Source organism: Enterococcus sp. R12 (genome assembly GCF_058135755.1).
Window position 1 is genome coordinate 1,901,645 of the sequence record NZ_CM176874.1, and the last position, 461,373, is coordinate 2,363,017.

A 461,373-nucleotide genomic window follows, 5' to 3' on the forward strand; every position below is an offset into this window, starting at 1 on the left:
TGACTTCTGTTTCAGTCAATAGTTTTTTCATGGTTTCCCTTCCTTGCTTAAGAATTTATTATAGTTTGATTATCAAAGTATCATAGTTCAGCGAAATTCGCAACTAAATATTTATTAAGAAAAAAATAGTTTGACAATCAAACAATTATGCTTAATAATTAGAAATCAAGATAGTTTGATTTACTATTTGTCATTATACGTATTTTATTATTGTTGAATTTATTAAGGAGTGGAATTATGAGTTTTTTAACCGGTAAAAAAGTTGTCGTCATGGGCGTTGCTAACAAACGCAGTATCGCTTGGGGCTGTGCACAAGCATTAAAAGCACAAGGAGCCGAAGTGATCTACACGTATCAAAACGACCGCATGAAAAAGCCTTTAGAGCGCTTATTGGAATCTGATGAATTTGTAGTGGAATGTGACGTCGCCAATGACGAAAGCATTGCTTCCGCCTTTGAAACGATCAAAGAATATGCAGGTGAGATCCACGGTGTTGTCCATGCCGTTGCTTATGCCAATAAAGAAGATCTATCTGGCGATATTTTAAATATTTCTCGTGACGGTTATGCTTTGGCGCAAGACATCAGCAGTTATTCATTGATTGCCGTCACCAAATATGCCAAACCAATCTTAGCTGAAAATGCTGGAATCGTTACCCTTTCCTACTTAGGTGCCGAACGGGCAGTACCGAACTACAATATGATGGGGATTGCAAAAGCCGCTTTAGAATCAAGCGTTCGCTATTTAGCTGCCGAACTTTCACCGCAAAAAATCCGCGTCAATGCGATTTCAGCTGGTGCCATCAAGACGCTGGCAGTAACCGGTGTAAAAGACTATCAAAAACTGATCCAATTGTCAGAGGATCGAACACCTGATCATATTGGTGTGACGATTGAAGAAGTGGGCAATACTTGTGCCTTCTTGATCAGTCCATTATCAAGCGGGATTATCGGCGAAGTGATTTTCGTTGATAAAGGCGTTCATTTATCTTAATCAATGATTGTCATAGAAAAGTCTGCTATTTGCCTCTCCGTTGGCTAAGCAGGCTTTTTCTGAAAAAAACAGATATTTCAGAAAACCTCCTTTGCATTTCTATTTTATCTTCGTTAAAATAGATGCAGTAAGACTTGGAGGGATTTTATGAGACAACTGCTAATTGCAGCTAGCACGACCGATTCAAGTGGTTCCAGCATTACCGAACCAGCAGCTGCTCAGCTCAATGCATTACAAAAATGGTGGGCATCGATCGACTGGGAATCGATCATTGGCCTACTGATCCAAAAAGCACTGATGCTGCTTTTTTTGTGTATCTTATTTGGAATTTTATTAAAAATAAGCAACATGATCATTGACCGGATCTATCGGTCCTATGAAAAAAAAGCCACCTTCAATGTGAGTCGAATCAACACGATCCATACCCTGATCCGCAATACGGTTCATTACACATTAGGCTTCTTTTTTGTCTATGCACTCCTTTCAACCATCGGCGTACCTGTAGGCTCGCTACTAGCCGGTGCCGGAGTCGTCGGTGTCGCCCTCGGTCTCGGTGCCCAAGGCTTTATGAATGACTTGATTACTGGCTTCTTTATTATTACCGAACAACAAATCAACGTTGGTGATTACGTCCGCTTGACCAATCTGACGCTTGAGGGTACGGTGACGGCCGTCGGTATTCGGACTGTTCAATTAAAATCCGTTGATGGAACCGTTCATTATATCCCAAATCGTAACATCACAACCATCAGTAATACATCAAGAGCCAATATGCAAGTCGTGGTAGACGTACGTATCTTACCATCTGAAGGCTTAGATGAAATACGTGCCATCATTGAAGAAGTCAATGAACAGATTGCTCAGCAGCACGAAGAAGAGATTCAAACGGCCCCTACGGTCTTCGGTCTGGTGGATCTAGGAAACAACAACTTTGCAATTCGCACGACCATGTATGTGACCAACGGTACGCAATGGAAAATCAAAGAGGAATTTTTGGCCGCATCGATTGATGCATTAACTGCCAAAGGCTATACGATCCCCAATGCGCCGATCGTCGGTATTTAAAAAAAGGTTATCCCGAAACTGGGATAACCTTTTTTCTATACCACATGCAGTTCATCTGTCATCTTTGGGGCATCTTCTTTCGAAATCAGCAAATAGCGTCTTTCGATTTCATGCGCCAAATGATTGACGGATTTTAAAATCTCTTTGCGGGTGATAATCCCAACAAAGACATTGTCATCATCAACGATCGGCAAGAATGCTTGATCCACTAACAGATGCAGCATACTTTCCAACTCATCGTTTTCTTTGATGCAATTCACATTGACTTCCATGACATCTGCCACAGTCAGCCCTTCAATATTTTCCATACTGAAGCCAGTGAGATCCATCATTCGTTCTACGATGTTTGAGAGGCTGATTAAGCCGACTAAATGGTCCTCACTATCTAGTACTGGGATCTTTGAATAGCCCACTTTTGATAAAACAAGCAATGCGTGACTCAAAGGGTGGTTATAAAATACCGATGCCACATTCTCTGCCGGCACCAAGAAATTTTCTTGATTCTCGAGTAATATTTTTTCTACGGTCTGTCCTATCAATCTAATTGCCTCCATTTCACAGCTACTCTTCTATTTTACTTGAAAATGAGAATAGAAAGTAGAAACCTGCAAAATTATAATGAAATTTTTACTTTTTGATTCCGCTTACTTAACGTGTGAAAACGAAAGCTAGCTCTGGGACTTTATGAAAGGAACGATCATAGTATTGGATTGCCCATTGTTCTGGTGTACTTTCAATAATCGCAAAACTTTTGATTTGGATTTGCCCTCGCGGTTGAGAAATACTGCCAGGATTCAAGAAAAGTCGATTCCCGACTTTCTCACAAGCAATTTGATGCGTATGACCAAACAAAGCGATCGAAGCATCTGCTTGTTGCGCTTTTAAGCCTAATTTGGTTACGCCAAAACGAACATCCGCCAAATGGCCATGGGTCATATAGATGGTATCCAGTGGCGTTTTAACGATACGTTCATTCGGAAAACCACCACCGTAATCGCAATTGCCACAAACGACTTGGAATGTTTCCCATAAAGGATCCGTTTCAGGAAGTTCTGAATCCCCACAGTGAAGGAACAAATCGACTTGATTTTCGAATTCATTTTTAAGATCAACAAGAATCTCACGATCTGAATGATTGTCACTGACAACTAAGTATTTCATACATTTTCTCCTTCTAACCACTCCCGCCACTGTTCCTGCAGTTTTTTGATTGCTAGACCACGGTGGCTCACTCGGTTCTTCTCTTCTTGACTCATTTGGGCTGCGCTTTGCTCTGAACCATCAGGAATAAACAATGGATCGTAGCCGAACCCATTTTCTCCACGAGGGATGCGGCCGATTCTCCCCGGCCATTGAGCTTCAACCACCAAACTCTCTTTTCCTGGTGCTGCGAAAACTAACGTACAGTGAAATTGGGCACTGCGTTTGTCATCTTCGACATCCGTCAATTCATAGAGCAATTTTGCATTATTGGCAGCGTCACTTTTTTGCTCACCAGCAAATCGAGCAGAGTACACCCCTGGTCGTCCCCCTAGTGCATCGACTTTCAGTCCTGAGTCATCAGCTAACACCGGTCTTCCCAAAATTCTGGCGATGGTTTCCGCTTTAAGGCGGGCATTTTCTTCAAAGGTGGTGCCGGTTTCTTCAACATCTGGTAAGGAAGGATAGTCTTTTAAGGTACGGACATCGTAACCTGCTGCGCCAAATACGGCTTTAAATTCCTTGGCTTTTCCTGGATTGCCTGTAGCAATGACGATCGTTTTTTCGGGAATCTCATAAGGGGGTTCATCTGGTAAAAACAGTGCCTCTTTTTGATAGGCGATCAATTCTTCGATAGCTGTTTTTCCGTAGATCAGCATCTCATTCAACTGCTGACCATCAAAGGTCGCTTCTTCCCCAGTTCCTTGCAATTCGACAAATCGACCAGATTCCGTCATCACCAAATTCATGTCAACAGCAGCTGAAGAATCTTCTTGATAATCGAGATCGGTCACACAGGTGCCATCTGGTAAGATCCCGACACTAATTGCTGCTAAATGTTCCTTGATTGGATCTTCCGTCAATGCTTTGTCACGCAACAAGGTATCGATAGCTAAACGCAACGCGACAAATGCGCCGGTAATACTAGCTGTTCGGGTACCGCCATCTGCTTGAACGACATCACAATCGACCACGATACTGCGCTCCCCTAATTTTTCTAAATCGACTACTGCGCGCAAGGAACGAGCGATCAGCCGTTGGATCTCCATCGTCCGACCAGAAAGCTTGCCTTTGGCACTTTCTCGACGATTACGAGTGTTGGTCGCTCGTGGGAGCATACTGTATTCGGCTGTGACCCAGCCTTTTCCCGTATCTCGTAAAAACGGAGGGACCCGCTCTTCAATCGTTGCCGAACAGATCACGGTTGTGTCACCAAAAGAGATCACAACCGATCCTTCGGGGTGTTTGTAGACGTTGGTTTGAATTTTAACTGGTCTTAACATTGTTTCTTTTCTGCCATCATGTCGCATTTAAAAGCCTCCTAAATCAGTGTGAATCGATGAGATCGTGTCTAAATCAAGCCAATCATTGGCAATCTCATCAAACATTTTCGGTGAACCAGTAGTAAAAAATGCATGTTGCGGATGCGGATCGTCCTGACTCGTTGCAGCAATGGAAAAATAGTCCAACAAGGTACTGACTTCCCCCACCGTTTCTGCCCCTGAATCAATCAGCTGGATATGAGCCCCCAATTCATTTTGGATCAAAGGACGCAATAAAGGATAATGGGTACAACCCAAAATCACTGTATCTAGCCGTTTGTTTTTCAATGGACGCAACGTTTCTGCCACGATTTTCTTGGCGACCGAGCTATGGTATTGTTTGCTTTCTACGATCGGCACAAACTTCGGGCAAGCCAAACTGACGACGGACGCATGGGGCGCTTTGCCATGAAGCGCGCGCTTGTAAGAGTCACTTTTGATCGTTCCGTTTGTCCCGATGACACCGATTCGTTGGTTTTTGCTTGCTTTGACTGCTGCTCGACTGCCAGGCAGGATCACGCCGATCACTGGAATCGTTAGTTGTTCTTTGATTTCTTCAAGGGCGACCGCTGTCGCTGTATTACAAGCGATCACCAACATTTTAATATTTTTTTCTAATAAAAAACGGGTCATTTGCCACGTATACTCGATGACTTGCTCAGCAGGTCTCGGACCATACGGGCATCTGGCTGTATCTCCCAGATAAAGAATCGATTCGTTGGGTAATTGCTTGATTGCTTCTTTGACGACCGTCAACCCACCAACACCAGAATCGATAAAACCAATTGGTCTGTTGTTTGTCATAGTTTCCATCCTTTACATGAAAGAAAGAGTTTGGTGCATTTTTCTCTCTTATTCATTTTGGACTTTTTTTGACTATTTTTCAAGTATTCCTTTCGTTTGCTAAAAAAGCTTTCCCAAAAAGCACGAAACGGTCAAAAAGAAAAAAGCCCCCACGATTGGCTTACACCCCACAAGTTGCACTTGCATGGGTAAAAGACCGATCGTGGGGATTTTTTTGACGATTATTCTTTTTAGTAATCGTACTGACGTTTTTCCAAAAAGCCAGAAAGCAATGACAAGGCATAACAAACCAAAAAGTATAAAACAGTCATTGCTAAAAACATAGGCAAAACATAGTTTGTGTTTTGACCATAAATGATTCGAGCATGATGAGTCAGCTCTGGTAAAGAAATAATCACGGCTAATGACGTATCTTTGATCAAAGAGATCAACTGACTGACGATCGCTGGCAGCATCGCTTTAAATGCCTGCGGCACGACGATGCTCCGCAATACTTCGACATAGCTTAGCCCTGTAGACAAACCAGCTTCCATCTGCCCTTTTGGCACAGAATTCAAACCAGCACGAAAGATTTCAGAAAGCATCGCTGATTCAAAAATCGTCAACGCCACAACCGCTGACCAAAAAATATTAAAGCGGATACCGATCTGCGGCAATGCAAAGTAAGTGAAAAAGATGATCAAGAGCAAAGGCAAGTTACGAATAACATCGATCACGACACCTAATACTTTAGAAAAGACTGGGATCGAGCTGAAGCGCAAAATACCGGCGATCCCTCCGATAATAAAGCTAAATAAAATCGATAGGATCGACACTTCAACTGTTACCCGCAAGCCATCGATCAAGAAGCGAATGTTAATCGCTGAAAAAGCTTCAAAAAAGTCCATAGTTCGTTAGCTCCTTTCTATGAGCGGACAGCCCAACGCCGTTCCAAGTAAACCATCAAATAAGACAATGGTAGGGTAATGATCAAATAGAAAAGACCAACAATGATATACGTATCAAATGTATTGAAGGTCTCACTTGCGATCAAATCGCCTTGATACATAATATCTAATCCTGCGACCATCGCCAAAATTGATGAATTTTTGACAAGATTGATAAATTGATTGCCTAACGGCGGTACGACGATCTTAAATGCTTGAGGCAAAATAATGTAGCGCATCGCTTGGCTGTAAGTAAAACCAGAAGACAAGGAAGCTTCCATCTGGCCTTTAGGGACCGTTTGAATTCCTGAACGGATCGTCTCAGCGATAAATGCCGATGTATAGATCGTTAAGCCGATCGTTCCTGCTTGAAAGCCGTCAAAAGAAACCCAATACATTGGCACAACGACATAAAAGAACATCACGATGATCAATAAGGGAATATTTCTAAAAAACTCAACATACGCTTTGGCAATCCCTTTGATGAGGCGATTGTCTGACAACTGAAAAATTGCCATTAAGGTTCCGATCAAAAGACTAAAAAACAGTGCGATCAAACTCGCCATGACTGTGTATTTAAAGCCTTCAATAAACTGACCGGTATACGTTTGAAATAATTCAACCATTCAGTTTCCTCCTACTCTACTTTTCCTGATTCGTCTTCAGGGAACCACTTGTTGTAAATCTCATCATAGGTTCCATCTTCACGCATTTCCCGCAAGGCTTGATTCACTGCATCAAGAAACGGCTTTTGTCCTTTATTGATGGCAATCCCATAAGGTTCTTCTGTAAAAGTTTCGCCAACTAAATGGTAATTGGGATTTTCACTCGCCATCCCTAATAAGATCGCATTATCCGTGGTCATAGCATCTCCTTGACCAGATTGTAATGCGGTAAAGGCTTCCGCATAATTCTCAAGTTCCAAAATTTGCGCTTCTGGTGCTGCTTCACGAATGTTCACAGCGGAAGTAGAGCCCTTCACGACCAATACAGTGGTATCTGCGGTCAAATCTTCGATCCCTTGAATAGGGCTGTCTTTGGCAACTAATAACGATTGGCCTGCATCAAAGTAGACATCGGAAAAATCGACCTGTTTTTTACGTTCTTCCGTGATAGTCATCGTGGCGATGATTGCATCGATGTTGCCGTTTTTCAAAAGAGGAATCCGAGTTTTTGAGGTTACTTCAACAAAGATGGCATTGCCATCACGACCTAAAATTTTCTCAGTGATTGCACGAGCGATATCAATATCGAATCCCCGTACTTCTCTGGTCGCGATATCCATTAATCCAAAAAGACGGGTATCGTTTTTTACGCCCCAAACGATCTGATTCGTCTCTTTGCTGTTTTCTAAAATATCGATCTCTGCGGCACTTTGTCCTTTACAACCTGAGAAAGTCACAAGGGCAAAGGCTAAGACTAGAAAGGAAAATATTTTCTTTCTCATAAGGGTTCCTCCTATTGCTTAATGATTGCTGACTTTGCTCAAGAATTGTTTTGCACGTTCGTCTCTTGGTGCATCAAAGAATCCATCGACATCGCGCCGATCCTCTAGGACTTGTCCTTCCGCCATAAAGACGATTCGATCTGCTACTTCACGGGCAAAGCTCATTTCATGGGTAACAACGATCATGGACATGCCTTCACTGGCAATTTTTTTCATGACATCCAAGACATCACCAATCATTTCTGGATCCAATGCTGATGTTGGCTCATCAAAAAGCAGCATTTCTGGTTTCATCGCAAGCCCTCTGGCAATAGCGACCCGCTGCTGTTGTCCGCCAGATAACATGGAAGGATAGGAATCTTTTTTATCTAACATCCCTACCCGATCAAGAAGCTTTTCCGCCAAATTGATGGCTTCTTGCTCATTTTGTTTTAATACTTTGATCGGTGCCAACGTAATGTTTTCTAACACGGTTTTATTTGGATACAAATTGAAATGTTGAAACACCATGCCGATGTTTTTTCTAATTTCTGTCATTTTGACATCTTTGTCAAACAAGTTCTTGCCATTGACCAATAATTGACCACCTGAAATGGTTTCTAGACCATTAATCGTACGGAGCATTGTACTTTTACCAGATCCTGAAGGTCCGATAACAACAACGACCTCACCTTTTTCAAATTCAAGGTTGATGTTTTTTAATGCATGGAACTTTCCGTAATATTTCTCTACGTTCTTAAATTCGATCATTGCCATTGATTCACACTCCTAGCTTTTTTTAAAATTAAATGAGTAATTGGAAAGATTTGATTCATATTATAGCTCAATCTTTTTTCATTTGTAAAGGTGCTTTTCCAATGTTCCCCCCTTATTTCTGAAAAGACAAGTGCTATTTTACTTTGATGTGAGGTTTTTGTCCATGAAAATTTTTCTCACCCCATCAGATCACAAGGAGAACCGGTTGTTTCTTTTGCTAAAAAAAGGTAAGATAAACCATATAACAAAGGAAAAGGTGGAAAAAAAGTGAATACGATTTTAACTGGCGACCGCCCAACTGGCAAATTGCATCTTGGCCATTATGTGGGGTCTTTAAAAAAACGGGTCGAAATGCAAGCTGACCCTGAAAATCAGCTTTATATCATGGTCGCTGACATGCAGGCACTAACAGATAATGCGAAAACACCTGAGAAGGTCTCAGCGAATATTCTAGAAGTTGCTTTGGATTATTTAGCCGTTGGACTGGATCCAGCAAAAACAACAATGTTTATTCAATCGCAAATCCCTCAACTCTCTGAATTGACGATGTATTATCTCAATCTAGTCAGTGTTGCTCGAGTACGACGCAATCCAACCGTTAAAGCCGAAATTGAACAAAAAAAATTTGGTGAAGGCGTCCCTTCAGGTTTCTTCATCTATCCTGTCTCTCAAGCAGCGGATATCACCGCTTTTAAAGCAAATTTAGTCCCCGTTGGAGAAGATCAAAAACCAATGCTGGAACAAACCCAAGAAATCGTGCATAGTTTTAATTCTACGTATAGTGAAGTATTAGTCGAACCAAAAGCGGTTTTACCGCCAAAAGGCATGGGACGTTTAGCGGGGATCGATGGGAACGGGAAAATGAGCAAATCACTGAACAATGGTATTTACTTAGCTGATCCAGCCGATGTATTACAAAAGAAAGTGATGAGCATGTACACGGACCCAAATCACATTCATGTCAACGATCCTGGACAAGTTGAAGGCAATATGGTCTTTACGTATCTTGATGTATTTGGCACTGAAAAAGAAAAAATTGCTGAATTAAAAGAACATTACACCCGTGGTGGATTAGGCGATGTCAAAATCAAACGCTATTTGATCGATGTTCTAGAAGCCGAATTTGCACCGATTCGTGAACGCCGTGAAGCTTTTGCAAAAGATCCCGGTGAAGTGATGAACTTATTAAAACTTGGTAGTGAAAAAGCAGAACAAGTTGCCGCTCAAACGTTAGCTGAAGTCAAAAATGCAATGGGCATCAATTACTTTGCTTAAAAAAACAAGCCTTTACGGCTTGTTTTTTTGTTTACAAATCGAAATGAATTCTTTCATGCAAAATCTATGTGCCAACTCTGTGTTAGATTTCACGAGAACCCTTCCTTCCCAGACTGACACTTTGTGTATTTTGATTTGATGCTGTTTCTTGGGCAAAAACTAAGAGAGCTGTCCTAAAAAATATCTTCATAAAATGTGGATTAGAAAATGCATTTTTTCAGCCTTGCCAGTGTTTAAAAAAAGTTGTACCAAAAAAGCTGGATTGCCTTCTATAGAGAAATCTTTTACGGCTTTCACTCAACTCCTCACATTCTTGTGTCATCTGAGCATCTATTATAATAGTAGAAAACGTTCCCCACCCAACTTCTTTGTATGGTGGAGAACGTTTTTCTACTTATTTGATTAGCGGATTTCTGCTTGAACTTTTTCTTCTAAGTTACGAGTAATTTTCGCTATTGCTTGATTGATCTCTTCATCCGTCAGGGTAGCTTCTGGATTGCTAAAGGTAAGGCTGTACCCTAATGATTTTTTGCCTGCTTCGATGTTTTTCCCTTGATAAACATCGAATAAACGAATCGCACTTAAGAAGCGACCTGCACTTTCTCGAATGATCTCCATCACGGACTGGTTATCGATCGTTTCATCAAGCAAGAATGCCATATCCCGCGTTACTGATGGGAACTTAGAAACTGGTTGATAGACCAATTGTTCTGTTTTCGCTGCTAACAGTTGATCTAAGTTCAATTCAGCAACATAGGTTTCACTCACTTCATAATCTTTGGCGATCGATGGGTGGGTTTGTCCCAAGAAGCCGATTTCTTGGTCATCTAGCAGGATCATTGCCGTACGGCCAGGATGCATCTCTTTGATAGCTGCCGTTTTTTGATAACGAATACGGTCGGTTAATGCCAACGAATCAAATAGATTTTCTAAAATGCCTTTCAAATGGAAGAAATCAACTTTTTGAGCTTTGGTTTGCCAGTCTTTCTCATGGATATTTCCTGTCAAAGCTAGCCCTAAGTGATTGACTTCTGTTGGCAGCTCGTGCTTACTGTCGCCTGTTTGATAGAAGACGCGACCAATTTCATACAAAGCAACACGATTGTTTTTACGTGCCAAATTGTACGCAACGTCGTCTAACAAGCCTGAAATCAGATTCAAGCGCAAGACGGCACGCTCTTCGGTCATTGGCCAATCCAATCGAGTCACTTGGCTCGATTTATCCGTAAATTGTTGTGCCTTCTCTTCAGTGGTCAAAGCATAGCTGATAGCTTCACTGACCCCGTTGCCTTCCAATAGCGTCCGAACTTCTCTAGTCAGACGTTGCGCTTTGGTTAGATGACCGGCAACCGTTTCTCCTTGCGGTAAAGTCGATGGCAAACGATCATAACCGTAAATACGCGCCACTTCTTCAATGATATCTGCTTCGATCGTAATATCCCAACGACGAGGTGGGACAGAAACAATATAGCTGTCTGCTTCTTGACGATGACCAAAGCCTAATGCATCAAAGATTTCTTGCACTTCTTCATCAGTGATTTCTGTGCCTAAATAGCTATTGATTCGAGCTAGAGTGATTGTAACCTCCACAGGTTCTACAGCTACTTGGGAACCTACTACCGCCCCTTTTAAGACCGTTCCGCCAGCAAGTTCTGCAATCAGTGCTGCTGCTGCATCACAAGCTTTTGCAACCGTTGCTTGGTTGATCCCTTTTTCAAAACGAGCAGAGGACTCACTTCTTAAATTGAATTTCTTTGAGGTTAAACGAATCGCTAATGGATCGAACAACGCCGCTTCTAAAGCGACTGTGGTCGTTGTTTCCGTGATTTCAGAATCAAGCCCTCCCATGACGCCTGCGAGCGCAACGGGTGTCGTTCCGTTGGTGATAACGATGTCTTCTGATGATAGCTGACGTGTTTCTCCATCTAAGGTAACCAGGCTTTCATTTTCTTTGCCGCGACGTACGAGTATTTCCTTGCTGTCTAGCTTTTGATAATCAAAAGCATGCAATGGTTGGCCAAATAATAGTAAGATATAATTTGTCACGTCCACGACATTGTTGATTGGACGAATGCCTTCATTCATCAAGCGATTTTGCAGCCATTGTGGACTTGGGGCGATCGTTACACCATCAATGATTCGAATTTGGTAGGCGGGTGCATCGGTTGCTTCCGTGACCTTCACCTGAATTTTATCGGCAGCAGCTACTTCACTTTCATTAAGCGCAATTTCAGGAAACTTCGGTGTTTGCCGATAGATGGCACCGACTTCATAAGCAACCCCCCGCATGCTCAACGCATCCGCGCGGTTCGGAGTGATCGATAATTCGATAATGTGATCATCCATATCGAGATAAGGAAAAACCGGTGCTCCTACTTCTGCTTCTGCTGGTAAATAATAGATTCCTTCTGCGTATTCCTTGGGGATTACACTATCAGCATACCCTAGTTCTTGCAATGAACAAATCATGCCGTTCGAAACTTCTCCCCGCATCTTGCTCTTTTTAATTTTTACATTGCCTGCGATTCGAGAGCCTGGTAATGCCACGATGACTTTGATGCCGCTTTTGACATTTGGTGCCCCACAAACGATTTGCGTGTCTTCTTCCTCACCAATATTTACTTGGCAAATCGATAGATGATCAGAATCTGGATGTGGTCGGCAGTCGGTCACTTCTCCGACAACGATTTTTTTTAAACCCTCTTCAGGCACGTCAATACCTTCGACTTCGATCCCCGTCACTGACATTTTATCCGCCAGCTCTTTTGGTGTGATCTCAGACAGATCAAGGTATTCATTTAACCATTTGTACGATACTAACATTTATTGTTCCCCCTTGAACTGGCGAATGAAACGCACATCATTTTGATAGAATTGGCGAATGTCGTTTACGCCGTAGCGCAGCATTGCCACTCGATCAGGACCTAAACCAAAAGCAAATCCTGAATATTGGGTTGGATCGATCCCTGACATTTCTAAGACGTTAGGATGCACCATTCCAGCACCGAGGATCTCGATCCAGCCAGTTTGTTTACAAACGTTACAACCCGCACCACCGCACTTGAAGCAGCTGACATCAACTTCGACCGATGGTTCTGTGAAAGGGAAATAGCTTGGTCGCAAGCGAATTTGGCGATCTTCACCAAACATTTTTTGCATCATGACTTCTAAGGTTCCTTTTAAGTCACCCATCGTAATATTTTTATCGATCACCAATCCTTCAATTTGATGGAATTGGTGGCTATGGGTCGCATCATCTGTGTCACGACGGAAAACTTTCCCTGGTGAGATCATCCGCAGCGGCCCTTTAGAAAAATCATGAGTCTCCATTGTTCGCGCTTGCACTGGTGACGTATGGGTCCGAATCAGCACTTCCTCTGAAATATAAAAAGTATCCTGCATGTCTCTGGCTGGATGATCTTTTGGCAGATTCATCCGTTCGAAGTTGTAATGATCTTTTTCCACTTCGTAGCCTTCAACTACTTGGTAGCCCATACCAACAAAGATATCTTCGATTTCTTCCATGATTTGCGTTAGCACATGGCGTGTTCCTCGGTCCATCTTTTTACCAGGCAAAGTCACGTCGATGGATTCTTCAGCAAGGGCTTTTTCCAAGTTTGCTGCTTCGATAGACGATTTTGCTTCTTCGATCGCTTCTGTCAAGATATCACGAATCTCGTTGGCATAGCTCCCCACCTTCGGCCGTTCTTCCGCAGAAAGATCTTTCATCCCCCGTAGAACTTCAGTAATGGGACCTTTTTTTCCAAGCACTTCCACTCGAATCTGATTCAAGTCATTCATGGTTGGACTTTCTTTGATTTTAAGCAATGTCGTTTCCTTCAATGCTTCTAATTTTTCTTGTAAAGACATGTGTTTCCTCCTTCTATACAGTGAATAGTGTAAAAAAACGATTTGACTGGAAAAAGTGACGATCTTTTGATAAAAAGACAAAAAAAGACGTCATCCCTAAAAAAAGGAACGACGTCTCGTGTTACCATCCTCATTCGCGGAAAGTTCCGCGCACTCACTTCGGCTAACGACAGCAACACTGCCGACTGATTGTTCTCAGCAAGCTCCAGAAGTGAAATTCATTTTTCGAATACAGGACTTGCTTTCAGTCTGTGACAAGTCTCCCTTTTTCTGATCCAGCCAAATTACTAGTTTCTATCAACGCTTTTTTTACTATTCATTTAAGCTTAGTTTACCTAATTTCCGTTGAGAAATCAACTGCATTCTTCCTCACGTACCCAGGTTTCTGCCCAACGCTTCACACTCATCATACTCTTTTCAAGAGCAATACCTCTTGGCGTCAAGCAGTAAAGATTGTTTTCTTTGCAGACAATTTCTTCCCGCTCTAATTCTTTCAAGCGTTCGACTAACACCCGATCACTCACTTGAGGAATCTTGTTTGCTAACTCAACAAATCTTTGTTTGCCGTCTTCAAGAAGGACATCAATGATCAAGCCGTTCCACTTTTTGCCTAAAATAGAAAAAGCTTTTTCAAATTTAGGACAAAGGGCATAATCCGATTCTACTTTTATCATTCTCCATCACCTCTTTTACCTATTATAGCATATGACTTACGAAATGTAAGAAACTAGGATCGATCAGCTAGAATGCCACGATCATCTTAGGTTTTAACAGCACTAAATAGGTCTGTTTCACTGGTTTGTTCAATGCTTTCTCCAATGCTTGGCAATAGAGTTTTAATTGACCATAATATCGTTCGCGCATTTTCTGTACAATCTGAGCCTGACTGCCGAACACATCATCTGTTTTAAAGTCATACAAAATGATTTCATCCGCCAATTCAATATAGCCGTCAATAATACCATGGATCAAAAGCGGCGCATCTGGTTCGTCAAACCCTTCAAAGATCGTATCGGCCTCTTTTAGCATCGAAAACGGCTGCTCTCGCTTCACCACATCAGAGAATTGGTTCAACAGTTCACCTAGTTCAGTTTGATAAAACCACAAAATACTCGATCGGTCAATTTTTTTGGCGATTTCTTCAGAAAAAAATTGCTTTTTCACGAGTTCAGCAATCAGGAGCGCCAAAGTATCTTGTGTTGGCTTCATTCCTAAGGGGATCATTTGCAAAACCGTATGTGTTGCGGTTCCGATACTGCTGGCGAGAGGCTTCGTTTCTTGCAGAAATTTGGGTTTCGCCAATTCATCTTGTACGTAGCGATATTGCTGAGGATTCGTCTTCTCGGAAACCGACCGCCATTCCAACAAAGTGGTCTGTTGATCATCAGGATCGTTATAGAGTCTTTTCAATTCTGAAACAGATTGATAACTAGTCGTTTGGGTCGCTTTTTGATAAGGATAGCGATAGGCTAGGCGTTTCAAAAGATCATCGATATTGCTATCTGGCGCAATCAATCGTTTAGGCTCCTCGACTGGCGCAAGCGTCTCTTGGACTTCTTGCGTGATCGTTTCTTGATTCCACCATGACAGACGAAAATGAGCAGGATGATCGATCGTTCGCTTGCGCTCTGACGCTTCGGAGAATACTGCTTCCATATCTGGATGGCGCATCAGGGTCCGTCCGACCCAATCCATCAAGCTCCCCCGTGCCACTAAGCGCAACGCTGGATCAAGAACCATCTCGGATTGTGTCAAGCCAGATTGCCATGTCTTGAAGGCATCCGCTTGATTTTTATAGGAGCCTACTAAGAAAAGCTTCTGCTCTGCTCGTGTCAATGCTACATATAATTTTCGCATCTCTTCTGACAAGGCTTTTTTCAAACGAACTTGCTTGATGGCTTGAAACGGTAGTGTTTCAAATTTAAGGTTTTCTGCGGGTTCCACATATTGGATCCCAGCCCCCAGCTGTTCTTCAAAGATATAGCGTTTTTGAAAATCTTGGTAATTAAAGAATTTTGTTGTATCCAATAAGAAGACTACAGGAAATTCCAAACCTTTACTTGCATGGACGGTCATCACACGAACTGCATCTTCTACTGGTGTAGCTAATGGCTCTGCCAAGTCCTTGTTTTTTTCTTGCATCTTTTCGATGAAGCGAATGAATTGGTACAACCCACGGAAACTGCTCTTTTCGTATTTCTCCGCTCTGTGGACCAATGCCGCTAAATTGGCATAGCGCTGCTGACCTGCAGGCAGTCCCACGACATAATCCAAATAGGCAGTATCTTCATAGATTTGCCAAAGCAAGGTTGGGATTGGTAATCGTCGTGCTTCCTCTCGCCATTGTTCCAGTTTTGTTAAAAATCCATCCACCGTTTGCCACAAGGGTGACGCTTCTTGTTGCCCATGGTAATCCAATACTGCATCGTAGTAGTCGCTGGAACGATTCGCTAAACGGATCTCAGCCAATTGATCTTCTGTTAGGCCGACGATTGGCGAACGCAAAACGGCCACAAGTGGGATATCTTGGTACGGGTTATCAATGATCTGCAACAAAGAAACGACGGTTTGGATCTCCGTTGCCTGAAAATAGTTTTGAGCATCATTGACCGCCATCGGAATCCCAAACTGCTTAAAGACATCCAAAATGACAAGATTGTTTTTACGTGTGGGGGTCAATAAGACGATGTCATTGTAAGTGATTGGTCGATTTGTTTTGGCTTTTTTGTCATAGATCATGAAGTTTGATTCAATCAACTCTCGAATCTTCAAGGCAGTGATCTGCATTTCACCTTCTGTTTTGTCATCGATCAATTGTTCTTCAGATTCATGCTCTTTTTCATATAACAAGAGCTCTGTGGCGAAGGCCTCGCTTTCTGGAAAATCAGGAAAACCGGTAATCAAGGCTGCTGCCTCATCGTAAGGGATTTGTCCAACCCTTTCATCCATCAGCTGTTGAAAAACTAGATTCGTAAAATCCAATACATCGGAACGAGAACGGAAATTTTCTGCTAAGACGATTCTCCGCCCACCATTCTCTGTTTCAAATGCCAAGTATTTTTCGATAAATAGCGTCGGATCTGCTAGTCGAAACGAATAGATCGACTGCTTCACATCCCCCACCATAAACATGTTGCCAGGGTTATGATCGACTTGTCTGACCCAATATAAAATTGCCTCTTGCAGCCGATTGACGTCTTGGTATTCATCGACTAAAACTTCTTCAAAGCGATCACGATAATAGGTCGACGCCTCGCTTCCACTGCCGTCTCCTTGTAAAATCTGCAAGGTGAAATGTTCCAAATCATTAAAGTCTAAACGGCCTTTTGAAAGCTTTCTTTCTTGAAATGCTTTCATAAATGCTTCGGTCATCGCTGCCATTTTTTCAACGACAGGTGCTGATCGATGAAGCAGCTCCATCATTTCAGCTGGTGGATACGGGAAGGTGGCTTTCAATTGCTCGACCAATTTTTTCGCATCATCGCGTAAGGGCTTGATTTCTTGGGACAATTCCTTTTGTTCTGGTTTGCGAAAAGCTGGGTAACGACCAAAACGCAATGTTTGGATCTGCTCATAGAAGCCATCGACATCGTCTGCATCCAGCAGAGCCTTTAAGGTTTCCACCATGCCCAATTCGGTATCGATCAACTGTGCCGCTTTTTCCATCGCTTCATCAGAACGGGCATAGTCTTGCGCCGCCTGCAGCAAATGCGCCGCTGTCTTCAAATTTTCTTGCAAAGTCGGTTTGATTTGCGATTGATACAGGATATTTTCAGCAAAGGTTTCTTTGCCGATATAGTGATCACTTAGATGAGCTAACCAGTTGACTGGATCTGGATTGGCTCGGGCAAAGTCATAAAGAGACAGGATCAGATCCCCGACGCCTTCATCAGAACGATCACTTGAAAAATTTTCCGTCAAACGAAAGAAGGCTTCATCATTGGCTTCATATTGTTGATCTCTCAGCTGTGTCCAGATTTCTTCTTTCATCAATAAAATTTCGGTTTCATCGGTCATCATGCGGAAATTGGGATCTAAATCGATCAAATAATAAAAACGCCGAATCACAGTTAAACAAAACGCATGCAAGGTAGAAATGTTAGCTGTCGGCAACAGCTGCAGCTGACGAACGAAGTGCTGGCGCTTTTGCTCGTCACTTTCTTGATTGATGGCCTGTTGCAATGCCACTTGAATCCGTTCTTTCATTTCTCGAGCAGCTGCTTCGGTAAAGGTTACGATCAGTAAAGAATCGATCGTCGTTCCTGCTTTTAGCTTTTCGATCACTCGTCGAACCAAAACGGTGGTTTTGCCTGAACCCGCTGAAGCGGAAACGAGGATATTATCCCCTTTATCAAAAATGGCTTGCCATTGGGTATCCGTAAAGGTTTCATTTTGCGGTTTTAAAGGGATCTTACTCATCTTCTTCCTCCCTTAAGCGATGGATAATCTCATCTTTAGATAAGTTTTCTAAACGGTGGTACTCATTTTCTTTCAACAATACATCAAAGTCACAGATGCTGCGAAACGGACAAAATTCACACGCCCGTTTTTTGTCTTTTATTTTATAAGACGGGTTTAAGGCGATTTCACCGCTCAACAGCTTCTCACCGCTTTGCTGCATGTTTTTACGATTGTGTTTTCTTAATAGTTCAAGCTCTTCTTCTGTATAAAACTTGTTTTTCGCCTGCGTTGTTTTTTGATAATTGCCGTTTTTGTCTTTTCGAACAGGAAATATCGGTGAATTTTTGCTGGCTTCAACATCCTCATCTAGCAACGGGAAAACAGCCGGTTCGTCAATAAACAACCCGTCATACTTGAAACGTTTTAAACGTTCTTCTTCACTGGCTTCTTGTCCGTCCAAAAGCGGATTATGCACATGCAGATAATAAGCCCCCGCTGGTCGCACATTTGGCGAACCAACCAGTTGGACAGCATCCGTCAATGCGACATCGAGATAGGTGATCAACTGCATCGCAAGTCCGTAGTATGCTTCAGAAAGGTCAAAATCTCGGCTGCTAGATTTATAGTCAACAACAGAAAGCCATTGTTCTTCTTCCGTTTTCGCCGTATCGACACGATCGATCTTCCCCCGCACATGCAGTTTCCCGCCAGAACTTAATGGCAATTCGATCCCATTGATCCCATTTGAGCCAGCGATCTGACCGAATAGCACCTCCGTCTTTTCAGGACTAAAATGCATTTTTTGTCCTTGTTTCGCTAATGCCCACGCTACTCGCTGAATCGTCTTGCCTAATTGATACCGAATAAAATTCATCCGAGCAGAGCTCGTCAGTAAGCGATAACGGCTTTCGCCAAAAATTTCCTGCAAAACGACTTCCACAAATTGCACGCGTTGGTCAGCAGTTAACTGGGTCAAGGAAATATTTTCAGCAATCAGGACTTTGACAAAGCGGTCCAACGCATCATGGAAAAACTCACCGGTCATTGCTGGATTTAAGCCATAAACTTCTCGTTCTTTTAACCGTAATCCGTAGCTGACGAAATACTTGTATTCACACTGATAGAACGTCTCCATCTGAGAAATGGAACTGTAGATCGACGGTCCATATAGTGCCGCAGCTTGTGCTTGAGACAAAGGAATCGGAATATTTTGATGGGTTTGGCTTTCAAATACTTGGGCAGCTAAATCTGTCCATTCCGAACGCAGCAGTGCTTGTTTCAGCTGCTCCCAAACCCTCGGCAAATTCTCTTTGTTTTTTTGCGCTTGCTGACTGAGGTTATTGATTTGATAGATCAGGCCACGGTAACTGCCGACATAGTTTCTTGGATCGCTGACTAGCGTCAATATCCCTCGCTCTTGCAGTGGGACATCCAAACGTTTGACCACGCGATCTAAATAAGGCGACATTTTGATGTTTTGCTGGGTATCAAAATTAACGGCATAGGACAGTGATAAGTGTTCCGTTGCTGAAAGCAAGACAGAATAAAAGGCAAATGGCTCTTTGACACTGCCTTCCACCACTGTATCTCTAAGGTATTTTTCACCATTGAACAACTGATTGAAATGCTGACGTTCTTCATTCGTCAACAACGTTTTGTTCTCTATTTTTCTTGGTAACGCCGTTTCATTTAATCCCGGTGCAAATGTGATCTTTGCTTGCTTTGGACGTGCCAGATCAAGGCGATTGATGTTGACTTGGTCGATCGCTGTTGGGATCTTCCCGAATGTGACATTTTCTAAGCCAGTCAATAAGACATCCTCAAAGAGCGCAAAATCAAAGGACTCTTCCCCATAGATCGCAGCATATTCATCAAGCAAATCCATCAAGGCTTGCCATGCTTGTTCATGATTACGGGCTTGATCCAACTTCCCTTGCTGGATCGCTTGATCTCGCCAATGCCGCAGTTGTTCTTCAACACCGGCATTCAGTAAAAAGCGATACAGCAGTTCGACCGCATCGCGGTTCGTTCTAGCAGCCGTCAGCCAGTCTAGAGTATCAGCAACATCTTGTTTAAAGGCCCTGCGCAACTGGTTGGTATACGCTGTCAAATCCACTTTATCCGTCTGCTCTTCTTCCGATTGTAAATACTCGATCAGTTCCCAATCTTCGTTTCTCGTCCAACTCGCTCCTTGGAAATCATGAGCCAACGCTTTGTTCTCGGTAATATCCACCAACTTACGAAACTGGTCACGCCCAACGAGCCAATCTGCTTCGGAGCGATAGGCTGCCGGTAAGTAAAGTTCCGTTCTAAGCAACCGTAAAATATCATTTAAGCGAAAGCCATAGGATTGACAAGCAAAAAAAGCATTCAAAAACTCAACCAATGGATGTTGCGCCATCATCTGCTCTTCATCGATATAAAAAGGAATCTCAAACTCAGTAAAAATTTTAGGGATATATTGATGATAGATTTCTGGTTCGGCGATCAATAATTGGATTTCTCGGTATCGTAATGCTGGGTACCGTTTCTTATCGCTCATCATCCCACGGATCGACGCTGCAATCTGACGGATCTCTTCTTCTGGATTCCCAACTTTCCAAATTGCCAGAAAGTCCTTCACAGAGGACTGTTGCTGATAGTTGACTTGTGACTGAGTCTGTCGCCAAAATGTTTCAATTTCATTATACGCCTGTTGCATCGATCCCTTCGCTTCCTTGTCTACCTCTTGGTTGACCGAAAGTTTCTGATCCAAATAAATCGGCACTTGATTTTCTCGGGCAAAACTGATCAATTGATAATAGGTTCGCCCTGCTTCATAAAACAAATTTAACGGTGAAGGCAGCTCTTGTGGATACCCACGATCCAGAAAAAGATCAATAATGACATGACTTTTTTTCATCAACACTTGAATCAGCTGCTGTTCCTGTGTTGAAAAAGCGGAAAACCCACTGATAATAAATAAGGCATGGGAAAGATCTGGTGCTTTGTTCATTGACACCGCGTTAGGCATTGCTTGCTCCACTGGAGAATCATCCAGCAAGGAACCTTCAAGAAAGCGTGTCAACAAGGTGATCGGTTGTTCGACTTGTAATGCACGCTCCAGAAGTTCTTGTTCAAATCGTTGAAATATTTTCGCTAATTCACTGTATTTTTTCTCCTCGTCTTGGGTTGCGCTTGGTGCAGCACCACCTGCCAATAAATCTTCGATCCCCAATCGACTTGTATGCATTTCTTGATAGAACGCCAACAATTGCTGGATAAAACCCGCTTTGTTGATCTCACCACGGTATAAGACGAGTTCTTCTTCTAGTTCCAAAAGCAGCTTACGCATGATCATGGAGGCACCATTTTCAGTGATGGCATTTTGAGAAAGCAAGCCGGTTTGCTGCAAATAAAACCAAGCCAAACGGTGAAAACTATACACTTGCGCGCGAATAGAAGCAAAATCTTCTACGCGATCCTCTTTCAGTAATTGAAGGATCTCACGCTCTCGTTCAAATTTGTTGTAGTTAGGTACCAGGAAAAATACTTCTTGATGGTCTTTTTCTAACCAACTTTTTGCATTTTCTATCACTGCTTGATCATGACGACAACGGCCATCGCCAAGGATAAATCGTAAACTCATGAAAGGACTCCTTCTCTCCATCGTCTTTTAAAAAAAACACTAAAAATCAGCGACACGCTTCTTCAAATGCGTCTTTGTTTTTAAAAGAATCTCCTTAAAAACAAAAAAACGGTCGCAGAATTTCACTCTTTGCCTAGCATACCAAAATCGGCAATTGGCCAGAATACAAATTTTACATCACCCAAAATCTTTGCTTCATCGATCAGACCTAATTGACGACTATCTTTGGAAATTCGGCGGTTATCCCCTAACACTAAAATTTGACCTTCAGGAATGACTTCAACACCAAATAACCCCATATCAAAATCACTGGTCAATGGAAAGCCATCTGTGACAGCTGCTTTGAATTCATCCAAGTAGGGTTCATCATATGCTTGTCCATTGATATAAAGGGTATCGTTTTGATAGGAAACCTGATCGCCAGGTAAACCGATCACGCGTTTGATATAGTTTTTGCCTGCTTCATCCGGTGCTTCAAACGTTACGATATCGAAACGTTCGATCTCGGTATTTTTCAAAGCAATCACCCGCTCACCATCATGTAATGTGGGATCCATCGAATCTCCTTTTACGATCACAGGAGTAAAGACATACTGTCTTAATAACAAGAGGAATAAAGTGAAGATCACGACAAATCCTACTGTTTTTAAAAGCTCTTTTACTTGTTGCACGCGTTCCTCACTCCTTGAATATTTTACTATATTTATCAAGAATCGAACAAACATTCTTATTTTTCTATTCTACCATAAAATGATAGGAGCAGGACATTTCCCCTTTGGTTCTTTACAAAAATTTGGAGAATCAAGAGACTTGCATATGAATTGTCATCCTTTCTGATCCGTGCTAGGGTTAAATAAGAACCCATTATTGAAAGGAAGTGCCAAGATGAACCAACAGTTACCACAAGTACCAACAAAGTTATTGATTAACGGAAAATGGCTTGAAGGAACAAAAGAGTCGGTTTCGGTTACCAATCCTGCCACTAATGAAGAACTCGTAAAAGTCAGTCAAGGAGGGATCGAGGAAACCAAGCAAGCAATCGATGCCGCAGCGATTGCTTTTCCCGAATGGTCAAAACGCTCCCCTCGAGAACGTGCCGATTTGATGAACGTCATTGCTGATTTGATGGAGGAAGAAAGCGATCGTTTAGCAAAAATCATGAGTATGGAACAAGGAAAACCATTAAAAGAAGCGGAGGCAGAAATCCAATCCAACGTTGACAATTTCCGTTGGAATGCAGCTGAAGCGCAACGGGTCTATGGCGAAGTGATTCCAGCCCCTGAACACAATCATTGGCTGGTACGCAAAGAAGCGATCGGGGTTGTTGGCGCGATCACACCTTGGAACTTTCCTTCTAACATGATTGCAAGAAAAATTGCACCTGCTATGGCCGTTGGCTGTACCCTTGTTATGAAACCATCAAAAGAAACCCCACTATCCGCATTAGCTTTAGGCGAGCTTTTTCAACAAGCAGGACTTCCAGACGGGGTCGTCAATATCGTCTTAGGTGATTCTTCTGAGATTGGGAAAGAATTGACCGAAAATGAACAAGTCAAAAAAATCACCTTTACCGGCTCCACGAAAGTTGGGATGAAATTATATGAACAAGCAGCACCAACTCTGAAAAAAGTTTCATTGGAGCTAGGTGGTCATGCCCCGTTTCTTGTTTTTGCTGATGCTGATTTAGATTTAGCTGCTGAAAAATTAATTGCAGCAAAATTCCGCAACAACGGTCAGGTCTGTACATCCCCCAATCGAATTTTTGTCGAAGAGTCCGTCAAAGACGCCTTTACCAAAACATTACTAGCGAAAATGGAAACCGTAACGGTCGGCAATGGTCTGGAAAACCCTACTGTTGGTCCTTTGATCAACCAAGCAGGCGTTGAAAAAGTCATCGAGCAGTTGGAAGATGCGGTAAATAAAGGAGCTGAAGTTTTACTCGGTGGTAAGAAGCTTACTGAAGGTGAATACGAAAAAGGCAACTTCTTCGCACCAACGGTCATCGATGGGATTACTTCTGAGATGGCTATCTACTATGAAGAAACCTTTGGACCTGTGATTCCATTGATCTCATTTACGGATCGACAAGCAGTCATCGCTGCGGCAAATGATACGGAATTTGGACTAGCTTCCTACTTCTTTTCAACGAATTTGCAAACGATCTCGAATGTAGCCCAAAACCTCCAATATGGGATGGTTGGGGTCAATGACATTGCGATCTCAAATCCGGCGGCTCCCTTCGGCGGCGTCAAGCATTCCGGTTTTGGTCGTGAAAACGGCAAATATGGCCCTGAAGAATACGTGACCGTTAAATTCATTGCTATCGATGCCCAATAAGAAAAAGTCAGGTGCGTTTGCCTGACTTTTTGACGTCCCAAGCATTTTCTTTTACTAACATTAAGTAAGAATGTATACTTCACTCTATGACAATAGAAAAGGTGGGAATACGATGACAAAATTTCTTGATACAATCAAACAGCGCCGCTCAATCTATGGGCTAGGTAAAAATGTGGCTCTTTCCGACACTGAAATCGAAGACATTGTGAAAGAAGCAGTGAAAAATAGTCCAACTGCGTTTAACGCACAATCACCAAGAGCCGTGATTTTATTTGGCGAAGCCCACGAAAAATTGTGGACATTAACAGAGGCTGCGATAGAACCATTGACACCACCCGAAGCGTTTGAAGCGACAAAACAAAAACTTGCTGGTTTTAAAGCGGGTTACGGAACCGTTCTATTCTTTATTCACACGGATACCGTGAAAAATTTGCAAGAGCAATTTGCTCTATATGCAGAGAACTTTCCCGTTTGGGCAGAACAATCGAATGGGATCGCTCAAGCGAACGCTTGGACCGCTTTAGAAGAAGCTGGATTAGGTGCCAACTTACAGCATTACAACCCTGTCATCGATGATGCTGTTGCAGCTGAATGGTCAATTCCTGAAAATTGGCAACTACGGGCGCAACTAGTCTTTGGTTCAAAAGAAAGCGAACCGAACGAAAAAGAATTTCTAAGTGACGATGAGCGCTTCCGCGTGTTCCATTAATCAATTTTCAACCTAAAAAAAGACCCTTGATTACGCCTTAAACTGGCAGTAATCGAGGGTCTTTTAGTCCTTTGTTCCTTGATCATGATCGACTAAAATATCGATCGGTGTCCCTTCATTCAAGTGTTCTGACAAGAAAACAACCAATTCTGCTAATGGCTGCTTGAATTTCATCAATGGGCCTCTCATCCCTCTTCGAAAATAGTTCATCTTGATGGGCTGCCCTTCCTTTTCTTGAAATAAAACGACTCGATCGATCTCTTGGTATAGTATCCCTTTGATACTCATTGGATGGACAATGATTCGATCAAGTGCTAAGCCGCGGCTATCTAAAACAAAGCTCAAAAAGACCAAACCCGAAACGATCCCTCGCACCCGATTATCAAGTGCCTCTTCCATCATCACCATAGATAGGATAATCATTACTGAAAAAATCGTAATGGCGACCTTGCTTAGTTTGCGCTCCACAGCAAGAAATTGAATGTCTTTCCGTACCACGAATAAATAAAGGTATAAAACGATCGTAAAGGCACACATCACTAGCGTTAACCCACTCATAATACTCTCCGTTCTGTTTTCTTTTCCTTATTCTACCAAAAAAACCTCTGATACAAAAGGCTTAGCCTATTTCGTAGGTTTTTTGATATCTATTTTAACAAGAATTCGGTACAATAGGAAAAAAAGGAGGAATTATCATGAATGCATTTTTTGATAAATTACAACGCTATGATTTACTTCGTGCCGTCGTATATATCGTCTTTGGCTTCATCATCTTGATTGCACCACGATCTGTCTTCAACACGATCGTTTATCTTGTTGCCGGGTATATTGCATGTTTAGGGATCATTAGCTTGTATACGAGCTACAAAGAAAAACAAAAGGGCTATCGCAATGTGCAATCCGTCTCTGGTATCTTACTGCTAATTGCGGCAGCTGCGATTTTAGTTTTTGCCAAAGGGTTACTTGCCATCGTGCCATTTTTCTTAGGAATCATGATCACCATCAGCGGTTGCACCCGATTGATGGCAAGCTTTAACCAAAAACGCATTGGTTTACCTTATATCACTAGCTTGATCATCAGTCTATTGATCATTGCTGCAGGGATCATCCTAGTATTGAATCCCTTCGCCACTTGGTTGTTATTCTTCCAAATTTTTGGCGGGATCTTGATTTTCATGGGTGCCTCCGATGCGGTCAACCATTTTCAACGAAAAAGAGCCTAATAAATGAGAATGTTTTAAAATTTCCTACGAATCTAACATCTACATGTAGACTTTTCCCGCTATTCCTTTTAAAATAGGAGATATCAAACAGTCAGTCCATTGACACGCGGGAGGTGCGACATGAAGAAAATCAAGCAAGAAGCAAAACATCCAAACGATGTACCGGTAATTTTTTTGACCGATGCAACTGGCAAAGTCGTACGAAAAATCTCGATCAATGAGTGGCGTGCGCTTAAAGCAACCCCTGACCAGATCGAAGAACTTGATATCAAATTGTATCGTGAAGCAATCAGTTTTTATCTTCAAGAAGACTACGCAAAAGCAAAAGATCTTTTGCATTTCTTGATCAACAAAACAGACTATAGTCATTATGAATACGTGGAACGACTAGCAAATATCTACCGCATCGAAAACCGTCCCGCTAAAGAAAAAGACCTGTTACTGACTGCTTATCATGCAATCAAACCGTTGGATTCCTCTGAAGGGATTTTAAGAAGGATCGAAAATCGATTGCAAAAAATCGATGCCTTTGATTTTCCAACTTCGACACAATTCAGTCATTAAAAAAGCAGCTATCCTTCGATAGCCGCTTTTTTTTATGCATCTGGCAGTTTGCGCAAAAGGCGCAACCCGTTAAACAATACAATCAACGTACTTCCTTCATGGGCAAATACCCCCAGCCCAATATTCATTTTTCCAAATAGATTCAACCCGACTAATAATGCGACGATAAACATGGAGAAGAAAATATTTTGCCAAATGATTCGATCCATTTTCTTCGCTAAGCGATAGGCATACGCGAAGCGTGAAAGATCATTTTTCATGATCACGGCGTCCCCCACTTCGATAGCAACATCTGACCCTTCCCCCATCGCAAAACCGATGTCTGCCTGAACAAGTGCGGGCGCATCATTGATGCCATCCCCCACCATGGCGGTTTGTCCGTAGGCTTCTTGGAGTGCTCGAACCGCTTCCGCTTTGTTCTCAGGCAACACATTAGCCGCCACTTGATCAACGTTTAGCCGCTTTCCGATGGCTTCCCCAGCAGACGCACTATCTCCGGTGATCATAACGGTATGGATCCCTTCATTTTTTAAATAACGAATCACAGAAGCTGCCTGTTCGTTCGGCTCATCCATCAAAGCGATGATTGCGACAACCTCTTCATTAATGGAAAAAAAGACCATCGTTTTTCCTTGCGCCTCCAGGTGACGGTACTGTTGCTCCAACGAACCTGTTAACTGGGAGTTTTCGGTTCTTTTTCCTAATCGATAGGTTTTTGTTCCTGAGACGGCTACTAAACCGGAACCAATCTCATTCGTAACCGTCAGCTGTTCGTTTTGCTGCCCTTTATTGTTCTTCTCAAAATAAGTAACGATCGCATCTGCTAATGGATGATTGGCTTGTTTTTCCAGCGAAACGATGATGGAAGCGGCCTCTGCTTGATCGATGGCTTCAGCGAAAATGACATCCGTGACCGTTGGTTTTCCGACGGTCAACGTGCCCGTTTTGTCAAATGCCACCGCTTTGATCTGAGCAAAATTCGTTAAGTAGTTGCTGCCTTTAAAAAGAATCCCTTTTTTCGCTAGATTTGAAATCGCAGATAAACTAGCAGGTACCGCACTTGCTGCTAACGCACAAGGAGACGCTGCAATCATCATCACGATCCCGCGATAAAAACTGGTATACCAATCCCAACCAAGTAGAAACGGTGCTGTTAAGATGAACAAAGGGACTGCAATGAAAACAATGGTTACATAGATTGGTTCGATTTTTTTGATTCGTGTTTCTGTTGGTGACTGATTCGACTGTGCCGCTTCAACGACTGAAAGAATTTTGGCAAAGACCGTTTCCGAGCTGTCTTTTGTGACTTCCATCAAAAATGTTCCATTGCCATTGATGGTACTGCCATAAACTTCGTCTCCCGTTGTTTTTTCTCGCGGTATACTCTCGCCATTGATGGAAGCTTCGTTGATGGCACTCGTGCCAGAAAGAATCACCCCATCTGTTGCTAACTGATCACCAGGCAAAACTTGTAAAATATCCCCTTTTTTTATCTCTGAAGCAGCAATTTTTTTGGTTTTCCCATCTGGGCCTATCAAACGTGCTTCCGTTGGATTCAATTTGAGAAGATTGGTAATTTCACGTCGGCTTTGCCCTTCCGCGTATTCTTCTAAAAAGTGAGCACCAGCAAAAATCAAAATCAGTAAGGCTGCCTCATTAAAATTGCCTATGATCATTGACCCTATCGCTGCTAATAACATCAATAGATGTACATTTGGCGTAAAGCGCCGATTGATTCTTGTGCTTTTTACGGTATCCTCGATCCCTTCCCACGAAATGTGGTAGCCCGCTAATAAAACTGCAGCAAAATAAACCCCGTCTTTTACCCATTGATTCGAAATAAACAGCGCCACTATAAAGATGATTACCCCCGCGAAGTAAACCTTACGAGGAAACGTCCCATGATCATGGGTATGCGTATGTCCCTTCGTTTTTGTGTGCTCGTGTTGACAAGTATGTTCAGCCATCATCAAAACCTCCTCTATTCCATCGAACATATGAACGATCAATCATGTTTATACCCTGATTATATATGAACAAACAATCATATGTCAACCGAAATAAGTTTTTCTTGTGAAATGTAAGCGTTTATGGTTTTGAGAATGCGGATGGCATGCTAGAATAAAGTTAGGAGAAAAAAGGAGTGTTGGCTATGAGAACATTTACTGGCGGAATTTCACTAAGTCCCCCGTTACAAATGTTAAAAGAAAAATTAATGATCGAACAAGATGAAATCCTTACCTTTTCACCCACGATGGTCTTTATCCCTTTGGCACAACATATTGGTGCCCCTGTCGAACCGACGGTTTCCGTTGGTGAGTACGTCAAGCAAGGGCAAGTGATCGCTGAAGCAGATGCCTTTGTATCTGCGAAAGTCCATGCATCTGTTTCGGGCAAAATCGTCGATATTGTCGATTGGCCAAATCAAAACAATGAAGAAGGAAAAACCATCATCATTGAAAACGATTATGCCTTCGATAATGATTTTTTGTCTACCCCATTCAACTGGCAATCTGCTGCTAACCATACGATCCTCAAAAAAATCCGTCAAGGCGGTATCGCCGGCAAAGGCGGTGCAACGTTTCCCACCCATGTCAAATTCAGTATTGATGAAAATAAAAAAATCCATACCTTGATCTTAAACGGATCTGAATGTGAGCCCTTTTTGCGCAGTGATGCCTTCTTAATGCAAAAAGAAGCCCAAAAAATCATCCAAGGGGCAAAAATTGCCCAAAAATTGTTAGCTGATCCAAAAATCATCATTGGCATCGAGGATGATAAACCGCTAGCCATTTCAGCGATGCAAGCCGCAAGTGCAGAGGATGACACGATAGAAGTCGTTACTGTCCCAACTGTTTATCCAACCGGTGGTGAAAAGCAGTTAGTAGAGTTATTGACCGATCAGGAGGTACCTTTAGGCGGCTTGACTGCCGATATTGGGATCGTATTGATCAATGTTGCCACCAGCTTTGCCATCGCTGAAGCGGTCTGTTATGACAAACCGCTGATTGAACGCTATACAACCGTGACTGGTGATGTTCAACATCCACGCATCGTCAAAAATCCTTTAGGAACACTCGCAGGAGAGTTGATCGATTTTGCTGGCGGCTTTCAAGGTGCGCCCAGCAAGCTGATCCTTGGCGGCCCCATGATGGGGAAATCCGTCAAAACATTAAAGGTTCCGGTCACCAAAGGCAGCAACGGGATTGTTGTTTTTAATGAAGAAACCGATTGGCTATATGCCGAAAACCCCTGCATTCGCTGCAATAAATGTGTCAAAGCTTGTCCGATGCGCCTGATGCCGATGGAGATCGATCAATTCTATCGAGCAGGCGATTATCAAAAATGTGAAGAATTGCTGGCAGAAGCGTGTATCAATTGTGGTGCTTGCACCTTTGTCTGTCCAGCCAAACGTTCCTTAGCTGCCAACATCACTGCCGCAAAAGGCAAGGTTGCACAGCTGCAGAAGGAGGCGAAGGAAAGTGCCTGATTACTACAAGGATTCCGATAGCGAGCGCCTCTTTCAGCAACGAAAAAACCAAGAAACACCACCAAGCCCCCATATTCGCAGCAATGACGAAACAGTCAAAATCATGGGCTGTGTAGTACTAGCCTTACTACCAACAGTTTTATTCTCGGGCTACCTTTTCGGGCTCAAGGTATATGGGTTGTTTTTCATTGCGTTAGCCACGGCGTTTGCCGCAGACGGAATTTGGTCCTACCTCATCAAACGGCCATTTCGTTTCGATCTAAGCATCGTTGTGACGGCATTGCTTTTAACGATGAATCTTCCACCGACCGCACCTTGGTATTTCCCAGTGATCGGGGTGGCGTTTGCCGTGATCATCGTCAAAGAATTTTTTGGCGGTATCGGCTATAACTTTTTAAATCCAGCCCTTGGTGGTCGCGCCTTGTTGATTGGCTTGTTTTATAACCAGATGTTTTTGATCAGTTGGCCAGATCCACCTTTTGGCAGCATTGCTCCTGATGTGGTTTCGCAAGCTACGGCGAACGATGTCGTTTCCGGTGCTACGCCGTTAGCTGTCATGAAGGCCGGGGACACTTTAAGAGGTTCTGATCTATTGGATGCTTTTTTAGGATTTACTGGGGGACGAATCGGTGAAACCAGCGCCTTGCTTTTACTGCTGGGTGGAATTTTTCTCGTTTACAAGAAAATCATCTCCCCTCGTATCCCACTGATTATTTTTGCAACGATCGGGCTCTTTGCTTTTATCCTTGGTCCAGAAGGACTTTTTACTGGCAGTTGGCAAACGGTGATCGGCCATATCATCAGCGGTGGTGCCATGCTGGGTGCGATCTATATGGCGACTGATTATTCTTCGACTCCAGGAACAAAAGCAGGAGAAAATCTTTTTGCCTTAGGCGTGGGGCTTCTCGTTGTCCTCTTCCGTTTCTTTGGTTTCACAAACGAAGGCATGAGCTATGCCATCTTGATCATGAATTGTTTTACTCCACTCATCGATCGCTTCTTACGCCTTCGCATTTTAGGGGAAGGAAAAAAGACCCCGTTCAACCTTAAAATCATGAGCTAAAACGCAAGAAAGGAGCGTTCTCGTATGATGATCGCCAATCGACTAGTGGTCTTCCTAGTCATTCTACTCACAAATTACGCCTGTCAAAATTTGGCGCCGACCGTCAAAGAAAAAAAACCGAACGTGACGACACGGGTGGTTTTCCTGTCAGGGATCATTGCAGTCGCATACTTGTTGAGCGGTTTAAGTTTTTATCTTTTGCTTCAAAATCGCTTTGTCTATGGCAATCAAGTGGTCACCAATTTGGTAAGTGCTGCCATCATCGCCTTGATTACTGCCAGTTTATGCTTACTGATCGTTCCAGCAAAAAAACGTTTCTTGACGAATGATCTAAAAAAGACGACCCTAGTCAGTGTCATCTTGCTGACGATCGCCACTGTGACCCAATTTCCCTATACCGACTATTTAACCAATTTATTTGTTGCTGTAGGCATGTATTTTCTCTTTTCCTGTGCGTTGTCAGGGGTTCATACACGAAATCAAATTGCCGCAATTCCGCCAATTCTGAAAGGCTTACCCCTGGACATCGTGACACTTTTTCTATTTTATCTGAGCTTTTCCTTTCTCAACGGTGTCTTCTTCAACTATTTATTCTAAACAAAAAGCAAGTCCCGCTTTGGCAGCGGAACTTGCTTATTTCTTGCGGAACATTTCTCTGAAGGAACCGATCAAAAACCCAGTCGAAAAAGCATTTTGTGCCTTTTGTTCTTTTTCAGCAGCGATTTTTTGTCGTGTTCGCAGCCCTTTATTGGCATTTTTGGACTTCTTCCCTTCAGGGAGTTCTTTCGAAGCCTTTTGAAACTCTTTTGAGAAACGGTTATACCCAACCATTCCTTTTGCCTCCTTTCTTTTTACGTGGCACATAATAACGAGGATTTATTATAGGAATTGCCTTTCTGATGCAAATCAGGTAACATAACAGACAGAAAGATGATTTATCCCAGGTTTATCAGAAAGGAAGATCCCATGAACGAAACCCACACTGGATTGTTAGTCAATAGCCGTGTTTTTCAAGAAACGCCAATGATGCTAACAGGTATCCAACTTTTAGAAGACCACAAAATCGTGAATTGCATTATTAAGGATCGCTACTTAGCCAGTTATGTCTTACGCCTTCCATTAAATAAATACCAATTAGAAGTCGAAGGAAAATGGAACAAGCGGGAACAGTTAGTGATCAAGCATATGAAAATCAAGAATATCGATGAGTTTATTAAAATCGTCGGTACGCCAGAATAACAGGACTCACGAAAAGCAAGTGCAGACAACTGCCCTTGCTTTTTTTTTGAAAAAATCCAGCTGATTTTTCCCGCGTGTTCCTCCGATGTTTATCGCGACATTCTAGTAAACCGATCGATCAAGGCTTTTTGCTCCTCTTTGATACCGATCGCCAACGGTTTGATCATTAGTTTGACAGTGGTTGAAGGTGTCTGAATCTGGACTTTTTTATTTACCACACCGCCTAGTTGTAATTTTGTGATCTCATGGATCATAATTGTCTGCATCCCTTTTTCATGAAATTGCAGATCTAACTGAATCAAGTGGATTTTTTCTTCGTCAACCACCACGATAAAATACTTTGGTGTTGGCAGGGCAATCATTTTGGCTTCCTCGGCATAACCAGCCAGTTTTCCATGGAACTTCGCACGGTAGCTTTCTAAATCATCTTTTTTCACGATCCATTTCATCAAAAGCCACATCCTTCCTTAGATACCTTAAGGATACCTGCAGAAACCGCTTTTGCACAACAATATGCCTGCTTGTTTCCTCACATAGCCCCTTTCACCTCGTTTGATCGTCAAAGACTTTTCCTCTAGTCATGGACGTTTTGCCTGACACTAGCTAACTCAACAAAAAAGCGAAGCGCTTAGTGCCCTTCGCTGTTGTTCTTTGGATAGTAGTGTTGGAAAAGCCGCAGAAAAATCGGTGCTAGTAACAGATAAAAAATGCCATTGCCTATTGCGTGGAGGGCATCAAAGCTCAATCCTTGAAAATAATAAGCCCAAAAGCTAGGAAACCCATAAAGTTTGACACTGATCCAAGATATCACAAAGCCATAAGCAAACCCTGCAAATACACTGTAGCTGACTTGTAAAAGCAACCGTTTCATAAACAGCTTGCTTTTTGACAACAGATACATCCCCAAAATAATGATTGCATAGCTAACTAATTGAGCAATCGTCCATATTCCCATTCCCATGTAAAAATTGGTAATCAGCATCGAGAGCAGACAAACGATCAATCCACGACTAAGACCTAAATGGATGGTTACTAATAAAAAGATCACCGTCATTGGTTGAACATTGGGTAAGGGTTGAAAAAGTGACCTGCCGACGACGGCCGCTGCCACAAGCAGCCCTAAATAAGCAATTTCTTTTCCAGCAAATGCAAGTGGTTTATTCGAATTTTTCATAGGTGAAAACCACTTTATCGTTGTTTCCTAAAAAGGTATCATCTGCCCCAGTTGTAATCATTTCATCATTGATCGTATATGTCCAATAATAGCCAGCTTTTTCATCTTGCGCTAAACCGTCAATGCTGGTGATCATCCCTTGATTTTCTTCCAAGTCAAAGTTCTCTTTCATGATAGTCATCAAAGAAACCCCTTCTTTAAAAGTGACCGTTTTGGTTTCGATCTCCTGGTCTTGCTCTTCACTTTTATTATTGAAGCTGATTTGGGCAGTGCGCTCTTCGGCGTTTTGTTGGACTGACGAAGATTCACTGGAAGAGTTTCCCGCATCCATCGATGGTTTGGCACAGCCGGCAAAAACCAGACTTAGTAAAAAAATATAACTAAAAACAACTGTTTTCTTCATAATAATGGCTCCTTTGATTTTTTTTACAACACCTTATTCTACTAAAAATTAATAAAAAAGGCGAAATTTTTTTGTTCCTCTCTATAGAAAGCATTGTAAAACCATGAGACTATGGGTATACTAGCTTCAATCATTCGTAAGAAGAAATGAAGGTGTGTTGGAAAGATGGATAGAAAAAAAGCGTCCTGTACCACTTTACTAGTAGGAAAAAAAGCATCGATCGACGGCTCGACCATGATTGCCCGCAATGAAGATTCTGGAAGCGGTTCGGAACCGCAAAAATTCGTCGTCATCACTCCAGAACAGCAAGGAAATGAATTTTACGCCGTTTTAAGCAACTGTCGAATCAGTTTGCCAGCAAAATCATTACGCTATACTTCAACCCCTGAAGCAGATGAATCGCAAGGAGTTTGGGCAGCTTCAGGTATCAATGAAGAAAATATCGCCATGACTGCAACAGAAACGATCACAACCAATTCACGCATTTTGGCTATTGATCCATATGTGGAAGATGGTATCGGGGAAGCTGATTTCGTCAGCATCGTACTGCCTTACATCCATTCCGCTAAAGAAGGTATTTTACGCTTAGGGGAACTCTTAGAAACCTATGGGACCTATGAAGCCAACGGGATCGCTTTTTCTGATGCCGAGGAAATCTGGTATATGGAAACCATCGGTGGACATCACTGGGCAGCTGTTCGCATACCAGATGATGCCTATGTCGTGGCACCAAATCGCTTAAACATTGATCACTTCGATTTCGCCTCAGAAATGACGTTGTGTTCGCAGGATCTCGAACAGTTGATTGAAGACTATCAATTAAATCCTGATTTTGAAGGCATTAATCTACGCCATATTTTTGGCAGCTCCTCAGAAAAAGATACCCGTTACAATAACCCGCGGGCATGGTACATTCAAAAACACTTTAGCGGAACAGCCGCTGAACCGATCGATCAAGAGCTCCCGTTTGTATGCTACCCAAAACAAAAGCTATCCGTGGAAGATGTAAAATGGGCATTGAGCTCCCACTTCCAAAATACGCCTTTTGACCCTTACGGTACAGGGAGCGAGACACAAAAAACACAATTCCGATCGATTGCTCTCAATCGCAACCAGCAAGTCCATATTTTACAGATCCGCAACCACGTGCCCGCAGCAATCGCTGGCATTCATTGGCTTGCCTTTGGCCCCAATACCTTCAATGGCGTTGTGCCCTTTTATGCAGCTATCACTAAGACCCCACTTGGCTATTGTGATACGACAAAGACCTACGATCCATCAAATAGCTATTGGTTAGGACGCACCTTGGCGTTGATTGGAGACAGCGACTACGATCGCTATAGTGATCTTGCCAACCGTTTTGAAATGGAAACGATGGCGGCTTGTCGCCGCATCCAACAAAAAACTGATCGTAAAGCTTCCGCTGACAAGCAGCCTACTCGTCTGCTTGAAGAAGCCAACGCTGAGATGGCCGAACTGTATTTAAAAAATGCAACAACGTTACTAGGAAAAATGGTGGAGTCTGGCAGTAATAAAATGGCCTTGCGTTTTTCTTTAGCCGATTAGTCAATCGCTGAGAATAAAAGGATTAACAAAAACTTTACATGGAATTGCAGCAATCTAAACATTGCTCTCCTATACTAAAGATACCAATTCGTTTTCTTTTTCCTTGCTGGTACAAATCAAGCAATTGATTTGTACCAGTCCCCCTATTGAAGATCAATTGGTAAAAACCGTTGGGAGGGAGGAATGAACATGACTACAAGCATTTATCGGACTGTCACCAACGAAATTGTTAAAGGTGAGATCATCAAGAGCAAGAGTCAGCAAGATATGCTGATCATTCAAGACAAAGAAGGTTATTTCCATGTCGTTGAACCAATCCCCGTTACTACTGCAATGACTCCCCGCACGACGAAAGACTAAAAAACCACTGGCGATCAGAAAGAATACAGGATCTTTCTGATCGCTCAGTGGGTTCTTTTTTATGTCAAACTCAATGTGAATCGCTTCAAGCCATCAATGAGTTTTTCTCGCGAACAGCCAATGTTTAGGCGCAAAAAATTTCTCCCCTCTTTCCCATAGATCTCTCCTGACATAATCGCGACTTTCCCCTTACGAATCATTCGTTGCTGCAATTCCGCCATCGTTAAACCCAGTGCTGTACAATCAATCCACATAAGATACGTGGCTTCGCTTTTCGTGACCACGAGTTCTGGGTGATGTTCCTGTAAATAAGCGATCACATAAGCAATGTTACCATCAAGATAGTCATTGAGCTGATCCACCCACTTACTTTCATTATCGTAGGCAGCAATCGTTGCGGTCATGCCAAAAATACTGGTGGAGCTCAACCCATCGGCTTCTTTTAACTGAGTTAAGAAGCGCTCACGCAACTTGGGATCAGGAATGATTCCATAAGAATAAATCAACCCTGGGAAATTAAATGTTTTACTTCCCGAAGTAACAAGGGCTACATTTTCTTGCAACAAATCAATGATCGGTTGATGCCTTTGTCCTTTTCTTACAATGTCCATATGGATCTCATCAGAGATGATAAATACATCATGGGTTTTCGCCAATTCGATGATTCGTTGCAACTCATCCTTTTGCCAGACTCTCCCAGTTGGGTTATGAGGACTACAGAGGAGAAGAACTTTATTTTCAGGCTGTGCCATCAATCTTGTTAGCTCTTCGAAATCAATGCGATACGACTTAGCATCATAGATGAGTGCATTAGGTACGATTTTTCTTTTGTTCTCTTTGATCATTTTATAAAACGCATCATACGCTGGCGTCTGAACAATGATCCCATCTCCTGGTTCACTGAGTAGGGTGACGAGCTGTTTAACGCTATACATAACGGAAGGACTGTAGACCAGCCAATCGCTTTTGATCATGCTGTTAAAACGTTCAGAATACCATTTGCAGACCGCTTGCTTGAATTCATTATGATTCCAACGTGTATACCCAAAAACCGGGTGCTGCATCCGCTTGATAAGTGCCGCTTCAACTGCAGCTGGCACCTTGAAATCCGTATCGGAAATCGTAAATGGCAACAAGTTTTTTTCACCAAAACGGTCTTCAACATAATCCCATTGAGTACACTGGGTTCCTTTACGATTGATTGGTTCATCAAAAAACATTTTCTTCACTCCTACTACTTGACAATTTTGCTAAAGAATCGCATCAAGTTGATTTCTGACTGTTGTTACTTTCGTTCCAATGATTACTTGCACGTTAGTATCATCTAAGTGAACGACCCCAAGCGCACCTAGTTTTTTCAGCCGTTCATCATCAACCAATGTACCATCGTTTAGAACGAGGCGTAGCCGTGTAATGCAATTGTCTAAAGAATCAATATTGCTTGCTCCCCCTAATGCTGCCAAAATACCATGGGCATCATAGCCACTCTTTCCAGAATAGGTCATTTCCTCTTCCAACTCATTCGTTTGATCACTGTTCTCTTCTCTACCAGGTGTCTTCAAGTTCTTGCGAAGGATTACTGTTTTAAAAACAAAGTAATAAAGGGCAAACCAGCAAGCTCCTACAATCAGAACGAGCCACCATTTTGTATATGCGCCTTGCATCACGCCAAAGATAAGAAAATCAAGCACGCCCCCATCGGTATTTCCAATCGTGACACCTAATAGACTCATTACCATAAATCCAGCACCTGTCATGATGACATGAAAAATCCATAATAAAGGGCTGATGAATAAGAATAAAAATTCGATTGGTTCAGTAATTCCTGTCACAAAAGTTGCAATGACGCCTGAAATCAATAAACCTTTTATTTTTGAACGATTCTCAGGTTTTGCCGTGTGGTACATAGCTAATGCTGCTGCCGGTAAGCCAAACATGAAGGTTGGCATCTTCCCTTGAGACAAGAACGCAGTTGCACTTGGTGAGATGCTCAAGCCGTTTTGTAATTCCGCATAAAAAATATTCAACGCCCCAAAGACTTGCTGACCATCGATCAGCTGACTTCCCCCGGCTTCGGTAAAGCGAATCATGGAAACCAAAATATGGTGTAATCCAAATGGCAGTAACAAGCGCTCACCTGAACCAAATAAGAACGGACCGAAAGGACCAGCTTGTTGGATCAAATGTCCGATTCCTGTGATGATCATAGCAAACAACGGCCAAATCATCGGAATGATCACCCCGACCATAGCTAAAGTAAGCGAGGTGATGATTGGAACAAAACGTGCTCCTGAAAAGAATGCAAAACTATCTGGCAATTGAAAATGGTAGAAGCGCATATGCAATTTATAAACGATCAATCCTGCGATAATACCTCCTAGAACACCCATTGATAATGTTTGAATGCCAAAAACGATCTCTTGCCCTGCTTCTCGTAGTTGATCTGCAGCAGCTAATTGATTCGTTTCTTGCAAATAAAAATTGATGGATAAATGCATCACGACATAGCCCACAAAGCCTGAGAATGCCGCAACTCCCTTCTCTTTTCTTGCTAGACCTAAAGGAATCGCCATCGCAAACATGACGGGTAAGTAACTAAAGGCAAACCCACCGATCGTTGACATGAAACGAAAAACCACTTGGAGCCAAGGGGCACCTAAAAATGGGAAAACGTCGATCGTTGAAGAAGATGAAAATGAACTACCAATCCCTAAAAATAAACCCATGAATGCGAGTAAAGCGACTGGCAACATAAATGTTTTCCCAAGTCCTTGAAAAATTTCCATCCAGCTTGCTTTCTTTCCTTTTTGCATATCATTTCCTCCTAACACTTTTATCTCTTAAAATGTAAACGATATCAAGAAGGCTTACAATACAGTTCCCCAAAGAAGAATGACCATTCACAAAATGGAATGGTCATTCAGGATCAAGTCCTGCTTCGATTTGATTGGCGTATTGAATAATTAAAATATCCAGTAACGCCGCTAAGGAGATCCGCGGGCTCAAATCGACTTCATAATGATAAATCGCTGTCATTTCAACAGGAAAAGAGAAGGTGGCAAGCTTTTCTAACGTGCTTTTTGGTTGACCAATACAGGCTAAAATCGGCACGCCTCTTTGTTTCAAACGAGTAGCATAATTTAGCATCCCGATCGTTTCTCCACTATGACTAATAAAAAGAGCTAAATCATTTTTTGATAGTTGGTTCGCGATGGTTGTCAATTCATCCCAATCCGTTGATGCACCCACTGTTTTACCTAAAAAGCGCAATTTTCGACTTGCAGATAATGCGACCGGCGCACTTTGCCCTAAAGCGAAAAATTCGATTCGTTGTGCTTGCTGCAGCATTTCCACGGCACGCTGAAAGTCAGCTTCTTCAATCATTGATAAGGATGTCGTCAGCTGGTCAATCATTTGCTTGATCAGTGGGGATAAGCCAAGAGAGGCTTGGGTAGCAGACTCGTTTCTTTCAAGGCTTTGATAACTTTTCAATGAAAATTTGAATTCTTGAAAACCCGTAAAGCCAAGCTTTTTCGCCATTCGACTGATCGTTGCTTGACTAGTATAGGTTTGAGAAGCTAACTCATCGGCCGTCATTTCCGAAACTTTCTCAGGCGCCCTCAAACAATAGTTAAGGACGGTTCGTTCTACTCGGTTTAGCTCAGGGATTTTGTATTGGATTCGTTTGTATAAATGGTTCATCACCTGCTTCTCCTCTCTACTGTTTCTTCATTCTTCTCCTCTCCACTATGCTTCATTTACTCATTATACCTTCCCTCAAGAAAAGTACCAACTGATGATGAAGAACTTGACAGTAAAAAAGCGGCTCACCTTTTACCTGGTGAGTCACTTCTTCTATTTTCTCTCTATCTATCATTTTTGCGCAGTCAATTCTGTAAACTCTTGCCCATTGCCATAGTCACTTTCTTTTGAGGGTTGCTTTCCAGATATTCGTTGTCGGCAACTGACAAGTTTATTTTCGACATATTCCATTGTATTGGCGGCGAACATTACTACATTTGCTAGACCTTTGATCAAGGGATCATTTGATTCCATCCTCTATTCCCCCATTTCCTTCACGTGTAAGTTGTTACTGACACTTCCTTATCAATGAATATAGACGAGGTACCTTAAATCAAACTAAAAGAGGACCAACACTACGAAAAGCAAAGCAGACTAGTTTCCCTTTCTGGTAAAATATGGTACATGTAGTAGGAAAGGATGATCAATCTCATGATAAAAACCTTAGTGGTGGCTAGCCACCCAGATTTCCACAACTCTCTTTCCCAACGTTTTTTCAGTGAAAGTGCCAAACTTCCTAATGTCACCATACACTTTCTTGATGATTTTTCTGACTTTTCTCTTGCCGATGAACAGGCGCTGCTGCAAAACTGTGACCGTTTGGTTTTACAATTTCCCTTATATTGGTACAGTGTTCCGGCAAAAATGAAAGCTTGGATCGATACGGTTTGGGAAAATTGCGCGCCTGCTTTGGTGGGAAAAGAAATCAGTTTCGCCGTTTCTACTGGTGTTGCTGCCAAAGAATTTCAGTTAGGCGGTCGAGAAAATACGACCTTTAACGAAATTTTGCATCCACTCGTACTGATGGCAAAAAAACACCAAATGACCGTGTTACCCATCGTTGTCCTTGACCAACTGATGTATAAAACGGAAAAAGAAAAGCGTGCCTTTGTCATTGCCTATCAGCAATTATTATCGATGCCCGCTCCCTTTACGTTTGACCAAAAGCAACAATGGTTTGCTGAGAAACTGGCACATTTGGTTTCTAAAAAACCGCAGCTTGCTCCTTTGCTATCCCTGTTGCAGGAAAACCATGAAACATTGAACGAATTAGAAGATGCTTTAGCTGAATTGGAGGTGCTTTGATGGGGCATGATTGGCTAACACCGCTGATAGAACAATCCATTCAAGAAACCACTGATTACCATGAAAAAGCATTTTTGCAAGAGCTGGGACAGTTGTTGCAGCAGCAAGAAACCCGCATCGAATTGAAACAAGGAGAACTTGACGGGAAGTTGTGGAACCCTAGTGAATGGTAAGGAATAATTTTCAACGCAAGAAAAAGCTTTGGTCCCACCCAGCCTTAAAAATACTGGGTGTTGCCAAAGCTTTTTTAGGTGGTTTCTATTGCATAATCACAATGAATCGCTTTTATTCTTTGTGGCAGCGATATACGCTGCTTGCAATTGTTTCGTGATTGAACCCAATACGCCAGTGCCAACGGGTTTCCCATCAATGGCAACGATCGGAACGATTTCCCAAACTGAGTTGGTCAAGAAACACTCTTGCGTGTCGCATAGTGCCTCAATCGGGACGGGTTCTTCTCGATAGGGAATTTCTAATTGGCGACACAACTGAAGGACCTTCAATTTCGTGATTCCCGGTAACACCAAGCGCCCGTCCGGATGAGTATAGACGATCCCATCAATGACAAACCAGAGATTGGATGCAGATGCTTCTGTAAAAAAGCCATCTCGTTGCAGTAACGCATCATCGAAACCAGCTTCGATCGCTTGATCCAGCGCCAAAAGGTTCCCTAACAAACTCAATGATTTGATATCACAATGCAACCAGCGTTCATCAGGAAGGACGGTTGCCGAAAGCCCTGCTTGCTGCATTTCATCTGGTCGTTCAAAGGGGATCACATTTGCCGTCACCACCCCTTTGACCGATCCAGCTGGTGGAAACTCGTGATTTCTCGGAGAAGCGATTCCTCGGGTGATCTGAAGATAGATTTCTCCTTCTGTGATTCCTTCAGTCTTAATGAGTAACTTTAGGTTTTCAGTCAATTGGGGAATCGAATAGGGTAACGTTAGCTTAATTTTTTGTGCACTGCTTTCCAATCGAGCCATATGCTCCGCTAACATAAAACAGTGGCCATTATATATTCGGATAACTTCATAGATCCCATCACCATACTGATAGCCACGGTCTTCGATATCAATTCTCACTACCTCTCGATCAACGATCTGATCATTCCACAAAACCTTCATTTCCTCACTCCTATCGTCGTTTTCGTTTCAATCAGTATAGCATGAGTCTTTGTACCGTGCTATGTGTCATCTAAAACAAAAAACTTGCTGATGAAGATTTCTTCAACAGCAAGTTTTATTGTTACAATGACTCCTTATCGATCACAGAACGTTCTAGTTTGCGTTCCTGGAAAAAACGGAGTAGCGTGCCAGACATCGCCATAATGATCGAATACACTGGAAGTGCAACGATCATACCAACAAATCCCAGCAAGTTGCCTGCGATCAATAATAAGAACACCGCAATAATCGGATGGATATGCAACACTTTATTCATTACCAGAGGTGAAACTAGATACGATTCACCCAATTGAATGATCGTGATGCCCACTACCAATAAAATGGCAGTCCGGATATCTAAACTTAAAGCAAATAGAAATGCGGGTGCCGCTCCAATAAATGGTCCGAAGTATGGGATGATATCCAAGACACCGCAAATCAGGCCTAAAAGCAACGCATTCTGCAAACCTAGCAAAGAAAAAATCAAATAACTGGAAACGGCAACGTACGAACATACAAGCAATTTCCCGCCAATATAAGCAGACGCTGCTTGGTGGAAATCACTGCATAACTGACGCATCAAACCTTGATACTTTTTCGGTGTTTTGTTTGCTAAAAAGTCTGGCACTTTCTCACCGTCTTTAAACATATAGACTAAGAGCAGTGGGATCGTAAACAAAACGATCGCTGAGTGAGAAACGATGGAGATCAAACTCGTCAGACTATTCGTTGCCCCGGTAATAAACTGCAAAGCGAAATTGCTCGCTTGCGAAATATCGATCGAATCAATGAAAGGACCGAAAAGTTCCTCCAAATAGGAATGATCGATGTTATCGATCACCAAATTGATGATAACGGGTATTTGATTGATAAAGCGTCCCATCTCATAGGCTAATGCGGGTCCAATCACCTGAATGATCAAATAGGCTGCAAAAACGATCAACAACAGTGTCGCATACAGCGCAATGCTTTTCTTTTTCGTCCTTCTTTTTACCCAATTAAAGAAAGGCAAAAAGATATAAAAAATAAAAATGGATATCAGTACAGGTAAAAAGACACTAGAAAAGATTGCTTCTAATGGTCGAAAAACAAACAGTATATTTGAATAGATCCAGACGGCGATCCCTAAAAGGCAGACGATCACCAGACCTGCAAAAATTTTTGATTTTTTAAGAAACTCCAATAATTGATCCTCCTGATTCTAGAAAATACGTTCACTTCTTTCAGTTTATCATAATTTTTTAAGCGAATGATCCTTTTGCGAATATTTTTTCAAAAATCCACGTTTTACATAGGAAACTTTTGAGTAATTTAATTATTTCCCCCATAAAACCCTTCTGCAAAAATCAATTTTGATGAGCAGAAAAAGGAACCGAGAGTTGCAAGTGTTTGATACAGTAAGCTGCCACACCGAGCTGGAGTAAACCTAACACTAAGAAAATCAGATGCAAAACATTCCCGCCCCTTAATAAAATCACTTGAACAATGATCCAGATAACTAAACAGATGCCTAAAAGCAATTCGCCATGATACCCTTGGTTGCGCCACAATCGGATAGCTGACAATAAATTGCCCAGTCCTAACACAATTAGCAAAAACACCCCGGGAATCAAAAATGTTGTAAATGGCGTTCCTTGGAGCATGGACGATTCCAACCCAGCAAATGACTGTCCTTTCCTTAATGGCTCAATACTCATAAACGCCAGCATGCTTCCTCCACATGCGCCAACACCAATCACTAAACTTAACACAAATAACGCAAATCGCAGCTTCATTTCTCCCACTCCTTCATCAAACATAAAACCGTTAATAAATTGACCATTTTCAACTAGCGATCGGGTCTCTGGCTATTTACTCGTTTTTAGGTAAATAAATAAATGCTGCAATTTGCTGCGTTTCTACTGAGGAAAAGCCGCAAGACTCATAAAATCGGCGCGTTTTCTCTGTGTTGTCCGTGATCAAAACCTTTTGTCGAATCGATGGATATCTCGCCAGCATTTTTTTGAGCAATCGCTGGCCAATTTTTTGACGTTGGAACGCTGGCGCTACTAACAGATCCTGAATATAAAGAATAGTTTGTCCATCGGTTATACATCGAATAAGTCCGACTAGCTGCTCTTCAACATAGGCAGTGATCACCTGTGACTGAGCTAGGCCGTTTAATAGTCGCTCTGGCTCTTTCGTATAGGCGACCCAGCCAACACATTTATATAAAGCGAGAATCTGATTTGAATCCGCTGGTAATTGATCTTTAAAGATGACAGTCATTCTTTTCCCCCTTGTAACTTTTAACCAAACGATATAGCAACAAATAAAGAGTTAACAGTCCTTCTCCGAACAGGCTCTTGCTACCCTTCAAGCCGAATTGCTTTGCTTGACTAAAGAGTATCCTGAGGAAAAGCAGCTGTCAACTCTAATCACGATTTACTAGAGGAACAAAGAGTAAGTGGTGTTATTACTAATTAAACCCAAGGCTTACTTAATCAAGCATTAATTCGCTTTTTAAACGCTGACTCGTCGCTTGTTGTTCTTCAGGCGACACTTCTTGATAAGAGATACCGTATTCACCTCTAAAGCCATCGCCAGTGAACCCAGTACCCGCCATTTGGTAAGATTCGACAGTAACGAGTGCCGATTGATATTGGGTGAATAGTTGACTCATCTGAGAAAACGTTAAATCTGTTTCACCATTTTCCCCAATAATCGTTAACAGATCCTGAATCCGCATCACGCTTGATAGAGAAACTAATTCATTCGCCAAAATCTCTGTCACTTCTCGCTGACGACGTTGGCGTCCATAGTCACCTTCGGGGTCATCTTTGCGCATACGAGTATATTGAAGTGCCTCCCAGCCATCTAATTCGAGCGTCCCCTCTGGGTAATCGATTTTTTCTGCCGTAAAAGCAAACTCATTTTCAACCGTGATTCCACCAATCGCATCGACAAGATCTGCCATCCCATCCATGTTTAAGGAGAAATAATGATGAATCGGTATATCCAAGTATTGTTCGACAGTTTCGATCATCATTTTTGCGCCACCGAATGAATGGGCATGATTGATCTTATCCTGATAGCCTTGCCCAACGATCTCCACATAAGCATCTCGAGGAATACTTGTGAGGGTCGTTTTGCGTGTAGCAGGATTCAACGTCGCTACCATGATCGTGTTTGCCCGGTAATCCGTTTTGCGACGAGAGTCATTGGCGATCCCTAACAAGAGAAGACTTAAGGGCTCGGCGTTTTCGATAACCTCCGCCTCTTCTCGCCCTTCGATCGGTCGATGGATAGACTCCACAACATCCTCTACTTGAAAATACACCCTAATAGCATAGGCGGTTCCGGCGGATACGATGCCCATCAACAGTACTAAGAAGACAATTATCAGTTTTTTCGCTGTACTCATTTTACTTCCCCCTACGCACACTTTTTTTGAACGAAAATACAAAAGCAGATGTGATAAAACTGATTCCACTTGCCAACAAGATACTCGCTAACAAGTCACTAGGATAGTGAACCCCAAATAGCAAGCGGCTCATCATAATAAGCAGTAAATAAACCAATCCCAACAACATAGCTAGTTTTTGGCTAATAGGACGTTTGCCTCTTTGGCCAGGCGCTGTTTGTGCGAAGAAAAAGAGGAGAGAAATAATTAGCGTGGTCGCTAATAGTGTATGGCCACTTGGAAAACTGGCGGACGCCCGTTCCATACTATCAGCAAACTCCGGTCTTGGGCGATCAACGAATTTCTTGATCACTTGGCCAACACCACTGATTATGATCATATTTCCCATCAACCAAAAACTCTCGATCCGTTTCTTCCGAAGAAACAAAATTGCTGCCAATAGAAAATGAATAGCTGCTATGGGGACGATCGTTGCCGTGCTAGCAAGCGGAACAAAAATCGCTTCTACTGTAGCCGTCCGCCATTGAGGCACGTGGGAAAACAGGGTATCAAGCGTTTGGAACCACTGCGGCTCTAATGCTACAAGGAAAAACAACCATGCGAAACAGCTACAAAGCAGTCCACCTATCAACCCTTGTTTTGCTGTCTTGCTCATGTTAATCCCCTACTTTCTTTTAATGCGTACGATCGTTTCTTCGCTTTAGTCGGGAATTTTTCTAACCCGAAAATAATTCCCATCGCAATACTGATCGCAATCAACGAGGTTCCTCCTTGGCTTAAGAATGGCAAAGGAATTCCCGTTAATGGCAACAACCCAATCGCCGCTCCGATATTTTCAAAGATCTGAAAGACTAAGCCAAAAACGTACGTGATGGCGATATAGACCGACGCCTTGTTATTCGTTTTTAACGCGGCGAAGATGATTTGATAGATGAGATAAAAATACAAGAAGATCACTAAGGTACTTCCTAAAAAGCCATAGGTTTCACCAATAACTGTAAAAATCATATCTGATTCACGAACCGGCACGTACACTGTCGTATGGGTGTCAGGCGCTCCCAATAAGCCTCCTGAGCCAATCGCCCACATACTGCGAACTTGTTGGAACGCGATAGAGTCTTGGTACGCTAGGGGATCTGCCCAAGCTCGCACTCGGTCTAATTGATACTGCGAGAAATGAAGTCGAAACAAGACACGATTGCCCCATTCCGTAAACACGAGCAGCAATAAAATAGCGCCGAGGGCTGCGATCAAACCGATCACTACGGTCAAAATTTTCCAATGAACACCCGAGATAATAAATAAAGCCCCTAACATCACAATAAACACTAAACTCGTACCAAAGTCCCGTTGCATAAACATCAATAGAAATGTCGGTATACTATAAAGCAAGATCTTAGTGACGTAGATCAAATCAGATTTAATGGTCCGTTCGGCTTTTCGTTTTTCATATACTAAGGTGAGATAGACCATAAAAAGCATAAAGGCCACTTTCATAAACTCTGAGGGCTGAATGGTAAAGTCGCCGATTCTGATCCAGCGTTTGGTATGCGTCTGCTCAAACATCGTTTGATCGTAGAACCAATGAAGAGAAGCCATCAGACCTAGTGCCAATACATACAAAAGACCCGAAAAGCGTAAGAGCAAATTGGTTGGGATCAAACTTGTAACGAAGAGCGCGATGGCGGATAGAACACAAAAAACGATCTGTCGAAAAACGATTCCAGAAGGATCATTGCCATCCATTACAGAAGCTTGATGTTGTACCCAAATGCTTAGCAAAAAAAGCAGAAAAACGGGTAGCAGCAAGGCATAGTTTGCATCATGTCGTTTGAGGAACTTCATTTCGTTTGCCCTCCTCTCGCTCTAATTTCAGGCACATACTAAAGGCAAATGAAAGAATAAAGTAGCTGGAGCCACCATAGCTGATAAATGGCAACGGTACCCCCGTCATCGGCATCAACCCTAAAATACTGGCTATATTGATACTTGTTTGCAACAAAAGTAATGTACTTGTTCCTAGCAATATCAACCCAATCTGAGGGTTTTCAATAGCTGCGGAACGAATAAATAAACGTAAGATGATTACGAATAATAAGCCAATAACAAAAATCCCGAAAAGCAAGCCAAGCTCTTCTACTAAAACGGAAAAAATAAAATCGGTTTCCGCAACTGGTAAAAAGCCTTTTTTCGTAATACTGTTTCCTAAACCGAGACCAGTAAGCCCTCCATTAAATAAAGCATAGTAAGAATGGATCATTTGGAACCCCTGATTGTAAGGGTCGGAGAATGGATCGCCTACTAAGCGAATTCGGTTATATACGTGCATAAACATGTGGGGCAATAAATCATTGTCACCTAAAAACATGATCAACAGGGCAACCAGGAATAGACTGATCACTAAGCCACCAAATAAAAGAGCCGTCAGCTTCACGGGAACTTGTACCGTAGTTATCATGACAAATGCTAAAAAGAGTAAAATCATCACACCGGCTACTTTCGGTTGAATCAGGATCAACACACAGCACAAAAACAAAACGAAAAGCGGACGTTTCATTTCCTGCAAGGTGGTTTTTGCAGTTTGAAAGTAATGAGCAAGGTACAAGACCATCCCTACATTCACAATCTCTGATGGTTGAAATTGAATCCCTGCGATCGAGACCCAGCGTTGTGCCCCATTAACAGAGACACCGAAAAAGGGCAAACGAGCTAAGAGCAAGGTAATGATCCCAAATGCTAGCAGACCGATCGCTAAGTATTTGCTAAGCAAAATCTCTCTTCGCGTCCGCTGAATAATGAATAAAAGAACCCAGCTAAGTAACAAAAAGACCAATTGACGGATAAATAGCGACGCTGGTGGTTGATCTCTCGTTAATAAACGGTATGAACTTGCACTATAAATCATTAAAAGACCGATAAGGCTCAATAGCAAATAAGCTATGATCAGCAGCCAATCGATCTTCTTTTTTTCTATCATTGCTTCCACTCCTCTTGCCTTGGAGTAGGTGTTCAGACGGTACCAGTTATTTTGCTCTATGAGCTTCGTCATCCATCAGAAAGAAAAGCAAAAAAGTCTCACTTCTCTTAGGACGTCAGACTTTAGCAGCAATCTCATCGTCCGAGTTTTAGCACTATACAACGTAAAGAAAGTCATTTGCTCTCTTAGCTATTTTATGAAAAGCCTTAATCCGACAATTCCTGTTTTACACATTGGCGTCTTTCGACGTTTCTGCGCAATAGCTTGTGTTTGTATAGGAGCCTCACCTAACAAGGTTATATGTTATTTTTCAATCCAATATGAATGGTACCCTTCCTCGAATAAAGATACAACCAATTCTCTGTTATTTTTATTTTTCTTTAACTTTTCTTAAAGAATTTAGATATTTCGAATATTTTCTGCTCTATAAAGAAAAAACAACCAAAATAATCATCCAAACAAAGGAACGGCATCGATAAAGGACGTTATTAAAAAAACGATCATTTTAAAAAAGCAGTCCTTTTTCTAGGTGCTGAAAAAGGACTGCTTGCTTGATTTTGGTCTATCGATTGAAAGTTTTCTTGATTTATCAATCCACTGGTCGATTGGTTTGCCGTTCTTGCGCTGCTTTTCGTAACTGCTTCTGCGCTTTTTTAGATCCCCGTTCAATATCTCGAGTAAACTTGCGCTGCGCAAACTCAACGAATAGCTGATCAAGATCATAACCTGCGGGATAGAGCACCTCTCGCTTTGTGAGGAGTTGCAAGCGACGTGCGGCAACAACAAAAAATTGTTTCTCTATTGAAATTTTCGCTTGTCCTTGTTCCAAATACTCATAAAAAAGTCCGCGCTGGTTATGCTTTGTTGAAAAGACCAAGTCTCCTTTTTGAAAAATAAGATCTATCTTGGCTTCTTGTTGAGGGGGTTGTTTCTTCCCCTTTTCAAAAGGCTGCTTCTCAAAAGAATAGGTTTTATGCTTTAAATATTCCTTGGCCGTCTGGACTACGTCAACGGGGATCGCCATCTTCTCGGCAATCCAAAACGCATTACTATCACCGACTGCATTCGTCAGCAAGCGATATTTTGGTGTCAAGGTTTTGGCATCAAAAGCCATTGCCGCTGTTTCGAAATCTTGATGATCGACGGCAAACTGCTTGATTTCACCATAATGCGTTGTTGCGATCATTAAAGCTCCTGAGCGATAGATGGATTCCATGATGACGATCGCCAAAGCAGCCCCTTCATTGGGCTCAGTACCGCTGCCGATTTCATCCAATAAAACAATACTGTGTCGGGTAGCATTCTTCATAATCTGAGCAATGTTCGACATGTGTCCAGAGAAGGTACTTAAAGAATTTTCCAGACTTTGTTGATCGCCAATATCCATCCAAAGACTTTTTAAAAACGGAACAGTGCTTTTGCCATTGTGTGCTGGAAATAAGCCATAATGAGCCATGGCGCAAACAAGTCCAACGGTTTTTAAGACGACGGTCTTGCCTCCAGCATTTGGACCCGTGATGACCATGCAGCGGTTTTCTTCGCCAAGTTTTAAAGAAAGAGGAACCGCATCACTCCCCAGCAAAGGATGACGGACGTGATCAAAAAGCAAAACTTCTTCCTCAGTCATAGTTATCGCCTGCCCATTGATTTCTCGACAATATTTTCCCCGAGCAAAAATAATATCCAGCACAACTAAAATGTCAAGACAGGCAAACACGGCGTTCATTTGTTCGGCGATCGCCCCTGTCAACTCTGACAACACTTGGTATTGAGCGGCTGTTTCTTCTGCTTGCGCCAAGATCAATCGATCATTTAAACGGGCAGCTGCCTCAGGTTCAATAAAGACAGTCGCTCGTTTATTGGAACGTTCGATGATCGTTCCGTTAAATTGCTGTTGAAATTCAGCACGCACAGGTAACGTATATCGGTCGTTCTTTTTGATGACACGATTTTCTTGTAAATAGCGACTTTCCTTAAAAAACTTTGCAAAAACTTTTTTCAGATCAGCTTCATATTTTTCGATCGTACCGCGAATTTTCCGCAATTCTCGGCTGGCATTACTATCAACCTGACCATTGCGAATCTTTTGGAAAATCATTTCGGCGATTTCAGAAAAGTCTTCTAAACCTTGTGCATATTGATGTAATCTTGGGGCAATCGATTGATTCTTTTCGAACAATTGACGGATGATTCGAAAAGACCGTAAAAAGTCTCCATATTCGATAAGCTCCTGTGGTTCCAAAACAAACCCTTTTTCAATTTTCTCCGTATGGTGTAAGACATGCTGCAGCCCCATAAAAGGCACTTGACGACCAGCGGCTAATAGCGCCATCGCTTCAGTGGTCTCTGTCACTCGTTTTTGGGCAGAGTGGATCGTCGCTGCTGGTTTTTCATTCGCAAAGCGCGCCTTGCCGTAATCGCTGATTATTTTTTTACTTACTTGTTCTTTAATTTGTTCAAATTCAGTTGCTTGAGGTATCTTCATGAGTTATCCTTTCTTGTGCCTGAGGATTCCGATCAGATCCCCGTCCAAAAAAGTGTACAAAAAAAGCGATAGTTTCCCATCACCTGATTCATCAATAACGATTTTTATCGGTATCTACAGGCACAACAAATAAACAGTCTAGTTTTTGCTTATTTGTTTTAATTGGCTGATTAGATACCTACGACACTCATCAATATACCTCTTTCTTTTTTGAACGAGTTTTTTTCATTGTAATATAGAAGCTGTCCTTCTGTCAACTGCACCCAAACTGCCCTTACAAAAAGAAAAAACGCTCAGCAGCTCCTAGAAGCCCCTGAGACGTTTTTTGATTTTAAATGATGCAAGGCGCTTACGAGCGAATCAGGTGATCAAAGGCACCTAATGCCGCAGTCGCACCTGAACCCATTGAAGTGATGATCTGTTTGTATACACTATCGGTACAATCCCCTGCTGCAAAGACCCCTTCAATATTGGTTGCGCCGTGTTTGTCTACGACGATCTCATTGCGTTCGTTTAAAACGATGCGATCTTTTAACCATTCGGTATTCGGCATCAAGCCAATCAGGATGAAGACACCCTCAACAGCTAATGTGAATTCGCCATTCGTTTCTCGATCAACGTAGGTCAATTGTTCGACATGATCGGATCCAGCAATTTCCTTCGTTGCCGCATTCGTAATAACAGTCACATTTTCTAACGTGTTCAAACGGTTTTGTAGCACAAGGTCCGCTTTTAGTTCCGGTAAAAATTCAAGAACATAGACGTGTTTTGCCATGCCAGCTAAATCGATCGCTGCTTCGATCCCAGAGTTTCCGCCGCCAATGACAGCAACCTCTTTCCCAGCAAATAACGGACCGTCACAATGTGGGCAATAGGCAACACCTTTATTTTTGAATTCTTTTTCTCCTGGAACATTGATGTTACGCCAGCGAGCGCCAGTTGCTAAAATGGCCGTTTTGGTTTTTAATACTGCACCATTTTCTAATTCAACTTCGATGACATCATTGCGACGAATATCTTTCGCACGCTGCCCTTTCATCACGTCCACATTGTATTCGTTGATGTGCTCTTCTACCTGACGCATTAATTTTGGTCCTTCGGTATAAGGAGTACCGATCATGTTTTCGATCCCAAGGGTTTCCATTACTTGTCCACCCATTGTTTCGACGACCATCCCAGTATTGATGCCTTTACGCGCTGCATAAATCGCTGCGCTTCCGCCTGCAGGTCCGCCACCGACAACTAACACATCGAAAAGCTCTTTTTCAGCAAAGTCATCTTTACTCGTCGGACCAGCTGCTTTTTCCAACAACTGTTCGATCGTTTGACGGCCGCTTGCAAATTCTTCACCGTCTAAAAAGACGGTTGGCACAGCCATAATTTTTTTCTTGTCAATTTCTTCTTTGAACATCCCACCTTCGATCATGGTGTGACTGATGGAAGGATTTAGCACTGCCATGATATTTAACGCTTGAACAACATCAGGACAGTTATGGCAGGTCAAACTGACATAGGTTTCAAAATGTAATGGCTTATCGATCGCTTTGATGCGCTTTTGAAGTGCTTCGTCAATTTTCGGCGGACGACCGCTTACTTGAAGCAACGCTAAAATAAACGAAGTGAACTCATGTCCTAACGGTAAACCAGCAAAAGCGATGCCGCTTTCTTCACCGGGACGATTGATCGAAAAGCTTGGTGTCCGTTCACTTGCTACAGCTTGGATAGTGATTTTTGGCGACATTTCTGCGATTTCTTCTAAGAATTCACGTACTTTTGTGGAAGAATCATCCTCACCTAAAGTTGCCGCAAAAACAACCTCTGATTCTAGCATCGCGAGATACTGCGTCAGTTGGTCTTTGATTGCCTTATCTAATGCCATGAGAGCCTCCTAAATCTTGCCTACAAGGTCTAAGCTTGGCGTTAAAGTTTCTTCGCCTTCTTTCCATTTTGCAGGACATACTTCACCTGGATGAGTACGGACATATTGTGCAGCACGGATTTTATCGATCAAGCCACTAGCATCACGACCGATACCGTCCGCATTGATCTCAACTGTTTGGACTACGCCATCTGGATCAATGATGAATGTTCCACGTTGAGACAACCCAGAAGCTTCATCTAGTACATCAAAGATCTCTGAGATCACATGAGAAGGATCTGCAATCATGATATATTCGATTTTATTGATGGCATCAGAATGATCATGCCATGCTTTATGAGTGTAATGAGTATCTGTTGATACAGAATAAACTTCTGCGCCTAATTCTTTTAATGATGCATATTGATCTTGCAAATCTTCAAGCTCTGTCGGACAAACAAATGAGAAATCTGCAGGGTAAAAACAAACAACGTTCCATTTTCCTTTAAAATCTTCTGATGAAACATCGATAAATTTTCCATTGTGGTAAGCTTTCGCTTCGAATGAACCAATCTCTTTTCCAATTAATGACATATCATTTCCTCCAATTAGAATAATTATTTGAGAATAATCTCTATTAATTATTAGTATATCTAACTATAAAAAGCAATAGTTTATTCAGAAATAGTCAAAAAAAATGTTATCCTCCTCAGAAATGAGCATATTTATTTCCTATCCAATACAAATAGAGTATAGTTGTAAGTTTGACTAATCGTTTCCATTTTAATTCCCTACTTGTTAGATTCTCAATTACACCTCTCATTCTCAATTAAATAAAAAAGATTGCCTCTTCCTATGATTCCTCACCAAGTAAAGTGAGCCATAGAAAAAGGCAATTTTTTATTTAGTAATTAAATAGTTGAACAATCCACTGATCGTTCGATCCCTCAATGTAATCCGCTTACCGTCTAAAAAAACTTCTTCGACTGGGTAATGGTCTTGAAAAGGTGGAACTTCCAAGTATTGACTTGCGAGAAAGCGCTCCGGAGATTCGACTGTTGCTATTTCTTTGCTGCCATTTTTCAGATAATGAATTTCTAACATATTCATTGCCTCTTTTCTTGTATTCTGAACTTTTTAAAAGCATTGAGAGAACCATATTTCTCGCTGTTTTTTTCTGATTGGTTCAGTTACAAGGCGTATTATAATCTTCCTTTTTTTAAAAGTAAAGAAAGCACTCTCGATTGAAGTGTCTCTTATTTTTTAGCTTTCGTATGTCCGATAAAGTAGTCCTCTAAGACACCACCAATAACAAAAATGACCCAAGAGTAAGCCCATGCATGAAACATGAAGGACCAAAGCATGTAAACGACCAAAATCACTGGCCAGTATACTGTTCGAAAAAAGGTAACTCTACCAGCGGATTCGCCATATTTATGACGTGTTGCTCGATCCCCCGGATGGTCTTCGTCGCGAATAAAATACGTCTCAGTTGCCAGCTTCGCAAAGCCTGTACGGATAATACTTACATAAATAATAAAGAACACACCTGCTGCAACCGTCAAGAAAAACAAGGAAATCCCAAATTCAACAGAATAATAAAACAATTCACTTAAAAGTACAGGCGCAATTGATAAAATACAGGCACCAATTCCTAAAACAAGACCAATACGAAAACTTTTTTCATAATTTGCGAGTTGCTGAGCGGCTTCTCGTTTGGCATCCCTTTTTATTGGACGATCATCCAACTGTTTACGAGCACCGGAAAAGTGCAAGCTGCTAGAGATAATAAAACCGACCCCGATGGCGATAAAAAGAAACATCACCATTATTCCAAAGGTCTCAGCATATATACTAACAAAGAGCATCAAGGCTGCTAGGGATGCGATACAAAAACCGATTCCTATAGATAACGAGAAAGCAAAGTGTCGCACAGTTCCCCAATAATCAAACGCATCGTCTTCTGTGATGGCATCGGACCAATCATCAATCGGCGCTTCTTCTTTTGAAACATTTAACTCTTGCAACAGCTCATCTACGGAACCAAACTCACTGATTACTGCACCGATGGCTTCATGCTCGCTTTTCCCTTGGTGAATCAGTTCTAAGTAGTGGTCTTCCATAATCGCTAAGAGGTCTTCTTTCGCCTTTTTGGTTTCCGGTGTGATGGGTACTGATAAAAATAAGCTGTCTAGATAGTCATGAATGGTTTTCATTTGTCTCCTCCTTGTAAGAACTGGTCAACGACGATCTTTGTCTGCTGCCACTCCAATAGTTTCTCCGTAAGGCTTGCTCTTCCGTCTGCAGTTATCTGGTAATACGTCCGCTTTTTGCCATGCGTCACTTCTCCAGGATATGAGCGGATCAATCCTTGTTTTTCTAACCGAGTAAAAGCGGAATACAACGTCGTTTCTTTAATCACATATAAAGCATCTGTTCCTTCGCGAATACGCTTGGATATTTCATATCCATAAGAATCTTCATTGGAAAGAATGGATAAAATGATTGCGTCGTTATAGCCGCGAATTCCGTCACTCGAGATCACGCAATCGCCTCCTAAATTACTTCATCTGTCGTACTAATTATAAAACAATTACTACGACAGGTAAAGTAAAGCAGGGAAAGTTATCAAAAATCAGTCGTAGGTCTTAGAAAATAGGAAAATAAAAAGGGACACGCATTCTCAGTAAACTGATACGCGTGTCCTAATTACTTGATTGCTTTTCTCACCTATTTATTCAACGGCTGGTTTGACATCGTCCATCATTAGTTGGATCGACTCCAAGCCTGAACCTGCTAAATACCAAACCGCAGCATCCAATTCAATGACTTGATCGTTTTGCCCAGCATTTGTTTCTTGGACGATTTCATTTGCAACAAATTCACTTTCACTTTCATTGCCGCCGATCGCTTTTGTCCGGTCGATCACGAAAATGATTTCAGGATTTTTTTCAAGCAAGTACTCATAAGAAATACTTTGTCCATGTGTCGACGCCTCTAATTCCTCATCTACTGCAGGGAAACCAAACGTATCATACAAGATACTGTAACGAGAACCTGGCCCAAAAGCAGAAAGATTGCCTTCATTTACCATAACAACCAAGGCTTTCTCGTCAGCATTTTGCGCTTGCTCCTTCAAGGTATCGATCTGACCTTGTAACGATGCTAGTTGTTCTTGCGCTTCCTCTTCCTTACCAAAAATTTGACCAATGGTCGTAATGTTGGCTTCGATCGATGCCCAAGTATCACTATTGTCAACGCTTAAGAAAACGGTTGGCGCGATTGCAGAAAATTCCTCTTGGAAATCACGTTGTCGCCCAGAAATAATGATTAGGTCTGGCTGCAGTTGATTGATTTTTTCTAAATCAGGCTCTTTGATTCCCCCTGCTGATTCAACATCTGCATACGCTGATAAATAATCTGGTAAATTGCTGGTCGCAGCAGCAACGATTCGATCCCCAAGGCCAAGCGCATCCATCGTGTCTAAGGCGCTATTGTCAAAAACCACCACTTTTTCTGGTGCATAAGGAACAGTAACGGTTCCATTGCTATCAGTGATTTCAACCTCTGTCGGTGTCTGTTCACTCTGAGCAGTTTGGCTTTGCTGTGTCCCTGTCGATTCGATTGTACCAGTATTATTTGATCCGCATGCGGTCAACCCCGCTAATACGAAAATACTCATAAAGCTTACTACAATTTTTTTCATTTTTTTCCTCCTTAGAAATACATTTTATTGGAAGGTATAGCAAAATTGCCGACCATCCACTTGTACCAGTTTGATTGGAATCTCATATAATGATGCTAACACTTGCTCCTGGATCACAGCCTCAGTGTCGGCCGCTTTAAAAATCTGACCGTCTTTCATGGCAACGATGTGATCGGCGTAGCGAGCGGCAAAATTAATGTCGTGCAAAACGATCACAACGGTTTTCTGATAGTCTTCCACCAAGGTGGTCAATAGCTTCATCAGCTGGTTGGCGTGCTTCAAATCTAGATTGTTTAACGGTTCGTCCAACAGCAGATAATCTGTATCTTGAGCCAAGATCATCGCCAAGTAAACTCGTTGTAGCTGACCACCAGAAAGCTCATGAATCGATTGATCGGCGTATTCGGTAAGGGATAGCTTAGCTAAAGAATCATCAATGATCCTATCATCCGCTGCCGATTGTCGCCCGCGGTTATAAGGATAGCGACCAAATGCCACCAGTTCTCTTACAGTCAGATTGACTGCATAGCGATTGCTTTGTTGCAAAAAAGCCATTTTTTTGGCTAGCTCTTTGGATTTCCATTGGCGAATCTCAGTTCCATCTAAATAAATATCACCAGTTCTCTGGTCCAGCATCCGACTGACCAAGGAGAGTAAGGTGCTTTTTCCCGCACCATTTGGCCCGATAAAGGCAATCATTTTCTGTTCAGGTAATGCTAAAGAACACTCGGTCAACACCTGTGTTTTCGCATAATTTTTGGATACGTTTTTTGTTTCGATCATGATTTTTTCCTTTCCAGCAGCAATTTGCTTATAAAGAAGACGCCACCTAATAATTGAATCACTGTACCAATGGTCGTTTGCCATTGAAACACTTGTTCCACTAAGAACTGCCCTCCTACTAACAGGAGAAAACCAATCAGGCTGCCACCCGCAAACAACCACCCATGGCGATAGGTGGGAAAAAGCTGATAGGTGATCGTTGCCACTACAAAGCCGAGAAAAACAGCTGGACCTACGAGTGCCGTAGCGGTACCTGTCAGAAGCGCAATCAAAAATAAAATACCTCTATGAAGCCATTGAACAGGAACGCCTAGACTTTTGGCTTGCCCGCTTCCTAAATGTAATAGATTCAATTCTGGAATCAACAGAATCAGGCAGCTACTACCGATCAAAATGATCACAGCAGCAATTAAGAGATGTTGCGTATTGATATTGCCAAAGCTAGCAAATAAGCGTCCTTGCAGTAAATCATATTCATTCGGGTCCATCAAAACTTGCAAAAACGTGCTCAGACTACTGAACATCGTGCCGCATACCATTCCAGCCATCAACAACAAAAACAATCCGTTGACGGCTTTTTGATAGAAAAAACCGATCAATAAACTTCCTAGAATGGCAGTCAGACTGACAGAGAATAAAAACATCGCTGCTGTTTCTTGGCTTAGCATCTGGATCCCGCCAATAAAAAAGAAACACAGGGTCTGAACCAGGACATATAGTTGATCCAAGCCTAAGATTCCTGGTGTTAAATAGCGATTGCTCGTAACAGTCTGTAAGGTGATCGTACTAAAGGAAATTGCGATTGCCACCAGAGCAAAGGCGAAGATCCGACGGCCCCGCAATGCAAAAGCAAATGACCAATTACCATAGGTGTTATAGGTCAGATAGGCAGTAGCGGCACAAAGGATCAGAAAGAACAAAAGAAAGAGTTTTTTCTTCATTGAAACTTCCTCCCCAGCAGCAAAATCAAGAAGCAGCAACCACCTAGTACACCGGCAACCACACTTACGGGCATCTCATACGGAGCAATCACGATGCGTGCCAATACATCACATAAAAGTAAAAATGCACTTCCAGCAAAGCTGATCAACAGTAGATTATTCTTCAAATGATCCCCAAACACCATGCCGATCATATTTGGGATAACGATCCCCAGAAAAGGGATTTGTCCAACGGTCAATAAAACGACACTACTGGCAAACGCCACCAGAGCGAACACAGCAAAGCGTAAATACAGATAATTGATCCCCAGACTCTTGGCGGCACTTTCTCCTAAACCAGCAATCGTGATCTCATAAGCTAGGAAATACAACAGACCGAATACTGGAATCGTCAAATACAAAAGTTCATACTGGCCAGCCATAATGGTAGCGAAATTTCCTTGTAGCCAAGAAGAGACATTTTGAACCAATTGGAAACGGTAGGCCAAGAAGCTGCTAATGGCACCGATGATATTACCGAACATCACCCCGGTCAAAGGGAGCATCATTGGATCTTTCTTTGGTAGAAATTGGCTTAAAAATAAAAAGAACAAAACACCTGCATAAGCAAACACAAATGCTGCGGTTGTCCGAATCAAGTTAGAAGCATTTGGCAGAAAAAGCATGACTAGCAAAATTCCTAAACGAGCACTATCAGATAACCCGATCGACTCTGATGCCACAAATTTATTTTGCATCATATGCTGCATGATTTTCCCACATAAACTAATGATTCCACCTGCAATGATCAAACTGATCGTCCGTGGGAGCCTAACTTTTACCAAAACAAGCCAATGATTCGGATCACCCTGCTGTAAACCACTTAATGATAATTCATGGGTACCTACCAGTAAAGAACAGCCCACAAGAAGAATCAAGATCAGCAGTAATCCGATTTTTTTCAACATGCCCCGCCCCTTCCTTATTGAGAATGATTCTCACTCTCTTTAATAGGGTAACGTATTTCACTTAAAATCACAAGAAGTTTTTTAAAAAAATCCCTTTACCAACGCAATTTCAGTGAAAACGAATCTGCGAAGGCAAGGGATTATGTGATATTTTTCTCTAATAAAAGACTGGGAGCACGTCTTTTTTTCTCAACGGAGCCTATTTAATCGCTTAAATCAAATAAATACTTGAGAAGGCTAGATTCAACTTCTGAGTTTCATTCAATAACAAATCATTTACACGTTCATTCGTTTCAATCTGTTGAACCCTCTGTGTAGTTCACACATGCTCATCCCAAGCTGGGTGTAGCTTTTCAGATAAAGAGTACTGATGAGCTAACGTGTCCATCCAAGGAACATTCGTCTGCCGATAACAATCCTTTACCAAAAATCGTTCAGTCATAAAACGAGCATCGTCATATTTTTTACGAGTTTCTTCATCAAAAAGATAGCGATACCAGTTGACATCAAAGTTCAGCAGAACCTCACCTGGTTTTAATACGCGATACCTTTCATCGTGCCATCGCTATTTTCTCCAGAATAACATCAATTCACAAAAATAAACCTGCGATCATCGCAGGTTTATTAAGACTTACTATTTTACTTTAACAAGCCATCAAGGGCCAATTGATTCAAAAAGTGCAGTGGAAATGAGATGGTTGGATTGAAAAAGTAATCCATTGTTGCTAATTGGTGCAAGGTCGTCTTGCTATTGATCAAGGTTGAGATCGTATTGATGATCTCCAAACTTCCACGATCACTCGTAATGATTTGTCCCCCCATGATCACTTTCGTTTGCTGATCAAAAATCAGTTTTAACGTTACTTCAAAATCCTCATCTGTCGCGAAAAATGTCCGAGAATGAAATGTTTGCGTCACTGAATCTACTTCAAAGCCGTAATACGGTGCCTCGGTCTCATTAATACCTGAACTGCTGACGAAATAGCCAAACAATTTACTGACGACGGTCCGTTGCATTTTTGGAAAAGGAATTTTCGTTGTTCCCCGTTCATTAGCCAATAAATTGGTGGCAGCAACGATCCCGGTGCGGTAAGCATTCGTTACTAAAGGAATATACAAGGAGCTATCCGAATGATTAAATGGGATCGAAACAAGATCCCCAATTGCATAAATCGCTGGGTCAGACGTTTGCAAATACTCATTTGTCGATACCGTGCCATCCAGATTTAGTTTTAGAAAATCTTCTACTAACGCGACATTTGGACGTGGATTGACAGCATAAACGACCACGTCAGCTTGAATTTTCGTTCCATTTGACAGCTCAATTCCTTGATAATCGCCTTTCTCATTTTTGATCGTATGAGCGACATTGCTGTTAAGATAGATCTGCAAATTTTTAGGAAAGCGTTCCATCAAAATTTTGGCAATTTCATGATCAAAATAACGGAACAACAGCGTATCCATGCGATCGATCAAATGAACGGCTTTTTGTTGTCCGCTTAAAGATTCCGCTAATTCAAACCCGATCAGACCAGCGCCGACGATCGCAACGGTTTGGGCATTCTCGATTTTTTCTAATGCTTGCTTTGATTGACCAATGGTTTTGTAGGTCGTTATATGTGCTTCGACATCTGAAGCAAACTCCGAACGGAAAGTACTCGATCCCATCGCCAAAATCAAGCCATCATAACTCACTTCATCTTCTTGCTGATAAGATTCCGTTGATGTGACAAAATGAACCGTTTGTTCTTGCGGAAAGATTTTTGTGACTTCACTGTTTAGCATCACATTGATTCCTTCTGAAAGAAGTTCACTGGCAGTTGCCGTTTTGGAATCTTCCAAACGCTGAATGTAACCTTCCAGTACTAAATTCAAACTGCTGGCAACATAACCAAGAACGCTTGATTTTTCTATAATTATCACATCGACTTTTGGGTCAACTTTTTTTAAATGACGGGCAGCAGCAATTCCTGCATGAGAGCCTCCAATAATCACTATTCTCATATCTTTTCCAACTCGCTTTCAAGGTTCTCATTTCGTATTTCATCCACGATTTGATGAAGCCGCTCTTCTTCAAATGGGGTTGCACCACCTGTTAAAATCAATCGTTTTTTATAACGATAGCCTTCCGAGATCTCAGAATGATCAACGATCAATAGATCATAGTCCTTCTCCTTTGTCCCATCGAAGTGAATATTCGGATAGCCAGCCAATTCTTTGATCAAAAAGCGCCGTAAAAAGCCACTGCGTAATCGTGATTGAGTCAGCAAAATGCCTACTGTAAATGCTTTTTCCTGTTTTACTTGAATCCATTGACGGATCAAAAGCAATTCATTGGTCAAATGCTGCTTTTTCTCAAGAGAAAAGGACTGGTTTACGTTTTTCTCCAACTGTTCGATTGCTTGCTGTGCCACTTCGATCAAGCTCTCATTCGCAACACTTTGCGGCTGAAATTCAGCAAAGGCAATAATGCCGCCATGAATATACAACGCTTGGATCGTCACACTCGTCAAGAAGACGCGTAATTCCGTAGAAGTTTCTGTAGTCTTTCTTTCACTATCACCAATGGCCTGCAGCAGCTCCCCATTTAACGCATCGATCTCTTGGAAGAAAAGTGATTTTTGCAAGGAGTCATCCAGTGAAGGGCGAATCAAGCCTTCAGCTAATAAAAATAAATAGAAATATACCGTTTCATAATCGCTCCAGGATACGGCAAAACGACTGAGATAGCGCCCTAATATATTCCGCAAAAGCTGGAACATCGCTTCATTTTCCAATGACTTCAACAATGGATACGAGGCTTCATGCTGTTGCGAGCCGCGATAATCAAAACGGGCTTCCATAATGCCTAACCAAAGCCCGACTTTCCAACGCTCTGCTTGACTAAACGTTGTCTGCAACTGTTTTTCAATGACTCGAATCAAATTGTTGATGGCTGGGGCATTCAAGCGAGCGATCAATTCTTCATTGGGATAACTTTGTGAAAAAAACTGATAATAGAAAAAGCGAATCTGTTTTTCATCCCCAATCAATTTTTTATTTTTTAATTGGATGTCGAATTCTTTCAATAACTGATTGATCGCTTTGAATCGACGAAACAATGAAGCTTCACTCAACATCAGTTCTAACATCATTTTCGTCGTTGACTCATCTCGATGAAAAAACAAATACGACAATATCTGAAAATCGATTGCTTCTGAAAGATACGCATAAAAAAATTGCTTCAGGGAAAAATCAAGAGGCAATACCAATTGCACTTGATCATTTTCTGAATAGATCAAAGCTGCGTCTTCATGGAAAGCAGCTAAATTTTGATGAAGATTTTGAAGTTCTTTTTGCAAAGTGGGCGCGGAAATGGATAACGTTTTTGCAAGTTTTTTATAAGAGACTTCTGAGCCATTCTGAAAAAAAACAGCCAAAATTTGAAAATGTACCTGCTGATTTTTTTCAAGCAGCTGCATCACATTCATTCTTGAACCTCCTTCACCTTTCACATACTAATTTCCCAATTAATGAGTCGTTTGTCAACTATAAAAATTGCCTGAATGTCTTTGAGTTCGATGGAAAAAGCGTTATTTATTGTTCCTAAAGCATAGGAATGGTAAAATTCTTGAGAAGAAAGGTGGTGAACTATGGGAAAACGAATGTTAGCATTTTTTCGAACGGATCGATTATTTTCGATTTCCCTGCTACTAGCACTTATTGCGTGTTTTTTCGGCACCTTCCGTTGGTCGTTTATTGACTTTAAAGTGATTTTATCACTGTTTGGATTAATGTTAGTAATCAATGGGTTAGAAGAAGCTGGTCTTTTACGAGCATTTGGACAAAAATTAGTGGAAAAAAGTCGCAATCTGCGTGACTTGATCCGCGCAATCGTCTTGCTAAGCTTCTTCAGTTCGATGTTTTTAACAAATGACGTGGCTATCTTAACTTTATTGCCCATCTATTTACTCTTAACGAGGAAAGAACAACAGCACACCAGTGTCTTATTAGGCGCTGTCTATTTGATCGTAGCAGCCAATTTAGGAAGCAGCCTGTTTCCATTTGGAAATCCGCAAAATCTATTTTTATTTTCTTACTATCAGATTTCGCTGCCACAATTCATGTGGACTACCGGCACCTTTGTGGGACTTTCATTACTATTACTCCTTGTTTCGATCCAGCTCATCCCAAAGACTCCATTGGAAATCGCCCTGCAAGAAGAACCCTTTGAAAAAAAGCCAGCGCTGCTTAATGCAGGATTATTTGTCCTTATGATTCTTGGTATTTTTAGTGTTCTCCCTATTTCAATCGTCGTGCTTGTCGTCGCAGCCGTGGTTTGGTTTAGCAATAAACGATTATTTGCAAAAGTTGATTATCGGTTACTACTTACCTTTCTCTGTTTCTTCTTGATCGTCGGGAATATTCAAGACCTATCTCTGGTCACCGATCACATTCGACCGTATTTTCAAGAAACGCATCGCGCTTTTTTAGGTAGTATTTTACTCTCCCAAGGAATATCTAACGTTCCAGCAGCAATTTTGATTGCTCCTTTCACCGATTTAGAAAAAGCCGTTCTTTTGGGCGTCAATGTTGGTGGTTTGGGTACATTGATTGCTTCTTTGGCGAATTTGATTGGGTACAAATTATTGAAACAAGCCAGACCAAAAGAAGCGAGAACGTTTCAAAAGCTGTTTTTTATCGTCAACATCGTTTTTTTACTGTTATTAGGCAGCATCGTATACCTTCTATTGTAGCAAATTCACTGTAAAACGAGATTCCAGCATAAGATGTTTCCAGTCAGCAGCCAAAAGAAGCCTAGCTCCTGTACCTGTTTCTTGATCTTATGTCAGAATCTCGTTTTTTTGATACCCATTGTGTGATTTTACTTAAGCTAAAAGAAGCTCAAAAGTGATTTTCGTTTGGCTTTCGACAGTCAATGCCTCACCAAAGACATGTTGAACCATTTGTTGCCGTTGTTCCAATGAATACTCCTCCTCAAAATAAAGATGAAATATTTCTTGATCGATCTCTTCCTTCAAAATATACTCGAATTGCCGACTCTGCCAATCGATCGCTTCTTCTGAAAACCACTTCTTGTACCAAGTGTTTAAGTTCAGGTCATTCTTCGCTGAAAGATTTTTTTCATAAGGCTGAAACACGTTTTCTTCTTCTGCGATCATTCTTAGAATAATCAATTGATGGGCCTTTTTTTGAAACTGAAGCAATGCTTCTTTGTCTCTGACTGCTGGATTCATTGCCATAAAAATACAGGGCCAGTGCTGGTCTGCAGATAAAAAGTCTTTTTGGCTCTGCTGAACCAGATGGAGCTTGTTCATCGGATCTTCCGTCGTTTTTTCAATGATTTTTAACATTTCTTTTGAAAAATCAATTGCGTAATACTCATCTACATAAGGATAAAATGCTGAAATGTAGCGGCCAGTCCCCGCAGCAAAGTCAACGAAGGCCGATATCGGGAACACTTTCTGCTCCACCAAAAAAGCTGCTACCTCTTCGGCAATTTTCAATTGGGATTCTCTTTGAATCTGTGCATATTCTTGGGCAAATTCATCCCAAAACAGCATCGCTTCCTCTTCTTCCATCTAGCGGACGCCTCCAGTGATCACTGTCTTTCCTTTCGTTCCTCGCTCAACCGCTTTTGTAGCGAGCTTTAAGGTCTCGATGGTAATTCCTCCATCAAACGTTTGGACCGCAGTCGTATGGATCTTTTTGTCAGCGAGTAACGAGGCGATCCGTTGCAAAATGCTCCCTTGTGTTTCAATCATCAACTGAGCATCTGTTTTTGCGAACATATACTCCCAATAAAAATCGATGCCGAGGTTTTTAAATGGATTTAAATCTAGCGCTTCTTTCGTATTCACGATCATTCCGACTTTGCCAAACGGCAAAATTGCTTTCGTTAATTGTGGCAAATAGGCCGAGGCGTCATAAAAAATTGCAACAGCTGAAAAAGGCTCAGTGATTTGTTCAGCCAACGGCAAGCGATGATTAAGTACTTGATCCACTTGATTGTTTTTAAGCCACTGATCGTTCTTAGGACTCGCAGTGCCATAGACTGTCAATCCTGCCCATTTTGCTAGTTGCGCCGCAATTGAGCCAACACCACCGCTGGCATTGACCAATAAAATCGATCCTTCATTCGCGTTTTCTTCAGGCACGTACCCAAATTTTTCAAAAAGCAATTCCCACGCTGTAATACTCGTTAATGGCATAGCTGCAAGATCGCCATCAGAAAAGCCGGCTGGTGCCTTTGCTGCGATCCGAGAATCAACTGTTTGGAACCTTTGATTCGCACCAGGTCGTTGTGTGGTTCCAGCATAAAACACCCGATCACCAACGGCAAAGCCATTAACTGCTGAGCCGATTTCTTTAACGATCCCAACGGCGTCATACCCTTGGATCTGGAACGCTTCACTTAAAGCAGTCATTTGCCGTCTTTTTGTATCGATTGGATTGACCGAAACTGCCTGTACTTCCACCAATAAATCATTTGCTTGGCAATTGGGTATCGGAATTTCCTTTTCAATAAATACATTTGACTCATCTAAAGATCGTCCTTCATAAAAACCTAGTGCTTTGTTTTTCATCATACTGCTCCTTCCAAAAAAAAAGTGCTGAATAGTTATAAAAACCATTCTAGCACTTTTAATGAATTTAGAACATTTATTCCTCACCTTCCACGACAAGCGGAACCAAAAATGGATAGCTTGTGAAGAAATCTAATAAGGATCGCTTCCATTGATCTGAATCAATCGTTAGTAAAGTGGACTCTGTATACAAATGAATCGTCAATCGTTGATTTTTATCAAGTAAAACAAGAATTTCGCCTTTGTTTTCTGTGATAAAATCATATTGCTGATTCTCCATTGTAATAATGAAAATTTGATCGAGAACTTCTGCTGCAACAGCAAAGTCCGTCTCCATATCGACAGCCAATGTTTGGGTATTGTCGATCAAGCTTGGTGAAACCGTAAAGCCTAATTCTTTTAAATGCGCCAATACCAAGTTGACATCATAATTAAAGAGCGAAAGCTGATTGACCGAGAAAATATTCTCCGCATGCCATTGACTGATTAAATGCAAAATCTGTTCATCATTGACAACCACCGACTGGGAGTTTGAATTGATAGTCAACAACGGCAAATAATTAGATTGATACGTAGAATTGACTGGATTAAGTTTGAAACTAAACTCGAGCTCCTTTGTTTCTGTTAAACGAAAACGGACATTGAAATGCTTTGTCTTCCATGTGTCATAGTTATCAGTAGCAGTTAGATGAATCGTTTTTAATGGTTTCAAGAATTCATAGGCATAGTATTCAAGCAATGTCTTTTTGGCGATCACCGAAATATCTTGATCTGTTAAAATCAACTGGCGGTAATGAGCAAGCAATCCAGAAAAATCAGCTTCCATAATTGATTTTCTCAATTTTAAATCAGCTAGTTCGTTTTCGGCTTGCTCAATAAGCGATTCGATTCGTTGGTGATCTTGCGCTTTTACAGCATAATAATCATCTTCGTAGTCAGTTTCTTCTTTTGCTGAATCAAAAGAATCATCCACTACATTTCCACTATCTTCTACTAAAGGACCGTCATTCACTAAGTCCGTCGCATTTGTTGGTACGTTTTCCTCGACTTCATTAGCTCCTTCTGTTTGGACCTCTAGAGTCGGTTCCTGCTCCAGCAGCTGTGATTCCTCAGGATTCGTCTGCGTTTCTTTCGTCAACTTCAGTCAGCTCCTTTCCAGTATAGTGAGCTAAGAAAGCCATTATTTTTGCCGTAAATTCATCAAATGATCCAAAAAAGGTATCAATTTGACGGAATTCTTTTTCCACGATTGCTTTCTTTAAGCGCAATGTTTGGTATTGCTGTTGCAGACGCTCTTTTTCAGCAAAAACCTCTTCGTCATTATTTGAATATCTTTCCCATTCCCGACGTTTGGCTTCTAATGCTTTTCGCTCAGAAGTCAACTGCTCTAGTTCTTCATCGATTTTTGTCCGATTGAAAAAGCCCTTTGACTCACTCAATTCATTTACAGATGCCGTAAGCTTATCGATCTGATTTTGGATTTCCTTTACTTCTGATAGGGCAGTGATCCGTTTGGCTTCCAGCTTATCCATCTGTTGTTCGATGGCTGTCAGCATCTCACGATCGCCTCGTTGAAACTTCTCCCATTCTTCGTCTATCTCAGGGATAACAAAAATTTCTGGAATGCTCGCATCGATACCAATCGTCGCTCGCTCATGATAATAGGTCCCTAACTTATAGTAATGCACGGTAGGAGATATTTTGGCACAATGCATCATGAAAGGAAATGTTTGGGTGAAGTTATCATGGAACTTTCTTGATAGTAATTCGTCAATCTCATGATTTTGATTTGATGTTTCTTTTAGCTGTTTATGCAATCGACCATTATATATACGATAAATTTCAGGAATATCCTCTTTTTCGATCGCTACTTCAAAATCTTGCAGGTCTTGCAGCATCTGACCGATATTTTTTGAGGCGACTTGTTTGATATCGCCAAAGGATACTTCTTCATTCGTTGAAACTGAAACAACGTCTTGATCTTGAACAAATTTTTGTTCTTTTTTGGCATCGTCAGTCATATGATCCCTCCTAAAAATACTTCACTACTAGTGTATCATTTTTTTCCATAAAAAGTTATTTTAAGTGATTGTTTTTAGAAAAATGATACATCATTGTAATAACAAAAAAACACATGTCAGTGAAGACATGTGTTTGACTGCGTGGCGACGTCCTACTCTCACAAAGGGAAACCCTTCACTACAATCGGCGCTAAGAAGCTTAACTTCTGTGTTCGGCATGGTTACAGGTGTATCCTTCTTGCTATCGCCACCACACTATTCAATTGAGTAAGTTTTGCTCACTCAAAACTGGATCGAAGAAATCAAAACTCTACGAGTTTACGTGCTTTTTTCTTTTTGGTTAAGTCCTCGATCGATTAGTATCAGTCCGCTCCAACCATCACTGGCCTTCCACTTCTGACCTATCTACCTGATCATCTCTCAGGGATCTTACTTTCTTAAAGAAATGGGAAATCTCATCTTGAGGTGGGCTTCACACTTAGATGCTTTCAGCGTTTATCCCTTCCCTACATAGCTACCCAGCGATGCCTCTGGCGAGACAACTGGTACACCAGCGGTAAGTCCATCCCGGTCCTCTCGTACTAAGGACAGCTCCTCTCAAATTTCCAACGCCCGCGACGGATAGGGACCGAACTGTCTCACGACGTTCTGAACCCAGCTCGCGTGCCGCTTTAATGGGCGAACAGCCCAACCCTTGGGACCGACTACAGCCCCAGGATGCGACGAGCCGACATCGAGGTGCCAAACCTCCCCGTCGATGTGGACTCTTGGGGGAGATAAGCCTGTTATCCCCAGGGTAGCTTTTATCCGTTGAGCGATGGCCCTTCCATGCGGAACCACCGGATCACTAAGCCCGACTTTCGTCCCTGCTCGAGTTGTAGCTCTCGCAGTCAAGCTCCCTTCTGCCTTTACACTCTTCGAATGATTTCCAACCATTCTGAGGGAACCTTTGGGCGCCTCCGTTACCTTTTAGGAGGCGACCGCCCCAGTCAAACTGCCCATCTGACACTGTCTCCCAGCCCGATAAGGGCTGCGGGTTAGAGTGGCCATAACGCAAGGGTAGTATCCCACCATTGCCTCCATCGAAACTGGCGTCCCGATCTCTACGGCTCCTACCTATCCTGTACATGCGGTACAGACACTCAATATCAAACTACAGTAAAGCTCCATGGGGTCTTTCCGTCCTGTCGCGGGTAACCTGCATCTTCACAGGTACTAAAATTTCACCGAGTCTCTCGTTGAGACAGTGCCCAAATCGTTACGCCTTTCGTGCGGGTCGGAACTTACCCGACAAGGAATTTCGCTACCTTAGGACCGTTATAGTTACGGCCGCCGTTTACTGGGGCTTCAATTCGTACCTTCGCTTACGCTAAGCACTCCTCTTAACCTTCCAGCACCGGGCAGGCGTCAGCCCCTATACGTCATCTTTCGATTTTGCAGAGACCTGTGTTTTTGATAAACAGTCGCTTGGGCCTATTCACTGCGGCTGCTCGTTAGAGCAGCACCCCTTCTCCCGAAGTTACGGGGTCATTTTGCCGAGTTCCTTAACGAGAGTTCTCTCGCTCACCTTAGGATTCTCTCCTCGACTACCTGTGTCGGTTTGCGGTACGGGCCGTTGTTTTCTCACTAGAAGCTTTTCTTGGCAGTGTGACATCAGAAGCTTCGGTACTATTATTTCCCTCCTCATCACAGCTTGTCCGTATAGGTAGAAGCATTTGACTCCTACCAAGACTTACTGCTTGAACAGACATATCCATCAGTCTGCACTTCTTAGCCTCCTGCGTCCCTCCATTGCTCAAACAAAAACAACGGGTACAGGAATATCAACCTGTTGTCCATCGCCTACGCCTGTCGGCCTCGGCTTAGGTCCCGACTAACCCTGGGCGGACGAGCCTTCCCCAGGAAACCTTAGTCATTCGGTGGACAGGATTCTCACCTGTCTTTCGCTACTCATACCGGCATTCTCACTTCTAAGCGCTCCAGCAGTCCTCACGATCTGCCTTCAACGCCCTTAGAACGCTCTCCTACCAATGCACCTAATGGTGCACTCCACAGCTTCGGTAAACTATTTAGCCCCGGTACATTTTCGGCGCAGGGTCACTCGACTAGTGAGCTATTACGCACTCTTTAAATGGTGGCTGCTTCTAAGCCAACATCCTAGTTGTCTGTGCAACCCCACATCCTTTTCCACTTAATAGTTATTTGGGGACCTTAGCTGGTGGTCTGGGCTGTTTCCCTTTCGACTATGGATCTTATCACTCACAGTCTGACTCCCGGATATGAATGAATGGCATTCGGAGTTTATCTGAATTCGGTAACCCGAGATGGGCCCCTAGTCCAAACAGTGCTCTACCTCCATCATTCTCAATTCCGAGGCTAGCCCTAAAGCTATTTCGGAGAGAACCAGCTATCTCCAAGTTCGTTTGGAATTTCTCCGCTACCCACACCTCATCCCCGCACTTTTCAACGTACGTGGGTTCGGTCCTCCAGTGCGTTTTACCGCACCTTCAACCTGGACATGGGTAGATCACATGGTTTCGGGTCTACGACAACATACTCATTCGCCCTATTCAGACTCGCTTTCGCTACGGCTCCGTCTCTTCAACTTAACCTCGCATGCTATCGTAACTCGCCGGTTCATTCTACAAAAGGCACGCTATCACCCATTAACGGGCTCTAACTTGTTGTAGGCACACGGTTTCAGGATCTATTTCACTCCCCTTCCGGGGTGCTTTTCACCTTTCCCTCACGGTACTGGTTCACTATCGGTCACTAGGGAGTATTTAGCCTTGGGAGATGGTCCTCCCGGATTCCGACGGAATTCCTCGTGTTCCGCCGTACTCAGGATCCTCCTAGGTGTTATCCAAATTTCGCCTACGGGGTTTTTACCCTCTTTGACATACTTTTCCAAGTATTTCGACTATCTGAATAGACTACCATATCGGAGTCCTACAACCCCAACAAGCAAGCTTGTTGGTTTGGGCTTTTCCCGTTTCGCTCGCCGCTACTCAGGGAATCGAATTTTCTTTCTCTTCCTGCAGGTACTTAGATGTTTCAGTTCTCTGCGTCTACCTCGACTGCGCTATGTATTCACGCAGACGTAACATCCTATAAAAGATGCTGGGTTCCCCCATTCGGAAATCTCTGGATCATAGCTTACTTACAGCTCCCCAAAGCATATCGGTGTTAGTCCCGTCCTTCATCGGCTCCTAGTGCCAAGGCATCCACCGTGCGCCCTTATTCACTTAACCTTTGACCTTACGGTCGGTTTTGAGTACTTCTTCTAGCGATAGAAGGTTGCTCAAGAAAATAAGCGTTGAACTTATTAAAAAACTCTTTTAACATTTCAACTCGGTGTGTGTTACTTGTTTTGATTATTTCTTCGATATCCAGTTTTCAATGAACAAATTTTGTTTGAGAGTAAACCTCTCAAAACTGAACAAAGGCAAACGATGTGTAGTCTTCCGAAATATTCCTTAGAAAGGAGGTGATCCAGCCGCACCTTCCGATACGGCTACCTTGTTACGACTTCACCCCAATCATCTATCCCACCTTAGGCGGCTGGCTCCAAAAAGGTTACCTCACCGACTTCGGGTGTTACAAACTCTCGTGGTGTGACGGGCGGTGTGTACAAGGCCCGGGAACGTATTCACCGCGGCGTGCTGATCCGCGATTACTAGCGATTCCGGCTTCATGTAGGCGAGTTGCAGCCTACAATCCGAACTGAGAGAAGCTTTAAGAGATTAGCTCAGCCTCGCGACTTCGCAACTCGTTGTACTTCCCATTGTAGCACGTGTGTAGCCCAGGTCATAAGGGGCATGATGATTTGACGTCATCCCCACCTTCCTCCGGTTTGTCACCGGCAGTCTCGCTAGAGTGCCCAACTAAATGATGGCAACTAACAATAAGGGTTGCGCTCGTTGCGGGACTTAACCCAACATCTCACGACACGAGCTGACGACAACCATGCACCACCTGTCACTTTGCCCCCGAAGGGGAAGCTCTATCTCTAGAGTGGTCAAAGGATGTCAAGACCTGGTAAGGTTCTTCGCGTTGCTTCGAATTAAACCACATGCTCCACCGCTTGTGCGGGCCCCCGTCAATTCCTTTGAGTTTCAACCTTGCGGTCGTACTCCCCAGGCGGAGTGCTTAATGCGTTTGCTGCAGCACTGAAGGGCGGAAACCCTCCAACACTTAGCACTCATCGTTTACGGCGTGGACTACCAGGGTATCTAATCCTGTTCGCTCCCCACGCTTTCGAGCCTCAGCGTCAGTTACAGACCAGAGAGCCGCCTTCGCCACTGGTGTTCCTCCATATATCTACGCATTTCACCGCTACACATGGAATTCCACTCTCCTCTTCTGCACTCAAGTCTCCCAGTTTCCAATGACCCTCCCCGGTTGAGCCGGGGGCTTTCACATCAGACTTAAGAAACCGCCTGCGCTCGCTTTACGCCCAATAAATCCGGACAACGCTTGCCACCTACGTATTACCGCGGCTGCTGGCACGTAGTTAGCCGTGGCTTTCTGGTTAGATACCGTCAAGGGATGAACATTTTACTCTCATCCTTGTTCTTCTCTAACAACAGAGTTTTACGATCCGAAAACCTTCTTCACTCACGCGGCGTTGCTCGGTCAGACTTTCGTCCATTGCCGAAGATTCCCTACTGCTGCCTCCCGTAGGAGTCTGGGCCGTGTCTCAGTCCCAGTGTGGCCGATCACCCTCTCAGGTCGGCTATGCATCGTTGCCTTGGTGAGCCGTTACCTCACCAACTAGCTAATGCACCGCGGGTCCATCCATCAGTGACGCAAAAGCGCCTTTCAACTTTCTTCCATGCGGAAAATAGTGTTATACGGTATTAGCACCTGTTTCCAAGTGTTATCCCCTTCTGATGGGCAGGTTACCCACGTGTTACTCACCCGTTCGCCACTCTTTTTCTTTCGGTGGAGCAAGCTCCGGTGAAAGAAAAAGCGTTCGACTTGCATGTATTAGGCACGCCGCCAGCGTTCGTCCTGAGCCAGGATCAAACTCTCATAATGATTTGTTTGAATGACCATACGGTCATTAAGCTCATAAAAATTAACTTTGCTAGCTATTGCTTACATGTATTTGTTTCAATAAATTGAAACGTCCTACACATTGGTTCGTTTGCTTGCTTTGTTCAGTTTTCAAAGGTCTACCGTGCTGTGTTAGCAACTTTTATATCATATCAGAGCGACATTTGATTGTCAACTCTTTTTTTAAAAGTTTTTTTCGCTCGTTGTTTTTCAACTTCGTAGCGGCTGCCTCAGCGACTTAATTAGAATAACAAAAGATTTGTTATTTGTCAACAACTTTTTTTAATTAATTTTGCTGATGTATCAACATTGATTAACTGTTTTATTATTGCGACTTCGTTATAATATCATCTGTTTTATTTTTGGTCAAGTCTTTTTTGAAGATTTTTCAACTGTTGTTTTGACCCGCTGGCTCAATTGCCAACGTTGAATACTTTATCATTCTATGAATGAAAGAGCAAGCTTTTTTTCTGAAATTTTTCCAATTAACAAAAACAAAGAAAAAAACTACCCATAAGGTAGTTTAATCAATATCGATCGTACGGAAACGGATTTGATTTTGACCGTCTCGTTTTAAGGTTGTTTCTTCTTTCAAATAAGAGAACTTCTTCTCATCGATCGCTGGATTTTCAAGCATTTCTTCATAACCTGCAAAAATATCATGGATGTATTTTTTATAAGCTTTTTTCTTTTTGATTCTTTTCTTCATTTGGCACCGTCCTTTACGTGCTTATCTTAGCAAGCCGAAAGGATTCTGACAACCATTATCCACATTTTCATACCAAAAATTCACTTTGACACACCTTTTCCATTCTTTCAGCCAAGTGACAAGAATGGAAAAAGAATGTTTAGTTTGTGATCAAACGTTTTTGAAAAGCCAATCGCTCTCCATTCGGAAAAGGAAATGTTACCTCTCCTTTATATTGATAGCCAGCTGCTTGGATATTCTTTTGCATCCCAATATTGGCTTTATACGTATCGATACGCAAATCAACGATTCCTTGCTCTAATGCAACCAATTCAAGAGCTTGCAGCAATTTGGCACTTAACTTTTGCCCTTTAAAATGAGAACTGACAACGACGCGATGAATGGATAGATACGGACCGTTTCCATCCCACCCTGCGCCGGTAATTGCGTTGTAGACAGGATCATCACCAGAAACCAGTGCCGCAGACGCTGCGATTTTCCCATCTTTCACTAACACATAGCTTTCGCCTTTTGCAATATCTTCTTTGATTTGAGTTTCTTTTGGGCCATAGCCATTTTGCCATTGTGGTGATCCTTGAGCTTTTAAAAAAGCAATTCCTTCTTCAATCAGCGCCATTAACTCCGTTAAATCGTCCTCAGTTGTTTTACGAAATTTCTCCATTTAATCCCACCTTTCTTCTATCACTTTCTTCTATAAAAAGAAACAGAGGATGATAGAAAGTCGTTTTAATCAATCGTTTTTAGTTTGCCTTGAAATTCACTGATTGATTGATATCCTTTTTCTTTCATGATCGTTTCTAATTCTTTCGTCAATCGTTCAAAGATCGCCGGCCCTTCTTTTTGCAACTCTGTGCCGATCTGCAACATAGAGGCACCACACAACAAATGCTCATACGCATCTTGACCATTACGAATCCCACCTGTACCAATAATTTTGATTTCTGGCTTGAGACGTGTATAGAAAGCCCGCACATTGGCTAATGCCGTTGGTTTCACATATTCGCCTCCGAGACCACCAAAACCACCTTTTGGTTTGATGACTACCGAGTCAGTAGCAGGATCGATGAATAAAGCATTCCCAATACTATTGATTGAATTGATGTAGGTTAACGGATACTTGTTTAATATCTTAGCCATCTCATCAAAGTGAGCCAAATCAAAGTATGGCGGCAATTTGACACCTAAAGGTTTTGTGAAAAAATCAAAGACTGTTTCAAGAATTTGATCGGTCAAAGGAAAATCATAGGCAACTTGTGGTTTTCCTGGCACGTTTGGACAAGAAAGATTCAACTCAGTGATTCCTTCAAAATCACTTTCTTGGATCTTCTTCAATAACTCAATGTTTTCAGCCACGCTCATACCAGCGACAGAGAAAAAGAAAGGCGCTTGCTGGGTCATTTCCTGCTGCTTTTTGATGGCATAATTTAAGTAGTAGTCCACCCCTAGATTTGGTAATCCCATCGAATTGATGCTTCCTAAAGGTAAATCGGTATAACGTGGTTCTGGATTTCCGGCACGTGCTTCTAGCGTTGCACTCTTCGTGACAAATGATCCAGCTGCTGATACCGCTAATTCATCTAATTCCTCGATCGTCATACAATGGACCCCTGAGGCGTTCATAAACGGATTTTCGTATGTAAATTTCCCAAAATTCGTAGCTAACATTGATTCATTCCTCCAATCTTTTCAACTAGTTTACCGTTTCATTTCTGAAAATGCAACGGTGTCTTTGATTGGGACAGGTTTTAGAAGGAGCAACCTATTTAATCACTGTAGCAAATCAAAAAACCATATCCATAGCAGCTTGTTAAAGCTTGCTGAATAAAAATGGTTTTTGAAAACAATCTGTTTGTGCTGTAATCAAATGTTTAGTTTTTAGAGCATGATCATGATTTTATTAAAGCTTTCACTTCTATTTACCGCTAAATCAAATGCTCTTTGAAGATATTCTAACGGAAAGCGATGGGAAATCATATGACTGGCACTCAAGCGTCCGCTTTCTAAAAAGGTGATTGAATCAAACCATTCTTTGCCTGGGAAAGGCGCAGAATAGCTATTCCAAAACCCCTTAATGGTTAATTCACTGCGAAAGATTTTTTCAAATACCCGTTGCTTAATCAAAACATCAGAATAAGTGATCCCTTGAAATCCAATTTTCCCGCCTTTTTTTGTCACTAAGAGACATTGTTCTTCGGTTGTTTTAGTACCTGCACATTCCATTGCAATATCTACGCCTAAACCATCCGTTATCCGAGAAATCTCTTTTCAAGGTCTTGAACACTAGGATCGATCGTATCGGTGACACCTAAATCTAATGCTTGTTTCAGTTTCTCTGATTGAATATCAATGCCAATAATCGTTTTCACACCCGCAATTTTTAACCATTGGATCGTCAGCAACCCAATCGTTCCTAACCCAAAACGGCAACGACTTTGTCACTTGAAAGAGAAAATGTTTGTGAAAAACCAAGAACGATTTTTCCTTTTTGCAATTATTTCTGAAGTCACGTAAAAAACAAAAAACCTCGTAACAATGAGTCACGAGATTTTGGTGAAGCAATCTATTCTATTTATGAGTATTTAAAAACGATCCGTAGCTCATCACTTCCGCCAATAAAACGAATGGGTGAACTAAATTAAGCCATTCCTCGCAGGAAATTCCCTTCGGTTTTGGTTTTATTTATGCGACCTCATAAGTAGAAATTCTCAAGTGTTACTCGATGATACTGGCGTTTTCCATCGAAAGCGTACAATTCAAATCATTTCAAATGATAAGACACTTGAATAGGAGTTTTTTAATTGACTGTTCAACTTTTTTGAAATTGAAAACGAATAAACACATACTATATACATACAAATTTTTTACCTATCAAGTGAATTAAACCTTTTTCTTTGATACCTCAACACTCCAGTATCTCCGATGACGTATAATTTGTATTTTCCATACCCTACTTTAAATTCTAATCTTTCGCCACTTGCGATTTCAAATAAAAGATAATAGGTAATGGATTGATTCGTAAAGCCGTTTGCAGCAATATTCGTGCTACTAGTCATTCGTTTGTCTACTAGCGTGGCAAGTACTGCCACTTCTGGCGTAGATTGATCCTTTAAGAATTCGACAATATGATATAAGATAACTGCGACGAAAATAAAAGCAAATAAAGTAAATAGAAAATCCACAAAACACACTCCTTTTTTGTTTTTATGATCAAGGGAATCAACCAAATCATTTTTACAACTTAACTATAATTATACATTAATTCAATTAATTAATCTCGAATCTCTAATAAAAATATGTAACTCGCTAAATGATTGACCGAAACTGTAGTTTGGCTATCGTTTTCCTATATGTATGGTTGCATAGAACACATTTGTATATTTGTTAACCAAGAGTCAGTTGCTAGGATGAAATCACATGACCTTTGAAAAAACATTCCTAGAATCATCCTTCTTCATTCTACATTGACTCCTTAAGGAAAATTCATCGTATCCCAAAGTCTCTGACTAAATTCAGTAACTTTTCTTTAGACATGTTTTCTGGGATGCACCTTAAGGTTATCAATGTGGATGAATAAGAATTTATTCTGTGCTCTTTTTTTGTCAAAATGATCGAAGGTTTATAGAAAGTATTACTATTTCGGCAAAGTTAAATACTAACTCACTTTGAGTTGTCATATGAATGGAAAATACGTTGAGCTTTCAGGTTTAAAAATATATGATTTTCTTTAATGCTTTTAGTAAAAAAGTATAACTTATTCACCAAGTAAATGTTTATTTAAGAAAGTATTCTAAAAAAAACTCTTCTACCAACTTTTTCAAAGTTAATAAAAGAGTTCTGTGTTTATATCCTCATTTTGCCAACTGTCCGACACCTAAGAAAACAGCTTGTTCCATCTAGTTAACAAATATGAAACAACTTTCTATGATTGAAAATCCTTAACGAATCCCCAAAGCAATCCGTGCATAACGACTCATTTTATCGGTCGTCCAAGCGGGATACCAGACTAATTTTACCTCTGGATTTTTGACTTCTGGAATATCGCTTAGTGCTTCGTGTATCGATTCAGTCAATACGTCGGCTAAGGGACAGCCCATTGTTGTTAAGGTCATTTTGATTACGGTATTGCCTGTTTCTGCATCAAATTCGACTTCATAAACTAAGCCTAGATTCACTATATCAATCCCCAACTCAGGGTCAATCACGGTTTCCAAGGCAGCCAAGACACGCTCTTTGATTGCTTCTGCTTCTACTTCAGTATATGCCACGGTTGAAGACCTCCTTTAATTCTTGTTTCAAATAATACCTTCTTTTGCAAGATTTGTAAATGGACGATCCTTGATTATGGACGGCTTTTCTTGTGTATTTTCAGTTCTGGGAAGACCCCTGTCGTTTTAAAGGTCCGTTGTTCATCATCTGTCGCAAAACGGCCTGTAATTGATTGGGTCGGCACAAAATTAATAAACGCATTGCCGTCAGCTTCTAAAACGGCTTGTTCTAAATCGTAGATCTCGTAGCGCGTCACGACCATCATGATCATATTGCCAGGTACGCCTGAATACCCTCCGACTGAGGGGAACAAAGTCATGCCGCGAAACACATGCTTAGAAATATTTTTCCCAACAGCTTCCGCATTGGTCGTAATAATCATTGCCGTTACCTTTTGATGACTTGTGTGCAGCATGTCCACAACGTAGCTCATTGCGAAAATCGAAATGATCGTGTACAAGGCACTTTCCCAAGAAAAGACGAAACCTGAGACCATGACAATGATGCCGTTTAAAATAAACATATATTTACCAACTGTTTTTCCAGTCGTTTTTGATAATATCAACGAAAGAATATCCATTCCGCCGGTGGTAAAACCCATTTTCAGTGAAAACGCAACGCCGACGCCTAACAGTACGCCACCTAGCAAAGCGTTAACCAAAATATTGTCAGTGATCGCTCCTTGCGGAAGGATCATCGTTAAGACGGAAACGACAACGACATTGATAAAGCTCAATAGTGTCGATGATTTCCCGAGTTTGATGAACCCGAGAACAAAGATAGGCAAGTTTAAGAGGAAAATAAACAGCCCCGTACTAAGGTGAACGCCAAAATGTTCCAAGGCAAGTGCCACGATCAATTGGGCGACCCCGTTCATCCCAGCAGAAAGAACGTTTGCGGGAATCAAAAAGAAATTTAAAGCAATGGCTGCAGTGATACCTGACAGCAAAATAACTCCTATTTTTTTCAATCGTTCTGATTGTTCGTGCTTCGTTAATAACTTACTCACAATGATCTAGCTCCTTCACTAAAAATCTCCTTCCAAAGAATAGCAGTTTGTGTGAAAAAATGAAACAATTATTTGCAAAAATTTACTTTTCATTCCCGCATCGTTCGCCTCCATGTTAAAATCATAGGTAAGAGATGAGAGGAGTGATTGATTTTGGCAAAAGAAGCAAGTTTTGATGTCGTATCTGAGATCAACACAGAAGAAGTGAAAAACGCCATTCAACAGGCGGAAAAAGAATTGAAAAACCGATTTGATTTTAAAGGCTCCACTGTAGAAATCAAGATGACTGAGGGCAAACTGACGATCGTTGGAGATGACGAATTTAAGTTGGAGCAAATCAAAGATGTGCTCTTTGCGAAGCTGATCAAACGGAATGTACCAACGAAAAATATTCAATTTGGCGAAACGGAGCATGCCTTGGGGGCAAAAGCTCGTCAAACGGCAGAATTGATCAATGGCATCGATAAAGAAAACGCCAAAAAAATAACGACAGCGATCAAAAACGCCAAGCTAAAAGTTAAAACCCAAATTCAAGACAATCAAATTCGGGTAACAGGCAAAAGTCGTGACGATCTGCAAGAGGTGATCCAATTGTTGCGTAAACTGCCCCTGACGATCGATTTACAATTTACAAATTATCGCTAATCAAAAAAACTAGAACAGAGTCTAACGTGATGGTTAGGCAAAATCAGCTTTATCTACTGATTTTGCGCAACCGCTCTTGAAAGCTCTGCTTCTAGTTTTTTTCTTGCCAAAAATGAGTCAATGCCTTTGATAACTCTTGCGGCCGACGAATCTGCAAGGCATGCTGCCAATGTAGTGGGAAAAGTTCTTGGTAACGCGGTGTCCGAAAGCGCTGATCCAGCAATAACACCACGCCACGATCGCTGACATCCCGAATCACTCGACCGGCTGCTTGCAGGACTTTATTCATCCCTGGCAGCTGATAGGCATACGCAAAGCCAGCTGCCTTTTTCTCATCGTAATATTCCCGAATCAATTCTTGCTCGTGATTGATTTGCGGCAGTCCGACTCCTACCACTGCTGCACCGATCAATCGATCGCCTTTTAGGTCGATCCCTTCAGAAAAAATTCCTCCAAGGACACAAAATGCCACCAAAGTTTTTGGTTGACTCTTTGGTTCGTCTTGACTTTTATCCAGCAAGGATGATTGTTGCGAGTCAAAAGATTGAAACTGCGCAAGAAACGCCTCGCGCTCTGCTTCGTTCATAGCAGTCCCCTGAATCAAGACCTCCACCTCTGGCGCCTGTTGAGAAAATGCTGCCGCCACATCATCCAAGTAACGATAAGATGGGAAAAAGACCATATAGTTTCCCGCTTTCGCTGCCGTCATTTGCTGGATCGCATCAACGATCGCAGGAATGCTGGCTTCACGTTGGCGATACGTCGTTTGAATATAGTCCGCAATAAAAATCCCCTGATTTTTCGGATCAAAAGGACTTGGCAAGCGATAGCGCAAAGCTTCATCGCCGCCACCTAATACTTCTTGATAATACGACAAAGGGGTAAAGCTCGCAGAAAACAACAGGCTGGCCTTGCCCTTATCTAACACGGATTCCAAAAACGGCGCTGGTTCGATGCAAAATTGCCGTAGTTTGATATCATAGCGGTCGATCTCCACCGTCGTTTCGTAGTGATCATCATAAAATTCACTGATCTTCAAATAATGGTTGGCTTCAAAATACACTTGCAGCACTTCTTCTTGCAATTCATGCTCAGGATTTGCCGGCAACCATTCCTTCATCAATTCAGCTAATTTGTATAGCTGATTGACCATTGTTTCATGGGGAGCTGCTTGATGGTGGTATGACCATCCTTCCTCTTTTGCTAATTGGGCTAAAGCCGCAAATTCTTTATCAACTCTGTTTAGTGCGCGTTTTAATTTCTGTTGATCCTTCGGCAGCTTCTTCTTTAATTCCTTAAATGGCTGACGGGAGATCGTTGCGGAATACATTTCTTTCGAACGGTTAACTAAGTTATGGGCTTCATCCACTAAAAAGAAATACTCTTCGTCTGGCTCTTCAAAAAATCTCCGTAAATAAACGGTTGGATCAAACAAATAATTATAATCACCAATAATGACATCGCAAAAGACACTGACATCCAGTGAAAGCTCAAAGGGACAAACCGTATGCTTCATTCCATAAGTCTCGATCACTTCTCGAGTTATTTGGTTTTCGTGATGCAACAGATCCCACAAAGCTTCGTTGATTCGATTGTAATAACCTTGTGCATAAGGACAATGCTCTGGCGTACAGTTTCTTTCATCCAGAAAGCAAATTTTATCTTTGGCAGTGATCGTGACACTCTTGGTTTCACTACCGTTGTCTGCTAACTTGCTCAACGCATCTTCAGCCACTTGTCTGGTGATCGTCTTCGCCGTCAGATAAAAGACCCGATCTGCCCCTTCTTCCCCGAGAACTTTTAATGCGGGAAACAGCGTTGACATGGTTTTTCCAGTTCCCGTTGGCGCTTCCGCAAAAAGTCGCTTATCATTTTTTAGTGTTTTATACGCCGCTGCTGCTAACTCTCGCTGCCCTTTGCGAAAGGTTTCAAAGGGAAAAGACAGCAGCTGCAAAGACGTATTGCGGACACGGCGCCAATTCTCTTGAAAAACTAACCATTTATGATATTCCTGAAGTAATTCTTCATAAAAAACAGCTAATTCTGAGAACTGAAATGTTCTTCTCGTACGGGTGGTCAGCTTTTCAGTGGTTTGATAATAAGTCAATTGTACGGCGATCCGATCGATGGGTCTCCTCGGATCATTTTCTCCATCAGCAGTAGCTTCTGCTTCTGCTTCTGGTTTCTCTTGTTTTTCACTGTCATTAAGCGCTGCTTGTTCATTTTCTTGTAGTAAAAACAAATAAGCATAAACCATTCCCTGGGCAAAAAACAAATCGATTTGATCTTCAGGGATATCTTCGAAAGCTGGTTCTGAAGTTTTGATCTCATCGATCACCCAAGAATTAACAGCTGCATCAAAAAAGAGACCATCGGCACGTCCTTCGACAGTGATCGAATCTTTCTCAATTTGGCTTTCTCGTTTGAAAAAGACTTCTTTTTGATACGCATCCCCAGCCTCTTTTTGTAGTTGGCGATGGATACGGGCGCCTTCTTGTGCGGTATGATTACTGACTTTGCGGCTATCAATATCGCCTCTGCGCAAAATAAATTCTACGATTTTTCTAACCGCAACTTTCCCTTTATACACGTGTTCACCTTCTCGTTTGCCATTATAGCGGATAGATCACTTTTGGAAAAGCGAACAGAAACAGCTTTTCATCCTCTGCGGAGAGTATCCTATCCAAACAGGTTTGATCTCTAAAAAAATCACTTGCGGCAAAATGCCTTCTCATCAGGTAATCAACGCCATTTCCACTGCCAGAAAATGGGTTTGACGAAAGGTCACCAAAAAAACCTACTCTACTCACCTAAGCAAGTAAAGCAGGAATATTTTTTTAAGAAAATTTATTGATCGACCTGAATGTCATAGCTAACGCCATTTTGATCATAGGCCTTCTGATTATTGGGATCTAAGGTGAACTCAAAGGTTCGCCCATCTGCCATGATCGTCAAACGTTTTCCTTCGACGATGTATGAGGCATCTTGATAGGTGATCTCATAAATTTGATAAGGATCGTTGGACAACTGTATCTCTGAATGGGAAAAATGGCGCTGAAAATCACTTTCGATTTGTCCTTTATACAAGGCAACATCACTAGAGCTGGCTGAACTATCTTCTAAGTCTGCCATCGGCAAATACTGCTTAACGATCGTCAACTCATTCTCATGGAAATCATAAACCCCTTGGCTTTGCGGAAAGATGACACTCTCATCTTGGATCAACATCAAATCAAGGTCACCATTTTCAACCGCTTTTGAGGCGGAAGTAACGGTTTCAGAAACTTCTTTCGAATCATCGATGGATAGCTCTTCCTCACCACAGCTCGCTAAAAGAAGCACAGCAAAGCATACAGTGAAAAAGAATTGGAGCGATTTTTTCATAAAAAACACCTTCTTACAAAAAGTTGATGTATACCAATCAAAACGAACACAAGGTCCTGAACACTTACTTTCCCCGAACTTAGTCACGACGAATGTTTCTGCTGCAGGAAAAAATTAGACCAGTTTCAAACGAAACACGCGCTTTCTTATTTTAATTAGTATAACAGCAGTTTTTTGCTAATGCGGTTTCTTAGAAAAATTTTCGAATTCCCACAATAATTCTGAGCTTTTCTCTCATCAAACTATTGGTTAGCCTTATCACCTGCCTGCCATAGGGTGGTCACAGCATCTTCACGAAATAAAGCCTATCCGTGCCAAGTACAGGCGTGTCAGAAAGCACAGCAAATTGTTCGAAGCCGACTGCTTGATAGAACTGTGGCGCTTGGTAGTCTTGGGTGGTAACTGTCACGGAACGACACCCCGCTTTTTTACCGTGATCGAAAAGTGCTGCCATCAATTGTTTCCCCACCCCTTGATTCTGATGGTTTGGATCAACTGCAAACAATTGAATATGAATCGTATTACCTGTCCGTTTCCCAATCAACCCACCAAGTTGATCGTGATTGTCAAAAAATGCAAATGAAAGCTGCTCTTGATCGGAAAAGGCACTCACTGCCTCTGTTTTTTTCGTTGAATAATTGAGCCATTGACAGATCGCCTGACGATTGTCTTCTGTGTTAATCGTTTCTATCATTAATTTTTCACTCCTAAAAACCTTTCTTTGTTTCCTCTTATACTTTAAGCTATACTTATAGTCAGACACAAGTATTTGTGATCCTAGGAGGTTTTAGCATGAAAATCATTGGTTTAGTGACAGGACCCGTTCAAGAAAATTGTTACCTTATTTGGAAAGAAGATTTTTTGTTGATTATTGATCCTGGAGCAGAAGCAGCGAGATTGATCGCTGAGATCGAAAAAACAGGCGCAAAACCAGCAGCGATTTTATTGACCCACACTCATTATGACCATATCGGCGCAGTTGACCATTTGCGGGATTATTATCAGATCCCCGTTTACGTTAGTCCACTTGAGCAAGAATGGCTAAGTGATCCTATGAAAAACCTTTCTGGTCGTCATCCTGAATTAGGAACCATCACCGCACGTCCAGCAGAATTCGAGCTAGAATTGAAAGAGTACGAGATAGCTGGCATGTCCTTTAAGGTTGTTGCAACCCCAGGTCATTCCATTGGCAGCGTCAGTTTTATTTTTGACAAGTTTGTCGTTTCTGGAGACGCCTTATTTAAAGGCAGCATCGGTCGGACCGATCTACCAACTGGCAACCTTGAGCAATTGCTGACCAGCATCCAAACGCAACTTTTTGTTTTACCGAATCAGATGGCCGTTTATCCTGGCCACGGGGAACCAACAACAATCGAGATTGAGAAACGGACCAATCCGTTTTTTAACGCATAAACGAATGACGAACCAAAGGAGGAATTACTACTTATGGCAAAAACGGAATTGTATGTCGTGCGTCACGGGAAAACCATGTTCAACACATTGCAGCGTGTGCAAGGCTGGTGCGACACCCCATTGACTCGTACTGGTGAACAAGGCATCCATTATTTAGGACTCGGGTTACGAGATGTGGATTTTGTGGAAGCAGTATCCAGTGACAGCGGCCGCGCGATCGAAACGATGCGTCTGATACTGGGTGAACATGTCAGAGGACCAGAGATCCCTTATCATATCGACAAACGGATTCGTGAATGGTGCTTTGGCTCACTTGAAGGTGCCTATGATGCAGAAATGTGGGGCGTTCTGCCACGGATTCTTGACTTTCCTGATTACGATGATATGATTGCCAATCATGTCTCGTTTGAGGCGATCGCCAATGCGATCTACCACGCAGATACAGCCAATTGGGCGGAAACCTTTGATGTGTTGACCGAACGTGTCAAAACAGGGTTTGAAGATATCGCCTACCGCGTTGAGAAAAAAGGCGGCGGCAATGCGCTAGTTGTGTCTCACGGCTTAACGATCGCTTTTCTTTTGCATCTGATCAATGATGAGAACAATGTTCGCATGGATATTGAAAATGGCTCGGTCACTCGACTGATCTACGAAGATGGCAGCTTTACGATTGCTGAAGTGGGCAATACCGATTACATCAAAAAAGGCTTAGCACTCTCTCAAGAACTTTTATCCTAAGAGAAACCTTTGGCAGTTGATCAATTTCTTTAAGAAAGGAGCAGTTTTTGTTTTAAAAACTGCCCCCTTTTTTTAGGAAAAAGATTGGTATTCGAATCAGGAAACGGTATACTAAGAGTTGTATTTTGTCATAGAAAGGACTGAACCAATGTTTTTTACAAATTTCATAAAAGCGATTTTATTTGGGATCATTGAAGGGATCACGGAATGGCTGCCAATCAGCAGCACGGGTCACTTGATTCTAGCCGATGAATTTATCGGGTTGAATGTTACTCCTGAGTTTATGACGATGTTCAATGTTGTCATACAACTGGGCGCGATTTTAGCAGTCGTCTACTTATATTTCCATAAACTAAACCCTTTTTCACCGAAGAAAAATGAGTTAGAGAAAAAAGATACATGGACGTTATGGTTTAAAGTCGTCGTGGCGGTCTTGCCATCGGTTATTATCGGATTACCGTTAGATGATTGGTTAGATGCGCACTTCTACAACTTTTTCTCCGTTTCGATCGTCTTGATCGTTTACGGGATCGGCTTTATCGTGGTAGAAAAACGCAACAAAAATAAAGCACCAAAATGTACCGATTTGAACAAGTTCACCTACAAAGCGGCATTGATCGTAGGAATGTTCCAAGTATTGGCATTGATCCCAGGAACTTCTCGTTCTGGTGCTACTATCTTAGGTGCTATCATGATCGGCGCTTCTCGTTATGTTGCTGCTGAATTTTCATTTTTCTTAGGTATTCCCACCATGTTTGGTGCCAGTGCCTTGAAAATCTTCAAGTTTTTGAAAGATGGCAATGCCTTTGATTTCCAAGGAACCGTCATCTTATTGACAGGAACCATCGTGTCATTCATCGTTTCGATCATCGCGATCCGTTTCTTGATGAACTACATCAAACGGAATGATTTTACCGTATTTGGATGGTATCGCATCGTTTTAGGAATCATTTTGATCGGCTATTGGCTGATCCAATTATAAGCAAAAAGAGCAACTCTTGGGCAGGTAACTGCCGCAATAGTTGCTCTTTTTTTCGTTTGAATGCTCTCTAGTTCCTCACGTGTTTTTGATCACCATACCATCGATAATATCAACCGCACTTTCGGTGTCGTTGATAATCGATTCAAAGCGATCATAAATATCTTTCCATTTAATGATTTCCAGCACTTCTTTTTCATCCGTAAACAACGCTTTTTTCATTTTTGAATACAAAAGATCTGCTTCTGATTCAATCGTATTTACATCGTTGATCATTTGACGCAATGTTTTTGAATTTTTGAACTTCGGAAACTCTTTTAATGCTGTTTCGACCCCCTGTGTCGCTTGAACGATCATTTCAGCAAATAAGTTCGTCTCGGGGCGGATCTTCGTAATGACCAAATTCTCAAATAAATAAGTCAATCCCATAATGCCATCCAAAATATCATCTAAGCGCTCAGAGATGACCAGGATGTCTTCGCGATCGATCGGTGTGATAAATGAGTCGTACAACTCATTCGTTAGCTCAGCGATCACCTGATCGCCTTCCTTTTCTAATCCATGAATCTCAGCTGCCGCTTCACTTAACGCTGTTTCAGAGTAATCATTGATCAACAGCGAAAAACGTTTCGCAGCTAGATGGCCATTTGTTGCCAACTGCTCCATTGCCGCAAAATAATCAAATCCTTTTTTTCGTGCCATTACTTTCTCTCCTCACAAAATTAGCAATAAAATTTTCACCATTAGAAACGCTATCAACCCACAACCAGGAAACGTTAAAATCCAAGCATAGATCATTTCTTTCACGATGCGCCAATCAACGCTAGAAAAACGTCGAGAAGCCCCTACCCCCATGATGGCAGTCGTTTTTGTATGGGTCGTTGAAACTGGGATACCAAATACGGAAGACAAGAACAAACAGATCGCAGCGGTAACATCTGCAGAAAAGCCCTGGTATTTTTCCAGTTTTACCATATCCATCCCTACTGATTTGATGATTTTCATTCCACCGACAGAAGTACCGATCCCCATGGTCAAGGAACAAAGAACCATCACCCAGAGTGGAATCGAAAAGCCATTGCCGGTCTTTTCAGCAAGATTGTTGTAGAAAAGCCCTAACATGAAGACACCCATAAATTTTTGGCCATCTTGTGCACCATGTAAGAACGCATTGGCACCAGCCGCAATGGCTTGACCAACTGTAAAAATTTTGTTGGCTTTTCGCCGTTGGGTATCGCGAAAGAGCCATACGATCAGTTTCGTGATCAGAAAGCCACCAATGAAACCCATCAACGTAGAAACGACAAGACCGATCAAAACTTTCAGCCACTCCTCGCCATTGACTGCATGTAACCCACCAAGGGCCATGGCTGCACCAGTCAGTCCTGCGATCAACGCGTGGGATTCACTGGTTGGGATCCCAAAATACCAAGCTGCGACCGTCCAAACAACAATTGAAAACAAGGCAGCGGCCAATGCGATCTGTGAGACTCGAAAACTCCCGCCTGAATCAAAAGTCACAATGTTGCTGATGGTTTCTGCAACTTGCGCATTAAAATACGTCATCACTAGCACACCTAAGAAATTCATGACAACTGCCATGCCAATGGCGATATTCGGACGTAAGACTCTCGTGGAGACAGCGGTTGCAATAGCATTCGGCGCATCCGTCCAGCCGTTGACGAAAATCACCCCTAATGACAACACAATCGTTAGAAACAAAGCGATATTCACATAGATTCCCCCATTTAAAAATTCCGAAGTAATCATAGCATAGAAAGCTGTTTCTGTGTAAACTTTTTATAACTATTCAGTAAAAAATGTGTAAAGAAGCATTTTTAAAATCCATAAAGCAAAAAATAGCACGGCCAAAAAACAAATTTTTGTGTTAAGTAAAATTTCTTTACAACTTTTATTGCAATCACTCTTGGCATTAGGTATAATGACTAGTGTTGATTTATACGTTTTCTAAACGTAATTGAACTTTTTTTTCGGAGGTGAAATACATGCCAAACATTGAATCTGCAATCAAACGTGTTCGCACAAGCGAAGCGGCTAATGCTAAGAATTCATCTCAAGTAAGCACAATGCGTACAGCAATCAAAAAATTTGATCAAGCTGTTGAAGCTGGTGCTGATAACGTAGATGCGTTATATAAAGATGCTGTTAAAGCAATCGATATGGCTGAGACTAAAGGATTGATCCACAAGAACAAAGCTAGTCGCGACAAATCTCGTTTAAGTAAAAAAATTGCAAAATAAGCAAATTAAGAAAGGCGCAGCAATCATCGATTGCTGCGCCTTTCTTTTTGACTTACTGTTTGCCATGTTTTAAAACAAATAGCTGGAACAAATACTCTTTGTCCATCTGACCACTTTTCACTAAGTAATCATTTTCGATCAATTCACTATATAGTGCCGCTAATTGCTTTTCTCCAAACCCCCGAGCTTGCTGCATCGCTAACTTCACTCGGTACGGATGAATCCCCAACGTTTCTGCGATATTGGCTTGCTGGTAGCCAATTTTCATCAAAATCGCCGCCTGTAACAGCAGACGGACTTGGCTGATCAAGATAGCATTGATCTTGATCGTCTCTTCCCCTTGCAATAATAGATCGTCATACAAGCGCAACGCATCCGATACGTTCCCCTTTAAGACATCGCTGGTTAATTCAAAGACATTGTGTTCCAACGTCTTAGGGATCAACTGCAAGACGATCTCTTTCGTAATTTTATTGCCATTTCCTGCATACAGCCGTAGTTTCTGTAACTCCTGCATCGCTTTTGATAGGTGCAGATCCGTTAACCGTAAAAACAAATCAAACGCCTCTCGGCTCATTTCGATGCCATCATTGGCCAACGACTGTTGGAGATACTGACGCACGTCGGCTTCTTTCATAGGTGCGACATCAATCACAACTGCGGCTTTCTTCAACTGCTTAGTAATTTTTTTCCGTTCATCTAATTTATCGACATCTGCAAAAATCACCATTACCGATGATTCCAATGGGTCTTTGATATAATTCAAAAAATCATCTAGGTCATGCTCAGGTGCATTGCTCTTTTTTTCAGCCGTTAAGAAAAATGGCCGCTCAACGAACAGTAATCGCTGATCGCCAAAAAAAGGCAACGATTGGGCTTCTTGGATCACCATATCAAGGGGATCTTTCTCCATGTCAAAGGAAGCAAAATTCAGATCATCTTTCCCAACGGAAAAACGCTCCAAAAAGGCCGTGCGAACTTGCTCTTGTAAAAACATTTCACTGCCGATGACCAGATAAATCGATTGCAACTCCTTGGTTCGAATTGCTTGCAACGCTTTTTGTAATTCCATCGTTCCCCCCGCTTTCATTCTTATCCTACCATTAGTCAATCGGATAGTCTAGCAGCGTTTTTATCAAAAATGATTGTTGTTTTTCAGACCAAATAAATTGGATCATGCCCTGCTGATCGGTTCGCAAAACGGTCTGATTTGCCAATGTTTCAAGCACCTCTTCATGAGGATGCCCGTACCGATTGTTCCGTCCACTTGAAACGATCCCGAATTGGGGATCGATTGCCGCAACAAACTCAGGTGCCGTCGAGGTTCGACTGCCATGATGCCCTAGTTTCAATACATCAACTTTTAAATTCGGATAATCATGAATCAACTTTTTTTCCCCTGCTTGTTCGAGATCGCCAGTAAACAAAAATGTTTTATCCCCTACCTTGGTTTTAATCACCATCGAATCTTCGTTTTGTCCTGCACCTGATTCTGGTGCCAATACTTGCAACTGAAGGAAATCACCCACCACTTGGCCAACCGTCGTCCAAACAACGCTTGTCTGCTTAGGCAGTTCGTTTAAAAGCTTGGCGATGCGGTGATCTTGTTCACTTCCTGGTACAAGATATAACGTTTCAACAGGGATCGCCTTCATCAATGCTAGCGCATCTCCCATATGGTCCGTGTCCCCGTGAGTTAGAAACAAACCAGTAATCTTCCTGACTCCTTCCCCTTTCAAAAAAGGAATCAATGTAGATTCCGCGGCAGCTTGTCGTTTGCGCTCTTGCCAGTTTTCTTTCGGAAAAGATAGAGAACCTCCAGTATCGATCACATAAACTTCGCGATTTTTTTCTGCCTGTAAAACGATACTATCGCCTTGACCAACGTCGACATAACTAATGGTGGGTAAAACGCGATTCTGTTGAAAGACCATTGGTACAACAAGCGAAAAACAGATCACCAGCAGCCACCGTTTCTTTTGGTAACAGAGCAGGCCAAGCAAACAACAACTAGCTGCCAATCCTGCAGGAAGGGCACCCACCGTTATCGATACGCCTCCTACAGCGCCCACGACAACTTCCATAAGTAATAAAAGCTCTTCAAAAAGCGCAATCAGCCCACTGATGGTTGGGAAAAGCGTCCCAGCAATGAACATTAAGAAACAGGCTGGCAGCAAAACCAATTGAAAAAACGGTAAAAAGACAAACGTCAAAAAGCCCCCAAATAATGGAAATTCATAAAAGAGCGAGACAATGACAGGCGCAGCTAGCACCGTGAGGAACTGACTGCGCCAAAACCACGTCAATTTGATCGGTCGCTGCATCATTATCAGGAAGGTCATCAAAAGACTTAGTTGCCCCGATGTTTGAAGCAATACTTTGGGATCAACGAATAAAAGAGCCGTTAAGACGATCCCATAATGATCACTTGCCGATAGCCGTTGTTGATAAAGAGTGGTCACTTGAGTAACCGACAATGCCAAGACAGCACGCCAGACACTAATGCCGCCGCCACAAATCCCAATTACGACCAAGAAAAAGACCCCCATTGGCAACAGCATTTCTTTTTGCGTAAACCCCAATCGGCAGAAGCATCCGCGAAACCACTTGAAAAATAAGACGACATGCATTCCTGAGATCGTAAAGAAATGCAATAAGCCACTAGCACGATACATTTGACGTACTTCTTGAAAGTCATGGTCTTTAAAACCAAAGAGCAACGCATTGATATAGGCTGCTGAGCGTTCAGGAAAGATTCGTTGCACAGAAGAAATAACCTCTGCTCGAATTTTTGCAAGCGAAAAGCCTGAGTCTGCTGCTTCCATTCCTACAACTTGCTCGATATGGACTGTGCCAATTATTGATCGACTGGCTAGATAGGCAGAATAGTCAAACCCGTGGCGGTTTCGTGGTTTTTCAGGAAGAGAGAAAAATCCTTTCACCAGCAGCTTTCTTCCCCAATCGGATCGATCCTGCCATTGCTGTTTTTCAGTCTCTGAAGAAATCGTGTAACGACCAATCACTTTACCTGTGGAAGATTTTGCTTCAAACGTAAGCAGATCGCCATTGATTTTGATCGTGTCTGGCAACACATTGACTACCCCTTCATACTCACCTTCTTGTATGTTTCCAGTCCGAGAAAGACAGACGCGGACACTTAACAGCAACAGTCCGACAAAACAAATCATGCACAAAAATGCTTGTCGTCTTAAGACAAGCATCCCAAAATAATAAAGTGCAATGAGTCCCAGTAAGATGGACTGCACATAGTAAGCAGTCACCGAACAAGCAAAAATAATACTAAGAAATAAAAATGAATCAGTTCTCTTTTGTTGGTTGTGCATCATTCAGCACACCAAATGAAAGTTTTTCAAAATACACCGGATCAAGTTCAACTTGGTGGACGGAAGCACCTACTTGTTGAATCAATTCCATTGCATACTGATTGTTACGATAGTCATTCAAATAATGGATCGTTTTGACCCCTGCTTGCAAAATTGCTTTCGTACAGGGAAGGCAAGGGAAATGCGTCACATAGATTTCCGCATTGTCTGTTGACACCCCTAATTTTGCACATTGCAATAAGGCATTCATTTCTGCATGAATCGTCCGAATACAATGGTCATCGACAACATAACAGCCATCGTCGATGCAGTGTACATCGCCACTGACTGACCCATTGTAGCCTCCAGCGATGATTCGGCGATCTTTGACTAATGTAGCGCCGACTTCAAGTCGGGAACACGTACTGCGTAAAGAAAGTAAAACAGCTTGCGCCATAAAATACTGGTCCCAAGGGATTCTCGTATTGCTCATTCATTTGCTCCTTTGCGATTGATTAGTTCTATTCTAATCGAATTTCTTGAATTTTCAACCGTCATTTCTTAGTATTTCTTACTTTTATTTGGTTCAGTCCGTCACTGTAATCATCTCTTTCAAGGACTCAAAGGTCTTCTCTCCGATGCCTGTGATCTTTTTTAGGTCATCAATCTGTTTAAAAAAGCCATATTCTTCGCGGTAAGCGATGATTGCTTCTGCTTTTTTGGCACCCACACCTGGCAGTTCTTGCAGTTGCTGCGCATTGGCTTGATTCAGATTGATTTGTGTCACTGCTGTCTGACTGCCACCTACTCCTGAAGCATTCATCTCCGTAAACGCTTGATCCTCTTTATGCGGGACGATCACCATCTGTTGATCTTGCAGCACCTTTGCTAAGTTTATGACTGTTTCTAACGCCTCTTCTGTCAGACCACCTGCTTGTTCGATCAATTCATACATCCGCGCACCTGATTTTAAACGATAAATGCCCGGTTGGTGCACTTCTCCTTTGACATCGATAACGATCTCATACTCTTCATCGTGAAGACCATCTTCTTGAAGGATTCCACCTTCCCCCATTTCAGACGATTGACCTGCTGCATCTGCCATTGATTGCCAGTTTGTTTCTTTGTTTTGCGAGAACGGTACAAACCAGATGATCAGCAAAACCATCAAAACAGCACCACCAACTGCAAATCGCCAATAGTCTTTGAGCAGCTTCCATTGATCCATTTTCACCACCTCATAGATGAAATACGCAAAAAATAGAAAACGACAGAAAAAAGTCAACACTTTCCACGTGTCGACTTTTTCACTAGCTAAGAAGTAATCGTATATATACAGGTAACTTTCTGTTGGCTCCCCTCATCCTCTATTTTCTCGCTGACTTTTCTAAAACCTTTCATCTGACTGATTTCATAGCCACATGTTCGTGGCAACTCCACCGTTAAGCGAACGGTACGATCAGTCTTTTCCCAGCTTAAAGTTACTAATCCAAACGTACTTTGTAAGGAGCCTTTGACATGAGCTACAGGTACATCGAAGGCTGGTTGTATCAGTATCCCAGCGCTTGTCATCTGAATGCCTAATAAATGACGAACAAACCAATACCCATAAGAAGCAAACATGGCATGATTCAACGAACCCTCGTAAGTGGCTGAATGTTGCGGCGTTGGAAAATGTTCCATCAAAGTGCCGTTTCCACTTGCCAGCATTGCTGCATAACTAGGCGGAGATTTCCTCGTTAACCAATTAAAAATAACATCATTATAGCCAGCTTCAGCCAGCAGCTGATAACTCCATGCCATCCCGAAGATGCCGAAAGAGAAAATACCCTCTTGCTGCTTGATCCGTTGTACTAATTTTGGCAAGATTTGTTTTTTTTCACTGAGTCCTGTTTTCATTGCAAAGATCATGCTAGACAAGGTACCCGCGCCGTATTGCTCATTTCCTTTAGAAAACTGCTGTTTGATTTGCTGTGTCGTGTACTGGATCGCTGCTGTCACTCGCTGACAATAGTCCTCGTTACCAATGATCCTCAAGTCGATCAATTCTTGGTAACGCTGTAGTAAAAGCAGATACATGCAGGCAGAGCAAAAGGACTGATCTGGCGAAGTAATGACCCCGTTTTGCTGAGTTTCATCAATTGCTCCCCAATCACCGAGGCAGCACTGGGCGATATAATCAAAATCAAAAGCGAGTAAATAGTTGAGGTGCCGTTCCAACTGTGGACGCAGCTTGGCAACCGCTGCTTGTTTCCCATAGGTCTTGACCAATGCCAAAGCAAGCTCTGGAACTACCAATTGCCACCCTAACGCACCACCACCATTTGATGGACCATTTGTCATGATTCCTACAAATGGCGCAGTTGCAGTCATTCCACCATCCGGTCGTTGGTCGTTGGCAAAATCCCACAACACTTTTTCCAACAACGGCTCAATCGCCAGACCTGCCATCTGTGTTGGCAATAAAGCGACGATGTCTCCGCCATATCCGAACCGCTCACGGGTGCAGTCCTCAAAATACGAGTGGATGTTGTTCAACCGCGTGGCTTGGCCAACCGCCCATAACTCATTTAAGAAGGGATCGGAGGTTTCAAGGGTTACCAACGATTTCACATCCGTATGCAGGCGATAGGCTTTGATTGCGCCTACATTCGCTTGAAGGTTGTTAGCAGGTTTCGTCTCGATCAACGCATAGCGAAAGGAATGATACGTGTAGCGGTTTTCAAAAACGAACGTCCTCGCTGCCGTTTTCTCAATGATGTCTCGTTGAACGATGGGATCATCTGGCTGCTTCCCTTCATAGGGATCGTATATGCCATAAGTTCCACTGATCGTAGACGTATAATCTGGGTTGCCTTGCTCATCTAATGTTTCTGCATAGCTGATTCTGATCTGACCAATGAAATCTTTCTCAAGTGTACAAGCAAATTGACCGCTGATGATTTGACCGAAGTCAATAAGCAGTCCCGCTGCAGTTTCGGTCATTTTTTGGGGAACGATCGATTGTGTGCGCTTGATTTTAGGAATAAAGCTTGGCTTAAAACGTCCCGCGGGACCAGCAATTTGTACCGTTTTTCCTTCTGGACGAGGATCAGGTACATCGGTAACGATTTCTCCTATATAAAGATTGTTTTGCAAATAAGGCCCAAAACTACTCTGCCACTGATTGTCTGAGTAAATGTAGCGATTCTCTCCTCCGTCATTTAACTGAAGCTCCCCCCAGAAACATGGTTTACCGATCGCTAGTTGTTTGCGGATGTTATACCGACCTAAAATCTCAATCGGAGCAGGGTTGTACCAGCCATTCGCAAGTTCAACTTCGATCCGATTGACTCCCACCTGTAAAAAATCAGTTAACTCATAAGTATCATAGTAGACGACTCGATCATAGTTCGTTACATCACTGTTTAAATAAACATCTGATACCGTTTTTCCGTTAACAGACAAGCGATAAAAACCAAGCCCGCAGCAATCGATCACTGCATAGGAAGGACACTTTTCCAGTGTGAAGGAGCGGGACAAGCAGCTATTTTTCTCTTCTGAAAAATAAAACCGTTCTTTTTTAATTGGATCATCTAAGCGAGTGATCCACTTGCCCATGGTTTCTTTAGGTTGCTCACGCTTTTCTATCGTGAAAAACACACTGCTGTAAACGGTGACATCGTTTCCTGCTCCTACTGTCAATTTGACTTGATATTTTTTTCGCTGCGGATGCTGTGGTAAGTGGACCGCCATTTTATTCTCAGAAGCGGCTATGTTGGAAACGTCATACACTGCTTGCTGCTGTTCATTGAAGAGTTGCAATCGATAGCCTTGGTGATTGGTCATCGACCACTCAATAAGGACCGGATCATTTAAATCCACTGTTAATGGCTTTGTCTTCCCGTTGATGGTTATCGTTTCTTTCATAGGCTGCTCCTTTCGTGGGTTATTGTGCTTCTTCAATACAGATCTGCTTATCAGCAACTTTGATAAATGGCAACCAAATCACCGTTGCGATCACGATCAAGACGATTTGTAGCAATGCGCCCATGATACTACCAGTGACAAAATAGCCGCTAATGATCGGCGGAGTCGTCCAAGGAATTTGTGCAAGCCCTGTTGGGATCGGGACTAACCCGAAATAAAAGGCAAAGTAAGCGACGATCGTTGTGACGGCATTCGCAAAAACAAAGGGAATGAGAAAACTGAAATTCAACATTAACGGTATCCCGAACAACGCTGGTTCACCGATATTGAAAATATAAGGAACACTAGCAATTTTTCCAACCTCTTTGTACTGTTTGCTTTTTGCTACGATCAAAATAGCAATGATCGCACCGACGACCCCAATCGAGGCAAAATGATTCCGAAAGCTCATACTGATAATATTCGTTGGAATCTCTCCCGCCACTGATGCCACACGATTTTGATCTTCAAGGACTTGATGGATTGGGTCCATCACTGCTTGAATGATCGAAGTTCCATGAAGGCCAAAAAACCACAAGAATTGCTCGAAAATTTTCACAACGACCATTCCAACTAGGGAGCCACCTAACATAGTTAATGGAATCCCAAGGGTCCCATTGATCAACGTCATGGCATCACTGTTAAATAAGGCTTCGATGATGAGTCGGATGACCCAAATCGTCGTGATGACAAGAAAAGATGGAATCACCGATTCGAATGGACCAGAAACAGCTGGTGGTACCGCTGCTGGCATTTTGATTTTGATTCCTTTGCCCTCAATTTTTTTATAAAGAACTGTACTAAAAATACCGACAATAATCGCTAAAAACATCGATTGCGCGCTAACGCGGTTGATATCTAAAAAAGTCCCTGCTTCCATTGCATCCAACGGTGTTAATAGTAAAAAGGAAACAAAAGCAGTTAAGACACATTGCAAAACATTTGTTTCAAGTTTTTCTGCCAGAGATTTTGCGAGGGAAATGACAACTAGCAAACCACCGATTGCGAGTGTGGCATTGTTGACATAGAGCAATTTCTCTTGCCAGACACTAGCATCTTCTGTTCGCAACACCATAGTAATAAAATCGGTCACTTGTTGGATCGGAAAAAAAGCAATAATTAAAAAGATCGACGCAATAAAGGTGAATGGCATGTATGCTAACATTGCATCCCTAACTGAAGTAATATAAATATTCCCATTGACTTTACTTGCAAATGGACCAAGGGTACTTTGGATCTTATCCCCTAATGATGGTTTGTCGTGGTTCATGGTGATTCCCCATTTCTTTCGAATTTGCTGGTACTATTGACTATTATTATCATCCGGATTATGATAATTGATAACGCTACCATACAAGTATTATATACTATCTCTACCTGTCTTCAATGACGATACTCTACTATTTCATTGACTATTTTTTACCTAAGGAGAAAGCGATGGATAAACAAAACATTCTGCAGCAGTTACAACAATTGACGACTACCGAAGAAATAGCCCTTAAAAAGACGCAAACCCTTCCATACAATTATGAGGATTTCAAGAAAGTCTACACTGAGAAAAATGAGCCAATTTACCAATATACCTTCGAAAAACACCTTTCTCGTCTCATACGAAAACGACCGCAGGATAGCGGATTTCTTAAGACAAGCCAGCTCTTGATTTTAAAACATGCACGCTTTTCATCTACGCCACTACATCAGCATGATTTTATCGAAATGAATTATGTTTTTTCTGGAACAGTCACGATCATGATCAATGAGAAGAAAGTGATCCTAAAGGCAGGTGATTTTTGCTTACTAGATACTGGGGTGATCCACCAAATTATCGAAACAAATCAAGACGACATTGTTATTAACTTTTTGATCAGCAAAGAGTACTTTTCCACGCAGATGCTCAGTCGGTTAGCATCCAATAGCATGATCGCCGATTTTGCCATCAATGCGTTATCTGAAAGCCAAAAGCACAATCAATATCTAGTGTTTGAAACGAGTAACAACGACTATTTGATTGATGCGATTTTCGGGGTCTTGGCCCAGTTCTTCAATCCCTCCTTCGGTTCTCATGAAGTCATTCATTCCTATATGATCATTATTTTTTCCGAACTCGTTCGTAACTTCCAGGAAAAACAACGGATCGAGTCACAAAACAGTGACCAATTGTACCTCGGAGAAGTGTTGGACTATCTGGAGAAACATTTCGCTACTTGCACACTAGCTTCGGTTGCGGAGACATTTGGATACAACCCGAGCTATTTGAGTCGCCGTATCAGTCAGCAGCTTGGTCGATCCTTTGTGACGATCCTTCAAGAATTAAAACTCAATCAAGCCAGTTTATTGTTGAGAAACTCCTCCCTACCTGTGGAACAAATCGCACACCAAGTCGGCTATAAAAATGTCTCATTCTTCTATAAGCTGTTTCAAAAGAAGTATCAGTGCTCCCCTCATGCCTACCGTCAAAACTAAATAATACTGCTGCACACCATTTTATCGACAAAAAAACACTGCTCACTTGATGCTGCTAACGCAGCAATCTCAAATGAGCAGTGTTTTTTAACTAATCAGTTTCACGCAATTCAGGAATTTACGACGCCGATCCTCGGTGATACAACGTTGTATAATATGGCTGTTCGCTGGTATCGATCGCAATACCGATCCCGAGAAATTGATACTCATCGTTTAGAATCGTTGCCCGATGTCCCTCTGAATTCATTAAACCTTGATGGGCGTAAATACTGCTGGCCTGGCCAAATGCCAAATTCTCCCCTGCAGCAGTGAAGCTGATCCCGTCTTCTTGCATCCGATTAAATGGAGTCGATCCATCTAACCCGATATGGTCAAAGTATCGATGTTCTGCCATATCTTGGCTATGCTTCACGGCAGTCTCACTGGTTGCTTCGCTGAAACCAAGGGGTGACAAACCAAATTTCACTCGGGTGGCATTCGTTAATTCAAATAACTGTGTTCGTAAACCGCTTAAAATGGCGGCTTGATTTTGGCGAAAATCATTCGCATGGCGTGTTTCTAGGGAGCGATTGATGATTTGGATCGCAGTCACTGTATCTTCGGCATGAACATCATAGAAAAAAGTAATCAATTGATCGTCTTGCAAGAACAGATCATAGTCGGCATCCGAATCGATGCGATACCGTCGTGATCCTCGTTGTAGACTTTCTTGACGCGTCCCCATCTGATTACGAACGCTTGCTTTTGAAGACCCGATACCTAGCGTGTCATCGATAAGAATCGTATCTTGATTCGTATAGATCCCTTGCGCAATATCATGTTCATCGTACATCACCATCATGAAGTTACGAAAATCATCGTGATAGGAAGTCCAGTTCAGTCCATACCGATTCGCTGATTCATTGATCGCTTCCCCAAAGGTTTCTTCGATCACTTGTCGTGATTCATTATATAAATATGTCTGGGCAGGCGTTTCTGCCGCTGGCCTTGCTGAAGTGTCTTGTGAAAGAGAAAATTGGGACGAGAGAGATTGAGTGATCTCGTTGAGTCGGGCATCACGAAATGCCAAGCGCCCGTCTTGCCATGTGATCATCTGGCTTGCAAAATAAAGAAGCCCGATGAGAAAAATGCTTTTGATCAAGAATTTTATTTTTTTCATATGACACCTCCGTCAATGAATCTTTATGTGTTAGCTTTAGCGCGATCGTTTATCCATTCATTCATCCCTAGATTGGATCGCTGATGCACCCTTCCTGTCTTTTCTAAAGACTATCATTCCTGTGGGAAGTTGACCAGCTGCATCATGAAATTTCTTAGATGATCTAGGTCTTTTTAAGCTCCTGTTAAGAAACTTTTTTTACTCACGAAAACTTTGCAGCGCCATCGAACGCTCCATCAAGGGATTGGCGATTTTAGCTAATGTATGTCGATCGTATTCTTCTGGTCGCTTGATAGTGAGGTAAAGAATAAACTGTGGATCATCCGTTGGGTAGATGGAGACCGCCGAATAAATATAATCAAACTCTCCCGTCATGTAGCCTTGACCATTCTCATTGGCGATCTGAGCAGTCCCAGTTTTGACAGAAATCTCATGGTTCGTCAGTTGGTATACATCATAAGCGGTGCCATAACGTTCATCCGTCACTACATCGGTCATGTATTCCAATACAGCATCAGCTGCTGCTTGTGAAATAGGCTGGGAAACGACTTCTGGAAAAACTTGGGTCTCTTCCCCTACTCGCCGAATCAATTGCGGACGTATCATCTCGCCACCATTGGCAAATGCACTAAATAGCTGCATCATCTGCATCTGATTGACGCCGATCGCATGGCCATAGGAACTCATGGCATAATCCACCCGATTTCTTGAAGGTAAGATACCTGGCACTTCCCCAGGAAGCTCACTTCCTGTAACTTTCCCTAGTCCAAAATCAGTTAAATACTGTGCCCAATTATCAAAACCGATCCGTTGCTGAAGTCGAACCATCCCAGTGTTGCTTGACCAAGCTAACGCTTGCCGCATCGTCAACTCACCATTTGCTCCTGAGTCGTGGTCATTGATGACTCGATCTTCAATCTGCATACTCACAGGATTGTAGCGTTCCGTCGGATCAAAAACGCCTTCATCAATAGCGGCCGCAACGGTTGCCAGCTTCAAGGTCGAACCAGGTTCATACATCTCTTCCGTAAAAAGATTACGCCAAATAAAGTGTTCATCCGCAATTCCTTCTTGGGTCTCTGGATGAAAACTAGGTCTTTGAGCCATCGTTAAAATCTCCCCAGTTTTCGCATCCATCAATAAAGCCGTTAGATTTTCTGGTCGTGTTTGTTCCATAACTTCATCCATCACTGATTCAGTGAATAACTGCAGATGAGCATCTAATGTCGTCCAAACATCATTCCCATCTACTCCTTCTTCTACGGTTTGATTGGTTGCGGGAACAGGATTCCCTGAAGCATTGACTTGAAAGGACTCTCGCCCATTTTGATTCTTCAAAAAGTCGTTCAGTACATATTCTAATCCAGAAACTCCGACTCGGATCTCTTCATCATCTGACGTTGTCCCTATCAAATGTGAAGAAAAGATACCATTCGGATAACTGCGACTTGAACGAGCATCGAAATAGATACCATTGATTCCAGCTGCATCAAACGCCGCTTCGATTTGATTTCGAGTAGTCACACTTAGACCACTGCCAACATTGCCAAATTCCACTTGAAAGACAGGCGGATCTGTTTGATTCGCACCATCTGACAAGATTGACAAAACTTGCTCGTTAGAAATAGGTAAATACTCCGAAAGAATCGCTGCGGTCTCCTCAAAGCGCGCTCTGTCTAGATACATGGGTCGTCCATTATCAATGTAATCTTCAGAAAGAACCGCTCGAACAGTATAGGAAAGAATATCCTGTGCGATCACTGTCCCCTGCCGATCAAAAATCGCCCCTCGACTTGTTTCGATCGATCTTGAACTATAATACAAATTTTCTATTCTTTCAGACAAAGAGACGCCTGCGATCACGCCGACTTGAACAATGTAAATCAAACGTGCAGAAAACCCTATAAAAAGCGCAAGACTGATTATGTATAACCAATGACCAACTAGCTTACGATTTTTCTTTGCTTTTTTCTTTCTCACCATATGATAGTCATACATCGCCAAAGCGCTCCTTTCGATTGAATATACCTCTATAGTATTGGCTATTTGTGATGATCTTGTGAGGGAAAGAACAATTATTTTTTCAAAGAGTCATTTTCCTATTAAATCAGCGATTATTCTGTGATATACTTTAAAAAATATAAATTATTTTTAAGGATGTGAATAAATTTGCAAAAAATATTGATCGTTGATGATGATACTCATATGCGTGCCTTAGTGAAAACTTATGCGGAGATCGAAGGGTATCTATGTTTTGAGGCAGCGGATGGAAAAGAAACTTTGGAAAAATTAACCAATCATTCATTCGATTTGATCCTCCTAGATGTCATGATGCCGGGAAAAGATGGCTTTCAGACGCTTTCGGAAATCAGAGGCAGCTGTAACACGCCAGTCATTATGATTACCGCTCGAAAGGAAGAGTATGACAAACTCTTTGGCTTCAATCTCGGTGCCGATGATTATATTGCCAAGCCATTTAGCCCTAAAGAGCTGATGGCTCGCATCAAAGCTGTGTTGAAACGAAGCAGTCAGTTTCAGTTCGAAAAGATCGTTTTTGGTGATCTCGAAGTCAATGTTTTTTCTCATACTGTAACGATCAAAGGGAAACCTCTGCCGCTTACACCAAAAGAATTCGATCTGCTGGTCTATTTGACGAAAAATAATCATATCGCTTTGAGCCGAGAATCAATTTTAGAAGGTGTCTGGGGCTTTGATTATTTCGGAGATACCAGAACAGTGGATACACACATCAAGTCCTTGCGAGAGCGTCTAGGGGATTACCGAGAGTTGATCCAAACGGTTTGGGGAGTTGGGTATAAATTTGATTATGAAGACTAGTCGGTTAGGTTTTACTTACATCAAAAGTAAATTACTCGTGCGGCTTTGGTCCGCCAATATGCTGCTGGTCATCATTGGCATCGCTTTTTTGTGGACTGTTCAAATTTTGCTATTTGAACCAAATTATATCAATGTAACGAAAGAATCACTTTTAGAAACAGTTCAGGAAACAGCTGCCGCTATTGAAGAAATGGCAGTAGATCCAGATGACTTACCAGAAGAGCCATTACTTTTCCTCAGTAAAACGATCGTTGGGACTCTTTTCTTAGTCGACGAGGATGGCGAAATTCTGGCGGCATTTAACAATGGACAGCAATTAAACATAGATGGGTTGAGCAACGAATACAACTGGTTGTTATCTCACGCACCAACTGTCCTTGATGGTGAGAGCCTGAGTGCTGTAGAAGACTTTGAAAAGTCTTCTGCCATTCTTATTGGCGTTCCTACCACTCTTTTCCAACGCCCAGCTGCCCTTTTGCTCTCCAATACGATCACTCAAATCGAAGCGCTTCAAAGCTTGAATCGACAGCAACTCTTTCTATTCACCATCATATTAACTATTTTTGCGTCAACGATCTCCTTTTTTTTAGCACAGCATTTTATTCGCCCGATCAAAACCATCAAAGAAGCCATCATCCGCTTAACCAACGGCGAGCTTTATTCCGTACCCAAACTTAAGCGTAGTGATGAATTAGGTACACTTTCTGAATCGGTTGCGGACTTAAGCACAGAACTTCAGCGAGTAGACGTCTTGCGAAAAGAAGTCATTGCCAATGTTTCTCATGAACTACGCTCCCCCCTCGCGTTGATCACTGGCTATGGGGAGATGGTACGTGATGTATCTGGAAACGACGAACGCCTTCGAAAAGAACATATGGACCTAATTATCAGCGAAGCCCACCGCATGAGTGCTATGGTCGATGACATCATGGATTTCTCTATCATGCAAGCTGGCTACACACAACTTAAAAATGAAATCTGGAATACATACGAGGTGGTTTCCTCCGTCGTTGCTTACGCAAGAGGGATCGCCAATCAATATGACATCACTGTCGATTTTGAAGCAGATCGTACGGATGGAAATGCTCTTTTTGATCGCATCAAAATGGAACAGGTTTTGCGTAATTTAATAAACAATGGCATCAACCATACACCTAAAAATGAACGACTCTTAATCAAATTAACGAATACATCTGCAGGAACAAAAGTTGCTGTCATCAACCCTGGAAAAGATATCCCTCCAGAACAACTCGAACTTATTTGGGAAAGATACCAACGCGTCCAACATCAAGCAGGACATAAAGAAGGAACCGGCATCGGCTTAGCGATCGTAAAAACGATTTTGACTTCTCATGCCTTCGAATATGGTGCTGAGTCGAAAAATGGCGTGACTTGTTTTTGGTTTGTTGTGCCGAGACTAGAAGATCATGCAGTTCTTTAATAAATGCAGCTCTTATATTTTCAGGCACATCTAAAAACCTCTTACAACTCATTTCCTGTAAGAGGTTTTTATGATTCGCTGATTTTCAAGGACCTAACCATGAATAAGAGGTCAGAGTTAAGAATTAAAAGACATCCAACGCTTCCCAGAACTCTTGGAATTTTTTAAACAGATTTTTTGATTACTTATTTTTTCTATGTTCTTCCAGACGAAAGACATTCAACAATGACACAGAAACGGGAGAAGAATCAGGATTTGTTTCCATGATATCCTCCATAAATGCCCACCATTTTTGATTGACCTTCGTCCTTGATGCTTGTGCCCAAAGCTTCTCATCAGTTATTTCTAAAATACCAAACAAATCATTTGTCTTAGGATCTAAGTAGATTTCATAGCTTTGAACACCATGCTGGGAAAGCATATCTACCATTTCAGGCCATAACTCGTCATGACGTTTTTTATAAAGTTCTTGATACCCATCAAGCAATTTCATTCGGATCGCTTTTTTGATCATCACATCTTCACTCCTTCACTATTACCTGTCAATTTTATAATATATGATTCTCATATTCTTTTCGACCATACTTCTTTTGGGGGGATTTTAGTCTCTTGACAACCCTTACATTATCCGTTTACTCTTAAAATAGAAAAAATTAGGAGGAAACTTATGTCCTACTGGCAAAATGATCACCGAAATTGGTCACCAGATTCGCTTTATTTAATAGAAACACCTAGCCAGATGTGTAAAGAACTGCTTTTCTACGTTCAAGAAACTGGTCATTTCAAGGCGTCTAAACCTTATTTTACTGAAAGAGAAAATTACCCTTCCTACCTATTGAAATTTACCCATAGTGGGCAAGGAACGCTTTTTTATGAAGGAAGTACCTATACTCTTGAAAAAAATAGTTTCTTTTTGATCGATTGCAAAAGATACCAGCATTATTTCACCTCCAGTAATGAGCCATGGGAGATGGATTGGATTCACTTTTATGGTCTTGGTACAGAAACTTTTTACAACTATTTTCTTCGATCAGGATCAAATAAATGTCAGTCTGCAAATTCAAAAATTCCAGCCATCATCCAAAAAATACAAAACCAGCTCTTACAAAAAAGTGGTAAGAGCGAATTCAAAGTATCTTTGTTGATCCACGAACTCTTAAATGAGGTTATCCTCAACAAGTATCATTCCAATGATTTTGAGGATGACATTCCCTACCATATAAAAGAGATTCGTGCATATTTAGAAGCAAATCTCACTAGAACCGTTACCCTTGACGAACTAGCCACAGCTTTCAATCGTGATAAATTCCATCTCAGCAAAGAATTTACGAAATTTCAAGGAGTACCGCCAATCGAATACCATCTCTTAGCTAAAATATCTTATGCAAAAGAACTGCTGCGATTTACCTCACTCAGTATGAAAGAAATCAGTGAGGTAATCGGCATCAAAAACTCATCTTACTTCAGTCGTCTCTTCAAAAAAAGAACTGGTATGACTCCATTAAACTACCGTAAATCAGATTAAGATGCAAAAAGGTGCTTGTTTCCCTCAAGCACTCTTTTTGCCATTTTTTTTAATAGACTTCTTTCCATTCGTCGATGTTGCTGCTATCAAATCGGAACGGCTCTCCTAGGAAGGACTCTGTGCCGCCATCAGGTGCTTCGGTGATTTCTTTCGTTCCTAAATCTCCTGCTTCAAATGTTTCCCCTACGGAACCGCTAATGTCTTCTTGTGCCAATGCGGTCAACAAATAACCGGTCATATAGCCAATATCGATAGGATTCCAAAGATACATATATGGGCAGACATCATTGTCAATGTATGCTGCCATTTCAGAAGGAAGCCCCAGTCCTGTGACTTTAATATTGTCCGAAACGCCTTTGTCTTGAACAACTTTAGCGGCAGCTGCGATACCGACGGTAGAAGGTGACATGATCACCCTTAAATCAGGAAAAGATTGCAATAATGCCTCTGTTTCAGAAGTAGATTTATCTCTCAGGTCATCTCCATAAGCAATTTTTACAAGCTCAAGTCCGGCATATTTTTCATCTTCTGCCATCAGTTCTTCCATCCCAGCAATCCAAGTATTTTGATTCGTGGCAGTACTGGTGGCGGAAAGAATTGCAAATTGTCCCTCTCCTCCTGCCAGATCTAAGACAGCATCCATCATTGCAACAGCAATCGCTTTCGGGTCGGCTTGATTTACATGAGCCTGTCTTGATTCTTGGTTGACTGCAGAGTCAAAGCTCGTGACAGCAATGCCTAGATCCATTGCTTGCTTTAATGCAGGCTGCAATGCGTTCTCATCGTTTGCTGCGATGGCGATTCCATCCACGCCTTGTGTGATCAACTCTTGAATTATATTGATCTGCTGCTCTGCCGTGGGCTGATCTGGTGTTTTTTCAATGACTTGATACCCTTGCTCTTCAATCGCCTTCTTGAAGCCCTCAATCTGTTTCTCATTAAACGGGTTGCCAGCACTTTTAGCCACGATTGCGTAAGTTCCTGATGAATTCTCTACATTTCCAGCACTTTCCTGCCCATCGCCGCAAGCAGCTAAAAACATGACAGCTGTGGCGATTGATAAACCGATCCATTTACTTAGTTTCATTGATTGTCCCTCTTTTCATCCATTTAGTTGAGATTTTTGATAGATCAAATCTAGTAATTAAAACGCTGATAATCAGCAATACACCTAAAATCATTGTAATCGTCTGCGCTCGCAGATTGATGATTCCCAAACCATACCTTAAGAAACCAATGATAAAGGTTCCTAAAATCGGCCCAAAAACTTTTCCTTTGCCTCCACTAGTACTGATTCCGCCAAGGACACACATGGAAATCACTTCCAACTCGTAACCAGAGGCAATATCTGCCCGAACGCTAGACATTCTTGAAGACAAAAATAAAGCGGTGATTCCAGCCATAGCCCCCATTAGTGTATAGACGATTAAAAGATTCTTTTTCGTTTTGATTCCTGAAAACAAACTTGCTTTTTTGTTGCTTCCCATCGCATATAGTTCTCTTCCAAAAGCTGTCTTCGTCATAATCAAACAAAAAACAATTGCTGTAAAAACAAAGGCAAGAGCAATCAGCGGTATCTCCCCTAATTTTCCCCATCCCAATTGTTGGAACCAATCCGGAAAGCCTGAGATCGACTGATTCTCCAATAATATATAAGCAAGCCCTCGGTAAATCGTTAGCGTTGCCAAAGTGATGATCATCGTTGGCAACTCAGGAAATAAATTGACGAGGATCCCGTTAAGCAAACCACAGACAGATGCCAGTATAAGACAGGCAACGATGGCAATTACCATAGATCCGGTCTGCTGATAAACGAGTCCCATGCCGACCGCTGATAAAGCAACGGTTGAACCGATAGAGATATCGATCTCCCCCAGAAGTAAAATCATCGTCATAGGAAAAATCATAAAAGATTTATCAAGGAAATTCATCATCGCTGTACTTATGGAACCTGCGTTTAAATAATTTGGTGAAATCATACTGTTCATTATCTGGATCCCCACCAGTATCAAAAGCAGAATAAATTCCCAAGAAAAAAGAAATCTCATCCATGGGGATTTTTCATAATCTGGAACGGTCTCTTTTCTTTTAGCCATTACAATTCTCTCCTTTTCAGTGCGGCAGCATCCGACCGGCGTTTCATTAATACATTCATTACAATAGCAGCAACGATGACCACTCCTTGAATCGCATCCTCCCAAAAGGTTGACGCATTTAACAACGGCAAAGCATTATTCAAGATACCGAAAAGTAATGCCCCCGTAATCAAGCCAGAAATTTTCCCTACGCCTCCATTAACACTAACACCCCCTAATACGCAAGCTGCAATCACGTTTAATTCATACCCAGAAGCAGTATCTCCTTGTGCAGAAGCAAACTTACTGACCCATAAAACACCCGCTAAGCCAGCAAGCAAACCATTGAGCATGTATACAAGAATCAACGTTCTTTCTTTACTGATCCCTGTGATCGCCGTAGCCTCTTCATTGGATCCCACAGCATACATGCGACGACCACTTCTAGTAAAATTCAAAATATAATAGAAGACTGCCAGAACGATGAAAGCTGCCCAAATCAAATGATTTATACCTAAAAATGAACCTGTTGCGATCTCTTTAAAAGCATCAGTCATTTGAAAAGCACTGACCCATTGATTATCACCAACGATGTAGGTTAAACCGCGATAGACATTCATCATCCCCAGTGAGGCAATAATCGGCAGGATCCTTCCTTTGGCAATCAAAAGGCCTAAGACCAGTCCTGAGAAAAGCCCCACGAAAAGCCCCACGAGCACGGCAACTATAACCGGGATGTTCGGAAAATCTCGGATAAAAACCGCTGAGGACATCCCAGATAAAGCAACAACTGCCCCCACAGAAAGATCGATTCCGCCTGTGATCAAAACCATCATCATTCCCACAGCCAAAATAGCTAAAATAGAAGTGTTGGTCAACATATCGGTCAAATTGACCATTGTCAGAAAACTGCTGTTTTGAGTTTGGATAAATACTGATGCTACTAAAATAAATAAGATCAATCCAAGTTCCCTTGAATTAGGAAGTTTATCTTTTAATCGCTTGATACCAAATCCGTTTTGCTTTTGCAACTCATTAAGTTCCATTACAAAACCTCCTTTACTTTTACAGAGTTGCTGGATACCTTCTCAACATCCTGGGCGATCATCGCAAGGGCCAGAATACGTTCCTGTGTGGCTTCTTCCACTGACATCTCGCCAGTGATTTTCCCTTCCTTCATGACATAGATACGATCAGCCATGCCCAAAACTTCAGGCATCTCCGAAGAGATCATTAGAACTGCATAACCTTTAGAAGCAAGATCGCTGACAATTTCATAGATAGCCGCTTTAGCTCCGACATCTACTCCTTTCGTCGGTTCATCGAGAATGATCAGCTTCAAAGAAGAGGTAAGCATTTTTGCAACAACGATTTTCTGCTGATTCCCTCCTGACAACGTGGAAGCTTTATCTGAGATACTTCGACACTTAATTCCCAGCTTATTCGATAACTCCTGAGCCAACTGATTTTCTTTTTTGGGCGCTAGCCAAATTGAATTGCTAATTTTTCGCATGTTGGAAAGAGTAATATTATCACCGATCGAAAAATCTAAAATCAGCCCTTCTTTTTGACGGTCTTCCGGTAGCAGACCGATTCCATGAGAGAGCGCATGGTTTGGGTTTTTCGGAACGAATTTTTCCCCATCCAGATAAATCGTTCCCTGATCCGCTTGGCTGATTCCAACAATCGATTCCACTACTTCAGTTCTTCCAGCTCCTACTAAACCGGTCAGAGCTACGATTTCTCCTGCTCGAACACTGAGATTAATATTTTTGTAATAGCCTATCTTCGACAGTTGCTCCACACGAAGTACTTCTTCTTTGGGAGTCAGCGTTTGTTTTGGAAAGAGTTGGTTGATTTCTCTGCCAACCATCGCCACGATTAAATCATGGTTGGCGATTCCGTTCACATCCCAACATCCAATATATTGTGAATCCCGAAAAACGGTGACTTTTGAAGCAAGGCGATACATGTCTTCAAAACGATGAGAGATAAAAATGATCGACTTACCTTCATCTCGCAAGCGTTCCGCCAATTGATAAAGCTCTTCACTTTCAGAAGCAGTCAAAGCTGCAGTAGGCTCATCCATGATAATGATATTGGCCTTCTGCGAGAGCGCTTTTGCTATTTCAACGATCTGCTGCTGGGCGATTGAGAGCTCTCCCATCCGATCTTTTGCAGAAAAATTAGCTTTCAGTCTTTTGAGAAGACGGTCCGCCTGCTCATTCATTGCCTTCCAGTTAAGTGTTTTTAGTAAACCGTTCGTCACCTCATGCCCCAAGAAAATATTTTCTGCAGCAGTCAAATCAGGATATGCGACGATGTGTTGGTAAATGGCAGCAATTCCCGCTTCTCTTGACTCGGTGGTATTTTTAAAACATACTTTCTTGCCTTTAAGATAGATATCACCTTCATCCGGCTGGTGGACGCCAGTAATTACTTTGATAAAGGTTGATTTTCCTGCACCATTTTCTCCCATCAGTGCATGAATCTCGCCTTTGCCTAATTTGAAATGGACATTATCAAGTGCCTTGACCCCAGGGAATGTCTTAGTGATACCTTTAAGCTCTAAAACCGTTTCTGACATCTTCTTTCATGACCTCCTTTGAAATCGTTTTCTATAACGAAAAGTATAGCCCGTATATGGTGAGGAAACGAGGGGAATTCTTTGGTTCAGTGAGTGTTTTTTTTCGAAAAATCAGCATAAATGACACTTTCTTGGCATCATATGTTCCAATATTGTCAAAGCGCTTTCAACAAAAATTATCCTTTCTAAAATTTGCTATAATTTCACCTGTACTGAGTGGGAGAGATTAGCAAAGGGGTGCATATAATGAACGAGGAGAAAAAAAATCAGCCACAAACCCTTAAAGGCGAACAGTCCTTTAAAATGACTAAATTGAAGGGTTCCCCTACAGTGATTCAAAGAAAATACTACGAGGAGGCCATTTTTATTTATGTAAGAAGTGGTCAGGGTTCGTTATTTATTGAAAATACTTGTATTAAAATCAATCGGTATGACTTCGTAATGATCTCGCCTTCCGTTCCTTTTCATATCGATCAGTCAGACAATGATGTGATCATGATTATTCAAGCACCACCTAAATTTATTAAAAAAGATCTTTTTCCAGCCTTAAAAAATAACGAACAAGTAAGTCCTTTTTTCTTTCCATTCGTTTACGAGACACCAATGAAAACACCTTACATATATTTTAAAAGCCGAGACACCTCACCGTTAAACTCTTTCAACAATTTTTACTACGAGTGGCAAAAAAAAGACAAAAACCCTCGAATCATTACTTTGTTTTTGGCAATCATGATTGAAGACATCAGCCAGTCCTACGAGATGATTACCTCCTGCAATCTTTTCAAAAAAGAATCGGTGGATATTCAAGGAATCATTGATTATATTGAACTGCACTTAAATTCGATCACACTAAAAAAATTGGCACGTCATTTTCATTACAATCCCACTTATCTATCCACTTTTTTCAAAAAGAATACATCCATGAAATTTTCTGATTATGTCAAGATGCAAAAAATGGAAAAAGCTAAGGAATACTTGTTGCATACCGATCATTCGATCGATCAAATTGCTATCTTGTTAGGTTACTCTGATCGCAGTCAATTCTTTCAAGTCTTTAAAGCCTATTATGGTATTTCACCCAGCGATTTTAAAAAAAGTCGACGTTCTCATACCTTTTGTGACAAGTAATTTCATGATCGTTATCAATGGACAGGAAAGAACATTTTCACCACAAAAAAAGCCTTGATTTCTCAAGACTTAATGATTTCTTGTATTTCAGCCATTGATTGGACGGTATGGTCGGCAGATACATCTTTTAAGAGACCTTCTATATCATAAAATATCGTCTTGACACCTGCTCCTTGTCCTGCAAAAACATCCATCGTGCGATCACCGATCATGACAGTCTGATCTTTGTCTAGTTGATACTTTTCAACAAGATAAATCAGGGAAGTTGGATCCGGTTTGCGGGGGAAGTTGTTTTCTGGGCCAACGATCTCAACGATAAGGTCTGCCATCTGTTCTTTTTCTAACAGTTCTTTCGTTGAGACGACATCGCGGTGGGTCAAAATGTAGTTCTTGCCCCCAGCAGCAACCACGGCTTCTAATGTTTCTTTGGTTCCTGCAAAGGAAAGCGGCAAACGATCATCCAGCGCTTCATTTGCTTTAAATGCTTTAGTGAACTCTTGAAAATCTAAGTTGTATTTTTCAGCAACTTTTTTGGAAGATGAATCTTTCAGTATATAATAAATCTCCGCTGGATCTGGATCAAAGCCATACTCCTTCAATGTCTTGATAAAAGCTTTTAACATGATTGGGTAGCTGTCGTAAAGTGTTCCGTCAAAATCCCATATGTAAGATTGGTACATGATATCCCTCGTTTTCTCCCTTTTTCAAATGAATGAAAGTTCCATTCATTTTCAGTAACTCTAAAAAGTTTACCACACTTTGTTTGGTTTGTCTTATTTATCAAGGGATTTCCTCTACAAGAAAAAACGCCATTGACCATACAATCCTTCCGCTTGCACAAACCTACATGCAAGCGAATGCATTGCAGAACAATGAACGTTCCTCACTACGAAAAATTACCAGCTACCAGAAACACCGCCACCGCTGCTGCTTCCTCCGCTAAAGCCGCCAAAATCATTCGAAGAACTTTGCGTATCGGCAATGACTTGTTCTTGATGGGTCACATGATTATTCATCATTACAAAGAACAACGCCATATTCATACCATGGGGGTCATACTCTTGGCGAGCATTATTCAAAACGGCTGCTCGATCAGAAGCATCAAATGAGGATAATTTGTTCGCTAAATCTGGGTGATTTTGATAAACCTGTTTCAAGTCAACTTGGAACAAGGCATCTGTTTTCACTTCCGCTAGAACATTAGAAACTTCTTTTGGAATGGCTTGTACCATCTCAGGATAGGTCGCTTTTTCCGTCACAAGTTGAGCTAAGTATCGCCCTTGCTCATTGCGTCTTCTGATCTCTTCTTTGGCTTGCTTGGCTATTTCTGCTCGATAAGCATCTGCTAAAGGCAGATTCTCGGGTAACACCGCATCAGTCAAATCGTAGTCTGCCAACCGTTCAGTCACTTCCCTGCCTAATTGGGCTTCATAGGTTTTTAAGGTGTCATGTTGTGTAAGGATCACCTGACCGAAATGTTTGACCGTGGTTTGTTTCTTCATCAGCAAGTTTGAAAAATAGGCGCCAATTGCTGGATTCGTCAAGCCGTGTTGGATGACTCGTTTATCCGCTGTCGACAATCCAGTGACCGAAGTCAATTTCGCTGGCACATAAGTCCTCGTCACATACTGCGTAAATGCTTGTTGACAATCTTTTGCTGTCTGATACTGATGGTAACGCTGATAGTTCTTTCTATTGCTAGCCCATTTCAAGAAATCTTTCTGTTGGAAGTGACTATCTTCTAACAGATGTTTCGGCAATGGCAGGTGCTCTTCAAAACGCCGTTTGGTTTTAAGATGGCGAAAACTGATGAACCCGACAAGGCCTGCAGCTGCTGCCGCTACGACACCACTGACGATTTTACCAATAGTGAACCACATCTGCTTAGTGGCTTCTGCTTCTTGTGCCTGTTTTTCTGCTAACATTTGCTTGCCATCTTGATAGATCGTCCCTAAACCAATCGTTTCATCCGCTTCTTTCATTCGCTGATAGACTTCATTAGAAGCTGCCAATATCGCTGTATCATAATCTTCATCTCGTAATGCGTCTTTGGCATCTTCATCCACTAAATCATCTTCCGATAGCTCACTGAAGACATAGGATAGTCCATCGCCATAACCCAGACGAAATTCACGATCGTCAATGGCAAAGAGAAACAATAGTCCATTATTGTCCTCTGGATTTCCTAAACCATACTCATTGAACAGTTCCAAATTACGCTCTTCAATCGATTGCCCATCTAAAGAAGGGATCGTGATCACAGCATATTCTGGTGCTCCAGTCAATGATTGAAAGCCCTCTTTATTCAAAGTATCGATTTGTTTGATCGTCTCTTGTGAAAGGACCCCGGCATCATCACGAACAAATGTCTGTCCAAAGGCAATTGATGGTTGAAGGACAAAAAATCCCATCAAACCAACAAAAACCAACATCCCAAGTTGGAAGATTTTCTTCATTTTACCACCCCTTTTCATCGTGTTATCTTTCATTGTATTCGATTTCAAATGATAAAACATCCGCCTTAAGCATGAAAAAAATAGTTACATGACTAAAAAACCTTTAAAAGACAGCATTTTGGTCGGTCTTTTAAAGGTCATTTTATCATATTTTCCTAGTAAAGGAGTACAAATTAATTTTTGAATGAATGGATCGGAGCGGGAATACGTCCCCCACGTAAAATGAAATCAGTAGACTGTGCAGGATTGGTTTTCATCACTGGTGCCGTCCCTAATAATCCACCAAATTCAATGCGGTCGCCGATTTTTTTGTCTTTCGCTGGAATGATTCGGACAGCTGTCGTCTTGTGGTTGATGACGCCGATCGCTGCTTCATCCGCAATCATTGCGGCGATCGTCTCAGCAGAAGTATCTCCTGGAATCGCAATCATATCCAAACCGACAGAACAGATCGCCGTCATGGCTTCAAGTTTTTCTAAATTCAATAAACCAGCTTCTACAGCCTTGATCATCCCTGCGTCTTCAGAAACGGGGATAAAGGCACCCGACAGACCTCCAACATGGTTACATGCCATTACGCCGCCTTTTTTTACTGCATCATTTAACAAGGCCAAAGCCGCCGTCGTTCCGTGGGTACCGACAGATTCTAGACCCATTTCTTCTAAAATCAATGCCACACTATCGCCGACTGCAGGAGTTGGCGCCAGCGAAAGATCGACGATCCCGAATGGAACGCCCAAGCGCTCTGAAGCCACGCGCCCGACCAATTGCCCCATCCGCGTGATCTTGAAAGCTGTTTTTTTGACTGTTTCCGCCACGACATCAAAGGACTCGCCTTTGACTTTTTCCAAGGCACGTTTGACGACACCAGGTCCGCTGACACCAACGTTGATTTCCACATCAGCTTCACCGACCCCATGAAAAGCACCCGCCATAAAGGGATTGTCTTCCACTGCATTCGCAAAGACGACGAGCTTCGCACAGCCCATATCTGATGCCTCAGACGTCTTCTTGACTGTTTCTCCCATCAGACGTACTGCATCCATGTTGATCCCAGCTTTCGTTGATCCAATATTGACCGACGAACAGACAAAATTGGTTTGAGCCAAGGCTTCTGGAATCGATTCGATCAATGCAAGGTCGCCGCTTTGATAGCCTTTTTCTACTAGTGCGCTATAGCCGCCGATGAAATTGACTCCGACTTCTTGCGCCGCTCGATCCAAGGTCTTCGCAACTTTGATACAGTCTGCGGGTGTCGGCTGGCAAGCTGCCACTACGATCGCTACAGGGGTAACCGAAATCCGCTTGTTAATGATCGGAATGCCATATTCACTTTCGATCTCTTCGCCGACTTTGACAAGATCTTTCGCTTTTGTTGTAATTTTTTGAAAAATTTTCTCACAGGTACGATCAATGTCGGCGTCAATACAATCCAATAATGAGATCCCCATTGTGATGGTACGAATATCTAAGTTTTCTTCTTCCACCATGCGAATGGTTTCAAGTATTTGATTTGTCTCCATAGTGCCTCCTATAATTTGTGCATGGTATCAAAAATCTCTTGATTTTGAATGCTGATTTTTACACCTAATGTACGACCAATTTGGTGAAGCTCCTCACGAACACCATCAAAATCCTGATTGGCATCCATGTTTAAAAGCATCATCATCGTGAAGTAATCTTCCATGATCGTTTGGGACACATCTAAAATATTGATTTCTAATTCTGCTAATTTCTGGCTAACACCAGCAATGATCCCAACCTTGTCTTTTCCAATAACGGTTAATACGGCTTTCATATCCTCCCGCCTTTCATAAAATTTTTCTTATTATAGCACAACAAAACCACATTTTCGATGTAACATCAAACGAAAATGTGGTTTATTCTTTAAATGTTCGTTATTACGCCCGTTCAATCAAGTTTGCTTGGCTATCAAACTCATAAATGATCGGCTGTGCGTTAGGAATATCGATCGTATCCATGGCATCTTTTGGCACGTCTTCCAAGTATTTGACTAACGCCCGCAAGCTGTTCCCATGACCAGTAATGAGAATATTCTTATGATCTTTAAGTAACGGAACCACCTGGTCTTGCCAAAATGGGACTACTCGCGCCACCACCATCCCCAGATTTTCTCCCTTAGGTATCAAGCGAGGGTCTAAAGAATCATAGCGTCGGTCTAAATCATTTTCCTCCACATATAAAGGCGGTTCATCATATCCACGTCGCCATTTTTGCACCTGTTCTTTTCCATACTTTGCCACCATCTCATCTTTATTGACCCCTACTAATTGGCCATAATGACGTTCATTTAGGCGCCATGTTTTTTTCACAGGGACCCAAAGCTGATCGCTGGCTTCCAGAACGGCATCGCAGGTGATGATCGTTCGCTGCAGCACAGATGCAAAGGCAAAATCAAAGGAAATCCCTAATTCTTTGATCTGTTCCCCCGCAGCCCAAGCTTGTTGTCGGCCTTTTTCGGTCAGAGAAACATCCAGCCACCCTGTCCAGTAATTTTCAAAATTTGCTTCGCTTTCACCATGTCGAATCAATACGACCTTCATTCTATCGCCTCCTCTTCTCTTTTATTATCGCAAGAAATCCAAAAAATGTCTTATGTTTCGTTTTTGCCGCTTTGTTTCAGACAACTTTTTATTTTGTCATTGCAGATCCTGTTTCTCGTTTAAGCGAAGCTGCTTTCTTTCTTCACTATCCGTTATTTTCTAAGCATCCTTTCAAATAGATGTGTATAGAAAATGGCTGCTGCGCCTTTTCCACTTTGTTCTTCCTTGGATTGCAAATAATTTGAATAAATGGTTTTACGCTCTACAACAATTTTTGACTTTTTTTTTTTGACTTATTGACTTCAACTGATGTTATGCTATGATAGTTTCTATCACTTATATGTATTTTTATACATTTATTAGTTATTATTTGCATTTTTAATAGATGCGCAGAAAAAGTTAAAGGGGCGTTTACATGAAAAGGTTTAGTAAGGGTACTGTTTTATTAGGGATCATCACAGCGTTGCTGCCGTTTTTCTTTGTCGGACAAGCACATGCAGAAGAAACCGATCCAATCTATGAAAAAGTCAAAGAAAATGGTGTATTGGTCGTGGGTTTATCTGCCGATTATGCACCATATGAATTCCGTGCCAATGTTGATGGAAAAAATGAAATCGTGGGGATCGATATCTCGATTGCCCAAAAAATTGCAGATGACTTAGGGGTCGATCTGAAAATTGAGGAGCTTGGGTTCGACGCGCTGTTAGGGGCTCTAAAAACGGGCAAAATCGATGTCGTCATCTCTGGGATGGCTGCTACGGATGAGCGCCGTAAAGAAGTCAATTTCACTGACACCTATATGGAGGTCCAACAGACCGTTCTGGTTCGAGCAGAAGACGCGGATCGTTTCCAATCAACGGCTGATTTTGATGGTGTAGCTGTCGGTGCACAACGACAAACCACACAAGAAGAGCTGGCAAATACAGAATTGACTGGCTCGACCGTCACCTCTTTGCAAAGGGTGCCTGATTTGATCACCAATCTAAAATCACGCAAGATCGATGCGATCGTGATGGAAGGTCCCGTCGCCGAAGCTTATGTGACGGCGAATGATACCTTGGCATTAGCCGAAAATGTCACGTTTGAAAACGGCGTGAAGGAGACCGCGATCGCCATCTCGAAAGAAGCGCCAGTTTTACTGGAAAAACTCAATTCCTCCATTGAAACTATCATTAGTAATGATCTTTTAAGCCAATACAAAGAAGATGCCTATCGATTGATGTTTACCGAAGAAGGCACGATCGATGAAGAGCAAAGCTTTTGGGAAAAATATCTGCCTTTTTACATCACTGGAACTGGCTATACGATCTTCCTAGCCTTGGTTGGGGTATTATTCGGCTCCATCGGTGGCAGCTTGTTAGCCTTTATGAAGCTTTCTAAATCAAAAGCACTGAAAGTCATTGCCGCTGTCTATATTGAATATGTTCGGGGAACACCTTTGTTAGTACAAATATTTATTGTATACTTTGGAACAGGCGTGTTAGGCTTAGAGCTTTCGAAATTAGCTGCTGGCTGTATTGCCTTAGCACTAAACAGTGCCGCCTATGTGGCAGAAATTATTCGTGCTGGGATCAATGCCGTCAATAAAGGACAGCTGGAAGCCGCTCGTTCATTAGGCATGAATCAGATCCAAGCGATGCGCTTCATCATTTTCCCGCAAGCCATCAAAAACATCTTGCCTGCTTTAGGAAATGAATTTGTCACGGTCATCAAAGAGTCTTCGGTCGTATCGGTAATCGGTGTGTCTGAACTGATTTTCCAAACAGGCGTCGTTCAAGGGGCCAGCTTCAAACCGTTTTTACCATACGTTATCGTATCATTGATCTACTTTGTATTGACCTTCGCCCTCTCACGTCTATTGGGTGTTGCTGAAAGGAGAATGAAAACTAGTGATTAAAGTTGAAAAATTAGTGAAAACATTTGGTGAGAATACCGTCTTAAAAGAAATCGATCTTGAAGTGACACCTGGTGAAGTCGTTGTGATCATCGGACCCTCAGGAAGTGGGAAAAGTACTTTCTTACGCTGCTTGAATCTTCTTGAACAGCCGACTGGCGGGAAAATTACCTTCGAAGGCAATGATTTATTGGCAAAAGGGGTGAAAATCGATCAGATTCGTCAAAAAATGGGAATGGTCTTTCAAAGCTTCAATTTATTCCCTCATAAAACGGTGTTAGAAAATCTGACTATCAGCCCGATCAAAGTCAAACAGCAAGAGCAAGCTGCTGCCGAAGAGACAGCGAAAGGATTGCTGGAGCAAGTTGGCTTAGCTGAAAAAGCGGATAGTTACCCCTCTAGCCTTTCTGGCGGGCAGCAGCAACGGGTGGCTATTGCTAGAGCATTGGCAATGGATCCTGATGTAATGCTCTTTGACGAACCAACCTCAGCATTGGACCCAGAAATGGTTGGAGAAGTGTTGACAGTCATGCAAGCTTTAGCAGAAAAAGGCATGACGATGGTGGTCGTTACCCACGAAATGGGCTTCGCTAAAGAAGTTGCCGATCGTGTCATCTTTATGGCTGACGGTATCATTCAAGAACAAGGAACACCAGAACAGATCTTTGAGCATCCGCAAAATGCGCGGACACAGGATTTTTTAAGCAAAGTTTTATAGAAATTGGAGATGACAAAATGAACCGTCCGTTGATTGCAGAACGTTTTTTACAACCAGAAGAAAATCTTTTAATGGAGATCGCCACTCTTGCGAAGAAAACCCCAAATTTGATTGATTTGTCGATTGGTGATCCTGATTTGATTACAGATGCGACAATCATTGAAGCAGCTTTTGCTGACGTCAAAGCGGGTCATACAAAATACACCGCTTCAGACGGCAGTGCTGATTTTATCCAAACTGTCGTTGATTTTTATCAAAAGCAATACCAGCTTACTTTTTCTCCTAGTCAAGTACGAGGAACTGTCGGTGCATTGCATGGCATGTACTTAGCTTTGGCTGCCATCATTGATCCCGGTGATGAAGTGATTATTCACGAACCGTACTTTTCGCCTTACAAACAACAAGTCGAACTAGTCGGTGGTGTGCCAGTCTTTATTCCGACCTTTGAAAAAGATGGCTTTCAAATCGACGTCGAGGTTTTAAAAGCCGCTATCACTGAGAAAACCCGTGCAATCATTATCAATTCACCCAACAATCCTACTGGTGCTGTTTTTTCTCCAGAAACTTTTGAAAAAATCGCAGCAGTTGCCATTGACCATGACTTACTAATCCTCTCGGATGAAGTCTATGAAGCCTTTTGCTTTGATGACACCTTTGTACCGATGGCAGCCTTCGCACCTGAGAACACCATCACTTTCAGCAGTTTCTCAAAAGCCTTTGCCATGACTGGCTGGCGGATCGGTTACATGATCGCACCTGAATCGATCAATCTTACGGCAAAACTGATCAATGAGGCGATCGCCTATTCGGCACCAACTCCTTCACAACGGGCAGGTATTTACGCATTGAATCACTATGATACCCTCGTGCCGCAAGTGGTTGCTGTCTTTAAGGAACGACTGACTTACATTGAACAACGGGTTGCTGAGATCCCGTTCCTTTCCTTATCCCCAGTCAAAGGAAGCATGTATGCCTTCATCAACATTGAACAAACGGGGTTGGACTCTGTCAGCTTTGTCGAGAAATTATTAAAGGAAACCAGTGTGCTGATGATCCCTGGGAAAGCCTTTGGAGAAACGACCGGCGATGGCTATGTTCGCTTAGCTGCCACCCAATCGTTGGACTTATTGAAAGAAGCTTTCGACCGGATTGCCGCGTGCTCATTTGATTAAAGAAAATCCCACTCACTTCTAGTGTGTGGGATTTTTTTTGGTGGTAGCCGTTTTTCAAAAGTATCACATTCCATATAAAAAGGGACAGAAGAATCCGATTTGATTCTTCCATCCCCTGACTATCTGCTCGTTTTTACTTTTTTGCTTCTTCCAGCAGTTTTGCCAGCGCTTCTTTTTGATAAGCTTCTGTCAATTCAGCGATTTTTGCTTTTTGGGCTGCCTCATCCATAGTTGGATCAGCCATTAATGCAGCTTGCATTTTTTCTTGGACATAGGCTTGTCCTTGTGTTTTCATAGTGTCTGCTTGTTCTTTCGCTAAAGAAGCCAGTTTTTTTGCTTGATCCACACTCAAGACTTCCCATGAATCTGGTAATGAGAACGTATTGGTACGGCTGACATATTGGCCATCGTTATCAGCGATCCCGAACAAGAAGCGTGATAGGTCACTTTTATAAACCCAGCGCGTCGTTTTTGTTTCTAATTGAGCTGAATCAGCCCCTGTTTCCACGACATTGGTCACTTTATCAGTACCAGTTTGTTTTGGTTCCTCTTGATCAGCATCCGTTTTATATAGGTAGATTTTTTCCGTACCATCTCCTAATGGCTGATACAATAGCAAATCAAAATTCTCGTTATCGGCACTAGAAACCAGTGGGGTTGTTTTAGCAGTCGTTTCTTTTTCCATTCCAAAATGATAGGTCAAATTGGCCATCAATGCGACGACACTTGCCACGAAGACTAGACCTAAGACCAATGATAAACCTGTTTGCCGCTTGTTTTTGGCAAAGACATTCAATACGGCAAATCCTAACACGCTAAGAACGATCAAAAGCAAGATCATTTGTCCGCACCTCCTTCAAGAACCGTCAATCGTGGTTCTTTTTTCTTTAAGGAGAAGGCGATCAAGAAACCTAAGAAACTAAAGACCGCTGCCACATAAAAGGCGGCATGGTAGCCGGATAAAGTCGCTTCGATTGCTTGGTCTTTGTAGGCCAAAGGCGTTTTATCCAACAAAGAATCACTTGGCAAATTGCCTTTAGTCACGTTTGTCAAGACACTGATCAAGATAGCTGTACCAATCGAGCTGGCTACTTGACGGAACGTATTGTTTACTGCGGTACCGTGACTGATCAAGTTTCCAGGCAAGGCATTCATTCCTGAAGTCGTTACTGGCATCATCACCATTGAGATCCCGAACATCCGAATCCCATAAAGAATAATGATATGCAAAATCGGTGTATCTTTTGTTAGGAAAGCAAATGGTAAGGTTGCAGCGGTCAAAATAAACATCCCGGTGATGGCTAAACGTTTTGCACCATACTTATCAAAGATCGCACCAGTGATCGGCATCATGATTCCCATGATCAGCGCACCTGGTAATAACATCAATCCTGAATGGAACGCTGATTCACCACGAATGTTTTGGATATACAATGGGAGAACCATTTCAGCACCGATCATCGCCATATTCGTGACCCCTGAAAGGATCGATGCCAAGGTAAAGGTCGTTGATTTGAACACGCGCAACTCTAAGAACGGATGCTCAATGAGCAATTGACGCCATGCAAAGAAAGCAATGAAAAAGACACCGGCTGCAAGAAAACCGATTACTTCAATACTGCCCCACCCTTTGTCACCGACGCTTGAAAAGCCATAGAGCAATGTACCAAAACCAAGCGTTGATAAAATTGCTGAGAACAGATCGATTTTCGGATGCGACAATTCAATCACACTCTTCATTAGAAAGAGCGCTAAGACTAAGACTAAAACGACGATCGGAATGACCATTCCGAACAAATAGCGCCAGTCATAATGATCAATGATCCAACCAGATAACGTTGGGCCTAAGGCTGGTGCTAACCCAATAACGATTCCTGACATGCCCATGGCTGAACCGCGTTTTTCTGGTGGGAAGATCGACAACATGATATTTTGCAAAAGCGGCATCGAGATCCCTACACCGGCAGCTTGCACTAAGCGGCCAATCAATAATGTAGAAAAGTTCGGTGCAGCAAAACAAGCGATCGTTCCTGCAAGGAAGATGCTCATTGCCGTTAAGTAAAGACTTCTCGAGCTGAACTTGTTGATCAGCCATGCGGTGATCGGGATCATGATCCCATTGACCAGCAAGAAACCAGTGGTCAGCCATTGAACATCAGATGCTGAGATGTCAAAGGCATCCATCAAAGTTGGAAAAGCCGTTGTTAACAATGTTTGGTTCAAAACAGTACAAAACGTACCGATCAGCAAAACCATGACCAGTAAAGAACGGTTGTAAGGTTTGCCGTAGATATCTAAAGGACGACTCGTTGACATATTTCACACTCTTTTCAGTATATTTTTCATAAAACCTTCTTTACTTTAAATCTTTCCCTAACATTTGTCAACCTACTTGACATAAAAGTAAAACATGTTACAATATTAACAAATATCTTTACAAGAATGGAGTCCGTATGTCTCATCTTTTTCGAAAACTCGTTGATAATGAAAACTTGTTGGTTGGCATCAGCGAACTTAGCCAAATGTGTGATATCTCCCCTCGCCAATTGCGTTATTGGGAACAAAAAGGATTTATTCAATCGGTCCCACAAGAAGAAAATGCCCCACGAAAATACCGACTGCCCACGGTCGTCAAAGTGGAAATGATCAAAACGTTTTTAGATGAAGGCTTTACGTTGGCCAAGGCTGTTGAAAAAGCGGACAAAAAAATCAAGACCGCCCATCATATTCGCAAAGTGTTTTCTGGGGTTTTACAAAATTTAGAAGTCATCAATGAACGCTTTACGATCATCAGTCTGGGACCAGTAGATGACGAAGGAAAAATCCTCCATATCATTCACGATGAAGAAACAGAACGATTGCAATACGAAGTGCTGCCTGCTAATCAAACGATCGATTTTGAAAAGTTCAAGCAATGCACGTCAAAACAAGCAGAATAAAAAATCTGCCTAGCCTATTCGTTACGTGCAGCAAGTATCCATGACAATGATGCTTGCTGCACGTTTTTTGAATGTCTTGCCTTTGATTCAAAGAGGTGTTGATTCATTTACAAGCAAAAAACCTCATGATATAGTCGAAGGGAGAAACGAACCTTTATCAGAATGGGAAGTGTCATATAAATGGAAAAAGAAGTCTTTACCCAACAAATCAAGGGCGGGTTGATTGTTTCTTGTCAAGCATTGCCTGGAGAACCCTTGTATACCGAAAAAGGCGGTGTCATGCCCCTATTGGCAAAAGCAGCTCAAGAAGCTGGAGCTGTTGGCATCCGTGCCAATTCCGTTCGCGATATTCGCGAAATCCAAGCCGCTGTTGATCTGCCGATCATCGGAATCATCAAAAAAGACTATCCACCTGAAGAACCATTTATCACAGCGACCATCAAAGAGGTGCACGAATTAGCAGCTTTACAGATTGCGGTGATCGCTTTGGACTGCACCTTGCGCAAACGTCATGATGGCTTGACCATTAATGCCTTTATTAAGCAAATCAAAACTCTTTATCCCCATCAACTACTCATGGCAGATATCGCCACCTATGAGGAAGGCATCAATGCCTTTGAAGCGGGTGTTGATTTTGTTGGTACAACGTTGTCCGGCTACACGGCGAATAGTCCCACCAATGACGAACCAGATTATCAATTGATCCAGCAATTGGTTGCAGCAAAGGTTCCAGTGATAGCCGAAGGCAAGATCCACACCCCGAAACAAGCAAAGAAAATCCAAGATATGGGTGTGACGGGTATCGTGGTTGGTGGTGCCATCACCCGACCAAAAGAGATCGCCAGCCGATTCGTGCAAGAGCTGCGCAACTGAGTCGTTCATTTCCTAAAATAAGTCTTTCACTGCGCCTTGTGACAGAAGGCGCATTCTTTGTTGTCTTTTTGAGAAACGTTTATACTTAAAAGAGAACGAATGATAACAGAGAAAGCGAGTGAAGAAAATGACAAAAATCAATGCTGGTACAGCAATGATCAAGGTTTTTGAAGCTTGGGGCATCGACCATATCTATGGAATCCCCGGTGGCTCTTTCAACTCAACGATGGATGCTTTGTACCATGAACGGCAATCGGTCAAGTATATTCAAGTACGTCATGAAGAAGCGGGTGCGCTGGCAGCAGCGGCTGATGCCAAGCTAACGGGAAAAGTCGGTGCGGTTTTTGGTTCTGCTGGTCCGGGTGCCACCCATTTGATCAATGGCTTATATGATGCTCAAATGGATAACGTGCCCGTCGTTGCCTTGTTAGGACAAGTAGCTTCGAGCTCGATGAACTACAATGACTTTCAAGAAATGAATGAAAATCCGATGTTCGCTGATGTCAGTATCTACAATCGCACGGTCATGTCCCCTGAAAGTTTGCCCCACGTGGTGGACGAAGCCATTAAAGCAGCCTACAAATTTAAAGGAGTCGCTGTGGTAACGATCCCGGTCGATTACGGGTTTGCAGAAATCGACGAACAGGAGATTGCAACCGCAAAAAATCATAAGACAGGTGTTCTCCAACCTGATGAAGAGGATTTACAGGCTGCCCTTCCTTATTTTGAACAAGCAAAAAAACCCGTCCTTTATATCGGACAAGGTCTCTTTGGTCATTTTGATGCCATCGATGCTTTTTCTAAGCATTTCTCGATGCCTATCGCAGCTTCTGTCTTAGCCAAAGGCATCGTGCCTGATCTTTATGAAAACTTTCTTGGATTTGCTGGACGGGTTGCGACAAAACCTGCCAATGAAGCTTTGGCAGAAGCCGATCTCATCGTTTTTGTCGGCAGTGACTTCCCTTTTGGCCGCCGCTTTTTCAATCCTGGTGCCAACTTTGTCCAAGTTGATATCGACGCCTCGAAATTTGGTCGTCGTCATCAGACGGATGTCTCCGTTTTAGGAGATGGTGCGACTGCTCTTAGAAAATGGACAGAGATGGCAGCCCCTCGTCCTGCAGATGCTTGGTTAAAAGCCAATCAAGAAAACTGTCGCAATTGGCATGAATGGCGCCATCGTTTTTACCACGATTCGCAAGAGCCTTTGCGTCCTGAACCTGTCTATCGAGAAATCAACCGGATTGCAGCTCCTGATGCTCTGTTTGTCACGGATGTCGGTAATGTGACGATCCACAGTATCCGTCATTTAGAAATGACGGGTGAACAGCGTTTTACAACGTCTGGCTGGTTTGCGACAATGGGTAATGGTGTACCTGGTGGGATCGCAGCTCAATTGAGCTATCCGAATCGCCAAGTATTTACCTTTAGTGGGGATGGCGGTTTTGCGATGCAAATGCAAGACATCATCACCCAAGTGAAATATGATTTGCCAATCATCAACGTGGTCTTTTCCAATGACTCATTCGGTTTCATCGAAGCGGAGCAAGAAGATACCGAGCAAACCAAGTTCGGTGTCCAACTAGCCGGTGCTGATTTTGGTAAAGTTGGGGAAGCATTAGGTGCGAAAGGCTTTACGGTAACGAAGGAAGAAGAATTAGCATCCGTCTTTACACAAGCTAAAGAAAGCCACGGACCTGTGGTGATCGATGTCAAGATTGCTAACGAACGACCTCTTCCTGTCGAAGAACTGAAACTTGATCCGAACCGCTTCAGCGCTGAAGAAATCGCAGCTTTTAAAGCAAAATACCAAGTTCATGATCTGCCAGCTTTGAGTGAGTTGTACAAAACATAAATGCTGTAAAACAATAGAAATTAATAAAACACTATATTTAGGATACCACCGCTGATTCAATCAGCTTAGGTTTACCTGGATATAGTGTTTTAAATTACTCAATATAGATCAATCGGTATGTCTGATCAATTGATAATTGTATTTCCTTCTATTGTTTGTTTTGAATGCGTTCAAGAATAGGTAAATAGGCATTTGCATATTCCCCTTGATGAAAGCATTCCAAAAATCTTGGAGTCAAACAAGTACTAAGAAATTCTGGATCTAATTTCTTCAAAATGTTTTCTAACGATATAGTTGTGGTTTGCCGTAACTGTTTCAATAAGTGGACATTTTTGTTTTGCGAAGCCTTATTTTCAAGTGGATACCCTTGTCCTCTTGAACTGTTTATTGCACGGTCAATTATCATCTCTAAATTAATTTCTGCTCCCCAACCAAATCCTTTCGCAAATGGAATAGACAAGGCATTTCCATTATTGATCTGTGAAAACAAAAAAGCATCTGTTGGATCAATACAATAGCCACAAAATACTCCCGGATATGAATTTAAGGACATTAATGCGCCTTGACCTGTCCCACAGCCTGTTAATACAAAGTCGACTGCCTGGCTATTAAGTAGTAACGCCGCCTGAACACCTAGGTGCAAATAGGTTAGCCTCGGATTCTCATCAGTGTATGCTTCAGGAAGATCTTTACTCAGCAACGGCTTTTGCATCCCGACATTATAGACTGTATGCTCACTTTCTTTAACTACCTTCTTTAGTGTCTCAAAAATAAGCGGGTTCTTGTTTGATTGACTAAATTCATTCAATAATGCAATTCTCATTCGAGCACTCCTTTTCCATACTTTTTATCGAGAAAGAATTTTGATAAATCTTTCGACATCATCTTCATCTTTTAATTGTTTTAATGTACTTTCGTCCGCTAATTTTGCAGCAACTTGCGACAATAACTTTAAGTGAATAGTCACTCCTTCTTGATTAGCTGGGACTGCAAATAAGAAAATTAACACGACAGGTTTTTCATCGTAAGATTCCCATTCTATTAATTGAGAAGTCTTTCCAATTGCAAGACATGGTTTTAATACCCCAGCTGATTTTCCATGAGGAATTGCTACATTATTTCCCATGCCGGTTATTCCCTCTTCTTCTCTTAGATACACATCTTTAACAAACAAATCTTGATCTACAATATAGTTTTGCTTTGCCAGTAATTGAGCAAGTCGGCTAATTGCTTCTTTTTTATTAGAAGCATTCAAGTCAAGATCAATTAGTTTATGATCAATGATATCTTTCACGTTAAGACTCATAATTTCCTCCTTATCAACTAAACAAAAAACGATAGGCTTTTACACCATCTTGACTATTTATCAGTTTTTCAAAAATTTCCTCATTTTCTGTTATTCGGATCAAATCACTATAAAAGGTTTTCGTTTTATCAATATTAACTTTTGTGTTCATCTTTGCTGCTAATAGAAAAATCAATTGCACTTCCTCATCCTTCGACCATTGCATCTTCGTTTTCAACGTACAAACAGCTATTTTAGGCTCATTCACTTCTTTCATAGCACCGTGAGGAATCGCCGTCTTGTTTCCAACACATGTTGAAGTCTCTTGTTCACGTTTCCACAACGTAGAAAAGTAGTCTTGTGAGACGTATCCTTCTTCTGCTAATTTATTAGTCATCTTCTTTAGTAACATTTCTTTAGAAGTAGATTCTTCATTCATAAAAAAAAGATTCGGTGCAAAGAGACTTTGAATGGATTTAGAAAATTTGCTCTGGGTCAAAGGTATTTGTTTGTGTCGAAGTGCTTTTCTAATTTTAAGAAAATCCTTATTATCAGGTATTTTTGAAATTTTTATAATGTTGGAAAAGCCTGTGTCATGGTCGGCAATATGAATAGTTGACTCACCTTTCTTCGCAGTTGGCAATGAGGAACGTACGATTCTTATTTCATTGATTTCTGGAATATTTAGTTTCAATAACTCTGCAACGTAATGGCTTGCGGATCTGGATTGATTGGTTGTATAAAACAAATTTGACTTATTTTTCTTCCTCATCAGCGCTGATTCAATATACAAAACAATATAGCTAACTTCATTTTCACTTATTTGAATATCAAAATATTCTTCGAAAAGCTGGCTAGTAGACCATACACTTAAATACACTTTATTAAATTCCTGCTTAAGCTGTTTGCCAATCAGCGTTTGGTCTACTGAACCATACTTAATTCTGAAAATAGCCGAGCGCAAATGCTCTTTGAGGTCTTCAATCAACATTTGATCTTCTGATAAATCTTCTTTCAAGACATCAGAAACAGTAAAGATAAATTTGGAAACAAATTGATCTAGAACCGTTAGCTCATCGATATCTTTCTTATCTTCTGAATCATCAAGCCAGACTAACTTGCTGGAAAGCAATATTTCATATGCTAAAATCCTTTTATCATTTGAAGACACCGGATCATATCCTTGTTCTTCAGCAATTTGGTAGATCGTTTCTGCAAAATTGTATTCATTAAATCGTTCGATCCCTTCAATGATTGTAAATTTTAAGCGATCCGATAGCTTCTTTCTATATAAAGACAAACAAAGCATAATCAATATTCGGTCTAATGATTCACTACTAAATTGAATTTTCCATTTTTCCTCAGCAAACTTAATAATACTGCGACATTTGTCAATAGAAAGTCCTGATACAAACTTACATAATTTTTGCACTAATGGTTGCTCCTGGTCTTGAACAATAAGATTACGTATCGCAAATCGAATAGATACTTCATTTCCGATGACTCGCATCCCTTTATTCTTTATGGTTTCAATCTCCAAATTATTCTCTTTTAACCAAATTCTTGCCTCAGCAATGGCTTTTCTTAGCGTAGGTAGACTAACATACAATTCATTAGCTAACTTTTTTTGAGTTATATACATCATAGGGTTTGATTTGAGCAACTTTTGTAAAATTTGAGGTAAAATATGTGCATTAAGAGAAGAATCTTGGACATCTAAATGTAAGAATTTGCCATTTATTGTCTTTTCAAGTGTTAACTTTACCCCTTTCCCAGGTATTCGCTCGATGCACCCGATACTTTTTCGATTAAGGTATTCATTTAAATAATCTAATTGAAGCCGTGTGGTTTTTTCAGACAATCCAATTTTTTCAGCGATTTTTCTAACGGTAATTTGAGGAGAATCAACGAGAATCCTCAATATAGTATTTTGGTATTGTTGATTTTTATTCATATGCTGATCCTCCGTTATAAAAATATTTATTCGTGAACTTCGAAATCAAATGGAGTAAAGGAACATCGACCAGCTGACCCAATAACATGAACAAATTGTTTAACAAAATTCGCAATTCCTTTTTCTGTTTCCATAGATAGCTGGAGGTAATCTAGCGAAGGATCGTTATCATATGCATGTAATAGAGCTTTTTTTGCTGCCTCAAATGCATCTGTTGCAACGTTTATTTTATTAATCCCTAACGCAACCGCCTTGCGTAAATTTTCCTCACCAGCTCCTGAACCACCATGTAAGACAAGCGGCATATCTAGAGTAGCCTTTAACTCCTTCAACCGATCAAAATCCAAACGGGGAATTTTTCTTTTTGGGTAATTTCCGTGAGCTGTTCCAATAGCAACCGCTAAAGCATCAACATTAGTATACTGAACGAACTCCAGCGCTTTAGCAGGGTCAGTATATAAATCGGTATTTTGGTCGTCTTCAGACAATGCTTGACCAACATGTCCTAGTTCAGCTTCAACTGAGCACCCTTTTGCATGAGCCAAATTACATATAATTTCCGTTTTTGTGAGATTATCCTCGTAAGAAAGGCTAGATCCATCAAACATCACGTTAGTAAATCCAGAGTTGATACAATCCACGATCGTCTCAAAATCCATTCCATGATCTAAATTTAAAGCAACAGGGATATGAACACGTTTTGCTAATTGTTGGATTAATGGTAACATTTCTTCTTTATGTGCGTGCTTTTTCATTTGTCCCGGACCAAATTGAATAATTATTGGTGAATTCTCCGAAGCTGCAGCTAAGATCCCACCTCGAACCATTTCCATATTTATACTATTCATTGCCATTACACCATAATTATGTTTATGGGCATCATCTAATATCGCTTTCATCGAAACTAACATTGGCTATTCCCTCACTATTCTATAGTTATTTCAAAATCAATTTGACTTAAATCAACTGATGATTCCACTGCCTCTTCGTTTAACACATCTTTCTTTTTAATAAAGGCATACATAAAGCCTGTAATACATGATCCAATCAACAAAGCTACTACAAACCATAAAGGCTTTTCCATCATTGGAATAACAAAGATCCCACCATGGGCTGCCACAGACTCAACACCCATCCCCGTTGCAATTGCTCCAGCGACAGATGAACCTAGCATCGAGCATAAGATGAATCTAAAAGGGTCAGCCGCAGCAAAAGGCAAACAGCCCTCAGTTATAAAACAAAGCCCCATTGGAAATGCTGCTTTTCCAGTCTCGATTTGAGCTTTCGAAAATTTGCGTTTTGCGATAACCGTTGCTATAAAGGCGCCGATCGGTGGCGTCATTCCTCCGACAATTTTTGCTGCCATCGGACCGTTGATACCATCTGCACCTAAAGCATTTGCAGCAAGTGAAGCGGTTTTGTTGATTGGACCACCTAAGTCGAAGCCCATTCCAGCTCCAATCACCGCCCCAATAAGTGATTTTGCCCCTCCATTTAAAGAGATGATCCACTCTTGAAAGTGATTCATTATAAAAGCTAATGGAGGCGATAAGATCGAGATAAAAATCATTCCACATACAAAAGAGGTTAATGTTGGTATGATCAATACAGGCATCAAACCTTTCATCCATTTTGGGACGTGCCAAGTTTTCATCCAATTAACAAACCAACCAATACAAAAAGCGATTAATAATCCTCCTAAAAAGCCAGCATTACTTTGTGTAGCAACAAACCCTAGCACCAGACCTGAAACAATTGCTGGTTTTCCTGCGATAGAATAGGCAGTACCTGCTGTCATTACTGCCACTGCAAAACTCATCGCATAAGAGCTTATCTGATTGACTCCCCACCAAAAACCAATCCAACTAAAAGGATTAAGATTGCTAAATGGTGTGGCTCCAGGCTCAACTAGACTACCTATGTCATAACCCCCGAATCCCTTTGCTAGCGCTCCCAAAATTCCGCCTGCAACAATAATTGGAATCATGTACGAAATACCTGTTAACACGTGCTTTTTTACATGTTGTGTTTTCATCACTTCCATCCTCCCTTTCTTTTCTTATATTAGATTCCCATTTTTTCGTGAATCTTTTTTATCACCCCATCGGCTGATTTCATAATTAAGCTTATTGGAATATCAACTATCTTTTTGCCTTTAAACCGCTCTTTACTGATCGATATATCGGCGGCAATTAAAACAATATCTGCTTCAAAAATGTCTTTTTCCGTCAACTCGTTTTCTACACCAATGGAACCTTGTGTTTCTATTTTTATTTCATCTCCATTCTTTCTTGCTGCATTTTCAATTTTTTCTTTTGCAATATACGTGTGAGCAATACCTGCAGTACAAGCTGTGATTCCTACAATTTTCATTTCTTATCATCCTTTCAAAAACTTTTCTTATAACATTAGTATAGCAAGTCAAAAAATCCGAATAACAAAGAAAACGGTTACAATATTTCGGTAATTTTTTCATTCTATCGCTTAAATGAAGACTCGCTTTAAAAACACAAAAAACACCCAAATCACCAATGAATTTGAGTGTTCTTACCATTTACTTTGCTAAATTTACTTATTATAAATTTTCGGGCCTTTACGCATGTTTTTTCGATCGTTTTTTGGGGATTCCATTTTTTTTGAACGGCCGCCGCCTTGTTTTTTCTTGATTAGCTCTAACATTTTTTCTTTTTGATCCATCGATTCCACCTCTATTTCTTAGCAATACTGTCGGTTGAAAAGAAGTGTTCCTGACTTCTTTTATGTTTGCGAACAACTACCTTCGATCTATGGTAATAGAAAATAAAAGCTGCCTCTTACGATTCAAATCATCTGCAGCTGATTTTGCCTTTTTCTAGTACCCTGATTTAATCTACTTGGATTTTCCTGGTTTGTCAATGGCTGGTGAAAAAAAGCTGATTTTTGATCGGCTCTTTCAAGAAAAATAAACCTCCCTTTGTCGTACTATTTATTCAAATTTACTATTTTATTTATTTTTTTTTATTATTTATTGGTATAATTATAACAGAACACCTATTCCGTTCTTTTCCTTCCCTCGTTCTTCTTTCGATTGTTTCTTAGCTTTCATTGTTCTTACAAATCACTCTATTTGAAAGGAGGTGGATACGTGCTGCACACTTATGCACCTGATCAGATTTATTTGTATGTATTGATTGGCTGTGCCATTTTAGCCTTTTTGCTGCTTCTGTTTGGCGATATCTTCGATTTTGATGGTCCAATTGATCCGATGTTGATCATCCCCTGGTTTGCCTTTACGAGTCTTTTCGGTTACTTAGGGGAAACTATTTTCCCAGGCTATTCGATGATGCTTTTCATTGGTAGCGCTTGTCTTTCTACAGGGCTCGTTTTTCTCTTGAATTTTTACGTGCTGATTCCCATGAGGAATGCTGAAGCGACGCTTTCGAGTTCCGAGAAAGACTTTGAAGGTCGAATCGCAACGGTGCTGACGCCGATTCCTTGTGAAGGAATGGGTGAAATTCAACTCACAAGTGTCACTGGTTCAAGTAATCGTCCAGCCTCGGCTTTTCAACCTATCGATGAACCATTAGCAGCAGGATCAAAAGTGTTGATTATTGAAGTCAAAGAGCGTATTTGCTACGTCGTTCCCTATACAGAAAAATTTTTGGACAACTAAAATAAATCACTAAAGAGGTGCATCTATGGATATTTTCTTATCACCAATTGTCTTTCCGATCGCAATCGTGGCGTTCATTTTACTGATGCTTTTGATCATCTTTGTCACGAAATATCAAACAGCCAAGCCCGATGAAGCGTTGATTATTAGCGGAAGTTACCTTGGCAACAAAAATGTTCATGCGGATGAGAGCAATAACAAAATCAAAATCGTGCGTGGTGGCGGAGCCTTTGTTTTGCCAGTGTTCCAACGATCAAACCGAATCAGCTTACTTTCAAGCAAGCTAGATGTTTCAACACCAGAAGTGTATACGGAACAAGGAGTTCCCGTTATGTGTGATGGAACTTCCATTATCAAGATCGGCTCATCCGTGGAAGAAATCGCAACGGCAGCGGAACAGTTTCTAGGAAAAACCCGTGAAGAATTAGAAAATGAGGCACGAGAAGTCTTGGAAGGTCACCTGCGTTCGATCCTCGGTTCGATGACCGTCGAAGAAATCTATCAAAATCGCGACAAATTCAGCCAAAGCGTGCAAGAAGTGGCCTCTGTCGATCTAGCGAAAATGGGCTTGATCATTGTATCCTTTACGATCAAAGAAGTACGAGACAAAAATGGCTATTTAGATTCTCTTGGAAAACCTAGAATCGCTCAAGTCAAACGGGATGCTGAAATTGCGGAAGCCGAAGCGCTGAAAGAAACCCGCATCAAAAAAGCCCAATCGGAACAAGAATCGCAAACAGCGGAATCAAAACGCATGACCGAAATCGCTGAAGCATTGAAGGAAAAAGAATTGAAGTTGGCGCTTTATAAGAAAGAACAAGACATCGCCAAAGCCGATGCCGATCAAGCCTATCATCTGCAAAGTGCCATCATGAAACAAAAAGTTCGAGAACAAGAGATTGAAGTTGAAGTCGTTGAACGACAAAAACAAATCGAATTGGAAGAAAAAGAAATCTTGCGTCGTGAACGCCAATTTGATTCTGAGATCAAGAAAAAAGCCGATGCCGATCGTTATGCGCTTGAACAAGAAGCATTAGCGAAAAAAGCGTCTGCGTTAGCAACCACTGAAGCTGAGCAGTTTCGAACAGAGTCGTTGGCAAAAGCTGAAGCCGATAAGATTCGTCTGATTGGTTTGGCAGAAGCCGAGACGACCTTGGCGAAAGGAACGGCGGAAGCTGAAACGAAGGAAAAAATCGCTGAAGCCTTCAAGAAATATGATGAAGCAGCGATCCTTAGCATGATCGTTGAGATCATGCCGCAATTAGTCAAAGAGGCTGCCGCCCCATTAGGCAATATCGATAAAATTTCGGTCGTTGATACAGGATCAGGTGAAGGCGGCGGTGCCAATCGTGTCACCAATTACGCCACCAATCTCTTATCGACCACACAAGAAACTTTGAAAGAAACCCTCGGTCTGGATGTGAAATCGTTGATCGAAAACTTCGCCGGTTCCAATACGAGCGAGCCGCCTCAAGAATAAGAAAACCGCTGTTCGTCTTCATCGCTTCAAAAGCGACAAGGCGAACAGCAGTTTTTTTCTTACTCATTGCTATTGTGCTTACTCAGTGACCTCTTTGACATAGTTTGCAGGTACACCAGCCACGATCGTGCGCTCAGCGACATCTTTGGTCACCACTGCCCCAGCAGCAATGATTGCATGGTCACCGATGTTCACACCAGCCACGATCGTTGCATTTGAGCCAATCCAGACATTCTTCCCAATCGTAATGGGGGCTGGATAAAGCGTGCTACGATCTTCAGGGTGAAGGCCATGATTCAAGGTAGCTAGAACAACGTTATGCCCAATTAGGGTATCATCACCGATCGTGATCCCTCCTTGGTCTTGAAAATGACAACCGGCGTTAAGAAACACCCCTTTGCCAATTTGGATGTTTTTGCCATAATCTGTATAAAAAGGCGGAAAAAGCGAAAATGTCGGTTCAACTGCTTTCCCAGTCAATTGAGCAAAAAGTTCTTGTAATTCATGAGGTTCATGATAAACCGTATTGATTTTCATGGTCAATTTTCTCGCCTCAGCACTCAAAGCCATCATTTGTTTTGAAGCTTGCGAACCGGCAAGTAAGGGTTCACCACTTGCCATAATTTTGTTTAATTGATCGATCGTCATTTGTTTTTCTCCTAATCATTCGTTACTCACGAGTATTTTCTAGCGAAAAGACAACCTCCACGTCTTCTCCCCCCAACGCTTCTCTTAATCCTGCTGGATCTTCAATCACGCCGATACGACTATAGCCACCATAAGAATTGGTAAAGGTCTGATAAAACAGCACCAATGTATAACTATTCCAGCTCATGATTTCTCCTTCGTGAATGATCTCCGGCCGTTCTGTAGTCATTTCTGGCAAATTCTCAGAAAAACGATAATATTTCTCGTTGTTGTTCAAGTCACTCATTGTCAACGTGAAGGGCATTTGATTCATTAGGTATTCAGACGCCTCATTTTCATAAAACTTCGCTATAAAATCCTGTTGACCAACCGTAATGACGACAGCTGTTTGTGATTCAATCGTCGGTTGATCATGATCCTGACTTGCCTCAGAGGAAGTTTCGCTGGCAGACAGCGCATGCCTCTCCTCTGTTCCACTTGTCCCACAGGCACTTAGTAGGAACAGCAAGACAGCAGGGATGAGTTTTATCAGCATGCTTCGCTCCTTTCTGCTGATGATTCGATGTAGCGGCGGGCAACGGAATGCTTATTTTCTAAAACACGACTGCTCAGCAGAGGAAACGGGACTGAACAGTCGTGCAGCTGGTTGTTGCGGTTTAATTCAAATGCTCCTGGAAGAATTCGGTCATTTGGTCAAAAGGAATCACCTCTGTTTGGTCGTATAGATCAACATGCGAAGCATTAGGAATGACTGTCAGCTCTTTGTTATCGCCTTGTAATTGCTCAAAGGCGTCTTGACTGAAGTAAAGTGAGTGGGCTTCTTCTCCATGAAGCAATAAAACGGCGCTTTGGATCTCATCAATGTAAGACAAAAGTGGCATATTTAAGAATGACAGCGAAGACGTGACATTCCAACCATCATTAGAGTTCAAGGAACGTTCGTGGTAGCCTCGTTCTGTTTTGTAATAATCAAAGTAATCCTGCATAAAGACCGGCGCATCTTCTGGCAGTGTATCTGGTACCCCACCTGCTCGTTCGTAGCTGCCATTGGCAAAATCAACTGTACGTTGGGCGTTCAGCTGCTGGCGCAATTCATGGCGTCCTTCAGCCCCCATTTCATCAAAATACCCTTGAGCATTGACTCTCGACATGTCATACATGGTGGCAGAAACAGTCGCTTTCACACGGGTATCGATGGCTGCGGCGTTCAAAGCTAGACCACCCCAGCCACAAATCCCGATCAAACCGATTCTTTCTTCATCTACGTTTTCTTGGACAGATAGAAAATCGACGGCTGCTTGAAAATCTTCTGTATTAATGTCTGGGGAAGCCACATAGCGTGGTTCGCCACCGCTTTCACCTGTATAGGACGGATCAAAAGCGATCGTAACAAAACCACGCTCTGCCATCGTTTGCGCATATAGACCAGATGTCTGCTCTTTGACTGCTCCAAAAGGTCCGCTAACGGCGATTGCTGGAAGTGGTCCTTGCGCATCAATTGGTTCATAAAGATCCGCAACTAAAGTGATCCCGTAACGATTCTGGAAAGTCACTTTTCGGTGATTCACCGTGTCACTTTCTGGGAAAACTTTATCCCATTCATCTGTCAATGAAACATTTTCTGTCATCGTTTCTCCTCCTGAGCTGGCTTGCGGCTCTTCATTCGTCTCATCATTATTGCTGCTACAAGCACCTAAAACCAACGGTGCCAGCACAACTAAAGACACAAGGGCCTTCTTTTGCCATTTTTTCATTTCATTCGCCTTCTTTCTCGGTCAACTATCCTGTACCTTAGGGCGATTCTCCAATGTTTCTCAACTGATCAAGGTCTGGATGATCGTTTTTTCTTGATCGCTTGAGCTATTTTTGGATAAACCTATTGTACTTGCAGCATCTTTCTATGTAAAATACTAATATCAAATACCCAACTATTCATATATAGCATAGAAAAAGGAGTATAGACCTATGGAATTAAAAAGTTTAACCACGTTTCTAGCAGTTGCAGAAAAAGAAACGATTTCAGCTGCCGCAAAACATCTGCATCTCTCGCAACCATCCCTGTCACGACAGTTAATGGAGTTAGAAAAAGAATTAGGTGTCACGCTGTTCACCAGAGGCAATCGCAAAATTACGCTGACGGAAGATGGCCTCTTGTTTCGTAAGCGGGCGGAAGAAATTGTAGAATTGTTAGAAAAGACCCGTTCTGAATTTTTGTCGCCTCGAGATACGATTACCGGTAACGTGTCGATCGGTGCTGGAGAAACCTACGTGATCCAGCTGTTGGGAAAAATCATCAAGGAGATTCAAGTTGAGTACCCTAACGTCAAATTTCATTTATTTAGCGGCAATGCTGACGAGGTCAAAGAACGGTTGGACAAAGGATTGTTGGATTTTGGCGTCGTGATCAGCCCCGTCGACGTCAAAAAATCCCATTCCTTGCGCTTACCTGCCAGAGACACCTGGGGCGTCTTGATGCGAAAAGACAGTCCCCTTGCTAGTAACGAAGTCATCACACCAAAGGATCTCTGGGAGGTTCCCTTGATTACTTCACGACAAAGTCTGGTCAGCAGTGAGCTTTCTAAATGGTTGAAAAAAGACATGAACAAATTGACTGTCGTTGCCACGTATAATCTCGTGTACAATGCGTCAAAGTTGGTTGAAGAAGGCGTCGGCTATGCATTGACCCTCGACAAATTAATCAACTTCACCCCTGACAGTCCTTTATGCTTTAGAAAATTGAGTCCCACTCTTGAATCAGATCTTGCAGTCATTTGGAAGAACACCCAAGTTTTTTCAAAAGCCTCTGGACTTTTCTTGGAGCGGATGAAGGAACGCTTTATAGAGGAATGATTTCAAATAAAAAAAGATTTATCTCAAAACAATTATGAGATAAATCTTTCTTTACGTTTTTTTCTGATTCTTTTTGAATGTGAACTCTTTAGACACCGCCATCCTCCAAGCTTAGCAAATTTCCTTCTGGATCGCGGAAATAGGCAATATGAAAAGCTTGGTCCCCTTCCCCCAAAACGGTTTTACTCACTTCAAACACTACACCAGCATTGTTCATTCTCGTATAATCTTCTTCAAAATCCGTGGTGTGAAACGTTGCCGAAAGCGTATCAGATGAAATCCGATTATCCGAAATCGGATAGCCCTCCATTTGATCGATCACGGCATCCACTTGGAACATACCAAAAAAAGGCGCCTCCTCTTTCTTCGATGCAAAGCTTGTATAAGGACCTGACTCATCGCCATAAGTTGGTACCAAACCAACTTTTTCCGTATAAAAATGATAACACTTCTGATAGTCTCCTTTGACTTGAACGCAAGCTGTGATTCGTTGAATAGTCATTTGTCTTTTCTCCTTTTCCAATGTGTCTTCCATCAATTCAAAAGTAATTAAAGCATATTTTACCCATAATAGCATATTTAGCGAGTAAAATTTATTTCATTGTGAATTTTATCCGATAATCTAATCAAAATTAGCGTTGGTTTTCCCAAGAGTTACTTATATTAAAACCCAATCAGAGGAAAGGCGATAAACTTAGAGTCTTCTGATTGACTTTTACTTTTCTTAACCTAAAAAATGGGTAAACTATAACAAAGATTCCTTTTTGATAGATGTAATAAAATCAGACTATCCAAGTTAAATAAATCATACTCTTACTTTATTTACTTTTTTTGAACACGATCAATTCGGTGATATCTTCAAAGAGTGATGGATTAGCGACATCAAAAATCACAGAAAAAAACTTCATTTTCGTGCCATTAGTTGGCGCCTTAAGAATGGTTTCCTTTGTCTCATCGCTGACTGGTAAAGACAATAACTGTGTTCGGACTTTCTCGCTAAAGTGAAAGGAGACTTTGAAGAAGTCCTCCCACATCGAGAGCCAAAAAATTGGTTTCACTTTATTCGTTCCACGAGTCGTTGTCCATTTGTATTCGCCTTTTGACAACCACGCTTTTCCATCTTGGTAATAGCGCCAATCCATAAGAGAGATGCCCTCGTTTTCAAGGGTTTCGATAAAACGTTGATAAATGACATATCCTTCACCCAGAGATTCTGCAATCAGCTGCTCTGTTGGTTTCACGTTTTTGTCTCGAAACAATTGCTTTTTGCCTTCCATCCTTCCACTCAACTCCTTTGCGCTTCGTTTTTTAAGGTTTTCGCTACGTTACAATTTGATTTTGTTGATATCATCTGTGATGACCCAATCATCCATATTTTTTTCACGATTGTACTGAAATGGTGTTATTTCTTCTAATTCAGCGATTTCATAGACCGCTAGATACTTTTTCCCTGCCCATCGATCGACTTGTTTTTTCGATAAATTCAACTCTTTTTCATAGCGTTTTACAAAATCTATGGATTCTTCTTTCGTCATCTTTTCAGATTCAATCACGTTGGCAATGATGCCCCGATGAGTGATGGTCAAATCGCCGCCGGTCTCCACAAAATACACAAGATCGTTGATTTTGGCTCTTCCTCCTAAAGGTGATTTTCTGCCGGCTGCCCCCCGAATGATCATTGTTTTGTCACCGTGAATCAGTTTCTCAAGCTCTTTGGCTTCCTTATTTAAATAGACCAAATGTTCTGCCCGACCGGCTTTTCCTTGATACCATTCTGCTGGTTTTGTCATAAGAAGTTCCTCTTTTCATATGAATTGTTTTTTGCGCTGTTCATTCCATAGTGGCTAGTTATTGGAACGTTTTTTTAATGGTGTATAGGTGAGAGGTGCAACTGTTTAGATTGATGAATGAATAAAACTTTTGTGCAAAGGCATTAGGCGTGCCGCATCGGGCAAATGTTTCCGCATCTTCTTTCGTTTCGAACTTGGTGATGTCCGCCCAAGTTTCTCCATCTACTAATAATTCAAACGAAAGGTATCCTCTTTGTTTGGAAATGTATTCTCGGTTTAATTGTTCAACGACACGAACAAATTCCGCTGTTGAAACGCCTTTTTTTAATTTGTACGAATTATGAAAAGCAACCTGTGCCATCGGGGCTTCCTCCTTTTAGATTCCATCAAGTAATAGAGCGTTAAAAAAAAACTAACAGTTCTCCATTCAACCGTTCAAATGACTTTTTTAACGTCCGTTGTATTTCTACCCTGTCCTTTCTTAACAGTTGCAACAAAAAGTCCGTTCAGCAGGAGAGCATTTGGTACTAAAGCGAGCACTCAAGAACTTCCCCCAATAGTTTGTCGTGGGGAACGATCAAACATTTCTCCATTGCTTTCCAGTAACTTTCATACAACTTTTTTTGAGCTTTGCCATAATTTTCTTCGCTATCAAACTCCCAATAGTGAGCATATTTCACACATTTTATGACTCTCGTCAATGGATCTGGCAGGCGACCTTCCTTGATGGTCCTCATTTCTTTGATGTAATGGGTTCGTTTCATTAATCGAAAGAACAAAACCCCCTCCATGGCCTTCATTGCCTCTGTTGCTTCCTGCATGACTGCTTCAAAGGTCTCAACACTACTGGGTTTCACTTGATAGATACTGATTTCTGAAAACACCCCGACCGCTCCTTTCACTTGTGATTTTCTTCTCAATTATAGTATACCAAGTTTACGTCGTTGATAGTTTGGTCATTTTATTCATTTCTCATTTATCTTCCGTTTATTATTGATTTAGCCTCCTACCTGCGGGATCAAATTGCTAAATTATAATTTCATAAAAGGCTAGCAGCCGAGCTTTATCAGTAGGTCACCTGCCTGCCATAGTCACAAAAGGGATCATTAAGCTTTCGCCTACAAAAAAAGCAATCAACTTTTGACAGCAGACTGCTTTTTCTTAACGCTCATTAGTGCAAAAGGAACGGTTTTAGCTCTGTCTCGATAAAGTCGATGCGATCAAAGACAGTTGGCTTAAAATACGCCGTAATGGCGATAACAGTCTCTGATTCGGGATCAATATAAAGGACATTTCCACTATTGCCGATGGCGGCATAGGTGCTTTTCTCAGCATCCAAGATCCACCATAAATACCCATAACTCATATTTTGAAATTTCTCTATGTTTGTCTCTAGCGGATTGACCATTTCAGTGAGCCATTGTGAAGAAATCACTTGTTGTCCTTGATGGATGCCTTGGTTCAAGCATAGCTCACCGATTTTGGCTAAATCTTTTGCTGAAAGACAAAGCCCGTAACCTGCAGTGCCAATATTTAAAGGATCGCAAAACCAAACCGGTTTTTTTGGTGCCTTGCTCATCGTAAAGTGCTTATGCTCTTGTGCCGTTTCCGCATAATAATTGGTCAGTTCGGCTACACCAAGAGGTCGAAATAAATAATGGTTCGCATAATCAACGGTCGTCATTCCAGAAGCTTTCGCTAACAAACCAGTGAGGATCTGCAGACAAACGGTTTGATAATTGAATTCATTTGTCACCCCTTTTCTTCCTCCCAATAAATCAAGCGAGGCGCTGGTCCAGTCGTCACTCGAACAAACCTTTGTCCATGGATCACCTTTGCATTTATACGGGGCTCGCATCGTTAATAGGTGTTTGATCGTAATATCCTGAATCGTTTTTTCGCCCCGTTTTACTTGATAGTCTGGAAAATAATCGAGGACTTTGTCATTGACATTCCTGATGAGGCCTTGATCGATCGCTATCCCAACTAGTAGAGAAACGATACTTTTCGTAGCGGACATAAGGTGGCAAGTATCCTCTGGCTTATACTCATGCCATTCATCCGAGTAAACTTCCTTTCCATTTTGGTAGGCAGCAATTTGGCAAATATTAGGCTGGTTTTTACTGATACATGCATGCAGTTCTTGTCTATTCATTTGTGAAGCCTCCCTTCAAAGATAAGCATAATACCATTAAAAATTGTTTTCAATGTTATTTTTAAAATTGTTTTTGAAGGGTCTTTTAAAAGTCTATTAGCGATGAATACGCAAAAAAAAGCCCTCAATGATAGAGGCGCCTTACTTAAAACTTTCGAATATCGATTTTTGATTTCTATCCAGATTTTTTGAGAGGATCGTTATCAGCAATTCTTCTAATGCGGAAACAGTGGCGATGGTCCCCAAAATTAAGACAACAATTTTTGCAGGACTCACCATGAGCAGCAATGGGTAAATACCTAAAAGAAAACCGACTGCTTTGTTGAGCCATGTATGCAGACTACTAAAAGACCGATATTTTACATAGCCAATCAGATAACTGACAAAACGAATCATAGCAATCACTAGTAGCCAGACCCAAAGCGTATGTACCGCCAACAGCTGTGGTAGAAAAGAAAGAAAAACTGCGAGAAAAAAGCTTACATCTGCGAAACTATCTAGTAAGGCACCCACCTCACTCGTAAGATTCATCCTTCTTGCAAGCAGCCCATCGACGAGGTCGCTTAAAAAACAATAGGAATAGAGCAGCCAAAACCAGCCAGACATTGGCTGAAGGAATAGTAAAAGTGGTGCGAGAATCAGTCGAGAAGTGGTAAGGATATTGGGTAAATGATTCATTTGTTCTCCCTGCATTTCATTTTCTTCACAAATTTTGAAAACCTAAGATTATTTCACGTACTTAAAAGAAGTCCAAAGACTTTTAAACGTTTTTTCTTTTGAGCGACCTACAAGTCCTGATGCGAATGTTTCAAATCTGGTCCTTAGTCTTCCTTCAACAATCGTATCCGATCCGTACTACCTGGTATCCGATTCTGCACCTTTGTCCATCCCCCTGCTTGGTACACTTCATATTCTTCAAAGCGGCAAGGAAGACCTTTCGCATGAGCGATATCACTTGTGTCCATCACTTGAAAATGCAGATGAGGCGAAGTCGAATTTCCTGAATGGCCAACGTTTCCGATCACCATCCCTTTGGTGATGTTTTGTCCTACGGAGACAGTGACAGATCCTTTTTGCAGATGGACAAATGCCATATAAACGCCCTCAGAAGCTTTTATCACAATGTAGTTGCCAGCTATTTGTTGATAATCATCTTTGTGTTCATTAAAAAATAAACCATTTTTTACAGCGATCGAAAAATCTCTGATCCAGTGAACGATTTTCCGTTCCCGATAGCCATCTCTTGCAACAATTACTTCGCCATCACAAGGCGCATAGATTTTTTCGCCCCAACAATAACAGCTCTCCAGCGGAACCCCTAAGAAGAAATAGCTCAGAAAGCTTCGACTATGAAAAGCTTTGGTTTTCCCCTCAAAATTAACTTGTAAAAAATCAAAGGCATAACGCAACCCCATTCGATCGGTACCATGGCTAGGAATCTTCTCGGCTGGTGTAGTCGGCGCAAGCCACTCACCTCTTAAGGGGAATCCAATGGTTATCGGCTGCTCTTTCATAAGGCTTTCTCCTTTTTGGATCACATGATCTCTTTTATTTTGAAATGACTATCAATCGCGCGGCACTCTATACCCGTGCTTTACTCCTTTTCACTATAGGTCACCTAAGGCTTTTTTTCAACTCTAAAAAAGTGGGCTAGCGGGCGTGCCTATCAAAAAAACACCTCAATCATGTAGTGATTCCAAACTGTTAGACCAAAAATTCTAACTTTTGAGCGTCGCTTCATGGATGAGGTGTTCTTACATTTTATTTTTTTGTAGCTCTTGGCGGTGACGACTAATCCATCTAGCTATCGTCTGACAAAATAACATTTGTCCCCCCGCTACTGTTTGCGCTCCACCAATCGATAGTAGACTCTTGCGGTGATGAAATACACCAGCAGATAAATCATTGTAAACAACAGGACAGAAATAATCGTTACCGTGATCAATAAGTTACGATCCGTCAGACCAAAAAGAATCAGTAATTTTCGAATCATTGGTAAAGCAAACGCCAAATGGATGATCGCTGCCACCAAAGGAAATGAGAAGATCATCAAAACTTGCTGCTGGATCACTTGCTTGACTTCCTTATGGCTTAACCCAACTTTTTGCAAGATCTCGAAACGTTCTTTATCCTCCATCCCTTCGGAAACTTGTTTATAATAAATGATCAATGCAGCAGCTAAAATAAAGATCACACCAAAAATCAAGCCTAAGAAGAAGAAGCCGCCGGTAAAGGTTTTTGTCTCCACTTCAAAAAGATCTTTTGATTCAACGCTCGCCTGAGCATCTGCTGCCAGAAGTTCGCTGCGAATCTCTTTTGCGATGGCTTCGCGATCGCTTGCTTCTTCTGTTTGAAAATTAAAGACTGTTGTTGTCACTGGTTGCTGGTAAAGTTGAAACTCTTCGTTTTGATACCAAGAGCTTAGCTTTTCGGCAAGCCACTGATCATCCGCCACGAGAACAAGATGCTGAACGGGGTTTTCTACTTTCGTGAATGTTGGCAGTTCTTTCAATTCCCGCAAGCGAAATTGACGATCATCGATCGTCGTCTTTTCTGGTAATGCTTGATGCGTCCAGGTGGCGGGAAAAACGAATAGTTCGTCGTCAGCGGGTCCTGTTTTCCCGGTGATTTCATGGTATTCAGAACTGGTAAGAAAAATAAGATACACGGCTTTATCTAAACTACCGCTATTTTCTTCAAAAGTGGTTGAGGGAACAAAATTTGGTTCCTCAAAGGTAAAAAGCAACGGTCTTGTTGTAGTGACTTGTTGGCGCTCTTTGATCGTTAGCTTCTCTTCAAGTCCATCAATTGCTGTGTTGATTTGCAGGGAATCAGCCGCTGACTCAATTTGAACATCGTAAGGAAAACGGGTTTCGATCACATTCTTTTGTCCAAAATAAAGACTGGCGGTCGTAGCAACGGTCACTAACACCATCGTTGATAAAATACAAATACTTGCTAAACCAGCCGCATTTTGCTTCATCCGATACAACATGGTAGAGACATTGATAAAATGGGTCGTTTGATAATAATAGGTCGTTCGTTTTCTTAAAAACTGCAAAGCTTTGATACTGCCCGCAATAAACAACAAATAGGTAGCCAAGATTACGAGGACGACGGCGACAAAGAACAGGCCTAATGCACTGATGGGCGACTTGATCGTCACAGAGATCGTATAGCCTGCCACTAAGCATAGGACACCTAATACTGCCAAAATACCTTTTGCTCGTGGTTCTTTTTCATTTCGCTTGCTTCCCTGCAGTAATTGAAGTGGATTGGTTTTGCGGACTTGCAGTATGTCAAATAAAAATAAACAACCAAAGACGAACATAAAATACAGGATCACCAAGCCAATGCTCTCAAATGACAGTTTGAAGACAAAGAACTCGCCTACGGCTAAGATTTTCTTCAGTATCAAAAATCCTAATCGTGCAAACAATAAGCCACTGATCAGTCCGGCGGCAAGGCTAATGAGAAAACTGTAAAAGAGTTCCCAAAAGACCACGAAGGCGATCTCACGTTTTCCTAGTCCTAAAACATTGTAGAGACCAAATTCTTTTTTTCGCTGCTTGATCAAAAAGTTATTGGTGTAAAAGGAAAAGATCGCCGCAAAAATCATGAGGATGATATTTCCTAAACGAAACATGAAGATGGCGCTTTGACTACTAGGAAGTTCCTTCATTCCCGGATTGTTCACGATGATTTGCGTCATCATCAAAACAGCCACCAAGAAACTCATGGATAATAAAAAGGGTGTGTAAGCTTTGGCATTTTTACGCAAATTGGAGAAGGCGATTTTTTGAAAGAACATTGGTTACTCCTCCTTTGCAAAGACAGCGGTCATTGTTTCGGCTATTGCTTCTAGAAAAGCGGTATTGCTGCGATCCCCTCGATACAGCTGGTGAAACACATACCCGTCTTTGATAAACAAGACGCGTTGTGCGCGACTGGCTGCAATCGAACTGTGAGTGACCATCACGATCGTCTGTCCATTTTGATTGATCTTTTGAAACAATGTCAGTAGTTGATCAGAAGTTTTCGAATCCAGCGCTCCGGTTGGCTCATCTGCTAATAGCAGTTCTGGTTTTGTGATGATCGCTCGTGCGACAGCAACTCGTTGTTTTTGTCCGCCAGACAATTCATACGGATAGTGCTGCAATAAATCGGCGATCCCTAAAGTTTGTACGATGGGCTGAAGCTGCTTTTCCATTTGTTTGACGGAAACTTTCGATAAAACTAATGGCAATAAAATATTGTCCTTTACCGAAAAGGTGTCCAATAAATTAAAGTCTTGAAAAACAAAGCCTAAGTGATCCCGTCGAAAACTCGCTGCGTCTTTTTCTTTGATCGTGGTCAGATCGATGCCATTCAGCTGCATTTCACCCGCTGTTGGTTGGTCTAACGTCGCCATCAAGTTCAGCAACGTACTCTTTCCCGAACCTGATTCCCCCATGATAGCGACATATTCCCCTTCTTCTACCATAAAGGTAATATTTTTCAACGCTTCAACGGGTTGTCCGTTCAGCTGGCTTTGATAGATTTTTTTTACTTGTTGTATGTTTAAAAGTGTCATCTTGTTCCCTCCTTCCTTTTTAGAATAAGCTGACTGGCAGAAAAAAGCGACTTACAATAAAAACCGCAAACTTACAGTGTTGAAAGTTTGCGGCTATCGGTTATTTGTGGTGGGAAAATGAAGTGTGACGATGGTTCCCTGTCCCACTTCAGAATCAATCGCTAAACGGCAGCCGATTTTTTCAGCCGCTTGTTGACTCATATATAAGCCTAGCCCGCTCGCTCGTTGCTGAAAGCGACCATTTTGTCCCGTATATCCTTTCTCAAACACCCTTGGCAAGTCTTCCTTACGAATACCAATGCCGCTATCTTGAATCACTAAGGCATTGTCTTTAGTGAAAACGTTGATGCCACCAGTTTCGGTATACTTCAAGCTGTTGAAAAGAACCTGTTCAAAAATAAAAACGAGCCACTTTCGATCGGATGTCACCGTCAAATCCACCGCCATGTCCAGTTGCAGATTCTTTTTCGAGAAAAACAAGGCATACTTTTTGATCGTTTGACGAACGAGGGGCGCTAAAGCAATCGACTCAAAGACAAAATCTTCATTCGCTAAATTTTGTCGTAAATAATTCAACATCATTTGCAAGTAATCATTCACCTTAAATAATTCCGCTTTGACCTCCGTCGGTGACAACGAATCGCTTTGGACCAAAAGATCCAGCGCAGCTAGAGGCGTTTTGATTTGATGAAGCCACAAGCCGAAATCTTCATAAATTTCTTCATTTTTTAACGCTGCCTTGTAATCAGAAGTGGTTTTTTCTCTTGCCAATTGTTTAAGAAGGGCTTGGTATTCGTCTTCTAAACGATTTCGAGTGGCAGGCAAGAACGCCAACGCCGCTTCCGTCATACGTTCTTTTCTTAATAAATGCTGCAGCTGCTTTCTTTTTTGTGCGTAACGAAAATAATGAAAAAGGGAAAGTCCCCCTAAGATCACCCCTGAAAAGACCACATAGTCAATGAAGGGCTCCAACGAAAGGCTGTGGAGAAAGAATAGCCCAAATAGGCCCGCACTAAACAGCAGGTAAACGAGATAAAACTTTCCATAAAGGACGAAATATTCTTTCACGTTAGTCATAGGCGTGTTCCTTTTCTATCAAATACCCTTTATTCTTTACCGTCTGGATCAAATCGGATAGTTCGATCTGGCTTAATTTTTTTCGCAAGCGGGTCATATTGACCGCTAATGTGTTATTATCGATGAATTCTTCACTATTCCAGAGCATTTCAATGATGGTCTCTTTGGCTACGATCTTCCCTCGATGCTGCAAAAGCAAGGAAAGAATCCGAGCTTCATTTGGAGACAGTGGCAACTGTTCCCCCTGTTTTTTTAATACATTTTCTGTGGGATAAAAGGTTACTTGCCCTATCTCAAAGGTCAGCGCTTGTTGGTGGCTATACTGATAGCTGCGCCGCAGCAATGCTTGGATTTTTGCCAAAACGAAGGCTAAATCAAAGGGTTTTGTTAAATAATCATCTGCTCCCATGTTCATCGCCATGATCTGATTCATCTGTTGATCCATCGACGAAAGGAAAATGATCGGCACTTCTGACTTCTTGCGAATTTCTTGACACCAATGATACCCGTTGTAATAAGGCAGCGAAATATCTAAAAGAACGAGATCCGGTTTGATCTCATGAAACTCTTGCAAGATGCTAGCAAAATTCTTCGCGGAAACACATTCGTACCCCCATTGCTGCAAATATTCTGCTAGAACAGAGACGATTGTTGCATCATCTTCAACAAGATATATTTTTTGCATGTCTTTCTCCTCTCTGTTGATTAATCACTTGCTTCTTTACAGACAGTGTACCAGAAAAGAAAAAGAATCGTCTAGATGGGGGGAACCTTTCAAAGGGCTGTTTTTTTCCTCAATCCTCTGCCAATCGAGCAAGAATTTCTTGGTAACGCTGTGTGGCAAAGGGACTGATATGCCCTTTTTGGCAAAAATTCAGTTTCCCCAGTTTGGGTACGACCCGTTCTACGATGACATTGCCATTTTGAACTTTCGATTCAAACTGCTGCAAAGCCTCCAAAAATCGTGCGTCTTTTCTGGCAGAAGGATAAAAAGACAAGACATACAGATAATAAAAAAGATTGTATCCTCTAAAGGGATATTCTGTCTGCATAAATAATGTACCCATCCCATAATGACAGGGACTGATTGGCTGACGGATCTCCCAATGAGCAAGCAAAAATTCGCTTGATTGCTTAAGCGTTTCCATCTGTTTGCGATCATGAGTATATCGAAAAGCATCAAGGACCGTTAACGTCGTCATTGGCGTGGAAAAGTGGGTCTCAGGGCCGCGACCAAAACTATACTTATTGCACTTCCAGCCGCCATCTGCTTCCTGAGTAGCAAGAAAATAGTGAAAGGTCTGTTGCAGCCGCTGGTCCCTTGTGTAACCAAGAGCACACAGCGTTCGCAAAGCCAACGCCGTATGACATGGATAGATCCCTCCTGACGGAGAAATTTTAAATCTGCCGTCTTCTCTCCATCCTTGAAAGATTAATGCGGCTGTCTCTTTTAATAAGTTCTCCTCACGTGACATGCCAAGTTCAAGTAAATAAAGAGGACTTTCTAAGGTCGTAAAGGGTGCTCCTTTTAGTAATTTATGGTCTGGCGTCGACCATAAATCGGCGCCATGATCATATTGATGGGAAATGATTGCTTCGATGTCTTGCTGAACCCTCTGATCCATATTGATCTTCCTCCATCTCTTAAGTGTCGTGCAGTCAACCAAATAATCCTCATTGACCCACGGTGCACTCGCTTCTAGAATGATAAAAATTCAAACGTTTTTTAACACATGTGTTAGATTTTTGTTTTTGAATTGTCCAAATGAATTTTAGGAATCAAATAGTTTTTTTCCAAACGGACGTACTTTAAAAAAAGAGTGTTCTAGTTTTCCTGATGACAGGTTCGAAGAAAGTTTGTCTCTGAAATCGCATGGTTATACGAACCCCACAATGAAAGATCACCTGAATAGGAACACGCTCACGCAACAAGTTCATGCCACGCTCTTTTAGTTTAAGGAATCAGGCATAATGAAATAGTTCAAAACGAATGCCTTCTGGGCTTTCAAAGAATAAGGCATAGTAATTAGGGGCGATGCGCTCTTTGTATTCCATTGGTCGATCGTGAAGGATCTTTACCCCTAAAGCTTTTATTTTGGGAAAGATCGCATCTACGACTTCGCGGCTTTCCGCCTTAAATGCTATGTGTTGAACAGAGCCCGGTTTTCTTGAATCGATTTTCTCGTTCTTCCATTCTTTTCGTGGGGAACAAATGCCGAAATCAAATGAATCGCCTATATATTCTACAACTTCCATATCGGCATGTTCTAAGTACCCAGAATATTTCTTCTGAAGGTCAAAACCTAATTGTGCAAATAATTGATCATAAAAGCTTTCTGCTTTTTTTACATCATTGACTGTGATTTGGATATGGTGAAACTGAATGTTCATATTCGCTCCTTTCTGGCTAACAAAATAAGTGTTTCAGGAAGAAAAGCCGCTTGCGGAAGTTTGATTCAACTAAATTAGCTAGGAAGCTCACTTAATGTAGAAATCACCTTTTCCATTGCCGTTGCTACTTCTTTAGGCAACTTATTATAGCCATCATTTTCTGTCTCTTGAGCCAAAATAAAGTCCAGCCGACCTTGCATCCGCTCTCTTAAATGAGCCACATAGGAGGCATCTTGAAAATCGACTTTAAAACCTGTTACTGGCAGGAAACTCATTTCGGTGATCCCGCCGAAATTTTTAAATTCAGCCTCGCCTTCCACAATTTTTTCAATCGATGTCAGCGTAACTTCAGGCGTGACTTTCTTGCCTTTGTAAAAGCCTGTATTTAGAATATAACAAGCCGTTTGGTTTTCTTTAAACAAGTGCATGAAATGGGCAAAATCTTCCCCTAAAGGATAGACTCTAAATGGATTGGCATAAGGTTCGATGACCAGTTTATCTATATCCGTGGTCTCGACAATATGTTCAGCTGTCGTGCGCTTCGTAGCTAAGGTCAAACCAAAAACAGCGGCTAAAATCGGATCGTCAATTTTTACTACCGGAGGCAGCGTGTCATCTTTCATGATCCAACATACGGCATCGATCGGCGAATCTAAATGGTCCACCCGATTAGGTGTGACATATCGTGATTTGACGGTTCGACCATTCCCATTACGAATATCTTGGGTCACGAGGACCTTTTTTCCTTTCTCGTCTAAAGTAACCCCAACATTTTGACAGGTGATAAAGTAGCGGACATTTGGGTTGGTTAATGGATAGTCTTGCGTTTTATCAAAATAAGAAGGCTCCAGAGCAGTAGATGCACCATTTGTTTGATTAATCACAAACGCATCGTCATGCAGAACCTTGATCTCATATCTGCCATCATGTTCTGCCAATGTGATAGTCGATTTTCCTGATCCTGAAAGACCAAAAGCAGCCATCGTAAATGTTCGATTCGGTAACTGATACTGCTTCATTCCCCCATGACACGCCACAAAGCCATGGCGATGCGCGGTAGCCCAAGCCAAAGTTAATGTCGCTTTTTTCAATTCACCAAAATAGTTTAAACCTAAGACTGCCGCAACATTGTGTTCAGGATCAAAAAGAGACAGTCCATAAGGAAAATCAGGATGAGACCAATCTGGATCAGCGTACAAAAAAATGTCCGTCTCTGGATATTCTTTGGAACGTTGGTACCTTTCTTCCCATGATTTCGTCATCAATTGAAAATTCAACAAATAAGAGTAAAAGTTGGTTTCATAGTGCTCTGGTATCAACAGGTGAGCTTTGACCATAAACGCTTCATCTAATCCTACAACAACTTCACCACCATAAAATTGCTTGCGGGTTCCTTGGTATAAGGCATCTCGCAAAATGTCTTCATATAATTCTCGCTGGATTCCAGGATGCCCGATGATGCGTCGAGCTGCCGCTGTCCGTCCAACCACTTTTCCGTCATTAAACACGATGACTTTTGCATCCTCTGGTAGTCCTAACTCCTTGGTGTGTATTACCGGCATATCCGTAAGAATAGCGCCAGAAGATTCTTTTGCTAAGTGATAGGCAGTGGCTAGATCATGAATCCAAGTGACATTGTTCCCATAAAAAGCTGACTCTATCAACACTTTAAAACTAGACAAATGCGTATTTTGCGGTGTAATCTCTTTGTGTGAAAATGCACGAATCGTTGCCATGTGCAATCCCTCCTAACAAAAATTTTCCATTCACTACGTTTATTATAATACTTTCTAATCACCACACGCCATATTTTTATACACATTAACTATAAATTGCCGACAAACCATTTTGTTAAAGGATTTGGCTGTCTGCATATTTGTAGCTTCACTGCTTTTTGCATTGATTTTCTCCCCGCTCATCATTAGTGAGAAAGAACAAAAAAACTGGAACAAAAAAGAGTGTCTTTCTGTTCCAGTTTCTGGTTTTATATTTCATCCATTCCAAACGTTACAATCGACGTAATTAGATAGACAGATGGGTTATAGTTGCTTATTTCTCAATTGACTCGCCTTCTCTAGTAACTTTGTTATCGTAAGACTTTATGACAATTACCATAAAAAGAACTCACGGTCAAAATCACTGAAAAGAACTCGTTTTTCTTAACGACGTTCTAACAACACGACACACTCCACATGGGTCGTTTGTGGGAACAAATCAACAGGTTGGACTTCTTTTGTCACATACCCTTCTTCTTCAAACAACGCGAGGTCACGAGCCAAGGTTGCTGGATTGCAGGAAATGTAAACGATGCGCTCTGGTTTAACTGCAGCGGTCGTTTCAATAAAGCTGGCATCTAAACCTTTGCGAGGTGGATCAACGAAGACGACCGTCGGTTGAATGCCTTCACGTAGCCATTGCGGCATGATCTTTTCGGCTTTACCGATAAAGTAATGCACGTTTTCGACACCATTTCTTTTGGCATTGGCTTTGGCATCGTTCACTGCTTCAGGAATGACTTCCATCCCTAACACTTCTTTCACGCGATCAGCCAAACTGATTCCGATCGTTCCGATTCCTGCATAGGCATCCACAACGATATCATTTTCAGACAGTTGTGCCATCTCGAAGGCGGTTTGGTACAAGACTTCTGTTTGCGCTGTGTTGACTTGGTAGAAAGATTTCGCTGAGATTTGGAAGGTTTTGCCTAATAATTGATCATCGATCGATGACTTGCCATACAAGACACGCTCGAACTCGCCCATGATCACATTGGTTTTTTCTTCATTGATGTTTTGAATGACAGAAACAACTTCTGGAATCTCTTCGTGGATCACTTCCGCGATCTCTTCTCCCTTGAAGAATTTCGGTTTACGTGTCACTAATACGACCATCATTTCACCTGAGTGATGCCCACGACGAACGACAATGTGGCGTAAGAACCCTTCATGGGCTTCTTCATTGTAGGCTTTGACATTGAAGCGCTGCAAAATATCTCTGACTTTGATGATTGCTTGATCGATGTTTGGATCTTGAATATAAAAGTCTTCGATCGGTACCAGAGTATGGCTGTTTTTGCGGTAAAATCCAGTCGTTAATTTTCCATGAATCTTTTGCACAGGGATTTGCGCTTTGTTGCGATAACCAAATGGTTTTTCCATTCCGATTGGTGCATTGACCTTGATTTCAGGCAGTTTGGCGATTTTAGCCAAAACATTCTCTACTTGCTGCTGTTTGAAGACTAATTGTTTGTCATAGCTCAAATGACTCAATGGGGCGATCCCGGTGCGCAACAATGCTTCATTCGGTAATTCTTGCCGATCAGGACTTGCTTGCAACAGTTTCATCACTTTGGCAAAACCAAATTTGTTGCCGACTTTCAATACTTTGACTAAGGCACGTTCATTTGGCAGGGTGTTTTCAATAAATAATAAGTAGCCATCGACTTTAGCGATCCCATTTCCTTCATGGGAAAGGTCCAAAATATCGACTTCAAGTTCCTGATTCTTTTTAACAGGATAATTTTTCATAGATTTCTCCTTTGTGCTTACTTTCTCCATTTTAAAAAGGAATGGTCGAAATTGCAAGCGCTGCTTATTTTAACGGTTCAACAGATCGGGTAGACGTGCAAAAAAGAACCGAAGGAGGGAAATCGGCTGATTGCTTTTCTAGGGTTTGCGGCGAAGAGCCGCTGCACCACAGGAGCAATCCCTTTTCCATCCTTCGGAAAATCGAGCAGATCAGAAGTTGGTAAAAACCTTGATCATTGTTTATTTGTCAGCTGTTTTTTTCTTTTTCTGTGATTTTTCCCGTTCGCTCTTGTTCAAGATTTGTTTTCTCAAACGAATGCTTTCTGGTGTTACTTCACAGTATTCGTCATCGTTCAAGAACTCCAATGATTCTTCTAGTGAAAGGATTCTTGGTTTCTTGATGACAGATGTTTGGTCTTTCGTCGCTGAACGGACGTTGGTCATTTGTTTTGCTTTCGTAATATTGACCGTTAAGTCATTGTCACGAGAGTTTTCGCCGACGATCATTCCTTCATATACTTCAGTACCTGGTTCAACGAAGACCGTTCCACGTTCTTCAATACTCATGATTGAGTAAGTCGTTGCTTTTCCTGTATCGATCGATACAAGTGCGCCGTGGTGGCGTCCGCCGATTTGCCCTTGAATCATTGGCAAGTATTGGTCGAAGGTGTGGTGCATGATACCGTAGCCGCGAGTCATTGATAAGAATTCTGTCGTATAGCCGATCAAGCCACGAGCTGGTGCTAAGAAAATGATCCGTACTTGTCCATTTCCTGTATTGATCATATCTTGCATTTCTGCTTTACGAATCCCTAGTGATTCAATCACTGAACCCATGTATTCTTCTGGTGTGTCGATTTGCACTCGTTCAAATGGTTCGCATTTCACGCCATCAATTTCGCGTTCGATAACTTCTGGACGAGAAACTTGCAATTCAAAACCTTCACGACGCATGTTTTCGATCAAGATCGACAAATGAAGTTCGCCACGTCCTGAAACAGTCCAAGAATCTGGTCCGATTGGTTCAACACGTAGAGACACGTCTGTTTGTAGTTGCGCCATCAAGCGTTCTTCAATTTTACGAGCGGTTACGAATTTCCCTTCACGACCTGCAAATGGTGAGTTGTTCACGACAAAGGTCATTTGTAACGTTGGCTCATCAATGTGTAAAACAGGCAATGAATCTTGGTGATCGATCGGTGTGACTGTTTCACCAACGAAGATGTCTTCCATCCCAGAAACAGCGATCAAATCGCCAGCTTTCGCTTCTTGGATCTCTAAACGTTTCAAACCGAAGAAACCGAATAATTTTGTGACCCGGAATTTCTTCACTTGGCCATCAAGTTTCATCAAAGCAACTTGGTCACCAACTTTGATCGTTCCACGGAAGACACGTCCGATTCCGATACGTCCAACGTAGTCATTATAATCAAGCAACGATACTTGGAATTGCAATGGCTCATCGCTGTTGTCGATTGGCGCTGGAATATGTTCGATGATCGTATCAAACAATGGTGCCATCGTTTTTTGTTGGTCGGCAGGATCATCTGATTCACTTGAGGTCCCGTTGATCGCTGAAGCGTAGATCACTGGGAAGTCCAATTGGTCATCGTCTGCACCTAATTCGATAAATAGTTCTAATACTTCATCTACCACGTGCTCAGGACGAGCAGATGGTTTGTCGATTTTGTTAACAACAACGATTGGGACTAAATGTTGTTCCAACGCTTTTTTCAATACGAAACGTGTTTGAGGCATCGTTCCTTCATAAGCATCAACAACTAAAACAACACCATCGACCATTTTCATGATCCGCTCTACTTCACCACCGAAGTCCGCGTGTCCTGGGGTATCCATGATATTGATTTTGGTTCCGTTGTATTCAACCGCTGTATTTTTCGCTAAGATCGTGATACCACGTTCTTTTTCGATCGCATTTGAATCCATCGCCCGTTCTTGTAATTGGGTATGGCTATCTAACGTTTGGGATTGTTTCAATAATTCATCAACTAATGTAGTTTTTCCGTGGTCAACGTGGGCAATAATAGCGACGTTGCGGATATCATTTCTAATATTCAATTTATAAACTCCTTTTTTGGTGACATTGCACTCGACAAGCCATTATACCAGAATTTCTTTCTGAAATATAGTGCAAAGTTTTCATTTTTACAGAAAAAACCAGATATTCAATAAATATCTGGTTTTTTCTTATTGATTGACGATCGCCAATAATTCTTCAAAAGCTTTCGGTGTACCGCCTACGAACAATTCCCGTCCATTCAAGGATAGCGGCTCTCCTTTGATGTTTGCCATTTTTAATCCAAGGGTTTCTAACAAAACGCCCCCTGGCGCATAATCCCATGGCGCAAGATGAGAAAGATAGCCTGCTCTTTGTCCTTTAGCGAGGGCAATCAGCTCTACCCCAGCACAGCCAGTCATACGAATGCCTAATGCTTTGTCACTGACCTCGGTTTCGTGGTGGCGGTTATGGATCAACATGGGTGAATTCAAGCCAACGAGACCTTCGGATAAGGCAATATCTTTCGGCGGTTCGATCTTCTCGCCATTGTTATAGACACCAATCTCTGGACCACCCCATAAGAATTCATCTTTCATAACATTATAGACAAAGCCAAAGCGCCCTTTGCCCTCTTCGTAAATCGCGATCATGATACAAAAGTTTTCTTTTTCTAACACGAAATTCATCGTTCCATCGATCGGATCAATGATGAAGACCCGCCCACTCATGTCGGCAAGTGTGTCCAGTCCGTTTTCTTCACCTAAAATTTTGGCATCCGGATCATAGGATTGGATCTTACCAATCAGAAAATCTTGCGTGGCTTTATCCAATTCTGTCACTAAGTCTTTCCGTCCTGATTTTGTCTCGACCACTAAGTCTTCTTTATTTAAATTGTCTTTGATCGTTTCACCTGCAGCGATCATCCACTGGCGAACTTCATTAACGATTTCATGCATTCGTTGATCTACCCTTTCATTTTTAGTTTTCCCTCAGTCTTTTTCGCTGCCTGCACAGCATGGTACAGCGAATAGCCTGATAGTTCTTCAAATTCTCTGCCTAAACGGCGTTCCTCGCCAATGCTAGGAACGACTTTCTTAAAGGCTTGATACGCCTCAAGAAACGTGCTACTAGGAAGGCCTTTTTCATAGGCTTGTTCTAATCTTTCCCACATCTTCATGACGACGACCATTTCATCTGTCGACCAATCTAAGTCAAGAGGATATTGATAATCCCGCATATTACCACTCCTATTCATCTTATTCAGTGTACCACAAAATTGAAAATAGGTCAGAGCCACCGCTGCAAAAAAGGTACATCCTAGCAATGAATGTACCTCTTGTATACAAACTATTGAGATTTTTAGAAGCTGAAATCCATGAATCTCAAATAAGAAGGAAATTCCTTTGTTCTTTCAACGAGATTGCTTATTAAAAGATGACCGATTTCAAAAAGGTTCGTCTAGAAAAGCCTGCAAAAACAAAAAATTTTTAATGATAGTAATTGATTTCCACCACTGTTTACTTATGAAAAACTCTGGGTAATCCGTTCCCCATTGCCATGGAATGACAAATGATCCATCTTCTTGTTGGTATTTTAAAATTTCTTGGGCTTCTTTTTTACATAATTCTTCACTAAAGATCCCAAGCAGCTGCTCTCTTGTAAAGAAAAAATTTGAAGGTTTGCTGACATAAGACGTGAACCACTCTTCTGGCTCGTTTGAGACAGTATGGCGAATTTGCTGGAATAAGATCTCGCGAAAGCGGTCATTTGCTATAACAGGCTGATACTGGATTTCTTCACAGTCTTGTAATAATTCTAGATAGACGACTAATGTGTGCATTTCACTGGTTGGCTCCTTAAGGAAACTTGCAACTGCTGTTTCGACGATTTCTTGTGCTTTTTGATAGAGGGTAGCTTCCCCTGTTTTTAAGATCATACCAGCTAGACTTACTGTTGGGTTGTCTGCTGGCACGCCTACAGGACTCTCCCACCAAATCACATGCGGATAGGATACCGTTGACGGCACTTGGTTGAACCATTTCCCTTCAGAAAACTCTTTTCCACTAGCTAAATACCTTAAAATCCCTTGGACTTGTGGATTTGTCGAATGAAGGCATTCAAGCTCTCTTAAAATTCGACATGCCTCCCACACTGCAATCGGTGTACTGTTGGGATTCCAATGATCAGGTTCCAAACCATGCCCATACCCACCATCTTCATTTTGGTAGAATTGCAACGCCTGTAATACAGCCTCGCGAGATCCATTTTCAAAATGATACTGCCAACGAGCAAGGTCTAAAGGGCGCGCGTTTTTGTAAATAAATTTTCGAGCATTTTCGAATGCTTCCACATCTTCGCCTCCTTTGGCTTTCTTTCATTATCTCTTACTTTCCTAATGATTACAACGCTTACATCAATACCATTTCTCTGAATGACCATTCTCAAAATAGCTTCTTGGCATTTTTTAAGAAGCATACTTTTGGTGTTTCTCTTTGCATGATGTTACAGTAAGAATAACAAGAAAAAGGAGGAATTCTCTTGCGTTTAGAAAACAAAAAAATCATTGCCTTAGTCGACAATGATTTCGAAGATTTAGAACTGTGGTACCCGGTCCATCGGTTACGGGAAGAAGGCGCGCAAGTCGATTTAGTCGGTGAAGAAGCGCATAAAACGTATATTGGCAAATACGGTGTACCCGCAGAATCAGCCTATGCTTTTTCTGATATTCATGCCGATGACTACGATGCCATCTTAGTTCCAGGTGGTTGGGCGCCTGATAAATTACGTCGTTTCCCAGAGGTCATCTCTTTCGTGCAAACGATGGACAAAGACGAAAAAGTCATTGGTCAAATCTGTCATGCAGGCTGGGTCTTGATTTCTGCGAATATCCTGCAAGGCAAGACGGTCACCAGTACACCAGGCATCAAAGATGATATGACAAATGCTGGAGCCACATGGGTGGATACACCTGTGGTTACGGATGGACATATCGTTTCCAGCCGCCGTCCTCCAGATCTACCAGACTATATGCGGGAATTTATCGCTGTATTAGAAAAGAAATAGTACCCGTTAATCAGATTCAAAAGAGTTGCGACCGAAGCAAATACGGCCGCAACTCTTTTTTCTACCTAGCGATCATTCGCTTAGGATCGCTAGTTTCTTGTTGCTTTTAGGGATTTTTTTCACACCGATAAAGGTCAATGCAGCACCTAGAACGGCAAACCCAGTCCCAATCAAAAGCATTTCCCAAACACCGAAGCTTTGGATCAGCATCCCGCCCAAAAGATTGCCAATCACGCCACCGATCGTGGTAGCAATGATAATAATCGTTTGTCCAAAAACCCGATCTTCATCTGCCAAACTATGGTTGAACAAATAAGCTGAAGCTGGAATAAACAAAGCAAAACTAACCCCTTGCATCAAATGGCTCAATTCCATCAAGATAATGGAGCTGATCAACAGCATCAGCACCCCACGAATGGCAAAGGCAACACTGGAAAACAACAGCCAAAAACGGCTAGACCGTATCCTCACTAACTGTTCAAAGAAAATCATGCCAGGCAATTCGCATAACGCCGCAACCATCAGGGCGATGCCAACTTCCTTACTGCCACCGCCAATATCGGCAAAAATTTGTGCCAAAAAGCTGTTGATCATCGTGTGGAAGCTGAAAAGAAAGCTAAACCCGACAAAGAGAAAGAGTAAAAAAGGATATTTCTTCAAAAAGGCACCTGAATGACTTTGTTCTGTAAGCATCACGGGCATTTCTGGCTTCTTGATCGCTGGCAGCAAAAGCAAAATAATGAGAAACAAAACGGCCTGCCCGATAGCGATCATTGGCAAAAGGGCTGCCGAAAACTCCTCCAAGAGCTGCCCCAGTAAAAAGGAGGTCCCCGCAAATCCTAGTGACCCACCCGCACGCGAAAAGCCAAAATTGATTTTGTTGCCGCTATTCGTGTATTCAAACGCCAAGGCGTTGAGAAAGGACTGCATGGAAACGAGCAAAATCCCTCCTAAAACATAGGTCAGTATTGAGAATGCAGGGAAAATCACACCTGCTAAGAGCACCGCGACCACGCCGATTGTCATCGTTTTCAAGACAACGATCAGCGGTACTTTACTTTTTTTGATAATGATTTGACTGATGAAGGGCTGCAAAATCGTAGACGCAATATTGACTAAGGCTAAAATACCGCCAATTTTTGCTGGATCGACCTTGAAATAAATCAAAAAAAGGGTCGCAAAGCCATAGATTGAGCAAAACATCATCCAATAAAGAAATTGCAAACTTGTGTAGTAAAACCGAATCCTCTTGTCACTTGCATGATTACGCATACATCCCCCACCTTATCCATATTCCTTAGCAACTAAATATAGCATAGAACCGATGGATTTACTATCCTTCTATCAACAGAAACCGCAATTTTATTTGAAACACTAACCGACAACAAAAAAGCGCAGCATAGTATCCTGCGCTTTTCCTACTGCTTCAACTATTTAGAGCTGTTGGAAGGCTTGCGTGAGATCTTCCAATAGATCGTTGATGTTTTCCAATCCAATGGATAGGCGAATCGTCTCTGGACGAATTTTGGCTGCTTCAAGTTCTTCTACGCTAAGCTGGGAATGGGTCGTCGAAGCTGGATGGATGATCAAGGACTTTGCATCCCCGACATTTGCCAGCAAAGAGAAGAGCTTGGTTGCGCCACAAAAGGTTTTGCTTGCTTCTGCCCCACCCTTTAATCCAAAGGAAAAGACGGAACTGGTCCCTTTGGGGAAATACTCCTGCGCCCGTTCAAAATAGGGGCTGTCCGGCAGTGTTGGGAAATGAACCCAAGAGACTTCCGAGTGCTTGGCTAAAAATTCAGCAACTTGTTGCGCATTTTCTACATGACGTTCCATCCGCAACGAAAGCGTCTCGATGCCTAACAGCAACACCCATGAATTGAAGGGAGAAATCGCAGCGCCTGTATCTCGTAAAAGAATCGTTCGTGCCCGAGTGATATAGGCAGCGTTACCAGCGGCTTCTACCCATGAGATTCCATGGTAGCTATGATCGGGATCGACCAGCTTGGGAAATTTGCCATTTGTCCAATCAAAGTTGCCGCTGTCGATAATAGCCCCTCCCAAAGCAGCACCGTGACCACCGAGGTATTTTGTCGTGGAATAAACGACGATGTCCGCCCCATGCTCAAATCCTCGAAACAGATAGGGAGTCGCAAAGGTATTGTCAATGATGAGGGGAATCCCTGCTTCATGAGCGATCGCTGCAATCTTTTTAAAGTCGGCAATATCAATATCTGGATTGCCTAAAGACTCTAGAAAAACTGCTTTAGTATTTTCTTGGATGGCTGCTTTTAGTGCTGCCAGATCTTCACTATCAACAAAGCTTGTAGTGATGCCAAAATCTGGCAACGTATGAGCGAATAAATTATAGGTCCCCCCATAAATTGAAGCAGCAGAAACGATATGATCTCCTGCTTGTGCAAGATTTAAAATCGCATAGGTGATCGCTGCTGAGCCAGAAGCCGTTGCTAACGCACCGACACCGCCTTCTAAGAGGGCTAATCGTTCTTCTAGAACAGACGTTGTCGGATTGGTAATACGGGTATAGATATTGCCATTCTCACTAAGACTAAATCTCGCTGCCGCTTGATCTGCGTCCTCAAACACATACGATGTGGTTTGATAAATGGGTACGGCGCGACTCCCTGTGGTAGGATCTGGTGTTTGTCCTCCGTGTAATTGAATCGTCTCAAATCTTTCTGTCATACTATTCCTCCTTAATAATACAAATAAAAAAGCCCTCTGATATCGAGATATCAAAGGACGTGTTTACGTGTTACCACCTTTATTCAAGCAGACTTTCCAGCATGCTTCTCAGCAAGTACGCGACAAATTAACGTCGTTATACTCTGACGCGATAGCGGGCGCACCCGGATCTTCTTATCTTTCGTACAAGTTCAGAAGATCACCTCTGAGGCCATTTTCGATTGATTCTACAAGTTCTTCTTGCACCCTACGAAGACTCTCTAGGCTTGCCAAATCAATGTACTTTCCTCATCAACGGTTGAAATATTAAGAGCATCGTATCATTTACAGAAGATTCTGTCAATAACTTAGGATCGCTTTATTTTTGGTGATAAAAAAACTCGTTCACCAAATGATGAACGAGTTTCAAAAAGCTTAAATGTGGATTGGTAAACCTAGAGCTAACTCAGCAGCATCCATTGTGATCTCACCTAGAGATGGATGTGGATGGATGGTTAACGCGATATCTTCTGCGTTCATGCCAGATTCAATAGCAAGAGCAAGTTCTGAAACCATATCGCTTGCTCCTAAACCAGCAATTTGCGCACCGATGATCACATTGTCTTCAACCGTTGTTACTAAGCGAATGAATCCTTCGGTTTTTCCTAGAGATAACGCACGACCGTTACCTGAGAATGGGAATTTGAATGCTTTTGCTTCAATTCCAGCATCCTTGGCATCTTTGATCGTCATACCGACAGAAGCCAATTCTGGGTCAGTAAAGGCAACTGCAGGCATCGCTTTGTAATCAACGGCAACTTTTTTGCCAGAGATTGCTTCAGCAGCGATTTTTGCTTCGTAGCTGGCTTTATGTGCTAATGCAGCACCAGGAACGATATCACCAATTGCGTAGATGTTTGATACGTTGGTACGGCCTTGTTTGTCAACCGTGATCAATCCGCGTTCGCCTACTTCAACACCTGCTTGTTCCAAGCCCATGTCATCAGTATTTGGACGACGGCCAACAGTAACCATCACGTAATCAGCAGTAACTGATTCTTCTTTACCATCTACGGCATATTTCACAGTTACGCTGTCGCCATTGTCAATTGCTTCTTTCGCCATTGCGTTGGTAACGACTGTTACACCTTTTTTCGCAAAGTCTTCTTCAACCAATTTGACCATGTCTTTTTCATAGGTTGGCAAGATTTGAGGAGAACCTTCAAGGATCGTTACTTCTGCACCTAGGTTTGCATACGCTGCACCTAGTTCAGAACCGATGACACCGCCACCGATAACAACGAATTTTTTAGGAACTTCTTTTAATGCCAATCCGCCAGTTGAATCAAGGACACGTCCGCCGAATTTGAAACCAGGGATTTCAATTGGACGAGAACCTGTTGCGATGATTGCATTGTTGAAAGAGTAAGTTTGTGCTGAATCTGGGTGGATGACACGCAATGTGTGATCATCAACGAAGAAAGCTTCTCCTTCAATTGTTTCAACTTTATGTTTTTTCAATAGGAAACCAACACCAGAAGTTAACGTTTTAACGACTTTGTTGTCTTTCCATTCTTGTGTTTTGGTAAAATCAAGGGAAACATTTTCACTTGTTACACCAAACATTGTTGAATCCAAAGATTCTTGGTAATGATGACCTGCAGCGATCAAGGCTTTTGAAGGGATACAACCAACGTTTAAACAAACGCCGCCGATGTATTCTCTTTCAATGATTGCTACTTTTTGTCCCATTTCAGCAGCGCGGATGGCAGCTACATAGCCGCCAGGTCCCGCACCGATTACAACTGTATCTAATTCAACAGCAAAATCTCCAACTACCATTTGTTAATCATCCTTCCATCATTAATAGCTCTGGATCAGCTAATAGACGTTTGATATTATTCATTGCTTGTTGCGCTGTTGCGCCATCAACGATACGGTGGTCGAAGCTTAATGAAAGTTTCATCACACGTCCGACAACGATTTCGCCTTCAGCGTTTACGATTGGTTGTTGCGCGATCGTACCTACACCCAAAATAGCTACTTCAGGGTAGTTGATTACTGGTGTGAACCAGCCGCCACCAACTGAACCGATGTTACTGATCGTGATGGTACCGTTACGCATATCATCTGCAGCTAATTTGCCGTCATGAGCAAGTTTTGCTTTTTCGTTGATTTCATCGGCGATAGCAAACATGCCTTTACGATCTGCATCTTTTACGTTTGGTACATACAAACCATGGTCAGTATCTGTTGCGATACCGATGTTGTAATAGTTTTTGTATACGATCTCTTGTTTTGCATCATCGATTGACGCATTCAAGATAGGGAATTTTTTCACTGTTGCAGTCAATGCTTTCACAACATATGGTAAGAAAGTAAGTTTTGTGCCGTTTGCAGCAGCAACTTCTTTGAATTTCTTACGGTTATCCCATAGGTTTGTTACTTCAACTTCATCATGCAAGGTTACATGAGGTGCTGTTTGTTTGCTGTTTACCATCGCTTTAGCGATTGCTTTACGTGTAGGTGTTAAGGCCACACGTTCTTCTAAATCACCTAAGTTTGATTTGAAGGCTTTTGCTGGAGCTGCTGGTTTGCTTTCAGTTGCTGCAGCTTTTGTTTCTTCTTTCGCAGGAGCTTGAGTTTCAGCTTTTGCAGCTTGTCCGCCACCTGATAGGAAGTTTTCGATGTCTTCTTTTGTTACACGGCCGCCTTTACCTGTTGCTGATACTTGAGAAATATCAACATCTTTTTCGCGAGCGAATTGACGGACAGAAGGCATAGCCAAGACACGTTTGTTAGGATCTGCTGCTTCAACAACACTTGCTGAACCAGAAGTTTCCACTTTTTCTTTTGGTGCTTCTGCAGATGTGCTTGATGAAGCAGGCGCACTGTTGTGACCAGGTGCGTCGATTTCAACTAAAACATCCCCAACATTTGCGACTGTTCCTTCAGCAACAACGATGTTTTTCACTGTTCCTGTTACTGGAGATGGAATTTCTTCCACTGATTTGTCGTTTTGAACTTCAAGCAACGTATCATCTTCATTGATGGTATCTCCTGCTTTAACGAACCATTTTACGATTTCACCTTCTGCAATTCCTTCACCGATATCTGGTAATTTGAATTGGAAAACGCCTGCGCCTTCAGAAGAACCAGCTGATGCTTCAGCCGTTTCCGTTGTAGGTTCTGCCGCTGGTTTTGCTGGTGTTTGAGACTCTGCTGCTACACCTTCATCGCCTTCGTTGTCTTCATGTCCTGGTGCATCGATCTCAACAAGGACATCCCCAACGTTTGCGACTGTACCTTCAGGGACAACGATGTTTTTCACTGTTCCTGTTACTGGAGATGGAATTTCTTCCACTGATTTATCATTTTGAACTTCTAGTAAGGTATCATCTTCATTGATGGTATCCCCTGCTTTGACGAACCATTTTACGATTTCGCCTTCTGCAATTCCTTCACCGATATCCGGTAATTTAAATTGAAATGCCATTTTCTATTCTTCCCTTCTTCAACTATTAAAAGTTCACGATTTCTTTCACTTTGTCTTCGATGTCTTTTGCATTTGGCAACCAAATGTTTTCAGCTTGACCGAATGGGAAGATCGTATCTGGTGCAGACACGCGTCCGATTGGAGCTTCTAGTGATAGAACCGCACGTTCAGAAATTTCAGAAACGACTTGAGCGCCAACACCTGCTTGTTTTTGTGCTTCTTGAACGACAACCACACGACCAGTTTTTTCAACTGATTTGATGATCGTTTCAACATCAAGAGGAGCAACTGTACGCAAGTCGATGATTTCAGCGTTGATGTTTTCTTTCGCTAAGTTGTCAGCAGCTTTGATTGCTTCACGAACCATCGCACCATAAGTGATGATGGAAACATCAGAACCTTCACGAGTTACTGCTGCTTTGTCTAAAGGAACTTCGTATGCTTCTTCTGGCACTTCTTCACGGAATGAACGGTAAAGTTTCATGTGCTCTAAGAAAACAACTGGGTCATTGCTGCGGATAGAAGCAATCAATAATCCTTTTGCATCATATGGGTTTGATGGAATAACGACACGGATACCAGGTGATTGAGCGATCAATCCTTCCAAGTTATCTGAGTGCAATTCTGGTGTGTGCACACCGCCACCAAATGGTGAACGAATAGTGATTGGTAAATTACGTGTACCACCCATACGGTAACGAGTACGCGCCATTTGACCAACGATTTCGTCAAAGGTTTCAAATACGAAACCAAAGAATTGGATTTCTGGAACTGGACGGAAACCTTCTAATGCTAAACCGAAAGCCAAGCCGCCGATACCAGATTCAGCAAGAGGGGTATCGAAGACACGATCTTCGCCGAATTTTTCTTGTAAACCTTCTGTTGCACGGAAAACCCCGCCGTTTTTACCGACATCTTCACCAAAGACTAAAATCTCTTTGTCATTTTCCATTTCAACAGCTAAGGCATCTGTAATTGCTTGAATCATTGTTTTTTGTGCCATGACTATTTCGACTCCTTCGCTTCGTAAGTTGCAATTTGTTCTTTAATGTTTTGTGGTTGAACTTCAAACATGTTTTTCAAGAAATCTGAAACTTTTTGTTTTGGCACGCGGTCAGCTTCAGCGATCGCTGCTTTGATTTCTTCTTTTGTTTGTTCAATGACTTGTTCTTCTTTTTCTTCAGACCAAAGTCCTTTTTCAGTTAGGTAAGTACGGAAACGTACCAATGGATCTTTTTGTTGCCATTCGCTGTCCATGTCTTTTGAACGGTAACGGGTTGGATCATCACCAGACAATGTATGTGGACCGTAACGGTAAGTCAAGGTTTCGATCAATACAGGACCGTTGCCGTTTGCTGCCCATTCACGAGCTGCTTTAGAAACATAGTACACTGCCAATGGATCCATACCGTCAACTTGGATACCAGGAATCCCAGCTGCTGCTGCTTTTTGTGCCAATGTTGGTGCCGCACTTTGTACTTCACGAGGTGTAGAGATCGCAAAACCATTGTTTTGGATGTAGAATACAGCGTTTGCATGGTATGCCCCTGCAAAGTTGATTGCTTCATAGAAGTCCCCTTGTGAAGAACCGCCATCACCTGTATAAGTGAATACAACATTTTTCTTATTGCGTTTTTTCAATCCTAAAGCAACGCCGGCTGCTTGGACGTATTGTGCACCGATGATGATTTGTGGTGGCAATGCTTTTAAATCTTCTGGGTAAAGGTTCCCGGCAACGTGACCACGTGACCATAAGAACGCTTCTTTCAATGGCAGACCGTGTTGGATCAATTGTGGTACATCACGGTAACCAGGTAATAGAACGTCTTCTTTTTCAAAAGCAAATTGACTTGCTAATTGGCTTGCTTCTTGTCCAGCAGTTGGCGCGAAGAAACCTAGACGACCTTGACGGTTTAACGCAGTTGAGCGTTGGTCTAATACACGAGACCATACCATACGAGTCATCAATTCAACTAAATCGTCGTCACTTAAATCTGGTACTAACTCTTGATTTACAATTTTCCCGTCTTTGTCCAAAGCTTGGTAAGTTGGAAAATCCGCATTGACTTGCTCCAAAATCGCTTGGAAATCAAGTGCTTTTTGTTTTTTTGCCATCTTGACACACTTTCCTCTCTGATATAAAAATTCACTTTCGTATGTAACAGGGTTTAAATCTGTACTATCGAAATTTCATTTACTCTTATAAATTATCATTTAACTTCGAAAATGACAAGTGAAAAGGGTATTTTTTTTAATAAAACAATTCCCACTGTAGCAACTCTTAAGAAAACATTAGTGAAATTAATCACATTTAAGCAATCGCTTTCTTCAATTTTTTCTTTTCAGATTCTTTTTTTTATTTAAGAATAGTACAGCAATCATCATTTGGCTAAACAGATTTACCATTAACCTCCTTTTATTACTTGTGAAGGATTCGACTTGAATCAAAAAGAATTTTCTTAAGATGAGAAAAAAATAATACAGAGATCGGATAAAAAGAAACAGATCGGCAATTCTCCCCTCCATAGGAAGAACGCCGACCTGTTTTTTTAAATCCATTCTTTCGTTACATGAATATAAATGCGTTTGGCAAATTCAACTGTTACTAAATAAGCGAAATTGATACCAATAAACCATGGCCAGTAGCTTGATGGCAGCGCCGCAAAATCGAAGACGGTGTGCAATGGCGTCAAGATAACTAAGAAGCCAACTGCAATCGCTAGGACGCTGGAGATCAGGACTGCCGGTGAAGCAATACTATTGATAAATGGTAATTTTCTTGTTCGGATCATGTGAACGACTAAGGTTTGTGTCGTTAAGCCGATCATAAACCATCCTGCTTGGAACAAGGCTTGCTCTTGGATCGTATTTGCACTGAAGACATGCCACATCACAAAGAAGGTCAAAATATCAAAGATGCTGCTGACCGGTCCAATGCCGACGGTAAACTTCAATAGTCCGCCTACTTGCCATTTAACTGGTTTTTCTAACTCTGCTTTGTCTACGTTATCCCATGGAATCGTCAATTGTGCCATATCGTACACCAAGTTTTGAACCAACAATTGAATGGACAACATTGGTAAGAAAGGTAAAAAGGCACTAGCAACTAAGATCGAGAAGACATTCCCGAAGTTCGAACTCAACGTCATTTTGATGTACTTCATCATATTGGTAAATACTTTGCGCCCTTCGATGACCCCTTTATCAAGGACATTTAAACTTTTTTCTAATAGAATGATCGAGCTGGCATCTTTGGTGATATCTGCTGCTGTATCAACCGAGATGCCAACATCTGCCGTGCGTAAAGCAGGCGCATCGTTGATGCCATCTCCCATAAAGCCAACCGTATGGCCTGCTGCTTGAATGGTTTCAATGATTCGTGATTTTTGCATTGGGTTTAATTTTGCAAACAGATTGGTTTTTGCAGCTTTCGCTGCTAACTCTTCATCTGATAGATGATCAATATCGGTTCCCAATAAGTATTCATCTGCATCGATACCAACATCTCGGCAAACTTTTTGCGCAACGATCGCATTATCTCCAGTCAACACTTTGACATTGATGCCATGACCATGTAAAGAAGCAATCGCTGTTTTGGCTGTTTCTTTTGCTGGATCTAAGAAGCCCATAAAGCCAATCATGATCATGTCTTGTTCGTCTGCTACAGAATAAACGGCATCTGCGTGGGCATCGCGTTTTACGGCAACCGTTAACACACGCATCCCTTGTTTATTCAAGCGCAGGTTCACTTGACGTAATTGCTCTCTCAATTGAGGAGTCAATTCCATCACTTTGCCATCAACTTCTACGTATTTGCAGACTTGTTCCATTTCTTCAGCTGCACCTTTTGTGACCATCAGTTGATGACCATCCGCATTGACAACAACCGTTAAGCGACGACGTGAAAAGTCAAAAGGAATCTCATCGATTTTTGTCACATCGTTGAATGGCGCTGCCAAACCTTCTTCTTCATAGTAGTTTAGCACTGCGATATCCATCAGGTTTTTCCACCCTGTTTGATAGTAAGAATTTAAATAGGTCATATCAAGAACTTGTTTATCTTCTACGCCAAACGGGTTTAAATGTTGCACCAACACGACACGATCTTCGGTGATCGTACCCGTTTTATCGGTACATAGGACATCCATTGCACCTAAGTTTTGAATCGAAGGCAATTCTTTGACGATCACTTTTTCTTTTGATAAAGAGATCGCCCCTTTGGCTAAGTTACTGGTAACGATCATTGGTAGCATTTCTGGCGTCAAACCAACTGCTACTGCAATCGCGAAGAACAACGCTTCACCCCAATCACCCTTGGTTAATCCATTGATCAGTAAAACGATTGGGAAAAGAACCATGACCATTCGCAACAATAGTTTGCTGACTTTCGTTAAGCCATCTTCAAAGGTTGTTTTGCCGCGTTTCGTGGTCGCATTTTTAGCAATATCGCCAAAGAATGTACTTTGACCGGTTTTCAAAATAATGGCTTTTCCTTGACCACTTAAGACATCGGTACCCATGAAAACAAGATCTTGCATATCTAGTGCAGAAATTTGTTCATCGCTTTCTTTGATCCCAGCATCGACAAATTTTTCAACGGGCATTGATTCGCCTGTTAATGAAGATTGATTGATAAATAAATCTTTGGTCCAAATCAAGATCGCATCCGCAGGGATCATATCGCCAGTTGCTAAGGTGACGATGTCTCCAGGAACGACTTCATCCATTGGAATTTCTCTCGTGATTCCATCTCTGGTTACGGAACAAGTATTTTCAATAAGTTCTTTTAACGCTAAGCTTGCTTTTTGGGAACGGTATTCTTGGACGAAAGTAATCATAACACTGGCTAAAATCATGATTCCCATCACGATCACTGCTTCAATATCGCCTGTTACAAAAGAAATAATCATTAATAGGGCTAAAACTAACACAAAGGGATCTTTAAAAGCGCCTAAGATCATCAACCAAGCGGGTATTGGTTTTTGTGCGTCGACTTTATTTGGACCATACTCTGCTAAACGTTCTGCAGCATCTTCTTCCGATAACCCTTGGAAGGAGGTCCGCATCTCCATCAATAATTCTCTTTCGGTCAATTTTGCAAGTAATTTTAGTTCTTGATCTTTCGATAGTTTTTTTAACATCCTTTTTTCCTCCTAGCACTTAGGAGTTGCTTACGCCACCCCTAGCGATTCGATAACTACTCCGCTGTTTCATCTGGGGACTGGGGTATTCCATGTGAATCTTCCTTTCTTTTTATTAGGTAAGTCACTGTGGAACGCGCGCAAAAGACACAAAAAAACGCACGCTCCCAATAAGCATGCGTAAAAAACTCATGATCATTGTAGAGCTTTAGCACTATAGGGCGTAGATAGCAAATTTGCTATCAGCTGCTTTGGGTTTAACCTTCACGATTAGACCTGTCCTACCAACTAAGCATCTCTCGATGCTTTTGCGGCAGCAGCTTGTGTCCATATAGGAGCCTCACCTAACAATTATTTGTATAAAATGTCAGTTCGTCGGAAGTCTTTCTTCCAACTACCCACATAATAACTGCTATCCTAACCAATGTCAACAGCATCTAAGGAAAAAAGTACCCTTTTTTCAAAGTTTTCCATAGGTTTTCAAATGAAAGGTCTTACAATAAAATAACAATGTTAAAGAACTGATGTGATTTTATACTTGATAAACCTTTATATACGAGCAGATGAACAGAAATCCTTTCAAAGCGAAACTCACACTTAATCAAGCTTCTTCGTTTGTCACAATCAACGAAAAATGGAAACGGCGTTCCCGCAGGTTTCATGTATATAAAAAGACAGCCATTTGACAAACAGCTGCCTCTTTCTCTATGTTCACCTATACTGGGAGAATTATTATTCACTCTAGCTCTCACGAAAAATGATCGGCTAAAATTTGCAGGATTCGCTGGCTTGCTTTCCCATCGCCGTATGGATTTTCTGCATGTGCCATGGCATTGTAAGCTTCTGGATCTTCTAGCAGTCGCTTTGTTTCTTGATAAACCGCAGCTTCAGACGTACCGATCAGTTTTAACGTACCTGCAGCAATGCCTTCGGGGCGCTCTGTTGTATCTCGCAAGACCAAAACAGGAACGCCTAATGACGGCGCTTCTTCTTGGACACCACCGGAATCCGTCAAAATCAAGGTACTTTGATTCGCAACGTTATGAAAATCAATGACATCTAAAGGCTCAATCAACGTAACATTTGCTAGTTCCCCAAGAATCTCCTGAGCAATCCCTCGGACTTGGGGATTCTTGTGCATAGGGAAAACCACTTTGATCGTTGGCTTCTCCTTTGCGATCTGTGCTAAAGCACGAAAGACCTGCTGCATCGGAGCACCTAAGTTTTCTCGACGATGCATTGTTAATAGGATCATGGTTTGATCTGCTGCGGAAAGTTCTGGATGCTGGTATTCCTCCGAGATCGTATAACGCATCGCATCAATGGCGGTATTACCTGTTACATAAATCGCAGCCTCATTGCGGTTTTCAGCCAGCAGATTTTTTTTGCTTTGGGAAGTTGGCGCAAAATAAAAATCAGCTAAGACATCGATTAACTGACGATTGGCTTCTTCTGGATAAGGAGATTTTTTGTTCCATGTGCGCAAACCGGCTTCCACATGACCCACAGGAATTTGCTGATAAAAGGCGGCCGTCGCGGCTGCATAAGCGGTGGTCGTATCCCCATGAACCAGCACGATATCAGGAGTTTCTTTTTGCAGGATCGGTTCTAGATCCAGTAAAACTTTGGTGGTAATCCCTGTCAAGGTTTGCCCTAAAGTCATAATATCCAGATCATAGTCTGGTGCGATCTCAAAAACCGTTAATACTTGATCCAACATTTCTCGATGCTGCGCCGTCACCACAACGATCGATTCAAAACGCGGGTCGTTTTCCAATTCCTTTACTAGTGGCGCCATTTTGATGGCTTCCGGTCTGGTACCGAACACTGACATCACTTTGATTGTCATTTGGTCACCCGCTCCTCTACTCTTCATTGCTTCTATTATAACGAAGAAAACAGAAAAACAAAATGGTTCTTCTTACAAAAAAAGAAACGACCAATAGAAGGTCGCTTCTTTAGTATCCTGTTTAGATCGTATCTCCATTGAAAATCGAATTTTTCACGATTACGTAATCCACTTTACGAATCGATTCTAAATCTTTTCCACCTGCATAAGAGATCGATGACTGCAAGTCTTGCTGCATTTCAACTAACGTGTCTTTCAAAGAACCTTTGTATTGAATCCAAATTTTCTTTCCTTCCACGTTTTTCTTTTCGCCTTTTTGAAATTCCGATGCAGAACCAAAGTATTCTTTCATCACAACACCGTTTTCTACTTTCGTTTCACCAGGTGATTCTTCATGACCTGCAAACAATGAACCGATCATGACCATTGTTGCACCGAAACGGACAGATTTAGCGATATCGCCGTGTGTCCGAATGCCCCCATCTGCAATGATTGGTTTGCGAGCAGCTTTGGCACACCAACGTAGTGCTGCTAACTGCCAGCCGCCAGTCCCGAAACCAGTTTTGATTTTTGTGATACACACTTTCCCAGGTCCAATGCCGACTTTCGTTGCATCTGCACCAGCGTTTTCCAATTCACGAACTGCTTCTGGCGTTCCAACATTTCCAGCGATCACAAACGTTGCTGGCAAATGCTTCTTGATGTGTTGGATCATATTGATCACGGCGTTTGAGTGGCCATGAGCAATATCGATCGTAATAAAATCAGGAACAAGCTCTTTGTCAGCTAGTTCTTCCACAAAGGCATATTCATTTTCTTTGACACCTACGCTGATAGAAGCAATCAAGCCACGGCTTTTCATTTTTTTGATAAATGGAATCCGCGCTTCTTCATCAAAGCGGTGCATAATATAAAAATAGCCATTTTCAGCTAAAAATTCTGCGATCGAATCATCAATAATCGTTTGCATATTTGCAGGAACGACAGGCATCTTAAAAGAGTGTCCGCCTAATGTCACCGTGGTATCACATTCTGAACGACTGTTCACGATACACTTGTTAGGAATCAGTTGTATATCTTCGTAATCAAAAACTTTCATGTCAAACATAAAAATATCCTCCAAATCTTACTAAGAGTGAAGCAAGCATCAAATGGCCTCAGCCTATTTTTAACGCCCACAACAATTTAAACCACCTAGAAGTGAAATACAAGCTTTTTAGAAATACTTTTTGAAAAAAAAGGATGAATGTTCGTCTTTTACGAACATTCATCCTTATAAGTACTGAAAAAAACGGGATTTACTAATAAATTACGGCAAGATGTTCCCTGCTGCTTTATACACCTCATACCATTCATGGCGGGTCAATACGATCGAAGATGCTTGCGCGATTTCTTCGATCCGATGTGGGGTCATCGTTCCAGCAATCACTTGCATGTTTGCAGGGTGACGTAAGATCCACGCAGAAGCAATACCTGTTGGTGTCGTTTGATACTTGTCCGCTAGTTCGGTCAATTTTTCGTTCAACTCTGGGAATTTCTCATTACCGATAAAGACACCTTCGAAGAAACCATATTGATACGGAGACCAAGCTTGGATCGTCATCTCATGCAAGCGAGAATATTCAAGAATTTCTCCATCATGATCGACACTACCAGCATCCGTCATGTTGACATGAATTCCTTGATCGATCATTCCCGTATGCATGATCCCGAATTGCAGCTGATTCGCTACTAAAGGTTGGGAAACATATTTTTTCAACAATTCGATTTGACCAGGTTTTTGATTGCTGACACCGAAGTATTTCACTTTGCCGTCTTTTTCTAATTGATCAAAGGCAGCTGCCACTTCTTCTGGTTCAAACAAAGTATCAGGGCGATGCAATAGTAGCGCATCCAAATGATCGGTTTTCAAACGCTGTAAACTACCTTCCACGGAAGAAATGATATGCTCTTTCGAAAAATCAAACATTTCACCTGGAACGATGCCACATTTTGATTGAATGAACAACTCTTCTCTTTTGGCATCCGTTTTTGCTAACGCTTCCGCAAAAATCGTTTCACACTCCCCGCGCCCATAGATATCGGCATGGTCAAAAAAGGTAATGTCATTTTCAATCGCTGTCGTCAATACTTTCACTGGGTCTTTGGCATTGTTGATTCGCATCAAGCCTAAAATCACGCTAGATACTTCTAAATCAGTGGGACCGAATTTAATTTTTTTCACGTAAAGTTCCTCCTTATTTAAACTACATTCTTATTTTAGCACAACAAGATGAAAACGCTACACCAACGTCAAAAAAACCTCCTATAAAATGAAAACCACCAGCACAACCGATCGGTTTTACTGGCAGTCATCCTTTACTTTTAATTTGCATTACGCATAGAAACGTTCTTTACTTCATCGCCTTTGATGAGTTGCTATAGTGTAAGGCTTTGTCACCAATGTCATTTCGATAAAACAAACCCGACAAAGGCAATTTATTGATTGCTTCATAGACGTTCTTTTGTGCAGTAGCTAAATCCTCAGCTGAAGCTTCCACAAGAAAAACACGACCACCAGCTGCCGTCAAATCGCCTTGATCAGTAGTCTCCTCCACTCCTGCATAAAAGAATTGTGTTCCTTCTCCTTGAGGAGATGGAACAGGCATTCCTTGCTGATACTTGCCAGGATATCCTTGCGATGCAATCACGACACCGATCGAAGCCGCTTGATTCCAGCGGATCGCGGGCTCTCGATCCTGCAAGAGATCATCAATGATCTGTGCCAGGCTACTATCTAAACGACTTAACACGACTTGCGTTTCTGGATCACCAAAACGAGCATTAAATTCAATGACTTTCGGTCCATCATTAGTAGCAATCAGACCTGCATAAAGAATACCAGTAAATGGTGTCTTATTAAGAATCATCCCTTTTGCTGCAGGAAGTAAAATTTCTTTGACCGCTTGATCGACCATTTCTTGCGAAATCTGCGGTACTGGTGTGTACGCCCCCATACCACCTGTATTCGGCCCTAAATCGCCATCAAACGCACGTTTATGGTCTTGGGCAACGACCATTGGATAGACGGCTTCGTCCTTAACAAACGCCAAGAGCGAAAACTCTTCGCCAGCCAAAAACTCTTCGATCACCACTTTTGCACCACTTTCACCAAAAGCATTTTGCTCCATCATCGCTTCGACAGCTGCATTCGCCTCATCAACGGTTTCAGCAACAACTACGCCTTTGCCTGCCGCTAAGCCATCCGCTTTGATAACGATCGGTGCACCTTTAAGTTGGATATATGCTTTTGCTTGCGCACTATCTGTAAAGCTTTGATAGTCAGCTGTTGGAATGTGATTGGCACGCATCAATTCTTTGGCAAACTCTTTTGATCCTTCGATCATCGCTGCTTGTCGATTGGGACCAAAAATTTCCAAGCCCGCCGCCTGAAAATCATCTACGATGCCATTTAATAATGGAACTTCTGGACCAACGAAGGTCCAATCAACCTCCTGTTCTTGAGCAAAAGCAATCAAACCTTCATGATCGGACTCTTCAATTGCGACTGTCACGATCCCGTCTTTTCGCATTCCAGGATTGCCCTTTGCACAAAAGACTGTTTCAACTTGAGGGTCTTGCAGAAACTTTTTTGCGACGGCATGTTCTCTGCCACCACTACCAATAACAAGTATTTTCATCGTCTTCTCCTATTTCTTAGTGTTTAAAATGACGAACACCCGTAAAGACCATCGCCACACCGTACTTATCTGCCATGTCGATCGATTCTTGATCTTTGATACTACCACCAGGTTGAATAATCGCTTTGATTCCTTGTTGTGCTGCATATTCGACACTGTCATCCATCGGGAAAAAGGCATCGCTTGCCAGCACTGAACCAGCCAATTTATTGTTTTCACGGGCTTGTTCCACAGCGATTTTCACTGAACCAACGCGGTTCATCTGACCAGCACCGATCCCGACGGTTTGCTGTTGATTGGCTAAAACGATCGCATTGGACTTCACGTGTTTCACCGCTTTCCAAGCAAATGCCAAGGCTGCGATTTCTTCTGGTGTCGGCTGTCTTTTGGTCACCACGGTCCAATCTGCTGGTGACTCCATTTGATCGTCTGGTTCTTGCACCAATAAGCCCCCAAGGACAGAGACAACTTCTGGCTGTTTGGCTGCTTTTTCGAAATCAACAACCAGCAAGCGCAGATTTTTTTTCTTCGTTAGGATTTCAAGTGCTCCTTCTTCAAATGCAGGTGCAATAATGATCTCAAGAAAAATCCGCTGCAGCTGCTGCGCAGTTGCCACATCAACTGGACGATTTAAGACGATAATCCCGCCAAAAATCGACACTGGGTCTGCTTCGTAAGCTTCTTGGAAAGCTTCAGCAATCGTTTCTCCACTTCCGATTCCACATGGATTCATGTGCTTTAGGGCTACCGCAGTTGGCTCTGTAAATTCTTCTGCGATCCGTAAGGCAGCGTCAGCATCTTTAATGTTGTTGTAAGACAATTCTTTGCCGTGGATTTGTTTTGCGCTGGCAATCGAATAGGGCACGGGTAATGCGTCTTGATAGAAGGAAGCTTTCTGATGACTATTTTCACCATAACGCAATGTTTGTTTCAAAACATAGGTTTTCGTCAAGTTCTCCGTTTCTGTTTCGGCCACCGCTTTGGTCAAGTATTCACCAATCAAGGCATCGTAAGCTGCGGTATGGCGGAAGACTTTGGCAGCTAATTTCTTTCTTGATGCCAACGTCGTATTGCCTTCCTTCAGCTCAGTTAAGACCCAGTCGTAATCCTTGGGATCAACGACAACAGTTACTGAGGCATGGTTTTTCGCCGCAGAACGCAGCATGCTTGGTCCGCCGATGTCGATATTTTCGATTGCGTCGGCTTCTGTGACATCAGGCTTGCTGATCGTTTCTTTAAATGGATAAAGATTGACGACAACGAGGTCGATCGGTAAAATACCGTGCTCAGCCATTGCCTCCATATGAGAAGGCAGATCACGTCGCCCTAACAGACCACCATGCACCCGCGGATGTAGCGTTTTTACCCTGCCGTCCATCATTTCAGGAAATTCTGTGATCGCTTCGATGCCGATCGGTTGAAGCCCTGCTTCCTCCAAGACGGTTTTGGTCCCGCCAGTTGAAATGATCTCAAATCCTAAATTGGTCAATTCTTGGACAAATGGTACCAGTCCCTCTTTGTCAGACACACTGATTAATGCACGTTTATTCACGATTTGATAGCCCCTTTTCCACAATTTCAGCTAAAACAGCTGGATAGATTTGGTGTTCCACTTGATGAATTTTCTCTGTCACACTTGTTAACGTATCGTCGGTGTCAATCCGAACGATTTCTTGGGCAATGATTGGCCCTGTATCAATGCCAGCATCGACATAATGAACCGTAACCCCCGTCACTTTCACGCCATAAGCGAAGGCATCGGCAATCCCAGATTTGCCTGGGAAGCTCGGCAACAACGAGGGATGGATATTGATGACTCTGCCTTCATAAGCGGATAATAGGGTGTTCCCGATGATCCGCATATACCCAGCTAAAACAATAAAATCGATGGCATGATACTGCAATTCTTCGATCAATTTCCTTTCAAAGGCTGCTTTTGACGCAAAAGCCGCTGGCTCCAAGACAAGCGTTTCATAGTCTCTTGCGCGGGCTTTTTCTATCACTGGCGCTGCAGGTTTATCGGAAAAGACCAATCCGATCTGCGCTCCTTTAATTTCATTAGACTGGATCGCATCGGCGATCGCTGTAAAATTGCTGCCTGTTCCAGAAGCAAAGACGGCGATCCTCATCGGACTGCCTCTTTAAAGCAGACAGCTTCGTTGTCACGTTTCGTCACTTTACCGATCCGATACGCTGGTTCTTCATTGGCGGATAGAAGCGCCATTACTGCCGCAACATTTTCTGGCGCAACGGCTAAGACCATACCGATCCCCATGTTGAAAATCTCGAACATTTCTTGGTGAGGAATCGCGCCATGAGCAGCGATCAGATCAAATATCGGCAACTGCGGCCAAGTGTCTAAGGAGATTTCTGCCGCCAGACCTTCAGGCAGCATCCGCGGGATATTTTCAACAAAGCCGCCACCAGTGATATGAGAAATTCCAGCTAGCAATCCTTCTGTCAATAAAGGCTTCAATGCATCCACGTAAATTCTCGTTGGCGTCAATAAACTTTCTGCAAGTGTTTGGTTGTCAAGTTCTGCAAATGTTTCTGCTCCTGTATAGCCATGCTGTTCAAAAAAGACTTTTCTGACTAAAGAGTACCCATTCGAGTGAATGCCTGATGAAGGCAAACCAATCAGCTCATCGCCTTCTTTGATGGTTTCTCCAGTGATCAAGCGACTTTTTTCGACGATTCCTACGGCAAAGCCAGCAAGATCATATTCTTCTGGTTGGTACATTCCCGGCATTTCAGCGGTTTCCCCACCAATCAGGGCAGCACCCGCTTGCACACAGCCCTCTGCGACACCAGCAATGATTTGTTCGATCTTTGCAGGATCGTTTTTACCGACTGCAACATAGTCAAGGAAGTAGATAGGTTCTGCCCCTTGAGCGACGATATCATTCACGCACATTGCGACACAATCAATGCCGATCGTTGTATGCTGTTCTTGCTGGATCGCCAATAAAAGCTTAGTTCCTACACCATCTGTCCCAGAAACGAGTACTGGTTCTTTCAATTGGTATGATGATAAATCAAAACAGCCACCAAAGCCCCCGATTGCCCCCATCACGCCTAGACGTTCTGTTCGTTTCACATGCTTTTTGATCCGTTCGACTACTTCATAACCGGCTTCGACATCGACACCGGCTTTTGCATATGCATTTGCCACGTTCGTTCCTCCTCAATCATTCATCCGCTTTTCTTCATTCAGCTCATTCGTCGTTAACGCAAGCAAACCAGCGATCCTTCACTGCTTCGTTTGAAAAACCATTTTTGCCTACAATTTATTCAGCTAAAGACGCGAGATAGTTTTCTTCATAATCATACAAAGGGGTTGGATAATCGCCATTGAAATAGGCCATACATAAGCCTGAGTAAGGTGCGTCAAAATCTAAACCGATCGCTTCGATCAACCCGTCTTCACTTAAAAAGGCCAAAGAATCTGCTTCGATTTTTTCACAAATTTCAGCTTCCGTATATTTGGCTGCGATCAATTCTTTTCTTGTTTGAATGTCGATCCCGTAAAAACACGGATAGCGCAAAGGCGGCGAACCGATACGTACATGAACTTCTTTGGCACCTGCTTCTTTTAGCAGTTGCACGATACGGCGGCTGGTGGTTCCTCGGACGATCGAATCGTCGACTAGAATCACTCGTTTGCCTTCGACTACGCCACGAACAGCTGAGAGCTTCATCCGTACCCCTTGTTCCCTTAACTCCTGCGTCGGTTGAATAAACGTTCGTGCGATGTATTGATTTTTTACTAAGCCTAATTCATAGGGAATACCTGATGCTTCTGCGTACCCGCTGGCAGCAGATAAGGATGAATTCGGTACACCAATGACCATATCCGCTTCGATCGGCGCCTCTTGTGCTAAGCGACGGCCCATATTTTTACGGGCACGATGGACGTTGACCCCAGCGATGTTGGAATCAGGACGGGCAAAATAGATAAACTCCATCGAACATATCGCAGGTTGTACTTCTTGGGTATACTGTTCAATTTGAATGCCTGCATCATCAATGATCACGACTTCGCCTGGTCGGACATCACGAATAAATTCCGCACCGATGACTTCCAACGCACAGGTTTCTGAAGCCACCACATAAGCACCATTGACCATTTTCCCGATTGACAATGGCCGAAAGCCATTGGGGTCTAGTGCTGCGATCATGGCATTTTCGGTCAGTAAAAGGTACGCAAATCCACCTTTAACTTGATTTAATGCCTCCTTGACCCGATCCATAAAAAGCGGTTCTTCGCTGCGACGGATCAAGTGCATGAGAATCTCTGTATCGGAATTCGAGTGGAAAATCGCACCAGCCTTTTCTAAGGATTTCCGTAGACTTTTCGCATTCGTCAAGTTGCCGTTATGAGCTAAGCCAATCTGCTGATCAAAAAATTTGAATAAAAATGGTTGAATATTATCAACGCTACCATTACCAGCAGTTGCGTAGCGAACGTGACCAATGGCAGCATCTCCTGTCAGACGCTGGAGGACACGTTCATCCGAAAACACTTCCGCTAGCAACCCTAAATCACGGTGACCATTGAGTTTTCCCGCATCATTCGTGACAATCCCAGCACCTTCTTGGCCGCGATGTTGCAAACTGTGTAGTCCGAAGTAGGTGACACGAGCGGCATCTGGATGACCCCAAACACCAAAAACCCCACATTCCTCGTTGAGGCTCTTTACTTCATTAAACATGGAATGGCTTCCTCCCATTTCAATTTCGCCTCAGTAAGGGGCATCTCGATCGTATCATCTTGTGCTTGCATGCGAATCTGGCCATTAGCAGTCACTTCCCCGATCGCTGTTGCAGCAGCGCCTACCAGTGCTTCAAAAGCTGCTTGCTTATCAGGTGCGACTGAAAGCACAAAACGGGATTGGGTTTCTGAAAACAATTGTGCTGCTGGCAATGACACGGTCACATTTAGACCAAAGCCCTTGTCAAAAGCGGATTCGGCTAAAGCGATCGCTAAACCACCTTCGGCACAGTCGTGGGCACTTTGAACAAGACCTGCTTGGATCGCTGCGGTAACCAATTGTTGGTTCATTTTTTCTGTTTCAAGGTCAAAGGACATTAAACGCCCAGCGATCTTTCCTGTCTGCAGTTTTTGCAATTCAGATCCATTGAAGTCAGCATGGGTTTCCCCTAGGACATAGATCAGATCCCCTGCTGCTTGGAAATGCTGCGTCGTGATATGCGCCAGCTCTTCGATCAATCCGACCATCCCAATTACCGGCGTTGGATAGACCGATTGTCCGTCCGTTTCGTTGTATAACGAGACGTTCCCAGAAATGACTGGTGTCTCTAGCACACGACAAGCTTCTGAGATCCCGTCAGCAGCCGTGGATAACTCCCAGAATCCTTCTGGTTTATCTGGCGAGCCGAAGTTAAGGCAGTCAGTGATCGCCAATGGACACCCACCTGAAGCGACGATATTTCGAGCAGCTTCTGCAACTGCGATCTGTCCGCCGACTTCTGGATCTAAGTACAGGTAACGAGCATTACAGTCAGTCGTCATCGCCAAGGCTTTATTGGTTCCCTTGATTCGTAAAACAGCGGCATCACTGCCGGGTCCTACCACGGTATTGGTACGAACTTGCGAATCGTAGGTTTCAAAAATCGAGCGTTTTGAAGCGATCGTCGGCTGCTGCAGTAGATCGGCAAATACAGACGTTGCTGAATGAATCACTGGAACAAAGTCTGGTGTTTCCTTAAACACTTTGATCCGTTTCGGTTCTGCCATTTCTTTGTAGTAAGTCGGCGCATCTTCAGCTAAAGCATCTACTGGTAAATTAGCGACTTCCTGTCCATGATGGAACAAACGATAGTTGCCATCATCTGTTACTTCACCGATCACGACGGCTTCTAGATCGTATTTCTTAAAGAGTGCTTCCACTTCAGCTTCATGCCCTTTTTTGACACAGATCAGCATCCGCTCTTGGGATTCTGACAACATCATTTCATAAGGCGTCATATTGGTTTCTCGTTGTGGAACATCATCTAACGTTAAGCGCAACCCTGATCCGGCTTTTGATGCCATCTCGGCACTAGAAGAAACCAATCCAGCAGCACCCATATCTTGAATTCCGACTAAAATGTCCGAATGATCCACGATCAATTCCAAACAAGCTTCCAACAAAAGTTTTTCCATAAAAGGATCACCGACTTGTACGGCGGAACGTTGTTGTTCTTCTCCTTCGACAAATTCTTCCGATGCAAAAGTCGCCCCATGTATCCCGTCGCGTCCTGTTTTTGCGCCGACATACATGATGGTGTTTCCAACACCTTTAGCCTGCCCTTTTTGAATATCCTTGTGGGCAATAATCCCTACACACATCGCATTGACTAATGGATTGCCTTCATAACAAGGATCAAATGCCACTTCACCACCGACGGTCGGAATCCCAATACAGTTGCCATAGCCACTGATCCCAGCAACGACTTCTTCCAAAAGATATTTCGTTCTTGGATTATCTAACTCACCAAATCGTAAGGAGTCTAAAACAGCAATCGGTCTTGCACCCATACTGAAGATGTCGCGGATGATCCCACCAACACCAGTTGCTGCTCCTTCATAAGGTTCCACCGCAGAAGGATGATTATGGCTTTCCGCTTTAAAAACGACGGCTAGATCATCGCCGATATCCACGATACCCGCACCTTCGCCAGGTCCTTGCAGTACTTGCGGCCCTTCTGTCGGGAATTTCCGCAAAACAGGTTTGGAATTTTTGTAAGAACAATGTTCACTCCACATCACTGAAAAGAGTCCAGTTTCGGTATAGTTCGGTAAACGTCCCAAAATATCTTCTGAGATCATCCGATATTCTTCTTGGGTCAATCCCCATTGCTCGTATAATTTCGTGTCTTTGATTTCTTGTGGTGTAGGTTCTTTTACGATCATTTTATCCATTTACCGGCACCTTCCCAAAATTTTTCAATAATGAAGCAAAAAACTTCTTGCCATCTTCTGAGCCTAATAAGCTTTCCATCGCTCGTTCTGGATGAGGCATCATGCCTAGAACATTGCCTGCTTTATTACAGATACCAGCGATGTTGTGTAGGCTACCGTTGACGTTATCTTCATAACGGAAAACGATTTGATTGTTGGCAACCAATTCCTGATAAGTCGTTTCATCACAATAATAATTGCCCTCACCATGAGCGACAGGAAGCGTAATGATTTGATCCGTTTCATATTCAGAAGTAAAAGCTGTTTGATTATTCACTTTCAGACGGACCGGTTTGCAAATAAAATGGAGTGATTCATTTCTTTGTAAAACCCCTGGTAACAAGCCCGCTTCCGTTAAAATTTGAAACCCATTGCAGGTACCAAAGACAGGTTTGCCTTCATTTGCCAGACGAATGACCTCTGACATGATCGTTGAAAAACGGGCGATCGCTCCACATCTTAAGTAATCACCATAAGAAAATCCTCCTGGAAGCAAAACACCGTCAAAACCAGCTAAGCTGTCTGCATCATGGCGCACATATTCTGCTTCTGCCCCCATGATATCTTTGATTGCCCACATCAAATCAACATCACAATTTGATCCAGGAAAAACGATCACTGCAAATTTCATAGGGCCGCTTCCTCCATTTGAACCATTTCATAACGGTAGGTTTCCATATTGACGTTTGCCAAAAGCTTGTCGCAGATCGCTTCGATTTCTTCTGCTACAGTTGCTTGTGTTTGATTGTTTGAAGGTGTCACTTTGATTTCAAAGTATTTCCCGATCCGAATATCACTGACATCTTGATACCCCAAGCGATGAACGGCTCCTTTCACAGCTTCTCCTTGAGGGTCTAAAACAGATTCCTTATAGGTTACATAAACTTTGACTAAATACATGCTGAATTCTCCTTTTCTAAACGATTTAAGACTTCTTCATAAACAGGAACGATGTCCCCTAAATCACGTCGATAAACATCTTTATCAAGATGCTCATTTGTCCCCATATCCCATAAACGACAAGTATCTGGTGAAATCTCATCAGCCAGAAGCAACTCGCCCTTTTTGGTTTTGCCGATCTCGATTTTAAAATCGATCAAGCGAATGTTGATGTTCGCAAAGATTTCCAGTAACGCAGCGTTGACTTGCAGCGCCAATGTTTTGATCTGGTCCAGCTCCTCTTCTGAGGCAAGCCCTAGATAAAACACATGATCATCATTGATAAACGGATCATCCAAGCGATCTTCTTTGTAGTAAAACTCTACGATCGGCTTTGGCAGTTTGGTTCCTTCTTCGATGCCCAAGCGCTTTGAAAAACTACCAGCAGCCGTGTTGCGAACAACGACTTCTAAAGGAATCATGGTGACAGCTCGAATTAATTGTTCGTGTTTAGACACTAATTGAAGAAAGTGACTTGGGACGTTTTTGTCGGCTAGCCGCTGAAAAAGGTGCGCAGTGATCTGATTGTTCAAGGCACCCTTTCCTACAACGGCATCTTTCTTTTGACCATTCAATGCAGTAGCTTGATCCAAATAAACGACTCTCAATACATCCTCTTCGTTGGTTTTAAACAATTTTTTGGCTTTTCCTTCATAAAGAAGCACTTCTGATTCCATAATCCACCTCAGTTAAGTAATATTTTTCACATAGCGATGACACACATCTTTATTTGCTTATTATTCTAACAACGCAGAAAAAGCGGGTCAACGATTATCTGTACATTTACATATTAATAAACACGAATGTTCGCTTTTTACCTAGTTGGTTGAAAGCAGATTCCTCTTTAGAAGCAGTGAAGGATTTATAAAGCGTTTACAATATTCTTTTTTCATGCTATATTTAGGTCGTATTGTAGCTACATTCAAGGAGGAGTACTATATGTGGTCGCTAAAGAATCGTGCTGAACTTTTTTTAGCTCATTTATCAGACAAAGAAAAACAACAGCTCCATAACGAATTATTGGCCGTGCAGCAAATCCTTTCCATCAACCAACAAACAAGTTTCTATTTATTCAGTCCCTTCAAAAAAGGGGCGCGCCCTCATTATGCCGAAGAACAAAAGCGTGTTCTACAATTTCAAAATGAGCGCAATGACGAATTGATCATTCATCAAATCCATCGCCAAAGCTTATTTAAACATACGTATTCTTTTCGGATTTATTTTAATTTAGAAGAAATGGACTTTTCTTTCTTGGATGATCTTTTGCATCTTTTGAAGGAACAAAGCCAGACACCAACGTTTAAATTGAGTCCAGCGGCAAATTGACTGAGTATCCTTCGATAAAAAAAGGTAAAATAAACAAAAGCCCGTAATTTATCGGGCTTTTTTTGTTATACTATTTTCAGACAACAGAAAGGATACGATTATGCTATTTACGAAACAATCATTTGATGCTTTTTCTTTAGAAACATTAGACGAACGAATGGAAAAAATCCGTGCCGAGATTCAGCCGATTTTTCAAACGATCGGTGAGACAGCGATCCCATTAATTGAAGAAAGCTGCCAAGAGCCTTTTTATTTGCATATTGCTCAGCACCGACGCAGAACCGTCTACCCTCCTGCCGAAACCTGGGCAGGGATCGGTCCGAACAAACGAGGCTATAAAATGGATGCCCACTTTCAAATTGGGATCAATCAAGCGTATGTCTTTGTTTGGCTCAGCGTGATCGATCAACCGAAAAATCAGGCAACGATCGCTGAATCCTGGTTGGCCCAAAAAGAATTATTCGATCAATTACCAGCTGACTTTACACTTTCTCCTGATCACACAAAATACGACCACTACCCTATCGCCATGTGGCCAACCTATCTGGAACGATTGAAGAAAGTCAAAAAAAGTGAGCTTCAAATTGGAAAGATTTTTCCGAAAGAAATGATCGAAGACGTTGAGATGGCGGATATTTTAGCAGTTTATCAAACACTGTTGCCGCTTTATCATGCCCGTATGACGGCTTTGAAGGAGGAACAATAATATGTCAGAAAATCGGCGCTCTCGCAACGAAAAGCCAGCGAAAAAGCCCAAGCGCTTCGTCTGGTTGGCACTTCCTGCCGCCTTATTGGTACTAGGCGGCGGCTATTATGGTTATACCGTCTATCAGGATCGGCAAGAAGAAGCCGCTGCTAAAAAAGCTCTCACTTCCTTTATCGACGCTTTGGCCGATCAGAAGTACAGTGACTTGCCTGCCTTCGTGTCTGAAGACAGTTTAGCATCAACCGGCTTTACCGCAGACGAAGTCTCTGCAAAATACGAAGCGATCTTCACTGGTATCGGTGCCGAATCATTTAAAGCATCTGGGATTGAGGTAACTCCTAATGACAAGGATTCCGATCAATTCAATTTCCAATACAACGGTTCCTTGACCACCTCGTTAGGTGAATTAACCGAGCTTTCTTATAGTGGCACGATCACTGTAGCTGATAACGAAGCCAAGATCGATTGGTCCCCTCAGTTGATCTTTCCAGGAATGGAGGGACAAGACAAAGTCAGTATTTCCGTAGATAATGCCACTCGCGGTGAGATTCTCGACCGAAACAACGAACCACTAGCAGAAAATGACACGCTTTATCAGTTAGGCGTCGTTCCGGGGCAACTGGGCACGGGAGACGAAAAAAACGCCAATATCAAAGCGATCGCGGAACGTTTCGACCTGACAGAAGAAGCCATCAATCAAGCGTTGGGGCAATCTTGGGTTCAAGATGAGTTGTTCGTCCCCTTGAAGATCATCGAACCAACGGATGAGATGCCAACTGGAACAAGTTTAAAAGAAACGACTGGACGCACTTACCCACTTGGGGAAGCTGCCGCCCAACTGATTGGTTACTTAGGAAATGTAACAGCGGAAGATATCGAAAAAGATGAAACACTAGCAAGCAACGGACAAATTGGTCGTAGTGGTCTGGAAGCTGCCTTCGATAAAGAGTTGCGAGGAGAAAACGGCGGAAAAATCGCCATCACAGATGAAGATGGTGCTGAGAAAGCCGTCCTGTTAGAAAAAGAACGCGCAGATGGCAAGGATATCCAATTGACTATTGATGCCCAAGCCCAAAAGACGGCGTTTGACTCCTTACAAAACCAAGCAGGAGCAACGGTCGTTACCGAACCCAAAACTGGCGATCTGCTGGTACTTGCCAGCTCGCCAAGTTATGATCCCAATAAAATGACCCAAGGGATCTCACAAGAAGATTATGATGCGTATGAACAAAATGAAGACCTGCCTTTCATCAGCCGCTTTGCTACGGCCTATGCACCTGGTTCGACCTTTAAGGCCATCACTGCTGCGATCGGCTTGGAAAATGGCACGATCGATCCTACGCAGAGTATCGCGATCGATGGTTTGAAATGGCAAAAAGATAGCTCGTGGGGTGACTACTTTGTGACGAGAGTTACTGATGTAGCTTCTGTGAATCTCAAGGATGCACTGGTATACTCTGATAACATTTATATGGCGCAACAAACTTTATCTATGGGCGAAGATGCCTTTCGTGACGGCTTGTCGAAGTTGATTTTTGGTGAAACATTGGATTTACCGATCGCGATGAATCCTGCTCAAATTTCAAATGAAGACTCCTTCAATTCGGACATTTTACTGGCAGATACCGGCTATGGCCAAGGAGAATTGTTATTGAATCCAATCCAGCAAGCGGCGATCTACTCCGTCTTTGCCAATCAAGGGAAGCTGGTCTATCCCCGTTTAGTGAAAGAGGCAGAGCAAAAAGACAAAGAAGTCTTTAAAGCAGAAACGATCGATCAAATCAATCAAGATTTGACCGCCGTTGTTTCCGATCCAAACGGAACTGCACATTCCTTGGCAGCATTAAACATTCCATTGGCTGCTAAGACAGGAACAGCTGAAATCAAAGAAAAGCAAGATGAAAAAGGCCAGGAAAACAGTTTCTTATTTGCCTTTGATTCGCAAGACCAAGGATTTCTGATGGTCTCCATGCTAGAAGATCGCCAGGAAAACCAATCAGCAACTGGTTTAGCACCTGAACTATTGACCTACTTAGCTGAACATTATTAAAAAAAAGCCGCAACCTTCAGATAAGGATCTGAAGGTTGCGGCTTTTTTCTTATTCGGCTAAACCGACACGTTCAAAGATCGTGTCGACTTGTTTTAAATGATGGTTGTAATCAAACGCATCGTCTAAGTCTGCTTTGGTCAACACATCTGTAATGGCTGGATCAGCTTCTAATAGTGGACGGAAATCCGTTTGCTCATCCCAAGCTTGCGCTGTTTTTGGCTGAACCAAGTCATAGGCTTGCTCTCTTGTCATTCCGTGATCGATCAATTTCAACATTACTCGTTGGCTGTAGATCAATCCAAAGGTCGCATTCATATTGCGCTTCATATTCTCTGGGAAAACTGTCAGATTTTTGACGATATTGCCAAAGCGATTCAGCATATAATCGATCAAAATCGTCGTATCCGGAATAATGATCCGTTCTGCCGATGAATGTGAGATATCCCGTTCATGCCACAGTGAGACATTTTCATAAGCTGTCACCATATGGCCGCGAACGACTCGTGCAAGTCCCGCCATATTTTCAGAACCGATTGGGTTACGCTTATGGGGCATGGCAGAAGAACCTTTTTGTCCTTTGGCGAAGAATTCTTCAACTTCTCGGGTTTCTGATTTTTGTAAGCCCCGGATTTCGGTTGCAAATTTCTCAATGCTAGTTGCGATCAACGCCATTGCAGAGAAATACTCTGCATGCAAGTCACGAGGTAGTACTTGTGTGGAAATATCTTGCGCACGAATCCCTAATTTTTCACAGACATACTCTTCGACAAACGGTGGAATATTTGCAAAGGTTCCAACTGCTCCGCTGATCTTTCCTGCTTCGACCCCTTTTGCTGCCCGCTCAAAACGCTCGACATTGCGTTTCATTTCCGCATACCATAAGGCTAATTTCAAGCCAAAGGTCGTTGGTTCCGCATGTACACCATGGGTACGTCCCATCATTACGGTATGTTTGTATTCTTTGGCTTTTTCACCAATGATCGTCACAAAACGATTTAAATCTTCCCGAATCAAGTCGTTGGCTTGCTTCATCAAGTAGCCATACGCAGTATCAACAACATCCGTCGACGTCAAGCCGTAGTGGACCCATTTACTTTCATCACCTAAAGATTCAGAGACTGCTCGGGTAAAAGCAACCACATCATGTCGCGTTTGCGCTTCGATCTCTAAGATACGGTCGATATCGAAGGTTGCTTTTTCACGAATCAAAGCAACATCCTCTTTCGGTATCTCCCCTAGTTCCGCCCAAGCTTCATCCGCCAATATTTCTACTTCTAACCACGCTTGGTAACGGTTTTGATCGGTCCAAATAGCACCCATTTCTGGTCTTGTGTAACGCTCTAACATGTTATTATCTCCTTTAATCCCAAATATTGGTTTGATAGATTTCTTCAGTGGTCTCTGCGATATCTTCCGTCAAAACAGTGATATGACCCATTTTACGCCCGGTTTTCGCTTCTTCTTTGCCATAGTAATGGAATTGCCAAGCAGGTTTTGTGGCAATCAGCTCATACGTTTCTGTCAATTCATCGCCTAAGACATTGACCATGACTGCTGGTGAAAGCAATGACACTTCTGGTAATGGCCAGCCACAGATCCCCCGGATATGGGCATCAAACTGACTCATGGAACAAGCTTCGATCGAATAGTGACCAGAATTATGTGGTCGCGGTGCCAACTCATTGACATACAAGCCGCCACTTTTAGTCAAGAACATTTCGATGGCTAAAACGCCTTGCAGATCCAAGGCCTTCGCAATAATATGAGCGATCCGTTTGGCTTCTTCGGCAACTTCTGGATCAATGCGCGCAGGAGCGATCGTTTGATGCAAAATATTGTTGCGGTGGATGTTTTCTACCACTGGGAAAGTGGTAAAGGTTTCTCCATTACCAGCAACTAAAATCGACAATTCTTTTTCAAAAGGAATCCACGCTTCTAATTCGCACGTCCCTTCACGCAGTAAGTTCATCGAAGGCGCTAAGTCCGCGGTACTGTATAACACGTGCTGCCCTTTTCCGTCATAACCGCCTCTAGTCGTTTTTAACACACAGGGATAACCGATACTGTCGATGGCATCTTGGATATCCGTTGGACTGATGATCGTGGCATAAGGTGCAATCACGATATTGTTAGCCTCTAGAAATGACTTTTCTAATAAACGGTCTTGAGTGATTGCTAACAGGTCAGTCCCTTGAGGGATATGGGAATAAGGCAAAATGGAATTCAATGCCTCGACACTGACATTTTCGAATTCATAGGTAATCACGTCGGCACGTCGAGCCATTTCTTCTAAAGCAAACACATCATCGTAGGCAGCAACAATATGCCAATCAGCGACTTGGGCTGTTGGACAATTGGCAGTAGGGTCTAAGACGCCAACCCGAAAGCCCATTTCTTTGGCACTCATTGCCATCATACGACCTAGCTGTCCTCCGCCAACGATTCCGATCGTTGCGTTGGGCATTAAAGGTTTAATCAAGTTGATCACTACTTTCCAATACAATTTCTTTTAATGTATTTCTTCGCGCGTTTAATTTCTCCGCTATCTCTAAATCATACATGGAAAGCATCTGCGCTGCAAGTAGTCCTGCGTTAGTTGCGCCAGCTTTTCCGATCGCTGTTGTTGCCACTGGTACCCCAGCTGGCATCTGCACGATCGATAGTAGGGAATCCAACCCGTTTAATGCGCGAGATTGTACAGGCACACCAATGACGGGCAACGTTGTTTTCGCTGCGACCATTCCTGGCAAATGAGCTGCTCCTCCTGCTCCTGCGACAATGACTTTGATTCCTTCTGCACGAGCAGTTTCGGCAAATTCGAACATCAAATCTGGTGTACGATGTGCCGAAACGACTTTTTTCTGATAAGGTATCGCTAATTCATCTAAAATCAAGCAGCACTCCTTCATTGTTTCCCAATCTGACTTGCTCCCCATAATCACTGCAACTGCTGGTTTCATTTGATTTTCCCTCCAACGATTTTTTACTAGTTTCTTCTGAAACAAGCTCAGAAGTATTTTCTCACGAAATTAGTTTGTTAGCAGCAGTTTGTCGCTGCGACCCAACGCTCCTTACATAACACGTTATGACTAACAATCACTTTCACCTTTAAATAGTAACGAGTTGCCGGAGCAATGTCAAAATATTTTCGAACTATTTTCTAGTTTAACTTTGTATCGTTCGTTTTTATGGCTAAGAAAACTATTCAGTCTTTCTGTTTGATAGGAAAAAGACAAATAAAGGAACAATACAAAAAATCCAGACGAATCCTCGTCTGGATCAAATCAACTTACTGTTGCAAGCTCAATTCCGTCACTTCGTCTGTTTCTTTCGGCAATCCATTGAAGAACAGATTCAAAACAATGGCTGTCAAACTACTCATGACGATCCCATTGCCTGTAAACATTTGGACGGTTTCAGGCATCTGACTGAATAAGGTTGGCATCATATTGAACCCTAAACCAAAACCGATCGATACCGCAATCACTAACAAATTCTTGTCATTCATAAAATCAACTTTGCTCAGCATTCGCATCCCTTGAACAGCGACCATGCCAAACATCACTAACATGCCGCCTCCCAGTACTGCTTCTGGAATGATTTGCGCAATGGCACCGACTTTTGGAAACAGCCCTAATACGATCAAAAAGATAGCTGAAAAGAAAATCGGGCGTCGCGTCTTAATACCTGAAAGTTGAACCAAACCTACATTTTGTGAAAATCCAGTATAAGGAAATGTATTGAAGATCCCCCCAAGGATCACCGCCAAGCCTTCCGCACGATAGCCGCGCTTTAAGTCATTGCCTGTAATCGGTTTTTCAGTAATATCTCCCAGCGCAAAATAAACACCAGTGGACTCTACCAGACTCACGATGGAAATAATGATCATCAAAACGATCGACCACAGATCAAAGGTTGGTAAGCCAAAATAAAAAGGCTGAGGCAAATGAAACACAGGTGCATGGGCGATGGCAGAAAGATCCACTAATCCTAAGAGCGCTGCTAAAATGGTCCCACCGATCAAACCGATCAAAACGGCAATCGAGCGAATAAAGCCTTTCCCAAAGACCTGCACCCCAATGATCAGAGCAATCGTCACAAAGCCTAACAATAAATTCGTTGGATCACCAAAGTTAGCAGCTGCAGCATCGCCCCCACCGATTTTAGTGATGGCGACTGGAATCAAGGTCAAGCCGATGACGGTAATCACGGTTCCTGTCACCAATGGGGGAAACAAGACTTTGATTTTCGAAAAAATGCCAGCGATCAGAACAATGAAAATCCCAGCGGCAATGATCGCTCCGTAAATCGCACTGATCCCTGATTTGGTGCCAATCAAAATCAATGGGGAGACAGCTTGGATGGCACAGCCTAAAACGACTGGTAGGCCGATCCCGAAAAAGCGGGTAACAACTAATTGCAAAAGCGTAGCGATTCCGCACATGAAAATATCGATCGAGATCAAATACGTCATCTGAGCTTCATTGAAGCCCAGACCTGTTCCAATCAGCAAAGGAACGGCAACAGCTCCTGCATACATCGCTAGCAAATGTTGCAAGCCTAAAACTGCTGAACGGCTATTCGTTTCTTTCATTAGGCATCTCCTTCTAAAAAGCTGACTTGTCCCTCAGACAATGAGGCGATCCGTGCTAGTGAAACAACAGGAATCCCCATTTCTTCAAGTAATTGTCGACCACTTTGGAATGATTTTTCAATCACGATACCGATACCGACGACGTTGGCTCCTGCTTGTTGACACAGTTCGATCAACCCTTTTGCTGCTTGTCCGTTTGCTAAAAAATCATCAATAATCAAGACTGTATCCTCTGAAGACAAAAATTTCTTGGAAATCGATACTTGGCTGGTCACTTGCTTGGTAAAGGAATAGACAGATGCAGTCAGCAGCTCTTCATCCATTGTCAAACTCTTTGCTTTACGGGCAAAGATCATTGGTACTTGTAACTGTTCTGCAGTATAAAGGGCTGGTGCGATCCCTGAAGCTTCGATGGTCACTACTTTTGTGATGCCGCTTCCTTGAAACCGTTCCGCGAAGACTGCACCGATTTCTTTCATCAACTCATAATCCACTTGGTGGGTCAAAAATTGGTCCACTTTAAGAACCCCTTCGCCCAGCACATTTCCATGTGTTTTGATACGCTCAACTAATTTTTCCATCCTAGCTCTCCTCGTTCCTTTCTATTCCATCCTGAAAAAAAAGACACTCTTTTTGCCAAAGCAAAAAAAGTGTCTAACAGGCACAATTTTTACTTATAGTCCGATATTTACGGTATCGGGTAGAGACTGTCGACCATATTTCGACGATATACAAGTAATTTTTAAATGATAGATTCGATTATGCCTGTCTTTGATTAAAAACACAAGCATGGAATGCCCTTTATAAATAAAAATATTCTCATTTGTGGATCATTTCCTACTCTGGCTTCTCCATATCGCGATAGTGCTCCATCTTTTTACTGAAAAGCTCCCCATTGGACGGCGGCGTGTAGGTGATGGCATTAGCGCCTGCTTCAATCGTTTCTAAGATGCTTTCATCGGTTGGTCCACCGGTTGCGATGATCGGCAGCTTCGGATATTTTTTACGGAAAAAAGCCACGGTATCTGCTGTGTCCTTGCCAGCACTGATATTGATGACTTTCACACCAGCTTCAAGCTTGGCATCAATTTCGGTATACTTACTCGTTACGGTACTGATAACGGGAATATCTACAACTTTACAGACCTGCTCCACAGTTTTCAGTGGCGTTGGTCCGTTTAAGACGACCCCGATCGACCCTTGGGCTTCAGCAAACATGCTCATATAAGACGAGCGAAATCCTTGGGTCAAGCCCCCGCCGACACCAGAAAACACTGGAATGTCCGCTGCTTCGATGATTGCTTTCGTAATTGCTGGGTGTGGTGTAAAGGGATAGACCGCAATCACAGCATCCGCATTTGTATTACGGATGATCGCAATATCCGTTGTGAAAATAATGGAGCGGATTTGTTTTCCAAATATTTGAATACCGCTAGCCTCTCGAATAACTTTAGGCACTTTCACGATATCTTTACGCAAATCGGTGGTGATTTTTGGCATATATTTTTCTTCCATAAGCAGCCAACTCTCTTTTCTTATTGATCAAATCGATTCAATTGGTAGGTTTCAATTACTTGAATGATTTTGCTGGCATAATCCGGATCCGTTGCATACCCTGCATCTTGTAATGCTTGTGCGGCACTGCGGTAGTCGTTTGCTGTCAAAACATTTACATAAAGTGCAGGATTCCAATCCACACCATTTACAAACAACATCGTATGATCATCCATTGATTCTTCCCAAGTATCATAGACACGAAAATCTCCTTGAATCGTGACCCATTCTCCATTATAAAACTCTTGGGTATCTAATGTCACCTTTTTTGAATGGCCAAACGACTTAATTCCAAATAAATTATTGTATTCACTGGCTAGAGAACTTTGACCCCAATCTGATTCAAGGATTGCCTGTCCAATAATGATACTTGGTAAAATCCCGTAGCCCTTTTGCAGTTCTTGTGCGTAAGGAGCGATGCGATCAATAAATTCTTCATGGGAGATGGCTTCCGTGTTTGTTTCTTCCTCTTTTGGAAGGGGGTCTGCCAAACTATTCAAGGAAAAAATAAAAGCAATCCCAATCAAGAATAACCCTAGAAAGACTAATGGGAAACGAGTCTTCTGTTTTTTTCGTCTTGCGCTCATTTTTTCACTTCCTTTGTCTGACTAAACACATTTTCAGAAAACAAATTGCCTCCATTCAGCAACAACTCATCTTGTGTAAGCTCACTGCTTTCCTGACTTTTAGCAAGAGACCCCTCATAGATCCAGTCCTCTGCCAAAGGATCTTCCCATTCGTGAGAGGACAGTTCTGCTTCTTTTCGAGCGATGTGTTCTTTTGCTTCTTCCAGAAACTCTTCAAAGGTCAACTCCTGCTCCTCCATGTAGGTTGCCACTTCGACCCCTACATATCGTAGATGCCAAGGCTCATAATCGATTTGCGTAATAGCATGTTTTCCTTTCGGGTAACGGATGATAAACCCATACTCCCTTGCATGAGCTTGTAGCCATTTTCCACCCTCAGTATCACCGAACCCCTCATTGAGCAGTTCTCCTGTATGATTTTGATACCAATCCTGATCCACAACATCAACAGCAAGCCCAGTATGGTGTTCGCTATAGCCAGGCTCAGTAAAGGTCAGTTTCGTGATCCGAATTGCTTCTTCTTTTGTATGACCTTGACTCATCAGGGTGTTGACATTGGCATTGAATATCTCCTCTTGATACGCGACTGAACGGTAGGCAGAGACCATCACCAAAGGATGTCCTGCAGCTTTTGCGGCATCTGCCAGCTTTTCATAAGCTGAAACGATGCGTTGATCGACGAGATAGCCATTCGACAATTTCCCTAAATCTTTTTGGGCAATTTCGCTTTTGATTTTATTGTTTGGGCCTACCAAAACCAATGACCAATCATCCAATGAGACAGTTGGAAAATCCTCTTCGTTCACTTCATCACTAGCACTTGCTTGTTCTTGTGACTCTTGCGTGTTCCCATTTGGCTCTTTTTCATTTGTTTCTGTTGTTTCACTCGTTGTTGCTTGATCTGTTGAACGAGCGATACTTGCACTCTTTGTTGGGGTGACTGCGGTCACTCGGTTCACTTGAATGGTTAAAAGAACCAGAAACAAGAAGGCCGCCGCCGCAGCCATTCCATAATACTTTTTCAAAAAATATCCTACCTTTAGTTGTAAGTTTCTTCCAGATTTTCTTTGACCCACTCCAACAGTTCGATTTTTTCATTGCGAATTTGCTGCTGAACAAAAGCGGGCAATCGGAAGTTTAGTATATCATCATAACCCCACTCATCATACGTAATACTGACTCTCAAATCAAGGTATTGGGCTGTTTCTTCAGATTCTGTTAACAATTCGACTTTCGCTAAATCGCTTGCTAACCACGTTCTGGCGATTTGGGTCTTCATTTTTTTGAACTCGACGACCGCTTGATTGCGTTTTTCTGGATAAATGACGGTTTGCCGAATGATTTTTTGGATCAACATCCATTCATAATCTGAAAACAGCAGCTTCACTTTCTGATTTTCAGCAGGTGACAGACTCATTGTGCCATTTTTCCATGCCTCCCATTGCTCCTCGGTGATGCCTAATTGTGTTTCATAAAACTGTTTTTCTGATGCGTATTGCTCGATGATGGTATTTAAAATAATTGCAATTGATACATTATGCATATGTTATCCCTCCTCTTCTATATTTTACTGAAAGTCAGCCGTAATGGAAACTTTTTGCGATTGTTTTTGATTATTTTAAAGAATTGATTTCTTTTGTTATACTAAATACGAAGGAGATGATCAATGATGAAAAAATACCGTTGGGGAATGATTGGCCTCGGAGATATCGCAACGCAATTTGCTGCTGGCTTTTCTAATGAAGCAAGTGAACTATATGGGGTCAGTGCCCGGAGTTTCCCTAAAGTCCAAGCATTTGCTGAGAAACACTCTATTCCCCATGCCTATGAAAGCACAGATGCCATGTTAGAAGATCCGCAAATCGATATTGTTTATATTGCAGTACCTAATGATCTTCATCATGAATTTATTATGAAAGCTCTGATGGCAGGAAAACATGTCCTCTGCGAAAAAGCCATCACCACGAGTGCCGATGAGCTAGCGGAAGAACTAGCCTTAGCCAAAGAAAAAAACCTAATCTTAGAAGAAGCAATGACGATTTTCAATATGCCGGTTTATGCTCGGTTGAAAGAAGAGATCGATGCCGGACGCTTAGGAAAATTAAAAATGATCCAAGCACCATTTGGCAGCTACAAAGATCCAGACCCAAGCAATCGTTTCTTCAATCCAGATTTAGGCGGCGGTGCTTTATTGGATATCGGTACGTATGCTGTTTCATTTGCCCGCTTTTTCATGACGGATACACCAGAAGTGACGTTTAGCAGCATGAAGCCCTTCTCTACAGGCGTGGACGAACAATCAGTCACGATCCTACAAAATCCAGCCGATGAAATGGCTAGTGTCACGCTGACTTTTCAAGCGAAAATGCCTAAAACCGGTATCGTCGCTTTCGAAGAAGGATACATTACCGTAGATGAATACCCTCGTGCGGACAAAGCCGTGATCCATTTCCGAGATGGAACAAATGAAGTGATTGAAGCTGGCGACAGCAGTCAAGCCCTTAATTATGAAATTGCCAATATGATCAAATCCATCGATGGCGAGATCGAAGGATCGATCCATTTGACCACCGATGTCATTGACGTTCTTGATCAAATGCAAGCTTTTTGGGAACAGCAGTAAAATGAAAAAGACTCCTTTTTAGGAGTCTTTTTTTAGCGTGCCATTGTTTGCATTTGATCAGAAAAGTCGGTTTTGATTTCAATAAAACTTTTAAAGGTCTGCAGAAACTGAAACAGCTGAGCGCGATTTTCAAACTCTGCTCTTGTTTGGGGCAATGGCTTTTGTCGATAATCTTCATAAAGCGCAGCAATTTTTGCCAAGATCTCTTTCCCATCGTTATTTTCGTGAAAGGACTCGGCAGTAAAGGATAGCAACTCTTGAAACGCATTTGTATAGGCTTCTTCTACCCAAAACAACTGCAATAAGTCAACCATTTCTAAGAGTAAGCGTGCCTGACTTTGGCGCATGGTAAAGTACTCTTCATAATAGGAGGCTTCTCCTCGCCATTGATTTTCACTATGCACCATTGCTTGTTGTTTGCCTTGCTTGATATCCCCCAAAAGCGTTTGGCAGACCTGGGGAAGCGTCGCCTTTTCTTTTTCAGTTAACGCAATCGACATGTCTTTTAAAAGACTTTTAAACGTTTCTTCCACTAATTGCTGTCTTTCTTTCAATGCTCGTTCGCCATCTGGCATATATAAATTGAACAAAAGTGCAAAGCCAATGCCAATACTCATCAATAAAAAAGCATTCCCAATCAGTGGCCAAGCAAACGAACGTTCCATCATATAATGGGTCACCAAGACAGAATTGACGACGATCCCATCCGTCAAATTGAAATAGACAGCGGTTGGGATAAAGAGAAAGAGAAAAAGAACAAATCCTATCGGTCCAAAGCCTAATAAATGGAAGCTGACAAAAGCTAAGAGCGTTGCGATCGCCAAAGAGATCAAACGCCCGATTCCCGTAAAAAGTGACGTTTTCTTTGTATTGCCGACGCTTAAAATGGCGATGATCCCTGCGGCTGGCGCATACAAAAGACCGATCTGTTGTGCCAGAAACATTGATAAACCAGCAGCAATCGCCGTTTTCACGGTCCTCATTCCGATTTTCATTTTTGTCACCTCCTGTGAAAAGTATACTAAATTGTGAGGAATAAGACTAGAATTTCTCAACTGCTTTGGGTATGATTAAGTAAAGGGGGCATTTGACCATGAAACTAGGGCGTTTTCGCTTAGGTATGCGAACGATAAAAACAGCCATCGCTGTCATGCTTTGTATTCTGCTCTTTCATTTTCTTGATCGTGGCCAACCATTGATTGCTGCCTTGTCGGCTGTCTTTTCTTTGCGACAAGACCTGACCACAACGATCTCTTTTGGTAAGTCACGGGTATTAGGAAATACGATCGGCGGCGGTACAGCCATTTTTTACTTTTTGACGAAGCAATATTTTCAAAATGACTTTCTGATCGAATTGTTTGTCTTGCCAGCGCTAGTCATTTTTGTCATCGTTTTTTCAGATGGCATCAATAACAATTCTGGCATTATCTCTGCTATTGCGACGATGCTTTTGATCACTTCCAGTGTCCCTCAAGGGGAATCGATCATCTTCGCCTTAGACCGTGTATTGGACACCTTTATCGGCACGTTAGTTGCACTATCGATCAATTTCGTCATTCGACCACCTGAGGAAGAGAAAAAGGATGAGATCCAAGAAGATCTGGTGGTGCTGAGGCAAAAAGAGCTTGAACTAAAAGCCATGCTAGAAGAAGTCCAAGGTGAGATTTCCGAACAAGAAAAACAAGAAAAATAAAGACAGCCTTTTTCCAGAATCATTCTGAGAAAAGGCTGTTTTTGTTACTCATTGGCTTTCAGTGCATCGATCATATCGACATGTTTCAGTTTAAATACATTGCGATCCCTACCACGCTTGAAAATAAGCAGGTCAATCCAGCGGCATACACATAGCTCATTGGTTCGACTGTCGGTGAAAACATGGCGATATCGACTTCGATGGTCTGTAAGACAAATTGATGCTGAAGGGCCCCTAATAATAAACCAAATGCAATGCCGAAGATCGTCAGAAAGATATTTTCACGAAAGACGTACATGGTCACTTCTCGATCATAAAAGCCCAATACTTTGATGGTCGACAACTCGCGAATGCGTTCCGCTATATTGATGTTGTTCAAGTTGTACAACACGATAAAGGCTAATGCCCCCGCAGACGAGATCAAGATCCAGATGACGATGTTCAAGGTTGCTGTCGTGTCATCTAAGGCATCCGCTGAAGCTGAGAGGAAGGAAACATTGATGACATTGTCTTGTGCCATCAAATCAGCCGCGATCGCTTCTTCCTTCGATTTCGTCAAACGCTGACTGAATTTCAATAACTCACTGTTGTAAGAAGGGGCGGCCTGAAAGATCTTTTGATACGCATCTGGGGTCAAATAAGCAAAATGCCCTGTGTAGTTTTCTGCGATTGCAGCCACATTCAGTTCAAATGCTTCGCCGCTTTCATTCGTCAACGTTATCGTATCACCCACCGATAATCCAAACAACTTAGCAAGCTTTTCATTGATGATGGCGCCCTCTCCTTCTAGCTCGTAAGCTTCTCCTGAAACCCGATCATTCAAGTGGACAAATCTCGATAAAGCCGCAGGATCTTCTGGCACGGTGACGGTTACTTCTTGCTGCGTGACCCCCGATTGAGCCAACGTCAGACTTTCCGTATGCAAGAATAACCCTGCTTCAAAACCAGCAATATCTTCTGCGGCGGCTTTTGTTTCACTCATTGCTTCCGAATCCTCATCATCAAAAGTGATCACCGCCTGATACTGCCAGATTTTCTCAAACTGTAAAGGAATGATATTGCTGATGGAATCTCTTAGGCCAAATCCAGTCAAGATCATGGAGGTACATCCCGCGATCCCTAAGATGGTCATGAGCATTCTGGACTTGTAGCGAAACAGGTTTCGCATTGTAACTTTTTGAATAAAACTTAAGTGCCGCCATATAACGGTGATTCTTTCTAAGAGAATTCGTTTTCCTGTTTTGGGTGCCTTTGGTCGTAACAATGAAGCCGATGACTGTCTTAAATCAAATCGTAAAACCAGCAGTGCGATACCGATGGTGCAAAGCAAACTGACTCCCACAGCAATCAATGAAAGCCGCAAATACCATGGGGTGTCATACTCCGTGAGATTGTAAAGCGGTCCATAAGCTTGAATGATGATTGCTGGAAAAAAGGAAAAGCCGACTGCTAGACCCAATACAGCACCTGTGATGCCTGCTGCAGAGGAATAAAGCAAAAATTTCTGTCCAATCTCCCAGTTACGATAGCCTAATGCTTTCAATGTACCGATCTCACTACGTTTTTCATCGATCATCCGCGTCATGGTGGTTAGACTGACTAACGCTGCAATCAAAAAGAAGATAACTGGGAAAATCGTTGCTAACGAAGAAACCCGTTCCGCATTGTCTTGGTACTCTGAATAACCAGGATTCGCATCGCGGTTCGCGACACGATAAACTGCCGGTTTTAGATCCAATAATTCCTGCTCTTTTTCAGCAACTTCTTTTTTGGCATCTTCAAGTTTTTCGCGTTCTTTTGGTGCTTTTTCTTTGAATTCGTCAAGCTTTTCTTGAAGGGTTGCTTCGTTTTCTCGATATTCTTGCCAACCAGCAGCTAATAAAGACTGACCCTTGGCTTTTTCAGAAGCTAGGGTCTCACGAGCTTCGCTCAGCTGCGTCTCTCCTTGGGTGATCTGGGTTTGCGCTTGTGCCAATTCTTGGCGCCCAGCTCTGATTTGGTTCCAGCCAGCATTGACTTGCTGTTGTGCCTGCTGAAGTTGCGCTTCTTGGTCATTGATCGCAGCCATTTGCCCAAGTAATTGAGCACGTTGTTGCTCACCTTCGGCAATGAGTGGACGCAATGTATCTTCAGCTGCCGTCAGCATAGTAGCAATCATCGTTTCATCGATTTCCTCCAGATCAGGAATCGGACCAAGGACATCTGTCGGCAGGTTCAACTGTGCCAGAGCGGCGGTTACTTGTGCATAGACGGTAGGCAGCTGGGCCATTTGCTCCTCTGCAGAAAGTTGACCCACACTTCTGATTTGATCCATGCCTTGGTATGCCAGCGCCAGTTGCTCCTCTACCTGCTGGATGCCCTTTTGTAGTTCAGGTCTTTGTGCCAAAACGGGTGCCAACTGAGCTTGGGCTGACTGTACTTGGGCTTCTTGCTGAATCAATGCTTGTTCATTTTGATCTAGCAGGCGTTGATTTTCGATCAATGCCTGTTTCCCCTCAGCTAATTTTTGCGCTTCTCCATTCAATTGCTCTTGGGCAGTTTGAATCTCTGTCTGAAAAGCTGCTTCTTGTTCCGTCAACTCCTGATGCGCCTGCGCCAATTTCTCTGTTGCGTCGTCAAGTTCCGCTTGCGCTTGCTGCAATGCTTCTTCGCCATCACGGATCTGTTCTTTGGCCTCATCAATGGCTGGTTGCGCTTCATCGATCAACTCTTGCCGCCGTCCTTGTGCCCGCGGAGCCAACCGTTCTTCTACTTCATCACTTACTTGATCCCTTTTTGTCTGATATGCTTCTGAATAGCTAGCCACTTGCGATAGCTCATCAAAACGAACTAACAATCTAGCATACGCAGTTTCTTTAAAATCTTCTTCTGGAATTACTGCAAAGTAATCGACCGTCCCATTCCCAACGGTACTATTGCCTCGATGAAAATTCTCAATAAATTCGGGACTATTGACAAAGCCAACGATCGTGTAAGTGTGCGTTTCTAGCTGGTTTTCACCGCTTTCTGGCAGTTCAAAAGTTTCATCTAGTGCAAACCCACCGCTGCTTTGTGCCGCTTGATCCAAAGCAATTTCCCCTGACTTTTGCGGCAATCGACCAGAAGTCACCTGATATTGATTGACTTGCCGCTCCTTCGAAAGGGAAAAGACACGGATCACGGCACGGTGATTTTCGGCATTGATATCGGCGATCTGCTCTGCTTCAACAGACGTGACACCAGGCATTTCTTCAATGATTTCCCGATCGGCAGTCGACAACCCTAATGTTGACGCAATCGTAAAGTCCGCTAATTTCTGGCGAGCAAAATAATCTTCAGCTGCTTGTTCCATATTCGGACCAGTTGCACTGATCCCCACAAAAAAAGCGACCCCTAAAAAGATAATGCCTAATATGGACAAAAACCGCCCGGGTGCTTGCCTGATTTCACGTAAACTGGAACGTAATAATTTTTTTTTCATAGGCATTTACCAAGAAATAGAGGCAATTGGAATCGGATGAGTATTTTTTTCCATCTTGCGGACCTTTGCATCATTGATATGGATCACACGATCAGCCATGGGAGCCAATGCGCTGTTATGTGTAATGATCAAAACGGTCGTCCCAGTCTCGCGAGCCGTTTTTTCTAGAATTGCTAGAATCTGTTTCCCCGTTTCATAGTCAAGTGCCCCAGTTGGTTCATCACAAAGCAGCAATTTGGGCTTCTTCGCAATAGCACGAGCGATCGTGACTCGCTGCTGCTCGCCACCAGACATTTGCGCTGGAAAGTGATCCAAGCGATCACCAAGCCCAACTTGGGTCAAGATCTCAGCTGCATCAAGTGCCTCTGGCACGATTTGTGCTGAGAGTTCAACGTTTTCTCTGGCTGTCAAATTAGGGACCAAATTATAAAACTGAAAGACAAACCCGACATCTTTGCGGCGATAGGTCGTCAATTGTTTGGCATCAAAGCCAGCAATATCTGTTCCATCAACGATCACTTTGCCACTATCACATTGATCCATTCCGCCTAATATGTTCAAAACGGTGGACTTACCAGCGCCACTAGGACCAAGGATCAGTGCGATCTCTCCTTTTTCTACGGAAAACGAAACACCATCATTAGCAGCAATGACCGTGTCGCCCATTGTGTATTTCTTCACTTCTTTCACAACTTCGATATAACTCATTATGTTCCTCCAAGAATTCCAGCGCCGCATGCGCTTTCTCGCTTAATAGTGTATCATACTTATTCCTGCGAAAGAAACAGCAAAAAAGCAGCTCATTTTATCAAATTAAAAAATCTGAGACAAAATGATGCTCATTCTGTCCCAGAATCGATTTTACACTTCCATCTAATTTGATTGACAAAGAACAAAAACCAATCATTGTGCTTGGTCGGCAATTCTTCGCTGGGTTTCTTCCCAAAGTTTTTGCGCTTGCTGCCGCTCATCAAGGATCTCCGTCGGCACTGCCTGCCGATCGACAAAGTAGCGCCCGCTAATGCCAGCCACCTCGGGGCTTAGTGCCAAATATATCGCTGTATCAGACCCTTCCTCAGGTGTTTTGAAAAAAGGCGTGAGCATTTTGTAAACAGATTGACCAAATCCTGTCTGTCGGCTGACCCCTAAGCTCGTCGCCACAGCTCCTGGATGCAATGCATTGGCAGTAACGGTCGTATTGCGCAGTTGAAACGCAAGCGCATCTGTAAATAAAATCAGGGCTTTTTTTGAGCGGCCATATTCCCGCCAAGGCAAAAAATTCGCCACATCGAAAAAGCGCTGATCCTTTTTCTTTACAAATTTGTAAGCACCAGAAGCAACATTAACGATCCTACCAGCATCCGCACGTTTTATTAACGGCAATAACTGACGGGTCAGTTCAAAATGCCCCACGTAGTTTACGCCCAGCATTTGTTCAAATCCATCGGCTGTTCGCTCTTTTTTTAAATTGACGATGCCCGCATTATTGATCAGTACATCCAATTTCTCAAAGCGGGCATTGATTTCAGCGGCTGACTTGCGTACGCTAGCCAACGACCCCAAATCACCGATCACTAGATCGATGCTTGGATTGCCTGTCTCTTCCTTCAAACGTTGCTGTGCTGCCTGTCCTCGTTCGGCAGAACGGCAATACAAAATCACATGCATCCCCAATTCTGCCAATTGTTTGGCTGTTGCAAAGCCCATGCCAGCGTTGGCACCCGTAACTAAAATCGTCTTCAATTTGCCACCTTCCCCTTCTAAGAATACCGTTTTCTTTCATCATAACTGAAAACAAAAAAATCTGCTCAAAAAACAGATCAAGAGAAGCTCTCTTCTTGTTTCTTGAAGCAGATTGTTTCATTTTATGCTTGGTAACGGCAAACACCATCTAAATAAGTGGCTGCTAAATTCATTTCTTGATCCAAAACAATGAAGTCGGCTGGACGACCTTGTTTGATCATACCGCAAGCGTGGTCGATCTTGCAGCTGATCGCTGGGATCAAGCTGGCCATCATGACCGCTTCTTGAGGAGTAGCAATTCCCCACTCTACAACATTTTTCACGGCTTCTTTTAGTTTCAAGATGCTGCCAGCAAGATTGCCTGATTCCATTCGAGCCGTGCCATCTTTTACCACTACTGGAAATTCACCTAAAATGTAATCACCGTCTGGCATACCGCCAGCCATCATACAGTCGGTGATCAAGGCCACATGGTCGTGACCAGCTTTTTCCATCAAAATCTCAGCTGCTTGAGGATGCACATGGTGGCCATCACAAATCAACTCAGAAAAAACTTCTTTTAATGAAAGTAAAGCACCGACCATTCCAGGTTCACGATGGTTTAATCCGCGCATTCCGTTGAAGGCATGAACAAAAACACTGGCACCAGCTTCTACTGCTGTTTGCGCTTCTTGTAACGTTCCGTTACTATGCCCTAGCGCAACCACTACGCCTTCTTCCGTCACTTGCGAAACAAACTCACTCACACCTTCGCGCTCAGGAGCCAAGGCGATTTTCTTGATAATTCCACCAGAAGCTTCTTGCCATTCATGGAAGGTATCAATATCAGGATCACCAAAATAGATCGGATTTTGTGCCCCTTTATGTTCTTCAGTAAAGAACGGTCCTTCAAAGTAGATCCCTTGGATCTTCGCTCCTGTAACTTCGTCTTTGACTTTCCCAACGGTTTCAGCAACATCCCGCAATCGTTCTTTGCTAGATGTTAAAGTTGTCGGTAAGAACGATGTCACACCACAAGACAAAAGACCTTCTGACATGGCTTTGATGCCTTCTGCATCATTATCCATCACATCATGGTTCATAAACCCGTGGATATGAGTATCCACAAGACCCGGTGCTACCCATTTGCCTGAATAATCTTCTACGTCTGCACCAGCAGGGACTTCATCGACGATCGCGCCGAATTTTCCCTCCTTGACCTCCAAGTAACCAGGGCCATGAACCGCTGATTTCAGAAAGAATTTGTCTGCGTAAATATATTTATTCATCTTGATCGCTCCTCTATTTCTTTTCTTCCTTAAAAGTACTCTTATTTGCAGCAGAAGTCAAGAAAGGTCTACACCACTTTGTCAGATTGGCGAATATCCATGACGGCACGATACAGTTGAAAACTTTTTTCAGCTGCTTTTTCTTCTTTTAGTCTTTGAAGCAATTGTCCTTTTAGTTCAAACAATTCTTCTAGAAAATACAAGCTATTTTTCTCTCTTGCTAGGGCAATGCCTTCGTTGGTTACTTTTAGCGCGCGACAGTCTTCTTGTTGCTCTTTTAAAAAGACCGCATAGTTGTAATAAATTTTGGTCAGCGCTGTGGACAGTCGCTCTGGCGGCAAGGCATGCATGGCATCGTAGGCTTTTTCTAAATAAAAACGCGCCTCACCCAGTTGCAGCAAGTCACTATAGACACGACCCATACAGCTCAGGATACGAATTTCCATCACCGAAACATTGGTCTTATCCTGTTGATAGGAATAGGCCAATCCTTTTTTCAGCGCCTCAAGGGCGGCATCATAGTTTTGATCGAGGAAATAATCACAGCTGCCTAGATAGTAGTAATACATTTGCATATCTGAATCCAGATACAGATAATCCTTGATCGCCTTGTCTTCCATTTTTTCCCGCATCTCTTGAAATTGTTTATGGACAAAATGTGATTCGATTTCGGCAAAGATTTGATTGGTTTTGTTGATCTCTTCCGAATGAAGCATCATTACTTGATCTAAGGTGACGCCTAAGCGTTGGCAAATTTGATACATCACCCAGACATTGGGCAGCTCTTCGTTGTTTTCGATACGACTTAACACACTTTGCGAACAAATATCTTCCGCTAACATCTTCTGGGTCATCTTTCGTTTCAACCGAATTGAACGGATATTTTGACCAAAAGATTCATCTCTTTTTTTCATAATCGTCCTCCAGGGGGAATTCTAAAAAAATCGAACGTTTCTTGTCAAAAATGCGAATTCGCATTTTTAATTTTCTTTATTTTAGCACATAATGACAAAAAGGAAAGCAATTTCAAGAATGTCTTGTTATTTTTCCACAATTTCAAATGAGGTGTTAAGATGACGATCGACAGTACGATCTTTTTTACATGGGAAGGCAAAAAATACCAAGGGATCATCGAACGGGAATATGAAAATTCGGTCCTCGTTCAAGTGACCGATCCTAGTGCTGAAATGCTGGATAAGTTTACCAATCGGATGATTGTCAGCAAAAAAATTTGTCAACCAGTTACCGAATAAAAACATAAGCACCGCTCCCTCACGATCGCTGAAGGAGCGGTGCTTTTTCATGTACTTACTTCTGGCGATACGCTGCCAAGAATTCTGTCATTTTTTCAGCAGTCGTTTTTAAATCTTCCATATTAGGAAGGTAGACGATACGGAAATGATCGGGCTGTTGCCAGTTGAACCCACCGCCGTGCACCAACAAAATATGGTGTTCATGTAAAAAGTCGAGAACAAATTGTTCATCATTGGTAATGTTAAAGCGCTGAATATCAATTTTAGGAAAAATATAAAAGGCTGCTTTCGGTTTCACTGCTGACAATCCAGGAATATCATTGATTGCCTTGTAGATAAACTCTCTTTGTTCATAGATTCGACCACCTGGCAGCAGCAGCTCATCGGAGCTTTGATAGCCGCCTAATGCAGTCTGGACGATTTGTTGCGATAAAACATTGGAACACAGCCGCATCGATGACAACATATTCAAGCCTTCGATATAGTCTTTGACATTGGACTTATCCCCGCTGAGAACCATCCAGCCAACGCGGAAGCCTGCCACTCGGTGAGACTTAGACAAACCGCCTAGCGTCACAACGAAGCGATCTGGTGCTAGTGTAGCAATCGGTACATGGACATAATCATCCATGACTAAACGGTCATAAATCTCATCGGAGAAAATGATCAAGTCATGCTCACGAGCAACCTCGACGATTTGTTGCAAAACTTCTTTCGGATAAACGGCGCCGGTGGGATTATTTGGATTAATAATGACGATGGCCTTCGTCTTGCTGGTTACTTTGGCTTTGATATCCTCGATATCAGGATTCCAATCTGCTTGTTCATCACAAATATAATGGACGGGTTTTCCGCCAGCTAATGAGATCGAAGCAGTCCACAAGGGATAGTCTGGCATCGGCACGAGCACTTCGTCCCCATTGTTACATAACCCTTGCATACACATCGTGATCAGCTCGGAAACACCATTACCTGTGTAAATATCATTGATGGTCACATCAGGAAATTTTTGTAATTGATAATATTGCTCGATCGCTTTACGTGCCGAGAAAATCCCTTTTGAATCAGAATAGCCTTCCGACTCTCGCACATTCATGATCAAATCTCTAACGATTTCATTTGGGGCTTCAAAGCCAAAGGGCGCGGGATTCCCAGTATTTAATTTTAAGATACTGATGCCTTCTTCTTGCATCCGATCAGCTTCTTCTAAAACAGGGCCGCGTACATCATAACTGACCCCTTCAAGTTTTGACGACTTTGAAAATTTCTTCATATTCCATTTCTCCTTTAACCATAGGTCAACGTCAGGTTATTGGTTCTCGTCGTTGATCTCTTTTCAGATTGAACTTATTATAGCAAAAAAATTTTAACTGTGGCGAAAATTTTTCACCTCTGGATCGAGAGGGCTTGCCCTGCGTTCATCCACTGAAGTTGGTTCATTCAGGAATTTTCAGGAAAATACTTCAAGTACAATTCATTTAACGCCAAATGCCCCACCGAAAAATCAGTGATTCCTGCTGCGATAAAACGTTGCGGCAACTGCGGATCGCTGATTTCTACTAGATAGATCCGCCCTTGCAGATCGATAGTCACTGTCGTTAACTCTGGAAAAGCCACCAAGAAATCCGCCGAGTCCGTCTTTACATACAAGGGTTCATTGACCAACGACTTGCGGCCAAGGTATTCGTGAATGATCTTACCGTCTTTTAAAAACAAGACCCGATCCGCGTAAGAATCTAAATTCGTCAGAATATGCGAAGCGATCACGATCGCTTTCTTTTGCTCCCGCAAGGCTTTCAACACGTTGGAGATCAATTCGACATTTGTCGGATCTAAGCCATTCATCACCTCATCCATCAGCATGTATGGCGTATCTGTCACGATCTGCATCGCAAAACACAGACGTTGCCGCATCCCCAGCGAATAGGTTCCCACTGGGCGTTTGATATAATCGCTCATTCGCAAACGAGCAATCGTTTCTTCCACCAAGCGTTCCTCTGAACGCCACATTCGCTGATACAGTTTCAGATGCTCGAGTCCGCTTAAATCATTGTACAAATCATTTTGGTCAGGAAAAAATGAAATTTGTTGATGCGCTGCCACTTCTGATTTTTTGGTCACATATACTTGACTGCCGTTTAAAAATACTGCGCCTTCATTCGGCTGGATGAAATTCATCGCCACATTCAGTAGCGTGGATTTCCCAGTGCCGTTAGGGGCGACTAACCCGACGATCTCCCCGGGAGAAAAAGCAACGGAAAGTTGATCCAATACTTTTCTCGTATACGTGACAGTCACATTTTTCAGTTCTAACATATCGTTCCTCCTATGCCAAATGAAATTTTTTGCGTTGGATCGTCAAAAAGAAACACAATTCGATCAGAAGCCAACCCCCGCCTAATAAAAGTAAGCCTTTTTCCATCGTAAATCCTGCAGAACCAAAGTAAAAGCGTGTCCAGCCTGAAAGGACTTGTCCCACATTTTGATACAGATAGACATACAGCGTTTTATCAAGGTAGGCACTAAACCAGCGCCGTTGGAAAAGAAAGGGCGAAAGCAAACAAAAACCAGCCACAAGCAGATTAATCAGCTCTGAGCGAAACAGGGCACTGAACAGCAAGATGCCGCGACAATAAAGAAACTGCAAGAAAAGCGTTGCAAGAAAACATTGACTTAAAAAAAGACCGATGGCTTGTGTTTCAAAAGCATTGAAATCTGTGATCGGGTAGCGGGCATCAAAGGACGATGATAAAATCGTGACTGGCAGTTCCAAGGAGCCAAAGCCGAATTGAATACCAGAGCCAAACCAGATAAAGAACATGGTTCCTAGCGTTGCGATTGCAGAACCAACCATCAACGCTGCCGTTTTGCTCCAAAGGATCTCTTCTGTCGATAATGGCAGTGAAAGAAACAGAGATTTATGTCTTCGTTCTTTTGGTAAACAATCGATCGCCAAAAATAAAGAAACAGCAATTAATAGAATCGGTAAATATTCAGTAAAGCTTCGCTGTAATGCTTGCACCCCCGTTTTTTGCTCCATGACTGCTTGAGAGAGTTTGCTATTGGGCAGCTGGCTAAAAGCCTCCATCAGTTTTGCGGTTGATGCATAGCCGAAGCGCCCGTCATACCCAGCATAGTAATTTCGAAACGTGTAATAATCAGGGGTATAAAATATATTTCGTTCATCGGTAAATTGCAAAGCGAGATGGTACCAAGTACTTGTGCTTTGTGCGTATGCTTGCCAGTCTTTCTCGGCTAGCGCGTCGAGCCGTTGTTTTTCTGCTTCATTCCATGGGGTAAACATTTCGACTGCCATGAATGCCGACCAATGGTCAGAGGGATTGGCTGCTTGTTGATCAAGAAAATCTTGTCGCACGGTATAGCGTTGTTGCATTTCTGTTTTATCTACTCGTTCAATCGGGCGAAAGTCTCTTTGCCAAAAACTGTAAACGCCGCTGTAGATCAGCAGCAAGCAAAAAAGGCCAATGGTTTTCTTGCTTTTTAACAGCTGGCGTAATTCAAAGAAAAAATAGTCTTTCATCCTTTACCTCCTCTCAACAAGCGATTCTGTTTATCCGCAACAAGCATGATGCTTAAACAAAGGAAGATCCACACTAGCGTCAGCAGCCAACTGGCATAGACGCCCCAAGAAGTGCCAGAGCCCAAAGCAAAGGCACCCGAATAAAATTTATCCATAGCAGCTAGATGAACTGGTAATATAGGGATCTTTTGCAGCATCGGAATCAAGCCGAATCCATAAAAAAGCACCAGTAAAAAGAAAGAGACGTATCGATTGGCTGCGACCATGTTCATGACAAAACCTAGGCATTCGATCAAACCAATCAGCAAGGCAAAAGAAACCATACTAGATAAAACGCTCTGCCAAAAAGGTAAGGCTACCCAATCCCCACTGAGATAGACGGCTACTGGATACTGCCAATCCCCGAACTCCCCCAGAAGGCTCATTGAAAGAAAGACGCCTAAGAAAAACACGAGCAAGATTCCTAAATTGGTGATCGTTTTGACAAAAACCTTACTGACCATCCGAATCGGGAAAATCTGTGGGTATGAGCGGATCAAGGAGAAGTGTTCTCTTTCTTCTAATAAATTGTCACTAGCAAAAAAAGCCCAGAAGAAGAACCCAAAATTCAGTAAAAACGTTATTGCCAAAGCGACAGCCGTCTGGGTATTGGCAGCCGTGAGAACCGGATCTTTTTGTTGCTCGACTAAGGCTTGATAGACCGTCTGCTCTTGTTCGATCGACCACATCGGCGGTAAAAAGGCTTTGTCATCAACTGAAGACGCCCAAATCTGCTTTTTTAGCTCCGCCATTTGAATACTCGTTTGATAAAATCGTTCATATTCCTCCATAATCAAGTTGGACAGCTGCCGTGAGGTCAAAGTATTGTTATCAAGTAATAGCTGATATACCTCTTGCTCATCCGGTGAACCAGATTGATTGGCTTGGTAGCGATCAACAAGCCGTGAAGCCTCCGCTTTTTCTGCGGTAATGGTAGCGGGCAAGTTGACAGGTTCCATCAGTTTCAAATAAATGGAAAAACAGCAGCCTAAACTAAAGGCCCCAATGAGCAGGAAGATGAATGTTTTCTGCTTAACAGCTTTTGCCAGTTGGTTTTTAAAATAGTTCATTTGCTCTCCTCTCAAAAAAATAATTATTCATTCTTTTAGCATACCTTTTATAGAAAAAAATGCAATCTAAAGTCTGAAAATTCTTTCAAATAGCATTTGGAAAAGTTATTGACAAACCTGCTGAAAATCAGGTAAGATATTTTCTAGACGCGGCGTGACAGAACTACCTTAGCCTGCGTTTCCTTATAGTATTTGCGGAAATGACGGAATGGCAGACGTGCAAGATTGAGGGTCTTGTGAGCAATCGCTCGTGTGGGTTCAAATCCCATTTTCCGCATCCTTACAGCTTCCCCATTGTGGGAAGCTGTTTTTTGTTTGCACAAAAGATCCCCCCTGGCGATCCTTCAATGAATTCCCTCGATCGCTTTGATCTTGAGTACCTACTCCTCAAAAGTTGATAGTAACCTTCCTTTCCCCAAATATAAAAAATCCAATAAAAATCCTTTTATCGTTGCATTTAGAGATATTTTTCATATAAAATGAATAATATAACGACTATTCATAAAATTTAGTTCGATTTTCCGTTTTTTCTTATTAGCGTATCAGAAACAATTGCTTGAATGAACTTGTGATGGAAATCTTTTCAACATTTTTTCCATTCACCTGCCCTCCTCCTTCCCCCAGATGAACCAACCTCTGCCGACCGTTTTCTCAGTTACTTTCGATAGAAAGAAGGAGTCTAATGAAAAAAAGAATACTGATCACCCTATTGTCATTCGTTATTTTGCTTATCGGCTGCACGAAGGCAGATGAAGAACTGTCAGAGACCGTTGCGCTTGGCATCGACGCACGACTGGAATATACAAACCAGTCTGGAACGGGTTGGGCCTATTATCAACCAGCGACCTTAGAATTGCTGATTGCAGGCAGCCAAGCCGAACTGGCTATTTTGGAAGAGCTTGATTCTTCCGACGAAGACCTTCAGCAATTGATCAGCCACACGATTGATTTGATGGCAACCGCTGAACGAGCGTTAGTGGAGCGTCGGATCGATGTCCCTGCTTGGTTTGCTGCTCGCATTGGTCGCAGCCAAGCCCTTGCTGCAATCCATGAAAAAAGTCCGATCATCCTCAGTAATCAAGACAACCTCGACAGTCTACTAGAGGTAGCAAACGAAACGATTCCTGAAGCCGATCCGCGGGAAAAGCTGGGGCTTTTGGCAGACGATATCGAGCAGCTTCAGCAGCTCACAGAAGATGCGCTTACTCTTCATCGCACAATCGAACTTGACGATGGACTCACTGCCACCGTTTACCACACAAGCGAAACGAATGTTGACGTCTTCGTTTTTGCGATGCCCGATGAGGAGTACGCATCTGGGTTTACTGTTCTGAATCGGGAAACTGCCGACGAGCAAAAAGCTGCTTTCTATGAAACGATTTTACGAGCGCTCGCCGTAAATATTCCTCGTGAATCGTTGATGTTTATGAATCGATTCGATCAATCTTCTGATGAACATCAGCTGGCGGTGATGACCTATGGCTTTGATCATGACATTGATCAAGACATGGTCACTACCGTGTATCAACAGCTTCAAGAAGCAAACGCCAAACAAGAAGCAGCTACGGCTTTGCAGCAAGAGCAAAACAATGACGAACAAACTCAGACCGAGAATAAACGATCTTCAGAACAAAGACGAGCGATCGCTCGTGCCGAATCCTTTACGAACCTCATGGCTTTCTCACGTGCACGATTGATACAACAATTAGAATTTGAAGGGTTTACCCATAATGATGCACAATGGGCAGTTGATCAGCTCACGATTGATTGGAACGAGCAGGCATTGAAGAAAGCAAATAGCTATCATTCCTTGATGAGTCTTCCTCCTGACAACATTCGCCGGTTATTGGCTTTTGAAGACTTTTCAGAAGAACAAATCGACTACGCGATGACAAACATAGGTAACTAAAAGCTAGCGAAGAAAAGGGCATCGCGATGCCCATATGCTGTTGTAGTGACCTCAAAAAGTTAGGTTTTTTGGTCTAACTTTGGGGGCTCAGTTGATGTCCCTTATATTGTGGCTATGTTTATAGCCAAGAAAGAGCTCGATCTAATGCGTTCATTCGTACAAAATGGCGAGGTTTACTAGAGTCTCACGAGGAGGAGAAAAATGAAAAAACAAGTTTTGTTGCCTTTATTACTAATACTGTCCCTGATTTCAGGATGTGGGACGATAAATTCAGCAAGCCCTGAGGAACTTTCTGAACGCATCGGTGCAGCTTTAGATGCTGGTTGGGAACATACCTATCATGCAGAAAATCTTACTTATGATTTAAGTATTGAAAATCTCGAACTGATGATTCGAGGCAAAGAAGCAGAATTGGCCTTTCTAGACCAGGTCAATAGCAACTCAAAACACAAGGCGGCATTCATTGAAAACACGGAAACAATGATCGCACTCGCTCAAGAAGCGATCGAAGCTCGCTATCTGGATATGCCCAGTTGGGTTGCCGCTCGCAATGGCCGTATCGAAGCCTTACTTGCCATCCATGAGGAAAGCCCGATCATCGTCAGTAGACGAGCAAAATTGCAAGAATTATTCAACGAATACGAAGAGGATTTGGCACTAGTGACCGCTGGAGCAAACAATCCACTTGCCGATGAAGAAGAAATCAATGAAGATACACGAGAAAAGCTTGGTTTGACACCTGATACACTTGAACACTTACACCAACAAAGCGATGACCTAGAAATCGAGTGGCAGAGTGCGATTGATTTGGCGAACGGTGTGACCATGAATGTCTTTTCAACAAAACATGAGCCAGTGGGGATTCTCACATTTACGAATGCTGGTGAGACCTACCCTTCCGCAATCACTTTGTTTAATGGACAAACGACGGAAATCGTTCCCGAGATAATGACTCCTTACGAAGCCGTTTCCGCTTATTTTTACGAAATTGCCGATGCTGTTTATGAAACGATTCCATACGGTTATCGATTTCTGGTTGAATCACTATGGCTTGAACTGGAAAACGACAATCGCTTTCAGTTCAGAACCTACGTGTTTGATAACGAAGTGACCGAGGAAACGATTTTAGCAGGGTTTCATCTCGCCCCGACTGTAGCAGCACGCTATGAGCGCGAAAACAATGCGACAGAACGAGAACTTGAAGCCTTTTTCCTCGTTAGAGCGCAAGGAAATCGTCGCTTTTATTCAAAACAAGAGATGGCAGAACTGTTAGAAACAGAAGGTTTTACTGCGGAGGAAACACAATGGGCACTAGAAACCCTAGATGTAGATTGGTATCGCCATGCTTTAGGACGCGCCAATCAATCCCGTCGGGTGTTAGGGATCCGTCAAAGAAATATGGCTGCTCATCTTGAAGGGAACGGCTTCTCACCTGATGAGATCGAATTTGCGATTGATAACATGGAAAATTAATATGTAGGGGACGAGACCCCATTTCCCATTTTGTCTTAGCTTAAACAAAAAACCGACCAATCTTCCTGTTTAAGATTGGTCGGTTTCTTTATTTTTTGGTTTTGATTGGTACCATGGCTTTGCGCCGATGCTGCTTCATTATTGCTTGAAGACCATAGACACCAACTCCGATAATTCCTGCAAAAGCCGAAAAAGCAATAAAAATCACAGGAGACGCCCCACTTTCTATTAATTGTTTCCCTTGGACAAAGAAAAATAAGCCCATGCTGATCAATAATGCTAGAAATAGTGATTGTCCCGCCCCGTTTTTTTTCATGCTTGCTCTCCTTTTACTTGATTATAGGTTATTCTCTCATTTCTTGAATGAAAAAACCTCCATCTTAAGGCTGATTCTTTCTTTCGATGATCAGATTGATCCCATTCGGATCAGTCAAATGCAAGCGGCTGTCTGTTTCTAACTCATACGAAACGCCTCTTGCCTTGAGATGACTTCGTAACGTAGAAAAAGCCAAAGCTGGCAAAACGATCGTAAAGTACGCTAAGCCTAGATCCTGTTCTTCCATAGCTGGAACATTTCTTCCCATCCAAATATTCGATCCGATATGGTGATGATACGAACCAGCAGCAAAAAACTTTGCTTGGCTACCAAAATCTGAGGTCAAACGCATGCCTAAAACTTCTGTGTAGAATTCTTCTGTTTTTGCCAAGTCCGCCACTTTCAAATGGACATGCCCCACCGTGGTGCCAACTGGAAAGGTCGTTTGAGATCGGTCAGCGGCTCCCAGCACGCCTTGCGCGTCCATTTCGATAGTAACGCCTACGATCTCACCATCTGCTCGAATATCCCATTCACTCTTCGGTTTGTCACGATACACTTCGATCCCATTTCCTTCTGGATCGCTCAGGTATAACGCTTCACTATATCCATGATCGCTGGCACCATCCAGGGGAGCTTTGGCTTCCAAATAATGAATCAGCATATTTCCTAGGTCTTTACGGCTAGGCAAAAGAAACGCCGTATGGAAAAGGCCTGTTTTCCGTGTCAAAGGCAACGGATCACTCACCTTCTCTAGAACTAAAAGCTCTTGCGCTCCCACGCCTAATCGCGCGTGATCTACACTTTGCTCCAATAAAGTCAGGCCGATCACGTCCGAATAAAACTGGCTCATTTTTTCTATGTTTGCTACTTTTAAAACGACTTTGCCAATTGCGGCGGCTGCATCGATTTGATAGGTGGATTGAATCATTTTCATCGCTATTTCCTCTTTTCTAAACAGTTAAATTCACTTGTACCTTTAAGTATAACACTAACTTTTAGTAAGTAAATAAATCTGCTTGTTGAGGAAAGGACTCCGTGATCTTCCGTGATTCCTAGAAACAAAGCATTTCCTCATCAGTCACAATCAAAGACAACTCGCTCACTTTTTCAGTGCTTCAATCAGTGAAATGGCTGGCTGCATCGCTTCTTCGGTCGTCCCTTCTAACACAACATAACAATATGGCTTGTATTCAGCGGTGATGGCCAATAGTTGTTGATAATCAATCATTCCTTCTCCCAATGGGACTACCTTGATTTTCCCATCGATTACTTGATAGTCTTTCAAGTGCAAACAAACGATGGCATCGCCAAAGCGGGAAAAAGCTTCCCTTGTCAAAGCGACTTGCTCTTGATAGTTCTTCGCAGTAATCAGATTGGTTGGATCAAAGATGATCCCTAAATAGTCAGAGGGTACCCGTTCCAGCAATTCTTCGATTCGGTGGATCGATGATAGTGGATGATTCAAGCCCGCTTCAATTCCTAGCATCACTTGATGTCTCTTAGCCACTTGGACCAAACGCTTGATCACCTGAACCAAATCATCGAAAACGACGTCACTAAAATTTTCCTCGGTATACCCCATATTTGGCAAAACCGAACCAGTTTCACTTGCGACCATAGCTGCATCAAAATATTTGGCATGTGCGAGATAGGTCTCGAATCTGGATAAAATCGCTTCCCGTTTTTCCAGATCAGGATGGATCAGATTACAATAACAACTTAATAAAGCGACCTGAACGTGAGATTGACCAAAAACTCGTTTGAAAAAGCGGCCTAAACCAGGACTTAATTGCTCTGGCTCTGCCCATTGTGGGAAGGATTTATTTAATGCAAATTGAATGTTATGAATGTTTTGGGCGGCAATTTTTTGCGCTAATTCTTCTGGGGACCCATAATTCTTTAAATCATGCCCCCGAACAGTTAGTTGAAACATAGCTTCTCCTTTCTTCACTGCTTTAGAAGCAAAAAGAAGACCAAGCAGCGAATCACTTCAACTGGTCTTGGTCTTCAAATCATTCAGCAGTAGCGGCTCCTCACTTCATCCATTTCTTTTCAATAGATGATCAGAACCTTTTGTGACCTTTATTGTTGTGAACGATAGTCTTCCGTGAACTCGTCAATGATTTGCTGTCCACCATTTCTTAAGAAGATTTCGATCGCTGTATCAAACCCATCGATCTCGATTTCCCCAGTCATATATTGGTAGTAAGCGTCTGAGATTCCTTCAATCAAGCTTGACCATGAACGATCATAGGTTTCAGAGGTCAGCGATTGTGCAGGATTGATCACCGCAAACTCTTCATTTTCGCGAATCTTTTCATTGGCTAAGTTGACATATGGGTTGCTTGAAGGGAAAACTGTTACTAATTCTGATGGACGAGACGAAGAAAATGGTTGTACTTCTTGTTGCCACTTCGTATCATCTAAACGGACATAGACACCCTCATCATCAATTTCATAATGAACCCCTTCGATCCCTTGGGTCATCAACGTAAACGGCTCTTCGTCCATCAAATCATTGATAAATTTCAAAACAACACGTAAGTCTTCTTCGGTTTCAACATTGTTTTTCGGAATGGCTAACCAGCCGCCCATTCCACCATTGGTATCAGAAAGGATACGACGTTCCACATTTTCATGGACGATATCATTGATCAAGACCCATTCCATATGCTCTTCATCAGTACCAGCTGCATCATCAATGTAGTTACGTACTTCTTGCAAACCACTCAATACGATCCCACCACGACCTTGAACGATATAGTTCTTCTGATCATTTTTCGCCATTACCGCAAAATCAGAATTCATCCAGCCGTTATCATAGATATTACGGAACCATTCCATTGCTTCTTTGTATTCTGGTTGCATAAAGGATGGCATCACTTCATCATCATCCGTGATCGTAAACCAATTGTCTGCACCAAAGTAACCTGAAAGTGAACGGAACCCAACGTTAAAGGACTCATCACGCTCTACGAAACCAACCGTATCATCCGCACCGTTTCCATCTGGATCATCTTCCGTAAAGGCTTGGGCGACAGCTGCTAATTCTTCTAATGTCGACGGCACGTCCAAACCTAAATTATCCAACCAATCTTTTCTGACAAGGACGCCATAACGCGCGATCGGTTTTAAAAACGGAACGCCGTAGATTCGACCATCAATTCGAGAAGACTCTAACCGATCTTCGGAAATTTCTGCCAAATTCGGGAACTCTTCTAAATAGGGTTCCACATCCCAGAACATTCCAGATGCGAGTGAGCTGCGGACGGTTGTGTTATTGATTTCTGTCAGACTAACGATATCTGCTAAAGAATTCGACGCCAATGCTGCATTCAAGCGTTCTGTTTTTGAAGCATCTGGCACCCACGTAAAGTCGATCTCGACCCCTGTGTATTCTTCTAGCTTTTGCGTGACATCTCCAGATGGTGGGGAAGCAGTATGTAGCATCGCCATCCAAGAAATACTTGATTTCCCTTCGCTTTCTGGTCCTTCAGGTGAACCTCCACCATCGCCGCAGCCTGCTAAAAACAGTCCAGCACATAATAATAAACTTGCAACTTTCAACTTTTTCATTTGTTAACCTTCTTTCTCTATTTTTAGGGAGCCATCATCGAGCGGATCTTTCCCTTGATACGTAAAATATTCAAAATCGGCATAGCTTTTGCCAAAGTGATCTAAATCATGGGCACTGATTCCAATGAAATTCCCCGTAAAACCACCAGACAAGAACTGGATGTTTTGCTTTTTAAAGGGATGCCACGTTTGTGATTGCCGATAGAACCATTGGGCTTCTAGATAAGAACCGACTACTTTCAATCCAATCGGCTCACTTGCAGCAGCGAGGGGCAATTTATCTGGGAACAAGTGAAATTCTCCTTCACAACACCGCAGCAACCGAAGGACCTTGTCTTCTTTTTCATCATAGGTTACGTAGAAAAACAAATAGTTTTCTTCATTTAAGAAAAGCGACAATCCAGCCATCTGATTGAACGATTGGGGGTGGTATTCCATCACTGTTTCAGCTTCAAAACAAAAGTCTTGTTGACGAATCGCCAATAAGTGCTTATGAAAGTTCGATTGCATCGATTCTCCGCCGATCAATCGCAAATACCCTGGTCGCTCACTCAGATTGCACCACTCTTCATTGGGCAGCAATCGTCTACCGTTCCATGCTTTTTGCAACGATCCTTTAAAGTCATCAATAAAAACAGCAGGTGATGCCCTTTGCTTCTGAGCGTCGCTAGCGAGCCTGATGGTTTGATCTGGGATCGTATCGTTATTGCTAAGATGCAGCCATCCTTCGTGATCCCAATAGACAGTTTGGAGTGCTGTCTCTCGTCCAAGGATCGCTGCCCCTTCTACTGGCCGAGTCATCAAATAGCTCATGACCCATTCTCCTGATGGCGCAATCGTCAAACTGCCATGACCTGTACATTGAAAAGGGGAATCTTCGCGCTGATAGGCACGCATCATGGGAAAATGCGGATCTACTTCATAAGGTCCAGTGATGGTTTTACTACGACAAACTGTTACCGCATGACCTGCACCCGTTCCTCCTTCTGCCGTCAGTAAGTAATAACACTCATTGTGGTAATAAAGATGCGGTGCTTCAGTCTTCGCCAGCTGGGTTCCAGAAAAAATTGGCACTCTGTCACCGATCAAGCACCCTTGTGCTTCAGAGTATTCTTGGAGCACGATCCCCACCGATTTATTTGGTGTATCCTTACGATAATCCCAAAGCGCATTCAATAACCAGATACGCCCCTCTTGATCATGAAACAAGGACGGATCAAAGCCACTACCATTTAAGTAAATGGGCTCACACCATGGCCCATGAATCGTAGGAGCCGTGATGAGATAGTTTCGACAGTCTTTGAAGGGGCGTGTCGTGTTGCGAACATTTGTATAGACACAATAGTATTGTCCGTTTGCGTAGCTGATTTGCGGTGCCCAAATGCTGCAATTTGCTGCGTTGCCTAATAAATCCACTTGATTGGTCAGAATATCTGTTTCATGGGACCAATTGACTAGATCTTGAGAACAGTAGACCCGAATTCCTGGCAACCACTCAAAGGAAGAAACCGCTAAATAATAAGTATCCTCGACTTTTAAAATACTCGGATCAGGATGAAACCCTCTTAAAATCGGATTATTGATTATTGCCTTCATGCAACCCCTCCTTGTTTGCTGACTGCGTCCGCTGTTTTTTTCTTGTGTCCGTCATCGCGATGGAGAAAACAAAAACCCGCCGCTAAAAAGAAACAAAAGGCAATCGGAAAAGCGATCATTTGACTACCAATCAATGTCACGACACCAGTCAAAAAATAAATAGCACAAGATTGCTTTCGATAATTACGATAGCGAACAAGCATCGTCGCCACTGAAACCAATATCAGGAGTGCCAACAGCGTGAAGCCAAACCAAGCGCCGAGTGTTTGAAATTGCTCCAATGCTGCTTCTTCCGTCATTTGATTCAGTATAGTGGGAAACGCACGTTGAAAGATCTCTTCGAACTGCTGGACAGTCATTTGATTGATCGCCAAGGAAAAGCCGCCCATAAACACCAGAGCGAGAACCATCCCGATCCAGCCAGACCATTTTGCCTTGCTCATTTTTCTATCACTCCTTCAAGAGTCACCCATTCAGGACGTTGGGGACTTCTTTGGTAACAACACATTCGCTCCGTGAATGTGACCGTTTGGTGGCTTGCTGTTTTTCCCCAATCAGACCATCCGCAAGGGGCGAGCTGTTGATCAAAGCAGCAGGATAAAAAGGTGACTTTGGCGTCATTACGCCAAGGACGGCCTAAATAATAGGCTTTGTCCCCTGTCACTCGGCATCGATCGAAGGTTAACCCGCTTGCTTGTTTGCTGGTTGAGGCAGCAGTAACGTAGTTCGTTTGTGGTGTATTTTTACAATGCAAGCGACACTCTTCAAAGGTGGCGGAACCACCGCCAAAAATAAAATCGACTGTTCCACTGATCCTGCAATGCAAAAACAAACTCTGTTGTTGGTCAAAGATTGTCTTTCGCCAAGGACTGATCATTGGTTCGCCTTCTTTGGTATTTTTTGGCAATGGACCCAGGCACAAGGTATCTTGAAAAGCATCGAGATGACAGCGTTCGAAGCGAATGTCATCCCCTTCGATATAGACGGCAACTGCTTGCCCGACTGCTCGCCCATACCCTGCGTCATTGATGATGGTCAGGTTTTTTACAAAGACTTCTCGGCTATTGATAAAGAGCGTCGCTGTTTGAAACGTTCCTCTTTTTTGCCCATTTTCATCGGTTTGCTCGGCAGCCAAGTGGTAGCATAAGAACGTGTTAGGTTCCGCAATCAACGTAAGCTGGTTCTTATAGATTTTCACCTGTTCTTGATACACGCCAGAGGCGATCGTGATTTCACAAGGTGCTTTTAAGGCTTCAGCAGCCAGCACGGCTGCTTGGATACTCGTAAAATCACCCTTTTGCGGCTCTTTACTAACCTTTAGCTTGATAGGAGGTGCTGTTTTAGAAATTCGATCCACTGCGCTCTCATCTCCTTGGTTTCTTCATGACCGCCTGGCAAGCAACACGCCTGCCAATGCTCCTTATAGCCTATTGCTTCATAATGCTGTCCGAGCTGCTGATCCAAACGAGCGACGCCGCTTGAGGGGCAGCCACGATCCTCTTTGCCAACCAAACTCAAACGCGGGCGTGGTGCGATCTGTTTTTGGATGGCCGCAGTCGTAAAGTCTTTCAACACATTAGGAACATAATAGTAAAACCCATGTTTGCTTAGACGGTCCTCTTCGATCAATGCTTGATAGTCCACTTGTGCTGCCATGTCCACCACCACTGATATCCGTTCATCTAGCGCTGCCAACCACCAGCTCATCAAGCCGCCCATAGAAAGTCCCAATGTGGCGATAGCGGAATGTTTCACTTCTTTGCGGGAAGCAAGATAGGTCAAAAACTGTTGATTGTCATAGATTCGTTGTCCCCATAATGTTTTGCCTTGCAACAGAAACCGCTTGTAGCTATCATTCTCACCGTTTTTTCGTTCGCCAAAGCCCCACATGTCGATCACCCCAACGGCGACGCCCAACTTCATAAATGTCGCGAATAGGCTTTCTTTTTGCATATAACACGGACTTTGTCGCAGTTCTTCTTTCCCCCTCGTGAAGTCGCCGCCATGAGAATGATTGAACAAAACGAGTGGAACAGGTTGCTGAGAGCTAGGATAAGCAAAGTATGCAGGGACATCCTCTTCTTGATTTAATCGTAGAAGTAAATGTTCCAAGGTATAATTTTGCACTTGCTCTTTTGTTTGCTGAACCACTTGTGGTGCAACTTTCATATCAGGACCTAGCAGCTGTAGTAACTGGGGATCCCTCACAAAAAATCTCCTTGAAATGCCAGAGGCTGACGATTCTCAAATGATTGTGTGACGGTGATTTCCCGACTATTCTCGATATGGAACGCTTCAGTTACGCCTTCCAAATTGATACGATCAAACTGAATATTCCGTCCACAGCCAATATAAAAGCCTTGTTTTGTCATCTCTTCGATACCTGTCATCATTGCAGGCTTTCCTGGAATTGGGTGTTCAGCCATAGAGACAGCAATATCTTGGAAAGTGATATCTGAAATAAATTGTTCAGCCAAGCCATAAACAAACCCAGCGGCCGCATGAACATTCCGAGCCGAGATATTTGCAAAATGGATTCTTCGAAAATGAGGGGTTTCCTCGGTGATCGGGTACGGATTTTTATCCCAAACATACTTTTCTTTGCCTTTCGGTCCACAGAAATAGTAAAGATTTAAAGTGAATGGACAGATAACATTATCCATCACAATGTTATTCACTCGAATATCTTCGATCGTTCCGCCACGTCCCCGACGGGATTTCAACCGAATCCCACGATCGGTATCTTGAAAAATACAATTACTGATGGTGACATTACGAATATCGCCGCTCATCTCACTACCTAGAACGACTGCCCCATGTCCATGAAGCATATGGCAATTTACGATCGTGATATTCTCACAAGCGACCCGTTCTTTGGTGTCCTCCGTTCCTGATTTGATGGCGATACAATCATCACCAACATCGATATGACAGTTACTGATGCGGACATTTTTACAAGATTCAGGATCGATCCCATCCGTATTTGGCGAATCCGCTGGATTTTTGATGCGAAGATTATCGATCGTTAAATCTTGGCAAAGAATCGGATTGACGGTCCAACTTGGTGAATCGACCAGACGGATATCTTTCAACGTAATTTGCTGGCAAGAGTCAAAACTGATTAATTTTGGTCGTGGATAAGCAAGCTGTTCACGGTTTTCCCGAAAGGTCTTCCACCATCTTTGCCCTTGTCCATCAAGCATTCCTAATCCTGTGACAGCGATATTTTCCGCATTCTCGGCATATAAACAAGAGGCATAAACTTCCCGTTTGACCCCTTCCCAGCGAGACACAACGACGGGATAGTCTTTGGGATCATCAGAAAATACTAGGGTCGCCCCCAATAGTAGGTGCAGTTCAATATTACTTTTTAAAAAGAGCGCTCCTGTCGGATAGCGTCCTGCGGAAAAAGTGATTCTGCCTCCTCCTTGTTGATGCAATTCATCAATTTTTTCTTGAATCGCTTCTGTCAACAGACCTTCTTTTTCTTGTAAATCAGCTGTAGTCAATTGGATATTCATTTCTTGCTTCCTTCCTCCATTAGTGGTTGCAGCAGTAAACTCGCTTGTAAAAAGGCACCGTATCCTTTGAAATCATTTGTGATAACGGGTTCACTGATATAGTAAACAAACGTACCATCCCGATCATCTGGGCCACCAAGACCAGCAACTTCACAGTTTCTGATCAGATTCAACCAGCCTTCTTTTGTTAAAAAGACAAACTCATCAAGCAATCCTTGATAGGTCTCTTGGGCAAACACTTGCCATTTTTGATCGATGATCCCTGCTTTGACTGCTTTCGCTGTTGCGTAACAAATCATTGAAGAAGCGGATGCTTCTAAATAATTCCCACGCTCACTGCCTTTATCTAAGACTTGATACCACACTTTTTTCTGGGGATCTCTTACTTTAGCAAGAGCTTCTAGACAGGAGACAAACATTTTTTCTAATGGATTCTTCTGCTCTGATTTCCCTAATAGCACCATCGTATCTGCGAGAGCCATCATGAACCATCCCATTGACCGTCCCCAGAAATTTTTTGAACAACCGGTCTTGGGATCTGCCCACGGCTGGACTTTTTGTTCATCCCACGCGTGATACAAAAGACCCGTTTTTGGATCTAGGGTATGAGTAAAGCATAAGGTGAATTGCTTGATTACATCTTCCAATGCTTCTTCTTTCTCAAATGTCAGTGCGTATTCTGTTAGAAATGGGGCCCCCATATATAAGCCATCTAACCACATTTGATAAGGATAGATTTTTTTATGCCAGAACCCGCCTTCGCTTGTTCTTGGCATCTGCTGTAATTGTTGATACAGCGTGTCCAAGGCGATCTTGTATTTTGAAGCACCTGTTTCTTTGTATAGTAAGAATAAACATTTGCCATTATTGATGTAATCGATATTCATCGCATCCATCTGATAGTTTTTGATACAACCGTCTTCGTCAATATAAAAATCCATCGTGTTTTGGATATAATCGAAATAGCGTTTGTCACCAGTTTGCTCATAGGCTTCTTTCACGCCTTGTAAAACGACCCCGATGTCATAGGACCATTTTCCGTGATAAATTTTTTCTTTGCATAAGTAGTCATAGCGCTCAAATAACGTGTTCAAAGCAATTTCCGAATAGTTCTTCATGTACGATACTTCCTTTTATTGTAGTCTCCTCAATTCATAGAGCTATTTGAATGAATCCGTTTTACTGGCTGTATTTCATGAGGGTTCAGCTTGTCTTGCTATTTACAGGTGTTCTCTAGTGCCCTTTTTGTTTGCGGACCAGTAAAAGTCTTTGAGCCGTTTTCTTTAGATAATGACCTCATCTCCTTTGCTGGCAACGGTTTGCTCCGTAGTCGATGCCGTTTTTGATACCACCTGATCTGTTTCAATTGGGTGGATATCTTGAAGAATTTTTTTACCAGCAAGGGCAAAAACACCACCAACTAAGCTGCTACCCATCAAAATGAGGCCGATCAAGAAATAACTGCCCAGGACTAAATAGCCAACAATCAAAATCGTCCAACTAATGATCGAATAATGCAGATAGCCTAAACCTAACAACGCACTCCCTCGCAGGATCTCAAACACGGTCACAAAGTTGGTGACTGCCATGACGGTATACACATGCATGAATAAAAAGAGAAACGCAATCAAAAAGAGGACATTCGCTACTTGGATAAACCATGGAAATGGCGCAAATATGTTGGTGATCACGATCCCTGCAATGATCAGAAACAACCAACTGATCAGCACCGATTGTCGGAACCGTTCTTTACTATAGTAGAAAAAACTTTTGATCAAAGGCGGTCGTTCATGAAGACGAAGCCAGCGATCATAATATTTCATCATGGCATACGACGCAGGACCAATGCCAAAGAGGATCCCTCCCAGGAGAGTCACACTGAGCCAAAGAAAGTGAAGTGCGATCAGCGTCAAAAATGCGAGTAATCCTTCGTTGATTTTCGTGATCTTTTCGATCGTCATGTGATCCCTTCTTTCTTAATAAATCCCGTCTTCGCCAATTTTTTTCGCCAAACGATTCGCAAAGATAACGAGGATCAAGCCAACAAGTCCTTTAAACAGCCCAACAGCTGTCGAGTAACTCAATTGACCATTTTGAATCCCAGCGGTATAGACAAAGGTATCAAAGATTTGGGCAACCTCACGGTTCATTGAGTTCATCAACAAGAACATATGCTCAAAGCCCATATCTAAGATCGAACCGATCTTTAAAATCAATAAGGTTACGATCGTTGGACGAATACAAGGCAATGTGATATGCCACATTTTTCGTAGCTTGCCGGCCCCATCCATATCCGCAGCTTCATAAAGCTGTTCATCAACATTGGTAATAGCGGCTAGATAGACGATCGTCCCCCAACCGGCACCTTTCCAAAGATCTTGGAAAATGTACATTGGACGCAACCACGTGCGGCTTGTTAGAAACGGGATACGTTCGCCACCAAGACTTTCGATCATGTTATTGATTACACCACCTTCTGTCGTTAATAAAACATAGAAGATGGAAACAACGATGACCCACGACATAAAATGAGGCAAATAAATGATGGTTTGAATCCCTTTTTTCAAACGGCGATTGTTTACTTCATTTAGCATAAGTGCCAATAATATAGGAAAAGGGAAAGAAATCGTGATATTTAAGAAAAACATGATCAGTGTATTGCGCATCAACATCACGAAGGTATCTTCAGTAAAGAGCCGAATAAAATGAGTGAAGCCAACAAAGGGGCTTCCTAGGATCCCCAAGAATGGTTGGTAGTCTTGAAAAGCGATGACCAAACCGCCCATCGGTATGTAACGGAAAATAAGAAAATATAAAATCCCCGGCAATACCATAATATAGAGGGCACGATTTTTTCTGATTTGCGCCCATTTTTTCTTTTTCAGCCGCAGCCGCTGTTCTTCTTCATTAAGTGGTGAGAAGTAATTATCAACTTTTGTTTCCATACTTGTTCCTCCGAATTTTTTTGATTTGATAGTCCCATGGTAGCGTGAAAAAAAGATAACGTATATAATCATTTTCTCAGTTTTGAAAAGGCATACATTTTTTAGGATTATTTCTCAATCGAATTGGAAAATCCTTGATTTATCAACGTTTATCACTATTGTGAATTTTTTAACATGTAAAAGTGATTATATACGTTGTCCCCGCCTCATGATACGTTGGAAGTACCTATTTAAGTAAAAAAAGATGGAGGTTTTTTCTATGCAACAAACTCTGAAAAAAACGAACCGCCCGAAAAGTGAACGGGTCGTTCAAGGATTTATTATTGGCTTTCTACTACTCTTCACCTTAACGTGTCTCTTACCTTTTCTAAACATTCTCGGAAGCTCCTTTGCTTCTTCTTCTGAGATCGCGACACGAACATTTATCATTATCCCACGTGAATTTAGCTTAAATGCTTACCGGTATATTCTCTCGACACCCACGATTTTTACGAGTATTGGTGTTTCCCTTTTCGTGACCATCGTCGGAACGGTTCTTTCAATGATCTTGACCTCTTTTATGGCCTATGCTCTTTCGAGAAAATATTTGCATGGACGCGGCATCTTCAACTTTATTGTCGTATTTACCATGTTGTTTAGCGGTGGGATGATCCCAAGTTTTATTTTGGTACAAAGCCTCGGCTTGATCGATTCTCTCTGGGCATTGATCTTACCGAGCGCCATCAGTGCATATAATATGATCATTATGAGAAACTTTTTCCAAGGGATTCCTGATAGTTTAGAGGAATCCGCAAAAATGGATGGTTGCTCTGATTGGGGCGTCTTTTTCCGTATCATCTTACCCCTTTCCTTACCATCGATTGCGACGATCTCTTTGTTCTACGCTGTTAGTTATTGGAATACTTATCAATCAGCGATCTTGTACATCAATGATTCAGCGAAATGGCCGATCCAAGTGCTCCTTCGACAAATCGTGATCGTCTCCAGCGGGATGAACGCTGATGCCGCTAGTGTCGATGTTGTCCCCCCAGCACAATCCGTAAAAATGGCCGTGATCGTCGTTGCAACTCTGCCAATGTTGATCGCCTATCCCTTTGTCCAGAAGTATTTCGTGAAAGGTGCAATGGTTGGTTCCGTCAAAGGGTAACCAACAGGCAGCAAAGAAAAAAAGCGCTTTTGATCGACGATCAAAAAGCGCTTTTTTCTTTTAGTCTTTGGATCGTTTGCGATACTCTCCAGGGGTCATCTGTTCTTTCTTTTTGAAAAAGCGGATGAAGTTTTGAGAGTTGGTATATTGAAGGTTGGCTGCGATTTCCTTGATCGTCATATCCGTTTCCCGCAACCATTTTTTGGCGATTTGCAACCGATAGTTTTGTAAGTAATCGGCAAAATTGATGGATAATTCCTTTTTAAACACATTACTTAAGTAATTGGCATTATAATGCAGCTGTTCAGCAATGCTATCTAAGGAGAGATCTTGATCGTATTGTTGGTGTACGATCAAGACCATCTTTTCAGACAAGGAGCGAATTTCTCGATCTGTTTTGGCTTGTGTCGTTTCAACGATAGGTAAAACTAACTCATGATAGATGATTTGCTCAACTTTGAACAAACTGGTTTGGTTGAGCACGGATTGATAAACTTTACGACTATTCTGCAAGCTGGTATGATCCGCTCCTAAGAGTTGCCCTAGCTGAACGATACTGTTGATCAACTTAAACAAGGCACTTTCAATCGTCAACGGATTTTTGTTTTCATGAGTGATTTCCCGTACGACTTCCGTGTAACTCGCTTTGATGGTCGCTAGTTCCCCACTACGCATCGCATCCAAAAAGGTGCTTTCTGCTTCTCTAGGGTATTGAACGATCGCATTATTGTCTAATTGTGCTGCAATGTCGTCAAAAAAGATAATGACTTCTTCCCCTAAATTCATTCGATAGTGCAAGGCTTCTTTGGCGTTATCAACCGCTAATTTGGTTTCTACGAGGCGGTCGTAGGATTGTGAGACCCCACAACTTATTTTGATTTTCAAGTAATCTTTTGCCGCTTGATGGATCTTTTGACAATAGGTCAATACTTGTTTTTGGTCAACTGATTCAGGAAGCTTTAAAATCGTTCCTTGGGTTTCTTGACTGGAGATGATTGGTTGAAAACGCAAATTTGCTGGAATGATCTCAGAAACGAGATTCTCGATGGCAAGCAATAAAATATCAATAGTCGCTGTTTCTCGTCCACACAAATCATCGATTTGAATCAGTAATACGGCAAAGTGTTCTGTTTTGGATACTTCATACCCAAACTGTGACAGTTTTAAGTGAATATCTTCTTCTGAGATACAGCCGCGAAACAAGTTTAATAGAAACAAGGATTCTAATTCGGGCTTTTGATGCTCGACTTTGACGGCGAGATCGTGGTTTTGATGTAAGACCTGGTCGATATCGGAAATCAACTGATTGACTTCTAATTTCTGACCTTGTTTTTTGGGCTTTAAAAGCTCACCGATCCGATTGATGGGTGAGGTAGCCACGATCGCAATGCGATAGGATACTAATAAAAAGAGGATGATCAAAAGACTGCCAATCACGATCAAACCGCTTCTTAATTCACGGATTGCTTGTGAAACGCTAGCAGGCGCCAGACGGATCACATGATACCACTGATTGTAATCCGATTGTGTGACCACATACTTATTGTTTTCTTTGTCAGTGAAGATGCCATCGCCGTGGGCAGCTGCAATCATTGTTTCTTGTAAGGCAGAATCGATCACTTCACCATTATCGAAAAGCAGTTGTCCGTCCGCATGAAATATATTCAAAAAGGAATCGTCATGATCTGCCACCAACTGCGCAATGGTATGGTCTTGGATTTCAGCAATCCCCAAAGCAGTGGTTTCCTGTCGAAACACAGGCAGCGTCATCACCATTTTTAAATAGCCATCTTCTGGCAACCAATACAAGTAGCGTTGGTTGTCGATCAACGCTTGAAAAGCAGCGAATTCAGTATCATCGATCTGTTTTAAGGAGCCTTCTTCGATTTTCCAATGCTGGTTCAAATTCACCAATTGGTAACTGGCGTTTTCGATCCCCATCACACCAATGTAAGCCAGTTGTGAATTGATCTCTCGTACTTGTCGATAATTCGTCACAGAAAACGGCTGTTCCATCGTATCGGAAAAGCTTTGTGTGCTACTGTATGTAGAAAAGGCATACTCCACCATCTGAATTTTTTGATCTAGATTTTCTTTGACTTGGTTGACCAAATTATGTTGACTTTGCAAAAATGTTTCTTGAATGTTTTGATACGTTCGATGATAAATGACCCCACTAAACCCAATGATTAAAGCGCTACCAATTAGAAAAATCAAAATAAATATTTTATAAAACAAGTTGGACGTTTGATGATAGCTTAAAAAGAATTTCATAGACTCCCTCCCATTACCTAACTATCTTCTTTTATACTAGCACATCCCAGAAAAAGTTCCTATGTTATTTTGAAAAATGTTTCACGTGTGCATCCTTGGTGTATTGACATTCTCATGGGAACAAGCTATGCTTGAATCAAGCAAAAAGGAAGAAGGTTTTCTATGGTCACGATCAAAGATATCGCCAAAGTCGCTGGTGTTTCACATACAACTGTTTCTCGTGCGTTAAACGATAGCCCATTAATTAAGCCAGAAACAAAAAAGAAGATCGCAGCCATCGCCGAATCTTTACACTATGTGCCCAATGTCAATGCCAAAAGTCTGGTGAATCAAAAATCCTATATCATTGGTCTTTATTTTTCTCATCTATCCATTGGTACTTCCGATAGCTTTTTAGTCGAAGTGATCAAAGGAATCAGTGATACCCTACCATCCGAATATACTTTGGCGGTTCATGAATTATTGCAATCCGATACATTTGATGAAGAGCCGAATCGCCTCGATGGAGCGATCGTGATGAGTCAAAGCGATCGTGATGACGGTTTTATCGCTGCTCTTTCAAAGAAAAACATTCCCATCGTCGTTTTGAATCGTCAATTGCAGGATGCAACCTTGATGAATGTCACTAGTAATGATGCCCAAGGGGTCTATCAAATGATCACCTATGTGCTTGAACAAGGCTTTCGAAAGATCGCCATGATCGAAGGGATCGCTTCCTTTGGTTCCGCTAGAGAGCGCCGCAAAGGATTTATGAAAGCGATTCAAGAAAAGCAGCTTGTCTGCCCGAAAGAATACTTCGTAGCTGGCGACTACTCTTTGGAAAGTGGTCAGCTGGGTGCCCAGCAACTACTCGCTTTACCTGAACCACCTGAAGTGATTTTTTGCGCCAATGATGATATGGCGATCGGGGCGATCAATGCCTGTCATCAAGCAGGACGAAAGATCCCTGAGGAGATCGGTATCATCGGTTTTGATGATAGTTCTTTTTCTCCCTATACGTATCCCCCATTAACAACGATCCACAAACCAGTCTATGAAATGAGTCAATTGGCAGCAACCCTGCTGTTGCAAGCATTTGCCAATCAAGTGGTTGAGAAACAACATTTCTTTGATACCTCGTTAATCATTCGTCAATCGTTGTAAGCCTCTTGTTTTCAAGAGCGCTTACGCAAAAAATGTTAACGTGTGCATAACTATTTTTTAAGGAGGATTCTATGAAAAAAATTACCGAACAACCCCATCAAACCTATCCAGCCCGAGTGATTCAATTCGGGGAAGGCAATTTTATGCGGGGCTTTTTTAACTGGCAGCTGCAGCAAATGAACAAGCACGGTCTTTTTAACGGCAGTGCCGTTGTGGTACAGCCGATTGATCACGGCTTGAAAGAGCTGTTGGCACAACAAGAAAATCTCTACACCGTTATCTTAGAAGGACTTGTCGATGGCGCTTTATCTCAAACATTTGAAGTCGTCTCCACCATCGATCAAGTGCTGAATCCTTATCAGCAATGGGAAGACTATCTTGCTTTAGCCGAAGACGAGCAACTTGAGATCATCGTTTCTAATACGACGGAAGCAGGTATTGCGTTTCACCCAGAGGATACCTTACACGATACCCCTCCCCACAGTTTTCCCGCAAAACTGACCGCTCTTTTGTATCGTCGTTTTCAACTACGAAAAAAGGGATTTTTGATCATTCCTTGTGAATTGATCGATCGGAATGGGGAAAAACTAAAAGAGATCGTCTTACAATATGCCGCATTATGGTCTTTGGAATCAGACTTCGTCAACTGGTTAGAAAAAGAAAACACCTTTTGCTGCAGCTTAGTCGATCGGATCGTTCCAGGATATCCTCGCGACAAAGTGGCACAATACCAAGAGGTTCTTGGCTATGAGGATGCCGTAATGGTCACTGCGGAACCCTTTATGCTATGGGTGATCGAAGGAAACGGCGTAGCCGAAAAGCTCCCTTTGCAAGAAGCTGGGTTGAATGTGATCGTGACAGAAGATATGACTCCTTACCGTGAACAAAAAGTACATTTATTAAATGGTCCTCATACGGCGATGGTTCCCCTCGCTCTTTTAGCGGGTTTAGAAACCGTTGAAGAAGTAATGAACGACCGTGAATTTGCAGCCTTTTTGGATGGTCTTTTTCAGGAAGAGTTGATTCCAATGCTTGATTTGCCTAAAGCGCAGCTTGCAGCTTATGCGGACCAAATCAAAGAGCGCTTCAGAAATCCTTATGTGAAGCATCAGCTGCAATCGATCGCTTTAAACAGCGTCTCAAAATTCCGTGCGCGTCTTCAACCAGTCTTAAGTCGTTATGTCCAACAAAACCAGCAGGTACCAATACGAATCACTGCCGCACTGGCAGGATTGCTGACTTTCTATCTCACACGACCCTTTCAAGATGATGAGCTAGTGACAACCATATTTCAGCAAGTGAAACAATTACCAGCAGAAGAACAGATCGCAGCTCTATTAAAAAATGAGCAACTTTGGCATGCAGACCTGAGCTTTATGACAGAGACGATCAATGAAATGTGCACATGCCTAAAACAAGACGGACCCCGCCAGTTACTTGCGTCGATTGACACCCCTGAGCCAAGTTTGAAATAAAGGAGAATCTTTATGTCCAGCACATTAACAGAAACACCCGCGCAACTATTGAAATTGCACCCTAAAGACAATGTCGCAGTCGCATTAAAACCACTAGCTGCTAAAACGACCCTTGCATTTGAAGGCCAAACGATCACCCTTTTTGAGGATATTCCACAAGGACACAAAATCGCCCTCAAAGATCTAGCACAATCACAAGACGTGATCAAATATGGCTATCCCATTGGACATCTCTTAGCTGACGTGAAAACTGGCCAATGGTTGCATACCCACAATGTCAAAACCAACCTTTCTGGTACCTTAGCATACACCTATGCCCCCGATTTGCATCCTGTTCGTTATCCAAAAAGGGCTGCGACGTTCCAAGGGTACCGTCGAGCAAACGGCAAAGTTGGAATTCGTAATGATTTACTGATCGTGCCAACAGTTGGTTGTATCAATGGCATCGCAGAGATCATTGTTGAAAACTTCAAGAAGAATCATCCAGATCTTGGCACTTTTGATCATATTACGATCCTTAAACATCCCTACGGCTGCTCTCAGTTAGGCCAAGATCATCAAAACACTCGTCAAATTTTAATTGATGCGGTGCATCATCCAAATGCCGGTGGCGTCTTGGTCTTTGGCTTAGGTTGTGAGAACAACACCGTTCCCGAGTTTAAGAAAAACCTGGGTGACTACGATCCAAAGCGCGTCAAATTTATGGTGGCACAGGAAAGCGACGATGAAATTGCGGTCGGCGAAAGCTTATTAGAAGAATTACTGGAAGCAGCAAAAGAGGATCAACGAGAAGCCGTTCCCTTGAGTGAGCTAAAGATCGGGTTGAAATGTGGGGGTTCCGACGGGTTTTCTGGGATCACCGCCAACCCTTTGTTGGGGGCATTTTCTGACTTTTTAGTTTCTCAAGGTGGCAGTACGGTCTTGACGGAAGTACCCGAAATGTTTGGCGCTGAACAAGTCTTGATGGCGCGTGCACAAGATGAAGCAACCTTTGAAAAAATTCTCCATCTAATCAACGACTTTAAAGATTATTTCCTTGCATACGGTGAACCGGTCTATGAAAATCCTTCTCCTGGCAATAAGGCAGGCGGTATCACCACGCTAGAAGATAAGTCATTAGGCTGTACCCAAAAATCTGGGACTTCCGCTGTCGTCGATGTCTTAAAATATGGGGAAAAACTCCGTAAGCCAGGCTTGAGCCTGCTGGAAGGTCCAGGAAACGACCTTGTTGCCGCTTCTGCACTGGCTTCTGCCGATTGCCAACTTGTCTTATTTACCACTGGTCGCGGCACGCCATTTGGTGCCTATGTGCCGACCATGAAAGTTGCCACGAATCAAGAGATTTATCATAAGAAACCCCACTGGATGGATTTCAACGCTGGCCGCTTGTTGGAAGAGCCGATGGAGGTCGTGCTGGAAGATTTTATTCAAGCGATCATTGATACTGCCAGTGGAAAACCGACGCGTAATGAAGCCAACAACGTTCGTGAGATCGCCATCTTTAAAAATGGCGTGACACTATAATCAAAGAAAAGAGGTCCGACATGTTTTTAAATGAAAACTATTTATTGCCAAATGAAATTGCTCAAACACTATACCATGACTATGCCAAAGAGCTGCCGATTATTGATTACCACTGCCACCTAGACCCGAAAGAAATCTATGAGGATCGGCCCTTTAAAACTATCACCGAGGCATGGCTAAGTGGTGATCATTACAAATGGCGATTGATGCGCGCTTGTGGCGTACCCGAAGAAGCGATTACGGGCAATGCCAGTGATTATGAAAAATTTTTGGCATGGTGTCAAACAGTGCCAAAATTGGTGGGAAATCCCCTTTACAGTTGGACCCATTTAGAATTAAAGCGATTTTTTGAGATCGATCTTCCCGTTACTGAAGAAAATGCCGAAACTTTGTGGAGGCTATGCAACGAAAAATTGCAGCAAAAAGACTTTACCCGAAGAGCTTTGATTGCTCGCAGTAACGTCGAGATCGTTTGCACCACAGATGATCCAGTCGATGATCTTCACTATCATCACCAATTAAGCCAAACAGAACAACGTTTTCGGGTCTTGCCGACCTTTCGACCTGACAAAGCGTTACAAATCGACCATCCGAATTTTCTTACCTATGTTACCAAACTCGAAAAGAGTGTCGAAAACGCGATCACTACCTACGATGCTTTCTTGAGAGCCTTGCGGGACCGTGTAACCTACTTTCACCAGCATCACTGCCGCTTGTCTGACCATGCGTTGGATACTTTAGTGTATGCTGCAGACGAACAGTTATCCCTTGAAGCAATTTTTGCCAAAGCATTAGCTGGAGAATCTTTAGAGGAAAACGAAGTCTCGTTCTTCAAAACCAATGTTCTAGTTGAACTGATGAAGCTGTATCACGAACATGGTTGGACGATGCAACTGCATGTCCATGCGTACCGTAACTGCAATCAACGAATGTTTGAGCGCTTGGGACCAGATACGGGCTACGATGGCATCAATGATCAACCACTGACTCAAAGCTTGCAGAAATTATTGAACGCTGCTGATGCGCAGGACCATTTGCCTCAAACGATTCTCTACTCCTTAAATCCCAATGACTATGATGCACTCGTCGCTTTGATGGGGTGCTTCCAGCAAGAAGGCAATAATAAATTGCAGTTAGGATCTGGCTGGTGGTATAACGACACCCGCGCAGGCATGCGTCACCAATTGACGAAATTCGCAGATGGCAGTGTGATCTTTAACTTTGTCGGCATGCTGACGGATTCAAGAAGCTTTTTGTCTTACACCCGTCATGAATATTTCCGACGCGTCTTTTGTGAATGGCTTGCTGAGATCGTTGTACGTGGTGAAGCACCTGCTGATCTTCGTCAGCTAAAACCATTAGTAGAAAATGTCTGTTATCAAAACGCCAACAACTACTTCAAATTTTAGGAGAAAGACAATGGAAAAAATCGTCATCGTCGGTGATTCCACCGCATCGATCAAAGAGCCTAGCGCTCGTCCAGAAACGGGCTGGGGTGAAAAGATCTCACGCTATCTCCCCCAGCATCAAATCGTCAACTTGGCAAAAAATGGGCGTTCCTCCAAAAGCTTCATTGAAGAAGGACGCTTGTTGCAGGCAAAAAAAGAACTATATGCTGGTGATTATCTCTTGATTCAATTTGGACACAACGATCAAAAAACAGATAGTCGTGGTACGACACCTGTAGAATATCAGCATAATTTAGCAACCTTCGTGCAAACGGCACGCCAGCAGCAAGCGACACCGATCCTATTGACCTCGATCACTCGTTTGCATTACGTGGACCAACAGCAACTTGATCCTTTGGCAGTCGGTCCTTACCCAGAAGCAATGCGTGCTTTGGCTACCTCCTTGGATGTGGTCTGTCTGGATCTTTTTGCCGCAACACAACGGTTCTTTTCAGCACTGGAACCACAACAGGCGAAAACCTATTTTCTTCATTTAGAAAAAAACCAGCACCCCAATTATCCAGCCGGCATTACGGATAACACGCATTTGAATGACCAAGGTGCTACAGCCGTCGCCAAATTAGTTGCCAAATGTTTGTCAAATGCTCCATTACCGCTTGCACAACAAGTTTTGTTAGATTGAAACTCATTGTTCGTGTTGAATCTTCCCCTAACATAAATACGCTACCTGATTTGAAAAAGAGCTACTCAAGCAAAACGCTGCGAAGAACATTTTCCTTCACAGCGTTTTGCTTTTCACTCTTTCTAAAAGATTTGTTTGCCATTCCTTTGCTTCAACCCCTTTATCGCCAAGCTACCTTTTAAAGCCTTGCATTTCTTAGGTGTTGCACCATAAAAAAATGGGAACGATTGCATTCGTCCCCATCCTTACTACTTATTGTTTTATTCAGGTTGTTTCCCGATATACGCCAAGATACCGCCGTCTACATATAAGACATGGCCATTGACAAAGTTTGATGCCTCAGAAGCTAAGAAAACAGTTGGTCCTGCTAAATCTTCTGGCTCACCCCAACGGGCAGCAGGTGTTTTCGCTACGATAAATTGATCAAATGGGTGACGAGAACCGTCTGATTGGATCTCTCGTAATGGTGCGGTTTGCGGTGTTGCAATATAACCAGGTCCGATCCCATTACATTGGATGTTAGCTGAACCAAATTCAGCACAAATGTTTTTCGTCAACATTTTCAAGCCGCCTTTAGCCGCTGCGTAACCAGCCACCGTTTCTCTTCCCAATTCACTCATCATTGAGCAAATGTTAATGATTTTTCCATGTCCTTTTTTGATCATTGACGGTAAGACTGCTTTTGAAACGATAAATGGAGCGTTCAAGTCCACGTCAACGACTTGGCGGAAGTCTTCAGCAGACATCTCCAACATCGGGATTCGTTTGATGATCCCAGCATTATTGACTAAGATATCGATCACGCCAACTTCTTCTTCGATCTGCTTGACCATTTCGTTGACTGCTTTTTCATCCGTTACATCACAGACATAGCCGTGGGCTTCGATCCCTGCTTCACGATAGTTTGCTAATCCTTTATCCACTGATTCTTGATCCAAGTTGTTAAAAACGATCGTTGCTCCTGCTGCTGCTAGTGAACGAGCGATCGTAAAACCGATCCCATAGACAGCTCCTGTCACTAATGCGATCTTACCATCTAAACGAAATTGATCCATTGAAAAATCCATAATTGATAAACCCTCTTTCTTTTTATTTTAAGTCGTCCATTGCCACCATATCCATGTCGGTATAGGTGATATTTTCGCCACACATTGCCCAGATAAAGGAGTAGTTACTGGTTCCAACACCCGAATGGATCGACCAGCTTGGAGAAATAACTGCTTGTTCTTCACTAACGACTAAATGCTTCGTTTCATCTGGTTTGCCCATCATATGGAACACTTTTGTGTCTTCGTTGGCAAAATCAAAATACACATATGCTTCCATCCGACGTTCATGGGTATGACTTGGCATCGTATTCCAAGCACTGCCTGGTTCTAAGATCGTGTACCCCATTTGTAATTGACAGCTTTCACAAACATTTGGGTGAATGTATTGATAAATTTTCCGTTCATTTAATGTCAAGCCCTCGCCTGTCTCCATTGGTGTGACTTGATCGATACTGATTTTTACATTTGGGTATTTCTTATGTGCTGGCACGCAAGATAGATAGAATTTCGCTGGATTTGCTGGATCATCTGAGTGGAACAAGACTTGTTTGGTTTCCTTGCCAATATAGTAGCCGTCTTGTTTTTTCATTGGTTCTTTTTGGCCATCGATCGTGATCGCACCAGGTCCTCCAATATTGATGACACCTAATTCGCGACGTTCTAAGAAGTATTCCACCCCTAATTCGCTACTTAATTGCACTTCTAACGCTTCTTCTGTCGGTGTCACTCCGCCAAAGATCATGCGATCATTGTGGGTATAGGTCAGCATGATTTGTCCTGGTGTGAAAATTTTCTCTACCAAAAATTCTCTGCGTAATTCCTCGGTACTATAGTGACGAATATCAAGTGGACTATGGGTATAGCGTGTTTCCATGTGTTGCATGTTTTATTCCTCCTATCGGATAATTTTTCCTGAACCTGTTGCAATAAATTCTTGTATCTCATTGGCGCTAAACTGATTACAGTCGCCATGGATCGTATGTTTCAAAGCAGATGCTGCAGTGGCAAAATCAATGATTTCTTGGTCTTGTTTCTTCGTGACAAGACCATGTAGGACACCAGCTGAAAAGGCATCGCCGCCGCCGACGCGATCAACGATTGGATTGATCTCATGGGTAGCAGAAACGACATAATTGCCGTTGTGCCATAGGCTTCCTGTCAATTGATTGTGACTTGCTGAGAGCACCTGACGACTAGTTGAATAAAAGAGCTGGATATTTGGATATTTCCGATGCATTTCTTGATAATAGTAGTCATCTTCGACTTCCTCTGTTGGAGCTGATACATCCATAAAGACTTGGGCATCTAACTGTCCTGCCGAGCAATAATCAACATAAGGGAGTACTTCTTGCAAAAAGACGCGTGCTTCATCTGTCGTCCACAGCTTTCCACGATAATTGATATCGAAACTGATTTTACAACCAGCTGCTTTCGCTTCTTTGATCAACGTCAGCAAAAGTGTCTGCCAAGTCGTTGAAAGAGCGGGCGTGATCCCTGAAAGGTGAACAATGTCAACCCCATCAAAAAGGTCAGATTGCCACTCATTTTCTTTCATTTGAGCAAAGCTTGAGCCTGCGCGATCATAAACCACTCGCGCTGCTCGTTCCCCGATACCGGTTTCAATATAGTAAGTACCTAGTCGGGAACCGCCACGAAGCAAGTGGCGACAATCGACGCCATAGCTTCGTAAATGATGAAAAACGGCATCTCCTAAAGCATTCTCAGGCACTTTACTAGCAAAAGAAACGCGATGACCAAAATTCGCCAAGGAGATCGCAACATTGGCTTCTCCACCGCCATAATGGGCAGCAAACAACGAACTATGGGCGATTCGGTCGCCTAACGTTGTCGATAGACGCAACATGATTTCTCCTAGTGTCAGAATGTTTGCCATCTTACTTTCCTCGAATCTCTTTTAATTTTGCCGCATATTGTTTCGCTACTTCTGTTACTTTGTCAAAATCCCCACTTGCTGCTGGCGCTAACAAATTGCCCCCTACACCAACGGCTACGACACCCGCCGCAAACCATTCTTGCATGTTGTCTAAGCTGACACCACCGGTCGGCATAATGTTTAATTGTGGCAATGGCGCTTTGAAGGCCGAGATGATACTTGGTCCATACGCACTACCCGGGAATAGTTTAATGATATCTGCGCCTGCTTTTAAGGCGTCCTTCATTTCTGAAATGGTCATGCAACCAGGCAGATACGGGATTTGATATAAATTACATAATTCAGCCGTTTCTTGATCAAAGGTTGGGCTTACCACATATTGTGCTCCTGCCATGATCGCTAAGCGAGCGGTCACTGCATCTAGAACGGTCCCCGCACCAACGACTACCTCTGGATTATCTTTGAAGGTTGCTACTAATTCAGCGATTACATCCGCCGCTTGAGGCACTGTAAAAGTCAACTCAATGCCAGTGATCCCCCCTGCAACGATCGCTTTACTTGCTTGTAGTGCTTCTTCTTTTGAAGCGCCACGCACAACAGCGATCACGCCGCTTTCTTTTAGTTTCATTAAATTCGCTACTTTTTTCATTGAGACCCTCCATTTATTTCCTATTTGGAAAATGGTATTTATTATAAAGAAACTTACAGGTTTATTATACCGTTCTCGTTTTTATTTGCAAGGGCTTTCCACTAAAAAGTTTATAATGCTTGTTCAATTTGTTGTTTTGTCGCAATAATCGCATCGATCAATGTCGATTTGTATTCTGGGGTCAAGCGGTATTTCGGTAGGCTGATAGAAAACGCCCCAACGATCTCCTGATCCTTTATCAGTGAGGCGCCGATGCAATAGATTTCTTGTTCCATTTCTTCATCATCAAACGCTACTTGGTTTTCTTTTGCCTGTTCCAATTCTTTCTTCAACTTCAACTGATTCGTAATGGTGTTTTCCGTATAAGCGGTTAAAGGCGTTGCTGCCAAATATTCTTCCACTTGAGGGGCATCAAACTCCGCTAAAACAGCTTTCCCCATGGCAGAGCTATACAACGGTCTTGTGATCCCTACTTTGGAAGACATGCGGATCGTTTGATTGTGGGGCTCCAATTTATTGACATAAAGAATCTCATTGGCAGTCAAGACCCCTAAGTGGATTGTTTCATCCGCCGTTTTCTGCAATGCTTCCAAGTAAGGCAAGCTGATTTCCACTAAATCAAGCTCTTGAATGTTTTGATTGGCATACTTGATCAGCTTAGACCCTAAGCGATAATTCTTCTCTTTGTCGCGTTTGACATAGCCGATCATTTGCAGCGTTTCTAATATTTTCAAAGCTGTGGATGGGGTCAGTTTCGTTGCTTCTGAAATTTCTTGCAATGGTTTACTTGGCGCTTCTGCGAGATAATCTAAAATGGTTGCTGCTTTTAGTAGTACGGTTCCATATGGTTTTTGCGTCATCATTTCTCCACCTTTATTTTCTATATAAGAAATTATAATATCTTTTTAGGAAATGCACAATCCTTTTTCCTATATATCAGCATGACGCGATTCCCATTTTACTTTCTGTCGTTATTCATTGTATGATGAAGACAAGACAAAGGAGTGCCGAACAATGGACTTAAATGTATTGATCAAAGGAAAAAAATTGACTGACAATGAGCTGCAAATCCTTAATTATTTGCTTGCAAATACCGCTGCGATCGATGGACTGCCCTTAAGAGAAATCGCTAAAGCGATCTACACTTCCCCCGCAACCATCGTGCGGCTTGCGCAAAAATTAGGTTTTTCTGGCTATCTAGAGCTACTTTACTTCTTAAAGAATCGCTTGAAAAATCAGACGATCACTGAAGCCGCCATCGATTACCAAATTGACGCTGCCAGTATTGCAGATACGATTGACGCGATCAAAGAAATCTATGGACGAAACAAGGACAAGTTTATTACGATTTATGCAACAGGTTTTTCTGGGATCGTGGCAGAATACCTCCACAAAAAAATGCTTGTCAACGGCATCAAAACCTTATTAGTCAGTGCTTCTGACTCAGGTGGGATCATTAGTAACAACATCGAGAACATCAGTATGCTGATCACCATCTCTAAATCTGGCGAAACACAAAAAGTACTGGAGAAGATGGCATTAGCCAATGAACATCACATACCAACTGTTTTGTTTTGCGGGAACGGTGATCATCGCGCCAATCAACTAGCGACCTTTTCCTTTGAAGTGACCGATGAACGTCCCTACGACACCCAAAACATCCAGTACACTAGCTTCTTTGGTAAACTGCTCTTATTGATGGAATATATCGTCGACGCTTTTACCCATGTTGAAAAAGAAAACCAGCAACCCTAGTGGATTGCTGGTTTTTGCTTATGCTTGAAAATAGGTTTTTGCCAATTCTTGATAGAGCGCTTGGTTCTGCGGATCAGGAACAAATTTTTCATCTGGCTGATCTTGCCGCACAACAGAGCTTTTGTATAAATCATACAAGCCGAATATCGGTTCGTTTTCATCGGAAAGATAACAGATCAGCCCCAACACATCCGCGGTCATTTGACCTAAAAGTTTTGTTTGAAAGAAACCACCACTTACAGTGACTGACCCTTCCAACTGCGCCATTTGCTTTAATAAATCGATGTTCATCAGCATGCCTTCGATGACTGCCCGCAACATGTCTGAGCGATTGTGTTTCAGGGTCAAGCCAGAAAAGCCGCCTGTGATCTCATTTGTCCAAAAAGGTGCCCGCTCCCCGTTTAAATAGGGAAAAAAACGTAAGCCGTTACTGCCGATCGGCGACTCCTCCATGACTTGAGGCAGATAATGATAAAACGCATCAGGATCTTCTGATAAGGTCTCTTTTGCCCAAGCAAGGACACAGCCACCATTATTCGAAGGTGCCCCTACGACATAGAGGTCATCTTGCAGATAGTAGCAAAAATTTTGTTTTTGGCGATCAAAGACGGTGGTCTCACTTACTTTACGAACCGCCGCACTGGTTCCGATCGTCAAGCTGTTGCGGATCCCTGTAGAAATATAGCCAGCATATGCTGCTAAACACCCATCGCTAGCCCCACACATCACTTCTACCTCAGGCTTCAAGCCACACCGCTGCGCCATCTCCTCTGTAATCAAAAAACGATCAGTCGGTGCACATAAAGGCGCTAACTGGGCTTTTGAAAGGGATAAATAATTGAGAATCTTTTGACTCCATTGCTTTTCTTTCAAAGAAAAAAGACCGGTCGCTGATGCGGTACTATAATCGATCCGTGCTTGTCTGGTAAACAACGCCATTGCTAGTTCTTTTAAGCCAAACCATTTCGTCTCTTTGGAATATGAACCATTTGTTTGGAAATAAGCCAGTTTCGCAAAGGGAGACATCGCATGGATCGGTGTCCCTGTCTCTTCATAAAACGTTGCCGCCAGATCCGTTTGACGAAAGGCCGTCATCGTTTGACTCGCTTGATTGTCTGACCAAATGTAAATCTCTTCTGCTGTCTCACCCTCCACTGGCATCAAACTGTGCATGGCGGTACTGAACCCGATCACTGTGATTGCCGCTTTTAATTGAGCGGGAATCGTTGTGACACCACTGATCAATTGGCTACTGATCTGGGTCGCTGATTGGGTCTGTTTTAACCCGTGGCTATGGGTTTTGATTGGTAATGACTGTGAGTAAATGATTTTCCGATCTTCAATGACCCCAAATTTTATGGCTGTCGTGCCGATATCAATCCCTAAAAACATCGCATTGCTCCCTCTCATCTGATTCAATTAGCTTTATTCTACCATAGTTAGTGGCATATTCTAGTATACCTGTCTGATCGTTTTGTTGAGAAGACGTTTCGTGGTGATTTTCTTCAGAGAATTATCCTTCCACAACAAAAATCAAAAAAGAGAAAGATTCTTGGAGAATCTTCCTCTTTCAGTTATCCAACGAGCGAATGTTTCGCGAATGTTTCGCAAATGTGAAACAAATCAAGACAATCCTGGCCAGTAATCACCATTTTCCGAGACCAAATCATCGAGCAACTCTTTGGCTACTTTTGCGCTAGGAATCGTTTTGGAAAGGCTTAACGCTTGCCACATTTTTTGATAGCTCTTTTCCACATATGCTTCGACCACTAATTTTTCCACAGTCACCTGTTGGAACATGAGCGCTTGTTGGAAGGCAGGAATTTTTCCTTGAGCGAGAGCTTCTGGTCCATCAGAACCGACGATACATGGCACTTCCACCATGGCATCATCTGGGAAGTTCGCAATCGCGCCGTTGTTTTCCACAATCATGACCATTCGCTCATGCGTATTAAAAGCGATGGCGCGTGCCAAATCAACGATAAAGGTTGCATGGGCATCAATCTCAAAGGCGATCCCTTCAGCAGATCCTTGAGCAGTGATCTTTTTGGCATGATCGAACACTCGTTTTTCCCGTCCTTCCATCACTTCATTGGAACGCGTATACTCTGGATGTTCTTTCATGTGTTCGTAGACGTAATCTGGGTATAAATAATACTTCAAGTACGTATTTGGCAGATATTCTGGTGTGAGCGCCAAGAGGTCTTTGGCTTTTTTGTGGGTGTCTTGCCAACTTGGGTCAGTATGTTGGGTATCCACTTCGATCTGCGTCAAATAGCCGTGTTCTGCAACGTAGTCACGAATGGTTTGAATGTACTCCGTGCCTTCTTTGTCTTTGACGCTGGTCCACCAGCCAAAATGATTCAAGCCAAAGTAGCGAACTTCTAGTTCCTCTGGCTGCTTGCCGATGATTTGCGACATGCGACGCAACGTGCCCACGGGCATGTCACAGATATTCAGAACCTTTGATTTCGGACGCAAGACCCGACACGCTTCAGCTACAATTGCAGCCGGATTGGAATAATTCAGCATCCAACAATCGGGGGAATATTTTTCCATGTAATCAATGATCTCCAGCATACCAGTGATGCTGCGCATCCCATAAGCGATCCCTCCTGGTCCACAGGTTTCTTGGCCAAAGACGCCATGGCGCAAAGGGACTTTTTCATCTTTTTCCCGCATGTCATACTTTCCTACTCGAATATGCGCCATACAGAAATCGACATCGCTGAAGGCTTCTTCAGGATCCGTCGTAAACGAAAATTCGATTTGCGGTGCTTGTTCTTTTAATAAAATCGCTAGGGCTTCACCAAGGATCGCTTGGCGTGCTTCATCATTGTCGTATAGTTTCAGCTTTCTTAAAGGAAAGCGTTCTTGATTGTCAAGCAGCATCATAACGATTCCCGGGGTAAAAGTACTGCCGCCCCCTGCGATCACTACTGAAAAATTTTTCATCATTCAATCTCTCCTTCTCTTCCCAGATAATTTTCTAACTCTTCCCGCACTTTCGGCACGGTCAACCCATAGACGACATGGACATTTTCACCATTTTTGATCACGCCTTTGGCTTGTGTTTCGTCTTTTAGCAGTGCTTCATCCACGAGTTCAGGATCCTTTAGTTTTAAACGTAAGCGGGTATAGCAGTTGTCGATGGTTTTGATATTGTCATCGCCACCTAGCGCTTTGGTGATAATTGCTGAGATACTTGTTTCACTAGTTGGACTAGGGGCGGCTTGGTCACTCGCCATGACCCCGACACCTGCTCCAGCAAGTTGTTTTTCTTTGTACTCTTTCTTCGAATACAGTTTGGTCTCTGTCCCATCTTCTTCACGACCGACCGTTTTCAAATTCAGTTTCGTGATCAAAAAACGGAACAAGAAGTAATAAAGAAAGAAGAAGACGACCCCGACGATCAAGTACACTGGCCAGCGAGTTTTCTCGATCCCTAAGGGCAAGTTGTACAAAAGAAAGTCGATGAAGCCATTCGGTCCGATGGCGCGAGAACCAAAGAGATTTAACGCCACCATGCTCAAGCCGCTAAGGGCAGAATGAATGACGAACAAAACAGGTGCCACGAACATAAAAGAAAATTCGATTGGTTCAGTCACACCTGCAATAAAGGAAGTCACAACTGCTGGAATCAAAATGGCTTTGACTTTGACTTTATTTTCTGGTTTTGCCGTTTGATACATCGCCAAACAGGCACCGATCAGTCCAAACATTTTTGAAATCCCACGAGCGTCCCAAATGACACTTTGCGATAATACGCGGACTGCTGGGTCAGCAATTTCCGCAAAATAAATGTTTCGTGCCCCTTCAAAGACTTGACCGCCAACTTCTGCGACACCGCCTAATGAAGTATACAAAAACGGCGTGTAGATCAAGTGATGCAAGCCAGTTGGAATCAATAAGCGTTCTAGCGTACCGTACAAGAAGATACCAAAGTTGCCCGTTTGTTGAATGATGCCGCCTAAACCGTCGATGCCAGTTTGTATTACTGGCCATACAAACGTGGAAACGATGGCTAATAACACGACGACCGGAATCAAGACAATAAAGACGAAGCGCGCGCCGCCATAAACTTGAAAGGCGTTGTTAAAGGTCGTATCGATAAAACGATTATGGATCAATGCTACGACGATCCCTAAAATGATGCCAAGAAAGACCCCCATATCCAGCACTTGGATCCCTAAAACGATCGCTTGCCCTGAACCTTGAAGCGCATCGGCTGGAACCAACATCCCCCGAAGCTCCATGAATTTGTTCATGGCATTTAAGAAGACGAAATATCCCAACAACGCGGTAAATCCCGCTTCAGCCTTTTTCTTATTGGCTAGCCCTAGAGCGATCCCAACACAAAAAATAATGCCTAAATTGGTTAAAATCGGTAATAAGGAAGCGGATAAGATACTACCAAAACCGGTGGTTATCGGATTATCCAAAAAAGGAAACTGCTCAAGCAAGCGGACATTTGTAAACACATTCCCAACGGCAATCAATATCCCTGCGATCGGCAAAATCAAAACAGGCACAAACATTGCCTTGGAGAATTTCTGCATCGCATCCATCACTTTTTCTTTCATTGAGGAAACTCCTTTGTAGTTGATTTGTAGGTTCATTATAGGAAACATTTGTTACTAATAGAATAGCAAACGTTTTCAATTCAATGCGTTTCAAAGATTGGAACATGTTTCATCCTATCTACTTCCTTGCTAGTGGCGAATACAAGCAACAAAAAAAGAGTGAATCAAGATTGATCCACTCTGTTTAGATGCAACACTTTTTGATAAAAATACAAGGGCCCAGACAGACAAAACAGATAGAAGATACTTGGTGCTGAGTGCCATGTGAAGAAATAGCCGATCGCTGCTAGGACTAAAATTCCGATCCCTTTATGGTAGTGCATCATTGTAAAGAAAAAACTACTACGAAAAAGGTCAAACAGGTTTTGCCGATCTTGCAATTTTGATTGCATCACATACAGGTTAATGTTGTAGGACAACAAAAATGTAAGAAAAATGATGGTCAAAAAAGAGAAAAACAATGAATTCGTCAAAGCAGCAGAACGCCACAAGCTGAGTCCGCATAAAAATGAGAAGAGATTGAAGACCCCTAATGGTAGGGTCTTCAACAATGCGTTTTTGCTGTTTTTCAAGAAGGGGCGTAGCAGTTTTGCTTCAGGATGTTCATAAGCATCTACGACCGCTCGCATAGCTGCAGGAAACGTGATGATCGGAAACGACACCACCAAAAACAAGAGATTCAAAACCAGCATACGAAAAATAACTTCGCAAAGACGATAAAAACGACTCTCTAAAGCAAACATCACACACACACCTTTAGTTTAGTTTTTCAATATTTTCAGCGATTTTCTCATTTCGGTAATCAACGATTGCTGACCACCCATTGTTTTCTCGTTCTTGTAAGTAGTCTTCCCAAATCTGACGTCCCGCTTCTTCAGAGTCTGCTTGAATAAAGTTGACCAACGCTTGCACTCTTGCTGTGTTGATGGAAGTGAGGTTTCTTGCTTCAGAACCGGTGCGAGGATCAATGTCTTCGATCTCAAAACGTGGTGCTAACTTATCTTGAGACCATTCCACCATCTGACGAATCGATGTAGCTGGTTTTTGTCCCATTTGGATAGCATAATTGTCATTCCCAACAAACCAATAAGAACCTAGCCCAACTTCCTTGTCAAAACGAGCTATGTCCGAATTTCGTAAGGCCTCTGTTTCCTCTGAGTATTCAACCACGCCATCTACGAGGTTGTATGTTTCCCCTTCAATCCCAAAGGTCGTGACCATCGTGCCATATTCACTTGCCAAATAGGTCAAAAGCTCCATGGCTTTTTGGGGTTCTTTTGTCGACGTCGTGATAAAGGTTTGTGTCCATCCACCAATATTTCCGCCAGTAAAAGTGGAATCATCGCCATTCGAATTCTTCGGCCCATCGACGGCAATATAGGTTTGTTCAGGATTACGGGCATTATTGTCTGACATGAACTCATTGAGTCCTTTCGTGTTTGTATGCAAGTAAGCAAAGTAACGGCCCTGCCCTAGTTTTTCTTTCATCGTGTTGTCATTGTCTGAAAATTGGTCGTTGGTGATGTATCCTTCATTGTAAGCTTTTCTAAAAGTCTCGATCCACGTGATATACTCCTCATCAGCGTCTCGATCATTGAATTGCCCATCAACACTTGGTGCAATGCTTAGAAAATCTTGCAAAGTACCACCATAAGCGCCATCCCCGCCATTGGAAATATCTAATGCAGTCGAAGCAAATGGGACTAATGCAGCACCATCATCTGCTGTCGGAAATGCTTCTTTTGCCCGTTTTAACGCATCTAAAAATCCTTCGGGCGTCGACATATCAGGTTCACCCAATGCTTCGTAAATATCTTTGCGGACAATGAAGACTTGATCTCCCACTACATTGCCGTCCTCATAATCTTGCGCAGTCGTTGAAAAGCTTGGGTATCCATAGATATTGCCATCTTCTAAAGTAAACCATTGAACAGATTCAGGCTTCGCTGCATGTTCTAGGAAATAAGGATCGTATTTTTCTGCCAAAAGATTCAGTGGTAAAGCAAATTTCGTCGCTTCGTTGGCAGCAGATAGATTTTTATCGAAGGTCATGATATCTGGCAGATCGCCTCCAGCTAACATCGTGTTAAGGTTCTCATCATTCCCTGAAATAAATTCGACATTGATATTCATGTCTTCTTTGATTTTTCGCGTCACAGTGTCTTTTCCCCAACCTGGCTGAGCATACCAATCAAAGTTGACATACCACTTCAAGGTCGCTTCATGGTCAGTGTCTTTTTGCCAGCTTGGGGTATCTTTGTCTGCTTCAAAGCGAGCTTCTGGCAGATCTTCTACCTCAGCAGCTCCTTTTGACTCGCTGCTGGAATTACCACAGGCACCTAATACCATGACTGATGTACATACGAGACCGATCCCTAAAAATAATTTGCTTGCTTTCATTTTTTTCTCTCCTTTTGTCTATTCTTTTACTGATCCAAGAGTCATCCCTTGAATAAAGTACTTTTGTAAAAATGGATAGATCACGACGACAGGAACCGTCGTTACCACCATAGTTGCTAATTGCAATGACTGAGAAGTCGTATTTCTGACCACATTGGTGCCTGTTGCTACTGCAGGCGATAGATTTTCCGAAACGATCCGAAATAGTAACATTTGTAAAGGATATAAACTACGATCATCAACATAGATATTGGCGGTCATGTAGTCGTTCCACTGAAAGACGCCGTGGAATAATGCGATGGTTGCCAAAACTGGAAGGGACAATGGCAAAATGATTTTTACGAAAATAATAAAAGGATTGGCGCCATCCATCATGGCAGATTCTTCCAGCGAAAATGGAATGCTCCGGAAAAAATTCATCAAAATCACCATGTCGTAAAAAGAAAATAAAACAGGTATGATGTAAACCCAAAAATTATTTAACAAGCCGAGTTCTTTAAATAAGAGAAAGGTAGGAATCATCCCTCCAGAAACGAACATCGTTAAAATCCCCATGTTCATATAGATTTTCCGCCCCATTAAGTTTCTACGACTCATCCCGTAAGCAACCATCGCCGTCAATGCCGTATGCAAAACAACACCAATCACTGTTTTTGCAACTGAGATGACAAAGGCTTTATAGATCGCAGAATCTTCAAAAACGGTGTAGTAACTTTCTAGTGAAAATTCCCGTGGCCAGAAATAGATCCCCCCTCTTGCGGCATCGGTTGCATCATTGAAAGACAAGGCGACGATATTCCATAGTGGCAACGCAATGATGGCTAAGAAGAACACCATGAAAATCACATTGGCAGTATTGAAGATCTTCTCATCTTTTGAAAATGTTTGTTTCATACTTTCCCTCCTCTAAAAGACTGATTCATCACTGATTTTTTTTGTCAAAAGATGACTACCGACCACAAGGATCAATGAAACAACCGACACAAATAGACCAACGGCGGTCGCATAGGAGAAGTCTCCTTGTTGAATCCCCATTTTATAGACGAATGAATTAATGACTTCACTGGACTGATAATTGACAGGGTTTTGTAAGACGAGTGTTTGATCGAGGTTCGAACCCAATAACCCACCGACTGACAAAACAAATGTCAAGGCGATAATATGACGGATCGAAGGGATCGTGATCCGAGTAATCTGCTGAAACTTCGTGGCGCCATCCATTCTCGCTGCTTCATAAAGAGCTGGATTGATCCCTGTCATAGCAGCGATGTATAAAATCGTATTCCATCCAACTTCTTTCCAAATATCGGAAATGACTGCAATCGCCCAATATTTTTCGGGATCAGTCAAGAAGCGGATCGGTTCATCGATCAACCCAACACCTAACAGTAAATTATTGACCAAACCGGTATCAGACAACCACGTAATAAACATGCCTCCTAAGATGACCCAAGAAAGAAAATGTGGCAAATAAGACACCGTTTGAACAACCTTCTTCAAGCGCACATGAACGATTTCATTGATCAATACCGCTAAGCCAATCGCTGCTGGAAAACCAATCAGTAGTTTAAAAAAGCTGATGCCTAACGTATTACTCATCACCGTCCAAAACATTGAATCACTAAAAAATTCTTGGAAATATTGGGTACCGACCCACTCTGCATTCGCGATCGAATCAAGCACTGAGTAATCTTTAAATGCGATGACGATCCCGTATAGTGGGATAAAATTAAAAATAATCATCAGGATAATCCCTGGCCAAACCATTGCTTGATAAAAACTTTGGCCTTTTAGTTTCTGCAAAAAGGTTCTTTTCTTTGGGGTTGCTTTAAGTACGACTCCTTTAGATTCCATTGTTCCACCCTTTCTAAAACGCTTACTTTTTCATCTGAAGGAAATGAGTTACTTCCTTCGTTGGTTCATCAACTGATAGACCGCACCAATCATACCTGCATCGTTTTTTAATTTTGCACGTCGAATCGGTGCAATCGTGCGTCCTTCTAAGTAACCAATACTTTCATGGCGAGCTTTTAGCTGACAGAGGTTCTCTTCAAGCCTTGCCATAAACCCATCATTTTCACTGATCCCACCACCAATCAAAATCAGCTCGGGATCAAATGTACTGATCAAATTGAGCAAGCCCACTGATAAATCTTGAAAAAACTGTGCAAGCACTTGGTTCGCTACCACTTCTCCTTGCGCTCCTCGCTGAAAGATCTCCACCGCATCTTGAGGGAAATCACTCCGACCAAGCTGTTGAAGTGCCAACTGGTACTGGTGGCAAAGCCCCCCCACGACAGCAGCTCTTTGGTTCAAGGAAACAGTTTCTAAATTTCCTTGGTCAGGTAAGCTATCGATCAGCATCCATCCGAATTCACCTGCCATGCCATGGCTGCCGCGATAGAGCTGATCATTAACAATGATCCCACCGCCAATGCCTGTACCGACGACAAGGCATAGATAGTTCTCACAGTTCTGTGCGTGCCCAAGCCATTTTTCAGCGATCGCCGCTGCATTGGCATCATTTTCAACCATGACCGGTAGCTTGACACGTTCTTCTATTTCTTGCTTTAAATTGATTCCATAAAGGGATTTGATTGATCCTGCTGTAATCATCGTGCCATCTTTTTGGATGATGCCCGGTGCGCTAATCCCGACACCATCGACTATTGCTTCTTGCTGCAATGATTTGATCAATGCTGTGATGGATTGCAAAAATCCCTCCTTTTCATGGATCGTCGGCAGCTGTCCTTTTTTGACAATTTCACCGTTTTTCAAGATCACACCATATTTGATGGTGGTTCCTCCAACATCGATTCCAATAAACATTGCTTCACCCTCATTATTCATTTACTTGTTTTGTCGATTGATTGATGCACAATTCCCCTGGTAAAACGTAGGAGATCCCAATGGCATTTTCCTCAATCATTTCGATCAAGTGTTTGACTGCCGTGACCCCTTGCAATTGGATTGGATTTTTCACAGTCGTCAACCGAGGCATGAAATAGTCCAAAAGATCGATGCCATCAAAACCAATTACGCTGAAATCATCTGGCACCCGCCACTTGGTCTCATGGATCGCCTTGACCGTTCCGATCGCACTAAGATCATTTCCCGCCAGAAACGCTGTGGGTAAATCTTTCTGCTCTAACAAAAACTGTTGCACACGGACTCTCGTTCGTTCTTCTTCAAAGAACCCCTGTAATTGATAGTCCGACCTTTTAGAAACCCCTACCTCGTTTAATGCTTCTAAATACCCTCTTAAGCGCTCATCACTATCATAAACACCAGTGATACCACTGATAAAGGCAATTTTTTTGTGGCCAAGAGACAAAAGATACTCGGTGGCTGCTTTTCCTTTTTCGAAAGAATCAAAGACTACACTGCCGAAGTTCTTCTCTTGAATGTTTCGATCGATAAAGACGGCTTTGATTTGTTCTCGTTCCATCGCAGCCAAATCCTGCTTTGTTAAAAAATCTTCAAAGCCAATAATGCCATCAACAACACCGCCTAATATACTATTGAGAACCACTCGTTTATCCGTGGATAAGAAGACATTGACCGCATAACCATGTTTTTCTGCCTCTCTGGCAATCGCTTCAACTAATACGCTAAAGTAAGGCCCTTTCATGCTGGTAGTGTAGAAACCGAGCATTTTCGTTTTCGTGTTTTTCAATTGTTTGCCCATTAAATTGGGAACATAATGCAAACGTTGTGCTGCCGCCACCACACGTTCTTTCGTAGCTGGGCGAACAACATCGACACCGTTGAGTGCTTTGGAAACCGTCGCAATCGACACATTTGCTTCTTTCGCTACTTCTCGGATCGTGATTCGATTTGCCAAATGACCCTCACCTCCTAAACTGATCCCGCAAAAATAAAAACGTTTTTATTTTATCGGAAAAATGAACGACCGTTACCTCACTGGTCATCTGATAATCCAACTATATATAAAAACGTTTTCATCCACAATGATTCTAGGGCTGATTGGCGTTTGTACCAGCAACTTGAAACCTGTGCCATCATGGTACAAGTTGTACCTACAAAAAAAAGCCTCGAAAGGCTTTTAAATCGTGAGCGTACCAATCAACTTCGCTGAGGCAGCAGCAAAGCCAAGGTATAAAGAAATCGTACCAGGATCACTTTTTGTCGAGAAATCGGAATGAACGTAAGCAAAATCCTCTGGTGTAACATAGAATGTATGCTGCCTTTCTTCGCCTGCAGCAAGATGGATTTTTTGCCATTGTTTTAATTCCCGCATCGGTCGCGCTACTTCTGTAACATCGTCTCTGCTATAGAGTTGCAGTGTCGTCGTATGCGGCACATCTCCCTCATTTTTCAGCGTGCAGCTGATCTCAAATGGTGCATCCTTTTCCTGAGGATTAATGATTTGGGTGTGGGTGATCGTGCATCGACCATAGCCCATCCCCGAGCCAAAAGAAAACAATGGCTCATTTTTTTCATCCATATAACGCGAAATATATTTTTGATCACTATTCTCTTCAGTCAGTGGACGACCTGTAGAGAGTTGAGCATAGGTCATCGGTAATTGGCCTTCTGCTCGAGGAAAACTCATAGCTAAACGTCCTTGCGGTTCAGACTCGCCCATCAACAAATCTGCCAACGCATTGCCTCCTTCTGATCCAGGGAACCAGGCAATCATGATGGCTTGGCAAAGAGGCTCGATGGCGGTCAAAACCAGTGGTCTGCCACAGAAAAGAATCGTTGCGATCCTAGGATTGACCTGACTTACTGCTTCAATCAATGCTTCTTGCTTTCTTGATAAAGAAAGTTTGGTCAGACTTGCCGCTTCTCCCGCTTCCTCGCTAGTTTCCCCCAGAGCCAATAAAACAACCTCAGCTTCTTTAGCAACTTTACACGCCTCATCAATAAAGGTACTCGTCAGCATTTCCCCATCAGGATACGATAAGACAGTTAAGTCAATTTCTTTTTGAGAAAGACCCTCCGCTAAGGAGACCGCAGCCTCCGGTTTGCCGATCCACGACCAAGCCCCCAAAAGATCCTTCGAAGCTGCTTTGGGGCCGATCAACGCGACCTTTTGCTTTTTCTGCAACGGTAACAGTGCTTGGTTTTTCAGAAGAACCGTTGTTTTCTTTGCTGCTTCTCGTGAAAGGTGGCGTGTTTCCTGCGCTAATTTTGGTGCTAAGTTGCCCTGCACTAATCCTCTAAAAGGGTCTTCAAAAAGACCCAACTTATTCTTTAAGCTTAACACATGAAAGACAGCCTTATTTAGCTGCTCGTTCATTTCAGGTTCTGCATGAATGATTTGTTCCAATGCATTCAGATAGCAATCGCTCATCATATCCATTTCCACGCCAGCAGTAAAAGCTTTCTTTGCGGCTTCCTTTCGATCAGCAGCTACACGATGCGCCATCAATTCCGCTACCGCTGCCCAATCTGAGATGATCAAGCCGTCGAATCCCAGCTTTTGTCGTAATACTTCCTGCAATAAGGGTTGATTTGCGGTGGCAGGAACACCGTGGATCGTATTAAAGGAGGTCATTACTAATTGTGCCCCTGCTTCAATCGCAGCCTGAAATGCGGGCAAATAATTCTGATAGAGCTCCAGATCGGACAAATCAACGGTATGGTAGTCCCGTCCACCTTCTGCAGCGCCATAGCCGATAAAGTGTTTGACACAAGCGGTAATTCGCTGTTTATTTTCTGCAAGGGAAGCAGTTCCTTGATACCCTCGTACATAAGCAGCCGTCAATACAGAAGATAAGGTGGGATCTTCCCCATTACTTTCCAAGACCCTTCCCCAGCGCGCGTCTTTGACATGATCCGCCATCGGTGAAAACGTGACATGGACACCAGCTTCTGCCGCTTCTTTCGCTGAAGCTTTAGCAACCTCTTCCACTAACTGCGCATCAAAGGAAGAGGCTAAGGCAAGCGGAATTGGGAAAATCGTTTCATACCCATGGATAACATCTGCCATAAAAACAAGGGGAATCTTTAAACGACTTTTCTTAAGATAAGACGTTTGGATGGCATATACTTGTTCAGCAGTATGAGTGCCCAACACAGAACCAATCGTAAATAATTGGTCTTCACTCATTTGCCATTGCTGCATCGGACCCGTGATTTCTCCTCCTTGTGCAAAAAAATCTGGCGTCAGTTGGACTAACTGGCCCACTTTTTCAGCTACGGTCATTTGGTCAATCAGTTCTTTTAGTTTTACGGTTTCCACTATTATTCTCTCCAATCATTCGGTTCTCTTCTTTTGCTTAAAAAAAGCCCTATTTGCGCCTTCTTAGCAGAAGCAAAAAAGTATCTATTCCTTTCATCCAGTATAATTAAAAACGTTTTCAAAAAAAGATAGTGTTCCTACTTTGGTGCAACTCATGGGAAAAAGGAAAAATCTTCATCATGGTACAAGGTGTACCACAAAAAATGGATCGCACCGAATCCCCTGATACATGCGACATTGTCTCTTCCATGATTCTAATAAAAAGAAGCTGCAGCTAGTTGCAGCTTCTTTTTACTTTATTCTTAAGGAACAAATGAAAGTTCCCAGAGGATCGTTGCTGTATATCGCGTGGCTTGAGGTGCTGCACTCACTGGCACCTCAAGTTTCACACTTTGATCCATTGTTTCTCGATCGCCAAAGCGCTGGACCCAAGTGCCTCTACCTTCGTTGGCATTTGCTTGCGCAATCACTTCAGCCTGTCCAACAGTCAGGGTTGCTTGCGGTTTAAACGTAGGGGGATCAGACACATTCTCTCGAGTCGTTGCTACATCGATATTGTTTAACAAAATTCTAGCACCATTCAGTTGATGCCCTTCATCACTTTCAAAAGGGGTTCGTAAGGTTGCACGGAGGGTCCAACCAGAATTTTCCCGCCTCCGATCCGAAACTTGCACATAATTAGGGCGTAGATTATCATTTGGATCAGCCGGATGAAGCAGTTTTTGCGGTAAGGCATCATAGGTCGTCGTTTCTGACCGAATGCCAACTGTCCCAAACTGGAATTGGGAAACAAAATCCAAGCTGACAAACCCTTGTTCTTCATCAATCTCAGGCGGATTCTCAGGGTTTACTTGCGTATCCGGGTCAAGAGGATCTACTGGTTGCGGAGTACTTTCCAAACCATAAACCAGCCAGTATTCTTGTTCATCTCGGGTGACTCTTGTTTCCAGCGGCTGACCGTCCCGCTCGTAAAGATATTGATAATAAGGAATCTCCACAGGCAGAATATCGACCGATTCATTTACGAATTCTCCTTGATAGGTTGGTTCCCTCAGTGTTACCCCTTCTTCATCTATGTGATTGATCTTGATGTTCGATGGCACGCGATCAAATAAAAAAGTCACCTCCTGATGGAACGGCTGCGGCATAATGTCAAATGTATCTGGGTCAAAGTGTTCTGCTTCATACTCAACACCATAATAGTCATACCCTAACTGATAGGGTTCATCGCTCTCTCGGTTCTTGGGGTCCAGTGTATGAAGAAAACGTAACGGCAGATCCAGTGTATCAGCAGGAAGAATAGGCTCTCCTGTCTCTCGATCCAGATAGTTTACATGGACGGTTCCGGTACCAATGTAGTAGTTCATTTCTTCAAAATAAAAGGTATGGCGATCACTTCTCGCTCCCGTACTGCCGGCTATAATAAATGCCATTGCAGAAACATCAGCGGTCTGCCAATCACTGATATCACGTCGCCAAATCCGATCTCTATACGTAACTTGAAACCAGCGACCTTCATTATTTGGCTGATATTCAATCAAGATCGGATCATCTGCCCCATTTCTGGCACCCGTTCTTGCTGCTGGAGCATCATTTCCCATATATGTTTCCAGTAATACTGGTGTCCTATGATAGATAAAGCCAGCAAAGGGTGCATCGCCGACTTGTATTGGATCCCTTTCAACGGTAAACCTATTACTATCAAAAAGACCTCGAGTATCATTATAATTATTATCTAGTTTAAAAGCGAAGGCATCTCTCAGTCCACCGATCCCAAATGCATTGCCCTCATGACCTCTTATGTGAGTCTCAGAATTATGAAAGCCAAATGCCATCCCATCAGCACCACGTGGTTTAGACCCTATATTGGCTCTACCTTTAAGCGTAAATGGCTGATCCAGACTAATTCTGTCTTTTAAGGTAACATAACCGACTGACCAAGTGATATCTTCTGTCAAGACTAATAGACCCGTTTCTTCATTGTAAGTAGCAGTGCCTTGGACATCAAAGTGTTCTCTAAAATTGTTTTTGTCAATCGTCACTTCGACCATCTGCTCACTTCTATCATCCACTTCCGCCTCTTTCGCTGCCGCATCCGAAGCCTCGTCTCCTTCTTCCTCTTGTGCAGCTTCCGCAGAATCATTTTCATCTTCGTCTTGATCAGTATCTTCGATCACCGTGTTTTCCACTATCAGAAGCCGTTGTGACGCAGACTCGGCAACGATGAGCTCATATTCTCCGATCGTATCCACAATAATCGGTAAGACAAAGGTGGTTTGTGGGACCTCGCTGATCAGCTGCCACACCCCTTTGTTTTCTGTTTTTACAGCAGTTAGCCCCTCCATCAATGCTTCCTGATCGATGATTACTTGTTCAGGCAAAGCGAGGTCCACCGTTTCAAGGGCATCTTCTGAGTAAAAGATAAAATCTAGTACATAATCGACTTCTCCTTGGATCAATTCTTCTGGAAAGAAGATTTCTCCGATTACTTCTTCAGCTGATTTCTCCTCTTGCTCATTCTCTGGGGTCCACGAATAAATCGTCTCGGCATTCATGATCGTGAACGTCATAATCAGAGGGAGTAAGATAAGCAAAACCAGTAATTCTTTATTTTTTTTACGAAAAAATGAGTTCATCCCATTCACTCCTAAATGTCATTCTCTTGTTTGTTAAATGGACGCTATTCCCACTTTGGGGAAGTAGCTTTTCCTTTTCGAATGATTTGTTTTAGTACATATAAGTCAAGCGCGATAATTATCAAAAGACAGCCTAGAATCACCCAATCCAATCGCTGGACGGTGTTAGTCTGAGGCAGTTCTCCCCCCGGCTTCACCGTGTCTTGCGGCGGGCGTAGGACTGGTCCTGTTGGCGGTGATGGTTCTGGAGGATCTAGCGGTTCATATACTCCTGCAAACTGCACGGTTCCATCTGTTTCGGTTGATCGCAGCTCATCGCTGAAGCTTGTTATTGGAAAACTGCAAGCGACCCATAAGGCGAGACAGCCTTTTAGAAGTTTTGCTAAAAAACGCGCACCTTTGATGTTCATTCTCCCTCCTCCTTTTATAGAATTCACTTCAAAAACCATCGTTTTTGAGATTATAAAAGGATTTGCAAGAAATGTGGAAGAAAACCATTTTAAAGCATGGTTTATCAGCCTTATTAAAAATATCACTCAAAATAAAATAACATATCTCAAAAACGATGGTTTTCAAACATGTTCTATTTATTATATCGTTGATTGACTTTTGATAAAATTCACATTCTTCATCAAATGGTGAATATTGTGAATCTCCGTTATCTTTCATGGCTCATTTCTTCCAAAATACGCGTCATTCTATAAAAATCTATTGAAAACGACACGAATTCAGGTCATTCTTGCTGCACACATTGTCTCGCCCCTCAGTTCCTCTTGCTAGTCGCTTTACTTTCTTTAAAAACAGCAAACTTTTCAAGTCGATTCCCATCGATACCTACACCTATTTTTTTCACAATAAAAAAACAAACAGCCAAATCATTCCATCAAAGGAATCCCTTTTGATGGAATGAAGCTGTTTGTTGATTTACGTGTGAATAAAGAGAAAAATCCGTTTACAATTCTTCTGCTGTTAACGAAAACTGACGAACCGTCTCTGATAAAGCTTCCACTAAGAAAAGACAAGGAATTTGCGTCGTCAAATCTTCATACTTGTTGATGCGTTTTACATCAACTGAATAGTCCAAGACATAATCGGACATTCGTCCCAGAGTGCTATTGGCGTCACTGGTGATCGCTACCGTAGTGAAGTCTGGATTGTTACGAAACCCATTGACGACTTCAATAATCTCGGTAGTCGTTCCCGTGATGGACAAGACGACGATCATATTATCCGAAGTATGCTTCAACTTAGCAAAAATGGGGTACGTATTATCCACTAATGCATAGCTATTAAACCCAATCGTAGCAAAACGGCGGGCAGCGTATTCACACATGGAACCAGAGGCACCGATGCCATAAAAAATGATGTTGTCGCATTCCAACATTCTTTCTGCGATCCGACGAATCTTTCCTTCAATATCTCGCGGAAAATGTTCAGCATTCAGGACATTCATGCTGCTATAAAAACTAACGGCATCTAATTCAGGGACTTTAAATTGGGTGCGGAACTCCGTAAAGCTTTCGTACCCTAATTTACGGATAAAGCGCATGACCGAAGAAGCTGAAGTGTGGGATTCAAGCGCGATCTCACGGACACGCATGTAAGGAATTTTATCACTTTGGCTGGACATGTAATGATAGATTGCACGATCGGTCTCTGATAACTCATTGAAATCGATTTTTCCAAAAAAAGACATCTTAAACGCTCCTATTTTTTTGTTCTCCTATCAATGTACCATAAGCTGGCAGAAACATCACAACTGTTTGACAAGAAACAATTCCATCGGCTGTTCAAATCCAGGACTTGTCAAAAGTAACCCACCGGCATCTTGGTAACCGAGTTTGCGATAGAAATGCTGTGCCTGCTCGTCGACTTGTGTGGAAGTCAAGCAAAGCGCATGGCCAGCTGCTTTTTGCTGTTGTTCCCAATAAGTAACCAACCGTTTCCCGATTCCCTTGCCTTGATGCGCTTTTGCGATCACTAACATGGTACAAAAAGGAATCGTGTCCCAGAAAAAATTGTAGCGCAGCAACCCTACTGGCTGGTCGTCTGCAACTACAACATAAGCAGTTTTTTCCATTATCTTTTTGGCGAAGACTTCCGTTGGTAAGTGAGTATCCAAAGAAAACCAAAATGCTTGATCTGCAGCTACTGCCGGTCGAATCGTAATCACTGATGTTTCCTCACTTCCTGCTGTCTTTTTTGTCTTATCTTTGAAAAATGGTCTATTTTAGTCACTTTCCGTCTTTTCGTATTCAGAAAGCAATGCTAAAAAGGCGTCGCCATACTTATCCAACTTGTTTTGGCCAACTCCTTTGATCTGTAAAAACTCGATCGGCGTTTTTGGCTGAACTTCTGCCAGCTCTCGCAGTGTTTTATCAGAAAAAACCACATACGGCGGCAAATTTTGTTCTTGTGCGAGATTCAATCGTAAGGTGCGCAGTTGATCGAATAGCTCATCATCCACCACTAACTGTTTGACTTTGGTTTGTTTTCGATAAACTTTTGCTTTTCCAAGCAACACATCAATCCCCGCATTGGTCACACTTAACAACGGGTATTGCCCTTCAGAAGGCAAAAGATACCCTGATGCTGTTAAATAATCGATCAGCTGATTGACTTCCTTTTGGGACCAATCTTTCATTAATCCATAAGTCGGTAATTTTTCAAAGCCCCACTGTTTGACTTTTTGATCGCCTGAGCCAGTTAGCACTTTCCCCACCAGGGCTTTCCCAAAGCGTTCGCCCATTCGTTTCACACATGACAACACTTTTTGTGTATCCACTGTGATATCCACTTGTTCTCTTTCATCAAGACAATTGCTGCAACGACCGCAATCGGGACCATCTTCTCCGAAATAACGCAAAATATAGCGCTGCAAACACAATTGGGTATGTCCGTATTGGCTCATCTCCCGCAACTTCAAGTATTCGTTTTGGCGATAAAGAATGTCTGATTCGGATTGATCGATAAAGAATTGCTGGATCTGCATGTCTTGCGGCGCATAAAGCAAGATCGCATCACTGGGTTCCCCATCTCGTCCAGCACGCCCTGCTTCTTGATAATAAGACTCCAAATTACCTGGTATCTGGGCATGGATCACGAAGCGGACGTTGCTTTTGTTGATTCCCATTCCGAATGCATTGGTGGCTACCATCACTTGCAGGCGGTCATAGAGAAATTCTTCTTGGAAAAAGGAGCGCTCTTCTTCTGAAAGCCCGCCATGGTAATACCCGACTGACACGTGTTCATGCTTCAACAGGTGATAGATTCGTTCCACTTCTTTGCGGGTGCTGGCGTAAATAATACCTGATTGTCCTTGGTTCATTTTCAAATACGTCGTTATGTAGGTATCTTTTTGATCCTTGACGACTTGAAAAGCCAAATTTTCCCGCGCAAAGCCGGTCTTGACTTGATTTTCAGCTGGAATCGAAAGTAAGTTTTCGATATCTTCGGCAACTTTGGGCGTAGCTGTTGCGGTAAGGGCTACGATCGTGGGCTTTTGTTCCCAATTGTCGATCGTTTCAGCGAGCCGCAGATAGCTCGGGCGAAAATCGTGGCCCCATTGGGAAATACAGTGGGCCTCATCAACGGCTAACAAAGCGATCGGCATCTGCCGCAGCGAATAGCGAAAAGCTTCTGAGTCCAGACGTTCTGGAGAAACGTACAGCAGCTTGATTCGTCCTTGGCGAGCTTCTTGCAAGCGTTGATTGATCTGTGCTCCTGTCAAGGAAGAATTGATGTAAGCAGCGGGGATCCCCATATCAACGAGGCTGTCTACTTGATCTTTCATTAAAGAAATCAAAGGTGAAATGACCAAGGTGACCCCATCCAGCAAGAGCGCTGGCAACTGATAACAAATCGATTTCCCGCCACCAGTAGGCATGATTCCTAAAACATTTTGTTGTGTTAAAATAGATTGAATAATCGTCTCTTGACCTTCACGAAACTGTGAATAGCCAAAATGTTCTTTTAAGACTGTTTGAATAGTTTGCATAATACCCTCTTTTCCATTTCCTTATTATACGCAATTAAGTACGCAAAGAAAACGGCATTAAGAGAACTTTCGCTTTTTATTCGCTTTTCATTGAAATCAACCAAAGGAGTCTTCTACTATGAAAAAAGTTGTGATTATCGGCGGTGGGATCATTGGATTGACCCTCGCCAATTATCTTGATAAAACCAAATTTGACGTGACTGTCGTTGATTCCCTTATCGGGCAAGCAACGTCTGCTAGTGCTGGCATCATCTCCCCTTGGCTCTCCAAACGCCGCAATAAAAAATGGTACCAGCTTGCACAAGACGGTGCCGCGTTTTTCCCACAATTGGTGCGGGATTTTGCTTTAGATGAATCCATCTATGCCCCCTGTGGCACGTTGGTGGTGCGTCCCGAAAACGCGCTTCAGGAGCTAGCAGATCTGGCTGTGAGTCGGCGCAAAGAAGCCCCAGAAATCGGCGAGATCGATTTGCTGACAGGACCACAAACCAAAGAGGCACTGCCATTATTGAAGGAAATGCCCTCATTACGGATCTCAGGGGGTGGTCGTTTAGATGGTCGTGCTTATCTTGCGCACGTAAAAGGAGTTGCCTTACAGCAGCAAGTCACTTTTATCGAAGAAAAAGACGAGATTTTAAGAAAGGACAGCCATTGGCAAATCAAAGCAAAGGATCAACTCCTTGAGGCGGAGGTTCTTTGTCTGACAGCTGGACCTGGATTGTTAGACTTGTTATCACCTTTGGGGTATCACGTTGATATTCGTCCGCAAAAAGGCCAATTGCTTTCCTTTGCTGCCAACTTGCCGACAGATAATTGGCCAGTCGCCATGCTAGAGGGTGAAGGCGACTTGATCCCCTTCTCAAATGGTCAAATTTTATTAGGCGCTACGCATGAAAATGATGCGGGTTGGGATCTGACGCCTACGGAAGCTGCCAAGCAGCAATTGATGACAGGAATCGGTGCTTTTCTTGAAGTCCCCGAAGCACTCTTTGCCACGCCTGTGACCATGCGCGTTGGCACACGTGCCTATACTTCTGATTTTGCGCCGTTCTTTGGGGAAGTGCCTGATGAAACGAATTTGTTCGCCGCCAGTGGACTTGGTTCTTCTGGGTTAACGACCGGGCCTTATATCGGTTATCTCCTAGCCAATCGGATCAATGATGGACGATCTCAAACCAAAAACTTCTCGAGCTACACAAAACCGATGACAGAATATATCAAGAAGCGTCTTTGACAGAAGACTAAAAAACCACCAGAACCGCTAGGGTCTGGTGGTTGTCATTGATAGTCTTGCAGAGTTACGATACAGTCTTCTAGCTGATCGCTAAACATATTCTCCTGTTTCCCAATAATCGAGTAACATTTCATTGATGATCTCGCGATCCAGTGGTTCTCGGAAATCGTCATCAAAGGCATCTTCGATCGGAACATCGCCAACAGCTTTAATACATACTGGAACGACGGGATCTGGGTGATCTTCTGTGGTCAACACTTTTTCAATTTTGATCTTATGTGTCCAATCTGCCCCCATATCATAAATGTAGGTCATGGACTTGCAATACTGAAAATCTTGGTCAATACCGGAAGCATCCGTTGGTACGGAATTGCCTAAGCCGATCGATTTCGAACCGGCAATAAACAAGTACAAATGTTGATTCATCCACTCAAAGGCAATCTGGATCAACATATGCAGCTGCTCATAAGTCAGCCCTGCAGGAATGATCAAACGACGCCAAATTGGCGGACGGTATCCTTCTAAATCAATACGGATCTGATAGGCGACTGGTCTATTCGCCGCTTCATCAAAGGCCGTATGTTTCGTTGGAAATGGGACGATTTTTGGCGAGATTGCAGCAATACGCGGGTCATCAACGGGCAATAGTTCATGTTCTTCAGGATCGGTGTCTTGAATCATCGCTAACATCGCTTCTTTCTTTTCAGCTGACCAAAACTGGGGTTTGGACATCCGTGCGAAAAAGATAGGTTGTTTTTCAGCCAATACAAAGGCGATTTCTTGGTATTGTGATTTGGTGATATGCTTTTCTTTATACATGCAGTAATAAAAGTCTTCAATGGCTGTTTTGGCAAACGGAAGAAAATTTAAACTGTACGGTACTTCTTGAGGCAGCATTTCGGTGTACACCGATTCGACAAAGACTTTGTCTTTTAATTTAGTCATGCCACCATCTGTTTCCGCGCAAAAGATCAAGTAAAAAACAGGATCTAAGTAGTGTTCAAGATCGTCGTCACTAACCACACTTGGTCCGCCATACAAATCAACGTGATCCATCATACGGTCAATCACTTTCGCTAATTTCTTCAATGTTTTTTCCAAAAAAATTCTCGCTCCTTCCTATCAAGTTTACTTTGACGAAAAGAGCGAGGATTGTCAATCTTTTTTTTAATGGGAAAGCATTTCCTGTGCAATTTCTAATCCGCTCATCCCAGTTGGGTAATAGGTTGGCCAATGATCCATTTCTTCTAATAAAGCTTCATGACTATCATTGCCGAAGTAGATATGGAAATGATGGGACGCACTTGGTGCGATCATATGGTCGCTGAATTGGATGTATTTGAATGCCGCATCTTCGTCAGTGCTTTCAAACAAGAAACGTACGCCACGATTACCAGCGGAATAGTTCAAAATCTCTTTGCCAGTATACACATAATTTGCTTCTTTCTTCGTACCATCATCGAAGATAAACGTCATTGTATTGTCTGTGATCTTGATCTGAGCAACATCTGTTTGATAACCGGTCGTATAATACTCTTTGTATTCGTCAGCCGTCATTTTCTTGTCCATTTTTGCTTTATAATCAAACACTTGGTCTAATGTTCCGTCTTGTAAAAATGGATACACGGATTGCCATTCTCCTGCCCAATCAGATAAGGGACGATCTTGAACATCTGCATCCTCGAAATAGCCGTTATAAACCGTTTTTTCTTTTTCGGCTTCTGCTATTTCTTTGTCATTTGCTACATCGGTCGTTTTTCTCAAGGCATCACGGTTTTGTTCCATGATCGAAATATAGTCTTCCCCGTTATCCATTTGTTCTTGGGTCAATCCTTCTAATGGATTCAAGACAGCCAGTTCAACACCTGCTTCTGAAGCTAACGTTCGTGCAATGCTGTCTTTGGCATTTTCTTCAAAGTAAATCGTTTGGATACCTGTTTCTTGAACGAACTCTTTTAGTTCTGCGATTCGTGAAGCGGAAGGTTCCTCGCTTGGTGAAAGACCAGAGATTGGTACTTGGGTCAACCCGTATTCCAATGCCAAATAACCAAAAGCTGCGTGCTGGGTCACGAAGTGATTTTGCGCTGGATTGCTAAACGCTTCTTCATAAGACGCATGAAGCTCTTGTAACTTCGCTAAATAATTCGCAGCATTTTCAGCAAAGGCTGTCGCTTTCGCTGGATAAGCCTCACTTAGTTGGTCACGGATCGCCTCTACTTGTTTCATGGCTAAGCTTGGTGCTAACCAAACATGGGGATCCAATTCATGGGAATGACCATCATCGCCATGATCGTGGTCATGATCATGATCCTCGTCTCCTGGAAGTAAGACCATTCCTTCTGTGGCTTTGACCACTGTCACATCGCCATCATTTAACGTAGCTTCAATCGAAGGAACCCACATTTCCATGTTTTCATTGTTGTAGACAAAGACATCCGCATCTTGGATCTTTGCCATGTCCTTTGCAGAAGGTTCGTAGTCGTGGGAATCAGTGCCTGCGGGCATCAATAATTCGACCTGCCCTTCCTCCCCTACGACTTGGCGTGTAAAATCATACATCGGATAAAACGTGGCCATGACCTGAATTTGTTCATTCTCAGAAGAGGCGTTTCCTGACTGCTCCGTAGCGTCAGAACCACCTTGACCACAGGCAGCCAATGCGAGGGCTACTGCTGATAACATCGTTATTTTAAAAAACTTCTTCATTTTCTAACTACACTCCTTTTATTTTTCCTCTTTTTCTTTCCCTTGGTAAAATACTGATAAATCAATTACGATTTACAAAAACAAAACGTAACGTTTACGTTTTACCATCGGTTTTATACTTTACACAACTATTTGCAACCTGTCAACCGCTTTTTCACTTGTTTTTTTATATGTAAAAACCTTCATATGTACCACCACAGATATCAGTGAAGAAATTTCCTTGAAAGACTTGCTCTGCTGATTTTTTTTCAATCGTCGAACATCTCTTTTTATTGTCCTTTGCTGGGTCCTGTGCTACACTCGAGGGGTAATTGAATAGAAGATTATCCACTAGGGGCGCTTTATGCTGAGATAGACGTAAGTCTGGTCCCTTAGAACCTGATTTGGTTAGTACCAACGTAGGGAAGTGGCAGCGCATGATTTTTCGCGTTCCCATTTTTTCTGTCTACGTGTGGATAGAAAAAGGAGGAACGCTTTTTTTGTAGACAGAAAAACCATCGAGAGGAGAAGAGAAAATGACAAATGAACCAATCGCCTGTGCCGTAGGCGGGATCGATATCACTGGGTGCCGAGTAAGTTTGTACCCCATGAAAGACCACTTTGCGCAACAAATCGTCGCGAGCATTGAGCGGACGGATACAACAGCTGTTTGGCAGCAAACCGATCTGTTCAGCACCCTTTTCCGAGGGGAAGCCCCAAGTGTTGTCGATGCGGCAGCTGGGCTATTTATCAACGCTTACGAATCCAAGACACACCTCGTGGGTGAGTTTACTTTTTCTAAGGGCTGTCCTGGCGATTCTGCAGGTGACGCGTTTTTGAATGGAGAACAGGCACAACCCAATAAAGCAAGCAATCTTATGAATGGTACGTTTGACGTGGATTGTAAATACTCGTTTTATGTATTTGGGGAAAACAATTATATGGAAGAGATCGCCACCATCGTCCAACTGGCAGAAACCTATGGTTTGGCTCCTCGCTCCGCCCATTATGTCACGATGCTGACGGGAACGGCCAGCCAACTCTTTGCGTATTTTGAAGCGGCATTAGCGTATGCCCATGACCATCTTCCCCATTATGTGTTAGAAGCAACGGTCTCAGTCAACAGTCCTTCCAAAAAGAAGGCGGTGTCGCATGACTAAATGGGTCTTAAAAGATGTCATTATGGTGGGGATCGCTTCGTTGATTTTTGGCGTGATCTATTTGGGCGCTGTTCATTTTGGGCTGTTGTTAGGTACGCTTTTAACCCCCTTTGGTTTGTCTGTTTTAGCGAATGAGTTTATTTTCGGGGTTTGGTTCATGGCAGCGGCTTTTGCTGGCTATGTGCTGCGCAAACCGGGCGCAGCGACGATCACTGAGATGATCGCAGCACTTTTAGAAGTGTTTATGGGGAATTTTTATGGACCGATTATTTTTATCAGCGGGTTTGTACAAGGGATTGGAACAGAAGCTGGCTTTGCATTAGGTGGCTACCGTCGCTATGGCTGGTTCCCTTTGATCACTGGTGCCATTGGCGCCACGATCACGAGTTTTCTTTGGGGGATCATTCGGTCAAATTTCGTTGACTTGCAATGGCAGTTGTTGGTGGTGATTTTTATTATTCGCTTGCTTTCTTCTTTATTCTTTTCCGCCTTTTTGGTCAAGATCGTCTGTGACCATCTGACACGCATGGGCGTTCTCAACAGTTACCCGATTGCTGAAGACCAAACCATTAGCGCCAAACGAGAAGCGGCATGAGCCTGCTCGTGAAAAACGGCTGCTTTTTCGTGGATCAAAAACGGCTTGATCTGACACTGTCTTTAGCCCCCGGAGAAACAAAAGGAATCTATGGTGCTTCAGGAACAGGAAAAAGCACTCTTTTCCACCTCTTAGCGGGGCTTAACGAGAAAGGGTTTGAAGAAGGAACCTATACGATCGATGACCGAATGCTAAACCAGCTTTCCATTCGAGAAAGAAGCACGTCGATCAGCTTACTGTTTCAAAATCCAGATATGCAATTTTGTATGGCCACGCCTCGAGAAGAACTACTGTTTTGTCTTGAAAATCAATGTATTCCCCAAGCCGACATGCCAAAAAAAGTAGCGGATGCCTTGACGTTTTGCGAGATCAGCCATCTTGCCGATCAGCCCTTTACGACCTTGTCTGGCGGTGAGAAACAGTTAGTAGCATTGGCTTGTTGTCTGATTTTAAAGAGTCGCTACTTGCTTTTGGATGAACCATTTGCCAATTTGGACGCCGACACAAGTCAAAAAGTCATTCGAAAACTGCGACAGCTCCAAAAGCAACATGCCATTGGCATCTTACTGATCGACCATCAAATCAAAGAAACTGCTGACTGGGTAGCTGAGTGGCTACTGATTGAAGAAGGATTCAGATCCGTCGATCAAGAAAAGATGCGCACACTCGATCAGGAGCTGCGCAGGTCACTACCGCCTGTTGAGATTAAGAAACTTTCTGCAAAAGAGCGGCTATCTTTTCAAGATTTTCGCCTGCCGATCCGTAACCAAGCGATTGTTTTTCCGAATCTTACCTTTGATAGTGGGACAATGATTGGGCTCACCGGACGTAGCGGCAGCGGCAAATCTTCGTTTTTAAAAGCGATCTTGCAGCAGCAAGCGTACTCAGGAACCATTCGCCTGTGCGGGGATCCAATCAAGAAGCATCCCTCCCCTTTTCGGTCCATCAGCTGGATCATGCAAAATCCGCAGGACCAGTTTTTGGCTGCTACAGTGGCACAGGAGCTTAGCAAAGGACGTGCAGCGACCGAGAGTGACAAACTGCTGGAAAAATTGCGACTACAAAACAAGAGCACTCAGTCCCCTTTTCTACTCAGCCAAGGCCAGCAAAGACGCTTGGCAGTAGCAGCTTTATTGCAGCGACCAGTCAAATTACTGTTGGTGGATGAACCGACCTATGGCCAAGATGTCAAGCAAGCTTGGCAGGTCATGCAGTTGTTAGCCGAAAAAGCCGCAAGCGGCACCTTGGTTTTAATCGTTAGTCACGATGTCTTATTATTGGAAGCATTTTGTTCACAAATCATTGATTTTAATCATTATGAAAAGGAGGACATAGATGCGCACCCTCAACCCGACAGTCAAGTTATTCGCCATTTTAGGACTCGCCTTACTGGTTTCTTTTCAAAATAATTTCAGATTGAATCTGCTACTCTGTGTCCTGTTCTTTGCTGTTTCTGTAAACGAACGCTCTTTGAAAAAAAGCCTTTTGCTTGTTTCTGCATTGACCTTGGCAGCTGTGGGGGTCTTTTTCACCGGACTCCTTTACTACCAGGACAACCAAGGTGGCTCCTCGTCAGCAGCAGCTATGCGCTATGGACTTGACATGGCAAGCCGTATCTATTGCTTTGGTATGTTGGGCAGTTCTTTCAGTGTATCGACCACGATAAATGAGCTGATTTATTCGCTGCAGCAACAGCTGCGACTCCCCGCCGTTTTTGCCTATGGTCTGCTCGCTGCGTTTCAAATTGCGCCCATCATTCCAGCCGAGTATCAGAATATCCGTAATAGCATGCGTTCTAGAGGAATCCCCGTCAATCTATTTTCATTCAACATGCTGATCCCTTTACTGGTCAAATCGATTCGTTGGTCTGAGCTCTTGGCGACTGCGATGCTTTCAAGAGGATTTGACAGCGAGGCAAAGCGAACCTACGCCAAGTCATTTCGCATCACTTTCGCCGATATGCTCTTTCTATCTTTTTGTCTGATAATCGGCCTCGCTGGAACACTGCTCTTATAAAGGGGAAAAAGAGAAAAAGCCAAAGAAACACTGCCGTTTCTTTGGCTTTTTCCTTCTTATGGCTAAGAGATGATTGATTTTTTTATGGATCCAGATTTGATTTGATAGAGCGTTACAAACAAGGTGGTCACTAAAATATACATTGCGAAAAGGAAATACATGTTTTTAAAAAGCTGGATCGTCGTTTGATTGAGCCAAGCCCCAACTTTAGGGATATAAAAAATGGGTTGCCCAATCAATTGGCTTTTTTGGATTTCTTTTGGTTCCATCTGGCTTTGGTTATCACCGATCGTATAAAGCACCGATTGGTTTTCTCCCACTGCAACGATTCGCCGTGTGCGCATCTGTCTGCCGTGATCGACATAATAGGTCACTTCATTACCAACGACCAAATTGTCTTCTGAAGCCTTTTTAACAAAAAGTAATGTCCCTTCGGAATATGTAGGTTCCATTGCATCGCTGTTAACGATGGCCATTGTGAAACCAAACGCATGAGGAATCACGACCGCTAAAACAGAAATCAGCATAAACAACAATACAAAAAGTGAGAGCATGATACTTTGTTTTGGCAAAAGTTTCATTTTCTTTTCTCCTTCTAAGGCTCAGTTTCTTTTTCGATTCTATAACATAATTAAATTTTTTTCAAATATTTAAAAACGATTCATTGAATTTTTATGCGTATTTTTTCTGATTATTATTTGACTTTATTTTACTATTTATATTATGCTAAAGGCGATTAAAAAACACAGGAGAAAAAGTATGCTTTTTTTAAATAACAAGTTCTTTTTTAAACGTTGGATTCCCTTTATCCTACTCGTTCTATTTTTGCTAGGAAGCATCGGTTTTTTTCTTATACTCTTCTTATCTCCTACTTCTGATAACCATACCGTGGAGAAGAAGGAAGATTGGATTTTTTATGCGGAAGACAATCCTGATTCTACTTTTATTAGCCGTTATGTGAAATATTTACCTAGCGTAAAAGCCAATGATCGATTTGTCATGCAGCGAAAAATGACCAATGAATACAAATATCCAACGATGCTTCTGATTGGCGATCATCAACACATGACCGTCTATCTGGATGATCAAGAAATTTATACCAATGAAGCTGCCGAACATTCATTGACCTTCAACCATCCTGGCAAAACCTTATCTTTTATCACATTGCCAGAGGATTACGTTGGAAAGACGTTGAAGATCTACGTGACTAGTCCTTTCGACACCTATTCTGGCTTTCCAGCCGAGGTCTTTTTCGGTCCTGCCAATGCATTGATCGGTTATGTTTTTAGTCTATCAATTTTGAATATCTATATCCTCCTATTTACCGGATTTATTTGTATCCTTAATTTATTTTATCTCTTCGTTTCTTTTATCAACCAAAGAAAGCTGAAAGTATCTTCCATTTTATTCAGTGGCTTTGCCTTAAGTGCAGGTTTAGAAGCAGGCTTCGGGGATCTGCTGGGTGGACTGCTTTTTTCTCCCATCGTGAATTCATTTATGTTAAATTTTCTTTCGATTATTACGCCCATGTTTTTGATTGGGTTTTACTACACAAACATGCACTTCGTACGTAAGTATTATCAGAAATGGTTGTTTGTTCACTACTCCTTCGGGATCTTTGCCATGTTTTTGGCACTTTTTCAAAAACAAAGTTTGCCAGTCGTCATGAACTATCTGTTTTTATTAAATATCACCAGCACCTTTGTGACTTCGTTTGCGGCGATTTATGAGGCGTTAAAAAAGAATCAATTTTATGTCCTTTGTGCACCTTGGATCGTTGTCGCGGCAATCGGTCATGGGTTCTTGTATATCCAGGATATTTTAGTCCTCCCGCAATCTGACATCAATTGGCGCTCGATCATCTTTTTCTTACTGATACTTATTTTTACTTGTTATGGGTTCCTCGAACTCTTTTTTGCCAGTGAAGGCAAAAATAAGCAGATCGACACAGCAGACATCAAAGTGCGATTGTATGAAAATCAGCAGGCGATCGGTCCAGATCAAACGGCACAATGGCAGCAAGTTTTACAAACCATCAAAAAGAGAACCCATACCATTAAAGACATGTTAGAAGACGAACAACTAGCGGCTGCGTACGAAGGTCTTTGCGAGATTGAAGAAGAAATCAAGCAGCAGCTAACGATCCCTGCGGTTGAAAAAGAATCGATCACGACGATGCTGCTTGCTGATTATCAACACACCGCCGCTCAAAAAAGGATTACCCTTACCTGCGATGACCTCACGGAACCACTGGAACGATTGGACGAAAATGATCGTCTGTCCTTGATCGCCCATTGCTTAGAGTACGCCATCCGCTACACCTGTTCGGTCACAGATCCTCAAAATCGCAAGCTTTCGTTGAAAGTGACTGACACAAAAGAACAGCTGCATATCGACTGTCAAATGCCGCTTTTAACAGAGGATGAGGCAGAAAAACTGCAAACTGATGAAGCAAAACGACAGGCGATCCATACCGATGTGCAAATGCTGGAACAAATTTGTCTTGTCTATCAAGGAAGTCTGCGTATCGAGGATTCAGATGGTTTTCATTTTTTGCGTTTAACACTTGCCGCTAAAGCGGATCTGCTGTCTTTTGACTGACTGCCTTTTCTCCGATACGTTAAACGGTCTATTTTAAGAAAAAGCGAAAAAACTCTTGCTTTTTTCGCTTTTTCGCTTTAGCATGATAAAGAACAGCAACAAGCATTGGAATAGTAATTTTATGATGGTCTTAGAGAGTCGATGGCAGCTGAAAAATCGACACCCGCTGATAAAATGAACCTACCCAATGGCAATGACCGCAAAACGGTCGGTGGAAAGGCCTTATCCTTTATGAGTTGGATTATCCCGATCGATAATCAACAAAGGTGGTACCGCGAAATCCAAGCATTTCGTCCTTTTTTAGGACGAGATGCTTTTTTTATTTTTTAAGGAGGAAAAACAATGACACAAAAAAATGATTTTACAGAATGGTATATCCAAACGATCCAAAAAGCCGAATTGATGGCTTACTCCCCAGTGAAAGGTTCCATTATTTTCCGTCCTGACGGTTTCGAACTTTGGGAACATATTCAAGAGGAGTTCAATCGTTTCTTGAAAAAAGAAGGCATTCGCAATGCATACTTCCCAATGCTGATTCCGCAAAATTTCTTTATGAAGGAAGCGGATCATATCGAAGGCTTTGCCCCTGAATTACCTTGGGTCACAGAAGTCGGCAACGAAAAACTGGAAGAACCTTTGGCATTGCGTCCAACCTCAGAAACCATGATCGGCTCTGCCTTTTCTGATTGGATCAACTCCTACCGTGACCTGCCTTATGAAATCAATCAATGGGCAAACGTCTTTCGTTGGGAAAAGAAAACATTGCCTTTCTTGCGTACCTCAGAGTTTTTATGGCAAGAAGGTCATACCGCTCATGAAAATGAAGAAGATGCTCGTCAACGCACCATGAAAGTCTTAGATGAATATGCCCGCCTTTGCGAAGAATTCCTAGCGATCCCTGTTTATCGCGGACAAAAAACCCCATCTGAGCGCTTTGCAGGGGCAGTAGATACTTATTCGATCGAAGCGATGATGAAAGACGGCAAAGCAGTCCAAGCAGGAACCAGCCACTACATGGGTACAAAATTTGCTGAAGCATTTGATATTACGTATTTAACGAAAGAAAACAAGCATACCTATGCCCACACAACCTCTTGGGGTGTCTCTACCCGCTTGTTAGGTGCCTTGATCATGACCCATGGCGATGAAAATGGTTTAGTTTTCCCACCAACCATTGCACCAACCCAAGTTGTGTTGTTACCAGTCGGTCCTTGGAAAAAGAATCCAGCCATCTTAGAAAAATTAGAAGAACTGTATGCCAACTTTAAAGCCAAGGGCATTCGTGTTCGTTTGGATGATTCTGATAACTCACCTGGCTATAAGTTCAATGAATGGGAACTAAAAGGCTCTTGCTTGCGAATCGAATGTGGCCCAAGAGATTTAGAAGCTGGTAAAGTCATGGTCAAAGTCCGTGACCTAGCTGACAAGCAAACGGTGGCGCTTGAGGAATTAGAAGCGTTTGTTGACCAAGAATTACAAGCAATGACTCCACGTTTATTAGCAGCTGCGAAGGAACGTAACAAAGATAATGAGTACACCAACATCGATACATTGGATGAACTAAAAGCCCATATCGAAACGTGCAAACAAGAAGAAAAAGTGACTGGTTTTGTTTTGATCGGTTGGGACGGCTCGGAAGAAACCGAAGCCAAAATCAAAGAAGAAACTGGCTTTACTACCCGAAACATTCCGTTTGAAGCACCAATGGAAAAAACAGTCGATATTGTCAGCGGCAAGCCTGCCAAACACACCGTTTGGATCGCCCGCGCATACTAATTAAAAAACGAAGCGGCCAGATGGAAAAGGCTGCTTCGTTTTTTGATTAATAAATCAATGAAAGAAAATCTTCAGGCGTGATGTTGCCAAAATATTTTTTGACATCAATGTTGGCAATGACTTGTGCCAAATCTTCTTTGGCATAACGAGTACCGATCAGTGCTTGTTCTACATCTGCAATGTCCCCTAGGCCGAAAAAGTCGCCAAAGATTTTGCCATCTGTGATTTTTCCTTCTGCCACATTTAAACGAACTTCGATGGAACCGATCGGGAATCGATGACGACGTTCTATATCAAAGGCTGGTGATTTGCCGTAATTCCAATCCCAGTTACGATAATACTTATCGGAAATCTCATTGATCTTGACCCAATCCTCTTCTGTTAGTTCATAGGTTTTGACGTCTTCCACGGAATCGACACCAAAAATCTTCAATAAGATTTCTTGGCGGAACTCTTCAGTCGTCATGTCTTGCTTCTCTTTTGGCAAGAATGGTTTGATGTTGGTCACTCTTGAACGGATCGATTTGATGCCTTTTGATTCGATTTTGTCTTTACGGACTTTCAAGGCGTTGACTACTTCATTGATGTCACTGTCAAACATGATCGTGCCGTGAGCAAACATCCGGCCATTTGTTGCGTACATCGCATTCCCAGAAAACTTCATGTCATTGATCACAAGATCGTTGCGGCCTTTTAGTTGTGCCCCTTCAACCCCCATCTCATGTAAAGCTTGGACGATTGGTTTGGTCAGTTTTTCAAAATCTCTGAAAGAATTCCCATCGTCAGGCATAATAAAGCTGAAATTCAAGTTTCCGAAATCATGATAGACTGCACCGCCGCCGCTGAAACGACGAACAACATGGATCCCATGTTCATCCACATATTCCTTATTGATCTCTTCGATCGTATTTTGATTGCGTCCAATGATAATCGATGGTTCATTAATGTAAAAAAGTAAGATGGGTTCATCCACTTTCATTTCTTGAAGAAGAAAAATCTCGATGGCTAAATTGATGCGTGGGTCATTCAGTTCGTTCGGTACAAAAAGCATACTATTCGTTCCTCCTAATTAGATGATTTCAATTATTTTTTGAACAGCCGCCAATTCAACGGGGATCCCATTGGCAGCTAGTGCAGCCTCTTCTCGTAACTGTTCTAAATCACCGTGTTGCGGCAAATGCGTCAACATTAATTTTTTTACCTGTGCCGCATGGGCGATCTCCCCTGCTTCTTTTGACGTAAAATGAGCCTTGTGCCGCTCATTGCCTGCAAAAAGATAGGTATCTGCCAAAAATAGGTCAGCTCCTTGTGCAAACGGAACAAAAGATTCTAAGTAGCCAGAATCGCCTGTAAAAACAAAAACCTTGCCTGTGCTTTTCTCAACAAATCGCATGGCATAGCAAGTGACTGGATGGATCGTTTTCATAAAGGTAATGGTAAACGGGCCCAATTCCAATGACTCCGTTTGGAGGTAATCAATTCCTTGAGTCACTCCAGGCATCGTCAGGCTTTCAAAATGAACCGCATCCTCCCCATGTCCGTAGATTGGCAAAACCTGGCGTTCTTCGTTTCCTGGATATAATTGCCAATAGTATTGCAATACCCCTAGATCCGCAATATGATCGTGATGGTAATGCGTCAGAATCACTGCATCTAAGTCTAAAGGATCAAGGATTTTTTCTAGTTGGACCAAGGTGGTGCTTCCCGCATCAAGCAGCAAATGAAAGCCTTCCGACTCAACTAAATAGCCAGTAGTCCCTTCACCATTATACGGATAGGCACCTAAACAACCTAAGACAGTTATTTTCACTTGTGTTTCCTCCTCTTTGGCTCAAGCTGGTTTTCTACTTCTTTTATGCTATCACATCTCAGCTGATTTGACTAAAATCCGACCATTTTTTTGCAAAAAAAGATCGAGAAAACGAGAAAAAGACGACGTCTATTGGTAGAACCCTATGAATGAGTTTTTTACTCTATCTGCAGGGAGCCAGACCAATGGGCCGTCGTCTTTTTTGTTTATCTGATCATCGCTCGTTGTTCATTGATCAATTCCTCATAAAATACTGCATTGACTGCATAAGCGTAGGCGTTTGCCCATAGCATCCCGATCATCAGTGCCAAAAAGCCGAGAATAAACCAGCCAATCAATGATAACTGTAGCCAAATGTATTGACCCAGATGTGGACGCAAGAGCGCAAAGGCCACTTTAATTGACTGAAGAACCCCTAATTCCGGTTGATCATAGCGCAGATAGATTGCTAATTGAATCACACCAGTAACGACTTGTGACAAAAAGAAGAACAAAATGATGGAGAGAAAGGTCCCAATCACAAAAGCGACCGAGCCATTAAACATCGCCACATCAATAGAGATTCCCCGATTAAAATTGAATACCAAGTCCAAATATTGATTGAGTCCTGATAAGACAAACTGCGGCAAGAAAATCGCAAAACTCAAAAGATAATTTAAAAGCGCGCTCACTAAATTTAGTAGCAAAAACGGTACATACAGACGTTTATCAAAGACTAGAAAAATATCCCCCACCTTGATTCCTCTGCCACGAACCAGATAGAGTGCCATGATACTCAACGCTACCGAAAACGCAAAAAAGACAAAATTGTCCAAGATCAGATCGATCCAGCTCCCTGCATTGTTTGCACCAAAAGAAGTCCCAATACTACTAAAAAGCGAGCTGACCACCGCTTGTACCGCAACCGTCGCTAAAATACTTAAGACGAACGTTCCCCAGAATCCGCGCAAGGAGTTTTTGGCGGTCTCTCGAATCATTGTATTTGATCTCATAGACTCACCTTAATAACTGCGCAATTCTTTAACGGTCTTATCGTCTAAGCGGCGAACCACTTCCGTCACAAGCTTGACTGTATTGAAGTAGTCATCCTCATGAATGACAGAAGTATGAGAATGCAGGTAACGAACGGGCACGGTAATAGCGATCGAAGGGACCCCATCACGAGTCAAATGCATTTGACCAGCATCGGTTCCTCCACCAGTGATCACGGTATATTGGAAAGGAATTTCCATCTCTTCTGCGACATCGATCACAAAATTCAATAATTTCTTGTGAGGAATCATGGAAGCATCGAAAATCAGGACTTGCGGGCCTTTGCCTAACACAGAATCCGCTTCTTTTGGTGTCATTCCAGGTGTGTCCCCAGCGGTACCAGTATCTAGTGCGATCGCGATATCGGGATTCACTAAGTGAGTGCTTGTTCGCGCCCCTCTTAGGCCAACTTCTTCCATCACGTCACTGCCAGCAAACAAGCAGTTGGGATGTCCTTCGGCTGCCAAGGTTTCTAATACCCGCAGTGATACTGCCGTACCGATTCGATTGTCCCATGCTTTGGCTAATAAAAATTTGCTGTCGTTCATCCGTTTGTATTGGATATAAGGGGTGATCATATCTCCCGGACGGATCCCCCAGCCTTTGGCTTCTTCTTCACTTGAAGCGCCGATATCAATGAACATATCTTTGATATCATACGGTTTATTTCGAGTCTCTGGACTCAAGACATGGGGCGGTTTTGAACCGACGACACCGTGGATCAATTTGCCTTCATTGGTTTTGATCTCGACTTGCTGTGCCAGCATCACTTGCCCCCACCAACCACCAAGGGTCTGGAATTCAATAAAGCCTTTTTCTGTGATTTTAGTTACCATAAAGCCGACTTCATCCATATGTCCCGATATAAAAATTTTCGGTCCACCGCCATCACCAACATGTTTGGCAATGACACTTCCTAAACCATCAAAAAAGATATCTTCAGCAAAGTCTTTGGCATATTCTTTAAAGACTTCACGCACTTCCTCCTCATTCCCAGGAACCCCACGTGCAGTCGTTAGGTCTATTAAAAGCTGTTCTTCTTTTTTCTCCATCTTGCTTCCTCCTTTGTCTCATTGATTATGATTATACCATTCTCTTAATCTGGTGCCAGAGGGAAATACAAAAAGATTGGTTAAATGAAAAAACGATCCTCGTTTTGTAGTGATCCTCAAGGTTAGATTTTTTGGTCTAACTTGTAAGGTTCGCTTCAATTCTAAGGATCGTTTTATCAAGAATTCAATCAAGTTTCAATTATTCGCAGACACAGCTTGACGGTAATCAAATAGGCAAATAGATAGACGACTGCTGCAACTGCCGCAAACAAATGAGCCACCCAATACCCAGGACTGTCGATGATTTGGGTGAAGGTATTGATGGCAAAGACCGCATGCAAGATCGCCAGTAGCGTACCTGGCATAAAAATCCAGATGTTTTGCCAGTAAACGAGTTTGCGTACTTCTTTTCGGGTGTAACCTAGTTTGGTCAATAATCGGTAATTGTGTTTCTCCCGCTCGGTATTTGAAAATTGCCGAACGATCAAACTGCTGGATGTCGTGATCAAAACGATCACACCTACAAATAATGACACAAACAAAACGATTCCTGCTTGCCGCCGCACGCCGCGCATCGTTGTAAAACGATTCGCTAAGGTCAGTCGATATGCGGTCATCTGGTTATTCGCACTGGTGGAATCTCGAGCAGTCTCTGGATAAAAACGCACGCTTTTTTGGTCATCGCTAAACTCATAGGTCAAAGGATGCGTCCACTCAATCGGCAGCTCTTCATCTAGCAGCTGAGTCAAGCTCTCCGTTTGCACCTTGTCTGTTTGTAAATAAGCAACGCTATAGGTGAAGCCCTCAACTTGTTGGTACGCATCATCTTGGATGACAAGGACATTCGGCAAGGAATAGCGCAAGGCAGAATCCCCAAAATAATCCTGTTCTGCTTGAATGAGTTTGAACGTATGTTGACTGCCGATTTTGACCTCATCGCGATAGGTGATAAACGAACGAGTCACATCGTATTGACTGTCAAAAAGCACCGCTTGTTTATCGGTACTCAGTTGAATCTCCGGGGCATCGGGAACCAGTTTTCGCAGACGCTGATAATCAGAAAAAGCGACCAGATTCACCATGATATTTTCAATATTTTCGTCTTGCAACTCTCCAAGGTAACGGGTTTGAACCGTCATATTGGTCATTTTATAGGGAATCGATTGTTCGGCAATAATCGGTGTATCGGCTTTTTCTAAAAGGTCCCGCAAGGTATCTGCCTGCTCTTCTGACACTTGAAAGGACGTTGGGTAAATGCGGTTCGTTGCTTGATAGTTTAATGAGATGACCCCCATCGTTCCCCCGATCAGGGAGATTGCGATCGCTGTGATGATCGTCAAAAGCGCATAGCTTTTCCACGTTCTTTGCAAGTAAGCCCGCACGTTATTGTAAGCAATCAGTTTCGCCCCTTTGATAAGACGTTTTTTCGGCTTGCTCAAAAAATATAACAATGCTGGCAAGGAGCAATCAAAAAAAAGATAGGTTGCCGTCACACAGCAAAACAGAATCAATAAAGGAATCCATAAAATTGCTGAAAAATCTTGCGTATACGTGATATAGTTGGTCCACGTTTCCCGCAAGGTCAAAGACAGATAGTAGCCTACCCCTAGTAGAATCAGACCTAGAACCCCCATTAATGAACGAAACGGGGTCATTTTCATTTTCTTGATCGGTAAGCGGTATTCAGTCTTGATCAGCTCACTCATTGGGGTACGCCATACAAAAAGGATCACTTGAATACTCAAAATAATCATCGCCGCGATAAAGACAAAAACCGTTGAAAAAATCGATTGGGGTGAATTAAAGAAATGACTCGTTAAATTCAAGCCCATCGCTCGAATCAAAATCATAGAAAAAAATTTCGAAAAAATAATCCCCATAAAGATGCCGGTCACTAAAGAGAAAAAGTTCAATAGAAACGTTTCCCGCAGCAACAGCCAAGCCAGACGACCTTGCCGCAGCCCCAAAAGCTGGTAAACACTGATTTCTTTTTGCCGCTGACTAAGAAAAAAATGATTGGCACTCAGCATAAAAAACAAGACGACAAAGGCAACCACACTGCTGCCGAATCCTAGAACCCCTTCAATGCGGATATCTTGCTGGACCCGTTGATTCAGCAGACGATCATTCATCAAGGCGTTAAAGGAATAAAAAATCATCACAGCGGTCATCATACAAATAAAGTACACCATATAGTTGCGAAACTGCCGTAAAAAACTCCGCCAGCCGATTTTAAACAACATGGCGCGGACCGCCTCCAATCGTTGCCTGCATATCGATGATTTTTTCAAAAAATTCCTGACGCCCGCCTTTTCTGACGACTTCTGCAAAGAAGACACCGTCTCGGATGAATAAAATTCGGTTGCAGTAGCTGGCGGTGAAAGGATCATGGGTGACCATCAAGATCGTTGTTTTCTCTTGTTGATTGATTTGTGCTAAATACCGTAATAATTCTGTCGCCGCTTTTGAATCAAGGGCGCCAGTGGGTTCATCAGCAAAAAGGACCGCCGGACGACTAATGATTGCTCGAGCAGCAGCGACCCGCTGTTTTTGCCCTACAGACAATTCTTCTGGGTAGCGATCTAACAAGTGGTCGATTCCTAACAAATTGGCCGTTTGTTCAATGCGCTCTTGGGTTTCACTCACGGGCAAACGATCAATGGCAAGGGGAAGCAAGATATTGTCTCTGGCAGTCAACGTCTCTAAAAGATTAAAGTCTTGAAAGATAAAACCGATCTGCTGACGACGAAAATCACTGAGGGCTTTTTCCGACATTCGGGTAATGTCTTTGCCATCGATATAGATCGAGCCTAAGCTAGGTCGCATGATTGAAGACAACAGATTCATCAAGGTCGTTTTCCCAGCGCCGCTGGGCCCCATGACCCCGACAAATTCTCCTTGATCCACTGCAAAAGAAAGGTTATCTAATACTTTGGTTTGATTGAAACGAGTGCCGTAACTTTTGGTCAGATGCTTCACATCAATCATATTTTTCACATAGAACCCTCCTTTAATAAAATTCTCTCCTTATGGTAGCATACTTTTTCATTGAATACTTCTGCTTCAAAACAGAGAAAAAATAAATTTAAAAAAGTTTTTTATTCATTATGTGAAACATGGAACAACCAAATCCTTAATCTTATCAGTTTTCCCAGAAAACACCCCAATGAATATACACCATATATTGTGTATATCCAATTTACCACCCCTTATCCACCACTATATATAGTTGCTCATTTCTACAATTTGTTTTATTATATTGAGGAAGATAAGGAGTGGTAGAAATGATGAACATTAAGAGAAATCCTGAGCAAGGGTTGGAAAGACAGTCCGCTTTGCGTCAGTTAAAAATCGTTAAACGTGATGGACGGCTTGTCGATTTTGATGATCAAAAAATTTACGATGCGTTAGTGAAAGCCCTAAGAAAAATCAACGGCGAGCTTTCTCCCATCGACCACGAAAAAATCACCGAGATCGTTGACAGTGTCGATCACGAGATCGCGGAACGTTTTCGTACGAATGTAAAAATCTATGAGATCCAAAATATCGTCGAGCATATCTTATTAGCAAAAAACGAGTATGCCTTGGCTGAAGAATATATCAACTATCGGACCCATCGTGATTTCGAGCGCAGCAAAGCCACAGACATCAACTTTACGATCAACAAATTGATGAATAAAGATCAATCGGTCGTCAATGAAAATGCCAATAAAGATAGCAATGTGTTCAATACACAACGTGATTTGACCGCTGGGATCGTAGGAAAATCGATCGGTTTGAAAATGCTCCCTCCTCACGTGGCAAATGCTCACCAAAAAGGCGACATTCATTACCATGACTTGGATTATCATCCTTACACCCCAATGACCAACTGCTGCTTGATCGATTTTAAAGGCATGCTGAATAATGGGTTTAAAATTGGGAACGCCGAAGTGGAATCGCCAAAATCGATCCAAACGGCCACCGCTCAAATCTCACAAATCATTGCAAACGTAGCATCGAGTCAATATGGCGGCTGTTCTGCTGATCGAACAGATGAATTATTGGCTCCTTTTGCTGAGTTGAATTATCAAAAGCATCTAAAAGATGCCGAAGAATGGATCGAGTCGCCTGAACGTCGGGAAGCTTATGCGAAGAGCAAAACGCGCAAAGATATCTACGATGCAATGCAAAGTCTAGAATACGAAATCAATACGTTATTCACCTCAAACGGACAAACGCCGTTTACTTCCCTTGGGTTTGGTTTAGGAACCAACTGGTTCGAACGGGAGATCCAACGAGCGATTCTCCAAATTCGCATCAACGGGTTAGGCAGTGAGAAGCGTACCGCTATTTTTCCAAAATTGATCTTTAGTATTCGCCGTGGCGTCAACTTGGCCCCTACCGATCCGAACTATGATATTAAAGAACTGGCTTTAGAGTGTGCCACCAAACGGATGTATCCTGATATTTTGAATTATGATAAATTGGTTGAATTGACCGGCAGCTTTAAAGTGCCGATGGGCTGTCGTTCTTTCTTGCAAGGCTGGAAAAACGAACGTGGCGAAGAAGTCAATGTTGGTCGGATGAATCTAGGTGTCGTAACATTGAATATTCCTCGGATCGCCTTAGAAGCAAATGGTGATCAAGAAAAATTCTGGACGCTGCTGGAAGATCGTCTGCAAATCGTAAAGGATGCTCTTGTCTATCGGGTGGAGCGCTGTAAAGAAGCCAGCCCTGCGAATGCGCCGATCCTTTATATGTATGGGGCTTTCGGTGAACGTTTGGATCGCAAAGACAATGTGAATGAACTATTCAAAAACAAACGTGCTACTGTTTCTCTTGGATATATCGGTTTGTATGAAGCTGCTTCGGCTTTTTATGGTGGAACATGGGAACAAGATCCAGAAGCAAAAGCCTTTACCCTAGCGATCGTGAAAGAATTGAAAGCTCATGCAGATGCTTGGGGCGATGAATACGGCTATCATTTCAGCGTATATTCGACGCCTAGTGAAAGCCTGACTGATCGTTTCTGCCGCTTGGATACCGAAAAATTCGGTGAAGTTGAAAACATTACCGACAAAGAATACTACACCAACAGCTTCCACTATGATGTGCGGAAAAATCCGACACCATTTGAAAAACTTGATTTTGAAAAAGAGTATCCAAAATACTGTTCTGGCGGGTTTATTCATTACTGCGAATACCCAGTCTTGCAGCAAAATCCAAAAGCGTTAGAAGCGGTATGGGATTACGCTTATGATCGGGTCGCCTATCTTGGAACAAATACCCCTATCGATCACTGTTATGAGTGTGGGTATGAAGGAGATTTCAATCCAACCGAACGGGGCTTCGAATGCCCGCAATGCGGCAATCATGACCCAAAAAGTTGTGACGTCGTCAAAAGAACCTGTGGGTATCTTGGAAATCCTCAAGCTCGTCCAATGGTCAATGGACGGCACAAAGAAATTTCTGCCCGGGTCAAACATTTGCAAGAATAAACGAAAAAGGAGTGCTAGATTTCTTCTACACTCCTTTTCTTGAAGACCAATCCCTGTAATTCATGATAGAAAGAAGTTTTCTTATGAGAAATCCGAAACCTAAAGAATGGCAAGCCAAAGAATATAGCCAAAATTATATTGCTGATTACAAAGCCTTCAACTTTGTTGATGGTGAAGGCATTCGAAATAGTTTATACGTGAGCGGCTGTCTCTTTGCTTGTGAAGGATGTTTTAACAAAGCGGTCCAAAACTTTCGCTATGGTACACCTTTTACGCAAGAACTAGAGGATCGAATCATCGAAGATCTGCGGCATGATTATGTCCAAGGGCTGACCCTCCTAGGCGGCGAACCTTTCTTGAACACAACAGTCTGTCTGAAAGTCGTTGATCGGGTTCGTGCTGAATTTGGGCACAGCAAAGATATTTGGAGCTGGTCAGGCTACACCTATGAAGAATTGCTTTTGGAAACACCCGATAAATTGGAACTTTTATCCAATATCGATATTTTAGTCGACGGTCGTTTTGAACTGAGCAAACGAAATTTAAACTTGCAGTTTCGCGGCAGCAGCAATCAACGAATCATTGATCTTGCTGCATCTCGGGAACAAGGAAAAGCGGTTATCTGGGCAAAGTGCAAAGATGCTGAAGCAAGCTACGAACAAATCAAAAAACAAATTTAAAAACTAAAAACACCGTGCATCTTGAGGTGACCCCAAAAGTTAGACCAAAAAATCGAACTTTTGGCGGTCACCTCCTCTTCCTTCAAAGATGATGCACGGTGTTTTTTTATGTTATCTCAACTCAGTGACCAAGCTTTTTACAGGTATTTACTTGCTTCACGAATCGTCAAAGGCGCCAGACTTGTTTGATAGCGAAGCAGAAAGTCTTGGACCCACTGAGGATTCGTCTTGGCATAATCTCGTAAGCTCCAACCAATGGCTTTGTTGATAAAGAATTCAGAACTCCCCAAATTATTGACGAGGACCTCTTCAAGCAGTGGTTGATCCATCTGTTCTTTTTGCAGCAGTTGATGGAGTATTGCCACTCGCCGCAGCCAAAGATTTTCCTCAAGACTCCAGCGAAGCATTTCAGCTTTTAACGCTGGCAGTCGGCGAACTAGTTTTCTGACAACCTCACTTAGGACGTCCACGCTATCCCACCAAGCTTTTGTTATGACTAGCTGTTCAATTTTTGCCAGATCGATGGCCGCTAGAAACGGCTCCATCACCACTAAATAATCAATCGCAAGGTATTGGTGTTCCCGATAGCTGCTTTGCCAACAATGATCGATAAAGTCCCAATCAACCGTTTTCGTTTGTTTTGCAGCTTTGAAGGTCGCTTTCTCCTGCTGGCGGCGCAACGGCGTAGGAATGCCTAAAAAATCAAACTGATGCCGCATGTAGGCGGCCATTTTTTCACTTCGCTCCTGATTAGCCAATCCTGTCATCGTGTCATATACTTGATAGAGTGTCATTTTGCTCCTCCTCTTCAGCCTACTGCTCGTCAGATAGTTGCCATAAGGGCAGTACAATATTTTCATAGGTCAGTGGATCAAGATTTGTGACGGTGATCCCCAAAAGACGGATGCCTTTTTCCAGACCTAAAATTTCTTCCCAAATCAGACTTGCTTCGGAAAATAGCTGTTCTTTTTTATGAACATAGGTTGGCAAGGTCACTCGCTTGGTGATCGTAGAGTAATCACTGTAACGAACTTTCAACACGACCGTCTTGCCATGTTTTTGTGTGCGCTTCAGTGATCTTTCGACTTCTTCTGCGATAGCCCGTAACTGGCTCAATACTTGTTCTTCACTGGTTAATGGATTGCCGTATGTATGCTCTTTTCCAACTGATTTCCGTTCTCTGGTCACACTAACTGGGGAATCATGGATCCCTCTAACTTTCCGATACAAGGAATACCCCATTTTGCCAAATTCACGAATCAGCGCCATCTCACTCCAGTCATACAGATCAGCTCCTGTAAAAATACCTAACTCATGCATCCGCGGAACAGTTTTCTTCCCGATCCCGTGAAATTTATCAATGGGTAATTGTTGCAAAAAGGCCACTGCCTCATCTGGCATCACCACCGTCAATCCTCGTGGTTTATAATAATCCGAAGACAGTTTTGCCAAGAATTTGTTGTAACTGACTCCTGCCGAACAGGTCAGATGAATCTCTTGCCAGATGTCTCGTTGAATCAAACGAGCGATCTTAATTGCTGAAGGACAATTGATCTTGTTGACTGTGACATCTAGATACGCTTCATCAATAGAAACTGGTTCGATGATGTCGGTGTATCGATGAAAAATTTCTCTGACTTGATGGGACACTTCACGATACTTTTGATGATTTCCCGGTTTAAAAATCGCTTGCGGACAAAGCTCATAGGCTTTTTGCGCACTCATTGCCGAGTGGATGCCATATTGTCGTGCCAGATAATTGGCGGTCGTGACCACTCCTCGTCCGCCAGTATCACTTGGGTGACGGGCAATGACGAGGGGATGCTTGGCAAGCTCTGGATCATCCCGTTCTTCCACCGAAGCAAAAAAAGCATCCATATCAATATGAATAATTTTGCGGCTCGTATCATTTTTTAAGGGAAATTGCAGTTCCGACATCGTTGTTCACCTCACTTCTTATTATAAACGAACAGAGGTTCCCTATCAAGCAAGGAATCGAGGGAAGCACGCAAAAAGGACCAATCTTCATTGGTCCTTTCTTCTACATTCACTGCTTTTGCGGCCCTCTTCATGGTCCAAGAAGTTCTACTATAAGGCAGCTTCCCCTCGTTCATTAGTGCGAATCCGAATCGCTTCTTCCAACGGGTAGACGAATATTTTGCCGTCACCGACTTCATCTGTCCGACAGATCGATACAATCAGCTCAATCACCGCATCGACTTTTTCATCTGCTAAAACAAAACGGACATTTACTTTTGGTAAAAGAGTTGTGATCACTTCTTGGCCACGAATAAACTCTTTGAGGCCTTTTTGATTGCCACAGCCCAGCACTTGACTGACTGTCATGCCGCTGATCAAATCAGACTGATCAAAAGCGGCCTTTAGTTCTTCTAATTTTTCTTGGCGAATAATCGCTTCAACTTTTTTCATGACTGCTCCTCCACTCTTAAGAATCTAACCCCATAAAGGTAGGATAGGCCGTTTCGTCATGTTCGATCCGATCCATCCCCACTGCTTCTTCTTGTTGCGATACGCGAATCGGCATTACCCATTTGATCAAAGTGATAATGACAAAGGATAAGATACCTGCAAATAGAATCGTAAATACGATACTTTCGGCTTGTGCGAGAAAAAGATCAACGCCGCCATAGAGCAATCCTGACCGTCCACCCACTGCTGGATCCGCAAAGATCCCTGTCATCAAACCACCGAAGATCCCACCTACGCCATGGCAGCCAAAGGCATCCAGCGCATCATCTAATCCTAGACGATGTTTGATGACAGAAATAAAGAAGTAGCAAAACGGACTGACTAAAGCGCCAATGATAAAGGAAGACCAAAGCGAGACAAATCCCGCACCTGGTGTGATGGCAACTAAGCCCACGACGGCTCCAGTACACGCACCAACGATCGTCGGTTTGCCCAACACGATTTTTTCGATCAGCATCCAAGAAAGCATCGCACTGGCTGCTGCCGTATTCGTGGTCATTAGGGCGTGGATCGCTAGACCATCAGCTGCTAACGCAGAGCCAGCATTAAAGCCAAACCAGCCAAACCATAAAAGGCCAGCACCTAGTACAACAAAGGGAATATTATGAGGACGATATTCGGTTTGATGAAATTCTCGCCGCTTACCGACAACGATCGCTAAGACTAACCCACTGATACCCGAACTGATATGAACGACATTGCCTCCCGCAAAATCAATCGAGCCGATCGCATCTAAAAAACCGCCGCCCCATACCATATGTGCCATTGGAAAATACACGAGAACTAGCCAGAAGCCGATAAATAGGAAAATAGCTGAGAAACGCATTCTGCCCACGACAGATCCAGTAATGATCGCCGTTGTGATCAAGGCAAACATCATTTGAAAGGCCGCAAATAACCCTTCAGGAATCCCTTCTCCTTCTGTCATCGAGACATGATTGAAAAAGACTTTATCTAAATTCCCAATAAATGAGCCTGTGCCGCTAAAAGATAAGGTATACCCTAAAGCGACCCATAGCACAGACGCCAAGCCCATCGTACAAATCACCATCATCATGGTATTGAGGATGTTTTTGCGACGTTCCAATCCTCCGTAAAAAAATGCCAATGCTGGAGTCATAAGAAAAACCATGCCGCTACAAATTAAAATAAATGCAATATTCCCTGTGTTCATTTTTGACGCCTCCTTTTCTTTATGTTAGCTATCCTAACATCATATTTTCAAATAATCTAGATTTTTCTGAGAAAACCGTGAATTTTCTGAAAATAGCTAACTATTGATGTCAGATAATTTAACACAAGTCCGAAAAAAGACAAAAAAATACCGAGAGAATTCTCGGTATGATTACGTTTCTAATTGATGGTAGGCTTGATAAACAAGCTGTTTCTTCACTTGATTGCGTTTAGCCACTTCTTTGATGGCTTCTTTCGAAGACAAGTCTGCCTCTTCCATCAAGGCTGCCACCTGTTCAGCATAGCTTCCTTCATAAACGACTTCAGGGATTTCAGAAGCGCCTTCCACTAATAGACAGCATTCCCCTTTGATTGGTTGTTGGTCGAGGTATTCAATCAATTCTGAAAAGGTCCCTCGCAAGTATTCTTCGTGGATTTTCGTCAATTCACGGCAGATAACTGCTTGACGTTCTCCCAATACCTCTTTCATCGTTTCGATCGTCGCTGCGATTCGATACGGTGACTCATAAAAAATCATCGTAGCTTTTTGGCTTGCCAATTCACTTAACGCTTGCTTTTGTTCTTTTTTCTTACGAGGTAAAAAGCCATAAAAAAGATTCGGCTGCGGTGATAAGCCAGAAGCGATCAGCGCGGTCAAACCAGCCGTAGGACCTGGGAGCGCAATCACTGCGATTCCTTCGACCAAGCACGCCTTGACTAATTCATGACCTGGATCACTAATGGAGGGCATACCAGCATCACTGCATTGGGCAATAGTCTTGCCCATTTGCAGCTGTTCTATCAGCTGTGGCACCCGTTCTTTATAATTGTGTTCATGTAAGCTTTTTTGCGGTGTCGCAATCTCAAAATGATTCAACAATTTCTGGGTATTTCGAGTATCTTCACTTGCGATCAGGTCCGCTTCTTTTAAAATTTTGACACATCGGAACGTCATATCTTCCAAGTTACCGATCGGTGTTGGAACAAGATACAGTTTTCCACTGTCTTGTTTATAACTTTGCTGCTTTTGCATGTACTGCTCCTTTCGAAAAAAAGACCAGCAGAAACTGATCTTTTTTCTAACGAACCGCTTCGTCTGTCAGCTATTTGCCGCTTTCACGATAGATCACTTCTAGACAAAACGCACAAGGTTCGTCATGTTCTCTGCGAGAACCGTATAAGTCATAACAAACATGAAATCCTTCTTCGTAAATCTTTTCTAAATTCATCCGTGATTTAGAAAGCTCTTGTTTGACCGATTCAGCGGGTGCATCTGCCACTTGGTTCAACTCACGAATGTGTTCACGTAAGCGTTGATTTTCCAATTCTAATGTCGTATTTTTTTCGACGATTTCTTGCAAAGACTGCTTCATTTCCGCTAGATTATTCAAGGAATTTTGCAACTCCACTTCTAACTGATTCAATCCGTCATATATTGATCGTTTGTCCATGCTCATTATGGTCACCTACTTATTTTGTCACTAGTTCTTCATAATCATACTCGATTGGTGTTTGCCGATCATGCAAACGGACTTTGATCACTCGGCTCAACAGATCCAGCCCGACCACACGTCCTTTGCCATCTGGCGTTTCAACTTCCTTGCCGCGATCCGGCAATTCTTTTTTTGCACGCTCATACTCTTCACTTTCGTACTTAAGACAACACATCAAACGACCACATAACCCTGAAATTTTTGCAGGATTTAAGGAGAGTCCTTGATCCTTAGCCATCTTGATGGACACTGGGATAAAATCGCCTAAAAACGTCGCACAGCATAGTTTGCGACCGCAGGGTCCAACTCCGCCTAGCGCCTTTGCTTCATCCCTGACACCAATTTGGCGCAGTTCGATCCGTGTATGAAATTCACTTGCCAAGTCTTTGACCAACTCACGAAAATCTACGCGGCTTTCTGCCGTGAACGAAAAAATCAGTTTTGTGCGCTCAAAGGTATATGCCACCCGAATCAGCTTCATTGGCAGCTGGTGTGCTCGAATTTTTTCTTTCCCGATTTTCAACGCTTCGTCTGCTGCTTTTTGATTGGCGGCAGCTTGCTCTAAATCTTTTTTCGTCGCTCGACGCAGGATCGGTTTGACTGCTTGAGGCAAATCGCTCTCATTCATTTTTCTGCTTTTTGTAACCACCGTGGCAAGACATTTGGCATCTTGTGATTCCACGATGACTTGTTCATTTATGGTATAGGTCTGTTTTTTTGGTGTGTAAAAATAAATCTGGCCCACGTCATGATAACGCACTCCGACAACTTCGATCATCTCTGGTCTCCTTTTCCGGCTGCTGCGTTTTATCCATAGATGATTTTCACGGAAAATTGTTCTGCCACTCCTTGGAAAGACACATTGGCTTGCAATTTTTTTTGTGCTTGCAATGCGGCTTCAATGGCACGATTGATCTCTTTTCCCCATAAACCTTGTGCCAACAATCGATCTCGTTCCTCTTGAAAGTAAAATAACAAGAGCAAAAAGATTTCTGATTGCTGATTTTTTTCTTTTGCTAGACCCAATAATTTTTTCTGAACAAAAATAAATGCTTGCGGGTCTTTCTTCAAAAGGTAATTCACCCAACGCTTAACAGCATCCTTAGTTTCATTAAACCATTCATTCTGCGAGATTTCAACTGCTTTATGATAACTATTAGTCAAGTGGCTCAGAAGTCGACTCGTCTCTTTGGAAAGTCCTTCTTCTTGGAGCTTCTCCTGTAGTTTTTCTTTTGACAGCTGCGAAAAATGAATGATCTGACAGCGAGACTGAATCGTCGGCAAAATACGTCCTAAACTCTCAGTTTCTAAAATCGCCAAAAAGTTTCCCACCGGTTCTTCCAAAAACTTTAATAGGCTGTTGGCAGCGCTGTTGTTCATTTTGTCAGCTTGAGACAAAATAAAGATTTTCAGACGACTTTCAAAGCCGCTTTTTGAGAACTCCTCTTGCAGCTGCCGAATCTGGTCGACTTTGATCATCTGCCCATCCGGCTCGATTTGGATGACGTCAGGATGCTCTCCTTGGGCGATCCGCAGACAATTGCTGCAAGTGCCGCACGGGGCTTCTTCTTGCACATTGGTACAAAAAAGGCGTTTTGCGAGCCACAGACTTAATTCGTGCTTGCCAGTCCCCTTGTCCCCTTCAAAAAGATAAGCATGAGCAATGCGCCCATGCTTGATACTTTTTTTTAGTTGGGCAAAAACAAGAGGCTGATATTCTTGTAGAAATAACTCCTCCATGAAAAGCTCCTTTTTTAATATTGATGGAATCCGTCAACCGGTAGCACGAACACAGTTGCTCCGCCGACTTCGACTTCGACTGGATAAGGAACTTGACCGTCTAAGGAAATGTCTAAAGACATCGGTGTCGAGACATATTGTTTTCTTGATTGACAGGTTTTTTTGATCAATTCTAATGCATCTTGTACCCGATCGTCTTCAATACCAATGATAAACGTACTGTTGCCAGCCTTTAAAAACCCACCCGTTGAGGACAATTTTGTAGCACGGATATTGGCATCAATAAACTCATTTGCCAAACGATTACTGTCTTTGTCTTGTACGATTGCCATAATTAATTTCATGGGACCATCTCCTTTGTGTTATCCAACCTACTCTAGATTGACTTGAAGTAAGCAGGATACGATTCAACGATTGCTGAATAGCTGGATTCAACAACTTCTTGTAACCCCATTCTAGCATCAATCTTATGAATGCGTACAGGATTTTCTTCCGCCAGCTTAAGATACGCATGACGAACCCGTTGATGAAACTCCAATCCTTCCGAATCTAAGCGGTCATATTGATGTGCGCGGTTTTCTTGGATGCGACGCAAGCCAGTATCAGAGTCAACATCTAGATACAAGGTAAAATCAGGCGTCGTTCCTTCCGTCGCAAACTCGTTGATCCGTGCGATCTCAGGAATCCCGATGCGGCGTCCAGCTCCTTGATAGGCAAGCGAACTGTCAACAAAGCGGTCACAGATCACGATGTGTCCAGCATTTAATGCCGGCAGGACAACCTCAATCAAGTGTTGGCGGCGGGCCGCTGCATAAAGTAAGGCTTCCGTCCGCTCATCCATTTCTTCATTTCGCGGATCTAAAATAATTTTACGAATCTTTTCAGCGATTTTAACTCCGCCAGGTTCTCTTGTTTTCACGATTTTTCTTGTTGCTTCAAGCTGTAACCGAGGATACAACTCTTCGATCACACTGGTTTTTCCAGCACCATCCGGTCCTTCGATGGTTATAAACAATCCATTCACCCTAATTGCCTCCAATATCTTTATAATTCTCGGCGACCTTCTACTGCTTTTAGCAAGGTCACTTCATCCGCGTATTCAATATCGCTGCCCACAGATAAGCCATGAGCCAAACGCGTGACTTTAATACCAGCAGGCTTGATCAAACGTGACATATACATCGCCGTTGCTTCACCTTCCGTGGTCGCATTGGTCGCAATAATCACTTCTTTGACCTGATCATCATGCAGCCGCTGTATCAGCGATGCAATGTTGATATCTTCTGGACCTGTCCCTTCCATCGGGGATAACACGCCATGCAGCACATGATAAAGTCCATGATACTCCCGGACTTTTTCTAGTGCCATGACATCTTTAGGCTCTTCAACCACTAAAATCGTTTCTTTGTCTCTTGTTGGATCACTACAGATCTCACAAGGATCTTCTTCAGTTATATTTCCGCAAATACTGCAAAAGTGCAAATCTCGTTTGACACTAAGCAACGATTTGGCAAACTCATTGACGACTTCTTCTTTCATATCGATCGTATAAAATGCCAAACGTGTCGCGGTTTTTTGTCCGATTCCCGGCAGTTTCATGTAACTGTCGATCAATCGGGCGATCGGTTCAGGATATTGCACCGTCATTTCTCCTTTTATAGACCCGGAATGTTTCTTGTGTATTTGCCCATCGTTTGTTCCGATTCTTTTTCAATTTTCTTCAATCCGTCATTGACAGCTAAAATGATCATATCTTGCAGCATTTCCACATCGTCAGCATCAACGATCGCTTCATTGATAGTAATGTCTTGTAACGTCTTATCCCCAGTAAAGGTCGCTTTGACATAGCCATTTGTCGATTCGCCGATAAATTGTTTGCTGTTCAGCGCTTCTTGTTCTTTCATCATTTCTTTTTGCATTTTTTGCATTTGTTTCATCATGCCTTGCATATTTCCCATGCCTCGCATCATTATCAATCACTCCATTTTCATTAATTTTCTTCAATGCTGGTTAATTCACCAAATAACTCTTGCGCTTTTGTTACTAAGTCGTCATTTTCAGGTTCGACAGGAGCGGCTTCGGTCTCTTCTTGGTCTACTTCAATTTCCGAATCTGCCGTTGCTTGACCGCCGGCCAAAAACTCTTGCCGTAGTGCTGGCCAACTTTCTTTTGTGATAAAGACAGCCTGTGGGGCGTAGTCTTTGATCATGCGAGACAATTGATTATGGATCATCAATTGAAACTCTTGGTCGTTACTTGCTCGCTGGCATAAGATCTCATAGTCAAAAGCGATCACGACGCCCGATTCGCTGGCAGCTTTTGCTTCACTGGAATGCAGCATCGCTCTTTGCGTCACGGAAAGAGACATCAAAAGATCGTCCCAAACATTGCGAACGTTTGCCAAGTCTTTCTTCGTTGCACTTTTCAGTACTTGGAACACGCGTTCCTTTGGTAAACGGAACGTAGTGGTCGCCTTGGCTTTCTTCACTGGCGCAGTGGTTTCCGCAACGGCACCTGCCGGTCGATTCTCCTGCAGTCGTTGCACCTCTGCCTGAAGTTTTTGCAATGCTTGCCGTAACTGCGCCACTTCTTGACTATTATCAGCTGAATTGCTAGCAACAGCAGCACTTTCTGGATCATTGGCTAATTTGACCACAGCCACTTCCAGATAGATCGTAGGATTGTTCGTAAATCGTACTTCATTTTGCGTATCGTTTAAGACCGTGATCCAGTGATAGATTTTTGCTGGCGGGGTATTTTTTGCCAGTGTTTGAAACGCTTCAGTCAATTGCAGCGACTTTTCAGATAGCAGCTGCGGCGCTTGTTGATACATCAGCAAGTCTCGACAATAAACCAACAAGTTTTCCAATAAACGTCGGGCTTCTTTACCAGAGGCTAATAACTCCCGCAAGGTCGCTAACGCATCGGCAACTTCTTTTTCCCCGCAAGCTTGCATCAGACGGTCCATCATTTCATAGGACAAGCTGCCCGTCACTTCAAGAGCATCTTGGGTCGTTACGGTTCCATCACTAAAAGCGATCGCCTGGTCGGTGATACTCAAGGCATCCCGCATACCGCCTTCTGCGGCTCGCGCAATGATCTGTAAAGCTTCTGCTTCGTAATTGATCTCACTAGCAGTAAGGACCGTTTCTAAATGACCCACGATATCTTGCGTATTGATCCGTTTGAAATCAAAACGTTGGGTTCGAGAAATGATCGTTGCTGGAATCTTATGGGGCTCTGTTGTTGCCAAAATAAAGACAACATTTTTCCGTGGTTCTTCCAATGTTTTTAGTAAAGCGTTGAATGCGCCTGTTGACAGCATGTGCACTTCATCAATGATATAAACTTTGTATTCAGCTTGGGTCGGTGCATAGTTCGCACGATCACGAATAAAGCGAATTTCTTCTACACCGTTGTTGCTTGCCGCATCGATTTCGATCACGTCTTCTTGCGTCCCTGCTGTGATTGAGCGACACATATCGCACTCATTGCAAGGCTCACCGTTGACCTGGTTCGGACAATTGATGGCTTTGGCAAAAATTTTCGCTGCACTTGTTTTCCCGGTTCCTCGAGGACCCGTAAATAAATAGGCATGCGAGATCTGGTTTTGATCGATTGCATTTTTTAAGGTTTGGGTAATTGCTTTTTGTCCGACAACATCATCAAAACGCTGAGAACGCCAAACACGATATAATGCTTGATAAGCCATAGTTTTCCACACTCATTTCAAAATTCGCTACCTTCTATTATACGTAATATCAGCCAAAAAAACCACCGTTTGCGTGGGGGAATCTCAAAAGAAATGGAAATTTAATCCGCAATCTCCAATTTGTCTCTTTTATTCAAATCCACCTGCGAACGAACCGTTTATTGATGGATTTTGCGAAAAACTCCTCTCCAACTTTAGACTGATAACGTAAATCTCACCTCCTATGGTATAATGAATCTATGTTCATCTATTGTGATGAAAACAATTTAAAGGAGGACTGAAAATGGGTATTATCAAAGCGGCAACAAGCGCAATTGGCGGCGGATTAGCAGATCAATGGCTAGAGGTGATCGAGCCTGACAATATGAGCGATTCGACAGTAATGACAAAAGGTGTCAAAGTGCGGCGTAATGACAAACGCGGTTCCAACAGAAAAGGCACAGAAGATGTCATCACTGATGGCTCAGTGATCCATGTCTATCCGAATATGATGATGTTATTGGTTGATGGCGGGCGAATCATCGATTATACCGCCGAAGAAGGCTACTATACAGTGAAAAACGAATTAGCGCCTTCAATGTTAAACGGTTCATTGAAAGATGCGATTTCTGAAACGTTTGACCGCTTTAAGTTTGGTGGCGTTACACCGCAAAAACAACAAGTTTTTTATATCAATCTACAAGAAATCAAAGGGATTCGCTTCGGTACTTCCTCGCCTTTGAATTATTTTGACAACTTTTACAACGCAGAACTTTTCTTGCGGGCGCACGGAAACTATTCCTTACGAATTACCGATCCAATTTTGTTCTACACGAATGCGATCCCAAAAAACAAAAGTCAAGTCGATATCAACGACATCAACGAGCAGTACTTAGCTGAATTTTTGACCGCCCTACAAACAGCGATCAACAAAATGTCCGCTGATGGCGAACGAATTTCTTACGTTCCATCTAAGAGCATGGAATTAAGCAAATATATGGGAACAGTTCTTGATGACAGCTGGCGAGAACTCCGAGGAATGGAAATCGTTTCGGTTGCCGTCGCAAGCATCTCTTATACGGATGATTCCGTAAAATTGATCAACATGCGGAACCAAGGGGCAATGTTAGGTGACCCTTCGATTCGTGAAGGCTATGTTCAAGGTTCGGTAGCTCGTGGTATGGAATCTGCCGGTAGCAATGCCGCTGGCGCTACGACTGGGTTTGTTGGTATGGGCATGGGGATGAACGCTGGTGGCGGTTATTTGAACCAAGCGTCACAAAACAACCAACAGCAGATGCAGCAGCAACAAGCACCTGCACAAAGCAACGCAGATCATTGGGACTGCCCACAATGCGGCACATCTAATACTGGTAAATTCTGCAGCAATTGCGGCACGCCTAAACCAACGAGCGATGGACCAAGTCTGAAAATGAAATGCAGTGATTGTGGTGAAGTGATTGATTTAGCCAACGGCATTCCAAAATTCTGTCCGAATTGCGGCAAACCTTTCAAAGGTGTCCCAGTAGACTAATTGAGGAGGATTGCTGATGGATGTTATCACACATAAGTGCCCCAATTGCGGGGGCGCTTTAACCTTTGATCCTGGCGATCAAAAATTTCATTGTCCATTTTGTCTGAGTATTTTTACTGAAGACGAAGTCACTGCCTTTGAAGAAAAGCAAAAAGAAGCGCAAATGGCCGCTGATTCTTCTGTAGATGCCACGGCTGCCTCAGTGACGGAGCCGAGCCTTGAAGAAGAAGTGCAACAACAAGCCAATGCACAAGCGGGACAGATGGACCTTTTCACCTGCCCCAGCTGCGGTGCTGAAATCGTGACGGATGCGACTACAGCTGCAACCTATTGCTACTTTTGCCATAACCCGGTCGTTTTATCTGGACGGCTTTCGGGAGAATTTTTGCCAAACAAAGTCCTTCCCTTTGCGATCGAAAAAGAAGAAGCAACGCAAAAGTTTTTAGAATGGGCGCAAAAGAAAAAATTCGTCCCACGGGATTTCTTCGACCAAGCACAAGTAGAGAAATTGACTGGCGTATACTTCCCTTATTGGGTCGTCGATGCCGAGATGAACGGCTCCCTCTCAGGAATGGGTACCTCCTTGCGTATTTGGCGCGTTGGTGATATTGAATATACCGAGCATAAACAATACGATGTCTTGCGACGAGGCAAAATCAAGGTGAATGAATTGCTCAAGCATGCGCTGTCAAAAAACGTCCAACAAAAAATGGTAACTGGCGTTCAGCCGTTTCCCCTTGAAAAAGCTGTTAATTTTCGCAGTCAGTATTTAGCCGGCTTCCAAGCAGAAAAAAGAGACATTGAATACATTGATCTTTCCGACGAAGTCAAAAACGAGTTATCGGGGTATGCTGAAAATCTGCTAGCAGGTACGGTCAATGGCTATACTAGTTTTAAACGCAACAATCGATCCATCAATCTAACAAAAGAAGAAAACAACTACGTTTTGCTTCCTGTATGGCTAGTGACCTATCGAGCCGATGATGAAAACAAGAGTGCCTTTTATTATGCGATGAATGGGCAAACAGGAAAAGTCAGCGGTGTTTTACCGATCAGTTACAAACGCTTGGGAATCGTCAGTGGCGCAATTTTCGCGGCAACGACCATCCTCGCATTGATTGGAGCGTATTTCTTATGAAAAAACTATCTTATTTGTTGCTTCTGCTGGTTGGCTTTTTCTTAACCACCCTGCCCGCCTTTGCAGCCGAAGAGACAGTCGCAGACCACGCTGGACTTTTTACCGAACAAGAAATCCAGAAGTTGAATGAAGAAGCAGAAGCGCTGAATGCAAAAATCAAAGGCGAAGTGTTTATTCAAACAACGAACAGCAACACGGGAGATATCGAGTTGTATACTAATCGATATCTTTCAAGACGGATCGGCAACGACAACAATGGATCCGCTTTGGTGATCGATATGTCGCAACGTAAATTTCACGTTTCGACTTCTGGAAATATGATCGATTACCTCACCGATTCACGTCTAGATAATCTTCTTGATGCGGTATTTGACCAAATGGCAGAGGGAAATTATTACCAAGCGGCATTGGTCTATCTGCAAAAAGCAGCTGGTTTTGTGGAAGCAGGTGTTCCTGCCGATCACTATCGTATCGATCGTGATACTGGAAAAATTACTTATTACAAAGTGATGACGCCACTAGAAATTGCTATTTGCTTAGCGATCGCGGCAGTGATCAGTATCGCCTTTTTCATCATTGTTAAATCCCGTTATCAATTAAAAATGGGCGGCTACAAATTTAACTATCTAGAAAAATCAAGTATTGATCTGACTCAAAAAGAAGATCGCTTAGTCAACTCCTTTGTCACAACCAGACGCATCCCCCGTCCCTCGGATAATAGCGGAGGCGGCGGTGGTGGCGGTTTTTCTGGCGGCGGAGGCGGCAGTACGACCCACTCTTCTGGCGGCGGTACTTTCGGCGGCGGCGGACGCAGTTTCTAATCGTTAAATAGTTCTTTTGAATGTAAAAAAGAGTTCCTTCAAACGGGAACTCTTTTTTTTGCTGCTATTCATACCATGAATCGAGAAGTCCTTTAGCTATCGTCACAATGATTTTGACCCTATCGCCGGTAAAGATATAGAGATCCTTTTGATAATTTCAAATGTACCTCATCGATTTTACTTGAGTATGCTTTTTATTCAAATCATTTCCTTAAACACAGAGAAATCAATATTGCCGCCGGAGACCAATGCCACAGTTTTCTTTCCTCGAAGTAAATGATCGATTTGTCCGCTTAAAATCGCCGCTGTACTTAATGCACCAGCACCTTCTGCAATGACTTTTTCCTTCAAAGCCAAGTAATGGATCGCTTGTTCGATGTCGGATTCTTCAACTAAGACCGTTTCATCGATACGGGTCTTTAAAACATCATAGGTCAGCTCCCCTGCTAAAGCAACATCACAGCCATCGGCGATCGTTCTACTGCGGCGATTGGCTACCAGCTTTTGCTGCCAGATCGATGCGATCATACCATAAACGCCATAGGATTGAACGCCGATGATTTTGACTTCTGGACGAAGTTCTTTTAAGGCTAAAGCCATCCCAGCGATCAACCCACCACCACCGATGGGAATAATGACATTATCAACATCTGGAAGATCCTCCAACAGTTCGATCGCAATCGTTCCTTGCCCCTCCATTACTGCACGATCATCAAAGGGAGAGACAAAAACTTCGCCACTGTCTTTCATGGCGTCTACTGTCAGTTGTTTGGTTTCATCAAACGTCTCTCCTGCTAAAACGACTTGTGCGCCATAGCTTCTTGTCGCCTCTATTTTTGTTTTAGCAGCCGTTAATGGCATAAAGATTCGGACATTGATCCCCAGTAACGATCCTGCGAGAGCAACACCTTGCGCATGATTTCCTGCAGAACAGGCGATGACACCGCGAAGTTTTTCTGCATCAGTCAATGAAGCGAGCTTGTTATACGCCCCCCGCGCTTTAAAGGAGCCGGTACGCTGTAGATTTTCTAATTTCAAAAATATCGTGCCCTCTTTTTCTTTGCCTAAAATATTACTTGGTGCAAGTGGTGTATGGATCATGATTGGTTTCAATCGTCGATACGCAGCAGCGATCCCCTGACTGTCCGTCAACACTTCCTCAATCACAAACGTTCCCCCTTTTTTGTTTTTTTATACTCTCATTGAAGCACAGAACTTGTAGAAAAACAAACTGGGGAACTCGTACAAGCAAAGAGCACTTCCCTATCCTTTACACGTCAATGTCACCAACTATTCTTACAGAAGAATTTTCAGAAAATAATGACATTTCTTTTCTGAAGTGCTATACTTAGAAAAATTAAAAAAGGGTGTGAACGAATGACAATCGATTGGTCAAATTTAGGGTTTTCTTATATCAAGACGCCATGGCGTTTTTTGGCAACATGGAAAGACGGTTCTTGGAATGAAGGCGAACTTACCGAGGATAATTATCTGCATATCCACGAGGGATCAACCGCTCTTCATTATGGACAACAATGTTTTGAAGGACTAAAAGCCTACCGAAGAAAAGATGGCGGCATCAATTTGTTCCGTCCAGACGAAAATAGCAAACGGATGAATCGCAGTGCCTATCGCCTGCGCATGCCAGAGGTTCCTGAGGACTTTTTCTTAGATGCGGTAAAACAAGTAGTAAAAGCAAATCAGGAATATGTTCCACCTTATGGCAGCGGCGCCACCTTGTATATTCGTCCTCTATTGATTGGGGTCGGAGAAAACATCGGTGTCAGTCCAGCACCAGAGTATATTTTTACGGTTTTTTGTATGCCTGTCGGTCCTTACTTTAAGGGCGGATTGACACCGACCAATTTCATTGTTTCTGATTATGATCGCGCGGCACCAAATGGTACTGGCGCAGCCAAAGTTGGTGGAAATTATGCTGCGAGTTTGTTGCCTGGATACGAAGCCCATCAGCGGAAATTTTCCGACTGCATCTATCTGGATCCAGAAACGCATACCAAAATCGAAGAAGTCGGTTCTGCTAACTTTTTCGGAATCACGGCTGACAATGAATTTGTGACACCAAAATCTCCTTCTATTTTGCCAAGTATCACAAAATATTCATTGCTGCATCTAGCGCAACACTCATTAGGATTGACCCCTGTTGAAGGCGATGTTTATCTTAATGAGCTGGATCGGTTTGTCGAAGCGGGTGCCTGCGGAACAGCTGCTGTTATCTCCCCAATCGGCGGGATCCAAAACGGTGAGGATTTTCATGTGTTCTATAGTGAAACGGAAGTTGGTCCACAAACAAAAGCATTGTATGATCAATTGACCGGCATTCAATTTGGAGATATTGCGGCCCCAACAGGTTGGATCTTTGATGTCCCATTGAAATAGCCACACCCATAGACCATCATAAAACGAACGGTCCACTGTGATCGTTCGTTTTATTCTCTTTCCGCCAACCAATTCCTTTCCATCAGGAGAGAATTGATTGCCACAACTCTTTCGACTTGTTACAATCATAGCAAAGGGAGGCGTAATGATGGGTAAACGACTCGGCTATTCTTTGCTTGCAACAGCATTGTATTTGGTGGTTTCCAATATCGGTAATCTCGTTTTTGGTATCAACCGCAGCTTTAGCTGGACCACAACATTGTGGGAAGCATTTTTCTTTTTTATTTTTGTGTTCCTATTCCAACAATTCCGAAAAAAATAAGCAGTGATCCTCGCTAGTAAGAAACGGGGATCGCTGCTTATTCCTTTTGCAGGAATTTCATTTACAAAAAAAAGCGCCAAACCCCTTCATACAAAAGGATTTGACACTAAGAAAAATTATTTAACTGTTACTGAAGCGCCAACTTCTTCTAAAGCTGCTTTCAATGCTTCAGCTTCGTCTTTAGAGATGCCTTCTTTAACTGCTGAAGGAGCTCCGTCAACGACTGCTTTCGCTTCTTTCAAGCCTAAGCCAGTTGCTTCACGAACTGCTTTGATAACTTTAACTTTTTGATCGCCAGCTGCAGTCAATTCTACAGTGAATTCAGTTTGTTCTTCAGCAGCACCAGCATCGCCAGCTCCACCAGCTACAGCTACAGGAGCTGCAGCAGATACGCCAAATTCTTCTTCGATAGCTTTAATTAAATCGTTTAATTCTAAGATTGTCGCGCCTTTTAGCTCTTCGACAATGTTTTCAATGTTCAATGCCATTTTGTTTTCCTCCATTTAAGTAAGTAGTTTAGTTTTTTAATACTGAAAAATCATGCGGCAATTATGCTGCATCTTCTTCTTTTTCTGCCACTGCTTTGACAGCGTAAGCCACGTTGCGGATAGGTGCTTGTAGCACAGATAGCAACATAGAAAGAAGTCCTTCGCGGTTTGGCAATTTCGCCAATGCAGTAATTTCTTCCAATGAAGAAACTTTGCCTTCGATGATACCGCCTTTGATTTCTAAAGCTTTTGCGTCTTTTGCGAAATCGTTAATGATTTTTGCAGGTGCAACAACGTCTTCGTTACTGAATGCTACGGCAGTAGGACCAGTGAATACTTCACCTAAACCTTCTAGACCAGCTTTTTCAGCAGCACGAGAAAGAATTGAGTTTTTGATAACTTTCATCTCAACGTTTGCATCACGCAATTGTTTACGTAAGCGAGTTACTTCATCAACAGTTAATCCACGGTAGTCAACAACGACTACAGATGCGGCTGCAGAGAATTTTTCACTCACTTCATCAACGATCGCGGATTTTTTAGCGATAGCTGCTTCACTCATTTATATTTCACCTCCTGATTTTGATGGAAGAGTTTCTTCGAAACGAACGGTTCCTTTGTCTAAAAAAAGACAATAAAAAACTCTATGCCACCGTAGACATAGAGGGACTATTGAAGGTTCTCAATAAACGTCCTCGGTAGGAAATTAAGGCAAATGCCACCTACTGTCTTCGGTACAGTTAAACTTTTAACCTTGACTACCTTACCATAGATAAGGCAGTCAAGTCAATAAAAGTTTTAAATTTTTGTGTTAAATTAGAAAGAAGCTTGTTCTACATGGATCCCAGGTCCAAATGTTGTTGTAACTGAGATATTTTTCATGTATTGACCTTTTGCTGCTGAAGGTTTAGCTTTCAACAATGTTTCATGGATTGTTTTGAAGTTTTCGATTAATTTGTCATCTTCAAATGAAACTTTTCCGATTGGTACGTGTATGTTTCCAGCTTTGTCAACACGGTAAGTTACTTTACCAGCTTTAACTTCGTTAACTGCTTTTGTTACGTCCATTGTTACTGTACCAGTTTTAGGGTTAGGCATCAAACCTTTAGGGCCTAACACACGACCTAATTTACCAACAGTAGCCATCATGTCAGGCGTTGCAACAACAACGTCAAAATCGAACCAGCCACCTTGGATTTTTTGAACCATATCGTCGTCACCAACGAAATCAGCACCAGCTGCTTCTGCTTCTTTGGCTTTATCGCCTTTAGCAAAAACTAAAACTGTTTGTGTTTTACCAGTACCGTTTGGTAATACAACCGCGCCACGGATTTGTTGATCCGCTTTTTTAGGGTCTACGTTTAATTTGTAAGCAACTTCAACCGTTGCGTCGAATTTTGCAATATTTGTTTCTTTTGCCAAAGCTACTGCTTCTTCAACTGAATAAGCTTTTGTAGCATCAACTTTTTTCAATGCTTCTTGCATTTTTTTGCTTTTTTTAGCCATTTTGTTTCCTCCTTGATGTGGTTATAACGGTAGAACCTCCCACGTGTCCCATATTTTTCAATATGAAGCCGACTGAGAAGCTACTTCCTTAGGGCTGTAATTATTCTACAGTGATCCCCATGCTTCGTGCAGTTCCTTCAACCATGCGCATTGCTGCTTCAACGTCAGCTGCGTTTAGGTCTTCCATTTTCAATTCAGCGATTTCTTTTACTTGATCGCGTGAAACTTTTGCAACTTTTGTTTTGTTTGGTTCGCCTGAACCTTTTTCAACGTTTGCTGCTTTTTTCAACAATACTGCTGCTGGTGGTGTTTTTGTAACGAAAGTAAATGAGCGGTCTTCGTATACAGAGATCACTACTGGAATGATCAAACCTGCTTGATCAGCTGTACGAGCATTGAATTCTTTAGTGAATCCCATGATGTTGATACCCGCTTGACCTAGCGCAGGACCTACCGGTGGAGCTGGTGTTGCTTTACCTGCAGGAATTTGCAATTTAACGATTTTTTCTACTTTTTTTGCCACGAGACATACCTCCTTGAGTCCGTGATGTGGTTAATTGGAGATCCAAATTTCTCCTCCCACTTTGGTGATTCATGTGCACACACAAAAAACGTGTGACGAAAGCACACTGGAATATTATAGCATCTTTAAGGAATAATTCAAGGTTTTTCAGCTGATTTTTTTGAAAAAATACTCACCATCACTTTTCGTCATTCCTTTGATAAAAAAATAAATAAAAATCCCTTGCTTTTGGTCTGCTTTTTTCATTCTCTCATTTTTTTATGCTACACTACTACTGGAATTCTTCCCTATTCGTTTACTACTATCGAGGTGAAAAAAATGGAACAATTAAAATACCGCAGTGTATTTGATATAATCGGTCCCATCATGGTGGGTCCCAGCAGTTCTCATACAGCCGGTGCGGCTCGGATCGGAAAAATCGTTCGCAGTATTTTTGGTGAACAGCCAGACAGTGTTGATATCCTTTTGTATGAATCGTTTGCCAAAACCTATCGCGGTCATGGAACCGATATTGCGTTAGTTGGCGGTCTTTTAGGCATGGAGCCAGATGATGCTCGCCTAGCAGACTCTTTAAAAATCGCTTATGAGAAAGGGATCGAAGTCCTATTCGTTCCTAAAAAAGAAAAAGCGGAACATCCAAATATGGTCAAGATGATTTTGACAAAAGGTAGCCACAAACTTTCTGTCACTGGTATCTCGATCGGTGGTGGTAATATTCAAATCTCAGAGCTTAACGGCTTCAAAATTTCTCTGACGCTGGGTACGCCAACTTATGTGATCGTTCATCAAGATGTTCCAGGAATGATTGCAAAAGTAACCAATTTACTATCAGAGGCTCAAATCAATATCGGTACGATGACCGTAACAAGAGAAGCTGTCGGTGATAAAGCAATCATGATCATCGAAGTCGATCAGCGCAATGATCAGCTGGCGCAACAAATCAAAGTTTTGCCACACGTTTACAGCGCTGCGTATTTTGATTAAAGGAGAAAAGGCACATGTTCTATACAATAGAAGAATTAGTAACAGAGAGTAAAAATTATCCTTCCGTTGCAGAGATGATGATTGCGATCGAAGCTGAAAATACTGGCCGTAGTCGCGAACAGATCCTTGCAATCATGGAAAAGAATTTAGTTGTTATGGAACAATCAGTCGCTGAAGGTGTCGCTGGTGTAAAATCGGTGACGGGATTGACCGGCGGCGATGCGACACGCATGAACGACTACCTTGCTGCCGGTGATTTTTTAAGCGGAGAAACCATTCTACACGCGGTCCAAAATGCCATTGCAGTCAACGAAGTCAATGCGAAAATGGGCTTGATCTGTGCAACACCGACCGCCGGTAGTGCGGGTGTTGTTTCTGGTGTCTTGATGGCCGTACGTGAACGTTTGGCACTGACTCGAGCGCAACAAGTCGACTTTTTATTTACAGCCGGAGCCTTTGGTCTAGTGATTGCCAACAATGCCTCGATTTCTGGAGCCGAAGGCGGTTGTCAAGCGGAGATCGGTTCTGCTAGCGCAATGGCAGCGGCAGCTTTGGTTTGTGCAAAAGGTGGCACCCCTCACCAAGCGGCTCAAGCGGTGGCGATCACCCTCAAAAATATGATGGGCTTGATTTGTGACCCTGTCGCGGGCTTAGTCGAAGTCCCATGCGTGAAGCGCAATGCCCTGGGATCTTCCCAAGCCTTTATCTCTGCCGACATGGCACTGGCAGGAATCGAAAGTGTTATCCCACCTGATGAAGTGGTCTTAGCGATGTATCAAGTCGGTCGCCAAATGCCTAGCATTTTCAAGGAAACGGCTGAAGGCGGTCTAGCCATGACACCGACTGCCCAACGCTTGCAGGCAGAAATCTTAGAAGCCAATCGTTGATTTTTTTTAGAAACGAACACGAATAAAAACCAACCAAGAACAACCAATCGTTGCTTGTTCTTGGTTGGTTTTCATTTTCCCATGATTTCCAGCGACGAAAAGACAAGTAATCCACACTTGTTAAACAAGTAACAAACGACATTGGCGGTTTTTCTACTCCCACTCGCCTAACCTATAGTGTTTCTTTTGGGCAACGGGTTTTAATACCTTCACAGGCTCGGAAAATTTAGGTTTCCCTTCTGTTTGATCCAACGTGACCAATGGCTGCTCGCTTTCTTGTGCTTTCAAGTCCATTTGTGGTTTTTCTTCCTGGGTAGCTTGTGCCTGATCGGCTGATTTTTGCCAGAGCTGTTTGCTGAGATCCAATAAGGGAATGATCATCATGGCGACGAGCCCGCCAGAAAAACCATTGTTATACAGATTCAAACCTCCATGTAAGAAATCAATATTCAGTACCATTGAGGCGTGGACAAAACCGACCACCAAGCCGCCTTTCCAGCCATAGGCATTTGTTACTGCACAGAGCATCATCGCAAAAATCGCTGACGTGACTGTAACCGTCTCGTTGATGGTGTATACGCTCAATAGATTGGCGATCGTCACCCCTGCCAATAAAGGCAGCGAGTTAAACACATGAGAGCCACAAGCAGAAAAGCCGATGACACAAAAGATCGCACCGATAACTGGTCCATTTAAAACCGCACCAATACTGACAACGTAAGCCACTAACAAGAATGTCATTAACCCCATATTGATCATCGTATTATAAACGCCAGTATCCCTTAAAATATCTCGCTCGATTTTGCCACTATGCGACCAAATCGCTCGCATATTCAATCGTTTTTTCTTGATCGCCATCAACAAGCCATAGCCGACGAATACCCCTCCTAAAACCAGCATCATAAAAATCAATCGAGGTTGCTGCTCTTGAGATACTAATGTTCTTAGCTCGATCGTAAAGCCAAACATTCGGCAGATGGCAGCGACCAGTGTACATAGCATCCCTGAAGTAAATCCCGCACTGTATAGACTGACGCTTTGAAACAGCGCTTGAAAGTATAAGGCCATAGGAACCATCAAAAAACCGGTGAAGATCCCAATGCCATACCCCATCACTAGACTAAAGTATGGTGGTAAGGAATCATTGAAAGCAAAATAGCTGACGATTGGGGAAACCGATGACCCATAGAGGGCGATCAACAGAAATTTTTTCAATGGTTCGTTCATAAAATACGAATACAGTCGAACGCCTAAAAATATTGGGATAAAATTCAGGAGATTTTTCCCAAAAAAGCCATAGCCAGTCACCATGAAGATCGCAGAGACTGCACCGCCCGTGATCGGTACCCGATAGTGATAGCAAATCGAGATCGCTACAAAGGTCATCAGACTGCTATTTAACAAAGCCGTCCCTACCGAGGTCATGGCAATATAATCGGTGACTAAATGACTTTCCGAAAACAAAATCAACTTGAGCTCTTCGATTGCCACCATTGGATCAAAAAACAACATAGCAAAGAAAAATAGCAGCAAATTGAAAAGAAATAACAAGCTATATCCATTATGTACAGAGATCATCCCTTTACCATGGGGATGAAAATCATTGTGAAACTTTACTCTAAAAAAAGTGACTAGTTTTGACATAGGACCCCTTCCTCTTATAAAGCGCTTACTGATTTTGAGAAAAAAAGTGGGCCAACGAATTGGTCCACTTTATTCTCATTACTGTTATTTTACCGTAAAAGAGTCATTCTTGCTAGTGAATCCAGTAGTTAAATCTTATCTACTTGCTCAAAATCAAGTTCTGTACTCGTTTCACGACCGAACATATCGATGTTCACTTTTAGTTTTTGTTTTTCTTCATCGATTTCTGCTACTTGTCCTTCTAGACCAGAAAACGCACCTTCGATGATTTTGACGGTTTCGCCAATTTCTACTTCCAGTTCAACCGTCCGAGTGCTCATACCGATCGAACGTAAAATTGAATTGATTTCTTCTTGTAATAAAGGCGCTGGCTTGCTTCCTGCACCATGGGAACCAACGAAACCTGTTACCCCAGGAGTATTACGTACAACGTACCAAGATTCATCCGTCATGACCATTTCAACTAATACATAGCCAGGAAATGTTTTATGAACGATTTCTTTGGTTTTGCCGTTTTTTTCTTCTGTTTCTACTTCTTCGGGAACGACGACACGGAAAATATAATCACCCATACCCATGCTTTGTGCACGTGACTCTAGGTTCGCTTTTACTTTGTTTTCATAGCCAGAATACGTATGCAGTACATACCAATTTTTTTCAAAAGATTCCATTTTTTTCGGACTCCCCATCTTTTTGTAAAATAAAAAAACCTCAGCTGCACCGAAGTTTTTCCTCAAAGCGATTATAGCATGATTTGCGATAAATGACTAGCGCTATCAGTAAGAAGTCTTACTTTAGGATCCAATTGAAGACTGTTTGAATCAGTGTGTCCATCACAAAGAACATCAATGCAAAAATAATGGTTGTTTGAATCACCACAAAGGTATCTTTACGTAATTGCTTTTTTGATGGCCAAGAAACGTTTTTCATTTCTTCAACAACATTTTTCAAAAATTTCATTTGATTCCCTCCTTACTTCGTTTCACGATGCAACGTATATTGATTACAATACTTGCAAAATTTGTTGATTTCAAGGCGTTCGCCTTTTTTACCTTCACTGACTGATTTTGAATAGTTGCGGGATCCGCAGACAGAACAAGCCAAAGCAGCTTTTTTTGTTGCCATCTTAGTGTCCTCCCCCTTTTTATAAAGTTTTCCAACACTAAAAATACCATTTATTTAAGAATGTGTCAATTTTTGATTTTCTGTCGTAAAAATATAGTTTCTTCTAATTTTGTGGTATGATAATGGTGTTAAATGGGTATTTGGGAGGGAAAATTATGTTATTAAAAACAATGGTTTACAAAAAACGCGATTTAACAACGGTAAAAGAAACAGCTACTTTAGAAGAAGCGCTGGCAATTTTGGAAGAATCTGGTTATCGTTGTGTGCCTATCCTAGATGAATCAGGCAAGATTTTCAGAGGAAATATTTATAAAATGCACATTTATCGCCACAAAGCAAACGGCGGCGACATGACTTTGCCAGTCACTTATCTACTAAAAAATGCGACCAAATTTATTTATGTCAATTCTTCTTTCTTTAACGTTTTCTTCACGATCAAAGAATTGCCTTATATTGCTGTATTAGATGAAAACAATCAATTTTATGGCATCTTGACACACAGTTCTTTGTTGAACATGTTGTCACAGTCATGGAGTGTTGAGCAAGGAAGCTATGTGTTGACGATCGCATCAACTGGTCAACAAGGCGACTTAGCAGTCATCGCAAAAATAATCGCAAAATACAGCAGTATTGCCAGCTGTATCACACTGGATATCGGTAAAGATGAATTTATCCGTCGTACGATGATCACTTTACCAGCGAACACATCAAAAGAATTATGCGACAAGATCGTTTCTCAACTGGAAGCAAAAAATTTCAAAGTTGTGGAGATCGAAGACCTAAAAGCAGAATAAAATAAAAGATCATTCCTAAGAAAGAAAGGAATGATCTTTTTTCTTGTTTTTTGAGAACCATCAAAGCAAAAAACAAGATTTTTTTTTAAACGCGTTTATCGAAACGAACGGCACGATTGATGATATACATCACAGGTGCAGTGATCGTCATCACGATAAATTCACTCAATGCCGTTGTTGCAAAGGTTGGCCAGAAAGGTAATGCTAAGGTGATGTTTAGCATAATCGCAATCAGGAACATGCTTAATGAAAAAACAATTGTATTAAATGCGAGTCTTAAGAAAACATTTGGAATCTTCTTATGTACCAAGGCAGTTGCTCCTAAGGCTAAAAAGCTTCCGAAACCGCCGAATACGACATCCAAGATCCCCATTCCAAAGAACAAGTTATACACAACGACCCCACCGACGACACCCCACATCAATTTTCTGTTGAAAACGACTAAGTGATTCAACCCTTCAGATATTCTGAATTGAATCGCTCCTGAGGCGACTGGTGCGACCAGAACCGTTACAGCAACATAAAGTGCCATAATGATCCCATTGGCTGCGACGACACGCAAACGTTGATTGGTTAGATTTGTGGATTTTTCCATTTGATCCCTACTTTCTCCGAGTTTTGATTACGCGGGATGGTTGATGAACCGCGGTGCGCTTCGCACAAGTACTTATTATACACATTAATAGCCATATATCAATGTTAAACCAGCCAATTCCTTTTCTAAATCACCTTAAAAGCTTTTTCTAAGTCAAGTTTCTCACCGATTGCCATTCATTCAGTGCTTCGTTTTTCTACTTAAACAAGCTTGTCACGGCTCATGGGGTTAGCTTTTCTTTTTGGCTTCCAATAAAAGCATATTTATGGAAAGCTAACTCAATGAGAAATAATCTTGCAAAGCCTACGCTTACTAATAAAAAAGTACCGCTAGTCATGCTGATCTTTCAGATAGCAAAACTAAAAAAAGAAGGGAGAGAAGCACTTGTAATCGATGTCGCAAATCACGTGATGGATAATCATATTTTTTTACTTTAACGAGGCACGTAATAAATATGTTACAACATACTCATATAAACAAAAATAAAAGGAAGAAAAGGTGTAATAATGAAAAAAATAGCGATAAACTTAATAACTCTCCTTCTGATGGTCATAGCTGTTGGTTGTGGAAATGGTAATGGTAATGAAAATATCACAAAAGAAGACTTACAAAAAAATGACTGGCTTATTGAGATAGATGATGATGATGGTGAGTATGCAGTGATGACAGCCACATTTAGTGAAACGAATCTTACTATTGGTACCGATAATAGCTCGCTACAATCAGAAGAAGATGATGAACTGGAAGAGCTTGGAGTAGCTTTTGATGGGGTAGTCTGGGAAGAATTCGAGTATACCTACAACTATACCCTTGAAGACAATCAGCTAGTGATGCAAGATCCAGAATATGAAACTGAGATGTCCTACTTCTTCCTTGAAAGAGATGGTAAAAATATTATTTTTACATTTATTGAAGGAATGAACGATGAAGATGGTAGCTTTGTGCTGAAACCTCGCTAAAAAAAGGATCAGCCTATAAAGCGGGCAGCCAGTAAACTTACTTTGTGAATCCTCATATCTAGCAAAAAATACTATGGAATAAAAAACTCCTTTCCCGCTGAGGGGAAGGAATTTTTTATAGTGATCGAACCAGTTTCAAGTGCCCGATTGTGTACACATTGACTGAGTCCTTCTCTATTTAGCAGGTCGAAAGCCCGCTTTGTAAGCTTCCACCTCTGTCTTGAACATACGAATCGGACTGGTCGTTTTCTTATAGTATTGACTACCCGGTAGGTGATAAATCTTTTGTTTTGACCCTTTGATCAACCCTTTGCCCCGTTTATCTACATATTTTTTCAGTCCATCTCGAAAGCCATTATTCGTCGTTCCAGGTGCTTTCCCACCTTTTTTTACCAGCTTAATCTGAATTGCTTCCAATTGAAAGCCAAAGCCAGAAGTTCCTGAGGACTGCCCGTTTTTTGCCCAGCCCATCCAGCCAAATTGTTGTGCATTGACTCGATAATAGACATCATAATACTTAGCGATCTCACCGGTAAGTTTGATTTGGATCGCTTCCAAACGTTGCCCCTTACCGCTTGTACCAGATAGCGCACCATTTTTTCTAAAAGATTTTTCCCATCCTTGTTTCTGAATGGATGTTTTATATTCAATACTTCCTTTATATTTTTCGTTTGTAATTTTTATTTTGATTGCTTCAAGTCGCTTCCCTTTCCCTGTAGTCCCTGACGTCTGAGCGTTTGTTTTCCATGATTGCCACCCTTGAGACTGGACATTCGTTTGATAGCTCACGCTCGGTGAAGAAGCAGCGAAAACTGTCACTGGAAAAACAACAAAACCAAGTAAGAAAACAAGTAATACAGAAACTTTTTTCATTTTATCCCCTCCTTATTTTTGATTATCTCAATATAATATCTAAAAAACAAACTTTTTATAAACAATAAGTAGTTTTTTATCAAAACAACTTATATAAATGATAACAGGACTGAAAAATCAAAAGAAGGATCACTCATGGAAATGGAAAGGAGCTTTAAACGAGGAATGCGAAAATCAATTCATTTAAAGTTAGGTTTACTTATTGTATTCCTTTCAATACTCAAAGTTGAAAAGTGCATAGGATAAAACTAGCTTTTCGACTACTGGTAGAATTTACCTCTCAACGCACGATGAAAGAATCGTTGTTCATTTTTCTGAAAATCTAAAATATGAGTGCTTGCGATATGGTATAATCTATTTCGTTGAAATTGTTTTGAGAGGATGGCATGATTGAAATTATTTGGATTGACCTTTGGCTTAAGAAATGTAAAAACTGGCATTAGTGTATTTCTGTGTATTTTGATTAGTTTTCTTCTGAATCGTGAAACGTATGTTGTATCGACGATCACAGCTGTTTTCACATTAAGAGAAGATCATGAGAATACCGTCAAATACGGGAAACATCGGATTGCCGGTAACAGCTTCGGTGCAATCGCTTCTGTGTTTTGTATTGCGATATTTAACTTTTTCGGATATTCGTCCGTTATACAAATCATTGCGATCCCTTTAGTGATCATGTTGATGATCGCTTTATTGGTCAAATTTGATTACTCCGAGGGAACAGTTGGCGCCTGTGCCACGCTATTGACGATTTTGTTTATGATTCCTCAAACTGAATCATACTTGTATGCCTTTAATCGGATTGTTGATAGCTTCATAGGCATGACGATCGCCATACTGGTGAATCGCTTTTTCCCATTCCCCAATAAACGCACTGCACAAACGAAGGCAACACCGAGTCAGAGCGATTCGGTTTGAAACAAAGCAGAAAAAGAACCCCATCTCAAAACGTCATTGAGATGGGGTTTTAAAAATGGATCAGTTACTGAAAAATACTTGTTGGTCTTCAACTAATGGATAAGAGATCGGTACATTCCCTTCCAAATCTTCTTTATTCATATCGACTGCAACGATTTGACTATTTTCATACGTACGATAGTAATAGATTCCTTTGTCTGTATTGCAGCAAGAAGTATAAATCGTGTATTCATAGTTTTCGTTTTCAGTATCACATAGTCCCTTTTGCTGTTCGACAGAACCTAGAATATGGAAAAACTGACTAATGCTTTCGGATTCAGATTCTCCAGAAACGGAATTCAATCGGGTAAATGCCGCTTTGACAAAACGGGACATTGAAGAAAGATCTCCTGGCAGACCTAAGCCCCCCATTCCACGACTGTACTCATCAAAATCCAGCTTGTCAGAAAAATGCGTTTCTGGTGTTTTCGATGATAACACACGGTAGTTATTCAAATTGAATAACTGGTAGTCAAATGGCGGATTATTCGTTAAGACCCCGACCGGATTTTCATGAATATGAAGACCATCACTCATACTCTCAACAACGATGGCGCTCTTTTTATCAGCAATCATCCAATGCAATGGCGATAATGGTAGTTCTTCACTAAAATTGATCTTTACCAGATTAACCTTCGCCAACAGGGCTTTTGCCTCTTCCACGGTAGCGCATTGTCCTAGTAACCATGGGATGAATTCAAAAGGCGTGACGTTTTCTTTCCCCTCTTGAAACTCATTGTATACAGCATTTTCTGGAAAATTCAAACCAGCGATACCTAAGCCTTTTTCGTTGACCGCATCATAATAGAGTGGGTATTCAGCGACTCCAGCAGCAATCCCGATCATCGCATAATGGTGATCTATTTCACTTACTTTGCGAAATTTCAATTGGTAATTTCTCGGAGTAATGGTCACCACTTCTTTATAAGAAACATCGTAATCAAAATTTCTGCCAAAATAATGATCCTTCGTTACATACGTTAGCGCAGTACACATCCTAATTCCTCCTAAAATAAGTTTTTACACCTTTAATTTACTCCTATCGCATTTTTTTAACAAGTAAAACGGAAGAAATATTAATAAAAAAATAGTTAGATATATTATGATTGTTTTAATACTACAAAACAACAAAAATCAGCTACCTTGAAAGCCCTCCCCGCGCATGAAAGCGCAAATTTATTCAAATTTAACAACATTATCACGTATATATTGTTAAATAATGATTAAAAAACGGAATATTCCTTTATTTAAGAAGTGCTTAAATGTAAAATAGATAGAGTATTAGGAAAGAATGGTAACCGTTCTTTTTTTACAATACAAAAATACTAATTCATCGAAAATTATAAAAAGAAATTATAGTTTTCTTTGAACAAAGGGGACAAACAAATGAAAAAGACTCTATTTGGATTTGTGTTGGTAACGGCCTTATTTATGGCTGGCTGCTCGAGTGAAGACGCGGAAAGTGATACTGTCGAATCCTCACAACAAACAACAGAAACCACGACGGCGCCATCTGAAGATGATGAAGAGATAGATGATTCAGACGAAACTGATGATTCTGATGCCGACATCAGTGAAAGTTCTGAAGAAGAAACTGACAGCGAAGCGAATCAAGTGTCTGCTGACGATTTAGAAGTACAACTTGAAAAATTATCCGATACGTACGCTGAAATGATTGCAGAAGTGGAGGGTTATATTGCGAATCCTGACACGTATGACTTAACAGCCTACACCTCTATCATGCGCAATTATACTGATTTGATGAGAGAATTACAAACGACTACAGAAGCAATTGAAGCTGCTGATTTAGGTGACGGCTGGGCCTATCACGATAGCTATATGGATATTTTGGAGGACTCTGTAAAACTAACAGAAGCTTTCGGTAATTTACCAGAAATGCAGCCATAATTAAAGGAGAAATGCGATGAAAAAAGTACTAATTAAACTGGTACGAATCTTAAGCATTATCGCGATTATTTTAAATGTGATAGGCACTTCTGCTCTGTTTTATATTGCTCACACTCATAATTTACTGGGATTTATGATTCAAACTTGGCAAAATAATCCATTAAATTTTAATAATTCAGATGTGCTGATAATCAATAATGCGATTATATTTTTGGTGATTCCAATTTTACTTTTAACTTTCGTGAAAAATCCCAAAAAATAATCTTTCGTGGCTCCTCGAGCCGTAAACTTTAAAAGCAAAATCGTTTGTCCATCGATTTTGCTTTTTTTCTTTACCTTTCATTTAGAAAGTTTAAAATTCTTTAAAAAGCACAAAGTAAACATTGTAAGCGATTGCTAAAATAGGAAAACCTGCTATACTGTAAGTGTAAGGAGCAAGGATTCCCAGTAAAGCAGACGAAGCAGGTTCTGCAAGAAAAGAATTGTTGTCAACTTAGAATAAAAGACAAAGGATGTGGGAATTTGAGTTACTCCTTACTAATTGAATAGGATTCGGCGATGGGCATCGTTACCTGAGGATCAAAGTGGACATAAGAACCTTTGAGAACCTAGAAAGCACAATCGTCGAATCTATTTTTTTGCTCTTTTTTTCAGGCATCGTCCCCCCCTCCTTCTGTCGAAACATGCTATAATTAATCGCATTGAACGAAAAAACGATATGGAGCTATTCATAAAATGAACTATTATTATCACTTCCTCGTGAACCCTGCCTCAGGCAGTGGACGAGGGAAAAAAGCGGTGGAACGTGTGCAAAAAATTGTAAAAAAACATCGTTTCCCCCATCAAGTCTATGTAACAAAGTCTCCAGGTGATGAACGAACGATCACACGAAAACTCTTAAAAGAACGCCTCATTCCTTGGGATGAGGTCTATTTAGAAAACGGCGAGATGCTTTTTCCATTATTGGTGGTTATCGGCGGTGATGGAACGTTGCACCAAGTAGTATCAGAGTTACAACTTGAACAACAGCAAATCCCCGTTGCCTATATCCCTGCTGGTTCAGGAAATGATTTTGCTCGGAGTATTGAGTTGCCGCGGGAACCAGAAAAAGCATTTTGGAAAATTGCTGGTACTACTAAACCTCAAGAATTGACCATTATCCGTTATGAGGAGCAGATCCAAGAAGAAAATGGCATTGCCCTTAACAATGTCGGGATTGGTCTTGATGCGGCAATCGTCTATACCACCAATCACTCTGTGGCAAAAAGCAATCTAAATAAGTTTAATCTTGGCTCCTTTTCCTATATCGCTGCAATTATTCGGGTTTTGTTTCGCCAAAAAGGCTTCCCGATCTTAGTTGAGTGCAATGGGCAGCAGTTCAGTTACAAAAAAGCTTTTTTATGTACCACGACCAATCATCCTTACTTTGGCGGCGGTGTGGCGATTGCCCCAACTGCTTCAGTCAAAGAGAAAAAGTTTGATTTCGTTCTTGTCGAACGTGTGTCGCTTTTTAAGATTTTTTGGCTGATCGGCTTACTGATGCGAAAGAAACACATGAATTCACGTTACTTTCACCATCTTTCCACTTCGAAGCTGAGAATCATCTCCACCGTTCCTCAACATGGACAAGAAGATGGCGAGGAAATGGGGCAACGCCCCTTTGATATTACCTTTACCACGGCTTCACAATTATTCTGGTGCCCATAAAAAAACGATACAAATCGCTGCTGATTTGTATCGTTTTTCTATACGTTCGATCATCAATTTTTCGCCGAGTGGTATTGCCAACGACGGCTTCCTTCTCTTCCCAAAATAAATTGGAGCATTGAAAACACGGCAGCAAAAGCAACTAGTACGAAGCCATTGAACCAAAAGGATTCCGTGAACGCTTGATTATAAGTGAGGGTTTCACTGATCAATGTATTGTTTTGTACAAACCAATAGGTTGGCGTAAACGCTGCAATTTTATTGACGATATCTGGCAGGAAATTCGCGGATACAAAGACACCACCGACAAAACAACTTCCTGTTATGAAGATATTGCTGATCCCACCGATTGCTTCTGAGTTTTTCACCAGGGAAGTGACACAAGCTGAAAAGCTGATAACTGGCAATAAAAACAAGAACGTATTCAAAATGTGGTACCAGGCTGCTGTATCCCAAGACGTGCGAATCACTAATAACACCATCAGTAGTAGAAAGCCGAAGGTCAAGAGTAGCGAGTAGCTGATCAAACTTAGAAGGATTTTCCGCTGCAATACACGCTTCGGAAGTGGTGCACTCTGGTTTCGCTTGCTGATTTCTTTGCGATTGAATGCCAAGTTGATCACACCAAACCCGCTAAATACCGAGAGAAAGAGCCCATAAGACAATAAGTTAAAGGTCATGCCAGTCAACAGTTTTTTCATTCGCTGCCCATACTCTGCACTCAGCTTCACATCCCCTGTGACCGCCAGTGCAGATTGCGCTTGTTCTATCGCCGATCCGACGGTTTTGCCTTCCTCCTGAAACAAAAGGACTGTTTGTAAAAAAGTGTTCACTTGCTGAGTGACGACTGTTTTAGAAAAGGCATCTGGTCGACTTTGAATCTCGATCGTCGGCATCTTGCCTGCCTCAACTTGATGAGTGAAATCTGCTGGCACATGCAAGACGATGTTTACACGATTAAAATAAAGCGCATCATCAATTTCTTTTTGCGAGGTGCCATCCAAAGTGACCAAGGTTTGCTTTTCTTTTAAGTAGGCTCGGAGACCATCCACGACAGGCGACTCCTCCTCACTGATCAAAGCAATTTTTGCCTCTTGCAAAGAGGTGTTTTCGACATCGATGCTTTGTGCATAAAAGAATGTGACAACAACAGTGATCAATACCCCAATCAGTAAGTTCGACTTATTTGCTTTAAGCAAAGTCCAAATCGTTTTATAAAGCGTCATAGCGCACCCCTCTTTCGACCCAAGCATTCCCGATGGCAAATAGGACGATAAAACCAGTCAGCCATAGAAGATTGGTATAAAAGCTAGTCAAATCTGTATAGTAGTACAATTGATACAGGCTTTCACTGATCAAATTGACGAGATTCACTTGCCCCAACAGTGGCACATGCAGATCAAGCCAATACTTGATTTGTTCCGAGCCCATCATCCCGGCAAAAAAGCTCATTGCCATCGTCACGGAGACCAAAATACCATCCTTTTGCACCAAGTTCAATTTTGGTGTTAGATTCCCAATCAATGTCCCTAGCAAAATCGCACACAATGATCCTAATGCGGCAACCAGCAGTAACCACTGCCAACGTTGTCCGAAGTCTACTTGATAGACAAAACGAAAGACGGCTAAGATAAGATAGATTTCGACTAACACAATCGTAAAACTCGCCGCTAAATTCGCACTTGAAACCAATGTCCGTTTCCTTGGTATCAAGGAAAGCCGAATACCATTCGCGGATTGATTGGCTTGCTGATCCTGGACATTGCGGACACCCCACATCGTCCCGTAGAGGATCGCCATCCCGATCAACGTAAAGAAATAGAAACTTTTGAAACTCATATCACGATCAGCATTCACTTCTTGAAAAGTCGCTTCCTGCTCAAAAGCCGATAGAATTGGTGCCAGATCAAGGCTCTCAAGTTCTGCCGCTTTACTAGCAATGATTGCTGTGCGTTGTAAAAATTGATCCATTACATTTTTCATCAACGACTGGCTCATGCCCGCTTGGCCCACATGCAGAGAAATGGTTTCATCATCAATCAGATAATACCCAGCTAAATCACCGGCAGTCAGCTTCTCAGATGCCTCTGCCTCTTGTAATTCCTCGAGTTCAAATAATGGTTTTTCATTGATTTTTACTTGTTCAAGGACGGTGGAAAAATTTTCCGAAAGCGCTGTTTGATCTCCAGTCTTTACGATCCCCGTTGTGATCGTTTCTAGATTGCCCGCTTGATCGATCTCCCCGAAGGCAGCCATAAACATTAGACCTAAGAGGATAGGAAACGCCAACGTCCAAAACAGCATGGATTTATTTCGCAGCAATACTTTTGTGCGGTATTTATAAAAATGCCAAAACATTGTGATTCCCTCCTTTAGTCTCTCAATTCCTTGCCCGTGATCTCTAAAAAGACATCATTCAAGGTGGCTTCTTTGGTTGCAATTTTTCCATAAGTGATATGCTCTGCTTGTAAGAGCGTCAGAATCGGTAATAAAACTGTATTCAGCTCCGTCGTTGTTACTTCAAGCTGACCGTTTTTATAGGCGATCCCATCAGAAGCAATGGTTTGCTGAATCGTTGTCAATACAGGCTCAGGTAGTAAAGGGATATCGATGGTCAAACGATCCGCTGTCCGTACCATATCTTTTAGAGATTCCTTGGTTCCTTTAGCAATCACCTGTCCTTGATCCATAATCACGATCTGGTCACAAAGAATCTCCACCTCTTCCATGTAATGGGTCGTATAAACAATCGTCGCTCCTTGACGATTCAGTTCTTTGATACTTTCTAAAATTTTGTTCCGACTTTGAGGATCGACCGCTACCGTGGGTTCATCTAAAAAGATCAAGCGCGGCTTATGAGCGATCCCGCAGGCGATATTCAATCGTCGCTTCAACCCACCGCTGAGCTCGCCTGGATGAAACGTCACAAAATTTTCCAATCCCACTAATTGAATCACTTCTTCGATCAAGGCTTGGCGTTTCTGTTTGTCAGCAACATATAAACCGCAAAAGTAATCGATATTTTCTTGCACACTAAGTTCTTCAAAGACGGCAACATCTTGAGGAACGACGCCAATCATTGCCTTGACGGCATAATTTTCCGGCGTCATGATTGATCCAAACAGTTTAATGGTCCCTTTGTCATAATTTAACAAAGAGAGCATACAGTTGATGGCGGTGGATTTTCCGCTCCCGTTTGGTCCTAATAATCCTAAAACTTCTCCTTCTTGAACTTGCAGATCAAAATGGTTCAACGCCACAAAATCACCATAGCGTTTTACTAATTTATCAATTTCGATAATCATGATGAAAAACTCCTTCCAAATTTCTTGTTAATCTGACTATAATAAAGTTCAAGGAAAGAAACTAGTGACGATTGGCTAAACCAACCATGACATTTGTCACAATGAAGGAGTCTCCTATGACGAACTATCGACCACTCACCGAAGCGGGCTTTTTCCTCGCTATCTCATTGTTCTTATTGGTAAACCAAGGATTTGTTGCTGTGCAAGTCATCTATCTGCTGATCGCTGTTTTATTTACTGGCGTCAGTTATTTGCTGCCTAAGAAACCAAACTGGTTTTTTCAAGTTATTCTGTTGCTGCTATGTGCCTTTTGGCCAGCGCTTGCCCTCTTTTTGCCCGCAATGATGCGGGTGATCGCTCCAAAAGAAAGACAAGATGATGGTTTATTCCTATTAGGTTTTTTGTTGATTTCGACGGTTGGCAACCATTCACCCACTGAGCTCGCCTTTATCATCCTGCTACTGCTTTTCGCTTTTTATTTACGAAAAAAAGAGCAGCGAATGATCGATCTTGAGAAAAAATATATTGCTTCAAAAGATACCCATTGGGAAAAGCAGCAGCAGTTATCGGAACAAAACAAAGCATTAGCCCTGTCACAAGAGACAAAATTAGCCTTACAAATCGCGGAAGAACGAAATCGAATCGCGCGAGATATCCATGACAATGTCGGCCATCTACTTTCGAGTGCCATTTTACAAATTGGTGCGCTTGAAATGATCAATCAAGAGCCGAAATTAAAGGTGCCGTTAGCAAATTTGAGTGCAACGGTTCACACTGGGATGGATCGCATTCGGCAAAGCGTTCATGATCTCCATGAAACATCGATTTCTTTTCCGCAAGCCATAGAGTTTCTGATTGCTGATTTCCCCTCTTCCATAACGATTGAAGGAAACTTGTTTGAAGGATTGAGCGAAGCACAGCAAAACTGTTTCTTAATGGTCATCAAAGAAGCCTTGACCAACAGCATCAAACACAGTCATGCCAAAACCGTTGTCGTGCATTTTCGCACGCTGCCCGCCTTTTACCGTTTGCAAATCACCAACGAGGACGTCAATTCACCCCAAACTGCAAACAGCGGAATCGGTCTGAAAACGATGCGTCAACGGGTCCAGGAGCTGCAAGGTCAAGTTCATATTTTGCAAGAAAACCAACGCTTTCAGTTGACGATCATTTTACCAAAGGAGGAACACCAATGATTACTGTAGTCATTATTGATGATGACCCGTTTGTGACGACCTCGTTACAAACCATTCTTGAAAGCACAGAAGAGATTCAGGTGTTGGGTATCGGTCATTGTGCCAAAGACGCCATTGCTCTTTACGAAGCCCATCGTCCTGACGTTTTGTTGACCGACATCCGTATGCCGGAACAAACTGGGATCGCTGCTGCCAAAGAAATACTGGCTAAATTTCCCCAAGCGATCCTCTTGCTTTTGACCACCTTCAAAGATCAAGAATACATTCGTGAAGCCTTTTCTATCGGTGTCAAAGGATATTTGATCAAACAGAACCTGCAAGCGATCATCCCTTCTGTCAAAGCCGCTTATAATGGCCAAGTTGTCTTTGGGAATGAGATCGTCGAGACCTTCACGCAAATGATGAAGAACCAACCAGCGATAGATAATCAAGCATCTTTTAGCGAACGTGAACTTGCGATCATCAAAGAAGTAGCAGCGGGTAAAAACAATAAAGAAATCGCTGATGCCTTGTATTTGAGTGATGGAACCATTCGTAATTACATCAGTCAATTACTAGAAAAGCTGGAGTTGCGGGATCGCACGCAATTAGCGATCTATTATTATCAGCATTTAAAGTAAACCTCATCGATTGCAAAAAAGCCTGAAGAATGCGAAGCTGCATTCTTCAGGCTTTTTGTTTTCTATTCGAATATCCGACTGTCGTAGTTTTTTGGTGGACAAGCTATGGATTTCCAGGACTGCCAGGATTCGTTGGATTATTCGGTGTGTTAGGCGGAAAAATCGGTGCCTTATCTAACGTTTTTTCTAACCCTGATTCTTCCCGATCGCCTCGTTCTGACTCAGGACTTTCATCCAATTTGAATTCTTTTTCCATCTCATCTAATTTTTTAAAGTCGTTGCCAGATTCTTTCGCTAATTTTGCTAATTTATCTTCGGTTTCTTTCGCCATAACGTAACGCCTCCTTTTGATTTTAGCTTAGCATAAGAAGCTAAAAAACCAAAAGAAAGCGCTCACTAACGACCCTTTTTTAGTATTTTCTCATCTTTGAATCAACCATTTTTTGTGGGCATAAAGTCGTATGGAGAACAATCCTTCATGCCAATCATTGGATCCACTAAATGCTTTTTGACCATCGTTAAAGTCAATACACCATCGTTCGGCGTTTCTTCGATGAGTGCTTCTTCCCCCGTGGTCCCTTCACTTAGAACCTTATCCCCTGACAGAGGCTTTGCCGTTTCTATCTGATTTGATGCTGACGGCTCCGTCTCGGCAAAAGCAAACAAATCAAGCCCACTATCTGAGGTCTTTTCTACTGCTTGCTTGTTAGCAGTAACTTCAGTGCTGGATTGCTCCTTTATCTTCGTCGAAGACGTTTTTACTTTCGTGTCAACAGAGGAATCATCATAAAATGGATCATCGGCTTCTTCAAATTGGGCCAATTTTGCTCGTTGCAACGGCGTCATTTTTTCTGTGCCATTGATGCGTTCTTTCAGCGTGGTTAAACGAGTCGCAGATTCGTGATTGACACAAGTTTGGTACGCTTGTGGTTCACCAAGTAAAATCAGCATCTCTTTGCTGCGGGTCACAGCAGTATATAGCAAATTGCGCTGCAGCATGCGTTGGTATTGATGAACCATCGGCAAAATGACCATTTGAAATTCACTGCCTTGAGATTTATGGATCGAACAACAGTAGGATAACGTGATCTTGTTCCATTCATTCCGCTTATAGGTTACTTCGTTGGCATCAAATTGAATGACCAGCTCGTCGATCTTGTCTTCCGACTGTTTGGCTAGAGTGATCCCAACGATTTGCCCCATATCGCCATTAAACACGTTATCTTCAGGAGAGTTTACCAACTGCAAGACCTTATCGCCGATACGATACACCGTATCATTGAAGGTCACCTCTTTTTTGGTCCCATCATTGGGGTTAAAAATCTCTTGCATCATTTTATTAAGGGCATCGATACCCGCTGCCCCACGATACATCGGTGCCAACACTTGAATATCTTGCGGCGTGTAGCCTTTGTCTTTTGCCCGTTTCACGATTTGAGCGATCAACGGTTCGATTTTGTAAGCATCACACGCAAAGAAAGAACGATCTTTTTGGTTTTGTGTAAAATCAGCAGGCAGCTGCCCATTTTTTATGGCATGGGCGAGTGGAATAATACTTGACCCATCGTCTTGACGATAGATTTCCGTCAATTCTTGTTTCGGGATCGCATCGATCGCTAGCAAGTCATGAAGGACTTGCCCTGGTCCCACAGAAGGAAGCTGATCTTTATCCCCCACAAAAATCACTTGCATATTCGTAGGAATCGACTTAAAGAGGGTATTCGCCAGCCATGTATCCACCATAGACATCTCATCGACGATCAGTAAGCCGCCTTCTAATTCTTTTGGACTGATCGATGGCGCTTTTTCACGTCCGTTCAAGCCTAACAAACGATGGATCGTACCACTTGGCAAGCCAGTCGTTTCGTTCATTCGTTTGGCGGCTCGACCAGTCGGTGCTGCCAAGAGAATCGGAAAGGTTTCGTCGCTGTATTTTGATGGTTCTAAGTCCAAATCGTTCAATTCAGCAAACAATTGTACGATCCCATTGATCACCGTCGTTTTCCCAGTACCAGGTCCTCCTGTCAAAATAAACAATGGCGAACGAATGGCTTCTTTGATTGCTTCTTCTTGCGAAGAACCATAGGTGATGCCTAAATGCTTCTCAATTTTTCGCAGCGTTTTGCTGATTTTTTTCTCAGGATACACGATCTCTTTTTTGCGGGAAAGCAAGCGTTCGATGGAACTAGCGATTCCCCACTCAGAAAAGTACAAACTGTTTTCATATAAACGAGTTTCTTCTTGCTGGATTTTTCCTTCCTCCACTAATTGAATGATCGTTGATGCCAGGTCGTCTGGCGCGATCTCAATAGGACGACTCGTCTCTAATAAACGCAGTGTCTGCTCTAACAAGTCCTGGGCGTGGATAAAGGTATTACCCGTCTGCAAGGATTGGGCAAAGATCTGATGCAAGACTGCGGCTCGAAACCGTTGCGGTGACGAAGCTTCGATCCCTAGCTGCTCAGCGATGCCATCTGCGCGTTTAAAGCCAATGCCTTCAATGTCTTCCACCAGCTGGTAAGGATTTTCTTCGATAATTGCTAATGCTTCATTTTTGTAGGCTTGGTAGATTGCAAAAGAAAGCTGACTACCAAAACCATAACGGCTCAAGCCAACGATCACTTGATCCATCCCATGATTTTGCCGAACGGTATCTAAAATCATTTTTTGCTTACTTTCATTCAATCCTGGAATCTGCTCCAACAATGTTGGTTCTTCCAACATCCGATCGATCGCTTCTTCTCCTAAAAGATCAACGATTTTTTCAGCGGTCTTCTTGCCGATCCCTGGAAATTTTTCTCCAGAAAGATAGGCGATCAACCCTTGTTCAGAGGTCGGTTGTTCTTGTTGGTAGCTTTCGGCCTTCAACTGAACGCCATACTTGGGATGATTGACCAGCTCACCAAAAAACCGATACTTTTCCTCTTCTTGGATTTCGCCGAAACTACCAGTAACGACGATCTCCGAGTCTTTGTAGTCGGCATTATTCTCAGTGACTTTAACTAATAGTACTTTATAAAAATTGCTGGGATTCTGGAAAAAGATGGCGGCAACATGGCCGACAAAAAACGTTCTTTCTGGAATCATGGTGCCGCTCCTTTCATGGTTTACAATAAAGCGTCTAATCCTGCCTGATTGCTTAAAAAGCTTGCTTCATTCCAAACTTTTAGTTCAAAAGGCAATACTTTTTGTTCATTCGTCTCTAATAAGCTAACGCTGTTATTGACTAATCCACCTTGCTCTCTTAATTCGGCTAATGGTTTGCCTGCAAGCCACTGTATAGCAGCCGTAAAGGATGCTCCATGACCGACGAACAATAATGGGCCTTCATGCTGCATCACCGCATCCATGACGACGGTCTCGATTCGGCTCAATGTTTCTTGGATCGGCTCACCTTTAAAGGCACTGGGATCGTATCGATCCAGGTGATTACGCAAATCAGTCAATTGCTGGGGATACTTTTCATGCATTTCATCGATGGACCGACCTTCCAATTCACCGAGTCCGATTTCTCGCAGGTTCTCATTATAAATGATTTCAACAGGGTGTTGGAGTCTTGCTTGGATCTCTTGGGCAGTCACTTTTGCTCGCAAAGATGTACTTGAGTAAATCTTCTCAAAAGGAATAGCTGCCAGATAATCACCGAGTAATTTGATCTCGTCATAACTTTCTGGCAATAACGGCGAATCCCCCAGCATTCCTTGAAAGCGGCGTGCTTGGTTCCACTCTGTTTTTCCGTGACGGGTAAAGTATAATTGCATCGAAAAAGCCTCGCTTCTTAGTCTAATTTGTCGTTCTCGTAATGATGCGTCAATTCCAACTGCGGAAATCCTTGCTGCCGCAAAACTTCATAAATGATCAAAGCCGCCGTATTTGATAGATTTAGGGAACGAACGTGCTCATCATTCATGGGGATCCGCAAGCATTTTTCGGCATGCTCACGCATAAAACTTTCTGGAAGCCCCGTCGTTTCTTTCCCAAAAATGAAGAACTGATCGTCATCTGCGGTGTAATCGACATCAGAATACACGCGATTGGCAAATTTCGAGATCAGGTACAACGGACGCGCTCCTAAAAAGTCCATAAAAGCAGCTAAATCTTTATGATAGGTAATATTGACATCGTGCCAATAATCAAGCCCAGCACGCTTCAATTGCTTGTCATCCGTTGAAAAGCCTAAAGGCTCGATTAAGTGTAAATGAGTATTTGTTGCTGCACACGTCCGTGCAATATTCCCCGTATTGGCTGGGATCTGAGGTTCAAAAAGAACGATGTGATTCATAGATAAAAACTCCTTTCGATCGGTTACTGCCGATCGGTTCTCGCATTGATTTGTGTCGTTAAACGTTACGTTTTCCATTGCATGCTCAGTAACTACTTCAATAACTTCTATAGTACCATATTTTGGCACGCTTGTTTTTCTAGAAACAACATTTTTTGGGCGCTTTTTTGGGCATAAAAAAAACGTACCAACTCGGTGTCGATCACTGCGAGTCGTTACGTTAGTGAAGCTCTTTTCACTAACTTTTATCAGAACAGGAACCTGATAAAAACCAATGAAAAATGACTTGAGAACAATATATCACTCCCATGGCATGATTGCAAGAGTAAATAACAAAAAAGTTCAAAATATTTTCAGGAAATTTTCGCAATCAACACCTCAACATCAACCGTAATCTGTGTCAAAGGGGTTTGTCGCAGCTTTTCTTTGCGTTCCTCCGAAGCCCCCCACTCTAACGGGGACATGGCAAGTAAATCTTGACGATTTTCTTCAGGGATCGCAAAAACATGCGTCACTCTTTGACGGGATGCGTTGGGATAGTGTTCAAAAAATTTGCTAACGACCCGTTCATTCGAATACTGCTGTTTTGTTTCGTTATCAGGATAAAAAGCGGCTCGTAGTTCTTTTAAATAGTCCGCCGCAGGAACCACTTTGATCAGCTGTCCGCCTTTTCTTAGAATGCGGTTAAACTCCCCATAATTTGACGGCGAAAATAGATTGAAAATCGTATCAAAGCTCGCTTCAGCAAACGGCAGGTTGGTCAGATCCGCCACACACCAAAAAGCTGGTACGTTTTGATTGGTTGCTAGATAGACTCCATCCTTGGCAATATCAAAGCCGACAGCCGCCTGAGTCTTTTCATTGACCAGCTGACCCAGAAAACTGCCTTCCCCGCAGCCAACATCTAAAAGATGCTTAGCATCTCCCAAAGCTGCTTTGATGGTCTCAAGGACTGGTGTATACATGCCGCTAGCGATCATTCGTTGACGCGGCAAAAACAGTGCTTGATCATAATCTGCTTTGACTTGATGATCCAAAAAGAAAAGTGTGCCTTTCTTTGATAAGTCAAATCGATGACGATTTGGACAAACCAAGCCATTTTCGGTCGGGAAAAATGCTTGGCGGCACAATGGACATTCAAACAAGTGATAATGGGCGTTTAAAAATAGGCGCCCGCGATCGATTTTTTTTAACATTCAACTTCCCTCATCTCTGCTCTACTTTAGCATATTCTTGTGGTAGAATGCTAGTGGATAGAATAACAAATCAATTGAACACCCATCAAATGGAGGTAAATCATGTTAAAAGAATTTTGTGCAGAAAACTATACCAATATTCCCTTAGCAATCGCCCGAGGTGCAAAGCGCATCGAACTCTGTGATAATTTAGCAGTCGGCGGAACAACACCAAGTACCGGCGTGCAAGAAGAAGTTCTGCAATATGCTGGCGAAAAAGGAATACCCGTTATGACGATCATTCGACCTCGGGGCGGTGATTTTGTTTACAATGATACAGAATTGAAAATCATGCATACCGACTTGATCGAAGCAAAAAAATTAGGAACAGACGGCGTTGTTCTAGGTTGCTTAACACCTAGCGGCTGGTTGGACGAAGAAGCATTGGAGCTACTGTTAGAAACCGCAGAAGGCTTGCAGGTTACTTTTCACATGGCGTTCGACGCGATTCCTGCAGCGCGCCAATTCAAGGCGATCGATTGGTTAGCTGAGCATGGGGTACAGCGGATTTTGACCCATGGTGGTGCTGCAGGCACTCCAATTGAAGAAAATTTCGATCGTCTGAAAGAATTGATCGCCTATGCTGGTGAGCGTTTAACGATTTTACCTGGCGGTGGCATTTCCTTTGAAAATGCCCAAGAAGTTGCCGATACACTAGGTGTAAAAGAAGTTCATGGAACCAGAATCGTTGACCTTAACGATTGAGCTTGAAGGACACAAAGAAATCCCCACAAACGATGCGCTTCTATCGTTTGTGGGGATTCTTTTAGATCGCTTGCAATAAGTCGTATTGTGATTGATACAAATGGTGATACAAGCCTTTTTGTGCCATTAGCTGATCATGGTTACCCGATTCAGCGATCGTCCCCCCTGCCACGTAAAAGATTCGATCAGAATTTTTGATCGTGGACAGTCGGTGAGCGATGATAAATGAGGTTCTGCCTTCTAACAGCTTCAACAATCCTTCTTGCAGCAATTCTTCTGTCTTCGTATCGATACTTGAGGTCGCTTCATCTAAGATCAAAATTTTTGGATCAGCCAACAACGCTCGGGCAAAGGAAATCAGTTGCCGTTGCCCTGCAGATAAAGTACTTCCTCGTTCTTCGACGACGGTTTGATAGCCGTCTTTCAACTCCGTGATAAAGTCGTGGGCACGGACGATCTTCGCTGCTTCGATGATCTCTTCTTCTGTCGCATCTAATTTTCCATAGCGAATATTCTCTATGATCGTTCCTGAGAAAATAAAGGTATCTTGCAGCATGACACCCATTTGTGAGCGCAGCGATTCCAGCGTCACGTCACGAACGTCCATCCCATCCACTTTAACACTGCCTTCATTGACATCATAAAAGCGGCTCAGCAAGTTGATGATCGTGGTCTTCCCTGCACCAGTAGGGCCAACCAAAGCAATACTTTCCCCAGGTTCAATGTGGAAGTTAACATCAGAAAGAATGTTTTTTCCTTCTTCGTATCGGAAGGTCACATGTTCAAAATCAACGGTCCCTTTCATCGTTGGCAATACTTTTGCATCTGGTTTGTCTTCGATATCTGGGACTTCATCCATCGTTTCAAAAATTCGTTCAAGATAGGCTGTTGCTGTAATCAAAGAATTATAAAAATTCCCGATATTGATGACTGGATTCCAGAAATTATTGATATAACTGATAAAAGCGATCAGAGTACCTGTGCTGACATCGACACCGATCTGACGAATGCCGACAAAATAAATCAAACAAGTCGTAATGACTGAAATGTTTTGCACCCCTGGCCACATCAGAAACTGAATTTTGACAGCTTTCATCCATGAAGTCCGGTAATCATTGCTGACTTCTTGGAAGATCTCAGCATTTTCTTCTTCTCGCGCAAAGGATTGAGTAATCTTGATACCAGCAATACTTTCATGAATGTAAGCATTTAGATTGGATTGTTTATTACTCAACACCTGATAGGCTTTGCGCTGGTTATTCTTGATCACCATCACCATGATGAACAAAATTGGCAGCAACGCAAGGGAATACAAGGTCAATTTGAAGTCGATCGCAAACATAAAGATTAAGGTGATGATGACGTTGAAAACATCCGAGATCAAATTGATCAGGCCGTTGCTCAATAGGTCACTCAGTGTATTGATATAGTTTACGATGCGAATCAAGATCTTGCCGTGGGGCCTTGTATCAAAATAAGAAAAAGGCAGTCGCTGCAGATGTTCAAAAATATCAAAGCGCATATCCTTCAATACGTCTTGACCAATATTCGTGATATGGTAGATACGGTAACGCATGCAGACGCCGATAACGATCAAGGTCACTAGAAAGGCAGCTCCTAGAAGCAGCAATTGGTTGACATTTTTCTCAGGAATCGATGAATCGATCGCGATCTTTGTGAAAACGGGCGCCAGCATTCCTGCTAAGTTTGCCAGAATGATCGTAAATAGTACTTTCGCAATACTTCTTTTATAAGGAACGACATATTGTGACAAGCGTTTGAAATCCTTCCAGCTAAACTCCTGGTCTAATTCCTCATCCACATCAAATTTATTTCTCGCCATCGTCTTCACCTCCTGACAAGCCTAATTGTTTTTGATACACTTCGTAGTATTTGCCCCGCAGACTGACAAGTTCTTCATGGGTCCCTTGTTCAACGACTCGTCCTTTTTCCATCATCAGAATCTGATCGGCTTCTCGAACAGAGGAGATCCGATGCGCAATGATAAACGTCGTTTTCTCTCCTGTTAATTTTGTCAGCTCCTGTTGGATCTTCGATTCTGTCTCCATATCGACGGCAGACGTCGTATCATCCAAAATCAAGATCGATGGATCTTTGGCTAAGGCCCGTGCTAGGGAGATCCGTTGTTTTTGTCCGCCAGAAAGCCCCACACCTCGCTCGCCCACGATCGTTTCATAGCCTTGAGGCATCCGAGAAATAAAGGTATCTGCATCAGCGACTACCGCCATTTGCCGAATAAAGCCTTCATCAGCTAAAGGATTTCCAAAAGCAATGTTGTCGGAGATGGTATTGGAAAACAAGAAGACATCTTGCATCACCATTGAAATGTTTTCCCGCATTTGGCGCACGGGATACTCTTTGGCGTTTTTTCCATCAATCAATACTTCCCCTTCAGTGGGATCATAAAAGCGTCCAACCAAATTCACTAACGTCGTTTTCCCTGACCCAGTTTCCCCTAAGATCCCTAACGTTTGGCCAGGGCCAATTTTGAAGTTGATGTTTTCCAACACATTTTGATTCGGATCATCCGAAAAGTGGAAGGAAACATCTTTAAACTCTACAAATCCTTTGATTGGCTCTAATTTTTCTTGTTGATGAACAGGAATTTTCGATTCTTGCGCCAACATTTGCCGAATTTTGATACAGGCTGCGGAAAATCGCTGAACGTCGTTGATCAACCAACCACTCATACGCATAGGATTATTCAACATCCAAAGATAGCCATTAAACGCAACAAGATCCCCTAATGTCATCTCGCCGTTGATGACGAAGATCCCACCCAAAATCAAGGCAATGACTGACAAACTTCCTGCTAAGCCATCAAGCCATGGCAGATAGGTACGGGATACTTTGGCAGATGCCATATTGCGGGTCTTAAAATCTTCGTTGTAGGAGCGAAATTTTTCAATCTCAAAATTTTCACGAGCAAAAGCTTTCACCACTCGATTGCCGCCGATATTTTCTTCCACCATTGAATTCAAGCGCGAAAAGCTCTCACGAATGTCAAAAAACAACGGGTGTGCTTTCTTAGACATGCGATTGGTCAACAGAAATATGATCGGTGTGACAGCCACCAGCGCCAACATCAATTTCCAATCAATAAAGCTCATAACCACCACCGCTGAAAAGAACCATAAGATACATTCAGCGATATTGTAGGTCACCCAAGAAACAAAGTGGCGAATGGCGTCGGTATCACCAGTCATCCGTGCCATAATATCTCCCACACGAGTGTGATTGAAAAAGTCGAAATCCAATTCTTGCAGCTTCTGATACAAATCTTCCCGTAAATCGTATAGCGTATTTTGCCCGACCCGTTCAAATAAAATTTGATAACTGTAGCGGACAATGGTACGAATGACGGTCGTTGCGATCATGATCAACAATAATGGAATCAATAAGTGCGTTTTTTGCTGATTGATGACATCATCGATCACCATTCCTCCCAAGTACGGATTAACAATGATCAGCGCTGCATTGATCACTAAAAACAGGACTGCCAATATGATTTTGCCCCGATTCTTTTTGGCATAGCGCCAGATCCATTGTGTATTACTCATCTAATTCCCCCTCTCGTTGTTAAGCTTAGCGTTTTGAAAAGCGATTTGAATGGTTTTTCTTACTCATTTTGATGTAAAATATTAGTAAGAAGCACCATTCCCTTTTTTTACAGGAAATAAGCACCCAATTGGAGTGAATCAGCCATGAATTTAGTTAACCCTCGCACGTTTAATCCAGAAATCATCTATCTCTTTGACCCATGGACGCAATCAGAAAGTCATGGCGAAATGCACCATCATGACTTTTTAGAAATCAGCGTCTTATTAGAAGGAGAAAGTACCTATTATTTTGAAAAAGAACCAGCGAAAAAAATCCGCGCTGGCAGCGTCATGCTTTTCAATCCTGGCGTCGATCACTGCGAATTGCAGCCTAAGGGCACTCGCTCCCATCAGCTGCATATTGGTTTAAAAAATATTTCTTTGGAAGGGTTTAAACGGAATTTTTTCCCGAACAAACACCCCTTGTTGGAGCTAGGCAAATACCATCATCAAGTTTTGGAAAAAGCCTGGCAGTTGGTGAGAGAAAGCAGTGAAGAGCGGGATGAGTTTCAATTGATGCAAAAGGCTGTTTTGATGGAGATGCTCGTCTACATTTTACGTGGACTAAATGAAGACCATATCAATGTCGTGCCTTACCTTTCCAAAAGCCAACGACGACAACAACAGATCGTCAACTATACGGTCTATTACTTGGAAAATCATTACAAAGAAGAAATCACGTTAGAGAAGCTCGCACAGGATCAATTTCTCAGCCCGACGTACCTTTCAAAGATTTTTAAAGAGGCGACGGGTGTCAGTCCCATCAACTACTTGATTGAGATTCGCTTAAAGCGTGCCAAAGACATGTTAAAAAATGAAAACCTCACGATCAAAGAAGTCGCCTCTGCTGTGGGCTATCAGGATGCTTATCACTTTAGCAAGTCTTTTAAAAAACTTTATGGTGTCTCTCCTTCTGGGGTATTGCCAAAACCAAAAAATTAAAGAGCAAGCCGATGATCTTCCTTTGAAGGAAGATTATCGGCTTGCTCTTTTTTCATTGAATAAAATAGTTCATAAAAAGACTGGCAATGTTGAAATAGATCAAAACACTGGTCAAATCGCTAAGGGTCGTGATAAACGGACCACTTGCCACTGCTGGATCAAACCCCAGCTTGTCCATCAGCATCGGGATCAAACTTCCCGCTAAGTTGGCTACTGTGATGGCACACATCATCGCCATCCCAATCACAAACCCTAGAATCGGATTTTGTTTCCAGACAGCTACGATAGCAAAAATCGTCAATCCCGTGATGGCACCTGTGAACAGTCCCGTCAGCACTTCACCGACCACCGTCTTCATAAAGCTGTTTTCTTTGTCGTCATTGATCGCCAGACGACGAACGGCTACGGCTAAGGATTGGGTACCAGCATTACCGGCGGTCCCAGTGATCAGTGAGATAAAAACAGCGAGAATACTTGCTTCGCTGACCAACTCTTCATAATGACTGATCAGACTGGCGGTGGCCATTCCGAGAAAGAGTAAGGTGATAAGCCAAGGCAAGCGTCTCGAAGACGCTTTGATCGGGTTCTCACTGACTTCTTCCACATTGACCCCTGCCAAACCAGAGTAGTCACTGGCTGCTTCATCATCGATAACGTCGATGATATCATCGACGGTCACGATCCCTAATAGGTGATCGTCATAATCGGTGACTGGCAATGCGAGAAAGTCATAATCTCGGAAGGTCTGAGCGACATCCTCTTGGTCATCTCCAACATGGACCGACATCACCCGCTCGTTCAAAATATCAGCGATCATGGTATCTTCATCATTGATGATCAAGTCTCTTAAAGAAATAACGCCCACAAGCTTATTATCAGTATCCACGACGTAAATATAGTAAATCGTCTCGGCAACATCTGCTGCATTTTTTAAGACATACATCGCTGAACGAACCGTTTGGTTGGCAACAATGGAAACAAACTCGGTAGTCATCAGCGATCCAGCAGTTTCATCTTCATAATGCAGCAGCTCTTTGATTTCGCTAGCAGCTTCAGCGGTCATCAAACTCAAATATTTTGCTGTTTGTTTTTTATCCAGAGTATTCAGCAGGTCAACCGCATTATCGGTATACATTTGCGCCAACATATCAGCCGCATAGGCAGGGCGCATCTCTGAAAGATAGTCCACCATGTGTTCATCATCTTCTTCAATGACGTCAAACATGTCTGCCAATTCTTTCGGGGAAAGATACGTATAGACGATTTGTCGATCGGCTGCTTCTAGAGATTGGTAGAACTGACCCTGCTCGTAGATATGCAGATCCAAGAACGCCTCACGAAATCCCTGGATATCATTGTCTTTTAATGCTTGATTCAGTTGATCAAACCGTTCAGTTAATTCTTGATTTTCATCCAATCTCTTCACCTCATTTGTTATTGCCTATCCATGGCTGAGCAAACAGCGGCCATGTCTGCTGGTAAGGGCAGCTTAAAAGCCAACGGTTCATTCGTAAAGGGATGCTGAAATTGCAGCTGACAGCAGTGTAAAGCTTGTCGCTTGATCCCAAGAGCCATTGTACCGCCATACATCTCGTCTCCTAATAAGGGACAACCGATTGCAGAAAAATGGACCCTTATTTGATGTGTCCTGCCTGTGTGTAACTGAATATCAACTAAAGCGCAATCTGAATTGCGTTGTTTTAGCCAATACTCCGTCCGTGCTTCTTTTCCTTCGTCACTGACCTTGCGTTTCAATAGTGACGTCAGGTCCCTAGCAATCGGCAGCTCAATCTCACCATGGGCAGAAAGTGCGGGCAGTTCACCAGCAACGAGGGCTTGATATTTTTTTACGACCTGCTTCTTTCGCAACTGGCTATCCAGCTTCGCATGGGCAAACCCATGTTTTGCAAAAAGCATCAATCCTGATGTGTCACGGTCTAACCGCGTGACTACATGAATCACTTGATCTTCATAGTGCTGCGCTTGATAGTAGGCCTTGACGCGATTGGCCATCGTGCCAGTCGGATGATATTGCGCTGGGATCGATGAGATGCCTGCTGGCTTATTCACGACTAACAGATGGGCATCTTCATACACGATCTCAATCGGTGTCGGGTCAGCCAGCATCGTCTCATGTTCCCCTTCAGGAGGAATTACAATAGTTACCCTATCATTTTGCGCCAAAGAAAACAAGACGTTTTGCTCGTGATCGTTGACAAATATCTTTCCGCCTTGAAATTTGATTTTTGCTAATAGTCCTTTGGACACCCCTTGTTCCTTCAAAAAGTATTTGACTTGCTGTCCTTGTCCAGTATAGTGATACGTAAATTCCATGGGTTTATTCTTCTCCAATAAAGGAATCTTTGACCCGATTCCAAAAATGCATATGCCGATAAGACGCAAAATGAATCCGTTCATCGGCAATACGGTAATAGATAGCATCGATTTCTTCTTGTTCAATGGTAAACTGATCGATCGTCACTAAATAGTCGGTACTTTGCTGCAGTTGTACTTTGACCCATTCATGGTGACCCACGACGATCGGCGAACCAAGGGTTCGAAAGACACGATTGTTCAACGAAGCAATCTCTGCCAATTGAAAGGCATTGATACTTGGGTGCAAGACTGCCCCTCCAACACTCTTGTTATAAGCAGTGGAGCCGGTGGGCGTTGAGATCGATAAGCCATCGCCGCGAAACTTTTCAAAGAGGTCTTCTTTAATAGAAATATCGGCAACCATCGTTCGATTGCCGCGCTTGATCGTTGATTCATTCAATGCTAGGAAATGCTTGTCTGATTTTCCATTCGCATACGTGATGCGGACATCTAATAACGGATAGCTGACGCTTTTTTGATGGTCATTGCATAATGACTCGACTAGTTCTTCCAATTCATAATCTCGCCAGTCCGTGTAAAAGCCGAGATGACCCGTATGGACGCCTAAAAACTGTACTTGATCCAACTTATGATTGTACAAGTGAAAAGCAGAAAGGAGCGTGCCATCTCCCCCAACAGAAATCACTAATTCAGGATTGTCTTGATCGATCTTATTTTCTGACTGTTCTAAAAGCGTAGTTAAACGCTTTGTCACTTCTACCGACTTGCTTTCTTGATTATGGACGATTGCCACGCGGATACCTTTCATTCCGTTTCCCCCTTTGGCAACGGGTTCTGATCATGTCCGCCTCGCTTGCCTTTCCCATGTGAAAATAACCGTTGTGCCTCTTGGATCTCTTCACGGATATTGGACATTTCTTCATCTAGCTGATAGGCGGCTTCTGCCGACCGACGCAGTCGTTCACTGATTTCTGCGGGAAATTCCCCTTGGTATTTGTAGTTTAGTGAATGTTCGATCGTTGCCCAAAAATTCATCGCTAGTGTCCGAATTTGAATCTCAGCTAGAATAATTTTTTCCCCGTCGATCAGTTGAACGGGATATTCGATCACTAGATGATACGAACGGTAGCCACTGGCTTTTTTATTGGTGATATAGTCCCGTTCAATGATCACTTTCATGTCTTTGCGTGTTCGTAAGAGTTCAACGACTTGGTGAATGTCTTCCACAAATTGACACATGATTCGCAAGCCAGCGATATCAGACATCTCTTCTTCAAGCCGATCCAAAGCAATCCCACGTAATTTACTTTTCGTTAAAATGCTATCCACTGGCTTGACCCGCCCAGTGACAAATTCAATGGGAACATGCTTGTTTTGTTCCCGATATTGTTTTCGTATGCCTCTTAATTTTACTTTTAATTCTGAAACCGCCTGTTCATAAGGCGCTAAGAATTCTTCCCAATCACGAATCATTCTTCTCCCTCGATTCTGTTCATAACATACCTCTTATTCTACCATACTCTTGGAATAAAACTGAATGAACAGAAGAGCAGAAACAAAAGATTTTTTGTCTCTCCCCAACGTCTCAGCTTTTCTTTGTTTGGTTTCTTTGACGGAATAGCTGAAACAGCGTACACTATGGTTGCAATAGAAAGAGAGTGAGAAACGATGGGCGAACAAGTAGAGATCGAATACAAGACGATGTTGACGGAAAAAGAATACCACCAGCTGCTTGCTTATTACAATTTGTCAGAAGAAGCATTTAAGATACAAACCAATTACTATTTTGATACGGCAGATCATAAGCTGCGGGATAAGCAATTTGGCTTGCGTATTCGCACGACTGCTACCAATGCGGAATTAACGCTAAAAACCCCCATTGAGCACGGGTTATTAGAGACGACTGATCCTTTAACGAAAACGTCCGCAGCTTCATTGATTGCTTCAGAAAAAATTCTACCTACGGGTATCGTTGCTCAGCGCCTAAGAGCGGCAGGTATCGATCCTGACACGTTACGTATGATCGCAGCATTAAAAACGAAACGGGCGGAATTTCCGATTGAAGAAGGATTGCTCGCGTTAGATGAAAGCTGGTATGGTCAACAGCATGATTATGAGTTGGAGTTAGAAGTCAACGAGCCGATTAAAGGGAAAGATGCCTTTCACTCCTTGTTACGTTTCTTTGGCGTTCCTTATCGACCAGCGAAAAACAAGATCATCCGAGCCGTTGAAGAAAAATCATAGTAAGCTGTCCTTTTGCTTACTTTTTTCGCGTTTTTTTGCTATATTTAATAAAACATACTTATTTTGTTTTTCAAGGTACAAAAGAATCTTAATTGGGGAGAGATTCAAATGATCGAACTGTTTTTATTTATTAATCCGATTGGGCCTATTTGTTATGATATCGAAAAAGAGATTCTCAATAAATTAAACACCAGCCGCAAAAAAATCCATTTGCAGATTCTACCTTTCGTTAACTTGTTTTCCGTAGGTGTCTCAATGGACTATTTGTCCATGAATAAGGCGGATTTGGTCTTGCGAAATGAACAGACCAACCAAATCTATGCTGCATCACTGGACTATAAGGCAGCTCAGTTGCAAGGAAAAAAAATTGCGCGGGATTTCTTGTTGAAACTGCAACAACGGATAGGGATCGAAAGACAAGAATATAGCGATGCCTTAGTGAAAGAATTATTTTCTGAAACGAATGGTGATTTAGAGATGTTCCTAGAAGATCGATCCTCTGAGCTAGTGAAAAAGAACTTTGCCACCGATCAGCGTGTAGCCAAAGATATGGGCATCACGATCACACCCTCTGCTGTGGTGTATGATTTTTCAAGTGAAGAAGAATATGGGGTCCTTTTAGAAGGATCAGAGGAACTGAGAAGTCTTCCGCTCGTCTGTGGTACAGCAACAGAACTCGATACATTTTTGCAAAAAGCTCAGTCTTTGAAAGCACCAAAACTTTCCACTATTCATGAAATTGATAGCGGGTTGATTCTTTTATGAAACCCTATTCAATAGCGACGCTGCGCAGCGAGCCAAACGATGATCTTGTATTTGGCTCGCTGCGCAGCGTTTTTTATTGTGGACAAACAAAAAAACAAACCAATCCTTCACGGATTGGTTCGCTTTTCAATTATGCTTCAATTTCTTTGACGAGTTCTTCCAATTCATTCAAGCGTTGCTCAAATACTTTCATCGCGTCTTCAATATAATCTGCTTTTGTCATATCGACGCCCGCTTTTTTCATGACTTCGATTGGATAATCACTGCGTCCAGCTTTCAAATAGTTCAAATAGTTGGTTAAGGCATCTGGTTCACCTGCTAAGATTTTCTTCGCTAAAGCAGAAGCTGCCGAAAATCCGGTTGAATACTGGTAAACATAGTAATTGTAATAGAAATGCGGAATGCGTGACCACTCAAGACGAATCTCAGGATCTTTTTCAACAGAAGGTCCGTAGTATTTTGCATTTAACTCGGCATAGTTCTCGCTTAAGAACTCACTGGTCAACGGTGTTCCTTTCGCATCTTCCACGTGCATGAAGTGTTCAAACTCGGCAAATTGCGTTTGACGGAAAATCGTTCCCTTGAAGCCATCGAGAAAATGATTCAAGATATAAGCTTTGACCCGTGGATCTGTTTCAGTCTGCAGCATATACTCTGTCAAAATATTTTCATTGGTGGTTGAAGCGATTTCCGCTAAAAAGATCGAATAATCCCCATAGGCATAAGGCTGGTTATTACGTGTAAAGTAACTATGCACACTGTGTCCCATTTCATGAACAAGAGTAAAGAGTTGATCCAATCGATCATTCCAGTTCATCAGGATATATGGCAGCGTGTCATAGGCACCAGAAGAATACGCGCCACTGCGTTTGCCTTTGTTTTCAACGACATCGATCCACCGATTGCTGAAGGCTTCTTCAACCACCGCAAGGTATTCTTCACCTAATGGTTTTAACGCTTCTTTCGCTTTTTCGACCGCTTCTTCATAGGTATATCGAATGGGTGCTTCCCCTAAAATCGGCGTATAAACATCATACATATGCAACGTATCGACAGCCAACAGGCGTTTTCTTAATGCCATATAACGATGCAACAATGGCAGGTGCTGATTGACGACATCCACTAATGTATCGTAGACACTTTCAGGAATGTGGTTAGCACTCAAAGCGGCTTGCCGTGCCGAATCAAATTTGCGGGCTTTTGCTTTAAAGTTATGGGCTTTGATATTGGTGCTTAATGTTTGGGCAAAGGTATTGCGGAATTGCTCATAGACACCATAAAGCCCTTTAAAGGCTGCTTCACGGACAGACCGATCCGTGCTTTCCATCAACTCACCGTATACACCATGAGATAACTGCACTTTTTCCCCGTTTTCGTCTTCAACTACTGGAAAATCCAAATCAGCATTGTTTAAAACAGAAAAAATGTTGCCAGGTGCCCCAAAAATTTCGCCAGCACCAGCTAATAACGCTTCTTGCTCCGCTGGCAAGACATGTGGACGCTCGTTGATGGTTTTTTCGATCATATGACGATAAACAGCTAGTTTCGGCTCTTGATCGAAATAGCCCCAAATCGTTTCATCAGACATTGTCAATAGCTCAGGATCAAACCAAGCAACGGCTTCACTTACTTGCGCAACCAAGTTACTTGCTTTTGCATACAAGCCTTGATACGTCGTATTGGCAGTATCTTGATCGTTTTTCAAATGACTGTATACATAGAGTTTCTCTAAACGACGAGAAAGCGCTAAAACAAATTCTAATGCGGATAAGAAGGCTTGCGGCCCATCGGCTAAAGTGCCTTGGTAACGACTTGCTTCTTTGACTTGTGCTTGGATCTCTTGAAATTCTATGTCAAAAGCCGCATCATCGGCATAGATTTTCGTTAAGTCCCACGTTTTTTCGACTGGAATCGATTCACGTGCTGGTAATTGTTTTGTTTCTGACATTCCCTTCACTCCTTGTTCATTGGTTAAAAATATCTTATCATACTTTTCAGTGAAACCAAATCATTGGCTTAAAAAGAAACCGAATTTTCTAAATATTGGCATTCTTGAAAGAGTCCGCGCAAAATTTCCCGTTGATCCAGTAACGGGAATTGCCATTGCCAATCCAGCTGCCGCAGCCGTGCTACCCATTGATCAAAACGAAGTGGACAGTCACTTAAATAAAGAAAGCGAAAAACCAATATTCGATGCTCAAATAAAATGCCAAAGCTGCTTTTACAATAGCACCACATAGGCAGCTGGGAGACATTGCCTTTTAACGGATACAATATTTCTTGGATCACACGGATTTTTGGCAGGTTCTTTCGCAGTTTTTGTATCAACCATACCTGATAGTCTGCAGCAAGCCACTCAGAAGGACGGTGATGGTTTGATCTTTGTCCTTTGCACAAAGGGCGAAGAGTTTCTTTATGGTAAGGCGCCCCTTTTCGAGCATCGCTTTGTTGACTGCTGACTCCTTCTTGATAGTGCCAGTTGATTTGTTCTAACTTCATTAAGGATTGATTTTGCGTATCAATCAGCCACAAACAAAAACCAGTTGCCTGATAACTACAGCAGGCTTTTGCCAAAAGTGACCATTGGCGTTTCGGATGCAATTTCTCCCCTAAGATCCACCATGGTCGATAGCCGTTTGCTAAATACGTGCTGGTTCTTTCAAGAAATCGTGAAAACTTGAGGGAAGAACACTGTACTTCAATGGCGATATTCTTATAACAAAGGTCAGGACGCTGTTGGAGTTTAGGCAAAAAGGCTTCGATCTCAATCCCTGTATCTTGAAACCATTCAAACAATAGTTGTTTGGCTTCCAAGTGTTCCTTCGTCTCCCCTTCGCTGTAAGTCTGACAATCAGCAGTTGCTTGATGGGCAAAGTGGGGCTGTCGTTTGGTTCCTTGCCGCAAAGTCACTTCTTGGTGACACCCTGGGCAATAAAAAGGACCTGATGCTTTCTTTCTCCCTTTCGCTGCAATGACTTCTTTTCTTTGGTTCAATGCTTTCAGCATCTAACTCACCTCAATAAAAGATACGCCATTTTCATCAAACACAATTGAAAAAGCCAAGAACATTAGCAACATGTTCTTGGCTGGAAATGAATTTCATTCATTAATCATTCTTGAAGTAGAAACGAGTCAATTCAAGTGCATCGTTTTCCATGATCAACTGACCATATTCAGATAAAACCTCTGGCGTCACTGATGTCCGTTGGGCAAATTCCATCAAATAAGAAAGTGCATTTTCCACTTCAATATCAGTAACCTCTGCATCCATGAATCGAATTTCAATATAATAATGGTTACCCATTTGGTAAAGATTGGTTGCAACGGAATCCAAATATACTTCGGATGCCAATTGAATCATATCTTCGAATCGCAACAACTCGAATACAAAACGATTGCCGATGTCTTCTGCTTGCTCCGACTCTTGTAATTGAGCCGCCACATGCTTTTTCAACATGTCGGTAATGTCTTCATTCGCTTCATCGTTCATCTCATCAAAATTTTCCATTCCTTCTGGTGGAAGATTTTTGCTAATAAACAATTCTAACCCATCGCCTTTAGGCAAGACTTGGAAAGTTACAGCTTCACTGCCCTTAAATTCTTCGTCAATATCAACTTCTTCAAGAATACTGTAAAAGAAGTTTTCAATTTCATTGTGATTTCCTAGAAGGTCAAGAAAAGTGATGCCTCTCGCAGCTAAGTCTTCACTTTTGATCAATACACGAATGGTGTTCTCATTGATATGTTCCATTTCCATATTAGCTACACCTCACTTTTGCTACTCACTATAGGTTCATTGTATCGAAACCTGATAAAAAGTAAAGAGAAAACGAATATCCTCTTAAGAAAAACGTAAAAACTCAAAAAAAGACTCACTTTCAAAGAGAAAGCGAGTCGATGAAGTCAAATTTATAATCCTGCCATTAATTGCGCTTGTCTTAGTTCCAGTTGGCGAACATCCCTAGGTAAGAACCGACGAATTTCATCTTCGTTGAACCCAACTTGCAATCGTTTTTCATCAATCATGATCGGACGACGCAATAATCCTGGGTTTTCTTGAACAAGTGTCAATAAATCTTTTAGGGGCAGGTCATCTAGATCCATATTCAACTTTTGGAATACTTTGGATCTGGTGGAAATAATTTCTTCTGTGCCATCTTCTGTCATTTGAAGAATTGCCTTAAGCTCAGAAATATTTAACGGTTCTGAAAAAATATTTCTTTCAACAAAAGGGATTTCGTGCTCTTGTAACCACGCACGAGCTTTGCGACAAGATGTGCAACTTGGGGAAGTGTATAGTGTCAACAACGTGCATCTCTCCTTTTTAATTTTCAATCAAGCAAGTCCTGTTCCCTCGCTTGATTTCAATTATACAGGTTTAACTAAAAAAAATCTAGTCTAAATCTCATATTTTTTAATAAAACTCGAAAGTTATATTAAAAGCGAAACCTTTAAGGCAAAAGGTTTCCTTCAAAATGTTTATTTTTAAATGAGAAAACTCAAATTTTTTTTTAATATTACTTCTTTTATACAACAGTGTGTCAAAGGTGTATCAAAAAGATGTCAGAATATTAAAATATTCTTTTAAGAGAAGGCAACGTTTTTTAATTTCTCTTCGACAATTACAGATGTAATCAAAAACTGAGAGAAAAACCAAGGCAGTCGCTCAATCGTTTTCAAAAGAATTTTTTCACGATCCTTCCTTTGCCGAGAAACGATCGCGCTACAAGGAAAATGAATGTTATTTTTTTGTGCGAGTAATCGCAACCACTCTCTTTCTTCTTGGTTTTATTGTATCACATTCCTTTTTAATCAGAAAACCATAGAAGCATTTCTGTCATAATCTGCTATAAAACAGCTGCAGAAATGAACATCTGCTTATAAATGAAAAGGGTTTCTCACAAAAAACTCAGTAAAAAACGATCAATCCAAGAAGCCAGCCAATTTGTTGCTTGGTCACTGACAAAGCATAATAGACTGTACTATTCTTGAACTGATCGTTTACCATGTCTTTCTTCTAAGCGAGTGTTGGTTCTCGGTCACGAGCAAATTGAGCATCATGCAATGCACGATAATGCCCTTTTCTCGCCATCAACTCTTCATGGGTTCCTTCTTCTAAGATCCCCTTCTCACTAACGACAATGATTCGTGTTGCATGTTTGATCGTTGCGAGGCGATGGGCAATGATCAAGGTTGTACGCCCATCTGCCAAAGAATTCAATGATTCTTGGATCACTTGTTCCGTTTCGGTATCTAACGCTGAAGTTGCTTCATCTAAAATCAGAATCGGCGGATTTTTCAAGAACATCCGAGCAATCGCTACTCGCTGCTTTTGGCCACCGGATAATTTGACGCCTCGTTCACCGATGACCGTATCCAAGCCATCCGTCATTTGATCAATGACTTTTTCTAAGTGTGCCAATTTGACTGCCTTTAAAATCTCCTCTTCTGTTGCATCAAGTTTGCCATAAGCAATATTTTCTCGAATCGTTCCTGGGAAAAGAAAAACATCTTGCTGCACCGTACCAATCTGCTGACGTAAAGATGCCAAGGTCATCTCCTGAATATTGATGCCATCAATCGTAATGGCGCCTTCCGTGACTTCATAAAACCGCGGCAACAAGTTGCATAACGTTGTTTTCCCTGAACCACTTTGTCCAACGAAGGCGATCGTCTCACCCGCTTTGATCGACAAGTCGATGTGATTCAAGACTTTCGTCGCATCCGCATAGGAAAAAGAAACATCATGGTAGACGATGTCTCCCTTTAAGGAAGTTACTGCCCGTGCCCCTGGCTTGTCTTTGATCGTCGGTTCTTTATCCAACTCTTCGGTCAAGCGTTTGAAGCCAGCGATTCCTTTCGGATAGCTTTCGATCATCGTATTAACCTTCTCAATTGGTCTAACAAAGACATTTGACAATAAAATAAACCCTACGAACTGACCGTTCGTCAGTTCACCTCGAATCACGTAGTAGGCACCAAAGATCAGAGCAAACAAGTTGATCAACCGAATCAAGAAATAATTGTACGCTGAACTGATTGCCATTACCTTATAAAAAAGGATCTTAGACTGCCGATAAATCTCACTTAACCCGTCAAAGCGTTTATGTTCAAACGTTTCATTGGCAAATGATTGTGTCACTCGAATGCCACTGACAGATGCTTCCACTCCGGCGTTGAACTCACCGAGATTATCATAGATCTGTGTGTTGACTTTGGTCATTTTCTTATTGAAAAAAACCAAGGCGATCGTGATCAAGGGAATCAACGCAAATGTTGCCACAGCTAATTGAACATGCATATTTAACATCAATAGGAATGAACCGACCAAAGTCATGATGGTAATAAAAACATCTTCTGGCCCATGGTGAGCGACTTCAGAAATCTCAAAGAGATCCGTAGTCAAACGACTGATCAGCTTGCCAGTCTTTTGATTATCATAATATTCAAAAGATTGCGTTTGCAGATGTCGAAATAACTCTTGACGCATATCAGTTTCAATATTGACCCCAAGTTTATGACCATAAAAAACCACGATATATTGCAACACAGTATTGATCACATAAAACAAGAACAAGCCTAAGCAAGCCAACAGTATTAGGCGAAAGTTGTTCTGGGGCATGATCTTATCGATTACTTGGTTGACGGCAACTGGAAAGGCTAGTTCCAATAAACCAGCAAATATCGCACAAGTAAAGTCGAGTATAAATAGTGACCGATACGGTCGATAATAACGAAAAAACCTTTTTAACACATTTCCCCCTCCTCAATAGCTATCATTATAAGCAACTCTCAGTAGAAATGCAAAATGAGAAACATGTGAAAATGGGTAAAATTCACTATAATTTTGAAAACCTATAAAGACGCGGATTTCTAAAAACAGTAAATAAAACCTTTATTTTAAAGGGATTTCCCTCTTTTTTTTACAGGAATAATGGCTTATGATTGATTCGAAAACAAACTGAAAATTTTCACTAACTCTGAAAGGCGTGTCTTTTTTGATCACTAGTATTCTTTTTGATGTCGATGATACCTTATATGACCAGCAACAACCATTTCGCAATGCCGTAACCTCCTGTTTCCCACAAATAGCCCACAAAGATTTAACTGCTCTTTACTTACGGTTTCGGGTGCACAGTGACGAGCAGTTTGGACGGGTATTGGCAAATGAATGGACGCTAGATCATTTTCGCTATTTTCGACTGACGCATTCATTAACGGATTTAGGGTACTTACCTATTACAATGGAAGAAAGCTGTAAATTTCAGCTGTGTTATGAACAAGAACTAGATGCCATCACGCTGCATCCTGAAGTTGAGTCAACTTTGAACTATTTGTCCACATTGCCAGTCAAACTAGGAATTATTACCAATGGTCCCACTGACCACCAGCAAAAAAAATTGGATCAGTTGCAATTGACTCGATGGATCAAACCAGAGCATATGATCATTTCACAAGCAACTGGTTATCAAAAGCCGCAACTTGAAATCTTTCAATTGGCAGAAACCGCCTTTGCTCTTGATCCGGAAACCACACTGTACGTTGGTGATAATTTTGATAATGACGTGGTTGGCTGTAAGAAAGCCGGTTGGCAAGCTTTGTGGTTCAATCATCGTCTCCGTCAAGCGCCTAGTGGATTGGAAGACTTACCAGATGCATCGATCACTGCTTTTTCACAGCTGCAAGACAGTATTGACAGACTGATGCAAGTGCCTGCATACATGTATAACTAAAAAAAGATGGACCTTCGCTCCTGCGGCAGGTCCATCTTTTTGATTGGCTAACTTTCTTCGCCGATACTCAATATCAAGCGAATATCTTCTTCTGTCATTTGTTGAAGCTGTGTTTCATTGCCTTGGATCACTTTTTGGAAAAGCTCACGTTTTTCTTGTTGCAACGCATCCATTCGTTCTTCAATGGTTCCTTCAGCAATCATTCGCCAGACTTCGACAACATTTTTTTGACCGATCCGATGGGCTCGTCCAGCGGCTTGCTCTTCCACCGCCGGGTTCCACCACAAATCGTATAAGATCACGGTGTCTGCGCCGGTCAGATTCAGTCCTGTTCCTCCTGCTTTTAACGAGATCAAGAAGACGTCCTTTTCTCCACTATTGAAGGCATCGACCATCGTCAAACGATCTTGCGGCGGTGTGCTACCTCGCAAGTAAAAGGACTCAAACCCTTCTTGTGCTAGCTCTTCTTCAATGATCGAAAGCATGCTAGTAAACTGAGAAAATAGCAGCACACGACGCCCATTTTCTTTGGCTGCTAAGAGTAAATCTTTGACCTGTTCAAGTTTCCCAGAAGACCCTTCATAATCCTCCACGAATAATCGTGGGTCACAACAGATTTGCCGCAGTCGAGTCAAACCAGCTAAGATACTGATTCGATTTTTACGAAAAGACGTAGAATCCATTTGCGCGATTTCTTCCCGCATTTGCCGCAAGTACGCCAAATAGATTTTCTTTTGTTCTTCTGTTAAAACACTGTAATAATTTGTTTCCAATTTTTGCGGCAAATCATGCAGCACGGATTTTTTGTCTCTTCGCAAAATAAAGGGTTTGATCATTTTCGCAATTTCTTGTGTAGACAGTTCTTTAAATTTCTGCTTGTTCGGGAAAAAGCCTGGCATGATCATTTGGAACAAGGACCACAATTCTTCTAAATTGTTCTCGATCGGTGTGCCGCTGAGGGCGAACCGCTGTGGAACTTCCAAGGAGCGCAAGGCCTGTGCCGTTTTGGTCGCACTGTTTTTGACCATTTGCGCTTCATCTAAAATCAAACAAGTCAGATCTAGTGCTTGATAGGCATCAATGTCTTGCCGCAAGCTTGCATAAGAAGTGATGCGGACGTCCGCTGGCTGCGCCATCTGCCCTTCGCGCTCTTCTTTCGTTCCGCTGATGACAGACGCGGAAATCGTTGGCGCAAACCGTTTGATTTCTTGTTGCCAGTTGAATGTTAGACTCGCCGGTGCCACGATCAATGCATTCAATTTTTGTTTCTCTTGTTTTTCTGAAAGTAAGTAGCTGATCGTCTGAACGGTCTTCCCTAACCCCATTTCATCGGCAAGGATACCGCCAAATTGATAGTGGCTCAACATTTTTAACCAACGGAAGCCAACTTCTTGGTATTGCCGCAACTCAGCATGCAAGTTTTCTGGCAGCTGCGCCTCAAAGTTTTCTGGATGGATCAAGTCTTCCGTCATTTGCTGAAAACCGGCACTAAAGCTGGCTTGATCAGCAAACTGCTCTTGCAGGAGCAGCCCTTGATTCAAAGGAACTTGGATCGCCCCATCCTTCGCTTCTAGTGAAAGACGCAATTTTTTCAGGGCAGCACTTGCTTCTTGAAACTCTTCCGATTCCAATGAAAGGACTTGCCCATTTTCAGTGGTATAAAATTGTGCAGACTGTAACAGGCTGCGCAAGACCTCATTTATCTCTGACTCTTGAATGCCGCTGACATCAAACTTGATATCCAACCAAGAACCATTTTCTTCGATAACGATTTCTGGTCGATGGTGTTGGGCGTCAAGGTAAAGTTCCCGCAGCTTCTTGCCGATACGGACTTCACCTAATTGCCTTAAAACAGGGATCTCCCTTGTAAAAAAGGTATAAAGTTGTTCCCCTGCAGGTAAGCTTTTTTGCCAATTTTTAGTGCTCGCTTGATAGCCAAAGGTTTCAATAATCGCTTCAATTCGTGCTTCTTGTTGAAAATCACGTAAAATCTCGGGATGATTTTCTGGCATATAGTGATGTTTTTCATCACTTGAAAAAACGACTTCTCCATAAGTGAAGTCTACTTGTAAATCGACTTGTCCTTTGATTTTCCGTAACGAAAAGACGGCTTTCAATTCAGACTCTTCGATTTCATTTTGAACTTCAGGTGCTACTTGGACACGCCCGATTTTTCGCAAATAAGGCAATACTTTCATAAAAAGATTCGCTAATTCTTCTTTCGGATAGTCGATGACTGGCTGTTCAAATCGTTTAAACAACTGTTGCATCGTGACATAGATTTCCTTTTGTTCGACAGTCAGTTCATAAAAGGTTCCATCCAGCAGACCCCAATTATAATAGCTAAGTAAATGGTCAAAATCTTTCACGAATTCCAGAGGAAAATGATCCTCCTGTTTTGTGACTGAAAACGACAAAGGTTCACCGATTTGAAAATCGGCTTCATTGACTTTTGTTTCACCAATGGTTATTTGTGTATAGACTTCGTTTAACTGTAACAACAATTCTTTGCCGAACTCAACGGGTAGCAGCAAATACTTTTTGTCAAGTTTACCACTGATCTGAATGCCTGCTTGCCCGATTAACTGTTGCGTTTGCGCGATTCCTGCCAATCGATTCAACAAGGCTCGATTTTTCTCATCAAAGGCATCCGCAGATAGAAAGAAGGTCTGCTGCTTATTCGCTGCGTACTGCTTGTTTTCTTGGTACATCTGCAAAAATTTATAAATGTTTTTAACGACATAGGTCCGTGCGGTGCCACGATGGCCGACTTTGAGGGAAATCCCTAAGATATCCATTTCTTGATGGTAAGGATTGGTGGCGATGGTATCTATCCGAAATTCAACCTGTAAGGGTTGGCTCGTTTCTTTTTCGCTCCCTAAGCGGGCAAAGCCGTTGGAAAACATCTCTGAAGCAGAAAAGGCTTTTTTGATGGGGGTTTGCTCATTGATTTTTCGTGTTTTCCCTTGTTTGCGTAGATAAAGTTCGACTGCCACCGTGTGTTTGCAATAATGATGCTCTTCCCAGTACGGACATTGGCAATAATCTACCTCTTTGGCTGTAGCATCTAAGGTCACTAAATACAATTCTGTCCCCAATACTTCTGCGTGCCACACATTTTTTTCTTTGTCTGGTGTGACAGATAAGACGCGATCTTCGTTGACATACGTTCTGCCACGCTCAATTACTTTTTCTGGAATACTCCACTTCATAAGAGTCCTCCTCTCCTTATTCTTTTATTCGGATCCGGCTTTGCCCGCTGCCGTTAGTTTCTACGAAAACTTGCTGCAGGATTCTTGCCCGCAGTTCTCGAACATGACTGATGATCCCAATCATGCGCCCTTCATTTTCGATCATTTCTAATGCTTCCATCGCCATTTCCAATGATTCTTCATCAAGCGATCCAAAGCCCTCATCAATAAAGAGGGCTTCGATCTCGATCCCACCAGCTCGTTGCTGGATCACATCCGCCAAAGAGATCGCCAACGCTAAGGCAGCAATAAAGCTTTCGCCGCCTGAAAGTGTATGAGCTCTTCTGACTTGTCCCGCATTATCGTCATATATGTCAATTTCTAAGCCTGTAGAGCTTCGATAGCTCCCGACTTTATCCGCTAATTCAAATTGATAGCGGCCACGAGTCAACCGAGCCAAGCGTTCATTGGCGACTTCTAAGATCTCTGTCAGAAATTGCTGCAGTACATACCGTTCCAAGCTGGTTTTTTTGACGTTTTCGCCATTGATGGTTTCTGCCAACTGCTGAAGTTGGCCTAATTGGGCCAGTTCTTCGACATTTTGCTGATAAATGACCTGCAGCTCGTCAAACAACCGTTGATTGCCGTTGACTTTCTCCTGTTTGCGAACTGTTTCTTGCTGTAGTTCCTCCATCACGGTCTGCAACTGAAGGTAGTCAGCTTCCAATTGGTTTAAATCGATCGCAGCTTGCTCTTTTAACTGTGCATCTAACAATGCTAGCCGTTGCTGAACAAACACCATTTCTTGCTCATAGGTTTTGATTTCTTCTGAGAGAACGGTTGTTTGAGCGGCTTGGGCAATCAATTCCCGCATCGTTTCCTCCGTCATACCAGCTTCTTGGAGTCGCTGCGTCAGTCGTTGTTCTGCTTTTGTCTTAGCCGCTTGCTTTTCTTCAAAAAATTGCTGCAGATTTTTCAGTTTCTCTGAAAGAATCGCTTGCTGTTCGTTTAGCTGCGCTTCTTGTCGGGCATCAGCCTCAATTTGTTGCGTATATTCCCTCAGTAAACCATTGGTTTTTGCTAAATCGGCTTGTAATTGTTCATACGTTGCGCCTGCAAGTTGTTCCTGTAAAGAAGCCAATTTCCCCTCCGCAAGCTGGCGCGCTTCTTGGGCTTTTTTCGCTTGCTCACTGACTTGCTGATAGGACTCATTTAACGTTGCTAATTTCTCATTTACTGCCTGATGTTTCTTCTGTGCGTCTTCATAAGATGCGGCTTTTTGTTGATTGAAAGATTGCCGTTTCTTTAATTCCGCTACCGTCGTTTCCTCGGTAATCGCCTCTTGGTGTTCTAACGGCTGCAAGGTAGCAAATGCCTGTTGAACTGTAGTCCAAGCGAATGCCACTTGCTTCTGCGCAGCAACACTGGTGGCTTGCCATTCGCTGATTCGCAATGTGGCTTGCTCCTGCAGCGTTTGATTTGCCGATACTTGCTGCTGGATCTTCGTCAATTTTTCTTGTGTTTGCTCCAGTCTTTGTTCACTGGCAATGATGTCTTCGATGCGATAGGTCGTGTGCTCCTGTGTATTCGGATGATCCAAGGATCCGCAAACCGGACAGGGTTCATTTTCTTCCAGCAAAAGACAAAGCCGAGCAATTTGCATTCGAGCATTTTGACTGGTTTCTTGTTTTAACGTTTTTTGCAGCTCCAGCAAGGATGCTGCTAATTGCTGTTGTTCAAGAACCAACTCCGAATGAATTTGTTGCTGTTCCCCTGCTTTTTGCTCGGCTTCACGAAACTGCGCTTTTGCTTGCTGCCATTTTTCTACCAGAGCCTGCGTTTCTACCAATTTCACCGCTTCTGTTTGAAACCCTCGCAATGTTTCGATTTCTTCTGTCAGATGCTGCGCTTGCGCTTTGGCACTTGCTTGCGCTTGGTTTATCTTCGTTAATTCGGTGGTCTGTTGTTGTGCGGCTTTTTCAAGTTGCGCCACTTCTTCTTGCTGCGCTTGTGTGCGCTGTGCTAGCGGGATCTGCTGCTGGATTCTTTGAACTTTTTGACTAGCAGCTTCCTGTTTTTTCTTGATGCCGTCAATCAACGCTCGTTGGTCTTGCCAGCTTACTTGTTGCTGCTGAATTTCTTGCAGCTGCTGCTTTGTTTCGTTGATTTGCTGAGCAGCTTGCTGTGCTTCTTTCACTCGTTCTTCTTTTTGCTGCATGATTTCTTGATGTTCAAGCGCCCACACCAACTGGTTCAACTGTGCTTTTTTCTGAGCGATCTCGTTTTTTTTAGCATGCAGCTCTCGGGCTTTTTCTTGTAGACCTTGCCATTCGATCCGTGCATTTTCAATTTCTTTTGCACGGTAAAAAGCGTCTTGCGCAGCTTTCATTTCTTGGATCGCTTGGTCTTTTTTGTGCAATAACTGCTGAAGCTGCGCCTGTTGTTTTTCTAAATCCTGCGCCCACAAAGTCAGACCTTCCGCAACCGTTAAAACCTCCTGCGCTTCTTCCCATTCAAAGCGCTCCATGATTTGCGAGGCGAGCAGCTGCTGATGCTCAAGCTTTTTACTTTGTGCTTTGACTTGCTCTTTCAACCATTCATTAAATTGTTGATACATTTCCGTGCCAAATAAATTCCGTAAAACGCGTTCTTTCTCATTGCTGCTGGCAATCAAAAAATTACGAAATTCTCCTTGCGGCAACATCATGATTTGAAAAAACTGTTTGGCATCCAGCTGCAGCAGATCCTTGATAAATGCATCAACTTCTGTGCGTTTACTGATCTGCTTTTTCTCTTTGCCTTCGGCGTCAAAAATCGTCAGCTGGACTTTTGCCGTTTGGTTGGTGACCCCGTCACCACGTTTTTTTGCTAAGGTCTGTTCCGGTTTCCGTTGGATCTGGTAGGTAAAACGCTGATGTTCAAAAGTAAAGGTGACGCTGGTCTCTTCGGTTGGTGAAGCAAACATCGAGCGCATTTCTTTGCCTGAGCGCAGATTCCCCGATGTTTCACCGAACAAGGCAAACGTCATGCCATCGAAAATCGTCGTTTTTCCTGCACCCGTTTTGCCGCTGATCAAAAACAAACCGCCAGCTTGCAGCTGACTAAAATCCAATTTTTCATCAATGAATGGACCAAAATTTTTCATTTGTAAAGACTTCGGTTGCATGACTATTCCCTCTTTTCCACGACAAATGCTTCATTTAATCCTTGTTCGATCCACTTGGTTTGTGCATCGAGCAATGAATCTCCCGTCATCTCTTGAAAAAAATGACTGATCAAGGCCTGCGGGTCGGTTTCTCGTGTCGTTAGCTGTCTTTTTTTCGTCTGTTCTCGACCATTCAACCGTTCGACAGACAAAATAAATGGATAGATCTTTCGCAACTGATTCATCATATTTGGAATCACAGCACGATCCGTCAGCAGAAAATGCCAAAACGCCTCACGATCCAGCTCACGGTAAAAAACCGGATCGATCAACTCCTCAAAGGAGGTTGTCAGTTGCTGGATATCCCTTTTTGGTATCAGGGGAATAAATTCATTTGTGTTTTTTACAGTATCAACAAGATAGACCCCTTTTTGGTTCGTCCGTTCAGAAAGGGAAAATTTCAGCGGAGAGCCACTGTACCCGATTTTCGGATGTTTCAGGGCGGTATTGGCATGTAAATGCCCCAAAACGACTCGATCAAAAGGTGCAAAAGCTGTGGTCGGCACGCTGTCCAATCCGCCAACTTGAATTTTCGTTTCAGAATCCGTTTGGCTAGCGCCCGCCACAAAAAAATGGGTCACTAACACTTGTTTTTTTGACGAATCAAAGTGCTTGGTCATCTCCTCGATCACTCTTTGGACACTATCTGAAATTTTCGTTAACGGTTCGTCAAAAAATAAGCGCGCCTCGATCGGTTCAAAATAAGGCAGCAAAAAGAATTGTGTATCGTCAAACTCGACCGGTTGTAAACTTTGTTCGATGCTGGTGGACAGATAAAAACGCGTTTGCTGAAACCACTGACTACCAGTTTCTAGCCGCGTTGGGCTATCATGGTTTCCTGAGATAGCCAATAAAGGCAGTTCATTCGTTAGATTGATTTCTGCGATTTTTTCATTCAATAATTTGACCGCATCGACAGCGGGAACGGAACGATCATACAGATCACCTGCAATGACGATGGCAGCGGCTTTTTCTTCTAAAGCGATCGCAATGATTTGATCGATAATTGCTCGCTGGTCCTCCAGCAGATCATAGCCATGTAGTTTTTTTCCGATGTGCCAATCAGCTGTATGTATAAAGCGCATTTCTTCACCTTCTTAAAAAATATCCTTCCAACCATTATACCACTTTCCCTGATCGTTAGACATCTCTCTGCCAGCGAAATTTCACTTACCACCCATTTTTGATAAAAAGAGCGAACACCTGACATCATTATGTTGAAATGTTTTTTCAATTATAAATTTATATCTTGACATATAATTACACTTCATTTACAATGAGTGTGAAATCGAATTCAACAATCGCTTTCATCACTATTCTAAAAGAAAGGAGAAACGCTATGCTTGCAATAGGACTAATGTCAGGAACCAGTTTGGATGGGATCGACGCTGCTTTAGTAAAAATCAATGGCTGCGGCACCGAAACAGACGTACAGCTGATGGAAATGGTCACACTACCCATTGGTGAAGAATTGAAGGAACGAATAAAAACTGCTTGTGATCCGGTGGAATCAAATGTTCCCCTCATCTGCCAATTAAATACTGAATTAGGGTATCAATTTTTGAAAGCGTGTCAAATCCTCTGCCAAAAAGCTGGTATTGAAGAAAAAAGCATTGATTTTGTTGCCAGCCACGGACAAACGATCTGGCACTCCCCCGATTCTGATCCAGCGAAAAACAGCACCTTGCAAATTGGCGAACCTTCGATTATCGCTTATGGCTTACAAACGAAAGTCGTCGCCGATTTTCGAGTGATGGATATGGCTGCTGGCGGTCAAGGCGCCCCTCTTGTTCCTTATACAGATTATCTGCTCTATCAATCAGACAGCAAAAATCGTTTGCTGCAAAACATTGGCGGCATCGGCAATGTTACTGTACTACCAAAAAGTGGCAGCTTAAACGAGCTGTATGCCTTTGATACAGGTCCAGGAAACATGGTCATCGATGAATTAATGGTTCAGTTATTCGGCCAGCCTTATGATGCGTTTGGTGAAACAGCCCGTGCGGGAGCAATTATACCCACCTTGCAAAAGGAATTAAGAACTCATTTTTATTTGTCCCAGCAACCGCCGAAAAGCACCGGGCGTGAGCTTTTTGGAAAACATTTTGTTCAGCAGTTATTGACCAAGTATCCCGAAGCAGCACCTGAAGACTTGGTGAGGACTTTAACCGATTTCACCGCTTTTTCCATCGCTGACAGTTACCAACGGTTCATTTTTCCTCAGTTGGGAACAAACGATCTGGAAGTGATTCTCTCGGGCGGCGGTGCCCACAATCATCTACTGATTGAACTGATCAAAGGCTATTTACCAGAATCAGTAGCCGTTGGAACACAAGATGACATTGGCGGTTCCAACGATGCCAAAGAAGCGGTGGCTTTTGCCATCTTAGGAAATGAAACCCTTCACAGCCGTGTCAATAATGCCCCTGCAGCAACCGGGGCAGCCCAAGGCGTGATTTTAGGGAAAATCATTCCGAATCCATGGGAAGCAAAAATGTAAAAGACCTTAGGAGGATAAACCATGTTAGATAAATTCACTCAATTCATCGAGCGCCATTTGGCAGGACCGATGGAAAAACTTGGCAGCCAGCGTCACTTGCGGGCGGTTCGTGACGGGATCGTTTCAACCTTGCCATTGATCATCGTCAGTTCGTTCTTTATGATTTTAGCCTTTCCACCGCTGCCTCAAAGTTGGGGCATCTATCAATTCTTGTCTAGCAATGCCACAACGATCTTATTGCCTTATCGAATGACGATGTACATTATGAGCTTGTATGCGGCATTCGGGATCGGATACAGTCTTTCTCGCTCTTATAAGCTTGATGGTCTTTCTGGCGGGATCCTAGCTACGACCGCCTTCTTACTGACCTTCACCCCTGTCAATATCCCAGCAGAAGCCTTGGATGCTGCTGGAACGGTCGGCTTTGTCTTGCCAATGGCCAATTTAGGGAGTGCTGGTATGTTCGTGGCGATCATCACCTCGATTCTTGCCGTTGAAATCTATCGGTTAACGGACAAATCGAAATTTAAAATCACGATGCCAGAACAAGTCCCCCCTGCAGTCGCTCGCTCTTTCGAAGCCTTGACCCCTACCTTAGTCATTATTTTAGGAATGGGTGCGATCACTTACTATATCGGCTTTGACTGGCACACGATCGTGGCAAAAGTCGTCGATCCTTTAGTCAGTGCCGCAGACACCTTGCCAAGTGTGCTTTTGATCACCTTCTTGACGACCTTCTTCTGGTCATTCGGGATCCATGGTGCTTCTATCGTTGGTTCACTGGCTCGTCCATTATGGTTGCAGTTATTGGAAGGAAATACGACTGCGCTTGCTTCAGGAGATATGATTCCCAATATCGCAGCCGAACCATTTTATCAATGGTTCATCTGGATCGGTGGGGCTGGTTCAACGATTGGTTTGGCTATCTTGTTAGCGTTTCGCACCAAATCGGAATTCGGTTCAAAGCTAGGAAAAACAGCCTTGATCCCAGCTATTTTCAACATCAACGAACCACTGATTTTCGGTACACCGATCGTTTTGAACCCAATCTTGATCCCACCTTTCATCATTGCACCACTGATCAATGGCGTCATTGCGTGGGTCGCTACCTCAGCTGGTTTAGTCAATGCAGTTACGGTCAATGCCCCTTGGACATTGCCTGGACCAATTGGCGCTTTCTTAGCGACTGGCGGCGATTGGCGTGCGATCGTGCTGAATGTTCTTTTGATTCTTTTATCGATCCTGATCTATTACCCATTCGTAAAAATCTATGACAAAAACGAATTGGAAAAAGAAAATCAACCAGTCGTACAATAATGTGTAAATAACGGTCGTACGAAGCACCCACCAAGACAAACAGAAGAAGCCTTCCTCAGCAGCTTTTTCCAATGCCAAGAGGTGCTTCGTGCGGTTTTTTAGAAAGAAGGAAAACCATTGAAACGAGAAATTGGCCTTTCGATTTACCCCGACCATAGCGATCCTTTACTGGATCAAGACTATTTAAAAAAAGCTGCTGCCCTTGGTTACTCTCGCTTATTTATGAGTATGCTAGAAGTCAGTGAAGGCAAAGAGATCGTCAGAAAAAAATTCTCTTCGATTATCGGCTTTGCCAAGAACCTTGGCTTTGAAACGATATTAGATATTTCGCCTGCTGTTTTTAGTGATCTGGCGATCTCTTATGACGATCTTAGCTTCTTTGCAGAATTAGGTGCGGACGGTATCCGCTTGGATCAAGGGTTTGATGGCAATAAAGAAGCCCAGCTGACCTTTAATCCATTTGGCTTGGCGATTGAATTGAACATGAGTAATGATGTGAACTATTTAGAAAATATCCTTTCTTATCAAGCCAATGAACCTTTTTTATATGGCTGCCACAATTTTTACCCCCAACGAGGCACAGGCTTAACGGATACTTTTTTCCGCAGCTGCAGCCAACGTTTTAAAAAATACGGGTTGAAAACAGCCGCCTTCATCACTAGTCAATCAGCCAAAATTGGCCCTTGGGAAGTCAATGATGGCTTACCGACCTTAGAATCTTGTCGAGATTTACCATTGGCGCTGCAAGGGAAGCTGCTTTTTGCTTCTGGGTTGATCGATACCGTGATTATCGGCAATGCTTACGCGTCGGATGCAGAGCTGAAAGCTCTGGCGGCGATCAATCGTTACAAGCTGACCTTTGGCGTTTTCGTAGACGCAGAGGCCAGCGAAATCGAACGGAGGATATTAGCCGAAACCAATCATTTTCGTCGTGGTGACAGTAATGCGTTAGTCGCTCGTTCCACACAGTCACGGGTGAAGTACCGTCCCATCGAAAACCTCCCTCATACAAACCAAGAACCTTTTGCCTATGGGGACATCGTTATCGGCAATGATACCTTTGGCCAATACAAAAACGAATTGCAGATCGTTTTGACCCCTCACCAAGACACGCGAAAAAACAAAGTCGGCGCCATTTCAAATGACGAGCTGCCTTTGTTGGAATATTTAAAACCGTGGACCAAATTTGCTTTCGAATTATTGGATTAACTCATTAGAAAAAAGCCGCTGATCACAAAAGGATCAGCGGCTTTTCTTAGGTATTAATCTTCTCTTTTGGACTCATCGATTTGATAAACAAATGACGGATCAATTGCTTGATCCAGTGTGTCAAATGCACCCTGGATGCGCCGTTCGACTTCCGCCAAGCCCTCTTTGTCCATCTTTTTGATGTCACTGATGTCAATGGGCTCCCCAAAGCGGACGGTTACTCGCTTGCGTTTAAAAAGATCTTTTAACGTCAGCGGTCCTTGATAAACAGAGGGAACGATCTTGACCTTAGCCATTTTTGCGATCAACGCCATGCCGCCTTTTAAAGCCGTTGCGTGTCTCGTACCACTTGGAAACATGATCAAGCTAAGATCCGTTTCCTTTAAAATTTTGACTGGCGTCTTTACCGCGCTCGGTCCCGGTTTGTCTCGTTTGACTGGAAAAGCATTGGCATGGATCAAAATGAACCGTAAAATCGGGTTTTTGAACAGCTCTTCTTTCGCCATAAAACTAAATTTCTTTGGTCGAGCAGCCACTGCTAGGTACAATGGATCCCACCAGGTTCGGTGAGGAGCCACTAAAATGTAGTTTTCATTTTTAGGTAAAACCTCTTTGTTTTGATAACGAGCATTGCCGTTGATCAAAAATAATACTACGCGAACCACACCGCGCATAAAGCGAAAAAACATACTCATTTTCCTTTCTATTTCTCTCCTATTCAAGTATGCAAAAAAACGGTTTAAATGACAAGCATTTTTTAGCGTTTCCCATTATTCTTAATCGTAGTATAATACATTGAAATGAATTTAGAACAGGAGTATGCTTCATGTTGCAACCGAACGAACGCATCGACCAATTGTATGCCGATGACATCAAGATCATTCAAAGTTCCGAAGTTTTTTCTTTTTCATTAGATGCTGTGTTATTAGCAAATTACGCTAGAGTGCCAAAAAGAGGCGTAATCGTTGACCTTTGTGCAGGGAATGGCGCAGTTGGTTTATTTATCAGCAAAAAAACGACCGCTCATATTTATCAAATCGAATTGCAGGAACGCTTAGCGGATATGGCGCAGCGCAGTATCGAATTAAACGACTTGCAAGACCAGCTGACGGTCTATCCTATGGACTTGAAGAACCTCTTTCAAAAAATCAAACCTGATTCCGTCGATCTTTTGGTCTGCAATCCCCCTTTTTTTAAAAATGTACCGACGGCAATCAAAAACCCGAACCCCTATTTAGCGATCGCCCGGCATGAGATCACCACAACTTTAGATGAAGTGATCCAAACCGCCAGCAAAGCGTTAAAAATGAACGGACGGTTTGCGATGGTTCATCGCCCAGATCGCTTTCTCGATATTTTGGACCATATGCGCGCCCATCGAATCGCCCCAAAGCGCGTCCGCTTCGTCTATCCGAAAGTAGGCAAAGAGGCTAATATTTTATTGATTGAAGGAATCAAGGATGGTAAGGTGGATGGCTTTAAAATTGATTCCCCCCTCATTACCTATGATGAAACAGGTGCCTATAGTCCCGAAGTGAAGGCGATGCTCTATGGCTGCTGAGAATCATTATTTTTATGTCTTGCGTTGCAATGATCAATCCTTCTACGGTGGTTATACCACTGATTTGAGTCGCCGCTTATTAGAGCACAACAAAGGGATCGGAGCAAAATATACCCGTCCTGCCAGTCGCAGACCATTACAAATGATCCACGCGGAAAGCTTTTCTACTCGCAGTGAAGCCACTCAAGCAGAAGCCGCCTTCAAAAAATTGTCTCGCAAAAAGAAAGAGGCCTACCTGAGCAGCCATAGCGAGAGTAATGTTATCTGACCAAGCATACAAAAAACTACCTGCGCACGGAAGATTCCTGATTGAAGGAGCTTTCTTTCGTGACTTAGGTAGTTTTCTTTTATGGTTATTCATTCCTATTCGGTAACGCCCATTGGGTTTGACTTTTCCCAAATTCTTTCGGGATCACAGAATCAACGGATTGATATTCGAGGGTTTCTTGGGTCTTTGGAATCGTAATTGCCGTTAAATAGTTGTTGGTTTCGGAATAGAAGCCGATTGTTTCAAAGGAAGGATCAGTCAAATGGTATTGAACCCCCTGCAGCTTAGCCGTTGTTGCCTCTTCCACAAATGTCGGTTGATAGCGAGCATAGTAAACCTGGGCGCCCATTTTAAAATATACGGAGTTATGAGCAGATCCAAGAAATTCAATCGCCCGTTCCACTGGTACTGCTTGATAGATCTCTAAAGTTTCAATCGCTTCATTGCTTTGGATGCGCTGATAAACTGCTGTAGTATCAGATTCGTAATATTTATAGCCTAGAAATATTTTTTCGCGGTCTCGGATATTCGGTGTGATCAGCGCATTATACGTTTTGAATTCACCATACACTTGATCTCCAATAAAAAAGCCTAGCAGACACGCAACGACTATGCCGCCAAGCAATAGCGTCACTTTCGGGTTACGGTTTTCTCGATAAAGCAGAACCATCAGGAACCCTAATAATGCGATCAGACCAACCACCATGAGAATTGGTAGGATCACATAGTAAAAACGCTCACTTTGCAGCCATTTTTCGATCGTCATAAATGCAATCATTCTTTCTTCCCCTTCGATTCCTCACTACCTACTGTTTTTCCCTTGGTTAACCAGTAGAAGGATCGTCCTTTCATCCCTTTTCTTGCCAGTGACTCTTCCGACGCTCAATTCACATGTAAATTCTTATGAAATTAATTTTACCACAAGTATGTATAAAAGATAAGTATTAGATGGATTGCTTTTCGCGACCAGCATCCATTGACAAAACGAGGGTTTTATCAGATAATATTGATGCTAATAGGGAATGAATGTCTCCCTCAGTTCTTACTGAAACCGCAATTTTGCTAATGACTTCTACCACTTTTTTTAGTGTGTAGTAGTCATTTTTTATTTTCACTCGTTCGTCATAGTTGCAAGAGCATTATTCCTACATTTTTTAAAGGATCGTGATAGAAATGAAGAAACAAGAAACAACGTATTTTGAACTGACTGCATTAGGTTTGCTCAGTCTGGTGATTGGGGTGCTTGCTGGAGCTGTTGACACTTTCTTTGGCAAAATTTTGCTGTTCTTAAGTGCCTTCCGTGAAAGTCATTTTTTGCCATTGATTCTCTTCTTACCAATTATCGGTATTTGCTTTACTTACCTTTTCCAAAAGTATGGCGATCGGAGTCCTCAAGGAATGAACTTAGTGTTTTTAGTCGGGCAGGAAGAAGAAAAAGATATTCCGCTGCGTTTGATTCCTTTTGTAATGGTGGGAACCTGGCTGACGCATTTATTTGGAGGAAGCGCAGGCAGAGAAGGAGTTGCGGTTCAGTTAGGTGCCACCATCGCCAATCGTTTAGGAAATTGGCTGCGACTAGAAAAGTACGCCAGCACCCTGATCATGATTGGGATGGCTGCGGGATTTGCTGGTTTATTTGAAACCCCCATCGCTGCGACGTTCTTTGCATTGGAAGTGCTTGTCATCGGTAAATTCAGTCATCATGCCCTCTTACCTGCTTTGCTGGCTGCTTTCACTGCTAGTACGACTTCTCAATGGTTAGGTTTAGAAAAATTTAGTCTTATGTTGCCTCAATCCGTCGATTTGACGATACCTGTTTTTCTGAAATTACTTGTGATTGGGTTGATTTTTGGTATGGTTGGCGGCAGCTTTGCGGGCTGTTTAGAAACGATGAAACGCATCATGAAGCGGCGCTTCCCGAATCCACTGTGGCGTATTGGGATTGGCGCATTGGCGTTAGTCTTGCTTTTTGTTCTGTTGTATCAAGGGCGTTATTCAGGCTTAGGAACAAATTTGATCAGCGCGAGTTTCACGAAGCAACCGATCTATTCTTATGATTGGCTGCTTAAGTTGGTGTTGACCGTATTGACCATCAGCATTGGTTTTTTGGGTGGAGAAGTCACCCCTTTGTTTGCGATTGGCTCTTCTTTGGGGGTCGTGTTGGCGCCACTGTTCGGACTGCCTATCGAACTGGTAGCAGCACTAGGCTATGCCAGTGTTTTTGGCAGCGCCACTAGCACCTTACTTACACCGATCTTTATTGGTGGAGAAGTCTTTGGCTTTCAAAATCTACCCTTCTTTGTGATCGTCTGCTCCGTCGCCTACTTTATCAGTAAACCTTATAGTATCTATCCTTTACAAAAAAGATCGGCAAAGGGACAATGAGCCACTTCTGAACACAACAAGAGCAAAGAAAAAACCGCGAACAAGTCGCGGTTTTTTGCTATTTTGCACGTTTTAAATAGGTACCTTCAGCTGTATTGATTTCTAGCATTTCGCCTTCTTCAACAAAGTCAGGAACATTGACAACTAAGCCAGTTTCCATCGTTGCTGGCTTACCAGAACCAGTCACGGTTGCCCCTTTGATCGATGGCTGTGTTTCAACAACTTTCAAGATTACGCTTGAAGGTAATTGCACGCCGATCACTTCGCTGCCGAAGAATTGGATTTTTACTTCCATGTTTTCTAGGATGAACTTCATTTCTTCTTCAACCACTTCAACTGGAATTTCATATTGTTCATAGGTTTCCAGATCCATAAAGAATGCGGTATCGTCCATTGTATATAGGTATTGTACAGCTTTCGTATCGATATGCGCTTTTTCAAATTTTTCTTCTGGGCGGAAGGTTGTATCGTAAGTAGAACCAGTCCGAACGTCACGTAATTTCATACGCATAACCGTATTTCCTTTACCTGGTTTGTGGTGGCTGGCATCTAATACTTTGATAAGTTTGCCGTCTTGAACAAACGTCATTCCAGCTCTTAAGTCACTTGCATTGATCATAATTTTGAAATCTCCTTCACTATGTGATAATCCTTGTCTATTGTATCAAAAAAAACAGCTTTATTCTAGCTAAATCAGTGGGAAGGTCGCACAAGTTTGCGCCGCTTCTCCATGTAGTGAGGATCGTACTCATCCGTTTCAATATAAATATAGACTTTTTTATCTGCCATTTGATGTCGAATCTCGGCTTCGATCTCATTAATGATTTCATAGCCGACCTCTTCTTGTTTTGCGGCAATATCGACTTTCGCTGCAATCAAAATTTCTGCTGGCCCTAAATGGACTGTTTTAACATCGATCAAGCGATCAACATCGGGACGTTCAAACGCTTGCTTGATCACCGCTAAATCACGTTTGGTAACACTTTCCCCAATCAGTAGACTATAAAACTCGCGGGCTAAGAAGATCGCTGCAACCATCAATAAAAGACCAATCAATAAGCCGCTGAAGGCATCAAAAAATGCGTTCCCGGTAATCATTGTTAAAACCGTTCCGATCAGTGCGATCATTAGACCGATCACCGCACAAAAGTCTTCTGTGAAAATGATCAAGATCTCACTATGCCGACTTTCCTTCAAAAAACGATAGATTGGTTGACGTTCGACGTTTAGCTCGCGGATCTCCTTGATCGCGATCCACAACGAACTTCCTTCAACGACCATCCCGAAAATCAAGATAGCGATCACTAACCAAGTATTGCCGACTTCATGGGCGGGATGCAGCAGCTTTTCCACTGCTTCCATCACGCCTAGTGCGCCCCCACCAAAGAAGAGCATCATCGCAACGATCGTGCTGAAAAAATATTTCGCCCGACCTTCACCAAACTGATGCAGCTCACTTTGTCCCTTTGTTGCCCGTTTATCACCGATCAATAAAAAGATCTGATTGCTGCAATCCACGACACTATGAATGCTTTCATTCAGCATGGCCGCACTACCGCTCAAGGCATAACCGACAAACTTACTGATCGCCACCAAAATATTTGAGATCAATGCAGCGATGACCGCCATCATACCATTTGCTTTCTTTTCCACACCTAACGCTTCCTCTCATCAATAAACTCCCTGCTTCTGATGCAGCTATTCTTCACGAATGGATCAAGCCGCCTCTAGTTCCTCAATCAACAGGTGCTTGCTTTTTCAACTTCGCCTCTCTACGGGTGATTTTTTTGGTCCAAAAACCGCCCGAGATATACTTGGGTTCATAGCTGATGATAAACGCTCGCTCTTCCACCGCTTTGATCGTTTGATAGAGCTTTTTCTCACTTTTTCTTTGGGAAAGAATCTCTAAAATCAGTCGCGGGCCTTCCAAACCTTCACCAAAGCTTTGTGTCACACCATAGCCCTCTTGTCGCAAAATCTTCGGCAAACTCTTTTCTTCATCCGTATTACTAGGTAGGATCACTGTGACCATTGTATAGCCCAGAGCCAGCTTATCTTCGATTTTGATCCCGATGCTGACTCCTGCAGCATAGCCTAGTGCATAAAATAAGAGATTCAGCGGGTTATCCAAACGATCCAATACCATAGATAAGCCTAAAATATAGATCGTGATTTCGATCATACTCACTAATGGGGCAATCACGCGATACCCTTTCATTGTCAATAAAAATCGCAGTGTGTTCAATGTAACATAGGCGAGATTGATAAAGAAAATCATCGCCAGCATTTGTAGATCAACTTCCATCTTTGATTCCCCCTTATTCTTAGCATATCAAAAGGCAAGCGAAAATTAAAATATTTGAGCAGGATTTAATTACTAAAATAGCTAAATAAAATTTATGCTGGAGAAGACACAGTGCTCAGGTGATTTTGTTGAGGACTACCATGTTATGATTTTGCTCATCGATACACTACCTGTGGTTTCACTCACTTCTATTGATTGAAAAGCGTATCCGCCAAAGTGGGAAAAGTAGTGTCAACCACTACTCGTTTGTTTCAGACAAAAAAGAAGTCCAATGGCAAATGGACTTCTTTTTGTCTGATCAACTTTTACAGTGTTCGATCATATTCACGATTGCAGAACATGCTTACTTGTTTTTCAAAGGGGTTATTCGTCAGCGCCAGGTACGAAACTCAACTCCCAATGGATGGTTCCTTGATAACTTGTCGCTTGCGGCCTCGCGCCAATAGGGATTTCCAGTTCGACACTTTTTTGCATGGTATGCTCGTTTCCATAGCGTTGAATCCAAGTTCCCGCCCCTTGCTTTTCATTGGCACGTGCAATCACTTGATTTTGCGGTCCCAGCTCAATTGCTTCAAAGTAGTCTGGTGCTTCAGAGTGATTTTCTCTAGAGGTAACCATTTCAATATTATTCAAATGCACACTCGCTCCTTTTAAGTGGTGCTTAAACGCATCCGTACTAACGAACCCTTCCTCTGATAATCGGGCACTCAAGGTCCAGCCCGTTTGAAGAAATCGACGATCGGAGACCTGAATATAGTTTGGTCGTTCGGTTGATTCATGATCATCCACTAAAGAAATTCGTTGCGGACGTGCCGGATAGCGGCTTGTCGACGAGCGAATCGGTACTGTACCAAAATCGAATTGTGAAACAAAGTCTATACTGACAAACCCGCGATTTTCTGGTATCAAGGGCGGATTTTCGGGTACAATCGGTTGATCAGGATCCAAGGGATCTTTTGGGTCTACGTCACCAATGGGTTCCACAGTGGTTGATGCTTCTGCCCATTTACCATCAAGAAATGCCTGCGCGGTGACCACTTCACCTTGTGTAAAATACTGGAAAGGTTCTAAATCAGATAGATCAAGTAAATACTGCCCGTTTTCATCCGCTTGGGTGTGAAAATACCCGCTATTGCCGGCACTATCGACTGTCGTTTCAAGCGTCGGTTCTGGCATCAGCCCCTCTCTTTGGAATCGAAGGTAGCTACCAGGATTGGCGGTTCCCGAAATCGTAGAAGCATTAGGTAAGGTTCTATCTTCTGTCAAAGGATCGATGGTCACCGTGACGTCTGGTATTTTCTCAAACAATAGCCGTTGCGAACGAGAAGCAAACTGCGAAGCAAACCCGCGACTTGTTTCCTCATTCAGCGAAGACACATTGGTCACATTGGTATTGGTTCCTGAAATCGCCGCCGTCATGGACAGAATCGGTTGCCACTGAAAATCAACTGTCTCTCCTGTATTTCCATGCCGCCACTGGCGAATCGCCTGATTCTTTGCAGTGATTCCTCCCCCTTCAATTAGACCATTTGTGGTGGTCGTTATCGGGCGGGTTCTTTGTAAATTGACGCGCTTGGCGTCATCGATCGTCATTCTTGCGGGATTGTTAGCTCCGCTAAAGAAAATCAAGCGTTGCCCAGCATTCAAGCTGTCTGAACGAATATCTAAAGTAGCATCTTTGCCCACGTGGAGATTGCCCGTCGTGCCAGAAAAATTGAAAACATTTGCGCTTGTATTTTGATTTGTTGCTTCAACCTCTAAGGTACTGCTTTCTTCTAAAGTTACATGAGTATTGGTACTGAAAGAAAATATATGACTAAGTGACGTTCGGTTTGCAGCAGTAACCGATAAGCGACTATTTTCCATTAAGCGAATATCATGGGGCGTGCCTGATGTGATGACTGCTGGGCTGTTGTTTTGTGTATTTAATACCAATTCCGCGCCTTTTCCTAATTCGAGGCGACCATTACCGGTGAAAAAGCGAATATTGGCACCTCCTGCTTCACCACCTGAACCGTTGGCATTTAAGGATAGTCGGGCATTATCCCCTAATACGAGACGCGCATTCGTATTAAAAAAATCAAGATTTCCTGAGCTGATCGTCGACATTTCGACGTTTGCTCCCTCACGAAGCTCTATTTGGTTGATTTCAAAATTGGCTTGGGTGTTCGAGTGAATCGTCCAAGAAGCATTGAAGTCTGATGTATATCTAGGCGTTTGATGCGAAACCGAATGTCCAGAAAAGCTGGCTCGAGAGTGCAATCCGTAAAACAACTGATTGCCAGTATGGTTGAGATTGTGGTATCGAATGATTGAACGCTGCTGATTTGTCATGTTCAAATCATTGTATTCAATTGCTCCCCAAAAGTTTCCATGGTAGAGTTCCAAATTTTGCAAGGTAATGTCCCATGGGGAATCAGGATTGACACTCGAATCGCGGAAACAGATCGCTACGGCTCTAAGATCCATCTGATATTTGTCGAGACCATCGATGATTAACGTTCTTGAAACTCTCGAGGCATTGATATAAACATAGGCTAATCCGCCATTAGGATTGGCGCTGCTGCTCCAGCCGTCAATTCCCGTAATACCTAAACGAGGATTATCGTTCGTTTGAAAACTGGCTGTCAAATAAATATAATTGACCGTCGGATCGACCATTGCAGCCATAAATTCGACCCAGTTGGCAACCCCTCTCTTTTTTACGTCGTCGCCTAAAAGATAAAGATTGCCAGGATCAGACGTTGATGCCTCAGGAAGCTGGCTTTCTTTTTCCTTCTCTTCTGGTACTTGATCCTCTTGATCCAATTGATCAGTGGAGTCACTCGAATCAGTTTGCTCATCCTCATGTGTATCCGTAGGGTTTGTCTCCGATGCTTTCTTTATTTCAAGTATTATCATTGATTCTGCTACTTCAAATGGAAACGACCCTGCTGTATCAACTATCAATGGAACCAAAAAATCACTTCTAGGAGTATCGGTCGTTAGTTTCCAACCATTCTCTTCAGCGGTTGGCGTCATTTTGACTCCCTTTGGCAACTCCTCTTCAGCAATAACCGCAGATTGCGGCAATCGGATCGCAATTTCACTAATGGGACGATCCGTACGAAACGCAACCAGTAGCAGTTCTCCTATAGTCCCGGCTTTCGTTGATTCATCAAAATTAATGGCAACTCTTTCTTCAGTCTCTTGCTCTCGTATGGGATCGAAGGGTTCACTCGCAACCGTTTCTTCCTCCAGTTGCGCAGCAAAAAAAACGTTTGAAGAAAACACACTCATGGTTGAGAAAAAGTAGAGTCCTCCAAGTAAGCCAATAATGATGGTGAAATAAACCTTTCTCTTTTTCTTGTTCATTTGTTGATGCCCACCTTTCAGCGTATCTTTCCCTTGAAATCGATCATGGATCAGTCCTTTCCAAAGAGCAGCTTTAGCCATCAGGACGCTTGCTTCCCTTTTTCAATTACGGCTGATTAGAAAACCACTGATCTCCCACCGTTTGACTTGCTATCGATTTTAAATGACAAAAGTAATCACCAATTAAAATAACAAACATTATAAATAACGTTAGTTTTGATCGTTTCACTTTATTTTATAGTCCACGCTATGGCTTAGTAAAATCAGAATATTCCTCACTCGGTGAAATTCATACTTCAAATGAACCAACTTGTGAATCTGTTTTCTCAAGCACACAAAAAAAACAGCTAGATGTTAGCCATCTAGCTGAAATCATTCATCGTTAAGATCAACGGACCACTTCTATTAAGAGAAACTGTCACTGCTATTTAGAACGAAAATAGCCATTTGAAGATTCTTCTTGTTGATCGTCTTCAATCATTCCTTTTAATGATCGATCTAAAACGGACCGCTTTTTCTCACCATTTTTTTTATTGCTGGCTCGAAACTCGCTGCGTGTCATCCCAACAGAGGGGTGGCGATTGAATTTTTTGACGGTTGGATCATTTTCTTCTTTGACTTGATAAGCTGCTGGTTCAGTATCAAACAACAAATAACTTTCTTGTTTTTTTGCCATTGCATCCATCAAATCGTTCGGCGTAATTTCAGGTTTTTGCTCATCGGGAATAATCGATGCAGGAATATATTTAGGCACGAAGTAAGAGCGCCCCGAATATTCTTTTTTCGATGAAACAGGAACCTCAGCTTTTTCCTTCTTACTGGTCACTTGATAAGAAGAATGGTTCGCCTCTTTGCCAAAAAAATTGGTTTTTCCTGTTGGCATCTGCTCTTTCACTGGACGTTTTCCGTACTGAGGCAAGTTGGCACGGTGATTGGCAAGCTCTTCTTTTTGACGAACATTATGCCCCCGATCCCGTTGGCTGGACTGCACTTTGCGCTGCAAAGATTGATTTTCTTCCTTGTGAGAATGACTCACGGGATCTTTGATTTCGGTTAAAATCCAATCATCTGCTTTACTGAATGCGGGGCGATGCTCGGATTGCAGCTTCACACCATCTGTATCATCATAAGCAGGAAAACGGAAGTGTTTTCGTTTCACATCTAAATAATTTGCCACTGTACTCATCCTCTTACATGCATTTTTTTCATCATACCATAAATTAAGGAGAATTTCACGAAAGACTACACCATTTCAGATGAGGACACTTCAGCTAAATTCAGCTGGAGGCACCGTCTCAGTCAAGCTTGCTGCATTCGGTTCTTTGACATGGGCAAATAATGGATCGATCTGCCAAATATCTGCAGCATAATTTCGCACCGTTTCATCTGCCGAAAATTTGCCTGCATTCGCAATATTCATTAGGCTGACTTTACGCCAACGTTGCGTATCCTGATAGGCACTATCTACCCGATGCTGCGCGTCACAATAGGCATGAAAATCCTTTAATAAAAAGTATTCATCATTGTATTTCAAAAGGGAATCAAAGATTTCCCGACCTTCAACTTGAATATTCGGGATCGTCCCATCAATAAAGGCATTGACCACCCGTTGCAAGACTGGATCTGACTCATAGTAGGTGTAAGCAGAATAATTATGCTGGGCGTAATACTGATACACTTCTTCTTCCGTCAACCCAAAGATCGCAATGTTTTCATCACCGATCGCATCTCGAATCTCAATATTGGCACCATCTAAAGTCGCGATCGTTACTGCCCCATTTAGCATCAACTTCATATTGCTTGTCCCTGACGCTTCTTTAGAGGCCAATGAGATTTGTTCACTGACATCCGCTGCTGGAATGATTTTTTCTGCTAATGAAACGTTGTAATTTTCTAAAAATATAACCTTGATTTTATCATTGATGGTTTCATCATGATTGATCAGATTCGCCACTTCATTGATGACTTTAATGATCGATTTTGCGTAGTGATAGCTTGGTGCTGCTTTGGCACCAAAAATAAAGACTCTTGGATGAAACGCTGCAGTCGGATCGTCTTTGACCTCAAAGTAGAGCTTCAAGATATGCATTAGATTCAGCAGTTGTCGTTTGTACGCATGCAGGCGTTTGATCTGCACATCAAAAATTGCCGTTGGATCTACTGTAATGCCCGTTGCTTTTTGAATGTACTTTGCCAGTGCACACTTGTTACTCATTTTTGCGTCGGCAATTTGTTGCAGAACGTTTTCGTCATCATAATAATTTTTGAGCAGCTGCAGATCCAAGGGGTCATTGCGCCAACTCGTACCGATCGACTGATCCAGTACTTTGGCTAATGGTTGATTGGCTAGCTGAAGCCAACGCCGTTGTGCGATGCCGTTGGTCTTATTGTTGAAACGGGCAGGATAAATGAGATAGAAGTCATGGAGTACCACTGATTTTAGTAAATCAGAATGGAGCTTGGCTACCCCATTGACACTATGGCTGCCGATGATGGCTAGATGTGCCATATGGACTTGATCATCAATAATGATTCGCGTCCGATCCAGTAAGGCTTGCGGATGGACCCCTTGCATTCCTTCGACAAAGCGCCGATCAATTTCTTTGATGATCTGATCCATTCTCGGCAATACTTCTTCAATCATGCGAACTGGCCATTTTTCTAAGGCTTCCGCCATGATCGTATGGTTCGTATAACTCATGACTTTCACGGTGATCGACCACGCTTGTTCCCAAGCAAGGCCTTCTTCATCAACTAAAATACGCATCAGTTCTGGGACACAAAGCGCTGGGTGCGTGTCGTTGATATGGATTGCTACTCGTTCACTGAGCATCGATAAAGGCAGATTCGATTTTTTATAATAGCGAATGATACTCTGAATGCCTGCAGAAACAAAAAAGTATTCTTGCATCAATCGTGTGCGTTTGCCGATCTCGTTTGAGTCATCTGGATATAAAACAGCAGTCAAATTTTCTAAGGCTTGCCGTGATTCCAATGTCGCATAATGCGCCTCATCTTCAGCAGGCACTTCGACACTCCACAAGCGCAGTGTGTTGATGTGTTGGTTCTGATAACCAACCATCGCGGTGTCGTACGGAACTGCCCGCCAGGTAAAGCCGCCTTCATAGACTGGTGCTAGCTTTCCGTCCTCTCCCGTAACAAGATAGACCTGCCCACCAAATTGAATAGGCACCGCTTTGCTTTCTTTGCGGACTTCCCAGACATTCCCAGAGCGTAACCAATCATCTGGTAATTCTACTTGATGGCCGTCAATAAATTTTTGTTTAAATAATCCATAGCGATAGCGAATCCCGTTCCCATTTCCCGGCAAGCTTAATGAAGCCAGCGAATCCATAAAACAAGAGGCCAAACGACCGAGGCCCCCGTTTCCTAAAGCCATGTCTTTTTCTGTATCCGCAACCTCATCAAGGGAAACGCCTAACTCTTCAAAAACGGCTTCCGCTTGCTCCAACAGCTGCATATTCAACAAATTGCTTTTTAGCATTTTGCCAGGCAAAAATTCGATTGAAAAATAGTACGCTTGTTTTTGATCCTCCAGCAAGAGATTTTTTCTGGTTTGACGCCAGTCTTCTGAATACATTTGCTTCACCACATTGGCTAGTGCTTGAAACAATTCCTGCGGTGAAGCTTCATCCACTTCAATCGCAAAGAGTTCATGAACACTGATTTCTAGCAGTTCACGCAATCGTTCTTTTGTCATAGGGTTACACTCCTTTTTGCATTCAATTTATAAAAAAGAAGAATCCTTGCCGCCAAAATTGCTAGTCATACAACTAGCAGTTCTGTTGCAGACAAGGATTCTTCTGTCTTAAAACAATCAAACTTTGATAGTATTATACAACTGGATATAAAGATCGGAACTTTGATTCCAGCTGAAATCTTTTTCCATTGCTTGCTTGACCAATACGTTCCACGTTGCCTGATCAGATTGATACAATTCGATCCCTTGCTTCAAGGCATTCATCAAGTAAAAAGGTGAAAACTCTTGAAAGCCAAAGCCGGTACCTTGTTTCGTGATCGGATTATAGGAATCTACCGTATCTTTCAAGCCACCGATTTCGTGAACGACCGGTAATGTACCATAGCGCATCGCGATCATCTGTGACAGTCCGCATGGTTCGAAGGCGGAAGGCATCAAGAAAAGATCCGCTGCTGCGTATAACTTTTGCGCCAATGCAATATCAAAAGAAATCGCGGCAGCACATTTGTCAGGATATTTCTGAGCAAAATAGCGAAAGCCTTCTTCAAAATCATGTTCGCCAGTCCCTAGTAAGATGAACTGAACATCAAATTGCAAGAGATTTTCCATTTCTTCAAGGACCAAATGGAATCCTTTTTGAGTGGTCAAACGGCTAACAACAGAAATCAATGGGACATCTTTACGGGTAGGCAAACCAAATTGTTCTTGTAACGCTCGCTTGTTTTTAGCTTTTCCTGATAAATCCTCGACACTGAAAGGATAGTCCAAATGAGGATCGGTTTCTGGATCGTTCATTTCGTAATCAATTCCGTTTAAAATGCCGCTGAGTTTGCCGCTTTCCATACGTAAAATCACTTCAAGCCCACAGCCAAACTCAGAGGTTTTGATTTCTTCACTATAGGAAGGACTGACCGTCGTGATGCGATCCGCATACAAGATTCCTGCTTTCATAAAGTTCAAGCAATCGTTTAAACGTAGTGTGCCATCATCGTATCTCTCAGTCCCCATACCAAAAAGATCTGGTAAAATATCGCGACTATACCACCCTTGAAACCCAATGTTATGGATCGTCAAAACGGTGCGTATGTTTTGATACGCTTGAATCCAATGATATTTCTCTTTGATCAAGAAGGGAATCATCGCCGTATGGTAATCATTGACATGCACGATGTCTGGAATAAATTCAATGCGTTCCATCATTTCGATCACGGCTAATTGGAAGAAAGCAAAGCGTTCCCCATCATCATAAAAATCATAGAGGCGTTCGCGACCAAAATAATAGAGATTGTCTATGAAATAATAGGTCACAGAGCCTAGAACTAATTTTTTGATCCCACAATATTGCTTGCGCCAGCCAACCGCCACTTCAAAGGAAAAACAATCTTCCATTTGCTCCTGGTATTCAGCAGGCATTTTCGTGAAATAGGGTAAGACGACAATCGTCTCGACGCCTTTTTTGACCAATTCTTTTGGCAATGCCCCTGCAACATCCCCTAATCCGCCTGTTTTAAAAAATGGGGCGCATTCCGCTGCTGTAAACAGAACCTTCATGCGCTTGCCCCTCCAAGAACGTCTTGGGTCACATGAGAATTTTTCTTAATGACGATTGGCGTTTCTTTGGTCCCTTGCACTTTAACACCTTCTGCGATGGTCACATTTTTATCTAGGATCGCATAAGAGACTTCGGCACCTGCTTTGATCTCATTATTTCCGAAGATGATCGCTCCTTTGACTTTTGCTTCAGGATGGATCTTCGTGCGGCGGGCAACGAGTGACTGTTCGACCGTTCCTTCCACGATGCAGCCAGAAGCAAAGTGGCTATTTTTCACGTCAGATGTTTCCGAATAATACGTTGGCACTTCGTTTTTTAGTTTGGTATAGATCTTTTGATTCGAATAAAGCAACGACGTAAATTTATGCACATCGAGCATATCCATATTTGTTTGATAGTAAGAAGAGATGTCATAAATGTTACTTAAGTAACCAGTGTATTCATATAGACCTGTATTTTCAACAGCGATCATTTCTCGTAAAAATTGACCGAGGTCTGCCGTTGCGCCAACTTTTTGCCCCTCTTTTAGCGCAGCGATCAGACGATCTGTTTGAATGATAAAAATATCCGTACATAAGTTGACAAGGTCACTGACCTCACCTTTTTTCGCTTGGATCGCTTCTTCTAAGTGACCTTCACTGTCTACATTGAACAACAGATCACTTTCGCAAACATTGTCACTGCTAATGCGTTTGTACACGACGGTCATTTCATTGCCTTGTAGCTGATGGATTTTCAACAAGGCACGCAAATCAATGTTGCATAAGACTTTGCTGCCCATAAATACGGTATGATCCGATTTGGATTTTTCCAAATAGTCGATGACATTATAATAATACTCTTGTCCTTCTGCTTGCTTTTTCAATGAGTCTTGGAACAGGTGAATAAAGAAACGGTTTTGTACGCCGTCCAAGTTCCACTCTTTTCCGCCACCGATATGATCGAAGACCGACTGCGTTTCTCCTTCATTGAAAATCATATAGACTTGTTTGATATTGGCATTTTCGATACTTGAAAGATTAAAATCTAACAAGCGATATTTGCAGTCAAACAATAAGGTCGACAGCGGACGGTTTTCTGTTAATGGCATCAAGTCTTGGTATCGTTGCAGATTCCCTAAAATCGCACACATTTTATTAGTTCTCATCAATCGTCACCCCTAAAATTTCAGAATAGCCGACTACGGCAATTTCGTCTGTTCCATCGATCTCTGCATCGTCACCAATCACTGCATTTTCCCCAACGATCACTCGGTTTAATTTAACATTTCTACCGATCACCGCTCCAGGCATGATCACGCTGTCCTTGATCGTCGATCCTTCTTTCACCTGCACATTTTCTGATAAAATACTGTGCTCGATTTCCCCTGCAACATAACAGCCATCCATCACGAGAGAGTTTCTCGCAGCCCCAGTCTCAGTCACAAAATGTGGTGGTGCGATTGGGTTTTTAGAAAATACTTGCCAACTTTTATCCCGAATATTCAACTCCATTGCTGGATCAATAAATTCCATATTGGCTTCCCACAATGAATCGATCGTTCCTACGTCTTTCCAATAGCCAGAGAAGCGATAGGCAAAAACGTTGTCGCCGCTTTCGAGATAAGAAGGAATGACATGTTTCCCAAAATCGACCATTTCGCCGTCTTTTGTATAGTTACTCAACAGCATACTGCGCAGACGACTCCAATCGAAAATATAGATCCCCATTGAAGCGAGATTGCTTTTTGGTTCGGCTGGTTTTTCATCAAATTCGATGATACGGTCATTTTTATCGGTGTTCATGATTCCGAAACGCGAGGCATCTTTCATCGGTACTTCGAGAACTGCAACCGTCAATGAAGCATCATTTTCTTTGTGTTTTTCCAGCATTTCTTCATAATCCATTTTGTAGATATGGTCCCCTGATAAAATCAAGACATATTGCGGGTCCATCTCATCGATATAAGCGATGTTTTGATAGATCGCATGGGCGGTTCCTTCAAACCATTTTTCGCCTTCTGAATTTGAATATGGCTGTAAGATCGTTACACCGGTACTAATTCCATCCAATCCCCAGCTTGCACCATTTCCGATATGGTTGTTTAGTGCTAATGGCTGGTACTGAGTGACAACACCCACATTTTTGATTCCTGAATTGACACAATTACTCAACGTGAAATCGATGATCCGATATCTGCCACCAAATGGAACCGCTGGTTTAGCAATATTCTTTGTTAATTTTCCTAATCGAGTCCCTTGTCCCCCTGCGAGGATCATTGCTAACATTTCTGTTTTCATTTTGTTTGGTGATCTACTCACCGTTCCCCCTCTACTCTTTTTTTTGTGCTTTCTTTACTGCTTTTTTTCGAGTCATTTTGATTTTTTCTGGTTTGATGATTAAAGCCCCAAGTGCAGGCAAAATTGTTTTGATTTGATAGTCGTATTGCTTAAAAGGGGTATTACTGGTCTGGCAGTCTGGGTTATTCGCCACCCAAGTTCCACCAAATACATCCCGTTCCGTGTTTAAAATCTCGCGATACGTTCCTTCGTATGGCACGCCGATCGCAAAATCGTGACGCTCCACTGGTGTCAGATTGACAACCACGATCAAGAAATCTTTTTTCGTTTTTCCTTGTCGTAAGAAAGTCAATGTCGTTTCATCTAAGTTGTCTGCATCGATCACCATCAATGAATCTTCTTGATCATCCAATTCCCAAAGGGCTCGTTCTTCTTTGTATAATTCATTCAAGGTCTGGGTGAAGAACTGCATTTTTGCATTGAATGCGTCGTTTAAATCGACCCATTCAAGCCCATGATCATATTTCCATTCTAAAAACTGTCCCCATTCACTACCCATGAATAACAGTTTTTTCCCTGGATGCATCATCATGTACGTATAGAGATTTCGTAGTTGTGAAAACTGTTTGTAGCGGTCTCCCCACATTTTGTGCATCAAACTTTTTTTGCCATGAACCACTTCGTCATGGGAGAGTGGCAAGATATAATTTTCTTGCATCCGATACATGAAAGAAAAAGATAAAAGGCTTAGATGATCTTTACGGAAAATCGGGTCCATTTCGTAAAAACGCAGGACATCATTCATCCAGCCCATATTCCATTTGTAGTCAAACCCGAGAGCGCCTCCTTCGACCATTCCTGTTATTTTGGTCTCGGAAGTACTTTCCTCTGCAATCATGACAACTGCAGGATGGGCTAACTTGATGACTGAATTGAGCTTTTGTAAGAAATAGTACCCTTCAAAATTCCGATTGCCCCCTTCGTGATTCGGTTCCCATGGACCTTCATCATAATCGCGATAGATCATGTTGGAAACGGCGTCTACCCGAATACCATCAATATGGTAAAATTCGATCCAGAACAATGCACTTGAGATCAGAAAACTTTGGACTTGTGGTTTGCCTAGATCAAAGTTGATCGCACCCCAGCGAACATTTTTCGCACGGTTTTCATCCATGTATTCAAAGGTCGGCGTGCCATCATAATAGGCAAGACTGTCATCATTGACACAAAAATGTCCTGGCACCCAATCAACGAAGACACCTATATTTTCCAAATGACAAGCCTCTACAAAGTCTTGAAATTCTTCTGGTGTCCCATAATAGGAGCTAAGTGCAAAGTAACCAGTCAATTGATAGCCCCAGGAGGTTCCTAAGGGATGTTCCATCAAAGGCATAAATTCGATATGGGTGTAGCCCATTTTTTTCACGTAAGGAATAAGTTCATCTTTTAATTCGGAGAAGCGATAAGGGGTGCCATCTTCGTGGTGCTTCCAGGAGCTGGCATGAACTTCATAAATATTAAGAGGTCGATTAAATGTTTTTTGTCTTTTTTTCCGTCCTTGCCATAACCCATCCCGCCATTTTTTTTGTGGGATCGAATGCAACACGGCAGCAGTTCCTGGCCGAGCTTCAAAATGGACAGCAAAAGGATCGATCTTCAATACTTCTCGTCCATTTGCTTGTTTTACTTTGTATTTGTAAAGCTGTCCTTCTTTTACTTGGTTGGTCTCAATTTCCCAAACACCGGATTCCGTCCTTTTGTTCATCGGCAAGGTATCCGTCCATTGGTTGAAGTCGCCAACAAGCCAAACTTGCTGAGCATTTGGTGCCCAAACGCGAAACACGTAGCCATCATCTACTTGATGGGCGCCTAAGAAATGCTGTACATAAAAATTTTCACCACTCAGAAAGTCTTTTTCCGCAGTCAGTACCTGTTGTTTGGTAACCACTCTCTCATCAGTCCTCCTCAAATTCATTTTGATCGCTGACTGAAATGCCAACGACCTTGTTACGTTCTTTCACCTTTTATTAATCTTTAATTAATCGTTTCAAAATTAACTACATCTCTCTATCTAGCATAGCATAAAACACTGCGCTAGTAACGCAATAACCCTAGTTACCAACAAATAATCTTTGACAGAAAAAAACAGCTTGAACGTATCAGTTCAACCTGTTTCAGCTCTACTTTTTAGCTTTTGGAAAATGAAGTATGTGACTACCCATAACTGAAACAAACTTGCTAAAACAAGAATGAAAACTACCATCACTGGAAGTGTTTCAGTTAATTCAAAATATGCCAACAGTGTCCCAAATGCAGAAGAGGCGGAGCAAAAACACCAAAATCGAAACCCATAAAAACTGGTCACCACGGTATAAAGACTGATGATCCCCAACAAGAAAAGCTGAGTAAATCGGTCAAATACAGTATCGGTATAATAAATTTCACCTAACAAGGCTTGGATCGCACCAAAACTTGTCGGTACTTTATAAAGCGTCAGCAGAGCGCCGAGCAAGCTGAATGCACCAATCAGAAGATGACTGCCAGCTAAGCCGATTCGAATGTTTAGTTTCACGCGTCTTTCACAACCTTCAATCTAAGAAAATCCTTTTTCCGCTAACTACTGCTTACACAGCCGTTTTCCTTATTCACTAGAGCCGAAATCATCTGTACTTATTTTGCCTGCCAAAGCTCTTTTACTTGTCCATCCGTGTAAACTTTATAGACTTTATTTGCCGATGAGGTGGTGTTTGTGCGAGCAATCAAGTAATAGTTCCCGTCACAATCAAACTCACCTTCACTTAATAATTTGTAACTTGTAACTGGCCCATTTGCCATTTTCTTTGCTAAGTAACGCATGGCATGAGCTGGATTCACCAGATAGTTTTGATTGATGAGCCAATCAATGATCACGGAAACGATCGTATTTGCCCCAAACCGTTCCTGTTGTTTTAACGCAAGAATGAGATCACCATCAGAAAAACGCGTTTCATCGATCCCCGCTTTTGTAATTGCTTGCCGAGCAGCTTCTATTTCTGACATTGATACGAACGTGATCATTTCTGCTTTCGTTTTGTTTTGTTCCAACTGTTCAAAATCAACCGTTTTATATCCTTCCATTTTTATATCCCCTTTCAAAGTTCTAGAATCATCATATCATCAAGAAATCAAAACTCCAAACAAAACGATTGTTGTTTTTTAATTTTTATTCATCAAATTATCATTTGAAAAAATAAGAAAAAAAGCTGCTAGAATCGAATCTAGCAACTTTTTAATAGTCAGAAAATTTAAAACAAATAACATAATTATTAGAAATTTTAATTATTATTGAAATAAAGTGTATTGTATGAACCTGATTTGTTTGCCAAGTGAGCGATCACAAGGCGTTGGACGAACAGATCCTTTTCAGAAGACGGATAACGCTCGTTTTTTAGATTATCACAATTTATTTCTTCCAGCAACAAATGTAGCTCAGGGCTTATGATCTCGACCCGTTGAAGTGATTCCAGAAAAATACTCGGACGGACTTTTTTATTTTTACGAATGCGTTCAAGGATCACACTCACTTGGTCTAAGTAATAGACTGGATCGACATCACCGATCAAATCCATTAATTCATCATAGATCGCAAGGGTGTGCAACTGTTCATTCGCTTCAAAAAAAGCAGGCAGTGTTGGTGGCCACTGTGTTTCTGAGTAAGAAATCAACTGAAATTGTTCATGACTCAATGCATAGACCGCTCCTTGTTCAACTCCTTGCTGACAACCGTAAAAGTATTTATTTTCAACACTTGACGCAGCAAAGCTTTTGATAAAACCAGCGATTTCTTGTGTTGACCAATTGCGCGCTGCTTGATAGAAATCATCACTTACTTGTATCTGCTGTTGATCATGTTCATTATAGATGGGGAAGCCTAAATAATAGCGTCGTTCTTGACGGATGATCAACTTTTCTGCGATCAAGCGGTCAAGAATTTTATCAAATGAACCATCTGTAAACTTCGCTTTTAATGCTCGTAGTGTCGGCGGCTCTTGGCTATTTAATAGCTCCTCTACCAACTCATGGAATTTCGAAGATTCCAGTATCGGTTGCAATGAGCGAAAGTGGGGACTATAAAAAAATTTCACTGCGTGTACTCCTTATCCAAACAATCATGAAAAATGCTGGCTTGATCTACCAAAACAGATCTCACCAGCATTCAGACAGTTAGCTTAATTATCCTTCAAAAACCTCTGTTAATTGAGGTACGATTTGTTTTTTGCGAGAAACGACACCAGGTAAAAACGCACGATTGTTGGTTAATGTCGTTTTAAAGGCTGCTTCTACTGGGGCAGTTGGTTCGCCAACGACTAGTAGCTCAGAATTACTATCTAAGATATCAGTGGCAACCAGCAAGAACAGATCATAGCCATTTGCTGCCATTGAATCCTTCATAGCCGCTTCCAACTCTGCTTGACGGTCAAAGACTTCTTTTAGATCAACCGTGTTGACTTGTCCGATACGGATGTTTTTAGCACCCATTGGGAAGCTTTTGGCATCTAGGTCCAGCAATTCTGCTGCTGATTTCGTTCCAAGATTCGTACCAGCTTTTAACATATCTAATCCATAGACTTCCAGTTCTACATCTGCTATAACGGCTAGTTCTTTGGCTGCTGTTACGTCTTCGTCGGTACATGTTGGTGATTTAAACAACAATGTATCAGAGATGATCGCTGAGAGCATGATTCCTGCGATCGCTTTTGGAATTTCCACTTGATTTTCTTTGTATAATTTCAACACGATCGTACTTGTACAACCGACCGGCTCTGCACGATAATACAGTGGATTAGCCGTTTCAAAGTTAGCGATACGATGATGATCAACAACTGCCAACACAGTGACATCCGCAATATCCGCTACACTTTGTTGAAATTCATTATGATCCACTAACATTACTTCTTGGGTTTCCTTTGCCACTGAATCGATCACCCGAGGGGCAGTTAGGCCAAAGGTATCTAACGCAAATTGTGTCTCTTCATTCGGTGTACCAAGCGCTACTGCTTCACAATCTTTTCCAAGTTGATTTTGTAAATTTGCAAAGGCAATTGCTGCACCAATGGCGTCGGTATCAGGATTTTGATGACCGAATACTAATATTTTCGACATTTCTTCATCGCTCCTATTTCAATTGATATTCACTTTCTAATCATAGTAAAAAAACAGGAAAGAAGCAATAGCAATCTCTTCTTTCCTGTTTTGATCAACGGGTTAAGTAACCTTTATAGTCGTCTACATGAAGCAAACGCTTGGCATTTTTCACCCGATCTTCTGTTGGTGGTTCGATCCCTTCAAGGGGATATTTCAAACCAAGCTCATCCCACTTGTATTTCCCCATCGTGTGATAAGGCAAGATCTCTACTTTATCGACATTCTTCAGTGTTTTGATAAACTCATCCAAACGGATCAAAAATTCATCATAGTCGCTTCTAAAAGGAACCAGCACGTGACGAATCCAGACAGGCTGATTGATCTCTGAAAGATAATTCGCCATATCCAAAATATTATCGTTCGATTGGGTAGTCAACTCTTTATGGGCTTTGTTATCGATGTGCTTGATATCAAACAATAACAAGTCAGTAACGGTCATCAGCTCTTGAAACTTGCTAAAAAATGGTTCTTCCCGTGTAAATGGTTTTCCACAAGTATCTAATGTCGTGCTGACACCTTCTGCTTTGGCTTTACGAAACAGATCGATCAGAAAGTCCATTTGAAGCAATGGTTCCCCACCACTGACGGTGATCCCACCTTTTTGTCCCCAGAATTCGCGATATTTCAATGCCTCTTCTAAGACATCATCAGTCGTTCGTTCGACACCGGTGCCAATCTTCCAGGTATCTGGATTATGACAAAACTGGCAACGCATGCGGCATCCTTGCATGAATACAATAAAACGGATACCTGGTCCATCTACTGATCCAAAACTTTCTGTTGAATGTACTTGTCCTGTTACTGCCATAATGCTCTTCCTTTCTTCGAAACGACGGATGACCACGCTCCGTCTGATACTTTCAAAACAAGAGGCGGCGGATTTTCCCGTCCGCCGCCTGAAGTTGTTGCTTATTACATTGCTTCGTGCATTGTACGAGCAATCACGTCATCTTGTTGTTCTTTTGTTAATTTAATGAAGTTTACTGCATAGCCAGATACCCGAATAGTTAATTGTGGGTATTTTTCTGGGTGAGCTTGCGCATCAAGCAATGTGTCACGGTTAAATACGTTGATATTTAAGTGGTGACCACCTTTTGCTGCATAGCCATCTAGCATTGTTGCTAGGTTTTCTTGTTGTGTTTCGTCGTCACGTCCTAATGCTTTAGGTACGATCGAGAAGGTGTTTGAAATACCATCTAATGAGTAATCATATGGTAATTTCGCAACTGATGAAAGACTTGCCAAAGCACCATGCGTATCGCGACCATGCATTGGGTTTGCACCTGGAGCAAATGGTGCGCCTGCACGACGTCCATCAGGAGTGTTCCCTGTTTTCTTACCATAAACCACGTTAGAAGTGATAGTAAGGATCGACGTTGTGTGTTTTGAATCACGGTATGTTTTCGTGCGTTTTACTTTTTTCATGAAGGCTTTCAACAAGTTGACTGCGATATCATCTACGCGGTCATCATTGTTTCCGTATTTCGGATAATCGCCTTCGATTTCGTAATCTTCAACAATGCCGTTTTCATCACGGATCGTACGAACTTTGGCATATTTGATCGCTGATAATGAGTCAACTGCAACAGAGAAACCAGCGATACCAGTAGCCATCGTACGTAGAATGTCTGTATCTTGTAGCGCCATTTCAATGCGTTCATAAGAATATTTGTCGTGCATGTAATGAATGATGTTCAATGTGTTCACATACAGATCACAAATCCAGTCCATCATTGTGTCATATTTTTCCATTACTTCGTTATAATCCAAGTATTCAGAAGTAATTGGTTGGAATTTTGGTCCAACTTGTGCTTTTGATTTTTCATCGACCCCACCGTTGATTGCATACAACAATGTTTTTGCTAAGTTGGCACGAGCACCAAAGAATTGCATTTGTTTCCCGATACGCATTGCGGATACACAACAAGCGATTCCGTAGTCATCGCCCCAATGTCCACGCATCACATCATCGTTTTCATATTGAATCGCTGATGTTTGGATAGACATTTTCGCACAAAATGTTTTGAAATTATGAGGCAAACGTGTTGACCATAAAACAGTCAAGTTTGGTTCTGGTGCTGGGCCTAAGTTTGCTAAAGTGTGTAAGAAACGGAAGCTGTTTTTCGTTACCATATGACGTCCGTCTTCACCCATACCAGCGATTGATTCAGTTACCCAAGTTGGGTCACCAGAGAACAATGCGTTGTAATCAGGCGTCCGAGCAAATTTCACAAGACGTAGTTTCATGACGAAATGGTCAACGATTTCTTGTGCTTCTTCTTCAGTGATCACGCCATTTTTCAAATCGCGTTCAACATAAATATCAAGGAAAGTTGACGTACGTCCCAATGACATTGCTGCACCATTTTGCTCTTTGATGGCTGCTAAGTAACCAAGGTATAACCATTGGAATGCTTCTTTCGCCGTTTGAGCTGGTTTAGAAATATCAAATCCGTAAATGTTTCCTAATTCTTTCAATTCGCTTAACGCACGAATTTGTTCACTTAATTCTTCACGTTGGCGGATAATGTCTTCGGACATCGTTCCGTTTCCGCAATACAATAGGTCTTGTTGTTTTTCTTTGATCAAGAAGTCCACTCCGTATAATGCCACACGACGGTAGTCACCAATAATCCGGCCACGGCCGTAAGCATCAGGAAGACCTGTGATTACACCAGAACGGCGCGCTGCTCTGATTTCAGGTGTATAAGCATCAAAAACTCCTTGGTTATGTGTTTTACGGTAGTCACGGAAAATGTGAGAGACTTCCGCATCAATTTCATAGCCATAAGATTCTGCTGCTTGTTCTGACATGCGGATGCCACCAAATGGTTGCAAGCTGCGTTTAAATGGTTTTTCCGTTTGGAAACCAACAACTGTTTCTAAGTCTTTGTCTAAGTAGCCAGGTCCATGAGAAGTGATCGTTGAAACGACTTTTGTATCCATATCCAATACGCCGCCAGCTTCACGCTCTTGCTTGTTCAGTTCCATGACTTGATCCCATAGCTTCGTCGTTGCTTCAGTAGCATCTGCTAGGAATTCATCTGTTCCGTCATAAGGTGTGTAGTTTTCTTGGATGAAGTCGCGTACGTTTACTTCTTCTTTCCAAGTTTTTCCTTTAAATCCATTCCATTGTTCCATTTGATGGACCTCCTTAAATTTTCTGTTCACTAATGTAACAGCTTTACGTGAACAGTATAACACACACCTTAATGATTGCAAGCATTTTCAAGAATTATTTTTAACAATTTATTTTTTTTTAAGATATTAATTACTAAAAACGTTGATTTATAGGTGTTTAATAAATGTGAAACTTTTATTAAAGTACCTTTTTCGTTAATGTGAAAGATTAATTATGTGACAAAAAGCAACCCTTCTGTACTGGTACAGAAGGGTTGCTTTGTTATAATTTATAGTACAGAATCCTCTGCGATTGCAGGACTGATTTGGGTTTTCACTTCGTAGATTTGTCCCCCTGTTTTCTCATCCATGATAAATGAGCCGTTGGAGGTCCGATCATTGATCGGGATTTGGTTGGTGATCACTTCAAAGGATTGTCCTTTTTGATTCGTCACTAGCAGTTGCTGATTTTCCCCACTGCCCATATAGACGACACGATGAGGATTTTTCTTCAATTCCCGCAAGACCATCAATCCGCGCTTCGCCCGACCTAATTGGTTGATTTCTTGAGCCAACATTCGTTTTGCTGCGCCACGTTGGGTGATCAAAACGATCGGTGTATCCCCTTCGGAATAAACGAGCAACCCATTGATAAGATAATCATCCGCTTTAAGGTTCATCGCTTTGACCCCAGCTGCTTTTGGTCCCACGACAGGCACTTCATTAAGCGGGTAGCGTAAGCCAAAGGCAAGATGACTGACTAAGAATACATCCATTTCTTCCGTTTGATCCGTCAAAAAGACGTTGACCAATTCATCTGATTCATCTTTCAGCTTCATGATCGTCATTGGCCGTGTTTTATAGGTGCGCCAAGGTTCAAATTCCGTCATTCGTGTCTGTTTGATCATACCGTTTTTACTGATCAGCACGAAATTTTTCAATGGATCGATCTCTTTGTAGGCAAAGACCCCAATGATCATTTCATCTTGCGCCAGTGTCATGACTGTTTGCGAAATATGTTCCCCTAAATCTTTCCATTTTAAATCAGGTAATTCATGGACCGGTCGATAGATCGTGTTCCCTTTATTAGTAACCAACAACAGGTGATCCAACGTGTTCATTTGGTTACTGTAAAGTAAAGAGTCGCCTTCTTTCATGCCGATCTCTTCTGGTTTTGAAGCGCCGTAAGAACGCAAGCTGCTGCGTTTGACATAGCCGTCTCTTGTGACCGTTACGACGACTTCTTCTTGTGCAACTAAGACTTGTGTTTCAATCTTGATTTCTTGAATTTCTGCTTCGATCTCAGTCAACCGCGGGGTCGTATATTTTTTCTTGATTTCCCGCAATTCCTTTTTGATCACTTTCAGTAATTCATTTTCTTCATTCAAAATCGTTGTCAATTCAGCGATCGTTTCAGCAAGTTCTTTCGCCTCTGCTTGCAATTGCGTGATATCCGTATTGGTCAAGCGGTACAACTGCAAGTTCACAATGGCTTCTGCTTGCTCTTCCGTAAAGCCGTGTTGAACCACCAGATTATTTTTGGCATCTTTTTTGTCTTTACTACCGCGAATGGTAGCGATCACCTCATCAAGGATTGACAAAGCTTTAATCAGACCATCAACGATATGCTGTCTCTTTTGGGCTTTTTGCAGTTCAAAACGACTGCGTTTTTCAATCACTTCACGGCGATGCTTGATGTAGCTTTCTAAAATCCGTTTCAAACCGACTTGTTGGGGGCGCATATTGTCGATTGCCACCATGTTGAAGTTGTAGTTGATCTGCAATTCGGTATTTTTAAATAGATAATTTAAAATTCCTTGTGCATTTGCTTCTTTTTTCAGCTCGACAACAATCTGTAGTCCAGTACGGTCGGTTTCATCCCGTACTTCAGCAATCCCATCAATGCGTTTATTCAAACGGATCTCATCCATTTTTTTGACTAAGTTGGCTTTATTGACCTCATACGGGATCTCATTGATGACGATTTGCTGTTTGCCGCCTTTAATGTCTTCAATCTTGGTTTTCGAACGCAGGATCACTTTGCCTTTGCCTGTTTCATACGCTTTTTTGATTTCTTCTTTCCCTTGTAAAATGCCCCCTGTTGGAAAATCAGGGCCAGGAATGTACTTCATCAGCTGATCCAAAGAAGCTTGCGGATGGTCGATCAAATAGATCGTTCCATCGATGATTTCCCCTAAATTGTGGGTAGGGATCTCTGTTGCATAGCCAGCTGAGATCCCAGTTGAGCCATTGACTAACAGATTCGGGTATTTTGCTGGTAGAACAGTTGGTTCTTTTTCAGTGTCATCAAAGTTCCAAACCAATTCCACGGTGTTTTTTTCAATATCTTTTAATAGCTCACCACTTAATTCCGAAAGCCGTGCTTCCGTATAACGCATGGCAGCTGGCGGATCACCATCCATACTCCCGTTGTTCCCGTGCATTTCAATCAAAATCTGACGTAGCTTCCAGTCTTGACTCATGCGGACCATTGCTTCATAGATACTCGAGTCCCCATGGGGGTGAAAATTCCCCATGATATTTCCGACAGATTTTGCTGATTTGCGGAAGCCTTTGTCATAGGTATTGCCGTCTTGGTTCATGGCAAATAAAATCCGCCGCTGAACCGGTTTTAACCCATCACGAATATCTGGCAATGCCCGTTCTTGAATAATGTATTTGGAATATCGACCGAAGCGATCTCCCATCACTTCTTCCAATGTCAATTCTTGTATATTGCTTTTGTGTTCCAAGAGACCACCTCCTATTCCTTAACTAACTGTTTGCTGTCTGCTTGTTCGGTATCCATTAATTTTTCATCAACTAATTCAGGTACCGTATCTTCTTTTTTATCCAAAATACTGCCATCTTCTTCTAAACTAAATTGAACATGACTTTCGATCCACTTCCGACGAGGTTCTACCTTGTCCCCCATCAAAGTGGTGACGCGACGTTCTGCTTGGGCAGCATCATCGATCCGTACCCGAATCAGTGTCCGCGTTTCTGGGTCCATGGTCGTTTCCCACAATTGGTCGGCATTCATTTCTCCTAACCCTTTGTAGCGCTGTAGGAGATAGCCTTTGCCGATTTTTTGGGTCAGTTTGCTTAGTTCATCATCGGTCCAAGCGTATTCGACTACTGCTTTTTTCCCTAACCCTTTTGACACTTTGTACAGAGGCGGCAAAGCAATGTATACTTTCCCCGCTTCGATCAAAGGTTTCATATACCGGTAGAAAAAGGTTAAAAGCAGCACTTGGATGTGCGCCCCATCGGTATCCGCATCGGTCATGATGATCACTTTATCATAGTTGCAGTCTTCAATTGAAAACTCTGGGCCAACACCGGCACCGATAGTATAGATCATCGTATTGATTTCTTCATTTTTCAAAATATCCTGCATCTTGGCTTTTTCAGTATTGATGACTTTGCCTCGCAATGGCAAGATGGCTTGGAACTTGCGGTCTCGTCCTTGCTTTGCTGAACCACCCGCTGAATCCCCCTCCACCAAATACAATTCATTTTTCTTAGGATTACGAGATTGCGCAGGTGTTAATTTACCAGAAAGCAGTGACTCGCCTTTTTTGCGTTTCTTTCCAGTACGGCTTTCTTCTCTCGCCTTTCTGGCAGCTTCACGGGCCTCTCTTGCCTTGATCGCTTTACGAACCAGCATTTGACTCATTTCACTGTTTTCTTGTAGATAATAGCCTAGCTGCTCACCAATCACATTGTCTACCGCATTTCTTGCTAAGGGTGTCCCTAATTTCCCTTTGGTCTGTCCTTCAAATTGCAAAAGATTTTCTGGCACGCGGATCGACAGAACTGCCGCTAACCCTTCACGGAAATCACTGCCTTCAAGGTTCTTATCTTTTTCCTTCAACAAATTGACCTTGCGGGCATACTCATTGAAGGCTTTGGTCATTGACGTCTTCATCCCAACTTCATGGGTACCGCCATCTTTGGTACGTACATTGTTGACAAAGGACAAGACGTTTTCTGAATACCCATCATTGTATTGAAAGGCAAGCTCTACTTCGATGGCTTCTTTCGTGCCAGAAAAATAAACCACTTGGGTCAAGGTATCTTTTTCTTCATTTAAATAATCAACAAATTCTTTGATGCCTTCCTCATATAAAAAGACTTCATGAATCGGTTCTTCCCCACGTTCGTCCGTCAGGGAGATTTTGACCCCTTTCAACAAGAACGCTGATTCTCTCAAACGTTCAGCGAGAATCTCATAGGAGAATTTGGTTGCAGAAAAGATCGTATCGTCTGGTTTAAACGTAACGGTTGTTCCCGTTGGTTTACGGGTTTTGCCGACTTTTTTCAAAGTACCAGCTGGTTTCCCACCGTCTTTGAAGCTCTGTTTGTATTCGATGCCATCTCGAACGATGACCACTTCTAGCCAGCTGGATAAGGCATTTACAACACTGGCACCAACCCCATGAAGGCCGCCAGAGGTTTTGTAGCCGCCTTGGCCAAACTTCCCGCCGGCATGTAATACTGTGAAGATGACTTCAACAGTTGGGATTCCAGATGCATGTGTCCCGACCGGCATTCCTCGGCCATTGTCTCGAACACTGATACTATTGTCTTTATGGATCGTAACATCGATTTCATTGCCGTATCCTGAGAGTGCCTCATCAACCGCATTATCGACGATTTCATACACTAAGTGGTGCAAGCCGCGGCTATCGGTCGAGCCGATATACATTCCTGGCCGTTTTCTTACTGCTTCCAGGCCCTCTAAGACCTGAATGGAAGCATCATTATATTCTGTGGTTTTCTTTGCCAAACCCACCGCTCCTTTAATCTTGATCAGTCCTTTTTTGCTGCTGAAAGAACTGCAAAAAAAATCTTAACACAAAATACGCTTTTTTCAAGCGAACATTTTTCTAAACTATCTTATCCTTTTTCCTTTGTTTGCACAAGCTAGAGTCGCAAAATGGCTTGTTTGTGTTTCACAGCTCTGAGAAAAGCTGTTTTTCTTCTTTGTCTGACCAGCGAAAGATTTTCTTATTGTTGGAAAGGCGTTTTCATGCTAAAATTGCCCTAGCCTTGCAAAGAAAGTTGGTTATTATGAATACGATTCTTTTATTTATTGTTGCTTACCTTTTAGGTTCGATCCCCTCTGGTGTTTGGATTGGCCAACTGTTTTTCAAAAAAGATATTCGCCAATTCGGCAGCGGCAATACGGGAACGACCAATACATTTCGCGTCTTAGGAAAAAAAGCCGGCATCGTTGTTTTATTGATGGATATCTTAAAAGGAACTTTGGCGACCAGCTTGCCAGTCATCTTTGGTCTCCATACTGTCAATCCGCTCTGGTTTGGGGTCTGTGCGATCTTAGGTCACACCTTCCCGATCTTTGCCAAATTTAAAGGTGGCAAAGCAGTGGCGACAAGTGCTGGGATGCTCTTAGGATACAATCCGCTCTTTTTCATTTATTCTTCATTGATTTTCGTTATCTGTCTTTATGTGACAAGTATGGTGAGCCTGACCAGTATGATCGCGGCGTGTTTGATCACCTTATCGACGATCGTCTTGCCTTTTATCGCTCCTGCGATCTTGCCTGAGCAAAATTGGCTGCTGACCTTCATAGCGATTGGCGTAACGATTTTTATCTTTATTCGCCATCGTGAAAACATTACTCGCATCAAAGATGGGACCGAAAGTCGAGTACCCTTTGGACTGAATAAGGGTCAAACGAACAAATAAGCAGAAGCTGAGAAAAGTCATTGCGCTTTTCCCAGCTTCTTTTTTCATACGTTTATTTAACTGTAATGGAATACTTTGTTTCAAATAATTCTTCAGGTAGAAGTGCTTGAATCCCCAGCTTCTCTGACAGCTCACCGGAGGCTTCTAGCGTATCTGCGATGCCGCACCATGGTTCAATACATAGAAATGGCGATTTCACTGGATAAGTGGACCAAAAACCGACATACGGCATATTATTGTAGCTTAACGTGACACTATGAGGCGATTTTTCACTGCGAATCGAGTAGGAATGTAATCCTTTCGTTTCATAAACTAGCGCATCATTTGCAAACATGTCATGGGTCAAGCGTAGATCCGTATTCGTTTGACCGAGTGTGCGTTGCTCATAATCAATATAATTGCCTTTTAACGGCAATTTCACCCGTGATTTCTTTGGAGAAAAAGAAAGATAATAGTCTTCAAAAGTCAACCCTTTTTCAAGTGGGACGTTGAATGCAGGGTGTCCACCAATGGAGAAATAGAGTTCCTTTTGACCGCTATTCTTCACTTGGTATTTGACGACTAAGCCATCACCGCCTAATTCATAACTGACATACAGCTGGAAATCAAACGGATACTTTACTTTGGTTTCAGTCGAACTTTCTAGTAAAAACAAAGCGTAATCTGTGCGTTGTTCAACGACAGTAAATAACATGTCTCTGGCAAATCCATGACGAGGCAAATGATAACTCTTGCCCTCATGTTGATAGGTATCCTCTTTTAACGCACCCACGATCGGAAATAAGATCGGTGCATGCTTTCCCCAGTGGTTTGGATCAGCTTGCCAAATATATTCAAGGTCATTGCTCGTATCGACTAAGCTTTGCAGCTCAGCCCCTTTTTCTGCAATTTTTGCTTGCAGATGACCGGCCGTGATGGTAACTGTCATGGTCTCATCTCCTAATATTGATGTTTCGTCAATTCCTCTTTAAAGCGACTGTTAAGCACTTTTAAATAGGTGCCTTTCATCCCCAAAGAGCGGGATTCAATAATACCGGCAGACTCTAATTTACGCAAAGCGTTCACGATCACCGAACGGGTGATGCCGATACGGTCAGCGATACTTGATGCGGTCAAACGACCTTCGTCTCCTTCTAATGCCTCAAAAATTGCTTGAACAGCTTTTAGCTCACTATAAGAAAGCGTGTTGATCGCCATTTGAACAGCTGTGGTACTGCGAACATCTTCTTCGATACTACGGGATTTTTGATACAGAAACTGCATACCAACAACCGTCGCACTGTATTCCGCTAATACCAAATCATCATCATCAAAGGATGTATCGATTCTGGAAAGAATGATCGTCCCTAAACGTTCCCCTGCACCGTAGATTGGTACAATGGTTGTTAGTCCGTTGGGATACAGCTCTCGGCCTTCCACAGGAAAAGCCGTCATATCGTCACTGATTGGCACATTGGCTTCTGTGGAAGTCAGGTGATCGACTAAATCTGTATAATTTTTAGGAAACTGTTTTTCGACAAACATTTTTTTGATGCGTTCATTATTGACATCATGGTTCTCAACAAAACCTAACACGCTACCATCGACGCTAATAATATACGCATTGCTGTCTAGAATGTTTCCTAAAATGACAGCCATTTTGTCGTAAGGCAAATCAGAAGCTAAATTAAAGGTGTTTTTTTGCTGCAATAATTCGTTGATTTGTCTCGTCTTTTCTAATAATGTTTTCATTGGTCCGCTCCCTTTATAAAATATACCGGCTTAAGTCTTCATCTTTTGCGATTGACGCAAGTTTTTCTTCCACATACGCTTCTGTGATCGTGATTTCCCCCATTTGCATCTCAGATGCTTCAAACAATAGATCTTCAAGTAGTTTCTCTAGAATCGTATGCAAACGACGGGCACCGATATTGTCGGTATCGCGATTCACTTGATACGCGATTTCGGCAATTTTTTCGATGGCTTCCATCGTAAAGACCACTTTGACATTCTCGGTTCCTAACAAGGCAACGTATTGTTTGACTAAGGCATTGTTTGGTTCCGTTAAAATTTTAACAAAGTCTTCTTTCGTCAAGTCATCCAGCTCCACGCGGATCGGGAAACGCCCTTGCAACTCAGGGATCAAATCGCTTGGTTTTGATAGATGGAATGCGCCCGAAGCGATAAAGAGAATATGGTCGGTTTGTAACGTTCCATATTTCGTGTTGACTTGTGAGCCTTCAACGATCGGCAAGATATCTCTTTGCACCCCTTCACGAGAAACTTCTCCTGATTGCTGTGATTTCGAAGATACTTTGTCGATTTCATCAAGAAAAATGATGCCGCTAGATTCCGCCAAACGTAATGCTTCGCTATGAATATCCGCGTCGTTGACCAGTTTGGAGGATTCTTCTTGAATCAACAATTCCCGCGCTTCCTTCACGGTTACTGTGCGTTCAATTTTCTTTTGCGGTTTCAATGCTCCTAATGTTTCATTCAAATCAATGCCCATTTGTTCTAAGCCATTGTTCATCATTGGCGCTTGATTTTTCGGTTCATCGACTTGGATCGTCACTTCTCGGTTATCCAAAAGGCCTTTTTCTAATTGTTCGAAAATTGCTTGGCGATTGCTGCGAATCTCATCTGTCAATTCTTCTTTTGGTTCTTCTGGTTGTTGTGCGGCATTGAACATATTCATCATTTGTTCATAAGGATTGGTGTTCTTTTTCTGTTCCTTTTTAATACCGGGAACTAAGACTTTTACTAAACGACGATTGGCTTTTTTCTCCGCTTGGATGCGCACGTTTTTATATTGTTCTTTTTTCACGATTTGGATCGCGTTTTCTACAAGGTCACGAACCATCGATTCTACGTCTCGACCGACATAACCGACTTCTGTGAATTTCGTTGCTTCTAGCTTAACAAAAGGCGCATCAACGATTTTCGCTAACCGTCGCGCAATTTCCGTTTTCCCAACGCCCGTTGGTCCAATCATCAAAATATTTTTTGGTGTGACATCTTGCTGCATTTTTTCATCTAATTGCAGTCGGCGGTAACGATTTCTTAATGCAACCGCCACTGATTTTTTTGCATTGGTTTGTCCAACGATGTATTCATCTAATTCTTTCACGATCTCTCGTGGTGATTTGTTTTGGTTTGTCATATCGTCATCCCTCTTTAAAACTCTTCTACAATGATATTGTGATTCGTAAAGACACAAATGTCTGCTGCGATATTCAAGGCACCTTCAGCGATTTCTTTGGCAGATAGTTCACCGCCATAACGTTTCATCGCACGGGCTGCCGCCAAGGCATAGTTTCCACCTGAACCGATAGCTAAAATCCCTTCATCTGGCGAAATGACCTCGCCTGTCCCAGAGACTAAAAGCATCTCCTTATCATTCATGACGATCAGCATCGCCTCTAATTTTTGCATCGATTGCTGCGTCCGCCATTCTTGTGCCAATTCTACTGCAGCTCGTTGCAAGTTTCCGTTGTATTCATTTAGTTTTCCTTCAAATTTTTCTTCCAAGGTAAAGGCATCTGCCACACTACCGGCAAAGCCAACGATCACTTCACCGTTGTAAATTCGACGGACTTTCCGAGCGGTTCCTTTCATAACGACCTGTTCTCCCATCGTTACTTGACCGTCACCGGCCATGGCAAACTTACCATCTTTTTCAACCGCACAGATGGTGGTTGAATGAAATTCTGACTTCATTTACGTTCCTCCTGTACCAATTTTACGCACGTGGATGAAATTGGCGATAATTTTTTTGTAAACTATCTTTGGTGACATGCGCATAGATCTGTGTCGTAGATAGATTGGCATGCCCCAACAATTCTTGAACGGTCCGCATATCGGCTCCGTTGTTTAATAGATGGGTCGCAAACGTATGCCGCAGCATATGAGGATGGATTTTACTGTCTAAACTGCTTTTTCGGATGATTTGATTCAACACATACTCGATCCCTGTTGCAGTGATCCCATCACCTAGATGATTCACGAAAAGAACCTCGTGTTCCTTGTTCTGCTTTTCCATCAGTTGCTTGCGCCCTGAGGAAAGATAGCGCTTGACTGCCGCTTGTGCGTAACTGCCGAAAGGAACATAGCGATCTTTGTTGCCTTTTCCGTGGATCAACAAAACGCCGCTTTCCCAATCGATCGCGCCCAGCGTCAGACTGCTACACTCGCTGACCCGCAGACCTGAACCGTAAAGGACTTCTAACAATGCTTGATTGCGCTGTTGTAATGGCTCATCACCAGCGACACTTTGAAAAAGAGCATCCATTTCCTTTTCATAAAAAAAACGCGGCAATTTGGCGTTTTTCTTTTTTAAATGAATGTAGGCGAAGGGATTCTCTTTGACGATCTCATGCTTGGTTAGAAATTGGTAGAATGAACGCAAGCTAGCCATTTTCCGACTGATGGAATTACGGCTATACCCTCGTTCCGTCAAGTAGCTCAAATAGACACGAACATCACGATACTCCACCGCTAACGGGTCTTCATTGCCAGACTCTTTCAAGAAGTGAAAAAAATCGTTCATATCTTCTTGATACGCTTTTTTTGTCTTTTCCGAATACCCTCTTTCAACAATAAGATAACGAAAAAACTCTTCTTGTAATTGATCCGTTTGCAAAGTAACCCCCCTTTTCATGATTCGAAATAACTTTAGCATAGACCACAAAAAAAAACAAATGAATTGTCAGAATTTAATCAATATTTCAAAGTTTAGACATAATTGTGAAAACTTTCTAAGAATCTTCGTAAGATTCTTATCATTCTTCAGAAAGATCACTCAAAAGAGCCATAAAAACGTACCCGTCCCTTTCTCAAAATAGAGAGGGACTGGTACGTTTCCATTTATTTCCTTTTATTCGATCCGCTCCGTTGTTGGCTGAGGCGAACCATTGCTTTGTGAAACAGCCTGAACTAGCTCTTTGTTTCCTTGTTTTGTGGACATGGTGTCATTGATCAACGCCACTAAGTCTAATCCGGTGGTTTCTTTGATCGTATCAAAGGTTCGAGCTAAGCCAGCTTCTCCCATTGATTGAAGCCCATCATTGCCGCCAAAGCTAACCACTTTATCGATATTGCTAAGGGGTGCATTGACTTCTTTCGCAATTTCAGGTAGCACTTTGATAAATTCCATCAAAATACCAGCTTCGTTCAGCTTGGTCAAAGCGATCGCCATTTTTTCTCGGCTTTCCGCTTCGGCTTGACCGACTTTTGCGATTCGTTCCGCATCGGCACTACCTAATTTTTCAATTCGTTCCGCTTCCGCTTGTGCAGCCAATTTGACTTTTTCTGCTTCGGCTTGTGCTCGGGCGATTTCACGTGCTTTGTCTGCTAATGCGTTTTGTTCAACGACATATTTATCTGCTTCGGCTTTTTTACGGACAGTTGCATTCAATTCTTTTTCTGTCAATTCCGCTTGTTTCTCTTGAATCTCAATATTTTTTTCTTGCTCGATCAATTGTACTTTCATTTGCTCACCGACCGCGATTTGCTCTGCTTTCGCATCCGCAACTTCACGTTCTTGTTTGTACTGCGCTTGTTTCAATGCCATATCTTTTGTCGCTTCTGCGATTTCTGTTTGGCGACGGATCTCTTCATGCTGTGCCAACTGTTCATTCTCGGCTTGCTTGATCCGCGTTTCTCTTAAGGCATTGGATTCTGCTACTTCAGCATTCTTCTTCACTTCAGCAATCTGGGGACGCCCTAAAGCATCGAGGTACCCATTGCTGTCGCTAACGTCTTTGATCGTAAATGAAACGATCTCCAGCCCCATTTTTTTCAAATCCGTAGAGGCAACTTCTTGTACTTGTTCCGCAAAATCATCGCGGTTTTTGTAGATGGCTTCCACCGTCATCGTTCCTAGAATTGCCCGTAAGTGACCTTCTAAGACTTCTTGCGCTTCATCTTCCAGTTCACCAGTGGATTTGCCTAAGTATTGTTCAGCGGCTGTCTTGATCGACTCGGTACTGTTGCCGACTTTCACTAATACCGTGGCACTGGCTTTGATCGGTACGCCTTGTTCTGTATAAACTTCTGGTGTCCCAATCTCTAACTTGTGGGTCAGTAAACTTAATTTATGTGCCTTTTGAACAATAGGAATCACAAACGTCCCACTGTTTTTTAAAATCTTGATGCCTTCTTTTCCTAAAAACGACCCCGTGACGATCAACGCTTCATCGGGTTTTCCGATTCGGTAGCGTATCATCAAAAAGGCGATCAATAAAACTACGAGGACAACGCCCCATAAAATCGGATTACTTAAAAAATCAACTGCTGATCCTGTATCCACCATAACCTAACACTTCCTATTCTATAAAATTTTTACTTTCAACCACCAACGCGATCCCTTTTTTATCAAAATCGACAATGATGACTTTGGTGCCGACTGGCAATCGAACATTGTTTTCACGATCTTCTTCTCGAAAAAAACGAGCAGGATAAACAGAACGTGCACCTTGACTCCCTATTTCCATCACTTCGCCGATTGTATCTCCGACAATCTTTTCCGTCAGTTCGCCGATCACAAACTCATTACGGCTAATGACATTGCTGCGGTTTTTGTCTGTGATGCGATTGTAGAGCCACATAAAGGGCCCCAACAGCAAACTAAATGCAACAAAGACAACGAAAATGACCCCGACCAAGAGGATCAGCCAACCTAAAAATTGGATCACTGTAGGAAAACGCTGTAAATAGTTTTGAATCAAATGAATCCATTCTCCGATCACCATCTTCACCACCTTCTGTCATTGTTACTGTCTATCATAAGTCACCTTGATTAAAGTTTCAAGACAAATTAAAAAAAAACTTTCTCACCAATTATCAGTAAGAAAGTTTTCGATCATCGTGCTTATAATTGTTCCTTGGCTTTTTCTAAAGCAGCTAACGCTCGATTTGCCAATGCTTCATAACGGGATTTCTTGTCTCTGATTCGCTCTGGAAGTTCTGGCAACAACCCAAAGTTTGCATTCATTGGTTGGAAGTGTTTGCCTTCAGCATGGGTGATATAATACGCCATACTACCAATCGTCGTTTCTTGTGGCATAATGATCGGTGCTTCGCCTTTTGCAAGTTTGGCAGCGTTGATGCCAGCCATCAACCCGCTGGCTGCACTTTCCACATACCCTTCGACCCCTGTCATTTGTCCAGCAAAAAAGAGGTCCTCACGTTTTTTCGATTGATAGGTTTGTTGCAAAAGCTCAGGTGAATTCATAAAACTATTCCGATGCATCACGCCATAGCGCACAAATTCAGCCTCTTCCAAGCCAGGGATCATTCGGAATACCCGTTTTTGTTCGCCCCATTTCAAATGTGTTTGAAAGCCAACGATGTTGTAAAGAGAAGCCGCCGCATTGTCTTGACGCAGCTGAATCACTGCGTAAGGACGCTTGCCAGTTTTCGGATCTTCTAACCCAACTGGTTTCATCGGACCAAACAACATGGTTTTCGGACCACGACCAGCCATGACTTCGATCGGCATACACCCTTCAAAGAATTTTTCTTTTTCGAATTCTTTCAAAGGAGCCACCTCTGCATTGACCAAGGCCTCACGAAACGCATAAAACTCCTCTTCATTCATCGGACAGTTCAGATAGGCTGCTTCACCTTTATCGTAACGAGATTTCAAATAAACTTTATCCATATTGATGGTTGATTTGTCAACGATTGGTGCTGCAGCATCATAGAAATAAAATCCTTCAGATCCGTTAAAGGCTTGGATCGCTTTTGAGAGCGGTTCAGAAGTCAATGGACCTGTTGCGATCACAGTGATGCCTTCTGGAATTTCAGTGATCTCCTCTTCGATGACTGTAACTAAAGGATGCTCCTTGACACGTTTGGTGACCAACTCTGAAAAATCATCGCGATCCACAGCTAAGGCACCACCTGCTGGAACCGCTGTTTTGTCTGCAGAAGTGATAATCACTGAATCCAAGCGACGCATTTCTTCTTTCAAGACACCGACCGCATTCGTTAGATTGTTGCCTCGTAGTGAATTGGTACAAACAAGCTCGGCAAAATTATTTGTGTGATGGGCTTCTGTCGACTTCTTAGGACGCATTTCATAAAGATTTACTGCGACACCTGCTTGCGCTGCTTGCCACGCAGCCTCGCTTCCGGCTAAACCGGCACCAATAACATTGATTTCTTTCATAGTGCTCTCCTTTTATTTCAAAAGCTCGTCTCTTTTCATAAGAAACAGCTTGTATTAATCAAAAGGACCGGCGCTTTCTTTTGTCAGCCAACGATGAGGCTGACCGTTCAAGAGAATACGCCGATTCTTTTTTAATAGGATATCCTGCTAGTTATTTTTGCACATTTTCTTCATAGTCGCCTTTGATACAAACGACTTGTTTCCCGCCTTTGACTTTCTTTTCGACTAAATAATTATCACACTTCGGACAATTACGACCCACTGGTTTGTCCCAAGAAGTAAAGTCACATTCAGGGTAGCGGGTACAACCATAAAACAACCGGTTTTTCTTCGATTTGCGTTCAACGACTTGCCCTTGATGACAGACAGGGCACTCAACGCCGATTTCTTTCACGATTGGTTTTGTGTTGCGGCAATCTGGGAAATTACTGCAAGCATAAAACTTTCCGTAGCGGCCTAATTTGATCACCATCGGATGACCACAAAGATCGCAATCAAAGCCTGCAGGTTCATCTTTGATTTGAATTTTTTCGATACTTTCTTCTGCAGTCGTCAATTCTTTTTCAAATGGGCGATAAAACTGATCGACAACTTTGACCCATTCTTCTTTCCCAGCTTCAATGCTATCCAAGCTATTTTCCATTTCAGCAGTAAAATGCATATCAACAATTTGCGGGAAGAATTCCTCGATCAACGAATTGACGATCTCACCAAGTTCAGTTGGCTCAAAACGTTTTTGCGTCAATTTCACATAATAACGCCGCTGAATGGTTTCTAACGTCGGTGCATAGGTTGAAGGACGACCCACACCGTTTTCCTCAAGGGTTTTGATCAACGTTGCTTCGCTGTAACGAGCAGGTGGTTGGGTGAAATGCTGTTTCGGTTCGATCGATACGGATTGAACGACATCTCCTTCGACTAACTCTGGCAAGATGTTCTCTTTGTCTTCTTTGCCATCATCGCGTCCTTCCACATAGACCTGCATAAATCCTTTGAATTTGATCTTTGAACCATTGGCAATAAAGATGACACCATTTTGATCCAAAGTAACTTTCATCGTATCCAAAATGGCAGGCGTCATTTGACTAGCCACAAAGCGAGACCAGATCAAGCGATACAATTTTAATTGGTCTTTGTCTAAGAATTTCTCCATGGCTTCTGGCGTACGCAAAACACTGGTCGGTCTTACTGCTTCATGGGCATCCTGCGCCCCTTGTGCATTGGCGCGTTTTTTGCCACCGTGAGCGGAGAACTCTGAACCATAGGTGTTTTCGATAAATTCGGCTGCTTCCCCTTTGGCTGTGTCAGCGATTCGCGTCGAGTCGGTACGCATATAGGTAATCAAACCGACAGTCCCTTGTTTGCCAAGGGCGATCCCTTCATAGAGCTGCTGTGCGACCATCATGGTTTTCCGTGTTCGAAAATTCAGTTTGCGGGCTGCTTCTTGTTGCAAACTACTGGTGGTAAATGGTGCAGATGGATTCCGTTTGCGTTCTTTCTTTTCAACCTTTGTCACTTGAAAGTCTTTACCAGAAAGGCGATCGGTGACTTCTTTAATACTTTCAGCATTCGGTAATTTTTTCTTTTTGCCATCTAAGCCCCAAAAATTGGCTTTGAATTTCTTCGTGGCTTTTTTAAAGTTTCCATCAATGCTCCAATATTCTTCAGGAACAAAATCACGGATCTCTTTTTCACGATCAATAATGATCTTAAGCGCCACCGATTGAACACGTCCAGCACTTAACCCTTTTTTGACTTTGCGCCAAAGGATCGGACTCAATGAATACCCGACTAATCGGTCTAAGATCCGCCGTGCTTGTTGGGCATCGACGAGATCCACATCGATCGTTCTTGGCTCTTTGAAGGCTGCTTTGACCGCATCTTTAGTGATTTCATTAAAGACGACACGATTTTTATCTTTTAAATCTAGTCCAAGTAGAAAAGCTAAATGCCAAGCAATGGCTTCTCCTTCTCTATCCGGGTCACTTGCGAGGTAGACTTTTTCAGCTTTTTTCGCAGCAGAACGGAGACTTTTGATCACGTCACCTTTTCCACGGATCGAAATGTAATGAGGCTCATAATCATTTTCGACATCGATCCCCATCTTACTTTTAGGGAGATCACGAATATGACCGACACTTGCGACGACTTTGTAATTTCGTCCAAGGTATTTTTCAATGGTTTTCGCCTTTGCTGGCGATTCCACGATTACTAAATATTTATATGCCATATAAAGAATGGCTCCTTCCTGAATTTTTCCTACTATTATATTCTATCAATCAGTGAACCTATCGTATGCAGATGAAACATACAAATCGTAGCTTATCATAGCTTTCAAGAAAAGGTTTGTCAAGGAAGGTTGATTGGAAAAATCAAAAAAAGGCTAACTCCTGTAAAATATCTGACACACTAATCGTACATTTTGCGCCATCTTGAATCAAGTGGTGACAACCTTTTGACTGATCGGAAATCATTTCACCAGGCACTGCAAAAACTTCTCGTCCGTTTTCCATCGCTAAATGTGCCGTAATCAAAGAACCGCTTCTTTCCTTGGCTTCAATTACGCAGACCCCTTTTGAGATCCCAGCAATAATGCGATTGCGCAGCGGAAAGTGGTATCTTTGCGGTTTGGTATTGTGCGGATATTCGCTTAGCACCAGATGTTCTTGACGGATCTGCTGGAACAAACGGTAGGAAGATGACGGATAACAATGGTCCATCCCAGAAGCAATCACAGCAATGGTTTGTCCACGATTTCTGATGGCTGATTCATGAGCAAAGCTGTCGACACCATTGGCCAATCCGCTAACGATGGTATAATTTTCCGTCACTAGAGGTGGAATCAGCTTTTCGCAAACTTTTCGTGCGTATAAGGACGCCGTTCTTGCACCAACAAAGCCAATCATGGTCGTTTGTAGCAATTGCAGATTCCCTTCATAAAAAAGCATCAATGGCGGGTCCGCAATTTGTCGTAAAAGCATCGGATACTCCGCCGAGAAGAAAGTGAGGTAGTTTTGTGCGCCCATCTTTTGTGCGATGTGTTCGTCTGTCAATCGCTCCCATGATCGCCGAAAAACTGCACGGTGCTGTGGAAGGACCCCGATGGCAATCATCTCTTCCAGCGAACAATTCATCTCTTTTGTTTCCAACCAATGCCAAATGATCTTCCAACAACCTTGCAGACCAATTCCCTGACAGTAGTACAGTTTTATCAACTGTTTTTCAAAATCTGTTGCTTGTTGATACTTCATAAACAAAGCCCTCTTTTCTTAGTAATCTTACTTATAAGATTCGCTAAAAAAAGAGGGATGGATGAAATTTATAGATATTGTTTTACTGGCGCAAATGTTTTTCGATGAATAGGACAGATTCCGTGGGCAGCTAGCCCTTCTAAATGGACTTTGGTTCCATACCCAGCATTTTGATCAAACCCATAAAAAGGATAGACTTCATGAAAATCTTTCATTAAGTTGTCTCGATATACCTTGGCGATGATACTTGCTGCGGCAATGGAAATGGAACGGGCATCTCCTTTGATCAAGCTTTGTTGAGGGATTTCCGTATCGATCGTCATCGCATCGATCAGTAAATATTCGGGCTTGACTGCTAAGTCGATCAAGGCTTCTTTCATTGCTAGACGGCTGGCTTGATAGATATTGATCCGATCGATCTCTTCTGGACTGACCACACCGATACCGACGGCAACGGCTTTGTTTTGAATTTCGATAAACAGCTCTTCTCTTTTCTTGGCAGAAAGCTGTTTGGAATCATTTAGACCTAAAATCTGACATTCCTTAGGCAAGATGACCGCAGCTGACACAACGGGTCCTGCTAATGGTCCGCGCCCCACTTCATCTAAACCAGCAATAAAACGGGCGCCTTGCTGAAATGCTTCGTTTTCAAAACGCATCATTTCTTCGTATTTTTCCTGCAATAGCTGGTGTTTCACTCGCTGTTTCTCGTATTGTTGCAGCAGCTTTTGGACCCCCGCTCGTTCATCTGCTTGCAGCGCCTGTAAATACGCTTGGTCATTGAAAGCTGGATCAAATAATCGCTCTTTGATTGTCTTAATCGGCTGTTTCATCTTGGCTTTCCATTTCCTCCACTCGATCTAGTGTATATCGGCCCAATTTCCCTTGCCGAATGTCGAAGACAACGAGTTCGCTTCCTCGATCGTAATTGTCTTTATAGCCACGTTTTTCCGTGATTTTCATCAACAGATCGGGCGCTAACAACGCCTCTTCTTCCGCTTTTAGTTGATAACGATGCGCGATTCTTTCAGGATAATAGCGGGCAAAAAAATCAAGTCCATATAATGCGATATCATCCAAATGGATCAGCTGGTCTTTGATCGCTCCGGTCAATGCCAACTTCTTCCCAATCTCAGGATCTTCAAATTTTGGCCATAAGATCCCAGGCGTATCTAGAAGCTCTAGATCAGTCCCAAAACGCAGCCATTGCTGTCCTTTCGTCACGCCGGGTTTATTGCCCGTCTGAGCGATTTTCTTCCCTACTAAGCGGTTCATCAAGGTCGATTTTCCGACATTCGGGATGCCGATCACCATTGCTCGAATCGCACGAGGCTTCAAGCCTCTCGCTTTGTCGCGAGCAATTTTTTCCTTCAAGACTTGTTTTGCTGTAGGAACAATGGCTTTAACCCCTTGATTGTCTTGGGCGTTGATTGCCAGTGCTAGATAGCCTTGTGCTTGGAAATAATGCTCCCATTTTTTGGTTTGAACGGGATCTGCGAGATCCGCTTTATTGATCAAGATCAATCGTGGTTTTTGTTGTAATAATTGATCTAACATCGGATTGCGGGATGAAATCGGCAAGCGTGCGTCCACGAGTTCAAAAACGATATCCACGAACTTTAATTTTTCACTTACTTCACGTCTGGCTTTCGCCATATGGCCTGGAAACCATTGAATGGTCATTTGAACGTTTTCCTCCTTGGTACTTCTTCGAATTGATAAAAAAGACAGTCGTTTTTATATTCGTGTAGTCTATAGGTGACAAGAACGAAGGCTACTTGCTTTTTTGAGTCTGAAATACCCATCAGTGCAGCAAACTAGCTGAACTGTTTGCGGATCAAGGTTCTTTTTCCAACCTGATGCATAGGAAAAGCTTCGAGCGCGTTTGCTTCAACGCTCCTTGACTTTTAATTTTGGGGAAGTGGTTGAATGAAGCATCCTTACCGCTTTATTTTGGTTTTTCCTAACACACTCACAATAGTCTGACTGCTTTTTTGCTATCTTTTATCTTAGTTATTGTACCATATTTCACACGACATGTTTCATTCTGACTAAGGTTAAAAAGTCATTTTCTTCTACTTATTGAGAAAAACGAACGATCCTTACTTTTCATCAATGGAAGTATTCGAATGAAGACGTTTTTTTCGCTGAATCCTGTTACTAATCAACAAGATGAGGATAAGAACAGTGATCACGCCTAGCATCAATCCTACTTTTTGTTGCTGTGCTTTTTTGGCGGCGGCTGTTTCTTTTTCTTCAACATAAGGAATTCTTTTGCCCCGTACCAATAAACGATGGCTATTGACCATATAGGGGGTACAGGTCAACAGCGTGACGTAATCGCTGCCTTTCACAATTTTTAATGCCTGAGTATCATCAGGGTCGACCGTTTTTATCTGATCTACTTGATACGCCAATGTATCATCATACGTTTCGATATAAAACTCATCGCCGATCTGCAGCTTAGGCAGATCAGTAAAGAGCGTTGCACTCGTTAACCCACGGTGCCCACAAAGAACCGCATGGGTATCTTCACCACCTATTGGATACGAGGCGCCCTCCAATAATGTTGCGCCTCTTTTTAACAACGTATCGGTGGTTTGATCAAAAATCGGGAGAGCGACACCAATCACGGGGATCTTTAAGACGCCGATCGTATGTCGTTCATAGTAATCAGGTGTATCAACTGATTCTGAGTCCCTTGTTTCTGATAAATCTTGCGTTTCTTTGATTCCAGGATTGCTGGGTTGCTGTGCCAGCTCTTGATTTGCTCGTTCCAACTGGTTCCTTTTTTGTTGTTTTTCTATTTCACTCATTTTTTTGGCTTGGCTTTGGTAGTAACTGATCAACTGTTGATCCAAAAACGTGTTGAGCTGATTACTTACAAAAGGATAACTGATGATCAAAACCCCTAGCAGCAGCAGAACACCCATCAGAAAATCCAATAAAGTTACTTTTCTAGTTGGTGCTTTTGCGCCATTTCTTCGTCTGATACTCATCGTGCTTTTTCATCTCATTTACTTATCCTTTCCGTTTTACAAAATAACCCCCTGCTAAACCAACGATCACCACTCCGATTGCGCCCATTAGATACGTGCCGACACCACCAGTTGCTGGTAAGGTTCCTTTGCGGCGGTTAGGAACTTTTTCGGCCTCTCCCAATTGCTCTTTCGTTCCATAAGACGTTTCATGGACTTCAAAAGCGATGCGATTTGTTAGCAGCACGTAATTTTTCGGTGCTTTTACTTCTTCCAAATAGTACGTGCCAAATTTCAACCCGATGATATCAACCAATCCATCTGTTCCTGTGGTAAATTTCGTCGCTTGATCCGCTGTTTGCACCCAAGATACCTGTTTGGTTCCCTCTTCGATTTTCAAGTAGTTGGCATCATCACGGTCTTGATCCCGTACAACAAAAACTGCATCTGCTAATGCTTCGGTAGCGGTCACAGCCCCATCGACTTTTAAGAAGCGTTTGCCCCCTGTCAAAACTTCCACGCTTGGCGGCGTTTGATCCGTCATGAAATCTGTTTCTACATTTGCTTCATTCTTAAAGCCATTGAGAGGCATAGCCTGTTCATTTAAATACATATAATACACAAAGCGCAATTGATTTCCCGGCGTTAATTGCGGTACAAATTCTGGATTGATGGTTACCGTAAAGCCATGCTCTTTTTCCGTTACTTGGTAATTCGTCGCGTCGATTTTCTTTTCTCCATCATACAACGCATAACCCGTTTCTCCTTCTGCTGTATTTTCAAAAGTCAATGCTGGATCATGGGCATCGATCAATTGGAAATGTTTGTATTTGTTTTCTGCTCCTACTTTGTCTTGGATACCTAATGGGATATTAACCGTTAGGTGATATTGGATTCTTTCGCCGATTTCCACGTCTTTGCCGTCTAATTGTGGTGTTGTTTTGGTAACATTTGTCGTGTCATTCTTGACTGTTAACTCAACCGTGACGTCATTGCCTGCTGCGATCGAAAAATCCTTGATGGTTTCTTGCTCGATCAAGGCGGCTTGACTTGGGGCTTTCGTTTCCTCTAATTGATAGGTGCCTGCTTCTAACTGCTCAACTTTTAACTGTCCTTTTTGGTTTTCTTCAACATCGATGGTCGTTTCTCCAGCAGCATATTGTTTACCTGTTAAAAAGCGGTACGCTGCATGTTTGTCAGTCGTCCACGTATAAAGTCCATCGGCTGCACTTAAAATATATTTCTTGGTCTGTGCGTTTTCTTCTTGCTTTGAGATGACAAATTCCGCATCATTCAGTGGTTCGTTTTCCCCCGTTCCTCGTTTATTCACAAGGAGCGTTCCTTCATTTGTGACAGTATTTTTAGGATAAAGATGAATCGTGTCTAATTCTTCTTCCCCGTAAGCATACGACCCGTCTGCTTGTTGGATCATTTCGTAAACAGGAAAGGCGATCACCATGTTCTCAGCAATGGTAACACCGTCTTTAGGGTCTTCTACAATGGTGTAAACTGCATCCCGATCGGCTTGTTTTTTCGGCAATTCAAAAACCAAATCACCGGCTGCATCTGTTTTCCCGCTAGCTACAGGGGAACCAGGCGTCAAGGTTTGGACTTGACGCTTCGCTTCCTCAACGGAAGCCCCTGCAGATCGTTTTTCATAAAATGCTGTGGTCACATCATAGACAGAAAAAGTGACATCGGCTAAGCCTTGGTATTGATCAAACTCTGCCATCTCAGTCCCACTATTTTGAATCAATGAATCTGGCAAATTGACCATTTTCTTTTTATGCAGATGGACCTGTGCCAAATTGCTCTCTGCGGATACTTGCTGATTTTTCGTTCCAAAAAAGACAAATGGCAGAAGTAAAAATAGGAGACAAACCATTTTCGTATGATTAAAAATCTTTTTCATTGTTCTTTCCTCTCTTCTATGTTTGATATGTTTGATATTTTCGTTTATTTCACGAATGGTCAAATTACTTTAATGAAGGCTTATTTTTGCGCGTAACGTACAGATAGCTACCTGTTAAAAGGACTAGTAGACCTGCTGAAAGAATCGCCAGCCACCCATGCCAATTCCCTCCTGTTTCAGGAAGAGACACTTTTACTTGATTGGTGACGATCAATTCTATTTGATTGTTCTTTTCTCCAGAAACAAGAAGATTCGGCTGCAATTTTTCGTCAATCAAGACACTGCCATCCTCTTCAATCCTAATTTTCACAGGTGCTGTTAAACCAGCATAGCCTGTAGGCGTAACAATTTCTTCTAAGGTATAGCTGCCTGGTGTTAGATCATGGAAATGAAATACCGCTAGCGATTCTTGGGATTCTGGTAATTCTATCGTCTGACCGTTTCCGCTTAAGCGGAATTTGGCTCCCTCAAGCGCTTGTCCCAGTTCATCCTGTTTATTGACCACCAAATCAAAAGGTTTTAACTGATTGCCATGGGTAAGAGTCCAACAGTTGGCATCTGCAGCGACGTTTTCCCCTTGATACTGGATCTTTCCGTCTGAACCAACGACAAACTCATAATCACCAGCAATCGTATCGTATCCAAGCGGACCAGCTGTTTCTGAGATGCGATAAGCGCCCGGCTCAAGGATCGTAAATTCAGCCATCCCCACGTCATTCGATGTTTCTGAGGCAATTTCTTGATAGTCCCCCGCTGCTGTTTTTTGTTGCAGAGAAAAGACAGCCCCAGCTAACAGTACTTGCTGCTCTTTTTGTACCGTATATTTTCGAATAGCAACTGGAATTTCTGTAAACGGATTGGTGATCTCCAGCGTAATCGTATGATCGTCCACTGTGACGGGTTGCCCATCGATCGTCGTATTCCCTTGCGCATCGATATGAATTAGCCACTCTGTCTGCTTAGATAAATGATGTCCCGCCGGTGCAGTGACTTCCTCCAAACGATAGGTCTGATCTTTTTGCAACACAATATCTGCTGGCAGCCCATACGTTCCATCCCCTTGATCCACAAGGGTCACTGTCTCCCCTGCCCCCGTTAATTCAAAAACGGCACCTGTCAGCTTCACCTCTCCTACAGCGGATTTTTTGATCAGGTTTAATGCCAAGGGCACAAACGCCTTTGTGTTTTTCCATGTATAAGCGTCCACTTTTGTCGCTTCATAACCTGCCACTGCTCGTTCATTTGTGACTTGATAATCAAAAGTTTCTCCTTGATTGTTATACAGCGGTAGTAAACGGGTTTCTTCGTACTCCGTCCCATCCTTTTCAGAAAGCGCGTAAACCTTGCTTCGTTCCCAAGTTGTCTGATCTTGGGCATCGGTCTCAGTAAGTTTGAGATACCCTGTTTGCCAGCTATTCTCATTGCTGACAGGACTCCTGCTTATTTCAAAATAGATCGTTTCGGGACGACTGGAGGTATCGCCATCGTATTCTTCCCAGTGCTTTTTGATCGTCACCTCCTTCCCAGGTGCTTTGGCGGATGGCACACCAAACAATGCCTTTTGATCGGACTGATGATTCGGATAAAATACCGTTTCGCCATTCATTGGATACCAAGTATCTGGTTTAAAATCCGCTGCTTCTGTTTGAATCCGCACTTGATAATGAATTTGCAGTTCTTGCCCTTCGCCTAAATAAAGACCTGAAGCATGGATTGTATTGTCAGACATCGAAATGTCAGGCTGCACCGTTAGAGCAGCAGACCCGACACTTTTGACGGACAAACTATTTTCTTCGTAGACAAATGGCTGCGAAATGGGGTCAGTAATCTCGCCATCGGTGACTGTTGCCGCAATGTGAAGGGCTTTTTTCTCGAGATAGTCGGCAATATCCGCTGCTTCATTGGCTGACTCATAATAAAGATGGCCGTCTTCATCAGCAGAAACCATCTGTCTCATTTTTTTCTCGACATCGGCCTTTGTGTACCCAGCGGTTTGATCTCCTTGCAGTTGAATCCCCAACCCATGAATCTCGATACCACGTTCTTTTAACGCCATCGCTTCACCAATCGTGGCGATAAAGGTATTGTTGATCCATTTATAATTGTTCTGTTGATCAAACGCAAAATAGCCATTGTAGAGAAACGATGTATTCATCGGCTGGTCTTGAGTAAGAGAAAAGGCGGTTCCATAATAACTGCCGTCTGCCTGGGTATGCACTTTAGACACATGATAACTGTAAGTAGGAACGCCATCCGTTAGCAAAACGATGACTTTCTTATGTCCATTTTGCGTCGATAGCATATCCCCTGCTTGGCGTAGCCCCCTTTGTGTAAAGGTTCCCCCAGCTGCTGTTTCTGGCGTCATCGATCGGATCGTCTCTTTGACTTCAGAAAATTTTCCTAATTGGCAGGTTTTGTTTTGATAATTGCTGCCATCACTGGAATAACCGACATAGCCCATGTAGACACTATCCTGAATGCCGCTTCCTTCAATTTGATTCAAAAAGCGATCCACGCCTTTTTTCACTTCTGCGATCCGTCCCATCTCATTCATACTGCCTGACCAATCCACTACCAACACGACATCGATGGGATCAATTTGACGTTGAACATTCCCTCGTACATTTAGGTAGACATCAAATAGTCCCGGGGTATTCGTCTCTTTGGCAAATTTTCGTAGCGCGAAATCTGCTTCGTCTCCTACACCACCATATTCAATATATGAATGGGTCAAATTTGCTGGATCGCCATTCCATGTAGTTATGCCGTCCCACGTTTCGCCTGCATCCTTGTTCCCCTGATGATTTAAGACGTTACTGTTTTCATCAGTTTTCCAGTTCGCCGCAGGATACGTCCCGCTTTGGTCTGTCGTATAATCTGGTTCAATCGAAGCAAAAGCCTGTGAAACGGTCGTTTTTTGATAAAGACGTTCTTGTTTAAATGGTTCAATGAGCGTTTCCTCTTCAGAAGCACTTGTCGCCGTTCCTGTCTCGTTTGTCTCTTCCTTCGTTTCTTCGTTCGAAACTTCTTTTGAACTTTCAGTCGACGCTTGCTCCGAGGTCGACTCACTCACGGCTTCTGAAGAGGATCCAGTGCCAGAATTGACTTCTGACGTTTCTGAAGAAGCAGAATTTGTGGCAAGTGGGATTTCAAAAACTGATTCATTCAAAGACAGTAGGTTGTACGATTCTTCACGTTCCTTGTCATATTCTTCGATCTGAATCATCAATTTTAGCTTTTTCGTTTCTTCAGGCAGCTGAAAGATTAGTTCTTGTTCCGTTGGTGTTTGCAAGAAATCTTGGGTTGTAAGCCAAGACTGTGCGGAATCATCCTTGACTTGAGTCATCTCTTCATTGCTTGTTTTTAATAACGACTGTTCCTTCGTTTCATCGATCGCGTATAGTTGTACCCAGAGACGCTGCTGTTTGTTTTTTTGTGGTAGCTGATAGCATAAAGAAAATTGAGTGCCCTCTTGGTGACCAGTCAGTTTGATCTGCTTCGTTTCAGCAATAGTGATCGTATGTTCTTCTTGTGCACTTGCAGTCCCATTTATTTGCAAACTCGAATAAATGAAAAATAATATTCCCCCTAACATACAGAAAATGAAAGAGAACCAGTGGTGTCTCTTTGTCAAAAACATAAAAAGACCTCCTTTCAAAGAATCAAAAATTACAAGCTGATCATACAAGAAAGAAGCAAAAGACACCTCTTTTTTTTATTTTCTGAAAAATAGAACTAATTGGCACACCTGTAGTTATTCATAAGAAAAAAAAGTTGGTTATTTTAAAGTTAATTCATTATCGATATGTTATTTAATAATGTAAAAAAACTATCGTTTTTCACCTGCGATTTCTATTTTTGTTCTTTATGAGACAGTTCTATGAAAAATTTGTCCCAATTTTTCTAAAAAAAAGCAAAAGTTTTGAGACGTGTCTTTACACCGTTATATAAATACGTTATTAATAAAACAAGAAGGTGATTATTTGATTGAAAAAATACTCTTAGATACCCGAGCGTTAGACAAAATCGGACTCTACGGAAAACTATTATCAATTGCTCCGGGTGAATACAACCTAGAGTTCGTGAAAAATCTGACCCACTTAAGTACAACACGATTGAAAAGTTTACTTTCCTCGATCCAACTCGACTTGCAAAACCTCTCCCCAGTAAATCTTTCATTACATAAAAACACCCTGAATCTTCCTAAAAATTTGATTGAATACAACCAATATCAGCAATTTTTAGCGCAAGAAAGTATTTCTTACAAATTATTGTTAAGCATCTTGACCAATCAAGATGAAAATTTACTGGCATTTTGCCAAAGAAACTATATCAGTCGTTCGACTTGCTTTCGGCAAACAAAGAAGCTGCAAGACCATTTGAAAGAATTCAACGTGACGTTAAATCAGTCCGCTATGGCACTTACAGGTTCGGAGATGGTGATTCGCATCTTATTGTTTAATTTTATCTGGCACATTTCTTTAGGAGATAGTTTGGCGAAGGCATTTGATCAAGAGATCGAAGAACTTTTTGTGACTTACGAAGGAACGAAGTACAAAAGCAAGTATGAGATTGGCAAAAAAGAAGCCTTGCTTCATTGCAAAATCTGTCTATTTCGTATCAAGAATGGCCACGCGACAAATCTTTATCAGTTAACGAACCAGTCCTTTATTCCCAGTGGTGAAAATCTTGATTTCTTTTCAGCGTTTTTTGAAATCATTGATTCAGCGATAGATATTCTTGAGATCAATGCTTTGTTTTTCCTTTTTTATTACTGGCCGATGCTAACTTCAGCGGCAGACGTGCGCCTTCCGATCATTCAAGACTGTTACAAGCATGAAAAATCGGAGTTAAAGGAACTGATGGCTGAATTTGAAGCACACTGCCAAAAATTTCTCTGTGATTTTGATTTCGACCATCAATCGTTTCTTTATATGAATACATATCTTACATTGCTGAAGTTCTGCATATTCAAGCAAAAAGTCCCTCTTTTAAATTTTTTCGAAACAACTGTAATCAAAGATAAGTACCCATTACATACGATTTTGACAAATACGATTCAGAGCTTTTGGCGTAAAATAGCAAACCGCAAAGGCTACGAGTGGTTAAAAGCCTGTTATACGGATCTTGCTTTTTATCAAGCGTGTTTGCTTTACCCCATTTACATCGAAAAGGAACAGAAATATAAGCTTAAAGTTGCTTTTGTCTATGTATCGAATTACTTGGTCTCAATGGAAGTGTTTAATATATGTGAACGATTGCCCTATGTTGAAATAGAACGGATCACGCTGCCCACAGAGGAACCTTTTGACTTTTATATTCTGAGTTCCCCACAGCTTTTACCTCCTTTTACAACCGAGGAAAACACTGCGATCATTGATTTTTGCCGCTACCGTGATTTTGAAACGAATCTATGTCAGAAACTCTTGGCTGCTTTTAATGAAAAAATACAAAGAATAACTGCCAATAGCGCCTAAGTCCACCCTTTTCTCGATACAAACCACATCCTTTTGAAAAAGGATCATTGCTATACAAAATCCCCCCTTGGAATCAACAGATGATTCCAAGGGGGGATGTTTATTAAGAACATTCTATTTTTCTCAGTCTAAATCAGCCGAATATGAGTCAATGGATAATAAACAAAGCGGGCATTGCCTAAAATCGCATCGCCTGATATAGGACCAAAGGAGCGGCTATCTTTAGAGGCACGTCGATTATCACCAATGACAAAATAACTGTCTTTGCCTAATTTCTCAACGCCCAATAAAGATTCCAAATCAAAATCATTGGTATAAGAGGCAGACTCATGATCGTTGCTGCGGTTTTTCACTAGAAAATCTTCATCTACCGGTTCATCATCAATGTAAAGCTGATCATTGACATATTTCACCGACTCACCCGGCAAGCCAATCACCCGCTTGATATAGGTCGAACCATCTGGCAGCTGGAAAACAACGACATCAAAACGCTGGATCGGTGAAATCTTTTCGATGACTACCATATCTCCTTGTTGCAACGTTCCTTCCATGGAGTTCCCTTCAACAGGAACCGGAATCAGTAAAAATGCCCGAATCAAGAAGGCTGTTGCAAAGGCGATCAAGGCATATTTCACAACTAGCCAAAAACGATCGATCCACTGTTTCTTGGCATTCACAAATCTACCTCCTCTCCGATTTATTCCTTACTTATTTTTCTGAAAGCAAGGACAGTGCTTTTAAGTACGCTGGGTCCTCTGCTTTGAGTTTTTCTGCTACTTCTTTTTCAATTGCTTGGGCAGTGTCGGCATCGACTTCACCAGTTGCCTTTAGGTCATGGGCTTCTTGGAAGGCTTTCACAGCTGCAGTCGTCTCGTCATTGAAGGTATCGCCGCTCGTGGCATACCCTAACGCTTTAAGAAATTGATTCAGATTGTTGACAGCCGTTGACGATTGTCCAGCTTTTAAGGCATTATCACGAGGTAATGGCGGGAAATACGCATATTCTGGATAATCCTCTTCATAGTCCGGCATCACACCTTGATCGTTGACCCAATTTTCATTCGGTGTCAGCCATTTCATGACCGTCATTTTTAATTCACTATTATCCCCCAGATCCTTCACATTTTGAACGGTCCCCTTACCAAAGGTTTCCGTACCAACGACTGGGATATCCGCTGATTCTTGCAAGGCTGCGGCAAAAATCTCAGCTGCGGAGGCACTGCCACCGTCGACTAAAACAACGACTGGCTCTGTGACTTTGAATCCTTCATCCAATGCTTCGCTCGCTTTGGTCTCACTGACAACCCCTTGATTGTTGGCAAACTTCACGATCGTTTGGCCGTTTTCTAAAAACATACTTGCCATGATCTGGACTTGATCCAGCAATCCACCAGGGTTTTGTCTTAGATCAAGAACAAACGACTTCGCACCGTCTTCCCGCAACTCGGTGATCGTTTCTTTCAACTCAGCTGCTGTGTTTTCGGCAAAGGAGGTAATATCAATTCGACCGATCGTATCATCATTTTCAACCAGTTCACCATGGACCGTTTCGATTGGGATCACGTCCCGAGTGATTTCCACATCAAAGGTATCTGCTCCACGCTGAATCGTTAACGTCACCTGCGTGCCTTTTTCCCCTCGAATCTTACTCACGACTTCAGACAATTCCTGTCCTTGCGTATCTTCCCCATCAACTTTGACGATTCGATCATTCATACGCAGACCACTTTTTTCTGCAGGGGTGTTTTTGATTGGCGCTTGTGCGACCTCGGGATAGTCTTCCACGATCGACAAAGTAGCACCGATCCCTTCAAAACTTCCTGAGAGGGACTGATCCAAGTTATCCGCATCTGATTGGTTCAGATACGTCGTGTAAGGATCGTCAAGCGCATCGGTCATCCCTTGAAGAGCACCCTCAATCAATGCATCCTCATCGACTTCTTGGTAATAATTCGCAAGGATCTGGTCATACAACGACTGGATTTTCTCCATCCCGCTGGCTTCTGTCGTCGTTTCTGTCGCCGGCTGTGTCGTCTGCTGATTTTGCTGGGCTGTTTGCCATAAGTAGACACCGCCTCCCGACAAAATCGCGACACAGACAAGAGAAACGATATATCGGCTTGTCGTTACATTTTTCATTCACAACACCTCTCTGAGAAAAAACAACTTCGTTCTGAGCATTTATGCAGGCAAAACGAAGAACGTTTTTATTTGTTATTTTCGAGATACTCTGCCCAGATACGATCAAAAATATCCATGGATGGCAAATAATCAACGTTTAGTTCCAGATAAGAAGAGACTTCATCATAATCATCACTGTGCTTTGGAAACTGAATATCATGACTCGCATGAGTGGCAAAGATCTGAGCCTCATCTGTATGACTCGGACCTTTGACTGCCATTAAATAGCTATAAAAACTTTTACGCATGTTCTTGCTCCCAATGATCTTCTAAAAAGGCTGCTCGACGGGCATGATTGCGAGCAAAATTTTCAGGATTCTTTTTGTAGTACTCTTGATGTTCTTCTTCCGCAATATAAAAGGGTTGCGCTGGTTCGATCGTAGTCACGATCGGATCGGTAAAGCGACCGGAAGCCTGAAGTGCTGCTTTGCTGGCTTCGGCTTTTTTTCGCTGCTCTTCGTTAAAATAGAAGATAACTGGACGATAATTGTCGCCGCGATCTTCAAATTGGCCAAAAGCATCCGTTGGATCTGTTTGCTGCCAATAAATCGTCAAGAGATCCTCATAACTGATTTTTTCTGGGTCGAAAATGATTTCTACTGCTTCAGTATGCCCTGTTTGATGGCTTTTGACTTCTTCATAGGTTGGATTTTCGGTATGTCCTGCGGTATAGCCAGAAAAAATCGAATGCACCCCTTCGAGTTCATCAAAGGGCTGGATCATACACCAGAAACACCCACCTGCAAAAATTGCTCGTTCCATTATTCATCCTCCGTTTCAGCTGGTAAATATAAGCTCATTTGAATTTCATCATCTACAAGATTGATTTTGTTTGCCTTGATGAACAATCCGTTTTGCATGCGGAATTGATCCAATCGTATCAGTATAATTTGTTCATCAGCATTGACATCGATCCATTCAGGAAATTTAAAACTACGTTTGATCATTTTCATTACTTCACTGGTGGGCAAATCCAAGGTGCCAATCGATAAACTTTTGGCTTTTAATTGGACATTGCCTTCTTCTGTCACATAAGGATCAAAATAGAGATAAAACGTGATAGGAAACCCTAATACTTGAAACTCGCCTGTTAAGAGTGCTTCGTTTCTCAGCTCAAAATTATATTTTACCTCTTGATCCTTTTGAAAATCAGATAGATAAAAATCAATCAATTGATTGACTTGGCTTTTGTTGCTGTTAACGGTCAGAACAGGACTGCCCTCCCGTTGAACAAGTTCAGCACTTTCATTTAAGCCAGTTTCTCGCTGCTGAAAAATTCTTGAAGCAAAGAAAACCGTTGTCCCCAAAAGGATGCCGACCAGAACTAGAAAAGCAATTTTCCAGTAGTTGATCGATTTTTTAGTGCTTGCAGCTGTTTTTTCCGGCTGCTTCTTTGATTCGCTTGGTTTCATTTTGCTTCCTCCTCTAGCAACCAATAGTTTTGTGTTTTGATCACTTCATCGCGAACGGCATTCGCCATCAGTTGATACCCAAGATTATTGGGATGGAAGCGGTCGCCTTCATACAAAACATTGTTGGTGATATTATTCCCGACAGCTTGCGATGAGTCGGTAGTCGCCGACGTGCTGCTTTGTGTCTCATCAGCATTTGGCGCCGATGACTCAGGTAAACTTCCAGTATCGGTTGTTTGTGTTGTTTCCTCAGTTGCGTCTTCTTCTGTATCCGCAATACCGACCTCATCACTCAACCCTTTATAGAGCAAATCGTTGATAGGAATAAAAAAGGCATTTTCTTGCTGATTGACGAACGTTTCCGTCTGTTTATTCCAGTTATCAATGATCGTCTGCATGTCGGTGATCTCTGGAAAGTTCAGATAAAATGGATTGTAAATACCCAAAACGTAGATTGGGGCATCGCTATTTAGTTCACGGATTTGAGCGAATAAATCTTTTAAGCGTTCATTATATTCTGCCATCGGTTCCGTAAACGTCTCGATACTCAGACCGAAGAAATTGCTTTGGATCACTTTTAAGACGTCATTTCCGCCGACGGTCAAAGTAATCAGGTCCGCTTGACTAAGGTCTTGGCGCAAGTCTTCATCATTTTTGACTCGTTTTAAAATCTGGTCGCTTCGTTCACCAGCGACCCCATAATTTTTGGTTACTAAATTGCTCAGATCATAGCGGTCCTCTAGATCTCCTGCCAAAATAGGCACAAAGCCGCCCCGAGCTGTTTCATCCCCAACACCCTCTGTCAATGAATCCCCAAGTGCGAGGTATTCAATGGCGGATTTTTTCGAATCATTGGCTGCTAGCTTATCCACAGGGGTCAGCAGTGGTTGCGCTTTGGGAACAGCTAAATGAAACAGTACACCCGTTCCAACGGCTATCAGTCCCACAACGATCAAATAAGTTACTAATTTCTTCCATTTCACAGGTATTCAAACTCCTTTGTAATCTTTGCTATTTTAACAAAATTCTCATAAAATTCCTAGTCGCAATCCTTCAAACTTAAGAAAGAAAACAGCTCCCTACTCTCTGAATAGACAAAGAATCGCAGCTTCATTCTGCTTTTTCTTCCTTTCAGCTTTTCATACACCAAAAAGCGATTCGTCGTCAAACGAATCGCTGAAAGGAAGCACCTTTTTTATTCCGTACTGTAAGTGATCGCAAACGCACCTCTACCTGTATGAGTGGCGATGATCGGTGTTGTGTGAAGCAATGGGATCTCCAAGTCAGGAAACAATTCTGCTAGTTCTTTTTGGAAACGTTCCGTGATTTCTAACCCTTCTGCATGAGAAATACCAATTTTCGTCACTTTTGGCATATTCTTCAATTCTGCTTTTAATTCCTCAAACCATTTATTGAACGTCTTGACGCCGCGTCCTTTGACGACTGGAATCAGTTCTGAATGATCAAAATCCATGATCACTTTCATGTTCAGTAAGCTCGATAAAAGACCTTTGGCACGACTGATGCGCCCACCTTTTACTAAGTTTTCTAACGTTGAAACGCCGATAAATAATTTCGTATGCTCACGCACCAGATCCACTTCTGGTAAAACTTCTTTTAGTGTCTTACCGGCTTTAGCCAATTCTGCTGCCCGAATCACTTGAAAAGCCAACGCTTGGTCTGTCGTGTCGCTATCGATCACGGTGACTTTCGCTTTTGATAAATGACTGGCTTGACGAGCCGCTTCCACAGTTCCACTAAGACCTTTGGTCATATGGATCGATAGTATTTCACTGCCATCTTTGCCTAATTCGTCATACAGTTCTACAAAATGACCAATCGGCGGCTGACTAGTTTTAGGTAATTCTTTGGCTTGCGCCATCATTTGCATAAATTTTTCTCCCGGCAGCGTTTCATCATCTGGATAAACGACACCATCGATCATTACAGATAAAGGCACGACATGGATAGCCAAAGCATCACGGACACTTGGTTCCATCGTACTGGAAGAATCTGTCACAATTTTAAGATTTGCCATCATATATTCACTCTCTCTTTAAATCAAGTCTTTTTTCGTGGTAAAATAACCACAGACCATTTATACTAAGTATAACAGAGAGAAAATTTTTTTTCATCTAATTTCGATTCGAAAGGACGGTGCCGAATGCAGCACATGAAGTTTAGTCGCAGATATTTGATCGTCAATGAAGTATTAAATGCAGTAACCCACGGGATCGGATTAGGACTGAGTATTGCAGGACTGGTCATCCTCTTAATCAAGGGGGCAAATCTAGGATCACCTATCCACATCGTTTCCTATGCCATTTATGGGTCGATGATGATTTTGCTCTTCCTCTTTTCTACCTTATTTCACAGTTTGATTTTTACCAAAGCAAAAAAGGTCTTCCAAGTCTTTGATCATGCCTCCATTTTCTTGCTGATCGCTGGAAGTTATACACCTTTTTGCTTGCTTAGTATCCAAGGCTGGCTTGGCTGGTCACTCTTTGTCTTGATTTGGCTACTAGCAATTAGCGGCATCGTTTATAAGTCACTGACTCTTCATAAAAAAGAGACCGTCTCAAAAATCTCCACTCTGATCTACATCATCATGGGCTGGTTATGTGTTATTGCCTTTAAACCTCTGATCGAACATTTAGGCTACTGGGGAACATTTTTACTAGCAAGCGGTGGTGTTTCTTATACTGTAGGTGCGCTATTCTATAGTTTAAAATCCGTTCGGTTCATGCATGTGGTTTGGCACTTATTCGTTATGTTAGGTGCTGGACTGATGTACTTTTCCGTCTTGTTGTATACCTAAAAATGAAGCACTGCTTATAAAAAAAGAACAGGAAACTTTCGCTGCAGAAAGCTTCCTGTTCTTTTATTTTCTACGATAAAATTCAAATTGATGGGGATAATGGTTCTTTTCATCGACGATCCCATCGATCACATGATCAAGTTTCCATTGCATCCAATCAATCTCTGGGAAATACACATCTCCGTTAAATTGCGCAGCGATCACTGTACGGTACAATTGATCGCAATCGTCAATCATCGCTTCAAAAACACCTGCTCCACCAGTTAAAAAAACGGGATGCTCTTGCTGCTTCACATACGCCAAAATTTCCTCACGGTCATGCATCACTAAGGCGCCGTTGGCTTGATAATCCCGATCACTCGTCAAAACGATCGTCGTACGCTGTGGCAGTAATCTTTTTCCCATGCCTTCAAAGGTTTTGCGCCCCATTATAATCGTATTATTGATAGTTTGCTCTTTAAAAAATTTCAAATCATTCGGCAAATGCCACGGCAGTGTACCATCCGCTCCGATCAACCCTTTTTGATCTTGTGCCCAAAGTGCGATCAACATAAAAATTACATCCCTTCTGTATAAAATGACTCCGAAATAATAGCAGCAACCTGCAGCCGCTGCATCAGCTGAAAAGCTGATTCATGCTCAAATGGATCTTTGTTGCGCTCCTCAAAGCGCAAGCCATCACAGGCTTGGTAAACAATTGTGCCACCGCTTCTTTGGACATTTCGCGGCCATTCCCCATCGTTTAAATGCGCGTTGTTGTTTTTCAGCAAGGTCGGTATCAGGGAGATTGGAAAGAGAGCACTACCAGCTGCGATATCAACTTCTTCTATTTGAAAGAAGTCAGCAGCGATCTCGTTGATCAAGCGCTCCGTTCTTTGCCACGTTTGCGGATGACTCGCAAATGCCCTTGCAGTTCGTCCAAGGATACAATACGTATTCGCAGGTAAAGGCTTTTTGCTTATAGCAACTAGTTCTTCGGGATAGGTCTTCATCCACGTCACCACGCGATCAAAATCACAAATATGCAGCGAATCCAAAGCTGGCAGGTGGTGCTGGGCAGCAAAAACAAGCCTTCTGCGGGCATCCGCTGCTCCTTTTGCTGGTATAAAAATGGCAGTACACTGCTGATTTGATCGAATGGCTTCCTTTAGCTCTGGCACTGTTTCTTCGGATACGGATAGCCAAACTGCATCATAGTGCTGATGCAAGAAATCGATGACTTGCTCAATGAGCGCTACAGTAATCGATCCAGCATGTCTCTGATGAAAGGTCGCCGCAAAGCCTCGCTTGTGGGTATTTACCATTACGCCTCATTCCTTTCTTTATGAAATGAAACCCAAACAACCACTTAAACTGCGATCGGTGCTTTGATCGTTGGATGCGGATCATACCCTGCCAAGGTAATATCTTCCATTTCAAAATCGAAAATCGACTGTTTTTCAGGATTTAACTGTAAGGTTGGCGCAGGACGTACCGAACGAGTCAACTGTTCCTTCATCTGTTCCATATGATTGCTGTATAGATGAGCATCGCCTAATGTATGGACAAAATCCCCGACTTCTAATCCAGTTTCATGAGCAATCAGGTGCGTTAATAGCGCATAACTAGCAATATTGAAGGGAACGCCTAAAAAGACATCGGCACTGCGTTGATACAGCTGACAGCTTAAGCGACCCTCATGAACATAAAATTGAAACATTGTGTGACAAGGTGGCAACGCCATCGTCGGTACATCTTCAGGATTCCATGCGGAGACGATCAGACGGCGAGAATCCGGCGTCGTTTTGATCATGTCGATCACTTCTTTGATTTGATCGATAAACCCGCCGGTACTTTTTTCCCAATGCCGCCATTGATACCCATATACATGGCCCAAATCGCCGAAAGTTTCAGCGAAAGCATCATCGGCTAAGATTTTTTCACAAAATAGTTTCAACTCATGTTGATACTGTTCATTGAAAGCTTCATCCACTAATGAACGGCGACCAAAGTCTGTCATATCAGGACCTGTATAAGCATCACTTTTAATATAGCGTTCAAACGCCCATTCATCCCAAATGTGGTTATTATGTTCCAGCAGGTAGCGGATATTGGTATCTCCCTTTAGAAACCACAATAATTCGCTCTTGATCAAGCCAAAAGGAACTCTTTTTGTTGTCAGCAAAGGAAAGCCTTGGGACAGATCAAAACGCATTTGATGACCAAAGACACTGCGTGTTCCCGTTCCTGTACGATCACTTTTATCATTGCCTTCTGCTAATATTTTTCTTCCTAGATCTAAATATGCTTGTTCCATCGTTCTCTCCTTTACTCTACACAAATTCGCTCAAATATTCCCAACGATCCATTTTTTCTGCCAGTTGCGTTTCAACCTCGCTGATTTCTTGCTGTAATTTTTGCAGCTTAGTAAAGTCCGCGCCTTGATGATTCATTTCTTCGGTCAAAGCGGCTGCTTTTTCTTCTAATGCCGCGATATCATCTTCAATCGTCGCCCACTCTTTTTGTTCCATATAACTCAGTTTCTTTTTGACAGGCGCTGCAGCAGACGCCTCACTTTCAGCAGAAAGTGAATCGGTTTTTGTTTCTTTTGGCTCTAGTACGCTCGAACTAGCTTTATTGGTATTGGCTGCTAGATATTCATTGATGGAACCAAAGTAGGACGTAATTCTGCCATTTCCTTCGAAGATCAGCAATTTTTGGGCAACTTTATCTAAAAAGTAGCGGTCATGAGAAACAGTGATGACTGCACCTGGAAATGTTTCCAAATAACTTTCCAAAATCGTCAAGGTATCAATATCCAAATCGTTAGTCGGTTCATCTAACAAGAGAACATTTGGCTGTCCAATCAATAGCTTGAGTAAAAATAGTCGTCGTTTTTCCCCGCCAGACAGCTTGCCGATCTTGGTGCCATGCATGGATCGCGGAAATAAAAACTGTTCCAGCATTTCGGCGACACTGACTTGGGAGCCATCCACTTTTTGCACTTCCTCGGCTGCTTCTTGCAAATAAGCAATCATTCGCTGATCAGGGTTCATCGCTTCAATCGTTTGCGTATAATAAGCCATTTTCACAGTCACGCCCATCGTACGCTCCCCTTCTTCTAAAGGCAGGCGACCAGCTAAAATATTGAGCAACGTTGATTTGCCCGCACCGTTTTCTCCTGTGATCCCTAAGCGTTCTCTTGATTGAATCAACAAATCAAAGTGAGACAAAATCGTTTTGTTTTCAATCTGATAACTCGCATCTTTTAGCTCTAAGACTTGTTTGCCTAAGCGTGTCGTAGCAACATCAATGGCCACTTCGCCGTTTCGTTTTACTTGATGTAGGTTTTCTTTTAAATCATCGAAACGATCGATCCGTGCCTGTTGTTTCGTTGTACGAGCCTTCGCTCCAGTGCGAATCCAAGCCAACTCATGTTTGTACAACTGCTTGCGCTTGTCTTCTTGCGTCTCCTCCACACGTTCTCTTTCTGCTCGAGCATGAAGATACGTCTCGTAATTGCCCTGATATTCATGTAGCTTGCCAAAAGACAATTCAAAGATCCGATTAACGACTCGATCCAAAAAGTAGCGATCGTGGGTCACCATCAGTAACGCACCCCGATAATTTTTTAGATAGCCTTCCAACCATTGGATCGCATCATAATCTAAGTGGTTAGTCGGTTCATCCAATAACAACAAGTCTGGTTCATCGATCAATACTTGAGCCATAGCCACTCGTTTCTTTTGACCTCCAGATAACTCACTGACCTTTTTTTCTAACTCATTGATCCCAAGTTTTTGTAAAATGATCTTGGCAGTTGTATCTGTATTCCAAGCATCGGCTTTATTCATCGCTTCTTCTGCCAACTGATAATTCCGTTGCGTTTGTTGATCCAAGCCATTATTCTCTAAGGCAATCAGCGCTTTTTCATAGTCACGAACAACGCGAATCAGCGGACTGGTGCCTTGAAAAACAGCATCTACAACAGATAATTCTTCTTGTAACTGATTGTCTTGAGTCAAGAAACCGATGCGATAATCTTGGGCGGCAAATACCGTTTGGCGATCGCCATCTCCGCGATCCAAACCGGCCAAGATCCGTAACAAACTCGATTTACCCGTGCCATTGACACCGATCAAACCGATTCGATCTTTTTCATGTATCAGAAAAGAAAGCTGATCAAACAGTGTTTTTTCACCATATGTTTTGGTTAATTCACTTACTTTTAATTCTTTCACAGAATCCCTCCTGAGTTTTTTCTTCGCTCATTGTACCACATTTCATCAGCGGAAACGATGAGAGAAAAAAATCAATTTTTGTAAAAAAGAATGCCTTCGTCAGTCTACTCCTTCTGATCATCGATGTTGATCATCTTTTAGGAATAACCTGACGAAGACACTCCATAAAACGTGCCTTAAGTTGTGCGCCTCTTGAGACGTATTATCGGCGAAACATTCGCTGCTTCGGCTGTTCTTCTGCTCGAGACATCGCATACGATTCTAACAGATTGACATTGCGTCGGTATTCATTTGCCGAAATCGTTGAGATTTTCTCAGCCACTTCATATTCATCGATCGTTTTGCGCTCAAGGTAATAGCCCCAAAGGACTTTCTTAACAAAAATCGGGTCTTGCTCGATCATGATCGTTTCAATGAAATTGCTGTGTTCAAACCGTTTGATGCTCATTTCTCGTTGACGAATAAAGAAATTGATCAGCGAGGAATCATAGACATCTTCTAAATTACTCAAACTGTGAAAAATATATTCACTGTTTTTTAAGTAGATTTTTTGTACTTCAGAAATGTCTCGTTGCTTCAAGGCAGCTTTTAGCTGCTGCTGTCGCTGTAAAAACAAGCGAGGATGAATCAAAATACGGATAAAACGCTGAATAAAAAAGAGCCAAAAACTAAAGAATGAGAGAATTTGTTTTGCGAGGGAATGCTGTTGCTGAGAAATAAACCGTGAATAAAAACGGTAGCCATTTAAGCTGACTTTCCCATTTCGATAAGCTTCATCCAAGCCGTCTTGTTCGATCGATAGGATCAATCCTTGAATTTCTTGGATTTCTTGTTTTTCCGAATCAGTTAAACTATTGCGATACAATTCCCAGCGTCGATTTTCATAGGAATTGATGACAGCATCGATCGCTAAACGGCCTTTATCCGAGAGTTCTTGCTTTTCTTCTGCTTCCAATTGTTCGATGACGTCTTCTAAGATCAGCAAGTGATTGAAGTCGACGCTTTCGGCAGCTTCCCCATCTGCCAAGTATGGCAAGACCATCACGCTGATGATCAATGTCAGTAAGATCACACAAGCGGTCAAAAACAGAAGCAAGCCTCTTTCATGAAAAGGTGCATCATGCACCATCACAGGCAAAATAAAGATGGCTGCCAAACTGACTGTTCCCTTGACTCCGCCAAAAGTTAACAGGGCGACTTGATTCATTGATACTTGTTTTTTTGACTGTAAAAACCAATAGTAAAACAACAAAAAGAGAAAACGAACAAGGAAGATCACCGCCGTGATCACCAAAATCGTAATCACTAGATGCCAGTTTGCATAATTATTGCTCTCCCAGATTGGTGAAAATACTTGTGACAACTCGATTCCTAGAAAAAGAAACACCAATGCATTCAATGTAAAGACAATGGTCGACCAAGTACTTTCTGAAATGTTCGCCAGCTCTGCATCAAACAACGAAATCCGTCGTTTTCTTTGGGCTTGGGCTACACCTGCCACAACGGCTGCGATGATCCCTGAGACCCCGATCATTTCGGCCAGCAAATAGGCAGCAAATGGCAAGAGCAGTTCGATCAATAAGTATACTGTGACATCTTGTGCCGAGATTTTTTCAATAAAGCGCAAAATTCGGCGTTTCAGCCACACGATTAAGTAACCGACAAGCCCGCCGCCGATACTAGAGAATAGGAGCTGGAACCCTGCGTTGGCTGCTGAAAAGCTCCCGGTGGTCAAAGCTACGATAGCAAACTGCAATGCGGTAACCCCTGAAGCATCGTTCAGTAAGCCCTCGCCTTCCAGAATGTGCATAATGTTTTTGGAAATTTTCAAACGTTTTGCTAATGAGGAGACTGCCACTGCATCAGTTGGTCCTAACGCAGCACCAAAAGCGAAACAAGCAGCCAGAGGAATCGTGGGCATCAACCAATGGAGCGTTCCGCCGACAGCAAACAGTGTCATTAAAACGCCGCCAAAAGCCAAAAACAACACGATCTTGCTGTTTTTGAGGATTTCAGCTACATCTGCTCGTTCTCCTTCACGAAACAGCAATGGTCCAATGATCATTACTAAAAACATTTCTGGTTCAAAAGCGATTTCCTGTCCCATTTCTGTTAAACCTAGTAAAATCCCTAAGATGATTTGAATAAAAAAGATCGGTACCGAGGGTAATATTTTGCTCGCCACATTTGATAACGTGACGAGAATTGCAATGATAATGACGAGTTCAATAAATTCCATCCATTACCCTCTTTTCTTTCGAATAGCTAATAACAGCTCAAGAAAATCTTCTTTTTTCAAAAGGATCTTATCGTTTAGAAGACCTAACTCCTTTTCGTTATTTTCAATTTCGCATTGGACACGCCGTGATTCCAAGCGGTAAAGATCGTGTTTCATTCGCTCAAATTTACGAAAAAGCAATGGATTTTTCCGTTGCAAGTACTCACGAATCTCTTTTTTTTCAGCTGGTGTAAATTGTCCCAACTGTTTCATCAGTTCTTGTTTGCTTAAACATTCCTTGTTCATGATTGTGCTTTGGGCCCCTTTTATTATCAATTTATCTTTTTATTTATCGTATAAATCAAAATTATCTCTTGACCGCTAGTATTCTAAGCCAATCATTCAAAAATAGCAAGTCTTTCTCACTAAAAGATGGTTTTCTATCCGCATTCTTATAAACTAAAAAAACCGCAGCTTTCACTGCGATTTTTGTTTATTTCATATACAAGTCGTAATAAGCATCCATGATCTCTTTCGCGATTTGAATATTAGGATGCGTATCGGTGTCTCCTTTTAATTGAGGCATCACGATCGCAATCGCAATATCCGCATCACTGCTTGGACCGTAGGCAACGATGTTTAAGTTAACTAAGCTGATGGTATTGCCATTACTATCCACGATGGGTGTTTCGGCAGTACCTGTTTTGGCAGAGACTTCCATTTTCGCAGAAGCCAAGCCTTTGGCAGTTGCCCAAGCATCCGTTCCGTGAACCGCATCGTAAAAGCCATTTTGGATAATTTGCATTTGCGCATCTGATAAACCAACCTCGTTCAATACCGTTGGTTCGATGTCCTCAATCAGCGAACCTAGTCCGCCTGTTTCATCATTGTCGTAGATTCCGTCAACGATGTGAGGCTGCAATCTTTTGCCACCATTCGCAACAGTTGCTGCATATTGTGCCAGTTGCAGTGTCGTATAAGTATCAAACTGGCCGAATGCCAAGTCGAGGATCTTTCCGCCATCACTGACAGGGTCCATGTTCTCAATGGATGTGCTGATACCAGTTGCTTCTCCTGGTAAATCGATCCCTGTTTCAGTTCCCATACCAAAAGAGGCAAAAGAGGAACGGAGTTTTTCGTAGACATCCCCTTGACGATCCACTGTTGGAATCGAGATGCCTGACTGATAATTGATGCCCATCAAACGTAAAGCGACTTGCATCATATAGGAGTTAGAAGAAACTTCTAACGACTGCTCTGCAGAAAGATTGCGATTATTTGCCCCAGTTGGGTTGAAAATAGAAGCTTTTACATCGGAGCCGATTCTGATTGGTTGATCCAGCAGCACTTCGTTGCCGTTTAAGACGCCATTTTCCCAACCGGCAGCCAAGGTCCCTGCTTTGACGACGGACCCTGGTACAAAGGAATTAATAAAGGTACCAATGGCATTTTCCTGCATTTCATTTGATCCCGTGTCATGATGATACCCGGACATGGAAAGGACACCGCCGGTTTTCGGATTTAACGCCACTGCGTATACCCCTGGGGAATACTCTGCAGCACCAGAATCAATCAGTTTTTGAAAATTGTCTTGCAAAATCTTGTCAACTTTCGCTTGAAATTCAGCATCGAGTGTTAAAACCAGATTATCCCCCTTTGCACCTGCAAAGGTTTCTTTTTGACTTTCAATATTGTTGTTGTTGTCAAGCGATATTTCAGAGATGGATTTTGTTCCTTGTAAAACTTCTTCATATTGTTGTTCCAAATAACTACGGCCAACGCGATCATTACGTGCGTAACCTTTTTCTAAGAATTCGTCTAGAACTTCTTCAGGTATTCCTTGTTCTTCACTAGTCACCGTTCCGATCAAACTAGCCAGAGAACTTCCTTCAACGATCTTTCGTGTCCAATCGGTCCCGGTGGAGATTCCTGGTAAATCGACCATGTTTTCAGCAACAACTGCCAATTCTTGGTCAGACACATCCGACGTCTTTATAAAGACCGTACTCAAGGATTGTGCGCTGTTCATCCGCTTGAAAATCGTGGCTGCTTCTAATTCGGCATCGGAGAAGTTGATTTCTTCTTCAGTCACTTTCTCAACGGTTGCCGTATATTGTTCAGAAGTACCTAAAGAACGCTCTTCATCACTCAATCGTTCAGTTGCTTTTTCAAGATTGTCTTCATCTGCCAACCAAAAGTCCTTAAGATCTCGATCAGACAAGTTTTTGTCGACTGGCATTTCGATCAACTCGCTCAATTTTTTGGCTGTTTCTAAAAGATCTTGAGCGGTCATTTTGTTTCCCCGGGTAAAAGTGATTGCTGCATTGGCTTGATTTTCCACTAAAGCTTTCCCAGAAGCATCGTAAATCATCCCCCGAGGGGCACTTCCTTTTACTTCCACTACAGATGAAGCTTTCAATTGCTGCTCAATATTTTCGCCATTGACGATCTGTAGATAGCCTAATTGGACAATCAATGATACAAACAAAGCAAATATAATAAAAAACAAAAAGTTCAATCGAAATGGAACATGAGATTTGCGATACGATTTGGCCTTTGGTTCTTCTGGCCCCTTACGTATCCCTTGGACAACTTTATCTTTCAAATTCTTCATCTCATCTATCCTTCCAATCTATAATGACTACTGTCCTATTTTACCAAAAAATTCGATCTGAAACAGAAAAAACAAAAAATATCCATTAATCCTTAGAAAAAACTATAAAAACTCAACGATATCTGCCTGAATGTTTCACAGATAGAATGTTTCATTTTCACTCTTTCATGAAAAAATTGTTTTTTTAAGCTTTCTTATGTTTTTTCATTTGTTGATTTCGTGAAACAAGAAATTGATTGATGTTATTGTGGAAAACTAAAAGCAGGAGGACTTTCGGTCACCCTGCTTTTTAGGCTTCTAAAGAAACTAGCTACTCCCCAGTTGTTGAATTTTCTTCTGAGAAGGTCAAACTGTCGTCGTATAACTGATAATTAGGCGATCCGTTAGTATATTCATCGCCATGGGTCAACCCCTCGTTCGTCGGAAGTTGCAACTGCTCCTTTAACAAATTTTGCGTATGCAACAACTGATTCGTGCCTAATAGCTGATAATATACCCCACCAATCAGTTGTCCTTCCCCTTGTAGCTGCTCTTGCTCGATGGTCGTAAAAGCAGGCATGTAATTCGTGCCGATATCCATCATCTCATTCCAGGTAAGATCCGTCTTCGAATTTTTTTCAACCGCTTTAAGGATGTTGCGGTAATTTCCTATTCCCTCCAAGCTCATGACTTTTTGAAGGATTTTCGTCACCACTTCTCTTTGCCTTCTTTGTCGTCCTATATCTCCCTCTGGATCTTGTTTACGCATTCTTGCGTAGGCCAAGCCTGTTTTCCCATCTAAAGTGATTTGTCCTTTAGGGACATGGACACCTTCTAACGTAAAATCGATGGTATTTGTCACTTCGATACCACCTACTGCATCAATCAAATCCCGCATCCCTTGCATATTGATCGTCACATAATGGTCGATAGGAATGTCTAAAAGATTTTCAACTGAATCCATTGCCATCGCTTCACCACCGAAAGCATAGGCATGATTCAACTTATCGATCGTATTAAAGCCAACGATTTGCGTATAGATATCACGGTCAAGACTAACGATCGTTGACTGCTTTTTCTCAGGATTGACCGTTACCACCATCATGCTATCTGAACGGCCTTGCTCGGTTCGTCCCAACGCCCCTGTATCAATCCCCATTAACAGAATGGAAAATGGATCGCGCTCTTCAATGCTGATCGCTGTTTCTCGTTTGTCTGTTTTACGATCAACAGACTTTGAGATTTGGTTGAATGTAGCATTCGTCTCTTGATAGATCTGCATGCCATAAATCGTTAACCCAATGATTCCAACTACTAACACGACTAAAATACTGACTATTACTTTTTGATAACTCCGCATCCTGCACCTCGCCAATAAAAAATCACTTATCGAGTAAATTTTCCCACAAAATACAACGTTCAGCAACCGCTATCAAGAATAACTTTCATCCGTAACGCTTCCGTAACTTATTTGAAATAAAGAAAAAATTACACACAAATAAAGTGCGCTCTCTAAGTTAGAGAGCACACGTCAAAACATCATTTTTAAATGTAATCAACAAAACGAGCACGGAACTTCATATGCAAATGGCTTCCTAAAATAAGAAGCATCAAAGTTAGACACCAGAATATAAGTGTGTAGGTCGTTTTTTCCCAAACCCATGCTCGAGAAAGGAAAGCATCCCGAAATCCTTCGATTAAATAGTAAAATGGGTTTAAGCGAAGGATTTTAATCAACCAAACAGGCATGTTTCGATTATTAATATCCCATATTGGACCAGAAACATAAAATAATAATCTCAAAACAGACTGCAGAAAAATGTGATAGTCACGAATCAGTACCGTTATGGTTGCATTCAAAAGGCCAAATGCAAATAAGAAGATGACCATCGCAAAAAAGTAATAAATAAATTGTAACCAATAGATGCTTGGTGTTACACCCGCTATGAATAACGAACCTATCACTATTGCCACCATAGGGATGTACGATGACAGATTACTTATAATATTGATCGATGGTAAAATGCTTACTGGGAACTTCATTTTCGCTACCATTCCTACTTGTCGATGAATACTGTTGGAGGCACCTAACACAGATGCATTAATATAAAACCATGCCGTGATCCCAATCAGCATCCAAATAATAAAAGGAACGCCATCAACTTTTCTATTCCCGTTCACTCCTAATCCGAAAACTAAATAATAAATACCGATTTGAATCGCAGGGTTTAATATTTGCCAAGCTAATCCCAAATAATGGCTCTGATAAGTAGCCTTATCTTCGTATCGAGACATCCGGAATATAATTCCCGCATGTTTAAATTGTTCTTTTATAACTGCAGCAATCTCTTTCACAAACTTCTTCCTTTTCTATTTGAACTAAACAAAGAAACATCTTCTTTATTTGAAAACTTGACTAATCGTTTCAACAGGATTTTTAATTGCGTAAGTAATCGAACGCCCACTAAAAGAAACCAGCGAACAGAATATCGTTGCGACTACGACCAAACCTAAGATCCCTTTTGTCGGCCAGCTCATTTTTTCTCCTAATGGCGTGCGCTTCAAGTTTTTTTGAATCATTTGGTCGGAAAGATTTTGTTGTTGCAAAAAATGATCTTCACGGCTTTTTTCTGCTAGTTTGTCCAAGTTAAATGCTTTTTGTTCTTCTTTATAGTTATCTTGATAGGCTTTTTGCTCTTTCTTTGGTTGTTTTTTGAACCAATCGATAAATTTGCGGTATTCAGACATTACTTCTTCAGTAGGACCAAACATCCGTAAATCACCATAGTGCATCCAAATCGTTCGGTCACAAAGTTTTTCTACCTGTCCTAAAGCATGACTAACAAAAAAGATCGTTTTTCCTGCTTCTTTAAATTCCATGATCTTATCCACACATTTTTGATAAAACGTTTCGTCTCCGACAGATAACGCCTCATCAATGACTAAAATATCTGGATCATTATGAACCGCAATAGCAAAGCCTAATCGTGATTTCATCCCACTGGAATAGCTTTTAACGGGTTGATTGATAAAGTCACCTAAATCAGCAAAGGCTACGATCTCAGGCATTTTTTCATCAATTTCTTTATTAGTCATTCCAGACATCAATGCTTTAAGCCGAATATTTTCTAACCCTGTCAGCTGATATTTTAACCCGGCACCGATTGCGATGATTGAGGTATCACCATTTACTTCCATCGTACCGGATGTCGGTGGAATGATGCCACTGATTACGTTCGATAAAGTTGATTTTCCAGAGCCATTGATCCCAATTATCCCCACTGATTCACCAGCTTTCACATCGAAGCTGACTCCTTTTAATGCCCAAAATCGGGGAACATTGCGATGATAGAACTTGAATAGCGCTTTTACTTTATCAGCTTTCTTTTTATATAAGTCGTATTCTTTCGTCACTAAAGTTGCACGGACTTTGATTTCTTTTTCCACTTTCTTCATCCATTCTCATAGAATTTCTAATTGATCAAGTCAACTCACAAAACATCATACCATATTTTGAGTTCTGAACAAATAATCAATGAAAAACTAGTAATAAATTCTTAAGTTCTTGGAGTTGGTTTCAATAAAAAAAACATCTGTAAAAGATGCTTTTTCTATTAGAATTGTTCAATTATTTAGTTTCAACTCTTTTTTAATTTGAGTGGTTGATATTTCTGGCGTCCTCGCTAGATAAATCACTTCAGCATCGGTTTCTTCTTGAATAAAATCAAATTTTCCTGCCCAATCATCTCCCATAACAAAGGTATCAACATGATACTCTTTGACATCAGAAACTTTTTGTGCCCATTCTTTCTCGGGAATAACTAAATCAACATAACGAATCGCTTCTAATAATTGCTTTCTTTTCTCATAGGAAAAGTAGCATTTTTTTTGTTTTTCATTCCAATTAAATTCATCCGTTGATAGTGCCACGATTAAATAATCGCCTTGCTCTTTTGCACGACGTAAAAGATTAATATGTCCATAGTGTAACAAGTCAAATGTTCCATAAGTAATTACTCGTTTCATTCTTGTACCTCTTCGTTTTCTAGTCTTTAATGTATTGAAGATACCAAAAATGGCAGGAAATAGCAAATTAAAAAAGCTGAGAGGTTACTCAGCTTTTTTGTTCTGATTTAGACTTTGGTTACTTCCGCTGCCTGCGGTCCGCGGGCACCTTCAACGATCGTAAATTCAACTTCTTGTCCTTCTTCAAGCGATTTAAAACCATCTCCTTGAATGGCAGAGAAGTGAACAAATACATCATCTCCACCGTCAACTGTAATAAAACCAAACCCTTTTTCGTTGTTGAACCATTTTACTTTCCCATGTTCCATAGTGTGTAAAGCCTCCAATAATTATAATCCGACGATTCCGTCGATTTCATTATAGCGGAATATGTAAGCGTTAGCAATAACGAAATTTCTTTCCATCAACAAAAAAGAAGCCCTTAGTCAGGCTTCTTCCTAATAGTTTGTTTAAGCTTTTGCGAAATATTCGTTTACTTTGTCCCAGTTAACAACACTCCAGAAAGCATTGATGTAATCTGGACGAACATTTTTGTATTTCAAGTAATACGCATGTTCCCAAACATCTAAACCTAATACAGGTGTTTGACCATCCATCAATGGTGAATCTTGATTCGCGGTTGAAGTGATTGCTAGTTTACCGTCTTTAACGACTAACCATGCCCAACCTGAACCAAAACGTCCAGTTGCAGCAGTTTTAAATTCTTCTTTAAAGTCTTCAAAGCTGCCAAAAGTTTCTTCAATTGCCTCTTTGATTGCCCCAGTAGGTTCGCCACCGGCATTTGGGCCTAAGATTTCCCAGAAGAATGTGTGGTTAGCATGGCCGCCGCCATTGTTGCGAACCGCTGTTTGAATATCTTCAGGTACAGAAGAAAAGTCTGCTAATAATTCTTCAACTGTTTTTTCACCTAATTCAGGATGTTTTTCAATCGCTGCATTTAAGTTTGTTACATAAGTGTTGTGGTGTTTATCATGATGCAAATGCATCGTTTCTTCATCAATATATGGTTCCAATGCATCGTATGCGTAAGGTAAATCTGGTAATGTGTAAGTCATAAAAAAAATCCTCCTCAATGATAATGTTTACATAAGTAACATTATCAGACTATCAGACTTTGTTCAAAAAATATGCTTACTTTTTCTCACTTTTTTTCGTATTGAAAATCAAAAATTTACTAAACACATAATTTGCCAAAACAACAACGACTTGGGTGACCAGCTTGGCAACAAGATCGCCGGTAGCTAAAACTGAGATAAAGAAATACATACAGAGCATGTCCAAGCCTAATGATAAAACGCGAAAAAAAATGAACTTTCCAAATGCCGCCCAAGACTCTTGCTTCGTTTTTGTTTTTGCTTCAAAGACCCATAACTTATTTGTAAAGTAAGCGAATAAAACAGAAGCGATCCAAGAAATCACATTCGCTGTCTGATAATAAAAACCAAACCCTTCACGAAAAATAAGATAGACGACAATATTGACTACGGTGGTCAAACCACCAAAAAATAAATACGTGAGTGGCTCCCACAGTTTTTTTTGTTGTAAGATTTGTTTGTATTCAATAAACTTTTGCATATATATGCCTACTTTCATTACTTTATTTACTTATTCAATAGATATTTGGCTCTTTTTTTGTGAATTCCTTGTAATCCTAAGAACCCTTCGTTACAATTACTCTAGTTATACCACAAAGGAGTTTATCAGCAAATGACTATCGTCCAACTATTTAAAATTGCTTTTTTTCGAATACCCGAACTAAAATTCGTCAAAAAAGCAGAGTTTTCCAAAGTGATCGTTTTTCTATTAGGTGCAGCCGTGATGATGGCTTTGCCAATTACCATCAATGTCTTAGGCGTCTTTCGTGATGTGCAAGCAGATGGACAAAAAATCGGAGAAACGATTCCTGATTTCACGATCGAAAATGGACAGCTTTCTGTCGCTCCCAATACGCAAGGGTTCATCTATCAAACCGATTCGATCATCTTTACTTTTGATCCTGATGGCAATCGTACACCAGCAGATATTGCATCTGATGTCACCGGCTCGGTGATCGCAGTAGGTTTGTTAAAAGATCAGCTGGTCATTCGTATCCCTTCTTCTGGTTTCTCAACGTCTATGTTCGATTCAAACCAATTAGAGTTTGATTATAGTGAACCAGCACTGCGCAATCTTAACGGTCAGGCGATTCGAGAAACCTTATCCAACCAAGCGATCCCATGGCTGATAAAAATCATTGTCTTTTTTGTCGCCTTATATCCCACGTTTGTCAGCTTACTGATCACCTTAATCATGGGAACCTTTATTGCAACGATCTATACGAAATTGAAGCTATTCTCTTATACCTTTTTCGAAAATTTAAAGATTCTCATTGTCTGTGCTGCATTGCCTACACTCATTAGTGTTATTGTACAACTAGCGCTGCCTTCCTTTGATGCTACAACCTTTATTTTGTTTGGTTCCCTATTCTTATTTACACAAGGTGTCAAAGATTCCCCAAAAATACAATTAAAAAAATGATCTATGCCATGTTCAATTCATTGAACATGGCTTTTTTCTCATTCTTTGCTACACTTAAGATACAAGGAGGCTTGGCAATGAAAAAAATAATCTTAGCCACTCGCAACTTTCGCGACACTTATGTGGAACAAATGGAAAAAGACTATCAATTTCTCGTGTACTCAAAGGACCAAGCAATTGATTGGTCACAAGTGGAAATCACTATCGGTTGGAAGCCAGCATGGAACGAACACCTGTTAACCGAAAAAACAAATTTGAAATGGGTCCAAGCGATTTCGGCTGGTGTGGACACCTTGCCATTAAAAGAGTTTGCAAAATACGACATTCTCTTATCAAATGGCAGTGGCATCCATGCAGAATCGATTACAGACCATTTATTGGCTTTGCTCTTTATGGAAAACCGCGGGATTTTCCAAGCAATCCAACAACAAAGAAAACAGCAATGGGCACCGGATACGATTCCTTATGCAAAGCTATCGGATCAAGAGATTTTGATCGTTGGTACGGGACAAATCGGCCAAAGATTAGCCCAAGCATTAACCTTTTTTGGTGTACATCCGATCGGCATTAATACAAGCGGCCATGAGGTGACGAATTTTGAAAAAACGTTTGCGTTATCTGACTTACACGCTTGCGCAAAAACCGCCGATTGCATCATCAATATTCTTCCACTGACAGAAGAAACCACACATTTGTATGATGAAGCCTTTTTTGCACAAATGAAGCCTTCCGCTTCATTTTATAATGTCGGTCGCGGTCCTAGCGTGGATACTGCCGCATTAACAAAGGCATTAGAGAAAAAGCAGCTGGCATTTGCCGCACTAGATGTTTTTGAAGAGGAACCTCTACCAGAAAATGATCCGCTATGGCATACCGAAAACCTGTTGATTACTCCTCATATCTCAGGACACACGCCCCATTTTCAAAAGGCATTTATGGATATTTTCTTAGCGAATTTCCAACAATTTTTAACAAAACAAGAACTTGTTAAAAATGAGATAAACCTGGATAAGGGATACTAACAAATTCTTTCCGCAAAAAAAGTGTACAGTTGAAGGCAACCCCTTCAAATTGTACACTTTTATTTTATCATTGTTTTTCTTGGTCTTTTTCGGTTTCTTTCAAGAAGTACAAGGGTCTATTTTTAGTCTCTAAGAAAATTTTTCCGATATACTTGCCGATGATCCCTAAACAAAGCAATTGCAATCCACCAACAAATAAGAAGATACTGACCATTGAAGGCCACCCTGATGTCGGATCTCCAAAAATAAAGGTTCTTATCACAATAAAGATCAAAGCAATCAGAGAACCAAAACAGGAAAGCGCACCAATAAACGAGGCGATATTCAAAGGTGTATCTGAAAAATTGACGATGCCATCGATCGAATATTGGAATAGCTTCCAGAATGACCAGGACGTCTCACCCGCTACTCTTTCTCGATTCTCATAGGCGATGTATTCTGTATCAAACCCAACCCAGCTGAAGATCCCTTTTGAAAAGCGATTGTACTCTGACAGCTGTAAAACTGCATCAACCATATTGCGGCGCATCAAGCGAAAATCTCGCGCACCGTTTACCATTTCAGTATCGGCAATTTTGTTGATGATGTTATAGAACGAGTTCGAAAAAAAACTGCGAATCTTTGGCTCACCTTTTCTATCGGCACGTCTCGTCCCCACACAGTCAAGCTCTGGTTTACTTCTTAGCAAAGCAAACATTTCAGGTAGTAATGACGGCGGATCTTGTAAATCCGCATCCATTACAGTGACAAAATCGCCTCTAGCAGCTTGTAGCCCCGCATAAAGAGCAGCTTCTTTGCCAAAGTTTCTCGAAAAAGATAGATAGCGAACACTTTCAGGGTGGGCGTGATACAAGTCTCTTAAAACAGACAGAGTTTGATCTGAAGACCCGTCATTAACAAAAATATATTCAAAAGGCATATTTAAGTGTTTCTTCACTTTTTCTGTTTCTTCAAAGAAAATCGGCAAGCTTGCCTCTTCATTAAAACAAGGTACAACAATTGATAACATCGGTTTCATCTCCTAGAGCCAGTCGTGGGAAATCGGTCAGCTGGGACCGAATCCACATTATTTTTTATCTTCGCTAAAATCATATTTCGGTTCATCTAACGTTTCATCATAGTCCACAGTTAGATCATAGCCTTTGAAAAACCATTCGTCTGCTTCATCAATAAAAAAAAGCAAGCCATCAATTGTTTGTTCGACGATCGGACGTTCTGGTTTATCGACTGACATTCCCACGGAAAATCCGTCATGCACTTGTGTTTTGCCATAAATTTTTCCGAAAAAACGAATCCCGCTTCCTTGGTCTACCACCAATTCTTTTTTAAACCATTGCATTGCTTCAGGACTTATTGTTAAGTTCATTTTCTTCACTCCTAATCATTCATATGTTCATCAAGTATATCTACATCATCTGTATTGCCGATCACGAGTAAATTGTCATTTTCACGCACGATCGCCTCTGCATCAGGCGAAACGATCACTTGTCCTGGTCCCCGACGAATCGCAACGACTGTCAGACCATACTTTTGTCGAAAATTCAGCTCAATCAGGGATTTATTGAAAAAGCGTGGATTGGACACGCGAATCTCTGCTAGAGAAAATTCGTCAGATAGTTCAATATAATCTAAGATATTTTTGGAAACAAGATTATGGGCGATGCGAATCCCCATGTCACGTTCGGGATGAACGACACGGTCTGCGCCGAGTTTTTCCAGTACACGGGCATGGTATTCGTTTTGGGCTTTCGCTAAGATATTAGGTACACCCATTTCTTTGACCATCAAAGTCACCAAAATACTAGCTTGAATATCCTCACCAATCGCAACAATGACATGGTCAAAGTTACGGATACCCAATGAGCGTAACGTCATCTCATCTTGTGCGTTGCCGACCACCGCATGGGTGGCGATATTCATATACTCATTGACACGATCTTCGTTGCTATCGATCGCCAGTACTTCTTGTCCAGATTCAATCAACGTGCGACAAATACTGCCACCAAAACGGCCCAGACCGATTATTGCATAATTTTGCTTCACCACAAACGCTCCTTTTTTACCAGATCATAATTTAGTATAACAAAAACCTCCTCTGCTTGCCATGAGGAGGTATGATTATTAAGACTTTATTTTATTAAACCATGTTTAAAAGCATATATCGTAGCTTGTGTACGATCTTCTACTTCTAATTTTGATAAGATATTTGACACATGTGTCTTCACTGTTTTCAGCGTAATGAAGAGTGCATCCGCAATCTCTTGATTGCTCTTTCCTTCGGCGATTAACAGTAACACTTCTTGTTCCCGATTGGTCAAATCTTCATGTAGGATCGGTGTCCGATTCGTCAAACGATCCATCATTTTCGTGGTGACTTCGGGTTCTAAGACCCGCTCTCCTCGCTGGGTTGCACGAATGGCTTCCGCAATCTCATGAGCAGTAGACGTCTTTAACAGGTAACCTGCCGCACCCGCTTCAATAGCAGGATAGACTTTTTCGTCATCAATAAAACTAGTGACAATAATGATTTTTGCTTCGGGCCAATCATTTAAAATCAATTTCGTAGATTCGATCCCATCCATTTCATCCATCACCAAATCCATCAAAATCACATCTGGACGTAATTCCAATGCCTTTTCATACCCGACTCGACCATTTTCCGCTTCCCCAATTACTTCTATATCGTCTTGAATCGATAGATAAGAAGAAACCCCAAGACGAACCATTTCATGGTCATCAACTAACAACACTTTAATCATACCTTATGCCTCCTTCAACAGTGGAACTTTAATTTCAATACTGGTTCCTTGATTTTTAAAACTAATAATTTTCAACGTTCCGCCAACGGCACTTACCCGTTCTCGGATATTCATCAAACCATAGCTGCCGGCCTTTTGATCTTGTGGATCAAAGCCAACCCCGTCATCGATCACCCGCAACAACACGTTATTATCAATGCGATGCAAGTAAACTTCCAACTCATTGGCCTTGGCGTGACGCAGTGTATTAGATAAGAGTTCTTGGATCACACGAAAGAGTTGATCTTCAATCGAACTAGGCATCGTAAAGTCTTCAATATCCCAAGTCAAGAGAATTTTGATTTTGGTCTCTAATTCTTTTAACAATTGCTCGATTCCTTGCTTTAGACTCTTCCCTTCCAAAGTAACAGGTCGTAGATGAAGCAAGAGCGCCCGCATTTCAGATTGCGAAGCATTGATAATGTCTGTGACCATAGCTAACTGTTTCTTTTGGCTTTCTGGCGCATCTGTTCGAATCGCTTGCTCATTTAGTGCAGACATCATCATCATGGCGGCAAACAGCTGTTGAGAAACAGAGTCGTGCAATTCACGAGCCAGACGCTGCCTTTCTGCTTCTAAAATCTCTTCTTTCGTCTGACCATCAACAAACTGCGGTTTCGCATTCAATTGCTGTAATTCCATCGACATCTGTTTCATCTTCGATTGGATACTGGCAATATCACGATCCACATTCGCAATCAAATGGTTTTCAGACGCATGGGGGATTTTTGTTTCTAATAAAGGGCTATCGATATAGCCGCTGGCTAACAGTCTTAACTTTTCTTCCACCGGACCGTATTGACGGTTGCGAAAAAAAGAAATCAGTAAAAAGACAGCTAACGCAATCAATGCAGATATTACAAGTAAGTGAAAGACGATTGGGATAAAGAAGAGCTTGATTTGAAAGACTTCTATCAGCCAATTATTTTTCCCACTGGCATACAAATAGGAAAACAGCATCAAAATCATGGTGAAAAAACTTGCTAATCCTGCATAAAAAGCGATCATGCCTCTTGAAAATTTCCCGATCATACCCGAATCACCTCAACATCACCAACAAGGGTATTCGTCAAGATTTTCAAACGCCGACTATTTTCGCCATAATCCGGGCTGTAGATCGTCACTTTTTCATTTTTCAAGCTCGTTTCTTCGCCTTCAAAGATAACGGAGCCAATAAAAGTACTGTGCTCTAATTTGATTGCTACGCCAGCAGGCACTAAAATACGAGTTCTGCCAAAGCCTTTTCGTACGATCACGACGTTTTCTTTTTTAGGCAATAAAGTGTTGCCTAGATCGATAAAAGTGTCTCCCGTCAAGATATCTAGATTGATATCGTCCCATTCATAGACTTGACTGCCGATCCGTTCATTGCCTAACCATTGCTGCTTTTGTTTCAGTGGATGATCAGCTTTGGGTTCTTCAGTTTCAACGATAATCATTTGTTTTTTGCGCCAGAATGAATTTTTAGTTAAGTCGATTCCGGTAATCTCGACTCCTTTTAATCCAATAAATAAAATCGCAAAAATCAGCATCAGCCACAGTGCTGGACTATTTAACAAACTGATCAAAATAGCAATGGAACTTGAGACCATCAAGAAATTTTTAAAATTGCTCTTGCGCTCACTTCGGTTCACAAGAACCAAGCACGTCACACCAAGTATTAATAAAAATAATAATGGCGGATTAGATAAAATTTGCCATACCGCAAAAAGCAGTAAGAGCGCTTCAACAATAAAGAAAAAACGCCAAGGACTTTTCATTCAAGCTCCTCCTCCTAGTAATTCTACTCTATCATACCTGAAAAAAATGGTTTGTCCATCCGTCGCTGGTCCGAAAAAAGACCCTGTTTGATCAAATTCCCTAAAGGAGAATGAACAACAGGGTCAACTAGATTGATCGAGTGATCAAGCAATTAGCTTTTCTTTACTTCTGTGATTCTTACTTGCATATCTCCGCCTGGCGTTGAGATCGTCACTTCATCGTTGACTTTTTTCCCAATCAAGGCACGAGCGATTGGTGAATCATTGGAAATTTTACCAGAAAACGGATCTGCTTCAGCACTACCGACGATCATGTACTCTTCTTCGTCACCATCAGGCAACTCAACAAAAATCACTGTTTTTCCGATGGAAACTTCATCAGAGTCAACACCCTCATTATCAATGATCTCTGCAAAACGAATCATATTTTCTAAAGTAGTGATTCGGCCTTCGACAAACGCTTGTTCATCTTTAGCAGACTCATACTCTGAGTTTTCGGATAAATCGCCAAAACTGCGGGCTACCTTGATACGTTCAATGATTTCGCCGCGTTTTACCGTTTTCAATTCTTCTAATTCTTGTTCTAGCTTTTCTTTTCCTTCAAGTGTCATTGGGTAAACTTTTTCTACCATAGTTCTTTTCTCCTTTTAGTAACTTCTAATAAATCGCAAAAGGTAATCTTTTGCGATGAGTCCACAAAAGATTACCATGCTTTTTTTTAAATGTAAACTATAAACCTATGAAAATTTAATTTGAGGTATTGTTTACATATTGTTCCACTAATTGCATATGCTGTTCATAGGTTTCCGCAAAGTAAACTTCTTGGGTTTGAATGTCAGCAACGAAATAATAGTAGTTGTTCGGTGTTGGATCTAAGACCGCTTGGATCGCTGCTTCACTTGGATTGTTGAATGGTCCAGGTCCGTAGCCAGTATGCACATAGAGATTATAAGGAGAGTCAACTTGAGTGTCCTCATAAGTAACTAGCTCTTTGTGCTCACCTAACGCGTATAGAATCGAAATATCCGATTGCAGCGGCATATCAATCGCTAAACGATTGAAGAATACCTGTGCGATATTTTTACGATCTTCTAGCTTACTGCCCTCTTTTTCAACAAGTGATGCCAAAGTAAGGACTTCTTGAACCGTCATTTCTTTTTGAGCGATTTGATCGAAATATTTTGACAAGACTGAATTTGATTTATCCACCATTTGGGTAACGACTTCTTCTAGGGTATTCCCTGTATAGTAGTCGTAAGTTGCTGGGAACAAGTATCCTTCTAGTCGGTAACGCACACCTTGCGCATCGCCGGCACTTGCTAAAAGCTCAGGATAGGTTTCTTTCATTTTTTCAAAGAACTCATCGCTTTCCATCAAAGCTAAGAAATCGTCTTTCGAGATATTCGTTGCTTCCGCTAGAGCATCACCGATTTGATCAACATCAAATCCTTCTGGAATCGTCACTTTTGCATCAGAGGTGACCGAGCCTTCGCCATTTTGCAGCATCTTTGAGATTTGATCCAATGTCATACTAGGAGAAAAATGATAATTTCCTGCTTGAAATCCAGTTAAATTATTGAATTTCGTATAATAGTTAAAAATCATACCACTTTTAATGATATTGTCTTCTTCCAAAATTTCTCCAATTGCTTTGTTGGACGATCCACTAGGAATCTCAACCGCCACCGTTTCTGTATCTTCTGGATTCAACGGCTGCAATCCTGATGTCACATAACGATACATTGAAAATCCTAAAACACCACCGATGACGAGCAGAGCAAGGACTACGATCAAAACGATCCGATTGACAATCCGATCTTCTTTTTTGCGTTGCTGCTTGCGCAATTGCGTTTCCCCACCTTCAGCTATGGGCACTTCTTCTTCTGCTGCCCTACGACTTGTAGCAGCTTGCTTTGCTTGTTTATTTTTGGTCTTTCCACTTGCAGTTCGCGAACCCACCTCTTCTTGAGGTTGTTGAATAGGACGCTCGTTCAAACCATCGCTTTCTTGGGTTTGATCTGATTGAGGTTGCTTTAAAGCTCCTAATACTTCGTCTTTAAAGGACTTATCCTCTGGATGTTGTTTACTCAAAACAACTCCTCCTAACTTTCGTAATACTGGCTTGTACCATTATACACGAAAGTTAGGAGGAGTGGAATAGAAAAAGATTAATAGTCCCTTCAAGAGCTACTTAGCTTTTACAATTGTTTTTTTCGCTGATAGATACCCTTGGTTTGTTCTAAGCCGTGGTGTACCATTAGCATCAAACTCGATTCCTTGAACTTTTACAACCATACCTTTTGTTGCTTTTTTCTTTCTGGCTCCATTACTAAAATTTACAGAAGAGTAAAAATAATCATTTTTCTGTAAAATGACATTTGAGATATCTTTGTAGTAATAGTTTGAGTAACTAGCTATAAGTTTAGAAACATATTTCTTATTAGCGGTCACATATCCGTTATTAACTTTTAGCCTTGGTACTCCTGATGAAGTGAAAACAACGTCATTGACCTTCAAAACTTGATTTTTCTTAATTTTAGCGCCCCTGTTTTTAAAATTTACATCTTTATTAAAATAGTCATCTTTATTAAAAATAACAAATTGGGGTTTAGACAATAAATAAGAATTGTACGAAGAAGTCACTGTTGATACTCTAGATAAATTCGCTGTAAAATATGAACCATCAGATAAGATTAATCTCGGACACCCATCTGGTGCATATGCAATCCCTTTTACTTTAATAACAGAGCCCTTTGGATATTTTGTTTTTCGAGAAGTAAAAGTTACATTTGAATACGAATAATCATCTTTTTTTGTATAGACATAGCCAGAAGATGGTAAGACATACATATAGTTCTTGTAGCTGCTTAAAATTTTCTGTACATAAGATTTATTCGCCGTTAAATACCCATCATCAGTAATTAATCTAGGTGTTTTGTTATCATATGCAATTCCTTTTATCTTAATAACTTGGTTTTTACTCACTTTTCTTAAACGATTAGCAGTCCCAAATGATAGTTTGCTATAAATGTAATCATTTTTTTTCATAATGATATAATTAGGGTTGCTTGTATAGTATTTAGATAAATCAACTGTATTATTTTCATTATTGGTAAATATTCCTAAATAATCAGAAGACATATCAAATGATGTACTAAGGTTAGGAAATGTTACTAACGAGGACCATTGCCATGCTCCATATTGAGAATACATCTGAACATTGGATAAAGAGTATGGATAAGCAGCAACCCAAATATTTTTTGCTCCTAGAATTGAAGCATCTATTAACCCTTCTGTAATCCAGTACAAGCCGCTATAATGAATAACATTTCCATATCCAAGTTCATTTAAACGTTTTTTAAATGAAAGTGAATTTTGCGTATGATTCCCTTTATCTACAATTTTTGGTTCCTCAATATCATTTACCATTAGAATATTCTTAGAAAGTCCTAATTCCTGTGCGAAAGCTGCAAAATAATTTGCTTCTGCGATAGCCTCAGATTCATTGGTGAACCAACTATAATGATACACTGAAACTTTCAAGCCCGCTTGTTGCGCATTTTCAATTTGCTTTTTTGCATAAGGATTTTTATAAGTAGTATATTCTGTTAGTTTAACCACTACACCTTTAACACCGTATTGCTTCATCATTAGATAATTATCTATAGATATTTCACCATTGTGCGACGACACATCAATAAAATCTTTCCTCGGAGTATTCAAGTCCTCCGCTTTAACGATTGGAGGATTTAAAACAGCTGCTCTTGTCGATCTTCTTACTGAATTTTCATTCGTTGTTTCATACAAGTCAGAACGTCCAGAAGGTATTGCATATTCGTTTGAAACAGAAATACCTTCTTCTGTTTCAGCAGTAATGCTCTCCTCTACTTTTTCAATATTAGAATAGGCTGTAGAGGAATTAGTGGTCTCATTTTCACTTACTAAATTCTCATTTGTACTTGGAAATGTCGATATAAGAGTTTCTTCATCTCCCGAATTCTTTCCTCTAAAACCATCTATTGATTCAGTGGACTCAGTAGAGGTGATTATTTCATCTGAAATAACACGCTCATTAATAGATACAAGTACTAAAAGAAAACAAATTATAGGTAAACAACTTTTTATTTTCATTTGATCTCCTTCTTTGTTCTATAAGACATCATTTATCTGAAAGATTTTAAAAGATTGTCCCATAAGCTCCCTATATTTTCAAATAAATATGATTTTGACTTTACTTTCGCATTTTCTCCCATCTGTTCCAAAAGATCATGGTTTTCTATAAGTTGTTCAAGTTTTTCTTGAAATTCTTTTTCATCATCCATAGGAACAACAAATCCATCAACTGAGTCTTCTATAATATTGGTCGGTCCATACGTATCATAAGATATGACAGGCAATCCGACTGACATAGCCTCGATGACAACCATTCCGAAAGATTCAAATCTAGATGGTAATACAAATATTGAAGATTTCGAGAGCTCTTCCATAATTAATGGTGTATTAGGATAGAGAAAAACATTATTATAAATTCCCTTTTCAAAAATAGTATCTAGCATCAAATTAAAATCATTTCCAGAACCATATATTCTCAGTTCCCAATCAGGATATTTTTTTGCAATAGGCTCATATAAGGATATTAATCTCTCATAACCTTTTTCAAAAACAAATCTTCCAGCTGATACGATTACTTTATTGCTGTAATCTGTTTTGAATTCTGTATTATTAATTCCGTTTGGAATTACCTTAATGTCGATCGATTGGTCTAGAAATGCTTCATAATCTTCTTGTTCTTTCGGTGTCAAAACAGTTAAACAATCCAACTCATTATAATATCTCTTTATTTTTCTTTTAATCGTATTGTGATGTGCAGAAAGCTGTGCATGCTCTTGTCCAATTTTTACGACATTCTTGTTAACATACTTAGCGTTAAAAAAATTTAGTGATGGAAATGTAGAAATAACAACATCTGATTTTAAATTTTTTAATGCTTTAATTAATAAAATATCCGTGTACAAAGATAGATTTTTATAAAGGAGTTCATTTCTATCTATGAATAAACTTGGAAGCTTATTAATGGATGCAGCCATCTTAGATTTAAAAGACTTATCTGAAAATTGCTTTCTAGTATTCAATAGCGGCACTAATTTGACTTGCTTATCAATTTCAAACTTAGGCGTATCAAAAGTTTTCTTAATGCTCATTATTGATACATCATATCCATTATTAACCAGATAATTTGCTGTGTTAACAACGGTACGTACAGTTCCGCCAATTCCATATATATTATAAACTATAAATGTGACCTTCATACATTATCCCTCTTTATTCCTTGATAAGTTCTCAAAAAATTCTCATCATCATGAAAATCAAAAAATTGATTTGCTCTTTCTCTGTAAAAAGGATTGTTTGAATAATTATTTTCCACCGTTTTAATCAATGAAGCTTTTAATTCTTCGTAGTCTTTACATCTGTCTCCAAATAAATCTTTATTAAAATTAATAAACGCCCCACGCTGATTCATATATTCTTCCACATCAAATTGGAAAAATATAATCGGTTTATTTAGATAAGCAAAATCAAATGCAACACTAGAATAATCTGTGACTAATAAGCTTGAAGATTTAATTAAATCTTGTATTGATTCTGTATGACTATCAACTATCTCTATATTCGGAAGTTCACTTTTAAAATAATCACCATATCTTCGAAGCATTTCTATGTGAGGTAGAAATTTAAGTACTATGTTATGACTAATAAGAAAATCGGATAAGTCTTTATCATTCAAAAGTTTATAGTAATATTTAAAAAAGTCACTATGTTTAAAATTATCTTCATCTTTTACAAGCCAATCTCTCCATGTTGGCATTACAAAAATCTCCTTATTCTTGTCTAAATAGCTTGAGTTGACTAAATAATCATACCTCGTAAGTCCAGTCACCATGATATTTACTGGTCTAAAATCCATATTTTTGATTAAAATATCAGCTTCCTTTTGTGAACTCACAACCATTTTTCTCATTTTACCTCTATAAGAATTTGGATTAAAATAAACTTTTTTCATTGCTATTATCCCGTGCTGCAGGTGATAAATGGATTTATCATTATTTCTATCATAATGATATAAAGAAGGAATAGCATCTCTTACTCCATGGGACACGATCAATTTTGAGGATAAATGATACTTGTAAAGATGTTTAAAACTATCATAAACCAACAAATTATCTTGATTACTAAATTCTGACAGTTGTCTAGTTACAAAATATGTTTTCTCTGGTACTGATGATTTTAATGAGCTACTAAAAAACAAATAACCATTATCTTGATGTGAAATTCCAAAATTTTCACCAACTAACCAAGTTGGATTTTTATTAAATAGGCGAGAGACAGATGCTCCTATATAAGCTAACCTATTTTTAAAAAGATAAGATTTTGTAATCGGATTAACTAAATATAAAAAATCAAGATACAGTTCTTCGCTTTTAGTATGCCATGAAATTTTATATGCACCATCTTTGTAGCCTTTATAGCAAATTTTCTTCTGGTTCATCTTTCCTTTTAATATATTAAATAAATTATTCTCATCATCCATAATAAGTAACTTAAAGTAACTATTATTCATTTTTAGTGACTCTAAAAATAATGAATCGATTTCGAAAGTTAGCCCATGCTTTCTTCTAACACCCTTTGCAATGTCAAAAATTTCGTTTCCTTTTATACCAACAAGTCTTACATCTGTTCTGAAAATATCTTTTATAACTATCGTATTTTTTCTTATGCTAAGTACTTCTGTTTTTGTTTGAGAAGATATAGTAAATATTAGTTCATTCTTCGCAAATAAAAACTGAATTTTGTACACATCAGATATATTGAATTCAGGATATCTTTTATATTTCTGAGGAGAAAATTTTTCAAATTTGTTCTCATTCATCCTTATAGAATAAATAGTGTCGTTATACGAAAGATCTACATCAATATAGAACTTAAGGTTTGAGATCTCATTAACAATATGAAGCATTTCTTTTTTATCTAAAAAAATAAGAAATTCATTCGTCTCTTTTTTAACAAAACTTTTTTCTAACAGGTGCTTTTCTTCAGTAGTTATGTTTGTTAGACTGACCGACTCATTTTTCACCTCATCTAAATTCAAACTATTAAGTAAGAATTGGTATGCCAGTACTATATGCTCCTCATTTTCATAAAGATACTTAATTCTTGCATTAAGTGAAGAACCGTAAATTGTGATACATCGTTCCTTTGATAAATAGACTTTTTGATAAACTGAAAAATCTTCAGAGAAAATATTCTTTTCTACTAAAAAAGTGGAATCTTTTATTGAATCTGTAACTTTTAATGTAAAGCTATTACCTTGAAAATCATATTCACAATATAAATCATACAGCCCCCTTAACTTATAGATTGATTGATTTAACTGTGACAGGTCAATCGAAATTTCGAATCCATTCTGAGAATAAAGTATTTCACTAGTCTTATTCTTTGTTCTTCTATGAATAAAATAAAATCTAAGATTTGAAAAATTCTTTGAATTTAGCAATGTAAGTATTAAATCATGGCTTCCATTTTTGAACAATTCTTTAATACCAAAAATAGGATATTCTTTTGCCAATCTTTGATTAATACATACCATTGAATTCCTTTCGTCAGATACCAATATAAATTGTTCCTTATAAAATACATTCACTTTTTCTGCAAAAAAATTATCATACATAATTTGATGCACATGTCCTTTTGAGTCCACGGCAAGCATTTGCCATTTTTTTGAATATGGCATCTCAGAAATAATATTATTAATTTCATTCGCAATCTGCTCTTCATCACTCATTCTTGAAGATAATGCAAAAGAAAAAGAGTTTCCGTTTTCATTTTGTATAAACAATGTAAATTCTTCTTTTAAGCTTGATAACTTTTCTAATTGCAATAACTCTTTGCCAAATTTTGAATTGACAATCGAAAGAGTTCCCTTCGAACTAATTTTCACCCAATCTTCCGATATATCTTTTGTCTCTAATTTATATTTTTTTTCTTCATTCTCTACGTTTATGCAAGTAATTGCAGATGTATTTAGTGTGACTCCATCGCAATACTCAAGTTCTAAATTAATTTCACCATAATATTTATGCGAAGTAATAGTTTCCAAATCGATTAGCAGTTTATCATTTATCACTTCAAATTTCGTTTCAAACTTGCTATTAGTTTTATTGATCACTTTCTTTATTTCAACTTTTTTCAATATTTCAGAAGAAAGTGTAATAATATGAGTATTAAGTTCTATGAAAGAAAATGTTAATTTTTTTGTGAGCACGTTCAAAATGCACTCATTATTTCGATATAATATTCGATAAAAAGGACTACTAATAATTTCACTGAAAAACTCAGCTTTTACATTGTACACCTCTATTTTATTTTGGCACTCTATAATGAATTGTAACAGCCATTCCCCTTTATCGAGTAGTGCTACCTGTTCTAAAAGTTCTTCCTTACTCACACTATTTTTATCTACATGAATTTTTTTAGTTATATTTCTTTCTAGATGAGTTAAAACAAGAGCTTTTTTATTATTTTCATCATTTTCTTTAAGAATGATACTACCAAAAGCGTCTATTACAATTGTATCCTGACTCTCTTTGAACTCTATATTCATAATTTCCTCCTCCAGAATAACAATCTTGATTTAATTCTTTGGATAATCAGATCTACAGTTGAGACTTCGATATTCTTTTCTCTCTTCAAAATCTCTCTATAGACTCGCTTAGCGTTATTCTGATCAACAAATGAAAAGTATTTTTTTTGTATATCACTAATTGTATTTTCATCCAGTCCATTTTCAATTGATAGAGAAAGGTCATTCAAAAGATCCTTTTCAGTAATACTTACAGGTCCAAATAAATCTTTATTAAGATCCATATATGCACCTTGCTCTTCTAAATATTTTTCTTGATCAAATTGATAAAATATCGTTGGAATTTTTTGATATAAGGCTTCCCAGGCGACACTTGAATAATCAGTTACTAAAATTGAGGACTGCTTTATTAATTCATTTACCGGAGCTTCCCCAAAGTAAATAATGTGTAAATTTGGATTTACATTCTTAAATAGATGGCTATATTGGTTAAATTTAGGATGTAGGTAAAAATTAGCGGTTAAATCATATTTTTTTAGAAAAGCTGCAAATTCTTGAGAATTTATCAGATTGTTATAAGTAATGAAATATTGAGATTGTAGAAAAACTTTATCTTCCACTTCCTCCAGCCAGTTTCTCCATGTGGGCATAATAAGAATTGACTTATTTTTTTTACGTTCTCCTTGATTCAAATTATCCCATCTTGGTAGTCCTGTTACCACAACTGCATCTTCCTTATACCCCAAATAATCAATGACTATATGTTTTTCGAACTCTGAACTAGTAGTGAACATTTCAGCTTTATTAAGTCCCGAAGCAGAGAATGTATCATCAATTTGCTTAAGTCCCAATACACCATGCTGTAAAAAAACAAAAGGTTTTAAATCCAATGCTTGCCTTACAAGTCCTTTAGATGTTCTCCATGAAAAACCATGACCTTTAGATTCTGATGCAACTATCAGACTGGCGAAAAGCAAATAATATAAATGTTTTCTACTCATAAATGAAAGAACTCGATCCTCCATACCGCTCAATCGCTTAAAGTCACTAGATGTATCGTCAATCACATAAAACAGTTTTTTTTCTGGATGATGATCATACATAAACTTAAAAAAATAATAAGAATTATCTTGAGCAGTTTCTCCATACTTTTCATGCGTCAACCAAAGGTTTTTCAAATCTGGACGCCACCATGTGAATAGAAATTGAAGAACGGCTAACTTTTCATTCCATTTATACTTTCTTGTCTCGAATTTACCTTGAATCCGATAATTTAGGCTTAATTCATTGCTTCTGGTGATGTATGGATATATAAGATAACGTCCATCTATTTCTGAATCATAAGGAAAAAGAAATTGGTTACTGTTTAAGCTATATCTTAATTTCCATTTTGTAACTCTGGATTCATTTTTAATTTTTCTGAAAAAAGTAATTCCCGAATTTGCTTCATATTTTAAATATAAATCTTGATAAAATTGCTCCCAATCATATTTTTGTACATCAATAAAAAAAAGCTGAATAATATTTCCATCTTTTGAGAGCCTCTCAGAGTTAGGAACTATTTGTTTTTCATTCCAATCCTCACCTTTACGAAAATGGATATGAAGACATGATGCCTTAAACTCTGTAGTTCTGGTATCTACTTCTACAATAAAGTGATTTTTTTTTACCGAGATTCTGTTCAAAAGCGGATTGATCCATGAGTATGACTCATTAAGAACTCGCTGATGCGTTCCTATAACATAAGATACCCTTCCATTTTGAGCGATGTAAAACGACTGACTCAAAAAATCAGAATGATTACAGGCATCTATATTAATGTACTTTCCAATCAATTTAATTTGTTCTTTCAAATAATAATAATCCACTCTACCAGAGGGATAAATCACAGGAAGCTGGAGATCCCCTCGAAATAATTCATCAACTTTAATAGTTGACAATTCTTCAGCAGAAAAGCAATAATAATCATTTTCCTTAAATAAAGTTACATAATAAAACTGATTTGTTTTCCTCTTTTTGATTCTAATTTGTTTTGTTGTTTCACCAACACTAACTCTTTCTACCAATTTAAATTTATATTTATTTGAGTCAAGATGAAAATTAGTTATCGATAAATTATAATTTTCAAAATACCATCTTACACTAAATGGTCTATTTTTTTCAAAAGTTATTGCTATACGTTCATTTTCTTCTAGGGAATATTTTAGATATTTTTGAAATAATGAATTCAATGGCACAAAAAACAAATGCTTTTCATACGTAAATCTTAAATACATTTCATATCTATCAGGTTCCCTTAATATATCATTAAAATTTATTATTATAGAAAATCGATTATTTTCTGCTGAACAAGGAATAAAGCTGTCCCAATTATTCATTCCACCTTGATGAAAATGAACGCCAGAAAATTCAAACTCATTTGAATTATACTCAGCTGTTAATTCAACTTTTTCTGAATAAACTAGTTCTTTGAAAGAGATTATGTTTGCTGAGATAATCTTTTGAGCTACATAGTTAAGCACATTTTGCTTAGAATCAATATATATCAAGAAATCAGTTTTATCTTTTTGGAGGACCCACCAGAAAGATTCATTTATTTGTTCGGGCTGTGTAAACTTGCCAGATAACTTTATATATTTTGTTAATATTGATGGGAATTTAGATTCATTATTGTTGCTGCTAACAATATATAATGGTTTTCCCACTAGATTTTCAAAATCATTTTGATTAACAGAAATAAATGAACTTTGACCGTCTGTAATTATTGGAAATTGGAAACATTCTTCATGAATATCTTTGAGACATAAAATATCCCCCATATTCAATTCTGAATAGTTACCAAAATTTAAATAAATTCTTTCTAACTTGTTTTCTTCTGAACTAAATTCAGACATAAGTGTGTTTTTTTCAGAAGCCATTTCATTTCCTCACTTTATTAAGCGTAGATTTTTTCACATATATGATTGTTTTTTTGAAAAAGAGCAATGGTTATTGCTCTTTTATATAGAATCGTCTCCATGTATATATAAATTATCCTATTTTATATTTCAAATTATTCTAATTCTAAATATAGATTTCTTATTGCTCTTTCATTGTAAGCATAGGGATCAAAAGAAACTTCTTTTTTATTTGTCTCTAAGCATTTTTGAATCGCTTCTGCTATTTCCATAGGTGTAAAACCTTTGATATACTGAGAAGATTGCCCTTTTAAAACAGAGATATTGGCAGGTATTTCAGATGCCAAGACTGGCAATTTTAACGTTAGTGCTTCAAGTAGTACCATCGGTTGTCCTTCATAAATAGAAGGAAAAACAAAGAAATCACATTGCTTCATTATATCAAACGGATTGTCCTGATGCCCCAATAAAAACACATTGTGTTTTAGGTCTAACTCTTGGATCAATTGTTGCATTTCCAATTTTAATGGACCTTCCCCCAGAATATACAAACACAATTTTGGGTACTTATTAATCAACATACCTATTGCTTTAATCAAATTCAGTTGGTTCTTCTCTGGTGAAAGTCTTCCCATATTAACTAGATTAATACATTCATTTTTTATTTCAGGTAACCTTAAATTTTGTATTAAATCTTTCTTTATTTCAAAATCTATAGGAGGCTTCTGCTTAGTTTCCGTCGTTATCTCAACAACATTATCAGCTTTGAACCACAATAATTTCCCATCCATCACATTACTACAATAATATTCTACGTTATTCATAGCACCTTTTTTAATGAATAATAATTTATCGTTTTTTTTAAAATCTACGAAAACAGGCTCACTTCCTAAAATTTGTTCAGGTTCAGACCAAGCCACAGAAATATCTTTTTTAAATTTTCCTAGGATAGAAATAGATTCAAAGTTGTCCAAAACAAGTGATTTGCGTTCAGATATTTTATTTAAAAAATATTTTTTTAGCAGCCCAAAATGAAAAATACGATGAAAGTTTGATAAATAATCAGTTTTAACCCATCCAATAGCGCCTAAACGATTTTCGATATAGTAATAATCATAATCATTGATTTTTTTAGTTTTGCTTAGATATACATAAGTATTATTTAAATACCTGAGTGGAGATCTAGCTTTTTCGAAATCATCTAATGAATGGTAGATTAAATCATCATTAATACAATTGACAGTGGCAATTAACGAGCATCTTTCTACCAATTCATTCGATGACGTCTCTACTTCATTAACAACAAAGATATACTTTTTTTGCATCCAACCTCTATATATTCCATTTATTGTTACTTTTACATATTCATGGTTGTCATAAAAAGCGGATGCTATTACATAAAGATTATCATCCTCCGTAATATTCATACTAGAGAAAGTCTTTTTAACTACAGCAGACAAATTTTTAGCTAGCTTATAATTGCCTGACTTAATAATTTTGCCACTAAATCTATAATCATATATTTTTATATCCTCTCCATCAGAAAAATTAAACGAAGGGGATTTATTTGTTAATATCTTTTCAATATCAATTGTATTAGTTGTATATCCAATTTGATCATCTTGAATATACTTACTCAAATTCACTTTATTTACTTCCATTGTTTCTTTTGAAACACTTAAAATACGATCAAACAAGTAATAAATCGAAAAAACTGCTGGTAGATTTTTTTTGTGCGGTGCTTTTCCATTAATGATTTTTTTTGAATCGCTCAATAAATCATTATGCTGAAATATTATTTTTTTTCTACATTTCATGAATGCTATTAATTTTGACCAAAAAAAACTATAGCCACTAAAATCAATAGCCACATCAAAATATACATTACCTACAGCTCTCGCAGCTTCTCTTTCATATGCTTTGCTTGGTAAAATTGTTCTTAAAAATTTTTTCACTGTAAACACTTGAAAAAAAACATCTCTTAGTAATTCACCTCTTGTATATAGAGGTTTCCCAGGTCTAAAAAGCATACGTACATTATGATTGATTTTCTTCAAGTTTTTTACTTCTTCATCTGAAATTGGTTTATTAAGAATAATCGAAACATCATATTGCTGATGATCTATTGTATTAGACAAATTGATAAAACTAGTGGTTATCCCATTATTTCTCATTCCTCCAGGATATATAACTATTTTCTTCAATTGTGTTCTAAGAGATATCTCTTTAATTTTGGTAGAAGCTACATTGTGAAATATCCTCTCAATATAACGTTGTGTTACCTGTCCATCTTGGTAATAATTGATACTTTTTTTCATAGCAACATAACGTTCATAAGATTCAGTAATAAAAGTTTCTTTATTTTCTATTAAATCTATAAGATCTTCTATCGTTTCAGCTACAGGACCTGGAAGATCTCTTTCTTTAATATACATCCCTCGATTTACTTCATATAAATCTCTATCCCATACATAAAAAATAACTGGCTTATCTGTAACTAAATAGTCAAAAAATATACTAGAATAATCCGTAATTAGTAAATCTACCACCGATAAGACTTCATTTGGATCAAAATAATCAGGAACTAATATTGTTCTAATTTGATCATTTTTGCTTAGTGATTTATAAACGTACGGATGTACTTTGACCAAAACATTGTATCGTCCTTGGAAATATTGTTTTAAAAATATTGTTTCATTGATAATTTGCTGCTTATCATTTGAAGGGTTTAGAATAGAAGCTCCCTTCCATGTAGGTGTATATAAAATTGTAGGTAATTGGTCATTGTAATCCAGACCTAATAAGTCAAACTCTTTTTGAGTGTTCAGCCGTTCCGTTTTATTCGTCCTATCGATCCTTGGATATCCGCCTTCTAAAATCGTTCCAGGAAACAATCCATCTAAACGATAGCTTTTTGAGAAAATCTCTGTTGTATGTGAGTTAGGTGACAAGATGTAATCAGCCATTAAAAAATTTCGTACAACATTTTGAGAATGGGCTGGATTACCAGGAATGTCAAATCCCATATATTTCAAAGGCGTTCCGTGCCAAGTATTTATGTATGTTTGACCTTCTCTCTTTAAGAAAAATGACTGGAAAGTAGCATTGTTAATTAAATACTCTGCTGTTGCCAGCCAAAGCAAATATCTTTTTGAGTTTCTTTCTACAAATTCAACATTGTCGAACTCTGCCTTAATACGTTTTACTGTGGGATAATTTAAGTCGTTGATAACCCAGATATGATGAAAATGAGCATATTCGGGATCTTTTACTAAATGCATAAACATTGCATAGGGAGAATCTACGATCGATTGCCCATCTCGAACTTCATAAAGGATCGTGTTCTTTTGTATTTTCTTTTTACTCGCTTTTATATAGTATGATGCTATTTTGCCATTTTCTGAAACAAAACTAGTCACTACTTTACTTAGTATCGTTTTCACATTACTTAAAGCACTCATGTGTTATCCCCTTATATTGCATTCTTTGATCAGTTCAGCTACCTTATTAGCAGCATCACCATTTTCCCAAGAACAAAATTTATTATAGAATTCTAGATATTTCGTATCCGAACATTCTGAATCAATAGTTTGACGACAAAATTTTTCTATAACCTGGTAGAATGACTGTTCATCTAAACAGATAGATCCTGGTACTTCACTATAATCGAAGTAAAATCCTCGGATCCCATTTTCATAATGATTTAAATCATATGGATAGAAAATCAACGGTTTTTTTAATATCAAATAATCGAACATTACAGAAGAATAATCCGTTATGAGACAGTCACTAATTAAATATAACTCATTAATATCCTCATCCGAACATATTTTGATTTGGTCTTCATAGCCATCTATTACAATAGATTCTTTGACTAAATAGTGCGGTCGAATTATCAATGTATCGTCTTTATTCATTCTAGAAGTAAGTTGACTCAATTCAAATGGCATAAAGAACTTGTAGTTTCCTTTTGAAATAAAATAATCGTCTCGCCAGGTCGGTGCATATAATAGAACATGCCCTTTTCTATCTCCAATAATTTTTTTCTTAAGCTGACTAATTGTAGTATCATCATCTTTGAAACGTACTAAAACATCATTTCTTGGATAACCAATATCTAAGAAAGTATTTTCAAAACCAAACGCCGTCTTGAAGATATTTTTTGAATACTCATTTGGGGCAATCAAGTAATCCCACCGATTACTTTCTTTGTAGAAGCCAGCTTTGTATTTTTGCGTATCAGTATTTGGCATAACCACGTTATCAATATCTGCTCCTAATTTTTTTAGGGGCGTACCATGCCACGTTTGCAAATAAATTGTCTGCTTATTTTTTTTAAGCCATTCAGATAAACGGGAGTTAAAGATCCAAAAACCAGCCCTTGGCATTAACAAAAGCCATTTAAAGGAAAAACGTGAGATAAAAAATATTTCAGGATATTTTTCTTTCGCTTCTGACAAACTTTCTTTTTTTATACTCCAGTAGAAAGTCCAATCTGCAAAATCAGTCGATTGTATCATCTCTTGATAGATCGCTAAAGGATTATCAGAAGGAATTTTCCCGTTAAAACTTTCGAATATAACCATTTGTTTTTTTACTGGAAAAATAGATGCTATAAAATTAAATAGTATTCGATAAAAAAAACTAATTATTCTTTTGATCACTTCTATTCACCAGCTTCCAATAGATACTTTTAACTAAAAAAACAGGCAATTGCGCAATTCTTCCTAATCTGGTCGGATTACTTAACGAGCGATACAACCATTCTAAGTGAAGGTTTATAAAAAAATTAGGGGCTCTTTTTACATGACCACTCAAAACATCAAAGCTCCCACCAACATCTTGAAAAACAGAAGCGTGTATCGCATTCATATTTTGGGCAAGCCACCGTTCTTGTCTGGGAAATCCTAACGCAACAAATACAAAATCTGGCTTTACAGCGTTTATTTTATTTACAATTGACTCATTATCAAGAGTCGTATAACCGTCTATAGCACCCGCAATCCCTAGGTAGGGGTACTGATCATTAATATTTTTTATCGCATCAGACAGCACTTCAGGTTTAGCGCCATAAAAAAAAGCACTCATCTTATTTTCATTTGCGTAACCTAGCAATCTTACCATTAAATCATAACCAGTAACTCTTTCTTTTATCTTTCCTCCAGTTAATCTTGAAACAAGAACCACTCCGACTCCATCAGGTATCCGATGGGTACTCTGATTGATAAACGTTACGATATCTGGATGTTTTCTGCTTTCAGTAATAATCTGCGGGTTTACACTAATGATAGTCATTTTTTTATCACTATCGATATAGTGAGGTAAATCGTCCATCACTTCTCCATAGGTGATCGGATCAACTAAAACGCCCATTATATTTTCAGATTTCATATTGCTTATCAATCCATTCTAAAAAAGAGTCAATGGCGCGCCCGGAAACATACGTATTCCAAGTTTGGTTAAAATCTGACAAATCCTCATTTCCCATCGTCTCTATACTGGAAAAAAGTTCCTCGGAGGATTTCACAATGGAAGAACCTATATCTTTCTTAAACTCTTCTTGAATTCCGACAATTTCATCGTACAGTTCAAAATCATAACAGAAATAAATGATCTTCCCACGAGGGTTTACTAAAGAATATTCAAAAGGTACTGAAGAATAATCTGTAATCAAACAGTCCGCCATTGCTATTAAATTTTTTAAATCGTAGTCCTTATCATCTTTAATAAAATATTCTGGGTATTGGTTTGCTAATTCTATCATCTTTTTATCATGTGGATGTGGATGAATGAATAATGCCCAATCTTCATTCAATTGATTTGATATAGAATCAAAATCTAAGGGATTATTATCATCGGTATTCTCTCTGTAGGTAGGTAAGTAAAGAGCGATTTTCTTGTTCATATCCTCTAGCAAAGCGTTTTTTTGATAAGTTATTGTTTCATCATCTAATTGATAGTAATAATCAGTTAATGGATAGCCGAACTTTAGAAAGATCGGATCAATATTATAACTATCCTTGAAAATCGTTGCCATTGTGGGTGAACTTACTACAAAATGAGTAAATTTATTATAAACTTTCTGATAGCGCCGACGATCCGCAGGAGCAGCATTTTTTGCATACTGTGCTTGAAGACCAAACTTTTTAATTGCTCCATTGGCATGCCAAATTTGAACAACATTCGTTTGTTTATCTAATATCATACCACCCAAAAAAGCAAAGTAATTATCACAAATGATCAATTTTGACTTCTTTAGTATCGGTATGATTTTTAAACAAAGGATTGCAAAGGAATCCACAAGATAGCTCTTAAATCCTTGTTTCTCAAATACTGAAACCATTTGTCGCGCATTCCTGGTGTAACAAATTATCAGTCGATCACCATAGGCTTCAGCCAGAGCTTCCAAAACGTAATTGCTTGTTGAAGGAAAACTGACAAGAAAAATGATTTTATCATTTTTACGCCTTTTCCCTAAGGAACAAAGACGAACTAAAAATAAATATACTTCTTTTGATAATGAAACAAAAAATTTTTTTTTCATAATTACCCTCTATTTTCACATTAGTTCTTATTTTACATGATTATTAGTGAAAAGAAAATAATTGTAACAAAACCGTTATATTACTCTAACTGTTTTTGAGCTTTTCTTTCATTAGCATCAGTCAATTAGCAGTAATCTTATTCATCACATTTAAGAAATCAAAAAAGTCAGCTTCAAATCAAGCTGACTTTTTTGATTTTTTACGGATAAATCCGATTCAACAACCGTGGAAACGGAATGGATTCTCTTACGTGCTCGATTCCTGATAACCAGGTAACGGTCCGTTCTAATCCAAGGCCAAAGCCGGTGTGAGGAACTGAGCCGTACTTGCGTAGATCTAAATACCATGAATATTCATTTTCGTCCAAGCCGTGGGCGCGGATTTGTTCTAGCAGGTATTCATGATCGATGGCACGTTCAGAACCGCCTATGATCTCGCCATAGCCTTCTGGTGCGATCATATCGGCACAGATCACGACATCTTCTCTCGTTGGATGTGGCTTCATATAGAAAGGTTTGATGGCTTTTGGATAGTTTAAGATAAAGACGGGCTGATCGAATGAATTGGCAATAAAGGTCTCATGTGGTGAGCCAAAGTCATCGCCCCATTGAATATCATCGAAGCCGTTCTTTTGTAATAATTCCACTGCATCATCGTAAGAGATTCGTGGGAATGGTAATTTGGTGTATTTTTTCAAGACTTCACGGTCACGGCCTAAGACGTCTAATGCATAGTCACAGTTATCGAGCACATTTTGCACTAAGAATGCCACGTACTGCTCTTGGACTTCCAAGCTTTCTTCTTGGTGCATAAAGGCCATTTCTGGTTCAATCATCCAAAATTCAATCAAGTGACGACGTGTCTTTGATTTTTCGGCACGGAAGGTTGGTCCAAAAGAAAAGACTTTGCCAAACGCCATAGCGGCAGCTTCCATGTACAATTGACCAGACTGAGACAAATATGCTTTTTGATCGAAATAGTTGGTTTCGAATAAATCAGTCGTTCCTTCTGGTGCTGATCCGGTTAGGATCGGTGGATCGATTTTGATGAAGCCATTTTTATTGAAGAATTCATACGTTGCCCGAATGATTTCGTTTCGGATTTGCATGATGGCGTGTTGTTTTGAGGAACGCAACCATAAATGACGATGGTCCATCAAGAAATCTGTTCCGTGTTCTTTTGGTGTGATTGGGTAATCATGGCTTTCCCCAACAACTTCTAAACCAGAGATACCAATTTCATAGCCGAATTTTGAGCGGCTGTCTTCTCTGATTTCCCCAGTGACCAGTACGGCAGTTTCCTGATTTAGATTTTTCGCTAATTGGAAAACTTCTTCCCCTACTTCACTTTTTACAACGATTCCTTGAAAATACGCTGTTCCGTCACGAAGTTGTAAAAAGGCGATCTTGCCGCTAGAACGTTTGTTAGCAACCCATGCTCCGATTTGAACGGTTTCGCCAACGTGTTTTTTTGCATCTAAAATTTGAATAGATTCCACTTGATTCTCTCCTATCTAATTAATAAAGGCACCATAGAGCATTTTAAGCTTTTTGGCGTTTCTTTTCAACAAAATCATGGATTCGTTTGGTAGCTTCCGCTAACGTGTCCCAATCAGTTGCATAGCTGATGCGTAAATAATCTGGTGTACCAAAACCAGCACCAGTCACTACTGCCACGTGGGCTTCCATCAGCAAGGCCTCCACGAAGGCATCAATGGTTTGATAGCCGCACATCGTCATGGCTTCTTTGACATTTGGGAACAAGTAAAACGCGCCTTGGGGTTTCGTCACCTGAAAACCAGGAATAGCGGCAATTAGCGGATATAGTTTGTTCAAGCGCTCTTCGAAGGCCTGACGCATCACTTCGATCGATTCTTGATTCCCAGTCAGTGCCTCAACTGCTGCGTATTGGCTAGCAGCCGGCGGGTTGCTAGTAGCTTGGGAAGCGATATCGATCATCGCTTTGATGATTTTTGCATCGCCGACAGCAAATCCGATCCGCCACCCAGTCATAGAATAGGTTTTAGAAACGCCATTGATCACGATGGTTTGTTTGCGGATCTCTTCTGATAAGCTTGCGATCGATGTAAAGGTATTGCCGTTATAAACCAAACGACCATAGATATCATCGGCAATGATCCAAATATTATTTTCCACTGCCCAGTTGCCGATTGCCGTTAACGCTTCTTTTGAGTAAATCGCCCCTGTAGGGTTGGCAGGCGAGTTTAAAATGATGGCTTTCGTTTTCTCTGTACGAGCAGCTTCTAATTGAGCCACAGAAACTTTAAAATCGGCTTCTTGCTTGGCTTCAACAAACACAGGTGTCCCTTGCGCTAAACGGACTTGTTCCGCATAGCTGACCCAATAAGGCACTGGAATGAGTACTTCATCCTCTTCATCAAGGAGCGCTTGAAACAGCGTATAAAGGGCAAACTTCGCGCCATCTGTCACGATCACTTGGTTTGAATCATAGTCAGCACCATAAAACTCTTTCATATAAGCAAGAATCGTCTGTTTTAACTCAGGAATCCCCGCAGTTGCTGTGTAAAAACTAGCCTTGCCGCTCTCAATCGCTGCGATCGCTGCTTGGCGAATGTTTTTCGGGGTAATAAAGTCGGGTTCACCGACAGTTAGACTTAATACGTCTACACCTTGGTCCGCTAACGCTTTTGCCTTAGCAGATGCCGCTAACGTTGCGGAGGGTTCCAATTTTTCTGCTCTTTTTGAAAGTACCATGTTTATCATCCTTTCTACGATCCAAAATTCATTCTATCATAAGCGTCTTCCTATAGTTCAGTGATCGCTTTGATTTCTTCGCCATCTTTGAAACCAATCAAATAATAGTTCAAACGACCCTCGCCATCTTTCGTCATGACTTCCCAAGTTGGCTCGCCTTCAAAAATACCCAATGCGGCCTTTTGGATTTCCTGACCTTGATGATTGTCGCGAACAAATGCCTTAGCTTGTGCTTCCGTCAGCCCATCCGCTTGATTAAAAACAGAAACCTTCTCACCGCTTTTTGGGATGATCACAACGATCTCATTGTTATTCGTATCCTTTCCAACAATGCTAAAGGAGGTTTCCTCACGGGTAAACCAATAAAATTGTTCGACCTCTGCTAAATCGGTGTATCTTTCTGCTATTTCGATTGCTTCGTTTCTTGCTTGTCGCATTGGACGAGAAGAACGGAGATAGAAAATAGAAGCGAAGAGAATAACGACCAGTAAGACTGTGATCGCACTCAGCAAAATAACCACACGCCGATGTTCTTTGTCTTTTGTTTTCACACTTCGTACTCCAATCTTAAATAAAATCCATTATATCAGATGTTCAACTCATTTTTCAAAATCGGCTGCTGCTTTTTCCTCTTGCGCAAAAAAATGTTGGATGTCTTCGGCGATCTCGGTTGGACTTGCTTCAATCAGAGGTAAGTTTTTGGGTAAGCCTTTGACCATTCGTTTGCCATACTTTGTCGATAGCAAGCGTCGATCAAGGACGACCATCACGCCGGTATCCTCCTCGGAACGGATCAAGCGCCCCAATGCTTGGCGCAGCCGTAAAATCGCTTTAGGTAAGGCATCTTCTTTAAAAGAATCAATGCCTTCTGCTTCCAAAAAGGCGTGCCGTGCTTGGACCATGGGTTGTTTAGGGTTCTCAAAAGGTAATCGGGTCACCACAGCGATCTTCAGTGCCTGTCCTGGTAAATCGACCCCTTCCCAAAAACTGCTAGTCCCTAATAAGATACCATTTTCCGCTAATAAAAATTTCTTTAAGATTTTCTCACGGGTTCCGCCAGTCCCTTGAGCAACGATTTCTCTGCCATAATGCAGGGCTTTTTTATTCAATCGATCATAGACATTTTTCAAAGTTTCGTGCGCCGTAAACAACACAAGCGCTGGTTGCGGATTGTCAAACAAAATCGGGACTAACGCTTCGACTAAATAATCCGCGTATTCGGCAGCTGATGCTTGTTGGATCGAGAGACCTTTTTTGATTACATACAGTCGCGTTTGCTTGCTGTAATCATAAAAGGCAGGAATCGTTTTGACTGGCACATCCGTCAAGCCGATCTGATGGGCAAAATATTCTTTGTTGCCTGGGATCTTCAATGTCCCCCCTAGATAAATGATGTGCTGATAGCGTTGGTACCATGTGCTCTCCACGATCGAATGTCCTTCTAGATCAGCTAACTCAATCACAGCATTTCCTGACTGGGGATGCTTTTTCAGCCAATGAACGTAACGAGGATGCCACCAAGTCAACCACGCGGTCACTGTTTGTTCCTGTGCGTCCATTTGACTAAAGAAATCAAATAAACGGGCAATCACGATCCGTTGTCTTGCATACCACCGATCATTGGTCAACTCGAATCGCTGACGCAGCTGCTGTTGAATCTCATTGATTTCCTGATAATAGAGGCTCAATTTTTGATGTAGCTTGTCCTGCTCTAATGACCCATCATAGAGGTCATGATGCTGAACGACTTGTAATTCTGGGGCATCGATCGATAAGGTGCGAAAATACTGTTCTTGTGTTTCGACCAAAACCGACAATGCATTTCGATACAACGAGAACATCCGTTGCAAAAAATCGTCCTCGGTAATGATCTGGGCAATTTCTTCAAATAGTCCTTCTTCATTCAGCTGTAAAAACTGCCGCTTGAAATGAGCAGAGTCAAAGACATGTTGACTAAAGCCTTCTGCTTGCTGCGGCAACTGTTGGGCTTCATCGATCAACAAATAATCACTCGTTGGCAACAGTGGCTGCGCCCGTCGGTTTTCCTGCATTAAAAAGGCATGATTGACGATCAAAACATTGCTTTGCGCCATCCGCCGATATAAATGTCGGACAAAATCTTGTTCATAGAAGGGTTGATCTTTGGCTAAAAAGTCGACCCCGCGATGGCGAATGTCGGTAAATAAAGGATGATCAAGACGAACTAAATTCAATTCATCAAAGTCACCTGTTTCTGTTTTGGTCAGCCAGACTAAGATCCCCATCTGATATTGGGCGTATTGCTTTTGTTCTACCGGTTGATCCAGCGTCGCTTTAAAGCGCTGCAAATCAATGTAATGACGATGGCTTTTGACCAAGACCGCTTGCAAAGGCTGCTGCAGTACTTGGTTCACCAATGGAATATCTTTGCTAATGATCTGATTTTGTAAAAGAATCGATGAGGTGCTAACGATCAATGGATTTTCTGGCGTCGCTAAATAAGCGGCTGGAAACAAGTAACCGATGGTTTTTCCCATCCCCGTTTCTGCTTCAATAATCAAATTTTTCTCTGGTTGGGTGTAATGCGTATACACCGCATTCATCAAACGTGCTTGTTGTTTCCGATAGATCAAGTGCTCGCCAAAGCGCTGTTCTTTTTCCGTTTTTACTTTCGGATACGTTTCTTGAAAATGCGTGGCTTCAAAAAGCGGAACAGTTTTTTTTCGCAGGACGACGCCGTCGATCACTTCGAAATCTTCCGCCAATTCTGGTCCTTTTTCTTTCAAAATTCCGTGAATATACTCACTCGTTTGCATCCCCATCTGACCGCTTAAAAGCGCAATCTGTTTAAGAGTCGTCCGTGGTAGCTGTCGCATGATTGCTTCAATGTATAAAAATAATGCTGCGGTCACTTCTGCATCACTATCGGCTTGATGCGGGTTGTCATGACGAAAGCCGATGCTGTCTGCCAGATCACCTAAGCGAAAGCTGCTTTCTGTCGGCAAAAACACTTGCGCCAATTCCACCGTATCGATCCCTGGAATCGATAAAGGCGGCAGACCGCAACGAACAAATTCATTGCTTAAAAAATGATAGTCAAAATAAATGTTATGCGCCACAAAAATCGTATTGCTGAGTAAGTTGTAGATCGTGTCAGCTATGTCTTCGAAATAAGGCGCTTTGCTTACTTGCTGGTTTGTGATGTGTGTCAATCGTTGAATTTGCTTAGAAATTCTGCGGTCAGGGTTGATATCTGCGGCAAAACGATTAATGATCTTGCCATCTTGGACTAAGACGCAGCCAAATTGAATAATTCGATCAATCGTCGAATCGGTTCCTGTTGTTTCAAGATCCACCACAGCGTATATGGGTTTCATTGTATTCCTCCTTGCACACTGTCTGCATTATACTACAAAATCAATGGCGATTACATCTGTTTTCCCATCGGATACGAGGGTTCGCAGGAAGAAGAACCTTACTATCTAGTATCCGTATTTATCAGCCAAAGGAATTTGTCACTCGTCGCTGATCGCTTTTTTCGACAAAAAAAGGGATCTTTTTTATAATTTACTATAAGGAGGCGAAAAAAATGAATGATTTCAAAAACAAACGAGTGATTGTAACGGGGGCTGCTTCAGGGATTGGAAAAGCGGTGGCAGAACAATTTCTAGCCCAGGGTGCTCTTGTTGGGTTGATTGATCGCAACGAAGAGGAGCTACAGGAGTTTCTTGCTGACTATGACGCACAAACCCACTATCGTGCCGTTGACGTCACTGAAGCAGAGAAGCTGCAAAAAGCGATGAGTGGTCTTGTGGAAGAACTAGGTGGTCTCGATGTACTTCACGTCAATGCCGGCATCAACGGTACTTGGACACCGATCGAAGAATTGACGGTGGCGGAATGGGACCAGACAATCAACACAAATTTACGCAGTACCTTTATTACCGTCAAAGCTGCGATCCCATTTATGAAAGCAAACGGCGGCAGCATTGTCATTACGAGTTCAGTCAATGGAAACCGCATCTTCAGCAATTTTGGTGCGACTGCTTACAGTACATCTAAGGCAGGTCAAGTCGCCTTTACAAAAATGGCTGCGCTGGAACTTTCTGGTTATAATATTCGGGTCAATGCCATCTGCCCTGGGGCGATCGCAACGAATATCGATGCCAGCACAGAAATTGAAGAAGAGGTTGCTCGCGTTGAGATCCCCGTCAAATATCCAGAACGTTCTCGACCATTAAAACAAGAAACAGGCGTGCCAGAACAAGTCGCCAACCTTGTGCTTTTTCTATCTTCAGAGGCTGCGGGCAATATTTCTGGAACGGAAGTCTATATTGATGGAGCGGAATCTTTGCTTTAATACAACAAAAAAACGAAAAATCAAACCTGCTCCCCTCACTTGTTTCAAGTAAAACCTGTGAGATGGATCATTTCTTGATTTTTCGTTTTTTCTTTTTGTTTATTTTTCCACCAAAGCTGCGATTTCTTCTAGAAAAGCAGTCTTGCCATAAAAATCTGCATTCAATAACTCGGGAAAAATGGCTTCAAAGAAATAGGTCACACATGGACGATGCTGAAACGCTTTGACCGTCAAAACCGCTTCACGAAACATTTCTTTGAACACTTTGTCGGGGTTGCTTTTTGAGATCTCTTCAAAAGATTCATATAAAAGATCGATCTTATCCGCAATTGCCAACAGCTGTCCTTCAAGGCTGTTGTCTTTGCCATCCGCCAAGCGTCTGCGATACGTCGCTTGAAAGCTTTGGGGGATTTCTTCTTCGATGAAGGCATCGGTCATTTTTACTTCAACGGTTGATAACATCGCCCGCAATTCTTTGTTTGCATATTTGACTGGCGTTTTGATGTCGCCGATGAAACGTTCCGTGTAATCATGGTTCAAGGCTTTTTCATAAAGAATTTGCCAATCGACTTGATTTCCCGCTTGTTCTTCGATATCGGCTAAGGTCTGGGCAATCATGGTTACTCGAAACGAATGAGCGGCCACGCTGTGCTCGGTAAACTTAAAAAATCCAGGTGCTCGTTGGATTTTTTCTAAATTAGCCAATCCAAGAATAAATTCATTCAATCCCATCAGTCTGCCTCCTTTTTTTCTAAGAGTATAACAACTACTATCTCCGCAAGCAAATATCACGCGCACAAAAAAAGAGCAGCTAAGCTGCTCTTAAAAGGCATTCACAAATTACGCTTTGTTAACGTTAGTCGCTTGAGGGCCACGTTGTCCGTCTTCGATATCGAAAGTCACTGCTTGACCTTCTTCTAAAGTTTTGAAGCCTTCGCCTTGGATAGCTGAGAAATGAACGAATACATCGTTACCGTTTTCTGCAGTGATGAATCCAAAACCTTTGTCTGAGTTAAACCATTTAACTGTACCTGTTTCCATAATAAAAATCCTCCTTGTGTTTATACACATATTTTGCAATTACTTGTATAAGGTGAAAATGTGGAAGATGTTTAAGATGAAACAAGCTACCATAATTTACCGTAACAAAAACTACACTTTGTATTATAGCACATTATCTTCTTTATGACTAATAGAAAATCAAAAAAAATGAAAACGCCTTTATTTTTTTATAATTCGCAAAAAGACTGCTGCACTAAAGATCTGCAACAGTC

At 41.9% G+C, this 461,373-nt stretch carries 406 protein-coding genes, 1 tRNA gene, 3 rRNA genes, 2 pseudogenes, 5 riboswitches and 3 other annotated features (1 of these 420 running past the window's edge); of the genes and pseudogenes, 93 read left to right on the forward strand and 319 right to left on the reverse strand.

Annotated elements, in window-relative coordinates; translation table 11 throughout:
* Positions 1-31, reverse strand: the 5' end (the start) of a protein-coding gene (gene fabZ, locus ACTW1R_RS08790; protein WP_005226178.1) for a 3-hydroxyacyl-ACP dehydratase FabZ. The gene continues 410 nt to the left of window position 1, outside the view; only the first 31 of its 441 coding nucleotides appear in the window; it begins with the start codon at positions 29-31; its stop codon lies off the left edge, out of view.
* 206 nt (positions 32-237) lie between these two features.
* On the opposite strand from fabZ, the gene fabI reads away from it, so the two are divergent.
* Both fabI and ACTW1R_RS08800 read left to right on the forward strand, forming a co-directional pair.
* Positions 238-993, forward strand: a complete 756-nt coding sequence (gene fabI, locus ACTW1R_RS08795) for an enoyl-ACP reductase FabI (protein ID WP_005226179.1) — start codon at positions 238-240, stop codon at positions 991-993.
* 147 nt (positions 994-1,140) lie between these two features.
* Positions 1,141-2,058, forward strand: coding sequence for a mechanosensitive ion channel family protein (locus tag ACTW1R_RS08800; RefSeq protein WP_270289951.1), 918 nt, complete (start codon positions 1,141-1,143; stop codon positions 2,056-2,058).
* Positions 2,059-2,093: 35 nt separating this feature from the next.
* Here the strand turns inward: ACTW1R_RS08800 and cbpB are convergent, their stop codons facing one another.
* From cbpB to ACTW1R_RS08840, 8 genes are all read right to left on the reverse strand, one after another.
* On the reverse strand, positions 2,094-2,597 hold the full coding sequence (gene cbpB, locus ACTW1R_RS08805) for a cyclic-di-AMP-binding protein CbpB (protein WP_005226181.1): 504 nt from the start codon (positions 2,595-2,597) through the stop codon (positions 2,094-2,096).
* A 109-nt stretch (positions 2,598-2,706) separates the two neighbouring features.
* The gene (locus tag ACTW1R_RS08810) at positions 2,707-3,219 is read right to left on the reverse strand and encodes a metallophosphoesterase (protein WP_005226182.1); all 513 of its coding nucleotides are present in this window, start codon (positions 3,217-3,219) and stop codon (positions 2,707-2,709) included.
* The gene (gene rph / locus ACTW1R_RS08815; RefSeq protein ID WP_010748416.1) at positions 3,216-4,568 is read right to left on the reverse strand and encodes a ribonuclease PH; all 1,353 of its coding nucleotides are present in this window, start codon (positions 4,566-4,568) and stop codon (positions 3,216-3,218) included. Before rph ends, ACTW1R_RS08810 begins: the two co-directional genes overlap by 4 nt.
* Positions 4,569-5,384, reverse strand: a complete 816-nt coding sequence (gene racE, locus ACTW1R_RS08820) for a glutamate racemase (protein WP_010748417.1) — start codon at positions 5,382-5,384, stop codon at positions 4,569-4,571.
* Between the two features lie 230 nt (positions 5,385-5,614).
* Positions 5,615-6,271, reverse strand: a complete 657-nt coding sequence (locus ACTW1R_RS08825; RefSeq protein ID WP_005226185.1) for an amino acid ABC transporter permease — start codon at positions 6,269-6,271, stop codon at positions 5,615-5,617.
* 17 nt (positions 6,272-6,288) lie between these two features.
* Positions 6,289-6,936: an amino acid ABC transporter permease gene (locus tag ACTW1R_RS08830; RefSeq protein ID WP_005226186.1), complete on the reverse strand. Its 648-nt coding sequence runs from the start codon at positions 6,934-6,936 to the stop codon at positions 6,289-6,291.
* An 11-nt stretch (positions 6,937-6,947) separates the two neighbouring features.
* On the reverse strand, positions 6,948-7,757 hold the full coding sequence (locus ACTW1R_RS08835; protein ID WP_005226187.1) for a transporter substrate-binding domain-containing protein: 810 nt from the start codon (positions 7,755-7,757) through the stop codon (positions 6,948-6,950).
* 18 nt (positions 7,758-7,775) lie between these two features.
* Positions 7,776-8,513: an amino acid ABC transporter ATP-binding protein gene (locus ACTW1R_RS08840; protein WP_005226188.1), complete on the reverse strand. Its 738-nt coding sequence runs from the start codon at positions 8,511-8,513 to the stop codon at positions 7,776-7,778.
* 267 nt (positions 8,514-8,780) lie between these two features.
* On the opposite strand from ACTW1R_RS08840, the gene trpS reads away from it, so the two are divergent.
* Positions 8,781-9,788: a tryptophan--tRNA ligase gene (gene trpS / locus ACTW1R_RS08845; RefSeq protein WP_005236112.1), complete on the forward strand. Its 1,008-nt coding sequence runs from the start codon at positions 8,781-8,783 to the stop codon at positions 9,786-9,788.
* 402 nt (positions 9,789-10,190) lie between these two features.
* Here the strand turns inward: trpS and pheT are convergent, their stop codons facing one another.
* The 6 genes from pheT to lepB (ACTW1R_RS08875) form a co-directional block, all read right to left on the reverse strand.
* Entirely contained in the window at positions 10,191-12,611 is a 2,421-nt protein-coding gene (gene pheT, locus ACTW1R_RS08850; protein ID WP_489927260.1) for a phenylalanine--tRNA ligase subunit beta, read from the reverse strand.
* Entirely contained in the window at positions 12,612-13,658 is a 1,047-nt protein-coding gene (pheS, locus tag ACTW1R_RS08855) for a phenylalanine--tRNA ligase subunit alpha (RefSeq protein ID WP_005226191.1), read from the reverse strand.
* Positions 13,659-14,011: 353 nt separating this feature from the next.
* A complete protein-coding gene (locus tag ACTW1R_RS08860) occupies positions 14,012-14,332 on the reverse strand; it encodes a winged helix-turn-helix transcriptional regulator (RefSeq protein WP_005226192.1) in 321 nt (106 codons plus the stop codon).
* 67 nt (positions 14,333-14,399) lie between these two features.
* Positions 14,400-18,077, reverse strand: a complete 3,678-nt coding sequence (addA, locus tag ACTW1R_RS08865) for a helicase-exonuclease AddAB subunit AddA (RefSeq protein WP_489927261.1) — start codon at positions 18,075-18,077, stop codon at positions 14,400-14,402.
* Positions 18,070-21,687 (reverse strand): PD-(D/E)XK nuclease family protein, encoded by a 3,618-nt coding sequence (locus tag ACTW1R_RS08870; RefSeq protein ID WP_142974287.1) that lies wholly within the window; start codon positions 21,685-21,687, stop codon positions 18,070-18,072. Before ACTW1R_RS08870 ends, addA begins: the two co-directional genes overlap by 8 nt.
* A 122-nt stretch (positions 21,688-21,809) precedes the next feature.
* Positions 21,810-22,358, reverse strand: coding sequence for a signal peptidase I (gene lepB / locus ACTW1R_RS08875; protein WP_142974288.1), 549 nt, complete (start codon positions 22,356-22,358; stop codon positions 21,810-21,812).
* 214 nt (positions 22,359-22,572) lie between these two features.
* Between lepB (ACTW1R_RS08875) and ACTW1R_RS08880 the strand changes: the two genes are divergently transcribed.
* On the forward strand, positions 22,573-24,024 hold the full coding sequence (locus ACTW1R_RS08880; protein ID WP_159161481.1) for an NAD-dependent succinate-semialdehyde dehydrogenase: 1,452 nt from the start codon (positions 22,573-22,575) through the stop codon (positions 24,022-24,024).
* Positions 24,025-24,136: 112 nt separating this feature from the next.
* Complete coding sequence (locus ACTW1R_RS08885; RefSeq protein WP_074933687.1) at positions 24,137-24,733, forward strand: nitroreductase family protein; 597 nt, start codon at positions 24,137-24,139, stop codon at positions 24,731-24,733.
* A 63-nt stretch (positions 24,734-24,796) separates the two neighbouring features.
* Here ACTW1R_RS08885 and ACTW1R_RS08890 read toward each other — a convergent pair whose 3' ends face one another.
* Complete coding sequence (locus ACTW1R_RS08890; protein WP_128432766.1) at positions 24,797-25,291, reverse strand: hypothetical protein; 495 nt, start codon at positions 25,289-25,291, stop codon at positions 24,797-24,799.
* A 137-nt stretch (positions 25,292-25,428) separates the two neighbouring features.
* Between ACTW1R_RS08890 and ACTW1R_RS08895 the strand changes: the two genes are divergently transcribed.
* Positions 25,429-25,956 (forward strand): HdeD family acid-resistance protein, encoded by a 528-nt coding sequence (locus ACTW1R_RS08895; protein WP_005226199.1) that lies wholly within the window; start codon positions 25,429-25,431, stop codon positions 25,954-25,956.
* 120 nt (positions 25,957-26,076) lie between these two features.
* Positions 26,077-26,520: a hypothetical protein gene (locus ACTW1R_RS08900; RefSeq protein WP_005226200.1), complete on the forward strand. Its 444-nt coding sequence runs from the start codon at positions 26,077-26,079 to the stop codon at positions 26,518-26,520.
* A 32-nt stretch (positions 26,521-26,552) separates the two neighbouring features.
* Here the strand turns inward: ACTW1R_RS08900 and ACTW1R_RS08905 are convergent, their stop codons facing one another.
* The gene (locus ACTW1R_RS08905; RefSeq protein WP_159161482.1) at positions 26,553-28,487 is read right to left on the reverse strand and encodes a heavy metal translocating P-type ATPase; all 1,935 of its coding nucleotides are present in this window, start codon (positions 28,485-28,487) and stop codon (positions 26,553-26,555) included.
* Positions 28,488-28,672: 185 nt separating this feature from the next.
* Here ACTW1R_RS08905 and rsxC point away from each other — a divergent pair, with 185 nt between their 5' ends.
* From rsxC to ACTW1R_RS08920, 3 genes are read left to right on the forward strand one after another with little or no spacing between them, the layout of a single operon-like run.
* Positions 28,673-30,010 carry an electron transport complex subunit RsxC gene (gene rsxC / locus ACTW1R_RS08910; RefSeq protein WP_489927262.1) on the forward strand — a complete coding sequence of 446 codons (1,338 nt, stop codon included), beginning with the start codon at positions 28,673-28,675 and terminating at the stop codon, positions 30,008-30,010.
* The gene (locus tag ACTW1R_RS08915) at positions 30,003-31,073 is read left to right on the forward strand and encodes an RnfABCDGE type electron transport complex subunit D (protein WP_159161484.1); all 1,071 of its coding nucleotides are present in this window, start codon (positions 30,003-30,005) and stop codon (positions 31,071-31,073) included. The genes rsxC and ACTW1R_RS08915 overlap by 8 nt, the downstream gene beginning before the upstream one ends.
* Before the next feature lie 24 nt (positions 31,074-31,097).
* Positions 31,098-31,670, forward strand: a complete 573-nt coding sequence (locus ACTW1R_RS08920; RefSeq protein WP_015509782.1) for a hypothetical protein — start codon at positions 31,098-31,100, stop codon at positions 31,668-31,670.
* A 36-nt stretch (positions 31,671-31,706) separates the two neighbouring features.
* Here the strand turns inward: ACTW1R_RS08920 and ACTW1R_RS08925 are convergent, their stop codons facing one another.
* Entirely contained in the window at positions 31,707-31,904 is a 198-nt protein-coding gene (locus tag ACTW1R_RS08925; RefSeq protein ID WP_159161485.1) for a hypothetical protein, read from the reverse strand.
* 135 nt (positions 31,905-32,039) lie between these two features.
* Here ACTW1R_RS08925 and ACTW1R_RS08930 point away from each other — a divergent pair, with 135 nt between their 5' ends.
* Positions 32,040-32,312, forward strand: a complete 273-nt coding sequence (locus ACTW1R_RS08930; protein ID WP_005226206.1) for a hypothetical protein — start codon at positions 32,040-32,042, stop codon at positions 32,310-32,312.
* Positions 32,313-32,401: 89 nt separating this feature from the next.
* Here the strand turns inward: ACTW1R_RS08930 and ACTW1R_RS08935 are convergent, their stop codons facing one another.
* From ACTW1R_RS08935 to ACTW1R_RS08945, 3 genes are all read right to left on the reverse strand, one after another.
* Entirely contained in the window at positions 32,402-32,773 is a 372-nt protein-coding gene (locus tag ACTW1R_RS08935; RefSeq protein WP_005226207.1) for a hypothetical protein, read from the reverse strand.
* A 167-nt stretch (positions 32,774-32,940) separates the two neighbouring features.
* Positions 32,941-33,486, reverse strand: coding sequence for a metal ABC transporter permease (locus ACTW1R_RS08940; protein WP_015509784.1), 546 nt, complete (start codon positions 33,484-33,486; stop codon positions 32,941-32,943).
* A complete protein-coding gene (locus ACTW1R_RS08945; RefSeq protein WP_005226209.1) occupies positions 33,470-33,889 on the reverse strand; it encodes a DUF4430 domain-containing protein in 420 nt (139 codons plus the stop codon). The genes ACTW1R_RS08940 and ACTW1R_RS08945 overlap by 17 nt, the downstream gene beginning before the upstream one ends.
* Before the next feature lie 165 nt (positions 33,890-34,054).
* On the opposite strand from ACTW1R_RS08945, the gene ACTW1R_RS08950 reads away from it, so the two are divergent.
* Complete coding sequence (locus ACTW1R_RS08950; RefSeq protein WP_159161486.1) at positions 34,055-35,455, forward strand: C69 family dipeptidase; 1,401 nt, start codon at positions 34,055-34,057, stop codon at positions 35,453-35,455.
* Between the two features lie 189 nt (positions 35,456-35,644).
* The gene (locus tag ACTW1R_RS08955; RefSeq protein ID WP_010748430.1) at positions 35,645-35,815 is read left to right on the forward strand and encodes a hypothetical protein; all 171 of its coding nucleotides are present in this window, start codon (positions 35,645-35,647) and stop codon (positions 35,813-35,815) included.
* A 59-nt stretch (positions 35,816-35,874) separates the two neighbouring features.
* Here the strand turns inward: ACTW1R_RS08955 and ACTW1R_RS08960 are convergent, their stop codons facing one another.
* From ACTW1R_RS08960 to ACTW1R_RS08975, 4 genes are all read right to left on the reverse strand, one after another.
* Positions 35,875-37,035 carry a MalY/PatB family protein gene (locus ACTW1R_RS08960; protein WP_074933665.1) on the reverse strand — a complete coding sequence of 387 codons (1,161 nt, stop codon included), beginning with the start codon at positions 37,033-37,035 and terminating at the stop codon, positions 35,875-35,877.
* Between the two features lie 30 nt (positions 37,036-37,065).
* Positions 37,066-38,628 carry a maltose/glucose-specific PTS transporter subunit IIBC gene (gene malX, locus ACTW1R_RS08965; RefSeq protein ID WP_060791978.1) on the reverse strand — a complete coding sequence of 521 codons (1,563 nt, stop codon included), beginning with the start codon at positions 38,626-38,628 and terminating at the stop codon, positions 37,066-37,068.
* Positions 38,629-38,731: 103 nt separating this feature from the next.
* Positions 38,732-39,517 (reverse strand): MurR/RpiR family transcriptional regulator, encoded by a 786-nt coding sequence (locus ACTW1R_RS08970; protein WP_159161487.1) that lies wholly within the window; start codon positions 39,515-39,517, stop codon positions 38,732-38,734.
* A gap of 171 nt (positions 39,518-39,688) precedes the next feature.
* Positions 39,689-39,871 (reverse strand): hypothetical protein, encoded by a 183-nt coding sequence (locus tag ACTW1R_RS08975; RefSeq protein ID WP_016609241.1) that lies wholly within the window; start codon positions 39,869-39,871, stop codon positions 39,689-39,691.
* 165 nt (positions 39,872-40,036) lie between these two features.
* Here ACTW1R_RS08975 and ACTW1R_RS08980 point away from each other — a divergent pair, with 165 nt between their 5' ends.
* Entirely contained in the window at positions 40,037-40,702 is a 666-nt protein-coding gene (locus tag ACTW1R_RS08980; protein WP_016609240.1) for an NAD(P)H-dependent oxidoreductase, read from the forward strand.
* Positions 40,702-40,875, forward strand: coding sequence for a hypothetical protein (locus tag ACTW1R_RS08985; RefSeq protein WP_005226215.1), 174 nt, complete (start codon positions 40,702-40,704; stop codon positions 40,873-40,875). Before ACTW1R_RS08980 ends, ACTW1R_RS08985 begins: the two co-directional genes overlap by 1 nt.
* 96 nt (positions 40,876-40,971) lie before the next feature.
* Here ACTW1R_RS08985 and dat read toward each other — a convergent pair whose 3' ends face one another.
* From dat to ACTW1R_RS09085, 20 genes are all read right to left on the reverse strand, one after another.
* Positions 40,972-41,829 carry a D-amino-acid transaminase gene (dat, locus tag ACTW1R_RS08990; protein ID WP_271814546.1) on the reverse strand — a complete coding sequence of 286 codons (858 nt, stop codon included), beginning with the start codon at positions 41,827-41,829 and terminating at the stop codon, positions 40,972-40,974.
* A gap of 121 nt (positions 41,830-41,950) precedes the next feature.
* Positions 41,951-43,051 carry an AI-2E family transporter gene (locus ACTW1R_RS08995; RefSeq protein ID WP_010748435.1) on the reverse strand — a complete coding sequence of 367 codons (1,101 nt, stop codon included), beginning with the start codon at positions 43,049-43,051 and terminating at the stop codon, positions 41,951-41,953.
* Positions 43,052-43,214: 163 nt separating this feature from the next.
* Positions 43,215-43,643 carry a hypothetical protein gene (locus ACTW1R_RS09000; RefSeq protein WP_231588509.1) on the reverse strand — a complete coding sequence of 143 codons (429 nt, stop codon included), beginning with the start codon at positions 43,641-43,643 and terminating at the stop codon, positions 43,215-43,217.
* A 76-nt stretch (positions 43,644-43,719) separates the two neighbouring features.
* A complete protein-coding gene (locus tag ACTW1R_RS09005; RefSeq protein WP_074933650.1) occupies positions 43,720-44,136 on the reverse strand; it encodes a GNAT family N-acetyltransferase in 417 nt (138 codons plus the stop codon).
* A 211-nt stretch (positions 44,137-44,347) separates the two neighbouring features.
* The gene (locus ACTW1R_RS09010; RefSeq protein WP_010748438.1) at positions 44,348-45,271 is read right to left on the reverse strand and encodes an LCP family glycopolymer transferase; all 924 of its coding nucleotides are present in this window, start codon (positions 45,269-45,271) and stop codon (positions 44,348-44,350) included.
* 1 nt (position 45,272) lies between these two features.
* Positions 45,273-45,926, reverse strand: a complete 654-nt coding sequence (locus tag ACTW1R_RS09015) for a phosphatase PAP2 family protein (protein WP_115232369.1) — start codon at positions 45,924-45,926, stop codon at positions 45,273-45,275.
* On the reverse strand, positions 45,923-47,116 hold the full coding sequence (locus tag ACTW1R_RS09020) for an FtsW/RodA/SpoVE family cell cycle protein (protein ID WP_005226223.1): 1,194 nt from the start codon (positions 47,114-47,116) through the stop codon (positions 45,923-45,925). The genes ACTW1R_RS09015 and ACTW1R_RS09020 overlap by 4 nt, the downstream gene beginning before the upstream one ends.
* A complete protein-coding gene (locus tag ACTW1R_RS09025; protein ID WP_201290614.1) occupies positions 47,094-48,248 on the reverse strand; it encodes an FtsW/RodA/SpoVE family cell cycle protein in 1,155 nt (384 codons plus the stop codon). The genes ACTW1R_RS09020 and ACTW1R_RS09025 overlap by 23 nt, the downstream gene beginning before the upstream one ends.
* 126 nt (positions 48,249-48,374) lie before the next feature.
* Positions 48,375-48,550: riboswitch (M-box (ykoK) riboswitch) on the reverse strand.
* Between the two features lie 287 nt (positions 48,551-48,837).
* Positions 48,838-50,733, reverse strand: coding sequence for an endonuclease MutS2 (locus ACTW1R_RS09030; RefSeq protein WP_159161490.1), 1,896 nt, complete (start codon positions 50,731-50,733; stop codon positions 48,838-48,840).
* A gap of 349 nt (positions 50,734-51,082) precedes the next feature.
* Complete coding sequence (gene ahpF / locus ACTW1R_RS09035; RefSeq protein ID WP_015509798.1) at positions 51,083-52,612, reverse strand: alkyl hydroperoxide reductase subunit F; 1,530 nt, start codon at positions 52,610-52,612, stop codon at positions 51,083-51,085.
* 9 nt (positions 52,613-52,621) lie between these two features.
* The gene (gene ahpC, locus ACTW1R_RS09040) at positions 52,622-53,185 is read right to left on the reverse strand and encodes an alkyl hydroperoxide reductase subunit C (protein ID WP_005226227.1); all 564 of its coding nucleotides are present in this window, start codon (positions 53,183-53,185) and stop codon (positions 52,622-52,624) included.
* A gap of 306 nt (positions 53,186-53,491) precedes the next feature.
* The gene (locus ACTW1R_RS09045) at positions 53,492-53,695 is read right to left on the reverse strand and encodes a hypothetical protein (RefSeq protein ID WP_270289944.1); all 204 of its coding nucleotides are present in this window, start codon (positions 53,693-53,695) and stop codon (positions 53,492-53,494) included.
* 152 nt (positions 53,696-53,847) lie between these two features.
* Positions 53,848-54,807, reverse strand: a complete 960-nt coding sequence (locus tag ACTW1R_RS09050) for a permease prefix domain 1-containing protein (RefSeq protein WP_005226228.1) — start codon at positions 54,805-54,807, stop codon at positions 53,848-53,850.
* Positions 54,804-55,136 carry a PadR family transcriptional regulator gene (locus tag ACTW1R_RS09055; RefSeq protein WP_005226229.1) on the reverse strand — a complete coding sequence of 111 codons (333 nt, stop codon included), beginning with the start codon at positions 55,134-55,136 and terminating at the stop codon, positions 54,804-54,806. The genes ACTW1R_RS09050 and ACTW1R_RS09055 overlap by 4 nt, the downstream gene beginning before the upstream one ends.
* Before the next feature lie 189 nt (positions 55,137-55,325).
* On the reverse strand, positions 55,326-56,297 hold the full coding sequence (locus ACTW1R_RS09060; RefSeq protein ID WP_489927263.1) for a siderophore ABC transporter substrate-binding protein: 972 nt from the start codon (positions 56,295-56,297) through the stop codon (positions 55,326-55,328).
* 24 nt (positions 56,298-56,321) lie between these two features.
* Complete coding sequence (locus ACTW1R_RS09065) at positions 56,322-57,080, reverse strand: iron ABC transporter ATP-binding protein (protein ID WP_005226231.1); 759 nt, start codon at positions 57,078-57,080, stop codon at positions 56,322-56,324.
* Positions 57,077-58,021 (reverse strand): iron chelate uptake ABC transporter family permease subunit, encoded by a 945-nt coding sequence (locus ACTW1R_RS09070; RefSeq protein WP_005236195.1) that lies wholly within the window; start codon positions 58,019-58,021, stop codon positions 57,077-57,079. Before ACTW1R_RS09070 ends, ACTW1R_RS09065 begins: the two co-directional genes overlap by 4 nt.
* Positions 58,018-58,968, reverse strand: a complete 951-nt coding sequence (locus ACTW1R_RS09075) for an ABC transporter permease (RefSeq protein WP_074933634.1) — start codon at positions 58,966-58,968, stop codon at positions 58,018-58,020. The genes ACTW1R_RS09070 and ACTW1R_RS09075 overlap by 4 nt, the downstream gene beginning before the upstream one ends.
* A 639-nt stretch (positions 58,969-59,607) precedes the next feature.
* The gene (locus ACTW1R_RS09080; RefSeq protein ID WP_005226235.1) at positions 59,608-60,972 is read right to left on the reverse strand and encodes an FAD-dependent oxidoreductase; all 1,365 of its coding nucleotides are present in this window, start codon (positions 60,970-60,972) and stop codon (positions 59,608-59,610) included.
* Entirely contained in the window at positions 60,969-62,438 is a 1,470-nt protein-coding gene (locus ACTW1R_RS09085; RefSeq protein WP_010748448.1) for an AcpB/EbpR/MafR family transcriptional regulator, read from the reverse strand. The genes ACTW1R_RS09080 and ACTW1R_RS09085 overlap by 4 nt, the downstream gene beginning before the upstream one ends.
* 162 nt (positions 62,439-62,600) lie before the next feature.
* Between ACTW1R_RS09085 and ACTW1R_RS09090 the strand changes: the two genes are divergently transcribed.
* Positions 62,601-63,704 (forward strand): SLC13 family permease, encoded by a 1,104-nt coding sequence (locus tag ACTW1R_RS09090; RefSeq protein ID WP_034857379.1) that lies wholly within the window; start codon positions 62,601-62,603, stop codon positions 63,702-63,704.
* 132 nt (positions 63,705-63,836) lie between these two features.
* Here the strand turns inward: ACTW1R_RS09090 and ACTW1R_RS09095 are convergent, their stop codons facing one another.
* The 14 genes and pseudogenes from ACTW1R_RS09095 to ACTW1R_RS09160 form a co-directional block, all read right to left on the reverse strand.
* A complete protein-coding gene (locus ACTW1R_RS09095) occupies positions 63,837-64,550 on the reverse strand; it encodes a methyltransferase domain-containing protein (RefSeq protein ID WP_118215821.1) in 714 nt (237 codons plus the stop codon).
* Positions 64,551-65,558 carry a zinc-binding alcohol dehydrogenase family protein gene (locus ACTW1R_RS09100; protein ID WP_128432742.1) on the reverse strand — a complete coding sequence of 336 codons (1,008 nt, stop codon included), beginning with the start codon at positions 65,556-65,558 and terminating at the stop codon, positions 64,551-64,553.
* Between the two features lie 73 nt (positions 65,559-65,631).
* Positions 65,632-66,693, reverse strand: a complete 1,062-nt coding sequence (locus ACTW1R_RS09105; protein WP_142964972.1) for a hypothetical protein — start codon at positions 66,691-66,693, stop codon at positions 65,632-65,634.
* Positions 66,665-67,576 carry a hypothetical protein gene (locus ACTW1R_RS09110; protein WP_005226241.1) on the reverse strand — a complete coding sequence of 304 codons (912 nt, stop codon included), beginning with the start codon at positions 67,574-67,576 and terminating at the stop codon, positions 66,665-66,667. The genes ACTW1R_RS09105 and ACTW1R_RS09110 overlap by 29 nt, the downstream gene beginning before the upstream one ends.
* A gap of 139 nt (positions 67,577-67,715) precedes the next feature.
* Positions 67,716-67,831, reverse strand: a 5S ribosomal RNA gene (gene rrf, locus ACTW1R_RS09115).
* 81 nt (positions 67,832-67,912) lie between these two features.
* Positions 67,913-70,827, reverse strand: a 23S ribosomal RNA gene (locus ACTW1R_RS09120).
* A 229-nt stretch (positions 70,828-71,056) separates the two neighbouring features.
* Positions 71,057-72,616: ribosomal RNA gene (locus ACTW1R_RS09125) — 16S ribosomal RNA — on the reverse strand.
* The 16S, 23S and 5S rRNA genes sit together here, the layout of an rRNA operon.
* A gap of 541 nt (positions 72,617-73,157) precedes the next feature.
* Entirely contained in the window at positions 73,158-73,343 is a 186-nt protein-coding gene (locus tag ACTW1R_RS09130) for a hypothetical protein (RefSeq protein WP_016611136.1), read from the reverse strand.
* A 139-nt stretch (positions 73,344-73,482) separates the two neighbouring features.
* On the reverse strand, positions 73,483-74,004 hold the full coding sequence (locus tag ACTW1R_RS09135; protein WP_270290292.1) for a GNAT family N-acetyltransferase: 522 nt from the start codon (positions 74,002-74,004) through the stop codon (positions 73,483-73,485).
* Positions 74,005-74,069: 65 nt separating this feature from the next.
* Positions 74,070-75,008 (reverse strand): dihydroorotate oxidase, encoded by a 939-nt coding sequence (locus tag ACTW1R_RS09140; protein ID WP_270290291.1) that lies wholly within the window; start codon positions 75,006-75,008, stop codon positions 74,070-74,072.
* Positions 75,009-75,218: 210 nt separating this feature from the next.
* Positions 75,219-75,763 (reverse strand): annotated as a pseudogene (locus tag ACTW1R_RS09145) (zinc-binding dehydrogenase); the annotation flags it as partial.
* A 441-nt stretch (positions 75,764-76,204) separates the two neighbouring features.
* Positions 76,205-76,522, reverse strand: a complete 318-nt coding sequence (locus ACTW1R_RS09150; protein WP_015509816.1) for a DUF2500 domain-containing protein — start codon at positions 76,520-76,522, stop codon at positions 76,205-76,207.
* A 756-nt stretch (positions 76,523-77,278) separates the two neighbouring features.
* Positions 77,279-77,608, reverse strand: a complete 330-nt coding sequence (locus ACTW1R_RS09155) for a metal-sulfur cluster assembly factor (protein ID WP_005231940.1) — start codon at positions 77,606-77,608, stop codon at positions 77,279-77,281.
* A gap of 74 nt (positions 77,609-77,682) precedes the next feature.
* On the reverse strand, positions 77,683-78,618 hold the full coding sequence (locus ACTW1R_RS09160) for a YitT family protein (protein ID WP_005230189.1): 936 nt from the start codon (positions 78,616-78,618) through the stop codon (positions 77,683-77,685).
* A gap of 153 nt (positions 78,619-78,771) precedes the next feature.
* Here ACTW1R_RS09160 and ACTW1R_RS09165 point away from each other — a divergent pair, with 153 nt between their 5' ends.
* Positions 78,772-79,263, forward strand: coding sequence for a YajQ family cyclic di-GMP-binding protein (locus ACTW1R_RS09165; RefSeq protein WP_005230187.1), 492 nt, complete (start codon positions 78,772-78,774; stop codon positions 79,261-79,263).
* A gap of 91 nt (positions 79,264-79,354) precedes the next feature.
* Here the strand turns inward: ACTW1R_RS09165 and ACTW1R_RS09170 are convergent, their stop codons facing one another.
* The 3 genes from ACTW1R_RS09170 to ACTW1R_RS09180 all read right to left on the reverse strand — a co-directional run bounded on the left by ACTW1R_RS09170 (position 79,355) and on the right by ACTW1R_RS09180 (position 83,341).
* Entirely contained in the window at positions 79,355-81,853 is a 2,499-nt protein-coding gene (locus ACTW1R_RS09170) for an ATP-dependent DNA helicase (protein WP_270288016.1), read from the reverse strand.
* Positions 81,854-82,110: 257 nt separating this feature from the next.
* Positions 82,111-82,647, reverse strand: a complete 537-nt coding sequence (locus tag ACTW1R_RS09175; protein ID WP_271814599.1) for a hypothetical protein — start codon at positions 82,645-82,647, stop codon at positions 82,111-82,113.
* A 280-nt stretch (positions 82,648-82,927) separates the two neighbouring features.
* A complete protein-coding gene (locus tag ACTW1R_RS09180) occupies positions 82,928-83,341 on the reverse strand; it encodes a GNAT family N-acetyltransferase (RefSeq protein WP_153884065.1) in 414 nt (137 codons plus the stop codon).
* A gap of 98 nt (positions 83,342-83,439) precedes the next feature.
* On the opposite strand from ACTW1R_RS09180, the gene ACTW1R_RS09185 reads away from it, so the two are divergent.
* From ACTW1R_RS09185 to ACTW1R_RS09195, 3 genes are all read left to right on the forward strand, one after another.
* The gene (locus tag ACTW1R_RS09185; protein WP_005230178.1) at positions 83,440-84,060 is read left to right on the forward strand and encodes an MBL fold metallo-hydrolase; all 621 of its coding nucleotides are present in this window, start codon (positions 83,440-83,442) and stop codon (positions 84,058-84,060) included.
* A 33-nt stretch (positions 84,061-84,093) separates the two neighbouring features.
* Positions 84,094-84,798, forward strand: coding sequence for a histidine phosphatase family protein (locus ACTW1R_RS09190; RefSeq protein WP_005230175.1), 705 nt, complete (start codon positions 84,094-84,096; stop codon positions 84,796-84,798).
* 148 nt (positions 84,799-84,946) lie between these two features.
* Complete coding sequence (locus ACTW1R_RS09195; protein WP_118215873.1) at positions 84,947-85,780, forward strand: undecaprenyl-diphosphate phosphatase; 834 nt, start codon at positions 84,947-84,949, stop codon at positions 85,778-85,780.
* Between the two features lie 75 nt (positions 85,781-85,855).
* Here ACTW1R_RS09195 and ACTW1R_RS09200 read toward each other — a convergent pair whose 3' ends face one another.
* The gene (locus ACTW1R_RS09200; protein WP_005230171.1) at positions 85,856-86,479 is read right to left on the reverse strand and encodes a DUF47 domain-containing protein; all 624 of its coding nucleotides are present in this window, start codon (positions 86,477-86,479) and stop codon (positions 85,856-85,858) included.
* Between the two features lie 12 nt (positions 86,480-86,491).
* Positions 86,492-87,547, reverse strand: coding sequence for an inorganic phosphate transporter (locus ACTW1R_RS09205; protein WP_005230169.1), 1,056 nt, complete (start codon positions 87,545-87,547; stop codon positions 86,492-86,494).
* Positions 87,548-87,783: 236 nt separating this feature from the next.
* On the opposite strand from ACTW1R_RS09205, the gene rpsT reads away from it, so the two are divergent.
* Positions 87,784-88,038 (forward strand): 30S ribosomal protein S20, encoded by a 255-nt coding sequence (gene rpsT, locus ACTW1R_RS09210; protein WP_005230162.1) that lies wholly within the window; start codon positions 87,784-87,786, stop codon positions 88,036-88,038.
* A gap of 52 nt (positions 88,039-88,090) precedes the next feature.
* On the opposite strand, the gene holA is transcribed toward rpsT, so the two are convergent.
* The 6 genes from holA to ACTW1R_RS09240 form a co-directional block, all read right to left on the reverse strand.
* Positions 88,091-89,110, reverse strand: coding sequence for a DNA polymerase III subunit delta (gene holA, locus ACTW1R_RS09215; RefSeq protein ID WP_034869424.1), 1,020 nt, complete (start codon positions 89,108-89,110; stop codon positions 88,091-88,093).
* A 31-nt stretch (positions 89,111-89,141) separates the two neighbouring features.
* Positions 89,142-91,385 carry a DNA internalization-related competence protein ComEC/Rec2 gene (locus ACTW1R_RS09220; RefSeq protein WP_325816346.1) on the reverse strand — a complete coding sequence of 748 codons (2,244 nt, stop codon included), beginning with the start codon at positions 91,383-91,385 and terminating at the stop codon, positions 89,142-89,144.
* On the reverse strand, positions 91,357-91,854 hold the full coding sequence (locus ACTW1R_RS09225) for a ComE operon protein 2 (protein ID WP_005230159.1): 498 nt from the start codon (positions 91,852-91,854) through the stop codon (positions 91,357-91,359). The genes ACTW1R_RS09220 and ACTW1R_RS09225 overlap by 29 nt, the downstream gene beginning before the upstream one ends.
* A gap of 93 nt (positions 91,855-91,947) precedes the next feature.
* A complete protein-coding gene (locus ACTW1R_RS09230; protein ID WP_271814594.1) occupies positions 91,948-92,589 on the reverse strand; it encodes a helix-hairpin-helix domain-containing protein in 642 nt (213 codons plus the stop codon).
* 86 nt (positions 92,590-92,675) lie between these two features.
* On the reverse strand, positions 92,676-95,270 hold the full coding sequence (locus ACTW1R_RS09235) for a family 78 glycoside hydrolase catalytic domain (protein WP_271814593.1): 2,595 nt from the start codon (positions 95,268-95,270) through the stop codon (positions 92,676-92,678).
* Between the two features lie 19 nt (positions 95,271-95,289).
* A complete protein-coding gene (locus ACTW1R_RS09240) occupies positions 95,290-96,579 on the reverse strand; it encodes a PTS sugar transporter subunit IIC (protein WP_270290284.1) in 1,290 nt (429 codons plus the stop codon).
* A 167-nt stretch (positions 96,580-96,746) separates the two neighbouring features.
* Here ACTW1R_RS09240 and ACTW1R_RS09245 point away from each other — a divergent pair, with 167 nt between their 5' ends.
* Complete coding sequence (locus tag ACTW1R_RS09245; protein ID WP_010749643.1) at positions 96,747-97,772, forward strand: AraC family transcriptional regulator; 1,026 nt, start codon at positions 96,747-96,749, stop codon at positions 97,770-97,772.
* A gap of 118 nt (positions 97,773-97,890) precedes the next feature.
* Here the strand turns inward: ACTW1R_RS09245 and ACTW1R_RS09250 are convergent, their stop codons facing one another.
* The gene (locus ACTW1R_RS09250; RefSeq protein WP_270290283.1) at positions 97,891-98,931 is read right to left on the reverse strand and encodes a CAP domain-containing protein; all 1,041 of its coding nucleotides are present in this window, start codon (positions 98,929-98,931) and stop codon (positions 97,891-97,893) included.
* A 198-nt stretch (positions 98,932-99,129) separates the two neighbouring features.
* Positions 99,130-100,929 (reverse strand): penicillin-binding transpeptidase domain-containing protein, encoded by a 1,800-nt coding sequence (locus ACTW1R_RS09255; protein WP_128432644.1) that lies wholly within the window; start codon positions 100,927-100,929, stop codon positions 99,130-99,132.
* 171 nt (positions 100,930-101,100) lie between these two features.
* Here ACTW1R_RS09255 and ACTW1R_RS09260 point away from each other — a divergent pair, with 171 nt between their 5' ends.
* Positions 101,101-101,769: a response regulator transcription factor gene (locus ACTW1R_RS09260; RefSeq protein ID WP_074932592.1), complete on the forward strand. Its 669-nt coding sequence runs from the start codon at positions 101,101-101,103 to the stop codon at positions 101,767-101,769.
* Positions 101,759-103,210: a sensor histidine kinase gene (locus ACTW1R_RS09265; RefSeq protein WP_159161614.1), complete on the forward strand. Its 1,452-nt coding sequence runs from the start codon at positions 101,759-101,761 to the stop codon at positions 103,208-103,210. Before ACTW1R_RS09260 ends, ACTW1R_RS09265 begins: the two co-directional genes overlap by 11 nt.
* 181 nt (positions 103,211-103,391) lie before the next feature.
* Here ACTW1R_RS09265 and rhaM read toward each other — a convergent pair whose 3' ends face one another.
* Positions 103,392-103,724, reverse strand: coding sequence for an L-rhamnose mutarotase (gene rhaM, locus ACTW1R_RS09270; RefSeq protein WP_074535264.1), 333 nt, complete (start codon positions 103,722-103,724; stop codon positions 103,392-103,394).
* Between the two features lie 153 nt (positions 103,725-103,877).
* Here rhaM and ACTW1R_RS09275 point away from each other — a divergent pair, with 153 nt between their 5' ends.
* On the forward strand, positions 103,878-104,735 hold the full coding sequence (locus tag ACTW1R_RS09275; protein WP_074535263.1) for an AraC family transcriptional regulator: 858 nt from the start codon (positions 103,878-103,880) through the stop codon (positions 104,733-104,735).
* Between the two features lie 49 nt (positions 104,736-104,784).
* Here the strand turns inward: ACTW1R_RS09275 and ACTW1R_RS09280 are convergent, their stop codons facing one another.
* The 4 genes from ACTW1R_RS09280 to ACTW1R_RS09295 are packed head-to-tail and all read right to left on the reverse strand — an operon-like array spanning position 104,785 to position 109,397.
* A complete protein-coding gene (locus tag ACTW1R_RS09280) occupies positions 104,785-105,822 on the reverse strand; it encodes a rhamnose ABC transporter substrate-binding protein (protein WP_270290281.1) in 1,038 nt (345 codons plus the stop codon).
* The gene (locus tag ACTW1R_RS09285; RefSeq protein ID WP_201689293.1) at positions 105,809-106,831 is read right to left on the reverse strand and encodes an ABC transporter permease; all 1,023 of its coding nucleotides are present in this window, start codon (positions 106,829-106,831) and stop codon (positions 105,809-105,811) included. Before ACTW1R_RS09285 ends, ACTW1R_RS09280 begins: the two co-directional genes overlap by 14 nt.
* Entirely contained in the window at positions 106,831-107,856 is a 1,026-nt protein-coding gene (locus ACTW1R_RS09290) for an ABC transporter permease (protein ID WP_270290279.1), read from the reverse strand. The genes ACTW1R_RS09285 and ACTW1R_RS09290 overlap by 1 nt, the downstream gene beginning before the upstream one ends.
* On the reverse strand, positions 107,856-109,397 hold the full coding sequence (locus tag ACTW1R_RS09295; protein ID WP_270290278.1) for a sugar ABC transporter ATP-binding protein: 1,542 nt from the start codon (positions 109,395-109,397) through the stop codon (positions 107,856-107,858). Before ACTW1R_RS09295 ends, ACTW1R_RS09290 begins: the two co-directional genes overlap by 1 nt.
* A gap of 246 nt (positions 109,398-109,643) precedes the next feature.
* On the opposite strand from ACTW1R_RS09295, the gene ACTW1R_RS09300 reads away from it, so the two are divergent.
* On the forward strand, positions 109,644-110,525 hold the full coding sequence (locus ACTW1R_RS09300; protein ID WP_142973289.1) for a helix-turn-helix domain-containing protein: 882 nt from the start codon (positions 109,644-109,646) through the stop codon (positions 110,523-110,525).
* Positions 110,526-110,587: 62 nt separating this feature from the next.
* Here the strand turns inward: ACTW1R_RS09300 and ACTW1R_RS09305 are convergent, their stop codons facing one another.
* The 5 genes from ACTW1R_RS09305 to ACTW1R_RS09325 form a co-directional block, all read right to left on the reverse strand.
* Positions 110,588-111,205: an HAD-IA family hydrolase gene (locus tag ACTW1R_RS09305; protein ID WP_005230151.1), complete on the reverse strand. Its 618-nt coding sequence runs from the start codon at positions 111,203-111,205 to the stop codon at positions 110,588-110,590.
* 216 nt (positions 111,206-111,421) lie between these two features.
* Complete coding sequence (locus ACTW1R_RS09310) at positions 111,422-113,014, reverse strand: TPM domain-containing protein (RefSeq protein ID WP_334202381.1); 1,593 nt, start codon at positions 113,012-113,014, stop codon at positions 111,422-111,424.
* A 140-nt stretch (positions 113,015-113,154) separates the two neighbouring features.
* Entirely contained in the window at positions 113,155-114,504 is a 1,350-nt protein-coding gene (locus ACTW1R_RS09315; protein ID WP_489927264.1) for a PFL family protein, read from the reverse strand.
* 8 nt (positions 114,505-114,512) lie between these two features.
* Positions 114,513-114,779 carry an ACT domain-containing protein gene (locus ACTW1R_RS09320; RefSeq protein WP_005230142.1) on the reverse strand — a complete coding sequence of 89 codons (267 nt, stop codon included), beginning with the start codon at positions 114,777-114,779 and terminating at the stop codon, positions 114,513-114,515.
* Positions 114,780-114,882: 103 nt separating this feature from the next.
* Positions 114,883-115,545 carry a 2,3-bisphosphoglycerate-dependent phosphoglycerate mutase gene (locus ACTW1R_RS09325; RefSeq protein WP_156236685.1) on the reverse strand — a complete coding sequence of 221 codons (663 nt, stop codon included), beginning with the start codon at positions 115,543-115,545 and terminating at the stop codon, positions 114,883-114,885.
* 415 nt (positions 115,546-115,960) lie between these two features.
* Between ACTW1R_RS09325 and ACTW1R_RS09330 the strand changes: the two genes are divergently transcribed.
* From ACTW1R_RS09330 to ACTW1R_RS09340, 3 genes are read left to right on the forward strand one after another with little or no spacing between them, the layout of a single operon-like run.
* Entirely contained in the window at positions 115,961-117,442 is a 1,482-nt protein-coding gene (locus ACTW1R_RS09330) for an ABC transporter substrate-binding protein/permease (protein ID WP_005230136.1), read from the forward strand.
* A complete protein-coding gene (locus ACTW1R_RS09335; protein WP_005230134.1) occupies positions 117,435-118,157 on the forward strand; it encodes an amino acid ABC transporter ATP-binding protein in 723 nt (240 codons plus the stop codon). The genes ACTW1R_RS09330 and ACTW1R_RS09335 overlap by 8 nt, the downstream gene beginning before the upstream one ends.
* Before the next feature lie 17 nt (positions 118,158-118,174).
* Positions 118,175-119,329: a pyridoxal phosphate-dependent aminotransferase gene (locus ACTW1R_RS09340; protein ID WP_016611109.1), complete on the forward strand. Its 1,155-nt coding sequence runs from the start codon at positions 118,175-118,177 to the stop codon at positions 119,327-119,329.
* Between the two features lie 133 nt (positions 119,330-119,462).
* Here the strand turns inward: ACTW1R_RS09340 and ACTW1R_RS09345 are convergent, their stop codons facing one another.
* Positions 119,463-120,170: a DUF4811 domain-containing protein gene (locus tag ACTW1R_RS09345; protein ID WP_271814581.1), complete on the reverse strand. Its 708-nt coding sequence runs from the start codon at positions 120,168-120,170 to the stop codon at positions 119,463-119,465.
* On the reverse strand, positions 120,167-121,645 hold the full coding sequence (locus tag ACTW1R_RS09350; RefSeq protein ID WP_271814579.1) for an MDR family MFS transporter: 1,479 nt from the start codon (positions 121,643-121,645) through the stop codon (positions 120,167-120,169). Before ACTW1R_RS09350 ends, ACTW1R_RS09345 begins: the two co-directional genes overlap by 4 nt.
* A gap of 137 nt (positions 121,646-121,782) precedes the next feature.
* On the opposite strand from ACTW1R_RS09350, the gene ACTW1R_RS09355 reads away from it, so the two are divergent.
* The 3 genes from ACTW1R_RS09355 to spxB all read left to right on the forward strand — a co-directional run bounded on the left by ACTW1R_RS09355 (position 121,783) and on the right by spxB (position 124,993).
* Positions 121,783-122,268, forward strand: coding sequence for a MerR family transcriptional regulator (locus tag ACTW1R_RS09355; RefSeq protein ID WP_005230125.1), 486 nt, complete (start codon positions 121,783-121,785; stop codon positions 122,266-122,268).
* Positions 122,269-122,448: 180 nt separating this feature from the next.
* Complete coding sequence (locus tag ACTW1R_RS09360) at positions 122,449-123,141, forward strand: N-acetylmannosamine-6-phosphate 2-epimerase (RefSeq protein WP_271814577.1); 693 nt, start codon at positions 122,449-122,451, stop codon at positions 123,139-123,141.
* 127 nt (positions 123,142-123,268) lie between these two features.
* Entirely contained in the window at positions 123,269-124,993 is a 1,725-nt protein-coding gene (spxB, locus tag ACTW1R_RS09365) for a pyruvate oxidase (protein ID WP_271814575.1), read from the forward strand.
* A 148-nt stretch (positions 124,994-125,141) separates the two neighbouring features.
* Here spxB and ACTW1R_RS09370 read toward each other — a convergent pair whose 3' ends face one another.
* The 7 genes from ACTW1R_RS09370 to ACTW1R_RS09400 form a co-directional block, all read right to left on the reverse strand.
* Entirely contained in the window at positions 125,142-125,816 is a 675-nt protein-coding gene (locus ACTW1R_RS09370) for an RpiB/LacA/LacB family sugar-phosphate isomerase (RefSeq protein ID WP_375826576.1), read from the reverse strand.
* Between the two features lie 24 nt (positions 125,817-125,840).
* Entirely contained in the window at positions 125,841-126,299 is a 459-nt protein-coding gene (locus ACTW1R_RS09375; protein ID WP_142964834.1) for a PTS sugar transporter subunit IIA, read from the reverse strand.
* Positions 126,300-126,312: 13 nt separating this feature from the next.
* On the reverse strand, positions 126,313-128,232 hold the full coding sequence (locus tag ACTW1R_RS09380) for a BglG family transcription antiterminator (protein ID WP_271814571.1): 1,920 nt from the start codon (positions 128,230-128,232) through the stop codon (positions 126,313-126,315).
* A gap of 26 nt (positions 128,233-128,258) precedes the next feature.
* Positions 128,259-129,143 (reverse strand): class II fructose-bisphosphate aldolase, encoded by an 885-nt coding sequence (locus ACTW1R_RS09385; RefSeq protein WP_271814569.1) that lies wholly within the window; start codon positions 129,141-129,143, stop codon positions 128,259-128,261.
* 14 nt (positions 129,144-129,157) lie between these two features.
* A complete protein-coding gene (locus tag ACTW1R_RS09390) occupies positions 129,158-130,267 on the reverse strand; it encodes a PTS fructose transporter subunit IIC (RefSeq protein ID WP_375826577.1) in 1,110 nt (369 codons plus the stop codon).
* A gap of 29 nt (positions 130,268-130,296) precedes the next feature.
* Entirely contained in the window at positions 130,297-130,605 is a 309-nt protein-coding gene (locus ACTW1R_RS09395; protein WP_074932618.1) for a PTS fructose transporter subunit IIB, read from the reverse strand.
* A gap of 195 nt (positions 130,606-130,800) precedes the next feature.
* On the reverse strand, positions 130,801-130,929 hold the full coding sequence (locus ACTW1R_RS09400) for a hypothetical protein (protein ID WP_005236316.1): 129 nt from the start codon (positions 130,927-130,929) through the stop codon (positions 130,801-130,803).
* A gap of 427 nt (positions 130,930-131,356) precedes the next feature.
* Here ACTW1R_RS09400 and ACTW1R_RS09405 point away from each other — a divergent pair, with 427 nt between their 5' ends.
* Both ACTW1R_RS09405 and floT read left to right on the forward strand, forming a co-directional pair.
* The gene (locus ACTW1R_RS09405; protein ID WP_034858578.1) at positions 131,357-131,884 is read left to right on the forward strand and encodes an NfeD family protein; all 528 of its coding nucleotides are present in this window, start codon (positions 131,357-131,359) and stop codon (positions 131,882-131,884) included.
* 25 nt (positions 131,885-131,909) lie between these two features.
* Positions 131,910-133,364 (forward strand): flotillin lipid rafts scaffold protein FloT, encoded by a 1,455-nt coding sequence (gene floT / locus ACTW1R_RS09410; RefSeq protein ID WP_005230116.1) that lies wholly within the window; start codon positions 131,910-131,912, stop codon positions 133,362-133,364.
* A gap of 78 nt (positions 133,365-133,442) precedes the next feature.
* Here the strand turns inward: floT and ACTW1R_RS09415 are convergent, their stop codons facing one another.
* From ACTW1R_RS09415 to ACTW1R_RS09425, 3 genes are all read right to left on the reverse strand, one after another.
* Complete coding sequence (locus tag ACTW1R_RS09415) at positions 133,443-134,012, reverse strand: sugar O-acetyltransferase (RefSeq protein ID WP_115232432.1); 570 nt, start codon at positions 134,010-134,012, stop codon at positions 133,443-133,445.
* A 22-nt stretch (positions 134,013-134,034) separates the two neighbouring features.
* On the reverse strand, positions 134,035-134,547 hold the full coding sequence (locus ACTW1R_RS09420; RefSeq protein WP_271813342.1) for a cyclophilin-like fold protein: 513 nt from the start codon (positions 134,545-134,547) through the stop codon (positions 134,035-134,037).
* A 121-nt stretch (positions 134,548-134,668) separates the two neighbouring features.
* A complete protein-coding gene (locus ACTW1R_RS09425; RefSeq protein ID WP_375826578.1) occupies positions 134,669-135,766 on the reverse strand; it encodes an alpha/beta hydrolase in 1,098 nt (365 codons plus the stop codon).
* A gap of 211 nt (positions 135,767-135,977) precedes the next feature.
* Between ACTW1R_RS09425 and ACTW1R_RS09430 the strand changes: the two genes are divergently transcribed.
* On the forward strand, positions 135,978-136,862 hold the full coding sequence (locus ACTW1R_RS09430; RefSeq protein WP_489927265.1) for a LysR family transcriptional regulator: 885 nt from the start codon (positions 135,978-135,980) through the stop codon (positions 136,860-136,862).
* Between the two features lie 88 nt (positions 136,863-136,950).
* Here the strand turns inward: ACTW1R_RS09430 and ACTW1R_RS09435 are convergent, their stop codons facing one another.
* The 20 genes from ACTW1R_RS09435 to ACTW1R_RS09530 all read right to left on the reverse strand — a co-directional run bounded on the left by ACTW1R_RS09435 (position 136,951) and on the right by ACTW1R_RS09530 (position 156,745).
* The gene (locus ACTW1R_RS09435; protein WP_034858575.1) at positions 136,951-137,364 is read right to left on the reverse strand and encodes a VOC family protein; all 414 of its coding nucleotides are present in this window, start codon (positions 137,362-137,364) and stop codon (positions 136,951-136,953) included.
* Positions 137,365-137,680: 316 nt separating this feature from the next.
* The gene (locus tag ACTW1R_RS09440) at positions 137,681-138,139 is read right to left on the reverse strand and encodes a DUF3788 family protein (RefSeq protein ID WP_074932624.1); all 459 of its coding nucleotides are present in this window, start codon (positions 138,137-138,139) and stop codon (positions 137,681-137,683) included.
* Positions 138,140-138,187: 48 nt separating this feature from the next.
* Positions 138,188-138,652, reverse strand: coding sequence for a hypothetical protein (locus ACTW1R_RS09445; RefSeq protein ID WP_005230093.1), 465 nt, complete (start codon positions 138,650-138,652; stop codon positions 138,188-138,190).
* A 58-nt stretch (positions 138,653-138,710) separates the two neighbouring features.
* Positions 138,711-139,013 (reverse strand): antibiotic biosynthesis monooxygenase family protein, encoded by a 303-nt coding sequence (locus ACTW1R_RS09450; RefSeq protein WP_016611095.1) that lies wholly within the window; start codon positions 139,011-139,013, stop codon positions 138,711-138,713.
* A gap of 166 nt (positions 139,014-139,179) precedes the next feature.
* Entirely contained in the window at positions 139,180-139,554 is a 375-nt protein-coding gene (locus ACTW1R_RS09455; protein WP_016611094.1) for a hypothetical protein, read from the reverse strand.
* Positions 139,555-139,823: 269 nt separating this feature from the next.
* Positions 139,824-140,807, reverse strand: coding sequence for a serine hydrolase domain-containing protein (locus tag ACTW1R_RS09460; RefSeq protein ID WP_016611093.1), 984 nt, complete (start codon positions 140,805-140,807; stop codon positions 139,824-139,826).
* A gap of 141 nt (positions 140,808-140,948) precedes the next feature.
* The gene (locus ACTW1R_RS09465) at positions 140,949-141,500 is read right to left on the reverse strand and encodes a CDP-alcohol phosphatidyltransferase family protein (RefSeq protein WP_123833709.1); all 552 of its coding nucleotides are present in this window, start codon (positions 141,498-141,500) and stop codon (positions 140,949-140,951) included.
* A gap of 128 nt (positions 141,501-141,628) precedes the next feature.
* The gene (locus ACTW1R_RS09470) at positions 141,629-142,321 is read right to left on the reverse strand and encodes a M23 family metallopeptidase (protein WP_034858573.1); all 693 of its coding nucleotides are present in this window, start codon (positions 142,319-142,321) and stop codon (positions 141,629-141,631) included.
* A gap of 323 nt (positions 142,322-142,644) precedes the next feature.
* A complete protein-coding gene (locus ACTW1R_RS09475) occupies positions 142,645-144,618 on the reverse strand; it encodes an ABC transporter permease (RefSeq protein ID WP_118215122.1) in 1,974 nt (657 codons plus the stop codon).
* A 3-nt stretch (positions 144,619-144,621) separates the two neighbouring features.
* A complete protein-coding gene (locus ACTW1R_RS09480; RefSeq protein ID WP_005230082.1) occupies positions 144,622-145,380 on the reverse strand; it encodes an ABC transporter ATP-binding protein in 759 nt (252 codons plus the stop codon).
* Between the two features lie 93 nt (positions 145,381-145,473).
* A complete protein-coding gene (locus ACTW1R_RS09485) occupies positions 145,474-146,457 on the reverse strand; it encodes a sensor histidine kinase (RefSeq protein ID WP_074932632.1) in 984 nt (327 codons plus the stop codon).
* Positions 146,450-147,142, reverse strand: a complete 693-nt coding sequence (locus ACTW1R_RS09490) for a response regulator transcription factor (protein ID WP_010749609.1) — start codon at positions 147,140-147,142, stop codon at positions 146,450-146,452. Before ACTW1R_RS09490 ends, ACTW1R_RS09485 begins: the two co-directional genes overlap by 8 nt.
* A gap of 109 nt (positions 147,143-147,251) precedes the next feature.
* Positions 147,252-148,082: a prenyltransferase gene (locus tag ACTW1R_RS09495; RefSeq protein WP_142974087.1), complete on the reverse strand. Its 831-nt coding sequence runs from the start codon at positions 148,080-148,082 to the stop codon at positions 147,252-147,254.
* Positions 148,083-148,419: 337 nt separating this feature from the next.
* On the reverse strand, positions 148,420-148,848 hold the full coding sequence (locus ACTW1R_RS09500) for a VOC family protein (protein ID WP_270290263.1): 429 nt from the start codon (positions 148,846-148,848) through the stop codon (positions 148,420-148,422).
* A gap of 74 nt (positions 148,849-148,922) precedes the next feature.
* Positions 148,923-150,584 (reverse strand): phosphoenolpyruvate carboxykinase (ATP), encoded by a 1,662-nt coding sequence (locus ACTW1R_RS09505; RefSeq protein ID WP_375826580.1) that lies wholly within the window; start codon positions 150,582-150,584, stop codon positions 148,923-148,925.
* A gap of 423 nt (positions 150,585-151,007) precedes the next feature.
* Complete coding sequence (rlmD, locus tag ACTW1R_RS09510; RefSeq protein WP_167821938.1) at positions 151,008-152,375, reverse strand: 23S rRNA (uracil(1939)-C(5))-methyltransferase RlmD; 1,368 nt, start codon at positions 152,373-152,375, stop codon at positions 151,008-151,010.
* Positions 152,376-152,615: 240 nt separating this feature from the next.
* Positions 152,616-154,454 carry a translational GTPase TypA gene (gene typA, locus ACTW1R_RS09515; protein ID WP_016611080.1) on the reverse strand — a complete coding sequence of 613 codons (1,839 nt, stop codon included), beginning with the start codon at positions 154,452-154,454 and terminating at the stop codon, positions 152,616-152,618.
* A 129-nt stretch (positions 154,455-154,583) separates the two neighbouring features.
* Complete coding sequence (locus ACTW1R_RS09520; protein ID WP_016611043.1) at positions 154,584-155,351, reverse strand: inositol monophosphatase family protein; 768 nt, start codon at positions 155,349-155,351, stop codon at positions 154,584-154,586.
* Positions 155,352-155,359: 8 nt separating this feature from the next.
* Positions 155,360-155,632 (reverse strand): UPF0223 family protein, encoded by a 273-nt coding sequence (locus tag ACTW1R_RS09525; protein WP_008381425.1) that lies wholly within the window; start codon positions 155,630-155,632, stop codon positions 155,360-155,362.
* Positions 155,633-155,839: 207 nt separating this feature from the next.
* Complete coding sequence (locus tag ACTW1R_RS09530; RefSeq protein ID WP_375826581.1) at positions 155,840-156,745, reverse strand: hypothetical protein; 906 nt, start codon at positions 156,743-156,745, stop codon at positions 155,840-155,842.
* A gap of 188 nt (positions 156,746-156,933) precedes the next feature.
* Here ACTW1R_RS09530 and ACTW1R_RS09535 point away from each other — a divergent pair, with 188 nt between their 5' ends.
* Positions 156,934-157,458 (forward strand): type 1 glutamine amidotransferase domain-containing protein, encoded by a 525-nt coding sequence (locus ACTW1R_RS09535; RefSeq protein WP_005230058.1) that lies wholly within the window; start codon positions 156,934-156,936, stop codon positions 157,456-157,458.
* Positions 157,459-157,530: 72 nt separating this feature from the next.
* Here ACTW1R_RS09535 and ACTW1R_RS09540 read toward each other — a convergent pair whose 3' ends face one another.
* From ACTW1R_RS09540 to purC, 19 genes are all read right to left on the reverse strand, one after another.
* The gene (locus tag ACTW1R_RS09540; RefSeq protein WP_218212533.1) at positions 157,531-158,730 is read right to left on the reverse strand and encodes an MFS transporter; all 1,200 of its coding nucleotides are present in this window, start codon (positions 158,728-158,730) and stop codon (positions 157,531-157,533) included.
* Between the two features lie 162 nt (positions 158,731-158,892).
* Entirely contained in the window at positions 158,893-160,164 is a 1,272-nt protein-coding gene (locus tag ACTW1R_RS09545) for an O-acetylhomoserine aminocarboxypropyltransferase/cysteine synthase family protein (protein WP_375826582.1), read from the reverse strand.
* A gap of 50 nt (positions 160,165-160,214) precedes the next feature.
* Positions 160,215-160,468 (reverse strand) — a binding site (T-box leader).
* Positions 160,469-160,578: 110 nt separating this feature from the next.
* Complete coding sequence (gene lpdA / locus ACTW1R_RS09550) at positions 160,579-161,985, reverse strand: dihydrolipoyl dehydrogenase (protein WP_005230052.1); 1,407 nt, start codon at positions 161,983-161,985, stop codon at positions 160,579-160,581.
* A 7-nt stretch (positions 161,986-161,992) separates the two neighbouring features.
* A complete protein-coding gene (locus ACTW1R_RS09555) occupies positions 161,993-163,639 on the reverse strand; it encodes a dihydrolipoyllysine-residue acetyltransferase (RefSeq protein WP_005230050.1) in 1,647 nt (548 codons plus the stop codon).
* A gap of 25 nt (positions 163,640-163,664) precedes the next feature.
* Positions 163,665-164,642: an alpha-ketoacid dehydrogenase subunit beta gene (locus ACTW1R_RS09560; protein WP_005230047.1), complete on the reverse strand. Its 978-nt coding sequence runs from the start codon at positions 164,640-164,642 to the stop codon at positions 163,665-163,667.
* Between the two features lie 2 nt (positions 164,643-164,644).
* A complete protein-coding gene (gene pdhA, locus ACTW1R_RS09565; protein ID WP_489927266.1) occupies positions 164,645-165,754 on the reverse strand; it encodes a pyruvate dehydrogenase (acetyl-transferring) E1 component subunit alpha in 1,110 nt (369 codons plus the stop codon).
* A 434-nt stretch (positions 165,755-166,188) separates the two neighbouring features.
* Complete coding sequence (gene mgtA / locus ACTW1R_RS09570) at positions 166,189-168,780, reverse strand: magnesium-translocating P-type ATPase (RefSeq protein WP_142973262.1); 2,592 nt, start codon at positions 168,778-168,780, stop codon at positions 166,189-166,191.
* A gap of 187 nt (positions 168,781-168,967) precedes the next feature.
* Positions 168,968-169,139: riboswitch (M-box (ykoK) riboswitch) on the reverse strand.
* A gap of 389 nt (positions 169,140-169,528) precedes the next feature.
* Positions 169,529-170,629 carry a non-hydrolyzing UDP-N-acetylglucosamine 2-epimerase gene (gene wecB, locus ACTW1R_RS09575; protein ID WP_016611033.1) on the reverse strand — a complete coding sequence of 367 codons (1,101 nt, stop codon included), beginning with the start codon at positions 170,627-170,629 and terminating at the stop codon, positions 169,529-169,531.
* 121 nt (positions 170,630-170,750) lie between these two features.
* A complete protein-coding gene (gene guaC / locus ACTW1R_RS09580; protein ID WP_005230038.1) occupies positions 170,751-171,728 on the reverse strand; it encodes a GMP reductase in 978 nt (325 codons plus the stop codon).
* A 210-nt stretch (positions 171,729-171,938) separates the two neighbouring features.
* The gene (locus ACTW1R_RS09585) at positions 171,939-172,853 is read right to left on the reverse strand and encodes an aldo/keto reductase (RefSeq protein ID WP_016611032.1); all 915 of its coding nucleotides are present in this window, start codon (positions 172,851-172,853) and stop codon (positions 171,939-171,941) included.
* A gap of 169 nt (positions 172,854-173,022) precedes the next feature.
* Positions 173,023-174,309 (reverse strand): phosphoribosylamine--glycine ligase, encoded by a 1,287-nt coding sequence (purD, locus tag ACTW1R_RS09590; protein WP_375826583.1) that lies wholly within the window; start codon positions 174,307-174,309, stop codon positions 173,023-173,025.
* 16 nt (positions 174,310-174,325) lie between these two features.
* Positions 174,326-175,861: a bifunctional phosphoribosylaminoimidazolecarboxamide formyltransferase/IMP cyclohydrolase gene (gene purH / locus ACTW1R_RS09595; RefSeq protein ID WP_015509884.1), complete on the reverse strand. Its 1,536-nt coding sequence runs from the start codon at positions 175,859-175,861 to the stop codon at positions 174,326-174,328.
* Positions 175,854-176,438 (reverse strand): phosphoribosylglycinamide formyltransferase, encoded by a 585-nt coding sequence (gene purN, locus ACTW1R_RS09600; RefSeq protein WP_142974099.1) that lies wholly within the window; start codon positions 176,436-176,438, stop codon positions 175,854-175,856. The genes purH and purN overlap by 8 nt, the downstream gene beginning before the upstream one ends.
* A complete protein-coding gene (gene purM / locus ACTW1R_RS09605) occupies positions 176,435-177,481 on the reverse strand; it encodes a phosphoribosylformylglycinamidine cyclo-ligase (RefSeq protein WP_010749591.1) in 1,047 nt (348 codons plus the stop codon). The genes purN and purM overlap by 4 nt, the downstream gene beginning before the upstream one ends.
* A 115-nt stretch (positions 177,482-177,596) precedes the next feature.
* Complete coding sequence (gene purF / locus ACTW1R_RS09610) at positions 177,597-179,021, reverse strand: amidophosphoribosyltransferase (protein WP_010749590.1); 1,425 nt, start codon at positions 179,019-179,021, stop codon at positions 177,597-177,599.
* Entirely contained in the window at positions 179,006-181,234 is a 2,229-nt protein-coding gene (gene purL / locus ACTW1R_RS09615) for a phosphoribosylformylglycinamidine synthase subunit PurL (RefSeq protein ID WP_205820789.1), read from the reverse strand. The genes purF and purL overlap by 16 nt, the downstream gene beginning before the upstream one ends.
* Positions 181,227-181,904, reverse strand: a complete 678-nt coding sequence (gene purQ / locus ACTW1R_RS09620) for a phosphoribosylformylglycinamidine synthase subunit PurQ (RefSeq protein WP_375826584.1) — start codon at positions 181,902-181,904, stop codon at positions 181,227-181,229. The genes purL and purQ overlap by 8 nt, the downstream gene beginning before the upstream one ends.
* On the reverse strand, positions 181,901-182,173 hold the full coding sequence (purS, locus tag ACTW1R_RS09625) for a phosphoribosylformylglycinamidine synthase subunit PurS (protein ID WP_096742577.1): 273 nt from the start codon (positions 182,171-182,173) through the stop codon (positions 181,901-181,903). Before purS ends, purQ begins: the two co-directional genes overlap by 4 nt.
* Positions 182,164-182,889: a phosphoribosylaminoimidazolesuccinocarboxamide synthase gene (gene purC, locus ACTW1R_RS09630; RefSeq protein WP_081116641.1), complete on the reverse strand. Its 726-nt coding sequence runs from the start codon at positions 182,887-182,889 to the stop codon at positions 182,164-182,166. The genes purS and purC overlap by 10 nt, the downstream gene beginning before the upstream one ends.
* Before the next feature lie 214 nt (positions 182,890-183,103).
* On the opposite strand from purC, the gene ACTW1R_RS09635 reads away from it, so the two are divergent.
* The 3 genes from ACTW1R_RS09635 to pbp4 all read left to right on the forward strand — a co-directional run bounded on the left by ACTW1R_RS09635 (position 183,104) and on the right by pbp4 (position 186,294).
* Positions 183,104-183,538 carry a hypothetical protein gene (locus ACTW1R_RS09635; RefSeq protein ID WP_016611022.1) on the forward strand — a complete coding sequence of 145 codons (435 nt, stop codon included), beginning with the start codon at positions 183,104-183,106 and terminating at the stop codon, positions 183,536-183,538.
* Positions 183,539-183,638: 100 nt separating this feature from the next.
* Positions 183,639-184,244: a DUF1054 domain-containing protein gene (locus ACTW1R_RS09640; protein ID WP_118215140.1), complete on the forward strand. Its 606-nt coding sequence runs from the start codon at positions 183,639-183,641 to the stop codon at positions 184,242-184,244.
* A gap of 1 nt (position 184,245) precedes the next feature.
* A complete protein-coding gene (gene pbp4 / locus ACTW1R_RS09645; protein WP_489927267.1) occupies positions 184,246-186,294 on the forward strand; it encodes a penicillin-binding protein PBP4(5) in 2,049 nt (682 codons plus the stop codon).
* A gap of 49 nt (positions 186,295-186,343) precedes the next feature.
* Here pbp4 and purB read toward each other — a convergent pair whose 3' ends face one another.
* From purB to ACTW1R_RS09690, 9 genes are all read right to left on the reverse strand, one after another.
* Positions 186,344-187,642: an adenylosuccinate lyase gene (purB, locus tag ACTW1R_RS09650; RefSeq protein WP_077453800.1), complete on the reverse strand. Its 1,299-nt coding sequence runs from the start codon at positions 187,640-187,642 to the stop codon at positions 186,344-186,346.
* Between the two features lie 13 nt (positions 187,643-187,655).
* Positions 187,656-188,783 (reverse strand): 5-(carboxyamino)imidazole ribonucleotide synthase, encoded by a 1,128-nt coding sequence (gene purK, locus ACTW1R_RS09655; RefSeq protein WP_015509893.1) that lies wholly within the window; start codon positions 188,781-188,783, stop codon positions 187,656-187,658.
* Positions 188,767-189,255 carry a 5-(carboxyamino)imidazole ribonucleotide mutase gene (gene purE / locus ACTW1R_RS09660; RefSeq protein ID WP_010749580.1) on the reverse strand — a complete coding sequence of 163 codons (489 nt, stop codon included), beginning with the start codon at positions 189,253-189,255 and terminating at the stop codon, positions 188,767-188,769. The genes purK and purE overlap by 17 nt, the downstream gene beginning before the upstream one ends.
* A gap of 329 nt (positions 189,256-189,584) precedes the next feature.
* A complete protein-coding gene (locus ACTW1R_RS09665; RefSeq protein WP_010749579.1) occupies positions 189,585-190,889 on the reverse strand; it encodes a nucleobase:cation symporter-2 family protein in 1,305 nt (434 codons plus the stop codon).
* The gene (locus tag ACTW1R_RS09670) at positions 190,889-191,470 is read right to left on the reverse strand and encodes a xanthine phosphoribosyltransferase (RefSeq protein WP_010749578.1); all 582 of its coding nucleotides are present in this window, start codon (positions 191,468-191,470) and stop codon (positions 190,889-190,891) included. Before ACTW1R_RS09670 ends, ACTW1R_RS09665 begins: the two co-directional genes overlap by 1 nt.
* Before the next feature lie 76 nt (positions 191,471-191,546).
* A riboswitch (purine riboswitch) is annotated at positions 191,547-191,644 on the reverse strand.
* An 82-nt stretch (positions 191,645-191,726) separates the two neighbouring features.
* Entirely contained in the window at positions 191,727-192,404 is a 678-nt protein-coding gene (locus ACTW1R_RS09675) for a beta/alpha barrel domain-containing protein (protein ID WP_010749577.1), read from the reverse strand.
* A gap of 20 nt (positions 192,405-192,424) precedes the next feature.
* Complete coding sequence (locus ACTW1R_RS09680) at positions 192,425-193,030, reverse strand: glycoside hydrolase family 73 protein (protein ID WP_005229997.1); 606 nt, start codon at positions 193,028-193,030, stop codon at positions 192,425-192,427.
* Positions 193,027-194,037, reverse strand: coding sequence for a M15 family metallopeptidase (locus ACTW1R_RS09685; RefSeq protein ID WP_489927558.1), 1,011 nt, complete (start codon positions 194,035-194,037; stop codon positions 193,027-193,029). Before ACTW1R_RS09685 ends, ACTW1R_RS09680 begins: the two co-directional genes overlap by 4 nt.
* Positions 194,038-194,069: 32 nt before the next feature.
* A complete protein-coding gene (locus ACTW1R_RS09690) occupies positions 194,070-194,573 on the reverse strand; it encodes a hypothetical protein (RefSeq protein ID WP_005229993.1) in 504 nt (167 codons plus the stop codon).
* Between the two features lie 123 nt (positions 194,574-194,696).
* Between ACTW1R_RS09690 and ACTW1R_RS09695 the strand changes: the two genes are divergently transcribed.
* Positions 194,697-195,653, forward strand: a complete 957-nt coding sequence (locus ACTW1R_RS09695; protein ID WP_205820790.1) for a Gfo/Idh/MocA family protein — start codon at positions 194,697-194,699, stop codon at positions 195,651-195,653.
* 32 nt (positions 195,654-195,685) lie between these two features.
* Here ACTW1R_RS09695 and ACTW1R_RS09700 read toward each other — a convergent pair whose 3' ends face one another.
* Positions 195,686-196,648: an aromatic acid exporter family protein gene (locus ACTW1R_RS09700; protein WP_325816394.1), complete on the reverse strand. Its 963-nt coding sequence runs from the start codon at positions 196,646-196,648 to the stop codon at positions 195,686-195,688.
* Positions 196,649-196,746: 98 nt separating this feature from the next.
* On the opposite strand from ACTW1R_RS09700, the gene ACTW1R_RS09705 reads away from it, so the two are divergent.
* The gene (locus tag ACTW1R_RS09705; RefSeq protein ID WP_005231932.1) at positions 196,747-197,346 is read left to right on the forward strand and encodes an FUSC family protein; all 600 of its coding nucleotides are present in this window, start codon (positions 196,747-196,749) and stop codon (positions 197,344-197,346) included.
* Positions 197,347-197,390: 44 nt separating this feature from the next.
* On the opposite strand, the pseudogene ACTW1R_RS09710 reads toward ACTW1R_RS09705, so the two are convergent.
* The 5 genes and pseudogenes from ACTW1R_RS09710 to ACTW1R_RS09730 all read right to left on the reverse strand — a co-directional run bounded on the left by ACTW1R_RS09710 (position 197,391) and on the right by ACTW1R_RS09730 (position 204,731).
* Positions 197,391-200,812 (reverse strand): annotated as a pseudogene (locus tag ACTW1R_RS09710) (ABC transporter permease).
* Positions 200,813-201,514 carry an ABC transporter ATP-binding protein gene (locus tag ACTW1R_RS09715; protein WP_270288046.1) on the reverse strand — a complete coding sequence of 234 codons (702 nt, stop codon included), beginning with the start codon at positions 201,512-201,514 and terminating at the stop codon, positions 200,813-200,815.
* Between the two features lie 195 nt (positions 201,515-201,709).
* Positions 201,710-202,549, reverse strand: a complete 840-nt coding sequence (locus ACTW1R_RS09720) for an SDR family oxidoreductase (protein WP_115232458.1) — start codon at positions 202,547-202,549, stop codon at positions 201,710-201,712.
* Between the two features lie 122 nt (positions 202,550-202,671).
* Complete coding sequence (gene nagA, locus ACTW1R_RS09725; RefSeq protein WP_115232459.1) at positions 202,672-203,817, reverse strand: N-acetylglucosamine-6-phosphate deacetylase; 1,146 nt, start codon at positions 203,815-203,817, stop codon at positions 202,672-202,674.
* 68 nt (positions 203,818-203,885) lie between these two features.
* Positions 203,886-204,731, reverse strand: a complete 846-nt coding sequence (locus ACTW1R_RS09730; RefSeq protein WP_015509901.1) for a helix-turn-helix domain-containing protein — start codon at positions 204,729-204,731, stop codon at positions 203,886-203,888.
* 159 nt (positions 204,732-204,890) lie between these two features.
* Between ACTW1R_RS09730 and ACTW1R_RS09735 the strand changes: the two genes are divergently transcribed.
* Positions 204,891-205,070, forward strand: a complete 180-nt coding sequence (locus ACTW1R_RS09735; RefSeq protein WP_005229977.1) for a hypothetical protein — start codon at positions 204,891-204,893, stop codon at positions 205,068-205,070.
* Positions 205,071-205,125: 55 nt separating this feature from the next.
* On the opposite strand, the gene ACTW1R_RS09740 is transcribed toward ACTW1R_RS09735, so the two are convergent.
* The 4 genes from ACTW1R_RS09740 to ACTW1R_RS09755 form a co-directional block, all read right to left on the reverse strand.
* Positions 205,126-206,343 carry a pyridoxal phosphate-dependent aminotransferase gene (locus tag ACTW1R_RS09740; protein WP_005229975.1) on the reverse strand — a complete coding sequence of 406 codons (1,218 nt, stop codon included), beginning with the start codon at positions 206,341-206,343 and terminating at the stop codon, positions 205,126-205,128.
* 167 nt (positions 206,344-206,510) lie between these two features.
* A complete protein-coding gene (locus ACTW1R_RS09745; RefSeq protein ID WP_005229973.1) occupies positions 206,511-207,386 on the reverse strand; it encodes an ABC transporter ATP-binding protein in 876 nt (291 codons plus the stop codon).
* Between the two features lie 10 nt (positions 207,387-207,396).
* Positions 207,397-208,611, reverse strand: a complete 1,215-nt coding sequence (locus ACTW1R_RS09750) for an ABC transporter permease subunit (protein ID WP_489927268.1) — start codon at positions 208,609-208,611, stop codon at positions 207,397-207,399.
* Complete coding sequence (locus ACTW1R_RS09755) at positions 208,608-209,720, reverse strand: hypothetical protein (protein WP_375826590.1); 1,113 nt, start codon at positions 209,718-209,720, stop codon at positions 208,608-208,610. The genes ACTW1R_RS09750 and ACTW1R_RS09755 overlap by 4 nt, the downstream gene beginning before the upstream one ends.
* Before the next feature lie 194 nt (positions 209,721-209,914).
* On the opposite strand from ACTW1R_RS09755, the gene ACTW1R_RS09760 reads away from it, so the two are divergent.
* The 3 genes from ACTW1R_RS09760 to ACTW1R_RS09770 all read left to right on the forward strand — a co-directional run bounded on the left by ACTW1R_RS09760 (position 209,915) and on the right by ACTW1R_RS09770 (position 213,102).
* Positions 209,915-209,997, forward strand: a tRNA-Leu gene (locus ACTW1R_RS09760).
* Between the two features lie 405 nt (positions 209,998-210,402).
* Positions 210,403-211,629: an Ltp family lipoprotein gene (locus ACTW1R_RS09765; protein WP_142964796.1), complete on the forward strand. Its 1,227-nt coding sequence runs from the start codon at positions 210,403-210,405 to the stop codon at positions 211,627-211,629.
* A gap of 201 nt (positions 211,630-211,830) precedes the next feature.
* On the forward strand, positions 211,831-213,102 hold the full coding sequence (locus ACTW1R_RS09770) for a hypothetical protein (protein ID WP_074932699.1): 1,272 nt from the start codon (positions 211,831-211,833) through the stop codon (positions 213,100-213,102).
* An 88-nt stretch (positions 213,103-213,190) separates the two neighbouring features.
* Here the strand turns inward: ACTW1R_RS09770 and ACTW1R_RS09775 are convergent, their stop codons facing one another.
* The 12 genes from ACTW1R_RS09775 to ACTW1R_RS09830 form a co-directional block, all read right to left on the reverse strand.
* Positions 213,191-213,418: a hypothetical protein gene (locus ACTW1R_RS09775; RefSeq protein WP_005229963.1), complete on the reverse strand. Its 228-nt coding sequence runs from the start codon at positions 213,416-213,418 to the stop codon at positions 213,191-213,193.
* A 64-nt stretch (positions 213,419-213,482) separates the two neighbouring features.
* Positions 213,483-214,355, reverse strand: coding sequence for a VOC family protein (locus ACTW1R_RS09780; protein WP_123833685.1), 873 nt, complete (start codon positions 214,353-214,355; stop codon positions 213,483-213,485).
* 165 nt (positions 214,356-214,520) lie between these two features.
* Positions 214,521-215,354, reverse strand: a complete 834-nt coding sequence (locus tag ACTW1R_RS09785) for a sugar phosphate isomerase/epimerase family protein (RefSeq protein WP_375826591.1) — start codon at positions 215,352-215,354, stop codon at positions 214,521-214,523.
* 149 nt (positions 215,355-215,503) lie between these two features.
* Positions 215,504-216,997: an extracellular solute-binding protein gene (locus ACTW1R_RS09790; RefSeq protein ID WP_142964792.1), complete on the reverse strand. Its 1,494-nt coding sequence runs from the start codon at positions 216,995-216,997 to the stop codon at positions 215,504-215,506.
* A 3-nt stretch (positions 216,998-217,000) separates the two neighbouring features.
* Positions 217,001-218,593, reverse strand: coding sequence for a glycoside hydrolase family 43 protein (locus ACTW1R_RS09795; protein ID WP_167822022.1), 1,593 nt, complete (start codon positions 218,591-218,593; stop codon positions 217,001-217,003).
* On the reverse strand, positions 218,590-219,036 hold the full coding sequence (locus ACTW1R_RS09800) for a DUF4064 domain-containing protein (RefSeq protein WP_156235876.1): 447 nt from the start codon (positions 219,034-219,036) through the stop codon (positions 218,590-218,592). Before ACTW1R_RS09800 ends, ACTW1R_RS09795 begins: the two co-directional genes overlap by 4 nt.
* Complete coding sequence (locus tag ACTW1R_RS09805) at positions 219,033-219,950, reverse strand: pectinesterase family protein (RefSeq protein ID WP_016610993.1); 918 nt, start codon at positions 219,948-219,950, stop codon at positions 219,033-219,035. Before ACTW1R_RS09805 ends, ACTW1R_RS09800 begins: the two co-directional genes overlap by 4 nt.
* Positions 219,911-220,801: a dienelactone hydrolase family protein gene (locus ACTW1R_RS09810; protein WP_016610992.1), complete on the reverse strand. Its 891-nt coding sequence runs from the start codon at positions 220,799-220,801 to the stop codon at positions 219,911-219,913. Before ACTW1R_RS09810 ends, ACTW1R_RS09805 begins: the two co-directional genes overlap by 40 nt.
* Positions 220,798-222,114: a glycoside hydrolase family 28 protein gene (locus tag ACTW1R_RS09815; protein ID WP_005229941.1), complete on the reverse strand. Its 1,317-nt coding sequence runs from the start codon at positions 222,112-222,114 to the stop codon at positions 220,798-220,800. The genes ACTW1R_RS09810 and ACTW1R_RS09815 overlap by 4 nt, the downstream gene beginning before the upstream one ends.
* Positions 222,111-223,232 carry a glycoside hydrolase family 88/105 protein gene (locus tag ACTW1R_RS09820; protein WP_375826594.1) on the reverse strand — a complete coding sequence of 374 codons (1,122 nt, stop codon included), beginning with the start codon at positions 223,230-223,232 and terminating at the stop codon, positions 222,111-222,113. Before ACTW1R_RS09820 ends, ACTW1R_RS09815 begins: the two co-directional genes overlap by 4 nt.
* Before the next feature lie 165 nt (positions 223,233-223,397).
* Entirely contained in the window at positions 223,398-224,075 is a 678-nt protein-coding gene (locus ACTW1R_RS09825; RefSeq protein WP_375826595.1) for a DUF624 domain-containing protein, read from the reverse strand.
* A 15-nt stretch (positions 224,076-224,090) separates the two neighbouring features.
* The gene (locus ACTW1R_RS09830) at positions 224,091-225,059 is read right to left on the reverse strand and encodes an ABC transporter permease (protein ID WP_005229934.1); all 969 of its coding nucleotides are present in this window, start codon (positions 225,057-225,059) and stop codon (positions 224,091-224,093) included.
* A gap of 259 nt (positions 225,060-225,318) precedes the next feature.
* Between ACTW1R_RS09830 and ACTW1R_RS09835 the strand changes: the two genes are divergently transcribed.
* Positions 225,319-226,206: a carbohydrate ABC transporter permease gene (locus ACTW1R_RS09835; RefSeq protein WP_015509917.1), complete on the forward strand. Its 888-nt coding sequence runs from the start codon at positions 225,319-225,321 to the stop codon at positions 226,204-226,206.
* 60 nt (positions 226,207-226,266) lie between these two features.
* On the opposite strand, the gene ACTW1R_RS09840 is transcribed toward ACTW1R_RS09835, so the two are convergent.
* The gene (locus ACTW1R_RS09840) at positions 226,267-228,480 is read right to left on the reverse strand and encodes an AraC family transcriptional regulator (RefSeq protein ID WP_375826596.1); all 2,214 of its coding nucleotides are present in this window, start codon (positions 228,478-228,480) and stop codon (positions 226,267-226,269) included.
* Between the two features lie 162 nt (positions 228,481-228,642).
* Between ACTW1R_RS09840 and ACTW1R_RS09845 the strand changes: the two genes are divergently transcribed.
* The 5 genes from ACTW1R_RS09845 to ACTW1R_RS09865 all read left to right on the forward strand — a co-directional run bounded on the left by ACTW1R_RS09845 (position 228,643) and on the right by ACTW1R_RS09865 (position 234,713).
* Positions 228,643-229,623 (forward strand): LacI family DNA-binding transcriptional regulator, encoded by a 981-nt coding sequence (locus ACTW1R_RS09845; RefSeq protein ID WP_195961238.1) that lies wholly within the window; start codon positions 228,643-228,645, stop codon positions 229,621-229,623.
* A 71-nt stretch (positions 229,624-229,694) separates the two neighbouring features.
* Positions 229,695-231,098 (forward strand): tagaturonate reductase, encoded by a 1,404-nt coding sequence (locus tag ACTW1R_RS09850; RefSeq protein ID WP_074932721.1) that lies wholly within the window; start codon positions 229,695-229,697, stop codon positions 231,096-231,098.
* A 12-nt stretch (positions 231,099-231,110) separates the two neighbouring features.
* The gene (locus tag ACTW1R_RS09855) at positions 231,111-232,622 is read left to right on the forward strand and encodes a UxaA family hydrolase (protein WP_060792119.1); all 1,512 of its coding nucleotides are present in this window, start codon (positions 231,111-231,113) and stop codon (positions 232,620-232,622) included.
* Positions 232,623-232,642: 20 nt separating this feature from the next.
* Positions 232,643-234,031 carry a glucuronate isomerase gene (uxaC, locus tag ACTW1R_RS09860; RefSeq protein ID WP_086295511.1) on the forward strand — a complete coding sequence of 463 codons (1,389 nt, stop codon included), beginning with the start codon at positions 232,643-232,645 and terminating at the stop codon, positions 234,029-234,031.
* A gap of 10 nt (positions 234,032-234,041) precedes the next feature.
* On the forward strand, positions 234,042-234,713 hold the full coding sequence (locus ACTW1R_RS09865) for a rhamnogalacturonan acetylesterase (RefSeq protein ID WP_015509923.1): 672 nt from the start codon (positions 234,042-234,044) through the stop codon (positions 234,711-234,713).
* Between the two features lie 260 nt (positions 234,714-234,973).
* Here the strand turns inward: ACTW1R_RS09865 and ACTW1R_RS09870 are convergent, their stop codons facing one another.
* From ACTW1R_RS09870 to ACTW1R_RS09890, 5 genes are all read right to left on the reverse strand, one after another.
* Complete coding sequence (locus tag ACTW1R_RS09870) at positions 234,974-235,780, reverse strand: gluconate 5-dehydrogenase (protein ID WP_375826598.1); 807 nt, start codon at positions 235,778-235,780, stop codon at positions 234,974-234,976.
* Positions 235,781-235,802: 22 nt separating this feature from the next.
* Positions 235,803-236,645 carry a 5-dehydro-4-deoxy-D-glucuronate isomerase gene (gene kduI, locus ACTW1R_RS09875; protein WP_005229915.1) on the reverse strand — a complete coding sequence of 281 codons (843 nt, stop codon included), beginning with the start codon at positions 236,643-236,645 and terminating at the stop codon, positions 235,803-235,805.
* Positions 236,646-236,657: 12 nt separating this feature from the next.
* Positions 236,658-237,656 (reverse strand): PfkB family carbohydrate kinase, encoded by a 999-nt coding sequence (locus ACTW1R_RS09880; RefSeq protein ID WP_375826599.1) that lies wholly within the window; start codon positions 237,654-237,656, stop codon positions 236,658-236,660.
* Between the two features lies 1 nt (position 237,657).
* Positions 237,658-238,305, reverse strand: a complete 648-nt coding sequence (locus ACTW1R_RS09885; RefSeq protein WP_005229908.1) for a bifunctional 4-hydroxy-2-oxoglutarate aldolase/2-dehydro-3-deoxy-phosphogluconate aldolase — start codon at positions 238,303-238,305, stop codon at positions 237,658-237,660.
* Positions 238,306-238,415: 110 nt separating this feature from the next.
* The gene (locus ACTW1R_RS09890; protein WP_026008086.1) at positions 238,416-239,168 is read right to left on the reverse strand and encodes an IclR family transcriptional regulator; all 753 of its coding nucleotides are present in this window, start codon (positions 239,166-239,168) and stop codon (positions 238,416-238,418) included.
* 151 nt (positions 239,169-239,319) lie between these two features.
* Here ACTW1R_RS09890 and ACTW1R_RS09895 point away from each other — a divergent pair, with 151 nt between their 5' ends.
* On the forward strand, positions 239,320-240,060 hold the full coding sequence (locus tag ACTW1R_RS09895) for a MurR/RpiR family transcriptional regulator (RefSeq protein ID WP_128489256.1): 741 nt from the start codon (positions 239,320-239,322) through the stop codon (positions 240,058-240,060).
* 18 nt (positions 240,061-240,078) lie between these two features.
* Here ACTW1R_RS09895 and ACTW1R_RS09900 read toward each other — a convergent pair whose 3' ends face one another.
* From ACTW1R_RS09900 to recQ, 15 genes are all read right to left on the reverse strand, one after another.
* Positions 240,079-241,452, reverse strand: coding sequence for a gluconokinase (locus tag ACTW1R_RS09900; RefSeq protein WP_489927269.1), 1,374 nt, complete (start codon positions 241,450-241,452; stop codon positions 240,079-240,081).
* Positions 241,453-241,683: 231 nt separating this feature from the next.
* Positions 241,684-243,015: a 6-phospho-alpha-glucosidase gene (locus ACTW1R_RS09905; protein ID WP_034858513.1), complete on the reverse strand. Its 1,332-nt coding sequence runs from the start codon at positions 243,013-243,015 to the stop codon at positions 241,684-241,686.
* Complete coding sequence (locus ACTW1R_RS09910; RefSeq protein WP_142974124.1) at positions 243,015-244,643, reverse strand: PTS transporter subunit EIIC; 1,629 nt, start codon at positions 244,641-244,643, stop codon at positions 243,015-243,017. Before ACTW1R_RS09910 ends, ACTW1R_RS09905 begins: the two co-directional genes overlap by 1 nt.
* 164 nt (positions 244,644-244,807) lie before the next feature.
* Positions 244,808-245,386, reverse strand: a complete 579-nt coding sequence (locus tag ACTW1R_RS09915; protein ID WP_016610973.1) for a YesL family protein — start codon at positions 245,384-245,386, stop codon at positions 244,808-244,810.
* Between the two features lie 13 nt (positions 245,387-245,399).
* A complete protein-coding gene (locus tag ACTW1R_RS09920; RefSeq protein WP_142974125.1) occupies positions 245,400-247,043 on the reverse strand; it encodes a type 2 periplasmic-binding domain-containing protein in 1,644 nt (547 codons plus the stop codon).
* Positions 247,044-247,061: 18 nt separating this feature from the next.
* Positions 247,062-247,937, reverse strand: a complete 876-nt coding sequence (locus tag ACTW1R_RS09925) for a carbohydrate ABC transporter permease (protein WP_005236529.1) — start codon at positions 247,935-247,937, stop codon at positions 247,062-247,064.
* Between the two features lie 12 nt (positions 247,938-247,949).
* Complete coding sequence (locus ACTW1R_RS09930; RefSeq protein ID WP_016610970.1) at positions 247,950-248,897, reverse strand: ABC transporter permease; 948 nt, start codon at positions 248,895-248,897, stop codon at positions 247,950-247,952.
* Between the two features lie 48 nt (positions 248,898-248,945).
* Positions 248,946-249,872, reverse strand: coding sequence for an ROK family protein (locus ACTW1R_RS09935; RefSeq protein ID WP_182454480.1), 927 nt, complete (start codon positions 249,870-249,872; stop codon positions 248,946-248,948).
* A 13-nt stretch (positions 249,873-249,885) separates the two neighbouring features.
* On the reverse strand, positions 249,886-250,887 hold the full coding sequence (locus ACTW1R_RS09940; protein WP_118215176.1) for a LacI family DNA-binding transcriptional regulator: 1,002 nt from the start codon (positions 250,885-250,887) through the stop codon (positions 249,886-249,888).
* A gap of 222 nt (positions 250,888-251,109) precedes the next feature.
* Positions 251,110-253,254, reverse strand: a complete 2,145-nt coding sequence (locus ACTW1R_RS09945) for a glycoside hydrolase family 3 N-terminal domain-containing protein (protein WP_375826603.1) — start codon at positions 253,252-253,254, stop codon at positions 251,110-251,112.
* A gap of 302 nt (positions 253,255-253,556) precedes the next feature.
* Complete coding sequence (locus tag ACTW1R_RS09950; RefSeq protein ID WP_375826604.1) at positions 253,557-255,890, reverse strand: lectin-like domain-containing protein; 2,334 nt, start codon at positions 255,888-255,890, stop codon at positions 253,557-253,559.
* Positions 255,891-255,934: 44 nt separating this feature from the next.
* The gene (locus ACTW1R_RS09955) at positions 255,935-256,300 is read right to left on the reverse strand and encodes an EF2685/EF0750 family sortase-dependent surface protein (RefSeq protein WP_489927270.1); all 366 of its coding nucleotides are present in this window, start codon (positions 256,298-256,300) and stop codon (positions 255,935-255,937) included.
* Between the two features lie 542 nt (positions 256,301-256,842).
* On the reverse strand, positions 256,843-257,586 hold the full coding sequence (locus tag ACTW1R_RS09960) for a MurR/RpiR family transcriptional regulator (RefSeq protein ID WP_015509932.1): 744 nt from the start codon (positions 257,584-257,586) through the stop codon (positions 256,843-256,845).
* Positions 257,587-257,643: 57 nt separating this feature from the next.
* The gene (locus ACTW1R_RS09965; protein ID WP_060793049.1) at positions 257,644-258,063 is read right to left on the reverse strand and encodes a GNAT family N-acetyltransferase; all 420 of its coding nucleotides are present in this window, start codon (positions 258,061-258,063) and stop codon (positions 257,644-257,646) included.
* A gap of 57 nt (positions 258,064-258,120) precedes the next feature.
* A complete protein-coding gene (gene recQ, locus ACTW1R_RS09970) occupies positions 258,121-259,887 on the reverse strand; it encodes a DNA helicase RecQ (RefSeq protein WP_010749536.1) in 1,767 nt (588 codons plus the stop codon).
* 118 nt (positions 259,888-260,005) lie between these two features.
* Between recQ and ACTW1R_RS09975 the strand changes: the two genes are divergently transcribed.
* On the forward strand, positions 260,006-261,121 hold the full coding sequence (locus ACTW1R_RS09975) for an NAD(P)/FAD-dependent oxidoreductase (RefSeq protein ID WP_489927271.1): 1,116 nt from the start codon (positions 260,006-260,008) through the stop codon (positions 261,119-261,121).
* 90 nt (positions 261,122-261,211) lie between these two features.
* On the opposite strand, the gene ACTW1R_RS09980 is transcribed toward ACTW1R_RS09975, so the two are convergent.
* Entirely contained in the window at positions 261,212-262,222 is a 1,011-nt protein-coding gene (locus tag ACTW1R_RS09980; protein WP_060793052.1) for a plasmid pRiA4b ORF-3 family protein, read from the reverse strand.
* A gap of 66 nt (positions 262,223-262,288) precedes the next feature.
* A complete protein-coding gene (locus tag ACTW1R_RS09985; protein WP_015509936.1) occupies positions 262,289-263,827 on the reverse strand; it encodes a metal ABC transporter substrate-binding protein in 1,539 nt (512 codons plus the stop codon).
* A gap of 322 nt (positions 263,828-264,149) precedes the next feature.
* Positions 264,150-264,249, forward strand: a riboswitch (TPP riboswitch).
* A gap of 93 nt (positions 264,250-264,342) precedes the next feature.
* Between ACTW1R_RS09985 and ACTW1R_RS09990 the strand changes: the two genes are divergently transcribed.
* From ACTW1R_RS09990 to ACTW1R_RS10005, 4 genes are read left to right on the forward strand one after another with little or no spacing between them, the layout of a single operon-like run.
* Positions 264,343-264,966, forward strand: a complete 624-nt coding sequence (locus ACTW1R_RS09990; RefSeq protein ID WP_375826606.1) for a YkoF family thiamine/hydroxymethylpyrimidine-binding protein — start codon at positions 264,343-264,345, stop codon at positions 264,964-264,966.
* On the forward strand, positions 264,959-265,561 hold the full coding sequence (locus tag ACTW1R_RS09995; RefSeq protein ID WP_010749530.1) for an ECF transporter S component: 603 nt from the start codon (positions 264,959-264,961) through the stop codon (positions 265,559-265,561). Before ACTW1R_RS09990 ends, ACTW1R_RS09995 begins: the two co-directional genes overlap by 8 nt.
* The gene (locus ACTW1R_RS10000; protein ID WP_375826607.1) at positions 265,558-266,970 is read left to right on the forward strand and encodes an ABC transporter ATP-binding protein; all 1,413 of its coding nucleotides are present in this window, start codon (positions 265,558-265,560) and stop codon (positions 266,968-266,970) included. Before ACTW1R_RS09995 ends, ACTW1R_RS10000 begins: the two co-directional genes overlap by 4 nt.
* Positions 266,897-267,577: an energy-coupling factor transporter transmembrane component T gene (locus ACTW1R_RS10005; RefSeq protein ID WP_213356605.1), complete on the forward strand. Its 681-nt coding sequence runs from the start codon at positions 266,897-266,899 to the stop codon at positions 267,575-267,577. Before ACTW1R_RS10000 ends, ACTW1R_RS10005 begins: the two co-directional genes overlap by 74 nt.
* A gap of 62 nt (positions 267,578-267,639) precedes the next feature.
* On the opposite strand, the gene ACTW1R_RS10010 is transcribed toward ACTW1R_RS10005, so the two are convergent.
* Positions 267,640-268,158 carry a S24/S26 family peptidase gene (locus ACTW1R_RS10010; RefSeq protein WP_016610953.1) on the reverse strand — a complete coding sequence of 173 codons (519 nt, stop codon included), beginning with the start codon at positions 268,156-268,158 and terminating at the stop codon, positions 267,640-267,642.
* Between the two features lie 178 nt (positions 268,159-268,336).
* Between ACTW1R_RS10010 and ACTW1R_RS10015 the strand changes: the two genes are divergently transcribed.
* Complete coding sequence (locus ACTW1R_RS10015; RefSeq protein WP_489927272.1) at positions 268,337-270,178, forward strand: hypothetical protein; 1,842 nt, start codon at positions 268,337-268,339, stop codon at positions 270,176-270,178.
* 96 nt (positions 270,179-270,274) lie between these two features.
* Positions 270,275-270,479, forward strand: a binding site (T-box leader).
* 41 nt (positions 270,480-270,520) lie between these two features.
* Positions 270,521-271,954 carry a proline--tRNA ligase gene (gene proS / locus ACTW1R_RS10020; protein WP_271814779.1) on the forward strand — a complete coding sequence of 478 codons (1,434 nt, stop codon included), beginning with the start codon at positions 270,521-270,523 and terminating at the stop codon, positions 271,952-271,954.
* Positions 271,955-272,000: 46 nt separating this feature from the next.
* Here the strand turns inward: proS and lplA are convergent, their stop codons facing one another.
* The 6 genes from lplA to ACTW1R_RS10050 all read right to left on the reverse strand — a co-directional run bounded on the left by lplA (position 272,001) and on the right by ACTW1R_RS10050 (position 278,845).
* Positions 272,001-273,005, reverse strand: a complete 1,005-nt coding sequence (gene lplA, locus ACTW1R_RS10025) for a lipoate--protein ligase (RefSeq protein ID WP_375826609.1) — start codon at positions 273,003-273,005, stop codon at positions 272,001-272,003.
* Positions 273,006-273,023: 18 nt separating this feature from the next.
* Complete coding sequence (locus tag ACTW1R_RS10030) at positions 273,024-273,764, reverse strand: MBL fold metallo-hydrolase (protein ID WP_016610950.1); 741 nt, start codon at positions 273,762-273,764, stop codon at positions 273,024-273,026.
* 206 nt (positions 273,765-273,970) lie between these two features.
* A complete protein-coding gene (locus tag ACTW1R_RS10035; protein WP_249686378.1) occupies positions 273,971-274,756 on the reverse strand; it encodes a DUF975 family protein in 786 nt (261 codons plus the stop codon).
* 9 nt (positions 274,757-274,765) lie between these two features.
* Positions 274,766-275,848, reverse strand: coding sequence for a M42 family metallopeptidase (locus ACTW1R_RS10040; protein ID WP_375826610.1), 1,083 nt, complete (start codon positions 275,846-275,848; stop codon positions 274,766-274,768).
* Positions 275,849-276,036: 188 nt separating this feature from the next.
* Positions 276,037-278,091 (reverse strand): FtsX-like permease family protein, encoded by a 2,055-nt coding sequence (locus tag ACTW1R_RS10045; RefSeq protein ID WP_375806855.1) that lies wholly within the window; start codon positions 278,089-278,091, stop codon positions 276,037-276,039.
* The gene (locus tag ACTW1R_RS10050; RefSeq protein ID WP_375806856.1) at positions 278,081-278,845 is read right to left on the reverse strand and encodes an ABC transporter ATP-binding protein; all 765 of its coding nucleotides are present in this window, start codon (positions 278,843-278,845) and stop codon (positions 278,081-278,083) included. The genes ACTW1R_RS10045 and ACTW1R_RS10050 overlap by 11 nt, the downstream gene beginning before the upstream one ends.
* A gap of 287 nt (positions 278,846-279,132) precedes the next feature.
* Between ACTW1R_RS10050 and nrdD the strand changes: the two genes are divergently transcribed.
* Positions 279,133-281,328, forward strand: a complete 2,196-nt coding sequence (gene nrdD / locus ACTW1R_RS10055; protein ID WP_034869343.1) for an anaerobic ribonucleoside-triphosphate reductase — start codon at positions 279,133-279,135, stop codon at positions 281,326-281,328.
* An 83-nt stretch (positions 281,329-281,411) separates the two neighbouring features.
* On the forward strand, positions 281,412-282,008 hold the full coding sequence (gene nrdG, locus ACTW1R_RS10060) for an anaerobic ribonucleoside-triphosphate reductase activating protein (RefSeq protein ID WP_375826611.1): 597 nt from the start codon (positions 281,412-281,414) through the stop codon (positions 282,006-282,008).
* 137 nt (positions 282,009-282,145) lie between these two features.
* Here the strand turns inward: nrdG and ACTW1R_RS10065 are convergent, their stop codons facing one another.
* The 13 genes from ACTW1R_RS10065 to dnaX all read right to left on the reverse strand — a co-directional run bounded on the left by ACTW1R_RS10065 (position 282,146) and on the right by dnaX (position 292,616).
* Positions 282,146-282,802, reverse strand: a complete 657-nt coding sequence (locus ACTW1R_RS10065) for a DNA alkylation repair protein (protein ID WP_375826612.1) — start codon at positions 282,800-282,802, stop codon at positions 282,146-282,148.
* A gap of 19 nt (positions 282,803-282,821) precedes the next feature.
* Positions 282,822-283,946: a DNA polymerase IV gene (dinB, locus tag ACTW1R_RS10070; protein ID WP_375826613.1), complete on the reverse strand. Its 1,125-nt coding sequence runs from the start codon at positions 283,944-283,946 to the stop codon at positions 282,822-282,824.
* A 150-nt stretch (positions 283,947-284,096) separates the two neighbouring features.
* Positions 284,097-284,438, reverse strand: coding sequence for a P-II family nitrogen regulator (locus ACTW1R_RS10075; RefSeq protein ID WP_375826614.1), 342 nt, complete (start codon positions 284,436-284,438; stop codon positions 284,097-284,099).
* 16 nt (positions 284,439-284,454) lie between these two features.
* The gene (locus ACTW1R_RS10080) at positions 284,455-285,672 is read right to left on the reverse strand and encodes an ammonium transporter (protein WP_005229828.1); all 1,218 of its coding nucleotides are present in this window, start codon (positions 285,670-285,672) and stop codon (positions 284,455-284,457) included.
* A gap of 171 nt (positions 285,673-285,843) precedes the next feature.
* Positions 285,844-286,704 carry a 16S rRNA (cytidine(1402)-2'-O)-methyltransferase gene (gene rsmI, locus ACTW1R_RS10085; RefSeq protein WP_128489222.1) on the reverse strand — a complete coding sequence of 287 codons (861 nt, stop codon included), beginning with the start codon at positions 286,702-286,704 and terminating at the stop codon, positions 285,844-285,846.
* Between the two features lie 70 nt (positions 286,705-286,774).
* Positions 286,775-287,122, reverse strand: a complete 348-nt coding sequence (locus ACTW1R_RS10090; protein ID WP_026008088.1) for a DNA replication initiation control protein YabA — start codon at positions 287,120-287,122, stop codon at positions 286,775-286,777.
* 19 nt (positions 287,123-287,141) lie between these two features.
* Positions 287,142-287,942: a PSP1 domain-containing protein gene (locus tag ACTW1R_RS10095; protein ID WP_005229821.1), complete on the reverse strand. Its 801-nt coding sequence runs from the start codon at positions 287,940-287,942 to the stop codon at positions 287,142-287,144.
* Positions 287,943-287,971: 29 nt separating this feature from the next.
* Positions 287,972-288,904, reverse strand: a complete 933-nt coding sequence (holB, locus tag ACTW1R_RS10100; protein ID WP_015509950.1) for a DNA polymerase III subunit delta' — start codon at positions 288,902-288,904, stop codon at positions 287,972-287,974.
* 14 nt (positions 288,905-288,918) lie between these two features.
* The gene (gene darA, locus ACTW1R_RS10105) at positions 288,919-289,248 is read right to left on the reverse strand and encodes a cyclic di-AMP receptor DarA (RefSeq protein WP_005229817.1); all 330 of its coding nucleotides are present in this window, start codon (positions 289,246-289,248) and stop codon (positions 288,919-288,921) included.
* 32 nt (positions 289,249-289,280) lie between these two features.
* Positions 289,281-289,928, reverse strand: a complete 648-nt coding sequence (tmk, locus tag ACTW1R_RS10110) for a dTMP kinase (RefSeq protein ID WP_005229815.1) — start codon at positions 289,926-289,928, stop codon at positions 289,281-289,283.
* 20 nt (positions 289,929-289,948) lie between these two features.
* On the reverse strand, positions 289,949-290,545 hold the full coding sequence (gene recR / locus ACTW1R_RS10115) for a recombination mediator RecR (protein WP_005229813.1): 597 nt from the start codon (positions 290,543-290,545) through the stop codon (positions 289,949-289,951).
* A gap of 14 nt (positions 290,546-290,559) precedes the next feature.
* Positions 290,560-290,874 carry a YbaB/EbfC family nucleoid-associated protein gene (locus ACTW1R_RS10120; RefSeq protein WP_005229811.1) on the reverse strand — a complete coding sequence of 105 codons (315 nt, stop codon included), beginning with the start codon at positions 290,872-290,874 and terminating at the stop codon, positions 290,560-290,562.
* A 20-nt stretch (positions 290,875-290,894) separates the two neighbouring features.
* Positions 290,895-292,616, reverse strand: a complete 1,722-nt coding sequence (dnaX, locus tag ACTW1R_RS10125; protein WP_375826615.1) for a DNA polymerase III subunit gamma/tau — start codon at positions 292,614-292,616, stop codon at positions 290,895-290,897.
* 283 nt (positions 292,617-292,899) lie between these two features.
* Here dnaX and ACTW1R_RS10130 point away from each other — a divergent pair, with 283 nt between their 5' ends.
* Genes ACTW1R_RS10130 through ACTW1R_RS10140 form a run of 3 tightly spaced genes read left to right on the forward strand, consistent with a single transcriptional unit; the run spans position 292,900 to position 296,088 of the window.
* Positions 292,900-294,129, forward strand: coding sequence for an SPFH domain-containing protein (locus ACTW1R_RS10130; RefSeq protein WP_010749514.1), 1,230 nt, complete (start codon positions 292,900-292,902; stop codon positions 294,127-294,129).
* Between the two features lie 16 nt (positions 294,130-294,145).
* Entirely contained in the window at positions 294,146-295,267 is a 1,122-nt protein-coding gene (locus tag ACTW1R_RS10135) for a TFIIB-type zinc ribbon-containing protein (protein ID WP_015509952.1), read from the forward strand.
* A complete protein-coding gene (locus ACTW1R_RS10140) occupies positions 295,264-296,088 on the forward strand; it encodes a TPM domain-containing protein (protein WP_016610936.1) in 825 nt (274 codons plus the stop codon). The genes ACTW1R_RS10135 and ACTW1R_RS10140 overlap by 4 nt, the downstream gene beginning before the upstream one ends.
* Before the next feature lie 198 nt (positions 296,089-296,286).
* On the opposite strand, the gene ACTW1R_RS10145 is transcribed toward ACTW1R_RS10140, so the two are convergent.
* Positions 296,287-297,255, reverse strand: a complete 969-nt coding sequence (locus ACTW1R_RS10145; RefSeq protein WP_175496481.1) for a pyridoxal-phosphate dependent enzyme — start codon at positions 297,253-297,255, stop codon at positions 296,287-296,289.
* A gap of 210 nt (positions 297,256-297,465) precedes the next feature.
* Between ACTW1R_RS10145 and ACTW1R_RS10150 the strand changes: the two genes are divergently transcribed.
* The gene (locus ACTW1R_RS10150) at positions 297,466-298,485 is read left to right on the forward strand and encodes a branched-chain amino acid aminotransferase (RefSeq protein ID WP_005229799.1); all 1,020 of its coding nucleotides are present in this window, start codon (positions 297,466-297,468) and stop codon (positions 298,483-298,485) included.
* Between the two features lie 148 nt (positions 298,486-298,633).
* Positions 298,634-298,807, forward strand: a complete 174-nt coding sequence (locus tag ACTW1R_RS10155; RefSeq protein WP_005231922.1) for a hypothetical protein — start codon at positions 298,634-298,636, stop codon at positions 298,805-298,807.
* Positions 298,808-298,923: 116 nt separating this feature from the next.
* Here ACTW1R_RS10155 and rplL read toward each other — a convergent pair whose 3' ends face one another.
* The 4 genes from rplL to rplK form a co-directional block, all read right to left on the reverse strand.
* Positions 298,924-299,295: a 50S ribosomal protein L7/L12 gene (rplL, locus tag ACTW1R_RS10160; RefSeq protein WP_003127081.1), complete on the reverse strand. Its 372-nt coding sequence runs from the start codon at positions 299,293-299,295 to the stop codon at positions 298,924-298,926.
* Between the two features lie 61 nt (positions 299,296-299,356).
* Entirely contained in the window at positions 299,357-299,857 is a 501-nt protein-coding gene (gene rplJ, locus ACTW1R_RS10165; RefSeq protein ID WP_016610861.1) for a 50S ribosomal protein L10, read from the reverse strand.
* Between the two features lie 64 nt (positions 299,858-299,921).
* Positions 299,922-300,048, reverse strand: a sequence feature (ribosomal protein L10 leader region).
* Between the two features lie 63 nt (positions 300,049-300,111).
* Positions 300,112-300,801 (reverse strand): 50S ribosomal protein L1, encoded by a 690-nt coding sequence (rplA, locus tag ACTW1R_RS10170; RefSeq protein ID WP_005229790.1) that lies wholly within the window; start codon positions 300,799-300,801, stop codon positions 300,112-300,114.
* 100 nt (positions 300,802-300,901) lie between these two features.
* Entirely contained in the window at positions 300,902-301,324 is a 423-nt protein-coding gene (gene rplK / locus ACTW1R_RS10175) for a 50S ribosomal protein L11 (RefSeq protein WP_005229787.1), read from the reverse strand.
* A 318-nt stretch (positions 301,325-301,642) separates the two neighbouring features.
* Here rplK and sdaAB point away from each other — a divergent pair, with 318 nt between their 5' ends.
* Positions 301,643-302,308, forward strand: coding sequence for an L-serine ammonia-lyase, iron-sulfur-dependent subunit beta (gene sdaAB / locus ACTW1R_RS10180; RefSeq protein WP_005229781.1), 666 nt, complete (start codon positions 301,643-301,645; stop codon positions 302,306-302,308).
* Between the two features lie 14 nt (positions 302,309-302,322).
* The gene (gene sdaAA / locus ACTW1R_RS10185; protein ID WP_074932907.1) at positions 302,323-303,195 is read left to right on the forward strand and encodes an L-serine ammonia-lyase, iron-sulfur-dependent, subunit alpha; all 873 of its coding nucleotides are present in this window, start codon (positions 302,323-302,325) and stop codon (positions 303,193-303,195) included.
* 153 nt (positions 303,196-303,348) lie between these two features.
* On the opposite strand, the gene ACTW1R_RS10190 is transcribed toward sdaAA, so the two are convergent.
* The 4 genes from ACTW1R_RS10190 to rpmG all read right to left on the reverse strand — a co-directional run bounded on the left by ACTW1R_RS10190 (position 303,349) and on the right by rpmG (position 305,964).
* Entirely contained in the window at positions 303,349-304,839 is a 1,491-nt protein-coding gene (locus ACTW1R_RS10190; RefSeq protein WP_156235830.1) for a DUF1576 domain-containing protein, read from the reverse strand.
* A 128-nt stretch (positions 304,840-304,967) separates the two neighbouring features.
* Positions 304,968-305,510, reverse strand: coding sequence for a transcription termination/antitermination protein NusG (nusG, locus tag ACTW1R_RS10195; RefSeq protein WP_005229769.1), 543 nt, complete (start codon positions 305,508-305,510; stop codon positions 304,968-304,970).
* 118 nt (positions 305,511-305,628) lie between these two features.
* Positions 305,629-305,799, reverse strand: coding sequence for a preprotein translocase subunit SecE (gene secE / locus ACTW1R_RS10200; RefSeq protein ID WP_005229766.1), 171 nt, complete (start codon positions 305,797-305,799; stop codon positions 305,629-305,631).
* 12 nt (positions 305,800-305,811) lie between these two features.
* The gene (gene rpmG / locus ACTW1R_RS10205) at positions 305,812-305,964 is read right to left on the reverse strand and encodes a 50S ribosomal protein L33 (protein WP_005229764.1); all 153 of its coding nucleotides are present in this window, start codon (positions 305,962-305,964) and stop codon (positions 305,812-305,814) included.
* A gap of 155 nt (positions 305,965-306,119) precedes the next feature.
* On the opposite strand from rpmG, the gene cbpA reads away from it, so the two are divergent.
* Positions 306,120-306,758 carry a cyclic di-AMP binding protein CbpA gene (gene cbpA, locus ACTW1R_RS10210; protein WP_005229762.1) on the forward strand — a complete coding sequence of 213 codons (639 nt, stop codon included), beginning with the start codon at positions 306,120-306,122 and terminating at the stop codon, positions 306,756-306,758.
* Between the two features lie 85 nt (positions 306,759-306,843).
* On the opposite strand, the gene ACTW1R_RS10215 is transcribed toward cbpA, so the two are convergent.
* Entirely contained in the window at positions 306,844-307,353 is a 510-nt protein-coding gene (locus ACTW1R_RS10215; protein WP_005229760.1) for a QueT transporter family protein, read from the reverse strand.
* Positions 307,354-307,859: 506 nt separating this feature from the next.
* Between ACTW1R_RS10215 and ACTW1R_RS10220 the strand changes: the two genes are divergently transcribed.
* Entirely contained in the window at positions 307,860-308,312 is a 453-nt protein-coding gene (locus ACTW1R_RS10220; protein WP_115232504.1) for a hypothetical protein, read from the forward strand.
* A gap of 174 nt (positions 308,313-308,486) precedes the next feature.
* On the opposite strand, the gene ACTW1R_RS10225 is transcribed toward ACTW1R_RS10220, so the two are convergent.
* Positions 308,487-309,185 (reverse strand): sunset domain-containing protein, encoded by a 699-nt coding sequence (locus ACTW1R_RS10225; protein WP_118215482.1) that lies wholly within the window; start codon positions 309,183-309,185, stop codon positions 308,487-308,489.
* 390 nt (positions 309,186-309,575) lie between these two features.
* Between ACTW1R_RS10225 and ACTW1R_RS10230 the strand changes: the two genes are divergently transcribed.
* Positions 309,576-310,103 (forward strand): FUSC family protein, encoded by a 528-nt coding sequence (locus tag ACTW1R_RS10230; protein WP_118215481.1) that lies wholly within the window; start codon positions 309,576-309,578, stop codon positions 310,101-310,103.
* A 60-nt stretch (positions 310,104-310,163) separates the two neighbouring features.
* On the opposite strand, the gene bsh is transcribed toward ACTW1R_RS10230, so the two are convergent.
* Positions 310,164-311,138 (reverse strand): choloylglycine hydrolase, encoded by a 975-nt coding sequence (gene bsh / locus ACTW1R_RS10235; RefSeq protein ID WP_271814763.1) that lies wholly within the window; start codon positions 311,136-311,138, stop codon positions 310,164-310,166.
* A gap of 390 nt (positions 311,139-311,528) precedes the next feature.
* On the opposite strand from bsh, the gene ACTW1R_RS10240 reads away from it, so the two are divergent.
* The 3 genes from ACTW1R_RS10240 (at position 311,529) to ACTW1R_RS10250 (ending at position 313,757) form a co-directional block, all read left to right on the forward strand.
* Positions 311,529-312,050, forward strand: a complete 522-nt coding sequence (locus ACTW1R_RS10240; RefSeq protein ID WP_118215479.1) for a hypothetical protein — start codon at positions 311,529-311,531, stop codon at positions 312,048-312,050.
* 16 nt (positions 312,051-312,066) lie between these two features.
* Positions 312,067-312,312 (forward strand): spermidine/putrescine ABC transporter permease, encoded by a 246-nt coding sequence (locus tag ACTW1R_RS10245; RefSeq protein WP_074932921.1) that lies wholly within the window; start codon positions 312,067-312,069, stop codon positions 312,310-312,312.
* A 473-nt stretch (positions 312,313-312,785) separates the two neighbouring features.
* Positions 312,786-313,757 carry a diacylglycerol/lipid kinase family protein gene (locus tag ACTW1R_RS10250; protein WP_118215478.1) on the forward strand — a complete coding sequence of 324 codons (972 nt, stop codon included), beginning with the start codon at positions 312,786-312,788 and terminating at the stop codon, positions 313,755-313,757.
* 53 nt (positions 313,758-313,810) lie between these two features.
* On the opposite strand, the gene ACTW1R_RS10255 is transcribed toward ACTW1R_RS10250, so the two are convergent.
* The 3 genes from ACTW1R_RS10255 to ACTW1R_RS10265 are packed head-to-tail and all read right to left on the reverse strand — an operon-like array spanning position 313,811 to position 317,062.
* Entirely contained in the window at positions 313,811-314,983 is a 1,173-nt protein-coding gene (locus tag ACTW1R_RS10255) for an ABC transporter permease (protein WP_156235826.1), read from the reverse strand.
* Positions 314,970-316,115: an ABC transporter permease gene (locus ACTW1R_RS10260; protein WP_156235824.1), complete on the reverse strand. Its 1,146-nt coding sequence runs from the start codon at positions 316,113-316,115 to the stop codon at positions 314,970-314,972. Before ACTW1R_RS10260 ends, ACTW1R_RS10255 begins: the two co-directional genes overlap by 14 nt.
* Positions 316,116-316,129: 14 nt before the next feature.
* Positions 316,130-317,062, reverse strand: coding sequence for an ABC transporter ATP-binding protein (locus ACTW1R_RS10265; protein WP_015509966.1), 933 nt, complete (start codon positions 317,060-317,062; stop codon positions 316,130-316,132).
* Between the two features lie 86 nt (positions 317,063-317,148).
* Here ACTW1R_RS10265 and ACTW1R_RS10270 point away from each other — a divergent pair, with 86 nt between their 5' ends.
* Both ACTW1R_RS10270 and ACTW1R_RS10275 read left to right on the forward strand, forming a co-directional pair.
* On the forward strand, positions 317,149-318,258 hold the full coding sequence (locus ACTW1R_RS10270; RefSeq protein WP_489927559.1) for a sensor histidine kinase: 1,110 nt from the start codon (positions 317,149-317,151) through the stop codon (positions 318,256-318,258).
* Complete coding sequence (locus ACTW1R_RS10275) at positions 318,255-318,878, forward strand: response regulator transcription factor (protein WP_010749438.1); 624 nt, start codon at positions 318,255-318,257, stop codon at positions 318,876-318,878. Before ACTW1R_RS10270 ends, ACTW1R_RS10275 begins: the two co-directional genes overlap by 4 nt.
* A 103-nt stretch (positions 318,879-318,981) precedes the next feature.
* Here the strand turns inward: ACTW1R_RS10275 and ACTW1R_RS10280 are convergent, their stop codons facing one another.
* The 5 genes from ACTW1R_RS10280 to ACTW1R_RS10300 all read right to left on the reverse strand — a co-directional run bounded on the left by ACTW1R_RS10280 (position 318,982) and on the right by ACTW1R_RS10300 (position 324,356).
* A complete protein-coding gene (locus ACTW1R_RS10280) occupies positions 318,982-319,209 on the reverse strand; it encodes a hypothetical protein (RefSeq protein ID WP_005229738.1) in 228 nt (75 codons plus the stop codon).
* A gap of 101 nt (positions 319,210-319,310) precedes the next feature.
* The gene (gene recD2, locus ACTW1R_RS10285) at positions 319,311-321,965 is read right to left on the reverse strand and encodes an SF1B family DNA helicase RecD2 (RefSeq protein ID WP_271814503.1); all 2,655 of its coding nucleotides are present in this window, start codon (positions 321,963-321,965) and stop codon (positions 319,311-319,313) included.
* A 20-nt stretch (positions 321,966-321,985) separates the two neighbouring features.
* Complete coding sequence (locus tag ACTW1R_RS10290) at positions 321,986-322,639, reverse strand: histidine phosphatase family protein (RefSeq protein WP_015509969.1); 654 nt, start codon at positions 322,637-322,639, stop codon at positions 321,986-321,988.
* A 17-nt stretch (positions 322,640-322,656) separates the two neighbouring features.
* Complete coding sequence (gene trmL, locus ACTW1R_RS10295; RefSeq protein WP_015509970.1) at positions 322,657-323,160, reverse strand: tRNA (uridine(34)/cytosine(34)/5-carboxymethylaminomethyluridine(34)-2'-O)-methyltransferase TrmL; 504 nt, start codon at positions 323,158-323,160, stop codon at positions 322,657-322,659.
* A gap of 353 nt (positions 323,161-323,513) precedes the next feature.
* On the reverse strand, positions 323,514-324,356 hold the full coding sequence (locus ACTW1R_RS10300; protein ID WP_167822048.1) for a methyltransferase domain-containing protein: 843 nt from the start codon (positions 324,354-324,356) through the stop codon (positions 323,514-323,516).
* Positions 324,357-324,458: 102 nt separating this feature from the next.
* Between ACTW1R_RS10300 and ACTW1R_RS10305 the strand changes: the two genes are divergently transcribed.
* Positions 324,459-325,100: a copper homeostasis protein CutC gene (locus ACTW1R_RS10305; RefSeq protein ID WP_016610839.1), complete on the forward strand. Its 642-nt coding sequence runs from the start codon at positions 324,459-324,461 to the stop codon at positions 325,098-325,100.
* Positions 325,101-325,161: 61 nt separating this feature from the next.
* Here the strand turns inward: ACTW1R_RS10305 and ACTW1R_RS10310 are convergent, their stop codons facing one another.
* Both ACTW1R_RS10310 and ACTW1R_RS10315 read right to left on the reverse strand, forming a co-directional pair.
* Positions 325,162-326,943, reverse strand: a complete 1,782-nt coding sequence (locus ACTW1R_RS10310; protein WP_016610838.1) for an ABC transporter ATP-binding protein — start codon at positions 326,941-326,943, stop codon at positions 325,162-325,164.
* Positions 326,930-328,681 (reverse strand): ABC transporter ATP-binding protein, encoded by a 1,752-nt coding sequence (locus ACTW1R_RS10315; protein ID WP_010749432.1) that lies wholly within the window; start codon positions 328,679-328,681, stop codon positions 326,930-326,932. Before ACTW1R_RS10315 ends, ACTW1R_RS10310 begins: the two co-directional genes overlap by 14 nt.
* 144 nt (positions 328,682-328,825) lie before the next feature.
* Between ACTW1R_RS10315 and ACTW1R_RS10320 the strand changes: the two genes are divergently transcribed.
* Positions 328,826-329,662 carry an AraC family transcriptional regulator gene (locus ACTW1R_RS10320; protein WP_010749431.1) on the forward strand — a complete coding sequence of 279 codons (837 nt, stop codon included), beginning with the start codon at positions 328,826-328,828 and terminating at the stop codon, positions 329,660-329,662.
* 52 nt (positions 329,663-329,714) lie between these two features.
* On the opposite strand, the gene mgtE is transcribed toward ACTW1R_RS10320, so the two are convergent.
* The 4 genes from mgtE to yjbM are packed head-to-tail and all read right to left on the reverse strand — an operon-like array spanning position 329,715 to position 333,472.
* Entirely contained in the window at positions 329,715-331,079 is a 1,365-nt protein-coding gene (gene mgtE, locus ACTW1R_RS10325; RefSeq protein WP_010749430.1) for a magnesium transporter, read from the reverse strand.
* A 17-nt stretch (positions 331,080-331,096) separates the two neighbouring features.
* Positions 331,097-331,996, reverse strand: a complete 900-nt coding sequence (locus tag ACTW1R_RS10330; protein WP_074932946.1) for an RluA family pseudouridine synthase — start codon at positions 331,994-331,996, stop codon at positions 331,097-331,099.
* Between the two features lie 4 nt (positions 331,997-332,000).
* The gene (locus ACTW1R_RS10335) at positions 332,001-332,798 is read right to left on the reverse strand and encodes an NAD kinase (RefSeq protein WP_026008090.1); all 798 of its coding nucleotides are present in this window, start codon (positions 332,796-332,798) and stop codon (positions 332,001-332,003) included.
* Positions 332,799-332,803: 5 nt separating this feature from the next.
* Positions 332,804-333,472, reverse strand: a complete 669-nt coding sequence (yjbM, locus tag ACTW1R_RS10340; protein WP_005229708.1) for a GTP diphosphokinase — start codon at positions 333,470-333,472, stop codon at positions 332,804-332,806.
* A gap of 195 nt (positions 333,473-333,667) precedes the next feature.
* Here yjbM and ACTW1R_RS10345 point away from each other — a divergent pair, with 195 nt between their 5' ends.
* Together ACTW1R_RS10345 and ACTW1R_RS10350 are read left to right on the forward strand one after the other, a co-directional pair.
* Positions 333,668-334,243 carry a CYTH domain-containing protein gene (locus ACTW1R_RS10345; protein ID WP_142964753.1) on the forward strand — a complete coding sequence of 192 codons (576 nt, stop codon included), beginning with the start codon at positions 333,668-333,670 and terminating at the stop codon, positions 334,241-334,243.
* A gap of 108 nt (positions 334,244-334,351) precedes the next feature.
* On the forward strand, positions 334,352-335,008 hold the full coding sequence (locus ACTW1R_RS10350) for a ClpXP adapter SpxH family protein (protein WP_271814507.1): 657 nt from the start codon (positions 334,352-334,354) through the stop codon (positions 335,006-335,008).
* A 130-nt stretch (positions 335,009-335,138) separates the two neighbouring features.
* On the opposite strand, the gene pepF is transcribed toward ACTW1R_RS10350, so the two are convergent.
* The 5 genes from pepF to ACTW1R_RS10375 form a co-directional block, all read right to left on the reverse strand.
* Positions 335,139-336,956 carry an oligoendopeptidase F gene (pepF, locus tag ACTW1R_RS10355; RefSeq protein WP_074932951.1) on the reverse strand — a complete coding sequence of 606 codons (1,818 nt, stop codon included), beginning with the start codon at positions 336,954-336,956 and terminating at the stop codon, positions 335,139-335,141.
* Between the two features lie 68 nt (positions 336,957-337,024).
* Entirely contained in the window at positions 337,025-338,014 is a 990-nt protein-coding gene (locus ACTW1R_RS10360) for a competence protein CoiA (RefSeq protein WP_074932954.1), read from the reverse strand.
* Between the two features lie 100 nt (positions 338,015-338,114).
* Entirely contained in the window at positions 338,115-338,765 is a 651-nt protein-coding gene (locus ACTW1R_RS10365; protein WP_005229698.1) for an adaptor protein MecA, read from the reverse strand.
* 152 nt (positions 338,766-338,917) lie between these two features.
* Positions 338,918-339,316: a transcriptional regulator SpxA gene (spxA, locus tag ACTW1R_RS10370; protein ID WP_003127030.1), complete on the reverse strand. Its 399-nt coding sequence runs from the start codon at positions 339,314-339,316 to the stop codon at positions 338,918-338,920.
* Between the two features lie 709 nt (positions 339,317-340,025).
* Positions 340,026-341,762, reverse strand: a complete 1,737-nt coding sequence (locus ACTW1R_RS10375; protein WP_271814509.1) for an ABC transporter ATP-binding protein — start codon at positions 341,760-341,762, stop codon at positions 340,026-340,028.
* A gap of 244 nt (positions 341,763-342,006) precedes the next feature.
* Between ACTW1R_RS10375 and ACTW1R_RS10380 the strand changes: the two genes are divergently transcribed.
* Positions 342,007-342,741: an HAD family hydrolase gene (locus ACTW1R_RS10380; protein WP_034858406.1), complete on the forward strand. Its 735-nt coding sequence runs from the start codon at positions 342,007-342,009 to the stop codon at positions 342,739-342,741.
* Between the two features lie 47 nt (positions 342,742-342,788).
* Here ACTW1R_RS10380 and ACTW1R_RS10385 read toward each other — a convergent pair whose 3' ends face one another.
* From ACTW1R_RS10385 to ACTW1R_RS10395, 3 genes are read right to left on the reverse strand one after another with little or no spacing between them, the layout of a single operon-like run.
* Positions 342,789-345,953 (reverse strand): DEAD/DEAH box helicase, encoded by a 3,165-nt coding sequence (locus ACTW1R_RS10385; RefSeq protein WP_121261001.1) that lies wholly within the window; start codon positions 345,951-345,953, stop codon positions 342,789-342,791.
* A 16-nt stretch (positions 345,954-345,969) separates the two neighbouring features.
* Entirely contained in the window at positions 345,970-349,098 is a 3,129-nt protein-coding gene (locus ACTW1R_RS10390; RefSeq protein ID WP_142964749.1) for an AAA family ATPase, read from the reverse strand.
* A 2-nt stretch (positions 349,099-349,100) separates the two neighbouring features.
* Entirely contained in the window at positions 349,101-350,222 is a 1,122-nt protein-coding gene (locus tag ACTW1R_RS10395) for an exonuclease SbcCD subunit D (protein WP_271814513.1), read from the reverse strand.
* Between the two features lie 254 nt (positions 350,223-350,476).
* On the opposite strand from ACTW1R_RS10395, the gene anmK reads away from it, so the two are divergent.
* The 3 genes from anmK to ACTW1R_RS10410 all read left to right on the forward strand — a co-directional run bounded on the left by anmK (position 350,477) and on the right by ACTW1R_RS10410 (position 354,163).
* Positions 350,477-351,637: an anhydro-N-acetylmuramic acid kinase AnmK gene (gene anmK, locus ACTW1R_RS10400; protein WP_034858404.1), complete on the forward strand. Its 1,161-nt coding sequence runs from the start codon at positions 350,477-350,479 to the stop codon at positions 351,635-351,637.
* 21 nt (positions 351,638-351,658) lie between these two features.
* Positions 351,659-352,954, forward strand: a complete 1,296-nt coding sequence (locus ACTW1R_RS10405) for a PTS sugar transporter subunit IIC (protein ID WP_016610823.1) — start codon at positions 351,659-351,661, stop codon at positions 352,952-352,954.
* A gap of 117 nt (positions 352,955-353,071) precedes the next feature.
* Positions 353,072-354,163 (forward strand): DUF871 domain-containing protein, encoded by a 1,092-nt coding sequence (locus ACTW1R_RS10410; protein ID WP_128432188.1) that lies wholly within the window; start codon positions 353,072-353,074, stop codon positions 354,161-354,163.
* A 53-nt stretch (positions 354,164-354,216) separates the two neighbouring features.
* On the opposite strand, the gene ACTW1R_RS10415 is transcribed toward ACTW1R_RS10410, so the two are convergent.
* Positions 354,217-354,852 (reverse strand): lysophospholipid acyltransferase family protein, encoded by a 636-nt coding sequence (locus ACTW1R_RS10415; protein WP_005229679.1) that lies wholly within the window; start codon positions 354,850-354,852, stop codon positions 354,217-354,219.
* A gap of 137 nt (positions 354,853-354,989) precedes the next feature.
* Between ACTW1R_RS10415 and ACTW1R_RS10420 the strand changes: the two genes are divergently transcribed.
* A complete protein-coding gene (locus ACTW1R_RS10420; RefSeq protein ID WP_142964748.1) occupies positions 354,990-355,724 on the forward strand; it encodes a tRNA1(Val) (adenine(37)-N6)-methyltransferase in 735 nt (244 codons plus the stop codon).
* A complete protein-coding gene (locus tag ACTW1R_RS10425) occupies positions 355,714-355,992 on the forward strand; it encodes a GIY-YIG nuclease family protein (RefSeq protein ID WP_016610819.1) in 279 nt (92 codons plus the stop codon). Before ACTW1R_RS10420 ends, ACTW1R_RS10425 begins: the two co-directional genes overlap by 11 nt.
* An 85-nt stretch (positions 355,993-356,077) precedes the next feature.
* Here the strand turns inward: ACTW1R_RS10425 and ACTW1R_RS10430 are convergent, their stop codons facing one another.
* Positions 356,078-356,770 carry a hypothetical protein gene (locus tag ACTW1R_RS10430; protein WP_074932970.1) on the reverse strand — a complete coding sequence of 231 codons (693 nt, stop codon included), beginning with the start codon at positions 356,768-356,770 and terminating at the stop codon, positions 356,078-356,080.
* A gap of 231 nt (positions 356,771-357,001) precedes the next feature.
* Positions 357,002-357,074, forward strand: a riboswitch (Fluoride riboswitch).
* A gap of 91 nt (positions 357,075-357,165) precedes the next feature.
* Between ACTW1R_RS10430 and ACTW1R_RS10435 the strand changes: the two genes are divergently transcribed.
* Entirely contained in the window at positions 357,166-358,377 is a 1,212-nt protein-coding gene (locus tag ACTW1R_RS10435; protein WP_271814516.1) for a chloride channel protein, read from the forward strand.
* A 58-nt stretch (positions 358,378-358,435) separates the two neighbouring features.
* On the opposite strand, the gene efp is transcribed toward ACTW1R_RS10435, so the two are convergent.
* From efp to parE, 18 genes are all read right to left on the reverse strand, one after another.
* Entirely contained in the window at positions 358,436-358,996 is a 561-nt protein-coding gene (efp, locus tag ACTW1R_RS10440) for an elongation factor P (protein WP_005229668.1), read from the reverse strand.
* 74 nt (positions 358,997-359,070) lie between these two features.
* A complete protein-coding gene (locus ACTW1R_RS10445) occupies positions 359,071-360,009 on the reverse strand; it encodes a cation diffusion facilitator family transporter (protein ID WP_118215485.1) in 939 nt (312 codons plus the stop codon).
* Between the two features lie 103 nt (positions 360,010-360,112).
* Positions 360,113-360,682: a DUF2179 domain-containing protein gene (locus ACTW1R_RS10450; protein WP_118215459.1), complete on the reverse strand. Its 570-nt coding sequence runs from the start codon at positions 360,680-360,682 to the stop codon at positions 360,113-360,115.
* 363 nt (positions 360,683-361,045) lie between these two features.
* Positions 361,046-364,036 carry a WxL domain-containing protein gene (locus ACTW1R_RS10455; RefSeq protein ID WP_271814526.1) on the reverse strand — a complete coding sequence of 997 codons (2,991 nt, stop codon included), beginning with the start codon at positions 364,034-364,036 and terminating at the stop codon, positions 361,046-361,048.
* Positions 364,037-364,460: 424 nt separating this feature from the next.
* Positions 364,461-365,222 (reverse strand): hypothetical protein, encoded by a 762-nt coding sequence (locus ACTW1R_RS10460; RefSeq protein ID WP_118215457.1) that lies wholly within the window; start codon positions 365,220-365,222, stop codon positions 364,461-364,463.
* Between the two features lie 81 nt (positions 365,223-365,303).
* On the reverse strand, positions 365,304-367,757 hold the full coding sequence (locus tag ACTW1R_RS10465; protein ID WP_489927273.1) for a glycogen/starch/alpha-glucan phosphorylase: 2,454 nt from the start codon (positions 367,755-367,757) through the stop codon (positions 365,304-365,306).
* A 117-nt stretch (positions 367,758-367,874) separates the two neighbouring features.
* Positions 367,875-369,308 (reverse strand): glycogen synthase GlgA, encoded by a 1,434-nt coding sequence (gene glgA / locus ACTW1R_RS10470; protein WP_123834414.1) that lies wholly within the window; start codon positions 369,306-369,308, stop codon positions 367,875-367,877.
* Complete coding sequence (glgD, locus tag ACTW1R_RS10475; RefSeq protein ID WP_271814523.1) at positions 369,305-370,456, reverse strand: glucose-1-phosphate adenylyltransferase subunit GlgD; 1,152 nt, start codon at positions 370,454-370,456, stop codon at positions 369,305-369,307. The genes glgA and glgD overlap by 4 nt, the downstream gene beginning before the upstream one ends.
* The gene (locus ACTW1R_RS10480; RefSeq protein ID WP_016610807.1) at positions 370,446-371,588 is read right to left on the reverse strand and encodes a glucose-1-phosphate adenylyltransferase; all 1,143 of its coding nucleotides are present in this window, start codon (positions 371,586-371,588) and stop codon (positions 370,446-370,448) included. Before ACTW1R_RS10480 ends, glgD begins: the two co-directional genes overlap by 11 nt.
* Positions 371,589-371,619: 31 nt before the next feature.
* Positions 371,620-373,566, reverse strand: coding sequence for a 1,4-alpha-glucan branching protein GlgB (gene glgB / locus ACTW1R_RS10485; protein WP_142968342.1), 1,947 nt, complete (start codon positions 373,564-373,566; stop codon positions 371,620-371,622).
* Between the two features lie 189 nt (positions 373,567-373,755).
* The gene (locus ACTW1R_RS10490; protein WP_005229650.1) at positions 373,756-374,163 is read right to left on the reverse strand and encodes a hypothetical protein; all 408 of its coding nucleotides are present in this window, start codon (positions 374,161-374,163) and stop codon (positions 373,756-373,758) included.
* A gap of 98 nt (positions 374,164-374,261) precedes the next feature.
* Positions 374,262-374,708, reverse strand: a complete 447-nt coding sequence (locus ACTW1R_RS10495; protein WP_128432195.1) for a hypothetical protein — start codon at positions 374,706-374,708, stop codon at positions 374,262-374,264.
* A 197-nt stretch (positions 374,709-374,905) separates the two neighbouring features.
* On the reverse strand, positions 374,906-375,715 hold the full coding sequence (locus tag ACTW1R_RS10500; RefSeq protein ID WP_074932980.1) for a DUF1803 domain-containing protein: 810 nt from the start codon (positions 375,713-375,715) through the stop codon (positions 374,906-374,908).
* 88 nt (positions 375,716-375,803) lie between these two features.
* Positions 375,804-376,733: a manganese-dependent inorganic pyrophosphatase gene (locus ACTW1R_RS10505; RefSeq protein ID WP_074932983.1), complete on the reverse strand. Its 930-nt coding sequence runs from the start codon at positions 376,731-376,733 to the stop codon at positions 375,804-375,806.
* A gap of 94 nt (positions 376,734-376,827) precedes the next feature.
* Positions 376,828-377,583, reverse strand: a complete 756-nt coding sequence (gene pflA / locus ACTW1R_RS10510) for a pyruvate formate-lyase-activating protein (RefSeq protein WP_010749400.1) — start codon at positions 377,581-377,583, stop codon at positions 376,828-376,830.
* Positions 377,584-377,687: 104 nt separating this feature from the next.
* Positions 377,688-379,916, reverse strand: coding sequence for a formate C-acetyltransferase (gene pflB, locus ACTW1R_RS10515; protein ID WP_010749399.1), 2,229 nt, complete (start codon positions 379,914-379,916; stop codon positions 377,688-377,690).
* A gap of 269 nt (positions 379,917-380,185) precedes the next feature.
* Positions 380,186-382,648 carry a DNA topoisomerase IV subunit A gene (gene parC, locus ACTW1R_RS10520; protein WP_016610800.1) on the reverse strand — a complete coding sequence of 821 codons (2,463 nt, stop codon included), beginning with the start codon at positions 382,646-382,648 and terminating at the stop codon, positions 380,186-380,188.
* A gap of 11 nt (positions 382,649-382,659) precedes the next feature.
* Entirely contained in the window at positions 382,660-384,687 is a 2,028-nt protein-coding gene (gene parE, locus ACTW1R_RS10525) for a DNA topoisomerase IV subunit B (protein WP_167822056.1), read from the reverse strand.
* 284 nt (positions 384,688-384,971) lie between these two features.
* Here parE and plsY point away from each other — a divergent pair, with 284 nt between their 5' ends.
* The gene (gene plsY, locus ACTW1R_RS10530) at positions 384,972-385,610 is read left to right on the forward strand and encodes a glycerol-3-phosphate 1-O-acyltransferase PlsY (RefSeq protein ID WP_015510003.1); all 639 of its coding nucleotides are present in this window, start codon (positions 384,972-384,974) and stop codon (positions 385,608-385,610) included.
* 52 nt (positions 385,611-385,662) lie between these two features.
* Here plsY and ACTW1R_RS10535 read toward each other — a convergent pair whose 3' ends face one another.
* The 15 genes from ACTW1R_RS10535 to ACTW1R_RS10605 form a co-directional block, all read right to left on the reverse strand.
* Positions 385,663-386,538, reverse strand: a complete 876-nt coding sequence (locus ACTW1R_RS10535; RefSeq protein WP_252709111.1) for an aldose 1-epimerase family protein — start codon at positions 386,536-386,538, stop codon at positions 385,663-385,665.
* 11 nt (positions 386,539-386,549) lie between these two features.
* Positions 386,550-387,341, reverse strand: a complete 792-nt coding sequence (gene codY / locus ACTW1R_RS10540; protein ID WP_005229632.1) for a GTP-sensing pleiotropic transcriptional regulator CodY — start codon at positions 387,339-387,341, stop codon at positions 386,550-386,552.
* A 13-nt stretch (positions 387,342-387,354) separates the two neighbouring features.
* A complete protein-coding gene (gene hslU, locus ACTW1R_RS10545) occupies positions 387,355-388,752 on the reverse strand; it encodes an ATP-dependent protease ATPase subunit HslU (RefSeq protein ID WP_010749393.1) in 1,398 nt (465 codons plus the stop codon).
* A 14-nt stretch (positions 388,753-388,766) separates the two neighbouring features.
* Positions 388,767-389,309 carry an ATP-dependent protease subunit HslV gene (hslV, locus tag ACTW1R_RS10550; RefSeq protein ID WP_005229630.1) on the reverse strand — a complete coding sequence of 181 codons (543 nt, stop codon included), beginning with the start codon at positions 389,307-389,309 and terminating at the stop codon, positions 388,767-388,769.
* Positions 389,310-389,331: 22 nt separating this feature from the next.
* Complete coding sequence (xerC, locus tag ACTW1R_RS10555) at positions 389,332-390,270, reverse strand: tyrosine recombinase XerC (protein ID WP_080544137.1); 939 nt, start codon at positions 390,268-390,270, stop codon at positions 389,332-389,334.
* A gap of 195 nt (positions 390,271-390,465) precedes the next feature.
* Positions 390,466-391,902, reverse strand: a complete 1,437-nt coding sequence (locus ACTW1R_RS10560; RefSeq protein WP_015510006.1) for a flotillin family protein — start codon at positions 391,900-391,902, stop codon at positions 390,466-390,468.
* A gap of 13 nt (positions 391,903-391,915) precedes the next feature.
* The gene (locus ACTW1R_RS10565) at positions 391,916-392,341 is read right to left on the reverse strand and encodes a hypothetical protein (protein WP_010749390.1); all 426 of its coding nucleotides are present in this window, start codon (positions 392,339-392,341) and stop codon (positions 391,916-391,918) included.
* Positions 392,342-392,460: 119 nt separating this feature from the next.
* On the reverse strand, positions 392,461-393,762 hold the full coding sequence (gene trmFO / locus ACTW1R_RS10570; RefSeq protein ID WP_005229622.1) for an FADH(2)-oxidizing methylenetetrahydrofolate--tRNA-(uracil(54)-C(5))-methyltransferase TrmFO: 1,302 nt from the start codon (positions 393,760-393,762) through the stop codon (positions 392,461-392,463).
* A gap of 151 nt (positions 393,763-393,913) precedes the next feature.
* Positions 393,914-395,992 (reverse strand): type I DNA topoisomerase, encoded by a 2,079-nt coding sequence (topA, locus tag ACTW1R_RS10575; RefSeq protein WP_005229621.1) that lies wholly within the window; start codon positions 395,990-395,992, stop codon positions 393,914-393,916.
* Between the two features lie 142 nt (positions 395,993-396,134).
* Positions 396,135-397,013, reverse strand: coding sequence for a DNA-processing protein DprA (gene dprA / locus ACTW1R_RS10580; protein WP_271814469.1), 879 nt, complete (start codon positions 397,011-397,013; stop codon positions 396,135-396,137).
* Positions 397,014-397,081: 68 nt separating this feature from the next.
* Positions 397,082-397,846, reverse strand: a complete 765-nt coding sequence (rnhB, locus tag ACTW1R_RS10585) for a ribonuclease HII (RefSeq protein WP_005229617.1) — start codon at positions 397,844-397,846, stop codon at positions 397,082-397,084.
* A complete protein-coding gene (ylqF, locus tag ACTW1R_RS10590) occupies positions 397,830-398,696 on the reverse strand; it encodes a ribosome biogenesis GTPase YlqF (protein ID WP_270288101.1) in 867 nt (288 codons plus the stop codon). Before ylqF ends, rnhB begins: the two co-directional genes overlap by 17 nt.
* A gap of 419 nt (positions 398,697-399,115) precedes the next feature.
* Positions 399,116-400,012, reverse strand: a complete 897-nt coding sequence (locus ACTW1R_RS10595) for a class C sortase (protein ID WP_271814471.1) — start codon at positions 400,010-400,012, stop codon at positions 399,116-399,118.
* A 22-nt stretch (positions 400,013-400,034) separates the two neighbouring features.
* Positions 400,035-401,903 (reverse strand): SpaH/EbpB family LPXTG-anchored major pilin, encoded by a 1,869-nt coding sequence (locus ACTW1R_RS10600; RefSeq protein ID WP_489927274.1) that lies wholly within the window; start codon positions 401,901-401,903, stop codon positions 400,035-400,037.
* A gap of 64 nt (positions 401,904-401,967) precedes the next feature.
* Positions 401,968-405,543 (reverse strand): SpaA isopeptide-forming pilin-related protein, encoded by a 3,576-nt coding sequence (locus ACTW1R_RS10605; RefSeq protein ID WP_271814473.1) that lies wholly within the window; start codon positions 405,541-405,543, stop codon positions 401,968-401,970.
* Positions 405,544-405,886: 343 nt separating this feature from the next.
* Here ACTW1R_RS10605 and ACTW1R_RS10610 point away from each other — a divergent pair, with 343 nt between their 5' ends.
* On the forward strand, positions 405,887-407,380 hold the full coding sequence (locus tag ACTW1R_RS10610) for a helix-turn-helix domain-containing protein (RefSeq protein WP_034858385.1): 1,494 nt from the start codon (positions 405,887-405,889) through the stop codon (positions 407,378-407,380).
* Positions 407,381-407,508: 128 nt separating this feature from the next.
* On the opposite strand, the gene lepB (ACTW1R_RS10615) is transcribed toward ACTW1R_RS10610, so the two are convergent.
* The 7 genes from lepB (ACTW1R_RS10615) to ACTW1R_RS10645 form a co-directional block, all read right to left on the reverse strand.
* Positions 407,509-408,057: a signal peptidase I gene (lepB, locus tag ACTW1R_RS10615; protein ID WP_005229602.1), complete on the reverse strand. Its 549-nt coding sequence runs from the start codon at positions 408,055-408,057 to the stop codon at positions 407,509-407,511.
* 31 nt (positions 408,058-408,088) lie between these two features.
* Entirely contained in the window at positions 408,089-409,519 is a 1,431-nt protein-coding gene (locus tag ACTW1R_RS10620) for a S41 family peptidase (RefSeq protein ID WP_087627710.1), read from the reverse strand.
* 68 nt (positions 409,520-409,587) lie between these two features.
* A complete protein-coding gene (locus tag ACTW1R_RS10625) occupies positions 409,588-409,809 on the reverse strand; it encodes a YozE family protein (RefSeq protein WP_005229600.1) in 222 nt (73 codons plus the stop codon).
* Entirely contained in the window at positions 409,802-410,323 is a 522-nt protein-coding gene (msrA, locus tag ACTW1R_RS10630; RefSeq protein WP_118215438.1) for a peptide-methionine (S)-S-oxide reductase MsrA, read from the reverse strand. The genes ACTW1R_RS10625 and msrA overlap by 8 nt, the downstream gene beginning before the upstream one ends.
* Positions 410,323-410,973, reverse strand: a complete 651-nt coding sequence (locus tag ACTW1R_RS10635) for a YpmS family protein (protein WP_016610785.1) — start codon at positions 410,971-410,973, stop codon at positions 410,323-410,325. The genes msrA and ACTW1R_RS10635 overlap by 1 nt, the downstream gene beginning before the upstream one ends.
* Positions 410,970-411,956, reverse strand: a complete 987-nt coding sequence (locus ACTW1R_RS10640; protein ID WP_010749380.1) for an SGNH/GDSL hydrolase family protein — start codon at positions 411,954-411,956, stop codon at positions 410,970-410,972. Before ACTW1R_RS10640 ends, ACTW1R_RS10635 begins: the two co-directional genes overlap by 4 nt.
* 212 nt (positions 411,957-412,168) lie before the next feature.
* Entirely contained in the window at positions 412,169-413,011 is an 843-nt protein-coding gene (locus tag ACTW1R_RS10645; protein ID WP_271814474.1) for a DegV family protein, read from the reverse strand.
* A 126-nt stretch (positions 413,012-413,137) separates the two neighbouring features.
* On the opposite strand from ACTW1R_RS10645, the gene trhA reads away from it, so the two are divergent.
* Positions 413,138-413,791 carry a PAQR family membrane homeostasis protein TrhA gene (gene trhA, locus ACTW1R_RS10650; RefSeq protein WP_005229593.1) on the forward strand — a complete coding sequence of 218 codons (654 nt, stop codon included), beginning with the start codon at positions 413,138-413,140 and terminating at the stop codon, positions 413,789-413,791.
* A gap of 63 nt (positions 413,792-413,854) precedes the next feature.
* On the opposite strand, the gene ACTW1R_RS10655 is transcribed toward trhA, so the two are convergent.
* The 14 genes from ACTW1R_RS10655 to ACTW1R_RS10720 all read right to left on the reverse strand — a co-directional run bounded on the left by ACTW1R_RS10655 (position 413,855) and on the right by ACTW1R_RS10720 (position 428,423).
* Positions 413,855-414,343: a dihydrofolate reductase gene (locus ACTW1R_RS10655; protein WP_325836669.1), complete on the reverse strand. Its 489-nt coding sequence runs from the start codon at positions 414,341-414,343 to the stop codon at positions 413,855-413,857.
* Positions 414,344-414,348: 5 nt separating this feature from the next.
* Positions 414,349-415,095: a hypothetical protein gene (locus ACTW1R_RS10660; RefSeq protein ID WP_128432213.1), complete on the reverse strand. Its 747-nt coding sequence runs from the start codon at positions 415,093-415,095 to the stop codon at positions 414,349-414,351.
* Positions 415,096-415,139: 44 nt separating this feature from the next.
* On the reverse strand, positions 415,140-416,087 hold the full coding sequence (locus ACTW1R_RS10665) for a thymidylate synthase (protein ID WP_010749378.1): 948 nt from the start codon (positions 416,085-416,087) through the stop codon (positions 415,140-415,142).
* 16 nt (positions 416,088-416,103) lie between these two features.
* The gene (locus ACTW1R_RS10670; RefSeq protein WP_010749377.1) at positions 416,104-418,011 is read right to left on the reverse strand and encodes an ABC-F family ATP-binding cassette domain-containing protein; all 1,908 of its coding nucleotides are present in this window, start codon (positions 418,009-418,011) and stop codon (positions 416,104-416,106) included.
* A gap of 202 nt (positions 418,012-418,213) precedes the next feature.
* Entirely contained in the window at positions 418,214-420,250 is a 2,037-nt protein-coding gene (locus ACTW1R_RS10675) for a cation:proton antiporter (protein ID WP_271814476.1), read from the reverse strand.
* 3 nt (positions 420,251-420,253) lie between these two features.
* On the reverse strand, positions 420,254-420,535 hold the full coding sequence (locus ACTW1R_RS10680; protein WP_015510017.1) for a hypothetical protein: 282 nt from the start codon (positions 420,533-420,535) through the stop codon (positions 420,254-420,256).
* A gap of 187 nt (positions 420,536-420,722) precedes the next feature.
* Positions 420,723-422,843: a peptidoglycan D,D-transpeptidase FtsI family protein gene (locus ACTW1R_RS10685; RefSeq protein WP_128488699.1), complete on the reverse strand. Its 2,121-nt coding sequence runs from the start codon at positions 422,841-422,843 to the stop codon at positions 420,723-420,725.
* 310 nt (positions 422,844-423,153) lie between these two features.
* Positions 423,154-424,182: an LCP family glycopolymer transferase gene (locus ACTW1R_RS10690; protein ID WP_271814478.1), complete on the reverse strand. Its 1,029-nt coding sequence runs from the start codon at positions 424,180-424,182 to the stop codon at positions 423,154-423,156.
* A gap of 185 nt (positions 424,183-424,367) precedes the next feature.
* Positions 424,368-425,177 (reverse strand): ABC transporter permease, encoded by an 810-nt coding sequence (locus ACTW1R_RS10695; RefSeq protein WP_271814480.1) that lies wholly within the window; start codon positions 425,175-425,177, stop codon positions 424,368-424,370.
* Between the two features lie 45 nt (positions 425,178-425,222).
* A complete protein-coding gene (locus tag ACTW1R_RS10700; RefSeq protein ID WP_167822072.1) occupies positions 425,223-426,278 on the reverse strand; it encodes an ABC transporter ATP-binding protein in 1,056 nt (351 codons plus the stop codon).
* 168 nt (positions 426,279-426,446) lie between these two features.
* Positions 426,447-426,848, reverse strand: coding sequence for a glycerol-3-phosphate cytidylyltransferase (gene tagD / locus ACTW1R_RS10705; protein ID WP_115232543.1), 402 nt, complete (start codon positions 426,846-426,848; stop codon positions 426,447-426,449).
* Positions 426,849-426,955: 107 nt separating this feature from the next.
* A complete protein-coding gene (locus ACTW1R_RS10710; RefSeq protein ID WP_005229578.1) occupies positions 426,956-427,156 on the reverse strand; it encodes a cold-shock protein in 201 nt (66 codons plus the stop codon).
* Positions 427,157-427,297: 141 nt separating this feature from the next.
* Positions 427,298-427,903 (reverse strand): superoxide dismutase, encoded by a 606-nt coding sequence (locus ACTW1R_RS10715; protein ID WP_005229576.1) that lies wholly within the window; start codon positions 427,901-427,903, stop codon positions 427,298-427,300.
* Between the two features lie 76 nt (positions 427,904-427,979).
* Positions 427,980-428,423: a GtrA family protein gene (locus ACTW1R_RS10720; RefSeq protein WP_271814484.1), complete on the reverse strand. Its 444-nt coding sequence runs from the start codon at positions 428,421-428,423 to the stop codon at positions 427,980-427,982.
* 132 nt (positions 428,424-428,555) lie between these two features.
* On the opposite strand from ACTW1R_RS10720, the gene ACTW1R_RS10725 reads away from it, so the two are divergent.
* Positions 428,556-429,365, forward strand: coding sequence for a DUF1189 family protein (locus ACTW1R_RS10725; protein WP_016610771.1), 810 nt, complete (start codon positions 428,556-428,558; stop codon positions 429,363-429,365).
* Between the two features lie 26 nt (positions 429,366-429,391).
* On the forward strand, positions 429,392-430,387 hold the full coding sequence (locus ACTW1R_RS10730; protein WP_271814492.1) for a phosphoglycerate dehydrogenase: 996 nt from the start codon (positions 429,392-429,394) through the stop codon (positions 430,385-430,387).
* 67 nt (positions 430,388-430,454) lie between these two features.
* Here the strand turns inward: ACTW1R_RS10730 and ACTW1R_RS10735 are convergent, their stop codons facing one another.
* The 20 genes from ACTW1R_RS10735 to ACTW1R_RS10830 all read right to left on the reverse strand — a co-directional run bounded on the left by ACTW1R_RS10735 (position 430,455) and on the right by ACTW1R_RS10830 (position 459,116).
* Complete coding sequence (locus tag ACTW1R_RS10735) at positions 430,455-431,396, reverse strand: glycosyltransferase family 2 protein (protein WP_201290590.1); 942 nt, start codon at positions 431,394-431,396, stop codon at positions 430,455-430,457.
* 57 nt (positions 431,397-431,453) lie between these two features.
* Positions 431,454-431,753 (reverse strand): HesB/YadR/YfhF family protein, encoded by a 300-nt coding sequence (locus tag ACTW1R_RS10740; protein WP_005229567.1) that lies wholly within the window; start codon positions 431,751-431,753, stop codon positions 431,454-431,456.
* An 11-nt stretch (positions 431,754-431,764) separates the two neighbouring features.
* Positions 431,765-432,430 carry a potassium channel family protein gene (locus tag ACTW1R_RS10745; RefSeq protein WP_005229566.1) on the reverse strand — a complete coding sequence of 222 codons (666 nt, stop codon included), beginning with the start codon at positions 432,428-432,430 and terminating at the stop codon, positions 431,765-431,767.
* Between the two features lie 86 nt (positions 432,431-432,516).
* On the reverse strand, positions 432,517-433,146 hold the full coding sequence (locus ACTW1R_RS10750; RefSeq protein WP_005229563.1) for a response regulator transcription factor: 630 nt from the start codon (positions 433,144-433,146) through the stop codon (positions 432,517-432,519).
* Positions 433,147-433,149: 3 nt separating this feature from the next.
* Positions 433,150-434,217, reverse strand: a complete 1,068-nt coding sequence (locus ACTW1R_RS10755) for a sensor histidine kinase (RefSeq protein ID WP_005229561.1) — start codon at positions 434,215-434,217, stop codon at positions 433,150-433,152.
* Positions 434,214-434,945: a cell wall-active antibiotics response protein LiaF gene (liaF, locus tag ACTW1R_RS10760; protein WP_005229558.1), complete on the reverse strand. Its 732-nt coding sequence runs from the start codon at positions 434,943-434,945 to the stop codon at positions 434,214-434,216. The genes ACTW1R_RS10755 and liaF overlap by 4 nt, the downstream gene beginning before the upstream one ends.
* Positions 434,946-435,097: 152 nt before the next feature.
* Positions 435,098-435,577, reverse strand: a complete 480-nt coding sequence (gene greA, locus ACTW1R_RS10765; RefSeq protein ID WP_005229556.1) for a transcription elongation factor GreA — start codon at positions 435,575-435,577, stop codon at positions 435,098-435,100.
* A 115-nt stretch (positions 435,578-435,692) separates the two neighbouring features.
* The gene (gene mltG / locus ACTW1R_RS10770; RefSeq protein ID WP_123834818.1) at positions 435,693-437,036 is read right to left on the reverse strand and encodes an endolytic transglycosylase MltG; all 1,344 of its coding nucleotides are present in this window, start codon (positions 437,034-437,036) and stop codon (positions 435,693-435,695) included.
* A 96-nt stretch (positions 437,037-437,132) separates the two neighbouring features.
* Entirely contained in the window at positions 437,133-439,076 is a 1,944-nt protein-coding gene (locus tag ACTW1R_RS10775) for a DUF5776 domain-containing protein (RefSeq protein WP_271814487.1), read from the reverse strand.
* A 32-nt stretch (positions 439,077-439,108) separates the two neighbouring features.
* On the reverse strand, positions 439,109-440,254 hold the full coding sequence (locus ACTW1R_RS10780; protein ID WP_115232545.1) for a glycosyltransferase family 4 protein: 1,146 nt from the start codon (positions 440,252-440,254) through the stop codon (positions 439,109-439,111).
* A complete protein-coding gene (locus tag ACTW1R_RS10785; protein WP_375826624.1) occupies positions 440,251-443,604 on the reverse strand; it encodes a CDP-glycerol glycerophosphotransferase family protein in 3,354 nt (1,117 codons plus the stop codon). Before ACTW1R_RS10785 ends, ACTW1R_RS10780 begins: the two co-directional genes overlap by 4 nt.
* Positions 443,601-446,501, reverse strand: coding sequence for a CDP-glycerol glycerophosphotransferase family protein (locus ACTW1R_RS10790; RefSeq protein WP_489927275.1), 2,901 nt, complete (start codon positions 446,499-446,501; stop codon positions 443,601-443,603). Before ACTW1R_RS10790 ends, ACTW1R_RS10785 begins: the two co-directional genes overlap by 4 nt.
* 134 nt (positions 446,502-446,635) lie before the next feature.
* Entirely contained in the window at positions 446,636-449,941 is a 3,306-nt protein-coding gene (locus tag ACTW1R_RS10795; RefSeq protein ID WP_271813254.1) for a CDP-glycerol glycerophosphotransferase family protein, read from the reverse strand.
* A 3-nt stretch (positions 449,942-449,944) separates the two neighbouring features.
* Positions 449,945-451,144, reverse strand: coding sequence for a CDP-glycerol glycerophosphotransferase family protein (locus tag ACTW1R_RS10800; RefSeq protein WP_223597713.1), 1,200 nt, complete (start codon positions 451,142-451,144; stop codon positions 449,945-449,947).
* A complete protein-coding gene (locus ACTW1R_RS10805; protein ID WP_375826626.1) occupies positions 451,125-451,871 on the reverse strand; it encodes a WecB/TagA/CpsF family glycosyltransferase in 747 nt (248 codons plus the stop codon). Before ACTW1R_RS10805 ends, ACTW1R_RS10800 begins: the two co-directional genes overlap by 20 nt.
* Complete coding sequence (locus tag ACTW1R_RS10810; RefSeq protein WP_016610756.1) at positions 451,861-453,024, reverse strand: CDP-glycerol--poly(glycerophosphate) glycerophosphotransferase; 1,164 nt, start codon at positions 453,022-453,024, stop codon at positions 451,861-451,863. The genes ACTW1R_RS10805 and ACTW1R_RS10810 overlap by 11 nt, the downstream gene beginning before the upstream one ends.
* A 200-nt stretch (positions 453,025-453,224) precedes the next feature.
* Positions 453,225-454,523: an asparagine--tRNA ligase gene (gene asnS, locus ACTW1R_RS10815; protein ID WP_005236932.1), complete on the reverse strand. Its 1,299-nt coding sequence runs from the start codon at positions 454,521-454,523 to the stop codon at positions 453,225-453,227.
* A gap of 43 nt (positions 454,524-454,566) precedes the next feature.
* Positions 454,567-455,760: a pyridoxal phosphate-dependent aminotransferase gene (locus tag ACTW1R_RS10820; RefSeq protein ID WP_489927276.1), complete on the reverse strand. Its 1,194-nt coding sequence runs from the start codon at positions 455,758-455,760 to the stop codon at positions 454,567-454,569.
* A gap of 50 nt (positions 455,761-455,810) precedes the next feature.
* Complete coding sequence (locus ACTW1R_RS10825) at positions 455,811-456,311, reverse strand: cell wall elongation regulator TseB-like domain-containing protein (RefSeq protein WP_015510034.1); 501 nt, start codon at positions 456,309-456,311, stop codon at positions 455,811-455,813.
* A 48-nt stretch (positions 456,312-456,359) separates the two neighbouring features.
* On the reverse strand, positions 456,360-459,116 hold the full coding sequence (locus tag ACTW1R_RS10830) for a helicase C-terminal domain-containing protein (protein ID WP_128489176.1): 2,757 nt from the start codon (positions 459,114-459,116) through the stop codon (positions 456,360-456,362).
* Positions 459,117-459,328: 212 nt separating this feature from the next.
* Here ACTW1R_RS10830 and ACTW1R_RS10835 point away from each other — a divergent pair, with 212 nt between their 5' ends.
* Positions 459,329-460,099 carry an SDR family oxidoreductase gene (locus ACTW1R_RS10835; protein WP_252704950.1) on the forward strand — a complete coding sequence of 257 codons (771 nt, stop codon included), beginning with the start codon at positions 459,329-459,331 and terminating at the stop codon, positions 460,097-460,099.
* Between the two features lie 99 nt (positions 460,100-460,198).
* On the opposite strand, the gene ACTW1R_RS10840 is transcribed toward ACTW1R_RS10835, so the two are convergent.
* Both ACTW1R_RS10840 and ACTW1R_RS10845 read right to left on the reverse strand, forming a co-directional pair.
* Positions 460,199-460,831, reverse strand: a complete 633-nt coding sequence (locus ACTW1R_RS10840; RefSeq protein WP_271813265.1) for an HD domain-containing protein — start codon at positions 460,829-460,831, stop codon at positions 460,199-460,201.
* Between the two features lie 108 nt (positions 460,832-460,939).
* Positions 460,940-461,140: a cold-shock protein gene (locus ACTW1R_RS10845; protein ID WP_003126918.1), complete on the reverse strand. Its 201-nt coding sequence runs from the start codon at positions 461,138-461,140 to the stop codon at positions 460,940-460,942.
* Positions 461,141-461,373 lie beyond the last annotated feature (233 nt).

Excerpts from the sequence above, each read along its gene's own strand:
- pepF (WP_074932951.1), bottom strand. The coding sequence starts at position 336,956 with ATGTCAGAAACAAAACAATTACCAGCACGTGAATCGATTCCAGTCGAA.
- ACTW1R_RS09085 (WP_010748448.1), bottom strand. The coding sequence starts at position 62,438 with ATGAATGTGATGCAGCTGCTTGAAAAAAATCAGCAGGTACATTTTCAA.
- ACTW1R_RS10480 (WP_016610807.1), bottom strand. The coding sequence starts at position 371,588 with ATGAAAACAGAAATGTTAGCAATGATCCTCGCAGGGGGACAAGGGACT.
- holA (WP_034869424.1), bottom strand. The coding sequence starts at position 89,110 with ATGGAATTACAAAAAGCGTTGCAAGCAATTCGAACCAAGGAGTTGCAA.
- dat (WP_271814546.1), bottom strand. The coding sequence starts at position 41,829 with ATGAAGGTTTTGTGGAATGATCAGATCGTTGATCGAGAGGTAGTGAGA.
- ACTW1R_RS09205 (WP_005230169.1), bottom strand. The coding sequence starts at position 87,547 with ATGATTACTTCGGAATTTTTAAATGGGGGAATCTATGTGAATATCGCT.
- ACTW1R_RS10595 (WP_271814471.1), bottom strand. The coding sequence starts at position 400,012 with ATGAGTATCAGACGAAGAAATGGCGCAAAAGCACCAACTAGAAAAGTA.
- ACTW1R_RS09925 (WP_005236529.1), bottom strand. The coding sequence starts at position 247,937 with ATGAAACAAACATTTTCAAAAGATGAGAAGATCTTCAATACTGCCAAT.
- ACTW1R_RS10155 (WP_005231922.1), top strand. The coding sequence starts at position 298,634 with ATGGGTAAACGACTCGGCTATTCTTTGCTTGCAACAGCATTGTATTTG.
- ACTW1R_RS09545 (WP_375826582.1), bottom strand. The coding sequence starts at position 160,164 with ATGACAGAAAGATTTGAGACGATTCAATTACACGGAGGACAAACACCA.
- ACTW1R_RS09935 (WP_182454480.1), bottom strand. The coding sequence starts at position 249,872 with ATGTTTATTGGAATCGATGTTGGAGGAACCACCATCAAATATGGTGTG.
- ACTW1R_RS09190 (WP_005230175.1), top strand. The coding sequence starts at position 84,094 with ATGGCAAAAACGGAATTGTATGTCGTGCGTCACGGGAAAACCATGTTC.
- ACTW1R_RS10315 (WP_010749432.1), bottom strand. The coding sequence starts at position 328,681 with ATGAGTAATACACAATGGATCTGGCGCTATGCCAAAAAGAATCGGGGC.
- bsh (WP_271814763.1), bottom strand. The coding sequence starts at position 311,138 with ATGTGTACTGCGCTAACGTATGTAACGAAGGATCATTATTTTGGCAGA.
- ACTW1R_RS10495 (WP_128432195.1), bottom strand. The coding sequence starts at position 374,708 with ATGGAAGGATATAAAACGGTTGATTTTGAACAGTTGGAACAAAACAAA.
- purN (WP_142974099.1), bottom strand. The coding sequence starts at position 176,438 with ATGAGGATCGCCGTCTTTGCTTCTGGAACAGGCAGCAATTTTACAGCG.
- ACTW1R_RS10620 (WP_087627710.1), bottom strand. The coding sequence starts at position 409,519 with ATGAAAAATGTAACGACAAGCCGATATATCGTTTCTCTTGTCTGTGTC.
- ACTW1R_RS08885 (WP_074933687.1), top strand. The coding sequence starts at position 24,137 with ATGACAAAATTTCTTGATACAATCAAACAGCGCCGCTCAATCTATGGG.
- mgtA (WP_142973262.1), bottom strand. The coding sequence starts at position 168,780 with ATGTTAAAAAAACTATCGAAAGATCAAGAACTAAAATTACTTGCAAAA.
- ACTW1R_RS09400 (WP_005236316.1), bottom strand. The coding sequence starts at position 130,929 with ATGGATCAAAAAGAAAAAATGTTAGAGCTAATCAAGAAAAAACAAGGC.
- ACTW1R_RS10775 (WP_271814487.1), bottom strand. The coding sequence starts at position 439,076 with ATGAAAATAAAAAGTTGTTTACCTATAATTTGTTTTCTTTTAGTACTT.
- pheT (WP_489927260.1), bottom strand. The coding sequence starts at position 12,611 with ATGTTAGTATCGTACAAATGGTTAAATGAATACCTTGATCTGTCTGAG.
- ACTW1R_RS10395 (WP_271814513.1), bottom strand. The coding sequence starts at position 350,222 with ATGCGCTTTATACATACAGCTGATTGGCACATCGGAAAAAAACTACAT.
- ACTW1R_RS08935 (WP_005226207.1), bottom strand. The coding sequence starts at position 32,773 with ATGTGGCTTTTGATGAAATGGATCGTGAAAAAAGATGATTTAGAAAGC.
- ACTW1R_RS09355 (WP_005230125.1), top strand. The coding sequence starts at position 121,783 with ATGTCTCATCTTTTTCGAAAACTCGTTGATAATGAAAACTTGTTGGTT.
- ACTW1R_RS09060 (WP_489927263.1), bottom strand. The coding sequence starts at position 56,297 with ATGAAAAAAATTGTAGTAAGCTTTATGAGTATTTTCGTATTAGCGGGG.
- nagA (WP_115232459.1), bottom strand. The coding sequence starts at position 203,817 with ATGAATAAATATATTTACGCAGACAAATTCTTTCTGAAATCAGCGGTT.
- ACTW1R_RS09050 (WP_005226228.1), bottom strand. The coding sequence starts at position 54,807 with ATGAAAACCATTCATGACTATCTAGACAGCTTATTTTTATCAGTACCC.
- ACTW1R_RS10290 (WP_015509969.1), bottom strand. The coding sequence starts at position 322,639 with ATGCAATTATACTTTACCCGTCACGGAAAAACAGAGTGGAACCAAGCA.
- ACTW1R_RS10820 (WP_489927276.1), bottom strand. The coding sequence starts at position 455,760 with ATGGTACTTTCAAAAAGAGCAGAAAAATTGGAACCCTCCGCAACGTTA.
- ACTW1R_RS09770 (WP_074932699.1), top strand. The coding sequence starts at position 211,831 with ATGAAAAAACAAGTTTTGTTGCCTTTATTACTAATACTGTCCCTGATT.
- ACTW1R_RS08890 (WP_128432766.1), bottom strand. The coding sequence starts at position 25,291 with ATGAGTGGGTTAACGCTAGTGATGTGTGCCTTTACGATCGTTTTATAC.
- ACTW1R_RS09250 (WP_270290283.1), bottom strand. The coding sequence starts at position 98,931 with ATGAAAAAAATAAAATTCTTGATCAAAAGCATTTTTCTCATCGGGCTT.
- dprA (WP_271814469.1), bottom strand. The coding sequence starts at position 397,013 with ATGAAGTATCAACAAGCAACAGATTTTGAAAAACAGTTGATAAAACTG.
- ACTW1R_RS10720 (WP_271814484.1), bottom strand. The coding sequence starts at position 428,423 with ATGCAAAAGTTTATTGAATACAAACAAATCTTACAACAAAAAAAACTG.
- ACTW1R_RS10635 (WP_016610785.1), bottom strand. The coding sequence starts at position 410,973 with ATGAAACCAAGCGAATCAAAGAAGCAGCCGGAAAAAACAGCTGCAAGC.
- ACTW1R_RS10010 (WP_016610953.1), bottom strand. The coding sequence starts at position 268,158 with ATGAAACTTTTGCCAAAACAAAGTATCATGCTCTCACTTTTTGTATTG.
- ACTW1R_RS09275 (WP_074535263.1), top strand. The coding sequence starts at position 103,878 with ATGTCCTACTGGCAAAATGATCACCGAAATTGGTCACCAGATTCGCTT.
- ACTW1R_RS10250 (WP_118215478.1), top strand. The coding sequence starts at position 312,786 with ATGAACTATTATTATCACTTCCTCGTGAACCCTGCCTCAGGCAGTGGA.
- ACTW1R_RS10690 (WP_271814478.1), bottom strand. The coding sequence starts at position 424,182 with ATGCGGAGTTATCAAAAAGTAATAGTCAGTATTTTAGTCGTGTTAGTA.
- ACTW1R_RS10420 (WP_142964748.1), top strand. The coding sequence starts at position 354,990 with ATGTTGCAACCGAACGAACGCATCGACCAATTGTATGCCGATGACATC.
- nrdD (WP_034869343.1), top strand. The coding sequence starts at position 279,133 with ATGATGAACATTAAGAGAAATCCTGAGCAAGGGTTGGAAAGACAGTCC.
- ACTW1R_RS10385 (WP_121261001.1), bottom strand. The coding sequence starts at position 345,953 with ATGAAGTGGAGTATTCCAGAAAAAGTAATTGAGCGTGGCAGAACGTAT.
- ACTW1R_RS09255 (WP_128432644.1), bottom strand. The coding sequence starts at position 100,929 with ATGTATGACTATCATATGGTGAGAAAGAAAAAAGCAAAGAAAAATCGT.
- ACTW1R_RS10390 (WP_142964749.1), bottom strand. The coding sequence starts at position 349,098 with ATGCAACCGAAGTCTTTACAAATGAAAAATTTTGGTCCATTCATTGAT.
- ACTW1R_RS10275 (WP_010749438.1), top strand. The coding sequence starts at position 318,255 with ATGATTACTGTAGTCATTATTGATGATGACCCGTTTGTGACGACCTCG.
- ACTW1R_RS08900 (WP_005226200.1), top strand. The coding sequence starts at position 26,077 with ATGAAGAAAATCAAGCAAGAAGCAAAACATCCAAACGATGTACCGGTA.
- ACTW1R_RS09480 (WP_005230082.1), bottom strand. The coding sequence starts at position 145,380 with ATGACACTTTTAAACATACAACAAGTAAAAAAAATCTATCAAAGCCAG.
- ACTW1R_RS09370 (WP_375826576.1), bottom strand. The coding sequence starts at position 125,816 with ATGAGAATTGCATTATTGAATGAATTTAGTCAATCAAACAAGAACCCG.
- ACTW1R_RS09740 (WP_005229975.1), bottom strand. The coding sequence starts at position 206,343 with ATGAAGAAATTTTCAAAGTCGTCAAAACTTGAAGGGGTCAGTTATGAT.
- xerC (WP_080544137.1), bottom strand. The coding sequence starts at position 390,270 with ATGCTAAAGTTATTTCGAATCATGAAAAGGGGGGTTACTTTGCAAACG.
- ACTW1R_RS09955 (WP_489927270.1), bottom strand. The coding sequence starts at position 256,300 with ATGAACATCAAAGGTGCGCGTTTTTTAGCAAAACTTCTAAAAGGCTGT.
- ACTW1R_RS09185 (WP_005230178.1), top strand. The coding sequence starts at position 83,440 with ATGAAAATCATTGGTTTAGTGACAGGACCCGTTCAAGAAAATTGTTAC.
- ACTW1R_RS10280 (WP_005229738.1), bottom strand. The coding sequence starts at position 319,209 with ATGGCGAAAGAAACCGAAGATAAATTAGCAAAATTAGCGAAAGAATCT.
- ACTW1R_RS08905 (WP_159161482.1), bottom strand. The coding sequence starts at position 28,487 with ATGGCTGAACATACTTGTCAACACGAGCACACAAAAACGAAGGGACAT.
- ACTW1R_RS10560 (WP_015510006.1), bottom strand. The coding sequence starts at position 391,902 with ATGGTGGATACAGGATCAGCAGTTGATTTTTTAAGTAATCCGATTTTA.
- ACTW1R_RS09520 (WP_016611043.1), bottom strand. The coding sequence starts at position 155,351 with ATGCATGAAATCGTTAATGAAGTTCGCCAGTGGATGATCGCTGCAGGT.
- ACTW1R_RS09080 (WP_005226235.1), bottom strand. The coding sequence starts at position 60,972 with ATGAGAATAGTGATTATTGGAGGCTCTCATGCAGGAATTGCTGCTGCC.
- ACTW1R_RS10795 (WP_271813254.1), bottom strand. The coding sequence starts at position 449,941 with ATGAGTGCTTTAAGTAATGTGAAAACGATACTAAGTAAAGTAGTGACT.
- ACTW1R_RS09830 (WP_005229934.1), bottom strand. The coding sequence starts at position 225,059 with ATGGAAACAAAAGTTGATAATTACTTCTCACCACTTAATGAAGAAGAA.
- ACTW1R_RS10265 (WP_015509966.1), bottom strand. The coding sequence starts at position 317,062 with ATGATTATCGAAATTGATAAATTAGTAAAACGCTATGGTGATTTTGTG.
- rsmI (WP_128489222.1), bottom strand. The coding sequence starts at position 286,704 with ATGCAAAAGCAGCAAAGTTATAAACAAGACAGTGGAAAACTGTATCTT.
- ACTW1R_RS09100 (WP_128432742.1), bottom strand. The coding sequence starts at position 65,558 with ATGATGAAAAACAAAGCACTAGGTTTTTATGAAGGACGATCTTTAGAT.
- ACTW1R_RS09505 (WP_375826580.1), bottom strand. The coding sequence starts at position 150,584 with ATGGCAACGATTCGTGCATTTTCACACAAAGAGATTACACCGCAAAAT.
- ACTW1R_RS09375 (WP_142964834.1), bottom strand. The coding sequence starts at position 126,299 with ATGAGTCTTAACGTGAAAGATATCATTGATCATAAACTAATTGATCTT.
- hslV (WP_005229630.1), bottom strand. The coding sequence starts at position 389,309 with ATGAAGTCAGAATTTCATTCAACCACCATCTGTGCGGTTGAAAAAGAT.
- ACTW1R_RS10735 (WP_201290590.1), bottom strand. The coding sequence starts at position 431,396 with ATGTTATCAATTGTTGTACCTTGTTTTAATGAAGAGGCAAGCTTGCCG.
- yjbM (WP_005229708.1), bottom strand. The coding sequence starts at position 333,472 with ATGATTCGTGATTGGGAAGAATTCTTAGCGCCTTATGAACAGGCGGTT.
- ACTW1R_RS08960 (WP_074933665.1), bottom strand. The coding sequence starts at position 37,035 with ATGTTTTTTGATGAACCAATCAATCGTAAAGGAACCCAGTGTACTCAA.
- pheS (WP_005226191.1), bottom strand. The coding sequence starts at position 13,658 with ATGTCTTTACAAGAAAAATTAGAAGCATTGAAGGAAACGACATTGCTT.
- ACTW1R_RS09475 (WP_118215122.1), bottom strand. The coding sequence starts at position 144,618 with ATGTTCTTTCAAAAAATCGCCTTCTCCAATTTGCGTAAAAATGCCAAA.
- ACTW1R_RS09090 (WP_034857379.1), top strand. The coding sequence starts at position 62,601 with ATGGGAAAACGAATGTTAGCATTTTTTCGAACGGATCGATTATTTTCG.
- ACTW1R_RS09495 (WP_142974087.1), bottom strand. The coding sequence starts at position 148,082 with ATGGATCAGAGGGTTCAGCAAGACATCGAAGCAATCATTTCCCATCAA.
- ACTW1R_RS08950 (WP_159161486.1), top strand. The coding sequence starts at position 34,055 with ATGGATAGAAAAAAAGCGTCCTGTACCACTTTACTAGTAGGAAAAAAA.
- ACTW1R_RS10245 (WP_074932921.1), top strand. The coding sequence starts at position 312,067 with ATGAAAAAAGTACTAATTAAACTGGTACGAATCTTAAGCATTATCGCG.
- rph (WP_010748416.1), bottom strand. The coding sequence starts at position 4,568 with ATGCGACATGATGGCAGAAAAGAAACAATGTTAAGACCAGTTAAAATT.
- ACTW1R_RS10645 (WP_271814474.1), bottom strand. The coding sequence starts at position 413,011 with ATGGCAAATCTTAAAATTGTGACAGATTCTTCCAGTACGATGGAACCA.
- ACTW1R_RS10240 (WP_118215479.1), top strand. The coding sequence starts at position 311,529 with ATGAAAAAGACTCTATTTGGATTTGTGTTGGTAACGGCCTTATTTATG.
- ACTW1R_RS10565 (WP_010749390.1), bottom strand. The coding sequence starts at position 392,341 with ATGGTGATCGGAGAATGGATTCATTTGATTCAAAACTATTTACAGCGT.
- holB (WP_015509950.1), bottom strand. The coding sequence starts at position 288,904 with ATGGAGGAGTTATTTCTACAAGAATATCAGCCTCTTGTTTTTGCCCAA.
- ACTW1R_RS09790 (WP_142964792.1), bottom strand. The coding sequence starts at position 216,997 with ATGAAAAAGTTGAAAGTTGCAAGTTTATTATTATGTGCTGGACTGTTT.
- ACTW1R_RS09765 (WP_142964796.1), top strand. The coding sequence starts at position 210,403 with ATGAAAAAAAGAATACTGATCACCCTATTGTCATTCGTTATTTTGCTT.
- ACTW1R_RS09870 (WP_375826598.1), bottom strand. The coding sequence starts at position 235,780 with ATGGATTTTTCAATGGATCAATTTCGTTTAGATGGTAAGATCGCATTA.
- purS (WP_096742577.1), bottom strand. The coding sequence starts at position 182,173 with ATGTATTTAGTCAAAGTTTATGTAACCTATAAGGAATCTGTTTTAGAC.
- msrA (WP_118215438.1), bottom strand. The coding sequence starts at position 410,323 with ATGGAACGAGCAATTTTTGCAGGTGGGTGTTTCTGGTGTATGATCCAG.
- ACTW1R_RS10000 (WP_375826607.1), top strand. The coding sequence starts at position 265,558 with ATGAGCCTGCTCGTGAAAAACGGCTGCTTTTTCGTGGATCAAAAACGG.
- pbp4 (WP_489927267.1), top strand. The coding sequence starts at position 184,246 with ATGTCAGAAAATCGGCGCTCTCGCAACGAAAAGCCAGCGAAAAAGCCC.
- ACTW1R_RS10255 (WP_156235826.1), bottom strand. The coding sequence starts at position 314,983 with ATGACGCTTTATAAAACGATTTGGACTTTGCTTAAAGCAAATAAGTCG.
- ACTW1R_RS09015 (WP_115232369.1), bottom strand. The coding sequence starts at position 45,926 with ATGAGCAAGACAGCAAAACAAGGGTTGATAGGTGGACTGCTTTGTAGC.
- ACTW1R_RS09850 (WP_074932721.1), top strand. The coding sequence starts at position 229,695 with ATGAAAAAAATTACCGAACAACCCCATCAAACCTATCCAGCCCGAGTG.
- ACTW1R_RS10810 (WP_016610756.1), bottom strand. The coding sequence starts at position 453,024 with ATGAAAAAAAAATTTTTTGTTTCATTATCAAAAGAAGTATATTTATTT.
- ACTW1R_RS10080 (WP_005229828.1), bottom strand. The coding sequence starts at position 285,672 with ATGAACACAGGGAATATTGCATTTATTTTAATTTGTAGCGGCATGGTT.
- ACTW1R_RS10435 (WP_271814516.1), top strand. The coding sequence starts at position 357,166 with ATGAAGAAACAAGAAACAACGTATTTTGAACTGACTGCATTAGGTTTG.
- ACTW1R_RS09995 (WP_010749530.1), top strand. The coding sequence starts at position 264,959 with ATGACTAAATGGGTCTTAAAAGATGTCATTATGGTGGGGATCGCTTCG.
- ACTW1R_RS09700 (WP_325816394.1), bottom strand. The coding sequence starts at position 196,648 with ATGAAAATCGGAATGAGGACCGTGAAAACGGCGATTGCTGCTGGTTTA.
- rplL (WP_003127081.1), bottom strand. The coding sequence starts at position 299,295 with ATGGCATTGAACATTGAAAACATTGTCGAAGAGCTAAAAGGCGCGACA.
- ACTW1R_RS10660 (WP_128432213.1), bottom strand. The coding sequence starts at position 415,095 with ATGGTAAATACCCACAAGCGAGGCTTTGCGGCGACCTTTCATCAGAGA.
- ACTW1R_RS09795 (WP_167822022.1), bottom strand. The coding sequence starts at position 218,593 with ATGAAGGCAATAATCAATAATCCGATTTTAAGAGGGTTTCATCCTGAT.
- ACTW1R_RS09130 (WP_016611136.1), bottom strand. The coding sequence starts at position 73,343 with ATGAAGAAAAGAATCAAAAAGAAAAAAGCTTATAAAAAATACATCCAT.
- ACTW1R_RS10350 (WP_271814507.1), top strand. The coding sequence starts at position 334,352 with ATGATCGAACTGTTTTTATTTATTAATCCGATTGGGCCTATTTGTTAT.
- ACTW1R_RS08945 (WP_005226209.1), bottom strand. The coding sequence starts at position 33,889 with ATGAAGAAAACAGTTGTTTTTAGTTATATTTTTTTACTAAGTCTGGTT.
- ACTW1R_RS10305 (WP_016610839.1), top strand. The coding sequence starts at position 324,459 with ATGTTAAAAGAATTTTGTGCAGAAAACTATACCAATATTCCCTTAGCA.
- ACTW1R_RS10415 (WP_005229679.1), bottom strand. The coding sequence starts at position 354,852 with ATGTTTTTTCGCTTTATGCGCGGTGTGGTTCGCGTAGTATTATTTTTG.
- anmK (WP_034858404.1), top strand. The coding sequence starts at position 350,477 with ATGCTTGCAATAGGACTAATGTCAGGAACCAGTTTGGATGGGATCGAC.
- ACTW1R_RS10330 (WP_074932946.1), bottom strand. The coding sequence starts at position 331,996 with ATGGAATTTACGTATCACTATACTGGACAAGGACAGCAAGTCAAATAC.
- ACTW1R_RS10430 (WP_074932970.1), bottom strand. The coding sequence starts at position 356,770 with ATGATTGCATTTATGACGATCGAAAAATGGCTGCAAAGTGAGCGTTTT.
- rpsT (WP_005230162.1), top strand. The coding sequence starts at position 87,784 with ATGCCAAACATTGAATCTGCAATCAAACGTGTTCGCACAAGCGAAGCG.
- ACTW1R_RS10675 (WP_271814476.1), bottom strand. The coding sequence starts at position 420,250 with ATGGAATTTATTGAACTCGTCATTATCATTGCAATTCTCGTCACGTTA.
- ACTW1R_RS09445 (WP_005230093.1), bottom strand. The coding sequence starts at position 138,652 with ATGACAAAACCAGCAGAATGGTATCAAGGAAAAGCCGGTCGGGCAGAA.
- purD (WP_375826583.1), bottom strand. The coding sequence starts at position 174,309 with ATGAAAATACTTGTTATTGGTAGTGGTGGCAGAGAACATGCCGTCGCA.
- purL (WP_205820789.1), bottom strand. The coding sequence starts at position 181,234 with ATGGATAAAATGATCGTAAAAGAACCTACACCACAAGAAATCAAAGAC.
- glgB (WP_142968342.1), bottom strand. The coding sequence starts at position 373,566 with ATGAATTTGAGGAGGACTGATGAGAGAGTGGTTACCAAACAACAGGTA.
- ACTW1R_RS08870 (WP_142974287.1), bottom strand. The coding sequence starts at position 21,687 with ATGAGTTTACGATTTATCCTTGGCGATGGCCGTTGTCGTCATGATCAA.
- ACTW1R_RS09825 (WP_375826595.1), bottom strand. The coding sequence starts at position 224,075 with ATGACGATCGAAAAGATCACGAAAATCAACGAAGGATTACTCGCATTT.
- ACTW1R_RS09845 (WP_195961238.1), top strand. The coding sequence starts at position 228,643 with ATGGTCACGATCAAAGATATCGCCAAAGTCGCTGGTGTTTCACATACA.
- ACTW1R_RS09900 (WP_489927269.1), bottom strand. The coding sequence starts at position 241,452 with ATGTTTTTAGGGATTGATATCGGCACGACAGCCATAAAATTTGGGGTC.
- ACTW1R_RS09235 (WP_271814593.1), bottom strand. The coding sequence starts at position 95,270 with ATGAAAGAAACGATAACCATCAACGGGAAGACAAAGCCATTAACAGTG.
- ACTW1R_RS09985 (WP_015509936.1), bottom strand. The coding sequence starts at position 263,827 with ATGAAGAAGTTTTTTAAAATAACGATGTTATCAGCAGTAGCCCTCGCA.
- ACTW1R_RS09320 (WP_005230142.1), bottom strand. The coding sequence starts at position 114,779 with ATGAAAGCCGTATTAACCGTTATTGGAAAAGACAAGGTTGGGATCATT.
- ACTW1R_RS10445 (WP_118215485.1), bottom strand. The coding sequence starts at position 360,009 with ATGATGGCGGTCATCGCTGCATTGATCTCAAATATTTTGGTGGCGATC.
- ACTW1R_RS09685 (WP_489927558.1), bottom strand. The coding sequence starts at position 194,037 with ATGGCTGCGGCGGCGGCCTTCTTGTTTCTGGTTCTTTTAACCATTCAA.
- ACTW1R_RS08955 (WP_010748430.1), top strand. The coding sequence starts at position 35,645 with ATGACTACAAGCATTTATCGGACTGTCACCAACGAAATTGTTAAAGGT.
- sdaAB (WP_005229781.1), top strand. The coding sequence starts at position 301,643 with ATGGAACAATTAAAATACCGCAGTGTATTTGATATAATCGGTCCCATC.
- ACTW1R_RS10665 (WP_010749378.1), bottom strand. The coding sequence starts at position 416,087 with ATGGAACAAGCATATTTAGATCTAGGAAGAAAAATATTAGCAGAAGGC.
- ACTW1R_RS10685 (WP_128488699.1), bottom strand. The coding sequence starts at position 422,843 with ATGAAGAATTTGAAAGATAAAGTTGTCCAAGGGATACGTAAGGGGCCA.
- ACTW1R_RS10130 (WP_010749514.1), top strand. The coding sequence starts at position 292,900 with ATGGGTATTATCAAAGCGGCAACAAGCGCAATTGGCGGCGGATTAGCA.
- rplJ (WP_016610861.1), bottom strand. The coding sequence starts at position 299,857 with ATGAGTGAAGCAGCTATCGCTAAAAAATCCGCGATCGTTGATGAAGTG.
- efp (WP_005229668.1), bottom strand. The coding sequence starts at position 358,996 with ATGATCAATGCAAGTGACTTAAGAGCTGGAATGACGTTTGTTCAAGAC.
- ACTW1R_RS10730 (WP_271814492.1), top strand. The coding sequence starts at position 429,392 with ATGGCTTTTTTCTCATTCTTTGCTACACTTAAGATACAAGGAGGCTTG.
- ACTW1R_RS09735 (WP_005229977.1), top strand. The coding sequence starts at position 204,891 with ATGACGATCGACAGTACGATCTTTTTTACATGGGAAGGCAAAAAATAC.
- ACTW1R_RS08830 (WP_005226186.1), bottom strand. The coding sequence starts at position 6,936 with ATGGTTGAATTATTTCAAACGTATACCGGTCAGTTTATTGAAGGCTTT.
- ACTW1R_RS09020 (WP_005226223.1), bottom strand. The coding sequence starts at position 47,116 with ATGAAGTTCCTCAAACGACATGATGCAAACTATGCCTTGCTGCTACCC.
- ACTW1R_RS09285 (WP_201689293.1), bottom strand. The coding sequence starts at position 106,831 with ATGGCTAAAAGAAAAGAGACCGTTCCAGATTATGAAAAATCCCCATGG.
- ACTW1R_RS08970 (WP_159161487.1), bottom strand. The coding sequence starts at position 39,517 with ATGAACCATTTATACAAACGAATCCAATACAAAATCCCTGAGCTAAAC.
- ACTW1R_RS10360 (WP_074932954.1), bottom strand. The coding sequence starts at position 338,014 with ATGCTGAAAGCATTGAACCAAAGAAAAGAAGTCATTGCAGCGAAAGGG.
- ACTW1R_RS09635 (WP_016611022.1), top strand. The coding sequence starts at position 183,104 with ATGCTATATTTAGGTCGTATTGTAGCTACATTCAAGGAGGAGTACTAT.
- topA (WP_005229621.1), bottom strand. The coding sequence starts at position 395,992 with ATGGCATATAAATATTTAGTAATCGTGGAATCGCCAGCAAAGGCGAAA.
- ACTW1R_RS08920 (WP_015509782.1), top strand. The coding sequence starts at position 31,098 with ATGATGATCGCCAATCGACTAGTGGTCTTCCTAGTCATTCTACTCACA.
- ACTW1R_RS09065 (WP_005226231.1), bottom strand. The coding sequence starts at position 57,080 with ATGATCGAAACAAAAAACGTATCCAAAAATTATGCGAAAACACAGGTG.
- ACTW1R_RS09820 (WP_375826594.1), bottom strand. The coding sequence starts at position 223,232 with ATGAAGAACTATTCGGAAATTGCTTTGAACACGTTATTTGAGCGCTAT.
- purE (WP_010749580.1), bottom strand. The coding sequence starts at position 189,255 with ATGAAACCAGCAGTTGCAGTGATTATGGGGAGCAAGTCAGATTGGGAA.
- lpdA (WP_005230052.1), bottom strand. The coding sequence starts at position 161,985 with ATGGTAGTTGGAGATTTTGCTGTTGAATTAGATACAGTTGTAATCGGT.
- ACTW1R_RS10830 (WP_128489176.1), bottom strand. The coding sequence starts at position 459,116 with ATGAAACCCATATACGCTGTGGTGGATCTTGAAACAACAGGAACCGAT.
- ACTW1R_RS09555 (WP_005230050.1), bottom strand. The coding sequence starts at position 163,639 with ATGGCATTTCAATTTAAATTACCGGATATCGGTGAAGGAATTGCAGAA.
- ACTW1R_RS09705 (WP_005231932.1), top strand. The coding sequence starts at position 196,747 with ATGAAACTAGGGCGTTTTCGCTTAGGTATGCGAACGATAAAAACAGCC.
- ACTW1R_RS08810 (WP_005226182.1), bottom strand. The coding sequence starts at position 3,219 with ATGAAATACTTAGTTGTCAGTGACAATCATTCAGATCGTGAGATTCTT.
- dnaX (WP_375826615.1), bottom strand. The coding sequence starts at position 292,616 with ATGGCTTATCAAGCATTATATCGTGTTTGGCGTTCTCAGCGTTTTGAT.
- ACTW1R_RS09135 (WP_270290292.1), bottom strand. The coding sequence starts at position 74,004 with ATGGAGAAATTTCGTAAAACAACTGAGGACGATTTAACGGAGTTAATG.
- ACTW1R_RS09380 (WP_271814571.1), bottom strand. The coding sequence starts at position 128,232 with ATGAATAAAAATCAACAATACCAAAATACTATATTGAGGATTCTCGTT.
- ACTW1R_RS09415 (WP_115232432.1), bottom strand. The coding sequence starts at position 134,012 with ATGACGATCGATCAATTAAACAAAATTATGGCAAGTGGTGAACCCTTA.
- purB (WP_077453800.1), bottom strand. The coding sequence starts at position 187,642 with ATGTTAGAGCGTTACACAAGACCAGAAATGGGTGCTATTTGGACCGAT.
- ACTW1R_RS09500 (WP_270290263.1), bottom strand. The coding sequence starts at position 148,848 with ATGAACATTCAGTTTCACCATATCCAAATCACAGTCAATGATGTAAAA.
- ACTW1R_RS09180 (WP_153884065.1), bottom strand. The coding sequence starts at position 83,341 with ATGATAGAAACGATTAACACAGAAGACAATCGTCAGGCGATCTGTCAA.
- fabI (WP_005226179.1), top strand. The coding sequence starts at position 238 with ATGAGTTTTTTAACCGGTAAAAAAGTTGTCGTCATGGGCGTTGCTAAC.
- proS (WP_271814779.1), top strand. The coding sequence starts at position 270,521 with ATGACACAAAAAAATGATTTTACAGAATGGTATATCCAAACGATCCAA.
- ACTW1R_RS09305 (WP_005230151.1), bottom strand. The coding sequence starts at position 111,205 with ATGTACCAATCTTACATATGGGATTTTGACGGAACACTTTACGACAGC.
- ACTW1R_RS10845 (WP_003126918.1), bottom strand. The coding sequence starts at position 461,140 with ATGGAAACAGGTACAGTTAAATGGTTTAACTCAGACAAAGGTTTTGGA.
- ACTW1R_RS09345 (WP_271814581.1), bottom strand. The coding sequence starts at position 120,170 with ATGATCTTGCTTTTGATCGTTCTTAGCGTGTTAGGATTTGCCGTATTG.
- nrdG (WP_375826611.1), top strand. The coding sequence starts at position 281,412 with ATGAGAAATCCGAAACCTAAAGAATGGCAAGCCAAAGAATATAGCCAA.
- ACTW1R_RS10220 (WP_115232504.1), top strand. The coding sequence starts at position 307,860 with ATGAAAAAAATAGCGATAAACTTAATAACTCTCCTTCTGATGGTCATA.
- rplA (WP_005229790.1), bottom strand. The coding sequence starts at position 300,801 with ATGGCTAAAAAAAGCAAAAAAATGCAAGAAGCATTGAAAAAAGTTGAT.
- ACTW1R_RS09750 (WP_489927268.1), bottom strand. The coding sequence starts at position 208,611 with ATGAAAGACTATTTTTTCTTTGAATTACGCCAGCTGTTAAAAAGCAAG.
- ACTW1R_RS09640 (WP_118215140.1), top strand. The coding sequence starts at position 183,639 with ATGCTATTTACGAAACAATCATTTGATGCTTTTTCTTTAGAAACATTA.
- ACTW1R_RS09880 (WP_375826599.1), bottom strand. The coding sequence starts at position 237,656 with ATGGCAAACATTCTGACACTAGGAGAAATCATGTTGCGTCTATCGACA.
- ACTW1R_RS08800 (WP_270289951.1), top strand. The coding sequence starts at position 1,141 with ATGAGACAACTGCTAATTGCAGCTAGCACGACCGATTCAAGTGGTTCC.
- greA (WP_005229556.1), bottom strand. The coding sequence starts at position 435,577 with ATGGTAGAAAAAGTTTACCCAATGACACTTGAAGGAAAAGAAAAGCTA.
- ACTW1R_RS10270 (WP_489927559.1), top strand. The coding sequence starts at position 317,149 with ATGACATTTGTCACAATGAAGGAGTCTCCTATGACGAACTATCGACCA.
- ACTW1R_RS10455 (WP_271814526.1), bottom strand. The coding sequence starts at position 364,036 with ATGAACAAGAAAAAGAGAAAGGTTTATTTCACCATCATTATTGGCTTA.
- ACTW1R_RS09670 (WP_010749578.1), bottom strand. The coding sequence starts at position 191,470 with ATGGAAAAATTAGTTGAGCGTATCAAAACACATGGAAATGTGCTGGGC.
- ACTW1R_RS10840 (WP_271813265.1), bottom strand. The coding sequence starts at position 460,831 with ATGGGATTGAATGAATTTATTCTTGGATTGGCTAATTTAGAAAAAATC.
- ACTW1R_RS10780 (WP_115232545.1), bottom strand. The coding sequence starts at position 440,254 with ATGAAGGTCACATTTATAGTTTATAATATATATGGAATTGGCGGAACT.
- ACTW1R_RS10625 (WP_005229600.1), bottom strand. The coding sequence starts at position 409,809 with ATGCGTAAAAGTTTTTATAGCTATTTAATGGCAGTCAAAGGTCCGAGT.
- purF (WP_010749590.1), bottom strand. The coding sequence starts at position 179,021 with ATGTTTAATGAAGTAAAGAGCCTCAACGAGGAATGTGGGGTTTTTGGT.
- ACTW1R_RS09915 (WP_016610973.1), bottom strand. The coding sequence starts at position 245,386 with ATGTTTGCTTTAGAGAGTCGTTTTTATCGTCTTTGCGAAGTTATTTTT.
- liaF (WP_005229558.1), bottom strand. The coding sequence starts at position 434,945 with ATGAAAAGTCCTTGGCGTTTTTTCTTTATTGTTGAAGCGCTCTTACTG.
- ACTW1R_RS10065 (WP_375826612.1), bottom strand. The coding sequence starts at position 282,802 with ATGACACTCTATCAAGTATATGACACGATGACAGGATTGGCTAATCAG.
- pflB (WP_010749399.1), bottom strand. The coding sequence starts at position 379,916 with ATGGAACAATGGAATGGATTTAAAGGAAAAACTTGGAAAGAAGAAGTA.
- guaC (WP_005230038.1), bottom strand. The coding sequence starts at position 171,728 with ATGAAAGTTTTTGATTACGAAGATATACAACTGATTCCTAACAAGTGT.
- rsxC (WP_489927262.1), top strand. The coding sequence starts at position 28,673 with ATGAGAACATTTACTGGCGGAATTTCACTAAGTCCCCCGTTACAAATG.
- rhaM (WP_074535264.1), bottom strand. The coding sequence starts at position 103,724 with ATGATCAAAAAAGCGATCCGAATGAAATTGCTTGATGGGTATCAAGAA.
- ACTW1R_RS09960 (WP_015509932.1), bottom strand. The coding sequence starts at position 257,586 with ATGTCTTTTTTTGGAAAAATCGATTTCAATGAGTTATCAGAGACCGAT.
- ACTW1R_RS10190 (WP_156235830.1), bottom strand. The coding sequence starts at position 304,839 with ATGTCAAAACTAGTCACTTTTTTTAGAGTAAAGTTTCACAATGATTTT.
- ACTW1R_RS09930 (WP_016610970.1), bottom strand. The coding sequence starts at position 248,897 with ATGGAATCTAAAGGAGTCGTACTTAAAGCAACCCCAAAGAAAAGAACC.
- ACTW1R_RS10260 (WP_156235824.1), bottom strand. The coding sequence starts at position 316,115 with ATGTTTTGGCATTTTTATAAATACCGCACAAAAGTATTGCTGCGAAAT.
- ACTW1R_RS10120 (WP_005229811.1), bottom strand. The coding sequence starts at position 290,874 with ATGATGCGAGGCATGGGAAATATGCAAGGCATGATGAAACAAATGCAA.
- ACTW1R_RS08940 (WP_015509784.1), bottom strand. The coding sequence starts at position 33,486 with ATGAAAAATTCGAATAAACCACTTGCATTTGCTGGAAAAGAAATTGCT.
- ACTW1R_RS09865 (WP_015509923.1), top strand. The coding sequence starts at position 234,042 with ATGGAAAAAATCGTCATCGTCGGTGATTCCACCGCATCGATCAAAGAG.
- ACTW1R_RS10700 (WP_167822072.1), bottom strand. The coding sequence starts at position 426,278 with ATGAAGAAAGTGGAAAAAGAAATCAAAGTCCGTGCAACTTTAGTGACG.
- ACTW1R_RS08840 (WP_005226188.1), bottom strand. The coding sequence starts at position 8,513 with ATGGCAATGATCGAATTTAAGAACGTAGAGAAATATTACGGAAAGTTC.
- ACTW1R_RS09385 (WP_271814569.1), bottom strand. The coding sequence starts at position 129,143 with ATGTTAGTTTCGATGAAAGCGATATTAGATGATGCCCATAAACATAAT.
- tagD (WP_115232543.1), bottom strand. The coding sequence starts at position 426,848 with ATGAAACGAGTAATTACTTATGGAACATTTGACTTGTTACACTATGGA.
- ACTW1R_RS09435 (WP_034858575.1), bottom strand. The coding sequence starts at position 137,364 with ATGACTATTCAACGAATCACAGCTTGCGTTCAAGTCAAAGGAGACTAT.
- ACTW1R_RS09030 (WP_159161490.1), bottom strand. The coding sequence starts at position 50,733 with ATGAAGATACCTCAAGCAACTGAATTTGAACAAATTAAAGAACAAGTA.
- ACTW1R_RS09225 (WP_005230159.1), bottom strand. The coding sequence starts at position 91,854 with ATGAGCAATACGAGAATCCCTTGGGACCAGTATTTTATGGCGCAAGCT.
- ACTW1R_RS09490 (WP_010749609.1), bottom strand. The coding sequence starts at position 147,142 with ATGCAAAAAATATATCTTGTTGAAGATGATGCAACAATCGTCTCTGTT.
- ACTW1R_RS09000 (WP_231588509.1), bottom strand. The coding sequence starts at position 43,643 with ATGAAGCTGCGATTTGCGTTATTTGTGTTAAGTTTAGTGATTGGTGTT.
- ACTW1R_RS10605 (WP_271814473.1), bottom strand. The coding sequence starts at position 405,543 with ATGTTTTTGACAAAGAGACACCACTGGTTCTCTTTCATTTTCTGTATG.
- purC (WP_081116641.1), bottom strand. The coding sequence starts at position 182,889 with ATGGAATCAGAAGTGCTTCTTTATGAAGGAAAAGCCAAAAAATTGTTT.
- ACTW1R_RS09430 (WP_489927265.1), top strand. The coding sequence starts at position 135,978 with ATGGAATTAAAAAGTTTAACCACGTTTCTAGCAGTTGCAGAAAAAGAA.
- ACTW1R_RS09785 (WP_375826591.1), bottom strand. The coding sequence starts at position 215,354 with ATGTTTCAACTAACTGTTCGGGGGCATGATTTAAAGAATTATGGGTCC.
- ACTW1R_RS10790 (WP_489927275.1), bottom strand. The coding sequence starts at position 446,501 with ATGGCTTCTGAAAAAAACACACTTATGTCTGAATTTAGTTCAGAAGAA.
- ACTW1R_RS10750 (WP_005229563.1), bottom strand. The coding sequence starts at position 433,146 with ATGATTAAAGTGTTGTTAGTTGATGACCATGAAATGGTTCGTCTTGGG.
- ACTW1R_RS08880 (WP_159161481.1), top strand. The coding sequence starts at position 22,573 with ATGAACCAACAGTTACCACAAGTACCAACAAAGTTATTGATTAACGGA.
- ACTW1R_RS10005 (WP_213356605.1), top strand. The coding sequence starts at position 266,897 with ATGCGCACCCTCAACCCGACAGTCAAGTTATTCGCCATTTTAGGACTC.
- ACTW1R_RS08860 (WP_005226192.1), bottom strand. The coding sequence starts at position 14,332 with ATGATAAAAGTAGAATCGGATTATGCCCTTTGTCCTAAATTTGAAAAA.
- ACTW1R_RS08930 (WP_005226206.1), top strand. The coding sequence starts at position 32,040 with ATGAACGAAACCCACACTGGATTGTTAGTCAATAGCCGTGTTTTTCAA.
- ACTW1R_RS09560 (WP_005230047.1), bottom strand. The coding sequence starts at position 164,642 with ATGGCACAAAAAACAATGATTCAAGCAATTACAGATGCCTTAGCTGTT.
- ACTW1R_RS09665 (WP_010749579.1), bottom strand. The coding sequence starts at position 190,889 with ATGAAAGAAACGAATAGCCGTTCAGCAGTTTTAGGCTTGCAACATTTG.
- ACTW1R_RS09755 (WP_375826590.1), bottom strand. The coding sequence starts at position 209,720 with ATGAACTATTTTAAAAACCAACTGGCAAAAGCTGTTAAGCAGAAAACA.
- ACTW1R_RS08835 (WP_005226187.1), bottom strand. The coding sequence starts at position 7,757 with ATGAGAAAGAAAATATTTTCCTTTCTAGTCTTAGCCTTTGCCCTTGTG.
- ACTW1R_RS09680 (WP_005229997.1), bottom strand. The coding sequence starts at position 193,030 with ATGAGCGCAAGACGAAAAAAACAGAAGACTCGTTTCCCATTAGTCTTT.
- ACTW1R_RS09540 (WP_218212533.1), bottom strand. The coding sequence starts at position 158,730 with ATGCGTAATCATGCAAGTGACAAGAGGATTCGGTTTTACTACACAAGT.
- ACTW1R_RS09390 (WP_375826577.1), bottom strand. The coding sequence starts at position 130,267 with ATGAAAACACAACATGTAAAAAAGCACGTGTTAACAGGTATTTCGTAC.
- glgA (WP_123834414.1), bottom strand. The coding sequence starts at position 369,308 with ATGAAGGTTCTGTTTACAGCAGCGGAATGCGCCCCATTTTTTAAAACA.
- trmL (WP_015509970.1), bottom strand. The coding sequence starts at position 323,160 with ATGAATCACATCGTTCTTTTTGAACCTCAGATCCCAGCCAATACGGGG.
- ACTW1R_RS09885 (WP_005229908.1), bottom strand. The coding sequence starts at position 238,305 with ATGAAAAAAGTAGCGAATTTAATGAAACTAAAAGAAAGCGGCGTGATC.
- codY (WP_005229632.1), bottom strand. The coding sequence starts at position 387,341 with ATGAAAACATTATTAGAAAAGACGAGACAAATCAACGAATTATTGCAG.
- ahpC (WP_005226227.1), bottom strand. The coding sequence starts at position 53,185 with ATGTCATTAATTGGAAAAGAGATTGGTTCATTCGAAGCGAAAGCTTAC.
- ACTW1R_RS09745 (WP_005229973.1), bottom strand. The coding sequence starts at position 207,386 with ATGTTAGAACTGAAAAATGTGACTGTCACGTATACGAGAAAAGTATTG.
- rpmG (WP_005229764.1), bottom strand. The coding sequence starts at position 305,964 with ATGGCAACAAAAAAAGCTGCTTTGGCTTGTTCTGTCTGCGGATCCCGC.
- ACTW1R_RS08980 (WP_016609240.1), top strand. The coding sequence starts at position 40,037 with ATGATCAATCTCATGATAAAAACCTTAGTGGTGGCTAGCCACCCAGAT.
- ACTW1R_RS09315 (WP_489927264.1), bottom strand. The coding sequence starts at position 114,504 with ATGGAGACAAATCAAATACTTGAAACCATTCGCATGGTGGAAGAAGAA.
- ACTW1R_RS10655 (WP_325836669.1), bottom strand. The coding sequence starts at position 414,343 with ATGTTGATCGCACTTTGGGCACAAGATCAAAAAGGGTTGATCGGAGCG.
- ACTW1R_RS09350 (WP_271814579.1), bottom strand. The coding sequence starts at position 121,645 with ATGTCAACGAGTCGTCCTTTAGATATCTACGGCAAACCTTACAACCGT.
- purQ (WP_375826584.1), bottom strand. The coding sequence starts at position 181,904 with ATGAAATTTGCAGTGATCGTTTTTCCTGGATCAAATTGTGATGTTGAT.
- cbpA (WP_005229762.1), top strand. The coding sequence starts at position 306,120 with ATGTTATTAAAAACAATGGTTTACAAAAAACGCGATTTAACAACGGTA.
- ACTW1R_RS08925 (WP_159161485.1), bottom strand. The coding sequence starts at position 31,904 with ATGGTTGGGTATAACCGTTTCTCAAAAGAGTTTCAAAAGGCTTCGAAA.
- ACTW1R_RS09265 (WP_159161614.1), top strand. The coding sequence starts at position 101,759 with ATGAAGACTAGTCGGTTAGGTTTTACTTACATCAAAAGTAAATTACTC.
- ACTW1R_RS09195 (WP_118215873.1), top strand. The coding sequence starts at position 84,947 with ATGTTTTTTACAAATTTCATAAAAGCGATTTTATTTGGGATCATTGAA.
- ACTW1R_RS10725 (WP_016610771.1), top strand. The coding sequence starts at position 428,556 with ATGACTATCGTCCAACTATTTAAAATTGCTTTTTTTCGAATACCCGAA.
- ACTW1R_RS10300 (WP_167822048.1), bottom strand. The coding sequence starts at position 324,356 with ATGTTAAAAAAAATCGATCGCGGGCGCCTATTTTTAAACGCCCATTAT.
- ACTW1R_RS10785 (WP_375826624.1), bottom strand. The coding sequence starts at position 443,604 with ATGAATATAGAGTTCAAAGAGAGTCAGGATACAATTGTAATAGACGCT.
- ACTW1R_RS09910 (WP_142974124.1), bottom strand. The coding sequence starts at position 244,643 with ATGAAAGAAAAAGTGATGGATGCGATGCAGAAATTCTCCAAGGCAATG.
- pdhA (WP_489927266.1), bottom strand. The coding sequence starts at position 165,754 with ATGGCAAAAAAACAAAAAGCACTTGATTTCCAAGCGATTTTGGAGCAA.
- lplA (WP_375826609.1), bottom strand. The coding sequence starts at position 273,005 with ATGCTTTTTGTACCGAACGAACTGAATGACCCACGCATCAATTTAGCC.
- ACTW1R_RS09045 (WP_270289944.1), bottom strand. The coding sequence starts at position 53,695 with ATGTTAGAAATTCATTATCTGAAAAATGGCAGCAAAGAAATAGCAACA.
- ACTW1R_RS10150 (WP_005229799.1), top strand. The coding sequence starts at position 297,466 with ATGACAATCGATTGGTCAAATTTAGGGTTTTCTTATATCAAGACGCCA.
- ACTW1R_RS10040 (WP_375826610.1), bottom strand. The coding sequence starts at position 275,848 with ATGGAGAAAAAAGAAGAACAGCTTTTAATAGACCTAACGACTGCACGT.
- ACTW1R_RS09200 (WP_005230171.1), bottom strand. The coding sequence starts at position 86,479 with ATGGCACGAAAAAAAGGATTTGATTATTTTGCGGCAATGGAGCAGTTG.
- pflA (WP_010749400.1), bottom strand. The coding sequence starts at position 377,583 with ATGGCAGTAACAGGACAAGTACATTCAACAGAAAGTTTTGGATCAGTA.
- ACTW1R_RS10215 (WP_005229760.1), bottom strand. The coding sequence starts at position 307,353 with ATGGAAAAATCCACAAATCTAACCAATCAACGTTTGCGTGTCGTCGCA.
- ACTW1R_RS10600 (WP_489927274.1), bottom strand. The coding sequence starts at position 401,903 with ATGAAAAAGATTTTTAATCATACGAAAATGGTTTGTCTCCTATTTTTA.
- dinB (WP_375826613.1), bottom strand. The coding sequence starts at position 283,946 with ATGTCGGAACTGCAATTTCCCTTAAAAAATGATACGAGCCGCAAAATT.
- ACTW1R_RS10345 (WP_142964753.1), top strand. The coding sequence starts at position 333,668 with ATGGGCGAACAAGTAGAGATCGAATACAAGACGATGTTGACGGAAAAA.
- ACTW1R_RS10805 (WP_375826626.1), bottom strand. The coding sequence starts at position 451,871 with ATGAAATCTGAAAATATAATGGGCGTTTTAGTTGATCCGATCACCTAT.
- hslU (WP_010749393.1), bottom strand. The coding sequence starts at position 388,752 with ATGACAAACCAAAACAAATCACCACGAGAGATCGTGAAAGAATTAGAT.
- ACTW1R_RS10035 (WP_249686378.1), bottom strand. The coding sequence starts at position 274,756 with ATGAGATCAAATACAATGATTCGAGAGACCGCCAAAAACTCCTTGCGC.
- ACTW1R_RS10505 (WP_074932983.1), bottom strand. The coding sequence starts at position 376,733 with ATGTCGAAAATATTAGTATTCGGTCATCAAAATCCTGATACCGACGCC.
- ACTW1R_RS09905 (WP_034858513.1), bottom strand. The coding sequence starts at position 243,015 with ATGAAAAATTTTTCAGTAGTGATCGCAGGGGGCGGCAGTACTTTTACC.
- ACTW1R_RS10740 (WP_005229567.1), bottom strand. The coding sequence starts at position 431,753 with ATGAACTTAACAATAAGTCCTGAAGCAATGCAATGGTTTAAAAAAGAA.
- secE (WP_005229766.1), bottom strand. The coding sequence starts at position 305,799 with ATGAAATTTTTGAAAAATGTTGTTGAAGAAATGAAAAACGTTTCTTGG.
- ACTW1R_RS09855 (WP_060792119.1), top strand. The coding sequence starts at position 231,111 with ATGTCCAGCACATTAACAGAAACACCCGCGCAACTATTGAAATTGCAC.
- ACTW1R_RS09780 (WP_123833685.1), bottom strand. The coding sequence starts at position 214,355 with ATGAAAATGATTCAATCCACCTATCAAATCGATGCAGCCGCCGCAATT.
- ACTW1R_RS10320 (WP_010749431.1), top strand. The coding sequence starts at position 328,826 with ATGAATTTAGTTAACCCTCGCACGTTTAATCCAGAAATCATCTATCTC.
- ACTW1R_RS10710 (WP_005229578.1), bottom strand. The coding sequence starts at position 427,156 with ATGGAACATGGGAAAGTAAAATGGTTCAACAACGAAAAAGGGTTTGGT.
- ACTW1R_RS10450 (WP_118215459.1), bottom strand. The coding sequence starts at position 360,682 with ATGGAAGTTGATCTACAAATGCTGGCGATGATTTTCTTTATCAATCTC.
- ACTW1R_RS10225 (WP_118215482.1), bottom strand. The coding sequence starts at position 309,185 with ATGAAAAAAGTTTCTGTATTACTTGTTTTCTTACTTGGTTTTGTTGTT.
- ACTW1R_RS09420 (WP_271813342.1), bottom strand. The coding sequence starts at position 134,547 with ATGCTGATAAAACTCATCCCTGCTGTCTTGCTGTTCCTACTAAGTGCC.
- ACTW1R_RS09240 (WP_270290284.1), bottom strand. The coding sequence starts at position 96,579 with ATGAACCACGACAAACCATCATTAGGGGATAAGATCCAAAGTACCCTT.
- ACTW1R_RS09690 (WP_005229993.1), bottom strand. The coding sequence starts at position 194,573 with ATGCATAATGTATCAATTGCAATTATTTTAAATACCATCATCGAGCAA.
- ACTW1R_RS09675 (WP_010749577.1), bottom strand. The coding sequence starts at position 192,404 with ATGGAAGAAAAATATATGCCAAAAATCACCACCGATTTGCGTAAAGAT.
- ACTW1R_RS09280 (WP_270290281.1), bottom strand. The coding sequence starts at position 105,822 with ATGAAACTAAGTAAATGGATCGGTTTATCAATCGCCACAGCTGTCATG.
- ACTW1R_RS10680 (WP_015510017.1), bottom strand. The coding sequence starts at position 420,535 with ATGAACAAGGAATGTTTAAGCAAACAAGAACTGATGAAACAGTTGGGA.
- ACTW1R_RS09975 (WP_489927271.1), top strand. The coding sequence starts at position 260,006 with ATGAAAAAAGTTGTGATTATCGGCGGTGGGATCATTGGATTGACCCTC.
- ACTW1R_RS09005 (WP_074933650.1), bottom strand. The coding sequence starts at position 44,136 with ATGACTGTCATCTTTAAAGATCAATTACCAGCGGATTCAAATCAGATT.
- ACTW1R_RS10460 (WP_118215457.1), bottom strand. The coding sequence starts at position 365,222 with ATGAGTACAGTGGCAAATTATTTAGATGTGAAACGAAAACACTTCCGT.
- ACTW1R_RS09715 (WP_270288046.1), bottom strand. The coding sequence starts at position 201,514 with ATGAGTTATATCGAAGTTGTGAAAGAAGTGAAGAAATACACAATGGGC.
- ACTW1R_RS09890 (WP_026008086.1), bottom strand. The coding sequence starts at position 239,168 with ATGATGACGCAAAAACCATATGGAACCGTACTACTAAAAGCAGCAACC.
- ACTW1R_RS09695 (WP_205820790.1), top strand. The coding sequence starts at position 194,697 with ATGATGAAAAAATACCGTTGGGGAATGATTGGCCTCGGAGATATCGCA.
- ACTW1R_RS10835 (WP_252704950.1), top strand. The coding sequence starts at position 459,329 with ATGAATGATTTCAAAAACAAACGAGTGATTGTAACGGGGGCTGCTTCA.
- ACTW1R_RS08895 (WP_005226199.1), top strand. The coding sequence starts at position 25,429 with ATGAATGCATTTTTTGATAAATTACAACGCTATGATTTACTTCGTGCC.
- malX (WP_060791978.1), bottom strand. The coding sequence starts at position 38,628 with ATGCAAAAAGGAAAGAAAGCAAGCTGGATGGAAATTTTTCAAGGACTT.
- kduI (WP_005229915.1), bottom strand. The coding sequence starts at position 236,645 with ATGCAACACATGGAAACACGCTATACCCATAGTCCACTTGATATTCGT.
- ACTW1R_RS09485 (WP_074932632.1), bottom strand. The coding sequence starts at position 146,457 with ATGACTAACGTGAAAGAATATTTCGTCCTTTATGGAAAGTTTTATCTC.
- ACTW1R_RS09360 (WP_271814577.1), top strand. The coding sequence starts at position 122,449 with ATGGAAAAAGAAGTCTTTACCCAACAAATCAAGGGCGGGTTGATTGTT.
- ACTW1R_RS10135 (WP_015509952.1), top strand. The coding sequence starts at position 294,146 with ATGGATGTTATCACACATAAGTGCCCCAATTGCGGGGGCGCTTTAACC.
- sdaAA (WP_074932907.1), top strand. The coding sequence starts at position 302,323 with ATGTTCTATACAATAGAAGAATTAGTAACAGAGAGTAAAAATTATCCT.
- ACTW1R_RS09800 (WP_156235876.1), bottom strand. The coding sequence starts at position 219,036 with ATGAGCAAGGCAAAATGGTCTGGCTGGATCGGGATGGTTCTCGCTCTG.
- floT (WP_005230116.1), top strand. The coding sequence starts at position 131,910 with ATGGATATTTTCTTATCACCAATTGTCTTTCCGATCGCAATCGTGGCG.
- ACTW1R_RS09330 (WP_005230136.1), top strand. The coding sequence starts at position 115,961 with ATGAAAAGGTTTAGTAAGGGTACTGTTTTATTAGGGATCATCACAGCG.
- ACTW1R_RS09295 (WP_270290278.1), bottom strand. The coding sequence starts at position 109,397 with ATGTCAGAAACGGTTTTAGAGCTTAAAGGTATCACTAAGACATTCCCT.
- ACTW1R_RS10425 (WP_016610819.1), top strand. The coding sequence starts at position 355,714 with ATGGCTGCTGAGAATCATTATTTTTATGTCTTGCGTTGCAATGATCAA.
- ACTW1R_RS09230 (WP_271814594.1), bottom strand. The coding sequence starts at position 92,589 with ATGGATCAATGGAAGCTGCTCAAAGACTATTGGCGATTTGCAGTTGGT.
- ACTW1R_RS09440 (WP_074932624.1), bottom strand. The coding sequence starts at position 138,139 with ATGGAAGGCAAAAAGCAATTGTTTCGAGACAAAAACGTGAAACCAACA.
- ACTW1R_RS09010 (WP_010748438.1), bottom strand. The coding sequence starts at position 45,271 with ATGAGTACAGCGAAAAAACTGATAATTGTCTTCTTAGTACTGTTGATG.
- ACTW1R_RS10755 (WP_005229561.1), bottom strand. The coding sequence starts at position 434,217 with ATGATCGGGAAATTTTCAAGAGGCATGATCGCTTTTTATGCAGGATTA.
- ACTW1R_RS09525 (WP_008381425.1), bottom strand. The coding sequence starts at position 155,632 with ATGCGGGATTATCAATATCCTCTTGACTTAGATTGGTCGACAGATGAA.
- ACTW1R_RS10535 (WP_252709111.1), bottom strand. The coding sequence starts at position 386,538 with ATGACAGTTACCATCACGGCCGGTCATCTGCAAGCAAAAATTGCAGAA.
- ACTW1R_RS09070 (WP_005236195.1), bottom strand. The coding sequence starts at position 58,021 with ATGAAGAAAAAACTCTTTCTTTTGTTCTTTCTGATCCTTTGTGCCGCT.
- ACTW1R_RS09465 (WP_123833709.1), bottom strand. The coding sequence starts at position 141,500 with ATGCAGGGAGAACAAATGAATCATTTACCCAATATCCTTACCACTTCT.
- ACTW1R_RS09220 (WP_325816346.1), bottom strand. The coding sequence starts at position 91,385 with ATGATGCACAACCAACAAAAGAGAACTGATTCATTTTTATTTCTTAGT.
- rlmD (WP_167821938.1), bottom strand. The coding sequence starts at position 152,375 with ATGAAAAATTATCCTGTTAAAAAGAATCAGGAACTTGAAGTCGATATT.
- spxB (WP_271814575.1), top strand. The coding sequence starts at position 123,269 with ATGACAAAAATCAATGCTGGTACAGCAATGATCAAGGTTTTTGAAGCT.
- nusG (WP_005229769.1), bottom strand. The coding sequence starts at position 305,510 with ATGGAATCTTTTGAAAAAAATTGGTATGTACTGCATACGTATTCTGGC.
- ACTW1R_RS09300 (WP_142973289.1), top strand. The coding sequence starts at position 109,644 with ATGAACGAGGAGAAAAAAAATCAGCCACAAACCCTTAAAGGCGAACAG.
- ahpF (WP_015509798.1), bottom strand. The coding sequence starts at position 52,612 with ATGGCATTAGATAAGGCAATCAAAGACCAACTGACGCAGTATCTCGCG.
- ACTW1R_RS09990 (WP_375826606.1), top strand. The coding sequence starts at position 264,343 with ATGACAAATGAACCAATCGCCTGTGCCGTAGGCGGGATCGATATCACT.
- darA (WP_005229817.1), bottom strand. The coding sequence starts at position 289,248 with ATGAAATTAATTATGGCAATCGTACAAGACAAAGACAGTAATCGTTTG.
- recQ (WP_010749536.1), bottom strand. The coding sequence starts at position 259,887 with ATGCAAACTATTCAAACAGTCTTAAAAGAACATTTTGGCTATTCACAG.
- glgD (WP_271814523.1), bottom strand. The coding sequence starts at position 370,456 with ATGAGAACTAATAAAATGTGTGCGATTTTAGGGAATCTGCAACGATAC.
- trhA (WP_005229593.1), top strand. The coding sequence starts at position 413,138 with ATGCAGCACATGAAGTTTAGTCGCAGATATTTGATCGTCAATGAAGTA.
- ACTW1R_RS10715 (WP_005229576.1), bottom strand. The coding sequence starts at position 427,903 with ATGACTTACACATTACCAGATTTACCTTACGCATACGATGCATTGGAA.
- ACTW1R_RS09110 (WP_005226241.1), bottom strand. The coding sequence starts at position 67,576 with ATGACTGACGATGCCAAAAAAGAACAAAAATTTGTTCAAGATCAAGAC.
- ACTW1R_RS09395 (WP_074932618.1), bottom strand. The coding sequence starts at position 130,605 with ATGAAAATTGTAGGAATCACAGCTTGTACTGCAGGTATTGCTCACACG.
- ACTW1R_RS09470 (WP_034858573.1), bottom strand. The coding sequence starts at position 142,321 with ATGAAAGAGCAGCCGATAACCATTGGATTCCCCTTAAGAGGTGAGTGG.
- ACTW1R_RS09310 (WP_334202381.1), bottom strand. The coding sequence starts at position 113,014 with ATGAAAGATAACACGATGAAAAGGGGTGGTAAAATGAAGAAAATCTTC.
- ACTW1R_RS09895 (WP_128489256.1), top strand. The coding sequence starts at position 239,320 with ATGGACTTAAATGTATTGATCAAAGGAAAAAAATTGACTGACAATGAG.
- rnhB (WP_005229617.1), bottom strand. The coding sequence starts at position 397,846 with ATGAAACAGCCGATTAAGACAATCAAAGAGCGATTATTTGATCCAGCT.
- ACTW1R_RS10075 (WP_375826614.1), bottom strand. The coding sequence starts at position 284,438 with ATGAAAAAAGTTGAAGCGATTATTCGCCAAGAAAAATTAGAAGAACTA.
- ACTW1R_RS09175 (WP_271814599.1), bottom strand. The coding sequence starts at position 82,647 with ATGAAAAAATCGCTCCAATTCTTTTTCACTGTATGCTTTGCTGTGCTT.
- ACTW1R_RS09075 (WP_074933634.1), bottom strand. The coding sequence starts at position 58,968 with ATGTTGAAAAAAATCGGATTACTGCTGATCTTGATTCTTCTTGTGGGC.
- addA (WP_489927261.1), bottom strand. The coding sequence starts at position 18,077 with ATGAGTAAGATCCCTTTAAAACCGCAAAATGAAACCTTTACGGATACC.
- ACTW1R_RS09340 (WP_016611109.1), top strand. The coding sequence starts at position 118,175 with ATGAACCGTCCGTTGATTGCAGAACGTTTTTTACAACCAGAAGAAAAT.
- ACTW1R_RS09950 (WP_375826604.1), bottom strand. The coding sequence starts at position 255,890 with ATGAACTCATTTTTTCGTAAAAAAAATAAAGAATTACTGGTTTTGCTT.
- ACTW1R_RS09775 (WP_005229963.1), bottom strand. The coding sequence starts at position 213,418 with ATGAAAAAAAACGGGGCGGGACAATCACTATTTCTAGCATTATTGATC.
- ACTW1R_RS10090 (WP_026008088.1), bottom strand. The coding sequence starts at position 287,122 with ATGGACAAACGATCAATATATGACGGATTGAATCAGTTAGAAGTGGAG.
- ACTW1R_RS09460 (WP_016611093.1), bottom strand. The coding sequence starts at position 140,807 with ATGAATAGACAAGAACTGCATGCATGTATCAGTAAAAACCAGCCTAAT.
- ACTW1R_RS10015 (WP_489927272.1), top strand. The coding sequence starts at position 268,337 with ATGCTTTTTTTAAATAACAAGTTCTTTTTTAAACGTTGGATTCCCTTT.
- ACTW1R_RS09245 (WP_010749643.1), top strand. The coding sequence starts at position 96,747 with ATGGATAAACAAAACATTCTGCAGCAGTTACAACAATTGACGACTACC.
- ACTW1R_RS09815 (WP_005229941.1), bottom strand. The coding sequence starts at position 222,114 with ATGAATATCCAATTGACTACAGCTGATTTACAAGAAAAAGAAGGTCTG.
- racE (WP_010748417.1), bottom strand. The coding sequence starts at position 5,384 with ATGACAAACAACAGACCAATTGGTTTTATCGATTCTGGTGTTGGTGGG.
- recD2 (WP_271814503.1), bottom strand. The coding sequence starts at position 321,965 with ATGATTCCAGAAAGAACGTTTTTTGTCGGCCATGTTGCCGCCATCTTT.
- ACTW1R_RS08985 (WP_005226215.1), top strand. The coding sequence starts at position 40,702 with ATGGGGCATGATTGGCTAACACCGCTGATAGAACAATCCATTCAAGAA.
- ACTW1R_RS10405 (WP_016610823.1), top strand. The coding sequence starts at position 351,659 with ATGTTAGATAAATTCACTCAATTCATCGAGCGCCATTTGGCAGGACCG.
- ACTW1R_RS09095 (WP_118215821.1), bottom strand. The coding sequence starts at position 64,550 with ATGGAAGAAGAGGAAGCGATGCTGTTTTGGGATGAATTTGCCCAAGAA.
- ACTW1R_RS10365 (WP_005229698.1), bottom strand. The coding sequence starts at position 338,765 with ATGGAAATGGAACATATCAATGAGAACACCATTCGTGTATTGATCAAA.
- ACTW1R_RS10045 (WP_375806855.1), bottom strand. The coding sequence starts at position 278,091 with ATGTTGTTTAAAATCGGCTGGCGGAGTTTTTTACGGCAGTTTCGCAAC.
- ylqF (WP_270288101.1), bottom strand. The coding sequence starts at position 398,696 with ATGACCATTCAATGGTTTCCAGGCCATATGGCGAAAGCCAGACGTGAA.
- ACTW1R_RS09835 (WP_015509917.1), top strand. The coding sequence starts at position 225,319 with ATGCAACAAACTCTGAAAAAAACGAACCGCCCGAAAAGTGAACGGGTC.
- wecB (WP_016611033.1), bottom strand. The coding sequence starts at position 170,629 with ATGACAATCAAAGTGATGTCAGTGTTCGGTACCAGACCGGAAGCCATC.
- ACTW1R_RS09325 (WP_156236685.1), bottom strand. The coding sequence starts at position 115,545 with ATGAAGGTCGTATTGATTCGACATGGTGAAAGCGAAGCAAATTTTGAA.
- ACTW1R_RS08975 (WP_016609241.1), bottom strand. The coding sequence starts at position 39,871 with ATGGAATCAAATGATCCCTTGATCAAAGGTCTAGCAAATGTAGTAATG.
- trmFO (WP_005229622.1), bottom strand. The coding sequence starts at position 393,762 with ATGAAAGAAATCAATGTTATTGGTGCCGGTTTAGCCGGAAGCGAGGCT.
- ACTW1R_RS08825 (WP_005226185.1), bottom strand. The coding sequence starts at position 6,271 with ATGGACTTTTTTGAAGCTTTTTCAGCGATTAACATTCGCTTCTTGATC.
- ACTW1R_RS09920 (WP_142974125.1), bottom strand. The coding sequence starts at position 247,043 with ATGAAAGCAAGCAAATTATTTTTAGGGATCGGTCTCGTATGTACATCA.
- ACTW1R_RS09290 (WP_270290279.1), bottom strand. The coding sequence starts at position 107,856 with ATGGAACTTAATGAGTTGCAAAAGCAAAACGGATTTGGTATCAAGCGA.
- ACTW1R_RS10095 (WP_005229821.1), bottom strand. The coding sequence starts at position 287,942 with ATGATCGAAGTTGTCGGAGTGCGTTATCATGACGTGGGCCAGATTTAT.
- ACTW1R_RS09730 (WP_015509901.1), bottom strand. The coding sequence starts at position 204,731 with ATGAAAAAAAGAGATGAATCTTTTGGTCAAAATATCCGTTCAATTCGG.
- ACTW1R_RS10310 (WP_016610838.1), bottom strand. The coding sequence starts at position 326,943 with ATGGCGAGAAATAAATTTGATGTGGATGAGGAATTAGACCAGGAGTTT.
- ACTW1R_RS09025 (WP_201290614.1), bottom strand. The coding sequence starts at position 48,248 with ATGATAGAAAAAAAGAAGATCGATTGGCTGCTGATCATAGCTTATTTG.
- plsY (WP_015510003.1), top strand. The coding sequence starts at position 384,972 with ATGAATACGATTCTTTTATTTATTGTTGCTTACCTTTTAGGTTCGATC.
- ACTW1R_RS09425 (WP_375826578.1), bottom strand. The coding sequence starts at position 135,766 with ATGAAAAAATGGCAAAAGAAGGCCCTTGTGTCTTTAGTTGTGCTGGCA.
- ACTW1R_RS10140 (WP_016610936.1), top strand. The coding sequence starts at position 295,264 with ATGAAAAAACTATCTTATTTGTTGCTTCTGCTGGTTGGCTTTTTCTTA.
- uxaC (WP_086295511.1), top strand. The coding sequence starts at position 232,643 with ATGTTTTTAAATGAAAACTATTTATTGCCAAATGAAATTGCTCAAACA.
- ACTW1R_RS10465 (WP_489927273.1), bottom strand. The coding sequence starts at position 367,757 with ATGACAAAAGAACGATTGCGTGAACTGCTAGAAATCAGTGTTCATGAA.
- ACTW1R_RS09840 (WP_375826596.1), bottom strand. The coding sequence starts at position 228,480 with ATGAAATTCTTTTTAAGCTATCATCAAACGTCCAACTTGTTTTATAAA.
- ACTW1R_RS09450 (WP_016611095.1), bottom strand. The coding sequence starts at position 139,013 with ATGGCACAGGTTGCTTTTCATAATTCGTACAAATTAAAAAAAGGCGTT.
- ACTW1R_RS09140 (WP_270290291.1), bottom strand. The coding sequence starts at position 75,008 with ATGTTAGCTACGAATTTTGGGAAATTTACATACGAAAATCCGTTTATG.